Origin of the sequence: Streptomyces sp. NPDC091271, assembly GCF_044757505.1 — a bacterium.
In the GTDB taxonomy this organism is placed as follows: domain Bacteria; phylum Actinomycetota; class Actinomycetes; order Streptomycetales; family Streptomycetaceae; genus Streptomyces.
In genome coordinates this window covers 1-323,042 of record NZ_JBIVVD010000010.1, presented here as the reverse complement: position 1 = coordinate 323,042, position 323,042 = coordinate 1, and the positions used below count along the sequence as shown (strand labels likewise).

The window sequence follows — 323,042 nt, the reverse complement described above, 5'->3', positions numbered from 1 at the left end:
ACTGCAGGGGGGACCCTGTGGGAGAGTAGGACGCCGCCGAACAAATATTACGGACTAGCCCCGTGCCCTTGTGGCACGGGGCTTTTCTGCGTTCAGAGCGTCCAGGGCCTCACCAACCTGATCGCCGGCCACCGAGGGACGGGTAGACGTGCAGGCCAGGGCGCTCCGAGAGTGCCCAGCCGGCCGCCACGCGGCCTGGTGAAACGCGAGTGGAAACTTCGAACCGGTGGTTCTGAGCACCCCTGGGTTCGGGGTATGCTTTATCCCGTTGCCGCAAGGCAGCAGGCCCCAATAGCTCAGTCGGTAGAGCGTCTCCATGGTAAGGAGAAGGTCTGCGGTTCGATTCCGCATTGGGGCTCAGCACAGAGAAAGGCCCCCGCCGGTGGCGGGGGCCTTTCTCATGTCCGGAGGATCCCGGGGAGCTGAGGAGACGGGTCTCTTCTAGAGGCTCTGTGGCTCGGGGACGCGCATGGCCAGGATGGCCATGTCGTCGGACGCGGGCTCCGCGGCGAAGCGCTCGACGGCCCGCAGGATGCGCCCTGCCACCGCTCCGGCCGTCAGGCCCGTACACACGGCGAGGACATCGGCCAGGCCGTCGTCGCCCAGCATGCGGGTCCCCTCGCGGCGTTCGGTGACTCCGTCGGTCACACACAGGAGTACATCGCCCGGCTCCAGAGTGACCTCCTGCTCGTAGAGCTCGAGGTCCTCGATGACTCCCAGGAGGGGCTGCGGCTCGGCCGCTGCCTCCACGGTGCCGTCCTGGCGCAGTCGCAGGGGGAGAGGGTGGCCTGCGCAGACCACCTTCAGGAGGGCGCTGCCGTCCTCCTGGGGCCACAACTCCCCGTAGAGAAGCGTGAGGAAGCGGCTGCGCGCGCCCTCGTCCAGGATGGCGGCGTTGAGCCGCTCCAGCACCGCGGGGCCCCCGAACCCCTCGCGGGCCAGCAGGCGCAGGGCGTGACGGGCGAGGCCGGTGACGGCCGCCGCCTCCGGGCCCGTACCGCAGACGTCGCCGATGGCGAAGCCGTAGGCACCGTCGCGGATGGGGAACACGTCGTAGAAGTCGCCGCCGACCTCGTTGCCCTCGCCCGCGGCACGGTAGATGACCTCGATCTCGACGTTGGGCACGTCGGGCAGGCCGGGCGGGAGCAGGCTCCGCTGGAGGGACTGGCTGATGGCCATGCGCTCCGAGTACAGGCGGGCGTTGTCGAGGGCCAGAGCGGCCCGTCGGGACAGGTCCTCGGCGAGCTCCAGGATCTCCTGGCGGAAGTGCTCGTCGGACGGCTTGCCGAGCGTGAGCATGCCGATCACGCGGTTCCTCGCCACCAGGGGCAGCACCACGGTCTCGCCACCCACGGCGACCGCGGTGGCCAGCGTCGTACGGGCAGCCGCCCCCATACTCAGAGGCGCGTCCCTGCCCAGGGTGCGCTTGGAGGTGCGCAGGGCGGCCTGGCGGCCGGCTTCCGCGGGCACCGGCCAGATGCGGGCTCCGGGGGCCGGGACGGGGTCCGGAGGTTCGATGGAGGAGAGCAGGGCCTTGAGGCCGTCGATGCGCTCCTCGTCCTCGTGGAGGACATAGGAGAGGTACGGCTCCGAGGACTGGTCCGCGATGGTGTAGACGGCGCACCAGGTGGCCAGCGTGGGCACGGTCATCTGTGCCATCAACGCCAGGGTCTGATCCCTGTCCAGCGTTCCGGCCAGCAGGTCGGACGCCTCGACGAGGAAGGACAGCGAGCCGCGGCGCAGGCGTTCCAGCTCGCCCAGCCTCGCCGACTCGACGGCCAGCGCGATGCGGTCCGCGGCGAACTGCAGTCGCAGCGCCTCCTCGTTGGAGTACCTGCCCGCGGCTTCGGCCGCGACACCGAGGGAGCCGGTGAGACGGCCCTCGACCTTGAGCGGGACCGTGACGACCGAGCGCATCCCGGTGTCGCTGAGCAGCGGTACGGCGCCCGGGACGACGGTGAGGTCCTCGTGGACGGCGGGCATACGGGCGGAGCCGTAGCGGCCCGTGCCGGCCTCGACAGGTACCCGTGCGAAGCGCTGACGGGCCGAGGGAAGGCCGGTGGTCGCGCGGACCTCCAGCTCCGTCTCGTCATCGGTGGCCAGCAGCAGGAAGGCAGCGTCGGCGTCCAGCATGTCGCGCGCCCGCTCGACCGTGCGCTGCAGCAGTCCGTCGAGGTCGTCCGGGGCCGGTGAGCCGATGAAAATCTCGAACGGATCCGTGGTGCGGCTCTCGGCCGAGGTGTCGGACACGGGGGCTCGCACCGGCGTCTGGAGCACGGCGCGTTCGTAATCGCGCACGAGGAGGCAGACGGTGGAAGGCTCCCCGTCGGCATCGCGGACTCTGAGATGCGATGCGTACACCGGGATGACACGGCCGTCGGCGCCGCGGAGGCCGTAGCTGCCCTCCCACCGGGAGAGCTGCAGTGCGTCGGCGATGCCGGTGTTGGTGCCCGGGGTGTGCGGCCACCCCACGAAGTCGGTGAACTGCTTTCCGTCGACCTGCTCGGCGGCGTATCCGAAGAGGAAGGACGCGTCGTCGTTCCACGAGGCGATGGAGCCTGAGCCGTCGATCTGGACGACGGCCACCCGCACACGCTGTTCCGTCACCGGCAGAAGAGCGGTGGGCAGGACCGGACTGGCCGAGCGGATACCCACAGGGCGTTCGGGAAGGTCGAGCTGGAACCAGACATGTTTGTGCGTCGGTGTGTACTCGACGCCCCAACGGGAAGCGAGAGCAGCGCAGAGGAGCAGGCCGCGGCCGCCCTCCCGGTCCGGGCTTCCGAAGTCGAGGCCGGAACTCTGGAGCGGCACCTCCCGCTCCGGGTAGTGGTCGGCGACCTCGACGCGTACGCCGTCCTCGGTGCGCAGACAGAGCACATCGGCGGCCGTACCCGCATGCACGACCGCATTGGTCACGAGTTCACTGGTAAGAACGACGGCGTCGTCAACGACGTCCGTGTAACCCCACCCCTGAAGGGTGTCGCGGACAAACGCGCGGGCGGTCGCGACCGAGCGTCCGACCGGATCGAAGGTGGCAGCCGCGCGCGCGGTGATCACAGCACTCCCCATATGGTGTCTCGTCGCTTCCCCGAGTCCTGTGCCCGTATGTCGCCGCTTCGATTCGTCTGCCAGGCTAGACGTTCGCCCGGTGTCCCGGGTACACGAGGGCAGACTTGGGTACGCAGGGCACCCGGTGGTTGTGCGCCCGGCGCACAACTATGGGGCCCCCGGTGAGGGAAATGGGACGACCGTGAGACTGTCCTCGCCCTCCCGTTCCGGCCTGGTACGTTTCAACGATTTGACGACCGCATAGTCACCCGTCGACGGTGTGCTGTGGCGGTGAGCCAAAGTGGAAGTGGGCAAGCTTCCGATAACGGCCCGAGCGATACGGTCAACCCCTGCGGGAGGGACACGGTGGAGTCTGGCGTGGCGGCGCGGGGTTCAGGAACGCGCACAAAAGGCGGGCAGTCCGTGAAAAAGCAGCGCAATGGGACCATCGATGTGGACGCGGCAGCTCTGAACAGACTGCTCGCGGCCCTCGTGGCGATGCGTGACGGCAACTTCCGCAGGAGGCTCACCGTCTCCGGCGACGGCGTCCTCACGGAGATCGCCGCCGTCTTCAACGAGGTGGCCGACCGCAACCTGCATCTGACGGGCGAGCTCGCCCGAGTGCGGCGCGTGGTCGGGCGGGAGGGGAAACTTACCGAGCGCCTGGAGACCGGCGCCTGTGAAGGCTCCTGGGCGGCCGCGATCGACGCCTCCAACGAGCTCGTCGACGACCTGGCGCGACCCGTGTCCGAAGTCGGACGGGTACTCTCCGCGGTCGCCGACGGTGACCTCGAACAGCGGATGGAACTGCGCACCCACGCACCGGACGAGACCGTACGCCCGCTCCGCGGGGAGTTCCTGAAGGTCGCCCGCACGGTCAACAACCTGGTCGACCAGCTGTCCGCTTTCACCGAGCAGGTGACGCGGGTGGCGGTCGAGGTGGGCACCGAGGGCAAGCTGGGCGGTCAGGCCCAGGTGCGCGGCATGTCCGGGTCCTGGAAGGACCTCACGGACTCCGTCAACACCATGGCCTACCGCCTCACCGCCCAGGTGCGCGACATCGCCCTGGTGACGACGGCCGTGGCCAAGGGAGACCTGTCACGGAAGGTCACCGTCCATGTGGCCGGTGAGATGCTCCAGCTCAAGAACACCGTCAACACGATGGTGGACCAGCTGTCGTCCTTCTCCTCCGAGGTGACCCGGGTCGCCCGCGAGGTGGGCACCGAGGGTGAACTGGGCGGGCAGGCCACGGTGCCAGGGGTGGCCGGCGTCTGGAAGGACCTCACCGACTCCGTCAACACCATGGCCGGGAACCTCACCTCCCAGGTGCGCGGCATCGCAGAGGTGACGACGGCGGTCGCCAACGGCGATCTGTCCCAGAAGGTCACGGTGAGCGCCCGCGGCGAGGTCGCGCAGCTCGCCGAGACGATCAACCAGATGACCGAGACACTGCGTACCTTCGCCGACGAGGTGACGCGCGTGGCGAGCGAGGTCGGTGGCGAGGGGCTGCTCGGCGGCCAGGCGCAGGTGCCGGGCGCCGCGGGCACCTGGAAGGACCTCACCGACTCGGTGAACACGGTCTTCAGGAACCTGACGACGCAGGTGCGTGACATCGCGCAGGTGACCACCGCGGTGGCCAGTGGTGACATGACGCAGAAGGTCACCGTCGACGTGGCCGGCGAGATGCTGGAGTTGAAGAACACCGTCAACACGATGGTGGACCAGCTCCAGGCCTTCGGTTCGGAGGTGACCCGGGTCGCCCGGGAGGTCGGTGTCGAGGGCCGTCTCGGCGGCCAGGCGGAGGTGCCGGGCGCGGCAGGGACGTGGAAGGACCTCACCGACTCGGTGAACACCGCCTTCCGCAACCTCACGGGCCAGGTGCGTGACATCGCGCAGGTGACCACGGCCGTCGCCAACGGTGATCTGTCGCAGAAGGTCACTGTCGACGTGGCCGGCGAGATGCTGGAGTTGAAGAACACCGTCAACACGATGGTGGCGCAGCTGTCCAGCTTCGCCGACCAGGTGACGCGGATGGCGCGGGACGTGGGCACGGAGGGCCGCCTGGGCGGTCAAGCGCGTGTCGACGGTGTCTCCGGCACGTGGAAGGAGCTCACCGACTCCGTCAACTTCATGGCCGGGAATCTGACTTCCCAGGTGCGCCAGATCGCCCAGGTGACCACGGCGGTCGCGCGGGGTGACCTGTCGCAGAAGATCGATGTGGACGCCCGGGGCGAGATCCTGGAGCTGAAGAACACCATCAACACGATGGTCGACCAGCTCTCCGCCTTCGCCGACCAGGTGACGCGGGTGGCCCGCGAGGTGGGCACGGACGGCCGCCTCGGCGGCCAGGCACAGGTGCCCGGTGTGGCAGGTGTGTGGCGTGACCTGACCGACTCGGTGAACGGCATGGCGGGGAACCTCACCGCCCAGGTACGCAACATCGCGCAGGTCGCCACGGCGGTCGCGCGGGGTGACCTGTCGCAGAAGATCGATGTGGACGCCCGGGGCGAGATCCTGGAGCTGAAGAACACCCTCAACACGATGGTCGACCAGCTGTCGAACTTCGCGGAGCAGGTGACCCGGGTCGCCCGCGAGGTGGGCACGGAGGGCATCCTCGGCGGGCAGGCGGAGGTGCAGGGCGTCTCCGGTACGTGGAAGGACCTCACCCAGTCCGTCAACGGCATGGCGAACAACCTGACGCTCCAGGTGCGCAACATCGCAGAGGTGACCACAGCGGTCGCGAAGGGCGATCTCTCCAAGAAGATCACCGTCGACGCCAAGGGCGAGATCCTCGAACTGGTGACGACGGTCAACACGATGGTCGACCAGCTGCTCAACTTCGCCGACGAGGTGACGAGGGTCGCCCGAGAGGTGGGCACCGAGGGGATCCTCGGCGGCCAGGCCCGGGTGCGCGGTGCGACCGGCATCTGGAAGGACCTCAGCGACAACGTCAACCTGATGGCCAACAACCTGACCAGTCAGGTGCGCAACATCTCCAGGGTCTCCTCCGCGGTCGCCAACGGCGATCTGACGAAGAAGGTGACGGTCGAGGCACGCGGCGAGGTCGCCGAACTGGCCGACACCGTCAACACGATGGTGACGACCCTGTCCTCGTTCGCCGACGAGGTGACCCGGGTGGCCCGCGAGGTGGGCACCGAGGGAGAGCTGGGCGGCCAGGCGCGCGTGCCCGGCGTCTCGGGCACCTGGAAGGACCTCACCGAGTCGGTGAACTCGATGGCGTCCAACCTGACCGGTCAGGTGCGCCAGATCGCCACGGTGACCACCGCCATCGCCAAGGGTGATCTCACCAAGAAGATCGACATCGATGCGCGTGGTGAGATCCAGGAGCTGAAGAACACCATCAACACGATGGTCGACCAGCTCTCCTCCTTCGCCGAGCAGGTGACCCGGGTGGCCCGCGAGGTGGGCACCGAGGGGCAGCTGGGCGGGCAGGCCAGGGTCAGGGACGTCGACGGGACGTGGCGCGACCTCACCGAGTCGGTGAACGAGATGGCAGGGAACCTGACCCGCCAGGTGCGCGCCATCGCGGCCGTCGCCACCGCGGTGACCAGGGGCGATCTCAATCTCAAGATCGACGTCGACGCGGCCGGAGAGATCCAGGTGCTGCAGGACAACATCAATACGATGATCGCCAACCTGCGCGACACCACGCTGGCCAACAAGGAGCAGGACTGGCTCAAGGGCAACCTCGCCCGGATCTCCGGTCTGATGCAGGGCCGCCGGGATCTCGACGACGTCGCCTCGCTGATCATGAGCGAGCTGACGCCGGTCGTCTCTGCCCAGCACGGTGCGTTCTTCCTGGCCATGACCACCGGAGACGGTGACGAGGTCGGGTCGGACAGCGGCAGGGAAAGCTCGTACGAGCTGCGGATGCGTGGCAGTTACGGCTATTCCGCGGGCTCCATGCCGACCTCCTTCCGCCCCGGTGAGACGCTCATCGGCACGGCGGCCGAGGAGAAGCGGACGATCCAGGTGGACAACGTCCCGCCGGGGTATCTGAAGATCTCCTCCGGACTCGGGGAGGCGCCGCCCGCCCACGTGATCGTGCTGCCGGTGCTCTTCGAGGGCCAGGTGCTCGGGGTCATCGAGCTGGCGTCGTTCCAGCCGTTCACGCACATCCAGCGCGACTTCCTCAACCAGCTCGCGGAGATGATCGCCACGAGCGTCAACACCATCAGCGTCAACACGAAGACCGAGAAGCTCCTGGAACAGTCCCAGGAGCTCACCGAGCAGCTGCGTGACCGTTCGCAGGAGCTCGAGAACCGGCAGAAGGCGCTCCAGGCCTCCAACGCCGAGCTGGAGGAGAAGGCGGAACTGCTCGCGCAGCAGAACCGCGACATCGAGGTGAAGAACACCGAGATCGAGGAGGCGCGGCAGGTCCTGGAGGAGCGCGCCGAGCAGCTCGCCGTCTCGATGCGCTACAAGTCCGAGTTCCTGGCCAACATGTCGCACGAGCTGCGTACGCCGCTCAACTCGCTGCTCATCCTGGCCAAGCTGCTCGCGGACAACGCCGAAGGCAACCTCTCGCCCAAGCAGGTGGAGTTCGCCGAGACGATCCACGGGGCGGGTTCCGACCTGCTCCAGCTGATCAACGACATCCTCGACCTGTCCAAGGTCGAGGCGGGCAAGATGGACGTCAGCCCGACCCGGATCGCCCTGGTGCAGCTGGTCGACTACGTGGAGGCGACGTTCCGGCCGCTCACCGCGGAGAAGGGGCTCGACTTCTCCGTACGGGTGTCCCCGGAGCTCCCCGCCACGCTGCACACGGACGAGCAGCGGCTGCTGCAGGTCCTGCGCAACCTCCTGTCCAACGCGGTGAAGTTCACCGACAGCGGCGCCGTGGAGCTGGTCATCCGGCCGGCCGGTGCCGATGTCCCGAACGCCATCAGGGAACACCTGCTGGAGGCCGGCTCGCTGCGTGACGCCGACGGCGACCTGATCGCCTTCTCGGTCACCGACACCGGAATCGGTATCGCGTCGAGCAAGATGCTGGTGATCTTCGAGGCGTTCAAGCAGGCGGACGGTACGACCAGCCGCAAGTACGGGGGCACGGGTCTCGGCCTCTCCATCAGCCGGGAGATCGCCCGGCTGCTGGGCGGTGAGATCCACGCGGCGAGCGAACCGGGCCGTGGCTCGACCTTCACGCTGTATCTGCCCCTGCACCCGAGCGAGCTGCCTCCTCAGGGCTATCCGCAGATGGGGCCCGGCCCCATCGAGGTCCACGCGAGTTCCGCCGAGGGCGCCCTGCACCTGGAGGTGCCGCAGAGCATCGGGACCGAGCAGCCCCTCGGCGACCCCGCCAACTCCGCAGGCGTGTTCCGGCGCCGCCGCAAGGCGCTGGGAGGCTCGGCACAGCGCCCCGCACTGGCGAACGGCAGCTCCGGGGAGGAGAGCAGCGCGGCGCCGGAGGAATGGGTGCAGAGCGCGCAGGAGGAGCAGGCACCCCGCCGGACGTTCCGCTTCCACGGGGAGAAGGTGCTCATCGTCGACGACGACATCCGCAACGTCTTCGCCCTCACCAGCGTGCTGGAGCAGCACGGACTGTCGGTGCTGTACGCGGAGAACGGGCGCGAGGGCATCGAAGTCCTCGAGCAGCACGATGATGTGACGATCGTTCTGATGGACATCATGATGCCTGAGATGGACGGCTATGCGACGACGACAGCGATCCGCCGGATGCCTCAGTTCGCAGGGCTGCCGATCGTCGCGCTGACCGCCAAGGCCATGAAGGGGGACCGCGAGAAGGCGATCGACTGCGGGGCCTCCGACTACGTGACCAAGCCGGTCGATTCCGACCATCTGCTGTCGGTGATGGAGAAGTGGATGCGCGGAGAGTGACCGGGCGGGGAGCGGCTCGCCGAAATTCGTCGTCAGGCTGTGCGCTGCGGGGTGTGAGTGTGTGGATTCCGGGGAACCTTCTGGTCTTCGACCGCGTTTTCGCTATGTGCACAGTGACATCGCGGTGACAGGGTGTGGTGACGGGCGGGGTGCGGCTACCATGACCGGCACAAGGACGGACGGCGTAAGGGAGTCGTCCCCTGGGGCGGCACCCGGTGCGATTCCGGGGCGAGGAGGACGGGCCATGGTGCAGAAGGCCAAGATCCTCCTGGTCGATGACCGGCCGGAGAATCTGCTGGCGCTGGAGGCCATCCTCTCTGCGCTGGATCAGACACTGGTACGGGCATCGTCAGGGGAGGAAGCGCTCAAGGCGCTGCTCACGGACGATTTCGCGGTTATTCTGCTGGACGTACAGATGCCCGGCATGGACGGGTTCGAGACGGCCGCACACATCAAGCGGCGGGAGCGGACCCGGGACATCCCGATCATCTTCCTGACCGCGATCAACCATGGGCCGCACCACACCTTCCGTGGTTATGCGGCGGGCGCGGTGGACTACATCTCGAAGCCCTTCGACCCCTGGGTGCTGCGCGCCAAGGTCTCGGTCTTCGTCGAGCTGTACATGAAGAACTGCCAGCTGCGCGAACAGGCGTCACTGCTGCGGATCCAGCTCGAGGGCGGCACCCATCAGGGCGCCGAGGAGAAGGAGCCGGCGGGTCTGCTCGCCGAGCTCTCGGCCCGGCTCGCCGCGGTCGAGGAGCAGGCGGAGGCCCTCTCCAAGCAGTTGGACGACGAATCGGCGGACGCGGCCGCAGTGGCCACCGCCGCCCATCTCGAGCGCAAGCTCACGGGACTGCGCCGCGCGCTCGACGCGCTGGAACCCGGGGCGGGCGGTTCTGTGGCCCCCCTGCCCTCGCAGAGCTGACCTGCCCCGGCTGAGGGCGCGTCAGTTCAACGCCTGTACAAGGGCGACACGGACGGGTGAAGCCGTAGGCACACGTGTCCACCGGCGTCGGCACCGGTAACCTCAGTCACATGGCCTCACGTACGTCCGGCAAGGGTTCCCTGGGCACGGCGGGCACCGCGAAGCGTGCCGGCCGTACCCAGGGACCGGCGAAGAAAGCCGCGCCTGCCAAAAAGGCGGCGGCGAAGAAGACGGTGCCCGTCAAAAAGGCACCGGCCAAGAAGGCTGCCGCGAGGAAACCCGCGCCCAAGCCCGCGCCGTCCCCCACGGGGGGCGTGTACAGGCTCGTCCGCGCCCTGTGGCTGGGGACCGCGCACGGCGTCGGGGCTGTGTTCCGCTCCATAGGGCGCGGTGCGAAGGGACTTGACCCGGCACACCGCAAGGACGGGCTCGCCCTGCTGCTCCTGGGGCTCGCGCTGGTCGTGGCTGCGGGCACCTGGTCGCATCTGCAGGGCCCCGTGGGCGATCTCGTCGAGATGCTCGTGACCGGGGCGTTCGGCCGGCTCGATCTGCTGGTGCCGATACTGCTGGGCGCCGTCGCCGTACGGCTGATCCTCTATCCGGAGAAGCCCGAGGCCAACGGCCGAATCGTCATCGGGCTCTCCGCCCTCGTCATCGGCGTGCTCGGCCAGGTCCACATCGCCTGCGGATCGCCCAGCCGCGAGGACGGCACCGGCGCCATGCAGGACGCGGGCGGCCTCATCGGCTGGGCGGCTTCCCAGCCCCTCGTCTTCACCATGGGCGAGGTCCTCGCCGTCCCGCTGCTTCTGCTGCTGACGGTCTTCGGACTCCTGGTCGTCACCGCCACCCCGGTCAACGCCATCCCCCGACGGTTGCGGCAGCTCGGCGTCAGGCTGGGCATCGTCGACCCGGTGGACGTACCGGGCGGTGAGGACGGGAGCGACGACGAGCGGTACGACGAGCAGTGGCGCGAAGCGCTGCCCGAGCGCACCCGGCGCGCCTCGGCACGCCGCCCGGGGCCCGACGACGTGTACGACCCGGACCAGGCCGAGGGCGAGGCGCTGGCCAAGCGGCGCCGGCCCCGCAGGCCGTCCGCCCAGCCCGCGATGAACCGCACCATGGACGCTGTGGACGTCGCGGCAGCCGCGGCGGCCGCGCTCGACGGGGCGGTGCTCAACGGCATGCCGCCCTCGCCTGTCGTCGCCGATCTCACCCAGGGCGTCTCCACGGACCGGGACCACGAGCGGACCGGCACCCCGGTGCCCGGTGCGCGGTCGGCCGAGAAGACCTCCTCCGGTGACGGGCGCGCGGAGAAGAGCGCGTCGTCCTCCGACGACGGCGTCCCCGATCTGACGAAGCCGGCCCCCGAGCGGCCGGAAGGACTGCCCAACCGGGCCGAGCAGCTGCAGCTGTCCGGTGACATCACCTACTCGTTGCCCTCGCTGGACCTCCTGGAGCGCGGTGGCCCCGGCAAGACGCGCAGCGCCGCCAACGACGCGGTCGTCGCCTCGCTGACCACCGTCTTCACGGAGTTCAAGGTGGACGCGGCCGTCACCGGGTTCACCCGCGGCCCGACCGTCACCCGGTACGAGGTGGAACTCGGCCCGGCCGTCAAGGTCGAGCGGATCACCGCCCTCACCAAGAACATCGCCTATGCCGTCGCCAGCCCTGACGTCCGGATCATCTCCCCGATCCCCGGGAAGTCCGCCGTCGGCATCGAAATCCCCAACTCCGACCGGGAGATGGTCAACCTCGGCGACGTCCTGCGTCTCGCGGACGCGGCCGAGGACGACCACCCCATGCTGGTGGCGCTCGGCAAGAACGTCGAGGGCGGCTACGAGATGGCCAACCTGGCGAACATGCCGCACGTCCTGGTCGCCGGTGCGACCGGTTCCGGAAAGTCCTCCTGCATCAACTGCCTGATCACCTCGGTGATGGTGCGGGCGACACCCGAGGACGTGCGGATGGTGCTCGTCGACCCGAAGCGCGTCGAGCTCACCGCCTACGAGGGCATCCCGCACCTCATCACGCCCATCATCACCAACCCGAAGAAGGCCGCCGAAGCACTCCAGTGGGTCGTGCGGGAGATGGACCTCCGCTACGACGACCTCGCGGCCTACGGCTTCCGGCACATCGACGACTTCAACCACGCGGTCCGCACCGGCAAGGCCAAGGCGCCCGAGGGGAGCGAGCGTGAGCTCTCGCCCTACCCGTACCTGCTGGTGATCGTCGACGAGCTGGCGGACCTCATGATGGTGGCTCCGCGTGACGTCGAGGACTCCATCGTCCGGATCACCCAGCTGGCGCGTGCCGCCGGAATCCATCTGGTCCTCGCCACACAGCGCCCCTCTGTCGACGTCGTGACGGGGCTGATCAAGGCGAACGTGCCCTCCCGGCTCGCCTTCGCGACCTCGTCGCTCGCCGACAGCCGGGTCATCCTCGATCAGCCCGGCGCCGAGAAGCTCATCGGCAAGGGCGACGGCCTGTTCCTGCCGATGGGGGCGAACAAGCCGACCCGTATGCAGGGGGCCTTCGTCACGGAGGCCGAGGTCGCGGCGGTCGTCCAGCACTGCAAGGATCAGATGGCGCCGGTCTTCCGCGAGGACGTCGTGGTCGGGACCAAGCAGAAGAAGGAGATCGACGAGGACATCGGCGACGACCTCGATCTGCTCTGTCAGGCGGCCGAGCTGGTCGTGTCCACACAGTTCGGCTCGACATCGATGCTCCAGCGCAAGCTGCGCGTCGGCTTCGCCAAGGCCGGACGGCTGATGGACCTGATGGAGTCGCGCAACATCGTGGGTCCCAGCGAGGGTTCCAAGGCGCGCGATGTCATGGTGAAACCGGACGAACTCGACGGTGTGTTGGCCGTCATTCGTGGGGAAACCGCTTCGTAAGAGTTTTGCGGGCAACCGTTTCGCCCGGCCGTACGTCAAGTTGAAGAAGGGAGCAGCGGGATGATCCGTCCGGTGCTCCGTCCTCTGTCCTGCCCGAGGGGCTTCCCGGCGAACCCGATGGCGTACAAAGTCGTCGCTCCCGGTTGCCCCACCCTTTCGTACCACCCCTAGACTGAACATCCAGCAGGTGGCTCACGCTCGAAAGGCGCCCCCGTGTCCATCGGCAACTCCCCCGAAGACGACCGCCCTTCGATCGGTCGCGCGCTTCAGCAGGCTCGTATCGCCGCAGGTCTGACGGTCGAGGAAGTCAGCAGCTCCACCCGGGTGCGCATCCCCATCGTGCACGCGATCGAGGAGGACGACTTCTCCCGCTGCGGCGGCGACGTGTATGCCCGCGGCCACATCCGCATGCTCGCCCGTGCCGTCCGGATCGACCCCGATCCACTGATCGCGGAGTTCGACGCCGAGCACGGCGGCCGCCCCGCGCCCACGCCCGCGGCACCGCTGTTCGAGGCGGAGCGGATCCGCTCCGAACCCCGTCGGCCCAACTGGACCGCGGCCATGGTCGCCGCGATCGTCGCCGTGGTCGGCTTCGTCGGCTTCACGCTCTTCAGCGGCGAGGACGAGGGTTCGGGCTCGGCACAGGTGGCCGAAGGATCGACTCCCGACAAGACCACTCCCAAGCCCACCACGACCAAGCCCGCCGACCCCAAGCCCGCCCCCTCCGAAAGCGCCATCGCCGCAGCTCCGCGGGACAAGGTGACCGTCAGGCTGAGCGCCGCCGAGGGCAAGAGCTGGATCTCCGCCAAGGATCACAACGGGCGGCTGCTCTTCGACGGTCTGCTGGCCCAGGGCGACACCAAGACCTTCCAGGACAAGGAGCGGGTCGACCTCGTTCTCGGAGACGCCGGAGCGATCGACCTCTTCGTGAACGGCAAGAAGGTCGACGACCAGTTCGAATCGGGACAGGTCGAACGGCTTTCGTACACCAAGGGTGACCCCGAGGTCGGCTGACCTCTCCACCCTGTCTTCCCGACGGTGAGTGCCCGGCAGGTGCCGGCGCTCACCGTCGTGTTTTCCCTCCTCTTCACCGGCTGTTCGGTCACTCCCTGTAGCGGTGAACCCTGCAAGGCAGGGTGACTGCTGGGACAAAGTAGTCTTGAGCCCATGCCCGAACGCCGCACCGTCGCCCTTGTCACTCTTGGCTGCGCCCGTAACGAGGTGGACTCGGAGGAGCTCGCAGGCCGCTTGGCAGCGGACGGCTGGGAGCTCGTCGAGAACGCCACGGACGCGGATGTCGCCGTCGTCAACACCTGTGGGTTCGTGGAGGCCGCCAAGAAGGACTCCGTCGACGCCCTGCTCGAAGCCAACGATCTGAAGGATCACGGCAGAACCCAGGCCGTCGTGGCCGTCGGCTGCATGGCCGAGCGCTACGGCAAGGACCTGGCCGAGGCGCTCCCGGAAGCGGACGGCGTCCTCGGATTCGACGACTACGCCGACATCTCCGACCGACTGCAGACCATCCTCAACGGTGGCATCCACGCCTCCCACACCCCGCGTGACCGGCGCAAGCTGCTCCCGATCAGCCCGGCCGAGCGTCAGGACGCCGCCGTCGCGCTGCCGGGGCACGCCCAGGAGGTCGCCCCGGCCCCCGCGGACCTCCCGGAAGGTGTCGCGCCGGTCTCCGGGCCGCGGGCACCGCTGCGCCGGAGGCTGGGGACCAGCCCGGTCGCCTCGGTGAAGCTGGCCTCAGGATGTGACCGGCGCTGCTCGTTCTGCGCCATCCCGTCCTTCCGCGGCTCGTTCATCTCCCGGCGCCCCTCCGACGTCCTCGGAGAGACCCGCTGGCTCGCCGAGCAGGGCGTCAAGGAGGTCATGCTCGTCTCCGAGAACAACACCTCGTACGGCAAGGACCTCGGGGACATCAGGCTGCTGGAGACCCTGCTGCCCGAGCTCGCCGATGTCGACGGGATCGAGCGCATCCGTGTCAGCTATCTGCAGCCCGCCGAGATGCGCCCGGGGCTGATCGACGTACTCACCTCGACGCCCAAGGTCGCGCCCTACTTCGACCTCTCGTTCCAGCACTCCGCGCCCGGGGTCCTGCGCGCGATGCGGCGCTTCGGCGACACGGACCGTTTCCTCGAACTCCTGGACACCATTCGGTCGAAGGCGCCGCAGGCCGGTGCGCGGTCGAACTTCATCGTGGGATTCCCCGGTGAGACGGAGGCCGACCTCGCCGAGCTGGAACGCTTCCTCACCGGCGCGCGCCTGGACGCCATCGGGGTCTTCGGCTACTCCGACGAGGAGGGCACCGAGGCGGTCGGTTACGAGAACAAGCTGGACGCCGACGTCATCGCGGAGCGCCTCGCGCACATCTCCCAGCTCGCCGAGGAGCTGACCTCCCAGCGGGCCGAGGAGCGGGTCGGCGAGACCCTCCAGGTCCTCGTCGAGTCCGTGGAGTCCGACGAGGACGGGCCCGTGGCGGTGGGCCGAGCCGCCCACCAGGCGCCGGAAACGGACGGACAGGTCGTCTTCACCGCACGCGAAGGGCTCGTGCCGGGCCGTATGGTCGAAGCGAAGGCAGTGGGCACCGAGGGAGTGGACCTCGTGGCCGAACACCACGAGCTTGCGGAGGCGGCCAGATGACGGGAGCCCCGGCATCCGCGGCAGGCGGCTCCGGCGCGACGCCGGCGACCCGCGGCGGCAAGCTGGGCGGGGCGGCCGTCGATCAGGCGGGTCTGTGGAACATCGCGAACATCCTCACGATGGTGCGGCTGCTGCTCGTCCCGGGCTTCGTCATGCTGCTCCTGCACGACGGTGGCTACGACCCGGTCTGGCGGTCGTTCGCCTGGGCCGCCTTCGCGGTCGCCATGATCACCGATGTGTTCGACGGCCATCTGGCGCGCGCTTACAACCTGGTCACCGATTTCGGCAAGATCGCCGACCCGATCGCGGACAAGGCGATCATGGGCGCGGCACTGATCTGTCTGTCCTCGCTCGGGGATCTGCCGTGGTGGGTCACCGGCGTGATCCTCTTCCGTGAGCTCGGCATCACACTCATGCGTTTCTGGGTCATCCGGCACTCGGTGATCCCCGCCAGCCGCGGCGGAAAGGTGAAGACCCTTGCCCAGGGCATCGCGGTGGGGATGTACGTCCTGGCGCTGACCGGCCCCCTGGCGACCCTGCGGTTCTGGGTGATGGCGGTGGCCGTAGTCCTGACGGTCGTCACCGGCCTCGACTACGTGCGCCAGGCCGTCGTGCTGCGCCGCCAGGGGCTCGCCGTCGAGCGGGCCGCCGCCATGGAAGCGGTCGCGGCGGCAGCGGACATGGGGGCTCCCGCAGGAGCGCGGATCGCCACCGACGGCGTCGGCGGGACCGCGGACGCCGCGGGGGAGCCCGTCTTGGAGCCGACGGCGGAGTCCGTCAGGGAGCCGGCCGGGGAGCGCGTGGCAGGCAGCCGGGGCGCCGCGGAGGCGGAGCGGTGACCTCCGTGGCGGCCCAGGTGCTGCGGCAGCTTCAGGAGCGCGGTGAGACGCTCGGGGTCGCCGAGTCCCTCACCGGCGGTCTGGTGGCCGCCGAGCTCACCTCCGTCCCCGGAGCCTCGCAGAGCTTCCGCGGGTCCGTGACGGCGTACGCCACGCCCCTGAAGCGTGATCTGCTGGGCGTCGACGGCGAGCTCCTGGCCGAGCGCGGCGCTGTGGACCCCGAGGTCGCCCAGGCGATGGCCGCCGGCGTGCGCCGGGTCCTCGGGGCGGACTGGGGTGTCTCGACCACGGGCGTAGCCGGCCCCGAGCCGCAGGACGGCAAGCCTGTCGGAACGGTTTTCATAGCCGTTTCCGGGCCGGGTGGCGTACAGAAAGTCGCCGAGCTGAGGTTGAACGGCGGGAGGGCGGACATCCGTAAGGAGAGTGTGCGGAGCCTGCTCGAACTGCTCTCCGGCGAACTCGGCGAAAATGCGAGGGCACAGGATACGGAACAGAACGGGGGGAATTGATGTTTGCAGCCCTGAGTGAACACGACATCGCTCCCCGCACGGCCGCAGCGCGAGGCGGTACGGTGGGGCGTGAAGGATGCGGCTACGCGGTCCGAGGAGGGAGCCACCGATGATTCTGCTCCGTCGCCTGCTTGGTGACGTGCTGCGTCGGCAGCGCCAGCGCCAAGGCCGTACTCTGCGCGAAGTCTCCTCGTCCGCCCGAGTCTCGCTCGGCTATCTCTCCGAGGTGGAGCGGGGGCAGAAGGAGGCATCCTCCGAACTGCTCTCCGCCATTTGCGACGCGCTGGACGTACGGATGTCCGAGCTCATGCGTGAAGTGAGCGATGAACTGTCCCTGGCTGAGCTGGCCGAGTCGGCAGCAGCCAGTGATGCGGTGCCTGTGCCAGTACGCCCGATGCTCAATTCCGTCTCTGTTGCGTCGGTCGCCGGCGTACCTACGGGACGGGTGACCATCAAGGCGCCCGCGGAAGCGGTGGATGTCGTCGCCGCCTGACCGCACGGTTCGTGGTGAACGAAAGCCCCGGCCGACCCCTCGAGGGGTCGGCCGGGGCTTTCGCGTATCCGGTGTGTGCGGGGCCGTTCGCGGGGCAGGCGCGAAGTGAGGCCGAAGGGTGATGCTCCGGATCTGATCTCCGGACCCGTGGAGCAGCAACCCGGATGCCCGTTTCGACCTATATGTGACATCGTGGACAAACGGTAGGCCGAACAGCTATCTGAACGGAGAAGTGCATGTCTGTCGTGAAGAGCGCCCTGTCCGAAGGCGATCGCAAGGTCGTGGGGGACGCACTGCAAGGCGCGCTGGTCGACCTGGTCGACCTCTCCCTGGTGGCCAAGCAGGTCCACTGGAACGTTGTCGGCCCGCGCTTCCGCTCCGTGCACCTGCAGCTCGACGAGGTCGTCGACACCGCGCGGCAGCACTCGGACACGGTTGCCGAGCGAGCCTCCGCGGTCGGCGTCAACCCGGACGGCCGGTCCCGGACGCTCGCGAAGACCACTGCGATCGATTCCGTGCCCGACGGCTGGATCAAGGACGTGGACGCGGTGCGTGTGCTCGTCGACGCTCTCCGCGTGGTCATCGACCGCATGCGTGAGCGGATCGAGGCGACCGACGAACCGGACCCCATCAGCCAGGACATCCTGATCACGCTCACCGCGGATCTCGAGAAGCACGCTTGGATGTTCCAGGCGGAGAGTGCCTGAACCCGAACTCGAGGAAGGAATCGCCGTGACGGACAAGAAGGCCATGGACAAGCTCAAGGGCAAGGCCAAGGAAGCGACCGGCAAGGTCACCGGCGACCGTCGTAAGGAAGCCGAAGGCAAGTCCGACCAGACCAAGGCCAAGGCGGAGGGCGCCCTGGGCGCCACGGGCGACCGTGCCAAGGGCGTGAAGGATTCGCTCACCGACGACGACAGGTAGGAGCAGCGCCCACCGGTGTGCCCCCGCGGATTCCGATCCCGGGGGCACCGGCATGCCCGGGGTAACGGCGTGCCCGGGCCGCAGGATGCAGTCGGCGCCGACCCGGGGGAAACTGCGGGGGAGGGCCGGGACACACCTCTCCCGTCAGCGGCCCGAGGAGAGAGCGCGCACTGTCGTTCCGCTCGCCCCGTGCACGCCGGTAGTGCACCGATGCGCCCTCCCGCCAGGAGATCGTGCCGTACTAGCGTCGGCCGGAGGAGGCAGCCATGGTGCGGCGATGGGTGCCGGTGCTCGTCCTCGGTGGCATGTGGTGGTGGGCGGTGCTGCGGCTGCTTCTGGAGCCGCAGCACGCCGGAGTGGTCGAGGGCGCGGTGGCGGCCGGGGGGTGGGGGCTGAGTCTCCTGCCGGTTCATGTGGCGTCCTCGGTGCGGCCGGAGCAGGCTGCCGATGAGCCCGCCGTGGACCGCACGGACATACCCTCCTAGTCCTCAGTGGACAGCGCTCGTCCCGTCGCGCAGACACTGCCTGGGGGCGGCACCTGACCTTCAGGGGGTGCCGGGCCGCCGTCGGGGCACGGATCTCAGCCGGTGGGCCCGGACTGGCAGTGCGGACACCAGTAGGTGGGGCGGTTGTCGCGGTCCGCGACGCGGATGGGCGTACGGCAGCGGAGACAGGGCCGGCCGGCCCGCCCGTAGACGAAGAGACGCTCCCGTGTACGGCTGCGGGACATGGCCGCCGTCGCCCCGGTCGTGGTCCGCATGGGCCGGTCGCGATTGGCCTCCAGGAGCTGTCTGGCCGTGCTGACCAGACGGGTGGCGACGGGGAGGGGCAGCTCGCCCACCGGGAGCCACGGCGTCGCGCGGGCCATGAAGCAGAGCTCACACATGTAGACATTGCCGATACCGGCCAGGTTGCGCTGGTCCAGAAGCGCGTCCCCGATCCGGCGTCCGGGGTCGGCGAGCAGATTGCGCAGGGCCGTGTCCGGGTCCCAGTCCGGCCCCAGCAGATCGGGCCCCAGATGGCCCACCGCCTGCGCTTCGTCCTCGGTGCGGAGCAGTTCGAGGACGGGCAGGCGGTAACCGACGGCGGTGTGCTCCGCGGTGGCGAGCACGGCGCGGATCTGGTGGGCGGGGCCGCCTCGCCAGCGCTCGCCGGGGTCGTACACGCGCCAGGAACCCTCCATGCGCAGATGGCTGTGGAGGGTGAGACCGCCCTGGAACCGGGTGAGAAGGTGCTTGCCGCGCGCCGTGACGTCCAGGACGGTCCGGCCGGTCAGGTCTGCTGTGGCGAACCGGGGGACACGTAGGTCGGAGACCGTCAGGACCTGGCCGGCGAGTGCCGCGTCGAGACGCTGGGCGGTCTGCAGGACGGTGTCACCTTCTGGCATGTGTCCATGATGCGCGGACCGGGCCGCGCGTGGTTCCCCGGCCGCGCCGAAGCCGTCCTCAGGCGCGCAGCCGCAGACCTCGTGGCGTGGCGAGGAAGCCGGCGGACTCCAGGGTGCGGCCCAGCGGGGAGGTGAGAGAGGAGGCGCCGTTGGTGCGCTCCACCGTCACCGTGCCGAGCGTCCCCGCGCGGGCGGCCGACGCGAGCGCCTCCGCGGCGGCCCGGAGGGCCGGGTCGTCCGGATCGGTGGGCCACGCGAGGAGGGACTTGCCACCGCGCTCCATGTAGAGCGTCAGCTCGCCGTCCACGAGCACCACCAGCGACCCCGCCTTGCGGCCGGGCTTGTGTCCCGCTCCGTCCGGTGACTCGGGCCAGGGCAGGGCGGCACCGTACGCGTTGGCCGGATCGGCCGCTGCGAGGACCAGAGCGCGGGGAGCCGAGCCGGGGTCCGCACGGTCGCGTGCGGTGGAGGCTGCCCTGAGCCGGTCCACGGCCCCGTCCATGGCGAATTGAGCTGCCCCCAGCCCCTCGACGACGTAACCACGGCGGGCCTGCCCGCTGTCCTCGAACGCGGCAAGGATGCGGTAGATCGCCGAGAATCCGCCCTCGACGCCCTCGGCCTGCACCGCTCCGCGGGTCACCACGCCGTGGCGGTCGAGGAGCGTCCGGGCAAGGGCGTGCGCGCGATGGGTCGGCTCGGGCTCGGCCGGGGGCAGCAGCGACCAGCGACCCGACACTGTCGGCGGGCCGGTGCGGGACGCGGGGCGAGCTGCCGCGGTCAGCGATCCGTAACGGCCGCGCGGCACATTGCGCCGCGCGCGGTGCGCGGTGGAGCCCGCCGTGCGCCCTGAGCCGAGGAGTGAACGCAGGGGCGCGAAAGTGTCGTTGGTGAGACGGCCGGACCAGACCAGTTCCCAGAGCGCGTCGGCCAGCTGGGGATCGGTGCAGTCCGGGTGGGTGGTTGCCCGGACCTGATCGGCGATCTGCCGGAAGAAGAGCCCGAACCCGCCGGAGAGCACGGTGAGAACCGACTCGTGCAACGCGGTCTCCTCCAGCGGAAGGGGCGGCGGGAGGAGCAGCGGAGCGCTGTCGGCCAGGTAGACGGAGAGCCAGCCGTCCTTCCCCGGGAGAGCGCCCGCGCCTGCCCAGACGACCTCGCCCGTGGTCGTGAGCTCGTCGAGCATGGCGGGGGTGTACCCCGCCACGCGGCTCGGCAGGATCAGCTTCTCCAGGGCGGACGCGGGGACAGGGGCGCCCTGCAACTGCTCGATGGCACGGGCCAGTCCGTCGATGCCCCGCAGACTGTTGTCGCCGAGGTGCTGCCACTGGGGGAGGAAGCCGGCCAGCGCGGCGGGTGGCACAGGCTCCAGCTCCTGGCGGAGCGCGGCGAGCGAACGGCGCCGCAGCCGCCGCAGGACCGTGGCATCGCACCACTCCTGGCCGATGCCCGCGGGGTGGAACTCGCCCTGGACGACGCGGCTCGACGCGGCGAGCCGCTGCAGTGCCCCGTCCGTGACGGCGCTGCCGAGGCCGAAACGGCTCGCCGCCTGCGTGGTGGTGAACGGGCCGTGCGTACGGGCGAACCGGGCGAGGAGGTCGCCGAGCGGATCCTTGACCGGCTCGGTGAAAGCCTCGGGGACTCCCACCGGAAGTGCGGTGCCGAGAGCGTCGCGCAGTCGGCCCGCGTCCTCGACTGCCGCCCAGTGGGAGGTTCCACCGACACGGACCTGGATGGCGCGCCGGGATGTCGCCAGCTCCGGGGCCCATGCGGGCTCCGCGCCGCGCTCGGCCAGCTCGGCGTCGGTGAGGGGGCCGAGCACGCGCAGCAGATCGGCGACCCCCTCGACGTCCTTGATCTTCCTGTCGTCGGTCAGCCACTGGAGCTCCCGCTCCAGTTCGCCGAGGACATCGGCGTCGAGCAGCTCCCGCAGCTCCGCCTGGCCGAGCAGCTCGGCCAGGAGATGGGAGTCGAGCGAGAGTGCCGCCGCCCGCCGCTCGGCGAGGGGCGAGTCGCCTTCGTACAGGAACTGCGCGACATAGCCGAAGAGGAGGGAGCGGGCGAACGGTGACGGCTCGGGGGTGGTCACCTCGACCAGACGGATGCGGCGGGCCTCCAGGTCGCCCATCAGCTCGGTGAGACCGGGGACGTCGAAGACGTCCTGAAGGCATTCGCGGACGGCTTCGAGGACGATCGGGAACGAGCCGAACTCGGAGGCCACCTGGAGCAGCTGGGAAGCGCGCTGACGCTGCTGCCACAGGGGGGTGCGCTTGCCAGGGCTGCGCCGGGGCAACAGCAGCGCACGCGCGGCGCATTCGCGGAACCGGGAGGCGAACAGGGCGGATCCGCCGACCTGTTCGGTCACGACCTGGCTGATCTCACCCTTGTCGAACACCACGTCGGTGGCCCCGACGGGAGGCTGCTCGCTGTCGTATCCGGCCGCGGGGAAACCTGGGCCGGCAGCGTCGCGTCCCGCACCGCCCGCGGCCTCACCGCTCGCACCGGCCTGGACCGGATCGAAGTCGAGCAGGTCGAGACCCATCAGGTCGGCGTCGGGCAGCCGCAGCACGATGCCGTCGTCCGCGTGCATGACCTGTGCGTCCATGCCGTACCGCTCACCGAGCCGGGCGGACAGGGCCAGTGCCCACGGGGCGTGGACCTGGGCGCCGAACGGCGAGTGCACCACGACCCGCCAGTCGCCCAGCTCGTCCCGGAACCTCTCGACCAGCACCGTCCGGTCGTCGGGGACATGCCCGCAGGCCCGGCGCTGCTCGTCGAGGTACGAAAGGATGTTGTCCGCCGCCCAGGCGTCGAGCCCGGCGGCGACCAGCCGGAGCCTGGCGTCCTCGGCGGACAGCCCGCCGATCTCCCGGAGGAACGCACCCAGGGCACGGCCAAGCTCCAGCGGGCGGCCCAGCTGGTCGCCCTTCCAGAACGGCAGCCGGCCGGGGACTCCGGGAGCGGGCGAGACGAGGACCCTGTCCCTGGTGATGTCCTCGATCCGCCAGGACGTGGTGCCCAGGGTGAAGACGTCGCCGACCCGGGACTCGTAGACCATCTCCTCGTCCAGCTCGCCGACGCGTCCGCCGCCCTTCTTCGGGTCGGCGCCGGCGAGGAAGACGCCGAAGAGTCCGCGGTCGGGAATGGTGCCGCCCGAGGTGACGGCGAGCCGCTGAGCGCCGGGGCGGCCGGTGACCGTACCGGTGACGCGGTCCCACACCACACGGGGCCGCAGCTCCGCGAAGGCGTCGGACGGATAACGCCCGGCGAGCATGTCGAGCACGGCGGTGAACGCGGATTCGGGCAGGGAGGCGAAGGGGGCCGCCCGGCGGGCGAGGGCGAGCAGATCGTCGGCCTGCCAGCTGTCGAGCGCGACCGTGGCGACGATCTGCTGGGCGAGCACGTCCAGGGGGTTGGACGGGATCCGCAGAGCCTCGATGGCGCCCTGGCGCATCCGCTCGGTCACGACGGCCGCCTGCACCAGGTCGCCGCGGTACTTGGGGAAGACCACACCGGTGGACACCGCACCGACCTGGTGCCCGGCGCGGCCCACCCGCTGCAGCCCAGAGGCCACGGACGGCGGCGACTCGACCTGGATCACCAGGTCGACCGCGCCCATGTCGATCCCCAGCTCCAGGCTGGAGGTGGCGACCACGGCCGGCAGCCGGCCCGCCTTTAGGTCCTCCTCGACCTGGGAGCGCTGCTCCTTGGACACCGAGCCGTGGTGCGCTCTGGCGAGGACGGCCGGTGCCCCTTTCGCCGCCCCGGACTGGGCCATGATCTCGGCGGGGGAGTGGGCTTCGGGCAGGGGCCCGCCCGCCCCCGGCTCCTCCTCCGACGCGGCGGCGGTCGCCCGCTCGTGAGCGATCTCGTTCAGCCGGTTGCACAGGCGCTCCGCCAGCCGCCGGGAGTTGGCGAAGACGATCGTGGAGCGGTGCGACTGCACGAGGTCGGCGATGCGCTCCTCGACATGGGGCCAGATCGACGGCTTCTCCGCCTGGCCGCCCTCGTCACCCGTGGCGGGGGAGCCGCCCAGCTCGCCGAGATCCTCCACCGGAACCACGACGGAGAGGTCGAACTCCTTGGTGGACGGGGGCTGGACGATCTCCACCCTCCGTTGCGGGGAGAGGAACCGCGCGACCTCGTCGACCGGGCGGACCGTCGCCGACAGCCCGATACGCCGCGCGGGACGCGGCAGCAGCTCGTCCAGACGCTCCAGGGAGACGGCGAGATGGGCGCCGCGCTTGGTACCCGCGACGGCATGCACCTCGTCCAAGATCACCGTCTCGACCCCGGCGAGCGCATCCCGGGCCGAGGACGTGAGCATCAGGAACAGGGATTCGGGAGTGGTGATCAGGATGTCCGGGGGCCTCGTCGCCATCGAACGGCGCTCGGCCGGAGGGGTGTCGCCGGAACGGATACCCACCCGCACCTCGGGCTCGGGCAGGCCCAGGCGTACCGACTCCTGACGGATCCCGGTCAGGGGTGAGCGCAGATTCCGCTCCACGTCCACAGCGAGCGCCTTCATCGGTGACACGTACAGCACCCGGCAGCGCTTCTTCGCCTCGGCGGGCGGCGGAAGGGCGGCCAGCCGGTCCAAGGAGGCGAGAAAGGCTGCGAGCGTCTTACCCGATCCGGTCGGTGCGACGACCAGCACATCCGACCCTTCGCCGATGGCCCGCCACGCACCCTCCTGCGCGGCGGTGGGCGCGTCGAAGGCGGCGGCGAACCAGCTGCGGGTCGCGGGTGAGAACGAATCGAGTGCGGAACCGGCCATGCCCCCCATCGTGCACCCCGCCACCGACAACGGCCGGTGGACCTGCCGCCGCTCACCTTCCTGGGCTTCGGCCACCGGGCCGGACCTGCGACAATGCAGGCATGGCGGGGGTGGACACGACACAGGAATGGGCGAGGTACTGGCAGTACGCGGAGCTGCCCGACCTCGATCTGCTCCGTGCCCGCTACGTCCGCCACACCTTTCCGCGCCACAGCCACGAGGGCTACGTCTTCGGCACGATCACCAGCGGCGTCGAGGACGTCGGCCTCCCCGACGGCACCGTGCACGCCGGACCCGGCACCGTGGTCATGATCAATCCGGAGGTGCCGCACACCGCCCGCGCCGGAGTGCCCGAAGGATGGGTGTACGCCACGCTCTACCCCTCCGCCCAGGTGATCAACGACATCGCGGCCGACCTGACGAACCTGCGCGGCACCGTCGGCTTCGCTGAGACCGGTGTGCGGGACCCGCATGCCGCCCGTCTGATCACCGAGGTCCACCGGGCAGCCGAGGAGGGTAACGCCCTGGCCGCCGACAGCGTCCTGCGCGTCCTGGTCGCCCGGCTGCTCGACCGCCACGGCAGCGTGCTGCCGGCCAGGATTCCGCACTTCGCCGGCGCCCGGGACGCGGTCCGCGCGCGGACCGCACTCATGGAACGGATGGAGCGGCCGCCCACCCTGGAAGCGCTGGCGGCCGAACTGGGCACCAGCCCGTTCGCGCTGCTGCGGGCCTTCAAGAAGCAGTACGGAATGCCCCCGCACACCTTTCTCACCGACGCCCGGGTGCGCCGTGCGCGACACATGCTCGACGCGGGGACCGCACCCGCCGAGGCCGCCGCCGCCGTCGGCTTCACCGACCAGCCCCATCTCAACCGTCACTTCACCCGGATCGTCGGGGTGCCCCCGGGCGCCTACCAGCGCGAGCGTGCAAGAACGTACAAGACCGGCGGGGATTCCGCCCCGTAGCGTTCCGGGCGTGGCAGAACAGACAGCACCCCCTCAGAGCCCCGGCGCCCTCGGCGCACAGGGCGCGGATACGGAGAAGCCGGACGGCGCCGTCGTCCGGGACGCCCTCGGCGTGGGCATAGCCGTGGGTCTCTCCGGGTTCGCCTTCGGCGTGACATCGGCAGGCTCCGGACTGAGCCTTCTCCAGACCTGCGCGTTGAGTCTCCTCGTCTTCACGGGAGCCTCCCAGTTCGCCCTCGTGGGTGCCCTCGCGGCCGGCGGCAACCCCTACACCGCCGCGGCAGGAGCGTTCTTCCTGGGCATCCGCAACGCCTTCTACGGGCTACGGCTGTCACAGCTCCTCGCCCTGCCGCGCTTCCTGCGCCCCCTGGCCGCCCACTGGGTCATCGACGAGACGACCGCCGTCACGCTGCCCCAGCCCACCAGACGTGCCGCGCGTATCGGCTTCACCGTCACCGGGCTCACCCTCTACGTCCTGTGGAACCTGACCACGCTGGGGGGCGCGCTCGGGGCGAAGGCGCTCGGCGACACCGCCGCCTGGGGACTGGACGCGGCGGGCCCCGCCGTGTTCCTCGCGCTGCTCGCGCCGATGCTGAAGAGCACCACGGAGCGCGTCACAGGGGCGCTGGCGGTCCTGCTGGTGCTGGGCCTTCTGCCGGTGCTGCCGGCGGGCGCGCCCGTGCTGGTGTCCGCGCTGGCCGCTCCGGTCGTCCTGTTCCTGAGCGGCCGGGGCAAGAACGGCTCGGACGAGACCGCCACCGGTGGCGCGGCGCACGGGGAGGGCCGATGAACATCTGGATCGCCATCGGGCTCACCGCCGCCGGTTGCTATCTCGCGAAACTCCTGGGGCTCCTGGTACCTGCCGGAGTTTTGGAACGCCCCCTGGTGCAGCGGCTGGCGGCACTCATGCCGGTGGCGCTGCTCGCGGCCCTCACCGCTCAGCAGACCTTCGCCGACGGACAGCAGCTGGTGCTGGACGCCAGAGCGGCAGGGCTCGCCGCGGCGGCGCTCGCCCTCGTCCTGCGGGCGCCCTTCCTGGTCGTCGTCGGTACCGCCGTCGTGGTCACGGCTGCCGCGCGCGCCCTGTTCTGAGGCGGGCAGGTCAGCGCGGACCGCGGCCGTACGCCCGGAGGGTCTGCAGCGCCTTGAGCGTCACGATCGGACGGCCCTCCAGGGCCGTCCCCGGGGCCCACCGGCGCCAGTTGACCGGCCAGCCGCCGTCCTCCTCCTGCTCGGCCGCAAGATGATCCAGAGCGCTCTCCAGCTCGCTCTCGTTGAACCAGCGACGGGCGAGCGACCCGGGTGTGCGGGCGTAGTCGTACGGGAAGTGGTGTTCCCCCGGGGCGTAGCCAGGAGCCACCGGGTACTCCGCGCGGCGCCGGGGATCGAGCACCACCAGCCGCTGCTCACGCACCAGTTGCCCCAGCCGGTCGGCTGCCGATTCGGCGCGCGCACGGTCGGGAACGCCGTCCAGGAAGGCTACGGCGGCCTCGATCTCGTACGGATGGGACTGCTCCAGGGCGTCGACGGCGGCCCAGCAGAAGTCGGTGGCCCGGAAGAGCCAGGCGTGCCACACCTGATTACGGTGCAGAAGTCCGACCACCGGGCCCGTCGCCAGCAGCTCGGCGGGCGGGTCGTCGACGACGGGGATGAAGGGTGCCGCGGGGTAGCCACGCTGGGAGGGATGGAGCGCGGGCAGAGCGCCTTCCTTGGTCGACACGTCCGTCAGATAGCGGCAGATCCGTTCCACGCGCATCCCACCGCAGCGGCCGATGGAATCGAGGACGCTCAGCGCATGAGCGGTGTGGAGCGGCTGACTCACCGGTCCGCGAAGATCGGGTTCGAGCGCGTGACCGTAGCCACCGTCCTCGTTCCGATAGGCGTCGAGCGCGGTCTCGACGGGGTCCGCGCTTCCTCCCAGGAAGAGATGGGCGAACCGCCGCTGTTCGAGGACGCGTGCGGTGAGCCAGATGAACTGCTCGGCGCGGGCGAGGGGATTTGCTCCGGTTCCAGCCATGGAACCGACCGTAGAGGGGAAAACGTCGTCGGCAGGGCCCTCCGGCCCGGCTGCACTCTCAGGAGCGGGATACTGAGGGCATGCGGTTGACGATTTTCTGGGAACGGATGGCGGATCACTTCGGCGAGGCCTACGCCGACTCCTTCGCGCGCGATCACGTCATGGCGGAGCTCGGCGGCCGTACGGTACACGAGGCCCTGGCCGCGGGGTGGGAGGCCAAGGACGTCTGGCGGGGGGTCTGCTCGGCGGTCGGAGTGCCCCCGGACAAGCGCTGAGCGACGTGGTCATGCCCGCCGGCACGGCCGCGTCACCCGCGTCACCCGCGTCGGTCCCTGCCGGGCCGGGGGACCGGCTGTCACCGCGGTGAGCGAGACTTGTCGCGTGGCACCGACAGACGAGACAGCCCAGACCCAGCCGCCCGCCTCGCCGCCCGCACCACCGAGTCCGCCGCCCGGCACCGGCCCCGTCCGCATGCCCGGCTGGCTGCCGCGTGCGATGGTCATGGCACTGGCGCTCTACGGGTGTTTCCAACTGAGCAGCTGGGCCTTCTACCAGCTCATCGGGCTGCTGACCAACATCCTCATCGCCTTCTTCCTGGCCCTGGCGATCGAGCCCGCCGTCAGCCGCATGGCCGGGCACGGGATGCGCCGGGGACTCGCCACCTTCCTGGTCTTCCTCGCCGTGCTGATCGCCGGCGTCGGCTTCATCCTCCTGCTCGGCTCGATGCTCGCCGGCCAGATCGTCGACATGGTCGAGGAGTTCCCCAAGTACCTCGACTCGGTGATCAACTGGGTCAACCAGACCTTCCACACGGAGCTCTCCCGGGTCGAGGTGCGGGACAGCCTGTTGCACTCCGACTGGCTCCAGAAGTACGTGCAGAACAGCGCTACGGGCGTGCTCGACGTCTCGACCACCGTCCTCGGCGGTCTGTTCCGTCTGCTGATGATCTTCCTGTTCTCGTTCTACTTCGCGGCCGACGGCCCCCGGCTGCGGCGCGCGCTCTGCTCCGTACTGCCGCCCTCCCGGCAGACCGAGGTGCTGCGCGCCTGGGAGATCGCGGTCGACAAGACCGGCGGCTACATCTATTCGCGCGGACTGATGGCGCTGATCTCCGGCGCGGCGCACTACGTCCTGCTGGTGGTCCTCGGAGTGCCTTACGCGCCGGCGCTCGCGGTCTGGGTCGGCCTCGTCTCGCAGTTCATCCCCACGATCGGTACGTATCTGGCCGGCGCCCTGCCCATGCTGATCGCCTTCACGGTCAATCCCTGGTACGCGCTGTGGGTGCTCGGTTTCGTCGTGGTCTACCAGCAGTTCGAGAACTACGTGCTGCAGCCGAAGCTCACGTCCAAGACGGTCGACATCCATCCCGCGGTCGCCTTCGGCTCGGTGGTCGCGGGTACCGCGCTGATGGGAGCCGTCGGAGCGTTGATCGCCATTCCGGCTGTCGCCACTCTCCAGGCGTTCCTGGGCGCGTATGTGAAGCGCTACGACGTGATGGACGACCCGCGGGTGCAGGGCGGTCACCACTGGCGCCGTGGCGAGCCGGTGCTGTCGAGGTTCCGCCGCGCCGTGGGGGGCGGCCGGCGGGGCGGGGGTCCGGCCGACGGCAATGCGTGACACCGGCCGGCAGGTCCGGAGCCTGGGCCTCCACCAGGTGCCGTCCGAATTCGATGTGAGGCCCGCCGCAGTTCATTGACTTGCTCGATGTCGACTGCTATAAGCGGCTACCCTCGGCCGTATCGGCCCGGCGTGGTGCGCTTGACACTGAAATCGAACATCCATTCTCATGGGATTCCGGCCGGGTTTTGCCGGGCCCGACCGTGGAGTTGTCCACAGGCCGGGAGGACGTCGAGGCCCATTGTCAGTGGCAGGGGTTAGCGTCTGTGACGTGAAGCGATCGACTCAAGCAAATCGGGTGGAACCCATGGCAGGAACCGACCGCGAGAAGGCGCTGGACGCCGCACTCGCACAGATTGAACGGCAATTCGGCAAGGGCGCGGTGATGCGCCTCGGTGAGCGGCCGAACGAGCCGATCGAGGTGATCCCCACCGGGTCCACCGCGCTCGACGTCGCGCTCGGCGTCGGCGGGCTGCCGCGCGGCCGCGTGGTGGAGGTGTACGGCCCGGAGTCCTCCGGCAAGACGACGCTGACGCTGCACGCCGTGGCGAACGCGCAGAAGCTCGGCGGCTCGGTGGCGTTCATCGACGCGGAGCACGCTCTGGACCCGGAGTACGCGAAGAAGCTCGGCGTCGACATCGACAATCTCATCCTCTCGCAGCCGGACAACGGCGAGCAGGCGCTGGAGATCGTGGACATGCTCGTCCGCTCGGGCGCGCTCGACCTGATCGTGATCGACTCCGTCGCGGCCCTGGTGCCGCGAGCGGAGATCGAGGGCGAGATGGGCGACTCGCACGTCGGTCTGCAGGCCCGTCTGATGAGCCAGGCACTCCGGAAGATCACCAGCGCGCTCAACCAGTCCAAGACCACCGCGATCTTCATCAACCAGCTGCGCGAGAAGATCGGTGTGATGTTCGGCTCGCCGGAGACCACGACCGGTGGCCGGGCGCTGAAGTTCTACGCCTCGGTGCGTCTGGACATCCGGCGTATCGAGACGCTGAAGGACGGCACCGACGCCGTGGGCAACCGCACCCGCGTCAAGGTCGTCAAGAACAAGGTGGCGCCGCCGTTCAAGCAGGCCGAGTTCGACATCCTCTACGGACAGGGCATCAGCCGTGAGGGCGGTCTGATCGACATGGGCGTGGAGCACGGCTTCGTCCGCAAGGCCGGCGCCTGGTACACGTACGAGGGCGACCAGCTCGGCCAGGGCAAGGAGAACTCCCGCAACTTCCTCAAGGACAACCCCGACCTGGCCAACGAGATCGAGAAGAAGATCCTCGACAAGCTCGGCGTCGGTGTCCGTCCGGAGGATGCCGCGGCGGAGCCCGCAGCCGATGCCGCGGTCACCACGGGTGCCCCGGCCGACGGGGCGGCCAAGTCGGTACCGGCTCCCGCGACCAAGGCCAAGCCTGCCAAGGCCGCAGCGGCCAAGAGCTAGGCCGTGACGCGTCGCACGGAGTGGCCGGGCACCGACGAAGGTGCGGGCCCCGGCCCCGAGTACGCCGCAGAACCGTCCGGGGGCCCCCCGGAGCCCGGCCGGGGGGCCGGGTTCGGCGAGGGGGCGGGCCGTCGTTCCCGCTCCCGCTCCAGAAGCAGCGGTTCCCCTTCCTCGTCGAGGGCCGAGAAGGGGGAACCGCGAGACCCGGTCGAGCAGGCGCGCAACATCTGTCTCAGGCTGCTGACCGGAACCCCGCGCACCCGTAAGCAGCTGGCTGACGCGCTGCGTAAGCGGGAGATTCCCGACGAGGCCGCTGAGGAAGTGCTCTCGCGGTTCGAGGACGTGGGACTGATCGACGACGCCGCGTTCGCGGACGCGTGGGTCGAGTCCCGGCACCACGGGCGAGGGCTGGCCCGGCGTGCCCTCGTGCGGGAACTGCGCACCAAGGGGGTGGACCCGACAGTGATCGACGAGGCGGTCGGGCAGCTCGACCCCGAGCAGGAGGAAGAGACCGCCAGGGAACTCGTCGGGCGCAAGCTGCGCTCCACACGGGGGCTGGACCGCGACAAGCGTCTGCGTCGGCTCGCGGGCATGCTCGCGCGCAAGGGGTACGGCGAGGGGATGGCTCTGCGCGTGGTGCGTCAGGCGATCGAGGCGGAGGGGGAGGACATGGAAGGGCTGGACGAGCCCTTCTGACCGGTGGAACGGGAGGCGGGAGAAGCGGGGGAGCACGCAGCCGGGCCGGCGTGGGGATCGGGCCCCGGCCGGCGCGGGGCCTCGGGGGATGAGCACGTAGGTCACGGGGGCGGTCTGCTGCGGTGGCGGAGGGGGCCATCGCAGCAGACGGCACGCCCGGTGCCGGAGAGGGGCGGGTGGAGGCGGGGCTCAGTGTCCTGCCAGGGACGCGCGGTGGATCGTGGCGTCGATCAGGGCCAGTGCGTCGGCGGCGGTGCGGCCGGGGTGCCGGTTCCAGGGGCCGATCAGGCCGGACCAGCCCTGCGAGCGCAGCTCGGTGATCATCCACGCACCGGCACGGTCGACGGTGTCGAGCGACCCGAAGCCGAGCCGGTGGGCCGTCAGCATGGCCCCGCAGAGGCAACGCGCGCCACGGGCGTTGCGCAAGCGATAGGGGGCGTTCTGCCAGCCCCACTCGGTGAGGATATGCCGGGCGTAGCCCAGATGGGTGGACGGGCGCACATCGGGCTGTCCGAGACGGCGCCACGCGTGCAGACGCTCGGGCAGTACAGCGCCGAGGCGCCCGGGCAGCGGACGCTGGCGCGGCTGTCGCGGAGGCAGGGCCCGCAGGGAGTCCTCGACGAGCTGGTCGACAGGCACGGACAGCAGGTCCCGCCAGTCCGCCGAGGGCGCGGGCCGCGTCTCGTCGTCCGAGCTCGGGGGTGCGGTCGGGCGTGCGGGCTCCCGGGTGGTCTGCTCCCAGCCTGTGACGATGCGCTGCCACGCGTCGGTGTCATGGAGCCGGGAGGCCTGTGCGTCGAGCTGGTCCGGGGTGAGCTGAGCGGTTTCCATCGGCGCGACATCTCCGTACATTCCGGTCCTCAGTGATGAGGCGAATGTCCGTCGCGCGCGGTGATTGCTCCACCGGGGAGCAGCGTTCGGGTGGGTCGGAGCGTCGTTCGGCCCAGTGAGCGGCCGGATGCCAGGTGACTGCGCCACCGGTCATCCGGCCATCCGTCAATCGATCACCGGAAGGTCATCGGAAGCGAGCGGCCGTCGGCACGGAGTGGTGGCGGCCCCGTCGCACGAGGTCGGTCGCTCCAGGTGTTCTTCCGGTCACGGAGCGACCGGAAGCCCGGCCGCGCGCCACGCCTGGAAGCCGCCGGTCAGATCCGTGGCCCGGTGCAGTCCCAGCTGTCGCAGGGAGGCCACCGCGAGACTCGACGCGTAACCCTCGTTGCAGATCACCACGACCCGCAGATCATGGCCCACCGCCTGCGGGGCACGGTGGCTCCCCTGCGGATCGAGCCGCCACTCCAGCTCGTTGCGCTCGACGACCAGAGCTCCGGGGATCAGGCCGTCCTTCTCGCGCAGCGCCGCGTAACGGATGTCGACCAGCAGCGCGCCTTCGGCAGCCTCGGCTGCGGCCTCCTCGGGGCCGATCCGCTCATAGCCCGCCCGCACCCGGTCGAGCAGTTCATCGATGCCCACCGGGTTCTGGTGGCCCTGGTCCTCCGCGTCGCTCACTGCCAGTCCTCCGGGCGCTCGGTCTGCTCCAGGCGCAGCACCGCTCCCGTGCGGCTGTAGCGGCGGATCTGCGGCAGGGGCGGGTAGTACGCGTGCACCGAGACGGCGTGCTCGTCGCCGGACTCGTTGAGTACCTCGTGGACGTGGTGGCGGCCGAAGGCCCTGCCCTGTCCGGTCGCCAGGAGCCGGTCCCGGTCGATGCCCTCGCTCAGTTCGAGGGTCTTCCAGCCGTCGGTGGGCAGTCGCGCGGCCAGCGAGTGCTCCCGGAGGGCGCCCGCTGCGACGGTGAAGGCCCCCGTCGACTCGGCGTGGTCGTGCCAGCCCGTGCCCGTACCGGGCGGCCAGCCGATCAGCCACGCCTCGCTGCCACCAGGACCCTCGAGCCGGAGCCAGGTGCGGCCCTCCGGGTCGAGCGGGAGCGAGGCGACGAGCGCGGCGTCCTCCGCGGTCCGGCGGACGAAGTCGAGCAGTTCCGCGGCGGTCGGGGCCGTGGAGCCCGTACCGGCGACGGCGGGCACGCTCGTGGCGTCGGCAGCGGGGACCGACGGGCCCGCTCCGACGGTGGACTCGGACGCGGGTGTGGGCAGGGTGGGAAAGGATGCAGACACAGGGACCGTCCTGGGATGTTCGCGTGAAAGCACGACCGCGCGCGAAACAGCGCGGCGTGCGGGAAGAGGCGATTCAGCAGGACGGGCGACACACGCAGCCCGCATAGCGGACGAGGTCCATATGGACCCTCCGCCACAGGCGCACATCGGTGTCGGTCATGATCTGGAGTACACCATGTGCGCCTGCGACGGTCAATTGACGTCCGCGGTCCGGTCGGAGCTCGTGGTGGTGCGCGCCCGGTCGCCGTGCGCCGTGTCCGGGGCACCCCCGCGCGCCGCGTCCGCCGCCGTGAACAGTTCGGCGGGCCGCACCCCGCTGAAGGCCGCGACGAGATGCCCGTCCGGCCTGACCAGCAGCACCGTATGGGCCGTCGCCCCCGGGTAGCTCTCGGTCACCAGCAGCTCGGCGTTCACGGGAAGGGCGTCCACCGCGTCGACGAGCCGGGGCATGACACCCGCGGTCAGCCAGTGCCGCCTGTCCCACACCCCCGTGCCCGGTGCGACCAGGATCACGAGCAGATGCCCCAGGCCCAGCCGGTCGCGCAGCCGCACCGTCTTCCCGTCGGGCGCGGTCACCCGCACATCGGCGACCGGCGCGCCGGGGTCCGTCCCCACCGACGCGTGCCCCTCGGCGCGTTGAGGCGAAAGAGGGGAGTGCGTGTACGCGGGGGGCGCGCCCAGGGGCCCGCACCCCAGATGGCCATCGGCCAGCAACGTGTCGTGCCCGCGCGCGGTACCGGGTACGAGCGTCCGGAGGCCCGCACCGCCCCGCAGTATCGGCAGCGACTGGTCGGCGGCGCGCAGCCGGGAGGCGACGGCGGCCCGGCGCTCGGCCTGGTAACTGTCGAGCAGGAGCTCGGAGGCACTCTGGTGCCAGGCCTGCGCCAGCTTCCAGGCCAGGTTCTCGGCGTCCCGCAGCCCCTCGTCCAGCCCTTGGGTCCCGAGCGCGCCCAGCAGATGGGCGGCGTCCCCGGCGAGGAAGGCGCGCTTGGACCGCCAGCGCCTGGCCAGCCGGTGGTGGAGGGTGTACACGCCCGTGTCCAGCAGCTCGTAGGCCGGCGTCTCACCGCACCAGCCCTCGAGGGTGTCGCGAATCCTGGTGATCAGGGCCTCGGGGGTGACCAGTTCGCCGCGCGGCGGAAGGAGCCAGTCCAGCCGCCAGACACCGTCGGGCAGCGGTCGCGCGGTGACCTCGGCACCGCCGGTGCGCCAGGGAGGGGACCGGTGCAGCACCGCCTCGCCCGGCCAGGGCAGTTCGGCGCGGAGCGCCGCGACAGCGTGCCGCTCGACCGCTGTGCGACCGGGGAACCTGATGTCGAGGAGTTTGCGTACGGTGGAGCGCGCGCCGTCGCAGCCCACCAGGTAACTCCCGCGCCACCAGGTCGATCCGGGCTCCCGGGTGTGCACCGTGACCCCGTGCGCGTCCTGCTCCAGGGTGTCGATCCTGCTGAACGGCACCATGGTGACCAGGTCCTGCGCGGCGACCGCGGCCCGCAGACCGCCTGCGAGGGCGTGCTGGGGCAGATGGACGGGTGAGGGCAGCGGTACGGTGCCCTCCTCCTCGCCCAGCGGTACGGCGCGTACCAGTTGCTTACGCCGCACCGAACGCCAGCCGGCCCACCGCAGCCCTTCGTCGTGGAGCGCCGGGCAGCCGAGCCGTTCCACCAGGTCCGCGGTGTCCTCGCGCAGCACGACGGTGCGGGCAGGGCGCGGTTCGTCCTTCCCCGGACCCTCGTCGAGCAGCACGGAGGGCACGCCCTGAGCCGCGAGGGCGAGCGACAGCGCCAGCCCGACCGGGCCGGCGCCGACGACGATCACCGGGTCCACGGTGTGAACCCTCCGGCGCTGGTGGGAGTGGCCGTGGAGGTCCTGGGGGCCGAGGGGGAGGAAGGGGGTGCGGCGGCGGTGGTTCGGGGCGCGATCACAGAACGAATGCAACCCACTGCCGGTGCTTGCGTCAAGCGACGGCGGGACCGGGCGCCCGCGTTGCCGCCCCACGCAACCCATGCAGCTCCCGCGCCTCAGTGCTTCGGAAAGCGTGACAGCCCGCCGGTGGACCGGCGGGCTGTCAGGAAGGTGAGGAGGGCTAGCGGCGCGAAGGTGAGGAGGGCGGACGGCGCGTCCCGCCACGGGACGTCCGGCCGCCTGTTCCGTCAGTCGGTCTTTCGGATCTCCTCGGTCGAGTCGGGCCCGTCTGCCGGGCCGTCCTCGGCGCGGGGCGCCGCGAGGCTGCCGACCGGGAGGATGCCCGGCGTCTCGGCGGCCGCGGCCATCGCGATACCGGTCTTGGCCCGCCGTCCGCGCTTCTCGATCCAGGTGGCCAGCGCCGACAGGAGCAGACACATCGCCACATAGATCGTGCCGATGACCGCGATCGTCGAGACGTACGGGTACTGGCTGTTGACCTGGGTGTTGGAGGCGATCAGACGCGCCGTCTGCAGCAGCTCCGGGTACAGGATGATGAAGCCGAGCGAGGTGTCCTTGAGGGTCACCACAAGCTGGCTGATGATCGTCGGCAGCATCGCGCGCACCGCCTGCGGGATCAGCACGCTGACCATGACCTGGGTCTTGCTCATCCCGAGGGCGTACGCCGCCTCACTCTGGCCCTTGGGCACCGAGTTGATACCCGCGCGCAGCACCTCGGCCTGGACGCAGCCGTTGTAGACCGACAGTCCGAGCGCCAGGGCCCACATCGAGTAGTCGGTGAGGAAGCCGACCCAGATGGCGTAGATGGTGATCAGCAGCGGGATCGAACGGAAGAGTTCGATGAACGTGGTCGCGACCCAGCGGACCGGCTTGTGGTCGGAGAGCCGGCCGATGGCGAGCAGGACCCCGAGGATCAGTGAACCGACAGCCGCCAGACCGAAGGCCTTGAGCGTGGCGAGCACGGCGTCGGCGATGTTCTGCCGGATGCCCGCGTAGTTGAAGATGTCCCACATCTCGGGGGCGAGGTGCCCCTTGTCGGACAGCCGCACCAGGCTGACCGCGATCAGGCCCAGGATGGCGAGGCTTCCGACCACGGCATAGATCCGGTTACGGACGGCAGCCTTGGGACCCGGGGCGTCGTAGAGAACGCTGGCACTCATCGGGCGACCTCCATACGACGCTCCAGCAGCCGGAAGAGACCGCTCATGGCAAAGGTGACGACCAGGTAGCCGAGGGCCACCCAGACGAAGACGGGCATGATCTCGTAACCCCGGTCACTCATCAGCTTCTGCCACCCGAAGAGTTCGGTGACGCTGAAGGCCCCGGCGATCGCCGAGTTCTTCGTGAGGGCGATGAAGATGCTGCTCAGCGGCGGGATGACGGACCTGGTGGCCTGCGGGAGAACCACGATCCGCAGGGTCTGGGCGAACGTCATGCCGATGGAGCGGGCAGCCTCGGCCTGCCCCAGGGGGACGGTGTTGATACCCGAGCGGACCGCCTCGCACACGAAGGAGGAGGTGTAGAAGCCGAGTGCCAGCGAGCCCAGCAGGAAGGGGCTCATGCCCGGGAAGAGGATCTCCGGCACCACGAAGAAGAAGATCAGGAAGAGAAGCGTCAGCGGGGTGTTGCGCAGCAGGGTCACCCAGGCGGTGCCGAAGAAGCGCAGCGGCGGCACGGGCGACACACGGAAGCCGGCGATGGCGACGCCCAGGACCAGAGCGATGACCGAGCTGATGGCGGTGATCGACACGGTGCCTATGAAGCCGTCGCGGTATTCCGGGAAGTTGTCGAGCAATACGTTCATGGGGTCTCCGCGTCGGCGGTCAGCGGCATCTGGGCAGGGGAAGGGGCGCCCCGTACGCCGCCGTACTCAGTGACGGCGGCGTACGGGACGCCTCACTCACGCGCGTGGCGTCAGTGACAGGACGTCAGCGACGGAGCTGAGTCAGTAGCTCTCGATGGCCGGCGGCTCGGTGTACTCCGAACCGGACAGACCCAGGGTCGCCTCGTAGATCTTCTTGTACGTGCCGTCCTCGATGTGGGTCTCCAGCGACTTGTTGATCGCCTCGCGGAGCACCTTGTCGTCCTTGTTCAGGCCGACGCCGTAGGGCTCGTCGGTGAACGGCTTGCCCACGACCCTCAGCTTGCCGGAGTTGGCGGCGGCGTAACCCTTCAGGATCGAGTCGTCGGTGGTGACGGCGTCGACCTGCTTGGTCAGGAGCTGCTGCACGCAGTCCGAGTACTTGGCCAACTCGACGACCTTCGCGCCGTACTCGGGCTTCTTGATCTCCTGGAGCGGGGTCGAACCCACGATCGAGCAGACCTTCTTGTCCTTCACCGACTCCTTGCCGGTGATGGAGGTCTCGTCCTTGCGCACCAGGAGGTCCGCGCCGGCCTTGTAGTACGGGCCCGCGAATCCGACCTGCTTCTTGCGCTCGTCGTTGATCGTGTAGGTACCGACGAAGTAGTCGACCTGGCCCTTGGAGATGGCCGTCTCACGGATGCCGGAGTCGACGGTCTTCCACTCGATCTGCTTCTCCGAGAAACCGAGGTCGGCCGCGATCATCCGGGCGATCTCCACGTCGAAGCCGGAACGCTCCTTCGTCGACTGGTCCTCGAAGCCGAGGTACGGCTGGTCGGCCTTGGCGCCGATGACCAGCTTGCCGCGCTTCTTCGCGTCCTTGAAGGTCGGCGAGTCGAGGTCGACACCGGTGGCGACGGTGTACTTCGGCAGCTCGGGGGCCTCGGACGAACCGGGCTTGACGCCCGAAGGCTTGTCGCCGGCGGAGCCCTCCTTGCCGCCACAGGCGGTCGCGGTCAGGGCGAGCACAGCGATGGCCGCAACGGCGGCCGACTTGCGGAGCTTCATGTGAACAATCCTCGTGTCGTAGGTCGTCGGTATCAGTGGTGAAGAATCTTCGACAGGAAGTCCTTGGCCCGGTCGCTGCGCGGATTGCTGAAGAACTGGTCGGGAGTTGCCTCTTCGACGATCTTCCCGTCCGCCATGAAGACCACACGGTTGGCGGCCGAACGGGCAAAGCCCATCTCGTGGGTGACGACGACCATGGTCATCCCTTCCCGGGCCAGCTGCTGCATGACCTCGAGCACCTCGTTGATCATCTCCGGGTCGAGAGCCGACGTGGGCTCGTCGAAGAGCATGACCTTGGGGTCCATCGCCAGCGCGCGTGCGATCGCGACGCGCTGCTGCTGACCGCCCGAGAGCTGCGCCGGGTACTTCTCCGCCTGCACGCCGACGCCCACACGGTCGAGCAGGGTCCGGGCCTTCTCCTCGGCGGCCTTCTTGTCCGTCCCGCGGACCTTGACCTGGCCCAGCATCACGTTCTCGAGCACCGTCTTGTGCGCGAAGAGATTGAACGACTGGAAGACCATGCCGACATCGGCACGCAGCCTCGCCAGCTCCTTGCCCTCCTGGGGCAGGGGCTTGCCGTCGATCGCGATCGCGCCCGAGTCGATCGTCTCCAAGCGGTTGATCGTGCGGCACAGCGTGGACTTCCCGGACCCGGAGGGCCCGATGACTACGACGACCTCGCCACGGGCGATGGTCAGATCGATGTCCTGGAGCACATGCAGCGCGCCGAAGTGCTTGTTGACGTTGCTCAGTACGACAAGGTCGTCTCCCGCAGGTGCGGCATCCTCGGCGGCCTTGGTCACTGAAACTCCGCTCATCGGCTTCTTGCTCCGTCCTCCTCGGTTAGGCAAGGACCCTAGTGACGCAGTGCTACCAGCGTCATTACATCTGAGCGGAAATTGAGCATAACGATCCGGCCGCAACCGGACACACCGCGTGAACGGGACGCCACGGGGCGCTCGACGGCATACCGGGTGGGTAACGGAAACCTGGTGGTAACCGGCAGGGACTTGACTGACCTACCAGTCATCGGCGTGGATGCCCTGGTACGGGGATGACGTGAATCGACGCTGTACGGGAAGGTTCGCCGGGCGGAACACCGGTGGACCGTCACGCACGGTTCGCGGTCGTCGCGAAGGAGCACGAGAAGACATGAGGCGGAGAGGGGGGCCATGAGACTGCTGCTCGTCGAGGACGACGACCACGTCGCGGCTGCCCTGTCCGCCGTGCTGTCGCGCCATGGCTTCAAGGTCGTGCACGCCCGCAGCGGCGAGGAGGCCCTCCAAGCGCTGCTGCCGGCCGAGAAGGAGCCCTTCGGGGTCGTACTCCTGGACCTCGGGCTGCCCGACCAGGACGGCTACGAGGTGTGCGGGAAGATCCGCAAGCGCTCCGCGATCCCGGTGATCATGGTGACCGCGCGGTCCGACGTCCGCTCGAGGATCCACGGCCTCAACCTCGGCGCCGACGACTACGTCGTGAAGCCGTACGACACCGGAGAGCTGCTGGCCCGTATCCACGCCGTAGCCCGGCGCAGGACGGCCGGTGAGGACACCGGGCCGACCCCGCTCGCGGCCCTGCGGATCGGGCCGGTCCACATCGAGCTGCCGACCCGCAGGGTCAGCGTCGACGGCCAAGAGGTCCAGCTCACCCGCAAGGAGTTCGACCTGCTCGCACTGCTCGCCCAGCGTCCCGGCGTGGTCTTCCGCCGGGAGCAGATCATCAGCGAGGTGTGGCGGACGAGCTGGGAGGGAACGGGACGCACCCTGGAGGTGCACGTCGCCTCGCTGCGCTCCAAGCTGAGGCTTCCCGCACTGGTCGAGACCGTGCGAGGCGTCGGCTACCGTCTCGTCCCTCCGCCGGCCTGAGGACGTCCGCCTCCCGTGCGCACCCGCCTGCTCCCTCTGCTCATCGTCCTGATGGCCGCCGTGCTGCTCGCTCTCGGCTTCCCGCTGGCCGTACGCGTGGCCGCCGCCGAACAGCAGCGGGTCGTCATCGACCGGATCGACGACACGGCTCGCTTCGGCGCGCTGGCCCAGTTCGTCGACGAACCCGTCCGGGGCACCGAGGAGCGGCAGCGCACCCTGCAGACCGAACTCGAGGCGTACGACTCCGTCTACGGGATCCGGGCCGGAGTCTTCTACCGTGACGACAGGGCCCTCGCCAGGGCGCCGGCCTCCTGGACCCTCCCCACCGAGGGGGAAGGGCGTGAGGCCTTCGCGGAGGCCCTCCTCGGCCGTCGCTCCCACGACCCGCCCCAGGTCTGGCCCTGGCAGAACGGCCGGATCGTCGTCGCCTCCCCGGTCGTACGCGACGGGGACGTGGTCGCCGTCGTCGTGACCGACTCGCCCACCGGGGACATGCGGTCCCGCACACTGCGCGGCTGGCTGCTCATCGCCCTCGGCGAGGCCGTGGCCATGCTCGTGGCGGTCGGTGCCGCGTTCCGCCTCACCGGATGGGTGCTCCTGCCCGTACGGACCCTGGACGCGGCCGCGCACGACATCGCGAGCGGCCGGATGAGGTCCCGTGTCGTCGCGTCCGGCGGGCCTCCGGAGCTCCGGCGCCTGGCGCGCTCGTTCAACGAGATGGCCGACAACGTCGAGGACGTGCTGGAGCAGCAGCGCGCGTTCGTCGCCGACGCCTCGCACCAGCTGCGTAACCCGCTTGCGGCGCTGCTGCTCCGGATCGAGCTCCTCGCACTCGAACTCCCCGAGGGCAACGAGGAGATCGCCTCGGTCCGTACGGAGGGCAAACGTCTCGCCCAGGTCCTCGACGACCTGCTGGACCTGGCGCTGGCCGAGCACACCGCGGCGGATCTCCAGCTCACGGACATCGCCGCGCTCGCCGGTGAACGGGTCGCCTCATGGCGTCCGCTGGCCGAGGAGAAGGGAGTACGGCTGAACCTGGACGGGGCACCCGCGGTGACCGGCTGGGCGGACCCGATCGCCCTCTCCAGCGCGCTGGACGCCGTCATCGACAACGCGCTCAAATTCACCCCCGGAGGCCAGGAGGTCCGGGTCACGGCCGGGTTCGAGGGCGAGGGCGCCACGGTCGTCGTCGCCGACCGGGGGCCCGGCCTGACCGAACAGGAGCTGGAGCGCGTCGGCGACCGCTTCTGGCGCAGCGGGCGGCACCAGAACGTCAAGGGATCCGGCCTCGGGCTGTCCATCTCGCGCGCCCTGCTCGCGGCGGGCGGCGGATCGATCCGCTACGGGACGCACGAACCGCACGGCCTGCGGGTGACGGTCACCGTGCCGCGCAACCCTCCGCACGCGTGAGTCCCACCCCGGACCGTCAGGGCTTGGCCGAGCGGTAGTAGCGCTTGGCGCCCTCGTGCAGCGGCAGCGGATCGGTGTAGATGGCCGTCCGCAGGTCCACCAGCTGCGCCGAGTGCACCTCGCGGCCGATCCGGTCCCGGCTGTCGATCACGGTCCGGGTGAACGCCTCGGTCGTCAGCGGATCCGTGCGGTCCGTGGTGATCAGCAGATTGGAGACGGCGACCGTCCGCACGGCCTGACCCTGCTGTGCGTGCAGGTAGGCGTCGGCCGGCATCACGGCCGAGCGGTAGTAGCGCGTGGACCCGCCGGCCGCCTGGAGCTGGGTGACCAGCGCGTCCTCCAGGGGCACCAGCCGGATCGCGAACTTCTCCGAGAGATCCTGCACCGCGCCGGTCGGCAGCCCGCCGGACCAGAAGAAGGCGTCCAGCCGGCCGTCCGCCAGCCGTTCGGGCATCGTGTCGATCCCGGCCTGGACGGGAGTGATGTCCTCCGCCGGATCGACGCCGGCCGCCTTCATCAGCCGGTCGGCGACGAGGAGCACCCCCGACCCCTTCTGTCCCACACCCACCCGCTTGCCCCGCAGGTCGGCGACCTCACGGATCCCGGAGTCGCGGGGCACGATCAGCTGGATGTAGTCGTCGTACAGCCTGACGCAGCCGCGCAGCCGGCCCGCGCCCGGTTTCCCGCTCGCAAGATAGGTGGCGACGGCGTCGGCGGTGGCGATGGTGAAGTCGGCCTTCCCCGTCGCGACCCGTTCGATGTTCTGCTGCGAGCCCTCGCTCGTCTGCAGCCGTATCGACACCTTGGGCATGTCCTTGGCCAGCGCGCCCTCCAGCCGCTGTCCGTAGCGCTGGTAGACCCCGCTCCGTACGCCCGTGGAGAACGTGAGCGAACCGCTCGGCTCCTCCTCCCCGATCGGGAGCACCCACCAGAGGAGCAGTCCGAGCACGACCACGGCGGCGGCGCCCCCCTGAAGGGTGCGTCGCCGACCGAACCGGGACAGTGCGTGCAGCATGGCGCGATCCTGCCATTTCCCTGGCCATGACGGCCAGGGCGGGGGTGGATCGACTCTGTCGCGAGGATCAGGCCGTCCCCGAAGAGGGCAGGGCGCCCTCACCGGCCGTCACTCCGGAGGCGTCGGAGTGTCGGGTCCCTGGAACATGGTCTGGATGTCCAGCTCCAACTGAATCGTGGGCCCGACAATGGCGATGCCGCGGGCGAGCATGTTGCGCCAGTTCAGCGTGTAGTCCTCGCGGTGCAGTTCGGCCGTGGCACGTGCCGCACAGCGCAGCTCTTCGCCGTAACCGCCGTTGACGGCGCCCAGGTACTGCGTGTCCAGGGAGACGGAGCGGCTGACCCCGTGCATCGTCAGCCCTCCTTGGACGGTCCAGTTGTTGCCGCCCCGGTAGGTGAAGCGCCTGCTGACGAAATGGAGGTAGGGGTAGTTCTCCACGTCGAGGAAGTCGGCCGACCGCAGATGGTTGTCCCTGGTCTTGTTGCCCGTGGTGATGCTCGAGGCATCGATGCGTATCTCTACCTGGGAGTCCTCGACGGAGGGTGCGATCCGGATGCCGCCTTCGAAGGCGGTGAAGCGGCCGTGCACATTGGCCATGCCGACGTGCTTGGCGATGAAGCGGATCGCGGTGTGCGGAGGATCGAAGAGCCAGGTGCCGGGTGCCGGGGGCTCCAGCTGCCGGGCGACGTCCAGCTGCACGCGGCCCATCGACAGGGTCTCGCCCGCGGCGATGTCGAAGGCCCAGCTGGCCGGCTGCATGCCTTCGGCCGTCATGAGCAGGCGGTATTCATCCGGGGGCAGAGCCGCGACGAACATGCCGAACAGGTCGGTGGTTCCCTTCGCCGCCGTCCGGGCCGACTTCTGGGACGTGACCGTGATCTCGGCGCCGCCGAGCGGTTGTCCCATGGGGTCGACGACCTCGCAGGTGACGGTTCCGGCCCCGGCCGGCACGGGAAGAGCGAATCTCGCACCACCACCGGAGGCCGCCCTGGATCGCCTGCCGCGGAGGAGGGAGAGGACCATCACATCAACCTTTCGAACGCGAAAACCTCAGCATAGAAACCGACCGGAACGATTCGTTCAACGGCCCTGGGCCCCTCCTCGCCCCGGGCGGCATGCGCCCGCTCTCCGCTGTGGCTCCGGCGTCCGGCAAGGCCCCGGCGCGCCACCGCCTACCCTTGTCCCATGACCAGCGGCAACCGGAGCGAAGCAGTGGACGTCCAGAAGAGCTACGAGGTACGCACTTACGGGTGCCAGATGAACGTCCACGACTCCGAACGCTTGTCGGGGCTCCTGGAGGGCGCCGGGTATGTGCGCGCCCCCGAGGGCTCCGACGGCGACGCCGACGTCGTCGTCTTCAACACCTGCGCGGTGCGCGAGAACGCCGACAACAAGCTCTACGGCAACCTCGGCCGCCTCGCCCCGATGAAGACGAAGCGTCCCGGGATGCAGATCGCCGTCGGCGGGTGTCTGGCGCAGAAGGACCGCGACACCATCGTGCGGCGTGCCCCCTGGGTGGACGTCGTCTTCGGTACGCACAACATCGGCAAACTGCCGGTGCTCCTGGAGCGCGCCCGTGTCCAGGAGGAGGCGCAGGTCGAGATCGCCGAGTCGCTGGAGGCGTTCCCCTCGACGCTGCCCACCCGCCGTGAGTCGGCGTACGCCGCGTGGGTGTCGATCTCGGTCGGCTGCAACAACACCTGCACCTTCTGCATCGTCCCGGCGCTACGGGGCAAGGAGAAGGACCGCCGCACCGGTGACATCCTGGCCGAGATCGAGGCTCTGGTCGCCGAGGGGGTCAGCGAGATCACCCTGCTCGGCCAGAACGTCAACGCGTACGGTTCCGACATCGGTGACCGCGAGGCCTTCTCCAAGCTGCTGCGGGCCTGCGGCACCATCGAGGGCCTGGAGCGCGTCCGCTTCACCTCGCCCCACCCCCGGGACTTCACCGACGACGTGATCGCGGCGATGGCCGAGACACCGAACGTGATGCCCCAGCTGCACATGCCGATGCAGTCCGGCTCGGACACGATCCTCAAGGCCATGCGCCGTTCGTACCGTCAGGAGCGCTTCCTCGGGATCATCGAGAAGGTGCGCGCCGCCATGCCGGACGCGGCGATCTCCACCGACATCATCGTCGGCTTCCCCGGGGAGACCGAGGAGGACTTCGAGCAGACCATGCACGCCGTGCGCGAGGCCCGCTTCGCGAACGCCTTCACCTTCCAGTACTCCAAGCGCCCCGGGACGCCCGCCGCCGACATGGAGGGACAGATCCCCAAGGAGGTCGTACAGGAGCGCTACATGCGCCTCTCCGCCCTCCAGGAGACGATCTCCTGGGAGGAGAACAAGAAGCAGGTCGGCCGCACCCTGGATGTCATGGTCGCGGAGGGCGAAGGCCGCAAGGACGGCGCCACGCACCGGCTCTCCGGCCGCGCTCCCGACAACCGTCTGGTCCACTTCACCAAGCCGTCCCAGGACGTACGCCCCGGGGACGTGGTGACGGTCGAGATCAGCTACGCCGCCCCGCACCACCTGCTCGCCGAGGGAACACCCCTGGGTGTCCGGCGCACCCGGTCGGGCGACGCCTGGGAGAAGCGCAACGCGACTCCTGCCGAGCGGCCCGCCGGAGTCATGCTCGGCCTGCCCGGTATCGGCGCGCCCGCCCCGCAGCCCGTGGCCGCCACCCCGGGGTGCGGCTGCGACTGAGACCGGCCCGTCTGAGTACGCTGACCGGCATGCTTGCCGCCGCCGCCGTCTGCCCCTGCCCGCCGATCCTGGTCCCCGAGGTGGCGGCGGGAGCCGCGCCCGAGCTCGACGCCGCGAGGAACGCGTGCCTCGACGCACTGGGCGTGCTCGCCGCCGCGAAACCGGATCTGTTGATCGTGGCCGGGCCGGCCGGACCTGACGGCCGCGGGCCGTTCCCCCCGGGATCGGCAGGCTCTTTCGCCGGATTCGGCGTCGACCTGACCGTGCGGCTGGGTGAGGCGCAAGGCGGATCACCCGCCCCCGGACGCCCGCTCCCCGCGTCCCTCGCCGTCGGCGCCTGGCTGCTGGACCGGGCCGGCTGGGGCGGCGCCCCGGTCGAAGGGCTCGGCGTGGGGGAGCCCCTCGCCGCCGATCGCTGCCTGCGGGCGGGAGATGACCTGGCGGCCAGGGCTCGGCGGGTGGCCCTGCTGGTCATGGGCGACGGCAGCGCCTGCCGTACGGTCAAGGCGCCCGGCTATCTGGACGAGCGGGCGGCGGACTTCGACGCGGCGGCGGCGCGCGCTCTGGGGAGCGCCGACGTGGCCGCGCTGAGCGCTCTGGACGAGTCGCTCGCGTACGAACTGAAGGCGGCGGGCCGGGCGCCCTGGCAGGTGCTCGCGGGCGCGGCCCAGGGTGCGGGACTCGGCGGGCAGCTGCTGTACGAGGACGCCCCGTACGGCGTGGGATACGTCGTCGCCGCCTGGTCGTGAGGCGCCGCCCCTGACTCTGCCCCCGCACGGACGAGGGCCGCGGAGCCAGATCGCTCCACGGCCCTCGATCGCGACGGGGCCCGGGTCAGTGTGCGGGCGGTGGCGGCGGGGTACCGCCCTCGTTCTTCTGGCCCAGGCGGTCGACCGCGTCCTTGGCCTTCTGCGTGCCGGACACGATCTTGTCGCTGTACTTGCCCTTGGTCCTCTGGTCGACCGTGCGGGCGGCCTTGTCGATGCCCTGGTCGATCTTGCCCCCGTGCTGCTGCGCGAGGTCGCCGACCTTTTCCTTGGCCGGGGCCAGCTTGGCCTTCAGGTTGTCCAGGAAACCCATGGGTCACCTTCCGTGCTGGGGGACTGTGGTCACATTTTACTCGTCCGTGAGAAAACGCGCGTTACTCGCCGTGTCCGTCCGTGCCCTCTCTCCCGGTCGGAAGGCGTCCCGAAGTTTGGGAGACTGTTTCGGTGAGAAGACCAGCTCCCACCCCCCGCGTCATCACAATCGTCGGTCCCACCGCGGCCGGAAAGTCCGATCTGGGAGTGTTCCTCGCCCAGCAGCTCGGTGGTGAAGTGGTCAACGCCGACTCCATGCAGCTCTACCGGGGCATGGACATCGGCACGGCGAAGCTGACTCTTCCCGAGCGTGCCGGCGTTCCGCACCATCTCCTGGACATCTGGGACGTCACCGAGGCCGCGAGCGTCGCCGAGTACCAGCGGCTCGCGCGCATCGAGATCGACCGGCTGCTGGCCGAAGGGCGGACCCCCGTCCTGGTGGGCGGCTCGGGTCTCTACGTGAAGGGCGCGATCGACGCCCTCGAATTCCCCGGTACGGACCCCGGCGTACGCGCCCGGCTCGAACAGGAGCTCACGGAGCACGGCTCCGGCGCCCTGCACGCCCGGCTCGCGGCCGCGGACCCCGAGGCGGCCCGCGCCATCCTGCCCGGCAACGGCCGCCGTATCGTCCGAGCCCTGGAGGTCATCGAGATCACCGGCAAGCCCTTCACGGCCAATCTGCCGAGCGGCGAAGCGGTCTACGACGCCCTCCAGATCGGTGTGGACGTCGAACGCCCCGAACTCGACGAACGTATCCGTACCCGCGTGGACCGGATGTGGGAGGCCGGGCTGGTGGACGAGGTGCGTGACCTGGAGGCCCGGGGGCTGCGCGAGGGACGCACCGCCTCGCGCGCGCTGGGCTACCAGCAGGTGCTCGCCGCTCTCGCGGGGGAGTGCACCGAGGAGGAGGCACGCACGGAGACCGTACGGGCCACCAAACGCTTCGCGCGCCGGCAGGACTCCTGGTTCCGGCGCGACCCGCGCGTCCGGTGGCTGAGTGGTGCCGAGGAACAGCGCGGAGAACTCCCGCGCCGGGCGCTGGCGTTGGTCGAACGAGCGGTTACAGCCTGATCACGTGATGGCATCGGGAAGCTCCGCCCGTCATTCCGGCGGCCGGGGCCGTGCCATCATCGAGCATCGATCGACCAGTGGAGTCCGAGTTGGGAGGGCGCGTGGCGATGGAGGCCGGCCCTCGCGACACAGACAGAGACGTACCGGATACGCAGCACGACGCAGGACGCCTGAGCCCTGACGGGCCGGACGAGCACGAGGTGGCCCCTGAGGTCGAGGTCGAGCTCCGGCCCGCCCGTCGGCTGCGGATCTGGCAGCTCGCACCCATCGTGGGGCTGGCGGCGGTCGGCTCCCTGATGTTCGCCTTCCCCCTCGCCTTCGAGTTCGGCGGCGGCGGCGCCGTCGTGGCGATGCTGGGCCTGCTGATCAGCGGCTGTGCCGCGGGCTGGGGCATGATGGCCGCCCGCCGTGTCGGCCACACCTGGCCCGGCCTGCCGGCCAGGGGATCGAACGAACGGCCCGACTGGCGCGTGGTCACGCTGTACGTGGCCGTCTGCGCCGTGCTGGTGGCCCTCGCCGTCTGGCGCGTGGCCCGGCTCCGCTGACCGGCCCGGATTCCGGGAGCCCCTTCTGCGGGCAGGTGCCGGCCCGCGACGTGGCCCGGCCCTGCGGACTGTCGGCGGAGCCTCGTACAGTTGCTTCGTGAGCACTTCGCAGATCACCTTCCTCAAGGGACACGGCACCGAGAACGATTTCGTGATCGTTCCCGACCCGGACAACGCCCTCGACCTGCCGGTCTCCGTCGTCGCCCGGCTCTGCGACCGCCGGGCGGGCATCGGCGGCGACGGGCTGCTGCACGTCGTGCGGTCCGCTGCGCACCCCGAGGCGCGGGGCTTGGCCGAGCAGGCCGAGTGGTTCATGGACTACCGCAACGCGGACGGCTCGGTCGCCGAGATGTGCGGCAACGGGGTGCGGGTGTTCGCCCGCTACCTCCAGCGTGCCGGGTTCGTCGCCGAAGGTGATCTGTCCGTTGCCACGCGGGGCGGGGTCAAGCGGGTGCACATCGCGAAGGACGGCGACGTCACGGTCTCCATGGGGCGTGCCGTGCTGCCCGACGACGGCGTCACGGTCACCTTGGACGGCCGCAGCTGGGAAGCCCGCAACGTGAACATGGGCAATCCGCACGCCGTCGCGTTCGTCGAGGACCTGGACCACGCCGGAGAGCTCTCCTCCGTACCGCCGTTCAGCCCGCGGTCCGTCTACCCCGACGGGGTCAACATCGAGTTCGTCGTGGACCGCGGTCCACGGCACGTCGCGATGCGCGTCCACGAGCGCGGTTCCGGCGAGACCCGGTCCTGCGGCACCGGCGCCTGCGCGGTGGCCGTCGCCGCCGCACGCAGGGACGGCGTGGACCCGGCGGAGACCGGCGCCCCCGCGGCATACACCGTGGACCTGCCCGGTGGCACCCTGGTGATCACCGAATACCCGGACGGCGGGATCGACATGACGGGGCCCGCCGTGATCGTCGCGGAGGGCGTGATCGACCCCGCCTGGCTCGAAACGATGATCGGTTAGAGCTTCGCTCGAATGGGTGATCCGTTTCACGCTGAGCGAGAGCTGGACTGCGCCACGTGGTGGGGTCGATAGCATCAAGCACCGGCTCGGGGGTGTATCCGCATCCACCGCCGGTCGACGTTGCCGGAGGTGCCCCATGAGCGCAGAGGCCACCAATCCAGGTGCTCCCCTTCGCAAACGCGGTCGTCCACGGATCGACCTGCGCAGGCTGGGCCGTGTCGCCCTGCTCGGGCCGGTCTCCCGTGACCGGCTCCCCGACGCCATCGGGCATGTCGCGGAGGCTCATCGCGCGCACTATCCGGACGCCGACCTCGCCATCCTGCGCAAGGCGTACGTCCTCGCCGAGACCTCCCACCGCGGCCAGATGCGCAAGAGCGGTGAGCCGTACATCACGCATCCGCTGGCGGTGACCCTCATCCTCGCCGAACTCGGCGCGGAGACGACGACCCTGACGGCCTCGCTGCTCCACGACACGGTCGAGGACACCGATGTGACCCTCGATCAGGTGCGGGAGCAGTTCGGCGACGAGGTCTGCTATCTGGTCGACGGCGTCACCAAGCTGGAGAAGGTCGACTACGGGGCCGCCGCCGAGCCCGAGACCTTCCGCAAGATGCTCGTCGCCACCGGGAACGACGTCCGCGTCATGTCGATCAAACTGGCCGACCGGCTGCACAACATGCGGACACTCGGCGTCATGCGCCCCGAGAAGCAGGCGAGGATCGCCAAGGTCACCCGGGACGTGCTCATCCCGCTCGCCGAACGCCTCGGCGTGCAGGCGCTCAAGACGGAGCTCGAGGACCTCGTCTTCGCGATCCTGCACCCTGACGAGTACGAGCGCACCCAGACCCTGATCTCCGCCTGGAGCGCAGCGGAGGACCCTCTCACGGAGATCGCAGGCAGCGTCAGATCGACCCTGCGGGAAGCGGGCATCAGCGCAGAAGTGCTCATCAGGCCGCGTCACTTCGTGTCCGTGCACCGGGTGAGGATCAAACGCGGCGAGATGCGGGGCACCGACTTCGGACGGCTGCTGGTGCTGGTCGGGGAGGACGCCGACTGTTACGCGGTCCTGGGCGAACTGCACACGTGTTTCACCCCGGTCATCTCCGAGTTCAAGGACTTCATCGCGGCGCCCAAGTTCAACCTCTACCAGTCGCTGCACACGGCGGTCGTCGGACCGGAGGGCGCGGTCGCGGAAGTCCTGATCCGTACACACCGGATGCACAAGGTCGCCGAGGCGGGTGTCGTCGCGCTCGGCAACCCGTACACCCAGGACGGCACCACCGCCGCGCACCAGGCCGAACCCGCCGACGGCGAGCGCGCCGACCCGACCAGGCCCGGCTGGCTCTCCCGCCTCCTGGACTGGCAGGAATCGGCGACCGACTCCGACACGTTCTGGACCACGCTGCGCGCCGACCTCGCACAGGACCGGGAGATCACGGTCTTCCGCACCGACGGGGGCACCCTCGGACTGCCCGCCGGCGCCAGCTGCGTCGACGCCGCGTACGCGCAGTACGGCGAGGAGGCGCACGGCTGCATCGGAGCCCGCGTCAACGGCCGGCTGGCCACGCTGAGCACCGCCCTGAACGACGGTGACACCGTGCAGCTGCTGCTTGCCCAGGACGCCTCTTCCGGGCCCTCCCCGGAGTGGCTGGACCACGCCCGTACGCCCGCCGCCCGGATCGCGATCACGGCATGGCTCGACTCCCATCCGGACGGTGCGCAGGGCCCTCACAAGAGCAGGCCCGACGCCCCGAGGCCGCAGGCCCAGCCCGCCGACGACGCGTCGAACAGCCGGGCCAGGGCAGCCGACCGGGCTCCGATCGTGGCGGTCGGCACGCCGGGCGCACCGGTCCGGCTCGCAGGGTGCTGCACCCCCGTCCCGCCCGACGGCATCATCGGATTCACGGTGCGCGGCGGCGCCGTCACCGTGCACCGCGAGGAATGTCCGGCGGTGGCCCGGATGCGGGCGATCGGCCGGCCGGCCGTAGAGGCACGCTGGAACGACCCGGGCGACCGGAGCGGCACCCCCGACTACCGGGTCACCCTCGTCGCCGAGTCCTTCGGACGCCCCCGGCTCCTCGCCGACCTCACCGAGGCCATCGCGACGGCGGACGCCGCCATCGTCTCGGCGACCGTCGAGCCGCCCAGCGAACAGCGCGTCCGTCACACCTACACGCTGCAGCTGCCGGACGCGGCGGGACTGCCGGGCCTCATGCGGGCGATGCGCGACGTACCCGGCGTGTACGACGTGAGCCGCGCCCAGCAGCCGGCCGCCACCGGCTGACACCCTGTCCCTCCGGGGCCTCTCCTTGCCGCTCCCCGGCGACCCCGTTCGGGTGGTGCGGCGCGCGCCACCCCCGCGTGGACGGCGCGCGCTGGTAGCCGTAGTCCATGCCGCTCACCTCCCGCCGACTGCGTGCCGCTCTGCTGGCCACCGCGTCGGTCACCCTCGTCGCCGCCACCCTGCCCGCCCCCGAACCGCTCGGCATCGGCGACCGACTCTTCCCCCATCTCGGTAACCCGGGCTACGACGTCCTCTCGTACGACATCTCGCTCACCTACAAGGGCCGCAACACGGAGCCCCTCGACGCCGTCACCACGATCGACGCGCGGACCACCGCACCGCTGGAACGGATCAACCTCGACTTCGCGCGGGGCGCCGTCCGCTCCGTCGAGGTCGACGGGCTGAACTCGGAGTTCGCCACCGCCGGTGAGGACCTGATCGTCGACGCGCCCTCGCGGATCCCGGCCGGGGTGCCCGTGCGGATCACCGTCCGGCATACGAGCGACCCCTCGGGGGACCGGGCCAACGGAGGTTGGGTGCCGACCGCCGACGGCCTCGCGATGGCGAACCAGGCCGACGCCGCCCACCGGGTCTTCCCCGGCAACGACCACCCCGCCGACAAGGCGTTCTTCACCTTCCGGGTGACCGCGCCGAAGGACCTCACGGTCGTGGCGGGCGGCCTCCCCGCCGGGAAGCGGGGCCACGCGGGCGCGACCACCTGGACCTACCGCACGGAGCACCCGATGGCGACGGAACTCGCCCAGGTGTCCATCGGCCGCTCAGCCGTCCTCCGCCGCACCGGGCCCCGCGGACTGCCGGTACGCGACGTGGTGCCCACGGCCGACCGCGCGAAGCTGGAGCCCTGGCTCAAGAAGACCCCTGCGCAGCTGGCCTGGATGGAGAAGCAGGTCGGCCCGTACCCGTTCGAGACGTACGGACTCCTCGTCGCGGACACCGAGACGGGCTTCGAGCTGGAGACGCAGACCCTCTCGCTCTTCGAACGCTCCCTGTTCACCGGAGACGGATATCCCGAGTGGTACGTCGACTCGGTCATGGTGCACGAGCTCGCCCACCAGTGGTTCGGCAACAGCGTCTCCCCGCGGTCCTGGTCCGATCTGTGGCTCAACGAGGGCCACGCCACCTGGTACGAGGCCCGCTACGCCGAGGAACACGCGCAGAAGCCCATGGAACGCCGGATGCGCGAGGCCTACGCCCGCTCCGACACCTGGCGCGCGGCGGGCGGTCCGCCCGCGCGCCCCGACGTGCCCACCCCCGACCACAAGATCAGCCTCTTCAGGCCGGTCGTGTACGACGGGAGCGCGCTCATCCTGTACGCGCTGCGCGAGGAGATCGGCGAGGCCGCGTTCGACCGCCTCGAGCGGACCTGGGTACGCGTCCACAGAGACGAATCGGCGACCACCGAGCAGTTCACGGACCTGGCGTCGAGGATCGCGGGACGGGACCTGACGGCGTTCTTCGACGGGTGGCTGTACGGGAAGAAGACCCCGCCGATGCCGGGGCACCCGGACTGGCGCAGCGAGACGCCCCGGAACGCCGCGGGCGGGCAGAGCCCCGCGCGGGCGCCGAAACCCGAGTGACGGCCCGGGCGGGGACATGCCACTATCGACGCGTCGGCACGGCGGCCGGCCGGTGGATCCCCTTCATGGGAATCTTCCGGCGGGGTCACGCGTTGTGACTGACGTATCGGACTTCTATCGACGTAAGGATCCAATGACCTCCTCTTCTTCCCTTCCCCAGGACGCGCAGGACGCGCAGAGCGCCACGGAAGCCAACTCCGAGAGCCTCACCGAGAGCCTTCGGGCCGACGCCCTGATGGAAGAGGACGTCGCCTGGAGCCACGAGATCGACGGAGAGCGGGACGGCGAGCAGCTCGACCGTTCCGAGCGTGCGGCGCTCCGCCGTGTGGCAGGCCTCTCCACCGAGCTCGAGGACGTCACCGAGGTCGAGTACCGACAGCTGCGCCTGGAGCGCGTGGTTCTCGTCGGTGTCTGGACATCGGGGACCGTCCATGACGCGGAGATCTCCCTCGCGGAGCTCGCTGCCCTCGCCGAGACGGCGGGTGCCCAGGTGCTCGACGCCGTGTTCCAGCGGCGGGACAAGCCCGACCCGGCCACCTACATCGGCTCGGGCAAGGCGCTGGAGCTGCGCGACATCGTTCTCGAATCCGGGGCCGACACCGTCGTCTGCGACGGTGAGCTCAGCCCCGGCCAGCTGATCCACCTGGAAGACGTCGTCAAGGTCAAGGTGGTCGACAGGACCGCCCTGATCCTCGACATCTTCGCCCAGCACGCCAAGTCCCGCGAGGGCAAGGCGCAGGTGTCGCTGGCACAGATGCAGTACATGCTCCCGCGCCTGCGCGGCTGGGGTCAGTCGCTGTCCCGGCAGATGGGCGGCGGCGGTTCCAGCGGCGGTGGCGGCATGGCCACCCGTGGTCCTGGTGAGACCAAGATCGAGACGGACCGGCGACGGATCCGCGAGAAGATGGCGAAGATGCGCCGGGAGATCGCGGAGATGAAGACCGGCCGCGAGATCAAGCGCCAGGAGCGTAAGCGCAACAAGGTGCCCTCGGTGGCGATCGCCGGATACACCAACGCCGGAAAGTCGTCGCTGCTCAACCGGCTCACCGGCGCGGGTGTCCTCGTGGAGAACGCCCTGTTCGCGACCCTCGATCCGACCGTGCGCCGGGCCGAGACGCCGAGCGGCCGCGTCTACACCCTGGCCGACACCGTCGGGTTCGTGCGGCACCTGCCGCACCACCTGGTCGAGGCCTTCCGCTCGACCATGGAGGAGGTCGGCGAGTCCGACCTGATCCTGCATGTGGTGGACGGGTCCCACCCGGTGCCGGAGGAGCAGCTCGCCGCCGTGCGTCAGGTGATCAGGGAAGTCGGCGCGGTCGACGTACGCGAGGTCGTCGTGATCAACAAGGCGGACGCGGCCGACCCGCTCGTGCTGCAGCGCCTGATGCGCGCCGAGAAGCACGCGATCGCGGTGTCGGCGCGGACCGGCGCCGGTATCGACGAGCTGCTCGCGCTCATCGACGCCGAGCTGCCGCGGCCGTCCGTGGAGATCGAGGCGCTCGTGCCCTACATCCAGGGCGCGCTCGTCTCCCGGGTGCACGCCGAGGGCGAGGTGATCTCCGAGGAGCACACACCGGAGGGCACCCTGCTCAAGGCGCGGGTCCACGAGGAGCTCGCGGCGGAGCTCGCGGTCTTCGTGCCGGTGGCTCACTGACGCGTCGGACAAGCAGGAGGCCGGGCTCCCCTCGTGAAGGGGAGCCCGGCCTCCTTGTGCTCCGGCCGGCAGCCGCTGGACCGGGGCCCCGCGGTCCTACTGTCCCGCGTACTTCTTGCTGACGGCCTCGTAGATACCCTTGGCCTCCTCGCCCAGGCGGGGGCCGGCCAGCCAGCCCGCCGTCACCGGGCCGATGGAAGTGTTGGAGACCAGGGCCGGCTTACCGTCCTGGCCCTTCGCGACCCAGCCGCCACCGGAGGAACCACCGGTCATCGTGCACCCGATGCGGTACATCGTCGGCTGCTCCTCGAAGACGGCGAGGCGGCCCGGCTCATCGGTGCACCGGAGAGCCTTCTGGCCGTCGAACGGCGGGGCCGCCGGATAGCCGGTCGCCGTCATGCTGTCGATCTCCGGGACGGCCGGGGCGTTGAAATCGACCGGGAGTGCCGAACCGACGGTCTCCTCCAGGGACTTGCCCGTCGAACCCTTCTCCGGAGCGACCTGCAGCACCGCGAAGTCGTACGGAGCTCCCTGGCCGCCGGTCGCGGCGCCCTGGTTGATCCACTGGTCGGAGGTCTGCGCCCACTGGCCCCACCACACGCCGTACGGAGCGATCTGCTCCTTCGTCGCGTTCTGCAGCTCTGCCGTCGACATACCGCTGTCGTTGTACGAGGGAACGAAGGCGATGTTGCGGTACCAGCCGCCGTTCTTGCCCGCGTGCACGCAATGCCCGGCCGTCCAGACCATGTTGGACTTGCCCGGGTGGGCCGGGTCCTGCACCACGGTCGCGGAGCAGACCATGGAGCCCTCGGGCCCGTCGAACAGGAGCTTGCCGGACTCGGGCGCGCTCCCGTGGTACGGCGTCCGCAGGTCCGCGGCGTCGACCGGTGCGGGGGTCGGGTCCGTCACGCCCTCGTCGCCGGAGATGTCGTTGTCGACGGGGTTCTCCGGGGCCTTGTCGGCGTCCCGCATCCGCTCCGGGTCCCAGAGGTCCTCGATGATGGGGTTGACGTAGTCCTTGGCCTCACGCAGCCACGTGTCCCTGTCCCAGTTCTTCCACTCGCCGTCCCTCCACTTGTCGAGGTCGATCCCGTGCTCCTTGAGACGGTCCTTGAGATCGTCCGGGATCACGACCTTCCCGTCGGAGGACTGGCCGGTGGAACTGCTCGGCTCGCTGATCGCGCCGTCCTCCTCCGGCCCGCAGGCCGTGGCGGAGAGCGTCAGGAGAGCGGCAAGGGCGGCCGCGGCGAACACCCGAGGGGTGCGGCGGGCGCTCCCCCCGCGGTGTGCGGTATCGGTCGGGCGCATGGGTCGCATCTGGTGATCCCCCTGGGACTTCGTCACTGACTTCGGTACCGCACTGCGGACTCGGCGTGCGCGGCAGGGCCGTTCGGCCACATCGCGCACCCTCGGAGCGGCGGCTCCGTCCCGAGTGCGGCCCCTACTATGCCGGTGCCGTTGGGGACGGTGCGCGGCAGGGCCACGGTTCCGCCTGCACAAGGATCTTCCGATTTACCCGTGATCTTCCGCGTTCCGCGTCGTTGGTACGTACGGGGGACACCCGGACAGCGTTCATCGGCGCAGTCCGCCTCGGGGGACCGTACCGATGCGCAACGCAACTGTTACCGCAGGAGGACCGAACAGCCGTGGCCGTGACCGAACCAGCTCCGGTGGCGTTTTCCCCTGCGCACGAAGGGATTCTGCGGCGTCAGGCACTACGTGAATCGGCGGCCCGCACCTATGCGCGGTCCCTGCCGATCGTGCCGGTACGCGCGCGGGGCATGACGATCGAGGGCGCGGACGGCCGGCGCTATCTCGACTGTCTGTCAGGGGCGGGCACGTTGGCCCTCGGGCACAACCACCCCGTGGTGCTCGAGGCCATCAGGAAGGTCATCGACTCCGGCGCACCACTGCACGTGCTCGATCTCGCCACACCCGTCAAGGACGCCTTCACGACCGAGCTGTTCGCCACCCTGCCCCGTGAACTGGCCGACAACGCCCGGATCCAGTTCTGCGGTCCGGCCGGGACGGACGCCGTCGAGGCGGCCTTCAAGCTGGTCCGGGCAGCGAGCGGGCGCAGTGAACTCCTCGCCTTCACCGGCGCGTACCACGGAATGACCGCCGGTGCCCTGGCCGCTTCGGGCGGGGCCACGGACGTCCGGGTGACGCGGCTGCCCTTCCCGCAGAACTACCGCTGCCCCTTCGGAACCGGCGGGGAGCGGGGCGCGGACATCGCCGCGCGCTGGACGGAATACCTCCTGGACGACCCCAAGGGCGGGGTGCCCGCTCCGGCCGCCATGATCCTGGAGCCGGTCCAGGGCGAGGGCGGGGTGAACCCGGCCCCGGACGGCTGGATGCGCCGGATGCGGAAGATCACCCAGGAGCGTTCCATCGCCCTGATCGCGGACGAGGTGCAGACCGGAGTCGGCAGGACCGGCACCTTCTGGGCGGTCGAGCACAGCGGTATCGTCCCCGACGTGATGGTGCTCTCGAAAGCCATCGGCGGCTCACTGCCCCTCGCGGTGATCGTCTACCGCTCCGAGCTCGACCTCTGGCAACCGGGCGCCCACGCCGGCACCTTCCGGGGCAACCAGCTGGCCATGGCGGCGGGCGCCGCGACCCTCGCGTACGTACGGGAGAACCAGCTCGCCGAACGTGCGGGAACACTCGGCGCGCGCATGCTCTCCCGGCTCCAGGCGCTCGGCGCTGACCATCCGAGCATCGGCGACGTCCGTGGCCGCGGCCTGATGATCGGCATCGAACTCGTCGATCCCGAGGCCGATCCGCTCACCGTCACCGCCGAGAGCGGCTCCGCCCCGCCGCCGGATCCGGCCCTCGCCGCGGCGGTGCAGCAGGAATGCCTGCGCCGCGGACTCATCGTCGAACTCGGCGGACGCCACAGCGCCGTGGTCCGACTGCTCCCTCCCCTCACTCTCACCGACGAACAGGCGACGGCGGTCGTCGACCGCCTCGCCGACGCGCTGAGAGCGGCCGAGCGCTCTCCGTACCGCCGGGCCGCTGCCGGGCCGACCCGCTGACCCCGGACCCCTCACAAGGAAGACCGCCGTGAACCCCACCCCTGCGCCCGAGGCCGACGGCCCTCTCACCAGCCAGCAGCGAGGACATGACCTGCCGGAGGGCCCTCTCGCCGTCGAGTCGACGACCGTGCCGCGTCAGAAGGCCGGTCCCCACGGCACCCCGCGTGCAGGGTCGGACGCCCTCCCGGGCGCCGTCCCGGCGGACCGCTCCGGCGACACGGTGCGGGACCCGCTGGACCATCCGGACCCGCTCCGGGCTGCGGACTCGGCCGGTACGGAGAATCTGCTGCGCTGCTGGACCAGGGAGAACGACCTGCCCCGCCCCCGGGGAAACACCCTGCGTGTTCCGCTCCCCGCGAGCGGCACCGCCCTGCTCGTTCCCGTCGCCCACTGGTCAGCGACGGGCTGGCACCGCTTCGGGACGCCGTCCCTGGAGAACGCGCCGGACGGCGCCCCGGGTGTCGACGCCGTCACCGTGGCAGCGCTGCTCAGCCGGGAGAGCGAGCGGAACTCCGGCGTGGACCTGGTGGCGAGGGTGGCCGACTCCGTACGGCACACGGCGGCCTTCATCGCCGACCGGCGCCGCACACCCACCGCGCCGCCGGAAGCCGATCTCTTCCTCACCGCCGAGCAGTCCCTCGTCCTCGGCCACCCCCTGCACCCCACGCCCAAGAGCCGCGAAGGCCTCTCCGAGTCGGAGACGCTGCTCTACTCACCCGAGCTGCGCGGCTCCTTCCCGCTCCACTGGATGGCCGTGGACCGTTCCGTGCTGGCCACGGAGTCGGCGTGGACGAAGGCCGGCCGTCCGGTCTCGGCGGAGGCGCTCCTCGCACCGCACGCCGAAGGGCTGGACCTCCCCGAAGGGACCACGACCCTCCCGCTCCACCCCTGGCAGGCCGCGGAGGTCCTGCGCCGCCCAGAGGTCGTCGCCCTGTGCGAGAAGGGTCTCCTGCACGACCTCGGTCCGTACGGCGAACGCTGGCACCCCACCTCGTCCGTCCGCACCGTGCACCGCCCGGGCTCCGACCTCATGCTGAAGCTGTCCCTGGGCGTACGCATCACCAACTCCCGCCGGGAGAACCTCCGTAAGGAGCTCCACCGCGGAGCCGAGGTGCACCGGCTGCTGCGCACCGGCCTCGCCGACCGGTGGCGGGAGGCGCACCCGGGCTTCGACATCGTCCGGGACCCCGCCTGGCTCGCCGTCGACCAACCGGACGGCAGCCCCGTCCCCGGCCTCGACGTGATGCTCCGCCACAATCCCTTCGGACCCGCCGACGACGCCGTGTGCATCGCCGGACTCACCGCCCCGCGCCCCTGGCCCGGCCGTTCCGGCACGCACTCGCGACTGGCCGACACGGTCTCCTCGCTGGCCGCGCGCACGGGCCGGACGACCGGGGCGGTATGCGCCGAGTGGTTCCTGCGCTACCTCGACCGCGTCGTCCTCCCCGTCCTCTGGCTCGACGCCCACGCGGGTGTCGCCCTGGAGGCCCACCAGCAGAACACGCTCGTACTCCTCGACCCGGACGGCTGGCCCGTCGGCGGCAGGTACCGCGACAACCAGGGCTACTACTTCCGGGAGTCCCACCGGACCGCACTGGAGCGCCGGCTCCCGGGCATCGGTGCCGTCAGCGACACCTTCGTCACCGACGCCGTCACGGACGAGCGGCTCGCCTACTACCTGGGCATCAACAACGTGTTCGGGCTGATCGGCGCCTTCGGCGCCCAGCGACTCGCCGACGAGCAGCTGCTCCTCGCCGCGTTCCGCCGCTTCCTCGAAGGCGCCGTCCCACTGGGCTCCTCCCTGCCCGCCTACCTTCTGGAGACCGGCCAGCTCCGCTGCAAGGCCAACCTGCTGACCCGGATGCACGGCCTCGACGAACTCGTCGGCCCGGTCGACACCCAGTCCGTGTACGTCACCATCGCCAATCCGCTCACCAGCGGCAAGGCATGACGGTCTGAACCAGCGAGAGGAGAGCGTCACGGTGCATCAAGCCGATGCCCATACCAGGACCGGTGCTGTCCCGCCCGACGGAACCGGCACCGAGGACACCCTGGAGCTGCGGCTCACCGAGGAGCTCCTCGCCCTGCTCGGTGACGGATCGGCGGCCGCCGCCGCGAGGGCCGACGCCTCCGCTCTCGTGGGAGACCCCGGCGCGTGGAGCCCGGTCGCCACCCCCGCCGGGGCGTTCCAACTCGTCGCGGTGGAACCCGAACGCGATCTGGGGGTGATCAGCCGATGGATGAACGATCCCGCGGTCGCCGCCTTCTGGGAGCTCGCAGGACCGGAGCCGGTCACCGCGGCGCACCTCCGCCGGCAGCTCGGCGGGGACGGCCGCAGCGTCCCCTGCCTCGGCGTCCTCGCCGGTACGCCCATGAGCTACTGGGAGATCTACCGCGCGGATCTGGACCCGCTCGCCCGCCACTACCCGGCACGGCCCCACGACACGGGGATCCACCTCCTCATCGGCGGTGTTGGCGACCGAGGACGGGGCATCGGCTCCGTACTGCTCAGGGCCGTCGCCGATCTCGTACTCGACAACCGGCCGCTCTGCGGACGTGTCGTCGCGGAGCCGGATCTGCGCAACACCCCGTCCGTATCCGCCTTCCTGAGCGCCGGTTTCCGCTTCTGTGCGGAAGTGGACCTTCCCGAGAAGCGAGCCGCCCTGATGGTCCGCGACCGAGCGCACCGTGACCGCCTGTGAACAACTCGCCGCACCGCACAGCCTGCTCGAACCCCATCGGTCCCACCCGGAGGAGTCCCCGTGCCGACATATCCTGCGAGCCATCATCCGGCGAAGCCTCATACGCCGCTCGACACCCCGGAACTCAACCGGACCGTGTGGGACCGGGCGGCGGCGAGGCTCCTCGCCAAGATGCTCGGTGAGTTCGCCTACGAGGAAGTCATCGAGCCCGTACCCCGGACGGAGGGCGGAGCGGGGCGGACCGGCGACTACACCCTGACGCTCGACGACGGCGCGACCCTGAGCTTCCACGCACGGCGTGGTGTCTACGGCAGCTGGCGCGTCGACCCGGCGACCATCCGCGAACTCTCCGCCGGGGACACCGGGACCGGCACCGACGGCACATCCTTCCGGGACCCCCTGCGATTCCTCGCCCGAGGCCGCCGTCTTCTCGGTCTCGACGGTGCCACGCTCGGCCACCTCATCCGCGAGCTCACCGCCACCCTCACGGCCGATGCCCGCCTCGACCACACGGCTCTCACCGCGGCGCAGCTCGCCGAGCTCCCGTACGCCGAGCTCGAAGGACACCAGACAGGACACCCCTGGCTCGTGGCGAACAAGGGGCGTCTCGGATTCTCCGCCACCGACGCAGCCCGCTTCACACCGGAGGCCCGGTCCGTGACCGCGCTGCCCTGGATCGCGGTCAGCACCCGCATAGCGGGCTACCGGGGAGTGGGCCGTGTCGCCGCCCCCGGAGACCTCTACGACCAGGAGCTGGACCCGGGTGTCCGGGAATCCTTCGCCGCGATCCTGCGCGGACGGGGACTCGACCCCGCGGACTACCTGTTCCTCCCGGTGCATCCATGGCAGTGGGACGAATGGATCGTCCCCCTCTTCGCCCCCGCGATCGCGGACGCCGAGATCGTTCCCCTGCACACCGACGACGACCTCCGGCTGCCGCAGCAGTCCATCCGTACCTTCACCAACGTGGGGCGGCCCGACCGGCACACGGTCAAGCTGCCCCTGTCGATTCTCAACACTCTCGTGTGGCGGGGCCTGCCGACCGAACGCACGCTCGCCGCCCCGGCCGTCACGGCGTGGGTTCAGGGGCTGTGCGACGGTGATCCGTTCCTCCGGGACACCTGCGGCGTCATCCTGCTCGGCGAGGTCGCCTCGGTGGCCGTCGAACACCCGCTCTACGACCATCTCCCCGAGTCTCCGTACCAGTTCAAGGAGATCCTCGGAGCGATCTGGCGGGAGCCCCTCCAGCCGCGGCTGGCACCCGGCGAACGCGCCCGTACGCTGGCCTCGCTGCTGCACACGGACCCCGACGGCCGTTCCTTCACCGCCGAGCTCGTCGCCCGCTCGGGGTTGTCCCCGGCCGCCTGGCTGACCCGGCTCTTCACCGCGCTGCTGCCACCGCTGCTGCACTTCCTGTACCGCTACGGCACGGTCTTCTCCCCGCACGGCGAGAACGCCATCGTCGTCTTCGACGAGCACGACGTCCCCGTGCGGCTCGCGATCAAGGACTTCGTCGACGACGTGAACGTCAGTGCCCGGCCGCTGCCCGAGCACGACACGATGCCCGCGCACGTCCGGGACATCCTGCTCACGGAGGACCCCTCCTTTCTCACCCAGTTCATCCACTCCGGGCTCTTCGTAGGTGTCTTCCGCTATCTGTCGCCCCTGTGCGAGGAGCAACTGGACGTGCCGGAGGGTGAATTCTGGTCACTCGTCCGTGCCGAGATCCTGAGGCACCACGCCCGGTTCCCCGACCTCAAGGAGCGGTTCGAGACCTTCGACATGCTGACGCCGACGATCGAGCGCCTCTGCCTCAACCGCAACCGTCTGCATCTGGACGGCTACCGCGACCGCCCGCAGCGCCCGCACGCCGCCGTCCACGGGTTCGTCCCCAACCCGCTCCACCCCTCCGCGTGAGTCCGGCAGCGATCGATGGTGTCAGTGGGGCGCCGTAGGGTGGACGGGCTATGACGAAGCCATCTCTCCCCGAGCTCCTCCACGCCGCCGTCACCGCCGTCGGCGGTACGGAGCGCCCCGGTCAGGTCTCCATGGCCGAGGCCGTAGCCGAGGCTGTCGACGACAACGCCCATCTGCTCGTCCAGGCCGGCACCGGCACGGGCAAGTCCCTCGGCTACCTGGTGCCGGCGCTGGCCCACGGCGAGCGGGTCGTGGTGGCCACGGCCACCCTGGCCCTCCAGCGCCAGCTGGTGGAGCGGGACCTTCCGCGTACGGTCGACGCGCTGCACCCGCTGCTGCGCCGCCGGCCGCAGTTCGCGATGCTCAAGGGCCGGTCGAACTACCTCTGTCTGCACCGGCTCCACGAGGGGGCGCCGCAGGACGAGGAGGAAGGGCTCTTCGACCAGTTCGAAGCGGCGGCGCCGTCGAGCAAGCTGGGCCAGGACCTGCTGCGTCTGCGGGACTGGTCGGACGAGACGGAGACCGGCGACCGGGACGACCTGACGCCGGGTGTCTCGGACCGTGCCTGGTCTCAGATCTCCGTCTCCTCGCGCGAGTGCCTCGGCGCCACCAAGTGCGCGTACGGCGCCGAGTGCTTCGCGGAGGCGGCCCGGGAGAGGGCCAAGCTCGCCGATGTCGTCGTCACGAACCACGCCCTGCTGGCGATCGACGCGATCGAAGGCGCCCCGGTGCTCCCCAAGCACGAGGTGCTCATCGTCGACGAGGCCCATGAGCTGGTCTCCCGGGTCACCGGGGTGGCCACCGGTGAGCTCACCCCGGGCCAGGTGAACAGGGCGGTGCGCCGTGCGGCGAAGCTGGTCAACGAGAAGGCGGCCGACGCCCTGCTGACCGCGTCCGAGGGGTTCGAGCGGGTCATGGAGCTGGCGCTCCCGGGGCGCCTCGAAGAGGTGCCCGAAGACCTCGGCTACGCACTGATGGCCCTGCGGGACGCCGCGCGTACGGTGCTCTCCGCTCTCGGTGGGACCCGCGACAAGAACGTCCAGGACGAGGACGCGGTCCGCAAGCAGGCGATGGCCTCGGTCGAGTCCATCCACAGTGTCGCGGAGCGCATCACCCAGGGCTCCGAGTACGACGTCGTCTGGTACGAGCGCCATGACCGCTTCGGGGCGTCGGTCCGTGTCGCACCGCTGTCCGTGTCCGGGCTGCTGCGGGAGAAGCTGTTCGCCGAGCGCTCGGTGGTGCTGACCTCGGCCACCCTCAAGCTCGGCGGTGATTTCAACGGGGTGGGGGCCTCACTCGGTCTCGCGCCCGAGGGCACGGCGGGTGACGACATCCCTCAATGGAAGGGGCTCGACGTCGGCTCGCCCTTCGACTACCCGAAGCAGGGCATCCTGTACGTCGCCCGGCACCTGGCCACGCCCGGCCGGGAAGGTTCCCGCACCGACATGCTCGACGAGCTCGCGGAGCTGGTGGAGGCGGCGGGCGGCCGCACCCTGGGTCTGTTCTCGTCCATGCGGGCGGCCCAGGCGGCAGCCGAGGAGCTGCGTGGCAGGCAGGACAAGCCGATCCTGCTCCAGGGCGAGGAGACACTCGGCGAGCTGATCAAGAATTTCGCGGCGGACCCCGAGACGTGTCTGTTCGGGACGCTGTCCCTCTGGCAGGGCGTCGATGTCCCCGGCCCGAGCTGCCAGCTCGTGATCATGGACCGGATTCCGTTTCCCCGGCCGGACGACCCGCTGATGAGCGCCCGGCAGAAGGCGGTCGAGGACGCGGGCGGCAACGGGTTCATGGCGGTGGCAGCCACCCATGCGGCGCTGCTGATGGCGCAGGGCGCGGGTCGGCTCGTCCGGGCCATGGGCGACAAGGGTGTGGTCGCGGTGCTCGACCCGCGGCTGGCCAACGCGCGGTACGGGAGCTATCTCCGCGCCTCGCTGCCCGACTTCTGGTACACCACGGACCGCAACCAGGCGCGGCGCTCGCTCGCGGCCATCGACGCGGCGGCCAAGACTGCTCAGTGAGCCCCGCGGACGCGCCAGGGCCCCGGGATCGGCGCAGGGATCCCGGGGCCCAGTCCGAACCGGCGGAGCTCACACCCGCCGCAGCACCGCCACGACCTTGCCCAGGATCGTCGCCTCGTCACCGGGGATCGGCTGGTAGGCGGAGTTGTGCGGAAGCAGCCATACATGGCCGTCCTCGCGCTTGAACCGCTTGACCGTGGCCTCGCCGTCCAGCATGGCTGCCACGATGTCGCCGTTCTCCGCGACCGGCTGGCGCCGGACCGTGACCCAGTCCCCGTCCATGATCGCCGCCTCGATCATCGAGTCACCGACGACCTTCAGCACGAAGAGCTCGCCGTCACCGACGAGCTGGCGGGGGAGCGGGAAGACGTCCTCGACGGACTCCTCGGCGAGGATCGGCCCGCCGGCGGCGATCCGGCCGACCAGCGGCACGTACGAGGCCGCGGGCTTCCCGGTGGTGTCGGTCGGCTGGGTGCTGGGCTGGTCCGAGCCCCGGACCTCGTAGGCGCGCGGCCGGTGAGGGTCGCGGCGCAGGAAGCCCTTGCGCTCCAGAGCCATCAGCTGGTGGGCGACGGACGAGGTGCTCGACAGCCCCACCGCCTGGCCGATCTCCCGCATCGAGGGGGGATAGCCCCGCCGCTGCACGGAATCCCGGATCACCTCGATCACACGCCGCTGCCGGTCCGTGAGCCCGGAGCTGTCCGCCCGGATTCCAGGAGGTCGGCCGGGCAAGGAGCGCGCGGGGCGTGTGGGCTCCGGCCCCTCCGCGTTCATGACTGAGTCATTCATGGCATGCACCGGCTCAAGTCGGCTCTGGGAGCGGTGGTCCTGGGCAGTGATGGTGGCACTGTCTGCGGTGGTGGTCACGTCGGCCCCTCTCGAATGGTCTCCCTAGTTAGGCAACGGTAGTAGCTTTCGAAAGGTTGCGCCAAACACACGTTCGAGTGAAAAACAAATAAAGGGCTATCGCGCGCTTGCCGAGAGGTGTATGAGCTGAATGCGGTGGACCGGAATCGGGCGCGGTTCCCGGGGTCCACGCTAGCGTTCCGCCGGTCCGTTCCCGCGCGCGGGGGTGCGTCCCCGGCGTGCTGCGGCGTGCCCTCCGGGGCCCGTCCAGGGCTGCCTGCCGGGCGGCCCCCGCGGCCCGGGCGTGTGTGCGTTTCCCGTACCCTCGTGCCGGGCCCTAGGCTGCCACCCGGCCCCCGGGGGAGCGCGACACGCGCGGGGGCAGAGGTGGAGCAAAACCCTAGATGTAGTGGTCGCCTTGCTGTAGCCACCCATAAGTAGTGGTCCCCGGTCCGTCAGGGTCGAGTTCATCGCCTATGCTGGTGACTGTCCTCAGGGGCCCTGAACAGGGCACGGAGGGCTATTCAGTCGTGCTGTGAGGGAGGGTTCGGAGACATGCACTGCCCCTTCTGCAGGCACCCCGACAGTCGGGTCGTGGACAGTCGCACGACGGACGACGGGACGTCGATCCGACGGCGCCGCCAGTGCCCCGACTGCTCCCGCCGCTTCACGACGGTGGAGACCTGCTCGCTGATGGTGGTCAAGCGCAGCGGCGTGACCGAGCCCTTCAGCCGCACAAAGGTCATCTCGGGGGTCCGCAAGGCCTGCCAGGGCCGGCCCGTCACCGAGGACGCACTGGCGAAGCTCGGCCAACGGGTCGAGGAAGCCGTGCGGGCCACGGGGAGCGCCGAGCTGACGACGCACGACGTGGGTCTGGCCATACTCGGCCCCCTGCAGGAGCTCGACCTCGTCGCGTACCTGCGTTTCGCATCGGTGTACCGGGCGTTCAACTCCCTCGAAGACTTCGAGACCGCGATCGCGGAGCTCCGTGAAGAGCGGCCCCGCGCAGAGCAATGCGGGAGCGGCGAGACCCTTGAGGTCCCCGCGCCCGCCGCAGTCGCCGCTGATTGATCACCGAGCAGGCCGCCAGGGGCGGCGGAGCCGGCGGCAGCGGCACCAGACCTGTTCCGAGACGCACTGCGTGGCGTCCGGAGCATCAGACACACACTGTGCCCTGGGAAGAACTGGGCACTTCAGGGCGTTTTTGCCCACATATGGGAGGCGGCATGACAGAGACGGCGAGCGGCCCGGCACGAGGTTCCCGAACCAAGGGAGCCAAGTCGACTGCGACCAAGCAGGGCCTGCGCATCGAGCGCATCCACACGACTCCCGGCGTGCATCCGTACGACGAGGTCGCGTGGGAGCGCCGTGACGTCGTCATGACCAACTGGCGCGACGGCTCGATCAACTTCGAGCAGCGTGGCGTCGAGTTCCCCGACTTCTGGTCGGTGAACGCGGTCAACATCGTCACCAGCAAGTACTTCCGGGGGGCTGTCGGCACGCCGCAGCGCGAGACCGGTCTGCGACAGCTCATCGACCGGATCGTGAAGACGTACCGGAAGGCCGGCGAGGACTACAACTACTTCGCTTCCCCCGCCGACGCCGAGATCTTCGAGCACGAGCTGGCGTACGCCCTCCTGCACCAGATCTTCAGCTTCAACTCGCCGGTCTGGTTCAACGTGGGGACGCCCCAGCCGCAGCAGGTCTCGGCCTGCTTCATCCTGGCCGTCGACGACTCCATGGAGTCGATCCTCGACTGGTACAAGGAAGAGGGCATGATCTTCAAGGGCGGCTCCGGCGCCGGCCTGAACCTGTCCCGCATCCGCTCCTCCAAGGAGCTGCTCTCCTCCGGCGGCAACGCCTCCGGCCCGGTCTCCTTCATGCGGGGCGCCGACGCCTCCGCGGGAACGATCAAGTCGGGTGGCGCCACGCGCCGCGCGGCCAAGATGGTCATCCTCGATGTCGACCACCCCGACATCGAGAACTTCATCGAGACCAAGGTGAAGGAGGAGGAGAAGATCCGCGCCCTGCGCGACGCGGGCTTCGACATGGACCTGGGCGGCGACGACATCACGTCCGTCCAGTACCAGAACGCCAACAACTCGGTCCGCGTGAACGACGAGTTCATGAAGGCCGTGGAGGCAGGCGGGAAGTTCGGCCTGCGCGCCCGTATGACCGGTGACGTCATCGAAGAGGTCGAGGCCAAGTCCCTCTTCCGCAAGATGGCCGAGGCGGCCTGGGCCTGCGCCGACCCGGGCATCCAGTACGACGACACCATCAACCAGTGGCACACCTGCCCGGAGTCCGGCCGGATCAACGGCTCGAACCCCTGCAGCGAGTACATGCACCTGGACAACACCTCGTGCAACCTCGCCTCGCTGAACCTGATGAAGTTCCTCAAGGACGACGGTGAGGGCCACCAGTCCTTCCAGGCCGAGCGCTTCGCCAAGGTCGTCGAGCTGGTCATCACCGCGATGGACATCTCGATCTGCTTCGCGGACTTCCCGACCCAGAAGATCGGCGAGAACACCCGCGCCTACCGCCAGCTGGGCATCGGCTACGCCAACCTGGGCGCCCTGCTGATGGCCACCGGGCACGCGTACGACAGCGACGGCGGCCGTGCGCTCGCCGGCGCGATCACCTCGCTGATGACCGGTACGTCCTACCGGCGCTCCGCCGAGCTCGCCGCGGTCGTCGGCCCGTACGACGGCTACGCCCGCAACGCCGAGCCGCACCAGCGCGTCATGAAGCAGCACTCGGACGCCAACGCCGTGGCCGTCCACGCCGACGACCTGGACTCGCCGGTCTGGGCCGCCGCCACGGAGGCCTGGCAGGACGTGCTCCGCCTCGGCGCGAAGAACGGCTTCCGCAACGCCCAGGCGTCGGTCATCGCCCCGACCGGCACCATCGGTCTCGCGATGTCCTGCGACACCACCGGCCTCGAGCCCGACCTCGCCCTGGTCAAGTTCAAGAAGCTCGTCGGCGGCGGCTCGATGCAGATCGTCAACGGCACGGTCCCGCAGGCCCTGCGCCGTCTCGGCTACCAGCCGGAGCAGATCGAGGCGATCGTCGCCCACATCGCCGACAACGGCAACGTGATCGACGCCCCCGGCCTCAAGACCGAGCACTACGAGGTCTTCGACTGCGCCATGGGCGAGCGCTCCATCTCGGCCATGGGCCACGTCCGGATGATGGCGGCCATCCAGCCGTGGATCTCCGGCGCGCTGTCCAAGACGGTGAACCTGCCGGAGACGGCCACCGTCGAGGACGTCGAGGAGGTCTACTTCGAGGCGTGGAAGATGGGCGTCAAGGCGCTCGCGATCTACCGCGACAACTGCAAGGTCGGCCAGCCCCTCTCCACCAAGAAGTGGGAGGAGAAGAAGGACGAGGTGACCGCGAAGACCGAGGACACCATCCGTGCCGCGGTCGAGAAGGTCGTCGAGTACCGCCCGGTCCGCAAGCGTCTGCCCAAGGGCCGTCCCGGCATCACCACCTCCTTCACGGTGGGCGGCGCCGAGGGCTACATGACCGCCAACTCCTACCCGGACGACGGTCTCGGTGAGGTCTTCCTGAAGATGTCCAAGCAGGGTTCCACCCTCGCGGGCATGATGGACGCCTTCTCGATCGCGGTCTCGGTCGGTCTGCAGTACGGCGTGCCGCTGGAGACCTACGTCTCCAAGTTCACCAACATGCGTTTCGAGCCGGCCGGTATGACGGACGACCCGGACGTGCGGATGGCGCAGTCGATCGTCGACTACATCTTCCGCCGCCTGGCGCTCGACTTCCTGCCGTTCGAGACGCGCTCCGCGCTCGGCATCCACTCGGCCGAGGAGCGTCAGCGTCACCTCGACACAGGTTCGTACGAGCCCGCCTTCGGGGACGACGACCTCGACTCGGAGAGCCTGGCCCAGTCCGCTCCTGTGCACGTGGAGCCGCTGAAGGCCGTCGCGTCGCCGGAGGAGAGCATCGCGGAGAAGCCGGCCCCCAAGGCCGCGCACACCTCGGCCGAACTGGTCGAGATGCAGCTCGGCATCAGCGCGGACGCGCCGCTGTGCTTCTCGTGCGGTACGAAGATGCAGCGCGCCGGGTCCTGCTACATCTGCGAGGGCTGCGGCTCGACCAGCGGCTGCAGCTGAGGGTGAGCGGAGCCGTACCGGACGGGACGTCCGGTACGGCTCCGCCCCGGCAGCTGACCAGCAGCTCACGAAGGGGACCGGCCGGTGGCCGGTCCTCTTCGGGCTGCCGGCCGTGGCGAGCGGAGCCCGGTCATGCGCCCGGGCGGTTCCCCATCTCCGTGGCGAAGGAACCGGGATCGCCCTCGAACCCGCGGACGGAACCGTGGAAGCCCCAGGCCCCAGAGGTGTCCCGGACGAATTCCGCGACGACCGCGGCGGTGGCTGCCGACACCGCGGAGAAGTCGTCCTCCGCCAGGTTCGTGTAACCCTCGCGGATCTGTACGGCCGTGTGCTCTATCTGGCCGAAGGTCTTGTGACCGTCGCGCTGCTGGATGGCCACGCCGACCACGACCCTGGCGTACGCGTCCGACAGCCGGTCCAGTTCGAGGGTCATGACCTCGTCGAAGCCGAAGCCCTGGCCCGTCCGGCTGTCCCGGTTCAGCGTGATCGTCCCGTCCGGTGACCTGCTGTCGAAGTGCACGAGATAGACGGGACTGCCGTAGGGCGCTTCCGTCCCGTAGGCGGCCGCGATGATGTCCAGGTCGTTGGCGGGCTCACCGAAGTCGCTGGGGTCCCATTTGACCCTTACTTCGACCTTCTCGATGTCCTTGTTGGGAGTGCTCATCGGACGTGCCTCCTCGCTGCTGGACCGACGGACCGCTTGCCTCCCCAGATCATGTCCGTAACTGTCCGTGGATCCAACCGCGTTGGAAACGGGCGTCGTATTCGGGCCATCGTGTGGCCGGAGTTGTGCCTTGCCGGTGCCGGCGGGTCTTCGGCCGCCTGGAGCGTGACCCGCGCCACGCCGGGCGCCGTACGATGGCGCGGTGCTGGTCAAGTGGATTCGCTGCACCGTGGTGGACCGCCGCGGTTTCGAGCGGGGGCAGCGGAAGTGGGCGGCGCTGCTCGATGAGCCGGGATTCCGGAGTCAGAGCGGCGGGTGGAGCCGAAGGCAGCCCGAAGTCGCCCATGTGTTCGCGTTCTGGGAGAACCGGGTCTTCTACGACTCCTTCATGGCCCGCGGGCACGACCGGCTCGCCGCCGCACAGTCGGGCATGTACAAGGACATGCAGGTCAAGCTCTTCGAGTACCGCTTCGATGTGAAGACCGGATTCGTGCCGGACTTCACCGACGCGGATGTGGTCAGGGTCGCGCACAGTCAGGTGCACGAGGACCGCGTCGACCACTTCGCGCTCATGCAGCAGCGGGTGTGGAACCCGGCCATGGCGGGTTCTCCCGGGATGCTGCGCGGAGTCTTCGGCCAGGCCCCGGGGCAGGAGTTCCTGGTGCTGTCGATGTGGCAGTCGAGCGCCGAACGCGGCAAGTACCGGCCGGAGAGCGTCGCCCGGCTCTCGGCACGGGCGGAGACCGAGCGGGATGTCGAGTCGCTGACGGGTGACGTGGTGCAGCTCGAACCGTCGTGGACGGTCTGACCCGGCTCCGTACGGCCGTTTCCCTGGTCACATACGCCGCCGTTTCCTTGGTCACATACGCCCGATGGGGCCCGCACAATTGCTCGATCGGGCCGGTCGGCATCTAGGGTCGGTACATGGCACGACCGCAACGCATCGTTCTCGTCCGGCACGGTGAGTCGGAGGGCAATGCCGACGACACGGTCTACGAACGTGAGCCCGACCATGCGCTCAGGCTCACCGCGAAGGGACTACGTCAGGCAGAGGCGGCGGGCTCCCGGCTGCGTGACACGTTCGGCGACGAGCGTGTCAGCGTCTACATCTCGCCCTACCGGCGCACCCACGAGACGTTCCGGGCCTTCGGCCTCGAACTGGAGCACGTGCGTGTCAGGGAGGAGCCCCGGCTGCGCGAGCAGGACTGGGGCAACTGGCAGGACCGTGACGACGTCAGGTTGCAGAAGGCCTACCGGGACGCGTACGGGCACTTCTTCTACCGCTTCGCGCAGGGCGAGTCCGGCGCCGACGTGTACGACCGGGTCGACGCGTTCCTGGAGAGCCTCCACCGCAGCTTCGAGGACCCCGGCCACCCGCCGAACGTCCTGCTGGTCACCCATGGGCTGACCATGAGGCTCTTCTGCATGCGCTGGTTCCACTGGTCGGTGGCGGAATTCGAGTCGCTGTCCAATCCCGGGAACGGCGAATCCAGGACGCTGCTGCTGGGTGATGACGGCCGCTATACGCTCGACCGGCCCTTTCAGCGGTGGCGCACCCCTGAGCCGTACGGCATCACCGGATAGAGTGGCAGGGCGATGACCGCTGACTCCGCTTCCGAACGTTTCGAACGCGCTCTGGCCAGCCTGCGTGGACTGTCCGTGGGTGATGCTCTCGGCTCCCAGTTCTTCGTCCCGGCCAATTACCCCCTGCTCAAGAGCCGCGACCTGCCGCCCGGCGACTGGCAGTGGACCGACGACACCGAGATGGCCTGCTCCGTGCTCGCCGTGCTGGCCACGCATGAGCGCGTCGACCAGGACGCGCTCGCCCACTCCTTCGCTCAACACCACGACTTCGACCGGGGCTACGGGCCAGCGGTGAACCGGCTGCTCAGGCTGGTGCGGGAAGGAGGCGACTGGCGGGAGCTGGCCTCGGCGCTCTTCCAGGGCCAGGGCTCCTGGGGGAACGGTTCGGCGATGCGCATCGCACCGCTGGGCGCCTGGTACGCGGACGATCCGGAGCAGGCCACCCACCAGGCCGAGATCTCCTCGTACACCACCCATCAGCACCGCGAGGCCGTCGTGGGGTCGATGGCCGTCGCGGCGGCCGCCGCCCTCGTCGCCGCGCCGGGAGGGCCGCCGACGCCGGAGGACCTGATCGACGGCGTCGTCGCCCTCGTCCCGCGCAGCGCTGTCGGCGCCGGGCTGCGCAGGGCGCGCGACATGCTCGACTACAGGGACGCCGGAACGGTCGCGGCGGTGCTCGGCAACGGCCGCCGTACGAGTGCGCACGACACCGTGCCCTTCGCTCTCTGGTCGGCGGCTCGGAGCCTCGGTGACTTCGAACAGGCTTTCTGGGTGACGGCGCAGGCAGGCGGCGACGTGGACACCACCTGCGCCATCGTCGGCGGGATCGTCGCCGCGGAGCCTGGCGGTGCCCCTCCGGCCGGCTGGCCGGCCCGGACGGAGGAGCTGCCCGACTGGCTTCCCCTCGCTCCGGCGCGCCGCTGACCGTCCGCGAGTGTGTGCTCAGCGGGCCTTGCGGCTGTCGTGCCCCCTCACGGCCACACAGCGTGGCACTTTTACTGTCACGGTCCTGCCACAGCAGCGGCCCCGGCCGGTTGAAACGGTCCTGGCGCGACTTACTCTTTCGGCCACGCCGCCCTCATCGATCTTGATGGTGTGCGCCTAGAGACGCCGGGGCCGGCGCGCCGCGATGTGGCCGCGCGAGCGGACCCCGGTGGGGGGAGGGGGCCCATGTCCGATCAATCGTCCGATGCGTTCAGCCGGCCCGAGACGCCACCGGAGTCCGGCGACGCGGTGGAATCCGCTGCGGACACCGGGACCGGGACGGGGAGCGGGGCGCCCCGCGCAGCGCCCGGGAGTCCCGGCCCGGCGAAGGCGGCGGGAAAGCCGGCGAGGGCTTCCACCCAGGTGCCGCCGCAGCAGGCGGGCCCCGATGTGCCGAAGGTGCCCTCCTACCTCCAGCCACCGCCCCCGGAGGACGTCTGGCGGCGCCCTGGAAGGCATCAGCCGGTCGGCGTGCTGTCACGCCTGAGGCCTCCGTCCCCGCCGGCGATCGGGCCCGCCAGCCTCTGGGCGGTCCTCGCCACGGGTCTGCTCAGCGCTCTGCTGCTCGGTGACGGCCTCGGGTCCAATCTGCTGATCGTGGCCGTGCCCGCCGCCCTGGGGGCGTTCTTCGCCGCACGCTCGGCGGGGCGCCGGCTGCGCCCCTGGACCGCGGTGTGGGCGGTGGGCGGCCTGGCACTCCTGGCGATTCCGGCCCTCCGGGAAGCGGGGTGGCCGGTCTTCCTCGCCGTGGTGTCGGCGCTCGCGCTCGGTTCGCTCGCCCTGCACGGAAGCCGCAGCTGGCCGGGCGTGCTGCTCGGCTCGCTGGGGCTGTTCCCCTCGGTCGCGTCCGGTGTGCGCTGGGGGTGGCGCGGGGTACGTGACCGAGCGGACGACTCCCGGGGGCGGGTACGCACCGTGGTGCGCAGCACGGCGGTGGCAGTGGTCCTGCTCGTCGTGTTCGGCGCGCTCTTCGCCTCCGCGGACGCCGCCTTCGCCGACCTCCTGGGCAGCCTCACCCCCGACGTGTCCGTCGGGGACAGCCCTTGGCGGCTCTTCCTCTTCGCACTCGGCCTCGTCGGAGCACTCGCCGCCGCGTACAGCGCTGCGGCGCCGGTGCGCTGGGACGGGATCACCGTACGGCCGGGCAAAGCCAGGAACAGGGCGGAGTGGGCGCTTCCGCTGATCGTGCTCAACCTGCTCTTCGCCGCGTTCATCACCCTCCAGCTCGTCGTCCTGCTCCGTGGGTACGACGAGGTGCTCGACGAGACCGGCCTGCTGCCCGCCGAATATGCCCGGCAGGGCTTCTGGCAGCTCCTCTGGGCCACCGTGCTGACCCTGCTCGTCATCGCCCTCGCCCTGCGCTGGGCCCCGCGGGGCGGACCGCGCGACCGGGTCCTGGTCCGTAGCGTTCTCGGTGCACTGTGCGTACTGACGCTCGTCGTCGTGGCCTCGGCCCTGCGCCGCATGGACCTCTACGTGGACGCCTTCGGGCTGACCCGGCTGCGGATCTCCGTAGCCGCGGTGGAGCTCTGGCTCGGAGTGGTGCTGATCCTCATCCTCGCGGCCGGAGTCTTCGGTGCCAAGCTGCTGCCGCGTGCGGTCGCCGTGAGCGCGGCCGTCGGCGTGCTCGCCTTCGGGCTGCTCTCGCCCGACGGGCTGATCGCCGAACAGAACGTCGAGCGGTACGGCAGCCACAAGACGATCGACCTCGAGTACCTCAAGGGGCTCTCCGCGGACGCCGTGCCTGCCCTGGACGGGCTGCCGGAACCTCTGAGGTCCTGTGTGCTGGAGAAGTACCGGAGCGACCTCGCCGTCCTGGACACCTCGTGGTACTCCTCCAGCTGGGGAGAGGTCAGGGCCCGGGACATCCTGGAGGAACACCCCGTACAGGACCGTGGGATCGACTGCCGCGGCCTCGGAACGGAGACCGACGAGCGGGACGCACACGAGGAGGAGGACTCGTACGACCCGTACTGAGGCGGTGCGCCCCGAACACCCGCTTGCGGCAGGAGTGTTCGGGGAACGTGTCCGTGCCGGTGAGGTGGGTGACGCCTCGGCGCCCGACTCGCGGAGCCGGGTGCGGTGCGTTCGCGCTCAGGGCGGCTTCCCCCGTCGCCGCGGGCCCTCGCCCCGCACCGCCCGGGGGGTTCCGGACATGGCCGGACACGTGCCGGACCGCTGCAGGGTGCCCCGGGGTGTTCTTGCCGTGCCCATCGGCGTAACCTGGCAGGCGCCATGCCGTACGAACCACCCACGCACACCGTCGAGCGCTCACTGCGCGCTACGTCCGGTGCCAGGACCGTCGCCGGTGTCGACGAGGTCGGACGCGGAGCGTGGGCCGGCCCCGTCACCGTGTGCGCGGCCGTCACCGGTCTCCGTAGAGCCCCTGAGGGACTCACCGACTCCAAGCTGATCAGCCCCAAGCGCCGGGCGGAACTCGCCCCGTTGCTGGAGAAGTGGGTCACGGCCTACGGGCTGGGGCATGCGTCACCACTGGAGATCGACGACCTCGGCATGACCGCGGCGCTCCGTCTCGCGGCTGTCAGGGCGCTGGACGCTCTGCCCGTGCGACCGGACGCCGTGATCCTCGACGGCAAGCACGACTACCTCGGAACGCCCTGGAACGTCCGTACCGTGATCAAGGGCGACCAGTCCTGCATCGCCGTGGCCGCGGCCTCGGTGATCGCCAAGGTCCACCGGGACACGATGATGGCCGAACTGGGCGCGGACACCGGGGAGTACGCAGACTTCGCCTTCGGCGCGAACGCCGGTTATCCGTCACCGGTACACCGGGCCGCGCTGGAGGAGCGGGGGCCTACGCCTCACCATCGCCTCAGCTGGGCCTACCTCGACGCGCTGCCCAGGTGGCAGCACCTGAAGAAGGTCCGATTCTCCGCCGAGGCGGCGGCACTGGAAAGCGGGGGCCAGCTCGGCTTCGACTTCTGATCGCACAGGCGCACCCCACCGCCGACGTGTTCGCGTCGGCTGCGAAAGACAACCATTCATGCCTCTCATCCCCGAGGAGCCTCAGATTCCCGAGAGCGCCCAGGGTCCCCGCGTCACTCCGGCCGCCGGCCGCACCGCGCCGACCCCCCGTCCCGTACCCGGCCCGCGTTCCGCGGCCACACCGCGTCCCGGAAGCCCGGGCCGTGGCCCCGTGAGGCCCGCGCCCCCGGCGCAGCGCCCGCATTCCACCTCCGCCACTCCCGCCGCTCCGGCTCCTGCCGGGCAGAAGCTGTCCCAAGAACGCCCGGCAGCACAGTTCCAGCTGATCCCGGCGCCGGCCGACGGTGCGATCGACGCCGCCGACGAGGCCGTCGACCTGCTGCTCGACTCCGGGAGGGCACCTGGCGACATCCTGGTGCTCACCACCGGTGAACTGCACCCCTGGGCCGCGCATGAACTCTCCTTCGGGGAGGCCACGTACTGGGCCCAGCACGACGCGGGCGACGACGTCTTCTTCGCCCGCACGGCCGATGCCGGCCGTTACGCCACCCGTTCCGTCGTCGTTGTCGCGGTCAACGGTGACCTCGACGACGCGGCTGCCCTGGCGCTGTCCGGCGTGCGGGAGCGCGCCGGCGCGCTGCTGATCGTGTGCGGAGACCCGCAGCAGATCAACTCGGCACTCGGCGCGGGAGTCTGAACCGTGCGTCCGTGGGTCCCGGCCATCCGTGAGGACGGCCGGGACCCACGTCCCGTTTCAACGGGCGGCGCTTCGCCGCAGTGCCTCGGCCGCACCGCCCCCGGTGCGGAGCGGGCCGGGGTCCTGTTCGGCGGTGGCGTCCGCCAGGGCCGACGGCGTTGACAGCAGCGTCGGCCTGCGGCCGCCCCGGCCCTCACCGAGGACCTGCCAGCCTCCACGCGTCAGAGTGATGTAGGCCCCGCAACGGAGGCCGTGCAGCGTGCAGGCGTCCCTCAGCCCCCACATCCAGGCCCCGTCCTCCTCCGTCCAACGCTCGTCGCCTTCGCGGCAGTAGAGCAGTACGGCGGTGCGCACCGGGGTGCGGCGGCGCAGATCGTGGGGGATCACCCGGCGCAGATGCGCCAGCAGGGCGTTGCGGAACTCCCAGCCGTCCGTGGCCGCGGTGGACCGCCGGGCGAACGAGGCGCTGGCCGTGAGCCGTTCCTCATGATCGAGGACGGCGACGACCGCGGTGGCCGGAGTCGGCCGGTGCCGTGCGTGGAGGCCGCTGACGACCTCACGCGGGCTGCGCAGCAGAGGTATGCCCGCCGCGGCCCACTCGGCCGGTTCGAGCATCCTGGCGACGTGGTTGACGGAGCCCGCGGACGCCGACAGTGAAGTGGCTGCGGACGGAGCGAATCCGAAGGTCACGGTCCTCCCTTCGCTACGCGCCCACGGTGCGGGCAGGGTCGAGTGAGGGCGCGCCGCGGCACAGCCCTTCCGGGCCCGCGAAAAGACCGTGCGGGGAGCGATTCCAATTCTTCCTGTCGCACCGGCAGGCGGCAACGAGCAATTGGCGCGGCTGACGGGTATCTGACGGAATGACACAGATATCCCTGCCCGTTCGGCGACGAACGAAGCCGATCCTCAGGCCTGGACTGCGAGGACCAGCGGAAACACTCCCTCCGCTCCCGCGCGCCGGAGCAGCCGCGCCGCGACGGCGAGGGTCCAGCCGGTGTCGGAGAGGTCGTCCACGAGCAGGACCGGCCCTCCCGCGGACGCGAGCGACTCCGCCAGCGCGGGCTCCACGACGAGGGCCTCGTGCAGGGCCCTCACCCGCTGTGCGCTGTTGGTCTGGGAGATGCGCAGGTCCTCGCTGCCCGGAGCGTAGGTGACCGTGCCCAGCAGGGGCATCCGGCCGACCTCGGCGATACGGCTGCCGAGCGAGTGGACCAGCTGGGGCCTGCGGCGTGAGGCGACCGTGACGACTCCGACCGGCCGAGGTGCCGCGTCCGGGGCCCCGGAGGCCCAGCCGCCGGGACCCTTCGCCCAGTCGGTGATCACCGTGACGACCGCGCTCGACACGTCGTCGGGGACAGGGGCGTCCTGTGCCTGCGCCGCGAGCAGCGGACGGAGTCTGTTGCCCCAGCCGATGTCCGAGAGCCTGCCCAGCGCGCGGCCGGGAAGGGCCAGTTCGCCGGCCGGGATGCGCCCCTTGAGATCGATCCCCACCGCGGAGAGCCCCGTGGGCCACATCTTGCGCGGCTCCACCTCCACCCCCGGCCTGCCGAGCTCGCCGCGCGCCCCGTCGAGGGCGGCCGTGGAGACCTTGTCGTCGAACCGTGCGCCCGCGCAGTTGTCACAGCGCCCGCACGGCGCGGCCTCCTCGTCGTCCAGCTGGCGCCGGAGGAACTCCATGCGGCAACCGGTCCCCGACGCGTAGTCGCGCATCGCCTGCTGCTCGGCGGCCCGCTGCCGCGCGACCCAGGCGTAGCGCTCGGCGTCGTACACCCACGGCTCGCCCGTGGAGATCCAGCCGCCCTTCACCCGCTTCACCGCACCGTCGACGTCCAGCACCTTGAGCATCGTCTCGAGGCGGGTGCGCCGCAGGTCGACCAGAGGTTCCATGGCGGGCAGCGACAGGGGCCGGCCTGCCTGGGCGAGGACGTCGAGAGTCCGACGGACCTGCTCCTCCGGAGGGAAGGCGACCGAGGCGAAGTACTGCCAGATGGCCTCGTCCTCCTTGCCCGGGAGCAGCAGGACCTCGGCGTGCTCCACCCCGCGCCCCGCGCGCCCGACCTGCTGGTAGTAGGCGATGGGCGAGGAGGGCGACCCGACATGGACGACGAAGCCGAGGTCGGGCTTGTCGAACCCCATGCCGAGCGCGGACGTGGCCACCAGCGCCTTTACCCGGTTGGCCAGGAGATCGTCCTCGGCCTGCTGCCGGTCGGCGTTCTCCGTCCGGCCGGTGTACGACACGACCGGGTGTCCGCACTGGCGGAGGTAGGCCGTGATCTCCTCGGCGGCCGCGACCGTGAGCGTATAGATGATGCCCGAGCCCGGCAGCTCTCCGAGATGGTCACCCAGCCAGGCCAGACGGTGCGCGGCGTTGGGCAGTTGGAGCACTCCGAGGCTGAGACTCTCCCGGTCCAGGGGGCCCCGCAGCACCAGGGCGTCCGTGCCCGCCCCCGTGCCGAGCTGCTCCGCTACGTCCGCGGTCACGCGTGCGTTGGCGGTGGCCGTCGTGGCGAGCACGGGAACGCCCGACGGAAGATCGGCGAGCATGGTCCGCAGCCTTCGGTAATCCGGCCGGAAGTCATGGCCCCAGTCGGAGATGCAGTGTGCCTCGTCGACCACCAGCAGACCCGTGGCCGCGGCGAGGCGCGGCAGCACCTGGTCACGGAAATCGGGGTTGTTGAGCCGCTCGGGACTGACCAGCAGCACGTCCACCTCGCCCGCCGCCACCTCCGCCTGGACGGTGTCCCACTCCTCGGTGTTGGAGGAGTTGATCGTGCGGGCGGTGATACCGGCCCTGGCCGCCGCCGCCACCTGGTTGCGCATGAGGGCGAGCAGGGGCGAGACGATCACCGTCGGCCCGCTGCCCTGGGCGCGCAGCAGCGATGTCGCCACGAAATACACCGCGGACTTGCCCCACCCGGTCCGCTGGACGACCAGGGCTCTGCGCCGGTCGGCGACGAGGGCCTCGATGGCCCGCCACTGGTCCTCACGCAGACGGGCGGTGCCGGTGGTGTCCCCGACCAGACGGGCGAGTACGGAATCGGCCGAGGCCCTGAGCTCTGCGCGGTCTGCGTTGGTCATGCCCCCATGCAACCCGATGCCTACGACAAACCGCGAACGGTGGTCCTTGGCTGTGGACAAAGTTATCCACAGGGGTCGCGGAAATCGGCGGCCCGCGGGACGGTCATGCCATGAACAAGCGCGACGAAACCACCGGACCGTCCGAGGCTCAGCAGGTCACCCTGCGGGGCCCCGCCGAACTCGCCGATGCCCTTCCGTACCTGATGGGTTTCCACCCGAACGACAGCGTGGTCATGGTGGCCCTGCACGGCGGCCGGGGCCGCTTCGGCGGCCGGCTCAGGCTGGGCATCCCGCAGGAACCCGAGGAGTGGGCGCCGGTCGCCGACCAGCTGGCGCGATGCCTGATCGCGGGAAGCGAGAGGCGCGAATCCCGCCCTGACGCGATTGTCGTCTTCCTCTGCCAGGACCCGGCGGAGGGAGAGAGCGCGCCGCAGACCATGGAGCGGCTGAGGCCGCTCGCCCAGCGCCTGCGCACGGCCTGCGGAGCGCTCGACGTCCCCGTCCTCGAAGCGCTCTGCATCTCCGACGGCCGTTACTGGTCCTACTGCTGCCCCGATGACCGCTGCTGTCCGCCCGAGGGCAACCCGCTGGCGCTCCCCGGCACCACGGTGATGGCGGCCGCGGCCGCGTACGCCGGTGTTCAGGTGCGTGGGTCGCTGCGGGACCTGGAGGCGCGGCTCGTGCCGTGGGACTCCGCGGCGGCACAGGAGCAGGAGCGGGCCCTGGACTCGGCGGGTGCCGTCCTGGTGTCCCGCATCCTCGACGTCGACGGGCGCGGGGAGGTGGCGCGGGAGACTCTCGCGCTCGCACGGGACCTCATGGGACGCATGGGGAATGCACCGCCCTCCGGCTCGGCATGGACGGACGGCGGCGACGACGTCCTGATCGCACCCGACGAGGCGGCGGCGCTGATCCTGGGCCTCCAGGACCGCGAGACCAGGGACCGGGCCGCCGAGTGGATGGAGGGCCCCGACGCCGGGACGGCACTCCGGTTGTGGCGCGCTCTCGCACGCCGGTGCGTCGGGCCGTATGTGGAGCACGCCGCGGCGCCGCTCACGCTGGCCGGCTGGGTCTCGTGGTCCACCGGCGACGAGGCCGGCGCCAGGGTGGCACTGGGGCTCGCTCTGCGCGCGGACCCCGACTACACCTTCGCTCAGCTGCTGCACCAGGCGTGCAATCAAGGACTGGATCCGGAAACGCTGCGTCGCTGTCTGCGCGGGGAGCGCACGCTGCGCGAGGGCGGAGGCGCCGGCGCCGCGCAGGAACGCGGCAGCGGGCACCGTCGGGAGCGAAAAAGCGGCGCCCGGCCCCCGCGCACTCCGGCCGCCAGGCGTAAACGGAGCGTGACGGAGCGGCCGGCACCGGGCGCCGGCGCCTCCCGTCCGGGTTCGTCCGTGAGCCGGGGCCGGGCCCGTGACATCAACCGGCGGCTGGGCCGGCGTGGTGCCAGGAGCCGCGATTGACGGGCCGTGCCCCGGGGTGGACGGAAGTCCCCCGCCGGGCCGGCAACGCGGGGGAGACAACCGGAACCGGGCGCGGAACCGGTGTCGCGAAGGGAGTGTTTATCGTCAGGAAGACGACTATGATTTCCGCATGCCGCCCTACGACCCGTCGACCTTCCCGCCCTTCGCTGTCACCGTCGACCTGGTTGTCCTCACGGTGCGACGTCACGCCCTCTGTGCATTGGTGGTACGCCGTGGCGAATCGCCGTTCCAGGGGCGGTGGGCACTACCCGGCGGATTCGTCAGGGCCGATGAGGACCTCGGTGCTGCGGCAGCGCGTGAACTCGTCGAGGAGACCGGGCTCTGCGCTCACGATCCGGCCGCCCCCGCTGTCGGGAACGGTGCCCATCTCGAACAGCTCGCCACCTACGGCGACCCGGGGCGTGACCCCCGGATGAGGGTCGTCAGCGTGGCGCACCTCGCGCTCGCGCCCGACCTCCCGGCCCCGCGCGCGGGCGGGGACGCGAACAGCGCCCGCTGGGCACCTGTCGAGGACCTGCTCGGGCCAGGGGGTGGCTTCGCCCGCGACGGCGAGCAGTCCGCGCCGCTGGCCTTCGATCACGCGAGGATCCTCGACGACGGGGTGGAACGGGCCCGCTCGAAGATCGAATACTCCTCGCTGGCGACGGCGTTCTGCCCGCCGGAGTTCACGGTGGGGGAGCTGCGCAGGGTGTACGAGGCGGTGTGGGGTGTGGTCCTGGACCCCCGGAACTTCCACCGCAAGGTCACGGGCACGCCCGGCTTCCTGGTGCCGTCCGGCGGCACGACCACTCGGCAGGGGGGCCGGCCCGCACAACTGTTCCGGGCCGGGGCGGCGACCGTCCTCAACCCTCCGATGCTGAGGCCGGAAGTCTGAGCGGGGCCCGCGCCGCGGGCACCCGCCGCGCGCACCTGCGGAACTCCCATAGAATCACCGGTGCGCAAAAAGTCTGAAATGTCGCGTTATCTTGCTGGGGTAACCCACCCTGCCGCCGAGCGGTCTCACCCTCAGCGAGAGAAGCGATGCTCCAGGCCATCGGACTTACCAGCGCCCCCCACCGCGACCGTCCGCCCGTCGTGGACGACCTGACCTTCGAAGCCCCGCCCGGCAGTGTCACCGCCCTCCTCGGCGCTCCCGGCTCCGGCAAGACCACCGCCCTCCGGCTGATGCTCGAGCTCGAAGCGGGCAGGGGTGTCACCTACTTCAAGGGCCGCCCGCTGCACCGCATCGGTCATCCCGCCCGCGAGGTCGGGGTGCTGCTCGGCGACGTGCCGGGGCATCCTGCGCGCACCGCGCGCGGCCAGCTCCGCATGCTCTGTGCCGCAGCGGGAGTTCCCGCCTCCCGGGCGGACGAACTCCTCGAAGTCGTCGGCCTCGCGGGGCTGGGGGACCAGCGCATCGGAACCCTCTCGGCCGGTATGGACCGGCGGCTCGGCCTCGCTTCGGCGCTGCTCGGCGACCCCCATACGCTCGTACTGGACGAGCCCACCGACGGCCTTTCGCCGCGTGAGAGGAGCTGGCTCCACGGTCTGCTCCGCGCGCACGCGGCCGAGGGCGGCACGGTCCTGCACACGACCGGCGATCCCAAGGAGGCCGCTCGCGCGGCCGACCGCGTGGTCACCATCGACGAGGGGCGCCTCGTCGCCGATCAGGAGGTCGCCGACTTCTCCCGCACCCGTCTGCGGCCCCGGGTCGCCGTGCGGACGCCGCACGCGGCCCGGCTGGCCGCGGTGGTGAGCCGCGAAGCCCGCGCCGCCCAGCGCTCCGTCGAGGTGGTCGCCGAGGACGGCAGCCGGCTCTCGGTGTACGGCAGCAGCTGCGCGGAGGTGGGGGACACGGCGTACCGGCACGGTCTCCCCCTCCACCAACTAGCAGACGAGACCGGGGACGCGGGCCCGGTGGCCGCCCCGGCCCGAGGGCCGGGGGGCGGCCCGGTGAGAGTCGTCCCGCCCGGCCCAGCCTCGGCCGTGGCGATCTCGAAACTGCCGCCCCCGATCCCCGTACGCCCGGCCCGTGGTCCGCTCCGGCCGCTGCGGTACGAGCTGCGCCGCCTCTTCGGCGTCAGGGCAACCGCCCTGATCATGGCGGGCGTTCTGGTCGTGTCGGCGGCCCTCTCCGTGCTGCTGGCCCGCTCCGGGAGGACGCCCCTGCCGGATCTGCTGGTGGCCTGGCCGGACCTGCTGCCGCTACCGCCCGCCGCGTTCGCGGCCGGGCTGCTGGGCGCGCTCTCCTTCGGTGACGAGTTCCGCTACCCGGCGCTCGCCGCCGGTCGGGGGACGGTCCCGCGCCGTCTCGGACTTCTGGTGGCCAAGCTGGTGGTCTCGGCGGGAGTCGCGCTGCTGCTCGCCCTGCTCTCCGTACTGGCGGACGCCGAAGCCCTGCGCCTCGTCTACGGCAGTGACTTGGTGACCGTCCCGGCAAACGCACCGCAGCTCGCCGCCAGTTGGGCAGGCCTGTCGGTCGGATGCGCCTGGGCGGGCCTGCTCGGGGCCGGTGTGTTCCGGCTCACCGCTGCCGGAGTCGCTGCCGTACTGGCGGTCCCGGTCCTTGTCGTGCCGCTGATGCAGAAGCTTCTCGCGGGACCGTCCGCGCGTTCGATCACAGGACTGCCTGGCCGGCTGCGTGAACTGGGCTGGGCGCAGTGGCCGTACGAGACGGACCGCTGGGCCATGGCCGCGGTGCGCGTCGTGGCCCAGCCCGTGGGGCTGGCGCTTTCCCTGTCGTTGTCTGCCTTGATCTGCGCGTATGTGTTCACCAGCCTTCGGGGAAGAGCCCGTTGGTGATCGTTCGGCCCGGTCTCGTCAGTCACTTACCGGCAACTCTCCTGAAAAGATGTGATTTCTACCGATAACGCGTCAATTGAGAGGCGGGTGCCGATCACCCTTTCGTGTGCTTTTCAGCAAAGACCTCAAGGGGCGGGTGAGCCGCGCCGACAAAGGATGCGTGAGTACCCTTGCGCACACCATGATGACCGCCGCCCGCTCCGCCGACTCCGGCCTCGCCGGTCCGGGCGAACTCGACCGTTACCCGTACACGGAGTCGCCGGCCGGCGAGCGCGCCGCCCTCCGTTCCTGGGGTGGCGCCGAATCCGAACTGGGGCGGGCGAGCCGACGAGGTGCGGCCAGTCGCGGCCGTGGACTTCACGGCCAACTGGTCCAGCAGCTCGGCCAGATGATCGTTTCCGGTGACCTAGGTGCCGACCGGCCGCTCGTCCCGGAGGAGATCGGCCAGCGATTCGAGGTATCCCGCACCGTTGTGAGGGAGTCCCTGCGTGTTCTCGAGGCCAAGGGCCTAGTGAGTGCCCGGCCCAACGTGGGCACGCGGGTCCGCCCGGTGAGCGACTGGAACCTGTTGGATCCCGACATCATCGAATGGCGCGCCTTCGGCCCGCAGCGCGATGACCAGCGCCGCGAGCTGGAGGACCTCCGCTGGACCATCGAGCCGCTGGCCGCCCGGCTGGCCGCAGGTCACGGGCGCGAGGACATTCAGCAGCGCCTCGGCGACATGATCGAGATCATGGGGCACGCGATGGGGCAGGGGGACGCCATCACGTTCTCCAGGGCCGACGCGGAGTTCCACGCCCTGCTGATCCAGGCGGCGGGCAACCGCATGCTCGAACACCTTTCCGGGATCGTGTCTGCGGCCCTGCACGTTTCGGGCGGACCCGTCACAGGCTGTGAGCGGCCCGCCGAGGCGTCCCTCGGTCACCACGCACGGATCGTGGAAGCCCTCGCGTCGGGTGATTCCGCCGGCGCCGAAGCCGCCATGCGACAGCTGCTGGTCGGCCACACCGAAGGCGAGCGAGTGGTTCCCGCGCCTCGCGAGCACTGAACGTCGCCGGACCGGGGTATGCGAACCGTGTGCTGCCGAGCCCTGGCGGTTCGGCGGCAGGTTCATACGGAGATGTGACCTCTGGGTCCGTTTGTCGCGAATGAGGTGTGACTGGGGCCACGCGAATTGGGCGTAACACTCCTCGAAACAGTGCGATGACTTAAGAGGTGACCGCCGCGGAAGGAATACAGCAGCCACACAGTGCGCTGTGCAGTTCTGAGGCCAAACCCGCGCCGTCGGCAACATCCCCAGCCGACGGTCGTCGGTTCCAGCCCTCTCCAGGGCCGGGCCGGAAGCCGTTTCCATCGTTCCGAGAGGTTGTTCGTGTCGGCCAGCACATCCCGTACGCTCCCGCCGGAGATCGCCGAGTCCGAGTCTGTGATGGCGCTCATCGAGCGGGGAAAGGCTGATGGGCAGATCGCCGGCGATGACGTGCGTCGGGCCTTCGAGGCTGACCAGATTCCGCCAACCCAGTGGAAGAATGTTCTGCGCAGCCTCAACCAGATCCTCGAGGAAGAGGGTGTGACGCTGATGGTCAGTGCCGCGGAGTCGCCTAAGCGCGCCCGCAAGAGCGTCGCAGCGAAGAGCCCGGTCAAGCGCACCGCCACCAAGACTGTCGCGGCCAAGACGGCCGTGACGCGGACCGTCGCGGCATCTGCCGCCCCGGCGGCCGAGAGCGCGGACGTGGCGGCCGACGACGCTGCCGTTGCCGCTCCTGCGAAGAAGACAGCAGCCAAGAAGACGGTTGCCAAGAAGACCGCCGCGAAGAAGACCGCGGTCAAGAAGACCGCCGCCAAGAAGTCCGGCAAGCAGGACGACGAACTCCTCGACGGTGACGAGGCGGTCGAGGAAGTCAAGGCCGGCAAGGGCGAGGAAGAGGAGGGCGAGGGCGAGAACAAGGGCTTCGTCCTCTCCGACGACGACGAGGACGACGCGCCTGCGCAGCAGGTGGCCGTCGCCGGCGCCACGGCCGACCCGGTCAAGGACTACCTGAAGCAGATCGGCAAGGTCCCCCTCCTCAACGCCGAGCAGGAGGTCGAGCTCGCCAAGCGCATCGAGGCCGGCCTCTTCGCCGAGGACAAGCTCGCGAACTCCGACAAGCTCGCGCCGAAGCTCAAGCGCGAGCTGGAGATCATCGCCGAGGACGGCCGCCGCGCCAAGAACCACCTGCTGGAAGCCAACCTCCGCCTGGTGGTCTCGCTGGCCAAGCGCTACACCGGTCGCGGCATGCTCTTCCTGGACCTCATCCAGGAGGGCAACCTCGGTCTGATCCGCGCGGTCGAGAAGTTCGACTACACCAAGGGTTACAAGTTCTCCACGTACGCCACGTGGTGGATCCGCCAGGCGATCACCCGCGCCATGGCCGACCAGGCCCGCACCATCCGTATCCCGGTGCACATGGTCGAGGTCATCAACAAGCTCGCGCGGGTGCAGCGCCAGATGCTCCAGGACCTGGGCCGTGAGCCCACCCCGGAGGAGCTGGCCAAGGAGCTCGACATGACCCCCGAAAAGGTCATCGAGGTCCAGAAGTACGGTCGCGAGCCGATCTCCCTCCACACCCCGCTGGGTGAGGACGGGGACAGCGAGTTCGGAGACCTGATCGAGGACTCCGAGGCGGTCGTGCCGGCGGATGCGGTGAGCTTCACGCTGCTCCAGGAGCAGCTGCACTCCGTGCTCGACACGCTCTCCGAGCGTGAGGCGGGCGTCGTCTCGATGCGTTTCGGTCTCACCGACGGCCAGCCGAAGACGCTGGACGAGATCGGCAAGGTCTACGGCGTGACGCGTGAGCGCATCCGTCAGATCGAGTCCAAGACGATGTCGAAGCTGCGCCACCCGTCGCGTTCGCAGGTTCTGCGCGACTACCTCGACTAGACCGCGGACAGACATGGGCCGGGGCCCGGAACCTCTTCAGGTTCCGGGCCCCGGCCCATGTGCGCGTGCGGTCGGCACCGGGGCGGATGACGCTGAGTGGGCACTGTTCACCTCGGCGTCAGGAGTCTCCATGCCCCGCCTACTCGTCCGTGTCCTTCCCGCCGCGTCCGCCCTTGCGGTCGCGGCGGCGCTGATACCCCTCGGCCCCCCTGCGCCCGCCGCGGCGGACAGCATCATCGTGGGCGGGAGGCCGGTGGCCGTCGCGGACAGCCCGTGGGTCGTGGCCCTGTCGAGCCGTGACCGGTTCGGAGGAACCCGTGCGGGCCAGTTCTGCGGGGGAGTGGCGGTCGCACCCACCAAGGTGCTGACGGCGGCACACTGCCTCAGGGAGGACGTCCTGGGGGCCGCCGTCCCGGAGGTCCGGGATCTGCGTGTCATCTCCGGACGGGACGAGCTGAGCGGGCCGGGCGGTCAGGAGATCCCCGTGCGGTCCACGTGGGTCAATCCGGGGTACGACCCGCGCACCAACGCCGCGGACCTGGCGGTCCTCACCCTGGCCCGGACGTTGCCCAAGGGCAGCGTGATCCCGATGGCCGGGGCCGGGAACCCGGCGTACGAGCCGGGCGCCGAGGCGACCGTGTACGGCTGGGGGGACACCACCGGGTACGGCGCCTACGCGTCAGGGCTGCGAGCGGCCACGGTGCGGGTTCTGGCGGACAGCGACTGCGCCCGGGCCTACCCCGGGGGCACACAGGGCGCGTACGACGCCTCATCGATGCTCTGCGCCGGTGACACCGCCGGAGGGCGGGACGCCTGCCAAGGGGACAGCGGAGGCCCGCTGGTGGCCCGTGGGCGCCTCGTCGGGCTGGTCTCGTGGGGCAGCGGCTGCGGCAGCCCCGGCAGCCCCGGGGTCTACACCCGGGTCTCCGCGGCGCTCCGGTGGATGGCAGACCGGAGCTGAACCGCGCCGGACCGCACCACCACGATCACCGCCGCATCGCGTCGGAGCATATGAGAACGGGCGGCTTTCCCCAAGGGGAGGCCGCCCGTCGGCCGGTCCTGGACCGTGCCCATAGCTCGTCGTGGATGCGAGGTGTCAGTGTTGGTCCTCGTCGGCTGCACTGGCCTGCACGGCAGTGAGCCGATCTGTCTCATCCTGTATTTCCGCGGCGATCTTCTTGAGTTCCGGCTCGAACTTGCGCCCGTGGTGGGCACAGAAGAGCAGTTCACCGCCGCTGATCAGGACGACGCGCAGATATGCCTGGGCGCCGCAACGGTCACAGCGGTCTGCTGCGGTCAGCGGGCTCGCGGGGGTCAGAACAGTAGTCACGTCGCCTCTTCTCTAGCTCGACGAGCTGTCGTACCAGGGTCAACATCCAACCAGGCCGAAAACGTTCCCGCTCGTGGCATTTCTTCGAAACTTCTTCTCAGGATGGCTGTCTGTTGCCGGTTGGCGGCGAATGTGCCGTATTGCGTAGCGCTACGGTTTCGCGTTGCTTGTGTGGGCCGGTCCGCCGGCTGGCTTGCCGGTTGTTCATGAGGACGTGCCCGGAGCCTAAATGGTTCATGCCTCGAAGGGAACGTGATGTGCACGTCACCCTAACGAATGATCGAACGCGTATGCGAGGCTGGACTAGCATAAGGATTCCCCCTGGGTGGCGTTACAACCGCTCTACCAGGCCTCGGTAGGCTCTCAGCGGCTACCGAGGCCGAGCCCGATACCCACAGGGCCCCAAATGAAATTCAGCGAGGAGCGAACCGCGTGACCGCCGATTCCGTGCCGTCCACTGCGCTGCTGACCGGAGCAGGCGGCTCAGACAGGGACAGCTCCAACTACACCGCGCGGCACCTCCTCGTCCTCGAGGGGCTCGAAGCGGTCCGTAAACGCCCCGGGATGTACATCGGGTCCACGGACAGCCGCGGACTGATGCACTGCCTCTGGGAGATCATCGACAACTCGGTCGACGAGGCTCTCGGCGGCTACTGCGACAGCATCGAGGTCATCCTCCACGACGACGCCTCGGTCGAGGTCCGAGACAACGGCCGGGGCATCCCGGTCGACGTGGAGCCCAAGACCGGGCTCTCCGGCATCGAGGTCGTCATGACCAAGCTGCACGCCGGCGGAAAGTTCGGCGGCGGGTCCTACTCGGCGTCGGGCGGCCTGCACGGCGTCGGCGCCTCCGTCGTGAACGCGCTCTCCGCCCGGCTGGACATCGAGGTCGACCGCGGCGTCACCCACTCCATCAGCTTCCGGCGTGGTGTCCCGGGCATCTTCACCGAACAGGGGCCGGACAGCCCCTTCGACCCCGCCAACGGCCTCCGCAAGGGAAAGCGCGTCCCCAAGGCGCGTACGGGCACCCGTACGCGGTACTGGGCGGACCGGCAGATCTTCCTCAAGGACGCGAAGCTCGACCTGGAGACGCTGTACCAGCGGGCACGCCAGACCGCGTTCCTCGTGCCCGGCCTCACCATCGTCGTACGCGACGAGCGGGGCATAGACGGCGAGGGCAAGACGGAGGAGACGTTCCACTACGACGGTGGGATCAGCGAATTCTGCGAGTACCTGGCGCAGGACAAGGCCGTCTGCGACGTCCAGCGCCTCAGCGGAACGGGAACGTTCAAGGAGACCGTGCCGGTCCTGGACGACCGGGGGCACATGACGGCGACCGAGGTCACGCGTGAGCTGAGTGTCGACATCGCCCTGCGCTGGGGGACCGGCTACGACACCACTCTCAGGTCCTTCGTCAACATCATCGCCACCCCCAAGGGCGGCACCCATGTCAGCGGTTTCGAGCGCTCCCTCACGAAGACGGTGAACGAGGTCCTGCGCTCCTCCAAGCTGCTGCGGGTGGCCGAGGACGACATCGTCAAGGACGACGCCCTCGAGGGCCTGACCGCGGTCGTCACCGTACGGCTCGCGGAGCCGCAGTTCGAAGGGCAGACCAAGGAGGTGCTGGGCACCTCGGCGGCCAACCGGATCGTGGCCAACGTGGTCGCCAAGGAGCTCAAGGCATTCCTGACGTCCACGAAGCGCGATGCCAAGGCTCAGGCCAGGGCGGTGCTGGACAAGGCGGTGGCCGCCGCACGCACCCGTATCGCCGCCCGCCAGCACAAGGACGCGCAGCGCCGCAAGACCGCGCTCGAGTCCTCCTCGCTGCCCGCGAAGCTCGCGGACTGCCGGAGCGACGACGTGGAGCGCAGCGAGCTCTTCATCGTGGAGGGCGACTCGGCCCTCGGCACCGCGAAGCTGGCCCGCAACAGTGAGTTCCAGGCGCTGCTGCCGATCAGGGGGAAGATCCTCAACGTCCAGAAGTCGTCCGTCTCGGACATGCTCAAGAACGCCGAGTGCGGAGCCATCATCCAGGTCATAGGAGCAGGCTCCGGACGCACCTTCGACATCGACGCGGCGCGTTACGGCAAGGTCATCATGATGACGGACGCCGATGTCGACGGTTCGCACATCCGCACCCTGCTGCTCACGCTCTTCCAGCGCTACATGCGGCCGATGGTCGAGGCCGGGCGGGTATTCGCGGCTGTGCCCCCGCTTCACCGGATCGAGCTCGTCCAGCCGAAGAAGGGCCAGGACAAGTACATCTACACCTACTCCGACAACGAGCTCCGGCAGACCCTGCTGGAGCTGCAGCGGAAGAACGTGCGGTTCAAGGACTCGATCCAGCGGTACAAGGGCCTCGGCGAGATGGACGCGGACCAGCTCGCGGAAACCACGATGGACCCGCGCCACCGCACCCTGCGCCGGATCAACATCGGCGACCTGGAATCCTCCGAGCAGGTCTTCGATCTGCTGATGGGCAACGAGGTCGCCCCACGCAAGGAGTTCATCACCAGCTCCGCCGCCACCCTGGACCGCTCGCGCATCGACGTCTGAGACTTTCCAGCCGTGGGTGGAGACCTTTCTCCACCCACGGTCAGCCTCTGAGCCGATCCCCTGACCGACGCGCTTCCGTAGCGTCGAAGACATCGGGATCTTCACGCCCTCGGAGGCTGTCGTGGCAGAGCTCCTCGACGTTCTGGTGATCGTCGCGTCGGCATACACCAGGGGACGGCGGCCCTTCTCATATCGCTCGCGGCGATGCTGTTTCGCACGCGGCGGTGTTCTGGCCATGCGGGCCGGGGACATGAGTGAGCGGGATGGTGTCACCGAGGGTCTCCAGGCCGGCGACACGCCGTCGGCGGACGTGCAGGCGATGTCGAAGGCCGGGGCGTGAACTGCGGCACGTGGACGAGCCGGCCTTACGGCCGGGGACTCGCACACCCACCCGGCACTTCCTTCACCTGAAATGGTGAAGCATCGCGAATGAAGTGCCCGGGATCTTCCCGGTCTGCCCATTCTTGGCTACGCGGCCGTAGAGGCTCGTGGACAAGGGAGTTGTCGGTGGAGAAGGAAGCAGGGCCGGGCGCCGCAGCGATGCGGCTCGACGACCCGTGGTACGAGGCGTCGGGCACGGTGTGGGGTGAGCCGGACGGTGCGGGGGCTGTGGCGCCCGACGGGCGGTTTCGGTCACAGGAGCAGGGCCGGAGCGCGGCAGAGATCTACATGGAGGTGCAGAACAGCCCCGCATTCCGTGAAGTGCGCCGCCGTTACCGGCGGTTCGTGGTTCCCTCCGTTGTCGCCTTCCTGCTCTGGTACCTGGCCTATGTCATCGCGGCCACCACCGCCCACGACCTGATGGCGCGTCCCGTCGTGGGCGCGCTCAATGTGGCCATGGTTGCCGGACTCGGACAGTTCCTCACCACGTTCCTGCTCACCTGGGCGTACGCCCGTCACGCGCGTCTGCACCGGGACCGCGCCGCTCTGGAACTGCGTTGGGACACCCAGGAGATGACAAGAGGGATCAGCCGGTGAGGGGGGACCATCAGACGCTGGCGCTGCTGCTGTTCAGCGTGTTCATCGCCGTGACGCTCGGCATCACCACCTGGGTCAGCCGCAACAGGCAGGGGTCTGCCGAGGAGTTCTACGCCGGCGGACGGCTGTTCTCCCCCATGGAGAACGGATTCGCCATCGCCGGTGACTACATGTCCGCGGCGTCCTTCCTCGGCATCTCGGGGCTGATCGCCCTGTTCGGCTACGACGGCATGCTCTACTCCGTCGGATTCCTCGTCGCCTGGCTCGTGGTCCTGCTCCTCGTCGCCGAACTCGTACGCAACTGCGGCCGGTTCACGCTCGCCGACGTGGTCGCCGCCCGGATGGCGGAGCGCCCGGTGCGCACGGCGCTGGGCACCTCGTCGGTCACCGTCTCGGTGCTCTATCTGGTGGCCCAGATGGTGGGTGCGGGCAGCCTCGTCGCGCTGCTGCTGGGAGGCACGAGCGACACCGCCCGATCCTGGACGGTGGTCGGGGTCGGAGCGCTGATGGTGCTCTACGTGTCGCTCGGCGGCATGCGCGCCACGACCTGGATCCAGATCGTCAAGGCGGTCCTGCTGATGGCCGGCGCCGTCGCGCTCACGGTGCTCGTCCTTCTCCGTTTCCATGGCGACGTCAACGCCCTGCTGACCTCCGCCGCTGAACGCAGCGGCCACGGACGGGACTTCCTCTCGCCGGGCCTGAGGTACGGCGGGAGCTGGACTGCGCGCTTCGACTTCATCAGCCTCGGGCTGGCGCTCGTCCTCGGCACGGCCGGGCTGCCGCACATCCTGTCGCGCTTCTACACCGTCCCCACGGCCCGGGCGGCCCGGCGTTCCGTCGTCTGGTCCATCGGACTCATCGGAAGCTTCTACCTGATGACCATCGTGCTCGGATTCGGAGCTGCCGCGCTCGTCGGACCCGCGGACGTCCGGGCGTCCAACGCCTCCGGGAACACGGCTGTCCCGCTCCTGGCGCTCGTCCTCGGAGGCGGTGAGGGCTCCACGGGCGGCACGGTTCTCTTCGCCGTCGTGGCCGCCATCGCCTTCGCCACGATCCTCGCCGTGGTCGCGGGCATCACCCTCGCCTCCTCCGCCTCCGTCGCCCACGACCTGTACGCCTCGTTCCGGAAGCCGGGTGCCAAGCAGCGCAGCGAGGTCGGCGTGGCCCGGGTGGCCGCGGCGGGCATCGGGGTGGTGGCCATCGGGCTCGGCCTTCTCGCCCAGAATCTGAACGTCGCGTTCCTCGTCGGCCTGGCCTTCGCGGTGGCGGCCTCGGCCAACCTCCCGGCGTTGCTCTACTCGTTGTTCTGGCGGAATTTCACCACCCGGGGCGCGGTCTGGGCCGTCTACGGCGGACTGATCCCCGCCGTCCTGCTCGTCCTGCTCTCGCCGGTCGTCTCGGGGAGCGCCACCTCGCTCTTCCCCGGCGTCGACTTCGCCCTCTTCCCCCTGGAGAACCCGGGACTGGTGTCGATCCCGGCGGGCTTCCTGGCCGGCTGGATCGGCACGCTCACCTCACCCGAGCCGCCGGACCCGGCCAAGCACGCGGAGACGGAGGTCCGGTCGCTCACCGGAGCGGGGGCGGCATAGGCGGGGCCGCGCCATCAGGAACCGGTGGCCCAGAGGTACCGGTGTTCGGGGCGGCCGGTCTCGCCGTACCTGAGGGAGAGCCGCACGCGGCCCGTGCGTTCGAGCAGCTTCAGATAGCGCTGGGCCGTCTGCCGGCTCATCCCGGCGCTCTCCGCGACCTCCTGGGCGGAGAGCGGCCCGCCGGCAGCCCGCAGGGCCTGGCGGACCAGTTCCGCGGTCGTCGTCGAATGGCCCTTGGGGAGGTCGGACCCGCCCGTGGCCCACAAGGCCCCGAACAGCCGGTCCACCTCCGTCTGCTCGGCCTCGCCGCCACTCTCGAAGGTGCGGCGCAGCGCCGCGTAGGCCTCCAGTTTGGTGCGGAGCCCGGCGTACGCGAACGGCTTGACCAGGTACTGGAGGGCGCCGTGGCGCATCGCCGCCTGTACGGTCGCCACGTCGCGAGCGGCCGTCACCATGATCACATCGGTGTGATGACCGAGGGCGCGCAGCTCCCGCACCACGGCCAGGCCGTTGCGGTCCGGCAGATAGTGGTCGAGCAGGATCAGATCGACGGGCACCTCGCCGATCCTCGCGAGCGCCTCCGCCGCGGAGTGGGCCATGGCGGCCACCCGGAATCCGGGCACCTTGGCGACATAAGCCGCGTTGATCCGGGCGACCCGTACGTCGTCGTCCACGACCAGAACCTCGATCACTGGGCGTCTCCTGACGTCGCGGGCCGTGCGGGGGCCGAGGGGCCGCCCGCGGTGGGGGAGCCGAGCCGTTCCGGGCCACCGGGCGCAGGGATGCCCAGCTGTTCCGGGCCGCCCAGAGCCTCCGGAAGGACGACGGTGAACACCGCCCCGCCCTCGGGGGCACTCGACACGGACACGCTGCCGCCCTGTCGCTCGGCGAGCCGCCGCACCAGCGGCAGCCCCAGGCCCCGTTTGCCGTGGGCCGGGAGTTCCTTGGTCGACCAGCCCTCCGTGAAGATGGATTCGTGATCACCGGCCGGCACGCCGGGGCCGCTGTCGCACACGCGCAGTACCACCGTACGGCCCTCGGCCCGCAGCCCGACCTCGATCCGTGCGTCGGGCGACCCCGCGGCCGCGTCGAGCGCGTTGTCCACCAGATTGCCGAGGACCGTCACGAGTCCGCGTGGGTCCACGAGCCGGTCCGGCAGGAGGGTTCCCGCCGCCATGCGCAGAGCGACACCGCGCTCGGCGGCCACGGTCGCCTTGCCGACCAGGAGCGAGGCCAGAAGGGGGTCGTGGACCTTCTCGGTGACCTGCTCGGCCGTCGCCCGGTGGACGCCGACGACTTCCGTGACGAACTCCACCGCTTCTTCGTGCATCTCCAGTTCCAGCAGCCCCAGGAGGGTGTGCAGCCGGTTGGCGTGCTCGTGGTCCTGGGCGCGGAGGGCGTCGATCAGGCCGTGGGTGGAGTCGAGTTCACGGCCGAGGTACTCCAGTTCCGTACGGTCGCGCAGTGTGGCGACGGCCCCGCCGTCGTCGGTCGGCATCCGGTTGGCGAGGAGCACGCGGTTGCCGCGGACCGTCACCAGGTCCTCGCCCACCACCCGCCCGGCCAGCACGTCGGTGGTGCGCCCCTCGCCCAGCGCCTCGTCGAGCTGCTTGCCCGAGGCCTCGGGGCCGAGACCGAGCAGACGCTGGGCCTCGTCGTTCAGGAGCCTGATGCGCCCTGTGCGGTCCAGCGCGACGACGCCCTCACGGATGCTGTGCAGCATGGCCTCGCGCTCGGTCAGCAGCGCCGAGATGTCGGAGAACGCCAGGTCATGCGTCTGCCGCTGAAGACGGCGGGAGATCAGGTAGGCGGCCAGTGCTCCCACTGCCAGCGCTCCGCCCGCGTAGGCGAGCAGCCCGGGGATCGCGGCGAGCAGCCGGGCGCGGACGCTGTCGTACGCGATGCCCACCGAGACGGCACCGACGACCCGGTCCGATCGGTCGAGCAGCGGCACCTTGCCGCGCGCCGAACGTCCGAGCGTGCCGCTGTCGATCTCCATCACGGACCTGCCGGCGAGCGCCGCACTGGGGTCGGTGGAGACGACATCGCCGATGCGGGAGGAGTCCGTGTGTGACCAGCGCACCCCCTGCCTGTCCATGACCACGACGTATTCGGCACCGGTCGCCCGTCTGATCCGCTCCGTCGCGGCCTGGACGGCGCCGCCCGGGCGCGGGTCGGTGGTGAGCAGCGACGCGGAGATCTGCGGCTGCGCCGCCGTGGACTGCGCGATCGCCAGGGCGCGGCGCATCGCCTGGTCGTCGAGCTGGGCACTGAGCGGTGCCAGGAAGAGGCCCGTGACGAGGACCGTGACGCCGGTGATGATGGCCAGCTGCATCAGCAGGACCTGCGAGAAGACCCGCCGCGGCCAGCCGAACCGGCGCGGTCCCCGTGGGGTGGTCCGTGGGGCGCTCATCGTACGAACGGTAAGGGGCAATCCGCGCTCACCGAAATCCCGGACGCCTGCAGCCCGCCGATCACTCTCCGATCGCCGGTCAGGCCGGGCCCTTGCCCTCCCGCCCTCCATCTGTGAGCGTTCTACGGGTATCCGTCTCGACGCAATATTTTTGCGGTTCTTGCGCTAATCTTGCGCTTATGACGCGACGACTTGCTCAGGTTGCCCAGAAAGTAGGAGTCAGCGAGGCCACGGTCAGCCGCGTGCTGAACGGCAAGCCGGGTGTCTCCGACGCCACACGCCAAGCTGTTCTCTCCGCCCTGGACGTGCTCGGCTACGAGCGTCCGACGCAGCTCCGCGGTGAGCGTGCCAGGCTCGTCGGACTGGTCCTGCCCGAGCTGCAGAACCCGATCTTCCCGGCCTTCGCCGAAGTGGTCGGCGGCGCGCTCGCCCAGCAGGGCCTGACCCCGGTGCTCTGCACCCAGACCAAGGGAGGGGTCTCCGAGGCCGACTACGTGGAGCTCCTCCTGCAGCAGCAGGTGTCCGGAGTCGTGTTCGCCGGTGGTCTCTACGCCCAGGCCGACGCCCCCCACGACCACTACAAGGTGCTCGCCGACCGCAAGATCCCGGTCGTCCTGATCAACGCCGCCATCGCGCATCTCGGCTTCCCGGCGGTCTCCTGCGACGACTCGGTGGCCGTCGAGCAGGCCTGGCGTCATCTCGTCTCGCTCGGCCACGAGCGGATCGGATTCGTCCTCGGCCCGGCCGACCACATGCCCTCGCAGCGCAAGCTCGCCGCCGCCCGCGCGCTGGCCGCCCAGTCGGGGGTCACCGTGCCGGACGAGTGCGTCTCCCGGGCCATGTTCTCGCTCGAGGGCGGCCAGGCCGCCGCCACACGGCTGCTCGACCAGGGGATCACGGGCATCATCTGCGCCAGCGACCCGCTGGCCCTGGGCGCGGTACGCGCGGCGCGCCGCCGGGGACTGTCGGTGCCCGGGGAGGTCTCCGTCGTCGGCTACGACGACTCCGCGTTCATGAACTGCACCGAGCCGCCGCTGACCACGGTGCGCCAGCCGATCGAAGCCATGGGCAGGGCCGCGGTCGAGCTGCTCTCCGTGCAGATCGGGGGGCGCACGGTGCCCTCGGACGAGCTCCTCTTCGAGCCGGAACTGGTCGTCCGTGGTTCCACGGCCCGCCCGCCCCGGCCGTAGGGGGGTGAGATTTTCCGCCGGTTGTAGCTAATTTGCAGGACCCGCATCCTCCGGAGCGGCCGCCTTCGGGGCAGGCAGCGGCTGGGGCGGGCGCGGGCCGGTGTACTGCCCGCTGGGACGCATGCGCAGCGGCCGTTCCGTGTACTCCTCCATCGCGTGAGCGATCCAGCCCGCCGTGCGGGACACGGCGAACACGGTCTCACCCGTTTCGGCGGGCATGCCGTACGCGACCGAGAGGGCGGCCAGAGCCAGGTCGACGTTGGCGTGCAGAGGTGTGTGGCGGGCGGTGGTCGCGACGACGTCACGGGCGGCCGCCACCGCCGGGGCCGCCTGCGGAATCTGGTCCAGCAGCGAGAAGAGCTCGCCCGCCCGCGGATCCTCGCTCGTGTAAAGGCGGTGGCCGAGCCCCGGTACCCGTCGGCCGGCGCGCAGATGGTCCGCGACGACAGGAGCCGCGCCTCCCCGTTCCACGACCTCGGCCAGCATCCGGTGCGCCGGCCCGCTGGCGGCGCCGTGCAGCGGGCCCTCCAGCACGCCGAGTCCCGCGGAGACCACGGCATACGGGTTCGCGTGGGTCGAGGCGGCGACCCGTACCGCCAGGGTTGAGGCCGCGAGATCGTGGTCGGCCAGCAGCGCGAGCGCCGTGTCGAGCAGGGCCAGTGCGGCCGCGTCGGCGGGCCGGGCCGAGAGTTTCGGCCACAGTCGGGCGGCCAGAGAGCCCTCGTCCCCCACCGCGCCGTCGGCCCCGTTCCCTGCCGCCGGCAACGCCCCGACCAGGGTGGGGATCAGGTTGCGCGCGCTGTTGAGCACCCCCTGGGGGGAGAGGTCGAACCGCAGGGGATCGGCGGACGCGGCCGCGGTGACAGCGGCACGGAGCCGGTCCGTCGCGCTGCTGTGCCGCGGCATCGAGGCGGCCGTCCGCCGGGCCGCGGCGAGAGGTTCGCGCGCCGCGGTGAAGCGGATGCCAGGGCGGAGCTCGCCGGTCCAGATCCACTCGGCGACCTCCTCGTAGCCGTGGTGACGGGCGAGTTCGGTCGCGTCGACGCCGCGGAAGAAGTAGCGGTCCGGCTCGATGAGCGTGATGCCGGTGCGGAAGACCAGATCGCCCGTGGAGGACGGCGAAGGCTCCCTGCGCCCGGTGCGGCGGGCCAGGGTGTCGACCTCGGTGGCGTCGAACGTACTGCCGCGTCCGCCGGGGGCCCGCCTGCTGGTCAGCTGCCCCCGGCTCACGTAGGCGTACACGGTCTCGGGCTTCACCCCGAGGCGTTCGGCCGCCTCCCGGGTGGTGAGCCTGCGGGGCGCCGCCCCTTCGGCTCCCGCGTCCTGCGTGCCGGTTCCGTGCGCCGAGTCATGCGTCATGGTGCCCACCGTATCCATGTCCATGGATGCCGGATCACCTCTGGCGACGTTTCATATTGATGAAATCAATATTGACAACTCTGAAGTCAATCATGGACAGTCGAATCAATGTACAGCCCATCGGTGAAGGAGAGACCTGCCATGCCTGCCTCGCATACGGATACCGCCCCGCTCGACGTGCCCCGGGGTCTCGCCGGGGTGATCGTCACCGACACCGCGCTCGGTGACGTGCGCGGGCGCGAGGGGTTCTACCACTACCGGCAGTACTCGGCGGTCGAGCTCGCGCACAGCCGCAGCTTCGAGGACGTCTGGTTCCTGATGTTCCACGGCGAGCTGCCCGGCCGGACCGAGAGCGCCGGCTTCGCCGCCCGGACTGCCGGTCTGCGCCGGCTGCCGGCAGAGGTTCGGGAGGCGCTGCCCGCCATCGCCCGGGCCGGGGCTCTCTCCGGACCGCTCGCCGGACTTCGTACGGCGCTCTCGCTGCTCGGCGCCTCGGCCGGGTTCCGTCCGGTGTACGACATCGGGGCCGACCGCCGCCGTGAGGACGCCCTCGCCGTCTGCGCGGCCGTCCCCACGGTGCTGACCTCCCTGTACCGCCTGGGCCAGGGCCTGGAGCCGGTCGAACCGCGTGACGACCTACCGTTCGCGGCGAATTACCTGTACATGCTGACCGGCGAGGAGCCGGACGCCGTACGGACCGCGGCCGTGGAGCGGTACCTCGTCTCCACCGTCGACCACGGTTTCAACGCGTCCACGTTCACCGCCCGAGTGATCGCCTCCACCGGCGCCGATGTCGCCGCCTGCCTCGTCGGAGCCGTCGGCGCGCTCTCCGGCCCGCTGCACGGCGGCGCGCCCAGCCGGGCGCTGGACACCCTGGACGCCATCGGCACCCCGGACCGGATCGACGGCTGGATCCGTCAACGAGTTCTCGCGGGGGAACGGATCATGGGATTCGGGCACCCCGTCTACCGCACCGAGGATCCGCGCTCACGGATGCTCCGCTCGGTCGCGCAGAGCTTCGGGGGCCCACTCGTCGACTTCGCCGTCGAAGTCGAAAGCCAGGTGGAGGCGATCCTCGCCGAGCTCAAGCCGGGACGCGAGCTGCACACGAACGTGGAGTTCTACGCCGGTGTCGTCATGGAGCTCTGTGGTCTGCCGCGTGAGATGTTCACGCCCACCTTCTGTGCCGCGCGCATGGTCGGCTGGAGCGCCAATATCCTGGAGCAGGCGGAGGACTCGAAGATCATCCGCCCGGCGGCCCGCTATGCCGGACCCCCGCCTCCGCAGCCCGTACCGACACTCTGACCGACCCGAGGAAGGCCCCGTTGACCCCGCCCCACGCCCCGCAGATCCCGGTCGTCGTCCTGGCAGGGTTCCTCGGCTCCGGCAAGACGACACTGCTCAACCATCTGCTCCGCAACAGGGCGGGCAACAGGATCGGCGTCGTCGTCAACGACTTCGGGTCCATCGAGATCGACGCCATGACCGTCGCGGGGCAGGTCGGATCGACGGTCTCGCTGGGCAACGGCTGTCTGTGCTGCGCGGTCGACGCGAGCGAGCTCGACACCTATCTGGAGACGCTGACCGGGCCCGCCGCGCGCCTCGACGTGATCGTCATCGAGGCCAGCGGTCTCGCCGAGCCCCAGGAACTCGTACGGATGCTGCTGGCCAGCGACAATCCGCACATCCGGTACGGGGGACTGGTCGAGGTCGTGGACGCGGCCGAATTTCCCGCCACGCGGGAGCGCCACCCCGAGATCGACCGCCACCTGGCGGCCGCCGACCTGATCGTCCTGAACAAGACCGACCGGGTCACCGACGCGGACTTGGCGGCGGTGCGGGAGACGGTCGGGACGGCGGGCGCCAGGGCGGCTGTCATCCGCGCCGCGTACGGCAGGATCGACCCGGAGCTGCTCTTCGATCCCGTCCTCCGGCCGGAGGAGGACGACTCGTTCCGCCAGCTGACGTTCGAGGACCTGCTCCCCGAGGCCGACCGCACGCACGAGGAGCACCTGCACTCGGCGTACGAGAGTGTCTCCTTCACCGCGGACGTGCCGCTCAGCCCCCGCCGCTTCATGGCGTTCCTCGACTCCAGGCCGGCGGGGCTCTACCGGATCAAGGGATACGCCGACTTCGGTGCGGGCGACCCCGGCAACCGGTACGCCCTGCACGCCGTCGGGAGGTTCCTGCGCTTCGTGCCGGAGCGCTGGGCCCGCGACGAACCGCGACGGACCCAGCTGGTGCTGATCGGCTCCGGTATCGACACCGCGGCCCTGTACAAGGAGCTCGAGGCCTGCCAGGACGCGTGGCAGGACGCCACCGAGGAGCTGGAGCGCAGTATGTGGGGCGTCCTGCGGTATGTACGGCAGCCGGACGACGAGGACTGAGCCCCCGCCGCCCGGCCGGGTGTCCTACAGAGGTCCGGCGATCACCGCGACCTGACTCGTCAGCGGTGTGCCCGAACCGTCCCGGCGCGGATCCGGGTCCGGAAGCTCTGCCGGTGCGCCGTTCTTCTGGGCCGCCCGCGCCGGGGTCTCGCCCGCCCAGGCGAACACCAGGACGTCCTCCCCCTTGAGGAAGCGCTGGCAGCGCACCCCGCCGGTGGCCCTGCCCTTGCGTGGGTACTGGTCGAACGGGGTGAGCTTCCAGGTCCGCTCGGAGTCGTCCAGCGTGCCGTGCGACCCGGCGACCGTGAACACCGCCGCGTCCGCGGAGGGATCCACCGCCGCGAACGAGAGAACGGTGGCGCCCGCCGCGAGCTTGACACCCGCCATGCCGCCCGCGGCGCGTCCCTGCGGCCTCACCGACGCGGCCGGATAGCGCAGCAGTTGGGCGTCGGACGTGATGAAGACCAGGTCCTCCTCGCCCGTACGCAACTGCTTGGCGCCGACGATCCGGTCACCGTCCTTCAGCGAGATGACCTCCAACTCGTCCTTGTTGGCGGGGTAGTCGGGGACCACGCGCTTCACCACGCCCTGCAGGGTGCCGATGGCCAGGCCCTGCGCCTCCTCGTCGAGGGTGGTGAGACAGATCAGCTCCTCGTCCGGCTCCAGCGTCAGGAACTCCGAGATCTGGGCACCGCCCGACAGGTTCGGAGCGGCATGGGTGTCCGGCAGCTGCGGCAGGTCGATCACCGAGAGCCGGAGCAGCCGACCCGTGGACGTCACCGCGCCCACGTCCCCGCGCGCCGTCGAGGGGACGGCGGAGACGATCGCGTCGTGCTTCGCGCGCCTGGCGTCCTCGGCCTGGGGGACCGGCTCGGCGTTGGCCGTACGGGCCAGGAGGCCGGTCGAGGAGAGGAGCACCAGGCACGGGTCGTCGGCGACCTCCAGCGGCACCGATGCGACCTGCGAACCCGCCGACTCCAGCAGTACCGTGCGCCGCTCGGTGCCGAACTTCTTCGCCACCGCGGCCAGTTCGGTCGAGACCAGCTTACGCAGCTCGGCGTCCGACTCCAGGATCGCGGTCAGCTGTGCGATCTCCTCGCTGAGCTTGTCGCGCTCGCTCTCCAGCTCGATCCTGTCGAAGCGGGTGAGCCTGCGCAGCGGGGTGTCCAGGATGTACTGGGTCTGGATCTCGCTCAGCGAGAAGCGCTCCATCAGGCGCTCCTTCGCCTGCGCCGAGTTGTCGCTGTCCCGGATGAGCCGGATGACCTCGTCGATGTCGAGCAGCGCCACGAGGAGGCCCTCGACCAGGTGCAGCCGGTTACGCCGCTTGGTCCTGCGGAACTCGCTGCGCCGGCGCACCACGTCGAAGCGGTGGTCGAGATAGACCTCGAGGAGCTCCTTCAGCCCCAGGGTGAGCGGCTGTCCGTCGACCAGCGCGACGTTGTTGATGCCGAAGGACTCCTCCATCGGCGTCAGCTTGTAGAGCTGCTCCAGTACGGCCTCCGGCACGAAGCCGTTCTTGACCTCGATCACCAGACGCAGACCGTGCGCCCGGTCGGTGAGGTCCTTGACATCCGCGATGCCCTGGAGCTTCTTCGAGCCGACGAGGTCCTTGATCTTGGCGATCACCTTCTCCGGCCCGACGGTGAAGGGCAGTTCGGTGACGACGAGACCCTTGCGACGGGCCGTGACGCTCTCTATGGCTACCGTGGCACGGATCTTGAACGTGCCGCGCCCCGCGGCGTAGGCGTCCTTGATGCCGCCGAGGCCGACGATCCTGCCGCCGGTGGGCAGGTCGGGACCCGGGACGAAGCGCATCAGCGTCTCGAGGTCCGCGCCCGGGTGCCGGATGAGGTGGCGGGCGGCGGCGATGACCTCGCCGAGGTTGTGCGGGGGCATGTTGGTCGCCATGCCGACCGCGATCCCGGAAGCACCGTTGACCAAAAGGTTCGGGTACGCGGCCGGGAGGACGACCGGCTCCTGCTCCTGGCCGTCGTAGTTCGACTGGTAGTCGACGGTGTCCTCGTCGATCGACTCCGTCATCAGCGACGTGGCGTCGGCCATCCGGCACTCGGTGTACCGCATGGCCGCCGGCGGGTCGTCGTTGCCCAGCGAGCCGAAGTTGCCGTGCCCGTCGACGAGGGGCAGGCGCATCGAGAACGGCTGTGCCATGCGCACCAGTGCGTCGTAGATCGAGGCGTCACCGTGCGGGTGCAGTTTGCCCATCACTTCGCCGACGACGCGTGCGCACTTCACGTAGCCGCGGTCGGGGCGGAGCCCCATCTCGTTCATCTGGGACACGATGCGGCGGTGCACGGGCTTCATGCCGTCGCGGGCGTCGGGAAGAGCCCTGGAGTAGATCACCGAGTACGCGTACTCGAGGAAGGAGCCCTGCATTTCGTCGACGACGTCGATGTCGAGGATCTTCTCCTCGAAGTCGTCCGGCGGCGGGGTTTTCGTGCTGCGGCGGGCCATCGCGGCTGCGACTCCTTCACAGATTCTGTCGGGCAACCTCAGGTTCTGACGCCGACCATTGTGGCCCGCCGTACTGACAACACCGACCTCGACCCGTCCGAAGCGGTCCTCAGGGCCTCCGCGGAGCCCTCGTCCACGGCAGTATCTACGACAACATTCACCCGACGGGAACTTCGCCAGGTGCCCGTGCGCTTGCCTAGAGTGGCAGGTCCGGCAGGAAATCCTGTACCGATCGAAGGGACGTACATGCCCATGGGTCACACGGCCACAGCCCAGGCCGGTTCCGGCGGCTTGACGGCGACCGAGCACCGTCTGGCCAACGGCCTGCGCGTGGTGCTCTCCGAGGACCATCTGACCCCCGTCGCCGCGGTCTGCCTCTGGTACGACGTCGGCTCCCGCCACGAGGTCAAGGGGCGCACGGGTCTGGCTCACCTCTTCGAGCACCTGATGTTCCAGGGCTCGGGCCAGGTCAAGGGGAACGGGCACTTCGAGCTGGTGCAAGGGGCCGGCGGTTCCCTGAACGGCACGACCAGCTTCGAACGCACCAACTACTTCGAGACGATGCCCACGCACCAGCTGGAGCTGGCCCTGTGGCTCGAGGCCGACCGGATGGGCTCACTGCTCGCCGCGCTCGACGAGGAGTCCATGGAGAACCAGCGGGACGTCGTGAAGAACGAGCGCCGCCAGCGCTACGACAACGTCCCGTACGGCACGGCCTTCGAGAAGCTCACCGCTCTCGCCTACCCGGCCGGGCACCCGTACCACCACACGCCGATCGGCTCGATGGCCGACCTGGACGCGGCGACGCTGGAGGACGCGCAGGCGTTCTTCCGTACGTACTACGCGCCGAACAACGCGGTGCTCTCCGTGGTGGGGGACATCGACCCGGAGCAGACGCTCGCCTGGATCGAGAAGTACTTCGGCTCCATCCCCTCGCACGACGGCAAGCAGCCCCCGCGCGACGGCACGCTGCCCGGCATCATCGGCGAGCAGCTGCGCGAAGTGGTCCAGGAGGAGGTCCCCGCGCGTGCGCTGATGGCCGCCTACCGGCTGCCGCACGACGGCACCCGCGAGTGCGACGCCGCTGACCTGGCCCTGACCGTGCTCGGCGGCGGCGAGTCGTCACGCCTGCACAACCGGCTGGTGCGCCGCGACCGTACGGCGGTGGCCGCCGGTTTCGGGCTGCTCAGGCTGGCCGGCGCGCCGTCGCTCGGCTGGCTGGACGTCAAGACGTCCGGTGGCGTCGAGGTGCCGCAGATCGAGGCGGCCGTCGACGAGGAGCTGGCCCGCTTCGCCGAGGAGGGCCCCACCCCGGAGGAGATGGAGCGCGCCCAGGCGCAGTTGGAGCGCGAGTGGCTCGACCGTCTCGGCACGGTCGCCGGCCGCGCGGACGAACTGTGCCGGTACGCCGTCCTGTTCGGTGACCCGCAGCTCGCCCTGACCGCGGTGGGCCGTGTGCTCGAGGTGACGGCCGACGAGGTCAAGGCAGCCGCCCGGGCGCACCTGCGTCCCGACAATCGTGCGGTCCTGGTCTACGAGCCGGTCGAACCGGCCGACGAGACCGAGGGCACCGACGCGCCCGAGGGGGCCGACAAGTGACCGACGCCGCCGTGACTGGAGTAGCGATGGAGTACCACCCGCAGCCGACCGCCGGCGAGGCCAGGCCCTGGGCCTTCCCCGCGCCCGAGCGCGGCGCCCTGCCCAACGGGCTGACCGTGCTGCGCTGCCACCGGCCCGGCCAGCAGGTTGTCGCCGTGGAGATCTTCCTCGACGCCCCGCTGGACGCCGAGCCCGAGGGCCTGGACGGTGTGGCCACGATCATGGCGCGCGCGCTGTCCGAGGGCACGGACAAGCACTCCGCGGAGGAGTTCGCCGCCGAGCTGGAGCGGTGCGGCGCCACGCTGGACGCCCACGCGGACCACCCGGGTCTCCGTGTCTCCCTGGAGGTACCGGTCTCCCGCCTGACCAAGGCCCTCGGCCTGGTAGCGGAGGCTCTGCGGGCCCCGGCCTTCGCGGAGAGCGAGATCGAGCGTCTGGTGGGCAACCGCCTCGACGAGATCCCGCACGAGCAGGCCAACCCGGCCCGGCGCGCGGCCAAGCAGCTCTCCAAGGAGCTCTTCCCCGCCACCGCACGGATGTCGCGCCCGCGCCAGGGCACCGAGGAGACGGTCCGGCGGATCGACGCCGCCGCCGTACGCGCCTTCTACGACGCCCATGTCCGCCCCTCCACGGCGACGGCGGTCGTCGTCGGTGACCTCACCGACGTGGACCTGGACGCGCTGCTCTCCGACACGGTCGGTGACTGGTCGGGCAATGCCGGCCAGACCCGGCCCGTGCCCCCGATCACCGCGGACGACACCGGCCGTGTGGTCATCGTGGACCGCCCGGGAGCCGTGCAGACGCAGCTGCTGATCGGCAGGATCGGCGCGGACCGGCACGACAGCGTGTGGCCCGCCCAGGTCCTCGGCACGTACTGCCTGGGAGGCACTCTGACCTCCCGGCTGGACCGCGTGCTGCGTGAGGAGAAGGGCTACACCTACGGTGTCCGGGCCTTCGGGCAGGTGCTGCGCTCGACGGCGCCCGACTCCTCGTCCGGGGCGGCGGGTGCCGCGATGCTCGCCATCAGCGGCTCCGTCGACACCGAGTCCACCGGTCCCGCGCTGGACGACCTCTGGAAGGTCCTGCGCACCCTTGCGGCCGAGGGGCTCACCGACGCCGAGCGGGAGACGGCCGTGCAGAACCTCGTGGGCGTCGCCCCGCTCAAGTACGAGACTGCGGCCTCCGTCGCGGGCACCCTGGCCGACCAGGTGGAGCAGCACCTCCCGGACGACTACCAGGCGAAGCTGTACGCACGCCTGGCCGACACCGGCACGGTCGAGGCGACCGCCGCCGTGGTCAACGCGTTCCCGGTCGACCGGCTCGTCACCGTCCTGGTCGGGGACGCCGCTCAGATCAAGGAGCCCGTGGAGGCGCTCGGTATCGGTGAGGTGTCGGTCGTCAGCGGCTGACAGAACCGGACATACGGACCCCGGCGGGTCTACTCCCGCCGGGGTTCTGTCATTTGTCCGTATTGCAGAGAAGGTTGCAGTTCGTCCTGTGGGATGTGCGACAAAAGGCCCTTTCCGTTTGGCGGGGGAAAGTCTCCCGATCTAGCGTCGGCGCGGCTGTCCGCCGGACGATTGCCGCGCCCGCGGCGCCGGACAGCCATCGCCGAGTCCCCGTCAGGCGCGAGCCTGGGGAGCCGGGGACCCACGAAGTCCCTGGGGTGAATCGGATCCCTGTACCTCGTCGGAGGCTCAGGGGCCCGTAGGAGACCTTCCTGCTCCGAACCCGTCAGCTAACCCGGTAGGCGAGAAGGAAGGAAAGGACCAGCCCCTCCATGGCGTTCATCCGTGCCACCGGGAAGCACCGTGCCCCGAGCCGCCTGACGCGCAAGAGCGCCAAGGTCGCCGGCGTCGCCGCCCTGGCCACCACCGGCGTACTCGGTGCCACGGCCTCCCCGGCCCTCGCCGCGGACTCCGAGGTCACCGCGGGCAGCACCGGCCTGACCCAGACGGTCGCCCTCGACACCACCCTCGCCGCCCAGATCGAGGCTCAGGCGACGGCCCAGAAGCACCAGGCCGACGTCGCCGCGAAGGCGGCGGCCGAAGCGAAGGCGAAGGCCGAGGCCAAGCGCAAGGCGGAGGCCCGCGCCAAGGAGGCCCGCGAGGAGAAGGCGCGCGCCGCCCGCGCCGCCGAGCGCGCCCGGCTCAACGCGTTCCACCTCCCGGTCGCCGGTTCCCACGTCACCACCGGCTACCAGTCCGGTGGCGCGCTCTGGTCCTCCGGCACCCACTCCGGCGTGGACTTCCAGGCCGCGTCCGGCACCTCGGTCGTCGCGGTCGGCGCCGGTACGGTCGTCGAGGCCGGCTGGGGCGGCGCCTACGGCAACAACATCGTGCTCAGGATGAAGGACGGCACGTACACCCAGTACGGCCACCTCTCCTCGATCGGCGTCTCCGTCGGCCAGAGCGTCGGCTCCGGCGAGCAGATCGGTCTCTCGGGCTCGACCGGAAACTCCACCGGGCCGCACCTGCACTTCGAGGCCCGGAGCACCCCCGAGTACGGATCGGACATGGACCCCGTCGCCTACCTCCGCGCCCACGGCGTCCAGGTCTGACTCCACGCCGCACCGCGATCTCCGACGAAGGCCCCGGCACCCGCCGGGGCCTTCGCCGTGTCCGGGGCCTTCGCCGTGTCCGAGGGCGACGCGTGCCGAAGCCGCCGCGGAAGTGCTCCCTGGCCAAAAGATATCCATGGATTCCACCCCGCCATCGGAAATTCCGGCCGGTTGCAATAGAGTCACAGAACAGGCGTCGATCGGCCGCGTTTCGCGGGGATTAAGGCGGAGGTTCGGACATGCGCATTCCCGCGCATTCGGTATGCACGGCAATCCGTGACGACATCGTCTCCGGTGTCTTCGAACGTGGCAGCCGCCTCACCGAAGAGGTGCTCGCGCGTCGCTACGGCGTCTCCCGCGTCCCCGTGCGCGAGGCGTTGCGCACCCTGGAGTCCGAAGGGTTCGTCGTCACCCGCAGGCACGCGGGTGCCTGTGTCGCCGAGCCCACCGAGCAGGAGGCGGCCGACCTCCTGGAGATACGCATGCTCCTGGAGCCCCTCGGGGCCGCACGCGCGGCCCAGCGCCGCACCGACGCACATCTCAAGGTGCTGCGCGGCCTGGTCAGGCTGGGCCAGGAGCGGGTGCGCCGCGGCGAGGGGGAGGATCTGCGCTCGCTCGGGGGCTGGTTCCACGAGACGCTGGCGCAGGCCTCGGGGAGCCCCGCGCTGATCGCTCTGCTCACCCAGCTCCGGCACAAGATCGCCTGGATGTACGCGGTCGAGCAGCCGGTCCGCCCCGCGGACTCCTGGGCCGAGCACGGCGCTCTGGTCGACGCCGTGGCCCGCCGCGACGTGGAGCGGGCCAGGGCGCTCGCCACCCAGCACGCCGAGCGCGCGACAGCGGCCCACCGGCTGCGGCGCGTGCCGGGGCACACGCCCGGCCAGGCCCGGGTGAGGACTTCGCAACATTCCGTAAACATCGCGGGAGTCCGTCATTAACAATTGCGCCGTATACAAAGAGAGTAATTATCGGAGGGCTTTCTTTTTGCTGCCCTGATCCATCTTTTCCGGAGCTCTGCACCGGTTCGGGAAACAGAAAAGCCGCGGCTCCCGGTCGGGGGTGCCGCGGCTTTTCCGCAGAAAGGTTTCCGGTTCGAAGTGGCCGGAATCAGACGGTCTCCGGGAGCTCCTCGAGCCCTTCGGCGACCAGCTTGGCCAGACGGTCCAGGGCGGCCTCGGCGTTGTCCGCCTCGGATGCGAGCACGATCTCCTCGCCGCCCTGGGCGCCCAGGCCGAGCACCGCGAGCATGGAGGCGGCGTTCACCGGGTTGCCGTCGGCCTTGGAGATCGTCACGGGGACGCCGGAAGCCGTGGCGGCACGGACGAAGATGGAAGCGGGGCGGGCGTGCAGGCCCTCGGCCCAACCGACGTTGACGCGGCGCTCAGCCATGGTTCTGCCCTTCACGTAACAATGGGTTGTCTAGACCAGTCTCTCATGTGGCGCGTGCTGCCGTGCCCGGCATCGCCGCCGGCCTGCCCGCCGTCCGCCGGCACCCCCAGCGTGCCCTTGCCGAGATCCCGCCGCTACCGGTGCCACGAGCCGTAGGCTTTGCCCATGGAGCCCACTCCGGAGCAGAGTCCGCATCACGCGTACCCCGACCACTGGGAGGCGGACGTGGTGCTCCGCGACGGTGGCACCGCGCGGATCAGGCCCATCACCACGGACGACGCCGAGCGGCTGGTCAGCTTCTACGAGCAGGTGTCCGACGAGTCGAAGTACTACCGCTTCTTCGCCCCGTATCCCCGTCTCTCCGCCCGTGACGTGCACCGCTTCACCCATCACGACTACGTCGACCGGGTGGGACTGGCCGTGACGATCGGCGGTGAGTTCATCGCCACGGTCCGCTTCGACCGGATCAACGAGCAGGGCAGGCCCGCCTCGGCCCCCGCCGACGAGGCGGAGGTCGCCTTCCTCGTGCAGGACGCCCACCAGGGCCGCGGCGTGGCGTCCGCCCTCCTCGAACACATCGCGGCGGTGGCCAGGGAGCGGGGGATCCGCCGTTTCGCCGCAGAGGTGCTGCCCGCCAACAACAAGATGATCAAGGTGTTCCGGGACGCGGGCTTCACCCAGCAGCGCAGCTTCGAGGACGGCTCCGTCCATCTCACCCTCGATCTGGAACCCACGGCCGAGTCCCTCGCCGTCCAGCGCGCCCGTGAGCAGCGGGCCGAGGCGCGCTCGGTGCAGCGCCTGCTGGCCCCCGGTTCCGTCGCCGTCATCGGCGTCGGCCGCGCGCCCGGCGGTGTGGGCCGGACCGTGCTGCGCAACCTCCTGGGCTCGGGCTTCACCGGGCGCACGTACGCCGTGAACACCTCCTTCGACGCCGACACGGGAACGGTCGACGGGGTGCCCGCGCACCGCTCGGTGGGCGAGATCGGCGAGCGGGTCGATCTCGCGGTCGTCGCCGTTCCGGCCGACCGGGTGCCCGAGGTCGTGGCCGACTGCGGCGAGAACGGCGTCCAGGGCCTGGTCGTCCTCTCCGCCGGTTACGCCGAGCGAGGCGCCGAAGGCCGGGAACGGCAGCGGGAACTGGTCCGGCAGGCACGCTCCTACGGCATGCGGACCATCGGCCCGAACGCCTTCGGCCTCATCAACACCTCCGGCACGGTCCGCCTCAACGCCTCCCTCGCCCCCGAGTCGCCCAAGGCCGGGCGCATCGGGCTCTTCACCCAGTCGGGCGCCATCGGCATCGCCCTCCTGTCCGGTCTCCATCGCAGGGGCGCCGGGCTGTCGGCCTTCATCTCCGCGGGCAACCGTGCCGATGTCTCCGGCAACGACTTCCTTCAGTACTGGTACGAGGACCAGGACACCGATGTCGCCCTGCTGTACCTCGAATCACTGGGCAACCCGCGCAAGTTCACCAGGCTCGCCCGCCGGACGGGCGCCGTGAAGCCGGTGGTCGTGGTGAAGGGTGCCCGGCACAGCGGCTCCAATCCGCCGGGCCACGCCGTGCCCGTCAGCCGGATCCCCGACGCGACGGTCTCCGCGCTGATGCGTCAGGCGGGCGTGATCCGCGTCGACACCGTGACGGAGATGGTCGACGTCGGCCTCCTCCTCGCCGGCCAGCCCCTGCCGGACGGTCCCCGTGTGGCGATCCTGGGCAACTCGGAGTCGCTCGGCCTCCTCACCTACGACGCCTGCATGGCGGAAGGGCTCCGCCCGCGCCCGCCCCGCGACCTCACCACGATGGCGAGCCCGCAGGACTTCCGTCACGCGCTGGCCGAGGCGCTCGCCGACCGCACGTGCGACGCCGTGATCGTGACCGCGATCCCCTGGGTGGGGGAGAACGGCGAGGCGGAGACCGGTGACGGCGAGGTCCTGGCCGCCGCCCTGCGCGAGGCGGCGGCCGACGGCCCCGCCAAACCCGTGGCGGTGGTGCACGTGGAGATGGGCGGCCTGGCGCAGGCCCTCGCCGCCGCCACGAGCACGGCCGCCCCGCGCGAAACCCGGCGGCCGGCCGGCCCCGCGGCAGCCCCGGGTCCGCCCGCCCCCGCACCCCGGCCGGGCGAGGCAGGTGCCCCGCCGCCGACCGCGCCCGACAGGGGCACGGTCGGCCCCGGGCCCTCCGCCGGGCGCATCCCCGCCTACCCCGCCGCCGAGCGAGCCGTCCGCGCGCTCGCCGAGGCGGTGAAGTACGCCCAGTGGCGGCGCCAGGCGGCCTCCCCCGGCAGGGTGCCCGAATTCCTGGACGACACCATCGACGAGCACGGGACCGCCGCGCTGATCGAAACGTTCCTCGGCCCGAGCCCCGACCCGCGCGGCCGTCCGCTGACCCATGACGAGGGCCGTGAGCTGCTCGCCCGCTACGGCGTCACCGTACGGCCGGCGCTTCCCGCCCCCGACCCCGAAGCAGCCGTCGCCGCCGCCGCGAAGATCGGCTACCCGGTGGCCCTCAAGACCACCGCCCCCCACCTCCGGCATCGCGCCGACCTCGGTGGTGTCCGGCTCGATCTCGCCGGCGAGGACGCGCTGCGCCGGGCGTACGACGAACTGACCGATCTGCTGGGCACGCCCGCGGAACTCCGGCCCGTCGTCCAGGCCATGGCGCCCAGAGGCGTCGACACCGTCGTCAGGGCGTCCATCGACGCGGCCGCCGGTGCCGTCCTCTCCTTCGGCCTGGCCGGCGCACCGTCCGAGCTGCTGGGCGACACGGCCCACCGTCTCGTCCCCGCCACCGACCGCGACGCGGCCGAGCTGATCCGCTCCATCAAGGCGGCTCCGGTGCTGTTCGGCTGGCGCGGCTCCGCGCCGGCGGACACCGCGGCGCTCGAAGAGCTCCTGCTGCGGGTGTCCCGGCTGGTCGACGACCACCCCGAGGTGGTCTCGGTCGCCCTGGAACCCGTCGTCGTCGCCACGCACGGCCTGACGGTGCTCGGAGCGAGCGTCCGGCTCGCCCCGCCTCCCGCCCGCAGCGACCTCGGCCCCCGCCGGCTCCCCAGCTACTGAACGCCCACGGACCCCGGCACAGCGTCCCCGGCAGTCACCGGCCCCCCGTAGGATGGTTCCCATGGCAAAGACCGGTACGACGACCCAGGGGCTGCGCGCGGCGATCGAGCGCAGCGGCTACTACCCGGCCCTCGTGGCCGAGGCGGTGGAGGCCGCCGTCGGCGGGGAGCCGGTCGCTTCGTACCTGGTGCACCAGGAGACCACCTTCGACTCCAACGAGGTCCGGCGCCATGTCACGGTCCTCGTCCTGACGGACACGCGCTTCATCGTCAGCCACACCGACGAGCAGGCCGCCGACACCAGCTCCCCGACGCCGTACGCCACGACGTCCACCGAGTCGGTCAAGCTCGATCGGATCTCGTCCGTCGTGGTCAGCCGCGTCGTCGCCAATCCGGAGAAGTACGTGCCCGGCACGCTGCCCCGAGAGGTCGTCCTGACCATCGGCTGGGGCGCCGTCTCCCGCATCGACCTGGAGCCCGCGGCCTGCGGTGACCCCAACTGCGAGGCCGACCACGGCTACACGGGCAGCTCCACCGCCGACGACCTGAGCCTCCGTGTCAGCGAGGCCGGGGACGGCCCGGACACCGTGCGCCAGACCCTCGTCTTCGCCCAGTCCCTCTCCGAGGCCACGGCCGCCACCGCGGCGACCGCCCGCTGATGGTCCAGCCCGCCTGGCAGGACCCCGTCCTGCTCGCCCCGGAGACCGCGCCCGTACCGGAGTACGGCAGCGGATCGCTCGCCGACCTGCTGCCGACCCTCGTCGCGGGGCAGGGAGTACCAGGCTTCGAGGCGACGATTCCGGAGCTCACCCCGGCCGACCGTAACTGCGTCTTCCTGATCGACGGACTCGGCTGGGAGCAGATCAAGGCCCACCCGGACGAGGCCCCCTTCCTGCACTCGCTGCTCCCCACCTCCCGCGGCGGCACCGGCCGGCCGGTCACATCGGGCTTCCCGTCCACCACGGCGACCTCGCTCGCCTCCGTCGGTACGGGCCTGCCCCCGGGCGAGCACGGCCTGCCCGGCTACACGGTGCGCAACCCGGCGACGGGCGCGCTCATGAACCAGCTCCGCTGGAAGCCGTGGACCGACCTCAAGGCCTGGCAGCCGCACCCGACCGTCTTCAAGCTCGCAGACGCCGCCGGAGTGCGCACGGCCCAGGTCTCCGCCCCCGACTTCGAGCAGACGCCCCTGACCAAGGTGGCACTCAGCGGTGGTTCCTTCCTCGGCCGGCTCACCGGCGAGGACCGGATGGACCTCGCGGCGGAGCGGCTCGCCGCAGGCGACAGGTCCCTCGTCTACACGTACTACAGCGAGGTCGACGGCCAGGGACACCGCTTCGGCGTCGACTCCGACGCCTGGCGGGGCCAGCTGATGTACGTCGACGGGCTCGCCCGGCGCCTCGCCGAGCAGCTGCCGCCCCGCTCGGCGCTGTACATCACCGCCGACCACGGCATGATCGACATCCCGTTCGACGAGCACTCCCGGATCGACTTCGACGAGGACTGGGAGCTGAGCGCCGGGGTCGCCCTGCTGGGTGGCGAGGGCCGTGCCCGCCATGTGTACGCGGTGCCCGGGGCCGAGGCGGACGTGCTGACCGTCTGGCGCGAGGTGCTCGGCGAGCAGTTCTGGGTGGCGAGCCGCGACGAGGCCGTCGCGGCGGGCTGGTTCGGCCCGCGGATCGACGAGCGGGTCCACGGCAGGATCGGCGACGTGGTGGCCGCCGCCCACGACGACGTGGTGATCACCGCCTCGGCCAAGGAGCCCCACGAGTCCGCGATGGTGGGCATGCATGGTTCGCTGACCCCCGTGGAACAGCTGGTTCCGCTCCTCGAAGTACGCTCGTAGCCGACCTTTTCCGTTCCCTCGCACCCGCACACTCCTCCGAAAGGCGCGCCCCCTCTCATGCCCGAGCTCGTGTTCTTCTCCGGAACGATGGATTGCGGAAAGAGCACCCTGGCTCTCCAGATCGGCCACAACAGGTCGGCGCGCGGTCTGCGGGGAGTGATCTTCACCCGGGACGACCGTGCGGGGGAGGGCAAACTGTCGTCGCGGCTCGGACTGGTGACGGAGGCGGTCGAGGCTTCCCCGGGCATGGATCTGTACGGCTATCTCGTGAGCCGGATGTCGAAGGGTGACAAGGTCGACCATGTGATCGTGGACGAGGCCCAGTTCCTCGCCCCCGAGCAGATCGACCAACTGGCCCATGTCGTCGACGACCTCGGTCTCGACGTGTTCGCGTTCGGCATCACCACGGACTTCCGCACCAAGCTCTTCCCCGGCTCGCAGCGGCTGATCGAGCTGGCGGACCGGATAGAGACGCTCCAGGTCGAGGCCCTGTGCTGGTGCGGCGCCCGTGCCACGCACAACGCCCGGACTGTCGGCGGGGTGATGGTGGTCGAGGGGGAGCAGGTCGTGGTCGGGGACGTCGACCGGCCCGCCACGGACGTCGGCTACGAGGTCCTCTGCCGTCGTCACCACCGCCGTCACATGACGAGTGCCACCGCCCACGCGGGTGCGCTGTCGCCCGACGTCCTGCCGGTCGCATCCGCCTGACGGTCCCGCCCCTGGTATCCGCCGGGGACCGCCCGCCCCCGGCCGGCGGCCCGCCCGATCCCGCGCCGTTCCGTGAACTCCACGTTGAGGGAACCCGTTTCACCACCGGTCCCGGGTAAGTTCCACCACGTGCCGGAGAAGACGCCCCACGGACTGCGCCTGGTCCGTACCTTGCCCATGGACGCGGCCCGGTCGAGATGATCACACCGGCAGACGGATCGCCGCGCAGGCGAAGGCACCATCGACCAGATCTTCGACGGCATCGGGCAGCGGCGCCTGGCCGGCGCGGACACCGTGGCCGCGCACCGGGCCCACCGATACCCCGCAGAGACGGAGTGGAAGTGCACTCAACGACCACGACCTTCCCGGAAGCGACCCCGATCGCGCCGCCACTGTCACCGAAGCCGACCTGACATTTCTGCGCCGCTGCGTCGAACTGGCGGCTGAGGCGGTGGACGCCGGCGACGGGCCGTTCGGGTCCGTGCTGGTCGACTCGGACGGCAAGATCCTGGCGGAGGACCGCGACCGCCCCTGAGCCCGCTGTCCATCGGGGACGTCGTCCCCGGACTCGAGATCACCGGTCCTGCCCCTGAACTGACCGAACGGGTGCGCGCCTTGATGCATCGTTCCCTTACAGGAGAGGCCGACGCGAGCGGCTGACACCGCAACTGCGAAGGTTCGGGGGAGTGGTACGCGGCCGCTTCCCCCGAAGGGGGGCGTCGAGGTGGCCGTCAGCTGCCGGGAGGCCGCACGATCGTGAACACCGCGCCCTCCGGGTCCGCCACCGTGGCCAGCCTGCCGCTGGAGGCCTCACGCGGCGGCTGCAGCACGTGCCCGCCGAGCTCCACGACCCGTGCGGTCGCCTCGTCGGTGTCGGCGACCTGGAAGTACGTCATCCAGTGGGGCCCCCGGTCGCGGGGCAGGGCGTGCCCCACACCGTGCAGGGCGGCCACCGGGCGGCCCTGGATGTGCAGCGTCTGGTAGTCGAAGTCGGCCGAGACGACCGCCTCGGTCTCGAATCCGAAGACGGCCTGGTAGAACTTGGCGACCGACGCGGTCTCCCGGGTCACCAGCTCGTTCCACACGGGAGTGCCCGGTGTGCCCGCGAGGGCGGTGCCGAGGTGTTCGGCGGCCTGCCAGACACCGAAGACCGCGCCGCTCGGATCGGACGCGATCAGGAGGCGGCCCGCGTTCCCGGCGTCGAGGGGGCCGACGGCCACCGTCCCGCCGCAGGAGCGGATCGACTCCGCCGTGGCGTCCGCGTCCTCCGTGGCGAGATAGGTCGTCCAGGCGATCGGGAGGTGCCTGCCGGGCGGCAGCTGCCCGATGCCCGCGACCTCCTTGCCGCACAGCAGCGCTCGGACGTACGGCCCCAACTGCTCGGGACCGGGCTGGAACTCCCAGCCGAACAGCCGGCTGTAGAACTCCTGGGTCGCGGTCAGGCCGTGCACGATCAGACTCACCCAGCACGGTGCTCCAAGCGTGCGCCGGGCGGCAGCCTCGGTCATCTTCTTCTCTCTCCTCGTACCATCGGGGTGGCCGTACGGGGGGACGGAGCCTGTGCGGTATGCAACGGCACGGATACGGGTGCGTACGCTCCGTGCAGATGCTCGCACCACTGAGCCTTTGAGGCACCCCGGCCGCGCCGCGTTTTCCGGCTTCCGCTCAGGTCGAAGCTCGTTTTGGTGCGATACGTCCAATTCGGCGCTACGTCACCGAGGGCGGTCGCCCCTGCGCGAAGATGGCACCCATGAAGCCCATCATCACCGCATCCGAATACCTGAGCGAGTCGGCGGGTCCGCGTCCGCCGGTGCTCCTGGACATCCGCTGGCAGCTCGGCGGGCCGAACGGCCGCGCCGACTACGAGGCCGGGCACATCCGGGGCGCGGTGTTCGTCGACCTCGACTCCGAGCTCGCGGGCCCGGCGGGCAGCGGCGGCCGGCATCCCCTGCCGGAACCGGAGGCCTTCGGGGCCGTCATGCGGCGGGCGGGGATCGGGCAGGACAGCCCGGTCGTGGTCTACGACGGCGGCCAGGGCTGGGCGGCGGCCCGGGCGTGGTGGCTGCTGCGCTGGACCGGACACACCGACGTCCGGGTCCTGGACGGCGGACTCGCCGCATGGACGGGTGAGCTCACCACCGATATCCCGGAGCCCGCCGAGGGTGACTTCCGGCCCCGGCCGGGCGGGCTCGGCCTTCTCGACGCGGACGCGGCCGCGGAACTGGCCCGCTCCGGTCTGCTGCTCGACGCACGGGCCGCGGAGCGCTACCGCGGGGACGTGGAGCCGATCGACCGCGTCGGCGGCCACATCCCCGGCGCGGTGTCGGCACCGACCACGCGGAACGTCGGCGAGGACGGGCGCTTCCTGGCCGCCTCCACCCTCGCCTCCCGCTTCTCCGCTCTGGGGGCCGGCGGCGACACCCGGGTAGGCGTCTACTGCGGCTCCGGCGTCTCGGGTGCCCATGAGGTACTGGCACTGGAGCTCGCCGGGCACCGGGCCGCCCTGTACGCCGGGTCCTGGTCGGAGTGGTCCTCGGACGAGTCCCGCCCCGTCGCCACCGGGCCGGACCCCGCCTGAGGCGACCGGGATCCGGACGGAGCGAGGGCCCGCACGCGGCTGCGTGCGGGCCCTCCTCATGCCATGCTCACCCGGCCTTCAGTCCTGCTTCTTCCGGCGTGTGCCGAAGACGATCTCGTCCCAGCTCGGCACCGCCGCCCGGCGGCCCGGACGCACTCCGTCCGCCTCGGCCTGGCGGTCGGTCGTCCCGGTCAGCCTGTCGCGGTGGCCCGCCACCGCGCGAGGCATCAGTACATCGGCATAGGCGGAACCCGCACCTGCGGACGCCGCCGCTGCCGGGGGCTCGTCGGCCTCGGGCTCCTCCTGCTGCGCGGGCTCGAGGGCGGGCGGCTCGGGCTGCGAAGGCCGCTCCGGGACGACCATGTCGCCACGGAAGCTCGGCACCGCCTCCAGGAGGCTGGTCAGTGAGTCGCGTTCGCCGGCGGACACGCCGCTCACGCGCTCCTCCGGCTCCGGTGCGGGGGGAGCGGGACGCTCGATCTGCCGGTCCAGCGCACGGTCCAGCGGCCGGTCGCGCGGCAGCCGCGCGATCCGGGGTACGAACGGGAAGCTCGGCTCCGGAGCCGCGACGTCGTCGGTCTCGCCGATCAGCGAGCGCGCCTCCTCGTCCACGGCCTGCACGAGCCGCCTCGGCGGGTCGTACGTCCAGCTCGCGGAGTGCGGTTCGCCCGCGACGCGGTAGACCAGGAGGACCTCCCAGGTACCGTCGTCCCGGCGCCAGGAGTCCCACTGGACGGTCTCCCTGTCGGCTCCGCGCAGCAGCAGCCGCTCCTGCACCGCCTCGCCGAGCTGGGGCCCGGTGTTCTCGCCAGGACGGCGCACAGGAGTCTTCCGGGCGCGCTCGGCCATGAACGCGCGCTCCGCGAGCACAGGGCCCTCGAAGCGGCGTACCCGGTCCACCGGGATGCCGGCGAACTGGGCGACCTCCTCGGCGGAGGCGCCGGCGCGTATGCGCGCCTGGATGTCGCGGGGGCGGAGATGACTCTCCACCTCGATCTCGATCTGGCCGAGCCGGGCGCGGTCATTGCGCACGGCGGCACGCAGCCGCTCATCGATCGGAAGCGTGTACTCCGTGCTGTCCGCAGCCTTGAGCACCAGTCGTGTGCCGTCGTTTGAGACGGCCACGACACGCAGTTCGGGCATGGGAACCTCCCGGGTGGTGCCTGCCGACGTCACGTGCGTCGCTGCTTCCGCTAGTCGAGTGTGACCTGCCCGGGTTCAGCCTGCCACAACCTTGCCAAGTTACCCGGCGTGTCGGGCCTTGGCCCTGGAGCACCAGGATGGCACGGTTACCTGTTTACGACGCGGAGCGACCGGTTGGTCGCTCCATGTAGCAGGCGCCCGTGCGATGCCGCGGCGCCGCCGGTACGGGTGCCGTCCTTCGGCCCCCTCCCGTAGGTCCCGGATACCCGTGTGGGAGTCCGGCCCCAGGGCTCGCCACAGTACTCCATTCGGGCCACGCGGGTGGACCGGCGCGCCGCCGAAGTTCTCACCGGGTACGGGAGTTGGGTCACCCGGATGTCTGCGGTATGCCCTCAATGCGTGTGCTGCTTCACAAAATCTCCAGGATCGGAACTATTTGATTCGCTCAAATGTCCCTTCCTGGTGCAAGGTGGGGTAGTTGTCGAGCAGGGGCTGATCATGGTTCAGAAGCCGCAGAGTGGTGCGGAAGGCAAGGAAAGGCGCATAGATCTGAGCCTCCCGCAGGTTGCGGGCAGTGCCGTCGCGGCGGTCGCGGCGGCGGTGATGGCCTCACAGCTCGGCGTCTACGGAACCATCGCCGGTGCCGGTGTGATGAGCGTAGTGGCCACCTGCGGAGGCTCGGTCTTCCAGCATTTCTTCCGGCGCACCGGCGAACAGATCCGCGAAGTCACCGTTCAGGTGAAGCACCCTGCGGGCCGTCAGGTGACCGTGCACACGCGGGAGACGCTTTCCGGCCCGCAGGGGCCGGAGGACGATGCGACGCGGGTCCTGCGCACGGTGGGGCCCGACGCGGACCGCACCACGGTGCTGCGACAGGTGCGGCCGGGGGAGGCCGACCCCGGCGGTGCGTATCCCGGGGGCCCGGCCCTCGACGGTCCGTCCCCGGGCGGCCCGCGCCCCGGCGACGCGCTCACGGACGGCTCCTACTCCGACGCCCGTACGCACGGCACCCGCGTCCGCGGCTGGAAGCGTTCGGTCCTCGCGGCCACGGGGGTCTTCGTCCTGTCCATGGCCGGCATCACCGCGTACGAAATGGTCTCCGGCCATGATCTGGGAGGCGACGGGAGGACCACCATCGGCACCGTCGTGAGCGGCGAACGCCACGGCGGGACGACCTCGCCCTCCCCCTCCCCCTCACCCTCGGACAGCACGGGCCAGGGGGACGACGGGGAACAGGGGGACGACAGGAACGCGCCCGGCAGCGGGAGCTCGACATCGCCCGGCACCGGCCAGGGCGACGGCGGGAGCACGGAGCCGGATCCCTCGGGCGGCGACGGCCCGACCACCGACCCCGCGCCCACGCCCTCGCCGTCCGGCGGGGCCACGACCCCGGAAGCCACCACCCCTGCGGAACCGGGCGACGCCGGCACCACACCGGCCGCACCGGACCCGACCGGGGCCGACGAGGCCCCGGACCAGCAGGGCGGGGACACGGCCGGGAGCGACACGGACCGGTGAACCGGCCCCCGGGTGTGCGAACCGCCCCGCTCAGTCCCCGAGCACGCGGCGCAGATAGTCGTTGGCGAACAGCCGGTCCGGGTCGAGGCGGTCGCGTACGGCGGTGAACTCGCCGAACCGTGGATAGCTCCCGGCCAGGTAGCCGGCGTCACGGGTGTGGATCTTGCCCCAGTGCGGGCGGCCGTCGTACCCCGTCATGATCCGCTCGACGGCGGTGAAGTACGCCTGGTACGGCGTGCCCCGGTACAGATGCACCGCGATGTACGCGCTCTCCCGGCCCGAGGCCGTGGAGAGCGCGATGTCGTCCGCGGGCGCCGTGCGGACCTCCACCGGAAAGCTGATCCGCAGCGGCGAGCGCTCCACCATCGCCTTGAGTTCACGCAGTGCCTCGACCGCCGCCTCGCGCGGCAGGGCGTACTCCATCTCGACGAAGCGCACCCGCCTCGGACTGGTGAACACCTTGTACGGGATGTCGGTGTACGTACGGGCGGACAGGGCGCGGCTGGAGATCCTGGCGATGGAGGGGATGGCCCCGGGGACCGCCCGGCCGAGCGAACACGCGACCTGGAAGATGCCGTTGGAGAGGAGCTCGTCCTCGATCCAGCCGCTCACCCGCCCGGGCGGAGCGGTGGGGCCCGCGCTCCTGTTGTTGCGCTTGGTGTTGCAGTTGCCGGTGTGGGGGAACCAGTAGAACTCGAAGTGCTCGTTCTCCGCGACGAGCTCATCGAATTCGGCCGTGACCCGGTCGAAGGTCATCGGCTCCTCGCGGGCCGTCAACAGGAAGACCGGTTCCACCGCGAAGGTGACCGCGGTGATCACGCCGAGCGCCCCGAGCCCGATCCGGGCCGCCGCGAACACGTCCGGGTGCTCGTCGGCCGAGCAGCGCAGCACCGTGCCGTCTGCCGTGACCATCTCCAGCGCGCGGATCTGCGCGGACACAGATGCCGAGTCGCGGCCGGTGCCGTGGGTGCCGGTCGAGACGGCCCCGGCGACCGTCTGCTCCATGATGTCGCCCATGTTGGTGAGGGAGAGCCCCTCGCGGGCGAGTACGGCGTTGAGACGCTTCAGCGGGGCGCCCGCCTCGACGGTCACGGTCATCGCCCGGCGGTCGACGGAACGGATGCCGGTGAGCAGATCCGGCCGTATGAGGACGCCATCGGTGGCGGCGGTCGCGGTGAACGAATGACCGGTGCCGACCGGCTTGACCGTCAGGCCCTCCTCGGACGCCCTGCGGAGCACGTCGGCGAGCTCGTCGACGGAGGCGGGGGACTCCACGCGTGCCGGCCGGGCGGTGACGTTGCCCGCCCAGTTACGCCACGTGTTCGCCGTCCTTGCGTAGGTGTCGGTCATCTTCCCCGCGCCCTCCCCTAGGGACCGGCTCCGCGAGCCGGCGATGTCCCAGGAACGCCACCGCGGCCGCGAGCGCTCCCGCCACGGCGGGCACCGCGTACCCCGCCCCGGCCCCGGAGGCGTCCACCACCCAACCTGCGGCGGAGGAGCCGAGAGCCACTCCGACGGCGAGGCCGGTGCTGGTCCAGGTCATGCCCTCGGTGAGCTGGGTGCGCGGTACGTGCTGTTCGACGAGGGCCATCGTGGTGACCATCGTCGGTGCGATGGCGAGGCCCGCGACAAAGAGCGCCACGGCCAGGAACGGCAGGCTCCCGGCCAGTTGGAGGGGGATCATACTCACGGCCATCGCGCACACCCCCAGCAGCCACCGGGTGGACGGCTTCCCCCGCAGATGCACCAGCCCGAAGACGGCACCGGCGAGGCAGGACCCCAGGGCGTAGACGGCGAGCACGAGGCTGGCCGCCGCCTTGTGGCCGCGCTCCTCGGCGAAGGCCACGGTCACCACGTCGACCGCTCCGAAGATCGCCCCGGTGGCGACGAAGGCGGTCACCAGCACCTGGAGCCCGGGCGAGCCGAGGGCGGAGCCGCCCGTGTGGTGCTCCTTCGGGTGCGGCCTGGGTTCGGTGGCCCGCTGGGCCGTCAGCCAGAAGACGCCGGTCACGAGGAACACACCCGCGACCAGGGGGCCGGCTTCGGGGAACCACGCGGTGGACAGACCGATGGAGACGATGGGCCCGAAGATGAAGCACACCTCGTCGACGATCGACTCCCAGGAGTACGCCGTGTGCAGCCGGCGGCCGGAGCCCCGGTAGATCTCCGCCCACCGGGCCCGGACCATCGAGCCCATGCTGGGCACGCAGCCCGCGCCGGCCGCGAAGACGAACAGGGTCCAGTCCGGCAGCCGCTGCTGGGCGCAGACCAGGAGCCCCGCGACCGCCGCCGCCGCGACCAGGGTGACCGGGCGCAGCACACGCCGCTGTCCGTACCGGTCGACCAGCCGGGAGACCTGCGGGCCCATCACGGCCGCCGCCATGGCGAGCGTGGCGGAGAGGGCTCCGGCCAGCCCGTAGCGGCCGGTCATCTGGGACACCATCGTCACGACGCCGATGCCCATCATGGCCAGCGGCATCCGGCCGAAGAATCCCGCCGCCGAGAACCGCAGGGTCCCGGGGGCGGCGAAGATGGCGCGGTAGGGGCTGGGCAAGGGGCGCTCCGGGAAAGCCTGTCAGGTGTATGAGTGGCCGATACAGCTTACGGCGCGGCGGACCCGCCGACGGCGGGTGCCGCACTGTCGGAGGCGGGTGGCAGGATCGGGTGCATGTCCGATCTGCGCGGTCCCGCTCCCTACGACGCCCTGCTGCTGCTCTCCTTCGGTGGTCCCGAAGGTCCCGACGACGTGGTCCCGTTCCTGGCGAACGTGACGCGTGGCCGGGGCATCCCCGAGGAACGGCTCAAGGAGGTCGGCAAGCACTACTTCCTCTTCGCCGGCGTGAGCCCGATCAACGCCCAGAACAGGGCGCTGCTGGACGCACTGCGCAAGGACTTCGCGGAACACGGCCTCGAACTCCCGGTGTACTGGGGCAACCGCAACTGGGCTCCGTACCTGACCGACACCCTGCGGGAGATGGTCACGGACGGCCACCGCCGGATCGCCGTGCTCGCCACCAGCGCCTACGCCTCGTACTCCGGTTGCCGTCAGTACCGCGAGAATCTGGCCGAGTCGCTGTCCACGCTGGAGGCGGAAGGGCTCCCGGTGCCCCGGGTGGACAAGCTCCGGCACTACTTCAACCACCCCGGGTTCGTGCGGCCCATGGTGGACGGCGTGCTGGCATCGCTGGCCGACCTCCCCGAGGACGTCAGGGCGGGGGCGCACCTCGCGTTCAGCACCCACTCCATCCCCGTGGCGGCGGCCGACACCTCCGGGCCGGTGGAGACCCACGGCGACGGGGGCTCCTACGTGGCCGAGCACCTGGAGGTCGCCCGGCTGATCACCGAGACCGTGCGGGAGGAGACCGGCGTCGAACACCCGTGGCAGCTCGTCTACCAGTCGCGCAGCGGCGCCCCGCACATCCCGTGGCTGGAGCCCGACATCTGCGACCACCTGGAGACGCTCCACGGCGACGGGGTCCCGGCGGTCGTCATGGCCCCCATCGGCTTCGTGTCGGACCACATGGAAGTGCTGTACGACCTCGACACGGAGGCCACCGCGAAGGCCGCCGAGCTCGGACTGCCCGTGCGCCGTTCCGCGACGGTGGGCGCGGACCCCCGGTTCGCCGCCGCCGTGCGCGAGCTCCTCCTGGAGCGCGCCGCCGCCGAGCAGGACCGCCCGGTCACGCCGTGCGCCCTGGGGGCGCTCGGCCCCTCCCACGACCTGTGTCCGGTCGGCTGCTGCCCGGCCAGGGCCCCCAAGCCGGCTGCCGCGGGCGCCGACAGCCCGTTCTAGCCGCCGTCCGCATCCCCTGCCGGGCGGGCGCCGACAGGCCCGCCCGGCCCGCGAACCACCTATGGAGCGTTGTGACCGACCCCCTCCTGTCCGAACTGCTCGACCTCGCCCTGGAGGCGGCCCGCCGGGCGGGCGCGCTCCTGCGTGACGGCCGCCCCGCCGACCTCGGGGTGGCCGCGACGAAGTCCAGCCCTATCGACGTCGTCACGGAGATGGACATCCGGGCGGAGAAGCTGATCACCGGCTACCTCTCCGAGCACCGTCCCGCCGACGGCTTCCTCGGCGAGGAGGGCGCCAGCGCCGAGGGCACCAGCGGCATCCGGTGGGTCATCGACCCGCTCGACGGCACGGTGAACTACCTCTACGGACTTCCGACCTGGTCCGTCTCCATCGCGGCCGAGCGGGACGGCGAACGGGTCGTGGGCGTCGTCGAGGCCCCGATGCGGCGCGAGACGTTCCACGCGGTGCTCGGCGGCGGCGCGTACGGGAACGGCGACGCGCTGCGCTGCCGCCCCACGGCCCCCTTCGACCAGGCCCTGGTGTCGACCGGCTTCAACTACGTCACCGAGGTACGCACCCATCAGGCCGCCGTGGCCCAGCAGCTCATCCCGCGGCTGCGTGACATCCGCCGCGGGGGATCCGCGGCCGTCGACCTGTGCGACGTGGCGGCCGGCCGGCTCGACGGCTACTACGAGCGCGGACTGCACCCGTGGGACGTCGCGGCGGGCGATCTCATCGCCCGGGAGGCGGGAGCCCTCACCGGGGGACGGCCGGGCAGGCCGGCCGACGGAGACCTGACGGTCGCGGCGACCCCCGGCGTCTTCGAGCCGCTGCAGGCGCTCCTGGAGGAACTGGGCGCCTGGCACGACTGACGTAGGCCCTCCCTGAGCCCGTTGCGGCCCCCTGGGAGGATGCGGGCACGAGAGAGGGCCCCGGAGAGCCACTACGGCTCCCGGGGCCCTCTCGTGGCAGCTCAGACGCTTGTGGCGCCGATTTCCACGCCGTGCTCGGCGGCGAGGCGGTGCAGGTCGTCAAGCTCTCCCTGCTCGACATCCGCGAGGAAGTCGTCGCCCGTCTCGCGAGCCTTCGTGAGGTCGGACTCGGTGGTCTTGATTCGTTGCAGCAGACCTGCGGTGAAAGCGTCCATGAAGCGCCCCCTCGTCGTGGGTCGGTGGCACGGGGGTGTGCCCGGTGGTCCTCCGGTCCGTGGGCCGGAGTGCGGGTGATCACGCAGTCCCTCTGGAAGCAGGACGGGCTGTGGTACGCCACATGCAGGGCGTGATCGCGGGTGTGAGAGCGTCCTCCCCGCCGCCCGCCCGCGAGAAACCTCAACTGTCGTGGAAATCCGCGCAATTCCCTGGAGCGGCGAACGGGACCGCGCCGTCTTACCGCCGGTTTATGCGCGTTACGGGCAGGATGGACGCGCACAGTCGGTGCCGCTGACGTGCTGCGAGCGGCCGGAACAAGGGCCACTCGCCGTTTTTTCGAAGATCTAGGGAAGGACTGCGCCGTGCGCGTACTCGTCGTCGAGGACGAGCAGCTGCTCGCCGATGCGGTGGCCACCGGGCTGCGCCGGGAGGCCATGGCCGTCGACGTCGTCTACGACGGAGCGGCGGCCCTCGAGCGCGTCGGAGTGAACGACTACGACGTCGTCGTGCTGGACCGGGACCTTCCGGTGGTGCACGGGGACGACGTCTGCCGCAAGATCGTCGAGCTCGGCATGCCCACCCGGGTGCTCATGCTCACCGCCTCCGGTGACGTCAGCGACCGGGTCGAAGGCCTGGAGCTCGGTGCGGACGACTACCTGCCCAAGCCGTTCGCCTTCAGCGAGCTGACGGCGCGGGTGCGCGCCCTGGGGCGCCGCACCACGGTCGCCCTGCCGCCCGTGCTGGAGCGGGCCGGCATCAAGCTCGACCCCAACCGCCGCGAGGTCTTCCGGGACGAGCAGGAGATCCAGCTCGCCCCGAAGGAGTTCGCCGTCCTGGAGGTCCTGATGCGAAGCGAGGGCGCGGTCGTCTCGGCCGAGCAGCTGCTGGAGAAGGCATGGGACGAGAACACCGACCCGTTCACCAACGTGGTGCGGGTGACGGTCATGACCCTGCGCCGCAAGCTCGGCGAGCCGCCCGTCATCGTCACCGTCCCCGGCTCCGGATACCGGATCTGAGGGCGTGATGGCAGCTTCCCCCGGCCCCATGAAGGCACCCCCGAAGCCGACCTGGGAACCCAAGGCGCAGGAGTCCCCGTACCCCTGGCTGCGGCCGACCATCCGGATACGGCTCACGCTGCTGTACGGCGGCATGTTCCTGATCGCGGGCATCCTCCTGCTGTCGATCATCTACATGTTGGCGGCACAGGCCCTGCACGACGCGGGCGGCCTGGAATTCCAGGTCAAGGGCACCAACGTGCAGATCTCCAGCGACATGTGTCCGCAGCTGAGCTCGGCGCTGAACAACAGCCAGCTGAACGGGATGATCAAGGACTGCACGGCTGCGCAGCGCCAGCACGCCCTCGACTCCCTGCTGAACAGGGCGCTGCTGGCCCTCGTCGGCCTCAGCATCATCGCCTTCGCCTTCGGCTACGCCATGGCGGGCCGCGTCCTGTCCCCGCTGGGCCGGATCACCCGCACCGCCCGCCGGGTGGCGGGCACGGATCTTTCCCGCCGGATCGAGCTGGACGGCCCCGACGACGAGCTGAAGGAGCTCGCGGACACCTTCGACGAGATGCTGGACCGTCTGGAGCGGGCCTTCACCGCCCAGCAGCGGTTCGTGGGTAACGCCTCGCACGAGCTGCGTACGCCCCTCGCGATCAACCGCACGCTCCTGGAGGTCCATCTCTCCGATCCGGAGGCCTCACCGGAGCTCCATCAGCTGGGCAAGACGCTCCTGGCCACCAACGAGCGCAGCGAACAGCTGGTCGAAGGGCTGCTGCTGCTCGCCCGCAGTGACAACCAGATCGTCGAACGCAAGCCCGTGGACCTGGCCGAGGTCGCCGACCGCGCCATCGACCAGACCAGGGCCGAGGCGGCGGCGAAGGGTGTCGAGGTCCGCGGCGAGCGGGCCCAGGCGGTCGTCCAGGGCAACGGGGTACTCCTGGAGCGGATCGCGCTGAACCTCGTGCAGAACGCCGTGCGCTACAACGTGGCGGAGGGCGGCTGGGTGGAGGCCACCACCGAGCTCCGGCACGGACAGGCGCTCCTGACCGTCTCGAACACCGGGCCCGTGGTGCCCGCCTACGAGATCGACAACCTCTTCGAGCCGTTCAGGCGGCTGCGCACGGAGCGCACGGGCAGCGACAAGGGGGTGGGACTCGGCCTGTCGATCGCGCGCTCCGTCGCGCGGGCGCACGGAGGCCGTATCATCGCGGAGCCCCGCGAGGGCGGCGGTCTCGTGATGCGCGTCACCCTGCCTGTCTGAGAGGCTTCGGGTGTGAAGCCGCATTGGATCGCTCTGTTCGCTTTGGGCGGAATTTTCGAACCCAGTTTCCGTTCCGTCCTTGTGTGATCGATCACAGGGGCGCATTCCGGTCCCTCTACTCTCCGTGATCACAACTCTGTCCGAAAGCCTGGAAACGTCCGGGTTTCCGGGGGTCGGTATCACGGGAAGTACACGGGGTGGCGCCCGTGAACTGCAGCAATCGGACCGTGTACGGTCCCCATCGCCACCCAAGCTGATCGCTCACGAGGGATCCGGTTGGGTGTCGATTGAGTAACAGACCTTGATGTGAGGCAAAATCTCCGCCTCAGGTCGGGCACAAGTCCGGCCTCTCACGCGTTACGTGCGCTGAGACACCGCAGACACCCATGAGGGGGAGAGCGACATGGCAACGGATTACGACACCCCACGCAAGACCGACGACGACGTGGACCAGGACAGCCTCGAAGAGCTCAAGGCTCGTCGGAGCGACAAGACGGCATCCGCCGTCGACGTGGACGAGTTCGACGCGGCAGAAGGACTGGAGCTGCCCGGCGCAGACCTGTCCAACGAAGAGCTGGCCGTGCGGGTTCTGCCCAAGCAGGCCGATGAGTTCACCTGCATGAGCTGCTTCCTCGTGCACCACCGGAGCCAGCTGGCGCGGGAGAAGAACGGCCAGCCCATCTGCCGCGACTGCGACTGAGGCAGGCCGGCCGTGGCAGGCGACACACCGTTCCGGAAGCGGCGCTTGCGGCGCACGAAGTCGTCGGAGGCACATCAGGGCGGCACAGGCCCGGCAGAGGGCAAGAGCCCCACTGCCGAGCACCAGGCCGCCCTGCCTGCCTCTCCCGGCACACCACCTGACGACGAGCGGGGCCGTCCGGCCTCGCTCGAAGCGGTGAGGGCGACGGATCCGTCACCCGAGCCCGGGCAGGACGGACCGGCAGAGTCCCCGAAGGGCTCCGGCCGCCTGCACCAATTGAAACGAGGCGTACGCAAGAGCCGGGAGAGCGCCACGGCAGCCGTCGGCATGGTGGCCGACCGCATCATCGACATGGCACCCCGTGTCCCTGTGCGGGACCTCGCCACCCTGCGCAAACAGTTCCCGGGGCTCGGCCCGGAACAGCTCGCCGACAAGCTCGTCGCGGGCGCCTGCAACGCCACCGCGACCGTCGGCGCGGGCATCGGGGCAGCGGCGATGATGCCCGTACCCCCTGCCATGCTCGCCGAGCTGGCAGCCGAGATCACCGGAGTCGCCGCCGTCGAGATGAAGCTGGTCGCCGAGCTCCACGAGGTCTACGGCCGGCGCCCGCCGGGCAACCTCGGCCAGCGCAGCACCGCGTACCTGACGGCCTGGACGGAAGAGCGCGGCATCGACGTCTCACGTCCCACCACGCTCAACGCGGCGCTGGGCGGGCAGATGAAGCGCGAACTCCGCCAGCAGATCATGAAGCGCACCGTGCGCGACCTGCCGAACCTCATCCCGTTCATGGTCGGTGCCGCCGTCGGCGCGCTGATGAACCGACGGGACACCAGAAGGCTCGCCGACCGGGTCAGGAGTGACCTGCGACGCAACCAGGTCCCCTGGGCCCGCCTCCCGGAGCTTCCCCCGCTGGAACAGCCCGTGGAGCCCGCCAAGGAACTGCCCAAGGGCCTGGACGACCCCGGCCGCTGACCGCTCAGGCGGGTACGGGCGCGAGGGCCGCCACCAGAGCCTGCGGCTCCCGGGTCGACAGATAGAGATACGGCGTCGGGTCGGCCGGGTCCGTGACCTTCACCCTCACCGCCGTCGGGACGTAGCTGCGCAGCAGCATGAACGCCCGGGGATCCGCCTTGTACGAGCGCCAGGCGCGCGCCTCGTCCCCGTCCAGCACCTCTGCGTCCCCCAGTGCTTCCAGAGGGATCCGGGCATCGCCGGCGACGAGGGCGTCCGCCACGACCCGGATGCGCGCGGAGCCGTACGAGCTCACGCCCACGCATGCCGCGGCCGTACCGGCGACCAGGCCGCCGAGCATCGGCAGGGCACCGAGCGGCAGGAACATCAGCGCACAGGCGACGCCGATCCCGAAGGCGATGAGCCACCACGAGCGGGGTGCGGTGAGACGTTCGTCGAAGGGAGGTGCGGAAGGCTGCATGAAAGCAAGCTTGGCACGGCGCGACCCGCGGTCGGCCGCGCGGGTAAGGTCTGCGGCTGTGAGTGGAACATCTGCACGTCTGACACCCCCGGCCGGCGCGGTGAAGCCTGTCCGCCATCCCGATGCTCCCGCCCCCGGTGAGCTCCTCGGCTCCCACTACGAACACTGTTTCGGCTGTGGTGACGGGCAGCCGCACGGACTGCATCTCCAGGCGACGGCCGGAGAGGGCGTGAGCGTCACCGCCGAGTTCACCGTGAAGCCCGCCCACCAGGGCGCTCCGGGGCTGGCGCACGGCGGTGTCCTGGCCACGGCGATGGACGAGACGCTCGGCGCGCTGAGCTGGCTGCTGCGGGTCATCGCGGTGACCGGCCGGCTGGAGACCGACTACGTCCTGCCGGTGCCCGTCGACACGGTGCTCTTCCTGGAGGCCGAAGTCACCGCGGTGCACGGCCGGAAGATCTACTGCCGTGCGACGGGACGGACCGGCGGCCCCGAAGGGCCCGTCGCGGTCCGTGCGGAAGCCCTCTTCATCGAGGTCAAGGTGGACCACTTCATCGACAACGGACGGCCGGAGGAGATCCAGGCCGCGATGTCCGATCCGAACCAGGTCAGGCGCGCCCGCGCCTTCGAGGTGAACCCCTGATGCGCCACCCCGTCGACGTACTCATCCGCCGGGTCGACCCGGACGTGCCGATTCCCGGCTACGGACACCCGGGTGACGCCGGTGCCGATCTGGTCACCACCGAGGCGGCCGAGCTCGCCCCGGGCGAGCGGGCGATGCTCCCCACCGGGGTGTCGATCGCCCTGCCCGACGGCTACGCCGCCTTCGTCCACCCCCGTTCCGGCCTCGCTGCCCGCTGCGGAGTGGCTCTCGTGAACGCCCCAGGGACGGTCGATGCCGGGTACCGTGGGGAGATCAAGGTCATCGTGGTCAATCTCGACCCACGCGAGACCGTGAGGTTCGAACGGTTCGACCGGATTGCCCAACTGGTCGTCCAGCAGGTCGAGAAGGTGCGCTTCCACGAGGTGACGGAGCTCCCCGGCTCGGCGCGGGCCGAGGGGGGCTTCGGATCCACCGGCGGTCACGCCGCCGTGGACGGCGTCACGGGCGGTAACACCCAGGGTGGGAACAGCTACGCTTCGGTCGTATCCGACCGGGAAGGACGTTGACGTGTTCGGACGTCGCAAGAACAGTGGTTCCGCCAAGGACACGGCGGACGAAGCGCGCGAGGCCGAGCAGGTCGCCGACGAGCTCGACGACACCGCCGAGGGCGGCTCGCGCCGTACCAACCTTCCGCCGGCCCCCCGCCCCGACGGGCCGTGGGACATCTCCGAGGTCTCGCAGCCCGGCGAGGGCCGGGTGGACCTGGGCGGCATCTTCGTGCCCGGGGTCGAGGGCATGGAGCTCCGGGTGGAGGTCGCGGGTGACGCGATCGTCGCGGCGACCGTCGTGCTGCGCGACAGCGCGGTCCAGCTGCAGGCATTCGCCGCTCCCAAGAAGGAGGGCATCTGGGGCGAGGTGCGCGAGGAGATCGCCTCGGGCATCACCCAGCAGGGCGGGATCATCGACGAGGTCGAGGGCCCGCTGGGCTGGGAACTGCGCGCCCAGGTCCCCGTACAGCTTCCTGACGGTAAGAACGGCGTACAGCTGGTGCGCTTCATCGGCGTCGACGGACCGCGCTGGTTCCTGCGCGGCGTGATCTCCGGACAGGGCGCCGTCCAGCCGGAGGCCGCCGGGCTGCTGGAGACGATCTTCCAGGACACCGTCGTCGTGCGCGGTGACGGCCCGATGGCGCCGCGTGACCCGATCGTCCTCAAGCTTCCCAACGACGCCCAGATGGTGCCCGAGGGTGTGCAGCAGGAGGACCAGGAGAGCTCGAAGTTCTCCGGTGGCATGGGCCAGCTCCAGCGCGGGCCCGAGATCACCGAGGTGCGCTGAGCGCACCCCAGTTCGCTCCGGCCGGTGGGCCGCGCCCCGGGGAGGGGGCGCGGCCCACCGGCCTTTCCATTGCCTCACCGGCTACCCCGTGCACATACTGGCGGCTGCCTGAGGAGAGCGGCACGCACGGCGGCGTACGCACGGGGGAGAGCGATGACACGGAGCACCGACGGACAGACCGGCACGGCCCTGGCCGAGAGCCCGGCCGACGGCCCCATGGTGAGGGTCGAGGACCTGCACCGCTCGTACGGGACCGGCGCTGCCGCCGTGCACGCACTGCGGGGAGTCTCCTTCGAGATCCCGCGCGGAGAGCTCGTCGCGCTCAAGGGCCGCTCGGGATCGGGCAAGACCACCCTGCTCAACCTCGTCGGCGGGCTCGACACACCGGACAGCGGCCGCATCACCGTCGGCGGCACAGACCTCTCCGGGCTCGGGGAGGACGGGCTGCTGGAGCTTCGCCGGGACAGGATCGGCTTCATCTTCCAGTCGTTCGGCCTGATCCCCATCCTGACCGCGGCGGAGAACGTCGGCGTGCCCATGCGCCTGCGCAGGACCGATCCGCACGAGCGCGAGGAACGCGTGGCGCTGCTGCTCTCCCTGGTGGGCCTCGGCGACCACGCCCAGCAGCGCCCCGGAGAGCTCTCCGGCGGCCAGCAGCAGCGTGTGGCCATCGCCCGCGCGCTCGCCAACCGGCCCGCCCTCCTGATCGCCGACGAGCCCACCGGGCAGCTCGACGCGGAGACCGGACTCGCGGTCATGCAGCTGCTGCGGGCCGTCGTGCGCAGCGAGGGCGTCACCGTCCTGGTCGCAACCCACGACCCGCAGCTGCTCGGCTTCGCCGACCGGGTCCTGGAGCTCGGCGACGGGCACATCGTCGAGCACGTCTGACCTGCTGAGCCGCGTCAGAATCCCGTCAATACGGACCCCCGGCGCACCCCTCCGGCCCTTGTGCGAGGAATTCCCGGGGTAGCTTCGAATCCGGCTCCCCGTATCGGCGGTGGCCGGTTCAGGGAAGACAATGGGGCCATGGGACGCGGCAAGCTACGGATCTATCTGGGTGCGGCACCCGGCGTCGGCAAGACCTACGCGATGCTGTCCGAAGCCCATCGGCGGGTGGAGCGGGGCACGGACTGCGTCGTCGCGTTCATCGAGCACCACGACCGTCCGCGCACCGAGGTGCTGCTGCACGGCCTGGAGCAGATCCGGCGCCGTGACATCGAGTACCGCTCCGCCGTCTTCGCCGAGATGGACGTCGACGCCGTCCTGGAACGGGCCCCGGCGGTCGCCCTCGTGGACGAGCTCGCCCACACCAACGTGCCCGGCTCCCGCAACGCCAAGCGCTGGCAGGACGTCGAGGAACTCCTCAAGGCCGGCATCGACGTGGTGTCCACCGTCAACATCCAGCACCTGGAGTCCCTCGGCGACGTCGTGGAGTCGATAACCGGGGTGCGGCAGCAGGAGACCATCCCCGACGAGGTCGCCCGGCGCGCCGATCAGATCGAGCTTGTCGACATGTCGCCCCAGGCGCTGCGCCGGCGTATGGCCCACGGCAACATCTACCAGTCGGACAAGGTCGACGCCGCCCTGTCCAACTACTTCCGCCCCGGCAACCTCACCGCCCTGCGCGAGCTCGCCCTCCTCTGGGTCGCGGACCGGGTCGACGAGTACCTCCAGCAGTACCGCGGCGAACACGACATCAGCGCCCCCTGGCAGGCCCGCGAGCGCATCGTCGTCGGACTGACCGGCGGACCGGAGGGCCGTACGCTCATCCGCCGCGCCTCCCGGATGGCCGCGAAGGGCTCCGGGAGCGAGATCCTCGCGGTGTACATCGCCCGCAGCGACGGACTGACCTCCGCCTCGCCCAAGGAACTCGCAGTCCAGCGCACCCTCGTGGAGGACCTCGGGGGCACCTTCCACCACGTCATCGGCGACGACATACCCTCGGCGCTCCTCGCGTTCGCCCGGGGCGTCAACGCCACCCAGATCGTCCTCGGCTCCAGCCGCCGCAAGACCTGGCAGTACATCTACGGCCCCGGGGTCGGCGCCACCGTCGCCCGCGAGTCCGGCCCCGACCTCGACGTGCACATCGTCACGCACGAGGAGGTCGCCAAGGGGCGCGGGCTGCCGATCGCGCGCGGGGCCCGCCTCAGCCGCACCCGGATCGTCTCGGGCTGGCTCGCCGGCGTCGGCGGACCGGCCCTCCTGACCCTGCTCCTGCACGGAATGGAGAACGGGCCGGGGCTCGCCAACGATGTCCTGCTCTTCCTCTTCCTGACCGTCGCCGCCGCGCTGCTCGGGGGCCTGGCCCCCGCGCTCGCCTCCGCCGCGGCGGGCTCCCTGCTCCTGAACTACTGGTTCACACCGCCCACCCACACCCTGACCGTCCAGGACCCCGAGAACTTCGTCGCCATCGTGATCTTCTTCGCGGTGGCGGTAGCGGTCGCCTCCGTGGTCGACCTGGCGGCCCGGCGCACCCACCAGGCCGCACGGCTGCGCGCCGAGTCGGAGATCCTCTCCACGCTCGCCGGCAGCGTCCTGCGGGGCGAGACGGCCCTGGACGCGCTGCTCGACCGGGTCCGCGAGACCTTCGGCATGGAATCCGTCGCCCTCCTGGAGCGGCAGAGCGACGTCGAGCCCTGGACCTGCGCCGGATCCGTCGGGCCCGCGCCGGTGGCCCGGCCGGACGACGCGGACGTGGACATGCCCGTCGGCGACCACATGGCGCTGGCGCTCTCCGGCCGCGTGCTGCCCGCGGAGGACCGCCGGGTCCTCGGCGCATTCGCCGCGCAGGCCGCCGTGGTGCTCGACCGGCAGCGCCTGGTGGGAGAGGCGGAGGCCGCCAGACGGCTCGCCGAGGGCAACCGGATCAGGACCGCGCTGCTCGCCGCCGTCAGCCACGACCTGCGTACCCCGCTGGCCGCCATCAAGGCCGCGGTGAGCTCCCTGCGCTCCGATGACGTCTCCTGGTCCGACGCGGACGAGGCGGAGCTCCTCGCGGCCATCGAGGACGGCGCCGACCGCCTGGACCACCTGGTCGGCAACCTGCTCGACATGTCGCGCCTGCAGACCGGCACGGTTACCCCGCTGATCCGCGAGCTCGACCTCGACGAGGTCGTCCCGATGGCCCTCGGCGGCGTACCCGAGGGCAGCGTCGACCTGGACATCCCCGAGACGCTGCCCATGGTCGCCGTGGACCCCGGGCTGCTGGAGCGGGCGGTCGCCAACATCGTGGAGAACGCCGTCAAGTACAGCCCCGGCAGGGAACGCGTCACCGTCGCCGCCAGCGCCCTGGGCGAACGCGTCGAGCTGAGGGTGGCCGACCGCGGCCGCGGAGTCCCGGACGAGGCCAAGGAACGCATATTCGAGCCGTTCCAGCGGTACGGTGACGCCCCGCGCGGTGCCGGGGTCGGCCTCGGGCTCGCCGTCGCCCGCGGTTTTGTGGAGTCGATGGGCGGCACGCTGGACGCCGAGGACACCCCGGGCGGCGGTCTCACCATGGTCCTCACGCTCACGGCCGCGCCGGGGCAGGTGCGGGCAGGACCCGGCGCGCCCGTGCGCGTCGCCTCGTGAGATCCCCGGGGCACACCCCCGCCCCGTACACGTTTTCAGGAAAGGCAGGTCCGCGATGACCCGGGTGCTCGTGGTCGACGACGAGCCGCAGATCGTGCGCGCCCTCGTGATCAATCTGAAGGCGCGCAGGTACGAGGTGGACGCGGCGCCCGACGGGGCGACCGCCCTCCAGCTCGCGGCGGCACGGCACCCCGACGTCGTCGTCCTCGACCTCGGGCTGCCGGACATGGACGGCGTCGAGGTGATCAGGGGCCTCCGCGGCTGGACCCGGGTGCCGATCCTCGTGCTCTCCGCACGGCACACCTCCGACGAGAAGGTCGAGGCGCTGGACGCCGGTGCCGACGACTACGTCACCAAGCCGTTCGGCATGGACGAGCTGCTGGCCCGTCTGCGCGCGGCCGTACGCCGGGCGGAACCGGTCGGCCAGGACGTCGGCGACGACCTGGTGCTCGTCGAGACCGAGGGGTTCACCGTCGACCTGTCGGCGAAGAAGGTGCACCGCGAGGGCCGCGACGTGCGGCTTACGCCCACCGAGTGGCACCTGCTGGAGGTCCTCGTCCGCAACGCCGGGCGACTCGTCAGCCAGAAGCAGCTGCTCCAGGAGGTCTGGGGGCCCTCGTACGGGACCGAGACCAACTATCTGCGGGTCTACATGGCGCAGCTGCGCCGCAAGCTGGAGGCGGATCCCTCGCACCCCAGGCACTTCGTGACCGAGCCCGGCATGGGCTACCGCTTCGAGCGGGGACGGTCCGTTCCGGAGTGAGCGGCCTCACTCGTTCGGGTGGCATCTGTCCCCGCCCGCCCGGACCACAGGAGACCGGTACCCTTCGGGTATGAGCGCTGTTCCCCGATCCGAGAAGTCAGGCGGGACCCCGAGGCCGTCCGGCCGCTTCCGCCGCATGCTCGACCGGCTGTCCAGCTCCCAGGAGGACCTGGAGTCCGAGGAGCTGCGGGAGGACACGCACGCTTCGGGCTGCACGCGCATTTCCGAGTGCTCGGACCGTCAGATCGTCAAGGTCACTGGTACCTTGCGGACGGTCACCCTGCGTCCGCGTGCCGGAGTGCCCGCCCTGGAGGCGGAGCTCTTCGACGGCACGGCGCCGCTCGACGTGGTCTGGCTGGGCCGGCGTTCCATCGTCGGCATCGAGCCGGGCCGCAAGCTCATCGCTTCGGGCCGCGTAGCCATGAGCCACGGCCGCCGGGTGCTGTTCAATCCCAAATACGAACTCCGACCGCTCGGCAAGGAGTAGCCGGTGACGTCTCTCGACAAGCCGACGTCCGAAACGGACCAGCCCCACCGCACCGACCAGCAGGACGCCGACGCGAAGGCGGTCACGGAAGCCGCGCTCTTCGAGGCCTTCGGCGGCGTGCGCGGCATGGTGGAGACAGTCCTGCCGGGGCTGCTCTTCGTCACGATCTTCACCATCAACAAGGACCTGACGGCCTCGGCGGTCGCCGCGCTGGCCGTCTCGTTGCTCCTCGTCGTCGTACGGCTGCTCCGCAAGGACACCGTCAAGCACGCCTTCAGCGGCGTCTTCGGCGTGGCCTTCGGTGTGCTCTTCGCGAAGATGACGGGCAACGCCAAGGACTTCTACCTGCCGGGCATGATCTACACGCTCGGACTCGCCCTCGCGTACCTCGTCACGACGATCGCCGGGGTTCCGCTGATCGGGCTGATCCTCGGCCCGGTCTTCAAGGAGAACCTCTCCTGGCGCACCAGGAACCCCGGCCGTAAGAAGGCGTACGCCAAGGCGAGTTACGCCTGGGGGCTGATCCTGCTCGCCAAGTGCGCGATCCTCTTCCCGCTGTACTGGTGGGCCGACACCGCTCAGCTCGGATGGGTGCTGGTCGCGCTCAAGATCCCGCCGTTCCTGCTCGCCGTGTATCTGACCTGGGTCTTCCTCGCCAAGGCGCCGCCGCCCATCGACGTCTTCGCGGAGATGGAGGCGGAGGAGCGGGCGGAGAAGGACCGCAAGGCCCGCAAGGCGGTCGAGGACAGCCTGGCCCCCGGGTTCGCACAGGCCGAACAGGACCTGACCACGGGCTTCGCCGGCCCGGAGCGCGACGCCGGTCCCGCCAGGCACCGCCGTACGGACTGAGTCCGGGCGGGCCGGGGCTTCCTCCGCCGCCCACGGGAAGGGGCCCGGACCCGTACGTCATCGACGTACGGTCCGGGCCCCTTCAGCGTGCTCGGGCACGCCCCGCCTCAGCCCCGCCTCAGTCCTCGGTGGGCTCGCGGCGGACCGACAGCAGGTCCTCGAGCTGCTCCTCGCGGGCCTGGGCGGCCACGAACAGCAGCTCGTCACCGGCCTCCAGGGTCTCCTCGGGGCTCGGCGTCAGCACACGGGTGCCACGGATGATCGTGACGAGCGAGGTGTCCTCGGGCCAGGCCACAGCGCTCACCCGGATGCCGGCCAGCGCCGACTCCGGGGGCAGTGTCAGCTCGACCAGGTTGGCGTCGCCGTGGCTGAAGCGCAGCAGCCGGACGAGATCGCCGACGCTCACCGCCTCCTCGACCAGGGCGGACATCAGACGCGGAGTGGAGACCGCGACATCGACGCCCCAGGACTCGTTGAACAGCCACTCGTTCTTCGGGTTGTTCACGCGGGCCACGACCCGCGGGACGCCGTACTCGGTCTTCGCGAGCAGTGAGACGACAAGGTTGACCTTGTCGTCACCCGTCGAGGCGATCACGACGTTGCAGCGCTGCAGCGCCGCCTCGTCGAGCGACGTGATCTCGCAGGCGTCCGCGAGGAGCCACTCGGCCATCGGGACGCGCTCCACCGAGATGGCGGTCGGCGCCTTGTCGATCAGCAGCACCTCGTGCCCGTTCTCCAGGAGCTCGGCCGCGATGGAACGGCCCACCGCACCGGCCCCGGCAATCGCGACGCGCATCAGTGACCGCCCTCCTCGGGACCTTCGGCAAAGGCCTCCTCGACCTTCGCGATCTCGTCCGTACGCATCATCACGTGGACCAGGTCGCCCTCCTGCAGAACCGTCTGCGACGTCGGCAGTATGGCCTCACCCAACCGGGTGAGGAAGGCGACGCGGACGCCCGTCTCCTCCTGCAGTGTGCTGATCTTGTGCCCGATCCAGGACGGTGTGGTGTGCACCTCCGCGAGCTGCACACCGCCGCTCGGGTCGCGCCACAGCGGCTCGGCGCCCGACGGCAGCAGCCGCCGCAGCATCTGATCCGCCGTCCAGCGGACCGTTGCGACCGTGGGGATACCCAGACGCTGATAGACCTCGGCACGCCGCGGGTCGTAGATGCGCGCCGCGACGTTCTCGATGCCGAACATCTCGCGGGCCACCCGGGCGGCGATGATGTTGGAGTTGTCGCCGCTGCTGACGGCCGCGAACGCTCCGGCCTCCTCGATCCCGGCCTCGCGCAGGGTGTCCTGGTCGAAGCCGACCCCGCTGACCCGCCTGCCGCCGAAGCCGGAACCGAGCCGGCGGAACGCCGTGGGGTCCTGGTCGATCACGGCGACCGTGTGCCCCTGCTGCTCCAGGGTCTGCGCGAGAGCGGCTCCGACGCGCCCGCAGCCCATGATGACGATGTGCACCTTGCGCCTACCCCGCCGTCCTGGTCGTCCGGATGACCTGCGAAAACACCCTGCTCACACTTCTCTCTCAGCTTGCGGGGCAAACAATGGGGCAACCACCTTCGGCGTTGCCCTTGGATGAGCTTATGCGGCGGCGCCCGGACCGCCTCATCCGAGTGTGCGTATCCCGCGGGCCGATGAGCAAAGGGAGGCGAGCCGCTGGGCGGGAGGGGGAGCCACCGAGGGCCACGACCGGCCCGCACCGCAAGGATTTCGTTAAGGATTCCATGGACTTTTCCGGTGAGGGCGGGTAATTATGAAGGTTTTCCGGGTGCGGAGGGGGTGGTGCTTCGGCGGCGTGTCCCGGCAGCGCTTACGATCCTCACCGTGTCCAAACTGACCGACGTGCCCAAACGGATCCTGATCGGCCGGGCGCTGCGCAGCGACAAGCTGGGGGAGACGCTCCTCCCCAAGCGCATCGCGCTCCCCGTCTTCGCATCCGACCCGCTGTCCTCCGTTGCGTACGCACCTGGAGAAGTCCTCCTCGTGCTGTCCATCGCGGGCGTGTCGGCATACCACTTCAGCCCGTGGATCGCCGTCGCGGTCGTGGTCCTGATGTTCACGGTCGTCGCCTCGTACCGGCAGAACGTCCGCGCGTACCCGAGCGGGGGAGGCGACTACGAGGTCGCCAACACCAACCTCGGCCCCAAGGCCGGTCTGACCGTCGCCAGCGCCCTCCTCGTGGACTACGTCCTCACCGTCGCCGTGTCGATCTCCTCGGGCGTGGAGAACCTCGGCTCCGCCATCCCCTTCGTCATCGAGCACAAGACGTTCTGCGCCATCGGCGCCATCGTGCTGCTGACGCTGATGAACCTCCGGGGCGTCAAGGAGTCGGGCAAGCTCTTCGCCATCCCGACCTACCTGTTCGTGGCCGGGGTCTTCGTGATGATCCTCTGGGGCGCGATCCGGGGGCTGGCCCTCGGCGACACCATGCACGCGCCCACCTCCGACTACGAGATCAAGCCCGAGCACCAGGGCCTCGCCGGCTTCGCCCTCGTCTTCCTGCTCCTGCGCGCCTTCTCCTCCGGATGCGCGGCCCTCACCGGCGTCGAGGCGATCAGCAACGGCGTCCCCGCCTTCCGCAAGCCGAAGAGCAAGAACGCCGCGACCACCCTCGCGGCGATGGGCCTGCTGGCCGTCACCATGTTCTGCGGCATCATCGGCCTGGCCATGGCCACCGACGTGAAGATGGCGGAGAACCCGGCGAAGGACCTGATCCACAACGGCGTCGCTGTCGGCGCGGGCTTCACCCAGGACCCGGTCATCTCCCAGGTCGCCGCGGCGGTCTTCGGCGACGGGACGTTCTTCTTCGTCTTCCTCGCGGCGGCCACCGCCCTCGTGCTCTTCCTCGCCGCGAACACCGCGTACAACGGCTTCCCGCTCCTCGGCTCGATCCTCGCCCAGGACCGCTACCTGCCCCGCCAGCTGCACACCCGCGGTGACCGGCTCGCCTTCTCCAACGGCATCGTCCTGCTCGCCGGGGCCGCGATCCTGCTCGTCTGGATCTACGGGGCCGACTCGACCCGGCTGATCCAGCTCTACATCGTCGGTGTCTTCGTCTCCTTCACGCTCAGCCAGACCGGCATGGTTCGGCACTGGAACCGCCATCTGCGTACCGAGAAGGACCCGGCCGCGCGCCGGCACATGGTCCGCTCCCGGGCGATCAACACCTTCGGCGCGTTCTTCACCGGACTGGTCCTGGTCGTCGTCCTGGCCACCAAGTTCACCCACGGCGCCTGGGTCGCGCTGCTCGGCATGGTGATCTTCTTCGGCACGATGACCGCGATCCGCAAGCACTACGACCGGGTCGCCGAGGAGATCGCCGCGTCCGACACCCCGTCCGACGACACCGTGAGGCCTTCGCGGGTCCACTCGATCGTCCTGGTCTCCAAGCTCCACCGGCCCACGCTGCGCGCACTCGCGTACGCCAAGCTGGTGCGCTCGGACCAGCTGGAGGCGCTGTCCATCAGCGTCGACCCGGACGAGACGAAGGCGCTCAGGAACGACTGGGAGCGGCGTGGCATCGACATCCCGCTGAAGATCCTCGACTCGCCCTACCGAGAGGTGACCCGGCCGGTCATCGACTACGTCAAGAGCCTGCGCAAGGACCGCCCGCGTGACGTCATCAGCGTCTACATCCCCGAGTACGTGGTCGGCCACTGGTACGAGCACCTGCTGCACAACCAGAGCGCGCTGCGGCTCAAGGGCAGGCTCCTCTTCACGCCGGGCGTGATGGTGACCTCGGTGCCCTACCAGCTGGAGTCCTCCGAGGCCGCGAAGGTGCGTGCCAGGAGGCGTGCGGACTGGATCGCACCCGGATCGGTACGTCGCGGCCCCGTGGAGCGGCGTCACAAGGATCCGAGCCAGAAGGGCTGACTCCACGCTCCGCCTGTGGTAAGCGGCCGGCTTCCGCCCACGTAGACTGGTGGGCTGTTGTCCGGCCGTTTCGCCGTTTTCCTTTTTCCTGACCTCTGGAGCCACCCCCTCATGCAGAACGAATCGACGTCGTCGCAGGCCGGGGAGTCACAGGCCGGGGAGTCACAGGCAGGGGAGGATCTGATCGGTCGGGAGTACGAGGTCGAGGTCGGCCCCGTCGCCCACGGCGGCCACTGCATCGCCCGTACGTCCGAGGGCCAGGTGCTCTTCGTGCGCCACACCCTCCCCGGCGAGAAGGTCGTCGCCCGGGTCACCGAGGGCGGGAGCGACTCCCGTTTCCTGCGCGCCGACGCGGTCACGGTCATCGAGGCCTCCAAGGACCGGGTCGAGGCCCCCTGTCCGTACGCCGGGCCCGGCAAGTGCGGCGGCTGCGACTGGCAGCACGCCAAGCCCGGCGCCCAGCGCCGCCTCAAGGGCGAAGTGATCGCCGAGCAGCTCCAGCGCCTCGCGGGCCTCACGCCCGAGGAGGCCGGCTGGGACGGCACGGTCATGCCGGCCGAGGGCGACAAGCTCCCGCCGGGCGAGGTCCCCGCGTGGCGCACCCGCGTGCAGTACGCCGTCGACGCGGACGGCCTGGTCGGACTGCGCAAGCACCGCTCGCACGAGGTCCAGCCGATCGACCACTGCCTGATCGCCGCTCCTGGCGTCTCCGAGCTCGGCATCGAGAAGCAGGACTGGCCACAGATGGCCACGGTGGAGGCCATCTCCGCCACGGGCTCCCACGACCGCCAGGTCATCCTGACCCCCCGCGAGGGCGGCCGCCTCCCGCTCGTCGAGCTCGACAAGCCCGTCTCCGTGCTCCGCGTCGACGAGAAGGACGGCGGCGTCCACCGCGTCCACGGCCGCGCCTTCGTCCGCGAGCGCGCCGACGACCGTACGTACCGCGTCGGCTCGGGCGGCTTCTGGCAGGTGCACCCGCAGGCGGCCGACACGCTGGTCCGCGCGGTCATGCAGGGCCTGCTGCCGCGCAAGAACGACATGGCGCTGGACCTCTACTGCGGCGTCGGCCTGTTCGCCGGCGCCATCGGCCAGCGCATCGGCGAGAAGGGCGCGGTGCTGGGCATCGAGTCCGGCAAGCGCGCCGTCGAGGACGCCCGGCACAACCTGAAGGACCTGGACCGGGTCCGCATCGAACACGGCAAGGTCGACCAGGTGCTGCCGCGCACGGGCATCACGGAATGCGACCTGATCGTCCTGGACCCGCCGCGCGCGGGCGCGGGCAAGGCCACGGTCAAGCACCTGGCGTCGCTGGGCGCGCGCAAGATCGCGTACGTGGCGTGCGACCCGGCGGCGCTGGCGCGGGACATCGCGTACTTCCGGGACGGGGGGTACAAGGTGCGGACGCTGCGGGCGTTCGACCTGTTCCCGATGACGTCGCACGTTGAGTGCGTGGCGATTCTGGAGCCTGCGGACAAGGGCGTCTGACCTGCTGTTTTGTGGTTCGGGTAGGTCACTCGACCTGTTTTCCTCCGTGGAGCGGGTCGAGTGCCGGACTTGGCCCTCGACCCCTCCTGAACTGCGAATTCATCAAAGAGTCGCTTGCGTCGGCGACGCCTTCAAGGTCCCCAGTTCCCTGGCCGGCGCCGACCTCCTCGGAACCACCCTGCAGCGCAACCCGACAACATTCCCCGGGCCCCGCGCGAGTACGGCCAGAGGCTGCGGCCCTTCATCGCGACCCCGGCAACACCTCGGCCGCAAGGACGGACTGCCGTGTTCGTCCTCCAGACCCTCCGGGACATCACCGTTCGCAGCCTCATCCAGAAGCTGACCAGCAACCCGGCCGGCAGGCGCGTGATGAAGACCGCTCGCCGCGGACTGGGTGAAGATCCACACGATGGCGAGGCAGTGCACCTGCCGCAGCACGTCTCCCTGCTCCACGAACCCGTCGGGCGCGGCAGCACGAAGCAGACCACCGAAAACCTCGACGCGGTGACCCGCCCAGCGCACCTCTCGACGCACGGACCTCGATCCTGACGATCAGCGGAGACCTGGACGACCAGCAGATCTCCGGCGCCACGGACACCGCATCGGTCCAGCTCAGGGGTGTAGGCCGAGCGTCCTACCTACCGTCGCCGCCTCGGCGGACCCCGGATCAACTGCGGCGACCCGGGACCGTCAACGATGTCTTCCTGGAGGGAGGGAGAAACCGCACCGCAGGCCGTCATCGGTTCGCCCCTTCGTCTGTGGCAGGTCCCGTCAGGTCAGGGCCCAGCGCTGGTTGCTGCCGTTCGAGCAGGAGTAAAGCTGGATCTGGGTGCCGTTGGCGGTGCCAGTCCCGACGGCGTCGAGGCAGAGGCCGGACTGGACGCCGACGATGGATCCGTCTGAGTTGACGCGCCACTTCTGGTTGTCGCCGCCCCAGCAGCTGTAGATCTGGACCTTGCTGCCGTTGCTCGTGCCGGCGGCGTCCAGGCATTTGTCGCCGTAGACCCGGAGCTCACCCGAGTCGGTGGCCACCCACTGCTGGTTGGTGCTGCTGCCGCAGTCCCACAGCTGGAGCTGGGTGCCGTCGTTGGTGCCGGCGTTGGGCACATCCAGACAGCGGCTCGAACCGACGCCCTTGATCTGTCCGGAACCCGCCGGGGGCTCAGTTGTGTCGCCGGCATTGAGTGCGTTGAGGACGGCGGAGTAGGCGGCTTTCTTGCTGCCGTCGTTGTTGAACAGCAGCGGTGTGTGCTCCGCTCGCCAGGAGTCGCTGTCGCGCACACCCCATACGGTGACGCCGAGGCAGCGCTCGACGGCCAGGCAGTCGTTGGTCACATTGGCGTAGGTCGTGGGCGAGGCGCCCTGGATGTCCAGCTCGGTGACGGCCACGTCGACGCCGAGGGCGGCGAAGTTCTGCAGCGTGGTGCGGAAGTTGCTGTTGTAGGGGCTGCCGCTGTTGAAGTGCGACTGGAAGCCGACGCAGTCGATCGGTACGCCGCGCTGCTTGAAGTCCCGGACCATGGAGTACATGGCCTGGGTCTTGGCCCAGGTCCAGTCCTCGACGTTGTAGTCGTTGTAGCAGAGTTTGGCGGACGGGTCGGCGGCGCGCGCGGTGCGGAAGGCGAGCTCGATCCAGTCGTTGCCGCTGCGCTGCAGGTTGGAGTCGCGCCGGGCGCCCGAACTTCCGTCGGCGAAGGCCTCGTTCACGACGTCCCACTGGACGATCTTGCCCTTGTAGTGGGCCATCACGCCGTTGATGTGGCCGATCATCGCCTGGCGCAGATCGTTGCCACTGAGGCTCTGCATCCAGCTGGGCTGCTGGGAGTGCCAGGCCAGGGTGTGGCCACGCACCTCCTTGCCGTTTTGCACCGCCCAGTTGTAGACGCGGTCGGCGGAGCTGAAGTTGAACTGGCCCCGCTGCGGTTCGGTGGCGTCGATCTTCATCTCGTTCTCGGCCGTCACCATGTTGAACTCACGGTTGGCGATCGACGTGTACGCCGCGTCGCCCAACTTGCCCGAGGCGATGGCGGTGCCGAAGTACCGGCCGCTCTGCGCCGCCGCGGCGCCCAGCGTGCTCTCGGCGGCGTGCGCTCCTGGTGACGCGACCAGCGCGGCGGACGTACCGAGGACGCCGACGACCAGCGCCAACAGCAGGCTGCGAGTTTTCCGGCGGACAACGGGTCTGGGAAGGGCGTAGGAGCCCATGGCTGTGCCTCCAAGGTGGAAATCACGGAAGGACTGATGCGGTGCGCGGATCTGCCGTGCAGCGCAGAATGCCGAGGCCGACGTTCGGTATCTCGGACCGCGGCCAGTTCCTCAGACAGGGATGATTGAGGCATCGGTGAGGGGCCGTCAATACTCCCAGCAGAAGAAGTTTCGATTGGCTATCCGAAACTTTCCGACACCCTGGTTATTCGGAATGCAGCCCCGGCGCCGCCGTCGGCGGACGTCGTCGGGCCCCGGTCGGGGCGAGTGCGTGGACGCTTCTTGCTCGTCCTTCCTTCTCCGCGCATGCGCCTTGGGCTGGCGAATTCTATTCGCGCACTCGGGAGAGGGCTGGTCGGCGTGATCGCGTGTCAGGCCCCAAGGGGAGGTGCTGTTTGTGGGCAGATCAGTGGCAAGCCTTGACCGGAGAACCGCGCATCCCTAGCTTGTGGCGTCAAAGCATCCGGGAATCCTCGAAACTTTCGAAACCGCCCCGGACCCACGGCACTTCCGCTCCGCTGTTCATCAGGGTCACCTCAACCCAGCCCCTAGGAGGCGCAGCTCATGTGGTATCGCCACTCGTCCCCGGCCCGGCCCAGACGCCTGCTCGCGGTCCTTGCACCCTTGTTGCTCGTGGCCACCTTCCTCGGCGCCCAGCCCGCCGAGGCGGCGACCGTGGACCCCAACGCCTCGTACGTGCTGGTCAATCGCAACAGCGGCAAGGCCCTGGACGTCTACAACTTGGCGACCGCCGACGGTGCCCGCATCACTCAGTGGACCAGGAACGATCAGAGCCAGCAGCAGTGGCAGTTCGTCGATTCCGGGGGCGGCTACTACCGCATCAAGTCCCGCCACTCGGGCAAGGTGCTGGACGTCTACAACTGGTCCACCGCGAACGGCGGATCGATCGTCCAGTGGGGCGACCTGAACGCCGCCAACCAGCAATGGCGACTGGCCGACAGCTCGGATGGCTACGTTAGGTTCATGTCGCGCCACAGCGGCAAGGCCCTCGAGGTGCAAGGCGCCTCCACCGCAGACAACGCGAACACCGTCCAGTACGACGACTGGAACGGCACCAACCAGCAGTGGCAGCTCGTCAAGGTCGGCGGCGGCGACCCCGGCCCGTGCGATCTTCCGGGGACATACCGCTGGACATCATCGGGCCCGTTGGCGCAGCCCAAGCCGGGGTGGGTCTCGTTGAAGGACTTCACCGTCGTCCCCTACGAGGGCAAACAGCTCGTCTATGCGACGACCCACGACACGGGGACGAGTTGGGGTTCGATGAACTTCGGCCTGTTGTCCGATTGGTCGGAGATGGCCTCGGCCGGCCAGAACGCGATGTCAGCTTCCACTGTCGCGCCTACGCTCTTCTACTTCGCGCCGAAGGGTATCTGGGTGCTCGCCTACCAGTGGGGCGGGTCCGCCTTCTCCTACCGGACGTCGAGCGATCCCACCAACCCGAACGGCTGGTCATCCCCGCAGGTCCTCTTCTCCGGAAGCATCCCCGACTCCGGAACAGGACCCATCGACCAGACGCTCATCGGTGACGAAACGAGCATGTACCTGTTCTTCGCGGGCGACAACGGCAAGATCTACCGGGCCAGTATGCCGATCGGGAACTTTCCGGGCAGCTTCGGCGCGACCTCGACAGTGATCATGAGCGATACGACGAACAACCTGTTCGAAGCCCCGCAGGTCTACAAGATGCAGGGCCAGAACCGCTACCTCATGATCGTCGAGGCGATCGGCTCGCAGGGCCGCTACTTCCGCTCGTTCACGGCAACCAGTCTGAACGGCGCGTGGACACCCCAGGCCGCGACCGAGAACAACCCCTTCGCCGGCAAGGCCAACAGCGGCGCCGCCTGGACCAACGACATCAGCCACGGCGAACTGATCCGCTCAAGCCCCGACCAGACCATGACCGTCGATCCCTGCAATCTGCAGTTGCTCTACCAGGGGCGCAGCCCCGACTCCGGCGGCGACTACGGCCTCCTGCCCTACCGTCCTGGTCTGCTGACACTGCAGCGCTGACGACGTGACACATGTCCGGCTCCGATACGGGGCCGTCGCGGGGGGCTCGGTGGAAGGCCGAGCCCGCCCGGTCTACCAACGACGTCAGCGCGCGTACGGCGCCGGCGCGCGGAGATGGTTGACGCCTGCCCCTACCAGCCCGACCGATTCGCCGACGCCGTCCGATACTCCCTCACCGTCGCACAGGCCATGTCCCCGACCGGGAGCTGAAGGTGAACGGCGTACGCGTACGGGCGCAACCGGTTCGGCGTGCATCGACGAGAAGAGATCTGCCATGACATCTCAGGCAGACCGTCCGGGTGCCCGGCGTGGCCGGTTCAGCCCTGGAGGGTGGTGAGCCAGTCGGTCAGCATGCGGTTGACCTCGGCGGGGCGTTCCTGCTGGATCCAGTGGCCGCAGCCTTCCAGCAGGTGGGAGGCGAACAGAGCGGGGAGAGTGGTGGGGTAGGCGTCGATGGCGTCGGCCATCCAGGTGGTGGAGGCGTCGAGGGTGCCGCCGATGAACAGGGACGGCTGCTTGATCGGGGCTCCGCGGTGAGGGGCGAGGTCTTCCCAGTCGCGGTCCATGTTGCGGTAGCGGTTGAGGGCGCCGGTCAGGCCGGTGCGCTCGAACTCCGCGGCGTAGACGTCCAGGTCGTCCTCGCTCAGCCAGGCGGGAAGCCTGCCCGCGGGGAAGCGGTCGCGCAGCCGGCCGCCGTGGGTGACGAAGTGCGGGTCGGGGTCGCCCTGGGCGGGCATGGTGTCGGCGGACAGCGCCGCGTAGAAGCCGGCGAGCCAGCCACGGACGTCTGGCTCGATCTCCGCCTCGGCGCGGCCGGGCTCCTGGAAGTAGGAGACGTAGAACTCCTGTTCAGGGCCGCCGATCCGGCCGAAGATGTCGGTGGGGCGGGGACCACCCGGCGGCGCGTAGGGGACGCTCAGCAGGCCGACGGCGCGGAAGACTTCGGGGTGGAGCAGGGCGGAGGAGGCAGCGATGCCGGCTCCCCAGTCGTGGCCGATGACCACCGCGCTCTCCTCACCGAGGGCGCGCACCGCGGCCACGTTGTCCTGCACCAGGTCGAGCATCCGGTAGGCGTCGGTCGCGGCGGGCTTGGAGGAGCGGCCGTAGCCGCGCACATCGATCGCCACCGCCCGGTAGCCGGCGGCGGCAAGGGCCGGGAGCTGCCGGCGCCAGGAGTACCAGGACTCGGGGAAGCCGTGAACGAGCAGGACCAGCGGGCCGGTGCCCTGCTCCACCAGGTGCAGGCGCCCGGCCGGGGTCTCGACGATGCGGTGGCGGAGCTCGGTGGTCGGTTCGGGCTGCATGGCCTTCTCCTCGGTTCGCGGGTCGGACGCGGTTACCTTTCGATCATGCGGCGTGGCTGACCCCCGGCGCGATACGCATTGCCATTCTGGCAAGATCGCAGCCCAGGGCGGTTGAGCGGCAAGGCTGGGAGGAGCGGGAACGGTGGCAGGCGACGACGACCTGGACGGCACTCCGGCGGCGATGGGGCCCAGACTGCGAGCCGCGCGCGAGCAGCACGGCGCCACGCTCGCCGGTATCAGCCGGGCGACCGGCATCTCGTCGAGCACGCTGTCGCGGATCGAGACCGGTCGGCGCAAGCCCACCCTGGAGGTCGTGCTGCAGCTGGCGGAGGAGTACGGCGTCTCCCTCGACGAGCTGGCCGGTACAGCTCCCGCAGTCGCGCGCCGCAGCCCGGCGCCGCTCAACTTCGGGGACGACAAGGCGGTGCTGCCGCTCACCCGGTACGTCGGCGGCCTGCACGCCCACAAGCATGTGCTGCCCGCCGTCGAGGAATTGCCCGCGCGGCCCCGGCAGGTCTCCCACGAGGGCTACGAGTGGCTGTGCGTTCTGTACGGGCGACTGTGGCTCGCGCTCGGCGACCAGGATCTTGTCCTGGCCGCCGGGGACGTCGCCGAGTTCGACACCCGCACCCTGCACGGGGTGGCGAACGCAGGCCCCAACGAGCCGGTCGAGTATCTGATCCTGTTCGGGCCGCAGGGCGAACGGCTGCGGCCGCGGACCCCGCCGGCCACCGGCCGCGGGGCACGGTAGCGCGCGGCCTGAACTGCATTGAGTGGCGGCGTCCCTCTGAGTGGCCTCTGGCGCTGTGACCCGTAGGTCCGTCGGGCCGGGTTGGGTCGAGTCGCCGTGTTCGAGGACCGGATTCCGGCCGGAGCCCGGTGTCAGAGCCTCCCGATAGCGTGACGGCAACCAGATGCGACTCCGCTGCGGGAGAACCACCATGGACATTCTGCTCATCGGCGGCTTGTGGCTCGACGGATCCACCTGGGACAAGGTCGTGCCCGAACTCACCGCGCTCGGCCACCATCCCGTGCCGCTCACCCTCCCGGGTCAGGGCGACGGCACCGCCTCCGCGACGCTGGACGACCAGTCGCAAGCAGTGGTCGCCGCAGTGGACGCGGCGCCCGGAACGCCCTTGGTGGTAGGGCACTCCGCAGCATCGACCCCTGGCCTGACCGACGAGCGCCGCTTCGACGTACCCGCCGTGGTTGTCTGCCCCGAATTCACGCCCGCCCAGGCCGAGGAGTGGATCGCCGTTGGTGAGAGTCCTGAGCTCGCCCGCGTCACCCACCTCGAGTATGTGGACCTCGACTCCGGCCACTGGCCGATGGTCACCCGCCCCCGTGAACTCGCCCGCGTCCTCGCGAAGGCCGCCACTCCTAGCTTCCGCGGCCCCGGCGGGCGTCACGGTCTCGTGCGCCCGGGCCATGCGGTGCACGGTGCCGATCGTTCCCATCCGGAGTTCCGATGGCCCGGATCGGCAACACTGTTGGTACTCCCACGGCGTACGGGTCTAACGTCTTGGGAGTCGCCACGGTGCTGCTCGGCGACCGCCTCCGTCGCGGGAGGTGACCACGCGGCGCGAAACCCCTCCAGGAGAGCACATGGCGAAGATTCTTTTTGTGATGACCGGTGCTGACCAGCGGACGCTGGCCGACGGCGGCAAGAAGCGCACCGGTTTCTGGGCCGACGAGGCGGTCATCCCGTACGAGGCGTTCAAGGCCGCGGGCCACGAGATCACCGTGGCCACTCCGGGCGGCGTGGTGCCGCCGGTGGACCCGGCCAGTCTCAGCGCCGGGGCCAACGGCGGTGACGAGAACGCCGCCGCGGTCCGGGCCGTGGTGGAAGGCGCTGCGGAATTCGGTAGCCCGTCGGCGCTCTCCGAGGTGCGGGTGGGGGACTTCGGCGCGGTGTACGTTCCCGGCGGGCAGGGCCCGATGGAGGACCTGGCGGTAGACGCCGACTCCGGCCGCATCCTCACCCAGGCGGTGGAGACCGGACTCCCGGTCGGCGTGGTGTGCCACGGTCCGGCCGCGCTGCTGGCCGCGGTCAAGGAGGACGGGACGAACGCCTACGCCGGCTACCGGATCACCGCCTTCAGCAACACCGAGGAGCGGCTGGCCGGAAACGCCGACACAGCGAGGTGGCTGCTGCAGGACCGGCTCACCGAAGCGGGTCTGAAGGTCGAGGTGGGCGAGCCGTGGGCGCCGCACGTCCAGGTCGACCGCAACGTCGTCACCGGCCAGAACCCCGCCTCATCCGGTCCGCTCGCCGCCGAATTGCTCAAGAAACTCGCCGGTCCTGCGCCGGTGACGCCGTAAGGGCCGGGCAGCTTGTGACGCGCTGACCCTCCGGCGCGCGCGTGGCCGGCGGGCGGCTGTGCGCGTCTTCACGGGTGGGCCCGGCCGAAAGGCGGACACGCAGGGGCTGCGGAACAATGACCGGGGAGAGCCGGCAGGGGCTGCGTGCGCACGGCCCCGGGAGAGATGCCGATACGCAGGGGACACAGCCGGTGTGACCGCAGCCCGGGAGTGATCGACGAGTGAGCGGAAGCGAGCAGACTCCAGGCCCGGGCTCCGGGCGCCCGGAGGACGCCGCCTTGCTCGTGGTCGACCAGGACGGGACGATCCGGGGGTGCACCGCCGATGCCGCGGAACTGGCCGGGGTACGTGCCGACGAGCTGCGCGATGCCGGTGCCGACGGCCTCTTCGCCGAGCCGGGCGTCTGGGAAGAGCTGCGCGAGCGCGCGGCGGAGGCATCCTGCACCTCCGTGCGGGCCGGGCTCCGGCGCAGGTCCGGGGAGCCGCTGGCCGTACGTCTGGATTTGCTGCCGTTGGAAGCCTCACCACGGCCGGCGTTCCTCGTGCGGATCATGCCGGTGGCCGTCGCCGATCGTCGGGACGAGGACGAAGCACTGCTGCGGGCCATGTTCACCCAGAGTGGGATGGGCATCGCCATTCATGACGCCGACCTCCGTATGACCAGGGCGAACCCCGTTCCCGGCGAGCCCGGCCCGGTGCTTCCGCGGGCGGATGGGGGCCCTCTGGGGCAGAACCTGAGGAGTCTGCTCGTACCCGAGGACGGTGCCCGTATCGAAGGGCGCCTGCGCCGGGTCACCGAGACCGGCGAAGCACTCGTCGACTTCGTGAGCAGTGCCCGGCTCGCCGAGAGTCCCCACCGTGAGCGGAGCGTGTCCGTCTCAGCGCTGCCGCTGCGGGGCAGGGACGGGACATTGCACGGTGTCGCGGTCACGTTCACCGACGTGACGGAGCAGGAGCGCTCACGTCGGCGGTCGGCTCTGGTGGCCGCGGCGGCCTCCAGCCTCGGCCAGTCCCTGGGCGTTCGGCGCAACGCGGAGGTGCTGACCGACCTGCTCGTCCCCGAGTTCGCGGATCTCGCCGCGGTGGACGTGACGGAGACGGTCCTGGTGGGCAAGGAGCCGGGCGATCTGCTGGCCGGCGCCTCGCTGCTGCGGGTGGCGGCGGCCGCCCGGGACGGCCGCTGGCCCGCTGCGCTGTATCCCCTCGACTCGGTTGTCCGGGTCCAGGAGACGGAGAGCGAACTGCTCCGCGCCGGCTCCGCGCGTTTCGCCCGAGACGTCTCCGAGCTCAGGGCGCGGATCGGCGACGACGAGAGCCGCGAGCGGCTGCTGCTGGCTCCGGGCGCCACGTCGTTCATGGTCGTGCCCCTGCGCGCCAGGGGCCGGGTGCTCGGCGCGGTCGCGCTCTGGCGCACGGGGGAACGGGCGCCGTTCGACGACGAGGCCGCCGTGCTGGCCGAGGACATCGGTTCCCGGGCGGGCCTGGCGATCGACAACGCCCGCCGCTACACCCGGGAGCGCCGCATGGCCGAGGCGCTGCAGCGCAGCCTTCTCCCGCAGCCGGTGCTGGCGGTGACCGCGGCGGACACCGCGGGCTTCTACGTACCGGGTCGCACGGCGGCCGGTACCGGCGGGAGCTGGTTCGACGTCATCACCCTGTCCTCCACCCAGGTGGCGTTCGTGGTCGGCACAGTCGTCGGTCATGGGCTGAACGCCGCCGCTGCCATGGGGCGCCTCCAGACCGCCGTACGTACCCTCGCCGACCTCGACCCGGCCCCCGACGAATTGCTGACCCACCTCGACGATCTGGTCGTACGGCTCGCCGACCAGCAGCTGCCGGAGGCGAAGGACGGCTCCGTGCGCGGCGCCACCTGCCTGTACGCGGTGTACGACCCCGTCGGTGGCCGCTGCTCGATGGCGAGCGCCGGGCACCCGGCCCCGCTGCTGGCACCCGCGGACGGCGGCGCCGCCGGGACGGTGAAGCTCCCCGCGGGGGCTGCCCTGGGGCTCGGCGGTGCACCGTTCGAACCCGTCGAACTGGACATCGCACCCGGAGACGTCCTCGCGTTCCTGGCCGGCTCACTCGCCCAGGGCGGTACGCGTGATGCCGTGGCCCAGCGGCTCGGGACCGGGCCGGCGCCCGGTGGGCGGCACCCGCTGCGGGTGCAGGATCTGGGGCAGGCACTCCTCGCCCCCGTCCTCGGCGAGCCGCCGGACGACGACGCGGCACTGCTGGTGGCGCGCGTGCGGATATCGGCCGGAGGGGCGGTGGCCGCGTGGGAGTACCCCGCGGAGATGGAGCGGGTCGCGGATGCCCGGGCCGAGACGGCCGCCCAGTTGACCCGGTGGGGGCTCGACGAGCTCGTGTTCACCACGGAACTGATCGTCAGTGAACTCGTCACCAACGCCATGCGCTACGCCGGTGGCCCGGTGCTGCTCCGGCTCATCAAGGACCGACGGCTGATCTGCGAGGTGTCCGACACCAGCCAGACGCAGCCCCATCTGCGCCGGGCCCGCCTCACCGACGAGGGCGGCCGGGGGCTGTTCCTCGTCGCCCAGCTCACCCACCGCTGGGGCAGCCGGTACACCGCCTCAGGCAAGACCATCTGGACGGAGCAACTCATCGAGGGCCCGGACGAGTGACCGTCAGGGACGACCGGGCCCTCCGCGCCATCTCTCGGCAGCGGCCCGACGCTCAGGGAACCTTCACCCAGTCCAGAGTGCGTTCCACGGCCCTCTTCCAGCCCGCGTAACCGTCCGCGCGCTGTTCGTCGGACCACTGGGGTTCCCACCGCTCGGACTCGTGCCAGTGGGTGCGCAGCTCGTCGGTGTCCCGCCAGAAGCCCGTTGCCAGTCCGGCCGCGTAGGCGGCGCCCAGCGCGGTGGTCTCCGCGACGGCGGGACGGCTGACGGGGACGCCGAGGACGTCTGCCTGGATCTGCATGCAGAGGTTGTTGGCGGTCACACCGCCGTCGACCCTGAGCACATCGAGGTGGACGCCGGAGTCCTGTTCCATGGCCTCGACCACATCGCGGCTCTGGTAGCAGATGGCTTCAAGGGTGGCTCGTGCCAGGTGCGCGTTGTCGTTGTACCTGGCCAGGCCGACGATCGCTCCCCGGGCATCGGAGCGCCAGTAGGGGGCGAAGAGGCCCGAGAACGCGGGGACGAAGTACATGCCGCCGTTGTCCTCGACCGTACGGGCGAGATCCTCGCTCTCGGCCGCGGTCTTGATGATCTTCATCTGGTCGCGCAGCCACTGCACCGCGGAGCCGGTCACCGCGATGGATCCTTCCAGCGCGTAGACCACGGGGCTGTCACCGAACTGGTAGGCCACGGTGGTGAGGAGACCGTGCTGGGAGCGGACCAGCTCCGTGCCGGTGTTGAGCAACAGGAAGTTGCCCGTGCCGTAGGTGTTCTTGGCCTCGCCGGGTGAGAAGCAGACCTGTCCGACCGTCGCCGCCTGCTGGTCGCCGAGGACCCCGCCGATGGGCACGGCGGCGCGCAGCGGCCGGGAGGTGCGTGTGGCGCCGAAGGCTTCCGGGTGCGACGAGGGGTTGATCGTGGGCAGCATCGCCCGGGGGATGCCGAAGAAGCCCAGGAGTTCGTCGTCCCAGTCGAGGGTTTCCAGGTTCATCAGCATGGTGCGGCTCGCGTTGGTCACGTCGGTGGCGTGGATGCCGCCGTCGGGGCCGCCCGTCAGGTTCCACAGGACCCAGGCGTCCGTGTTGCCGAAGAGGGCGTGGCCCGCCTCCGCCGCTTCCCGTACACCGTCGACGTTCTCCAGGATCCACTGGATCTTGCCGGCGGAGAAGTAGGTGGCCGGCGGCAGCCCGGCCTTGCGGCGGATCACCTCGCCCTGGCCCGTGCGTTCGAGGTTCGCCGCGATGGCGTCGGTCCGGGTGTCCTGCCAGACGATCGCGTTGTAGTAGGGCCGCCCGTTGCGCGGGTCCCAGACCACCGTGGTCTCACGCTGGTTGGTGATTCCGATCGCCGCCAGGTCCTGGGGGGACAGGCCGCCGTAGCGCAGGGCGTTCTGCATCACCGAGTTGGTGCGCTCCCAGATCTCCACCGGGTCGTGCTCCACCCAGCCGGAGCGGGGCAGGATCTGTGCGTGCTCCAGCTGGTGCTTGGCGACTTCGTTGCCGCCGTGGTCGAAGATCATGAATCGGGTGCTGGTGGTTCCTTGATCCACCGCGCCGATGAAGTCCGCCATGATGTGCCACCTCTCCGGCCGGTGTTATCGGTTTTCGCTCGCCGGGACCCGTCCCGGTGGTTCGGGCTCGGCGGCCGGCAGGAACCGGCCGACGAGGCCCTTGTACAGACCCGCGCCGAGCAGCCCGCCGATCAGGGGGCCGACGATGGGTACCCAGAAGTAGAGATTTCCGTACTGATCCCGCCATGCTCCGCCGTAACCGGTGATGAAGCTTGCCAGCCGGGGGCCGAAGTCACGGGCCGGGTTGATCGCGTAGCCCGCGTTGGTCCCCCACGCCATGCCGATCGCGACGACGACGAGGCCGATGACGAACGGGGCCAGGTTCGCACCCGGCGGGGTGTTCAGCATGTCGGTGATGGCCATGATCAGCAGCAGGAGGATGGCGGTGCCGATGACCTGGTCGCGGAAGGCGCCCCATTCATGAACCGGCAGGGCGGGGTTGCCGTTGGCCGGGAGCGTGGAGAACACGGTCTGTGTCTTGACGGTGTGTCCGGGGTCGGCCTTCGCCAGCGCCTCGCTGTAGTTCCAGCGCACGAGGAGGGCGGCCACGAACGCTCCGGCCGTCTGGGCGAGCGCGTACGGAGCCACCTTGCTCCACGGGAACCCCTTGAACGCGGCGAGTGAGACGGTCACCGCGGGGTTGAGATGGGCCCCGCTCAGCCGCGCCGCGACGTAGACGCCCAAGGTGACACCCAGGCCCCAGGCCCAGGCGATGCTGTCGTGGTCCCCGAGGCCGCCGGGCGGATCGGTCAGTGCGCCGCCCGCCGCCACTTGGGCCACCACACCGCACCCGAAAAGGATGAGGATCATCGTGCCCGCGAACTCTGCTGACAACTCGCCCAGCAAACCGGACCCTGCACGGCGCTCAGCCATGGAAGCTCGCCCTCCGCCGGCCGAACCGGCTGTCGACTATTACCCGGCAACATGAGCAGGCTAAGACGCCTCGCATAAAGGTGCATATCGGGATGAATGTATCTCGATGCCTTCTGTGGAGACGGGGATGGGCTCCATCGTCGAGCGGGGAGTGCCGGGCACCACGGCGGAGTCATGACGAGGAACGGCCGCGGACCCGATGCACTGGATCGACTACGGCGGCGGCGGGTTTCCTGCCGGAGCGTCCGGCCCTCTCGCCGGCGCCGCTGCCCCCGAGTGCTCCTGCGTACGGCCTCGCACCGATGGGGTTCGGGGTCGGCGGGCAGAAGGCTGGGAGCGGCCGGTGGAGAGCGCCGCCCGGCTCGCTGCGGGGGCTCATGCGTCGGCGGTGTGGGTGTCCAAGTGGGCGAGTGTGGTGATGATGCGGTCCTCGATGTCTTCCGGCCAGGGGAAGGCGCGGGTCACGGCGCGCTGGTGGGCGAGTCCGTGCAGGCCCAGCCAGAGTGCGACCGCGTCGGCGGAGGGGTCCGTGCTGGTGGAGTAACCGCCGGCGACGCAGTCGCCGAGGGTGTCGACCAGGATCTGCATGGTCTCCATGCCGAGGGTGGCCAGATCCTGCTCGGTCAGCGAGCTGTCGCCCAGGTCCGGCACCCAGAGCCCGCCGAACATCGTGCGGTAGCGCTCGGGGTGGAGCCGGGCGAATTCGAGATAGGTGTTGCACACGGCGTACAGGCGCTGCCGTGGGTCGTCGTCGGTCTCGCCCAGTATGGAGCGCAGTTTGTTCTCCAGTCCGGTGAACTCCTGGCGCACGACGGCGAGCATGATGGCCGGCTGGTCGGAGAAGTGCGGGTAGATCGACGGGGCGGCGATGCCCACCTTGCGCGCGACCGACCGCAAGGTGATGGCGCGCTCGTCGCCGGCCTCGTCGAGCAGCTCCACCGCGGCGGCGATGATGTCGTCGCGCAGGCGACCGCCCTCGCCGCGCCGGTTGCGCGCGCGTGCCGGTCCAGGTGTGGATGAGGCGGCTGTTCCGGTGTGTTCCATCCTGTCACCTTACACAGTGAAGTTTATTGCGGCAGCCCCTTGCGCTACTCGACTGACGCTTGTAGCTTTACGGCTGTAAGCAAACAGGTCAAGCGTCAGGGAGTTCCATGATGACCAGCACAACCACCACCCGTGTCACCGAGATCGTCCTGCCCGGCCCCGTCGAACCGGACGGCCTCGAGCTCCGGACCCGTGATCTTCCGGCCCCCGCCGAAGGGCAGGTCCTCCTGGAGATGAACGCGACCGGCGTCGCGTTCGCCGAACAGCAGATGCGGCGCGGGAAGTACTACGACCAGCCGCCGTTCCCCTTCGTGCCCGGCTACGACCTCGTGGGCACGGTCACCGCCACCGGTCCAGGTGTGGACGCGGGGCTGACAGGGCGCCGCTTCGCCGCGGTGACCAAGACGGGAGCGTGGGCCAGCCACCTCCTCATCGACGTGACGGAGTTGCTTCCGATGCCGGACGGGGTGGACGCGGCCGCTGCCGCGACCCTGGTCGTCAACGGAATCACCGCCTGGCAGATGCTGCACCGGATCGCCAAGACCCCCACGGGCGGGACCATCGTCGTCCTGGGTGCTAATGGCGGGGTCGGCTCCACGCTCGTGCAGCTGGCCAGGCACGCCGGCATCACGGTGATCGGCACCGCCTCGAAGCGTCACCACGAGACCGTGCGCGAACTGGGCGCGACCCCCGTCGACTACCGCGGCCCCGACCTGTACGACCGGATCCGGCAGTACGCGCCGGACGGGGTCGACGCCGTCTTCGACCATGTAGGAGGTGACGGACTGGAGCAGTCCTGGCGGCTGCTGCGCCGCGGCGGAGCGCTGGTCTCGTACGGCACCGCCGCGACCAAGGACGAGGAGGGCAACTCGCAACTGCCGGTCCTCAAGCTGTTCGGCCGGATAGCCGCCTGGAACACCCTGCCCAACGGCAGGAGCGCACACTTCTACAACTTCTGGGCGGGCCGCCGGCTCCGCCGGGCCGCCTGGCACGGCCGCCTCAGCGAGGACCTCACCCATGTGCTGCGACTGCTGGCCGACGGCTCCATCGCCCCGCAGATCGCCGCCCGATTCCCACTGACCGACACCGCCTCGGCACTCACACTCGCCGAATCCCGCACCGTCATCGGCAAGGTCGTCATCCTCCCGGATGCCTGACGGCATGGGCGCCCCGGCCCCTTCGGCGCGATCCCGGCGGGCTGTCCGCCCGCGCAACCGCCGAGGCGAGGGTGTCCACCTGCGCGCCGACATCCTGGCTGCCGCGAGCGACCTGCTCGACCGCGGCGACGAACGGACAGTGAGCCTGCGCGCCGTGGCGCGGGCGGCGGGGATCGCGGCTCCCTCGATCTACCCGCATTTCTCCGACCCGCAGGCCATCATGATCGCCGTCGTCCGTGAAGCCTTCGCCGAACTGGCGGGCCGGCTCGAGGCTGCCGTGGATGGCGCCGACGACGCCGAACGGGGCTTGTACGCCGCCTGCCAGGCCTATCTCGGTTTCGCCGCCGCTCACCAGGGCCGCTACCGCGCCATGTTCGGCGGACTCCGGAACCCCGACGTCGCCGACGACGTGTCCCGTCTCGGCGCGGAATGCCCGCGAATCCTCGCCGGTGTCATCGCCGACTGCGTCACCGCCGGATGCTCGACCAGCGCCGCCCCCTACGCCGACGCGGTCGCCCTCTGGCTGGGTCTGCACGGACTGGCTCACCAGCGTGCTGTTTCCCACGCCTTCCCCTGGCCCGCCGACTTCGTGCGGCGCTGCGTGGCCCCGCTGTCCCACACCGCCCCGCCCCGGGGCTGAACCCGCCCGAACGATGCACTCACGCCCACTGGTTGCTCGTCGTGAGGCTCGCACGCCGTCTGATGCTCCATCCCCCAACCTCGGAGGAATCGCCATGTCGATCGCCACCCCTGTCCCGACGGTCAACCCCGTCACGCCGACCACGAGCGATCGCCCCACCTTCGCACCTCTCCCGGGCGACGTGGACAACCGGGCCACCTACATCAGCTTCGGCCTCGCCTATGTATTCGGGCACGGCTCAGCCGCGGTCTCCCAGGGGGCCACCCCCTTACTGGACCTGCCCGGCTGGCTGCCCATGACGCTCCTCGGGGCCGGGCTCGCGGCCGGCACCCTCCAGGCCACAGTTGCCGCCATGCGAGCGCAGCGCACCGCTACGAAGCCTGACGACATTCTCTCCGGCAAGCTGCTCGGCATCGCCTGGGTGACTGCCTTCGCCGCCCTCTTCCTCGCCATAACCGGCCTGACTTCCACTGTCGACGTGCCCGATCTGCAGTCCACGCTCTGGCCCACCGGCTCCGGGTTCGTCGTCGGCCTGCTCTATGTCGCGGAAGGAGCAGTCCGCCGCAATCTGCTGCACTACGGCCTCGGCACCTGGCTCGCGCTGGCCTCCACCGCGGCCCTCCTGCTCGCCAGCCCTGGCCTGTACTGGGTTCTGACCGTGGCCGGCGGTGGCGCCTACGCCCTCGCCGCGGCACTCGAACGCCGCCGTCTCCTGCGGTGACGGCCCGCCGCCCGGGGGGGGAGCCCGTGCATGCGATGGCAGGCGCTGTCGTCAACTGTTACGCTGATGTCAGTAACTGACATTGTTGTTTCTTCGTGCCGCCCAGCGGTACAAGGAGGTCGTTTCACATGCGTGTTTTCGTCACCGGCGCATCCGGCTGGATCGGCTCCGCTGTCGTCCCCGACCTGATCGGGGCAGGACATCAGGTCGTAGGACTCGCCCGTTCGGACGCCTCCGTCAAGGCCCTGACCGCAGCCGGGGTCACGGCGGTCCGCGGCACCCTTGATGATCTGGATGTCCTGAGCAGTGCGTCCGCGGCGGCGGACGGCGTGATCCATCTCGCGTTCGACCACGAAGTCGCCTTCTTGGGAGGGGACTTCAAGGGTGCGGCCGACAGGGACCGGCGCGCGGTCGAGGCGATGGGAGAGGCGCTGACCGGTTCGGACAAGCCGTTCGTTCTCGCCTCCGGCACGCCCGCGGTGCCCGGGCGGGTGGCGACCGAGTTCGACGGGCACGACGTTCTCCCGGGTGTCGCCGACGATCCGGTGCTCGCGGGCCCGATGGCCCGGATGGCCACCGCCGAGTGGGTGCTCTCACTCGCCTCCCGCGGCGTCCGCTCGTCCGTCGTGCGCCTGCCGCGGACAAATCATGGAGAAGGGGATCAGGGCTTCGTGGCGACCCTGATCCGCACGGCTCGCGAGAAGGGTGTGGCGGGCTACTACGGCGATGGGAGCAACCGCTGGCCCGCTGTCCACCGCCTGGATTCCGCGGACATGTTCCGCGTCGCGCTGGAGAAGGCCCCGGCGGCATCGACGCTGCACGCCGTCTCCGACGAGGGTGTCTCCCTCCGGAGCATCGCCGAGGTCATAGGCCGGCACCTGAATGTGCCGGTGGCCTCCGTGCCGCCGGAGGAGGCCGGGGAGCACTTCGGCTGGCTCGCCATGGTGCTCTCCACCGACCAGCCGGCCTCCAGTGCGGTGACACGCGAGCTGACGGGGTGGCTGCCGACGCAACCGGGGCTCATCGATGATCTGGACAAGGGCCACTACTTCCGCAACCCGTCCGTCTGAGTCGCGCCGGCACGAAGCCCCGCCCGCCTCATGTGAAATGTTGTCGGCCGGTGGGGGAGGGGCGGCTGCTCTCCGGGAGTCGGCATCCTTGGAGCCGCCGCTGCCGTCGCTCAGCTCGCGGCTCGCCTCCGATGTTCCCCTCTCCGTGGGTCGGTGCCCCGCCTGGTCGGCCACGCTGAGCTCGATCTCGGGCTGAACCGGACCGTGGCGCCCCCGGCTTGCCGTACGGGGGTCCCCCGGCCGGCGCGCGGACGACGCCGATGCCTTCGTGGTCGATCGCGTCCTCTGTCCGCTCTGCGTACGTCACGCCGGGTGCCTTCGCGGCCGCCATCCCGATCCTCTGCGGTCAGGGCGACAGCCGTGGCTACCGCGCTGGACCAGCCCGGTGCGGTAGCCCGTTCTGTAGTGCCTGAGGCTCCCGTCATCTGTGCACCCGTCGCCTGGCGTTGTCCACCGGAGGGCGGGGATGCCGAGAGGTCAGGGAAGCGTTGAGTCTCCTCGTGCCTCCACCCGTGAGCGACTCCGCCAAGCGGTCAGGAGTCAAAGCCCTCGGTCATGATCGTGAGCGAACGCCTCGCAGCCCCCGCGCGTAGGCGTGCTCCCGTCTGGTCATCGTGTCCCTCGCGCATGTCCCTGTTCGCGGTGGCGCATGGCGCTCCCCGTGCCCGCGCTCCCGGCAGTCTCACGCCCTCCGCGTCGAAGTCACCTGCCCGTAACCCTTGACGCTGCGCTTTGGTGAAAACTACGTTTTGGTTTGCGGAAATCAACTTCCACCTTGTGGAAACCTCTGAAACCTCTCTCGGTCGCCAGGGCCCGTGGTGTGCAGCCTTCTCCTGAAGTAGGCCATCAACAGGCCTCGTTGCGGCCCCTAGCGAATACTCGAGGGTCGATCGATGACTGCTGTGGAGGACCGGCCGCCCGGGACGGCCACCGGGGACACCGGAGATGCCGGGGGCACCGGAGGCACCAGCTCCGTCCTGTACACCTACGACCTGGCCCCGACGAAGAAGCAGGGGCGCCGTTGGGGCGCGTACAACGTCTTCACGCTCTGGGCCAACGACGTCCACAGTCTCGGCAACTACGCCTTCGCGATCGGTCTCTTCGCTCTGGGACTGAACGTGTGGGGCATCCTGGCGGCCTTCGCCCTCGCGTCGGTGCTGCTCTTCCTGCTGCTGACGCTGTCAGGGTTCATGGGGCACAAGACGGGTGTCCCCTTCCCTGTCATGAGCCGCATCGCGTTCGGCATCAGGGGCGCGAAGATACCGGCTGCCGTCCGTGGCGTCGTCGCCATCGCCTGGTTCGGCATCCAGACCTACCTCGCCTCCGCGGTCCTGAGCACGCTGCTGATCGCACTGTTCCCCGGGCTTCGCGGTCTGGACTCGAATTCCTTCCTCGGGCAGTCGACCCTCGGCTGGATCTCCTTCCTCTTCCTGTGGGCCCTGCAACTCCTCATCGTGAGTTACGGCATGCAGATGATCCGGAGGTACATGGCCTTCGCTGCACCCACGACCCTGATCACCATGCTCGCCCTCGCGATCTGGATGTTCCTACGGGCTGACGGCTCGATCTCCCTCTCAGTCGACGCACCACTCACCGGCGGAGCGATGTGGCTGCAGATCCTTCAGGCCGCCGCTCTGTGGGTGGTGATCTACGGGACCTTCGTACTGAACTTCTGCGACTTCACCCGCTCCGCCAGGAGCCGTGGCTCCATCGTCCGCGGCAACGTGGTCGGGATCCCGCTCAACATGCTCTTCTTCGCAGTCATCGTGGTGGTCCTCAGCGGGGCGCAGTTCAAGCTCGACGGGCACGTCATCACCAGCCCCACGGACATCGTCCGGACCATTCCGAACATGTTCCTCCTGGCGACGGCCTCGCTCGCCCTCATCGCGCTGACCGTCGCGGTGAACCTGCTGGCCAATTTCGTCGCGCCGATCTACGCCCTCATCGACCTCTTCCCGCGACGGCTGAACTTCCGTCGGGCAGGCGTGGTCAGCGCGGTCGCCGGGCTGGTGATCCTGCCGTGGAATCTCTACAACAGCCCGGTGATCGTGAACTACTTCCTCGGCGGGCTCGGCGCCCTCCTCGGACCGCTCTTCGGCGTGATCATGGCGGACTACTGGCTGCTGCGGAAGTCCAGGATCAACGTGCCCGATCTCTACAGCGAGGACCCCGGGGGCGAGTATCACTACAGCCGCGGCTTCAACCCCCGCGCCGTAGCGGCCTTCGTCCCCAGTGCCGCTGTCGCCGTTGTCGTAGCCCTCGTGCCCTTCTTCCATGCCGCGGCAGGATTCTCCTGGTTCGTGGGCGCCTTTCTCGCCGCCGTGCTGTACACGATCGTCGCGGACCGCGGCGCACAGATCCGGGACGTGGACGGCGAGGCCATCGCCGTCGCCGCCGAATGAACCGCCGAATGAACCACCGAACGACCCGCCGAACCGAAGGCCGTGGAATGCGCATCCTCGTCGTCAACGTCAACACCACGCAGTCGATCACCGACTCGATCGGCAGGCAGGCGGCCGGTGCGGCGGCACCCGGTACCGAGATCGTCCCGCTGACCCCCTCCTTCGGAGCGGAGTCCGTCGAGGGCAACTACGAGAGCTACCTCGCCGCGATCGCCGTGATGGAAGCGGTCCGCGCCCACCCGGAACCGTTCGATGCCGTGATCCAGGCCGGCTACGGCGAGCACGGCCGGGAAGGACTGCAGGAACTGCTCGACGTGCCCGTCGTCGACATCACCGAGGCGGCTGCGAGCACCGCACAGTTCCTCGGCCGCAGTTACTCCGTCGTCACGAGCCTCGACCGCACGGTCCCGCTGATCGAAGAACGTCTCCACACCGCGGGTCTCAGCGCGCGCTGCGCCTCCGTGCGGGCCAGCGGGCTCGCGGTGCTCGACCTGGAACGGGACGAGAAGGCGGCTGTCGACGCCATCGTGGAACAGGCCGCCCAGGCCGTGGAGGTCGACCGGGCGGAGGTGATCTGCCTGGGATGCGGCGGCATGTCCGGCCTCACCGAGCGCGTCGAACGCACCGGGGTCCCCGTCGTCGACGGGGTGAGCGCCGCGGTGACCATTGCCGAGTCCCTCGTCCGCCTCGGGCTGACCACCTCGAAGGTGCGCACCTACGCGCCGCCGCGTCCCAAGCGGTTCGTCAACTGGCCCCCCTCGGCACGCTGACCTGGATCGGACAGGAGCTGGGGCTGCCAGGGATGGGAGCCCTTCGACCGTGCGGCGCGAGGTCGAGCCGGTGATCCGGGAGACCACCTCCAAGGGGTGACAGCCGTTCCGCCAGGGCGTCGATCGCGGCGAAGCCGGCACCCGCACAGCACCTGGGCAGACTCGACCTGACGGAGCGTCCATGGGGCCAGGCGCCCTCGGCGGCCCTGCCGTTTCCGGCCGAGGACGCGGAGGCAGGTCGCGGCGCGGGAAGCGAGGTTCCCGCCGCGCTCTTGCTGGTCGGGCTACGTCCCTGCGGTACCGGCCACCCGCCGTGTCGGGAACCCCTGGCCGGTGGCCCTTCGCCGTCAGCCGATGGCCACCACCCGGGCCCACGCGGGTGGCCCGTCCGGGGTGTACTCGGGATCTGACTCGTTGTAGGACGAGCGGTGGTTGTCGCGGCCGAACAGGCCCACCACCGTCCGGCACGGCGGGCGCCGGGACGGCCACGGGGTCTGGCCGTCCGTCAGCATCACCACGACGTCCGGGCGCGGACGGGACTCCAGGGCGCGGGCGAAGCCCGTACGCAGGTCGGTTCCGCCACCGCCGAGCAGTTCGACGCCCTCCGCGCCGCCGCACAGGGGGCGGACCCGGCCGGCCGCCGCGTCGCACGGCAGTACGCCGACGAGGTCGCGGCGACCGCCCACGGCCCGGGAGATAGCCGCCACCTCCAGCAGCGCGCTGCCCAGCTCCCCGTCGCTGACCGAGCCCGAGGTGTCGATCACCACGACGACGCGCGTCGGCCTGCGCCGCAGGCTCGGCAGGATCGCGCCCGGGACCGCCGCCGAACGGCGCGCCGGCCGGCCGTACACATAGTCCTCGCCCGTGCCCGGCGCGGAGGCCGCCGACCGCACAGCCGCTCCGAGCAACTCCCGCCAGGGCTGCGGCGGGTGGAACGCCTCGTCCGCCCACCGCCGCCACCCCGCAGGCGCACTCCCCGGGCGGCCCACGATGCCCTGCGCCACCCGGAAGCGGACCGCGTCCCGTTCCTGCGTGCTGAGTCCGTGCGCCCCGTCCGGTCCCAGATCCCACGGGCGCGGCAGGCCGTCCGCACCGCTGCCGCACTCCAGCCACGCCAGGTGGGCGGTGTGCGGCCCGAGCCGGAACTGGCGGAGGTAGTCCTCCATCAGTTCGCCGTCCTTCAGCCCGAGTGACCCCGGGCGGACGGCTCCTGCGGGCCCCACCAGCCCCTCACCGAATATGTCGTCGTTGATCTCGCAGTCGGCCGCGATGTTCATCCGCAACCGCTCGGCCGGACCGCTCAGTCGGTGGCGGTGCGCATAGCGGTCGCTGCGCCCGTGGTGGTCGCGCAGCAGGTGCGACACCTCGTGCACCCAGACACCGGCCAGCTCCTCCACCGGTGTGCGGTCGACGAAGGCGGGTGACACGTAGCACCGCCAGTCCGGATCGACCGCCATCGTGGGGACGCCGCGGGACTCCACAGGATGCAGGGCGAACAAGGCCGTCGCGAGGTACGGCCGCACCCGGGCTGCCTGAAGGCGGGCCGCGAAGAGCTTCCCGGTGTCCAGCCCGCTCTCGGGGACGCGGTCGGCGGGCGCGGCGGGCCGGCCGGGGGCGGGCGCGTTCACCGGCCCACCCGTGTGACGTCGAGGGCGCGGACCTTCGCCAGGTCGGCCCGCTGCGATACGGACACCGCTCCGGCGAGCCCTTCGATCGACACCGGCACCTCCCAGTCGTCGCGGCGCAGGGTGGCGAGCGTCGTCGCCGGAACGACCAGCAGGTCCGGAGCGCCGGTCTCCGCCGCCCTGGCCAACAGCGCCCAGGCGGCATCCCACCGGCCCCGCTCGGGGCGCGTGCGGACCGCGGCGACGACCGCGTCCAGCGTCACCTGCCGCAGGTCCCCGCGCCCCGGCAGCTCCGCACTCCCCGGATCGGCCAGCAGGTCCTCCGGATCAGGCAGGTCCATCCTGTCCAGGTAGGCCAGGAACTCCAGCCCGGGGCCATCCCCCACCGTGCCCCTGACCAGCATCGACAGGACATCGCGCGAGGCGCCGGCGGCGGTCGCGAAGGCGGTCAGGCACAGCGCCATGTCCCAGCTGCGCGGTGACGGCCAGGCACCGCCGCGCTGGGCCTCGCCCGAGGGCAGCCGGTGCACCAAGGCGGGACGGGCGCCGAGCAGCCCGCACACCGCGCGGCGGGCGAACGCCACGGACTCGGGCAGCCGGCCGGCGTCGAGCACCGGCAGCGTGGCCCGGGGCCAGACTCCACCGAGCCCCCGTACCACCACGTCGGTGTCGTGGACCCACTGGAGGTGGACGAACCGGTTGGCGAGTGGCGGACTCAGCTCCCATCCGTCGGCGGCGGAGGACCGGGGATTGGCGGCGGCCACGATCCGTACGCCCGGCGGCAGGCGCAGAGCGCCGACCCGGCGTTCGAGTACGAGGCGCAGGAGCGCCGCCTGCACGGCTGGCGGGGCGGTGGACAGTTCGTCGAGGAACAGCAGGCCGCGGCCCGCCCGCACCAGCCGTACCGCCCAGTCCGGCGGCGCCATCGGGATTCCGTTCTCAGCCGGGTCGTCCCCGATGACGGGAAGACCGGAGAAGTCCGACGGTTCGTGGACGCTGGCGATCACCGTGGTCAGTGGCAGGTCCAGGGTGGTGGCGAGCTGGGTGAGCGCAGCCGTCTTGCCGATGCCGGGCTCGCCCCACAGCAACACCGGCAGATCCGCGGACACGGCCAGGGTGAGTGCCTCCAGCTGCGGGTCCGGACGGGGTGCGGTGGTCGTGTCACGCAGCAGAGCCAGTAGCTCGCCGGACAGGTCGGGGCGGGAGGCCGGGGCGGAGGGATCGAGGGCGGAGGGCTCGAGGGCGTCGGACGGGTCCGGCGTCCGCGGCGTCTCGGGCAGTGGGGTCTCGGGGAGCACGGTCTCGGAAAGCGTGGTCCCGGCGAGCGGGGCGTACGTGGACATGAGGCATCACCTGTGGGGTCGTCGAGGGCGGTCGCCCGGTGGTGCGGGCGCGCGAGGGCACGGCAGGGAGGGCGGCGGTCCTGCGGAACCACCGGCGGAGGTCAGAGAGAGGCCGCTTGCCGTGGTCGGGAGCGGTGGTTTGCGGGTCGTGAAGGTTTCTGGACGGGTGGTTCCCGCCCGGGACCGGTGAGACCGGCCCTGAACAAGCCATGGGTCACCCGCTGTCGGGCGGCCTCGTGAAGGGCGTCGCGGAGGTCCCCGTCCCTCAGATGCGCCCCGGCGCCGAGCATGCTCTCGATACGGGTCAGGGCACCTGCCGCGTCCCCATGGGCCAGTCGGTCACGGACATCGGTGAGACAGTCCGGCCGGCGATGCGCCGTGTCGATGACCTGGAGGCAGGGGAGGGGCGTGCCGGTGAGTGCGGCGAGCAGTTCCTCCCGCCGGATCTCGGCGGGATCGTGGTCCAGCGGGACCAGCACTCCGTCGACCAGGCCGATCCGGTGCCGGGCGCCCCGGCAGTCCACCAGCCTCGGCGCGGTCCGGCCTTCCCCGTCCGCGGAGGGGCAGGCAGTGGAGGGCCGTGGTGTTCCGGGTTCCAGGGCAGCCGCCACCAGTGGATGCAGCCGCTCGGCCGCGATCCAGCCACCGCGCAGCAGTTCGAGGTCGGGCAGGACCCAGGTGGCGGCGTCGGGCAGGACCGGAAGTCCCGCGCAGGCACCCGCCCGTGCGAACACGGCGGACCGCACCCCGGACGTCGTGTCGCCTCCCCCCGAGGCCGCCGCGGAGGCGCCCACGTCCAGGAGGAGGCGTCTCCGGGCGCCGAGACGGACCGCGACACGGCCCCCTCCCGGACGCCTCTCCGCCGTCAGCAACAGGGCCGCCTCAGCTGCCCACCGGTCGGACGCGAACCGCTCCGAGCCCGCCAGGGACGAGGCCCACCGTGGTGCCGGCCCACCGGCCGCAGAGCGCTCGCGCAGTTCGACGCTGCGGCTCGCGTCCCACAGATGGCGGTGCAGATCCAGACGGAACCGCCGGTCGGGGGGCCGGTATCCGCACGGTCCCGGCGACGCGGCTCCGTCCCACAGCGCCAGGCTGATCCGCTGTCCGGCATCCGCCCACGCGGGCGCGGTGCGTGCGACGAGGTGGACCGGGCGCGGGCGCCCGGGATCGTCGTACCGGACGAGCGTGAGGGCCGTACCGGGCCGCAGGAGACCTTCAGGTGCGGTCCTGGGCATGTGCCACCGCAGCAGATCGGGTGCGAGCCGGCGCAGGTCCGCCCGGAGCAGGGCGGCCAGTTCGCCGCCATGGACGCGTCTGACGGTACGCAGGTCGAGGTCGACGTCGAATCCGGCGGCGGCACACGCCGCCGCCCAGTCGCCGGCGGTACGCCGGGCCGTCGCGGTCTCGATCATGGAGGGCGGCACGGCGATCTCGCGCACGCGCAGCCAGAAGGAAAGGCGGGAATCCTCGAACGCGGTCTCGGTGAGCATCAGCACTCACCTTGCGCGGACGGGACCCCCAATCTGGGGACACATCGAGTAGTCATCGGCGGGAGCGTAACCCGGACCCGCGAGGAGAGCCACACCTTTTCCGGACGGTGCCGACCGGGGCCCTCGTACCCAAGAAACAGGCGGGGCCCCGGACTTGTGCCCGTCACTCGAAGAACTTGAGGCTCCAGCCGGTGCTGGTTCCGGCGCCCGGGACGTTCGCACGGCCGTAGGTGATGTCGCCCCACCAGCTGAACGTGCCGGTGTACCAGTGCCGGTTGGCCCACGAGTACGGCGTCCCCTTCGCGACCGCGTGGAACATCAGCGGGAACCGCGGGCCGGCCGGCGGGCTCGTACCGATGTCGCCGTCGAGCAGGACGAAGCTGTGGTGGCCGGGGCCGTCGACGTACAGAGTGGGATCCCAGCCGGACATCATCGTCGCGCGGTTGGAGCCGAACAGGCAGCCGTTCGACTTGTACCAGTCCCAGACGTACGTCGGGTCGCCGCCGGACCGGAGCCTCAGGTCCGCCAGGCAGTACTGGTCGCTCCAGCTGCCGTTGGCGGAGTACACGATGTGCAGCTGTCCGTTCGGGTCCTTGATCGCCTCGGGCGCCTCGTTGATGAACGGGTTGCCGACCACCCGCTCCCAGCTCTCCCGGGGCTGGGAGATGACGTACCGCGCGCCGGTCGGGGTGGTCGGGCTGCTCATCCTGGTGATGTAGAGGTTCTGCTCGACGTCGGTGTCGCCGGCCCAGCCGGACCAGACGAACCAGCGCTGCCCTTCGAAGGTGAACATGGTGCCGTCGATGGCCCACTTGTCGTCGGCGAGCGCGAGCTTCGTCTCGGCGGTGTACCCGCTGTCGGGTGAGGCCGAGCTGATGACATACATCCGGTGGGCCGCACCTCGCCCGGCCGCGAAGTAGATGTAGTAGCGACCGCCGTCCCTCACGATCTCCGGGGCCCAGACCTCGCCGAGGCCGCGGGAGTCCGACCAGACCTGGCGGGCGGGGGCAGAGGCAAGGGCATCCGTCGACGAAGCCTGACGCACGGCGATGCCGTCACCGGTCGACTGCACCGAGATGTACGTGGCGCCGACGCGGAGCACGCTGGGGTCTGCGGCCCGTAGACCGGTCTGACCGGCGTGCGCGGACTCGGCGGAGGACAGGGACATCGCTGCGGCGAGTACGACGGAGAGTGCGAAGGCGGCGACACCGGAAAGGCGACGAGAAAGCCTCATCATCCCGCTCCATCAGTTGGCCTCAGCGCCGACGTGGCGCCGGGGGAGGGGCTGCCGGCTGTCCCGCCGACATGTACATCGATGCAAAGAGCGCTCTCACAGCATCCTGAATAAACCTGTACATGTCAATCGTGCGGTGAGTGGCCCCTGGAGCTCCTAGAGTTCCTGAAGTCGCTGAAGTCGCTCTAGAGTTCCTGAAGTCGCTGAAGTGCTGAAGTCGCTATGGTCGTGCCAAAATCCTACGGGCGCGCTCCAGGACCGGCTTGTCGACCATGTGTCCGTCGACGGTCGTGACCGCCTCCCCGGCACCCAGGACCGCCTGTGCCCAGCGCAGTTCGTCCTCCGTCGGGGCGAAGCCGGCGGCCGCCGGGGCGATCTGCGCCGGATGGACGCAGAGCTTGCCCGAGAAGCCGAGACGGCGGGCGTGTGCCGTGTCCGCGGCCAGCGCGTCGGCGTCCCGCACCGCGGTCGTGACGCCGTCCACCGGTGGGCTGATACCCGCTGCCGCCGACGCCAGGACGAGGCGGGAGCGGGCGTGGGTCAGGGCGAGGGTGTCGTCGTGGGCGACGCCGAGCTGCGCGGCGAGGTCCACGTTGCCGAACGCGGCGCGGACGACGCCCGGTACGGAACACACCTCGTACGCCCGCTCGGCGCCGAGCGCCGTCTCGATGAGGGCGATCAGGGTGCAGCGGACGGCGATCTCCGCGAGGACCGCCGGGTCCTCGGCCTTCGGCACCATCACCGGGCAGCCGAGACCGGCCGCCATGCGCAGGTCCGCCTCGAACCACGGGGTGCCGGGCGCGTTGACCCGTACGACCGTACGGTCGCCGAGCCCCGGCCACTCGGCGGCGGCCCGCCGGGCCCGGCCCTTGTCCTCGGCGGCTACCGCGTCCTCCAGGTCCACGATGACGAGGTCGGCGCCGGAGCCCGCGGCCTTGTCGAAGCGGTCGGGCCGGTGGCCCGGTACGAAGAGCAGGGTGCGGGCGGCCGCGATCCGGGTGTGCGTGTTCATGCGAAGGTCACCTCGGCGGTGGCGTGGCGCGCGTCGCGGTGGGTGGCGGTGCGCAGTTGGGCACCCGTGCCCGAGAGGTCGCCCTCCGCGAGGAGGTGCTCGCCCGCGAACGCCGGCCGCAGCAGCTTGAAGGAGAGCGTGCCCACCTGACGGCCGGGGGCCTCTCGCCTGACCACCTCCAGCATGAGCAGGGCCAGCAGCGGGCCGTGGACGACGAGACCCGGATAGCCCTCCGTGTCACGGCAGTACGGGGCGTCGTAGTGGATGCGGTGGGCGTTGGCCGTGAGGGCGCTCAGGCGGAACAGCAGCGTCGGGTCCGGCTGGAGGCGGAGCTGCCAGGATTCCTCCGCGTCAGGGACCGTGCGGTCGTCGACGGAGGCCGGGTGCTGCCCGTTGCCGCGCCCGGACCGGTAGACGATGTCCTGTTCCTCGACCAGGCAGGTGCGGCCGAACTGGCGGAACTCCTGACGTTCCGTCACGAAGAGCAGCTCCCCGCTGCGGCCGTGTTTCGGCGTCACCGAGCCCAGGCTGCTGACGCGTTCGGCCGGCTCGCCCAGGCGCAGGGGCCGGACGGACCGGGAGCGCCCCCCGGCGAACATGCGCTGGCGGTCGGGGAGCGGCGGGAGGAACCGGGCGTCGCGCAGGTGCCCGTCCGGGCCCAGCTCGTGCTGGGCGGGCCAGTGCAGGAAGTGGAACCACTGCCAGAGGGGCGGCAGGGGGGCACCGGCCTCGGCGGCCGGTCCTGGCAAATCCAGCAGGGCGGACACGGCGGCGGTGGGCCCCGGGTCCATCGGGTCGTGGGCCGTGACGGGTCCGGGGTGCCAGGTCTCGACGTAGGAGCTGAGGGGGGCGGGCTGCATGGGATCGGACCTCGGGTTTCAGGCGAGTGGTGCGGTCTTCGACGGTCGCGGGGCGCCGGCGGACGCCTCCGTGACGTCGAGATGGGAGACGCGGGACGGCTCTCGTACGAGAAGGGTCGCCAGGAAGGTCAGGCCGACGCATCCGGTGACGTACCAGAAGAAGAGGTTCTCCTGGCCGCCGTCCTTGAGGGCGAGCGCGATGGGCTCGGTCAGCCCGCCGAAGGTGGCGGTGACCAGGGCGTGCGGCAGGCCGACGCCGAGGGCGCGGACCTTGGTGGGGAACATCTCCGCCTTGATGATGGCGGCCAGGGCGGAGTAGCCGGTGACGAAGGTCAGAGCCACGGTCATGAGGAGGAAGGCGATCCAGGGGTTGCTGGTGCGGCCGAGGAGCGTCATGAGCGGAACCGTCAGCAGCATGCAGCCGCCGGAGAAGGCGAACATGACGGGGCGGCGGCCGATGCGGTCGGACAGGGCACCCACGGCAGGCTGCATCAGCATGTAGACGAACAGTGCGGCGAAGCCGATCAGGGTGACGGTCGACTGGGGGATGCCGGTGGTGTTCACCAGATACTTCTGCAGATACGTCGTGTACGTGTAGAAGGCGACCGTGCCGCCGATGGCGAGTCCGAACACGGCGAGCAGCTGGCGCGGGTACTCGGCGAACAGGGCGACCAGGCCCTTGCGTTCAGGGGGGCCGGCTTCGGCGCGCTGCCTGGCGGTGCGCGCCTGCTCCTTCTCGAAGTGGTCGGACTCCTCCATGCTGCGGCGCAGGTACATCACGACCAGACCGGCCACGGCGCCGATCACGAAGGGGATGCGCCATCCCCAGCTGTGCAGCTGGTCCTCGGTGAGGAGGTTCTGCAGGGCGATCGCCACGAGCAGCGCGGCCAGCTGGCCCATCACGATGGAGACGTACTGGAAGCTGGAGTAGAAGCCCCGGCGTCCTTCGGGAGCGACCTCGGAGAGGTAGGAGGCGCTGGAGCCGAACTCGCCGCCCACGGAGAGGCCTTGCGCCAGCCGGGCGAGGATCAGCAGAGCAGGGGCCCAGAGGCCGATGGCGTCGTGTCCGGGGGCGAGGGCGATGGTCAGGGATCCGGCACTCATGAGCGTCACCGACAGGGTCAGCGCGCGGCGCCGGCCGAACCGGTCCGCGTACGCGCCGAGCAGCCAGCCGCCGAGGGGGCGCATGAAGAAACCGACGGCGAAGACGACGGCTGTGGAGAGAAGCTGGGCCGTCCGGTCGCCCTCGGGGAAGAACACCGACGCGAAGTAGATGCTGAACGTGGCGTAGGCGAACCAGTCGTACCACTCGACGAGGTTGCCGAGACACCCGCGTACGACGTTCGCGGTGACGCGGGAGCGGTCGGGGGTGGGTGGTGCGGGGGTGCGGCTCTGGGGCATGAGGAGCTCCGTTGCTTTCGTCGCCCAGGTGGTGTTGCGGCTCGGGCGGCCCTTCGGCGCGGGAAGGAAGGGGGTCGTCGGTGCGAGACGTGTCGTGCGCCGAGGACTCCCGCGGAGGGGGCGGTTGCCTGGATCCGGTCCGTCCGTGGCGACTCCACGTGCTCGGCGGCTCACGTGCCACACATCATGAGCGCTGATCGGCGCGGAAGAACAATAGAAATCCGTGATGCGTGCATGACTCGACCGCATGACGGGTGCCGTCACCGCCTGCCGGTCCCGGGGCCGGCAGGCCTCGGCCCGCTCAGCCGAGGAACCCGCGGACCAGGGCGCCGGCTGGCTCCCGGCACTCCTCGAAGTAGGCGTGCCGGGCGCCGGGGAGGAGACGGGCCGTGGCGTCCGGGATGCGGGCCGCGAGCAGCGGGACGTTCTCCGGCGGGGTGAGCCGGTCCTGGTCGCCGTGGAGGATCAGCGTGGGGGCGACCACGGAGGGGAGCGCGTCCCACGCGTCGTGCCGGTTGCTGGCGGTCAGGTGCCCGCGCCGGGCGTGCGGCGGCATATGGGGATCTCCGAGGGTCCCGTACGGGCCGGGGTGTCCGGCGATCCAGCCGGGGCTGTACATCAGCTCGGTCAGGGCCTGCCGTACGGCGTCCGGGTCGGGCACGGCCAGGGACCGGCGCACCGTGGCGTCGCGTTCGACGGCGGCCGGCCCGCCGGGCGAGGTGCATCCGAGGACGAGGCGCCGGACCCGGCCGGGGTGGCGGGCGGCGACCCACTGGGCGACGCGCCCGCCCATCGAGGTGCCGTACACATCGGCCCGCTCGATGCCCAGGGAGTCGAGGACGGCCACCACGTCCTCGGCGAAGCGCCGGGTGGAGTAGCCCTCCCGCGGCGCGTCGCTCGCGCCGGTGCCGCGGTAGTCCATGGTGATCGTGGAGTGGGTGCCGTGGAAGTCCTCGCGTACACCGTCCCACCAGTGGTGGTTGTTCGCCTGCCCCGCCAGGAGGACCAACGGGAGGCCGGTGCCGCGGCGCTGGTACGCCACCGACACCCCGTCGTCGGTCCGCACGAAGGCGTCAGCGGGTTCATCGGCGTCGGTCACAGGAGTCCTCTCAGGGGCGTGGGGCCGGCCGGCCCCGGTGGATGCGGTGCCGCCGTCAGGCGCCGGTGCCGGGGACTTCGGGCGCGGGCAACTCGGCCGAGGGCCACCGCCCCTGCGCCACTGCCGCACCGATGCGGCGGACCAGATGGCCGGCGACGACCTCCACGGCAGGCGGGACCCTTCGGTGCCGGGGGGTGCCCAGGACGATCTGCCGCCACACGTCGGGTTCGCACAGCGGCGCTGCGCTCAGCGTGCCGTGCGCGACGTCCTCCGCGATGCCGACGCCGGGCAGGACGGTCCAGCCGTGCCCGGCCAGCACGAGCTGCTTCTGCACGCGCATCGCGTTGGTCTGTACGGCGATCTCCATCGTGGTCCCGGACCGGGCCGCCGCCGCGTCGATCAGAGTCCGCAGGGCATGGCCCGCGGCGGGCATCACCAGGGGATGCGCCGCCACGTCCGCGAAGGCGACCGGGCGGTCGGCACGCAGCCCGGCCGCCGCGGGGGCCACCGCCCACAGACGCTCCCGCACCAGGGGGTGGGCGTTGAGGGAGGGGGAGCTGTCGAGGTTGTACAGCAGGGTCAGGTCCAGGTCGCCGTCGTCGAGCCACTGCTGGAGATGGCCGGAGTAACCCGTCATCAGCCGTAGTTCCACCCCTGGGTGGGCCGCGCCGACCGCCGACACCAGCGGCTCGGCGAGCAGGTCGCTCGTGCTCTCCAGCAGCCCGACCGTGACGATGCCCGTCACCTCTCCGGGGCGGGGCTGCACCTCGGCGCGCGCCCGCTCCAGCTCGTTCAGGGCCCGGCGCGCCCGGTCGACCATGATCCCGCCGGCCTCGGTGGGTCGCATGCCCTGTCTGGTGCGCTGGAAGAGCGCGACACCGAGCTCCTCCTCCAGGGTGCGGATCTGCCGGGTGACGGCCGGCTGGACGAGGTGGAGCAGCTCGGCGGCGCGCGTGACGCTGCCCACCTCGGCGACCGTGACGAGCGCCTTGAGCTGCCTGACGTCCATGGTGCGTCCCTCTTCCGGCATCCGCGGCCCGCATGGCAGCATCACGGATTGTTATTTCCCTTGGCTTCACATGAATGCACATGATGGTACTCCCGCTCGGGTCACCGACACCTCCGGAGGACAACGCATGGCCGAGAACGCAGCGCCCGCCGATGACCTGCCGCTGTCCGGCATCACGGTCGTGAGCATCGAGCAGGCGGTGGCCGCCCCCTTCGCCACCCGTCAGCTCGCCGACCTCGGAGCTCGGGTGATCAAGGTGGAGCGCCCGGGGGAGGGCGACTTCGCCCGCCGCTACGACACCACGGTGCACGGCCAGTCCAGCTACTTCGTGTGGCTGAACCGCTCCAAGGAATCGGTGACCCTGGACCTCAAGTCGGAACAGGGGCGGGAGGTCCTGGAGGAGCTCCTGGCGAAGGCGGACGTGTTCGTGCAGAACCTGGCGCCCGGCGCCGCCGTCCGCATGGACCTGGGCGCCGACGCCCTGGCGAAGCGGTACCCGTCGCTGATCCCGTGTTCGATCACCGGCTACGGATCGAGCGGACCGTGGGCGGACCGCAAGGCCTACGACCTGCTGGTGCAGTGCCAGACCGGTCTGGTCTCCCTGACCGGCAGCGCCCTGGAGGCCGCGCGCGTCGGGGTGTCCGTCGCCGACATCGCCGCCGGCATGTACGCCTACAGCGGCATCCTCACCGCGCTGTTCACGCGGGCGACCCGCGGTTCCGTACGCGCCGTGGAGGTCTCCCTCTTCGAGGCGCTGGCCGAGTGGATGAGCCAGCCCGCCTACTACACGGCGTACAGCGGGACGCAGCCTCCCCGGGTCGGTACCCGGCACGCCACCATCGCCCCGTACGGCACCTACACCGCGGCCGACGGCAAGGACGTACTGCTCTCCGTGCAGAACGAACGCGAATGGGCGGCCCTCTGCGAGAAGTTCCTCGGCGACCCCGGACTCACCGACGACCCGCGCTTCGCCGGCGGGTCCGCGCGGGTGAGCCACCGCGAGGAGGTCGACGCGCTCCTGGCCGGGCGGATCGCCGCCTCGGACAGCGGTGTGGTGATGGAGCTGCTCGACGCCATCGGCATCGCCAACGCCCCCGTCAACGACGTGAAGCAGTTCCTGGAACACCCCGTGCTGGCCGGCCGGGACCGCTGGCGGGATGTGTCCGTACCCGGTGGGGAGACGATGTCGGCCCTGCTGCCGCCCGTCGACCTGGCCGGCACCACCCCGCGCATGGGCGCGGTCCCCGCGGTCGGCGAGCACACCGAACCGATCCTGGCCGAGCTGGGCCACACGCCCGCGCGGATCGCCGCCCTGCGGGCCGACGGCGCCATCTGACCACCCGACACGCGAGCAGGACCGCGGCGAGGAGGCCGCCCCCCACATGAGCACCCTCGACATCCTTTCCGAGGACGAGCAGTTCATCGTCAGCACGGTGCACGACTTCGTCGACAAGGACATCAAGCCCGTGGCGAGGGAACTCGACCACACCGACACCTATCCCGAGGCCCTGATCGAGCAGATGAAGGAGCTCGGGATCTTCGGCCTCGCCGTCCCCGAGGAGTACGGCGGCACTCCGGTGTCGACCCCCTGTTACGTCCTCATCACCGAGGAACTGGCGCGCGGCTGGATGAGCCTGGCCGGCGCGATGGGCGGACACACCGTGGTCGCCAAGCTGCTGCTCCGCTTCGGCACCGAGGAGCAGAAGCGGCGTTACCTCCCGCGGATGGCCACCGGCGAGGTCCGGGCCACCATGGCTCTGACCGAGCCGGGCGGCGGCTCCGACCTCCAGGCCATGCGCACCGTCGCCCGTAAGGACGGCGAGGGGTATGTGGTGGACGGCGCGAAGACCTGGATCACCAACTCCCGCCGCTCGCAGCTGATCGCCCTGCTGTGCAAGACGGACCCGCAGGCGTCCCCGGCGCACAAGGGGATCTCCATCCTGCTCGTCGAACACGGACCCGGACTGACGGTCTCCCGCGACCTTCCCAAGCTGGGCTACAAGGGCGTGGAGAGCTGTGAGCTGTCCTTCGAGGGCTACCGGGCACCGGCCGACGCGGTGCTCGGCGGGACCGAGGGCAACGGATTCGGCCAGATGATGAAGGGCCTGGAGACCGGCCGTCTCCAGGTCGCCGCCCGCGCGCTCGGCGTCGGCAGGGCCGCGCTGGAGGACTCCCTCGCCTACGCCCAGGAGCGGGAGACCTTCGGGAAGCCGATCTGGAAGCACCAGTCCGTCGGCAACCACCTCGCCGACATGGCGACCTCACTCACCGCCGCCCGTCAGCTCACCCTGTACGCGGCCCGCGAGGCGGACGCCGGACGGCGCGTGGACATGGAGGCGGGCATGGCCAAGCTGTTCGCCTCCGAGACGGCCATGCAGATCGCCCTCAACGCCGTACGCATCCACGGAGGTTACGGCTACTCGACCGAATTCGACGTGGAGCGCTACTTCCGTGACGCCCCGCTGATGATCGTCGGCGAGGGCACCAACGAGATCCAGCGCAACGTCATCGCGAGCCAACTCGTCAAGCGGGGAGGGCTCGACGCCTGACGCGTGGGGGCGGCCTCGCCGTGGCCGCCCCCACGGCGTCTCGGTCGGGCCGTGTCCCCTGCCGGCCGGTCGGTGTCGAACTCCGGTGGCCGTAAGGACGTTGCCGTTCCGCGCCGCCGGGCGGAGCCGGATTCAGTAAGTGTCATGAACCTTGTCAGCTGACGGCAGGCGCTCTATTGTCGCGGGCAGAAAGCGCTTTCCCCTCCTGGTTCCGCCCGGTGGAAGCGTCCGCCGCGACGGCCGTCGCGACGGACACGCACGAGCCGCCACCGGTCCGGCGCAGGGCTCACGCACAACCCCCGACGAGGCTGCCCGGTGACCACCGGCAGTCCCGCCGGTCCGCCGTTGCGACCGCGGCGAAACCCAGCACGTGAAGACGAATGGGGACACGAACATGAGACGACCACTCGCACTGCGACTCAACGCCGCGCTGGCCACACTGGCCGTGGCGGCCGCGACCGGTGTGGTGATGTCGATGCCCGAGGCCTCAGCGGCGGTGGCCGGCGGCGCCACCGGCTACGCGACGCAGAACGGCGGGACCACCGGCGGAGCCGGCGGGCAGACGGTGCGTGCCACCACGGGGACCGCGATCCACGCGGCCCTGTGCGGCCGGGCCAGCAGCAGCACCCCGATCACCATCGAGGTCGAGGGGACGATCAACCACGGCAACACCACGAAGGTGTCGGGCGACAGCTGCAACACCGCCGCCGGTGTGATCGAGCTCAAGCAGATCAGCAACGTCACGATCGTCGGCGTCGGCAGCGGAGCCGTCTTCGACCAGCTGGGCATCCACATCCGTCAGTCCAGCAACATCATCATCCAGAACGTGACCGTCAAGAACGTCAAGAAGTCCGGCTCGCCCACGTCCAACGGCGGTGACGCCATCGGCATGGAGAGTGACGTCCGCAACGTCTGGGTCGACCACACCACGCTCGAGGCGTCCGGCGGTGAGTCGGAGGGGTACGACGGCCTCTTCGACATGAAGGACAACACCCAGTACGTCACGCTGTCCTACAGCACCCTGCGCAACTCCGGCCGTGGCGGACTCGTCGGCTCCAGCGAGACCGAGCTGTCGAACGGCTACATCACGTACCACCACAACCTGTACGAGAACATCGACTCGCGGGCGCCCCTGCTGCGTGGCGGTATCGCTCACATCTACAACAACTACTACGTGAAGCTCAACGAGTCCGGCATCAACTCCCGGGCCGGCGCACGGGCCAAGGTGGACAACAACTACTTCAAGGACTCCAAGGACGTCCTGGGCACGTTCTACACCGACGCGGCCGGATACTGGCAGGTCAGCGGCAACACCTTCGACAACGTGACCTGGTCCGCCCCCGGCAGCGAGAACAACCCCGCCGGACCCGACCCGAAGTCCAACACCACCGTCAGCATCCCCTACGCCTACACCCTGGACAACGCGAGCTGTGTCCCGGCGATCGTGGGCGCGACGGCCGGTGCGGGCAAGGGCCTGAAGGTGTCCGACGGCAGCTGCTCGCCGACGACGCCGACCCCCACGCCGACGCCGGATCCCACGGACCCGACGCCGGACCCGACGGACCCCACGCCCGACCCCACCCAGCCCAGTGGCACCAACCTCAGCCTCGGGGCCGGAGCCGACGGCTCCAGCAAGGCCAGTGGATCCAGCTACGGCAATGTGCGGGACGGTGACATGAGCACCTTCTGGTCGCCGGCCGGCTCGACGGGTTCCGTCTCGGTCAAGTGGGGAACCGCCACCTCGGTCGCCAAAATCAATGTCCGCGAGGCGTCGGGCTCCACCGGCAGCATCGGATCCTGGAAGGTCGTCAACGGCGACACCGGTGCCGTCCTGACCTCCGGCAGCGGCGCGGGCGTCATCACGGTCCCGCAGACCTCGCTGAAGAAGATCACCTTCGAGATCACCGGCTCGACCGGAACCCCGAAGGTCGCCGAATTCGAGACGTACGCCGGATAGCGGCGAGGTCCCGGTGCCCGTCCGCCGTCCCGTCGGATCCCCGGGATCCTGCGGGGCGGCGGAAACGCGCGAGGCTGTGACGCCTCGGACCGCGGCCGGCTGCTGATCGCCCGGACGGGGGGCCGTCGCATGCGGCGGCCCCCGTTCCGTGTGCCGAGGCGGGGGCCCGGCACCTCCCTGCCGGGCCCCGCCGTCCGGTCCTTCCCGCTGCCCCGGTACGCGCCCGTCCTGTCCCCGATGCCCGGCCGGTGTCCGCCACGGCCTCGATCCGGTCGCGGATCCGGCCACAAACCGGCCAGTTCCGGCTCTTCGCCCTTCAGAGCGGTCCGTAAGTCCTCCGGATCCGAATCATGGGCTGAGTCAGTGGCGCAGACGGGTTGCGGAGTTCTCCGGAGCACGCGTGGCGCGCCGGGCCTGGCAAGGGGGCGAGCCCCGCCGACGGGCGGCCGGGGCGGGCGGAGGGGGAGACACGCATGGGCATACGCGGCTCGACAGTGGACGACGACGTAAGGGACGAGCGCACGAGGGCCGAGGAAGGGGACAGCCGCCGGGCCACCCGCACGCGAGGGGCCGGCACCCCGAAGGCGGTCAAGGGCCCGGCCGTGAACGACGCGGCACCCGTTCACAGCACGGACCGCGACGGTGCCGCGCCGCCCACGCGGCCGGTCTTCGTCGACGCCACCGGGAAGCGCGGCCGGACCTGGCGCCGTACAGGGATCATCGCGGCGTTCTGCTGCGCCTGCTACGCCACGGCTGTGACCGCCGCGCTGGTCGGAGGCGATTCCCGGGCGCCCTACCTGCAGCTGCCCCGGGTGCTGGGTCTGGACCGCGGCGCGGAGGAGCAGTCGCCCCGGAGCCAGGGCGGGGACCGGGTGGCAGTGGCCGGGGAATCCATGCCCGGCACGCCCGGTCCGGTGGCATCCGGGCCGGTCGCATTCGGTCCGGCGGGCGCGTCGGCGCCCGCGCGGGCCGCTGTCCCGCACTCCCTGGAAGCGTCCGGCGATGCCGCCGGCGTCCCCGCCGTGGGGGAGAGATCCGCGGCGCCCACCCCCGGTCCCCGGCCTTCCCCGGCGTCCGGCGCATCCGCGGGGAGCACGCAGGGTGGTGAGGGATCCACGGACGAACCCTCCTCGCCCGCCCCCGACGACGGAAGTGGCTCCGGAGCCGGGGGCGCGACAGCCGGGGGTGACGACGCCCAGGGACAGGAGCCCGAGGAGACCGCCGCGCCGGACGGGCCGCTCGGTGATCTGCTGGGCGGGTTGCTCGGCGGGCTGCTGGGAGGGGCCTGACCTGCGGCCGACGGGGCGCCTCGGCGGTGCCGTCCCACGCAGGTCCGGGGGCTGCGGTCCTCGCGAAGACCCGCCCCGGCTGCCCCGTGGTCGGCGGGGAGTCAGGGGCCTCTCGTTCGGATCAGGCTGGGCTCGCGGGCCCCGGCACGGCACTTCGCGGCGTTGTCGTCGGTCGCCATGGCTCCTTCCCCGAGCTCGCGGCTTCGCTCGAGCAGGGGACACCCCGACCGACTCCCTCCTCCGCCTTGCGATGCACGGCACCGGACCCCGCTTCCTGATCCAGCCTGACCCGGACGACAGACCCTAGGTGAGGTGACGTTCCATGACCCGGGCGAGCGTGGTCAGTGCCTCCAGCATCTTGGCGCGGTCCTCGCCCAGGCCCGACAGGAGTTCGCTCTCGACGGCGAGTTGACGGGGGAACAGGTTGTCCACGGCCTCCGCGCCCGCGGGGGTCACGGTGACCAGCGCGGCACGCCGGTCCACCGGATTCGGGACGCGTTCGATGAAACCGCGCCCCTCCGGCTTGGCCAGGGACTTGCTGATCCCTGCAGGGGAGAGCTGCAGCTGGTCCGCGGGGCGGCGGGCGATGACCGGGCCGGTCGCGTGCCGCAGTTTCTGCACGGTGTCTCCTCGACGACGTACTCGCTCATCTTCGCCGGCAACGCCGTCGGCATGCTGCTCGCCGGAGCGGTCTTCGCCCGGCTGTCCCGGCGGCTGCCGCTCAACACGCTGCTCGTCGCCGGCGTCGGTGTCGCGGCGCTCGGCGCCCTGGCCCAGGTCCTCCTGGTGGCAGGGGCAGGAGAGACCCTCGCCGGGACCTGGATCTGCCTGTTCGTGACCATGAGCGGCATCGGGACGGTCTTCCCCGCCACGACGAGTCTCGGGCAGACGCTCGGCCGCGGCGCCCCCGGGGCGCCTTCCGCACTCATGGGCGGATGCCAGTTCACGTTCGGCGCGATCGCCTCGCCGCTCGTGGGACTGTTCGGCGAGGACAGCTCCCTGCCGATGGCGCTCATCATGCTGATCGCGCTCGCCGGTGCGGGGCTCTCCCTGGCTGGCCTGGCCTGGCCCGGCCGTGGCGCGGCGACGGAGAGGTGACGGCGCGCTCCGGGAGGTGAGCGCCGGGGGCCGGCCGGTTCGACCCGCCCCGGGGAGACCTCCGCGGAGGAGCCCTGTGGTGGAATCGACAGGCCGGGCCGGCCGAACTCCCCGACGGCCGACCCGATACCGACTCGTGTGGAGGAACCCCTCATGACCAGCACAGACTCCGCCCCCTCGGCGTCCGGCCCGATCTGGTCCTCGAAGATCTTCGACGGCTCCTGGCGCGCTGCGGGCGGCGGCACCATCGAGGTGACGGCCCCCGCCACCGGCGAGGTCGTCGCGACCGTGGGTGCGGCCACCGCCGAGGACGTCGACACATCGGTCGCTACCGCGAGGACGGCGCAGCGTGCCTGGGCGAAGCTCGGCTATGCCGAGCGGGCCCAGGTCTTCATCAAGGCCTCCGCCCTGCTGACCGCCGACCCCGACCGCATCGTGCGGTGGCTCGTCCCGGAATCGGGCTCCGGGCAGGGCAAGGCGCAATTCGAGGTCGGGCTGCTCGTCTCCGAGCTCAACGAGGCCGCGGCGCTGACCTCGGAGCCCTACGGCGAGCTGCTGCGGAGCTCGAAACCCCGCCTCTCCGCGGTGCGCCGGCTCCCGCTCGGTGTCGTGGGCGTCATCAGCCCGTTCAACTTCCCCGCCATCCTCGCCCTGCGCTCGGTGGCCCCCGCGCTGGCCGCGGGCAACGCGGTGGTCCTCAAGCCCGATCCCCGCACTCCGGTGTCCGGAGGCCTCGCGCTCGCCGAACTGCTGGCCGACGCCGGGCTGCCCGAAGGCCTGCTGCACGTCCTGCCGGGCGGCACCGAGGTCGGCGAGGCCCTGGTCGCGCACCCGGACGTGCCGTGCATCTCCTTCACCGGCTCCACCCCGGCCGGCCGCGCGATCGGCACGGCGGCGGCCCCTCTGCTCAAGAAGGTCCACCTGGAGCTGGGCGGCAACAACGCCCTCCTGGTCCTCCCGGACGCCGACCTGGACGCCGCGGCCTCGGCCGGTGCCTGGGGCTCCTTCCTGCACCAGGGGCAGATCTGCATGACCACCGGACGCCATCTGGTGCATGTCTCCCAAGCCGCCGAGTACGCCGCCGAGCTCGCCGAGAAGGCGAACCGAATCCCGGTCGGCGACCCGGTGGACCCGGCCAACGTGCTCGGCCCGGTCATCGACGAGCGGCAGCGCGACAGGATCCACTCGATCGTCACGCGCACCGTCGAGCAGGGCGCGGAGCTCGCGGCGGGCGGCACCTACGACGGCCTGTTCTACCGGCCCACCGTCCTGACCGGTGTTCCGGCGGACTCGCCGGCGTTCGCCGAGGAGGTGTTCGGCCCGGTCGCCCCCGTCGTCGCGTACGAGACCGTCGACGAGGCCGTCGACATCATCAACTCCTCCGAGTACGGGCTGTCCGTGTCGATCCTCACGGGCAACGCCTTCGCCGCGTGGGAACTCGCCGACCGGATCGAATCGGGCGCGGTGCACATCAACGACCAGACGGTGGACGACGAGGCGGTGGCTCCCTTCGGCGGCACCAAGGCGTCCGGGACGGGCGGCCGCTTCGGAGGCAGGGCGAGCCTGGACACCTTCTCCGACGTGCAGTGGATCACCGCTCAGGCACAGATCGAGCGCTACCCGTTCTGACCGTCCGGCGCGCGGCCGTGAGCCAGGAACGCGGGGCGGGCGCCTTGCGGGAACGGCTTGCCCAGGACGGGCCTTCGTGCCCGTCGTCCACCCGGCCGGAGCTGCGATCATGTGCCCCCGAGTCCCTGGTCCGGCCCGGAGTGCGTCCGAGCCGGGCCTGCCACCCGCCGCCCCGGGCGAAGGAACGCGTCGGCCGACCGTCACCGTCCCGCCGCCCGGCTTCCCCTCCCGGAGTACCCCTTGAGCAGCGACACCGGCCACACCCTCGACGTGCAGGCGATCCGTGCCTGCTTCCCGGCGCTGAAGGCGGGCACCGCCCGCTTCGACGCGCCGGGTGGCACCCAGACGCCCCAGCAGGTCATCGACGCGATCACCGAGGCCCTCACCCGCCCGCTGGCCAACCGCGGCGTGCTCACGGAGGGCGGACGCAACGCCGAGACGATCGTGACCGGCGCGCGGCAGGCCCTGGCCGACCTGCTCGGCTCGGAGGCCGGGTCCGTGGTGTTCGGGCGCAGCGCCACCCAGCTCGTCTACGACCTGGCGCGCACCCTGGCCAAGGACTGGGGCCCGGGGGACGAGGTGGTGGTGTCCAGGCTGGACCACGACTCGAACATACGGCCCTGGGTGCAGGCCGCCGAGGCCGTCGGGGCGACGGTCCGGTGGGCGGACTTCGATCCCGCGACGGGTGAGCTCGGCGCGGAGCACGTCGAGGCCGTGCTCTCCGGCCGCACCCGGCTCGTCGCCGTCACGGCCGCCTCCAACCTCATCGGCACCTGCCCCGACATCCCGGCCTTCGCCGCGCTGGTGCACGGGGCCGGCGCGCTCTTCCACGTCGACGCCGTGCACTACGCGTCGCACGCCACGGTCGACCTGGCCGCGCTCGGCGCGGACACCCTGGTCTGCTCGCCGTACAAATTCCTCGGACCGCACCTCGGCGTGCTCACCGGGCGGCGGGAACTGCTCCACAGCTTGCGGCCGGACAAGCTGCTGCCCTCCAGCGACGCCGTCCCCGAGCGTTTCGAACTGGGCACGCTGCCCTACGAACTGCTGGCGGGCGCGACGGCGGCCGTGGACTTCCTCGCCGCACTCGTCCCCGGAACCGGCAGTCGACGGGAGGACCTGATCCGCGCGTTCACCGCTCTCGCCTCGCACGAGGACCGCCTGCACAGCCGCATGGAGGAGGGCCTGGCGAGACTGGACGGCGTCACCGTGCACTCCCGCGCGGCACGGCGCACCCCGACCACGCTGTTCACGGTGGCGGGCAGGAAGCCGGAGGAGGTCTCCCGGCACCTGGCCGAGCGGGGTGTCGACGCACCGGCGGGCTCCTTCTACGCGTTGGAGGCGTCCCGCCGGCTCGGACTGGGCGAGGAGGGCGGCGTACGGGTCGGTCTCGCGCCCTACTCGTGCGACGAGGACGTCGACCGGCTCCTGAACGCGCTGGATGTGCCCCGTCGCTGACACGGCGGCAGGCGCCGGGTGAGGGGCGCCCTCGGACGACCGCCGGTCAACGCCAGTCGGGGGCGCCGGACGCGGGGGACAGGACACTCTCGATCTTCGTCCGGATCTCCCGCATGACCGCCACCACCCGGGTCTCGTGCTCCTCGCTGAGCCGCGTCACCGGCACCGAGCAGCTGATGGCGTCGATGGCCGGAGAGTCGTACCGGAGGGCGAAGCCGAAGCCGGCGATGCCCGCCACCGTCTCCTCGCGGTCGATGGAGTAGCCGCGCTCGCGCACACCGGCGAGGTCGGCGACCAGCGTGGAGCGCTCGGTGTGCGTGTTCTCCGTACGGGCCGTCAGGGGGCCGTCGGGGAGTGGTAGCCGGTGGTCGGGGCGCTCGGCGAGCAGGGCCTTGCCGAGCGCTCCGGCATGGGCCGGGATCCGGCGGCCGACCCGGCTGATGGTGCGCGGGTACTCGTGGGACTCGCGCGTCGCGAGATAGACGACGTTGGTGCCGTCGAGGCGGGCCAGATGGATCGTCTCGCCGAGCGCTTCCGCGGCCTCCTCCAGGCAGGGGCGGGCCGCGCGCACATGCGGGTCGCTGTCCAGGTAACTCGTCCCCGTGTGCAGGGCGCGGATGCCGATGCCGTAGAGGGAGCCGGTGGTGTCGGTGCGCACCCAGCCGCAGTCGATGAGGGTCCGCAGCAGTTGGTACATGCTGCTGCGCGGTACGCCGAGTTCCTCGGCGAGTTCGTCCAGGCGGGCCGGCCGGTCGCCCCGGGCGGCGAGGAGTTCGAGCAGTGCGACGGTGCGGGACGCCGACTTCACCCCGCGTACCCCGTTGTTCTCCGGCATGTCCACATCCTAAATCCGCGTGGTCGCGCCCATTGACCGCGTCGCGTTCACACGCCTAACCTCCGTTCTCATACATGTACGTCATCTGCATACAGGGATGAGTTGCGGTCACCGAAGGCGTGCCCCACGTCGGCGGCGCCGCCGGGGGAGCTTCCGCAGGCCGGAGGTTCCACAGCCCGACAGTCCGACAGTTCAAAGGGGAACTGACATGCCGCTCCTCGTGGTCGGGATCAGCGTTCTGGTGCTGCTGCTCCTGATGACCCGCATGAAACTCAACGGCTTCGCCGCACTCCTGCTCGTGGCGGTCGGCGTAGCGCTGGTCCAGGGAATCCCGGCGGTCGAGATCCCGGACGTCCTCTCGGCCGGCATCGGGGACCAGATCGGCGACACCATGCTCACGATCGGCCTGGGCGCCATGGTCGGCCGGGTCATGGGCGACTCCGGAGCCGCCCAGCGGATCGCGGGCAAGCTGCTCGACGCCTTCGGGCCGCGCGGGGTCCAGCTGGCCATGGTGGTCACGTCCATGCTCATCGGCGTGACGATGTTCTACGAGGTCGCCTTCATCATCATCGTGCCCATCGCGTTCACGCTCGTCAGGGTCACCGGCGTGAACCTGCTGTGGGTGGGCCTGCCGATGTCGATCTCGCTGTCCACCATGCACAGCTTCCTGCCGCCGCACCCCGGCCCCACCGCCGTGGCGGCGACCTTCCACGCCTCCGTGGGCCACACCCTCTTCTACGGCCTCTTCATCGCCGTACCGGCCGGTGCGCTCATCGCGCTGCTGTGGCCGCGGCTGCCGTTCGTCAGGGCGATGAACCCCTCCATACCCAAGGGCCTGGTCAGTGAGCGCGAGTTCACCGACGAGGAGATGCCCGGCATGGGCTGGTCGCTCTTCGTGGCCCTCTTCCCGGTGGTGCTGATCGCCGGGGCGGCCGTCACCGACATGCTCACATCCGGCGAGAGTGCCTTCCTGCACGGCGTCGCCTTCATCGGCTCGGCACCGGTCGCGCTGCTGCTGGCCCTCCTCCTCGCGGCCTGGGCGTTCGGACCGCGGATCGGCCGCAGCCTGGCCGACGTCAGCGCCTCCTGCGCCTCGGCGGCCCAGGCCATGGCGATGATCCTCCTGGTCATCGGCGCGGGCGGTGCCTTCAAGAACGTCCTCGTCGAAGGCGGGATATCCGACTACATCAAGGACGTCACCGAGCACTGGGCCGTCTCACCGATCATCCTGGCCTGGCTGATCGCAGCCATCCTCCGCATCGCGCTCGGCTCGGCGACGGTCGCCGTGGTCACCGCCTCCGGCGTGGTGCTGCCGCTCCTCGCGGGCAGCGGCGTCCACCCCGAGATGATGGTGCTCGCGGTCTCGTGCGGATCGATCGCCTTCTCCCATGTCAACGACCCCGGATTCTGGCTGTTCAAGGAGTACTTCAACCTCTCGGTCATCCAGGCCATCAAGGTCCGTACCGGCTACACGACGGTGCTCGCGGTCCTTGGCCTCGGCGGTGTCCTGGCAGCCGAGTGGGCCCTCGACGTCATCGGCCTCTGAACGCCCCGCCACGAACCCCCCTCCCGTACCCAAGGAAACGGACCAGCATGAACCAGCCGACCGTCACCCACTTCGCCGTCTATCCCGTCGCGGGCCGCGACTGCATGGAGCTGAACCTCTCCGGCGCCCACGGCCCCTTCTTCACCCGCAACATCGTCGTCCTCAAGGACTCCGAGGGCCGGACGGGACTGGGGGAGGTGCCCGGTGGAGAGAAGATCACCCGGACCCTGCGGGATTCCGAGTCGCTCGTCGTCGGCGCGAAGGTGGGTGACCACAAGCGCGTCCTGCGGGAGATCGGGAGCCGGTTCGCGGACCGCGACGCGGGCGGACGAGGCGCGCAGACCTTCGACCTGCGGACCACCGTGCACGCCGTCACGGCGGTCGAGTCGGCGCTGCTCGACCTGCTGGGCCAGCACCTCGACGTGCCCGTCGCGGCGCTGCTGGGCGACGGTCAGCAGCGTGACTCCGTACGGGTGCTGGGCTACCTCTTCTACGTCGGCGACCCGGACCGCACCGAGCTGGAGTACGTTCGCGAGCCCGGCTCCGAGGTCGACTGGTACCGCATCCGGCACGAGGAGGCCCTCACGCCCGAGGCGATCGTCCGCCAGGCCGAGGCCGCCTACGACCTGTACGGCTTCAGGGACTTCAAGCTCAAGGGCGGAGTCCTCGCCGGCGCGGAGGAGGTCCGGGCCGTACGCGCGCTCAAGGACCGCTTCCCCGAGGCGCGGATCACCCTGGACCCGAACGGTGCCTGGTCCCTCCGCGAGGCGGTCGAGCTGTGCACCCCGCTGGTGGGCACGCTCGCTTACGCCGAGGACCCCTGCGGGGCGGAGGACGGCTACTCGGGGCGTGAGGTCCTCGCCGAGTTCCGCCGCGCCACGGGTCTTCCGACCGCGACCAACATGATCGCCACCGACTGGCGGCAGCTGACCCATGCCCTGGCCCTCCAGTCGGTGTCCATCCCGCTGGCGGACCCGCACTTCTGGACCATGCAGGGCTCCGTGCGGGTGGCTCAGCTCTGCAACGCGATGGGCCTGACCTGGGGCTGCCACTCCAACAACCACTTCGACATCTCGCTCGCCATGATCACGCACTGCGGCGCCGCCGCCCCGGGTGAGTACAACGCCCTCGACACGCACTGGATCTGGCAGGAGGGGCTGGAGCGGCTCACCGTCGAACCGCCGCGTATCGCCGGTGGCGAGATCGCCGTCCCCGACGCCCCCGGCCTGGGGATCGAACTCGACATGGACCGCCTCCTCGCGGCCCACGAGCTCTACCGGAAGGAGGCGCTGGGAGCGCGGGACGACGCCGAGGCCATGCAGTACCTCGTACCCGGCTGGACCTTCGACGCCAAGCGGCCCTGCCTGGTGCGGTAGGGCGCCGCTCCCTCAGGACGCGCGTGCCGTCGACAGGAGTCCCGCCGTCCACCTGCGCACGGCCGCGGTGAGTTCAGGTGTGACGAACGCCAGGAGGGTCTCGTCCACGGTTCCGTCCGGCCCGACGACCAGGCCGGTCCGTCCTTCCAGGGCAGGATCGGTGGCGGCGGCCAGGGGGCCCTTCGCGGCCGACGTGACCGGAGCCGAGACGCCCTTCAGGATCTGCTCCCAATGGGGACGCAGCGCCGGCGGCAGGATGTCGATGGTCATGAGCGCGGCGTTGTCGGTCGCGGCGGCCCCGGGGTCGGCCGCGAGCACCGAGATGCCTCGGGGCCTCAGACGCCCGGCCAGCTCCATGGAGTGCGCGAGGTGGGCCAGCTTGGCCCGCCCCGTGGTGGCCAGACCGTAGTGGGGGCCGGCCGGTTCGGCGTCGTCGAACACGGTCTCGGCCGCGGCGATGGCGCTCGACGTGACGTTCACGATGCGGCTCGGGGCCGCGGCGGCGAGGGCGCCGAGAAGCGCCTCGGTGAGGACGTAGGGCGAGAGGTGGTTCAGTGCGATGCTCGCCTCGATGCCCTCGGGGCTCTCCCACCGCTCCGTCCACATGCCGCCCACGTTGTTCACCAGGAGGTCCAGGGCGCCTTCCCCGGCGAGGCGCTCCCCGAGCCGCCGGGTCTCGGCGAGCGACGACAGATCCGCGCGGACGAAACGCCCCGCGCCGCGCCCGGCGGCCTCGTCGACACGGGCCACCGCCGCCTCTCCCCGGGCCGGGTCGCGGGCGACGAGAGTGACGTCCCATCCTTGCCGTGCCAGCCCCACGGCGATCTCCAGACCTATGCCGCCGGTGCCGGCCGTCACCACTGCCTTCGGGGTGTGCTCAGTCATTCCGTGCTCCCATTCGCCGCGTCGTCCGTGGACGGGTGAGCCCCGTCCCTGCCTCCAGCAGACAGGCCACGCGCCGATCATGGAAGTTCCGGTCCGGCATGGCCCGATGCAGCGGCGGCATGGCCACAGGTGGGAGGATGTGCGCATGGGTGATGTGGAGATCCGGCAGGTCCACTACTTCATCGCTGTGGCGGAGGAGGGCAACTTCACCCGCGCCGCACAGAGGCTGTCGATGACACAGCCCGCACTGTCCCGGGCGATCCTGGCCCTGGAGAGGACCGTGGGCACCACCTTGCTGCTGCGTACACCGAAGGGCGTCACACCCACCGCCGCCGGTCACGCGATGCTCGAAGAGGGCAGGTCGCTGCTGGCCCAGGCGGGGAACGTCACCTCGCGGGTACGCCTGGCGGCCGAGCAGCGGACCTCGGTGACGGTGACCGGCCCCGGCTGTGACGCGGCTCTGCTGGACGGCATGATCCGGGCGTACAACGAGACCGGTCCGCGGCATCCGGCCCGGATGACCGTCGGCACGATCGACGACCAGCTCGACCGGTTGCGGTCGGGGCAGGCGGACATCGCGCTCCTGCGCGCCGCCCTGCCCGGGCACGGACTGGACAGCGCGGTGCTCCGCCACGAAAGCGTCAGCGTGCTGATGGGGGCCCGGCACCGGCTGGCGGACCGAAAGACCCTGACGATCGCCGACCTCGCAGGCGAACCACTGCTCGGCTGGCGGGGCCCGGGTGCCCAGCTCGACGACCCGGGCCTCTGGCCGGACGGACTGCCGGGCACGCAGGGGCCCCAGGTGAGCGACGGCCTGCAGATGCTGGCGGTGGTCCGGCTCGGGCAGGCCGTCGCGCTCGCGGCCCCGCCGGCGGACGGCGCAGGTGCGCCCGAGGGAACCGTCGGGATCCTCCTGGAGGACGGGCCGGCCGTGCCCCTGCGCCTGGTCTGGCCGCGGGAGCGTACGACGCCGGCCGTCCGACGCTTCGTCAGGCACGCCGTCGCAGCGGCCGGCTGAAACACCGACGCCGGGCACGAGGGTGAAGCGCTCCCGGGGGAGCGCTTCACCCGGTGGGCCGCCGGGCCTCAGCCGGCCCGGCGGCTCGTCCGCACGCTCCACCGGCCCTCGTAGCGGGTCAGGTGGACCGGGTGGTCGAAGCACTTGCTGATCTGATCGCTGGTCAGCACCTCGTCGGCGGGGCCCGACGCCAGGCACCGCCCGTCACGCAGCAGCATCACATGCGTCGTGCCGGGAGGAAGCTCCTCCAGGTGGTGCGTGACCAGGACCGACGCGAGCTCCGGCGAGCTCTGCTGAAGGGTGTCGATCCGTTCGATCAGCTGCTCACGGCCCGCGACGTCCAGCCCCGTCGCCGGTTCGTCCAGGAGCAGCAGCCGCGGCCGCGGCATGAGCGCCCGCGCGATCAGCGCGCGCCCCCGTTCGCCCTGGGACAGGGTCGGCCACCTCGCCTCGCGCCGTCCGGCGAGGCCGAGCAGGCCGGTGAGGCTGTCGGCCAGGGCCAGCTGTTCCGCCGTCGGGCGCCAACGGGGCACCGGCTCGACGCTGTTGGTCAGGCCCGTCAGGACGACGTCCCTGACCTTCAGCGGTGAGCGCAGCGCGTGGCGAGGGTCGACATGGCCGACGTACGTGCGCAACTGGCGCAGGTCGACGCGCCCCAGCTCGTGTCCCAGGACCTCGACCGTGCCCCGGGTGGGGTGCGCCAGCGCTCCGAGGAGGCTGAGGAGCGTGCTCTTGCCGGCGCCGTTCGCGCCGAGCAGGGCCCAGTGCTCACCCGCCCGTACGGTCAGCGACACCTCGCTCAGGATGGGGTTCCCGTCGCGTACGAGGTCCACGTCGTGGACACGGAGGACGGGGGTGGTGTCGGTCATCGGGTCTGTGCTCCGGTGCGGTTGACGGCGGCCATGACCGCGTGGACGGAGGCGGCCAGGACCGAGGTGTCCCAGCCGGATCCCCAGCAGGTGACCCCGCCCACGCGGCACTCGGCGTAGGCGACGGCAGGGCTGCCCGGTCCCGTGGAGGTGGAGTGCTCGGCGTAGCCCAGGACGTCGACCGTGACACCGGCCGAACGCAGGGCGTCCGTCAGGGCGGAGAGCGGGCCGTTTCCGGTGCCCCGGCAGGAGCGGATCCTCCCGTCGGCGCGCAGCTCGCAGGTGAACTCGTGCTCACCGGGCCCGGTCTCCGAGGTGGTCCAGGACTCCAGCGTGAGCGGGCCGTCCTGCGCGGGGGCGATGTAGGTGGTGCGGAAGAGGTCCCACAGCTCCTTGGGGGAGAGCTCGCGCCCGGAGCCGTCCGTGACGTCCTGCACCGTACGCGAGAAGTCCGGACGCATCGCCTGTGGCAGGTCCAGCCCGTGGTGGGTGCGGAGCAGATGCGCGATTCCTCCCTTCCCGGACTGGGAGTTGATGCGGATGACCTCCTCGTACGTACGGCCGATGTCACCCGGGTCGATGGGCAGGTACGGCACCTGCCAGGGAGCCTCCCCGGCGCTCACCCCGGACTCGGCTGCCTGCTTCGCGTGGTGGGCCATGCCCTTGGCGATGGCGTCCTGGTGGGTGCCGGAGAACGCCGTGTGCGCGAGTTCACCGCCGTAGGGGTGCCTGGGGTGGACCGGGAGCCGGTTGCAGTGCTCCACCACGTCGCGGACCGTGTCGATGTCGGAGAAGTCGATCATCGGGTCGACGCCCTGCGCGTAGAGATTGAGGGCCAGAGTCACCAGGTCGACGTTCCCGGTGCGCTCGCCGTTGCCGAACAGACAGCCCTCCACCCTCTGGGCGCCCGCCAGCACGGCGAGTTCGGCGCAGGCGACGCCGGTGCCCCGGTCGTTGTGCGGGTGCACGGAGAGGATCACGGAGTCGCGGCGCGCCAGATGACGGTGCATGTACTCGATCTGGTCGGCGTACACGTTCGGCGTGGCGATCTCCACCGTCGCCGGCAGGTTGTGGATCACCGGCCGGTCGGGGCTCGCCTCCCACAGCTCGGTGAGTCCGTCGCAGATCTCCAGGACGAAGTCCGGCTCGGTGAGGTTGAAGACCTCGGGGGAGAACTCGAACCGGACGTCGGCGCCCGGCCGTTCCTCCACGCGGCGCATCAGATGCGTGGCGGCGTCCCTGATCAGCGCGCGGACCTCGGCGCGGGACCGGCCCAGGACGACGTCCCGCCACACGGGCGCGGTGGCGGTGTAGAGGTGGATCAGGGTGCGGGGGAGCCCTTCGACGGAGTCGACGGTCCGGTCGATCAGGTCCTCGCGGGCCGGCGTGAACACGGAGATCGTCACGTCGTCGGGCACCGCACCGCTCGCGGCGAGGTGGCGTACGAAGTCGAAGTCGGTCCGGCTGGCGGACGGGTAGCCGACCTCGATCTCCTTGAAGCCCATGGTGACCAGGAGATCGAACAAGCGGCGCTTGCGCTCGGTGTCCATGGGCTCGGCCAGCGCCTGATTGCCGTCGCGCAGGTCGACGGGCACCCACAGGGGAGCGCGCTCGAGCCGGCGCGAGGGCCAGGCGCGGTCCGTCAGGGGCAGCGCCACCCGGTCGTGAGCCGGGCGGTAGCGGTGGTGGGGCATCGCGCTCGGGCGCTGGGGATTCCAGGCCGGTGCGTCCGCCGGGAGGTTACCGCGCGGAATGCGCAGGGTGGGGAACGCCGTGGTCCCGGAGGGAGACGGAGTGCCGGAAAAGGAAGTCATCGCGGGAGAACTGCTTTCGGACGGCCATGAGATGACCGGCACAGCCCGACACCCGCTGCGGGGGGCCGGTCGGTCGTGTCAGGCCCCGCAGCGGCGGACGAGGAGAAGGAGCTCGGTCAGCGGCATGCCGGGTACAGTAGCTGGAATGAACTCCTCAGACAACCTGAGGTGTCGATCGGGAAGTGACCTCACATGCCGCTGGGACCCCTGAGACCCTCGCCCTTGGTCGAGCAGGCCACCGAGCATCTGCGCGAGCAGATCAGCACGGGCGCCTGGCCGGTGGGGACGAAGCTCCCTGGTGAGACGAGCCTGGCAGCCTCCCTGGGTGTGGGGCGTTCCACGGTCCGTGAGGCGCTGCGCGCTCTCGCGGGGGCGGGGCTGGTGCAGGCGAGACAGGGGGCGGGTGTCTTCGTCATCGCGGCCGAGCCCGAGGAGGACTGGGCCGCACGACTGCGCCGCGCGGCCGTCACCGACGTCTACGAGGTCCGCATCGGCATCGAGGTCGAAGCCGCGCGACTGGCCGGACGACGCCGGACGGACGACGACGTCGCCGCCCTCATCGCCGCCCTGGCCGGCCGCCGCGCCGCCGCCGACGCGGGCGACACCGCGTTCGTCGACGCGGACATCGCCCTGCACGCGGCCGTGGTCGCGGCGGCACACAACCCCGTACTCTCGGCGCTGTTCACCGAATTCGTCCCCACGCTGCGCAAGGGGTTGATCGACATGCTCGAACTGCTCGAACTGCGCTCCGGGGACCCGAACCACGGTGACGAGGGCCACGCCTCGCTGGTGGACGCAGTCGCGCGGGGGGACGGCGACGCGGCAGGCCGCACCCTCCGCGAGGAGCTGGAGCAGACGCTGGCCCGGCTCACGTCGCTGTAGCGGGACGTGCGTCGGCCGAGAGGAATGGGGCAGGGGTGAGCAGGCCACGGATCCGTGTCGCCGCTTATGTGATCCGTCGTCGCGAGAGTGCGGAGCTCCTGGTGTTCGACCACGTCGGCATGGCTGACGCAGGAACCCAGGTCCCCGCGGGGGGAGTCGAGCCGGGCGAGGAGCTGTCCCGCGCCGTTCTGCGGGAGGTCGCCGAGGAGACCGGCCTGCTGACCGCCTGCGTGATCCGGCCGATAGCCGTCGACGAGAGGCCGCACCCGCAGACGCGGCAGCCGCGCCGGACCACGTTCTTCCTGCTGCGGGCGGCGGGGGACACGCCCGGCGCGTGGGTCCACCGGGTGCGGGGTGACGGCGTGGACGCCGGCCTCACCTTCGCCTGCCGGTTCGAGGCCCTTCCGTTGCGGCGGCCCCTGGCCGACGGGCAGGACGGGTGGCTGGGGGGCGTGGAGCTCTGAGGGGGACCGGGAAGCCGCCGCGGCAGCCGCCGTACGTCAGTGGCCGTGGCCCCCGTCCTCCTGCCCGTCCGAGGTGCTGTCGTCGTGCCCGTCCGAAGGCGTGGCCGGACGGGGGTTGTCCGCCGCCACTCCGGACGGGACGGTGAAGGCCGCCGTCCGTACGGTGCCGTCGTGCTTGAAGTCCAGGAACAGCCGGTAGGCGGCGGAACCGGTCGCCGTCGCGGTGAACGAGACGTCCGGCCCGGCTTCGGTGGATCCGTCTCCGGGCTCCCCGTCGGGGTGCACATGGAGATAGGCGAGGTCACCGGCGCGCAGGGCGACGAGATGCCCGTACGCGCCCAGATAGGGCTGCAGATCGGTGACGGGCCGGCCGTCCTTCCGTACCGTGAAGGTGAGGTGCTCCGGAACGTCGGGGCGCAGGGTGCCGTTCAGGGAGACCGTGTAACCGTCGACCTCGGCCGTCAGGGCGGGCTTCGGGAGCTCCGCCGCCTTGTACGGCCCGGACACGGCCAGATCCGCGCCCAGGGTCAGGTCCGCGGCGTTCCTGCCGGCGGTCGTGAAATCTGCGAAGACCCGGTAGTCGCCGGCGGCGGGCAGATCCACGGGGGTGCTCCACGTGCCGTCGGCCGCCCGCGTGGGGTGGAGGTGGCGGTAGGTCGCCAGGTCGCGGGAGGCGAGGATCAGATGCATCTCCTTATCGTGTTCACGCTGGAAGTCGGTGACCGGCCTGCCTGACCGGTCGAGAACGGCGAAGCGCAGCTCGCTCCGCTGTTCCGCCTCCACGCGCGGGGTCCTGAGGTCGAGCGTGTAACCGCCCTCGGAGATCTGGAGACCCCCGGCGGGAGGCCCGGCGCGGTTGCCCTCGGCGTGCGGCGCCGCACTCTCCGTGTGACCGGCCGGCTCGGTGTTGCCGGCCCCTGGGTCCGTGACGGTTCCGATGCCGTATGCGGCGCCGAATGACGCGGCGAGTGCGGCAGTGAACGCGGTGATCTTCGCGGCGGGGTTCATGACTGCTCCTGTTGCCTTCTGCGTGGAGGGCTCGCGACGGTCCGACGCCTTCCACCGTATACCCTTGGGGGGTATCTGCAAGCGACCCTGCGGAGGCTTGCCATGGATACGGGTGGGGGGTATACCTGGCCGAAGAGGAAGATACCCATGAGGGGTATACTGGGTCCCGTTCGGACGAGGAGCAGTAAATGACTTCAGCCACTACCGGCGCCGACCGGGTCGAGCTCGCCATCGGCGGCATGACCTGTGCCTCGTGCGCGGCGCGGATCGAGAAGAAGCTCAACCGTATGGAGGGGGTCGAGGCCACGGTCAACTACGCCACGGAGAAGGCCAGAGTCGCCTTCGCCGAGGACATCTCGGTCGACGACCTGATCGCCACGGTCGAGGCCACCGGCTACACCGCCCGGCGCCCGGCCCCGCCCCTCCCCGGGCCCGGCGACCTCGACGTGCCCGCCGGCCGGGGCGAGGGCGAGCGCGCCGACGGCGAGCTGCGATCCTTGCGCCAGCGGCTCGTCACCGCGGTACTGCTCGCCGCGCCGGTCGTCGCGATGGCCATGATCCCGGCTCTCCAGTTCGAGTACTGGCAGTGGTTGTCCCTCACGCTGGCCGCCCCGGTCGTCACCTACGCGGCCTGGCCCTTCCACCGCGCGGCCTGGACCAACGCCCGGCACGGTGCGGCCACCATGGACACCCTGATCTCGGTCGGTACGTCGGCGGCGTTCCTCTGGTCGCTGTGGGCGCTCTTCTTCGGAACCGCCGGGATGCCGGGCATGACGCATCCATTCGAATTCACGATCAGCCGTGGCGACGGAGCGGGGAACATCTACCTGGAGGCCGCCGCCGGTGTCACGGCCTTCATCCTGGCCGGCCGGTATTTCGAGGCCCGCTCGAAGCGCAAGGCGGGCGCCGCCCTCAAGGCGCTCATGGAGCTGGGTGCCAAGGAAGTCACCGTGCTGCGCGAGGGCCGGGAGTTCACCCTGCCCACGGCCGGTCTGCACGTGGGGGACCGCTTCCTGGTCCGCCCCGGCGAGAAGATCGCCACGGACGGGACCGTGGTCGAGGGCTCCTCCGCGGTCGACGTCTCGATGCTCACCGGCGAGTCGGTGCCCGTCGAGGTCTCCACCGGTGACTCCGTCACCGGGGCGACCCTCAACGCCGGCGGCCGCCTGGTCGTCGAGGCCACCAGGGTCGGTGCCGACACCCAGCTGGCCCGGATGGCCGAGCTCGTGGAAGAGGCCCAGAGCGGCAAGGCCTCCGCCCAGCGCCTGGCCGACAGGATCTCCGCGGTCTTCGTGCCGGTCGTCATCGGGCTGGCGCTCGCCACGCTCGGCTTCTGGCTCGGCTCGGGCGCCGGACTCACCGCGGCCTTCACGGCGGCCGTCTCCGTACTGATCATCGCCTGCCCCTGCGCACTGGGCCTGGCCACGCCCACCGCACTGCTCGTCGGCACAGGCCGCGGGGCCCAGCTCGGCATCCTGATCAAGGGGCCGGAGGTCCTGGAGAACACCCGCAGGGCCGACACGATCCTGCTCGACAAGACGGGCACCGTCACCACAGGCCGCATGACGCTGCTGAAGGTCCACGTGGCCGCCTCCACGGACGAGGCCGAAGTGCTGCGCCTCGGGGGCGCACTGGAGCACTCCTCCGAACACCCGATCGCCCGGGCCGTCACCGAGGGCGCCGCCGGGGCCGTGGGCACGCTGCCCAACCCCGAGGACTTCACCAACGTCCCCGGCCTCGGTGTGCAGGGCGTCGTCGAGGGCCACGCGGTTCTCGTCGGCCGCGAGAAGCTGCTGGCCGACTGGTCCATCCAGCTTCCCGAAGAGCTCAGGAAGGCCAAGGACTCGGCCGAGCAGGACGGGCGGACCGTGATCGCGGTGGCCTGGGACGGCGAGGCGCGTGCGGTCCTGGAGGTCGCCGACGCCGTCAAGGAGACCAGCGCCGAAGCGGTCCGGCGGCTGCGCGACCTCGGGCTGACCCCTGTCCTGCTGACCGGTGACAACAAGGCGGTCGCCGCATCCGTCGCGGCCGAAGTCGGGATCGACGAGGTCATCGCCGAGGTGATGCCTCAGGACAAGGTCGAAGTCGTCAAGAGGCTCCAGGCGGAAGGACGCAGCGTCGCCATGGTCGGCGACGGGGTCAACGACGCGGCCGCGCTCGCCCAGGCGGACCTGGGCCTGTCCATGGGGACGGGCACGGACGCCGCCATCGAGGCGGGCGACCTGACTCTCGTACGCGGGGACCTGCGGGTTGCCGCCGACGCGATCCGGCTCTCCCGCAGGACACTGGGCACGATCCGCTCGAACCTGTTCTGGGCCTTCGCCTACAACGTGGCGGCCCTCCCGCTCGCCGCCGCCGGCCTGCTCAACCCCATGATCGCCGGGGCCGCCATGGCGTTCTCGTCGGTCTTCGTCGTCGGCAACAGCCTCCGGCTGCGCGGCTTCCGCGCCGCCGGCTGAGAGGGCGTCCGCGCCGCCGGCCCCCGCGTCCCTCGGCAGGGCGCGGGTATCGGTGAGCGGGTAGGTTCGGGGGCGTGGCCACTCTGCTGATCGTGCATCACACCCCCTCGCCCAACTGCCAGGCGCTGTTCGAGGCGGTGGTCTCCGGTGCGACGACGGAGGACATCGAAGGCGTCCGGGTCGTGCGACGCGCGGCGCTCTCCGCCACGGCTTCCGATGTACTCGCGGCCGACGGCTACCTCCTCGGCACCCCGGCGAACCTCGGGTACATGTCCGGCGCCCTGAAACACTTCTTCGACCAGGTCTACTACCCGTGCCTGGACGGGACGAAGGGCCGGCCCTTCGGCTACTACGTGCACGGCGGCAACGACGTCACCGGCGCCGTACGGGGCATCGAGACGATCACCACGGGTCTCGGATGGCGTCGTACGGCGGACGCTGTGACCGTCACCGGTGAGCCGGGCAAGGCCGACACGGAGGCGTGCTGGGAACTGGGTGCGACCCTCGCCGCCGGACTGATGGGCTGACAGACTCCCGGCTACGGTCGCCTTCCCGCCGCCCGCCTCCTGGGGGACACCTCCGCTCCCGGACGGCAGATGCCGCGTCAGGTGCGGTCGATGTGCACGCTGGTCGACTTCACGCGGGCCGTGGCCTGCATGCCGACCTCGAGTCCCAGTTCCTCCACGGCTTCCCGGGTCAGCAGCGAGACGAGGCGGTGCGGGCCGGCCTGGATCTCGACCTGGGCCGCTACGTCACCCAGCTTCACCGCGGTGACGATGCCGGGGAAGGCGTTGCGCGCCGAGGTGTAGGAGACCTCCTCCTCGCCGGGGGAGGCCTGACCGACCTCGATCGAGAACGCGGCCAGATCGCGGCCGTCGATGAGGCGGCGCCCGCCCTCGTCGCGATGGGTCGCTACCCGGCCGGCGTCCGCCCAGCGGCGGGCGGTGTCGGGGCTCACGCCGAGAAGACGTGCCGCCTGCCCGATGGTGTAGGTCTGCATGCGCTGCACAATATGTTTTAAAAGCTCGCATTTGCAAGGTATCTACGTGATTAGCCCTGCATATGCGAGCCTCTCGCAGGCCGGTGACGCGACCTGCGCGCCTCCGCCGGGCACCCGGCCCGCCGACAGCGAACCCCTCCCTCCCACCCGCCTCCCTCGCCGCCCCGCTCAGTGCGGCCTCCAGGTGAGCTTGCCGCCGCCCACCCACCGGATGACGGCCGGGTCGTCGAGGTCGTGGACCGGAATGCCGGCCGCCGCGGCGGCGATCAGCACATCGGTCATCGCGGTCGCGCTTCCGATCACCTCTCCGTCGATCTCCACGATCCGGAAGGGGGGATTTCCGGGCTGGACGGGCAGGACGGTGATCCGGGGCGCCGAGGCGAGAGGGCTTTCAGTCATAGGCGGATCGGTTCCACGCGGGCGCCCTCGGTATGCGCCTGGGTCTCAGCTGTGAGTCTTATGCCCGATTTGAGGTAGTTTTTTAGAATTAATCCTGTAATCCATAAAAGGCCATTTCGTGTGACCTGGGGCCTTCGCGCGGGCGCAAATCGCCCGAATCGGACTCCGTGACCAGGGTCACTTCATGGGCCCCGGACGCAGGGGTGCGGCAGTCGGTTCCCTTCTGCGCCAAGAGAATCGAGCGACGCGCTGTGGGGTGGATTACATGAATTCGTGAGAATTGATCTTGCGAATGAATTGTGATCATCGCGCCAGGCTTGTTCCTTTCCCTATTTCTCGCCTACGGTCACCATCACTCCGGGCGGAACGCCGAATCCTGCCGCCGTCCGGTTACCCGACCACTTCTCGTACGGCAGGAGCGGGGGACCCAAGTAAGCGCCGATCCGGTTTCCGGAGCGGCTCGGGGTGAAGTCGCATTCGCGTGCGGCCGGGCATCTCCAGCTCGAACCCGACAGCTCACTTCGCAGGCGACGGAGAGGAATTCAGCATGCCCGAAAACGGTAAGCACCGTCGTTTCAGGACCAGTTCGCTCACCCGCGGCATCATCGCCGTGAGCACGGGCGGAGCCGCCCTGGCCCTCCCCGTGATCGGTGCGACCGGCGCCTTCGCGGCCCCGGCCCAGCCGGTCGCCGTGGAAAAGGCTGCGACGTCGACTTCCGTGTCCGGCAAGGGAATTGCCGCGCAGAAGTCCGAGTCCGCCACCTATTCAGTGATCTTGGGTGACACCCTTGCAAAGATCGCACGCGAGCATTCCGTGAACGGGGGCTGGAAGGCCCTGTACGAGGACAACGAGAAGGTTGTCGGCTCAAACCCCGACCTGATTCACCCGGGTCTGAAGCTGACCCTCGGCGGCAAGGCCGAGAACAAGTCGGCGGACAAGGGCGACAAGGCCGAATCCAAGGCCTCCGCCTCTTCCGACCGTGCCGCGGAGGGCGCCGACCGCGCCGACCGTTCGGAGCGCACGAGCACCCCCACCGCCGCGGAGGGCGCTCCCGCCGCCGAGGCCGCTCCGGCCGCCGAGCAGGTCTCGTACACGAACGACCTCGACGGCTGGATCAAGGAGTCGCTCGCCGTCATGGCCGAGCACGGCATCCCCGGCAGCTACGAGGGCATCCACCGGAACATCATCCGTGAGTCCGCGGGCAACCCCCAGGCCATCAACAACTGGGACATCAACGCGATCAACGGCGTCCCGTCCAAGGGTCTGCTCCAGGTCATCGACCCGACCTTCCAGGCCTACCACGTGCCCGGTACGTCGATGGACAGCTACGACCCGGTCGCCAACATCACGGCCGCGTGCAACTACGCCGCGGACAGGTACGGCTCGATCGACAACGTCTTCGGGGCCTACTGAGCCTCGCTGAGACGGGACCGCTGACGCACGGGCGTGTGACAGAGGGACAGAAGTGACGGGTGGTGCGGGTTCGGCGGAACCCGCACCACCCGTCGTCCGTTTCCGGCGCCGATCGGGCCCGGGGCCCGCGCTGTCGATCGGGCCCCGGGCCCGCGCTGTCGGCGTCACGGCGGCGGAGGAGTCGCCGACAGGCCGGGCGGGGCACGGGTGACTGGTCACGTACAGGTTCGTCGTCCATACTGCCCGCCGTGGAGCAGCGCATAGATTCGAACACCAAGCCCGAGTTCGCCGCGGGGACAGACCCGGCGTACATCCCCGGCCTGACGGCCCCTGCCCCCGCGCGGACGGAGGGGGAAGCGGAAGCGGAGAAGACGGCGTCCCAGAAGCCCGAGGAGGCCGAGGAGGCCAGGGAGGCCGGGACTGCGGACGTGCTCGCCGAGGGGGCCGTGGACGAACCCGTGGCCGCCCCCGGCGGCACCGCCGTGGACGACGCGACCTCCGACGGCACGGCCGGGGACGACGACGAGGCCCCGGCCGGCGGGACGGCTCCGGGGGCCGAGGCCGTAACCGGCAAGAGTGCCGCCGACGCGGACGGCCCCGTCTTCGAGGTCAGTGACCGGCGCGGATCCATCAGGGTGGACGCGGACGGCGTCCGCTTCCGCCTCGACGACCAGGAGGCGGAGTTCGACTGGACCGAGATCGGCGCGGTCGAGGTCAGGACCGGCCGCTTCGGGCGCCGGTTCACCGTGACGGTCCACCTGTCGAGCCGCCGGTGGTTCAACGCCGAGGTCGAGGCCGGATCCCGGGGCGACCTCAAGGGGTGGACGGCGGAGCTCGACGAGGCGCTGGACGCCTACTTCGAAGAGGCCTGACCTCTTCGGGGTACACCTGAGCACCGGTCCGGACGACCGGACCGGTGCTCAGGCATGCCGTGGAGCCGTCAGGCCCCCTGAGCCGTGCCGAGCACCACCGACCGGGTCAGGTGGCGCGGCAGGTCGGGGTCGAGGCCACGGGCCGCCGCCAGGGCGATCGCCAGCCGCTGGACCCGGACCAGGTCGGCCAGCGGGTCGAGTCCGCTCTCCACCCAGTGGGCCCCGGTCGCCAGAACCTGCTCCCGCAGTCCCTCCGGAGCGGCGCCGAACATCCAGGTCGCGGTCCCGGTCGTGGCGATGCTGATGGGGCCGTGGCGGTACTCCATCGCCGGGTACGACTCCGTCCAGGACAGGGACGCCTCCTTCATCTTGAGCGCCGCCTCGTTGGCGATCCCTACCGTCCACCCCTGCCCCAGGAAGCTGAACTGGGCGCATTCCAGGAGCCCTTCGGGCAGCGGCTCCGCCAGCGCGGTCTCCGCGTCCCGCACGACGGCCTCGGTGTGCAGTCCGAGGTGGGCGCGGAACAGTGTGAGCGCGGTCGTCGCGAACCTCGTCTGGACGACGGACCGTTCGTCGGCGAAGTCGAGGACGACCACATCGTCGGCCGCGGCCATCACCGGGGTCCGCGGGTCGGCGGTGACGGCGACGGTCCGCGTGGCGCCCCGCAGCCGCGTCAGCAGGCCGAGGACCTCCGTGGTCGTCCCCGACCGCGTCAGCGCGACGACCCGGTCGTACGTGCGGCCGAAGGGGAACTCCGAGGCGGCGTACGCGTCCGACTCGCCCTGCCCGGAATTCTCGCGGAGCGAGGCGTACGCCTGCGCCATGTAATACGACGTTCCGCACCCGACGACGGCGATGCGCTCACCGGCGGCGGGCAGGGCCGCCTTCCGGCCGGCCGCGACCTCCGCGGCACGGCGCCAGCACTCGGGCTGGCCGGCTGTCTCGGTCTCGACATGCGACATGTCCGCACTCCGCTTCCACTGCTGCTCGCACCTGGTGGGACGGGGCTGTGTGAAATCGACGCCCGCGTGTTCAATTCTGCATGTTACATGGGCCAATCGAGCAAGAACAAGCAAAGTGTTCACGCCTCCGTAACCCGAGCAGGGTCGGTTTTCGGCCATGCTCGGTGGGTGGCCGACCCGATCCGGTTCCGTCGAGGCTGTGTGGGTATCGGTCGCATGGCGCGACCTCCGCTGTCGGCATCCCGTACATCGGGCGGAAACGCCCCGTAGGGCTGCTTCTCGGCCACCCCGGACGGTCACCGGACGGAGGCGGGAGGCCCCGTCAAGGGGCGATTTCACGTCATCGGACCCGTGCGTTGGCCGAGTTCGAACGCGCGGCCGGAATGCGGTCGGCATAATCAGCCCATGTCGATCACGGGTGGGGAAGTCGTGGACCTCGGCAGGGGTCTGTACGCCTGGCTGCCGCCGAAGCGGGGCTGGGGTCTGGCCAACTGCGGCCTGCTCGTGTCGCCGCGCGGGGGGCTGTGGATCGACACCCCGTACGACACGATGATGGCCGGTCAGTTCCTGGTGGAGAGCCAGAAACGGCTCCCCGACGGGGTGGGGATCGACCGTGTGATCGTCACCCACGCCAACGGCGACCACTTCTGGGGCGCCGGAGTGCTTCCGGACGCGGAGATCATCGCGACCCGCGAGGCCCGGGAGCACATCCACTACGACCCCACCCCGCAGCAGCAGCACGCCCTGGTGACCGGAAGTGATCCGTCCACCCCCCTCGGCGCGTATCTCGGCCGTCACTTCGGTGTCTTCGACTGGTCGGTCACCGACGTGGTGTCTCCGACGACCTACTTCACCGGAGAGCTCGAACTGACCCTGGGGGAGTACACGGTCCAGGTGTCGTCCCTGCCGCCCGCGCACACGGGGGGTGACCTGATCGTATATCTGCCCGCGCAGCGCGCGGTGTTCAGCGGAGACGTCATCTTCTCCTCCACCCCTCGGCAGCCCGGGGACCACCCGGTGCACTGGGCGGGGCCCCTGGACAACGTGATCGACGCCTGCGAACGCGTCCTGGCCACCGGCGCCGAGGTGATCGTGCCGGGGCACGGGCCGGTGCTCGCCCCTGCCGGTGTGCGGGGGCACATGGACTACCTCGCGTACGTACGCGACCGCGCCCACGCCCTCCATGCGGCGGGAGTGCCCGCGGTCGAGGCTGCCCGCCGGGTGATCGCCGAGGGCCGGTACCCGGAGCTCGGCCTGTCCGAGCGGCTCGTGGTGACCATCGGGAGCGAGTACCGCCACCTGGACGGCTCCGAACTCCCCGGCGTCCTGGAGGTGATGGCCGACGTGGCAGCCGTCGCCCAGGAGACCGACGCGGCGTGGACCGGAGGGCCGGCGTGACGGCCCGCCGGTGCTGCAGCCGGACTCCCCGCCCCGGCGCGGGCTGCCGACCGTCCCCGACAACAGAGACGCGGTGACGCCGTGGTGGCATGGATCGTGGCCCTCATCGCCGTCGTGGTGGCGATCTGGTCGGCAGTACGCATGCACCAGGCCAGGCTGGACGCGTACGGCGCCTCGGCCCGCGCGGAGCTCACCGAGCGGCAGGCCAAGGCGGCCGACGCCCGGACCCTCGCCCTCACCGAGGAGATCCGCCAGCTGGCCCGGAACCGGATACCCGCCGCGGCCACCGCACTCTCCCACCGCTCCGCGCCTGTTCCCGGGCTGCGGGAGGCCGCCGGGATCGAGGGTGACGCCGCGCGTCTGCTGACCGAGGCCGTACAGGCCGCGCGCACAGCGGTCCTGGAGGAACGCCGACGCGTCGACGCGGCAGCGCGGTCGGCCATGCGCGGTACCTCCGCCAAGATCCAGTCGCTGCTCAACCAGTCGCAGCACCTGCTGCACGAGCTCCAGCACGAGTACGACGACCCGCGGATCCTCCAGCTCGACTTCCGTAACGAACTGGCGCTGCGCCGCACCCAGGCCACGGCCGTGCTCTGCGACGCGTGGCCCGGACTCGCCCGGCAGAACTCCTCGCTCGTCGAGGTCGTGCTCGGCGCCCAGTCCAGGGTCCCGGGGTACGAGCGGATCAAGGTCGCCAACCATCTGCGCCAGGAGCGGCTCGCGCTGGTCGCCCGGGCCGCCGAACCCCTCGCGATCGCGCTCGCCGAGCTGCTGGCCAACGCCACGGCGTACTCGCACCCGGACACCGAGGTGCCGGTGACGGTCCAGCAGACCGCGGGGCGCGGGGCGCTGATCCTGGTCGACGACGCCGGGATCGGCATGGACGACGACGCGCTGAAACGGGCCCGCGCACTGCTGTCGGGCCCCTCCGAGGTGCTGCTCACCGAGCTGGGGGACCCGCCGCAGACCGGCTTCGCCGTGGTGGGGCGGCTCGTCGCGCGCTACGGCTTCAGCTGCCATATCGAGTCGTCGCCGTACGGCGGGATGCGCGCGATGCTGCGTATTCCGGCGCATCTGCTGACCGTGATCGACGACGACCGCACCCTGTCCGTGCTCGCGCCGAAGCCGGTGCACGCGCGCGCCGAGGGCGCCGCGGAGAGCCCCTTGCCCAGCAGGCCCGCGGCACCCGTCGCTCCTGCCGGGCCCGCCGAGCCCGAACCCGCACCGGCCGTCCCCGCAGAGCCCGAACCCGCTCCTGCCGCCCCCGCCGAACCCGAACCCGCTCCTGCCGCCCCCGCCGAACCCGCTCCTGCCGCCCCCGCCGAGCCCGCCCCGTCCGTGCCCGCCGGGCCCGTTCCCGTCGCCGGGGAAGACGCCGCGCGTCCGGCAGGCCTGCCCACCCGGCGGCGCAGATCCCGCCGGACGGCCGCCCCGGAGGCGCCGCCGGCCCGGCAGCAGCCGGCCGAGGAGCCCGTGCTCCGTACGCCCGAGCAGGCCGGAGCGGCCTGGGCCGCCCTCCAGGAGGGCACCCTCAGCGGCAGGAAGGCGCCCGCGCCCCCGGCGCGGACACCCCCAGCATCCCCATCGGACGACCAAGGAGACGACGAGACGTGAGCACCACCCCCACCGCCGGTGATCTCGCCTGGGTGCTGACCCCGCTGCTGGAGCTGCCCGGTGTGCAGCATGCCGTGGTCGCCACCGGCGACGGGCTCGTCGAGGGCGCGTCGCCCGGCCTGGACCGTGCGTCCGCCGAGCGCGTCGCCGCGATGACGGCCACCCTGCACGCGGCCGCCCGTGCCTTCACCACCGCGTTCACCGAGGCCGAGTCGCCGCGACTGGCCCAGACGGTCGTGGAGTCCGATCTGGGCTTCGCCGTCGTCGTACCTGCCGGCAGGAACACCACTCTGGCCCTCTTCGCGGCCCCCGACGCACATCTGGGGAACATCGCCTACCAGATGCAGGTGCAGGTCACCGCGCTGACCAGGGCCATGCACGCCCCCACCCGTCAACCGGACGCCGCCACCCGGCCATGACCCCCGGCCCGGGCCGCCGCCTGATTCCCCCCTACCTGGTCACCGGTGGCCGCTCCACGCCCACCGGCCCCGCGCTCGACCGGCTCGCCGTGCTCATCCGTACGGACTCGGCCCTGCCGGTGAAGACCGGTTCGGAGCAGCGCAGGCTGTGCGAGCTCCTCGAGCCAGGAGCCCTCACCGTCGTCGAGTGCGCCGCCCATCTGGACCTGCCGGTCAGCGCCACCGTCTTTCTGGCCACGGACCTCGTGGCCGCGGGACATCTGCACGCTCGACCACCGATCCCCAGTGCCGGTGAGATCGACCGGTCGCTCGTCGAGAGGCTGCTCGTTGGACTCCGTTCCCTCCACTGACCGGGGCGGCATCGGCTATCTGCCGAGTGCCGCCGAGACCCTGATGAAGCTCGTCGTCACGGGTCCCTTCGGCGTGGGCAAGACGACCCTGATCCGTACCCTGTCGGAGATCCCGACCCTGCACACGGAAGAGGCGATGACGCAGTCCAGTACGGGACTCGACGACACCGCCGGGCTTCCGGAGAAGACCACGACCACGGTCGCCGTCGACTTCGGCCGGCTGACCGTCCAGGACGATCTGGTGCTGTACATGTTCGGCACGCCGGGCCAGGATCGCTTCCTCCCCCTGTGGGAGGACATCGCGCGCGGTGCGCTCGGCGCCCTGGTCATGGTCGACACCCGGCGGCTCGAGGACTCCTTCGCCGTCATGGACATGGTGGAGGAGCAGGGGCTCCCGTACGCCGTCGCCGTGAACCGCTTCCCCGATGCCCCCGCCCACGCGGACGAGGTCCTGCGCAAGCACCTCGACCTCGATCCCCGCACCCCGCTGGTGCAGTGCGACGCACGCGAACGCGGGGGCGGCATCGACGCCCTGATCGCCCTCGCCGAGCACGCGCTGACCTGCCTGCCCGCGCCCCAGGAGTCGTCATGACCCCTCCCTCGGCCGGCACTTCACCCGGCACCGCCCCCGCTCTCCGTGAGCCCCTCGCGCTGTACGGCGCCGGCTTCGCCGCCGATCCGCACGGCCACTACCGCATGCTGCGCGACCAGGGACCGCTGGCCAGGGTGCGTGTCGCCCCGGACATCGACGCGCTGCTGGTCACCGACTACCAGGCGGCCGTCGACCTGTTGCGGGACACCGAGACCTTCACCAAGGACCCGCGTGCCTGGCAGAAGGGCGTGCCGGCCGACTCGCCGGTCCTGCCCGTGCTCGGATACCGGCCCACCGCGCTCTTCACCGACGGCGCCGTCCACGCCCGTTACCGCGACGCCATCAACGACACCCTCGCCCTGATCGAACCCCACCTGCTGCGCGCGGAGGTCGCCCGGGTCGCCCAGCGGCTCATCGCCGGTTTCTCGGCCACCGGCACCGGTGACCTCATCGCCCAGTACGCCCGCAGGCTGCCCCTGCACGTCTTCACGGCCTCCTTCGGCGTGGCTCCCCAGAACACCGAGCGGGTGGTCCGCGGTACGGCGGGAATGATGGACTCCGCGGGGGACGCGACAGCGGCGTACGACGACCTCGTCGGCGTCGTCACCGCTCTCGTCTCCGCACGTCGGCACAGGCCGGGCCGGGATCTCACCTCGTACCTGCTGGCGCACCCGGCCGGTCTCGACGACAACGAGGCCGTGCGTCAGATCACGCTCATCATGAGCGCGGGTCACGACCCCACGACCAATCTGATCGGCAACGCGCTGCTGCGCATGCTCAGCGACACCGGTTACGGCGGCTCCCTGCACGGCGGCGCGATGACCGCGCACGAGGCGGTCGACGACGTACTCTGGCGCGATCCGCCGCTGGCCAGCATGGGAGCACACTTCCCGCGCCACGACACCGAGTTCCACGGGGTCCCGCTGCGCGCCGGCCAGTTGGTACTGGTCTCCTTCGCCGCGGCCAACACCCAGTCGCCGCCGTCCGGCTCGGACCCCGCGGTGCGCTCCGGCGACGGTGCTCACCTGGCGTGGTCGACGGGGCCGCACCGCTGCCCCGCCAAGCAGCCTGCCCTGCTGATGGCGATGACCGCGATCGAGCAGCTCACCAGCCAGCTCTGTGACCTGCAACTCGCCGTCGAGCCCGGCGCGCTGGTCTGGCGTCCGGGCCCCTTCCACCGCGCCCTGGCCCACCTCCCGGTCCGTTTCACACCCCTCGACACACTTCCCGAACCGGACGGCGGGAGCGCCCCGGACGCCGCCGATCACGCTCCCACCCGTGTCGGTGGTACGCCGAACGGGTGAGGGGCGAGAGAATTGCCCGATGAACAGCGAGCGCAGCCGGCGCACAGCCAACCGGCATACGGACGGGGTGGTTCTGTGAGCAGGTACGACAGGTACGACAGGTACGACGCCACCGATGAACAGTGGGAAGGGCTCGCCCAGGTCGTACCCCTGAGGGGCCGCAACGAATGGCCTTCCCGGGTCGACCACAGGACGGTCCCGGACCAGCAGGAGTCGGCCGAGCAGCGGCGCATGGTCGTTCTGCGGGTCCAGGTGTTCGCGGACGCGCGCGAGGTGGCCGAGTATCTGGTCGCCCAGATCCCGGTCCTGCTGGACCTGACCGGCGCCGAGACCGATGTGGCCAAGCGGATCCTGGACTTCAGCAGCGGTGTGGTCTTCGGGCTCGGCAGCGGGATGCACCGGGTGGACCGCAACGTCTTCCTGCTCGCGCCGGCCGGCATGGAGGTCGAGGGGGTCACCGCGGCGGGCGTACCTCAATCGTAGGAAGGTCGTGCGGGCGGAACGGTTCGCCGCTCACGGGCGTGCGTACGGTCCGCTCATGACTGTTGTGATCTCCACGGGGAGGGCGGCCTCCGCGCCGTCCGGCGCGGGCCGACCCGCCCGCCCCTTCGTCAGCGAACTCCGCCTCGACGCCTTCGCCTCGCACCGCCGCACCGTCATCCCGCTCGGACCGCTCACGCTGCTCACCGGACGCAGCGGAAGCGGCAAGTCGACCGCCCTGCGTGGTTACGAGGCGCTCGCGCGGCTGGCCGCCGGTGATCCGCTGGAGGACGTCTTCCCCGACCCGGTGGCCTGGGTGCCCGAACGGGTCGGGGCCGACGGGCAGGGGCGGCGCGGATTCAGACTCGGCTGCACGGTGGAGGGGCCGGCCGGCCCGGTGAGACTGGATCTCGCCGTGCAGGCCGAGCCCACGCTCCGCATCGTCGGCGAGCGGCTGACCGACAGCGGTGAGACGCTGCTGAGCACGGCGCTGCGGGATCCCCGGCGTTCCTCCGTCCAGGCGGCCTGGTACACGGCGGGAGCGGTGCCGGTGACGCGTGCTCCCTTCCCCGACGACCGGCTCGGCACGGCTTTGCTGCCGTTGCGGGTCGCGGGAACCACGGACGGGCAGCTCAGGGTGCTGGCCGCCGCCGAGCAGGTGGTGGTGGCCCTGCGGTCGGCCTTCGTCTGCGATCCCCAGCCGGGCCGGATGCGTGCGGCGGTGCCGGTCGCCGAAGGGCGGCTGACCTCGTCCTGCGACAACCTCGCCGAGGTCCTCCACCGCACCCGGAGCCAGTGCGCGCAGCGGCACGCCCGGTTGGTCGCCAGCGCGGACGCCGGGTGCGCGGGTCCGGTGACGGCACTGACCACCGAGCGACTCGAGAACGGCTCGGTGCAGGCCCTGACGGGGCGGGGACCGGGCCGGAGTACGCCCATCGGCCGCCTGGGCGACGGCGAACTCCGGTATCTCGCCTTCGCGCTCGTACTGCTGACCGGCCCCCATGTCCTGGTGGTGGACCCGGCGGCGGAAGTGCCGTCGGCCATGCAGGCGCTCACCGTGCTGGCCGACGGACTCGAACGGAGCCTGGACGCGCGGCAGACCGGGGAGCTGCTGGCGTTGGCCGCGTCGATCTGTGCGAGCGGACACATGCGTCTGCTGGGGACGGTCGGTGAGGCGGCGGCGGCAGCCGCCCGGGAGACGGCCGGTGCGACAGTGGTAGACCTGACACGGTGAGCGAACTGGATGTAGCACAACTGCAACGGCGGCTGGCCGACTTCGCGGCGGCCCGGGCCTGGGAGCCCTACCACACCCCCAAGAACCTCAGCGTCGCGCTGAGCGTGGAGGCCTCCGAACTCCTGGAGATCTTCCAGTGGCTGACGCCGGAGCAGTCGGCGAGGGTGATGGAGGACCCCGAGGCGGCGTTCCGGGTCAGGGACGAGGTCGCGGACGTCCTGGCGTATCTGCTGCAGTTCTGCGAGGTCCTGGGAATCGACGCGCTGGCGGCGCTGGCGGCCAAGATCGACCGGAACGAGGAACGCTTTCCGGTAGTGGCGGTGGGAGTTGAGCCGGTACCACCGGAAGACATCGAGCAGGGTCAGGACGACGTCGAGATGACTGAACGTCACTCTTCGGAGTGATCGACTTATTCACAATCGACTTCCTGTCCACAGATTTCCGATTTCCTCTGGCTTTCGTGTGCCACGGCCCTCACTGTGGGTAATGAAGAAGTGAGCGGGTTGTTGTACCGGCGGTGTCGGCGACGGGGGAGTGGCGTGGAAGCGGAGCGACTGATCGAAGCGGGCCGGAACGCGCTGGCGGGGAGCCGGGGAGTGCCGGCCGTCATGGCGGAGGCATGGCAGGCCCAGGCACTCGCCCGGGCGGTCGGCGGCCGGCTGGCGAGGTGCGGACCGGCGGAGTTACGGACGGAGGCGCGCGAGCTCAGCGAGACCTGCGCCCTGGGGAGCGCGGTTCTCGACCACCCGATGGTTCCGGCCGGAGGCGTGCGGGCGTCCCAGCTCACCGAAGTGGATCACGTGCCCAGGGTGTTGGCCGCTCTCGCGCTGCTCCTGGGGGAGGCGGGCATCGCGTTGGTGGGTGTCGCCTGCGGCACGGACGAGGAAGGGCTCTACTGGCAGTGCATCGAGGCGATAGACGCGGTCGACGAGTCCGTGGACCGGGTCCACGGGATGCTGAGACGGCTTGCCGAGCAGGAGCGCGAGCGTGAGCACGAACAGGAGTTGGACCGGGAGCGCGACGGCCCCTTCGGGGTGATCCACGGGCCGGCCGGCTTCGTCACCGGCCAGTCGTGAGCCGGCCGGCCGGGGCACGCCGGCCGCCCGGCACGGGGGAAGAGCCGAAGAGAGGGGCACAGCGGGTTCGAAGGTGCAGGATGGAGGCATGGATCTTCGAATCTTCACCGAGCCCCAGCAAGGGGCGAGCTACGACACCCTGCTCACCGTCGCCAAGGCCACCGAGGACCTCGGCTTCGACGCCTTCTACCGGTCGGACCACTATCTGCACATGGGCTCCGGGGACGGTCTGCCCGGCCCGACCGACGCGTGGATCACCTTGGCCGGACTGGCCCGCGAGACCAAGAGGATCCGCCTCGGCACGCTGATGACCGCGGGCACCTTCCGTCTGCCCGGCGTGCTGGCCATCCAGGTCGCCCAGGTCGACCAGATGTCCGGCGGCCGGGTCGAGCTGGGCCTGGGCGCCGGCTGGTTCGAGGAGGAGCACAAGGCATACGGCATCCCGTTCCCGAAGGAGAAGTTCGGCCGGCTCGAGGAGCAGCTGGCGATCATCACGGGGCTGTGGGAGACCGAGACCGGCAAGACGTTCAGCTACGACGGGACGTACTACCAGCTCACCGACTCGCCGGCTCTGCCGAAGCCCGCGCAGACGAAGGTGCCGGTCCTGATCGGGGGCCACGGCGCGGTCCGTACCCCGCGGCTGGCCGCGCGGTACGCGGACGAGTTCAACATCCCCTTCGCGTCGATCGAGGACAGCGTCAAGCAGTTCGGCCGGGTCAAGGACGCGGCCGTGGCGGCCGGGCGGGCCCCCGACGACCTGGTGTACTCCAACGCCCTGGTGGTGTGCGTCGGGAAGAACGACGCGGAGGTGGCGCGGCGCGCGTCCGTCATCGGAAGGGAGGTCGAGGAGATCAAGGCGAACGGGCTGGCGGGCTCGCCCGCCGAGGTGGTCGACAAGATCGGGCGGTACGCCGCCATCGGCTCGTCGCGGATCTACCTCCAGGTTCTGGACCTGCACGACCTGGAGCACCTGGAGCTGATCTCGTCACAGGTCCAGTCGCAGCTGGGCTGACAGGAGGGACCCGGCCCGCGGCAGGGCGGGCCGTGTGGCCGCGGGACCGACAGGAACCGCCCGACAGCGAGGAGCAGCTGTGCATTCCGCCCGGACGCCGGGGGCCCCGTCCGGCCGTACGCTCGGCGACGCGCTCGCCGAGGGAACCGTCCTGCTGGACGGGGGCCTCTCCAACCAGCTGGAGGCGCAGGGCTGCGATCTGTCCGACGCCCTCTGGTCGGCCCGGCTGCTGAGCGACGCGCCCCAGCAGATCGAGGCCGCCCACGCCGCCTACGCCCGGGCGGGCGCGCAGGTGCTGATCACGGCCAGCTACCAGGCGACCTTCGAAGGATTCGCGCGGCGCGGGATCGGGCGGACCCGCGCTGCGGAGCTGATGGCCGGCAGCGTGGAGTCGGCACGCCGGGCCGGCGCGGTGACGGGACGTGAACTCTGGGTCGCCGCCTCGGTCGGGCCGTACGGGGCGATGCTCGCGGACGGCAGCGAGTACCGGGGCCGGTACGGACTCACCGTCAGGGAGCTGGAGCGCTTCCACCGGCCCCGGGCGGAGACGCTGGCCGAGGCGGGACCCGATGTGATGGCCCTGGAGACGGTGCCGGACGTCGACGAGGCCGAGGCCCTGCTGCGGGCGGTCGAGGGGCTCGGGGTGCCGGTCTGGCTCTCGTACAGCGTGGCGGGGGACCGGACCAGGGCCGGGCAGCCTCTGGCGGAGGCGTTCGCGCTCGCCGCCGGCATCGACCAGGTCGTGGCCGTCGGGGTCAACTGCTGCGACCCCGCCGACGCGGACCGTGCGGTGGAGGTCGCGGCAGCGGCCACCGGAAAGCCGGTGGTCGTCTACCCGAACAGTGGGGAGGAATGGGACGCCGTCGGCCGGGCCTGGACCGGGAGGGGGACGTTCGAACCGGGCAGGGTGCGGGACTGGCAGCGGGCGGGCGCGCGGCTGGTCGGCGGCTGCTGCCGGGTCGGCCCGTCCGGGATCGCGGCGCTGGCGGAGCGACTGGACCCGTCGGGAGTGTGAAAATCCCTGGTGGGAGGCCGGTCGCGGGACCATACTCGGACGCGTGTTCCTGACTATCAGCACCACCGGCACCCCTGAGCGTCCCGCCACCGATCTCGGATACCTGCTGCACAAGCATCCCGACAAGGCGCAGACGTTCTCCACCTCGCACGGGACCGCGCACGTCTTCTACCCCGAGGCGTCCGCGGAGCGCTGTACGGCCGCCCTGCTGCTCGAGGTGGATCCGGTGGCACTGGTGAGGCGCGGCAAGGGCAAGGGCCGGGGCGGAGCCCCCGACGCGGCACTCGCGCAGTACGTCAACGACCGGCCTTACGCGGCGTCTTCGCTGCTCTCGGTCGCGATGACGACGGTGTTCAAGTCCGCGCTGAACGGGGCGTGCCGGGCGATGCCCGAACGGGCCGAGCACCCGCTGCCGTTGCGGATCGAGGTGCCCGCGCTGCCCGCACGCGGTGGTGCGGAGCTGGTGCACAAGCTCTTCGCGCCGCTCGGCTGGACACGGGTGGAGGCCACGGCCGTACCGCTGGACGAGCAGTTCCCGGAGTGGGGCGACTCGCGCTACGTACGGCTGGTGCTGGAGGGGGAGCTGAGGCTCGCGGACGCCTTGCGCCAGCTGTACGTGCTGCTGCCCGTGCTCGACGACGCCAAGCACTACTGGGTGGCGCCCGACGAGGTGGACAAGCTGCTCAGGGCGGGCGAGGGCTGGCTGGCCGGGCACCCCGAGCAGAAGCTGATCACCAGCCGCTATCTCTCCCGTCGCTGGGGGCTCACCCGGCAGGCGATGGAGCGGCTGGAGCTGGTGCGGCTGGCGGAGTCGGACGACCTCGAGGTGGAGAGCGTCGACAACGCGGTGGACGAGACGACCGACACGGAGGAGAGGCCGGTGCCGCTCGCCGAGCAGCGCCGTGCGGCGGTCCTGGAGGCGCTCCGTGCGGCGGGGGCGACCCGCGTGCTCGACCTCGGTTGCGGCCAGGGGCAGTTGGTGCAGGCGCTGCTCAAGGACGTGCGCTTCACGGAGATCGTCGGGGTCGACGTGTCGATGCGCGCCCTGACCGTCGCCACACGCCGGCTGAAGCTGGACCGCATGGGCGAGCGGCAGGCCGGGCGGGTCACCCTCCGCCAGGGCGCGCTCACCTACACCGACAAACAGCTGAAGGGGTACGACGCCGCCGTGCTGAGCGAGGTGATCGAGCATCTCGACCTGCCGCGGCTCCCCGCCCTGGAGTACACGGTGTTCGGCTCCGCGCGACCGCGGACCGTGCTCGTGACGACGCCCAACGTCGAGTACAACGTCCGCTGGGAGACGCTTCCCGCCGGACACACGCGCCACGGCGACCACCGCTTCGAGTGGACCAGGGAGGAATTCCGGGACTGGGCGGGCCAGGTGGCCGGGCGCCACGGCTACACGGTGGCGTTCGTGCCCGTGGGCCCGGAGGACCCCGAGGTGGGGCCTCCCACACAGATGGCCGTGTTCACGATGACCACGGCCCAGGAGACGACGAAGGAGGCGAAGGCCGCATGACCAGCACCTCTCGCACGCTGCCGGTGACCGACCTGTCCCTCGTCGTCCTCATCGGCGCCAGCGGATCGGGCAAGTCCACCTTCGCCCGCAAGCACTTCAAGCCGACCGAGATCGTCTCCTCCGACTTCTGCCGGGGCCTCGTCGCCGACGACGAGAACGACCAGAGCGCCAGCCGTGACGCCTTCGACGTGCTCCACTACATCGCGGGCAAGCGTCTCGCCGCCGGCCGGCTCACCGTCGTCGACGCGACCAACGTCCAGCCGGAGAGCCGCAAACAGCTCGTCCAGCTGGCCCGGCAGTACGACGTGCTGCCCATCGCCATCGTGCTCGACCTGCCGGAGGAGCTCTGCCAGACGCGCAACGCCGGCCGGCCCGACCGTGCCTCCATGCCCCGGCATGTCGTGCAGCGCCACCGCCGTGAGCTGCGCCGGTCGCTTCGCGGTCTGGAGCGCGAGGGCTTCCGCAAGGTGCACATCCTGCGCACCGAGGTGGAGGCCGATACCGCCGAAGTCGTCCTGGAGCGCCGCTACAACGACCTCCGGCACCTCACCGGCCCCTTCGACATCATCGGCGACATCCACGGCTGCAGCTCCGAGCTGGACACCCTCCTCGGCAAGCTGGGATACAAGGACGGCACGCACCCCGAGGGGCGTACCGCCGTGTTCGTCGGCGACCTCGTCGACCGGGGCCCCGACAGCCCGGGAGTGCTGCGCCGCGTCATGTCCATGGTGGCGTCGGGCGACGCACTGTGCGTGCCGGGCAACCACGAGAACAAGCTCGGGCGCTACCTCAAGGGGCGCAAGGTCCAGCACAGCCACGGTCTCGCCGAGACGGTCGAGCAGCTGGAGCGGGAGGACGCCGAGCACCCCGAGTTCCGCAAACAGGTCGCGGAGTTCATCGACGGACTCGTCAGCCACTACGTCCTGGACGGGGGCAGGCTGGTCGTCTGCCACGCGGGGCTGCCCGAGAAGTACCACGGGCGCACCTCCGGGCGGGTCCGTTCGCACGCGCTGTACGGCGACACGACCGGCGAGACCGACGAGTTCGGCCTGCCCGTGCGCTACCCGTGGGCCGAGGACTACCGGGGCAGTGCCGCGGTGGTCTACGGCCACACGCCCGTGCCCACCGCCTCCTGGGTGAACAACACCCTCTGCCTGGACACCGGGGCGGTCTTCGGCGGAAAGATGACCGCACTGCGCTGGCCGGAGCGCGAGATCGTCGACGTACCGGCCGAGCGCGTCTGGTACGAGCCGGTGAAGCCGCTGACCACCGAAGCCCCCGGGGGCCGGGAGGGCAGGCCGCTCGACCTCGCCGACGTGCAGGGCCGCCGCATCGTGGAGACCCGGCACATGGGCCGCGTCGCGGTGCGTGAGGAGAACGCTGCGGCGGCACTCGAAGTCATGAGCCGCTTCGCCGTCGACCCCAGGCTGCTGGCCTACCTTCCGCCCACCATGGCCCCGACAGCGACCTCGCACGAGGAGGGCTTCCTGGAGCATCCGGCCGAGGCCTTCGCGCAGTACCGCGTGGACGGCGTCACCAAGGTGGTCTGCGAGGAGAAGCACATGGGCTCGCGCGCCGTGGCGCTGGTCTGCCGCGACGCCGGGACCGCCCGGGAGCGCTTCGGGGCCGACGGCCCCACCGGCGCCCTGCACACCCGCACCGGGCGGCCGTTCCTGGACGACACGGCGCTCACCGAGGTCGTCCTCGGCCGGCTCCGCGCCGCCGTCACCGCCGCCGGACTCTGGGAGGAGTGGAACACCGACTGGGTGGTGCTCGACGCCGAGCTGATGCCCTGGTCCCTCAAGGCGGCGGGGCTGCTGCGCTCGCAGTACGCGGCGGTGGGCGCGGCCGCCGGCACCGTCCTGCCCGTGGCTGAGGAGGCCCTGGCCGCCGCCGCCGCCCGCGGTGTCGACGTCGGTGCCCTGGCCGGCCGCCAGCGGGAGCGCGCCGAGGACGCCGCCGCGTTCACGGAGGCGTACCGCCGCTACTGCTGGAGCACCGAAGGGCTCGACGGCGTCCGGCTCGCGCCGTTCCAGATCCTCGCGGTGCAGGGTCGCTCGCTCGCCTCCGTGCCGCACGACGAGCAGCTGGCGTGGCTGGACCGCCTCGTCGAGCACGACCCGACCGGGCTGCTCCAGGTCACCCGGCGTCTCGTGGTCGAGACGGGGGACGAGGCCTCCGTGCGCTCCGGCATCGACTGGTGGCTGGAGATGACCGGCCGCGGTGGCGAGGGCATGGTCGTCAAGCCGCTCGGCGCCCTCGTCCGGGACGAGAAGGGCAGGCTCGTCCAGCCCGGCATCAAGGTGCGCGGCCGGGAGTACCTGCGGATCATCTACGGCCCCGAGTACACGCGGCCGGAGAATCTGGAGCGGCTGCGCTCCCGGTTCCTCGGCCACAAGCGGTCGCTGGCCCTGCGGGAGTACGCCCTCGGTCTCGAGGCCCTCGACCGGCTGGCCGACGGTGAGCCTCTGTGGCGGATCCACGAGGCGGTCTTCGCGGTGCTGGCCCTGGAGTCGGAGCCGGTCGACCCCAGGCTGTAGGACGGCCCGAGCCGGACAGCCGCCCCCCGTCGGGAGCCCGGGCTCGCTTCACCGGGGCCCGGGGTGGTGCGTGCGCACGATCCACTCGCACCAGGCCAGGTCCTCGACCGGATCCCCGAGGTGGGCGAACTCCCGGTCGAGGTCACCGCAGTGGTCCGAGAGTGGCCGCGGTCGCCCCCACCGGCGGCACGGGCAACCGGCCCTGCAGCCGGGTCAGCAGCGCGTGCTCACGGCGGAGCGTCAGTCCGGCGTCGGGGCCCTCGTGGGTTTTCTCGACGACAGCACCGTCTCCGACGGTGTGGTTGGTGTAGCCGTGCTTCAGCGGGCGCATCCGCCGATCATGGGGCGGAGGCGGCTCTCCGGGCAGCCCTCGGCCGGAAATGCGCACGATCCCGCACGGAGGTACTTCCAGGACCCCGGCGAAACCGGGTGGCGGTTCGCAGGGTGAACCGTGTCCCGCGCGGTGAGGATGAGGGCATGGGATTCCATGTCGATTCCGAGGCCGGGCGGCTGCGCCGCGTCATCCTGCACCGCCCCGATCTGGAGCTGAAGCGGCTCACCCCCAGCAACAAGGACGCGCTCCTCTTCGACGACGTGCTGTGGGTGCGTCGCGCCAGGGAGGAGCACGACGGTTTCGCCGACGTGCTGCGCGACCGGGGTGTGGAGGTGCACCTCTTCGGCGAGCTGCTCCGGGAGTCCCTCGACATCCCGGTGGCGAGGAGGCTCGTCCTGGACCGGGTCTTCGCGGAGAAGGAGTACGGCCCGCTCGCGACCGAGCATCTGCGCGCCGCTTTCGAGGAGCTGCCCGCAGGGGAGCTGGCCGAGGCCCTGGTCGGCGGGATGACGAAGCGGGAGTTCCTGGAACGGCACAGCGAACCGACCTCGGTCCGCTTCCACGTCATGGATCTGGACGACTTCCTGCTCAGCCCCCTGCCCAACCACATCTTCACCCGCGACACCTCCGCCTGGATCTACGACGGTGTGTCCATCAACGCGATGCGCTGGCCGGCGAGACAGCGCGAGACCGTGCACTTCGAGGCGATCTACCGGCACCACCCCCTCTTCACCGGCCCCGACGCAGGCGTCTTCCACCACTGGTCACAGGGCCAGGACGACTATCCGTCCACCATCGAGGGCGGCGACGTCCTGGTCATCGGCCGGGGCGCCGTCCTGATCGGGATGAGTGAACGCACCACCCCCCAAGCCGTGGAGATGCTGGCCAGAGGGCTCTTCGACGCCGGGTCGGCCCGGACGATCGTGGCGCTCGACATGCCCAAGCGGCGGGCGTTCATGCACCTCGACACGGTGATGACGATGGTCGACGGGGACACGTTCACCAAGTACGCGGGACTCGGCATGCTGCGCTCCTACACGATCGAACCCGGCGCCGGTCCGCGCGAGCTGAAGGTCACCGACCACCCCCCGGAGCACATGCACCGTGCCATCGCCGCCGCGCTCGGCCTCGACAGGATCCGGGTGCTCACCGCCACCCAGGACGTGCACGCCGCCGAGCGGGAGCAGTGGGACGACGGCTGCAACGTGCTGGCCGTGGAGCCCGGGGTCGTCGTCGCGTACGAGCGCAACGCCACCACCAACACGTATCTGCGCAAGGAAGGCATCGAGGTCATCGAGATCCGGGGCAGCGAGCTGGGGCGGGGCAGGGGCGGTCCCCGCTGCATGAGCTGCCCCGTCGTGCGCGACCCCGTGTGAGGCGTGTGAGGCGGGGCCGGAGCCCGGAGGCGCGGAGCGCGGGGGGCGCGGCACCCACGCCCTGTATAGCAATACGGTCTCTCGTATAGACTTCCAGGACACGCGTCCGCATGCCCTCAGCCCGACCCAGGAGCAGTCACCATGGCCATAGACCTCACAGGCCGCCATTTCCTCAAGGAGCTGGACTTCACGGCCGAGGAGTTCCGCGGCCTGGTCGCCCTGTCCGCCGAGCTCAAGGCCGCCAAGAAGGCGGGCGGCGAGGTGCAGCGGCTGCGTGGCAGGAACATCGCGCTGATCTTCGAGAAGACCTCGACGCGCACCCGCTGCGCCTTCGAGGTGGCGGCCGCCGACCAGGGCGCGTCCACGACGTACCTCGACCCCTCCGGCTCCCAGATGGGACACAAGGAGTCGGTCAAGGACACCGCCCGGGTGCTGGGCCGGATGTTCGACGGCATCGAGTACCGGGGCGACAGCCAGCAGGCCGTCGAGGAGCTGGCGGCGTACGGCGGTGTACCCGTCTTCAACGGGCTCACCGACGACTGGCACCCCACCCAGATGCTCGCCGACGTCCTCACGATGACCGAGCACAGCGCGAAGCCCCTGGAGGAGATCACCTTCGCCTACCTGGGGGACGCCCGCTTCAACATGGGCAACTCCTACCTGATCACCGGAGCCCTGCTCGGCATGGACGTCCGGATCGTCGCACCCGCCGCCTACTGGCCGGTGCCGGAGATCGTGGACCGGGCCAACAAGCTCGCGGAGTCGAGCGGTGCGCGCATCACCCTCACCGAGGACGTCACGGAGGGCGTCCAGGGTGCCGACTTCGTGGTCACCGACGTCTGGGTCTCCATGGGTGAGCCCAAGGAGGTCTGGGACGAGCGCATCGCGGCCCTCTCCCCGTACGCGGTGACCATGGACGTCCTGCGCGCCACGGGCAACGACGACGTGAAGTTCATGCACTGCCTCCCGGCGTACCACGACCTCGGTACGAAGGTGGCCAGGGAGATCCACGAGCGGCACGGCCTGTCCGAGCTGGAGGTCACCGACGAGGTCTTCGAGTCCTCCCACTCGGTCGTCTTCGACGAGGCCGAGAACCGGATGCACACGATCAAGGCGGTCCTCGTCGCGACGCTGGCAGGCGGCGCGCACACCGCATGAACATGCACCCGATTGGGTGAACATGCGTACAAGTGGCTACGATGGTGCTACTTGGTGGGGTTCGGGCTCGCACGCCCGAACCCCTTTTCATGTGCCCCGTCAGGAGCGCGTGGCCAGGTGCGAGCCCCCCACCGGCTCATTCCCCCGCACCACCAGAGAAGAGACCCGTCCCCCCATGAGTCCCGCCTCCTCCACCCCGCAGAGCCCCCCGCGCAGACCAGGCGCACGCGTCAAGAGTCCCGAACTGCTGCTCGCCGAGTCCGGAGCCGACCTGGAAGGGCACGGCCTGCGGCGCACCATGGGGCTGTTCCAGCTCGTCTGCTTCGGTGTCGGGGCGATCGTCGGCACCGGAATCTTCGTCGGGCTGTCCGACAGCGTCGCCGAGGCGGGCCCCGCCGTGGTGGTCTCGTTCGTCCTCGCCGCCGTGACCTGCATCTTCACCGCCTTCTCCTTCGCCGAGCTCGGCGGCGCCATCCCGGTCTCCGGCAGCTCCTACTCCTTCGCGTACGCCACACTCGGGGAGCGGGTCGCGTTCCTCGTCGGCTGGTGCCTGCTGCTGGAGTACGGCGTCTCGGTCTCCGCCGTGGCGGTCGGGTGGAGCCAGTACGTCAACGAGCTGCTGGACAGCCTCATCGGCTGGAACCTGCCCGCGGCGCTCTCCTCCGGACCCGGCGACGGCGGCGTGATCAACCTGCCCGCGGTCGTCGTGGTCATGATGGCGGCCACCCTGCTGGTGCGCGGCATCAGGGAGAGTGCGGGCGCCACGGCGGCGATGGCGGTGCTGAAGATCGGCATCCTCATCGCGTTCTGCGTGATCGCCTTCACCGCGTTCGAGGACGGACACCTCTCGCCGTTCGCCTCCCACGGCATGGCCGGGGTCACCGCCGGTGCGTCGGTGGCGTTCTTCTCGTACATCGGCTTCGACGCCATCACCACCGCCGGTGAAGAGGTCAAGAACCCCCGCCGGAACATCCCGATCGCGATCATGATCTGCATCGGCGTGGTCACACTGCTCTACTGCGCGGTCGCCCTCGGTGCCATCGGCGCGCTGGGCGCGGACGCCGTCTCCGACAAGCCGGCCGCGCTCTCGCTGGTCGTGGACAAGGTCACCGAATCGAGCGTCGGCGGTGGGATCATCGCCTTCGGCGCGGTCGTCGCCATCGCGTCCGTCGTCCTCGCGGTGATGTACGGCCAGACCCGCATCCTGATGTCTATGTCCCGGGACGGGCTGATCCCCCGGGTCTTCGAGCGGGTGTCGCCCAAGACCCGCACGCCGGTCGCCAACACCTGGATCGTGGCCGTCGTCTTCGCGGTCCCCGCCGCGTTCTCGTCCCTGGACGTCGTCGTGAACCTGACGACCATCGGCACGCTCGCCACCATGGCGGTGGTCAACATCGCCGTGATCACCCTGCGCCGCCGCAACCCGGAGCTGAAGCGTTCCTTCAGGGTGCCGCTCTACCCCGTCAGCCCGGTCCTGGGCGTCGGCTTCTGTCTGTACCTGATGTACGGGACGGGCTGGACGACCTGGGTGCAGTTCGTGGTCTTCCTGGCCGTGGGCGCCCTGGTGTACGCGGGATACGGCCGTAGCCGCTCCCGGCTCGTCAGCCCCGGGGAGCCGCGGGACCGGGCGGAGTCGGACCCGGCGGCAGGGTGAACCACACCGCCTTGCCCTGTTCGGTGGGGCGGTGACCGCAGGCCGAACTGAGGGCGCGGATCAGGAGCAGACCCCGGCCGTGCTCCTGCCACGGGTCCGGTGCGGAGCCGGGCAGCAGGCGGGACAGGTCGCCGGGCGGTCCCGGGTCGTGGTCGTGGACCTCCACCTGGCAGCCGGACGCCATGAGCTCGACCACCAGCTCGATGGGCCCCGCCCCGTCGGTGTGCTCCACGGCGTTGGCGACCAGTTCCGCGGTCAGCAGCTCGGCGGTGTCGCTGTCCGCGGGCGCATCGAGGTCCGCCAGCGCCGTACGGATCAGGGCGCGGGCGATCGGCACCGCGGCGGTCGAGTGCGGCAGGGCGATTCGCCAGGATGCGGGCGGGGGCGCGGGGACGTCGGGCGGCAAGGCGGGATTTTCCGTTCGGGAGCGGGACATCCGGTGGGAAGAGTTCGTTCCGGGGCGGCTGCGGGGCGGCGTCCTCCGCCACCGGAGGTGCGGGGGTCTGTATCAGGACTTCCTGCGCTCAACCATACGAAGCGCGGCGCCGCAGACATAGAGGCAGTCGACCGTGACAAAGGGGACGTTCGCCACAGTCGCTCTATCGCGTTCTCATGACGGAAGTCACAGATGAGTGATAGCTTCGAAGCGCATCAGCATCGGCCCGACGGCTGGAGGGGAACCTTCCATGAGCCCGTTCACCGGCTCCGCCCCGCGCACGGAGCGCTGGAAGCATCTGCGCCTCACCACGGACGACGGCGTGGCGACCGTGACGCTCGCCCGTCCCGAGAAGCTCAACGCGCTGACCTTCGGTGCCTACGCCGACCTGCGCGACCTTCTCGCCGAGCTCTCCCGCGAACGCTCCGTGCGGGCCCTCGTGCTCGCCGGAGAGGGGCGCGGGTTCTGCTCGGGCGGTGACGTCGACGAGATCATCGGCGCCACGCTCGCCATGGACACCGCGCAGCTCCTGGACTTCAACCGGATGACCGGACAGGTCGTGCGCGCCCTCCGCGAGTGCCCCTTTCCCGTCATCGCCGCCGTCCACGGAGTGGCCGCCGGAGCCGGAGCGGTCCTCGCCCTGGCAGCCGACTTCCGGGTGGCCGCTCCGTCCGCACGCTTCGCCTTCCTCTTCACCGCCGTCGGACTGTCCGGCGGTGACATGGGCGCCGCCTACCTCCTGCCCCGTGTCGTCGGCCTCGGCCACGCCACCCGGATCCTCATGCTCGGCGAACCCGTCCGCGCCCCCGAGGCCGAACGCATCGGGCTGATCAGCGAGCTGACCGGTGAAGGGGAGGCCGACGTCCGCGCCGCCGCCCTGGCCAGGCGCCTCGCCGACGGGCCCGCCCTCGCCCTCGCCCAGACCAAGGCCCTGCTCACCGCCGAGCTCGACATGCCGCTCGCCGCCTCCGTGGAGATGGACGCCGCCACCCAGGCCCTCCTGATGAACGGCGAGGACTACGCCGAGTTCCACGCCGCCTTCACCGAGAAGCGTCCGCCGAAGTGGCGGGGCAGGTAAGCGCGATGCCCTCCTCCGACACGGGGCGCATCGCGGTCATCGGCGGCGGACCCGGCGGGCTCTACGCCGCCGCGCTCCTGAAGCGGCTGGGCCCCGGCCGCGAGATCACCGTATGGGAGCGCAACGCCCCCGACGACACCTTCGGCTTCGGTGTGGTCCTCTCCGACGAGACGCTCGGCGGCATCGAGCACGCCGACCCCGTCGTGTACCGGGCGCTCAGCGACGCGTTCGTCCGCTGGGACACCATCGACGTCGTGCACCGGGGCGCCACCCTGACCTCGGGCGGCCACGGCTTCGCCGCACTGGGGCGCCGTACGCTCCTGCGGATCCTGCACGAGCGCTGCGCCTCCCTCGGGGTACGGCTCCGCTTCCGGACCGAGGCGCCACCCGCCGCCGAGCTCGCCGCCCGCCACGACCTGGTCATCGCCGCCGACGGTGTGCACAGCGCCACCCGCGAGGCCCACGCACGTCACTTCCGCCCCACCGTCACCGATCACCGCAACCGCTACATCTGGCTCGCCGCCGACTTCGCGTTCGACGCCTTCCGATTCGAGATCGCCGAGACCGAGTACGGCGTGATGCAGTTGCACGCCTATCCCTTTTCCCGCCCGTCGCCCGGCCACCACCCCTCAACGAGGCCCTTCGGGCCGCCGCGTGAATCCGGCGCCTCCACCGTCATCGTCGAGATGCGCGAAGAGGTATGGCGGGCCGCGGGCCTCGACACCTGCGACACCGCCCGGTCCGCCGAGCACTGCGCCAAGGTCTTCGCCGAGGCTCTCGGCGGCCGGCCGCTGCGCTCCAACAAGTCCTCCTGGCTCACCTTCACCACCGTCACCAACGCGCACTGGTCGCACGGCAACACGGTCCTGCTCGGCGACGCCGCCCACACCGCGCACTTCTCCATCGGATCCGGCACCAAGCTCGCCGTCGAGGACGCCCTCGCCCTGGCCGCCTGCGTCGAGGAACAGCCCGACCTGCCCACCGCCCTGGCCGCGTACGAGGCCGAGCGCCGCCCCGTCGTCCTGTCCACCCAGCGCGCCGCCGCGGCCAGTCTGCGCTGGTTCGAGGAGCTCCCGCAGTACGTGGACCAGCCACCCCTGCGGTTCGCCTTCAACCTCCTCACCCGCAGCCGCCGCGTCACCCACGACAACCTGCGGCTGCGCGACCCCGCGTTCACGGAGGCGGTCGAGGAGGAGTTCGGCTGCCCGCCCGGCACGCCGCCGATGTTCACCCCGCTGCGGCTGCGCGGCCTCGAACTCCGCAACCGTGTCGTCGTCTCACCCATGGACATGTACTCCGCAGCCGACGGGCTGCCAGGGGACTTCCACCTCGTCCACCTCGGCGCCCGTGCGCTCGGCGGCGCCGGTCTCGTCATGACCGAGATGGTCTGCGTGAGCCCCGAGGGCCGCATCACCCCCGGCTGCACCGGCCTGTGGACCGATGAACAGGCCGGGGCCTGGACGAGGATCACGCGCTTCGTGCACGACTCCGCCCCCGGCGCCGCGATCGGCGTGCAGCTGGGCCACTCCGGCCGCAAGGGCTCCACCCGGCTGATGTGGGAGGGCATCGACCAGCCGCTGGACGAAGGCAACTGGCCGGTCAGCGCCGCCTCGCCCCTCCCGTACACGCGGGGCGTCAACCAGATCCCGCAGGAGCTCGGCCGGGCCGGGATGGACGCGGTCAGGGACCGGTTCACCGAGGCCGCCCGGCGCGCCGCCCGCTGCGGATTCGACCTCCTCGAACTGCACTGCGCCCACGGCTATCTGCTCTCCGGCTTCCTCTCCCCGCTCACCAACCTGCGCACGGACGCGTACGGCGGAACGCTGGAGAACCGGCTCCGCTTCCCCCTGGAGGTCTTCGACGCGGTCCGCGCCGTCTGGCCCGAGGACCGGCCCATGACCGTGCGCATCTCCGCCACGGACTGGGCGCGGGGCGGCACGAGCGACGAGGACGCCGTGGCGGCCGCCCGCGCCTTCGCCGCCCACGGCGCGGACGCCATCGACGTCTCCACCGGCCAGGTCGTCCCCGACGAACGCCCCGAGTACGGCCGCTCCTACCAGACCCCGTACGCCGACCGGATCCGCAACGCCCTGGACGTGCCCGTCATCGCCGTCGGCGCCATCTCCTCCTGGGACGACGTCAATTCGCTGCTGCTCGCCGGCCGGGCAGACCTCTGCGCCCTGGCCCGCCCCCATCTGTACGACCCGCACTGGACGCTGCACGCGGCGGCCGAGCAGGGCTACGCGGGGCAGGGTGCCTCCTGGCCGCTCCCGTACCGCGCGGGCAGCCGCACCCCGCCGACGGGCCGCACCGACGCTCCCAGGCCCCGGCTCACGCTTGACTGAGCGTCAGGCACTCATGGCAGCGGCACGGGCTGGGATGAGGCATGGCCCAGTGCGTGGTGCGGTACTCGACGGACAGCCGGCCGAGCAGGACCGCGACCTCCTCGGCGTCCTGACGGGCCGTCCACCGGCCGCCCACCCCGGCCCCCTCGCACAGTCGCAGCACGGCCGGACTGTGGACCTGCACGGCCCGGAAGGTGTGCAGATTGCGGGTCGACATGTCGATCGTGATGTATGTGCCGGTATGGCGGCCGCGCCCGATCGTGGTCAGCTGCTCGTGACCCGAGCCCGGGTAGGTCTCGATCACGTACACCTTGGAGCCGCCCCGGTAGGACTTGGTCCCGGGCCGCAGCTCCTGGCCGCCCTCGCCGTACCGCCTCCACCGCACGACGTTCGCGGCGATCAGCCATGCCTGCCCGGCCGGTGTCTCCCCGGCCCCGGCCGTCACTCCGGCTCCGCGGTGATCAGCAGACGGTCGCCGGCGGCCTCGTAACCGATGCGCCGGTAGACACCGTTGCTCGTCGGATTCGCGAGGTCGGTGAAGAGCAGCACCTCCCGGGCGCCCGCGTCCCGTGCCCTGCGGCTGACCTCCGCGGTCACCGCCGCCGCGTAGCCCCGGCCCCGGAGCGCAGGCGGCGTGTAGACGTTCGCCACCCGCACCGTCTCCGCGATCGTGCGTGAGACGCCCGCCAACGAGACCGGCTCCCCGTCGGCCTCCCAGAGCGTCAGCCCGCCGTGCGCGGTGCGTTCGTCCACGATCCGCTCCGCCCGGTCGCCCGACTGGCCGGTCTCCTCACCGAAGGCACGGATCCAGTCGACCAGCAGCGCCCGGTCGGCGGTGGTGGCGGTCCTGGGCCGGCCCGCGGGCGCGGGGGAGGGCGGCACCAACGTGCCCAGCCGGTACAGCCGGTGCTCCTCGTCGACGCGGTGGCGTGGCCAGTGGGCGGCCAGGGCCCGGGCGGTGGCGCGGTCCGCGTTGACGCCGGGGAGCGGCAGCGCGTCGGCCAGCGGGCCGAGCGCCTCCGGATCCACCGTGCCCAGGATCGGCACGAAGGGCGGTGTGCGCACCAGCGCCCCGGCCACCTCCCCGTCCGCCCCGCGCCACCAGCCCAGCACCGGCGGCTCGGCGCCGTAGGCGTGCGGCCCGCTCTCCCTCAGGGTGGCGGTGACGGTCAGCAACAGGGTGTTCTCGGCGGGGCGGGCGGCCAGGGACGCTCCGGCCGCGGCCAGGAAGGCGTCCACATCATCGGTGAAGGTCCAGGGCATTGCCTCATCCTGGCGGGTCCCGGGGCCGCGGGTCATCCCGATTTCGCGGGCGGACCAGGGCGCTCCCGGACGAACCGGTCACCCGCGTCCCGCAGCCGGGTGTGCAGCAGCCCGAACACCTCCGCCGAACGCCCGCCCGGCCAGTCCTTCGGCAACAGCTCCTGGGGCAGTCCCGGGTCCGCGTACGGCAGTTGCCGCCAGGAGTCCAGCGCGCGGAGGTAGTCCCGGTAGGCCTCCTCCGGATCCGGGGTTTCTCCGCCTCCCCGCGCCTCCCAGGACCGCAGCACCGGCTCCTGCCGCTCCAGGAAGTCCAGGTGGAGCCGGGCGATCGCGTCCAGGTCCCACCAGCGCGCCACCGCCTCCCTCGTGGCGGCGAATCCGAGGTGCTCCCCGCGGAACAGATCGACGTACGGGGCGAGTTCGAGGCGCTCCAGCGTGTGCCGGGTCTCCTCGTAAAGACCTGCGGGCGCGATCCACACCCCGGGTGCCGCCTGGCCGAAGCCGAGCCCGCCGAGGCGGGAGCGCAGCAGGTGGCGCTTGTGGCGTTCGGCCTCGGGTACGGAGAAGACGGCGAGCACCCAGCCGTCGCCGGGCAGGGGTGCCGGTCGCCGGTAGATCCGCCGGTCGCCGTCGTCCAGCAGCTGACGGGCGTCGGACGACAGGGCGTACCCGGCCGCCCCGTCCGCCGTACGGGCGGGGGCGAGCAGCCCCCGGCGCTTGAGGCGGGACACGGACGAGCGCACGGACGGGGCGTCGACCCCGACGGCGTGCAGCAGCCGGATCAGCTCGGACACCGCCAGCGGCGCGTTGCCGGGGTGACGGCCGTACGCGCCGTAGAGGCTGACGATCAGGGAACGGGGAGTGTGCTCGGCCACGTGATCACTCTAGAGCGGTGCCGCGCAGCAGGAAGCGCTGGAGCTTGCCCGTCGCGGTCCTCGGGAGCGCGGGCAGGAATTCGATGGCGCGGGGGCACTTGTGCGGAGCCAGCTCGGCCTTCATGTGCGCACGCAGATCATCGGCGGACAGCGGCGCGCCCTCGCGCGGCACGACGTACGCGGCCACGATCTGCCCGCGCAGGTCGTCGTCCCGGCCCACCACCGCGGCCTCGGACACGTCGGGGTGGCGCAGGAGAGCCTCCTCGACCTCGGGGCCGGCGATGTTGTACCCGGCGGAGATGATCATGTCGTCGGCGCGGGCGACGTAGCGGAAGTAACCGTCGGGCTCGCGGACGTAGGTGTCGCCGGTGATGTTCCAGCCGTGGCGTACGTACACCCGCTGGCGTTCGTCGGCGAGGTACCGGCAGCCGACCGGGCCGCGCACGGCCAGCAGGCCCGGTTCGCCGTCGGGCAGCTCCTCGCCGTCGTCGTCCACCACGCGTGCCTGCCAGCCGGGCACGGGGACACCGGTGGTGCCGGGCCGGATGTCACCGTCGGCGGCGGAGATGAAGATGTGCAGGAGCTCGGTGGCCCCGATGCCGTTGATGATGCGCAGCCCCGTCCGCTCGTACCAGGACCGCCAGGTCGCGGCGGGGAGGTTCTCCCCGGCCGACACACAGCGGCGCAGCGCGGACAGGTCGTGGCCGTCGAGGGTGTCGAGCATCACGCGGTACGCGGTCGGCGCGGTGAACAGGACGGAGACGCGGTGCGCGGCGAGCGCGGGCAGCAGCTGCTTGGGCCCGGCCTGTTCCAGCAGCAGCGCGGAGGCGCCGGCCCGCAGCGGGAAGATGACCAGGCCGCCGAGCCCGAAGGTGAAGCCGAGCGGCGGGCTGCCCGTGAACACGTCGTCCGGACCGGGCCGCAGGACATGGCGGGCGAAGGTGTCGGCGACGGCCAGCACATCGCGGTGGGCGTGCATGCACCCCTTGGGCCGCCCGGTGGTGCCCGAGGTGAAGGCGATGAGCGCGATGTCGTCGGCGGCGGTGTCCACCGCCGGGCAGGGCCCGGGCCGGGAGGCCGCGAGCGCCGTCAGGTCGTCGGGGGAGCCGCCCCCGTACGTCGTGATGCGCAGCCCGGGCACCTCGGCGGCGGCCAGGTCGTCGACGGACCTGATATCGCAGAGGGCGTGGCCGACCCGGGCGAGGGAGCAGATGGTGGCGAGCTCGGACGCCCGCTGCTGCGCCAGCACCGTCACCGCGACCGCCCCGGCCTTCATCACGGCGAGCCAGCAGGCCGCGAGCCAGGGCGTGGTGGGGCCGCGCAGCAGTACGCGGTTGCCGGGCACGACCCCCAGGTCGTGCGTCAGCACCAGGGCGATGCGGTCCACCCGGTCCCGCAGCTCCCCGTAGCTCCAGACGCCGCCGTCGGCGCTCCGGAAGGCCGGGCGGTCGGGGCCGAAGCAGTCGACGGTGCGGTCGAGCAGCTCGTGTCCGCAGTTCAGCCGGGCCGGGTAGGCCAGTTCGGGGAGGTCGAAGGCCAGCTCCGGCCAGTCCTCGGCGGGTGGGAGATGGTCGCGCGCGAAGGTGTCGGTGTGCGCGCTCGCGGTACCTGACGGCTTCATGAAGCATCGCTCCCTGACCCAGCCTGATCCAAACGAAAGACCCTAGTCGCCCTTGGAGCGTATCGTTTGAGTGACGGTAGTCAACGGTCCGCGATAAGTCGTGACAAGAGAGGCGCCGGTATGACGGCATTCTCCCTCGATCCCGGTCAAACCGCCTGGTGCGACGAGCTGTACACCCTCGCCCGCGACGAGCTGCGCCCCCTCGCCGAGAAGGGCGAGCCCGGCCATGTCAACCGCCCGCTCGTCGCCGCCCTCGGCGGTCTGGGACTTCTGGACCGGCTCCTCGGCTCGGGGGCGCTCGATCTCTGCCTGCTGCGCGAATCGCTCGCGCGTGGCTGCACCGAGGCGGAGACCGCACTCGCGCTCCAGGGACTCGGAGCCGGCCCGGTCCGCCTTGCGGGGACCGAGGCCCAGCGCGCGCGGTGGCTCCCCGAGGTGCGCGCGGGACGCGCCGTCGCCGCCTTCGCGCTCAGCGAGCCGGGCGCCGGATCCGACGCTGCGGCGCTCGCCCTCGCCGCACAGCGGGAGCCCGGCGGGGGCGGCTGGCTTCTCACCGGTGAGAAGTGCTGGATCTCCAACGCCCCCGAGGCCGACTTCTACACCGTCTTCGCCCGGACGGGGGAGGGTGCCGGAGCCCGTGGTGTCACCGCGTTCCTCGTCCCCGCCGACCGTCCCGGGCTCACCGGGACGCCCCTGGAGATGCTCTCGCCGCACCCCATCGGAGCGCTGGACTTCGACGGCGTACGCGTGACCCCCGACGACGTGCTCGGCGAGCCGGGCCGGGGGTTCCGGGTCGCCATGGACACCCTGAACCTCTTCCGGCCCAGCGTCGGCGCGTTCGCCGTCGGCATGGCACGCGCCGCGCTCGACGCCACCCTGGAGCACACGGCGCACCGCACCGCCTTCGGTGCACCGCTCAAAGACCTGCAGGCCGTCTCGCACCAGGTCGCCGAGATGGCCACCCGCACCGAGGCCGCCCGGCTCCTGGTGTACGCGGCGGCGGCCGCCCACGACGCGGGCGAGCCGGGTGTGCCCCGGCGCGCCGCCATGGCCAAGCTGTACGCCACCGAGACCGCGCAGTACGTCGTCGACGCGGCCGTCCAGATGCACGGCGCCCGTGCCCTGCGCCGGGGCCATCTGCTGGAACACCTCTACCGGGAGGTCCGCGCCCCCCGGATCTACGAGGGGGCCACCGAGGTGCAGCGCACCATCATCGCCAAGGAGCTGTACGCGACACAGGAGACGCCCGCATGAATCCGATCACCCGGATCAACCCCGCCGAACTGGCCCCGCCCACCGGTTTCTCGCACGCCGTCACGGCCACCGGCGGCCGGCTGGTCTTCCTGGCCGGCCAGACCGCGCTGGACGGTGACGGAAAGATCGTCGGCGCCACCCTGCCCGAGCAGTTCGAGACGGCCCTGGGCAATCTGCTCACCGCCCTGCGCGCGGCGGGCGGCGCCCCGACGGCCCTGGCGAGGGTCACCGTGTACGCCACCGATGTGGCCGACTACCGCGCCCACGCCCCGGAACTGGGCGAGATCTGGCGGAGGCTGGCGGGACGTGAGTACCCGGCCATGGCCGTCATCGGAACGGCCAGGCTCTGGGACGAGCAGGCCATGGTCGAGCTCGACGGCATCGCGGTGCTGGACTGAGGCAGCACCCCGGAGGGGGCGGTGCGACCTGCCGCCCCGCCCGTCGCCGGCCAGCAGCGGGACACGCGGATCCGGCTCCGGGGCGGCCCGGATCTCTTCCGTGGTGCGGGTGTTGTGTCCGTGGAAGCGGTCGATCGCCACCACGAAGGGTGTCCCGGCTCTCGAGGAAGGTGATCGACGTGCAACTCGTCCCGATGCGGCGGGTGTCGGAAGTGGCCTCCCATGTGCGACACGGCGCGCGCACACGATCGCCCGCCGAAGCGTCGGAAACGCCGGCCGTGCCCCGGTAGCGGCACGCACGCTCCGGAGCGAGGCTGAAGGTGCGCGTATCTCCGGCACACCAGGAGGCGACGGCGATGACCGGCGGACCGCCCCCGTGCACCGTGAACAGGTCCCCCGGCGGTGAGGGCCTCACGATCCGTGACGACCCGCCCCGCCGTCCGCCCACCGCCGGAGGCGTCCGGGGCATGCCCGACGAAGTGCCCGACGAACCGCGTCATCTGTCGCTGAACGCCGACCGGGTGCTCCGGAACGGGAGGGGCGCCGGGGCGGCCGTGCCGGAAAGGTCCCACGTCATACCGTGTGACCGCGGGCGAACAGGGCAGACGCCGTCGTGTGACCACAGCGGGACGAGTACCGACCACAGCCGCCGACCGTAACCAGCGGGCGGGCCGTCGCGCGGCGCGCCGGGCGGGTGAACCGGGCCGGGGGATATATCTGTATTCGGTGCCCTTTGTTCCGGACCGCCTGACGTGATCGCACTCATCCTCTGCCATTTCGCACTGGCGGCCTGCTCGGCGCCGCTCGTGCGGCGGCTCGGCAGATACGCCTTCGTCGTGCTCGCGCTGCCCCCTGCGGCCACCACGGTGTGGGCGGCCACCGAGTGGGGCGGCACGGAAGCGGGCCGGGCGGTCACCTGGTCATGGGAGTGGATCGGCACCTACGACGTGTCCATCGCCCTGCGCCTGGACGCGCTCGCCGAGCTGATGGTGCTGCTCGCGGCCGGGGTGGGCATGCTCGTCCTGCTGTACTGCGCGTACTACTTCACCGACGACTCACCCCAACTGGCCCCCTTCGCCGGGAACCTGCTGGCCTTCGCCGGTGCCATGCTCGCCCTCGTCCTCGCGGACGACCTGATCTCGCTCTACGTGTTCTGGGAACTGACCACGGTCTTCTCGTACCTGCTGATCGGGCACACCAGCCGGCGCAAACAGAACCGCCGCTCCGCCCTCCAGGCCCTGACGGTCACCACACTGGGCGGCCTGGCGATGCTGGTCGGCTTCCTGATCCTCGGCGAGGCCGCGGGAACCTACCGGATCTCCTCGATCGTCGCCGAGCCGCCGGAGCCGACCCTCGCCGTATCCGTGGCCGTCGTCCTCGTGCTGTGCGGGGCCCTGTCCAAGTCGGCGATCTGGCCGTTCAGCCTCTGGCTGCCGAACGCCATGGCCGCGCCCACCCCCGTCAGCGCCTACCTGCACGCCGCGGCCATGGTGAAGGCCGGCGTCTACCTGGTGGCACGGCTCGCCCCCGCCTTCGCCGACGTCCCCGTCTGGCGGCCGGTCGTGCTGGTGCTGGGGGGAGCGACGATGCTCCTCGGAGGCTGGCGCGCCCTGCGCCTGAACGACCTGAAGCTGGTCCTCGCCTACGGCACCGTCAGCCAGCTCGGCTTCCTCATGGTGCTCGCCGGGGCGGGGAACCGGAACGCCGCGCTCGCCGCCGTCGCGATGATCCTGGGGCACGCCCTGTTCAAGGCCGCGCTGTTCCTCGTCACCGGCATCGTGGACCACGCGACGGGCACCCGTGACCTGCGCAGACTCTCCGGCCTCGCCCGCACCATGCCGTACGCCTGCGCGGTCGCGGTCCTCGCCGCCGCCTCCATGGCCGCCGTGCCGCCCCTCCTCGGATTCGCCGCGAAGGAGGCCGCCTTCGACGCGCTGCTGCACGGCGACACCGCCGACCGCTGGGTGCTGGCCGTCACCGTCGTGGGATCGGTGCTGACCGTCGCGTACACCCTGCGCTTCGTCTGGGGAGCGTTCGCCCGCAAGCAAGGTGTCCCCGACACCCCCACCCACCGCGTCGGCGCCGGCCTCCTGGCTCCGCCCGCCGTGCTCGCCGTCGCCGGGCTGGTGCTCGGCCCCGGCGTCGGATGGACGGACCGTCTGTTCGCCGCGTACGCCGACGTCTTCCCCGCTCCCGCGCACCCCTACCACCTCGCGCTCTGGCACGGCTTCGGGACGGTCCTGCTGCTGTCCGCCCTGGCCTGGGCGGGCGGCGCCGTGCTCTTCGCGGGGCGCGTGACGGTCGCCAAGGTCTCGCGGCGCGTCGCCTGGCCGACCGCGGACAGTGTCTTCGGGCACCTCCTCCTGGGCCTGGAACGTGTCGCCCTCCAGGTCACCGGCTTCGTCCAGCGCGGCTCCCTCTCCGGCTACCTGGCCATCACGCTGATGGTGATGCTCGTCGGCCAGCTGGCGGTCCTGGTCGCGGACCGGCCCTGGGAAGGAGCGGTCGCCCCCCGGGTGTGGGACACCCCTCTCCAGGGGGCGGTGGCCGTGCTCACCTGCGCCGCGGCCCTCTCCTGCCTGACCGTCAGCCGCCGGATGAAGGCCGTCGTCCTGGCGGGGCTGACCGGCTACGGCGCGGCGTTGCTCTTCGTCGTACAGGGCGCGCCCGACCTGGCACTCACCCAGTTCTGCGTCGAGACCGTGTCGATGATCGTGTTCGTGCTGGTGCTGCGCCGGATGCCGGTGCGTTTCGAGGAGTCGATCGGCACATGGCGGCGGGCCATGCGGATCCCCGTGGCGCTGGCGGCGGCGGCGACGGTCGGCGTGGCCGTCTGGGTGGCGGGAGCCGCCCGGGTCGCCGAGCCCGCGGGCGCGGCGATGGTCGAGGAGGTCGCCCATCACGGTCTCAAGGACGTGGTGGCCACCATCCTGGTCGACCTGCGGGCCTGGGACACGATGGGGGAGTCCGCCGTCCTCGCGGCGGCGGCGATCGGGGTGACCAGCCTCATCTATCTCCACCGCCGCGGCGAAGCACCCGTGCAGAGGGAGGAGTTGCGGGGGGAGACCGCCTGGTCGCTGTCGGGCCGCCGGCTGACCGGACTGCCGCAGGGCGACGACACGGCGCCCGAACGCAGCTGGCTGGCCGCCGGATCGACCCTCGCGCCCGAGCACCGTTCCGTCGTCTTCGAGGTGGTGGCCCGGCTGCTCTTCCATCCCATTCTGGTGCTCTCCCTCTATCTGCTGTTCTGCGCGGAGAACATGCCGGGCGGCGGCTTCGTCGCCGGACTCGTGGCGGGCCTCGCCCTCATCACGCGCTATCTGGCGGGCGGCAGGTTCGAACTGGCGGAGGCCGCGCCGCTGCAGCCCGGACTCTTCACCGGACTCGGACTGTTCGTGTCCACCGGAGTCGCCCTGGGCGGGCTCGCGGAGGGGACGGTGCTGCACGCCTGGACCTACCACGGGCATCTGCCGGTCTTCGGCGACTACCACCTGAGCACCTCGGTCCTCTTCGACTTCGGTGTCTATCTGCTGGTGCTCGGTGTGGTCCTGGACATCGTGCGGGCACTGGGCGCCAAGGTCGACCGCCAGATCGAACGGGCGGCGGGCGCACTGACCACCGCGACGGAGACCGGAACGGGGGAGACCGGGCGATGACCATGAGCGCCTCGCTCCTCGCCACCGCCGTCGTCCTCTGTGCGGTCGGTGGCATCCTCATGCTCACCCGGCCGCTCACCCGCATCCTGCTCGGCGCGGTGATCACGGGCAACGGCATCAACCTGCTGGTCCTCTCGGCGACCGGCTCGGCAGGCGCGGCACCTCTGCTCTACGGCGTGCCGCTGCGGCGGATCACCGACCCGCTGCCCCAGGCCATCGCCCTCACCGCCATCGTCATCACGCTCGCCACCACGGCCTTCCTGCTCGCCATGGCCTACCGAAGCTACCAGCTGACCGGCACCGACGAGGTCCACGACGACCTGGAGGACCGGCGCATCTACCTGCGCGCCGAGGTGCTGGGGGAACGGGCCGAGCTCCGTGAGGAGTACCGGGCGGGGCCGCGCCCCACGCGGCAGGAGCGTGCGCGCTACCGCGAGGAGCACCGCCGGCTGCGGGCCCGGCTCCGCGCGGACCGCGCCCTTCAGGCCCGGGGCCGGGACGCGGGCGGAGACCTGTGGCACGACGTGCTGGGAGCCGATCCGGAGGACTACGTGAAAGACAGGGACGACGACCGAGGAGCCGCCGGATGAACGCCCTCGTCCCGCTGCCCGTCCTGCTGCCGCTCTGCGCCACCGGGGTGAGTCTCGCCTTCGGCACCAGGCTCGCGCGCTTCCAGCGCTTCATCAGCGTGGCCGTCCTCACCGCCGTCCTCGGTCTCTCGGTGGCACTGATGATCGCCGCCGACCGCCAGGGCGCCCTCTCCGTCCATCTCGGCGACTTCGCGCCGCCGCTCGGCATCACACTCGTCGCCGACCGGCTGTCCGGGCTGATGCTGACCGTCTCCTCGGCGGTCACCCTCTCCGTCCTCGTCTACTCGCTCGGCCAGGGCATGGCGGACCGGGACAAGGAGACGCCCGTCGCCGTCTTCCACCCCGCCTATCTCATCCTGGTCTCCGGGGTCTCCCTCACCTTCCTCGCGGGCGACCTCGTCAACCTCTACGTCGGCTTCGAGATCATGCTGGTCGCCAGCTTCGTCCTGCTCACGCTCGGCGGCACCGGCCCCCGGATCCGGGCCGGCTCCACCTACGTGATCATCTCCCTGTTCTCCTCGATGCTGTTCCTCACGGCGATCGCCATGACCTACGCCGCCGCCGGCACGGCCAACCTGGCCCAGCTGGCGGTCCGGCTGCCCGAACTCCCCCTCGGTGTACAGACCCTGATCCAGGCCATGCTGCTCACCGTCTTCGCCATCAAGGCCGCCGTCTTCCCCCTCGCCGCCTGGCTCCCCGACTCCTACCCGACGGCGCCCGCGCCCGTCACCGCGGTCTTCGCGGGCCTGCTGACGAAGGTCGGGATCTACTGCATGCTGCGGACCGAGACCCTGCTCTTCCCCGGTAACCGGCTCGGCGATCTGATCATGGCCGTCGCCCTCGTCTCGATGCTCGTGGGCATTCTCGGGGCGGTCGCGCAGACCGACCTGAAGCGGCTGTTCTCCTTCACCCTCATCAGCCACATCGGTTACATGGTCTTCGGTATCGGCCTCGCCACCCGTGCGGCGTACGGCGGCGCGATCTTCTACGTCGCCCACCACATCACCGTCCAGACCACCCTCTTCCTCGTGGCGGGACTCATCGAACGCCGGGGCGGGACCAACGAGCTCACCCGGCTCGGCGGACTGGCCAGATCGGCTCCCTTGCTCGCGGTCCTCTTCTTCGTCCCCGCGATGAACTTCGCCGGGATCCCGCCCTTCTCCGGTTTCATCGGCAAGCTCGGACTGATGCGGGCCGGGGTCGCGGACGGCAGCGTGTGGGCCTGGATCCTCGTCGCGGGCGCGACCCTGACGAGCCTGCTCACCCTGTACGTGATGGCCAAGATCTGGAACCTGGCCTTCTGGCGTACCGAGCCACCGGGCCAGGCCGCCTACGGCACCGTCCTGGAGACCGCCGACGACAGCGACGACGAGGACACCGACACCGGGCCCGACCGCATCCCCGGCACGGGCGACGAAGGGGTGGGGCCCCCACCGGCCGGTCAGACGCTGGCCGCGACCCTGCACGGAAGGGCCGTCACCACCACGATCCGCCCGCCCAGGGCCATGACGGCGGCCACCGCGGGAGCCGTCCTGCTCGGCCTCGCCTTCACCGTGCTGGCCGGCCCGCTGGCGGCGTTCACCGACCGTTCGGCAGCCGAACTCATCGCCCGCCGTCCCTATGTGGAGGAGGTGCTCGGCCGGTGAGGCGCCTGATCACCCTGTCGTACCACAACCCCGATCTCCCGCCGTACAGCGTCGAGTTCGCCGGCCGCCGGCGCCGCGTGCTCGACCTTCCGCTGATCGCCTGGCTCACCCTGATCTGGGTCATGCTGTGGTCCACCCTGACCTGGGCCAACGTCATCACCGGCGTGGTCGTCGCGGTGACCGTCTGCCTGGCGTTCCCGCTGCCGCAGGTCGATCTGGGGCTGCGGCTGCACCCCTGGGGCATCCTCCGGCTCGCCGGCTATCTGCTCTACGACATGTACACCTCGGGGGTGAAGGTCACCCGGCAGATCTTCGTCGGCCGCCCGCACCGGCCCGCCGTCATCGGCGTACCACTGCGGTGCCGCAGCGACCTGATGCTCGCCGCGACAGCCGTCTCCGTCTCCAACGTGCCGGGCGGCTCCGTGGTGGAGGTGCGCAGGGCCACCGCCACGCTCTTCATGCACGTGCTGGACGCGGACAGGCCGGAGGAGCTGGAAGCGGCCCGGCGCTCCGTCTGGAAGCTGGAAGAACTGACCGTCCGGGCGTTCGGCACCCCTGACGAGATCGCCCGGGTCTCCGGGCCACCACCACCGGTCGCCGGGTCCGACGGCGGAGAGGAGGGACCGTGAGCGGCCCCGAGACCGTCGACCGCGTGCTGATCACCGCCGCCGTCGTGTTCGTCGTCGTGGCGGGCGCGCTGCTGCTCTTCCGGATCAGCCGCGGGCCCTCCATGCTCGACCGGGCCATCGGGCTCGATGTCTTCGCCGCGGTGATCATCGCGGGGCTGGGCGCCAAGTCCGCTTTCGCACGGGACCCGTTCTACTTCCCGGTCATGCTCGTGCTGGCGTTCCTCGGTTTCACCGGCTCGGTGGGCATCGCTCGCTTCATCGCCGTACGCGACAAGCCGCTGTCGCGCCGTAAGGCCGACGGGAAGGAGGGGCAGCGGTGAATGTCTTTCTCCAGATCACCGACACGGCCGGCGCGGTACTCGTGTTCCTCGGCGCGGCGATCTGTCTCCTCGGTGTCGTCGGCATGCTCAAGCTGCCCGACGTCCTCTCGCGCAGCCACGCGGCGACCAAGCCGCAGACCCTCGGGCTGCTGCTGGTGCTGGCCGGGGTCGCGCTGAGGCTGCGCAGCGGGATGGACCTGGCGACGCTCGCCCTCATCGGCTTCTTCCAGCTGATGACGGGCCCGGTGGCCGCTCACCTGGTGGCCAGGTCGGCGTACCGGACGGGGCAGATCGAGCGCGGTGAGCTCCTCTTCGACGACCTGGACGCACAGCTCACCGAGCCGGGTACGGACCCCGGTGGCGAGCAGGAAGCCGGCGGCGGATCCGAGCGCGGCCAGGGGAGTTGAGCGCCCCGGACCACGGTACGTCTCCGTATCGCCACGCCCCGCACACGATTTCTGCGATGATGCGCCGGGAATCCACCGGGCGCTGGGGGGCGTATGGGAAGCACGGGTACGGTGCTGCGCGAATTGCGCGGCGCGCAGAAGTCGTCCAAGGGTGTCTCGCTCTACTCGCGGTACGTGAACCGGCCGGCCGGGCGTCTGCTCGCCGCCGGTGCCTTCCGCATCGGACTGACGCCCAATCAGGTCACCTCGATCAGCGCGTTGTTCACTTTCCTGGCGATCGCCGTCGTGGCCCTCGTGGAGCCGTCCTGGTGGCTCGGGGTGGCTGTCTACGCCGGTCTGGCCGTCGGCTTCGCCTTCGACTCCGCCGACGGGCAGCTCGCGCGGCTCACCGGGCGGGGCGGGCCGGACGGCGAGTGGCTCGACCACGTCGTGGACTGCGCGAAGATGATCCTCGTCCACAGCGCCGTACTGATCTCCTTCCACCGCTTCGGCTCCCTGCCCGGCGAGGGCTGGCTCCTGCTGCCGCTCGGCTTCCTGTTCGTCGCCGTGCTCACCTTCTGCGCGGGGCTCCTGCGGGAACAGCTCGGCAACGCGGCGGCCCGCGCCGCACCGGCACCCGCGGGTCCCGCGGCGCCGGTGTCCCCGGTCCGGGCGGTGGCACTGCTGCCGGCGGACTACGGGGTCTTCTGCCTGGTCTTCCTGCTGCTCGGCGCACCCGGGGCCTTCCGTGCCGGGTACGCCGTGCTCGCGGCCGTGCACGCCTTGTTCCTCGTGGCGTTCCTGGTCAAGTGGTTCAGGGAGCTGAAAGCGCTCCGGGCCGGCTGACGAGCACGTCCAGTGCCCGGCGCAGCTGGGTGCTGGACGTGTGCACCGTGTACGGGAAGTAGACGACCTCCACCCCGACCTCGGCGAAATCCCGCTCCAGACGCTCGCCCTTCTCCGTACCCCGCCAGTCGTCACCCTTGAAGATGACGTCGAAGCGGACCTGCTGCCAGGTCTCGACCTTGTCGGGAACGGTCTCCACGAACGCCGCGTCCACATAGCGCACGCTGCGCACGATCTCCAGCCGCTCGGTCAGCGGGATCACCGGTCTGTGGCCCTTGGCCAGCTCGGCCATCTCGTCGGAGACGACTCCGGCCACCAGGTAGTCGCACTGACTGCGGGCGTGCCGCAGGATATTGAGGTGGCCGACGTGGAACAGGTCGTACACCCCCGGCGCGTAGCCGACTCTGTGCTGCACCATCCGTTCTCTCCCCCCACGGTGGAACTGGTTCAACGACCTTACTGTGAAGAACACTTGTGCATCCCGTGAACGGATAAGCTCGGAGGAGTGCTGTTCCGGGGGGAAGGCGATCATCCGTTGTCCGCAGCTGAGCATCTGAGACCGTTCGAAAACCGCAGACTTCTCGTGGTCTCCACCAACTACGCCCCCGAGCTGACGGGCATCGGCCCGTACGCCACGCAGCTCGCCGAGCACTGGGCGGCGTCGGGGGCCAGGACGGAGGTCCTGGCCGGCATGCCGCACTACCCCGCCTGGCGCGTGGACGAGGGGTACCGGGGCGTGTGGCGCAGGGAGGAGAGCCGTGAGGGCGTGCGGATACACCGGCGACGCCACTACGTGCCGCCACGACAGACCGCCCTGCGCCGCGGCGCGTTCGAGGCGAGCGTGCTCGCCCACGGGATCCTCGCCCCACCGCCCGGCCGTTTCGACGCGGTGGTCTCCCAGATGCCGAGCCTCGCGGGCGGCGTGCTCGGGGCCCGCCTGGCGCGCCGCCACCGAGTCCCCCACATACCCGTCGTCCAGGACCTGATGGGCGCCGCCGCCGCACAGAGCGGCATCCGAGGGGGAGGCGGAGCGGCGGACGTCGCCGCGAAGGCCGAGCGCTACGCCCTGCGCGGCGCGGCCCTCGTCGGTGTCATCCACGGGAGCTTCGTGGAGGGGGTCACCGCCCTCGGTGTGGACCCCGGACGCATCCGGGTGGTCCCCAACTGGACGCATGTGCGGAGCCCTTCGGCCGACCGGTCCGCCACCCGGGCCCGCCTGGGCTGGGACGTCTCCACCCCCGTCCTGCTGCACTCCGGGAACATGGGCCTCAAGCAGGGGCTCGACGTCCTGGTCGGCCTGGCGCGGCTGGCCCCGGACATCCGGGTCGTCCTGATGGGTGACGGCAACCAGCGCGACGGACTGCGCGAGCTGGCGGCCGGGCTGCCCAACCTCGACTTCCTGCCGCCCGCCGACGCGGACGACTTCACCGACGTGCTCGCCGCCGCCGATGTGCTCGCGGTGACCCAGCGAGCCTCCGTGCTCGACATGAGCGTGCCGTCCAAGCTCACCTCGTACTTCGTCTCCGGACGGCCTGTCGTCGCCTCCGTGGCCGACGGGGGCGGTACGGCGGACGAGGTGCGCCGCTCGGGCGCGGGCGTCCTCGTGGCCCCCGAGGACCCGGCCGCGCTCCTCGGCGCCGTACGCCGGCTGGCCGCCGACCCGGTGACGGCGGACGCGCTGGGGGCGCACGGCCCGCGGTACGTCGCACAGCACCTGAGCAGGGAGGCGGGCCTCGCCCGCTTCGACGCCCTGCTCGCCGAAGCGCTCGGTGACGCGCGAACAGGGGACACACGAGGGGGAGCACGCCGATGACACACCAGATACGTCCCCTGGACGACCAGGACGAACCGGCGCTGCTGCGCGATCAGTTCCGCCAGCTCCTGCGTTATCGCCTGCTGCTCGCCGGGGGCGTCGTCGTGGGACTTCTCGGCGGGGGCTTCCTCGCCCTGAGCGGCGACGACACGTACACGGCCACCGGTGAGGTGCAGGTGCGCTCCGCTACCGCGGACCCCTTCGCCACCGGGGCCTCCGCGGACAAGGGCATCAACATCGGCTCCGAACGGCAGACAGCCGTAAGCGACACCGTGGGCGACCTGGCGGCCGGGACCCTGCTCAAGAAGGGCGACGACGTCACCGCCCGGAAGCTGCTGGCCGGCCTCCAGGTCACCAACCCGCCCAACACCCTCACCCTCCGCTTCTCCTACACCGGGGCCGCCCCCGAACAGGCCAGGGTCCGCGCCGAAGCGCTGGCCAACGCCTACCTCGCGCACCGCAAGGCGCGTACCCAGGAAAGCCTCGACAACATGGCGAACGGCTACCGCGCGCAGCTCGAACCACTGGAGGAGAAGCGCGATCTGCTGGAGGAGCGGACCGGGGTCGACGCCGCGGACGACGTCAGCAGTGCCCGCGCCAACATCATCGTCTCCATCTCCGAGCTGAGCCGGAAGATCTCCGAGCTCAAGGCGCTCGACACCACCCCCGGCTATCTCAACAAGAAGCCCGTCGCCCCCACCGAGCCCGCCGGAGCGGGTCTGCCGCTGCTCCTCGGGCTGGGCGCGGTCGTCGGCCTCGCCCTCGGCCTGCTGCTGTCCTGGGTGCGTCTCGTCTTCGACCCCGCCGTACGCTCCCCCCGCGAACTGGTCCGCTCCCTCGGGGCCCCGCTGCTCGGCACGCTGCCCAGGGAGCGCGCGGCCGGGGACTCCCTGCTCGCGATCGGGCGCAGCGGTTCGCGGCTCGCCGAGGAGTACCGCGCGGTCGCCTTCCGGCTCGCCTACGACCCGTCGTTCGCGGAGCGTCGCAGGCTCCTGGTCACAGCCCCGCGCGGGGACAACGCGGCCGCGGCGGCCGCGGCGGTCAACCTGGCCGCCGCCTTCGCCGAGATGGGCCGTGACGTCCTGCTCGTCGAAGCAGATCTGCGTACCCCCTCCCTCGCCCATGACCTGGGGCGGGCGGCCCACGAGGTGCGGCCGCCACGCTGGGCCGCCGACGAGAGCGACCGCGGCTGGCCGGCCGGCGGCCGCTCCAACGTGGATGTGCCCGGGTCCGGGGCGTTCGCCCTGGTGGCCGGGGTCACCGCGGACAACGTGCCGCGCGCTCTGACGTCCGCCTCCGTCGGACGGATCGTCGCCGAGGCCGACCGCCCGGGCGCGGTGGTCATCGTCCTCGCCCCGCCGGTGCTGTCGTACGCCGACGCGGTCGCCCTCGTCGACCGCGTGGAGGGCGTCATGATCGTCTGCGACCCCCGCGAGGTGCACCGCAGCGACCTGGAACGCATCCGCGAGATCATCGGTGCCTCGGGCGGCTCGGTGCTCGGCGCCCTCCTCCACCCCGGCCGGGCCCGGCTGCGCCGCTCGGAACGCCGGCACAAGGCCGCCCGGCGCCGCACCGGCGGCCCGGACGGCCCGTCCGCCGAAGCGGAAGCGCCGGAGATCACCGGAAGCCCCGACGAGACCATGGGGCTGCGTTCCTTCACCCTCCCGGGGGCGCGCCGGTGAGAGCCCGCACCGCGATCCTCTGTTCGGTCGCGGACCAGGGCGTGGCGGCGCTCACCAACATCCTGGTGCTCGTGGCCGCCGCCCGGCTCTCCACCGTGGCCGACTTCGCCCGCTTCTCGGCGGTCTACCTCGTCTTCACGGTGCTGCTCGGTGTCTCCGGCGCGTACACGGGGCAGCCCCTGGTCCTCCGGCGCGGCGGGGGCGAGGACACTCGGGGCGCCTGCCGCTCGGCCGTAGTGTTCACCGTCGGGGCGTCGGCGGCCCTCGGCGCCGCGACGGCCGCCGTCTGTCCGTTAGTCCCGGGGGACACCGCTCGCGCCCTGCTGGCGCTCGGCCTCGTCCTGCCGGTGGTGCTGGGGCAGGACGCCCTCCGTTACGCCTTCTCCACCCTCCAGAAGCCCCATCTCGCCCTGACCGGGGACCTGTTGAGACTGGCCTGCGTGCTGGGCGCCCTGGCCGCCCAGGAGTACGGGGCCGCCCCCGCCCGGCTGATCGCCGTCTGGGGGCTCTCCGCCCTGCCGGCCCTCCTGCTCTCCGCCGTGCTGCTGCACCGCTCGACCACCGGGGCCCCGATGTCGCTGCGCCCGCTGCTGAGGCGCGGCCACCTCGGGCAGCGCTTCACCGTCGAGTTCGGTGTCGGCAACGCGACCAGCCAGCTCTCCGTCCTCGGGCTCGGCGCCGTCGCCAACCCCCTCCTGGTCGGAGCCCTTCGCGGAGCGACCACCCTGTTCGGGCCCCTCAACGTGCTGTTCACCTCCGCCACCTCCTTCGGCCCGCCGCTCCTCGGCCGGATCGGCGACGAACGGCGCCGGGTGCGGGCCACCGCGGGCCTCGCCGCCGTGCTCGCCGCCACCGCCGCTCTCTGGGCCGCCGCACTCGCCCTGCTGCCCGACCGGGCGGGGCGAGAGCTCCTCGGCGACACCTGGCCGACGGCGGCCGCCCTGCTCCCGGCCACCGGCAGCCAGTACGCGGCGATGGCCGTGGGCACCTGCGGACTGCTCGCCCTGCGCATGCTCGACCCGCGTACGACGCTGAGCATCCAGGTGGTCTTCTCACTCACCGCCGTGGCCCTCATGGCCGGGGGTTACGCCCTCGGAGGCGTCCCCGGGGCCGCCTGGGGACTGTGCCTCGGATCGCTCTGCAAGGCCGCCGCCACCTGGACCCGGGTCGCCCGGCTGCGCCGCCGGAGCACGGCGGAGACCCTCAGCGCCGACGCGTTGCCCGCTGCTCCCTGAACGTGCTGATCAGCACCAGGCACAGCGCGGCTATCGCCAGCTTCCCCGCGGCCTGGAGCAGCGGTCCCCGCAACAGGATGAAGGTGTACCCGGCGATCAGCGGAGCCGCGATCGCCAGCACGCTGCCCGGCCCGGGGCCCGCCCGTGTGACGGCCAGCGCATACCTGCGGTCCGTACGGGCCGCCGCGTAGCCGATCAGCGCCAGGCCGCCGATCATGCCGGACGCGCCGAAGTCGACCCAGAACTCGGTCCACAGGGGAGCCGACAGGTTGGTCATGTTCATCCCCATCCACTCGCCGACCCGCACCCCGGTGTCCTCGGGCTTTCCGCTCCACACGGCCCTGGGCACGAAGAAGAGCGCGGAGCCCGCGAGTTGACGGCCGTAGGTGTGGCCCCGGGCCTCCACCCAGGAGATGGTGTTGGCGAACATCACCGTCTGGTCGTAGTCCTTGGTGGCCAGCGGCTCGAAGACGGAGGCCGACTGCACGGGCCGGTACCCCTCGTCGTCGTAACGGAAGCGGTCGGCATAGGGGAACAGCACGAGGGCGCCCACCACGCCCATGGCGAGCACCGAGCGGTACATCGCCGCACTGCTCGGGAACGCGGTGAACAGCAGGGACACCAGCACCGTCAGGAACCAGTAACGCGCGTTGGATATCGGGTTGTTCACGATCAGATTGACCGCCGCGAGCGTCACCCACACCAGCGCCGTCGAGGGGGAGCGCCGGGCCCGGCGGGAGGTCACCAGGCGCCGGGTGTAGAAGAGGAGAGCCAGCAGCGCCGGGACCGTGCCGAAGCCCTTCAGGAACGCGGAGCCGACGTTCGACTCCGCCGAGGCCACCCCGCTCTGCGCCACCGTGTCGCTGATCTCCTGACGGCTGGAGAAGAAGACGGCCGGCCCGCCGAGCTTCAGCACGTAGTACGCGCTGGCCAGCAGCGCGAGCAGCACCAGCAGCCGCAGCCTGACCGGGTGAGCCACCGCGGGGCCGCCCGTGGCGCGCGAGGAGTCGCGCCTCTTCAGCGGGCGCCGCGAGGCCAGCAGCGCACCCAGATCGAAGGCCGCGCACCCCACCAGGATCATCGCGATCGCCGTCACCAGATCGGAGCGCGGTCCCACCATCGGCGTAGGGGTCTGCCCGATCACCACCTGGGCGAACGGCGCCACACCCATGGCGATGTACACGAACATCCAGAAGACGCCCTGGAGCAGCCGTCTGCGGGTGGAAAGGATCATCGTGGCGAGCCGGGCCCCCGCGTAGCAGGTCAGGACGAGCTGCAGCCAGTAGGCGGTGTCCCGTACCCCCGAACCGGGCTGGGCGGCGATCACCGCGGGCAGGAAGCAGACCAGGCCCAGGATGAGCGGCACCGACAGCGCCCGCGAGAGCATCGCCCACGTCAGGGGCCTCGCCGGAGGCTCGGCCGGCGGGCGCGGAGCGCTCTCCCGGACGGCGACGGCCCCCACCGACTCGTGCACGGACGTCATGACCCCCCGATCACCGGCCCCGAGAGCCCCATGGCCCACGAACACCTTAACGAATGCGCCCACTTGAGGTGATGAGATGACTAGTCTGTGAACAGTCGGCCGAGGTTGAGGGGAACCCTGGTGAAGGTCCTGCACATCGTCACGCTGCACACTCCGGACCACGCGTTCGGCGGGCCCACCCGGGTCGCGCTCAACCTGTCCAAGGTCCAGCGCGCCGACGGCGACGACGCCCGCATCATGGCGCTCGGCGACGGCTTCGAGGGCGCGCTGCCGGACACGGTCGAAGGGGTGCCCGTGCACCTCTTCCAGGCGCGGCACCTGCTGCCGATGTTCGAGGTCAGCGGCATCACCTCCGGTGCCCTGCTGAACACCGCGCGCCGCATGATGCGCGGCGCCGACCTCGTCCACGTCCACCTGATGCGCGACCTCGTGACCCTGCCCGCCGCGCTCCTCGCCCTCGCCACCCGCACCCCCCTCGTGGTCCAGACGCACGGCATGGTCGACCCGACGGAGAAGCGAGTCGCCCAGCTCACCGACCTGCTGGGCGTCCGCACGGTGCTGCGCCGCGCCGACGCCGTGCTGCACCTCACCGAGGCCGAGCGCCTCGACGTGAACGCGGTCGCCGCGCCGGTCGCCCTCACCAACACCGTCAGGCTCGTCAACGGCGTACGGCCGCAGGAGCGCAAGCCCGCCCGGGACGAGGGCCGGCCGCCCACCGTCCTCTTCCTGGCCCGCGTCCAGGAGCGCAAGCGGCCCGAGGACTTCGTCGCGGCGATGCCCGCCGTCCTCGCCCGGCACCCCGACGCCCGCTTCGTCCTCGCGGGACCGGACACCGGCGCGCTCCCCGGCACGTTGGCGCTCGCCCGGAAACTCGGCGTCATGGACTCGCTGGACCATGTGGGCCCCCTCGGCCACGAAGAGGTGCTCGCGGCCGGGCGGCAGGCCGATGTGTACGTCCTGCCGTCGATCGAGGAGCCCCTGGGCGTGTCGGTCCTGGAGGCCATGTCCGTCGGCACGCCCGCCGTCATCACCCGGACCTGCGGACTCGGCCCCGACGTGGCGGCCGCCGGAGCGGGCCGGGTGATCGACAGCCGGGTCGGCCAGGACGCGGAGAACGCCCGCAAGGTCGCGGACGCGGTCCTGGAACTGCTGGAGCCCGAGGCCAACGACCGTGCGGGCAAGGCCGCGTGGAACCTGGTCAACGAGCAGTTCACCATCGAGGCCGTCACCCGGACCCTCCGGGGGACCTACGAGGACGTGGTCCGCCGGAGGGCGTGATCCTTCACCCCATCTGCCCTTCACGGGACTTGAGCGCTATCTGCCAGCGGTAGAAGCTCATGGCCAGCGCGAAGTCCAGACCGGCGCGCCCGTCGAGGAAGCCCCGGCGGTAGACGTACATGTAGGCGAAGGACACCAGCGGCTTGAACGGCGCCTTGTGGAAGAGCTGGCCCTGACGGGACTTCACCTTCCGCACCTGTTCCTTGACATCGGGGTGCTGCTCCAGCCAGGCCTCCCAGTCGGAGTAGCGGTTGTGCCGCTCGAACCAGGCGGTGACGGGGTCCAGGTCCTGGTGCTCGATGGGATTGCTCAGTGCCTCGGCCGTCGGCGCGACCGGCTGGTAGTGCCCCTCGACCTCCCCGATGCCGGGCGCCGCGAGGTCGCCCACCTCCGGGTAGTGGCACCGGGTCCGGTCAGTCAGGGACCGCTTGCGGATCGTGTAGCCGTGCCGCAGCCGCTTTCCCGAGAACCAGTAGCCCAGCGGGATGTCGTACGCGGCGGGCTTCGGGCTGTCCGCGTCGGCGAAGATCCTCCGCAGCTCCGCCAGCAGCCCGGGACTCAGCCGCTCGTCACCGTCGAGCAGCAGGATCCAGTCCAGGTCCGTGCGCACGTTCTCCAGGCACCACTGCTTCTTGCGCGGATGCCCTCCGTCCCAGGTGTACGTGACGACTTCGGCCCCGCACTCCTCGGCGATCTTCGCCGTGTCGTCGGTGCTGTGGGAGTCCACCACGACGACCGCCTCGAAGTGGCCCAGGACCGACTTCACCGCCTCGGCGATGTTCAGGCCCTCGTTCTTCGTGGGGATCGCGACGGCGATGGGCAGCTTGCTCATCAGTTGTCTCCTTGCGGCAGCCAGGCGTAGCAGCCTGTGGAGGTGAAGGCGCGGGCGGATCGGGCGACGGTGATCTCCACCTGCTCGCCCGTGCCGGAGGAGCCCGACTCCAGCTCCTTGCCGTCCGCCCCCGCCACCTGCCAGCTGCAGGCCTTGGTGGGGGAGGGGGCCCTGTACCGCCCCGGCCGGAGCCCGGCGCCCTTGTGGGTGCCGTCGGCGTAACCGAGCGCGGCCTCGTCGACGACGTCCTGGTGCTGGGGACAGAGATGGGTCACGGCCGGCTTCGCGTCCGCGACCTCACCGGAGACGACCGCCGCGACGGCGATGCCCCGGTCGGCCTTGACCAGGTAGCGGAGCCTGTCACAGGTCTCCTGCCCGGTCTGGAGCACCGCGGCCGGGTCCATCCCCTTGGGCACGCGATCGGTCAGATACTCCTTCTGCTTCCTGGTGAAGGAACCGGTAGCCGGGGTGATGTCCCCGGCGGGAGCCTTCGGCGTACTGCTGGGCTTCCGAGGTGCCGGGGCCGCCGTACGGGCCGGCGACGGCGTGGGGGACGCCGTCGCCGCGGCGGACGGCGTACCGCCCGCCGCCGCTGCGGACTCCTTGCCCCCGTCGCCGGACCCGCCGGACGAGCCGCAGGCGGCCAGCACCGCCGTCGCGAGCGCGACGGCGGTGCCGGCCAGGAACGGGTGTCTCATTCAGCGTTCCTCAGGCCGTAGTGCGCGCTTACCTGGGAAGCGCTCAGCGCGGTCGGGTACACGGCGGTCTCGTCGATCTGACCGGCGAAGAAGTTGCTGGTCGGACGGTTGGCCCAGTTGGTCAGGTTGTCCCCGCCGACCCGCCAGTAGCCCGGGTAGTTCTCGTTGCCCGTGTAGAGGAGATTCGACGCGCGCAGCTGCCCGTCGACGTACAGCCGAATGCCGTTGGTGCCCTGGGTGGCGACGACATGGTGCCAGTTGCCGTCGTTGTAGGCCCCGGCCGTGGTCACCGTACGGCGGCCGCCGCTGTAGACACCGAAGACGAGCCGCCCGTCGTTGGCCATGTACACATGCTTGTCGAAGCGGGTGCTGTTCTGCATGCTCAGATTGCCGAAGCCGATGATCTTGCCGCCCCGGGTGGTGGTGGTCTTGATCCAGGTCTCCACGGAGAAGCGGGTGGGCTGCGCGTGACGCTTGTTGCTGTACGCGTACTCACTGGAGCCGTCGAACCCGATGGCGGTCGAGTCGCCCGCGATCGCGGCCGGAGTCTGCCGGTAGGAGGGCGCGTTGCGCAGGAAGCCGCTGTTCAGGCCGCCCGTGGTGTCCGCCGCGAAGGTGGAGGCGCCCTCGTCGTAGCGCCAGTACAGCGAGGCGCCGTCCGACAGCACCCGCGCCGGGTAGGCCTGTGTCGACGCGGCCACGGTCGCCGACTGTGCCGGGGACTTGGCGCTGGTGTTGGTCCCGTCGCTCGCGGTGATGCGGTACGAGTGCGTCTCACCGGCCGCCACATCGGTGTCCGTCCACTTCAGCTGCGGACGGTCCCAGAAGAGCGAGTATCCCGTGACCGTGTGCACGGGCGTGCTCGCGCCGTCCTTGTAGATCCGGTAGGTCAGCTCCCCGTCGTCGGTGTCGAAGCTGGTCTGCCAGTCCACGTCGATCCGCCCCGGGGTGACCGTGGAGAGACTGACGTTGGGAACCCAGGGGGCCCCGGTGTCCGGGCCGTCGGCGAACCGGGTCAGGCCCTGCTGCCCGGCGCCGTTGACGGTGGTGAACTCCCCGCCGACCCACAGGTAGTGGTGGCCGCCCTTGTCGGTCTGCGTCATCACGCGGGGCCCGACGGGCTCACCGATACCGTCGTTGGTGTCCGGGAACCAGGGCAGCAGCGTCGGGTCGTCGACGGACTGGGCCAGCAGATGCTTGCGCGGCTGGTCGGCGAACCCGCCCATGCTGGCGCAGTCATGGGCGTGACTCCCGCTGTACAGCACGCCCGAGTGGACCAGGACGGCCTGGGTGGCGCCCAGGCAGGTGTCCCGCCAGCGCTGCTGGTAGTCGTCGAGGTCGATGGCGATCCGGCCGTCGAACACACCGCCTCCGGTGCCCTCGTTGGCGGTGTAGAGACCGGTCGAGTCGGTCGTGAGGTCCTGCACCGTCGAGGTTTCGGGGATGAAGCCCGGGTAGCTCTTGGTGAGCGCCCCCGTGGTGGCGTCGACGACGGCGAGCGCGTGCGAGGTGGTGCCGTTGACGGTGAAGAAGTCCCCGCCGAGCGCCACGTGCTGCCCGTCGGGGGTCACCTGGACCGCCCGGGCCACCTCGTCGGCGTTCGCCTTCCACGGCAGCAGGCCGGCGTCGGTGGTGACGGCGGCGAACTTGTTCCTCGTCTGCCCGCCCACGCTGTTGAAGTCACCGGCCAGATAGACGGTGTCGGCGGTGACGTCCAGAGCCCGTACGGTCGCCGAGACGGAGATCTTGAAGTCCTCGCGGGGCGTGCAGGTCGCCGTGTCGACGGCGGCGATGTTGCTGACGCCCTCGCCGTTGACCGACCCGAACTGGCCGCCGACGTAGAGGGTCTCACCGTCGGGTGACAGTGCGAGCGCCCGTACGGTGGCGGTCCCCGAGGACTGGGTGAACGACAGGCTGCACCCTGTGGGCGCGCCGGTCGCCGCGTCGAACGCGGCGAAGTTGACCGCGGGCTGCTCCGAGGTTCCCGGTGCCGCGTCCGGCGGCCGGACGGTCGAGAAGGTGCCGCCGGCGTAGACGGTCCCCTCCGTCGCGGCCATCGACCAGACGATCCCGTTGGTCTGCCAGGTGGAGAGGTCGTCCGCGGTGATGGCCACCGGCGGTGTCAGCGCCGCCGCCGGGGAGGCCCCGGCCGCTGTCGCGGTCAGGGCTCCCGCGAACAGGCAGAGCGCGGCGGACGCGGCCCGCACACGGCCGCTTCCCCGGGGTCTCCGCCCAGTGCTTCCGTTCATCATTCAACTCCGATGGTGAGGACGAGCTGCGGCCGGCAGGCCGCGGTTGCCTCGCTCGACCGGTTACGGAGACTGTCCGTCCCGCTGCTGGTCAGGGCGAGTGAGGAGACGGAGCCGAGGGCTCCGTCCGGTGCGGACGCGTCCAGTTCCGCCGAGTGGCCGGTGGAGACCGATGGCGCGCCGGTGATGGTGCCCGGTCCGGACGCGGATGGCGTCGGCCGGGTGTTGTGGGGGACCGCCGATTCGGTCCATGTGCCGGTGACCGGCACGATGCTGTGGCTCTCGGCCGATTCCGCCGTCGGGTCCGACGCGTGCGCACCGCCCCGGGTGCGTCTGAGGCGTCCGGCCCCTCTCATCTGTCCACCCGGACCGCGGAACCCGTGAGCTGGTCGCTCAGCAGCCGGATGTCGGCGTCCACCATGATCCGGGCCAGCTCCCGCGACTTCACCTCCGGCTTCCAGCCGAGGAGCTCCTCCGCCTTGGACGCGTCGCCGATCAGCGCGTCGACCTCGCTGGGGCGCTCGTACTTCGGGTCGTAGCGGACGTGCTCCGCCCAGTCGAGGCCCGCGTGCTCGAAGGCGTACTCGAGGAACTGCCGGACGCTGACCCCCTCACCGGTGGCCACCACGTAGTCGTCGGGGGTGTCGCACTGGAGCATCCGCCACATCGCCTCCACGTACTCGGGGGCGTACCCCCAGTCGCGTACGGCGTCGAGGTTGCCCAGATGCAGCCGGTCCTGCAGGCCCGCCTTGATCCTGGCCACCCCACGGGTGATCTTGCGGGTCACGAAGGTCTCGCCGCGGCGCGGGGACTCGTGGTTGAACAGGATGCCGTTGGTGGCGAACATGCCGTACGCCTCGCGGTAGTTGACCGTCGCCCAGTACGCGTACACCTTGGCCACGCTGTACGGGCTGCGCGGGTGGAACGGCGTCCCCTCGTTCTGCGGGGGCGGGCTGGCGCCGAACATCTCGGAGGAGGAAGCCTGGTAGACCCGGGTCTCGATGCGGCTGGCCCGTATCGCCTCCAGCAGCCGGACCGTTCCGAGCCCTGTGACGTCCCCCGTGTACAGCGGTGAGTCGAACGACACCCGGACATGGGACTGCGCGCCGAGGTTGTAGACCTCGTCGGGCTGTATGTCCCGCAGCAGGTTGACCAGCGCGACCCCGTCGGACAGATCGGCGTGATGGAGCACGAAAGAACGATCTGCTTCCTCGGGCCCCTGATAGATGTGGTCGATCCGCTCCGTGTTGAAGCTCGAGGAGCGGCGTATCAGGCCGTGGACCGTGTACCCCTTCTCGAGCAGCAGCTCCGCCAGGTACGAACCGTCCTGTCCGGTCACGCCGGTGATGAGTGCGGTTTTCGCCATGACTCCCCCCTTCTCTGGTCGCCCGTCGGGCGGTTCGGTGCATTGAAATATCGCGATCTGAGCGGAATGCGGCAAAGCGTCACCCGGCTGCCGTGCTCCTGGCAGAATCCGGGCCATGACGACTGACCTCCCAGGACCGTCCCAGGAATCCGCCCGCCCCCTGCTGCGCCCCGGCGCCCGCATATTCGTCGCGGGCCACCGCGGCCTCGTCGGCTCGGCGCTGGTGCGCCGACTCACCGCCGACGGCCACGACGTGGTCACCCGTGGCCGGGACGAACTCGATCTGCGCGAGGCCGCGCCGACCGAGGCGTTCCTGCGCGACACCCGCCCGGACGCGGTCGTGCTGGCCGCCGCCAAGGTGGGCGGGATCATGGCCAACAGCACGAGTCCGGTGCAGTTCCTGGAGGACAACCTCCGGATCCAGCTCTCGGTGATCGCGGGCGCGCACGCCGCCGGGATCCAGCGGCTGCTCTTCCTCGGCTCGTCGTGCATCTACCCCAAGCACGCCCCGCAGCCGATCCCCGAGGACGCGCTGCTCACCGGCCCCCTGGAGCCGACCAACGAGGCCTACGCGCTGGCCAAGATCGCCGGGATCGTGCAGGTCCAGTCGTACCGACGGCAGTACGGCGCCTCGTACATCAGCGCCATGCCCACCAATCTCTACGGTCCGGGGGACAACTTCGACCTGGAGACCTCCCATGTGCTGCCCGCCCTGATCCGCCGCTTCCACGAGGCGAAACGGGACGGTGCGGACGAGGTCACCCTGTGGGGGTCCGGCAGCCCCCGCCGTGAGTTCCTCCACGTCGACGATCTCGCCGCCGCCTGTGCGCGGCTGCTGGAGGTGTACGACGGTGCCGAGCCGGTCAACGTCGGGTGCGGCGAGGATCTCACCATCCGTGAACTCGCTGAGACCGTACGCGATGTGACGGAGTATCAGGGCCGCATCGTCTGGGACACGTCGAAGCCCGACGGAACCCCGCGCAAGCTCCTTGACGTGTCCCGGCTCTCCTCCCTCGGCTACAAGCCGCAGATCCCCCTGCGGGACGGTATCGCCCGCACCTACGCCTGGTGGCTCGGCCGGAACGCCCCTCGGGGCTGACGCTCCGGCCGGACGGCCGCGGTACGCACTGAACCCGTGCACGCCCGTCTCCTCGTGTCCCCCTACCACGTCTCAGTACGCCCCGCGGCCGTCGGTGACGGCGCGCACCGTTCTGGCGAGGAGCCCCATGTCCGTCGCCACGGACCAGTTGTCCACGTACCAGAGGTCCAGCGAGACCGTCTCCTGCCAGGACAGGTCCGACCGCCCGCTGACCTGCCACAGACCGGTCAGACCCGGCCGTACCGCCAGCCGCCGCAGCTCCCGGTCGTCGTAGCGCGAGACCTCCTCCGGCAGCGGGGGACGAGGACCCACCAGGGACATGTCACCCCGTAGCACGTTGAGAAGCTGAGGGAGCTCGTCCACGGAGGTGCGCCGCAGGGCGTGGCCGATGCGGGTCACCCGAGGATCGCGGCGCATCTTGAACATCGGGCCCTCGCTCTCGTTCGCTGCCGAGAGCTGCTCCCTGAGGGACTCCGCGTCCGCCACCATCGTGCGGAACTTCCACATGGTGAACGGCCTGTTGTGCAGCCCGTGACGCGTCTGGCGGTGGAAGACCGGGCCCGGTGACGAGAGCCGCACCGCCAGAGCCACCCCGAAGAACAGGGGCGCGAGCGCCAGCAGCCCGAGAGCGGCGCCCGCCCGGTCCACGACGGCCTTGAGCGCGGCCTGCGGACCGTGCCGCAACGGCGGTGCGACATGCAGCAGTGTCAGTCCGGCGGCGGAGGCCGGCCGCACCCGGGCGGCGGCGACGCCCGACAGCTCCGAGAGGACGCAGAGGGCCAGCCCGCCGTCGTGCAGACCCCATGCCAGCCGGCGCAGCCGGTCGTCGTCGAGCTGCGGGCCGGGCGCGACGAGCACCAGATCCGCGTCATGGGCGAAGGCGCCACCGAGCACCGTGGACACGTCGTCGTCGGCGTGCCTGGGCCCCAGCCGCCCCGGAGCCGGGGTCGCGCAGGCCGGTGCCGCCGGGCCCACCGGGACCACGGCCACCGCTGTGTACGGGTGATCCGCACGGGAGTTGAGGAGAGTCACCGCCCGGTCCAGGCCCGCCGCCTCGCCGACCACCAGGACCCGGCGCCCCCCTCGCCGGCCCGCCGTGCGCCGTAACCGGCCCGCGGCCCCCACCAGGACGGCCACGGCAAGGCCGGGCACCAGAGCCGCGACGGCGGTCGCCGGGTCGAGGCCCCCGCCCGTCACGGCCAGCAGCACCGCCAGCACTCCGACGAGCGCCAGCCAGTCACCCGACGAGGCGTATGCCGCTCCGGCCGCTTCCCCCGGCAGCCGGCGCGCGTACCGGCCGCGTGCCGCACGCACCCCGCTCCATACGAGCGCGGCCGACGCCGCGGCGGTCAGCGGCCCCGGGTGATCACCGGCCCGCAGCACGAGCCATGCCGGAACCCCCAGGCCCAGCAGATCGGTCAGGACGAGGAAGGGCACACGCGGATCGGGCGACTTCTTCGCCCGTGGTCTCTCCGCGTGATCGCGCTCGACAGTCGTCGGTGCTCTCCACAACTGCTGCGGAGCCACCGTGTGATTCCGGGACCCGGCGGTACGCGGTCGTGGTGCTCCCGCGAGCCCGACAGGCCCGGATATATCCGATTCAGGTATTTCGACATGCCCCATGAACCCCCCAGCCACAGTTGCATCCCCACAAACGGGGCGCATCCGCCGATCCTGTGGACTGACGGATGCGCCCTCGCTCGGTGCACGATATCCACACACGTGCCATTTCGCTGGAGTTCTCGTGAAGTTCAGACACCGTGGGCGATGTGATCCGTGTCGCCCTGTCCGGTGGGTCGCGGGGGCGCAGACCTAGAGTGGCGGTATGGAACCGCTTTCCGAGGAACAGACGCACCAACTCGTCGTGATCGTGACGGATCTGGCCAGGGAGGGGCGTACGGCGGAGCTCCTGGAGTTCTTCGACCACGGGCTGCCGGTCGACGTCCAGGACCAGGAGGGCAACACCGCCCTCATGCTCGCCGCGTACCACGGGCGGACGGAGACCGTGCGGGCGCTGGTCGGGCGAGGGGCCGACGTCGATCTGCGTAACGCCAGGGACCAGTCACCGGTGGCGGGAGCCTTGTTCAAGGGCGAGGACGCGATCGTCGCCGCACTGGTCGCCGCGGGTGCCGACCTGGACGCGGGGACGCCCAGCGCGCGGGCCACGGCGCAGATGTTCGGGCGGACGGCGCTGCTGGAGTAGTCGCCACCGCGGAGGGGCCCCGGGCGACGACGCGTCGCCCGGGGCCCCTCACGTACAGCTCGGATCAGGCCTGCTTGGAGGCCTTCAGGGCCTCGATGGCCTTGCGCACACCCTCGCCGTAGGCCGGGTCGGCCTGCGTGCAGTGGTGGATGTGACGCTCGATCGTGGCCTGCGAGGCCCCGTCGATCGCCCGCGCGGTGTTGCCGAAGAGGGCGTCCTGCTCCTCCGGCGTCATCTGCCGGAAGAGGTTGCCCGGCTGCTCGAAGTAGTTGTCGTCGTCCTCGCGGTAGTCGAACCGGTCGGCCGCGGCGCCGTCGAGCGCCAGACCCGGCTCGGCGAACTGCGGCTGCTCCGCCCAGCGGCCGTAGCTGTTCGGGGTGTAACCGGGCACGGCGCCCTGGTTGCCGTCCACGCGCAGCTGGCCGTCGCGGTGGTAGGTGTTGACGTTCTTCGCGCCGCGGGGCTGGTTCACCGGGATCTGGTGGTGGTTGACCCCGACGCGATAGCGGGCCGCGTCACCGTACGAGAACAGCCGGCCCTGGAGCATGCGGTCGGGCGAGGCACCCACACCGGGGACGAGGTTGGCCGGCGTGAAGGCGGCCTGCTCCACGTCCGCGAAGTAGTTCTCCGGGTTGCGGTTGAGCTCGAACTCGCCGACCTCGATGAGCGGGTAGTCCTTCTTCGACCAGACCTTGGTGAGGTCGAAGGGGTGGTAGCGGTAGGTCGCCGCGTCCGCCTCCGGCATGACCTGGATGTAGAAGGTCCACTTCGGGTGGTCGCCGCGATCGATGGCGTCGAACAGGTCCGCCTGGGAGGACTCGCGGTCGTCGGCGACGATCGCGGCGGCCTCCTGGTCGGTCAGGTTCTTGATGCCCTGCTGCGTACGGAAGTGGAACTTCACCCAGAAGCGCTCGTTGCTCTCGTTGATGAACGAGTAGGTGTGCGAGCCGAAGCCGTGCATGTGGCGGTAGCCGTCGGGGATGCCGCGGTCCGACATCACGATGGTGATCTGGTGCAGCGCCTCGGGGAGGCTGGTCCAGAAGTCCCAGTTGTTCTCCGGCGAGCGCAGGTTGGTGCGCGGGTCGCGCTTCACGGCGCGGTTGAGGTCCGGGAAGTGGTGGGGGTCCCGGTGGAAGAAGACCGGCGTGTTGTTGCCGACGACGTCCCAGTTGCCCTCCTCCGTGTAGAAGCGGAGGGCGAAACCGCGGATGTCGCGCTCCGCGTCGGCCGCGCCGCGCTCACCGGCGACGGTCGAGAACCGGGCGAAGAGCTCCGTCTCCTTGCCGACCTCGGAGAAGAGGGCGGCCCTGGAGTAGCGGGTGATGTCCTGCGTCACCTTGAAGGTGCCGAAGGCGCCGGATCCCTTGGCGTGCATACGACGCTCCGGGATGACCTCGCGGCTGAAGTGGGCCAGCTTCTCCAGGAACCAGACGTCCTGGAGCAGCATCGGGCCGCGCGGCCCGGCGGTGACGGCGTTCTCGTTGTTCGCGACCGGTGCGCCGGCGGCAGTGGTCAGCGGCTTCGTGTTCTCAGAAATTGTCCTGCTCCTCCGTGTGGAAACTTGCAAGCACCGACTCCGGGTCCCGTCGGCCACGGTCGGTCCGACATCCGGGACAGAGGCCCCAGTACGTCACCTCCACGTGGTCGATGGTGAACCCGTGTTCCTGGGGCGCCTCGAGGCGCGGAGGGCCCGGGGGGACATCGACGTCGGCGATCGTGCCGCACGAGCGGCAGACCACGTGCTGATGGTTGTCCTGGGACTGTCCCTCGTACCGTGCCGGAGAATTCGGCAGGCCGATCCGCCGCGCCAGTCCGGCGTCGACGAGTGTCTTGAGTACGTCGTAGACGGCTTGGGTCGAGACCGCTCCGATGCGTGTGCGTACCAGAGTGAGGAGGGTACTGACATCGGAGTGCGGGGCCTCGTGGACCACCGAGAGCACGGCGACCCTGGGACGGGTCACTCGCAATGACGCTCCGCGCAGGAGAGTCCTGGCCTCGGTTTCGATCACCTACGCAGTCAACCACTTTTCTGGAATGATTCCAATGAAAGACTGAGACCAGTTCTGGGGGCCGGGGCGTGCAGGGAGCGCGGTGTCCGATTCCCGCCAGCCCCAGGGGTGCGTATGACGCATCCTTGGAGCATGACCAGTGACGACAGCAGGTACGAGGCGGTGACCAGCCGCGACGCCCGGTTCGACGGCGAGTTCTTCTTCGCCGTGTCCACGACCGGGATCTACTGCCGCCCGAGCTGTCCCGCCACCACGCCCAGGCGCCGGAACGTCACGTTCTTCCCCACCGCGGCCGCCGCTCAGGGCGGCGGATTCCGCGCCTGCCGACGCTGCCGCCCGGACGCGGTGCCCGGCTCGGCGGACTGGAACGCGCGCGCCGACCTGGTCGGCCGGGCGATGAGGCTGATCGGCGACGGAGTCGTCGACCGGGAGGGCGTGGCCGGACTGGCCGCCCGCCTCGGCTACAGCGCCCGGCAGGTCCAGCGCCAGCTGAACGCCGAGGTCGGCGCCGGGCCCATCGCGCTCGCCCGCGCCCAGCGCGCCCACACCGCGCGGGTCCTTCTGCAGACGACCACCCTCCAGGCCGCCGAGATCGCGTTCGCCTCCGGCTTCGCCAGCGTGCGGCAGTTCAACGACACGGTCCGGGAGATCTACGCGCTCACCCCCGGTGAGCTGCGCACCGCCCGGCCCGGCAGCTCCGCACGCTTCGGCTCCGTCCCCACCGCCGACGGGGCCGGGGGAGTGCCGCTGCGGCTCGCCCACCGGGGGCCGTACGCGGCGGCCGAGATCTTCGACCACCTCGCGGCCCGCGCCCTCACCGGCATCGAGGAGATGGCCGGCGAACGGGGCGACCGTATCTACAGGCGCACCCTGCGCCTCCCGCACGGCACCGGTATCACCGAGGTCCGCGAGCGGACCGGCGACGGCTGGCTGGAGTGCCGGCTGCACCTGGGCGACCTGCGCGACCTGACCACCGCCACCCAGCGGGTGCGCCGCCTCTTCGACCTGGACGCCGACCCCCACGCGGTCACCGAACGCCTGGGCGCCGACCCCGTGCTGGCCCCGCTCGTCGCCCGTACGCCAGGGCTGCGGGCCCCCGGTGCCGCGGACGTCCACGAACTGGCCGTCCGGGCGGTCCTCGGCCGGCAGGTCACCCCGGCCGCCGGACGCCGGCTCGGCAGCGCCCTGGTGACGGCCTACGGCGCGCCCCTCCAGGTGCCCAGCGGCGCCCTCACCCATACGTTCCCCGACCCCGGCGACCTGGCCGAAGCCGGCCTGGAGGAGCTGGGGACCACCGGCTCCTCGCGCGCCACCCTGCGCGCCCTCGCCGCCGCCCTGGCCGACGGGCGGATCGGGCTCGACCCGGGCGCCGACCGCGACCAGGCGGAGAAGGAGCTCCTGAGCCTGCCGGGCGTCGGCCCCCGGGTGGCCGGCTACATCCGCATGCGGGCGCTCGGCGACCCCGACGTGCTGCTGACCGGCGACACGGCCGTCGACGCGGGCATGCGGCACGCGGGCGCCGACGCGGTGGACGCCGAGGCGTGGCGCCCCTGGCGCACGTACGCCATGCACCACTTCTGGAACGCTGCCGCGGACCGGACCCGTCTCCACGGCAGCGTGACGTCCGAATCCCGCCAGCCGTCTCGCCGCGGAGCCCGCACAGTTGACGTGTAAGACCGATGAATCCGGAAGGACCATGACGATGACGCTCTACACCACGATCGACAGCCCGCTCGGCGAGCTGCTGCTGGTGGGCGAGGAGTCGGCCACCGCCGACGGCGGCACGGCCCTCGCCTCGCTCTCCGTGCCGGGCCAGAAGGGCGGGGCGACGGTCCAGGAGGGCTGGACGGAGAGCCCGGAGGCCTTCACCGCGATCACCGCCGAGCTGCGCGCGTACTTCGGGGGGAGCCGGACCGGCTTCGGTATCGAGTGCACCGTCAGCCGTGGCACCGACTTCCAGCGGCGCGTGTGGGAGGCCCTGGAGGCCATCCCGTACGGCACCACGCTCAGCTACGGCGAGATCGCCGCGCGGATCGGCGCCTCGCGCGCGGCCGTCCGCTCGGTGGGCACCGCGATCGGCGCCAACCCACTGCTGGTCGTACGCCCCTGTCACCGCGTGATCGGCGCGAGCGGCGCCCTGACCGGCTACTCCGGCGGCCTCGACCGCAAGAGGCAGCTCCTGGACCTGGAGAACCACCACCAGGCGGCCTGAACGGCCGCGCGTCCCACGGCGTGCGAACGCCCTGGGGCCCCGCGAGGAAGGCGCACCGATGACCGACACCCTTCAGCCGGCCGCTCCCTCGGCCGCTCCCTTGAGTGAGCGCGTCGCGGGCCAGAGCTGGGACGCCCTGGCCGAGGACCTCGACGCGTACGGCAGCGCCCTGACCGGCCCCCTCCTCACCCCCGAGGAGTGCCACGCCCTCACCGCGCTGTACGACGAGCCCGAGCGGTTCCGTACGACCGTCGACATGGCCCGGCACCGCTTCGGCTCCGGCACCTACCGCTACTTCACGCACGACCTGCCCGAACCGGTCTCCGCGCTCCGGGCGGCGTTCTACCCGCGGCTCCTGCCCATCGCCCGGGACTGGGCCGCCAGGCTCGGCAGGCCCGCACCCTGGCCCGGCGGCCTGGCCGAGTGGGTGGCGATGTGCCACGACGCCGGGCAGCCCAAGTCCGCCCAGATCCTGTTGAGTTACGGACCCGGGGACTGGAACGCGCTGCACCGCGACGTGTTCGGGGAGATGCTGTTCCCGCTCCAGGTCGTCGTCGGCCTCGATGTACCCGGCACCGATTTCACCGGCGGCGAGTTCATCATGACGGAGCAGCGTCCCCGGGCGCAGTCACGGGGATCGTCCACCACCCTGCCGCAGGGGCACGGGCTGATCTTCACCACCCGCGACCGGCCCGTGGCGGGCAGGCGGGGCTGGTCGGCCGGGCCGATGCGGCACGGCGTGAGCACCGTCCGCTCCGGGCGGCGCCACACGCTCGGCCTCGTCTTCCACGACGCGGCATGACGGCGGCGGCCGGCCCACGAGGAGTGACGCCATGAACCACCTCACCGAACGCCCGTCCCCGCTGATCAGCTCCCACGACCTCGCCGGCCACGGCATGCCGCGGGACCCCGCCGAGCACACCGAGGAGGAACTCGCCGCGCTGGTCGCCCTGTTGCTGGAGCAGCAGAAGCCCCGGACCGAAACCGTGGGCCACAGCAGGGACGCCGCGTCCCGAGCGGCTGCCGCCGCCTTCGCCTCCCTCCAGGACTCCCGCCTCCCGGCGCTCGCCGGCCCTGAGACCGTCCACGCCATGCGTGGTGCCACGGCGGACGGCGGCACCTGGGACGTACATGGCGGGTGGCTCACCTCCTGGCCGGGGCAGGTGCCGTCATGAGCGCCCTGATCCCGCGCCCCGCCATGGAGGTCGCCCCGGGCGCCTGGCACGTGCCCGGCTGGCTCAGCCCCGCGCAGCAGCGCGACCTGGTGACGGAGTGCCGCGCCTGGGCCACCGGCCCCGTCCCCATCCGGCACACGCGGCTGCCGCGCGGCGGCGTCATGTCCGTAAGGACGGTGTGCGTCGGATGGCACTGGCAGCCGTACAGATACACCCGCACGGCGGACGACGTGAACGGCCGGCAGGTCGCCGCCTTCCCGGACTGGATGGTCCGGCTGGGCCGCCGGGCCCTCCTCGACGCGTACGGGGACGAGGCGGCCGCGCGGGACTACACCCCGGACACCGCGCTCATCAACTTCTACGACGGACAGGCCAGGATGGGCATGCACCAGGACAAGGACGAGCGGTCGTCCGCCCCGGTCGTCTCCCTGTCCATCGGCGACACCTGCGTCTTCCGCGTCGGCAACACCGAGACCCGCACCAAGCCCTACACCGACATCGAACTCTCCTCGGGCGACCTCTTCGTCCTCGGCGGGCCCTCGCGCTTCGCCTACCACGGCGTTCCGAAGGTCCACGAGGGCACGGGCGGCCCGGACACCGGGCTGAGCTCGGGGCGGCTGAACATCACGATGCGCGTCACCGGGCTGTCCTAGACCTTCTCCGGATCGCGTTGTCAGTGGGCGCCAGTAGGTTCAGTCGTGTTCCGCCGGTCCGGCGTGAACAACCCCTCAGCTGTGCATTGGAGATGGCGCGTTGTCCGATTGGGAGAGGTCGAGCACGGCACGGGTGATACCACCCGCGCGGCCGCGCAAGCTCGCCAAGGTTCCGTTCGTCGAGCTGGCCGACGGGCGCCTGCAGGGTGTGGTCTCCAGCGGCTCGGACATCGGCCGGGTCTACGTCTCGTCCGTCGCCACGGGGAGCTACGCATTCGCCTGCAGCACCAACAACAACCGGCCCTGCGGCGGTGCGCGCGGATCGTTCTGCAACCACATCGGCGCCCTGATCAACGAGGCGGTCCTGCAGTACGGCGCCGAGCGCGTCGTCCGGTATCTGAAGGCCGAGGTCCCGGAGGGGGAGGTGGACGGGGCCGCGCTGGCCTCGGCCATGAGGAGCACCCGTCCCCAGGCGGACGGGACGAAGGCCGCGGCATCCGTCTTCAGCCGCTTCCTGCGGCACCTGGCCTATCTCGAACACCCCCCGGTCACGGCTCCGCTGCCCGAGATGCACTTCTTCCCGCCGACCCGGGCGGTGGCATGATGCACGCCGCACTGCTCACCGCACCCGTCGACGGACTGGACGAAGCCCTGGAGGCGGTCGACGCCTTCGACCGGGCTCTCGTCGCCGGACTGCTCCGCCCCCAGCAGGCCGGGACCACCGGCCCGACGCGGCTCGCCGACGCCGTGGTGGGGACACCGCTGGCCGCCAGGGTCGCCGAGGCGGCCGGGAAGGCGGCGGCCGGAGCGGCCGGGGAGGACCACTTCCTGGCCCTGGCCGCCGCGCGGACCGCGCTGCTCGGCTCCGTCCACGACGCGCTGCTGACCCGTGCCGAGGAGGCGGCCGGCCGTTCGCCCGGCGCGTGGGCCGCACCGGCCCCCGATGGGCAGCCGACGGCGAATCTGCTGACTGCCGCTCGCGCCTGGCTCTCCGATCTGGCGCGCTGCGGGTGGCAGGGCCTCGACCACGAGGTGGTGTCCGGGGCGGCGGAGGTCGTGTCCGCGATGCTTCCCGACCCGTCCCTGCGCCGCCTCGCGACCCTCCTCGACGGCTTCGCCGCCGAACTCGCCGCGTCCTGTCCCGGTGCGTCGGCGGAGCGCTTTCCGCTACGCCGCTGGGCCGATCTCTGGTCGCGCGGGATGCTGCTGACGGTGCCCGGAGCGGCCGTCACCCCCACCGTCGGGACCGCCGACGGACGCCTGCTGCCTCTCGGCATCGACGTACAGGAGCACGCGACCGCCGCCCAGGCGCAGGTGCACGCGGTGTTCGAGCCCGCGGACGGATCCGCGCCCCGCCTCGTGCGCGCCGGCGTCTCCGTGCCGAAGCCCGACACCGTCCTCGGCGCCGGGATCTGGCAGCTGCTGCGCCCGCACATGTCGCTGCTCGCCGCCGCGGGCGAGGGCCGCTCGATGGAGCTCAGCGGTATGCCGGTCACCGCCGAGGGCGACCTCATCTGGAGCGACGAGCACGCCCGCCCCGGTGAGCCGGCCGAGGCGTTCGCCACCGCCCGCGTGGCGCTGCCCGCCGCGACCGCCCCGGTGACCGCGCCTCTGGACCGGCATCCGGCACGCATCGCCGTACCCGTCTTCCTGGAGGGCTACACCGCCCGTACGGATGACGACGGCCGGCTGACCTTCACCGTCGCCGGGACCGAACTGGTCGTGGACACCGACCGGATCCCGGTCGCCGGGCCGCTCACGCCCGAGGCCGTCGCCAAGTCGGGCGCGTGCATCGCGCTCATCCGCTGGGACGCCGGGAGGTTCGGTGTACAGCCGCTCGCCGTCGAGACCACCGTGCGGAAGAAGGTGACCTCGGTGCACGCGGGGGCGTGGGCCGGAGGGACGGCCGACAAGGCCGGGGTCAGGGCGGAGAAGGCCGCCACCGACGCCGCGAAGGTGCTGAGCGAGCGCGCGGGAAGGCTGCTGCGGAAATGACCGGACAGCAGAGTCCCGAGGTGACCGGAGAGCCCTCGCACGACAACCGTCGCCAGGTCATGTACTGGCGCCTCCTCGCCCGGCTCTTCGACCACGAGGAGCAGCCGGCCCTGGAGTCGGCGAGCCTGGCCGTGGTCGAGGACATCGGCCTGCCCGCCAAGCTGCTCGATCCGCAGGCGTCGGTCGACTCCGTGGTGCAGCGCCACCCCGATCTGGCCGCCGAGTTCGACGGTCTGATGGTGCCGGAGGCGGAGGCGGACGGAGATGCCGACGCCCGCGACCGGGCAGCCGAGGTGCGGCGCGCCGCACTCGTGTCGAAGGTGCTGCTGAACGTGTTCCACTCCCCTCCCGGCACCGTCACAGCCGGCCAGCTGTCCCGGTGGCAGTCCGACGCGGGCTGGCTGGAGCGGGCGCTCGGCTGCAAGCCCGGGGAACTGCGCGGCGGACGCTCCGGAGGGACGGGCACCGCCCCGACGGGTACGGGCGGCGGCGGCAGGACACCCGACCTCAGCCGTCTCATCCCGGAGATCGGCCCGGAGCTCGGCTCCATCGAGGCCGGGCTGGTCAGGCGGATGCGGCTGCGCGAGGTGCTCGCCGACCCCCAGCTGGCCGGACAGCTGACGCCGAGCATGTCGCTGATCGAGCAGCTGCTGCGCGACAAGGACAACCTCTCCGGAGTGGCCCTGGCCAACGCCAAGGCGCTGATCCGTCGCTTCGTCGACGAGGTCGCCGAGGTGCTGCGCTCACAGGTGGAGAAGTCCACCGTCGGCGCCCTGGACCGCTCGGTCCCGCCCAAGCGGGTCTTCCGCAACCTCGACCTGGACCGCACGATCTGGAAGAACCTCACCAACTGGAGCCCCGAGGAGGAACGGCTCTACGTCGACCGCCTCTTCTACCGCCACACCGCGCGTAAAACCACGCCCCAGCGGCTGATCGTGGTCGTCGACCAGTCGGGCTCGATGGTGGACTCGATGGTCAACTGCACCATCCTGGCCTCGATCTTCGCGGGTCTGCCCAAGGTGGACGTCCACCTCATCGCGTACGACACCCAGGCACTCGACCTCACCCCGTGGGTGCACGACCCGTTCGAGACCCTGCTGCGCACCAACCTCGGGGGCGGCACCGACGGCACGGTCGCCATGGCGCTGGCCCAGCCGAAGATCGCCGAGCCCCGCAACACGGTCGTGGTGTGGATCTCGGACTTCTACGAATGGCAGACCGAGCCGCTGTTCGAGAGCATGGCCGCCATCCACCGCTCCGGGGCCAAATTCATCCCGGTCGGCTCCGTGACCAGCTCCGGCCGCGCCAGCGTCAACCCGTGGTTCCGGGAGCGCTTCAAGGACCAGGGGACGCCGGTCCTCTCCGGCCACATACGCAAGCTCGTCCACGAGCTCAAGACCTTCCTCACCTGAGGCCTCTCGGCCCGGTGCAGTCGAACCCGAATTCTTAGAAAGGCACACGCATGTCCGACCTGTTGCGCGCCCCCGCCGAGATCAAGTACGCCGAGGAGCTGGACTGGCTGGAGTCGGTCGACGACGGCCCGAAGCCCTTCTCCTGGCGCCTGTCGCCGAAGATGGTCCGCCTCTTCATCCTGGGCTCCGAGCGCTCCGACGGCCTCGACCGGGAGATCTCCCAGAAGTGGTACGGCGACCGCAGCTTCGTCGAGCGTTCCATCGTCACGCTGGCCTCCGACCGCGGTCTGCTGCTCATCGGCGACCCGGGCACGGGCAAGAGCTGGCTGGCCGAGCTGCTCTCCGCGGCCATCTCCCGTAACTCCACCCTCGTGGTGCAGGGCACGGCAGGCACCACCGAGGACCACATCAAGTACTCCTGGAACGTGTCCATGGTGATCTCCAAGGGCCAGTCGCGGGAGTCGATGATCCCCTCTCCGATCATGACCGCGATGGAGACCGGGGCGATCGGCCGTTTCGAGGAGCTCACGCGCTCCACCAGCGACGTACAGGACGCGCTGATCTCGATCCTCTCCGAGAAGTACATCTCGGTCCCGGAGATGGACAGCGACAACATCGTCTTCGCCAGGCCGGGCTTCTCCGTCATCGCCACCGCCAACAGCCGTGACCGGGGCGTCAACGACCTGTCCTCGGCGCTCAAGCGCCGCTTCAACTTCGTCCGCATCCCGGTGGTGACGAACAAGAAGAGCGAGGCGGAGATCGTGCGCTTCCGCACCGAGGAGCTGCTGCGCCGCCATCAGATCGAGCTGGACGTCCCGCCGACCCTGCTCGACGTACTGCTGCAGAGCTTCGCCGACCTGCGGGCCTCCGCCGCCGCGGCCGGCAGCGACGACGAGAAGCTGGAGTCCGCCCTGTCGAGCGCCGAGCAGATCGGTGTCCTCGAGGACGCGATCCTGCACAGCAACTTCTTCGGCGAGCGTGCGCTGACCGCCCGCACCCTCGCCTCCTCGCTCGTCGGGTCGCTGGCGCGGCGCGAGCCCGAGGACCTGGCCATCCTCAACAAGTACCTGCACGGTGTCGTCGAGCCGCGCAGCAAGGAGGAGGGCGGCTCCTGGCCGGAGTTCCTGGAGGGCGGCCGCGAGGCGATCGCCACCCTGTCGTGAGCGCCCTGACCGAGGGGACCCCCTTCGAGGCGCTACGGGGGCAACTCCAGGACGCGGCGACGGAGTTCGCCGACGGACCCGACGCGCTGCAGGGCATCCTCCTGGGCATCGTCGACGACGTCGACCGAGCCGTGCGTGAGCCGCTGGAGATCTTCCCCGTCTGCCATCACTCGCCCGCGTCGGCGGTGGCGATGGCACGGCGGCTGCGGGAGAAACAGCCGAAGGTGGTGTATCTCGAGCTGTGCGAGGACATGGCGCCTCTCCTGTCGGAGCTGCGCAACTGCCGGCTCCCCGTCGCGGTCCAGGCGTTCGCGAGCGAGGTCAAGGGCTTCCCCGCGGAATGGGCGCCGCTGTCGGTCGTCGCCCCGATCACCGAGGCGTCGGCCGAATACCAGGCCATCGCCTACGCACTGGACACCCCGGGCGTCGAGCTGGTCCTCGTCGACCGCTCCTCGGACCACGTGTTCCAGTGGCAGGCCGGTGCGACGGAGCCCCCGGACCCCGACGCGCCGCCCGCCGAGGAGGAGGCGGCGCTGCACGGCGACGCCGTCGGGGTCGAGATCGGTGACCTCCGGCCCCGCTTCGCCGAGCTGGAGGAGCACCTCCTGCACCACGGCCGCGTGCGGCACTGGTCGGAGTGGTGGCACCAGTACGTCGAACTGCCGCTCGGCGACAGCGACCACGACACCTACCGCCAGGTGATGCTCCTGATCGGCAGCCTGTTCCGCAGGCTGGCCCCCGGGGACACGGACCGGGTCAGGGTGGACGAGGACCGCGAGCGCTACATGTGGACCCGTATGCGCGAACACCTCGCCGCGACCGGTACGGACCCCGGGGACTGCCTCTACGTCTGCGGCGCGTTCCACGCGTCCAGCCGGGTCGAGGAGTTCGGCGTCCACGGCAGTGACACCTTCGAGATCACCCCGCCCGGCGAGAGCACCTGGCAGCACGGCCTGATCCCGTCCAGCCACGCGGCGATCGAGGCGCAGTTCGGCCTCGCGGCCGGGTCCGTGTCGATCGCCGCCACCCAGTGGGCGAAGAACCTGAAGCGCACCCGGGTGGAGCCGTACCGGCTCGCGGGTCAGTCGGGCGCCAAGAAGGCGGCGAAGCCGAGGAGGACGATCGCGGCGGCCACCCCCGTGGCACCGGAAACACCCTCCGACAAGCTCTCCGGCTTCCTTCAGAGCCCGCCCGTCCTCGACCGGCTCGACGAGGCCGAACTCCTCGGCTGGTCGGTGGAGATCGTGCGCTCCGCCCGCCGTAACGGCTACCTCGCCTCGACCGCCGACGCCATCGCCGTGTTCGAGACGTCGATCCTGCTGGCCGGCATGCGGGACCGGGCCAGGCCCACGCCGTACGACTTCCAGGACGCGGCGGTCACCTGCATCGAGAAGGAGACCGTGCCGGGCAGGCGCGATGTCCGCCGCCTCGTGGAGATCCTGATGGGCGGCGACCGGATCGGCCAGGTCGGCTACGACGCGCTGCCGCCCCTCGCCCGCGACGTCCACGACCGCCTCGCCCCGCTGGATCTCAAGCTCCAGCAGCGCGGGGTGCAACGGGCCCTGCTGGACATGACGTCCCGGCCGGAGCTGCGCCGGTGCTCCGATGTGCTGTGGATGCTGCGCCACCTCATGCCTCACGGCGCCGCACGACCGATCATGGGTGAGCGGGAGCTCGGCAAGCAGTCGGTCCAGGAGTCCTGGGACCTGGCGCTGGGCACCCATCAGCGGGCGCTCATCGAGCTGGGTTACGAGGGCGTCAGCATCGAGCAGGTCCTGGAGCAGCGCCTGCGCCGCGCCGCGTACGCCCCGAACGCCACCACGGGGCAGGTCCTCGCGGCCGTCGAGGACGCGGTGCTGCATCTGCGCAGCGGCCGCCTCGCCGACGAGCTGGGCACCCGCGCCCTGGAGGTGCTGGCCGCCGAGCGCAGCGTCGACGGGGCGCCCGAGGTGCTGCGCAGGGTGCGCCGGCTCCTGGCGTACTACCGGATCAGCCGGCCGGTGCTGCCGTCGTGGATCGAGTCCTTCGCCGAGACGGGTTACGCGCACTACTGCACGCTCCTGCCGACGGCGTTCACCGACGAGGACGCGACCGTCCGCCAGGTCGCCGCGATGCTGGGATTCCTCTTCAGCATGGAGAGCCTGGCCCTGTCGCTCGGCTGCGACCGGACCCAGCTGGCCCTGGCCTTCGCACAGTCGCACCCGCAGGAGCCCTCGAGGGTGGCGCTGCTGTGGGCGGCCCAGGTGCAGCTCGGGCAGCTCTCCCGCGCCGAGCTGAGGGAGCGGTGCGACGAACTGCTGGCCAACCCGCTGGTGGTGCCGGCCTACCCGCGCTACCTCAGCGGGTTCCTCCACGCCCTGGAGCCGGTGCCGCAGCTGGCCGACTTCGTCGTGGAGGCCGTCTCGAACGCCTTCGCACGGCTGCCGGACCCGGTGCTGCTGCCCTGGCTGCCGTCCCTGATCACCACCCTGCGGGCCGAGGGCGCCGAACTGGCCCCGCTGCTGATCCGCGAAGCCGGACGCGTCTTCCCCGGCCGCCTCGCGGCGCTGGACGCCTGGGTCCCGCCGTGGCACGCAACCCAGGAGACGGTGACCGCGCCCGCGACGGCCGACGGCGGCGGGGCCCTCCGCGCCGGGCTGCTCGTCGCCTACCCGGAGACGTGCGACAGCGTGGCGGAACTCCTGGGCTGCGAGGGCGCATGGGCCGAGGCGCAGGCCCCCTCGGGGGCGGTACTCGTCGGCCGCCACCCGGAGACGGCGGCGGCACTGGAGGCGCTGCTGGCGGGAGTCTGACGGGGCGGGGAGTGGCCTGAGCCCGCGTGTGGCGCCCTGACGCCACACGCGGGCTCAGGCCGTCGGCCTCGCCCGTACGGGGCCCCTGGCTCACTCTTACGGCACGGTCACGCGGCGTTCTGCCGTGTGGACGGGGAAGGTGGGCCTGTCGGAAAGAAGCCCGACGTCGCGCGGTACGGCGGAGGGGCCGGGCCACAGCGGAGGGCGGCATTCTCATGCACCGACCGAGACGACAGCCACGTGTCCTCCGGCAACAGGGCGAGCGGTCGGCGACGGACCGGATGGTGCGGACGCTTCTGCGGCGGCGCAAGAAGTCCCTGGCCGCCGGGGACGTGATGGTCACCGATCCGCCGAAGGTGCGTCGCGCCGTCACGGCGGCGGCGCTCGGCAACACCATGGAGTGGTTCGACTTCGGTGTCTACGCCTACCTCGCGGGGACCCTGGGCAAGGTCTTCTTCCCGTCCAGCTCGCCGGGCGCGCAGGTCGTGTCGACCTTCGCGACCTTCGCCGCCGCCTTCCTCGTGCGTCCGCTCGGCGGGTTGGTGTTCGGGCCGCTCGGCGACCGCGTGGGGCGGCAGAAGGTGCTGGCCATCACCATGATCATGATGGCGGCGAGCACCTTCGCCGTCGGCTTCCTCCCCACCTACGCGGCGGTCGGTTTCGCCGCTCCGCTCCTGCTCCTGGTGTGCCGTCTGGTGCAGGGCTTCTCGACAGGTGGCGAGTACGCGGGCGCGACGACGTACATCGCGGAGTACGCGCCCGACAAACGCAGGGGGATTTTGGGCAGCTGGCTGGACTTCGGGACCTTTGTCGGATATTCGCTCGGCTCCGGTCTGGTGACCGTGCTGACCGCGGTGCTCGGTACGGACGGGCTGACGGACTGGGGATGGCGGATCCCGTTCTTCGTCGCGGGCCCGCTCGGTCTGATCGGTCTGTACATGAGGCTGAAGCTGGAGGAGACCCCCGCCTTCCAGCGCGAGGAGGAGGCACAGGCCGAGGCCCTGTCCGAGGGTGATCCCGTGGAACAGGCGCGGCAGTCCGGTAAGGGCCGGCTCAAGGAGATCTTCACGGAGCACTGGGAGGCGGTGCTCATCTGCATGGGCCTGGTGCTGCTCTACAACGTCACGAACTACATGGTGACCTCCTACCTGCCGACGTACATGTCCGAGACGCTCGGCGAGCCGGAGACGACCTCCCAGTTGCTGGTCCTCGGCACCATGCTCCTCGTGGTGCTCAGCATCACGGCGGTCGGCAGATCCTCGGACCGCTGGGGCCGGCGTCCGGTGTTCATGGCCGGGAGCGTGGCGCTCATCGTGTTCGCGATCCCGGCCTTCCTGCTCATCCGGCAGGGCGGGATCCTGCTTCCGGCGATCGGCTGCGGGGTGCTCGGGCTGCTGCTGGTCTGCTTCGCGGGGACATCCGCATCCACGCTTCCGGCGCTGTTCCCGACACGGCTGCGCTACGGCGCCCTGTCGATCGCCTTCAACATCTCCGTGTCGCTGTTCGGCGGGACCACGCCGCTGTTCGCCTCCGCCCTCGTGGAGATGACCGGAAACGACATGATCCCGGCCTACTACCTCATGGTCGCGGGTGCCGTCGGGCTCGTCGCGACCCTCTTCCTCCACGAGACGGCGGGCAAGCCGTTGCGCGGTTCCGGCCCCATGGTGGAGACCCCGGAACAGGCCCGCACCCTCGTCGCACGCAGCAGGACGCGGGCGGGCAGGCAGGCGCGCGACGTCTGGATCCGGATGCGGCATCCGGGGGGCGGGAGCAGGGAGAAGGACTGAGGGCCGCTCGCCCCCGCCCCGGTGGCTGTCGCTGTGCTCCTGGCCCCGGCTGCCGCAGGAGCTCGGCCCCGGAGCTCTCGCGGATCGGCCGTCTCACGGGTCGGACGGGGCGCGCACCCGGCGCACGGGGGCTTGCCGGGATCGGCGTGCGTAACAGGAGCACGCGGGCGCACGCCGGAGGCTATCCGAAAGTGTGTGGTGTATATCAAGCAGTACCGGCACCGAAGGGACATCGGATGGCTGAATATCTTCCCGCAGGTGCGGTTGGCATATTCGTCGGGCGGGCGCGCTTCTTGGCGGAAGATCAGGTACTTGTAAGTAATCAGGTGAATCCGCGTCTTTCGTTGGACCGGGTCCTCTAATGTGATTGGCATGAACGGGTGACGTCGGGTTAACCCTGGTTCGGACGCGTGTATGTTGACGGTATGCGGGGGCGTAACGTATCTCCGTTCCGCGTTACCGGTGCCGCACCGTGGGGGGTTGGGGGCTCGATGGCGCACCGCGGAAAACGACCGACGCGGTACGCCCGTTCACAACTGACGAACGTGTCGTGAAAAGAGTGAGAACAGGTGGGGGGACGGCCGTGACCAATCCTTTCGATGACGAGTCGGGACGGTTCGTGGCGCTGGTGAACGGCGAGGGTCAGTACTCGTTGTGGCCCGCACATATCGACGTTCCGGGCGGCTGGCGCGCCGCGGGGCCGGAAGGGTCGCGTCAGGAGTGTCTCGACGTGATCGAAGGTGCCTGGACCGACATGCGACCCGCCGGCCTGGTGCGGGCCATGGGGGTCGACGCCGGATAGGACGGCGGCCAGGCCGGGCGAGGGCGCTCCTGCTGTTCCCCGGGTCGAGCGGCTTGTCGGTGCTCCGGCCTGATCGATTTCGTTCTCATCCGAGCGAAATCGATCAGGTGTGATCAGTGAGCCGATCGCTTTGCTCATACATGCTCATTTCGCCTTCATGCGGCGTTCATAAATTATCGATGGGCTGCCTTGCGGGACGCCCTCGATGTGCGACCAAAAAGCTGTCCCTGCTGAGCTGTGATGCCCTGCAGGAGATCTCGGCCGCGCCTGATGCCGTGGGTGCGGCGATGGCCCTCTCCGCTTGCGCCGGCCTCTGCTTCGACGATCGGTGCACTGGCGTGGTCGGTTTTACCCGGCCTTTCTTCACCGTCCCCGAATACTCTCCCCAAAGGTGTGGACCGGCATGCAGGAAAACCGTTCTCTCCCGACCCCCGATGTTCCCGAAGAGTTCCTCGAACTGACCACGGCCCAGCAGGGCGTCTGGTACGGGCAGCTCGTCGACCCGGACAGCCCGAAATACAACATCGGCGAGTGCTTCGAGATCCATGGTGATCTCGACGAGGAATTGTTCGGCGCAGCGCTCGGCCGGGCCGTCACCCTGTGCGACAGTCTCCACCTCGAGTTCGTCACCCGGGGCGAGTCGGTGCGGCAGCACGTCCGTCACCGGCCCACGGCGGACAGCGGCCGGCTCCGCCGGGTCGATCTGTCCGGCGCGGACGATCCCCAAGCCGCGGCCGAGCGCTACATGGCCGACGACATGTCCGCCGTCGACCGGATCGCCGCCCCGCGCCACCACTTCGCGCTGCTGCGTCTCGGCGTCCGGCTGCACTACTGGTACGTCCGCTTCCACCACATCGCCGTCGACGGCCTCGGCGGCGCCGTCTTCGGCCGCATCGTGGCCGACCTCTACGGACGAGCCGCGCGCGGCGAGGACCTCGCCGCGGCCGAGCTGCCCGCCGCGCCCCTGCGCGACCTCATAGCCGACGAGGCGTCCTACCGCGACTCGGGCCGCTTCGAGGCCGACCGTGCTTACTGGACCGGGAAGTTCGCCGACCTGGCGGGCGCCGGTGCGGGCGCCGGCGCGGGGGGCACCGCCGGTACCGGGGACGACGCGCACGCCCGGGGTGGCGCGGCGCTCATCCGACGGCGCACCGACGCTCCTGCGGCGGCCGCGCCCGCCGGGGCGGACGTCCGGATGCACACCGGGGAGACCCTGCCCGTCACCGTCCTCGACGACCTGCGCAGACTCGCCTCCGGTCACCGCACCAGGTGGACCGCCGTCCTCGTGAGCGCGGTCGCCGCCTACGTCGCCCGGGTCACCGGGGCACAGGACATCACCGTGGGACTCGCCTCCAACGGGCGTCACGGCGGGCTGCGTCACATCGTCGGTATGACCGCCAACATCCTGCCGCTGCGCCTGACCGTCACCGCCGACATGACGGTCGGTGCCCTCGTACGCGCCGTCGCGGCAGAGATGGGCGGCGCCCTGCGCCACCGCCGCTTCTCCCGCGAACAGCTCGCCCGTGAACTGAACATGGCCGACGGCGCGGCGCACCTCACCGACGTCGTCGTCAACATCATGGGCTACGACTACGACCTCGACTTCGCCGGCAGCCCCGCGGCTTCCCGTGTGCTGTCCATCGGCCCGGTCGACGACGTCTCCCTCTTCGTCTCCGAACGGGCCGAGGGGAAAGGCCCGCTGATCGGCTTCGACGCCAACCCGGAGCTGTACCACCCCGATGACGTGCGGCTGCTCCAGCAGGCCCTCGTCTCCTTCCTGTCGGCGGTGGCCGACGCGGACGCCGGCACACCTCTCCGCGACCTGCCGTTCCTGGACGACACCGCCGCCGAGGCGCTGCTCGCGCAGGGGCGGGGTGCCGACCTGGCGGCCGGCACGACGGCCTCCGGCCTGCCGGAGGCGTTCGGCGCGCAGGCCCGCCTGACCCCCGACGCCCCGGCAGTGGTGGACGGCGCCGTCACACTCTCGTACCAGGAGCTGGCGCGGGTGGCGCAAGACCTCGCAGGCGCCCTGGCCGGATGGGGCATCGGCGCCGAGGACGGCGTCGGTGTCCTCATGAGCCGCTCGGCGGCCGTGGTGTCCGCCACGCTCGGCACCGTCGCAGCCGGCGCCGCGTACGTACCCATGGACGCGGCCTGGCCGGCCGAACGCCTCGGCCGCGTCACCGAAGTGGCCCGCGTCCGCGCCCTGGTGGTCGACGAGGCCACCGCCCGGCAGCCCTGGGTGGAGGAGAGGGCCGCCGAACTGCCGGTGATCGTCCTCGACGGTCTCGGCGGCGTCGTACGCGGAGATCCGCCAGGACCGAGACCGCTGCCCGGAGCAGCCCTCGCCGGCCGGCTCGCCTACGTGATGTTCACCTCCGGCTCCACCGGCCTGCCCAAGGGCGTCGGGGTCACCCACGCCGACGTACTCGCACTGGCCGCCGACACCACGTGGTCGGACGGTGCGTGCGACGCCGTACTGCTCCACTCGGCCTACGTGTTCGACGCCTCCACCTTCGAGATCTGGGTGCCGCTCCTGAACGGCGGCCGCGTGGTCGTCGCGCCCGGCGGCGTAGTGGAGGCGCCCGCCCTCAGGGACGTGGTGGACCGGTACGGAGTGACCGCGCTGTTCCTGACGACGGCCCTGTTCAACGTGGTGGCCGAGACCGACCCCGCGGCGTTCGCCGGACTGCGCCTGGTCGCCGCGGGCGGCGAGGCCGCCACGCCGGATGTGATGCAGCAGGTGGCCGCGGCCGCGCCCGGCACGCGCGTGCTGCACGTGTACGGACCCACGGAGACCACCACCTTCGCCACCCGCCACCGGGTGGACGCCGGCACCCCGGGGGTGCCGCCCATCGGCCGGGCCCTCGACGGGATGCGCCTCCTTGTGCTCGACGGCGCCCTCGGGCTGGTGCCGCCCGGCGTCGTGGGGGAGCTCTACGTGAGCGGCCACGGCGTCGCCCGCGGCTACCAGGGCCGCGCGGCGCTCACCGCCACCCGGTTCGTCGCCGACCCGTACGACGCGCGTGGCGGCCGCATGTACCGCACCGGTGACCTCGTGCGCTGGACAGCGCGCGGCGACATCGAATACGTCGGGCGTGCCGACGGGCAGGTCAAGCTCCGCGGATTCCGCATCGAGCCCGCCGAGATCGAGAACACCCTGCTCGCCGACCCGGACGTGCGTGCAGCCTGCGTCCTGGTCCGCGAGGACGTGCCGGGCGACCGGCGGCTCGTCGCCTATGTCGTGCGGACCCCCGGCACCCGGCCGGACGAGGCTGCCCTGGCCCGCCGCACAGGGTGCGCCCTGCCCGCGTACATGGTGCCTTCCGTGTTCGTCCTCCTCGACGCGCTGCCCCTGAACGCCAACGGCAAGGTCGACCGCCGCGCCCTGCCCGCCCCCCGCGTCGTGGCCACCGAGGGCCGCGCCCCGCGCACGGCGTACGAGGAGGTCCTGGCTGGCCTGTTCGCCGACGTCCTGGGCGTGGACGCGGTCGGTATCGACGACAACTTCTTCTCCCTGGGCGGCCACTCGCTGCTCGCCACCCGCCTCACCGGACGGGTGCGGGCCGCACTGGGTGCCGAACTCGGCATGCGCACGCTCTTCGACCACCCCACGGTCGCCGCTCTCGCCGCCGCCCTCGACACCACCGGGGCGGCCCGGCCGGCTCTCGTCCCGCAGCAACGGCCTGACGTGGTGCCGCTCTCCTTCGCGCAGCAGCGCCTCTGGTTCCTCAACCGCGTCGAGGGGCCCGGCGACACCTACACCGTCCCGCTGGTCGTCGAACTCGAAGGCCGTCTGGACACGGACGCCCTGCGCGGCGCCCTGGCCGACGTCGTCGTCCGGCACGAGAGCCTGCGCACCGTATTCGCCGAACAGGACGGTGTCGCCCGCCAGGAAGTCCTCGACCCGTCCGCCGCCGTGGCGCTCGTCCCCCTCGTCGTCGAACTGCCGCCGGTGGAGGAGGACGGCGAGGCCTGGGCCGAGGCGACGGTGCGCCGCTTGTCCGCGGTGCCCTTCGACCTCACCGGGGACGTCGGCGTCCGCGCCCATCTGCTGCGCCTGGGCCCCGCCCGCCACATCCTGGTGCTCGTCCTCCACCACGTCGTCGCCGACGGCTGGTCCCTCGCCCCGCTCAGCCGTGACCTCGGCGCCGCCTATCGCGCCAGGAGCACGGGCGCGGACACCCCCGACTGGCCCGCGCTGCCGGTGCAGTACGCCGACTACGCCCTCTGGCAGCGGCGACTGCTCGGCTCGGCCGACGACCCGGACAGCATGGCCGCACGTCAGCTCGCCTTCTGGCAGGAGGCGCTCCGGGGCGCCCCCGACCTGCTCGACCTGCCTCTCGACCGGCCCCGCCCGGCCGTGTCCAGCCACCGGGGCGACGCGGTCCCCTTCGAGCTGCCCGCCCCCGCCCACGCCGCGCTCACCCGGCTCGCGCGCGCCACCGGCTGCACCCCCTTCATGGTGCTCCAGGCGGCCCTCGCCGTGACGCTGCACGCCCACGGCGCCGGGACCGACATCGCGCTGGGCACCGCGGCGGCCGGGCGTACCGACGAGGCACTCGACGATCTGGTCGGGTTCTTCGTGAACACCGTCGTCCTGCGCGCCGACCTGTCCGGCGACCCGACCTTCCGCGAACTCCTGGAGAGGGTCAAGGAGTTCGACATCGCCGCCTTCAGCCACGGCGACATCCCCTTCGAACGGATCGTGGAGGCGCTCAACCCCGAGCGGTCCGGCGACCACCACCCGCTCTTCCAGACCATGCTGGTCCTCCAGAACCAGGAGCGGGCGGGGCTGGACCTCCCGGGCGTCACCAGCCACGACCGGTCCCGGCACACCGGGGTCAGCAAGTTCGACCTGACGTTCTCGCTGACCGAGGTCCCCCGGGCCGGACTCACCGAAGACTCGGAGCCGGCCGAGCGGACATCCGCGGACACCCCGGTCGGCACGAGCGGTACCGGCGGCATCGGGGGCTACCTGGAATACGCCACCGACCTCTTCGACGCCGCCACCGCCCGCGCCCTGTGCGCCCGCTTCGCCCGCGTTCTCACCCAGGCCGTGACCGATCCGGACCGTACGGTCGGCGACCTCGACCCCCTCGTGCCGGGCGAACGCGACCGTCTCCTCGGCCAGGGACGCGGTGCGCAGCTCCCGCAGCCCGTCCGCACCGCACCCGAAGCGGTCCGGGAGTGGGCCGCGCGCACACCCCGTACCGTCGCCGTGCGCGACGCGCACACGAGCCTCACCTACGCCGAGCTCGACGCCCGCGCCGACGCCCTCGCCCACGTCCTGCGCGAGCGGGGCGCAGGCCGTGAGGACCGGGTGGCCCTCGCCGCGCCGCCGTCGGTGGACACCGTCGTCGCCATGCTTGCCGTACTGCGCGCCGGTGCCGCCTACCTGCCCGTGGACCCGCAGTATCCACCCGCCCGCATCCGGCACATGCTCGACGACGCCCGGCCCGTCCTGCTGCTCACCACCGCGGACGTCCACGCGGGCCTGCCGGACTCCGACGTGCCGTGGCTCGCCCTGGACGACCCGGCCGTCCGGCCATCCGTCGTCACCTCGCCCGCGACGGGCAGCCCCCATCCCGGGGACCCCGCGTACGTCATCTACACCTCCGGCTCCACCGGCCGTCCCAAGGGCGTGGTCGTGACGCACGAAGCCCTGGCCAACCACACGGCCTGGATGGCGCGGCACCTGGCTGTCACCCAGGACGACCGGGTCCTCGCCCGCACCTCCACCAGCTTCGACGCCTCCGTGTGGGAGCTCTGGCTCCCTCTGATGAGCGGGGCCGAAGTCTGTGTGCTGCCGCACGAGGCCAACAGGGAGCCGGGCGCCCTCGTCTCCTGGATGAGCCGATTCGGCGTCACCGTCGCCCAGTTCGTGCCCTCGCACCTGACTCTCGTCCTCACCGAGGCGGCGCACGCCGCGCCGCTCCCCGCCCTGCGCGCCGTCCTGTGCGGCGGCGAACCGCTGCCGCGCGCCCTCGCCGACGAGGTCGCCGCGCTGTGGGGGGCCGAGGTGCACAACCTCTACGGGCCGACCGAGGCGACCATCGACGCGACCGCCCACCGCGCCGGCGGCGCGGAGACCGGCGGTCACGCGGACGCCCGCACACCGTCCGAGACCGTGCCGATCGGCCTTCCCGTCGACACCATGCGCGCCTACGTCCTCGACGGCCGGCTGCGGCCCGTGCCCCCCGGCGTCACGGGGGAGCTGTATCTCTCGGGTCCCAACCTCGCCCGTGGCTACCTCGGTCAACAAGGCCTGACCGCCACACGGTTCGTCGCCGACCCGTTCGACGCGACCGGCGCCCGCATGTACCGGACGGGCGACCTCGTACGGTGGAACCGGCACGGTCTGCTCGACTACGTGGCCCGCGCCGACGACCAGGTCAAACTCCGCGGGTTCCGCATCGAGCTGGGCGAGGTCGAGGCCGCGCTCCTGGCGCGGCCCGGGGTCACGGCCTCCTGCGCACTGATCCGCGAGGACATACCCGGCCGGCGCCGGCTCGTCGCCTACGCCGTCACCGGGGACCCGGCCCTGCGCCCCGCCGCCCTGCGCGACGCCCTCGCCGAGACCATTCCGCACTACATGGTGCCCGGGGCGGTCGTCGTCCTGGAGGAACTCCCGCTCCTGCCCAACGGCAAGGTCGACCGGCGCGCCCTGCCCGAGCCGGAGCCGGAGCCGGGCGACGGTGCTCCCGCCGGCGCGGGGCAGCGCACCTTCCAGGAGGATCTGCTCGCCGGGATCTTCGCCGACGTCCTGCACCGGCCGCTCGTGGGCCCGCACGACAGCTTCTTCGATCTCGGCGGGCACTCGCTCCTCGCCATGCGCGTCGTCAGCCGTGTCCGTACCGTCCTGGGCGCCGAGATCGCCGTACGCACCCTCTTCGAACACCCGACCGTCGCGGGTCTCGCCCGCGTCCTCGACACGCCGGGCCGGGCCCGCCCGCCGCTGGTGCCCGCGGCGCGGCGGCCCGATCCGCTGCCGCTGTCCTCCGCGCAGCAGCGCCTGTGGTTCCTCAACCGCCTCGAGGGCCCCAGCTCCGCCTACAACATCCCGCTCGTCCTCGAGCTGGACGGCACCCTGGACACCGACGCCATGCGGGCAGCCCTCCGCGATGTCGTGCAGCGGCACGAGGCGATGCGCACCCTCTTCCCTGAACGGGACGGCGTGCCTCACCAGTTGATCCTCCCCGTCGACACCGCCACGCCCCGCCTGCCTGTCGTGGCCGTGGCCCCCGGGGAGCTGGAGGAAGCCGTCCTGGCCGCCGTGCGCGAGCCGTTCGACGTCGTCGTGGATGCGCCGCTGCGCGCCCTGCTGCTCCGCTCGGCGCCGGGTCACCACGTCCTGGTGCTCGTCCTGCACCACATCGCGGGCGACGGCTGGTCCCTCGCCCCGCTCGCCCGCCACCTCGGGGACGCCTACCGGGCCCGTCTCGAGGGCCGGGAGCCCGGGCTCTCGGCCGGTACGCCGCTCCAGTACGCCGACTACACCCTCTGGCAACAGGCGGCTCTCGGCGACGGCGTCGCGCCGGAGAGCGCGCTGCGACAGCAGCTCGACCACTGGCACTCCGCCCTCGCCGGTCTGCCCGGGCTGATCGACCTGCCGCTGGACCGGCCACGCCCGGTCACCACCGACCCGAGGGGAGCCGTCCACACCTTCGACGTGCCGTCCCCGGTGTACACGCAACTCCTGCGTCTGGCGCGTGAGTCGGGCAGCAGCCTCTTCATGGTGCTCCAAGCGGCGGTGGCCACCCTGCTGCACCGGCACGGCGCGGGCGACGACATCCCGCTCGGTTCGCCCGTCGCCGGCCGCACGGACGAGGCTCTGGAGGATCTGGTCGGGTTCTTCGTCAACACGCTCGTCCTGCGCACGGACCTGTCCGGCAATCCCACCTTCCAGGAACTCCTCGTACGCGTAAGAGAGTTCGACCTCGCTGCCTATGCGCACCAGGACGTGCCCTTCGAGCGCCTCGTCGAGAGCGTCAACCCCGTCCGGGCGCGCAACCACCACCCGTTGTTCCAGACCATGCTGGTCCTGCAGAACCAGGAGACCGACCGCCCCGACCTGCCGAACCTCACGGTCGAGGACCGGCTCGTCCACAACGGCCTGAGCAAGTTCGACCTCACCTTCGCCTTCACCGAGGAGCAGGGCGCGGGCGGCGAGGAGCAGGGCGCGGGCGGCCTCACCGCCGGGATCGAGTACGCCACCGCCCTCTTCGACCGGGCCACCGTCGAAACCCTCGCGGCGCGCCTGGTCCGCCTCCTGGAGCAGGTGGCCGCCGACCCCGGTCTGCCCCTGGCGGGCTACGGCCTGATGACGCCGGACGAGCGCACCCGGGTCACGCACTGGGGCACCGGCCGCGGTCTGCCGGACCTCGCGGACGCCACCCTGCCCGCGCTCTTCGTGGCCCAGGCGCACCGCACACCGGACGCCGTGGCCGTGACAGACGACCACGACACCCTCACGTACGCCGGACTCGAGGGGATCTCCGCCGGCCTCGCCCGTACCCTGGCGGGCCTCGGGGTGGGCCCCGAGGCCGGGGTCGGCGTGCTGCTCGCCCGGTCACCGGCCGTGGTGTCGGTGTCCCTGGGCGTGGTCCGAGCGGCCGGCGCCTACGTCCCGCTGGACGCCCGCTGGCCCGAGGAACGGCTCGACCAGGTCGCCGGGGCGGCGGCCGTGCGGGTCCTCGTCGTCGACGAGGAAGCCCGCGCCACCCCCTGGGTCACCGCGACGGCCCGCCGCGTGCCGGTCGTGGTCGTGGACCGGGTCGGCCGGGTCCTCCGGGGCGCCCCCGAGCGGCCGGGCCGCCCGGCAGCGGTGCCGGGCCCCGACGCGCTCGCCTACGTGATGTTCACCTCCGGCTCGACCGGCCTGCCCAAGGGTGTCGGCGTCACGCACGGTGACGTGGCCGCGCTCACCGCCGACTCCGCCTGGCGTGGCGGCGCCGCCGAAGCGGTCCTGATGCACTCGGCGTACGTCTTCGACGCCTCCACGTTCGAGATCTGGGCCCCGCTCCTGCACGGCGGCCGGATCGTCGTCGCACCGGCCGGCGTCCTGGAGGCCCGTGCCCTCGGCGACGCCGTCCACGAGCACGGCGTGACCGCCGTCTTCCTGACGACGGCCCTGTTCAACGTGTTCGCCGAGACCGATCCCGGCTCCTTCGACGGCCTGCGGCTCGTGTGCGCCGGTGGGGAACTGGCCTCACCGGACGCGATGCAGCGGGTCGCCGGCACCGCGCCCGGCGCGCGCGTCCTCCATGTGTACGGGCCCACCGAGACCACCACCTTCGCCACCCGCTACGACGTGGCGGCCGACCTGCCACCGGGGCCGCCGCCCATCGGCCGCCCCCTGGACGGCATGCGCGGCTACGTCCTCGACGCCTCCCTGGGCCCGGTCCCGCCGGGTGTCGTGGGCGAGTTGTACCTGGCCGGACGAGGCGTGGCACGCGGGTACACCGGGCTCCCGGGCCTGACCGCCGCGCGCTTCGTGGCCGACCCGTTCGACCCGGCGGGCGGACGCATGTACCGCACCGGCGACCTCGTCCGGTGGACCCACGACGGCCGGATCGCGTACGTCAACCGCGCCGACGGGCAGGTGAAACTGCGGGGCTACCGCATCGAACTCGGTGAGATCGAGGGCGTGCTCGCCTGCTGCGAGGGTGTCGCCGACTCCTTCGCCGTCGTCCGCGAGGACACACCCGGCGACCGTCGGCTCGTCTCGTACGTGGTGCCCGCCGGCGGCGCACGCCCCGAACCCGGCGAGCTCGCCCGGGCCGTCGGCAGATCCCTGCCCGCCTACATGGTGCCCTCCGCCTTCGTCCTGCTCGACGCACTGCCGCTGACCCTCAACGGCAAGGTGGACCGGCGTGCGCTGCCCGCCCCCGAGCATCACGCTCCGGCCCGCGGGCGCACCGCGCGTACCGCCCGCGAGGAGATCCTGTGCGGACTCTTCGCCGACCTGCTGGGCCTCGACGGCGCGGGCGCCGACGACGACTTCTTCGCCCTGGGCGGCCACTCCCTGCTCGCCACCCGCCTCGTCGCGCGCATCCGCACCGTGCTCGGCGTGGAGGTCCAGGTCAAGGCCCTCTTCGAGCACCCCACGCCGACGGCGCTCGCCGCCGCGCTGGACGGCGCCGAAAAGGCCAGGACCCCCCTTGAGCGCGCACCGAGCCGCCCGGATCCGCTGCCGCTGTCCTACGCGCAGCAGCGCCTGTGGTTCCTCAACCGGTTCGAGGGGCCCAGCGCCACGTACAACGTGCCGCTCGTGCTCCGCCTGCACGGGCCGCTCGACGCCGACGCCCTGGAGAGCGCCCTGTCGGACGTCGTCGAACGCCACGAGAGCCTGCGCACCGTCTTCCCCGACACCGGCGGCGTGGCGCGTCAGCTCGTCCTCGACGCCGACGGCGCCGACCTCGACCTGACGCCCCGCGACACCGCGCCCGCCCGCCTCGACGAGGTCCTGGGCGCCGAGGTGGCGCACACCTTCGACGTCAGCACGGACATCCCCGTACGGGCCCGGCTGCTGCGGCTGGGAGCCGAGGACCACGTCCTCGTACTGGTCGTCCACCACATCGCGGGCGACGGCTGGTCCCTCGCCCCGCTCGCGCGAGACCTGGGCGAGGCGTACCGGGCACGCACCGAGGGGGTGGAGCCCTCCTGGACGGAACTAGGCCTCCAGTACGCCGACTACACCCTGTGGCAGCGCGCGCTGCTCGGCGACGAGAACGACCCGGCCGGACAGGCCACCCGCCAGCTGGAGTTCTGGCGGACCGCGCTCGCCGGCGCTCCCGATCTGCTCGACCTTCCCTGCGACCGGCCGCGCCCCGCCGTCACGGAGCACCGCGGCGACGCGTTCGCGTTCCCCGTCGACGCGGACACCCACCGGGCCCTGGCGGAACTCGCCCGTGCCCGCGGGTGCAGCCTCTTCATGGTGCTCCAGGCGGGCCTGTCGGTGCTCCTCTCCCGGCACGGCGCCGGCGAGGACATCCCCCTCGGCACCGCCGTCGCCGGACGCACCGACGAAGCCCTCGACGACCTGGTGGGCTTCTTCGTCAACACCCTCGTCCTGCGCACCGACCTGAGCGGGGACCCCACCTTCCGCGACGTACTCGACCGGGTACGGGACTTCGACCTGGCGGCCTACGCCCACCAGGACGTGCCGTTCGAGCGGCTGGTGGACGCCCTCGGCCCGGTCCGGGCCCAGAACCACCACCCGCTGTTCCAGACCATGCTCGTCCTCCAGAACCAGGGGGACGCGGTGGTCGACCTGCCGGGACTCACGGTGACGGAACAGCCCGTGCACACCGGCATCAGCAAATTCGACCTGACCTTCACCTTCACCGAGAAGCACGACAGCACAGGCCGCCCGGCGGGTCTCGACGGCGTCCTGGAGTTCTCCACCGAACTCTTCGCCCACGACACCGCGCACACCCTGGCCGGCCGGCTGACCCGTCTGCTCGCCTCACTCGCCGCCGACCCCGGCCGACGCGTCCACACCACCGACGTCCTGGACCTGGCCGAGCGGCGGGACCTCGACCGCGCCGCGCACGGCCCGGTGCGGCCGGTGGCGGCCCGCACGGCGCCCGAGGGATTCCGGGCCCAGTGCGCGCGGACCCCTGCGGCGATCGCCGTGCTTGACGGCGCGCACCGCCTCACCTTCGGCGAACTCGACGCGCTCTCCGACGATCTGGCGCACCACCTGAGCGCCAGGGGCATCGGCCGCGGCGACCTCGTCGCCCTCGCCCTGGAAGGCACCGCCGACCAGGTCGTGGCGATGCTGGCGGTGACCAAGGCCGGGGCCGCGTACCTGCCCGTCGACCTGGAGTATCCCGAGGCGCGCGTCGCCCACATGCTCGACGACGCCCGCCCGGCCCTGCTCGTCACCCACGGCACCGCACGTGCCGCGCGGTACGGAGCTTCCGTACCCTGCCTCGCCCTCGACGACCGGGCCGCCTGGTCCACCGGCCGGGCGGCGCCTCCGGCCGCCGCGCCCGACCCGGGCGACGCGGCGTACGTCATCTACACCTCGGGCTCCACCGGCCGCCCCAAGGGCGTCGTCGTCACCCACGCCTCCCTGACCAACCACATGGCGTGGATGGCGGACCACCTCGGCCTCACCGACGGGGACCGGGTGCTCGCCCGCACCTCACCGAGCTTCGACGCCTCGGTCTGGGAGACGTGGCTGCCGCTCCTGCACGGCGGCTCCACCTGCCTCGTGCCGCCCGCCCTCAACCACGACCCGGCGGCTCTGCTGGCCCGTATGCGCGAAGTGGGGACGACCCTCGTCCAGTTCGTGCCCTCACACCTCTCACTCGTCCTCACCGAGACCGCTCCGGACGAGGCGCCCACGACGCTGCGGGCCGTCCTGTGCGGCGGTGAACCCCTGTCCCGGAATCTGGCCGAGCGCGTCGGGCGGACGTGGCAGGCAGAGGTGCACAACCTCTACGGGCCCACCGAGGCGACCATCGACGCCACCGCCCACCACCACCGGCGCACGGACGCCCCCGCGGGGGAGGGGAACGTGCCGCTCGGCCGCCCCGTCGACAACACCCGTGCCTACGTCCTCGACGGCGGCCTCCGTCCGGTGCCCCCGGGCGTCACCGGTGAGCTCTACGTCGCGGGCGAAGGCCTCGCACGCGGCTACCTGGGGCGTGCGGGCCTGACCGCCGCGCGGTTCGTCGCCGATCCGTACGGACCCGCCGGCAGCCGCATGTACCGCACGGGCGACCTCGTCCGACGGGACACCGACGGCCTGCTCAGCTATGTCTCCCGCGCCGACGACCAGGTCAAGCTGCACGGCTTCCGCATCGAACTCGGCGAGATCGAGGCCGCTCTCACCGCGGTCGAGGGCGTCACCGCCGCCTGCGCCCTCGTCCGGGAGGACCGTCCGGGCGAGCGGCGGCTGGTCGCCTACACCGTCTCCGGCGCCGCGGCCCTCACGGACGGCGAACTGCGCGCCCGCCTGATGGCGGCCCTGCCGCCGTACATGGTGCCCGCCGTCTTCGTCCCCCTGGACGCGCTGCCGCTGCTGCCCAACGGCAAGACCGACCGGCGCGCCATGCCCGTCCCGGAGCGCCCCGCCGCCCTCCGGCCGGGCGGAGAGCCGCGCACCGCCCAGGAACGCGTCCTGTGCGAGGTGTTCGCCTCCGTCCTGCGTGCTCCCGCCGTCCGCGCCGACGACGACTTCTTCGCGCTCGGCGGGGACAGCATCCTCTCCATCCAGCTCGTCAGCCGGGTCCGCGACGCGGGCCTGGGCGTCACCCCGCGCGACGTCTTCGTCCACCGCACGCCCGAGGCCATCGCGGCCGTCGCCACCGCCCTCGGCCGGGAGACCGCCGTACCGGCCGGGCAGGGCACCGGCGAGATGCCCCCGACGCCCATCGTCGCCTGGTTCCTGGAGCGTCCCGGCACCACCGACGGATACAACCAGTCCGGGGTGCTGCGCACACCCGCGGGAGCAGACGAGGACTCCCTCGTAGCAGCCCTCCAACTCCTCATCGATCAGCACGACATGCTCCGACTGCGGGCCACCCGGTCGGCCGACGGCGCACCCGTCCTCGAAGCCCTGCCACCCGGCGCCGTCCCCGCCCGCGACCGCTTCACCCGGGTCGACGTCGCGGGTCTCGACACCGAAGCCCTCCGCGCCGCCGTCACCGAGGCGGGAGAGCAGGCCCGCAGACGGCTGCGGCCCGCACACGGGGAGGTGGTCGAGGCCGTCTGGTGCGACGCCGGGCCCCGCACCCGCGGGCGGCTGCTGCTCGTCGTGCACCACCTGGCCGTCGACGCGGTGTCCTGGCGCATCCTCGCCGCCGATGTGGCGCTCGCCTGGCAGGCCGTCACCGAGGCGGCGACCGCGGCACCACGCCCGGCCACCACGTCCTACCGGCAGTGGGCGCAGCTCCTGGCCTCCCAGGCGCACGATCCGGGACGCGAGGAGGAACTCACCCTGTGGCACACGGCGTTGAGCACCCCCGACCCGCAGTTGGGATACAGGCCGCTCGACCCCGATCTGGACACCGCCGACCGGACGCGGACCCTCGTCACCCACCTGCCCGCCACCTGGACGAAGTCCCTGCTCACCACCGCCCCCGCCGCCTTCCACGCCGGGGTGGACGACGTCCTGCTCACCGGCCTGGCCCTGGCCGTCTGCTCCTGGCGTGCGGAACGGGCCGCCGCCCTCGGGGCCCAGCGGGGCAGCACCGCCGTCCTGCTCGACCTGGAGGGACACGGCCGCGAGCAGATCGCCGACCACCTCGACCTCTCCCGTACGGTCGGCTGGTTCACCAGCCTCTACCCGGTCCGGCTCGACCCCGGGCCCGTCGACGCCCGCACCCCCGGACGTTTCGACGCCGCTCTGGTCGAGCGCGCCCTCAAACGCGTCAAGGAGCAGCTGCGCGCCGTCCCCGACCACGGTGTCGGCTACGGAATGCTGCGCCACCTCAACCCCACCACCCGCCAGGTGCTGGCCGCCTCGGCCGATCCCCAGATCGGCTTCAACTACCTCGGCAGGTACGCCGCTTCGCCCGTCGAGTCGGGCGGGGGCGACGGCGCCGACTGGGACGTCCTGCTCGACGGAGGCGGACCACGCAGCCAGGACCCCGACATGCCCGTCCACCACGTCCTCGACATCAACGCGCACACCGAGGACCTGCCGGACGGTCCACGCCTGGTGACCCGATGGACCTGGCCCAGCGACCTCCTCAAGGAGGAGGACGTGGAGTCCCTGTCCGACGCCTTCACCCGCGCCCTGCGCGCCGTGGCCGAACACGCAGAACGACCCGACGCGGGCGGCTACACGCCGTCCGACCTTCCCCTGGTCTCGCTCGGCCAGGCCCAGATCGACCGACTGCAGAACAAGTGGGGTGGACGCAAGTGACCGGGTTCCGACTGGAAGACGTACTGCCGCTGACGCCGTTGCAGGCAGGCATGCTCTTCCACGCGCTGTACGACTCCCGCGCCGTGGACGTCTACACCGCCCAGTTCGTCTTCGACCTCGAAGGCCCCGTGAGCTTCCCCGCCCTGCACGCCGCCGTGGGCGGTCTGCTGCGGCGGCACGCCAACCTGCGGGTCGGATTCCTCCACGAGGACCTGGACGAGCCCGTGCAGGCCGTCGCCGCCGAGGTTCCGGTGCCGCTGGAGGAAGTGGACCTGAGCACGGCGGACGGCACGGCCACGGCAGAGGAGCGCCTCACCGCGTTCCTCGCCGCCGACCGGACCCGCCGCTTCGACCTCACCGCCCCGCCGCTGATGCGGTTCACCCTCGTGCGCACCGCACCTGAGAGCCACCGGCTCGTCATGACGAGCCATCACATCCTGCTCGACGGATGGTCGATGCCGCTGCTCGTGCGGGAGCTGTTCGAGCTGTACGCACGCCGGGGCGACGACAGTGCCCTCCCGCGCGTCGTCCCCTACCGCACCTACCTCGCCTGGCTGGCCCAGCAGGACCGCACCGCCGCCCTGGATGCCTGGCACACCGCTCTCGCCGGTGTCGAGTCGCCGACCCTGCTCGCCGGGCGGGGCGGGGCGGACGTGCCGGGTGGCGGCGAGCTGCCCGAGACCCTCGTCCTCGACCTGGACTCCGCCACGACGCACCGGTTGCGCGAGACGGCCCGCGCGCACCGTCTCACCCTCAACACCCTGGTCCAGGGCGCCTGGGGGCTGCTGCTCGCCTACCGCACCGGACGCTCCGACGTCGTGTTCGGCACCACCGTCTCCGGCCGCCCGCCGGAGATCCCCGGCATCGAGTCGATGGTCGGCCTGTTCATCAACACGGTGCCGGTACGGCTCCGCCCGGCGCCCGGTGAGACGCTGGCCGCGCTCCTGACCCGGCTCCAGGAGGAGCAGAGCCGCCTCCTCGGCCACCAGTACGTGGGCCTGACCGAGATACGCGGTGTCACCGGTCTGGACGAACTCTTCGACACACTCGCCGTGTTCGAGAACTACCCGATGGACGCGGAGGCCCTGCGCACCGCGCAGCAGGGGCTGCCCGGCCTCGCCGTCACCGGCTTCAGCGGCACGGACGCGGCCCACTATCCGCTCACCCTCACCATCGCTCCGGGCGAGTCCCTGCGGATCACCTTCGGATACCGGGCCGCCGTCCTCGGCCAGGACGAGGTGGCCCGCACGGTCGCACGCATGCGACGCCTGCTGACGGCGATGGCGGCCGGGCTCGACAGCCGCGCCGACGCCGTCCCCGTGCTTCTGGACGGTGAGCGCGAGACGTTGCTCTCCCAGGGGATCGGCGCCGGACTCCTCCGCGGCCCCCTGGACGAGAGCATCCCGGCCGCCGTCACCCGGCGGGCCGCCCGCCACCCGGAGGAGGTGGCCGTGTCCGGGGCCGGCGAGCGGCTGACCTACCGGCAACTCGACGCGTTGTCGGCCGAGCTGGCCGGCGCGCTGACGGGGGCCGGGACCGGCGTCGAGGACGGCGTCGGCATCCTCATGGGCCGTTCGACGGCCCTGGTCACCGCCTCCCTGGCAGCCCTGCGCGCGGGCGCCGCCTACGTACCGCTCGATCCGCTCTGGCCCGCCGAACGGCTCACCCGTGTCTCCGAGGTGGCCACCCTCCGCGCCCTGATCGTCGACGGGACCACCCGCACACACCCGTGGGTGCGCGGACTCGGACCTGACGTGCACGTGGTGACCGTCGACGCGGCGGGCCGGGTCGTGGAAGGAAGCCCCGCCGCCCCGGGGCCCCTCCCCACCGTGACGGGTGGCGACCGGCTCGCGTACGTGATGTTCACCTCCGGTTCCACCGGTCTGCCCAAGGGGGTCGGCGTCACCCATGCCGACGTCACCGCCCTGGTGTCCGACCGGACGTGGGGCGACGGCGCCGCCGACGCCGTCCTGCTGCACTCGGCGTACGTCTTCGACGCCTCGACCTTCGAGATCTGGGCCCCCCTCCTCGGCGGAGGCCGCGTCGTCGTCGCACCCGAGGGCGCCCTCCAGCCCACCGTGCTGCGCGACCTCGTCGCCCGCGACGGCGTCACGGCGGCGTTCCTCACGACGGCCCTGTTCAACGTCATCGCCGAGACCGATCCCGGCGCCCTCGGACTGCTCCGCCTGGCCGCCTCAGGAGGCGAGGCCGCGGCGCCCGGCGTCCTCCAGAGCCTTGCCGCCGCGCACCCCGGCACCGCCTTCTTCAACGTCTACGGACCCACCGAGACCACCACGTTCGCCACGCTCCACCGTGTACGCCCGGGCGACGCTCCGGGCGGCGTGCCCCCGATCGGCCGCCCGCTCGACGGCATGCGCGCCTACGTCCTGGACGGTGCGATGCGGCCCGTGCCGCCCGGCGCCGAGGGCGAACTGTACGTCGCGGGCCCGGGTGTCGCGCGCGGTTACCTGGGTCGCCCCGGCCTCACCGCCACCCGCTTCGTCGCCGACCCGTTCGCCGGTACGGGGGCGCGGATGTACCGCACCGGCGACCTCGTGCGCCGGGACCCCGACGGCACCCTGCACCACGTGGCCCGGGCCGACCAGCAGATCAAGCTCCGGGGCCACCGCATCGAGCCCGCCGAGATCGAGGCGGTGCTCCGCACCGACCCGTCCGTGCGCGCCGCCTGCGTCCTGGTCCGCGAGGACCTGCCGGGCGACCGCACCCTGACCGCCTACGTCGTCCCGGCGCCCGGACGCACCCCGGACCCGGACCTGCTCGCCGCCCACGTCGGCAGTCAGCTGCCCGCCTACATGGTGCCGGCGGCCATCCAGCCGCTCGACGCGCTTCCGCTGACCACCAACGGCAAGCTCGACCGGGCGGCCCTGCCCGCACCCGCCACCCTGCCCGGCGCGGGCAGCCGCCCGCCGCGCACCGCCCACGAGGAGATCCTGGCCGGGCTGTTCGCCGATGTGCTGGGTGTGGACCGCGTCGGTATCGACGACAACTTCTTCGCCCTGGGCGGCCACTCCCTGCTCGCCACCCGCCTCGTGGGCCGCGTCCGCACCGCCCTGGACACCGAGACGGAGATCCGCACCCTCTTCGAGAACCCCACCGTCGCCACGCTCGCCACCGCCCTGCGGGACGCGGACCGTCCCGCCCGCCCCGCCCTCGTCCCGCAGGAACGCCCCGCCGCGCTCCCGCTGTCCTACGCCCAGCAGCGCCTGTGGTTCCTCCACCGCCTCGAAGGCCCGTCCGCCACCTACAACATTCCCTTCGCCCTGCGCATCGACGGACCGCTGGACCCAGAAGCACTGCGCCTGGCCCTCCGCGACGTCATCGACCGTCACGCCGCGCTGCGCACCGTCTTCCCCGAGTACGACAGCCGACCGCGCCAGCACATCACCGCCCCGGACGACATCCGCCTCCCGTTCGCCCTCGAAGCCGTCGACGAGCAGGGGCTGCCGGACCGGATCGGGGCAGCCGCGGCCGAAGCGATCGACATCGAGCACCGTCTCCCGCTCCGGGCGACCCTGCTGCGCCTGGCCGACGACGCCCACGTCCTGGTCCTCGTGATCCACCACATCGCCGCCGACGGCTCGTCCCTCGCACCCCTCGCCCGCGACCTCGGCATCGCCTACCGCGCCCGCACGCGCGCCGAGGCACCGGCGTGGACGGAACTCCCCGTCGACTACGCCGACTACACGCTCTGGCAGCGCCGCCTGCTCGGCGACGAGCACGACCCGGAGAGCGTCGTGGCCCGGCAGCTCGCCTACTGGAGACGAGCGTTGGACGGGCTGCCGGAGATGGTCGACCTGCCCTGGGACCGGCCGCGACCTGCCGCCCCCCGGCACACCGGCGCCACCCACGACTTCGCACTCGGCACCACCACCGCCCGGCGGGTCGCGAGCCTCGCCCGCAGCAGCGGATGCAGCGTCTTCATGGTGCTTCAGGCCGCCCTCTCGACCGTCCTCTCCCGGCACGGCGCCGGCCACGACATCCCGCTCGGCACGGCCGTCGCCGGGCGTACCGACGAGGCGTCGTCGGACCTCGTCGGCTTCTTCGTCAACACACTCGTGCTGCGTACGGACCTGACGGGCGACCCCACGTTCCTCGAACTCCTGGGCCGGGTGAAGGAGTTCGACCTCTCCGCCTACGCGCATCAGGACCTCCCGTTCGAGCGCCTGGTGGAACTGCTCAACCCCGCCCGCTCGCAGAACCACCACCCGCTGTTCCAGACCATGCTCATCCTCCAGAACCACACCCCGGCCGCTCCCGTCGACCTGCCGGGCCTCACCACCGGCGGTGTGCCGGCAGCCCCCGGCGTCAGCAAGTTCGACCTGTCGTTCACCTTCACCGAGACGTACGACGACGGCGGCGCACCCAGCGGCATGCGGGCCGCCGTCGACTACGCGACGGAACTCTTCGACGCGGCCACGGTCCGCGACCTCGCCACACGGCTCGTCCTGCTGCTCGATTCCGTGACCGCCGACCCCGACCGCCCGCTGAGCACGTACGACGTGCTCACCGCCGCGGAGCACACCCGCCTCGCCGCCTGGGGGACCGGGCCCGTCGAGAACCTGCCGGAGTCGACCGTCCCCGCACTCTTCGAGCAGTGGGCCCGGCGCACCCCGGACGCTCCGGCGGTCCGCGACGCCGGCACCACCCTCACCTACGGCGAGCTCGACGCCCGCGCCGACGCCGTCGCCCACCACCTCGCGGCGCGGGGCATCGGCCCCGAGGACCGCGTGGCGGTCGCCCTGCCCCGCACCCACGACCTCGTCGTGACCCTCCTCGGGGTCCTCAAGGCCGGGGCGGCATACGTGCCGCTCGACCCCGACTACCCGGCCGCGCGCCTGTCGTACATGCTCGACGACGCCAGGCCGCGCCTCCTCCTCACCACGCCCGACATCCGCCGCCACCTCCCGGACTCCCCGGTACCGTGCCTGTACACCGGCGACCTGGAGACCGGCACGCCGGCGTCCGCGCACACCGGTCCCGCCCCGGCCCTGCTCCCGGGGCACCCGGCGTACGTCATCTACACCTCCGGTTCCACCGGCCGCCCCAAGGGCGTCGTGGTCACCCACCGGGGCGCCGGCGCCATGGCCAGGACCCAGAGCGAGCGGCTGCGCGTCTCCCCGGGCAGCCGGGTGCTGCACCTGGCCTCCGTCAGCTTCGACGCCGCGTTCTGGGAACTCTGCATGGGCCTGCTCTCCGGTGCCTGCCTGGAGATCGACGAGCGCGAAGCCCTGCTGCCCGGTCCCGCCCTCGCCGCCCTGGTCCGCGAGCGGGGGGTCACCCACCTCACCCTGCCGCCCGCCGCACTCGCGGTCATGCCGCCGGGTTCGCTGCCCGCCGGGACGACGATGGTCCTCGCCGGAGAGGCATGCGCGCCGGCCCTGGTGCGCGCCTGGGCGCGGGACCGGTTCCTCGTCAACGCCTACGGCCCGACCGAGACCACCGTGTGCGCGACCATGAGCACCTTCCAGCACGCGGACGGGCCGCTCGCCCCCGACCGCACCGTGTCCATCGGCGTTCCCGTCAACGGCACCCGCGTCCACGTCCTGGACGACAGGCTGGCCCCCGTGCCGCCCGGCGTCGTCGGCGAACTGTACGTCTCCGGCGAGGGAGTGGCCCGTGGATACCACGGCCGGGCAGCCCTGACCGCGTCCCGCTTCGTGGCCGACCCCTCCGACCGCGCCGGGGGCCGCATGTACCGCACCGGTGACCTGGTGCGCTGGACGGCCGACGGGGAGCTGGTCTACGTCTCCCGCGTCGACGACCAGGTCAAATTGCGCGGCTTCCGCATCGAGCTGGGTGAGATCGAGGCCGCGCTCACCGCTCTGCCCGGCGTCGCCGCGGCCTGCGCCGTCGTCCGGGAGGACCGGCCCGGCGACCGGCGCCTGGTCGCCTACACCGTGCCCGCGGACGGTGCGGACGGCCCGGACCACGCCGGGATACGGGCGCACCTCGCCGCCACCCTGCCCGACCACATGGTCCCCGCGGCCCACGTACGGCTCGACGCCCTGCCCGTCACCCCCAACGGCAAGACCGACCGGCGCGCCCTGCCCGCACCCGACCATGCCGTGACGGCCGGCGGCCGTGCACCGGGCACCGCCCGCGAACGCGCCCTGTGCGAGGCCTTCGCGGAGACGCTCGGCGTACCCGAGGTCGGCGTCACGGACGACTTCTTCGCCCTCGGCGGCCACTCACTGCTCGCCGTGACCCTCGCCCAGCGGATCGGGGAGCGCTGCGGCCGGCGCCCCTCCCTGCGCGCCCTGTTCGCGGCGCCGACCGTCGAGGGAGTGGCCCGTCTCCTGGAGAGCGAGGCGGGGGAGGAGGGCCAGGCGGGCTCCGTCCCACCGGACCTCGTCGCCGAGGTCCGCCTGGCGGCGGACATCACCGGCACCGGGCGGGACCGCACAGTCACGGGCCGCAGGATCTCCCGCCCTTCCTCCCGGCCGCTGCTGACCGGCGCCTCCGGTTTCCTCGGCGCCTTCCTGCTGCGCGACCTCATCGAGACCACCGACGCTCCGGTCGACTGCCTCGTACGTGCCGAGGACGAGCGGCGCGCCGCACACCGGCTACGGGCCAACCTGGAACGCTACGGCCTCTGGCGCCCCCGGTACGCGCGTCTGATCCGCCCGGTCCCCGGAGACCTCGCCGCCCGCGGCCTCGGCCTGTCACCCGAGGGCCGGGCCGCCCTGGTCCGTCGCCTGGGACCCGTCGTCCACAACGGCGCACGCGTCAACTTCGCCGCCGGTTACGGAGATCTGCGCGCCCCCAACGTGGCAGGCACCGAGGAACTGCTGCGTCTGCTCGCCGACTCCGCGTCACCCGGGATGCATTACGTCTCGACCACGAGCGTCTACGCCCCGGTGGCGGGCCCGGATCCCGTCACCGTCACGGAGTCGACCCCGACAGGACCGGCGTCCGGCCTGCCCGACGGATACGCGCAGAGCAAGTGGGTCGCCGAGCAACTGGTGGGCCTGGCCCGCGAGCGCGGGCTGCCGGTGACCGTCTACCGGCCCGGCCGCATCAGCGGCGACACCACCACCGGCGCCTGCCAGGACCGCGACCTGCTGTGGCAGCTCATCAAGGGGTGCCTCCAGGCGGGCGCGGTGCCGGACCTGCCGTACGGGTCGACCGACTGGGTGCCCGTGGACCACGTCAGCGCGGCAGTGGTGGCGCTCGCGCTCTCCGCGTCCGGCCGGACGGGTGCCGAGACCTACCACCTCACCAACCCGGACGCACCGGGCCTGGACCGTGTCTTCGACGCGGCCGCCCGCCTGGGCCACGAGCTGCGCACCGTCCCCGCACCGGACTGGCAGGCCCGCGTCGCGGCGCAGCACGACAACGCGGCTCAACTGTTCCTGGGCGACGCGGGCCCGACCGGGCACGAGGCGATGGACCACCGCGACTTCGACTCCAGCCGGACGGCCAAGGCCGCGGCGGCACTGGGCGTCCACCTGCCGCTCCTGACGGACGAAACCCTGACGCGCTACCTGAGCTACTTCCAGGAGACGGGTTTCCTGCCCACTCCGCGGGGTGTACGGGCGACGACGTAGCCGGCCGCGCGCCGGAGGCCGACGTTCCGCCGCGGGACTGTCAGTGGCGGGTGCCAGACTCCGTCGGCATGAGTGAACAGGTGCGTCTGAGAGATGTCGATGAGTCCGATCTGGAGGTGTTCTTCGCGCAGGAGCACGACCCGGAGTCCGTGCGCCGGTCGAACTTCCCGCCCCGGGAACACGAGGCCTTCATGAGGCACTGGAGGACGAAGGTCCTGGGCGAGCCCTCCAACCTGGTGCAAGCCGTCACCGTGGACGGGGAGCTCGCGGGCAACCTGGTGGCGTGGTGGGAGGAGGACCGGCGCTTCATCGGGTACTGGCTCGGCCGGCAGTACTGGGGCCGGGGCATCGGCACCCAGGCGCTGGCTCTCTTCCTCGACAGGGAGACGGCACGGCCCCTGCACGCCGACCCCTTCGCGGGGAACACCGGCTCGGTGCGGCTGCTGGAGAAGCACGGTTTCCGTCGCACCGGGACGGTCATGTACGGCGAGCAGGAGCACATCATGCTGGTGCTTTCCTAGCCCGCCGACGCGAGGGTGACCGGCGGTCGAAGTCCGTTGTCAGTGGCTCCTCATACAGTGAACACATCACTCGGGGAGCTTCGGAGAAGGAGCGGAAACATGTCCGCCAACAAGATCCAGCACAAGGTGAACCACGTCGCGCTGGTAGTGGACAGTTCGGGTTCCATGTATCAGCACCAGGGCCAACTCATCCGCGTCGTCGACGAGTTCGTGGCCGGCCTGAAAGCCGAGTCGGACAACCTCGGACATGAGACCCGCATCAGCCTGTACTCCTTCGACCACAGGGTGGAGAACCTGGTCTGGGACATGGATGTGAAGCATCTTCCGTCCATGCGCGGTCTGTACAAGGTCAACAACGGCGCCACGGCCCTCATCGAGGCCTCCCTGAAGTCCCTGGACGACCTGGGGCACATCTGGGAGGAGTACGGCGAGCACAGTTTCCTCCAGATCGTGGTGACGGACGGCGAGGAGAACGCCTCCGGCGGGGACAGGCGGCACGACGGGGACATGTCCATACTTCGCCCCTGGCTCGACAGGATCACGGCGAAGATGGGCGGACTCCCGAGCCACTGGACCTCCGCGATCCTCGTCCCCAACTCCCTGGCGAAGCGGACCGCGCAGAACTACGGCTTCCCGGCGGGGAACATCGCCATCTGGGACGCCGATTCCCAGAAGGGCGTCGAGGACGCGATCGGCACCGTCCGCGCCGCCGCCACCAGCTTCCTGCGGGGCCGCGAGCAGGGCGTGCGCGGCACGAAGAACCTGTTCGCCGTCGGCCAGGACATATCGGTCGACGAGGTGCGGGCGAACCTCGAACCGGTCTCGGCCGACAGGTACCGGCTCCTGAAGGTCGACAAGGAGACCGAGATCCGTGCCTTCGTGGACTCGCATCCGGGAGTCACGTACCAACGCGGCTCCTGTTACTACCAACTGGGCACCCGGGTCCAGGTGCAGCCCGACAAGGAGGTCATCGTGGTCGAGAAGGACACCGACCGCGCGTACACGGGCGACGCGGCGCGCAGCCTCCTGTTCGGCACGGGCGTCCGCGGGACCGTCTCGGTCAAGGCGGGGAACAACCCCAAGCTGGAGGTGTACGTGCAGAGCCGCTCGGTGAACAGGAAGCTCAAGGCCGACACGCGCCTGCTGATCATGCTCTGACGTGCCGGTGAACGAGCCCCCTCCCGGACACGCCGTCAGGTCGTCCCCGCGCGGAGTGTGTTGACGGCGTGCGCTTGCCGCCCGTGTCGACATTCACGCTGTGAAGATTGCATGGATAACGGGATGGTTACTAAGGTCAGGTCTCGAACCTTCGCACGGTTGATTGCCCACCCGGGGTGACGGCGAAGGAACCGCCGAGTCCGTGACGTGCACGGAGCCGGGGATCACTTCCCCCACAGCCCGGTAGGCGGATCGAGGAAGAAGGAGCTCGCCTTCGTGGGGTCCCACCGTCGTCCCAAGCAGCCGAGCCGCGCCCGCGTGACCGTGCTCACCGCGACCGCCGCCGCAGCCGTGGCCCTGACCTCCCAGGCGGCGCACGCCGACCCCAAGCCGACCAAGAGCGAGGTCAAGGCCAAGGTCGACAAGCTCTACCACGAGGCCGAGGTCGCCACCGAGAAGGCCAACGGCGCCAAGGAGCAGCAGGACAAGCTCAAGAAGCAGGCCGACGCGCTCCAGGACAAGGTCGCCCGCGGCCAGGACGAGCTCAACACCCTGCGCGGTCAGCTCGGTTCGCTCGCCACCGCGCAGTACCGCTCCGGTGGTCTCGACCCGTCGGTCCAGCTGCTGCTCTCCTCGGACCCGGACAGCTTCCTCGACCAGGCCTCCGCGCTCGACCAGCTGTCGGCCAAGCAGGCCGAGTCGCTGCAGAAGATCCAGGCGAAGCAGCGCACCCTGGCGCAGCAGCGCAAGGAGGCGCAGGGCAAGCTCACGGCCCTCGCCGAGGTCCGCGAGACGCTGAACGAGAACAAGAAGAAGTCCCAGGGTAAGCTCGCCGACGCGCAGAAGCTGCTGAACACCCTCACGGCCGCCGAGCGCGCCAAGATCGCCGAGGACGAGCAGCGCGCCAGCCGCGCCGCAGGCGAGCGGGTCGACATCGGCAACAAGACCTCCACCTCGGGCAGCGGGCAGGTCGACCTCGGCAACGAGGTTCCCGCCTCCGCCCTCGGCGCCGCCGCCCTCCAGGCCGCCCACACCCAGGTGGGCAAGCCGTACGCCCGCATGGGCACGGGCCCCGGCTCCTACGACTGCTCGGGCCTGACCCAGTGGGCCTACGCCCAGGCCGGTGCACAGATCACCCGCACCACCTTCACGCAGATCAACCAGGGCACCCGCATCGCGCGCAGCCAGTTGAAGCCGGGCGACCTGGTCTTCTTCAACAACACCTCGCACGTGGGCCTCTACGCGGGCAACAACACGGTGCTGCACGCCCCGTACCCGGGCACGTACGTCCGCTACGAGTCGATGAGCACCATCGGCAGTTTCCAGGCCGCCGTGCGCATCTGACCACGCCCGGGGCCGCGCCTCCTGGAGAGCGGCGGCCCGTCCACGGACGGGCCGCCCCCTTCGCTACTTGCCGCGCGCGACGGCGATCGCGCCCTGGAGGCGCTCACCGGCTTCGTAGATCATGTACGGCACCCCGTTCTCCGTACCGAAACTCGGTGACGCCGTGCGGCCGTTGTCCGGGGCGCCGTTCATCGAGTCGTGGAAGACGCCCAGGTGGTCGCGGCGGGAGAAGTCGTTGCCGACCTCGGTGATCAGCAGGTCGCCGCCGCTCGCCTTGTCCTTGTTGTAGACGACGTACGCGCTGCCGCCCCGGGTGAGCAGATGCGGTCCGCCCACGTTGACCGCCCCGACCTCGGAATGCCGGATCAGCGGCTCCTGGTCGAAGGTCCAGTCACGCCCGTCGGCCGACCAGCCCCAGGCGATGTCCCGGTGGTTGCTGGTGTTGTTCAGCATGAAGAGCATCACGTACCGCGCGCCGCGTGCCGGCAGGTCGTGCCGGAACACCCGCGCGTAGGACGTCTCGGTGGACCCGGCAGGCAGCATCGAGGTGGAGAGCACGACCTTGTCGTACGTGAAGTGGATGCCGTCCTTGGACCGGGCGAGCCGGGTGGTGGTGTTCTCCCCGTGGAAGTACAGCCACATCTCCTTCTCGTCCTCGTTCCACAGCACGTGCGGGGAGGAGACGTGGCTGACCTTGTAGTGCGGCTGCCAGTCGTTGGTGACGAGCGGATTGTCCGGATGCTCGGTGAACGGGCCCTCCAGCGAGTCGCCGTAGGCCAGGCAGATGCCACCGGGCGCGTCGTGCGGCGCGTAGTAGAGGTAGTACCGGCCCAGGGCCGGGGAGATCCGGCCCACCGTGCCCCGGATGCACGGGAAGATGATCTCCCCGGTGGGGTTGTAGGCGAGGTCCTCGGGCCTCAGCAGGGTCCTGACGTAGGTGTAGTCGGGAAAGCCGCCGGGCGCCGCCGAGGCGGACGGCGTCGCACCCGCGCCGATGGCGAGGGCCGTGCCGGTGGCCGCAGCGCCGCGCAGGAAGACGCGGCGGGAGAGGAAGGGGGAGAGGGTGGGGTCCTGCTGCGGGATGGCGTGCGGCTCGTTCGTGTTCTGCGGCTCGTTCATGTTCTGACTCCGTCCCGGGAGTTGGGTGTTCAGAGGTAGGTGGCGGCCGTGACGCAGAAACCGCCGAGGGCCACGGCCCACACGTAGGGCAGGGTGCGCACCATCACCTGCTGCGGGCCGACGCCCGCGTACTGGGCGCTCCACACGGTCTGGGTGCTGGTGGGGTCGGCGACCCCGAAGACCTGGTTGTAGGAGGCGGCGATGCCGAGCACCGCGACCGCGGGGTAGATGCCGGCCGCGATGAGGACTCCGGCGATGCCCGCGCCGAGACCGTAGACGTTCAGCGGACCGCGATAGAGGCACAGCGGCACGAGCAGGGTGAAGACGAGGACGAACAGCACCGGGTTCTGCGGGCTGACGGCCTTCACCAGGGGTTCGAGCGCCTCGATCGCGCCGGGCAGCTTCACCGCGGCGAGGAGGATGCCGATGGCGATGAACAGCGCGATGGGCGGCGCGGCGACCTCGAACCCGCCGTAGAGGGTGCGCAGCAGCCGCTTGTTCATCTCACGCGGCCGGGTCGTGGTGACCAGGGCATAGAGCACGCCGCCCAGCAGCGAGGGGATGATGGCCACCTCGAATCCGAGGGCCAGGACCAGCGGCACGGCCGGGGTGAGCAGGGCGTACCAGGGCGCGTCGCCGAGCCGCTCACGGCGTGAACGCGGCTTGTCAGCGGCCGTCTTCAGCGACCAGGCGTGCTCGACGCCCCTGCGGCGGGACTCGATCAGCACGAAGGCGACGGCCGCGACCAGCGCGAGCGGGAACAGCTTCACCATGAAGCCGCGCACGGTCTCCACCGGCAGGTCCAGGGCGGTGGAGAAGAACTGCCAGATGGGCAGTTCGAACGGGACGCCCACGGCTATGCCCATCAGGATGGTGCCCGCGGCCGTGACCTTCGGGATGCCCACGGCGACCATCGCCGGGATCCCGATGATGCCGGCGAGCATCGCGGCGGGCGCCGAGCCCGTCACCGTGCCGATCAGCGCGGACACCGCGAGGACGCCGAGCGCCACGACCGTCGGCCGGTCGCCGCCGAACTCCACGATCTTGCGGACGATGGTGCCCGCGATCCCGGTCTCGTCGAGGAGCTTGCCGAGCCACGATCCGAGCAGCACCGCGATCATCGTGGAGGCGAGCATCGGGGCGCCCTCCTGGAGGACGGTGTCCAGGACGCTCTCCTTGCCGGTGAGCGGTGCCCCGGCGACGAACGCGATGACGACACCCAGCAGGACGAGGGCGAAGGCGGTGGGGAGTTTACGGGTGAGCATCGCGGCGACACCGGCCGCCATGACGATCAGGATGACTACGCCCATGGCGCTACTTCTCTCTCTGGGTCACGGCGTCGGCGAGCGCGGCCGTGAGGTGCAGGGGGCTGCGGCCGAGTCCGCAGACGGTACGGGCGTAGGCGTGGGCGGCGATCTCCTCCGCGCCCGCCACGTGCCCGAGGAGCCGGAAGCGGCCGGCGCGCAGGACCACATGGCCCAGGGCCTGCTTCAGCGCGCCCTTCGCCGGGCCGTGGTGGAGCTGTTCGTGCACCGCCTCATGGGCGAGCGCCGCCTCGCGCACCGAGCCGTGCGGGTACCAGTGCCGCCAGCCCCGCGCGTCGATCAGCGCCTCGGCCGCCGCGATCGTGTCGGTGTAGAGCTCCACGGCCGGAGCGGGCCGCGAGGTGTAGCGGGCCAGCAGGCCGCGCTCCAGGCCGTCGGCGCGCTCGGTGATCCTGGCCCGGCACGGCACGGGGGCCAGCGCCGAACCGAACGCCTCGGCCGTACGCGCCCAGTGGCGCAGCAGTTCCGGGTCGCGGCCCTCGTGGGTGGGGGTCGCGGCCAGTAGCCGCACCGCGAGACCGAGATCGTCGGTGTCCTCCCGGCCGGTGTTCTCCCACGAGGTCACCGCGGGCGCGTTCATATGCGTACCTCCAGCACGGCGACCACCGGTTCGTCGGCGCGGCGGGCGTCCAGCTCGCTGCGGGCGAGCGCGAGCAGCGGCTGCGGGTCCAGCACGCCCGACAGGTCCGCGATACGGGAGCCGAGCAGCAGCCGCACGGCCGGGGCGCGGACCCCGCCGTCGCCGTACGACGTGGTCTCGCGCACCAGCCGGGCCAGCACCTCGGGCGCCTCGGCGACACGCGTGGTCTCCACCCGCGCGTCGGAGACGTGCAGCCGGATCACCCCGTCGGCGTCGACGATCCGCACCGGGTGCCGGGTGGTGCGCAGAGGCCGGCGTATCTCGGCCCCGTACACCGTGTGGGCGGGGGTCCCGGCGAGGACCGTGACCCGTGACGGGTCGGTCCTGAGGCTGGCCGCCGCCGTGCGGAGCCGCTCGGCCTCGTCCGCGCGGTGCGCACGGTCCTGGGTGCGCAGTTCGGTGGCGCCGGTGGCCACGGCCCGTACGGTGCTCGTCTGCGGGTCGACGGTGACCTCGACCTCGACCCCGTCGGCCGCCGCGCCCTGGGCGATGACGGCGGCCTCCGCCTCGGCGCGTACGGCGAGTATCTGTTCCTGCCCCGCGCCGGGGATGATCCGCTCGACCTGCTCCCGCACCAGGGCGAGCGCCACCCCGATGGGGCTGATCACCTCGCTGTGCCGGGCGATGCGTCCCTCGAGACCGCTGACCGCGGCCAGGTGCGGGGTGACGGAGGCGGCACCGCCGCCGCCACCGACGAGGAGCGCGGTGTCCTTGTCCAGGCGGTAGTCCCGGATCATCGTGTCGACGACCGCCTCGACCTGTGCCGTCCCCGCGTCGAGGAGCCGTGCCGCGGCCGTGGCGGTGTCCACGCCGAGGGCCGCGGCGAGCGGGGCGAGCGCCGCGCGGGCGACCTCCTGGTCACTGCGGGCGAAGTCCCCCTCGGGGACCCGGCCCAGGGCGTTCGCCGCACAGGTCATGGTGATCGCGAAGCGACCGCCCGCCGCGTCGAGCACCGCGTAGTCCTCCGGGTCGCCCGCCATCGGACTGACGGTGGTGAGCCTCGCGTCCCGCAGGTCCTCCGCTGCGGCGAAACACGCGTAGGGCAGGCCCGCGATGTGAGCGCTGCGCGGTCCGACCCCGGTGACCTTGCCACCGCCGATCCGCACCATGGAGCCGCCGCCGACACCGACCGTGCGTACGTCCAGTGCGTTGAGGTAGGACTTCCTGCCGAGGATCGTGGCGTGCCGGACGGCCACCTTGCCGCGTCGCACGACGCTGATGTCGGTGGAGGTGCCGCCCGTCTCCAGGAACACGCCCTCGCTGATCCGTTCCTGCATCAGCGCACCGGCGACACCTGCCGCCGGGCCCGACAGGACCGTCAGCAGAGGCCTGCGCCGCATCTCGTCCAGGGACATCACCCCGCCGTCGCAGCGCATCACCATCAGCGGGGAGCCGACCCCGGCCTTGGTGATCGAGGCGTCGACGAGATCGGCGGTGGCGAGCATGCGCGGCAGGATCGCCGCGTTGACCACCGCGGTACGGGTGCGTTTGTGCAGCCCGTACAGGGAGGTGATCTCGTGTGCGGCGGTCAGCGGCAGCCCGAGGGAGCGGGCGGCCTCCATGACGGCCTGCTCGCCCTCCGGCCGGTCCACGCTGAACGGCTCCGTGGCGACCAGCACCTGGGCGCCGTCCTGGGCCAGCGCCTCGGCGGCACGCCGGACCGACGCCGCGTCGTCGGGGTCGGGGACATGGGCGTAGACGAGCGGAAGGGTCTTGCCCGGGGTGAGTTCGAGCTTGCCGAGCGCGGCGAGCCGGCGGGTGAGCGCGGCGGACGGGCCGCCACCGATCCCGATCAGCCCCACGGTGGCGACATCGCCCTCCAGCAGGGCGTTGGTAGCCTGGGTCGTGCCGTGCGCGAGGAAAGCGACGTCCTCCGGCGCGCGGCCGGTCTCTTCCAGCAGACGGTCGAGTGCTTCCACGATGCCGTGGGCCACGCCGTCCTCGTGATGATGGCTGGTGGGGACCTTCACCTGTCCCAGGAGTTCCAGGGTCGTGGCGTCGACAGCCACGGCGTCGGTGAAGGTTCCGCCCACGTCGATGCCGACGCGGATGCGGTGGGTGGTCATGGTTGGGCACCTCCTTGTGCGGGTGGGCAGTGCGCGGGCGGGCCGGGTGGGACAGGTGGAGCTGTCCCGCCCGGCATTTCCGTGTGGTGGAGCGCCGTTCAGGGGTGGTGACGGGCCTCCTCGCCCTTGGGCGGCCGTTCTCAGTAGCCGCGTACGTCGGGCCAGTGGCGCTGGACCCCGTTCGAGTCGAGCAGCCGGGCGAACTCCTCGAACCGCTTGTCGTCGGCCTGGACGGCGTGGGGTTCGACGCCCTCGGAGACACAGTGCGCGGCCAGCGCGCCCGCGACCTCGCCGATGTTCCACTCCACCGGGTGGAGCCGGTAGCAGCCGTTGGTGATGTGCGTGGTGCCGATGTTCTTGCCCGCGGGGAGGAGATTGCGGACGCGGCGCGGCACGAGCGCGCCGAGCGGGATCTCGAAGGGCACCGAGCCGATGTCGATGTAGTTGTCGCCGCCCGTCGAAGGGTGCAGGTCGATGCGGTAGTTGCCGACCCCCACCGAGTCCCGGTACGCCGTCCGCCCGTAGGGGCCGACGGCGTCGATCGCGACGTCCTGCTCGACGACGGTGGTGACGGCCTTGATCCGCCGCGACTCCCGGACGTAGGGCGCCTTGGCGAGCCCGTCGGCCGTACCCGTGACGTCGGGGCGCGGCCGCAGACCGGGAAAGCCGGTCCCGCCGTCCTCGCGTGGCGCCTCGGTCTGGAGCCAGTGGAGGACCGAGAGCGACAACTGCCGGGCCTCCGCGACCGCCTGGGCCGAGGTCTCCGGGCCGCCGCCGATCAGCGGCTTCAGCCAGTAGTCGTTGAGCGGCCAGTTGGCCAGGGTGACGTCGGAGTCGAAGGAACCGGGCCGGTGCATCTTGCGGGCCAGGATGCGGCGGAAGCCCCACAGCTCCTTGTCGCCCGCGTCGGCGCTCTGGTCGGCGTTGACGGCGAGCGGGTCGACCTCCGGGTTCGGCACGAACGTACGGGGCACGGCCTCCAGTGACCGCGGGTCCGGGGCGAGGAAGCCGAGGAGCGGGCCCGGCCAGAAGTCCGGCCGGTAGGAGCGCCAGAAGTCGTAGTCGGCGGGCCGGTCGATGACGTGGTTCTCGCCCTCGTGGTGGGAGACCGCGAAGCAGACGGTGATGCCCTGCTGGTTGAGGGGCTGCGCCTCCTCGGGGGCGTGCGGCTCCCCGAACTCGGCGCGCGACTCGGCGCCCACGGCGTGTTCGACACCGCCGAGTTCGAGGAGCTCACCGGTTTCCGTGGCGTCGATGACGTACCGCGCCCGGAGCGTGGTCCGGGACCCGTCGCGCAGACTCTCCAGGGTGACCGGGCCGATGACATCGTTGTCCGACTCGGCGGCGACCGCCCGGTGCTCGGTGAGCAGGGTCAGCCGCCCCGACGCCCGGTGGGGAGCGATCATGCCCTCCAGGACGGCGAGGGCGACCCGCGGCTCGTGGCAGAGCTTGCTGACCCGGCCGGCCCCCGGGTTGAGACCGGGCAGCGCGAGCGCCTCGGAGCGCATCGGGTACCACTGCCGGTAGTAGTCGCGGATGCCCTCGCGCAGCGCCCGGTAGGTGGCGGTGGTGCCGAACTGCTCCACCCAGGGGTGCTCGTCCGGCGGGACGGCCTGGCTGGTGAGCTGGCCACCGATCCAGTCGGTCTCCTCGGTGAGGACGACGGTCCGGCCGGCCCGACAGGCGGCGAGCGCGGCGGCGACGCCGCCCAGGCCGCCGCCGACGATGAGGATGTCCGGTTCGGGGATCACAGTTCTCCTTGTGCGGTACGGGGTCGTGCGTGTGATGGGGTGTACGGGTCAGCCGGGATCCGGTCGTGCGCCGGGCGGCGGACCCGCCGTGGCGCCGGCCCGGTAGCCGCAGGCGACCAGCGCCACCAGCCGCTCCGGGACGTCCTCTCCGGCGACCAGCGTGGCGAGCAGGCGCACGGCCTCCGCGCCCAACTGCGCCCGGGGGATGTCGAATCCGGTGGGCTCCGGATCACCGGCGAGGTCCGGCGGGGGACTGCCGAGCAACGCCAGGGAGAGATCGCGGGGACACTCCAGGCCGGTCTCGCGGACGGCCGTGCTCAGCGCCCGCCAGGCGGCGCCACTGTCCGTCTCCTCGGCCACGAACGCGGTGACGCCGTCGGCCAGCCACTGCCGAAGGCGCTCCGGCGTGAGGTCGAGCATGGGGTCCGCGCTACGGAACACCGACTCGGCGTCGGGGAGTTCCGCCGCCCGGAGGCCCTCCAGGAAACCCTGCTCACGGTCGGTGGAGGCCGGCGCCTCGTCGTCCTCGCGCACGAGGACGACGCGGCGGTGCCCGAGCGCCGCGAGCTGCTGGACGACCTCGCGGCTGGCGCTGACATAGTCGGCGCCGACCCAGGCGAGGCCCTGCGGCTCGTCCCTGCGGCCCAGGTGGACCACGGGGAACCCGTCGTCCACCAGCCTGCGCAGTTCGTCCACCGGCGCGTGACGTCCCAGCAGGAGACAACCGTCGGCGAGCCGCGCCCGGTTCAGGGCGTGCGGGCCGGCGGCTCCCGCGCCGCCGGAGCTGGACCCGGTGAAGAGCACCAGGTCGTACCCGCGCGCGGCCGCTTCCCGCTCCACGCCGACCAGGAACGGGTAGTACGAGTGCTGGACGTCGGTGGGGAAGGTGGCCGTGAAGCTGAAGACCCCGAGCAGGTCGTTGCGCGCGGCGGCGAGCCGACGGGCCGCGGGATCCGGTACGTAGCCGAGGCGGCTCGCGGCGTCGAGCACGTTCTGCCGGGTCTCCTGGGAGATGGCGGCGCCCTGCGGCTTCCCGCCCAGGACCAGGGAGACCGTCGCCTGCGAGACCCCCGCGAGCCGGGCGACCTCCGCCTGACGCGGCCGCCCGGTACGCCCGGACGGCGCGGCCGCCCGGCCTCGCCTGACCCGCTTGGTGGGTTCCTCCGGCACTGTTCCTCCAGACTGTTAATGCGTATTAGTGATGCGCATTAACGAGTACTGTGCGCGCGCCGGCCTCGCGGGTCAAGAGGTGGAACAGAACTTGGGGGCGAACCGCTGCCCGGTGCCGGGCAGCGGCCGGTGGACGGCTGCGGTCCCCGTGGCGCGGCAGCCCAGCCGGACCCGCCGCTCTTCGCCACCTCGACGCGGCTTCACCGGCCGTGCGGGCCGACGCCGCGGTCGGGCGGCCGGGCGGAGTGCCACTCAGTGGCGGACCGCACCGACCCCGGCCGCCCTCATCGGGGTTCTGCCGCCCGGCGCAAGGCCGCGAGGAGTTCCCGGTTGCTCATCCCTTTGAGCACGTACTCGGAAACGCCGGCGCTCGTCATCTGGTCGACCGAGCCCTTGTCGTCGTACGCGGAGAACGCCACGATCCGGCTGGCCGGTGAACACCGCGCGATGTCCCTGGCGACGGAGTGGCCGCCGCCGGGGAAGCGGACGTCCAGGATGACGAGGTCCGGTTGATGACACCCGGCGAGTCGAAGAGCCTGTTCGTCGTCGCACGCGGTGGCCACGACCTCCATGTCGGGCTGGGCCCGAATGACCTCGCTCAGAGTCTCCAGGAGCATCACGTTGTCATCACACAGGAGCACGCTGAACGGTGAGCTGAGAGAGCTGTCCGGTGTCGTCGCGGTCACGGTGCACCGTCCGTCGGTTCCGACGCCGGGAGCGGGAGAGGATTCGGCACCCAGAACTCGACCGTCGTCCCCGTCCCGGGACGGCTGTGCATGGACCACCAGCCTCCTGCCGTCTCGGCTCTCTCCCGCATTTCGATGACCCCGAAATGCTCGCGGACACCGTCCATGGACATCGGTTCGCCGGTTCCGTCGTCCATGACGTGCGTCAGGATGCCCCCGTCGGCCGATTTGACACGCACGTCGACTCGGCTCCCACGTGCGTGCTTGTGCACGTTCAGCAGCGCTTCCTGGACGATACGGAAGATGGTGATGGCCGTCTCCGGCGTGGGCTCGCGGTCCAGTTGGTGATCGAACGAGTACGCCATCCCCCAGGAGGAGCGGACGACGTCGTCCAGGTGACTTGCGAGCCCTTCGACCAGGCCATGCCTGTCGATCCCGGGCGGATGCAACCGGAAGGTCAGGCTTCGGAGACGGCCGATCGCTTCGCGCACCGTCGCGTCGAGCCGCTGCAGTTCTGCGGAGTGCGCCTCCGGCACCCGCTCGGCCAGCAGTTCCAGTCGCATCCCGACAGCGACCATGGCCTGGATGGAGTCGTCGTGGACGTCCCACGCGATACGGCGTCGTTCCGTCTCCTGCGCCTGGACGAGGTGATTGAACAGTCGTCGCCGCTCGCTGAGGGCCTGCTGCGCCGCCCGCCGTTCGGACATGTCGCGGGTGACTTTGCCGAATCCCTGCAGTACGCCTTTGTCATCCCACAGGGCGGTAATGACCACGTTCGCCCAGAACCGCGAACCGTCCTGGCGGACGCGCCAGCCCTCGTCCTCCAGTCTGCCTTCGGCCACAGCGGTTTCGAGCTCCCACTGCGGTTTTCCCGACGACTGGTCCTCAGGAGGGTAGAAAACCGAGAAGTGCTGGCCCAGGATGTCTGCTGCTCCGTATCCCTTGATCCGCTCCGCCCCCGCGTTCCAGCTGATGATGTAACCCTGCGGGTCGAGCATGAAGATGCCGTAGTCCAGCACTCCCTTGACCAGCAGTGTGAAGGCCGTTTCCGACAGCGGAGCCGCCTGCTTCCGCGCCCACTTCTGCGGTCGCGGTTCCCGCGTCACCGGAGGAGTCCTTCACGTCGCGCGATCGTCACGGCCTCCAGCTGCGAACGTGCTCCCAGTTTTTCCAGTACCCGCTGGACATGGTTGCGCACCGTGTTCAGAGCGACCCCCAGCTGATCGCTGATCTCCGCGGTGGTGTGCCCTTCCCCCAACAGGGCAAGGGCTTCCCGCTCCCGCGGAGTCAGGTTCGCACCGACCCCCTGCGTCCTGCCGCTCAGCCGTCCCAGTACGTCACCGAGCACGTCCTGGCTGAACACCATTTCGCCCGCTGCCACCCTGCGAACGGCGTCCTCCAGCTCGCTCAGACCGCGGGCCTTCAGGATCAGGCCGGCTCCGCCGGCCTCCGCGACCCGGACGGCCACCGACCCGCTGGCCTCGCCCGCCAGGATCAGTACGCGCCCGTCCGGCACGAGTGCCCGCAGGTCCGCAATGGCGGAGACCCCGTCACCGTCCGGCAGGCGACGGTCCATGAGTACGACATCCGGCTCGCAACGCGTCGCGTCGGTCAGCGCCGACGCCACCGAGGCCGCGCGCGCCACGACCTGCAGGTCGGGTGAGCGCTCCAGGGCGAGACAGATCGCCTCGGCCACCATGTCGTGGTCCTCGACCAGAAGGATCTTGACCGGTCGACTGTGCGGGGAGGGTGAGGGCATCGGTGCTTCCTTGCAGGGGGCGGACCGCATGATCATGCCAGGAGGTCCCGAAGTGGTGCCTCCGCGGTGATCGCGGGTTCCGCTTCACGGCGAGCCGCGACCGTCGCCGAAGCGTGATGAGCCGGCTTCGTGCTCGTGGCCGTGTTCCTCTCGGCGAGGATGTGGTCGGCCCCGATGAGGGAGAGCAGCCGCGCCAACTGGGGGCCGATTCCCTCCACGACGAGATCCACGCCTGCCCGAAGAACGAACGTCCGCGCCCTGAGCAAGGCGCCCAGTCCGGCGCAGTCGCAGAAGGAGACGCCGCTCAGATCGAGGCACATGGTCATCGGTTGCTTCGCCAGACAAGCCGACACCGTCTCCAGGACGTGGGGGGCGGTGTCCAAGTCGAGTTCGCCGACGAGGGTTACTCGCGCGACGCCCGAGCGAACCACGACGTTCGAGGTGAAGGGGTGAGTGGTCACGGCGTTTCGCACCTCTCCGGGCTCACGTGCAGCGCGGTCCCACGAGCCCTCTCTGTGGAGGGGGCAGTTGTCGTCAGCTGTCGCATCACTACCTCATAGTGCGAGGACACCAGTGAACCTATAGTGAATCTGCACTAGACGTGGAAGTCAACATGCGTCGACGGAGGGTGAGGGGAAGGCGGCAGGAGAGGGGCGCAGACGCATTCGAGCCGCCAAAGTTCTACCGCCGGGCCATGCCGTGCTCTGCCGATGTATGGCGGTCGGTGGCCCGGCGGACACTGCGGACGGACGCCCCACCACCCAAAGCATGGCGTCAGCCGACGGCACCCGTCCGGACTCTCCGGACGGGTGCTCGCTCAGCTGTGAGGATCAGTGCGCCCCGACGACGACTGCGCGGACGCTGTCGATGTGTCCGCAATCGGCCTTCAGGTGCTTCTCCCGGTCACGGAGGAAGACCCTGCCGAGTTCGGTACGACGCTTGTCCGGCACGTTCTCCCGGGCCCCGTTGAGGATCGTGCGCTCCTCCTCGTCGAGGTGGTGGGTGACGGCCGTTGCGAGCTCCTCGAGCTTCTCGTCCCACTCGTCGGAACCCACCTCCTCCACCTCCATCAGGGCCAGGAGCGCCTCGTTGCCCTCGTGGTGTTCCTCTTCTCCATGCTCGACTTCCTCGTTGTCCACGTTCCGGAACCGCTTCAGCGCGGGGTAGACCTCGGCCTCCTCCGCCTCCCCGTGAGCGATCAGGAGCGCGGCGAAGTCCCTCAGGGCCGCCCCTCGGTCCTCCTCGACGCTCCGCATTCGCCGCAGCAGCCCCTCCATGGTGCGATGGTCCTCGAGAATCACGGCCACCACATCGCGCGCTTCGGACACCACATGCTCCTCTCCACAAACGGTGTTCGGCTGGTACCCCGGGACGGAGCGGACAAGCCGCCACGGTCACGCGGGCGCCCGTCCTGCTCGGTCCGTCAACCACTTGCCATCCAGGGGGCTCCAGCAGTCGAACCGGTCGCCATCGGCCGTTCGGCTCATCAGGTCGAGCAACCGCGTGATGCCCTGTGCGGCGTGGCAGCCCGGACTACGGGGCTTCACGTGTTGCCGATGACTTCGCACGCTGAGCGCGTGGCGCTTCTGGGACCTGCAACAAAGGGCGTCTGACCGGCTCTTCGGAGCTTGGCGATGTCCAGGACCTGTCCGCGCAAGCAACAGGTCGAACGGGAGGCATGGCTGCGAGACTGGCTCGACCTGCTCGCGGCCAGGGGCGAGCGGTCCTGGCCGCAGTCGAGCTGCGGGTCACGACGCGGCTCTCCGCGTTCAACTGGTGGTCCGGCAGAGCGCTGAGGGCGTTCAGCGCTACGGCAGCGTGCGGGGCCAGCAGTTGCCAGGCCGACCACGGCAGTGGGTCCACGGTCTCCCCGGCGGCTTCTGCTGCGGCCTTCAGCAGGCGGGCGGCCAGTTCCGTAAATGCCGGCAGGTCCGGGCCGGGTGCCGGGCGGCAGCTGTCGCGTACGAGCGGCTGCAGCCGCGCGACCGGCAGCGCGTCCAGCACGACCGCGGAGTGCCGAGTCAGCTTGACGCTTCGACTCGTCGCCGGTCATCGCCGGCTGTGGCGGGGAGGGCGTTGTCGATGAGGACGGCGGCGATGGCGGCGGCGGTCGGGAAGGCGTCGGCGTCGAGGACCCGGGTGCGGGCCGCGGCGCCGTCGATGAGCAGCGCGAGCTGCTCGCCGAGCTGTTCAGGGTCGGCGGCGACGGCTTCGCGGGCGGTGTCGGCGAGCCGCGCGGCGACGGCTTTCTTGTAGTCGCGTGCGTACCGGGATGCGGGGTGCTGGGGGTCGTGGAGTTCGACGGCGGCGGTGATGTAGGGGCACAGGGGGGTGGTGGGGGGGATGTCGAACGCAGCGAGGAGCCGTTCGCGGGGCGTGAGGTCGGTGCGGTCGAACACGCCGGACAGGACGGAGGGGTCGAACCGGCGCAGGTGCTCGGCGACGAGTTCGTCCTTGCCGGTGAAGTGCTGGTAGGCCGTGCGCTTGGACACCTCGGCCGCCGCGCAGAGCTGGTCCATGCCGGTGCGGTTGATGCCCTGCTCGCGGAACAGTCGCTGGGCCGCGTTGAGGATGCGCTCGCGGGCGCCGCGACCGCGCCGGCGGCCCGTGGGGCCCTTCTCCAACTCCGTCATGCATCCACCGTACCGCAGCTAGGTAACGACCGGTGTACATAGTTGCGTCCTGGTCGCCTGCCCCGTACGTTAAGCACACAGGACGGTGTACATAACGCTGTCGCCCCAGGTACACACGGCATTACCGATGCAAGGGAACGACCATGGGAAAGCTCGACGGCAAGGTCGCGGTCATCACCGGCGGCACCACCGGCATGGCGCTGGCCGGCGCGAAGCTGTTCGTCGACGAGGGAGCGCACGTCTTCATCACCGGCCGCCGCCAGGACACCCTGGACGAGGCCGTGAAGCAGATCGGACGCAACGTCACAGGCGTCCAGGGCGACGCCGCCGACCTGGACGACCTGGACCGCTTGTACGACACCGTCAAGCGGGAGAAGGGAAGCCTCGACGTGTTGTGGGCCAGCGCCGGCGGCGGCGAGCCCGCCCCGCTCGGCGAGATCACCGAGGCCCAGTTCGACACCTGGTTCGGGCTCAACGCCCGCGGCACCCTGTTCACCGTCCAGAAGGCGCTTCCGCTCTTCAACGACGGCGGCTCCATCCTCATGACCGGCTCCAACGCCTCCCTCGGCGCCTTCCCCGGCTGGAGCGTCTACGCCGGCAGCAAGGCCGTCCAGCAGGCCTGGGCCCGCGTCTGGCTCAACGAACTCAAGGACCGCCGCATCCGCGTCAACGTCCTGACCCCCGGCCAGGTCGCCACCGCCAAGCAGGCAGAACTCTTCGACGAGGCCACCAAGCGCCAGTTCGAGTCCCTCATCCCCCGCGGCCAGATGGGCCGCCCCGACGAGATCGCCACCGCCGCCCTCTTCCTCGCCTCCGACGACTCCAGCTACGTCAACGGCATGGAACTCGTCGCCGATGGCGGCACCACCGCCATCTGAACCGAACAACACACAACCAGGACAGGACATCGCATGAGCAGCATCAGCGTCATCGGCACCGGGAACATGGCCCGCACCATCGGCGCGCGGGCGATCGCGGGTGGCAACACCGTCGAGATCATGGGCCGCGATCAGTCCAAGGCCGCCGACCTGGCCAAAGCTCTCGGCGGCGCCGCCACGACGGGAGAATGGGGCACCGCCCCGGCCGGGGACATCGTCATCGTCGCCCTGCTCCACGACGGCGTCGTACCGGCCGTCGCCCAGTACGGAGACGCTCTCGCGGGCAAGGTCATCGTCGACATCAGTAACCCCTTCAACTCCACGTTCGACGGGCTGGCCCACCGCGAGGAGACCTCTGTCGCGCAGGAAGTCGCCGAGACGGCCCCGGCCGGCGCCAGCGTGGTGAAGGCGTTCAATACCGTCTTCCGCCATGTCCTGGAGAAGGGGCGGCCCGACGTCTTCATCGCCGGCGACAATGCGCAGGCCAAGGCAAGTGTGGAGGCGTTCATCGAGACCCTGGGGCTGCGCCCCTTGGACGTCGGCGGCCTGAGAATGGCGCACTGGCTGGAAGGAGCGGGCGTGGTCACGGTGGGCCTCGCCAACCACGGGGTGGGGAACTTGGACTTCGCCCTCAGCGTCACCGCACTTCCTGTCTGAGCGAACGGTTGATGGCCCTTTTCGGGGCGGCCACCGATCGGGGGACGGAGCCGGCGTGAGCCGGGGCGCAACGGACAGGGCTCCCGAGCTGTCGAGGGGGTGTTCGAAGCCGCAACGCTTTCGCGCTGACCGGCGCGAAAGCCGACAAGCGCGAGATGCTGCCGGCGCTCTTCGAGGTCGAGCCCGGCCAGTTCACCGGCCGCAGGCGGATAGCGGGTCACCTCGTCGGCCGGACGTGGTCGGCGTGACAGGAACGACAACGCTGCGACGCCGCTTCGGCGGTAACCGTTCGTCAAGACTGACGGGTGCTCAGGTAATTTCCTGACCTACCGTCACTTATTCGAGTTCATTGTTCGTATGCATTGCACAAGGTGCGGAAAAGCGACAGAGATCAGTGGAAGGCCGTGAAGGTAGGTATCCGCAGGTCAGCTGGCAAATCGAGGTGTCGTGCCCCTCGTCTCCAAGGGGCACGACACCCTACCCCTCAGATGTCCCGGAAGATCTCGATCTGCGCCCCCACCGAGTTCAGCCGCTCCGCCAGCTCCTCGTAACCCCGGTTGATGACATACACGTTGCGGAGCACGGACGTGCCCTCGGCCGCCATCATCGCCAGCAGCACCACCACCGCCGGCCGCAGTGCGGGCGGGCACATCATCTCGGCGGCGCGCCAGCGGGTCGGGCCCTCGACCAGGACGCGGTGCGGGTCCAGGAGCTGGAGCCGGCCGCCGAGGCGGTTGAGGTCGGTGAGGTAGATCGCGCGGTTGTCGTAGACCCAGTCGTGGATCAGGGTCTTGCCGTGCGCGGACGCGGCGATCGCCGCGAAGAACGGCACGTTGTCGATGTTCAGCCCGGGGAAGGGCATCGGGTGGATCTTGTCGATGGGTGCCTCCAGCTTGGAGGGCCGGACCGTCAGGTCCACCAGCCGGGTACGGCCGTTGTCGGCCGCGTACTCCGCCGTGCGGTCGCAGTCGACGCCCATCTCCTCCAGAACCGCGAGCTCGATCTCCAGGAACTCGATCGGGACCCGGCGGATCGTCAGCTCGGACTCCGTCACCACGGCGGCGGCCAGCAGGCTCATCGCCTCGACCGGGTCCTCGGAGGGCGAGTAGTCGACGTCCACGTCGATCTCCGGCACCCCGTGCACCGTGAGGGTCGTCGTCCCGACGCCGTCGACGCGCACGCCGAGCGCCTCCAGGAAGAAGCACAGGTCCTGGACCATGTAGTTGGAGGAGGCGTTACGGATGACCGTCGTGCCGTCGTGCCGGGCGGCGGCCAACAGCGCGTTCTCAGTCACCGTGTCGCCGCGCTCGGTCAGGACGATGGGGCGGCCCGGCCGGACGTCGTGGTCGACCTGGGCGTGGTAGAGCCCGTCGGTCGCGGCGATCTCCAGGCCGAAGCGGCGCAGCGCGATCATGTGCGGCTCGATCGTGCGTGTGCCGAGGTCGCAGCCGCCGGCGTACGGCAGGGTGAAGCGGTCCTCGCGGTGCAGCAGCGGGCCGAGGAACATGATGATGGAGCGGGTCCGGCGCGCGGCGTCGGCGTCGATGGACTCCAGCTCGAGCCGGTCGGGCGGCAGGATCTCGAGGTCGACACCGTCGTTGATCCACCGAGTGCGTACGCCGATGGAGTTGAGGACCTCCAGCAGCCGGAAGACCTCCTCGATGCGGGCCACCCGGCGCAGCACGGTGCGGCCCTTGTTGAGCAGCGAGCCGCAGAGCAGCGCGACACACGCGTTCTTGCTCGTCTTGACGTCGATGGAGCCCGAGAGTCGACGGCCGCCCACGACACGCAGGTGCATGGGGCCGGCGTAGCCGAGCGACACGATCTCGCTGTCGAGGGCCTCGCCGATGCGGGCAATCATCTCAAGGCTGATGTTCTGGTTGCCACGTTCGATGCGGTTGACGGCGCTCTGGCTCGTGGCCAGCGCCTCGGCGAGCTGACTCTGTGTCCAGCCACGATGCTGACGGGCGTCACGGATGAGCTTGCCGATACGTGCGAGGTAGTCGTCTTCCATGGCTGCACGCTATCTCAGATATGAGATGAGGCTCGTGCGGGGGGTGTGGGATTCGGGTGACGGTCGGATGTCCGGCCGCGTGGAGGCGCCTGTTTGAAGGGTCCGACGCACCGGGCGGCCGGGCGTGCGGAGCTCGGCCGAACGGGTGAGGCCCGGCCGAGCCCGCGACGGTGGGACGAGGTCAGCCGCGGCGGCGCGTCGTCCTCCGCCAGCCGAACGGGCCCGGCAGGTCCATGGATGTGGTGCGCCGGCCGGTGCTGCTCGTGGTGCGCCTCGGTCCGTGGCGTCCGCCGGTCGTGACGGACCACGAGCGGCGGTTGATGTTCAGCCGGACGCCCGGAAGGATCTGGAAGCTCTTTCGGAAGGTGAGCGGCATCTGTGCCTCCTCTGTCAGGAGTACGGGTATCCCGAAGCCGCCGGGTCATGCACGCGGACCGTGAGCGAGGGCGCGGGTACGGTCAGCACTGCCCCGGGTCCGGCACGCGCAGGGCGTTGGCCAGGGGTGCCGATACGGCCCAGCCCGTGCTCTCGTACAGGGCCCGCCCCTCCGCCGACGAGGCCAGCAGGCCGACCCTCGCGCCCTGCCCGGCGGCAGCGTCGGTGAGTGTGCGCATGATCTGGCGGCCGAGCCCGCGGCGTCGGTGGGCGGGCTGGGTCTCGACCTTGTCGATGACAGCGGTTACGCCGGTGACGGCCGCCTGGCCTCGCGCGGCAAGCGTGCCGTCGGCCGCGCACACCCGGGCGTACGTGACGCCGTCCTGGGCCCAGGTCCGGAGCCGGTAGCCGTCGGGGAGGAGGGCCGGGACACGGGCGGGGTGGAGCGGGGTGGACATCAGGTAGCCGGGTTCGTCGGCGACGGACCAGCCGGGCGCGATCCAGGACGCGAGCGACTCCGTCCGCACGAAGGCCTTCAGCCGGACACCGGGCCTGGTCGTGCCTGCCGTTATCTTCCGCACCGTCGCCGCGTCGGCGGTGGTCAGGACGTGGCTCATGGCGTGGGCGGGAGGGCCCGTGCTCACGGTGAAACCCCAGGACGTGGGGTCCGGTTCGGCCGCTCCCCGCGAGAGGGCCCAGCCGTGGACCCATGCGCGTACGGCCTCGGAGGTGTTGGTGAAGTGCACGGCGCCTTCCCGGGCGAGGGTGGTCGGGGGGTGGTCGGCATCGAAATCTACCGGTCCTGCCGCGTGCGCCGCCGCGCACCTGGTCTTTTCGGTCGGTGCGGTCGGTGCGGCCGGTGCGGCCGGTGCGGCCGATGTGTGGGTGGACGGCCACCGGCTGGTGGAGGGTGGGCGGGTCCGCAGCGTCGACCCGGTGACGGTCCGAGACCGGGCCCAGAGCGCCGCCGAGGACCTCTTCCGCAGGAGGGCGGCGCTCCCCGCGATGGTTCCGGGGGCGTGACGGCCGTCCCCCGACCGGCGCGACCACCTCACGAGCGGGCAGGCGGCCCCGGGTAAGGCCGCCTGCCCGCGTCGGTGCGGCGCAGGACACGGGTGCCCGGGCATGACCGCGCGGCGGCGATGTACTAGAGTTATCTCGACATCGAGATATCTGCCGAGGCGCACCGCAGCCGCCGCACGGTAAGGGTTACCTAACTAACCCTTACCTTAGCGGATGGTGGGGGCCGCAGGCGGCGCCGGCCGCACATGAGGCGCGGCGCGGTTGAACGCGCACATTGAAGAAGGAGACTGTCGTGTCGGCGAACAGCTTCGACGCCCGCAGCACGCTGCGCGTGGGTGACGAGTCGTACGAGATCTTCAAGCTGGACAAGGTCGAGGGCTCCGCGCGCCTCCCTTACAGCCTGAAGGTGCTGCTGGAGAACCTGCTCCGCACGGAGGACGGCGCGAACATCACCGCCGACCACATCCGGGCGCTCGGCGGCTGGGACTCCCAGGCCCAGCCCAGCCAGGAGATCCAGTTCACGCCGGCCCGCGTGATCATGCAGGACTTCACGGGTGTCCCGTGTGTCGTGGACCTCGCCACCATGCGTGAGGCCGTCAAGGAGCTCGGCGGCGACGCCACGAAGATCAACCCGCTGGCCCCGGCCGAGCTGGTCATCGACCACTCCGTCATCGCCGACAAGTTCGGCACCAACGACGCGTTCGCCCAGAACGTCGAGCTGGAGTACGGCCGCAACAAGGAGCGCTACCAGTTCCTGCGCTGGGGCCAGACCGCCTTCGACGAGTTCAAGGTCGTCCCCCCGGGCACCGGCATCGTCCACCAGGTCAACATCGAGCACCTGGCCCGCACGGTCATGGTCCGTAACGGCCAGGCGTACCCCGACACCCTCGTCGGCACCGACTCGCACACCACGATGGTCAACGGCCTCGGCGTGCTGGGCTGGGGCGTCGGCGGCATCGAGGCCGAGGCCGCGATGCTCGGCCAGCCGGTCTCCATGCTCATCCCGCGCGTCGTCGGCTTCAAGCTGACCGGCGAGCTCCCGGCCGGCACCACCGCCACCGACCTCGTGCTGACCATCACCGAGATGCTCCGCAAGCACGGCGTCGTCGGCAAGTTCGTCGAGTTCTACGGTGAGGGCGTCGCCGCCACCTCCCTCGCGAACCGCGCCACCATCGGCAACATGTCGCCGGAGTTCGGCTCCACCGCCGCGATCTTCCCGATCGACGACGAGACGCTGAAGTACCTCCGCCTGACCGGCCGCGACGCGCAGCAGGTCGCGCTCGTCGAGGCGTACGCCAAGGAGCAGGGCCTCTGGCTCGACCCGGCCGCCGAGCCGGACTTCTCCGAGAAGCTGGAGCTCGACCTCTCCACGGTCGTCCCCTCCATCGCCGGCCCGAAGCGCCCGCAGGACCGCATCGTCCTCGCGAACGCCAAGGCGCAGTTCGCCCAGGACGTGCGCAACTACGTCTCCGACGACGAGGAGGCGGGCAAGGAGTCCTTCCCGGCCTCCGACTCCCCGGCCGCCGCCAACGGCGTCCCGTCGAACCCGGTCACCGTCACCGCCCCCGACGGCACGACGTACGAGCTCGACCACGGCGCCGTCACCGTCGCCGCGATCACCTCCTGCACCAACACCTCGAACCCGTACGTCATGGTCGCCGCGGCGCTCGTGGCGAAGAAGGCCGTCGAGAAGGGCCTGACCCGCAAGCCGTGGGTCAAGACCACTCTCGCCCCGGGCTCGAAGGTCGTCACCGACTACTTCGACAAGGCGGGCCTGACCCCCTACCTCGACAAGGTCGGCTTCAACCTCGTCGGCTACGGCTGCACCACCTGCATCGGCAACTCCGGCCCGCTGCCGGAAGAGGTCTCCAAGGCGGTCAACGACCACGACCTGGCCGTGACCTCGGTGCTCTCCGGCAACCGTAACTTCGAGGGCCGGATCAACCCCGACGTCAAGATGAACTACCTGGCGTCCCCGCCGCTGGTCGTCGCGTACGCCATCGCCGGTTCGATGAAGGTCGACATCACCAAGGACGCCCTCGGCGTCGACCAGGACGGCAAGCCCGTCTTCCTCCAGGACATCTGGCCCTCCGAGGCCGAGGTCAACGACGTCGTCGCCAACTCCATCGGCGAGGACATGTTCAACAAGTCCTACCAGGACGTCTTCGCGGGCGACGCCCAGTGGCAGGCGCTCTCGATCCCCACCGGCAACACCTTCGAGTGGGACTCCGAGTCCACCTACGTGCGCAAGCCCCCGTACTTCGAGGGCATGACGATGGAGACGACCCCGGTCGAGGACATCACCGGCGCCCGGGTGCTCGCCAAGCTCGGCGACTCGGTCACCACCGACCACATCTCCCCGGCCGGTGCGATCAAGGCCGACACCCCGGCCGGCAAGTACCTCACGGAGCACGGCATCGAGCGCCGTGACTTCAACTCCTACGGCTCGCGCCGTGGTAACCACGAGGTCATGATCCGCGGCACGTTCGCCAACATCCGCCTGCGCAACCAGATCGCGCCGGGCACCGAGGGCGGCTTCACCCGCGACTTCACCCAGGCTGACGGCCCGGTGTCGTTCATCTACGACGCCTCGCAGAACTACCAGGCCGCGGGCACCCCGCTCGTCATCCTGGCGGGCAAGGAGTACGGCTCCGGCTCGTCCCGTGACTGGGCGGCCAAGGGCACCGCGCTCCTGGGCGTCAAGGCCGTCATCGCCGAGTCCTACGAGCGCATCCACCGCTCGAACCTCATCGGCATGGGCGTCCTCCCGCTCCAGTTCCCGGAGGGCCACACCGCCGAGTCCCTCGGCCTGACCGGCGAGGAGTCCTTCTCCTTCACCGGCGTGACCGAGCTGAACGACGGCACCACGCCGCGCACGGTAAAGGTCACCACCGACACCGGCGTGGAGTTCGACGGCGTCGTCCGCATCGACACCCCCGGCGAGGCGGACTACTACCGCAACGGCGGCATCCTGCAGTACGTGCTCCGCAGCCTGATCCGCAAGTAAGGGCACCGCGAAGTGAGCGAGGGCCGCACCCCTGGGGTGCGGCCCTTCGCCGTTAGGCTCGAAGGTCTGATGAAGAACACCCTCACCTCGCCCGCGGCCAAGGCCGGACACGAGTCCGTGCGCCGTCACAACCTCAGCCTGGTCCTGCGGACCGTCCGTGACGAGGGCGAGGTCACCCGGGCCCGGGTGGCGAGCCTCGTGGGGCTGACCAGGGCCGCCGTCTCCTCGCTCGTCGAGGAGCTGCTCGCGCTGGACTGCCTCAGCGAGTCCGGCAAGACCTCCAGCGGATCGGCCGGCCGCCCCGGCACCGTGCTGAAGCTCTCCCGCACCGGACCGGCGGGGCTCGGCGTGGAGATCAACATCGACTACGTCTCCGTGTGCGCCGTCGACCTCACCGGCACCGACCGGGTCCGGGTCACCGAGCACACCGACCACCGGGACATCCCGCCCGCAGAGGTCCTGGCCCACGCCGCCCGGCTCACCAACCGGGTCATCGCCTCCACCCGGGAACAGGAACTGCGGGTGGTCGGCGTCGAGCTGGCGCTGCCCGGCCTCGTCTCCGGCGGCGTCGTCCGGCAGGCGCCCAACCTCGGCTGGAGCAGGGTCGCGGCCGAGGGCATCTTCGGACAGGCGCTCAGCACGCTGCGCCCGGCCGGGCGGGCGCTGGCCGTCGGCTCCGACAACGAGGCCAACCTGGCGGCCCTCGCCGAGCTGTGGTTCGGCGGACTCGGCGGCGTACGCACCTTCCTCTATCTCACCGGTGAGATCGGCGTGGGCGGCGCGCTCGTGGTGAACGGCGAGATGCTCCGGGGTGCCCACGGGTTCGCCGGCGAGATCGGGCACGTCGTCGTCGACCCGCAGGGCCCCCTCTGCCGGTGCGGCGCGCACGGCTGCCTCGAGCAGTACGCGGGCCGGGCGGCCCTGCTTCGAGCCGCCGGGATCGACCCGGACGCGGGTGTGCGCGGGATCGACGAGCTGGAGCAGCGGGCTGCGGCCGGTGAGGAGCGGGCGGTATCGGCGCTCCGGGAGGCGGGGGACCGGATGGGTGTGGTGCTGGCCGGCGCGGTGAACCTCTTCGACCCGGAGGCGGTCGTCCTCGGCGGGATCTACCGCAACCTGATGCCCTGGCTGGAGGAGTCCGCGGACGCCCAGCTCACCGCGCGGGTGGTGTCGGGCCGCTGGCACGCGAACGGCAGCCGGCTGCGGGCCTCATCCGTCTCCGGCGACGCGGCGCGGGGCGCGGCGGCCCGGGTGATGTACGAGGTGCTGGAGAACCCGGCGGCGTACGCCCTGCGGTGAGGGCGTACGCCGCCGGGTTCTCCAGCGGCCGTCAGGAGGCCGTTCAGCCGAGTTGGCGGCGGTCCTCCTCGCTCCACTTGGCGGTGTCGCGCGGTTCCACGTACGGCTCCTCGGCTTCGGGGTGACCGCCGTCGATGGCCCGCTGACGGGCCATCTCCGCATCGAATTCGAGGCCGAGCAGGATCGCCAGATTGGTGATCCACAGCCAGACCAGGAAGATGATCACGCCGGCGAGGGCGCCGTACGTCTTGTTGTACGAGGAGAAGTACGCCACGTACAGCGCGAAGCCGGCCGAGGCGATCATCCAGAGCAGCAGGGCGAGGAAGCTGCCGGGGGTCACCCACTTGAAGCCCCGTCCGCGGGCGTTGGGCGCGGCCCAGTACAGGAGCGCGATCATGATGATGACGAGGAGCACCAGGACCGGCCACTTGGCGATCGACCAGGCCGTCATGGCGGGGCCGCCGACACCCAGGGCGGAACCCGCCCGCTGGGCGAGAGGTCCGGTGAACACCACGATCAGGGCGCTGATGACCGCCAGCACCATCAGGGTCACCGTCAGCGCCAGGCGCAGGGGCAGCACCTTCCACACCGGTCGTCCTTCGGGCATGTCGTAGACGACGTTGGAGGAGCGGATGAACGCCGCGATGTAGCCGGAGGCCGACCACACCGCCAGCAGCAGACCGACGACGGCCATCAGCGATCCCGTGCCACCGTTGCCCTGCAGCTGCTGCACGGCTCCGGAAAGGATGTCCCGGACCGGTCCGGGGGCGAGTTTCTGCAGGTTGTCCATCACCTGCTGGGTGGCGGACTCGCCCGCGATGCCGAGCAGGGACACCAGTACGAGCAGTGCCGGGAAGAGCGAGAGGACGCTGTAGTAGGTCAGGGCGGCGGCCCGGTCGGCGAGTTCGTCGTCCGTGAACTCGTGCACCGTGCGCTTCAGTACCGCCCACCACGACCTCTTGGGCATGGAGGCCGGCCCGTCGGGCGCGTCGCGCTCCACCTCCGGATCCGGACCGATGTGATCCGACGTCCGAGTGGCGTCGTCCCCGCGGTCTCCGTAGCGGTCGGAGCCGTCGTGGCCGCCGTGGGTCTGGTGAGCCTGTGGTTCCGGTGTCCGTGCCATGGGAGTCCGGTAACCGCCCAGGCCGGTCGGAAACCGGTTGAGCCGGGATTCGCTCAGGCACCGGCCGGCGGCCACCGGTGCGCGGGAGGGACACGCACGGGCCCGGGACGGCTGTTCGACCGTCCCGGGCCCGCAAGCCGTATCCGTGCGGATCAGGCCTTGTGCGCCGCGATCAGCTGCTGATACCAGCGGTAGCTGTCCTTCGGGGTGCGCTCCAGGGTGTCGTAGTCGACCCGGATGATCCCGAACCGCTTCGCATAGCCCAGCGCCCACTCGAAGTTGTCCAGCAGCGACCACACGTAGTACCCGCGTACGTCGACACCGGTGTCCATGGCCGCCCGCAGCGCCGTCAGGTGCGTGCGCAGGTACTCCACCCGGTCCGCGTCGTGGACGGCTCCGTCGGCCTCGACGCTGTCGAACTCCGCCGAGCCGTTCTCCGTGATGTGCACCGGCGGCAGGGCGTCGCCATAGGTCTGCTTCAGCACGGTCAGCAGATCGGTGAACGACTCCGGGACGACCGGCCAGCCCATGGCGGTGCGCCGCACGTCCGGGTACTGGCCCTCCGTGTAGCGGTTGTCCGTGGCCACGCGCAGCGCCGGGTCCGCCTCGCGGTGCGGGGCGGCGGCGACCACGATCGGCCGGTAGTAGTTGATGCCCAGGAAGTCCATCGGCTGGGAGATCAGCTCCAGGTCGCCCTCGCGGCGGAAGTCCTGGCCGGTGATCAGCTCGCCCCAGGTCTCCTCCTCGGTGGCCGGGTAGCGGCCCGCGAGGAGCGGCTCGGTCCACACCAGGTTGTGCTGGGTGTCCGCGCGGACGACCGCGGCGAGGTCGGCGTCCGACTCGGTGGCCGGGACGTTGCGGTCCAGGTTGAGCGTGATCCCCGCCTCGCGGACGCCCGCCGCGCGCAGCGCGTTCATCGCGTGGCCGTGACCGACCAGCAGATGGTGCGCGGCGGCCAGCGCCCCGCGGCCCTCCTGGGCACCCGGCGCGTGCCGGCCGACGGAGTAGCCGAGGAACGCGCTGCACCAGGGCTCGTTGAGGGTGATCCAGCGCGGCACCCGGTCACCCAGGTGCTCGGCCATGATCGCCGTGTACTCGCCGAAGCGCTCCGCCGTCTCCCGTACGCGCCAGCCGCCCTTGTCCTCCAGGGCCTGCGGCAGGTCCCAGTGGTAGAGGGTGGCGGCCGGCTCGATGCCCGCCTCCAGGAGCGAGTCGACGAGCCGGGAGTAGAAGTCCAGCCCCTTCGGGTTGACCGCCCCGCTGCCCGTGGCCTGGATGCGGGACCAGGCGATGGAGAAGCGGTACGACTCCACGCCCAGGTCGCGCAGCAGCGCCACGTCCTCCGGGTAGCGGTGGTAGTGGTCGCAGGCCACGTCACCCGTGTCGCCGCCGTCCGTCTTGCCGGGCGTGTGGCTGTAGGTGTCCCAGATGGACGGGCCGCGGCCGTCTTCCTCCACGGCGCCCTCGATCTGGTACGAGGCCGTGGCCGCGCCGAAGACGAAGCCGGGCGGGAAGACCGGGAAGTCACTCATGGAGAACCCTTACTTGACCGAGCCGCCGGTGATCCCGGCGGCGATGTACTTCTGGGACAGGACGAGGAGGACCGCGGCGGGCACGGCCGAGAGCACGGACGCGGCCATGACCGAGCCCCAGTCACCGACGTGCGCTCCGATGTACTGGTAGATGCCCAGGGTGATCGGCTTGACGTCGTCCGTCGTGTTCAGCGTGAGCGCGAACATGAAGTCGCTCCACGCGTAGAGGAACGAGAACAGCCCGGCGGTGATGAGCGAGTTGCGGCTCATGGGCAGGACGACCTGGACGAACGTACGGATGCGGCCCGCGCCGTCCACCTCGGCGGCCTCGATGACCTCGCGCGGGATCGACACCATGAACGACCGCATCAGCACGATCGCGAAGGGGATGCCCAGCGAGGCGTCCGCCAGCATCAGGCCGAAGTACGAGTTGACCAGGCCGAGGTCCACGTACGCGCTGTACAGGGCGTTGGCGATGACGATGCCCGGCACCATCTGGGTGATGAGCGTGCCGAAGACGATCGTCCTGCCGCCGCGCAGCTTGAACTGCGCCAGGCCGTACGCCGCCGGCGCGGAGATCGCCAGACAGATGGCCACGGCGCCGAGCGCCACGGCCAGCGAGGTCAGCAGGTTACCGCCCTGCTCCGTGATGGCGGAGGTGAAGCCGGAGAAGTCGACACCGGTCGGGACCGGGCCCACGTCGACCAGGCTCGCGTCCGGCTGCAGCGCGGTGTTGATCATCCAGTACAGCGGGAAGAGCATGACCGCGAGGACGACGACGCCGAAGACGGTCGCACCCCAGCGGCGCTTGGGCCGGTGGACGGCGGGTGCCGGGGCGGCGGGGATCTGGGTGGTGGTCGCCATGCCGGTCACTTCCCCTCGTTGCGGTTGACCCGCAGGTAGAACACCGCGAAGACGGCGGAGATCAGGATCAGGATGTTGCCGACCACGGCACCGGCACCGAAGTCCATCTGGACGAAGGAGTTCTGGTACGTGAGCGTGCCGAGCGTCTGCGTGGAGTCGGCGGGCCCGCCGTCGGTGAGGGCGAGGACCAGGTCGAGGATCTTGACCGTCGACATGAAGCCGAGCACCAGCACCACGGTGATGACGGGCTTGAGCATGGGCAGGGTGACCGAACGGAACGTACGCCAGGCGGACGCGCCGTCGAGCGCGGCGGCCTCGCTCAGCTCCTTCGGGACCTCCTGGAGGCCGCCGTAGAGGATCACCATGTTGAACGGGATGCCGATCCAGATGTTCACCAGGATCACCGAGATCAGCGCCATGCTCGTGCTGGTCAGCCAGGGCGTGTCACCGGGGAGGCCGACGGTGCCCAGGAAGGAGTTGAGGACACCGGTGTCCTGGTCGAAGATGCGTCGCCAGACGATGCCGGAGACCACCATCGGGACAAGCCACGGAAGCAGGATCAGCGAGCGCAGGATCCCGTTCAGCGGGAAGCGGCGGGTGAAGAAGACGGCGAGGGCCAGACCGATGCAGAACTGGCCGACGAGCGATCCGACGGTGAAGAGGATCGTCTGCCAGAGGGCCTTGCCGAACAGCCCGTCGTTGAAGACGTTGCTCCAGTTGTCGAAGCCGTTGAACGGCGCCTCACCGGTGAAGAAGGTGGACGGCGAGTAGTCCTGGAAGCTCATCACGACGTTGCGGACGAGCGGGTAGCCGAAGAACAGCGCCATGAAGATCACGGCGGGGGCGATGAACCCCCACTGGGCCAGCGACTTGCGCCGCTTGGCGCTCCGCGGGTTCACGGGCTTCTTGACCGCGCCGGCCGCGGGGGCCTTCGGGTCGGCCGGCAGCGCGGCGGCTGAGGCTGAGGCTGTGGTGGATGACATGGTTCGTTACCTCAGTTCCCGCTCGTGACCTGCTGCTGGGCACGCTTCAGCGCGGCCTCGCTGGATTCGCCGGTGAGCGCGGACTGGAAGGCGCTCTGCAGGGCGAGCGACACCGACGACCACTGCGCGCCGACCTTCGCGGTACGGGACCGGGCCGTCGAGACCTGTCCGGCGAGCGCGGCCAGCTCGGGGACCTTCTTGCGCCACTCGGCGGCGGCCTTCGTGTTCGCCGGGACCATCCAGCTGTTCAGGGCGTAGGTGATCTCCTCCTGTTCGCCCGACATGCAGCCGATGATCTTGGCGGACATCTTCTCGCGCTCGGTGTCCCCGGTGTTGGGCACGGTGAGCACACCGCCGCCCAGCGGGCCGACCGAGTCGTCACCCGCCTTGGGCACCGGGATCTCGGCGATGCCCCAGTCGAGCCCCTTCTTGGCGTTCAGGGTCTCGACCTGCCACGGGCCGTTGATCATCATGGCCGCGTTGCCGGCCATGAACTGGTCGTTCACATCGGCCTGGGTCCAGTTGACCGTGGACTTGGAGAGCGAGCCGTCCTTCAGGAGCGCCTTCCAGTAGTCCAGCGCCCCGGCGACCTCGGGGGTGTCGAGCTTCGACTCGTCACCGCCGTTGGACCACATGAACGGGGTGAACTGGAAGACGCCGTCCTCCGCGCCGCCCGCGCTCAGCGCCAGGCCGTACCGCTTGCCCTGGGTCAGCTTCTTGGCCGTCGACTGCATCTCGGCCCAGGTGGTGGGCACCTTCAGGCCGGCCTTGTCGAGGGTGTCCTTGTTGTAGAACAGCGCCAGGGTGTTCACCGTGCGCGCGGCCCCGTAGTACTCCCCGTCGAACGAGCCGAAGTCGACGATCCCCTCGGGGATGTCCGTCGTGGTCAGCCCGAGGTCCTTCAGCGGGATCAGACCGCCGGCCTCGGCGAAGGTCGGCATCTCGGAGGCGTCCAGCTGGAGGACGTCCGGCAGCGACTTCGAGGAGGCCATGCGCAGCGCCTTCGTCATGAGCTGCGCGGCCGGGACGCTCTGCTGCTCGATGGTGATCCCGAGCTCCTTGCTGCAGCGCTCGAGGGTGTCACCGTCCCAGCGGTGGTACGACTCGTCGGTCGAGGAGTTCATGACGGTGTAGACGTTGTCGTCCCGCTGCTGGCCGCACCCCGACAGAACGCTGCCGGCGACGATCGCGGAGACGACGGTGAGAGGGACGACGATCCGCCTGCTGCGACGGGTGCGGCGTCCGGTCCGCCCGTCGGGGGAAGGTTCTGTCACGGTGGTGCCCTTGCGGTGAGAGGGGGGCCGGGACCCATGGGAACGCTCCCACGGGATACTCGTCAAGCCCCTGCGCGGATCCGGCGGTGTCACGGCGGGGGAGAGCTGCGGGGTGTCCGGCGGCGGACCGCCGGACACCAGGGGCCATCAGCGGACGCCGATGAGGTGTTCCATGGCGAGCTGGTCGAGGGCTTCGAAGGCCATGGAGTGTTCGGCGGCGGCGGTGGCGTCGAAGTCCTCGTAGGCGGATTTGTCGGCGAGGAGGGCCTTGAGGCCGTCGTCGGCGGTGGGGCGGGCGAGTTCGTCGAGGCGGGAGGCGGTCAGGGCCTCCTGGACGGCGGGGTCGGCGCGGAAGGCGGCGGCGCGTTCCTTGAGGATGAGGTAGTTGCGCATGCAGTTCTTCGCGGACTCCCAGACTCCGTCGATGCCGTCGGTGCGCACGGGCTTGAAGTCGAAGTGGAGGGAGCCGTCGTAGCCGGCGCTCTCCAGGAGGTCGACGAGCCAGAACGCCTG

At 71.0% G+C, this 323,042-nt stretch carries 257 protein-coding genes, 1 tRNA gene, 2 pseudogenes and 2 riboswitches; of the genes and pseudogenes, 164 read left to right on the top strand and 96 right to left on the bottom strand.

What is annotated here, in order from left to right; genetic code table 11:
* Nucleotides 1-285: 285 nt before the first annotated feature.
* Nucleotides 286-358, top strand: a tRNA-Thr gene (locus ACIQM3_RS35355).
* An 83-nt stretch (nucleotides 359-441) separates the two neighbouring features.
* Here the strand turns inward: ACIQM3_RS35355 and ACIQM3_RS35350 are convergent.
* Nucleotides 442-3,057 (bottom strand): SpoIIE family protein phosphatase, encoded by a 2,616-nt coding sequence (locus tag ACIQM3_RS35350; protein WP_401631883.1) that lies wholly within the window; start codon nucleotides 3,055-3,057, stop codon nucleotides 442-444.
* A 414-nt stretch (nucleotides 3,058-3,471) separates the two neighbouring features.
* Here ACIQM3_RS35350 and ACIQM3_RS35345 point away from each other — a divergent pair, with 414 nt between their 5' ends.
* The 11 genes from ACIQM3_RS35345 (at nucleotide 3,472) to ACIQM3_RS35295 (ending at nucleotide 18,622) form a co-directional block, all read left to right on the top strand.
* The gene (locus ACIQM3_RS35345; protein ID WP_401631880.1) at nucleotides 3,472-8,907 is read left to right on the top strand and encodes a HAMP domain-containing protein; all 5,436 of its coding nucleotides are present in this window, start codon (nucleotides 3,472-3,474) and stop codon (nucleotides 8,905-8,907) included.
* 244 nt (nucleotides 8,908-9,151) lie between these two features.
* Nucleotides 9,152-9,832, top strand: a complete 681-nt coding sequence (locus tag ACIQM3_RS35340) for a two-component system response regulator (protein ID WP_401631877.1) — start codon at nucleotides 9,152-9,154, stop codon at nucleotides 9,830-9,832.
* A gap of 110 nt (nucleotides 9,833-9,942) precedes the next feature.
* The gene (locus ACIQM3_RS35335) at nucleotides 9,943-12,726 is read left to right on the top strand and encodes a DNA translocase FtsK (RefSeq protein ID WP_401631875.1); all 2,784 of its coding nucleotides are present in this window, start codon (nucleotides 9,943-9,945) and stop codon (nucleotides 12,724-12,726) included.
* 213 nt (nucleotides 12,727-12,939) lie between these two features.
* A complete protein-coding gene (locus tag ACIQM3_RS35330; protein ID WP_401631873.1) occupies nucleotides 12,940-13,740 on the top strand; it encodes a helix-turn-helix domain-containing protein in 801 nt (266 codons plus the stop codon).
* 153 nt (nucleotides 13,741-13,893) lie between these two features.
* Nucleotides 13,894-15,372, top strand: coding sequence for a 30S ribosomal protein S12 methylthiotransferase RimO (gene rimO, locus ACIQM3_RS35325; protein ID WP_401631871.1), 1,479 nt, complete (start codon nucleotides 13,894-13,896; stop codon nucleotides 15,370-15,372).
* Nucleotides 15,369-16,211 (top strand): CDP-diacylglycerol--glycerol-3-phosphate 3-phosphatidyltransferase, encoded by an 843-nt coding sequence (gene pgsA, locus ACIQM3_RS35320; RefSeq protein WP_401631868.1) that lies wholly within the window; start codon nucleotides 15,369-15,371, stop codon nucleotides 16,209-16,211. The genes rimO and pgsA overlap by 4 nt, the downstream gene beginning before the upstream one ends.
* Nucleotides 16,208-16,720: a CinA family protein gene (locus ACIQM3_RS35315; RefSeq protein ID WP_401631866.1), complete on the top strand. Its 513-nt coding sequence runs from the start codon at nucleotides 16,208-16,210 to the stop codon at nucleotides 16,718-16,720. Before pgsA ends, ACIQM3_RS35315 begins: the two co-directional genes overlap by 4 nt.
* Before the next feature lie 109 nt (nucleotides 16,721-16,829).
* Nucleotides 16,830-17,213 carry a helix-turn-helix domain-containing protein gene (locus tag ACIQM3_RS35310; RefSeq protein WP_014153702.1) on the top strand — a complete coding sequence of 128 codons (384 nt, stop codon included), beginning with the start codon at nucleotides 16,830-16,832 and terminating at the stop codon, nucleotides 17,211-17,213.
* Between the two features lie 236 nt (nucleotides 17,214-17,449).
* Nucleotides 17,450-17,920, top strand: a complete 471-nt coding sequence (locus ACIQM3_RS35305; protein WP_393761917.1) for a Dps family protein — start codon at nucleotides 17,450-17,452, stop codon at nucleotides 17,918-17,920.
* 25 nt (nucleotides 17,921-17,945) lie between these two features.
* On the top strand, nucleotides 17,946-18,137 hold the full coding sequence (locus tag ACIQM3_RS35300; protein WP_401631863.1) for a CsbD family protein: 192 nt from the start codon (nucleotides 17,946-17,948) through the stop codon (nucleotides 18,135-18,137).
* 266 nt (nucleotides 18,138-18,403) lie between these two features.
* A complete protein-coding gene (locus ACIQM3_RS35295; protein WP_401631860.1) occupies nucleotides 18,404-18,622 on the top strand; it encodes a hypothetical protein in 219 nt (72 codons plus the stop codon).
* Nucleotides 18,623-18,717: 95 nt separating this feature from the next.
* On the opposite strand, the gene ACIQM3_RS35290 is transcribed toward ACIQM3_RS35295, so the two are convergent.
* Complete coding sequence (locus ACIQM3_RS35290) at nucleotides 18,718-19,524, bottom strand: Fpg/Nei family DNA glycosylase (RefSeq protein ID WP_401631858.1); 807 nt, start codon at nucleotides 19,522-19,524, stop codon at nucleotides 18,718-18,720.
* 58 nt (nucleotides 19,525-19,582) lie between these two features.
* Entirely contained in the window at nucleotides 19,583-24,298 is a 4,716-nt protein-coding gene (locus ACIQM3_RS35285; protein ID WP_401631856.1) for a DEAD/DEAH box helicase, read from the bottom strand.
* 101 nt (nucleotides 24,299-24,399) lie between these two features.
* On the opposite strand from ACIQM3_RS35285, the gene ACIQM3_RS35280 reads away from it, so the two are divergent.
* From ACIQM3_RS35280 to ACIQM3_RS35270, 3 genes are read left to right on the top strand one after another with little or no spacing between them, the layout of a single operon-like run.
* Complete coding sequence (locus tag ACIQM3_RS35280; RefSeq protein WP_401631854.1) at nucleotides 24,400-25,263, top strand: AraC family ligand binding domain-containing protein; 864 nt, start codon at nucleotides 24,400-24,402, stop codon at nucleotides 25,261-25,263.
* A 10-nt stretch (nucleotides 25,264-25,273) separates the two neighbouring features.
* On the top strand, nucleotides 25,274-26,053 hold the full coding sequence (locus ACIQM3_RS35275) for an AzlC family ABC transporter permease (RefSeq protein ID WP_401631852.1): 780 nt from the start codon (nucleotides 25,274-25,276) through the stop codon (nucleotides 26,051-26,053).
* Entirely contained in the window at nucleotides 26,050-26,355 is a 306-nt protein-coding gene (locus ACIQM3_RS35270) for an AzlD domain-containing protein (RefSeq protein WP_356710142.1), read from the top strand. The genes ACIQM3_RS35275 and ACIQM3_RS35270 overlap by 4 nt, the downstream gene beginning before the upstream one ends.
* A gap of 10 nt (nucleotides 26,356-26,365) precedes the next feature.
* Here the strand turns inward: ACIQM3_RS35270 and ACIQM3_RS35265 are convergent, their stop codons facing one another.
* A complete protein-coding gene (locus ACIQM3_RS35265; protein WP_401631849.1) occupies nucleotides 26,366-27,280 on the bottom strand; it encodes a hypothetical protein in 915 nt (304 codons plus the stop codon).
* Between the two features lie 80 nt (nucleotides 27,281-27,360).
* Here ACIQM3_RS35265 and ACIQM3_RS35260 point away from each other — a divergent pair, with 80 nt between their 5' ends.
* The 4 genes from ACIQM3_RS35260 (at nucleotide 27,361) to recX (ending at nucleotide 31,031) form a co-directional block, all read left to right on the top strand.
* Entirely contained in the window at nucleotides 27,361-27,555 is a 195-nt protein-coding gene (locus tag ACIQM3_RS35260) for a DUF3046 domain-containing protein (RefSeq protein ID WP_104789542.1), read from the top strand.
* 196 nt (nucleotides 27,556-27,751) lie between these two features.
* On the top strand, nucleotides 27,752-28,897 hold the full coding sequence (locus tag ACIQM3_RS35255; RefSeq protein WP_401631907.1) for an AI-2E family transporter: 1,146 nt from the start codon (nucleotides 27,752-27,754) through the stop codon (nucleotides 28,895-28,897).
* 307 nt (nucleotides 28,898-29,204) lie between these two features.
* Nucleotides 29,205-30,335, top strand: coding sequence for a recombinase RecA (gene recA, locus ACIQM3_RS35250; RefSeq protein ID WP_356710146.1), 1,131 nt, complete (start codon nucleotides 29,205-29,207; stop codon nucleotides 30,333-30,335).
* Between the two features lie 3 nt (nucleotides 30,336-30,338).
* Complete coding sequence (gene recX / locus ACIQM3_RS35245; protein WP_401631845.1) at nucleotides 30,339-31,031, top strand: recombination regulator RecX; 693 nt, start codon at nucleotides 30,339-30,341, stop codon at nucleotides 31,029-31,031.
* 189 nt (nucleotides 31,032-31,220) lie between these two features.
* On the opposite strand, the gene ACIQM3_RS35240 is transcribed toward recX, so the two are convergent.
* The 9 genes from ACIQM3_RS35240 to ACIQM3_RS35200 form a co-directional block, all read right to left on the bottom strand.
* Complete coding sequence (locus ACIQM3_RS35240; protein ID WP_401631843.1) at nucleotides 31,221-31,862, bottom strand: hypothetical protein; 642 nt, start codon at nucleotides 31,860-31,862, stop codon at nucleotides 31,221-31,223.
* Nucleotides 31,863-32,126: 264 nt separating this feature from the next.
* Nucleotides 32,127-32,543, bottom strand: a complete 417-nt coding sequence (locus ACIQM3_RS35235) for a rhodanese-like domain-containing protein (RefSeq protein WP_401631905.1) — start codon at nucleotides 32,541-32,543, stop codon at nucleotides 32,127-32,129.
* Nucleotides 32,534-33,145 (bottom strand): cysteine dioxygenase, encoded by a 612-nt coding sequence (locus ACIQM3_RS35230; protein ID WP_401631840.1) that lies wholly within the window; start codon nucleotides 33,143-33,145, stop codon nucleotides 32,534-32,536. The genes ACIQM3_RS35235 and ACIQM3_RS35230 overlap by 10 nt, the downstream gene beginning before the upstream one ends.
* A 73-nt stretch (nucleotides 33,146-33,218) precedes the next feature.
* Nucleotides 33,219-33,305: a putative leader peptide gene (locus ACIQM3_RS35225; protein ID WP_311605579.1), complete on the bottom strand. Its 87-nt coding sequence runs from the start codon at nucleotides 33,303-33,305 to the stop codon at nucleotides 33,219-33,221.
* 32 nt (nucleotides 33,306-33,337) lie between these two features.
* Nucleotides 33,338-34,972 carry an FAD-dependent monooxygenase gene (locus ACIQM3_RS35220; RefSeq protein WP_401631837.1) on the bottom strand — a complete coding sequence of 545 codons (1,635 nt, stop codon included), beginning with the start codon at nucleotides 34,970-34,972 and terminating at the stop codon, nucleotides 33,338-33,340.
* Between the two features lie 326 nt (nucleotides 34,973-35,298).
* Entirely contained in the window at nucleotides 35,299-36,231 is a 933-nt protein-coding gene (locus ACIQM3_RS35215; RefSeq protein ID WP_401631834.1) for an amino acid ABC transporter permease, read from the bottom strand.
* Nucleotides 36,228-36,875: an amino acid ABC transporter permease gene (locus ACIQM3_RS35210; RefSeq protein ID WP_401631831.1), complete on the bottom strand. Its 648-nt coding sequence runs from the start codon at nucleotides 36,873-36,875 to the stop codon at nucleotides 36,228-36,230. The genes ACIQM3_RS35215 and ACIQM3_RS35210 overlap by 4 nt, the downstream gene beginning before the upstream one ends.
* Before the next feature lie 141 nt (nucleotides 36,876-37,016).
* A complete protein-coding gene (locus ACIQM3_RS35205) occupies nucleotides 37,017-37,940 on the bottom strand; it encodes a glutamate ABC transporter substrate-binding protein (protein ID WP_401631828.1) in 924 nt (307 codons plus the stop codon).
* Nucleotides 37,941-37,972: 32 nt separating this feature from the next.
* The gene (locus tag ACIQM3_RS35200; RefSeq protein WP_356710160.1) at nucleotides 37,973-38,758 is read right to left on the bottom strand and encodes an amino acid ABC transporter ATP-binding protein; all 786 of its coding nucleotides are present in this window, start codon (nucleotides 38,756-38,758) and stop codon (nucleotides 37,973-37,975) included.
* Between the two features lie 354 nt (nucleotides 38,759-39,112).
* Between ACIQM3_RS35200 and ACIQM3_RS35195 the strand changes: the two genes are divergently transcribed.
* Nucleotides 39,113-39,805, top strand: coding sequence for a response regulator transcription factor (locus tag ACIQM3_RS35195; protein WP_393761949.1), 693 nt, complete (start codon nucleotides 39,113-39,115; stop codon nucleotides 39,803-39,805).
* Nucleotides 39,806-39,820: 15 nt separating this feature from the next.
* A complete protein-coding gene (locus ACIQM3_RS35190) occupies nucleotides 39,821-41,215 on the top strand; it encodes a sensor histidine kinase (RefSeq protein ID WP_401631824.1) in 1,395 nt (464 codons plus the stop codon).
* Between the two features lie 16 nt (nucleotides 41,216-41,231).
* On the opposite strand, the gene ACIQM3_RS35185 is transcribed toward ACIQM3_RS35190, so the two are convergent.
* Nucleotides 41,232-42,230 (bottom strand): TAXI family TRAP transporter solute-binding subunit, encoded by a 999-nt coding sequence (locus ACIQM3_RS35185; RefSeq protein WP_401631821.1) that lies wholly within the window; start codon nucleotides 42,228-42,230, stop codon nucleotides 41,232-41,234.
* A gap of 108 nt (nucleotides 42,231-42,338) precedes the next feature.
* Nucleotides 42,339-43,253 carry a YceI family protein gene (locus ACIQM3_RS35180; protein WP_401631819.1) on the bottom strand — a complete coding sequence of 305 codons (915 nt, stop codon included), beginning with the start codon at nucleotides 43,251-43,253 and terminating at the stop codon, nucleotides 42,339-42,341.
* Between the two features lie 162 nt (nucleotides 43,254-43,415).
* Here ACIQM3_RS35180 and miaB point away from each other — a divergent pair, with 162 nt between their 5' ends.
* The gene (gene miaB / locus ACIQM3_RS35175; protein ID WP_401631816.1) at nucleotides 43,416-44,936 is read left to right on the top strand and encodes a tRNA (N6-isopentenyl adenosine(37)-C2)-methylthiotransferase MiaB; all 1,521 of its coding nucleotides are present in this window, start codon (nucleotides 43,416-43,418) and stop codon (nucleotides 44,934-44,936) included.
* A 29-nt stretch (nucleotides 44,937-44,965) separates the two neighbouring features.
* Nucleotides 44,966-45,685 carry a class III extradiol dioxygenase subunit B-like domain-containing protein gene (locus tag ACIQM3_RS35170; RefSeq protein WP_401631813.1) on the top strand — a complete coding sequence of 240 codons (720 nt, stop codon included), beginning with the start codon at nucleotides 44,966-44,968 and terminating at the stop codon, nucleotides 45,683-45,685.
* Nucleotides 45,686-45,770: 85 nt separating this feature from the next.
* Here ACIQM3_RS35170 and ACIQM3_RS35165 read toward each other — a convergent pair whose 3' ends face one another.
* The gene (locus tag ACIQM3_RS35165; RefSeq protein WP_401631810.1) at nucleotides 45,771-46,016 is read right to left on the bottom strand and encodes an antitoxin; all 246 of its coding nucleotides are present in this window, start codon (nucleotides 46,014-46,016) and stop codon (nucleotides 45,771-45,773) included.
* Nucleotides 46,017-46,147: 131 nt separating this feature from the next.
* Here ACIQM3_RS35165 and miaA point away from each other — a divergent pair, with 131 nt between their 5' ends.
* The 6 genes from miaA to hflX all read left to right on the top strand — a co-directional run bounded on the left by miaA (nucleotide 46,148) and on the right by hflX (nucleotide 54,137).
* Entirely contained in the window at nucleotides 46,148-47,086 is a 939-nt protein-coding gene (gene miaA, locus ACIQM3_RS35160; protein WP_401631807.1) for a tRNA (adenosine(37)-N6)-dimethylallyltransferase MiaA, read from the top strand.
* A 107-nt stretch (nucleotides 47,087-47,193) separates the two neighbouring features.
* Nucleotides 47,194-47,631, top strand: coding sequence for a hypothetical protein (locus ACIQM3_RS35155; protein WP_401631902.1), 438 nt, complete (start codon nucleotides 47,194-47,196; stop codon nucleotides 47,629-47,631).
* Between the two features lie 97 nt (nucleotides 47,632-47,728).
* Nucleotides 47,729-48,601: a diaminopimelate epimerase gene (gene dapF, locus ACIQM3_RS35150; RefSeq protein ID WP_401631804.1), complete on the top strand. Its 873-nt coding sequence runs from the start codon at nucleotides 47,729-47,731 to the stop codon at nucleotides 48,599-48,601.
* A gap of 136 nt (nucleotides 48,602-48,737) precedes the next feature.
* Nucleotides 48,738-50,885: a RelA/SpoT family protein gene (locus ACIQM3_RS35145; RefSeq protein ID WP_401631803.1), complete on the top strand. Its 2,148-nt coding sequence runs from the start codon at nucleotides 48,738-48,740 to the stop codon at nucleotides 50,883-50,885.
* 107 nt (nucleotides 50,886-50,992) lie between these two features.
* Nucleotides 50,993-52,483, top strand: coding sequence for a M1 family metallopeptidase (locus tag ACIQM3_RS35140; RefSeq protein ID WP_401631800.1), 1,491 nt, complete (start codon nucleotides 50,993-50,995; stop codon nucleotides 52,481-52,483).
* A gap of 133 nt (nucleotides 52,484-52,616) precedes the next feature.
* Complete coding sequence (gene hflX, locus ACIQM3_RS35135) at nucleotides 52,617-54,137, top strand: GTPase HflX (protein WP_401631797.1); 1,521 nt, start codon at nucleotides 52,617-52,619, stop codon at nucleotides 54,135-54,137.
* A 96-nt stretch (nucleotides 54,138-54,233) separates the two neighbouring features.
* Here the strand turns inward: hflX and ACIQM3_RS35130 are convergent, their stop codons facing one another.
* Entirely contained in the window at nucleotides 54,234-55,445 is a 1,212-nt protein-coding gene (locus ACIQM3_RS35130; protein WP_401631795.1) for a trypsin-like serine peptidase, read from the bottom strand.
* A gap of 338 nt (nucleotides 55,446-55,783) precedes the next feature.
* On the opposite strand from ACIQM3_RS35130, the gene ACIQM3_RS35125 reads away from it, so the two are divergent.
* From ACIQM3_RS35125 to ACIQM3_RS35105, 5 genes are read left to right on the top strand one after another with little or no spacing between them, the layout of a single operon-like run.
* Nucleotides 55,784-57,175 (top strand): diaminobutyrate--2-oxoglutarate transaminase family protein, encoded by a 1,392-nt coding sequence (locus tag ACIQM3_RS35125; RefSeq protein ID WP_401631792.1) that lies wholly within the window; start codon nucleotides 55,784-55,786, stop codon nucleotides 57,173-57,175.
* A 28-nt stretch (nucleotides 57,176-57,203) separates the two neighbouring features.
* Nucleotides 57,204-59,126, top strand: a complete 1,923-nt coding sequence (locus tag ACIQM3_RS35120) for an IucA/IucC family protein (RefSeq protein ID WP_401631790.1) — start codon at nucleotides 57,204-57,206, stop codon at nucleotides 59,124-59,126.
* A gap of 31 nt (nucleotides 59,127-59,157) precedes the next feature.
* Nucleotides 59,158-59,877: a GNAT family N-acetyltransferase gene (locus ACIQM3_RS35115; RefSeq protein WP_401631787.1), complete on the top strand. Its 720-nt coding sequence runs from the start codon at nucleotides 59,158-59,160 to the stop codon at nucleotides 59,875-59,877.
* A 60-nt stretch (nucleotides 59,878-59,937) separates the two neighbouring features.
* Nucleotides 59,938-61,794: an IucA/IucC family protein gene (locus ACIQM3_RS35110; protein ID WP_401631785.1), complete on the top strand. Its 1,857-nt coding sequence runs from the start codon at nucleotides 59,938-59,940 to the stop codon at nucleotides 61,792-61,794.
* 50 nt (nucleotides 61,795-61,844) lie between these two features.
* Entirely contained in the window at nucleotides 61,845-63,812 is a 1,968-nt protein-coding gene (locus ACIQM3_RS35105; RefSeq protein WP_401631782.1) for an ATP-dependent DNA helicase, read from the top strand.
* Between the two features lie 69 nt (nucleotides 63,813-63,881).
* Here the strand turns inward: ACIQM3_RS35105 and lexA are convergent, their stop codons facing one another.
* The gene (gene lexA / locus ACIQM3_RS35100; protein ID WP_104789571.1) at nucleotides 63,882-64,679 is read right to left on the bottom strand and encodes a transcriptional repressor LexA; all 798 of its coding nucleotides are present in this window, start codon (nucleotides 64,677-64,679) and stop codon (nucleotides 63,882-63,884) included.
* A 534-nt stretch (nucleotides 64,680-65,213) separates the two neighbouring features.
* Between lexA and nrdR the strand changes: the two genes are divergently transcribed.
* Together nrdR and ACIQM3_RS35090 are read left to right on the top strand one after the other, a co-directional pair.
* Complete coding sequence (gene nrdR, locus ACIQM3_RS35095) at nucleotides 65,214-65,729, top strand: transcriptional regulator NrdR (protein ID WP_362930025.1); 516 nt, start codon at nucleotides 65,214-65,216, stop codon at nucleotides 65,727-65,729.
* Between the two features lie 155 nt (nucleotides 65,730-65,884).
* Complete coding sequence (locus tag ACIQM3_RS35090) at nucleotides 65,885-68,794, top strand: vitamin B12-dependent ribonucleotide reductase (RefSeq protein ID WP_401631778.1); 2,910 nt, start codon at nucleotides 65,885-65,887, stop codon at nucleotides 68,792-68,794.
* Nucleotides 68,795-68,924: 130 nt separating this feature from the next.
* On the opposite strand, the gene ACIQM3_RS35085 is transcribed toward ACIQM3_RS35090, so the two are convergent.
* Nucleotides 68,925-69,458, bottom strand: coding sequence for a TerD family protein (locus ACIQM3_RS35085; RefSeq protein ID WP_401631775.1), 534 nt, complete (start codon nucleotides 69,456-69,458; stop codon nucleotides 68,925-68,927).
* 202 nt (nucleotides 69,459-69,660) lie between these two features.
* On the opposite strand from ACIQM3_RS35085, the gene ACIQM3_RS35080 reads away from it, so the two are divergent.
* From ACIQM3_RS35080 to ACIQM3_RS35055, 6 genes are all read left to right on the top strand, one after another.
* Nucleotides 69,661-70,266, top strand: a complete 606-nt coding sequence (locus ACIQM3_RS35080) for a YdbC family protein (protein WP_401631773.1) — start codon at nucleotides 69,661-69,663, stop codon at nucleotides 70,264-70,266.
* Between the two features lie 116 nt (nucleotides 70,267-70,382).
* Nucleotides 70,383-71,042 carry a histidine phosphatase family protein gene (locus ACIQM3_RS35075; protein ID WP_401631770.1) on the top strand — a complete coding sequence of 220 codons (660 nt, stop codon included), beginning with the start codon at nucleotides 70,383-70,385 and terminating at the stop codon, nucleotides 71,040-71,042.
* 12 nt (nucleotides 71,043-71,054) lie between these two features.
* A complete protein-coding gene (locus ACIQM3_RS35070; protein WP_401631768.1) occupies nucleotides 71,055-71,966 on the top strand; it encodes an ADP-ribosylglycohydrolase family protein in 912 nt (303 codons plus the stop codon).
* Between the two features lie 246 nt (nucleotides 71,967-72,212).
* The gene (locus ACIQM3_RS35065; protein ID WP_401631766.1) at nucleotides 72,213-74,003 is read left to right on the top strand and encodes a DUF4153 domain-containing protein; all 1,791 of its coding nucleotides are present in this window, start codon (nucleotides 72,213-72,215) and stop codon (nucleotides 74,001-74,003) included.
* Between the two features lie 258 nt (nucleotides 74,004-74,261).
* Nucleotides 74,262-74,972: a ribonuclease HII gene (locus ACIQM3_RS35060; RefSeq protein WP_104789578.1), complete on the top strand. Its 711-nt coding sequence runs from the start codon at nucleotides 74,262-74,264 to the stop codon at nucleotides 74,970-74,972.
* A 58-nt stretch (nucleotides 74,973-75,030) separates the two neighbouring features.
* Nucleotides 75,031-75,669, top strand: a complete 639-nt coding sequence (locus ACIQM3_RS35055) for a hypothetical protein (protein WP_401631763.1) — start codon at nucleotides 75,031-75,033, stop codon at nucleotides 75,667-75,669.
* Between the two features lie 57 nt (nucleotides 75,670-75,726).
* Here ACIQM3_RS35055 and ACIQM3_RS35050 read toward each other — a convergent pair whose 3' ends face one another.
* On the bottom strand, nucleotides 75,727-76,359 hold the full coding sequence (locus ACIQM3_RS35050; RefSeq protein ID WP_401631760.1) for a hypothetical protein: 633 nt from the start codon (nucleotides 76,357-76,359) through the stop codon (nucleotides 75,727-75,729).
* A gap of 216 nt (nucleotides 76,360-76,575) precedes the next feature.
* Nucleotides 76,576-78,747, bottom strand: a complete 2,172-nt coding sequence (locus tag ACIQM3_RS35045; RefSeq protein WP_401631758.1) for a RecQ family ATP-dependent DNA helicase — start codon at nucleotides 78,745-78,747, stop codon at nucleotides 76,576-76,578.
* Between the two features lie 110 nt (nucleotides 78,748-78,857).
* Here ACIQM3_RS35045 and ACIQM3_RS35040 point away from each other — a divergent pair, with 110 nt between their 5' ends.
* The 6 genes from ACIQM3_RS35040 to ACIQM3_RS35015 all read left to right on the top strand — a co-directional run bounded on the left by ACIQM3_RS35040 (nucleotide 78,858) and on the right by ACIQM3_RS35015 (nucleotide 86,893).
* Nucleotides 78,858-80,210, top strand: coding sequence for a DUF4192 domain-containing protein (locus ACIQM3_RS35040; RefSeq protein ID WP_401631755.1), 1,353 nt, complete (start codon nucleotides 78,858-78,860; stop codon nucleotides 80,208-80,210).
* Nucleotides 80,211-80,340: 130 nt separating this feature from the next.
* The gene (locus ACIQM3_RS35035) at nucleotides 80,341-81,105 is read left to right on the top strand and encodes an NUDIX domain-containing protein (RefSeq protein WP_401631752.1); all 765 of its coding nucleotides are present in this window, start codon (nucleotides 80,341-80,343) and stop codon (nucleotides 81,103-81,105) included.
* Between the two features lie 146 nt (nucleotides 81,106-81,251).
* Complete coding sequence (locus ACIQM3_RS35030) at nucleotides 81,252-83,012, top strand: ATP-binding cassette domain-containing protein (RefSeq protein ID WP_401631749.1); 1,761 nt, start codon at nucleotides 81,252-81,254, stop codon at nucleotides 83,010-83,012.
* Between the two features lie 160 nt (nucleotides 83,013-83,172).
* Nucleotides 83,173-84,060: a FadR/GntR family transcriptional regulator gene (locus tag ACIQM3_RS35025; RefSeq protein ID WP_401631747.1), complete on the top strand. Its 888-nt coding sequence runs from the start codon at nucleotides 83,173-83,175 to the stop codon at nucleotides 84,058-84,060.
* Nucleotides 84,061-84,384: 324 nt separating this feature from the next.
* Complete coding sequence (locus ACIQM3_RS35020; RefSeq protein ID WP_099176733.1) at nucleotides 84,385-85,932, top strand: RNA polymerase sigma factor; 1,548 nt, start codon at nucleotides 84,385-84,387, stop codon at nucleotides 85,930-85,932.
* Between the two features lie 130 nt (nucleotides 85,933-86,062).
* A complete protein-coding gene (locus ACIQM3_RS35015; RefSeq protein WP_401631744.1) occupies nucleotides 86,063-86,893 on the top strand; it encodes a S1 family peptidase in 831 nt (276 codons plus the stop codon).
* 135 nt (nucleotides 86,894-87,028) lie between these two features.
* On the opposite strand, the gene ACIQM3_RS35010 is transcribed toward ACIQM3_RS35015, so the two are convergent.
* The gene (locus ACIQM3_RS35010; protein ID WP_104789587.1) at nucleotides 87,029-87,262 is read right to left on the bottom strand and encodes a hypothetical protein; all 234 of its coding nucleotides are present in this window, start codon (nucleotides 87,260-87,262) and stop codon (nucleotides 87,029-87,031) included.
* 432 nt (nucleotides 87,263-87,694) lie between these two features.
* On the opposite strand from ACIQM3_RS35010, the gene ACIQM3_RS35005 reads away from it, so the two are divergent.
* The 3 genes from ACIQM3_RS35005 to ACIQM3_RS34995 all read left to right on the top strand — a co-directional run bounded on the left by ACIQM3_RS35005 (nucleotide 87,695) and on the right by ACIQM3_RS34995 (nucleotide 92,385).
* Nucleotides 87,695-89,818: a type IIA DNA topoisomerase subunit B gene (locus ACIQM3_RS35005; RefSeq protein WP_401631742.1), complete on the top strand. Its 2,124-nt coding sequence runs from the start codon at nucleotides 87,695-87,697 to the stop codon at nucleotides 89,816-89,818.
* 507 nt (nucleotides 89,819-90,325) lie between these two features.
* Nucleotides 90,326-90,796 (top strand): DUF485 domain-containing protein, encoded by a 471-nt coding sequence (locus ACIQM3_RS35000; RefSeq protein ID WP_401631739.1) that lies wholly within the window; start codon nucleotides 90,326-90,328, stop codon nucleotides 90,794-90,796.
* Nucleotides 90,793-92,385, top strand: coding sequence for a cation acetate symporter (locus tag ACIQM3_RS34995; protein ID WP_401631736.1), 1,593 nt, complete (start codon nucleotides 90,793-90,795; stop codon nucleotides 92,383-92,385). Before ACIQM3_RS35000 ends, ACIQM3_RS34995 begins: the two co-directional genes overlap by 4 nt.
* 14 nt (nucleotides 92,386-92,399) lie before the next feature.
* On the opposite strand, the gene ACIQM3_RS34990 is transcribed toward ACIQM3_RS34995, so the two are convergent.
* Complete coding sequence (locus tag ACIQM3_RS34990; RefSeq protein WP_401631734.1) at nucleotides 92,400-93,077, bottom strand: response regulator; 678 nt, start codon at nucleotides 93,075-93,077, stop codon at nucleotides 92,400-92,402.
* The gene (locus tag ACIQM3_RS34985) at nucleotides 93,074-94,798 is read right to left on the bottom strand and encodes an ATP-binding protein (protein WP_401631731.1); all 1,725 of its coding nucleotides are present in this window, start codon (nucleotides 94,796-94,798) and stop codon (nucleotides 93,074-93,076) included. Before ACIQM3_RS34985 ends, ACIQM3_RS34990 begins: the two co-directional genes overlap by 4 nt.
* Nucleotides 94,799-94,977: 179 nt before the next feature.
* Between ACIQM3_RS34985 and ACIQM3_RS34980 the strand changes: the two genes are divergently transcribed.
* Nucleotides 94,978-95,988: a LacI family DNA-binding transcriptional regulator gene (locus ACIQM3_RS34980; RefSeq protein ID WP_401631729.1), complete on the top strand. Its 1,011-nt coding sequence runs from the start codon at nucleotides 94,978-94,980 to the stop codon at nucleotides 95,986-95,988.
* Between the two features lie 27 nt (nucleotides 95,989-96,015).
* Here the strand turns inward: ACIQM3_RS34980 and ACIQM3_RS34975 are convergent, their stop codons facing one another.
* Complete coding sequence (locus ACIQM3_RS34975; RefSeq protein ID WP_401631727.1) at nucleotides 96,016-97,347, bottom strand: citrate/2-methylcitrate synthase; 1,332 nt, start codon at nucleotides 97,345-97,347, stop codon at nucleotides 96,016-96,018.
* A gap of 141 nt (nucleotides 97,348-97,488) precedes the next feature.
* Between ACIQM3_RS34975 and ACIQM3_RS34970 the strand changes: the two genes are divergently transcribed.
* Complete coding sequence (locus ACIQM3_RS34970) at nucleotides 97,489-98,652, top strand: citrate synthase/methylcitrate synthase (protein ID WP_401631725.1); 1,164 nt, start codon at nucleotides 97,489-97,491, stop codon at nucleotides 98,650-98,652.
* A gap of 20 nt (nucleotides 98,653-98,672) precedes the next feature.
* Complete coding sequence (locus ACIQM3_RS34965; RefSeq protein WP_401631722.1) at nucleotides 98,673-99,734, top strand: CobW family GTP-binding protein; 1,062 nt, start codon at nucleotides 98,673-98,675, stop codon at nucleotides 99,732-99,734.
* 24 nt (nucleotides 99,735-99,758) lie between these two features.
* Here ACIQM3_RS34965 and ACIQM3_RS34960 read toward each other — a convergent pair whose 3' ends face one another.
* Complete coding sequence (locus ACIQM3_RS34960) at nucleotides 99,759-102,209, bottom strand: DNA topoisomerase (ATP-hydrolyzing) subunit A (protein ID WP_401631719.1); 2,451 nt, start codon at nucleotides 102,207-102,209, stop codon at nucleotides 99,759-99,761.
* A 246-nt stretch (nucleotides 102,210-102,455) separates the two neighbouring features.
* Between ACIQM3_RS34960 and ACIQM3_RS34955 the strand changes: the two genes are divergently transcribed.
* The 4 genes from ACIQM3_RS34955 (at nucleotide 102,456) to ACIQM3_RS34940 (ending at nucleotide 107,306) form a co-directional block, all read left to right on the top strand.
* Nucleotides 102,456-103,808, top strand: a complete 1,353-nt coding sequence (locus ACIQM3_RS34955; RefSeq protein ID WP_399232952.1) for a M16 family metallopeptidase — start codon at nucleotides 102,456-102,458, stop codon at nucleotides 103,806-103,808.
* A gap of 26 nt (nucleotides 103,809-103,834) precedes the next feature.
* Nucleotides 103,835-105,217, top strand: coding sequence for a M16 family metallopeptidase (locus tag ACIQM3_RS34950; RefSeq protein WP_401631900.1), 1,383 nt, complete (start codon nucleotides 103,835-103,837; stop codon nucleotides 105,215-105,217).
* A gap of 190 nt (nucleotides 105,218-105,407) precedes the next feature.
* Nucleotides 105,408-105,576: riboswitch (cyclic di-AMP (ydaO/yuaA leader) on the top strand.
* 12 nt (nucleotides 105,577-105,588) lie between these two features.
* On the top strand, nucleotides 105,589-106,368 hold the full coding sequence (locus ACIQM3_RS34945; RefSeq protein ID WP_401631715.1) for a M23 family metallopeptidase: 780 nt from the start codon (nucleotides 105,589-105,591) through the stop codon (nucleotides 106,366-106,368).
* Nucleotides 106,369-106,607: 239 nt separating this feature from the next.
* Nucleotides 106,608-107,306: a GntR family transcriptional regulator gene (locus ACIQM3_RS34940; RefSeq protein ID WP_401631712.1), complete on the top strand. Its 699-nt coding sequence runs from the start codon at nucleotides 106,608-106,610 to the stop codon at nucleotides 107,304-107,306.
* 169 nt (nucleotides 107,307-107,475) lie between these two features.
* Here ACIQM3_RS34940 and ACIQM3_RS34935 read toward each other — a convergent pair whose 3' ends face one another.
* Nucleotides 107,476-107,757, bottom strand: a complete 282-nt coding sequence (locus tag ACIQM3_RS34935; protein WP_356710256.1) for an HPr family phosphocarrier protein — start codon at nucleotides 107,755-107,757, stop codon at nucleotides 107,476-107,478.
* Between the two features lie 165 nt (nucleotides 107,758-107,922).
* On the opposite strand from ACIQM3_RS34935, the gene ACIQM3_RS34930 reads away from it, so the two are divergent.
* The 4 genes from ACIQM3_RS34930 (at nucleotide 107,923) to ACIQM3_RS34915 (ending at nucleotide 113,364) form a co-directional block, all read left to right on the top strand.
* Nucleotides 107,923-110,811 (top strand): GNAT family N-acetyltransferase, encoded by a 2,889-nt coding sequence (locus tag ACIQM3_RS34930; RefSeq protein ID WP_401631710.1) that lies wholly within the window; start codon nucleotides 107,923-107,925, stop codon nucleotides 110,809-110,811.
* 61 nt (nucleotides 110,812-110,872) lie between these two features.
* Nucleotides 110,873-111,469 carry a DUF5998 family protein gene (locus tag ACIQM3_RS34925; protein WP_033305249.1) on the top strand — a complete coding sequence of 199 codons (597 nt, stop codon included), beginning with the start codon at nucleotides 110,873-110,875 and terminating at the stop codon, nucleotides 111,467-111,469.
* The gene (locus ACIQM3_RS34920) at nucleotides 111,469-112,656 is read left to right on the top strand and encodes an alkaline phosphatase family protein (protein WP_401631706.1); all 1,188 of its coding nucleotides are present in this window, start codon (nucleotides 111,469-111,471) and stop codon (nucleotides 112,654-112,656) included. Before ACIQM3_RS34925 ends, ACIQM3_RS34920 begins: the two co-directional genes overlap by 1 nt.
* Nucleotides 112,657-112,713: 57 nt before the next feature.
* Nucleotides 112,714-113,364 carry a thymidine kinase gene (locus tag ACIQM3_RS34915; protein ID WP_401631703.1) on the top strand — a complete coding sequence of 217 codons (651 nt, stop codon included), beginning with the start codon at nucleotides 112,714-112,716 and terminating at the stop codon, nucleotides 113,362-113,364.
* A gap of 201 nt (nucleotides 113,365-113,565) precedes the next feature.
* Here the strand turns inward: ACIQM3_RS34915 and ACIQM3_RS34910 are convergent, their stop codons facing one another.
* Nucleotides 113,566-113,715 carry a hypothetical protein gene (locus ACIQM3_RS34910; protein ID WP_401631701.1) on the bottom strand — a complete coding sequence of 50 codons (150 nt, stop codon included), beginning with the start codon at nucleotides 113,713-113,715 and terminating at the stop codon, nucleotides 113,566-113,568.
* A 58-nt stretch (nucleotides 113,716-113,773) separates the two neighbouring features.
* Here ACIQM3_RS34910 and ACIQM3_RS34905 point away from each other — a divergent pair.
* Nucleotides 113,774-113,893 (top strand): annotated as a pseudogene (locus ACIQM3_RS34905) (nucleoside deaminase); the annotation flags it as partial.
* A gap of 202 nt (nucleotides 113,894-114,095) precedes the next feature.
* Here the strand turns inward: ACIQM3_RS34905 and ACIQM3_RS34900 are convergent.
* Entirely contained in the window at nucleotides 114,096-114,872 is a 777-nt protein-coding gene (locus tag ACIQM3_RS34900) for a VOC family protein (protein ID WP_401631698.1), read from the bottom strand.
* A gap of 242 nt (nucleotides 114,873-115,114) precedes the next feature.
* Between ACIQM3_RS34900 and ACIQM3_RS34895 the strand changes: the two genes are divergently transcribed.
* Entirely contained in the window at nucleotides 115,115-115,942 is an 828-nt protein-coding gene (locus ACIQM3_RS34895) for a sulfurtransferase (protein ID WP_401631695.1), read from the top strand.
* Nucleotides 115,943-116,020: 78 nt separating this feature from the next.
* Here the strand turns inward: ACIQM3_RS34895 and sepH are convergent, their stop codons facing one another.
* Complete coding sequence (gene sepH / locus ACIQM3_RS34890) at nucleotides 116,021-117,085, bottom strand: septation protein SepH (protein ID WP_104789620.1); 1,065 nt, start codon at nucleotides 117,083-117,085, stop codon at nucleotides 116,021-116,023.
* 498 nt (nucleotides 117,086-117,583) lie between these two features.
* Here sepH and ACIQM3_RS34885 point away from each other — a divergent pair, with 498 nt between their 5' ends.
* Complete coding sequence (locus ACIQM3_RS34885) at nucleotides 117,584-118,603, top strand: hypothetical protein (RefSeq protein ID WP_401631691.1); 1,020 nt, start codon at nucleotides 117,584-117,586, stop codon at nucleotides 118,601-118,603.
* Between the two features lie 30 nt (nucleotides 118,604-118,633).
* On the opposite strand, the gene ACIQM3_RS34880 is transcribed toward ACIQM3_RS34885, so the two are convergent.
* Nucleotides 118,634-119,953, bottom strand: a complete 1,320-nt coding sequence (locus ACIQM3_RS34880) for a D-arabinono-1,4-lactone oxidase (protein ID WP_401631689.1) — start codon at nucleotides 119,951-119,953, stop codon at nucleotides 118,634-118,636.
* Entirely contained in the window at nucleotides 119,913-121,157 is a 1,245-nt protein-coding gene (locus ACIQM3_RS34875) for an MFS transporter (protein WP_401631687.1), read from the bottom strand. Before ACIQM3_RS34875 ends, ACIQM3_RS34880 begins: the two co-directional genes overlap by 41 nt.
* Before the next feature lie 114 nt (nucleotides 121,158-121,271).
* Between ACIQM3_RS34875 and ACIQM3_RS34870 the strand changes: the two genes are divergently transcribed.
* Nucleotides 121,272-122,396, top strand: coding sequence for a ferrochelatase (locus ACIQM3_RS34870; RefSeq protein WP_401631685.1), 1,125 nt, complete (start codon nucleotides 121,272-121,274; stop codon nucleotides 122,394-122,396).
* Nucleotides 122,397-122,467: 71 nt separating this feature from the next.
* A complete protein-coding gene (locus tag ACIQM3_RS34865; protein ID WP_401631682.1) occupies nucleotides 122,468-123,268 on the top strand; it encodes an inositol monophosphatase family protein in 801 nt (266 codons plus the stop codon).
* A 101-nt stretch (nucleotides 123,269-123,369) separates the two neighbouring features.
* Here the strand turns inward: ACIQM3_RS34865 and ACIQM3_RS34860 are convergent, their stop codons facing one another.
* The gene (locus ACIQM3_RS34860; protein WP_176740391.1) at nucleotides 123,370-123,543 is read right to left on the bottom strand and encodes a hypothetical protein; all 174 of its coding nucleotides are present in this window, start codon (nucleotides 123,541-123,543) and stop codon (nucleotides 123,370-123,372) included.
* A 363-nt stretch (nucleotides 123,544-123,906) separates the two neighbouring features.
* Here ACIQM3_RS34860 and ACIQM3_RS34855 point away from each other — a divergent pair, with 363 nt between their 5' ends.
* The 4 genes from ACIQM3_RS34855 (at nucleotide 123,907) to ACIQM3_RS34840 (ending at nucleotide 127,481) form a co-directional block, all read left to right on the top strand.
* Nucleotides 123,907-124,560 (top strand): response regulator transcription factor, encoded by a 654-nt coding sequence (locus tag ACIQM3_RS34855; RefSeq protein WP_031089418.1) that lies wholly within the window; start codon nucleotides 123,907-123,909, stop codon nucleotides 124,558-124,560.
* 7 nt (nucleotides 124,561-124,567) lie between these two features.
* Nucleotides 124,568-125,809: a HAMP domain-containing sensor histidine kinase gene (locus ACIQM3_RS34850; protein ID WP_104789627.1), complete on the top strand. Its 1,242-nt coding sequence runs from the start codon at nucleotides 124,568-124,570 to the stop codon at nucleotides 125,807-125,809.
* Nucleotides 125,810-126,212: 403 nt separating this feature from the next.
* Nucleotides 126,213-126,509 carry a DUF4193 domain-containing protein gene (locus ACIQM3_RS34845; RefSeq protein ID WP_003965732.1) on the top strand — a complete coding sequence of 99 codons (297 nt, stop codon included), beginning with the start codon at nucleotides 126,213-126,215 and terminating at the stop codon, nucleotides 126,507-126,509.
* 12 nt (nucleotides 126,510-126,521) lie between these two features.
* Nucleotides 126,522-127,481: a hypothetical protein gene (locus tag ACIQM3_RS34840; protein WP_401631678.1), complete on the top strand. Its 960-nt coding sequence runs from the start codon at nucleotides 126,522-126,524 to the stop codon at nucleotides 127,479-127,481.
* Nucleotides 127,482-127,485: 4 nt separating this feature from the next.
* Here ACIQM3_RS34840 and ACIQM3_RS34835 read toward each other — a convergent pair whose 3' ends face one another.
* A complete protein-coding gene (locus tag ACIQM3_RS34835) occupies nucleotides 127,486-127,941 on the bottom strand; it encodes a DUF3093 domain-containing protein (RefSeq protein ID WP_401631675.1) in 456 nt (151 codons plus the stop codon).
* Nucleotides 127,942-127,999: 58 nt separating this feature from the next.
* On the opposite strand from ACIQM3_RS34835, the gene ACIQM3_RS34830 reads away from it, so the two are divergent.
* From ACIQM3_RS34830 to ACIQM3_RS34795, 8 genes are all read left to right on the top strand, one after another.
* Nucleotides 128,000-128,584 carry a PaaI family thioesterase gene (locus tag ACIQM3_RS34830; protein WP_401631673.1) on the top strand — a complete coding sequence of 195 codons (585 nt, stop codon included), beginning with the start codon at nucleotides 128,000-128,002 and terminating at the stop codon, nucleotides 128,582-128,584.
* Nucleotides 128,584-129,111: a dUTP diphosphatase gene (dut, locus tag ACIQM3_RS34825; protein WP_401631670.1), complete on the top strand. Its 528-nt coding sequence runs from the start codon at nucleotides 128,584-128,586 to the stop codon at nucleotides 129,109-129,111. Before ACIQM3_RS34830 ends, dut begins: the two co-directional genes overlap by 1 nt.
* 1 nt (nucleotide 129,112) lies before the next feature.
* Nucleotides 129,113-129,880 (top strand): DUF3710 domain-containing protein, encoded by a 768-nt coding sequence (locus ACIQM3_RS34820; RefSeq protein ID WP_401631667.1) that lies wholly within the window; start codon nucleotides 129,113-129,115, stop codon nucleotides 129,878-129,880.
* Between the two features lie 153 nt (nucleotides 129,881-130,033).
* On the top strand, nucleotides 130,034-130,768 hold the full coding sequence (locus ACIQM3_RS34815; RefSeq protein ID WP_401631664.1) for an ABC transporter ATP-binding protein: 735 nt from the start codon (nucleotides 130,034-130,036) through the stop codon (nucleotides 130,766-130,768).
* A 138-nt stretch (nucleotides 130,769-130,906) separates the two neighbouring features.
* Nucleotides 130,907-133,450: an ATP-binding protein gene (locus ACIQM3_RS34810; RefSeq protein ID WP_401631662.1), complete on the top strand. Its 2,544-nt coding sequence runs from the start codon at nucleotides 130,907-130,909 to the stop codon at nucleotides 133,448-133,450.
* A gap of 55 nt (nucleotides 133,451-133,505) precedes the next feature.
* Complete coding sequence (locus ACIQM3_RS34805) at nucleotides 133,506-134,213, top strand: response regulator (protein ID WP_401631659.1); 708 nt, start codon at nucleotides 133,506-133,508, stop codon at nucleotides 134,211-134,213.
* A gap of 70 nt (nucleotides 134,214-134,283) precedes the next feature.
* Entirely contained in the window at nucleotides 134,284-134,700 is a 417-nt protein-coding gene (locus ACIQM3_RS34800) for an OB-fold nucleic acid binding domain-containing protein (RefSeq protein ID WP_401631656.1), read from the top strand.
* 3 nt (nucleotides 134,701-134,703) lie between these two features.
* Nucleotides 134,704-135,549, top strand: a complete 846-nt coding sequence (locus tag ACIQM3_RS34795; RefSeq protein ID WP_401631654.1) for a DUF3159 domain-containing protein — start codon at nucleotides 134,704-134,706, stop codon at nucleotides 135,547-135,549.
* A gap of 118 nt (nucleotides 135,550-135,667) precedes the next feature.
* On the opposite strand, the gene ACIQM3_RS34790 is transcribed toward ACIQM3_RS34795, so the two are convergent.
* Both ACIQM3_RS34790 and ACIQM3_RS34785 read right to left on the bottom strand, forming a co-directional pair.
* On the bottom strand, nucleotides 135,668-136,345 hold the full coding sequence (locus tag ACIQM3_RS34790) for a potassium channel family protein (protein ID WP_401631651.1): 678 nt from the start codon (nucleotides 136,343-136,345) through the stop codon (nucleotides 135,668-135,670).
* On the bottom strand, nucleotides 136,345-137,013 hold the full coding sequence (locus tag ACIQM3_RS34785; RefSeq protein ID WP_014153600.1) for a TrkA family potassium uptake protein: 669 nt from the start codon (nucleotides 137,011-137,013) through the stop codon (nucleotides 136,345-136,347). The genes ACIQM3_RS34790 and ACIQM3_RS34785 overlap by 1 nt, the downstream gene beginning before the upstream one ends.
* 366 nt (nucleotides 137,014-137,379) lie before the next feature.
* Between ACIQM3_RS34785 and ACIQM3_RS34780 the strand changes: the two genes are divergently transcribed.
* The 3 genes from ACIQM3_RS34780 (at nucleotide 137,380) to ACIQM3_RS34770 (ending at nucleotide 141,462) form a co-directional block, all read left to right on the top strand.
* A complete protein-coding gene (locus ACIQM3_RS34780) occupies nucleotides 137,380-139,428 on the top strand; it encodes an APC family permease (protein WP_401631648.1) in 2,049 nt (682 codons plus the stop codon).
* Nucleotides 139,429-139,539: 111 nt separating this feature from the next.
* Nucleotides 139,540-140,913: a class I SAM-dependent RNA methyltransferase gene (locus ACIQM3_RS34775; RefSeq protein WP_401631645.1), complete on the top strand. Its 1,374-nt coding sequence runs from the start codon at nucleotides 139,540-139,542 to the stop codon at nucleotides 140,911-140,913.
* A gap of 285 nt (nucleotides 140,914-141,198) precedes the next feature.
* Nucleotides 141,199-141,462 (top strand): hypothetical protein, encoded by a 264-nt coding sequence (locus ACIQM3_RS34770; protein ID WP_401631643.1) that lies wholly within the window; start codon nucleotides 141,199-141,201, stop codon nucleotides 141,460-141,462.
* A 222-nt stretch (nucleotides 141,463-141,684) separates the two neighbouring features.
* Here ACIQM3_RS34770 and ACIQM3_RS34765 read toward each other — a convergent pair whose 3' ends face one another.
* The gene (locus ACIQM3_RS34765; RefSeq protein WP_401631640.1) at nucleotides 141,685-143,118 is read right to left on the bottom strand and encodes an endo-1,4-beta-xylanase; all 1,434 of its coding nucleotides are present in this window, start codon (nucleotides 143,116-143,118) and stop codon (nucleotides 141,685-141,687) included.
* 564 nt (nucleotides 143,119-143,682) lie between these two features.
* On the opposite strand from ACIQM3_RS34765, the gene ACIQM3_RS34760 reads away from it, so the two are divergent.
* Nucleotides 143,683-145,149 (top strand): non-reducing end alpha-L-arabinofuranosidase family hydrolase, encoded by a 1,467-nt coding sequence (locus tag ACIQM3_RS34760; protein WP_401631637.1) that lies wholly within the window; start codon nucleotides 143,683-143,685, stop codon nucleotides 145,147-145,149.
* A gap of 317 nt (nucleotides 145,150-145,466) precedes the next feature.
* Here the strand turns inward: ACIQM3_RS34760 and ACIQM3_RS34755 are convergent, their stop codons facing one another.
* Complete coding sequence (locus ACIQM3_RS34755; protein WP_401631635.1) at nucleotides 145,467-146,453, bottom strand: alpha/beta fold hydrolase; 987 nt, start codon at nucleotides 146,451-146,453, stop codon at nucleotides 145,467-145,469.
* Nucleotides 146,454-146,634: 181 nt separating this feature from the next.
* Here ACIQM3_RS34755 and ACIQM3_RS34750 point away from each other — a divergent pair, with 181 nt between their 5' ends.
* From ACIQM3_RS34750 to ACIQM3_RS34735, 4 genes are all read left to right on the top strand, one after another.
* Entirely contained in the window at nucleotides 146,635-147,204 is a 570-nt protein-coding gene (locus ACIQM3_RS34750; protein WP_401631897.1) for a helix-turn-helix domain-containing protein, read from the top strand.
* A 190-nt stretch (nucleotides 147,205-147,394) separates the two neighbouring features.
* Complete coding sequence (locus ACIQM3_RS34745; protein WP_401631632.1) at nucleotides 147,395-148,093, top strand: alpha/beta fold hydrolase; 699 nt, start codon at nucleotides 147,395-147,397, stop codon at nucleotides 148,091-148,093.
* Entirely contained in the window at nucleotides 148,059-148,775 is a 717-nt protein-coding gene (locus ACIQM3_RS34740; RefSeq protein WP_401631630.1) for a type 1 glutamine amidotransferase domain-containing protein, read from the top strand. Before ACIQM3_RS34745 ends, ACIQM3_RS34740 begins: the two co-directional genes overlap by 35 nt.
* A gap of 284 nt (nucleotides 148,776-149,059) precedes the next feature.
* Nucleotides 149,060-151,417: a SpoIIE family protein phosphatase gene (locus ACIQM3_RS34735; protein ID WP_401631895.1), complete on the top strand. Its 2,358-nt coding sequence runs from the start codon at nucleotides 149,060-149,062 to the stop codon at nucleotides 151,415-151,417.
* Nucleotides 151,418-151,469: 52 nt separating this feature from the next.
* Here the strand turns inward: ACIQM3_RS34735 and glpK are convergent, their stop codons facing one another.
* From glpK to ACIQM3_RS34720, 3 genes are all read right to left on the bottom strand, one after another.
* Complete coding sequence (gene glpK, locus ACIQM3_RS34730; RefSeq protein ID WP_401631627.1) at nucleotides 151,470-152,987, bottom strand: glycerol kinase GlpK; 1,518 nt, start codon at nucleotides 152,985-152,987, stop codon at nucleotides 151,470-151,472.
* A 24-nt stretch (nucleotides 152,988-153,011) separates the two neighbouring features.
* Nucleotides 153,012-153,860: an MIP/aquaporin family protein gene (locus ACIQM3_RS34725; RefSeq protein WP_401631625.1), complete on the bottom strand. Its 849-nt coding sequence runs from the start codon at nucleotides 153,858-153,860 to the stop codon at nucleotides 153,012-153,014.
* 375 nt (nucleotides 153,861-154,235) lie between these two features.
* Nucleotides 154,236-154,904 carry a TetR/AcrR family transcriptional regulator gene (locus tag ACIQM3_RS34720; protein ID WP_401631623.1) on the bottom strand — a complete coding sequence of 223 codons (669 nt, stop codon included), beginning with the start codon at nucleotides 154,902-154,904 and terminating at the stop codon, nucleotides 154,236-154,238.
* A 110-nt stretch (nucleotides 154,905-155,014) separates the two neighbouring features.
* Here ACIQM3_RS34720 and ACIQM3_RS34715 point away from each other — a divergent pair, with 110 nt between their 5' ends.
* The 6 genes from ACIQM3_RS34715 to ACIQM3_RS34690 all read left to right on the top strand — a co-directional run bounded on the left by ACIQM3_RS34715 (nucleotide 155,015) and on the right by ACIQM3_RS34690 (nucleotide 161,664).
* Complete coding sequence (locus tag ACIQM3_RS34715; protein ID WP_401631621.1) at nucleotides 155,015-156,061, top strand: medium chain dehydrogenase/reductase family protein; 1,047 nt, start codon at nucleotides 155,015-155,017, stop codon at nucleotides 156,059-156,061.
* Complete coding sequence (locus ACIQM3_RS34710; RefSeq protein ID WP_401631618.1) at nucleotides 156,054-156,701, top strand: TetR-like C-terminal domain-containing protein; 648 nt, start codon at nucleotides 156,054-156,056, stop codon at nucleotides 156,699-156,701. The genes ACIQM3_RS34715 and ACIQM3_RS34710 overlap by 8 nt, the downstream gene beginning before the upstream one ends.
* Before the next feature lie 94 nt (nucleotides 156,702-156,795).
* Nucleotides 156,796-157,422: an ABC transporter permease gene (locus ACIQM3_RS34705; RefSeq protein ID WP_401631616.1), complete on the top strand. Its 627-nt coding sequence runs from the start codon at nucleotides 156,796-156,798 to the stop codon at nucleotides 157,420-157,422.
* Nucleotides 157,423-157,550: 128 nt separating this feature from the next.
* Nucleotides 157,551-158,492 carry an SDR family oxidoreductase gene (locus ACIQM3_RS34700; protein ID WP_401631613.1) on the top strand — a complete coding sequence of 314 codons (942 nt, stop codon included), beginning with the start codon at nucleotides 157,551-157,553 and terminating at the stop codon, nucleotides 158,490-158,492.
* Nucleotides 158,493-159,385: 893 nt separating this feature from the next.
* Nucleotides 159,386-160,894 (top strand): NCS1 family nucleobase:cation symporter-1, encoded by a 1,509-nt coding sequence (locus tag ACIQM3_RS34695; protein WP_401631611.1) that lies wholly within the window; start codon nucleotides 159,386-159,388, stop codon nucleotides 160,892-160,894.
* A 47-nt stretch (nucleotides 160,895-160,941) separates the two neighbouring features.
* The gene (locus ACIQM3_RS34690; protein WP_401631892.1) at nucleotides 160,942-161,664 is read left to right on the top strand and encodes an aspartate/glutamate racemase family protein; all 723 of its coding nucleotides are present in this window, start codon (nucleotides 160,942-160,944) and stop codon (nucleotides 161,662-161,664) included.
* Between the two features lie 347 nt (nucleotides 161,665-162,011).
* Here the strand turns inward: ACIQM3_RS34690 and ACIQM3_RS34685 are convergent, their stop codons facing one another.
* The 9 genes from ACIQM3_RS34685 to ACIQM3_RS34645 form a co-directional block, all read right to left on the bottom strand.
* Entirely contained in the window at nucleotides 162,012-163,292 is a 1,281-nt protein-coding gene (locus tag ACIQM3_RS34685; RefSeq protein WP_401631608.1) for a VWA-like domain-containing protein, read from the bottom strand.
* The gene (locus tag ACIQM3_RS34680; RefSeq protein WP_401631606.1) at nucleotides 163,289-164,632 is read right to left on the bottom strand and encodes an AAA family ATPase; all 1,344 of its coding nucleotides are present in this window, start codon (nucleotides 164,630-164,632) and stop codon (nucleotides 163,289-163,291) included. Before ACIQM3_RS34680 ends, ACIQM3_RS34685 begins: the two co-directional genes overlap by 4 nt.
* 101 nt (nucleotides 164,633-164,733) lie before the next feature.
* Nucleotides 164,734-166,122 (bottom strand): hypothetical protein, encoded by a 1,389-nt coding sequence (locus ACIQM3_RS34675; RefSeq protein WP_401631604.1) that lies wholly within the window; start codon nucleotides 166,120-166,122, stop codon nucleotides 164,734-164,736.
* A 163-nt stretch (nucleotides 166,123-166,285) separates the two neighbouring features.
* On the bottom strand, nucleotides 166,286-167,356 hold the full coding sequence (locus ACIQM3_RS34670; RefSeq protein ID WP_401631601.1) for a glycoside hydrolase family 43 protein: 1,071 nt from the start codon (nucleotides 167,354-167,356) through the stop codon (nucleotides 166,286-166,288).
* 220 nt (nucleotides 167,357-167,576) lie between these two features.
* Nucleotides 167,577-168,368 carry an HpcH/HpaI aldolase/citrate lyase family protein gene (locus ACIQM3_RS34665; RefSeq protein ID WP_401631598.1) on the bottom strand — a complete coding sequence of 264 codons (792 nt, stop codon included), beginning with the start codon at nucleotides 168,366-168,368 and terminating at the stop codon, nucleotides 167,577-167,579.
* Nucleotides 168,365-169,228: a hypothetical protein gene (locus ACIQM3_RS34660; protein ID WP_401631595.1), complete on the bottom strand. Its 864-nt coding sequence runs from the start codon at nucleotides 169,226-169,228 to the stop codon at nucleotides 168,365-168,367. Before ACIQM3_RS34660 ends, ACIQM3_RS34665 begins: the two co-directional genes overlap by 4 nt.
* A gap of 18 nt (nucleotides 169,229-169,246) precedes the next feature.
* Nucleotides 169,247-170,629: an MFS transporter gene (locus ACIQM3_RS34655; RefSeq protein WP_401631592.1), complete on the bottom strand. Its 1,383-nt coding sequence runs from the start codon at nucleotides 170,627-170,629 to the stop codon at nucleotides 169,247-169,249.
* A gap of 301 nt (nucleotides 170,630-170,930) precedes the next feature.
* Nucleotides 170,931-171,728, bottom strand: coding sequence for an alpha/beta fold hydrolase (locus ACIQM3_RS34650; protein ID WP_401631589.1), 798 nt, complete (start codon nucleotides 171,726-171,728; stop codon nucleotides 170,931-170,933).
* A 55-nt stretch (nucleotides 171,729-171,783) separates the two neighbouring features.
* Complete coding sequence (locus ACIQM3_RS34645; protein ID WP_401631586.1) at nucleotides 171,784-172,737, bottom strand: LysR family transcriptional regulator; 954 nt, start codon at nucleotides 172,735-172,737, stop codon at nucleotides 171,784-171,786.
* A gap of 127 nt (nucleotides 172,738-172,864) precedes the next feature.
* On the opposite strand from ACIQM3_RS34645, the gene ACIQM3_RS34640 reads away from it, so the two are divergent.
* The 4 genes from ACIQM3_RS34640 (at nucleotide 172,865) to ACIQM3_RS34625 (ending at nucleotide 178,532) form a co-directional block, all read left to right on the top strand.
* Complete coding sequence (locus ACIQM3_RS34640) at nucleotides 172,865-174,073, top strand: CaiB/BaiF CoA transferase family protein (protein ID WP_401631584.1); 1,209 nt, start codon at nucleotides 172,865-172,867, stop codon at nucleotides 174,071-174,073.
* Nucleotides 174,074-174,119: 46 nt separating this feature from the next.
* A complete protein-coding gene (locus ACIQM3_RS34635; RefSeq protein WP_401631581.1) occupies nucleotides 174,120-175,286 on the top strand; it encodes an acyl-CoA dehydrogenase family protein in 1,167 nt (388 codons plus the stop codon).
* 394 nt (nucleotides 175,287-175,680) lie between these two features.
* Entirely contained in the window at nucleotides 175,681-177,243 is a 1,563-nt protein-coding gene (locus tag ACIQM3_RS34630) for a polysaccharide lyase family 1 protein (protein WP_401631578.1), read from the top strand.
* Between the two features lie 473 nt (nucleotides 177,244-177,716).
* A complete protein-coding gene (locus tag ACIQM3_RS34625; RefSeq protein WP_401631576.1) occupies nucleotides 177,717-178,532 on the top strand; it encodes a hypothetical protein in 816 nt (271 codons plus the stop codon).
* Nucleotides 178,533-178,835: 303 nt separating this feature from the next.
* Here the strand turns inward: ACIQM3_RS34625 and ACIQM3_RS34620 are convergent, their stop codons facing one another.
* A complete protein-coding gene (locus ACIQM3_RS34620) occupies nucleotides 178,836-179,153 on the bottom strand; it encodes a MarR family winged helix-turn-helix transcriptional regulator (protein ID WP_401631573.1) in 318 nt (105 codons plus the stop codon).
* Here ACIQM3_RS34620 and ACIQM3_RS34615 point away from each other — a divergent pair.
* The 3 genes from ACIQM3_RS34615 (at nucleotide 179,136) to ACIQM3_RS34605 (ending at nucleotide 182,717) form a co-directional block, all read left to right on the top strand.
* Nucleotides 179,136-179,630 (top strand): hypothetical protein, encoded by a 495-nt coding sequence (locus tag ACIQM3_RS34615; protein WP_401631570.1) that lies wholly within the window; start codon nucleotides 179,136-179,138, stop codon nucleotides 179,628-179,630. The genes ACIQM3_RS34620 and ACIQM3_RS34615 overlap by 18 nt on opposite strands.
* Before the next feature lie 153 nt (nucleotides 179,631-179,783).
* Nucleotides 179,784-181,259 (top strand): aldehyde dehydrogenase family protein, encoded by a 1,476-nt coding sequence (locus ACIQM3_RS34610; RefSeq protein ID WP_401631568.1) that lies wholly within the window; start codon nucleotides 179,784-179,786, stop codon nucleotides 181,257-181,259.
* A 240-nt stretch (nucleotides 181,260-181,499) separates the two neighbouring features.
* Nucleotides 181,500-182,717 (top strand): cysteine desulfurase-like protein, encoded by a 1,218-nt coding sequence (locus ACIQM3_RS34605; RefSeq protein ID WP_401631566.1) that lies wholly within the window; start codon nucleotides 181,500-181,502, stop codon nucleotides 182,715-182,717.
* 46 nt (nucleotides 182,718-182,763) lie between these two features.
* Here ACIQM3_RS34605 and ACIQM3_RS34600 read toward each other — a convergent pair whose 3' ends face one another.
* On the bottom strand, nucleotides 182,764-183,552 hold the full coding sequence (locus tag ACIQM3_RS34600; protein WP_401631563.1) for an IclR family transcriptional regulator: 789 nt from the start codon (nucleotides 183,550-183,552) through the stop codon (nucleotides 182,764-182,766).
* A 208-nt stretch (nucleotides 183,553-183,760) separates the two neighbouring features.
* On the opposite strand from ACIQM3_RS34600, the gene ACIQM3_RS34595 reads away from it, so the two are divergent.
* The gene (locus ACIQM3_RS34595) at nucleotides 183,761-185,098 is read left to right on the top strand and encodes a gluconate:H+ symporter (protein ID WP_401631561.1); all 1,338 of its coding nucleotides are present in this window, start codon (nucleotides 183,761-183,763) and stop codon (nucleotides 185,096-185,098) included.
* Nucleotides 185,099-185,145: 47 nt separating this feature from the next.
* A complete protein-coding gene (locus ACIQM3_RS34590; RefSeq protein WP_401631559.1) occupies nucleotides 185,146-186,474 on the top strand; it encodes an enolase C-terminal domain-like protein in 1,329 nt (442 codons plus the stop codon).
* Nucleotides 186,475-186,486: 12 nt separating this feature from the next.
* Here the strand turns inward: ACIQM3_RS34590 and ACIQM3_RS34585 are convergent, their stop codons facing one another.
* A complete protein-coding gene (locus ACIQM3_RS34585; protein WP_401631558.1) occupies nucleotides 186,487-187,359 on the bottom strand; it encodes an SDR family NAD(P)-dependent oxidoreductase in 873 nt (290 codons plus the stop codon).
* Between the two features lie 145 nt (nucleotides 187,360-187,504).
* Here ACIQM3_RS34585 and ACIQM3_RS34580 point away from each other — a divergent pair, with 145 nt between their 5' ends.
* Entirely contained in the window at nucleotides 187,505-188,377 is an 873-nt protein-coding gene (locus ACIQM3_RS34580) for a LysR family transcriptional regulator (RefSeq protein WP_401631555.1), read from the top strand.
* 68 nt (nucleotides 188,378-188,445) lie between these two features.
* Here the strand turns inward: ACIQM3_RS34580 and ACIQM3_RS34575 are convergent, their stop codons facing one another.
* Nucleotides 188,446-189,246 (bottom strand): ABC transporter ATP-binding protein, encoded by an 801-nt coding sequence (locus tag ACIQM3_RS34575; RefSeq protein ID WP_401631553.1) that lies wholly within the window; start codon nucleotides 189,244-189,246, stop codon nucleotides 188,446-188,448.
* Nucleotides 189,243-191,060 carry a 2-isopropylmalate synthase gene (leuA, locus tag ACIQM3_RS34570; protein WP_401631551.1) on the bottom strand — a complete coding sequence of 606 codons (1,818 nt, stop codon included), beginning with the start codon at nucleotides 191,058-191,060 and terminating at the stop codon, nucleotides 189,243-189,245. Before leuA ends, ACIQM3_RS34575 begins: the two co-directional genes overlap by 4 nt.
* A 192-nt stretch (nucleotides 191,061-191,252) precedes the next feature.
* Between leuA and ACIQM3_RS34565 the strand changes: the two genes are divergently transcribed.
* Together ACIQM3_RS34565 and ACIQM3_RS34560 are read left to right on the top strand one after the other, a co-directional pair.
* The gene (locus ACIQM3_RS34565; protein ID WP_401631548.1) at nucleotides 191,253-191,942 is read left to right on the top strand and encodes a FadR/GntR family transcriptional regulator; all 690 of its coding nucleotides are present in this window, start codon (nucleotides 191,253-191,255) and stop codon (nucleotides 191,940-191,942) included.
* A gap of 35 nt (nucleotides 191,943-191,977) precedes the next feature.
* Nucleotides 191,978-192,406, top strand: a complete 429-nt coding sequence (locus tag ACIQM3_RS34560; RefSeq protein ID WP_401631546.1) for an NUDIX domain-containing protein — start codon at nucleotides 191,978-191,980, stop codon at nucleotides 192,404-192,406.
* Nucleotides 192,407-192,442: 36 nt separating this feature from the next.
* Here ACIQM3_RS34560 and ACIQM3_RS34555 read toward each other — a convergent pair whose 3' ends face one another.
* On the bottom strand, nucleotides 192,443-193,414 hold the full coding sequence (locus ACIQM3_RS34555) for a hypothetical protein (protein ID WP_401631543.1): 972 nt from the start codon (nucleotides 193,412-193,414) through the stop codon (nucleotides 192,443-192,445).
* A 188-nt stretch (nucleotides 193,415-193,602) separates the two neighbouring features.
* Between ACIQM3_RS34555 and ACIQM3_RS34550 the strand changes: the two genes are divergently transcribed.
* Complete coding sequence (locus tag ACIQM3_RS34550; protein ID WP_401631541.1) at nucleotides 193,603-195,873, top strand: heavy metal translocating P-type ATPase; 2,271 nt, start codon at nucleotides 193,603-193,605, stop codon at nucleotides 195,871-195,873.
* A gap of 74 nt (nucleotides 195,874-195,947) precedes the next feature.
* Nucleotides 195,948-196,400: a flavodoxin family protein gene (locus ACIQM3_RS34545; protein WP_401631539.1), complete on the top strand. Its 453-nt coding sequence runs from the start codon at nucleotides 195,948-195,950 to the stop codon at nucleotides 196,398-196,400.
* A 77-nt stretch (nucleotides 196,401-196,477) separates the two neighbouring features.
* On the opposite strand, the gene ACIQM3_RS34540 is transcribed toward ACIQM3_RS34545, so the two are convergent.
* Together ACIQM3_RS34540 and ACIQM3_RS34535 are read right to left on the bottom strand one after the other, a co-directional pair.
* Entirely contained in the window at nucleotides 196,478-196,873 is a 396-nt protein-coding gene (locus tag ACIQM3_RS34540; protein ID WP_401631537.1) for a molybdopterin-binding protein, read from the bottom strand.
* Between the two features lie 168 nt (nucleotides 196,874-197,041).
* Nucleotides 197,042-197,272, bottom strand: coding sequence for a hypothetical protein (locus ACIQM3_RS34535; RefSeq protein ID WP_401631535.1), 231 nt, complete (start codon nucleotides 197,270-197,272; stop codon nucleotides 197,042-197,044).
* Between the two features lie 357 nt (nucleotides 197,273-197,629).
* Nucleotides 197,630-197,815: riboswitch (cyclic di-AMP (ydaO/yuaA leader) on the top strand.
* 4 nt (nucleotides 197,816-197,819) lie between these two features.
* Here ACIQM3_RS34535 and ACIQM3_RS34530 point away from each other — a divergent pair.
* Entirely contained in the window at nucleotides 197,820-198,686 is an 867-nt protein-coding gene (locus ACIQM3_RS34530; protein ID WP_401631532.1) for a transglycosylase SLT domain-containing protein, read from the top strand.
* A 248-nt stretch (nucleotides 198,687-198,934) separates the two neighbouring features.
* A complete protein-coding gene (locus ACIQM3_RS34525) occupies nucleotides 198,935-199,558 on the top strand; it encodes a hypothetical protein (RefSeq protein WP_401631529.1) in 624 nt (207 codons plus the stop codon).
* 68 nt (nucleotides 199,559-199,626) lie between these two features.
* Here ACIQM3_RS34525 and ACIQM3_RS34520 read toward each other — a convergent pair whose 3' ends face one another.
* A complete protein-coding gene (locus ACIQM3_RS34520; protein ID WP_401631526.1) occupies nucleotides 199,627-200,520 on the bottom strand; it encodes an SIS domain-containing protein in 894 nt (297 codons plus the stop codon).
* A gap of 405 nt (nucleotides 200,521-200,925) precedes the next feature.
* On the opposite strand from ACIQM3_RS34520, the gene ACIQM3_RS34515 reads away from it, so the two are divergent.
* The 14 genes from ACIQM3_RS34515 (at nucleotide 200,926) to ACIQM3_RS34450 (ending at nucleotide 215,073) form a co-directional block, all read left to right on the top strand.
* Nucleotides 200,926-201,918, top strand: a complete 993-nt coding sequence (locus ACIQM3_RS34515; RefSeq protein WP_401631523.1) for an MBL fold metallo-hydrolase — start codon at nucleotides 200,926-200,928, stop codon at nucleotides 201,916-201,918.
* An 81-nt stretch (nucleotides 201,919-201,999) separates the two neighbouring features.
* Nucleotides 202,000-203,532, top strand: coding sequence for an ATP-binding protein (locus ACIQM3_RS34510; protein WP_401631520.1), 1,533 nt, complete (start codon nucleotides 202,000-202,002; stop codon nucleotides 203,530-203,532).
* Complete coding sequence (locus tag ACIQM3_RS34505; protein WP_124275220.1) at nucleotides 203,529-203,951, top strand: roadblock/LC7 domain-containing protein; 423 nt, start codon at nucleotides 203,529-203,531, stop codon at nucleotides 203,949-203,951. The genes ACIQM3_RS34510 and ACIQM3_RS34505 overlap by 4 nt, the downstream gene beginning before the upstream one ends.
* A complete protein-coding gene (locus ACIQM3_RS34500; RefSeq protein ID WP_401631517.1) occupies nucleotides 203,948-204,301 on the top strand; it encodes a DUF742 domain-containing protein in 354 nt (117 codons plus the stop codon). The genes ACIQM3_RS34505 and ACIQM3_RS34500 overlap by 4 nt, the downstream gene beginning before the upstream one ends.
* The gene (locus tag ACIQM3_RS34495; RefSeq protein ID WP_401631514.1) at nucleotides 204,279-204,893 is read left to right on the top strand and encodes a GTP-binding protein; all 615 of its coding nucleotides are present in this window, start codon (nucleotides 204,279-204,281) and stop codon (nucleotides 204,891-204,893) included. The genes ACIQM3_RS34500 and ACIQM3_RS34495 overlap by 23 nt, the downstream gene beginning before the upstream one ends.
* Complete coding sequence (locus ACIQM3_RS34490; RefSeq protein ID WP_401631513.1) at nucleotides 204,890-206,197, top strand: cytochrome P450; 1,308 nt, start codon at nucleotides 204,890-204,892, stop codon at nucleotides 206,195-206,197. The genes ACIQM3_RS34495 and ACIQM3_RS34490 overlap by 4 nt, the downstream gene beginning before the upstream one ends.
* A 75-nt stretch (nucleotides 206,198-206,272) precedes the next feature.
* Nucleotides 206,273-206,680: a cell division protein SepF gene (locus ACIQM3_RS34485; RefSeq protein ID WP_401631511.1), complete on the top strand. Its 408-nt coding sequence runs from the start codon at nucleotides 206,273-206,275 to the stop codon at nucleotides 206,678-206,680.
* Nucleotides 206,681-206,735: 55 nt separating this feature from the next.
* A complete protein-coding gene (locus tag ACIQM3_RS34480) occupies nucleotides 206,736-207,911 on the top strand; it encodes an AAA family ATPase (protein WP_401631508.1) in 1,176 nt (391 codons plus the stop codon).
* Nucleotides 207,908-208,315, top strand: a complete 408-nt coding sequence (locus tag ACIQM3_RS34475; RefSeq protein ID WP_401631506.1) for a nucleotide pyrophosphohydrolase — start codon at nucleotides 207,908-207,910, stop codon at nucleotides 208,313-208,315. The genes ACIQM3_RS34480 and ACIQM3_RS34475 overlap by 4 nt, the downstream gene beginning before the upstream one ends.
* Nucleotides 208,316-208,450: 135 nt before the next feature.
* A complete protein-coding gene (locus tag ACIQM3_RS34470; RefSeq protein ID WP_401631504.1) occupies nucleotides 208,451-208,987 on the top strand; it encodes a DUF6099 family protein in 537 nt (178 codons plus the stop codon).
* Between the two features lie 88 nt (nucleotides 208,988-209,075).
* Entirely contained in the window at nucleotides 209,076-209,999 is a 924-nt protein-coding gene (locus tag ACIQM3_RS34465; protein WP_401631502.1) for an LLM class F420-dependent oxidoreductase, read from the top strand.
* 79 nt (nucleotides 210,000-210,078) lie between these two features.
* On the top strand, nucleotides 210,079-211,014 hold the full coding sequence (gene mmuM, locus ACIQM3_RS34460) for a homocysteine S-methyltransferase (protein WP_401631499.1): 936 nt from the start codon (nucleotides 210,079-210,081) through the stop codon (nucleotides 211,012-211,014).
* Nucleotides 211,015-211,057: 43 nt separating this feature from the next.
* A complete protein-coding gene (locus ACIQM3_RS34455) occupies nucleotides 211,058-212,533 on the top strand; it encodes a 3' terminal RNA ribose 2'-O-methyltransferase Hen1 (protein WP_401631496.1) in 1,476 nt (491 codons plus the stop codon).
* Nucleotides 212,530-215,073: a polynucleotide kinase-phosphatase gene (locus ACIQM3_RS34450; RefSeq protein WP_401631493.1), complete on the top strand. Its 2,544-nt coding sequence runs from the start codon at nucleotides 212,530-212,532 to the stop codon at nucleotides 215,071-215,073. The genes ACIQM3_RS34455 and ACIQM3_RS34450 overlap by 4 nt, the downstream gene beginning before the upstream one ends.
* 142 nt (nucleotides 215,074-215,215) lie before the next feature.
* Here the strand turns inward: ACIQM3_RS34450 and ACIQM3_RS34445 are convergent, their stop codons facing one another.
* Nucleotides 215,216-215,404, bottom strand: a complete 189-nt coding sequence (locus ACIQM3_RS34445) for a hypothetical protein (protein ID WP_401631490.1) — start codon at nucleotides 215,402-215,404, stop codon at nucleotides 215,216-215,218.
* Between the two features lie 146 nt (nucleotides 215,405-215,550).
* On the opposite strand from ACIQM3_RS34445, the gene ACIQM3_RS34440 reads away from it, so the two are divergent.
* The 3 genes from ACIQM3_RS34440 (at nucleotide 215,551) to ACIQM3_RS34430 (ending at nucleotide 219,595) form a co-directional block, all read left to right on the top strand.
* Entirely contained in the window at nucleotides 215,551-216,783 is a 1,233-nt protein-coding gene (locus tag ACIQM3_RS34440) for an arginine deiminase (RefSeq protein WP_401631487.1), read from the top strand.
* A 141-nt stretch (nucleotides 216,784-216,924) separates the two neighbouring features.
* Complete coding sequence (gene argF / locus ACIQM3_RS34435) at nucleotides 216,925-217,941, top strand: ornithine carbamoyltransferase (RefSeq protein WP_401631484.1); 1,017 nt, start codon at nucleotides 216,925-216,927, stop codon at nucleotides 217,939-217,941.
* Nucleotides 217,942-218,116: 175 nt separating this feature from the next.
* On the top strand, nucleotides 218,117-219,595 hold the full coding sequence (locus ACIQM3_RS34430; RefSeq protein ID WP_401631482.1) for an amino acid permease: 1,479 nt from the start codon (nucleotides 218,117-218,119) through the stop codon (nucleotides 219,593-219,595).
* Here the strand turns inward: ACIQM3_RS34430 and ACIQM3_RS34425 are convergent.
* On the bottom strand, nucleotides 219,543-220,001 hold the full coding sequence (locus tag ACIQM3_RS34425) for an ATP-binding protein (protein WP_401631479.1): 459 nt from the start codon (nucleotides 219,999-220,001) through the stop codon (nucleotides 219,543-219,545). The genes ACIQM3_RS34430 and ACIQM3_RS34425 overlap by 53 nt on opposite strands.
* Before the next feature lie 280 nt (nucleotides 220,002-220,281).
* Between ACIQM3_RS34425 and ACIQM3_RS34420 the strand changes: the two genes are divergently transcribed.
* Nucleotides 220,282-221,109 (top strand): enoyl-CoA hydratase family protein, encoded by an 828-nt coding sequence (locus ACIQM3_RS34420; RefSeq protein WP_401631476.1) that lies wholly within the window; start codon nucleotides 220,282-220,284, stop codon nucleotides 221,107-221,109.
* 5 nt (nucleotides 221,110-221,114) lie between these two features.
* Complete coding sequence (locus tag ACIQM3_RS34415; protein ID WP_401631473.1) at nucleotides 221,115-223,454, top strand: bifunctional salicylyl-CoA 5-hydroxylase/oxidoreductase; 2,340 nt, start codon at nucleotides 221,115-221,117, stop codon at nucleotides 223,452-223,454.
* Here ACIQM3_RS34415 and ACIQM3_RS34410 read toward each other — a convergent pair.
* The 4 genes from ACIQM3_RS34410 to ACIQM3_RS34395 are packed head-to-tail and all read right to left on the bottom strand — an operon-like array spanning nucleotide 223,441 to nucleotide 227,213.
* On the bottom strand, nucleotides 223,441-223,899 hold the full coding sequence (locus ACIQM3_RS34410; RefSeq protein ID WP_401631471.1) for a hypothetical protein: 459 nt from the start codon (nucleotides 223,897-223,899) through the stop codon (nucleotides 223,441-223,443). The two genes, ACIQM3_RS34415 and ACIQM3_RS34410, sit on opposite strands and share 14 nt — an antisense overlap.
* Nucleotides 223,896-224,717 carry a GNAT family N-acetyltransferase gene (locus tag ACIQM3_RS34405; protein ID WP_401631468.1) on the bottom strand — a complete coding sequence of 274 codons (822 nt, stop codon included), beginning with the start codon at nucleotides 224,715-224,717 and terminating at the stop codon, nucleotides 223,896-223,898. The genes ACIQM3_RS34410 and ACIQM3_RS34405 overlap by 4 nt, the downstream gene beginning before the upstream one ends.
* Nucleotides 224,718-224,749: 32 nt before the next feature.
* Nucleotides 224,750-225,592, bottom strand: coding sequence for a PaaX family transcriptional regulator C-terminal domain-containing protein (locus tag ACIQM3_RS34400; protein WP_401631465.1), 843 nt, complete (start codon nucleotides 225,590-225,592; stop codon nucleotides 224,750-224,752).
* A gap of 4 nt (nucleotides 225,593-225,596) precedes the next feature.
* Nucleotides 225,597-227,213, bottom strand: a complete 1,617-nt coding sequence (locus ACIQM3_RS34395) for an AMP-binding protein (protein WP_401631462.1) — start codon at nucleotides 227,211-227,213, stop codon at nucleotides 225,597-225,599.
* A gap of 120 nt (nucleotides 227,214-227,333) precedes the next feature.
* Here ACIQM3_RS34395 and ACIQM3_RS34390 point away from each other — a divergent pair, with 120 nt between their 5' ends.
* The 9 genes from ACIQM3_RS34390 (at nucleotide 227,334) to ACIQM3_RS34350 (ending at nucleotide 236,938) form a co-directional block, all read left to right on the top strand.
* Nucleotides 227,334-228,467, top strand: coding sequence for an acyl-CoA dehydrogenase family protein (locus tag ACIQM3_RS34390; protein ID WP_401631459.1), 1,134 nt, complete (start codon nucleotides 227,334-227,336; stop codon nucleotides 228,465-228,467).
* Entirely contained in the window at nucleotides 228,464-228,865 is a 402-nt protein-coding gene (locus tag ACIQM3_RS34385) for a RidA family protein (protein ID WP_401631457.1), read from the top strand. Before ACIQM3_RS34390 ends, ACIQM3_RS34385 begins: the two co-directional genes overlap by 4 nt.
* 752 nt (nucleotides 228,866-229,617) lie before the next feature.
* Nucleotides 229,618-232,521: a Na+/H+ antiporter subunit A gene (locus ACIQM3_RS34380; protein WP_401631455.1), complete on the top strand. Its 2,904-nt coding sequence runs from the start codon at nucleotides 229,618-229,620 to the stop codon at nucleotides 232,519-232,521.
* Entirely contained in the window at nucleotides 232,518-233,111 is a 594-nt protein-coding gene (locus tag ACIQM3_RS34375) for a Na(+)/H(+) antiporter subunit C (protein WP_401631452.1), read from the top strand. Before ACIQM3_RS34380 ends, ACIQM3_RS34375 begins: the two co-directional genes overlap by 4 nt.
* Complete coding sequence (locus ACIQM3_RS34370) at nucleotides 233,108-234,757, top strand: Na+/H+ antiporter subunit D (RefSeq protein WP_401631449.1); 1,650 nt, start codon at nucleotides 233,108-233,110, stop codon at nucleotides 234,755-234,757. Before ACIQM3_RS34375 ends, ACIQM3_RS34370 begins: the two co-directional genes overlap by 4 nt.
* Nucleotides 234,754-235,386 (top strand): Na+/H+ antiporter subunit E, encoded by a 633-nt coding sequence (locus ACIQM3_RS34365; protein WP_401631446.1) that lies wholly within the window; start codon nucleotides 234,754-234,756, stop codon nucleotides 235,384-235,386. Before ACIQM3_RS34370 ends, ACIQM3_RS34365 begins: the two co-directional genes overlap by 4 nt.
* Nucleotides 235,383-235,706: a monovalent cation/H+ antiporter complex subunit F gene (locus ACIQM3_RS34360; RefSeq protein ID WP_401520095.1), complete on the top strand. Its 324-nt coding sequence runs from the start codon at nucleotides 235,383-235,385 to the stop codon at nucleotides 235,704-235,706. The genes ACIQM3_RS34365 and ACIQM3_RS34360 overlap by 4 nt, the downstream gene beginning before the upstream one ends.
* A complete protein-coding gene (mnhG, locus tag ACIQM3_RS34355; RefSeq protein WP_401631442.1) occupies nucleotides 235,703-236,113 on the top strand; it encodes a monovalent cation/H(+) antiporter subunit G in 411 nt (136 codons plus the stop codon). The genes ACIQM3_RS34360 and mnhG overlap by 4 nt, the downstream gene beginning before the upstream one ends.
* Before the next feature lie 93 nt (nucleotides 236,114-236,206).
* A complete protein-coding gene (locus tag ACIQM3_RS34350) occupies nucleotides 236,207-236,938 on the top strand; it encodes a CDP-alcohol phosphatidyltransferase family protein (protein ID WP_401631439.1) in 732 nt (243 codons plus the stop codon).
* Here ACIQM3_RS34350 and ACIQM3_RS34345 read toward each other — a convergent pair.
* Nucleotides 236,907-237,356: an adenylyltransferase/cytidyltransferase family protein gene (locus tag ACIQM3_RS34345; RefSeq protein WP_401631438.1), complete on the bottom strand. Its 450-nt coding sequence runs from the start codon at nucleotides 237,354-237,356 to the stop codon at nucleotides 236,907-236,909. The genes ACIQM3_RS34350 and ACIQM3_RS34345 overlap by 32 nt on opposite strands.
* Before the next feature lie 117 nt (nucleotides 237,357-237,473).
* Here ACIQM3_RS34345 and ACIQM3_RS34340 point away from each other — a divergent pair, with 117 nt between their 5' ends.
* From ACIQM3_RS34340 to ACIQM3_RS34330, 3 genes are read left to right on the top strand one after another with little or no spacing between them, the layout of a single operon-like run.
* Nucleotides 237,474-238,751: a glycosyltransferase gene (locus tag ACIQM3_RS34340; RefSeq protein ID WP_401631435.1), complete on the top strand. Its 1,278-nt coding sequence runs from the start codon at nucleotides 237,474-237,476 to the stop codon at nucleotides 238,749-238,751.
* The gene (locus ACIQM3_RS34335; RefSeq protein ID WP_401631432.1) at nucleotides 238,748-240,433 is read left to right on the top strand and encodes a lipopolysaccharide biosynthesis protein; all 1,686 of its coding nucleotides are present in this window, start codon (nucleotides 238,748-238,750) and stop codon (nucleotides 240,431-240,433) included. The genes ACIQM3_RS34340 and ACIQM3_RS34335 overlap by 4 nt, the downstream gene beginning before the upstream one ends.
* Entirely contained in the window at nucleotides 240,430-241,668 is a 1,239-nt protein-coding gene (locus tag ACIQM3_RS34330; RefSeq protein WP_401631429.1) for a hypothetical protein, read from the top strand. The genes ACIQM3_RS34335 and ACIQM3_RS34330 overlap by 4 nt, the downstream gene beginning before the upstream one ends.
* Here the strand turns inward: ACIQM3_RS34330 and ACIQM3_RS34325 are convergent.
* Entirely contained in the window at nucleotides 241,637-243,151 is a 1,515-nt protein-coding gene (locus ACIQM3_RS34325; RefSeq protein WP_401631427.1) for a hypothetical protein, read from the bottom strand. The two genes, ACIQM3_RS34330 and ACIQM3_RS34325, sit on opposite strands and share 32 nt — an antisense overlap.
* A gap of 120 nt (nucleotides 243,152-243,271) precedes the next feature.
* Between ACIQM3_RS34325 and ACIQM3_RS34320 the strand changes: the two genes are divergently transcribed.
* A complete protein-coding gene (locus tag ACIQM3_RS34320; protein ID WP_401631424.1) occupies nucleotides 243,272-244,429 on the top strand; it encodes a glycosyltransferase in 1,158 nt (385 codons plus the stop codon).
* A gap of 4 nt (nucleotides 244,430-244,433) precedes the next feature.
* On the opposite strand, the gene ACIQM3_RS34315 is transcribed toward ACIQM3_RS34320, so the two are convergent.
* From ACIQM3_RS34315 to gmd, 5 genes are read right to left on the bottom strand one after another with little or no spacing between them, the layout of a single operon-like run.
* Nucleotides 244,434-245,261, bottom strand: coding sequence for a glycosyltransferase family 2 protein (locus ACIQM3_RS34315; RefSeq protein ID WP_401631420.1), 828 nt, complete (start codon nucleotides 245,259-245,261; stop codon nucleotides 244,434-244,436).
* Complete coding sequence (locus tag ACIQM3_RS34310) at nucleotides 245,261-245,959, bottom strand: hypothetical protein (protein ID WP_401631419.1); 699 nt, start codon at nucleotides 245,957-245,959, stop codon at nucleotides 245,261-245,263. Before ACIQM3_RS34310 ends, ACIQM3_RS34315 begins: the two co-directional genes overlap by 1 nt.
* Nucleotides 245,956-248,211, bottom strand: a complete 2,256-nt coding sequence (locus ACIQM3_RS34305; protein ID WP_401631416.1) for a LamG-like jellyroll fold domain-containing protein — start codon at nucleotides 248,209-248,211, stop codon at nucleotides 245,956-245,958. Before ACIQM3_RS34305 ends, ACIQM3_RS34310 begins: the two co-directional genes overlap by 4 nt.
* Entirely contained in the window at nucleotides 248,208-248,564 is a 357-nt protein-coding gene (locus ACIQM3_RS34300; RefSeq protein WP_401631414.1) for a hypothetical protein, read from the bottom strand. Before ACIQM3_RS34300 ends, ACIQM3_RS34305 begins: the two co-directional genes overlap by 4 nt.
* Entirely contained in the window at nucleotides 248,561-249,574 is a 1,014-nt protein-coding gene (gmd, locus tag ACIQM3_RS34295) for a GDP-mannose 4,6-dehydratase (RefSeq protein WP_401631411.1), read from the bottom strand. Before gmd ends, ACIQM3_RS34300 begins: the two co-directional genes overlap by 4 nt.
* Nucleotides 249,575-249,689: 115 nt before the next feature.
* On the opposite strand from gmd, the gene ACIQM3_RS34290 reads away from it, so the two are divergent.
* On the top strand, nucleotides 249,690-250,673 hold the full coding sequence (locus tag ACIQM3_RS34290) for a GDP-L-fucose synthase family protein (protein WP_401631409.1): 984 nt from the start codon (nucleotides 249,690-249,692) through the stop codon (nucleotides 250,671-250,673).
* 72 nt (nucleotides 250,674-250,745) lie between these two features.
* On the opposite strand, the gene ACIQM3_RS34285 is transcribed toward ACIQM3_RS34290, so the two are convergent.
* Entirely contained in the window at nucleotides 250,746-252,296 is a 1,551-nt protein-coding gene (locus ACIQM3_RS34285; protein WP_401631406.1) for an exopolysaccharide biosynthesis polyprenyl glycosylphosphotransferase, read from the bottom strand.
* Nucleotides 252,297-252,498: 202 nt separating this feature from the next.
* On the opposite strand from ACIQM3_RS34285, the gene ACIQM3_RS34280 reads away from it, so the two are divergent.
* Complete coding sequence (locus ACIQM3_RS34280; RefSeq protein WP_401631402.1) at nucleotides 252,499-252,876, top strand: ankyrin repeat domain-containing protein; 378 nt, start codon at nucleotides 252,499-252,501, stop codon at nucleotides 252,874-252,876.
* A 64-nt stretch (nucleotides 252,877-252,940) separates the two neighbouring features.
* Here the strand turns inward: ACIQM3_RS34280 and ACIQM3_RS34275 are convergent, their stop codons facing one another.
* Both ACIQM3_RS34275 and ACIQM3_RS34270 read right to left on the bottom strand, forming a co-directional pair.
* Nucleotides 252,941-254,413, bottom strand: coding sequence for a catalase (locus tag ACIQM3_RS34275; RefSeq protein WP_401631889.1), 1,473 nt, complete (start codon nucleotides 254,411-254,413; stop codon nucleotides 252,941-252,943).
* The gene (locus ACIQM3_RS34270) at nucleotides 254,406-254,885 is read right to left on the bottom strand and encodes a Fur family transcriptional regulator (RefSeq protein WP_401631399.1); all 480 of its coding nucleotides are present in this window, start codon (nucleotides 254,883-254,885) and stop codon (nucleotides 254,406-254,408) included. The genes ACIQM3_RS34275 and ACIQM3_RS34270 overlap by 8 nt, the downstream gene beginning before the upstream one ends.
* 132 nt (nucleotides 254,886-255,017) lie before the next feature.
* Between ACIQM3_RS34270 and ACIQM3_RS34265 the strand changes: the two genes are divergently transcribed.
* The 17 genes from ACIQM3_RS34265 to ACIQM3_RS34185 all read left to right on the top strand — a co-directional run bounded on the left by ACIQM3_RS34265 (nucleotide 255,018) and on the right by ACIQM3_RS34185 (nucleotide 294,351).
* Nucleotides 255,018-256,559, top strand: a complete 1,542-nt coding sequence (locus tag ACIQM3_RS34265) for an AlkA N-terminal domain-containing protein (RefSeq protein WP_401631397.1) — start codon at nucleotides 255,018-255,020, stop codon at nucleotides 256,557-256,559.
* A gap of 28 nt (nucleotides 256,560-256,587) precedes the next feature.
* A complete protein-coding gene (locus ACIQM3_RS34260; protein WP_401631396.1) occupies nucleotides 256,588-257,097 on the top strand; it encodes a methylated-DNA--[protein]-cysteine S-methyltransferase in 510 nt (169 codons plus the stop codon).
* 58 nt (nucleotides 257,098-257,155) lie between these two features.
* Nucleotides 257,156-257,899, top strand: a complete 744-nt coding sequence (locus ACIQM3_RS34255) for a 2OG-Fe(II) oxygenase (protein ID WP_401631393.1) — start codon at nucleotides 257,156-257,158, stop codon at nucleotides 257,897-257,899.
* Nucleotides 257,900-257,930: 31 nt separating this feature from the next.
* A complete protein-coding gene (locus tag ACIQM3_RS34250; RefSeq protein ID WP_401631390.1) occupies nucleotides 257,931-258,272 on the top strand; it encodes a hypothetical protein in 342 nt (113 codons plus the stop codon).
* Complete coding sequence (locus ACIQM3_RS34245) at nucleotides 258,269-258,925, top strand: alpha-ketoglutarate-dependent dioxygenase AlkB family protein (protein ID WP_401631388.1); 657 nt, start codon at nucleotides 258,269-258,271, stop codon at nucleotides 258,923-258,925. Before ACIQM3_RS34250 ends, ACIQM3_RS34245 begins: the two co-directional genes overlap by 4 nt.
* Before the next feature lie 100 nt (nucleotides 258,926-259,025).
* On the top strand, nucleotides 259,026-259,529 hold the full coding sequence (locus ACIQM3_RS34240) for a hypothetical protein (protein WP_393764564.1): 504 nt from the start codon (nucleotides 259,026-259,028) through the stop codon (nucleotides 259,527-259,529).
* Nucleotides 259,529-260,920 (top strand): hypothetical protein, encoded by a 1,392-nt coding sequence (locus tag ACIQM3_RS34235; RefSeq protein WP_401631886.1) that lies wholly within the window; start codon nucleotides 259,529-259,531, stop codon nucleotides 260,918-260,920. The genes ACIQM3_RS34240 and ACIQM3_RS34235 overlap by 1 nt, the downstream gene beginning before the upstream one ends.
* Nucleotides 260,917-262,332, top strand: coding sequence for a VWA domain-containing protein (locus ACIQM3_RS34230; protein WP_401631384.1), 1,416 nt, complete (start codon nucleotides 260,917-260,919; stop codon nucleotides 262,330-262,332). Before ACIQM3_RS34235 ends, ACIQM3_RS34230 begins: the two co-directional genes overlap by 4 nt.
* Nucleotides 262,333-262,382: 50 nt before the next feature.
* Nucleotides 262,383-263,495, top strand: a complete 1,113-nt coding sequence (locus ACIQM3_RS34225) for an AAA family ATPase (RefSeq protein WP_401631383.1) — start codon at nucleotides 262,383-262,385, stop codon at nucleotides 263,493-263,495.
* Entirely contained in the window at nucleotides 263,492-266,287 is a 2,796-nt protein-coding gene (locus tag ACIQM3_RS34220) for a hypothetical protein (protein ID WP_401631380.1), read from the top strand. The genes ACIQM3_RS34225 and ACIQM3_RS34220 overlap by 4 nt, the downstream gene beginning before the upstream one ends.
* A gap of 281 nt (nucleotides 266,288-266,568) precedes the next feature.
* Complete coding sequence (gene proP, locus ACIQM3_RS34215; RefSeq protein ID WP_401631377.1) at nucleotides 266,569-268,074, top strand: glycine betaine/L-proline transporter ProP; 1,506 nt, start codon at nucleotides 266,569-266,571, stop codon at nucleotides 268,072-268,074.
* 583 nt (nucleotides 268,075-268,657) lie between these two features.
* Entirely contained in the window at nucleotides 268,658-268,876 is a 219-nt protein-coding gene (locus ACIQM3_RS34210; RefSeq protein ID WP_401631374.1) for an MbtH family protein, read from the top strand.
* 403 nt (nucleotides 268,877-269,279) lie between these two features.
* On the top strand, nucleotides 269,280-283,760 hold the full coding sequence (locus ACIQM3_RS34205) for an amino acid adenylation domain-containing protein (RefSeq protein ID WP_401631371.1): 14,481 nt from the start codon (nucleotides 269,280-269,282) through the stop codon (nucleotides 283,758-283,760).
* Nucleotides 283,757-291,328 (top strand): amino acid adenylation domain-containing protein, encoded by a 7,572-nt coding sequence (locus ACIQM3_RS34200; RefSeq protein WP_401631368.1) that lies wholly within the window; start codon nucleotides 283,757-283,759, stop codon nucleotides 291,326-291,328. The genes ACIQM3_RS34205 and ACIQM3_RS34200 overlap by 4 nt, the downstream gene beginning before the upstream one ends.
* 68 nt (nucleotides 291,329-291,396) lie before the next feature.
* A complete protein-coding gene (locus ACIQM3_RS34195; protein WP_401631365.1) occupies nucleotides 291,397-291,849 on the top strand; it encodes a GNAT family N-acetyltransferase in 453 nt (150 codons plus the stop codon).
* Between the two features lie 99 nt (nucleotides 291,850-291,948).
* A complete protein-coding gene (locus ACIQM3_RS34190) occupies nucleotides 291,949-293,007 on the top strand; it encodes a VWA domain-containing protein (RefSeq protein WP_401631362.1) in 1,059 nt (352 codons plus the stop codon).
* A 276-nt stretch (nucleotides 293,008-293,283) separates the two neighbouring features.
* Nucleotides 293,284-294,351, top strand: coding sequence for an NlpC/P60 family protein (locus ACIQM3_RS34185; RefSeq protein ID WP_401631359.1), 1,068 nt, complete (start codon nucleotides 293,284-293,286; stop codon nucleotides 294,349-294,351).
* Nucleotides 294,352-294,414: 63 nt separating this feature from the next.
* Here the strand turns inward: ACIQM3_RS34185 and ACIQM3_RS34180 are convergent, their stop codons facing one another.
* The 12 genes from ACIQM3_RS34180 to ACIQM3_RS34125 form a co-directional block, all read right to left on the bottom strand.
* The gene (locus ACIQM3_RS34180) at nucleotides 294,415-295,470 is read right to left on the bottom strand and encodes a hypothetical protein (RefSeq protein WP_401631357.1); all 1,056 of its coding nucleotides are present in this window, start codon (nucleotides 295,468-295,470) and stop codon (nucleotides 294,415-294,417) included.
* Nucleotides 295,471-295,499: 29 nt separating this feature from the next.
* Nucleotides 295,500-296,780: a TRAP transporter large permease subunit gene (locus ACIQM3_RS34175; RefSeq protein ID WP_401631354.1), complete on the bottom strand. Its 1,281-nt coding sequence runs from the start codon at nucleotides 296,778-296,780 to the stop codon at nucleotides 295,500-295,502.
* Nucleotides 296,781-296,784: 4 nt separating this feature from the next.
* Entirely contained in the window at nucleotides 296,785-297,375 is a 591-nt protein-coding gene (locus ACIQM3_RS34170) for a hypothetical protein (protein WP_401631351.1), read from the bottom strand.
* A complete protein-coding gene (locus ACIQM3_RS34165) occupies nucleotides 297,372-299,501 on the bottom strand; it encodes a hydantoinase/oxoprolinase family protein (protein WP_401631349.1) in 2,130 nt (709 codons plus the stop codon). The genes ACIQM3_RS34170 and ACIQM3_RS34165 overlap by 4 nt, the downstream gene beginning before the upstream one ends.
* 140 nt (nucleotides 299,502-299,641) lie before the next feature.
* On the bottom strand, nucleotides 299,642-301,252 hold the full coding sequence (locus tag ACIQM3_RS34160) for an FAD-dependent oxidoreductase (RefSeq protein WP_401631346.1): 1,611 nt from the start codon (nucleotides 301,250-301,252) through the stop codon (nucleotides 299,642-299,644).
* A 48-nt stretch (nucleotides 301,253-301,300) separates the two neighbouring features.
* Entirely contained in the window at nucleotides 301,301-302,422 is a 1,122-nt protein-coding gene (locus ACIQM3_RS34155; protein ID WP_401631343.1) for a LacI family DNA-binding transcriptional regulator, read from the bottom strand.
* Nucleotides 302,423-302,706: 284 nt separating this feature from the next.
* Nucleotides 302,707-303,108, bottom strand: coding sequence for a response regulator transcription factor (locus tag ACIQM3_RS34150; RefSeq protein ID WP_401631340.1), 402 nt, complete (start codon nucleotides 303,106-303,108; stop codon nucleotides 302,707-302,709).
* Nucleotides 303,105-304,214 carry a PAS domain S-box protein gene (locus ACIQM3_RS34145; RefSeq protein WP_401631337.1) on the bottom strand — a complete coding sequence of 370 codons (1,110 nt, stop codon included), beginning with the start codon at nucleotides 304,212-304,214 and terminating at the stop codon, nucleotides 303,105-303,107. The genes ACIQM3_RS34150 and ACIQM3_RS34145 overlap by 4 nt, the downstream gene beginning before the upstream one ends.
* Entirely contained in the window at nucleotides 304,211-304,867 is a 657-nt protein-coding gene (locus tag ACIQM3_RS34140; RefSeq protein ID WP_401631334.1) for a response regulator, read from the bottom strand. The genes ACIQM3_RS34145 and ACIQM3_RS34140 overlap by 4 nt, the downstream gene beginning before the upstream one ends.
* A 32-nt stretch (nucleotides 304,868-304,899) precedes the next feature.
* On the bottom strand, nucleotides 304,900-305,328 hold the full coding sequence (locus ACIQM3_RS34135) for an STAS domain-containing protein (protein ID WP_401631332.1): 429 nt from the start codon (nucleotides 305,326-305,328) through the stop codon (nucleotides 304,900-304,902).
* 369 nt (nucleotides 305,329-305,697) lie between these two features.
* A complete protein-coding gene (locus ACIQM3_RS34130; protein WP_401631329.1) occupies nucleotides 305,698-306,195 on the bottom strand; it encodes a hemerythrin domain-containing protein in 498 nt (165 codons plus the stop codon).
* Nucleotides 306,196-306,888: 693 nt separating this feature from the next.
* On the bottom strand, nucleotides 306,889-307,500 hold the full coding sequence (locus ACIQM3_RS34125) for a TetR/AcrR family transcriptional regulator (RefSeq protein ID WP_401631326.1): 612 nt from the start codon (nucleotides 307,498-307,500) through the stop codon (nucleotides 306,889-306,891).
* Nucleotides 307,501-307,643: 143 nt separating this feature from the next.
* On the opposite strand from ACIQM3_RS34125, the gene ACIQM3_RS34120 reads away from it, so the two are divergent.
* Nucleotides 307,644-308,378, top strand: a complete 735-nt coding sequence (locus ACIQM3_RS34120) for an SDR family NAD(P)-dependent oxidoreductase (protein WP_401631324.1) — start codon at nucleotides 307,644-307,646, stop codon at nucleotides 308,376-308,378.
* Nucleotides 308,379-308,411: 33 nt separating this feature from the next.
* The gene (locus ACIQM3_RS34115) at nucleotides 308,412-309,035 is read left to right on the top strand and encodes an NADPH-dependent F420 reductase (protein WP_401631322.1); all 624 of its coding nucleotides are present in this window, start codon (nucleotides 308,412-308,414) and stop codon (nucleotides 309,033-309,035) included.
* A gap of 484 nt (nucleotides 309,036-309,519) precedes the next feature.
* Here the strand turns inward: ACIQM3_RS34115 and ACIQM3_RS34110 are convergent, their stop codons facing one another.
* The 3 genes from ACIQM3_RS34110 to ACIQM3_RS34100 all read right to left on the bottom strand — a co-directional run bounded on the left by ACIQM3_RS34110 (nucleotide 309,520) and on the right by ACIQM3_RS34100 (nucleotide 312,170).
* Nucleotides 309,520-311,049 (bottom strand): helix-turn-helix domain-containing protein, encoded by a 1,530-nt coding sequence (locus tag ACIQM3_RS34110; RefSeq protein WP_401631319.1) that lies wholly within the window; start codon nucleotides 311,047-311,049, stop codon nucleotides 309,520-309,522.
* A gap of 181 nt (nucleotides 311,050-311,230) precedes the next feature.
* Entirely contained in the window at nucleotides 311,231-311,425 is a 195-nt protein-coding gene (locus tag ACIQM3_RS34105; RefSeq protein ID WP_401520189.1) for a DUF4236 domain-containing protein, read from the bottom strand.
* Nucleotides 311,426-311,507: 82 nt separating this feature from the next.
* The gene (locus tag ACIQM3_RS34100) at nucleotides 311,508-312,170 is read right to left on the bottom strand and encodes a GNAT family N-acetyltransferase (RefSeq protein WP_401631316.1); all 663 of its coding nucleotides are present in this window, start codon (nucleotides 312,168-312,170) and stop codon (nucleotides 311,508-311,510) included.
* 569 nt (nucleotides 312,171-312,739) lie between these two features.
* On the opposite strand from ACIQM3_RS34100, the gene acnA reads away from it, so the two are divergent.
* Together acnA and ACIQM3_RS34090 are read left to right on the top strand one after the other, a co-directional pair.
* Nucleotides 312,740-315,454 (top strand): aconitate hydratase AcnA, encoded by a 2,715-nt coding sequence (gene acnA, locus ACIQM3_RS34095; protein WP_401631313.1) that lies wholly within the window; start codon nucleotides 312,740-312,742, stop codon nucleotides 315,452-315,454.
* Between the two features lie 69 nt (nucleotides 315,455-315,523).
* Entirely contained in the window at nucleotides 315,524-316,753 is a 1,230-nt protein-coding gene (locus ACIQM3_RS34090) for an ROK family protein (RefSeq protein ID WP_401631310.1), read from the top strand.
* Between the two features lie 43 nt (nucleotides 316,754-316,796).
* On the opposite strand, the gene ACIQM3_RS34085 is transcribed toward ACIQM3_RS34090, so the two are convergent.
* The 6 genes and pseudogenes from ACIQM3_RS34085 to ACIQM3_RS34060 all read right to left on the bottom strand — a co-directional run.
* On the bottom strand, nucleotides 316,797-317,876 hold the full coding sequence (locus ACIQM3_RS34085; RefSeq protein WP_401631308.1) for a YihY/virulence factor BrkB family protein: 1,080 nt from the start codon (nucleotides 317,874-317,876) through the stop codon (nucleotides 316,797-316,799).
* A gap of 152 nt (nucleotides 317,877-318,028) precedes the next feature.
* Nucleotides 318,029-319,408 carry a GH1 family beta-glucosidase gene (locus ACIQM3_RS34080; protein ID WP_401631306.1) on the bottom strand — a complete coding sequence of 460 codons (1,380 nt, stop codon included), beginning with the start codon at nucleotides 319,406-319,408 and terminating at the stop codon, nucleotides 318,029-318,031.
* A 9-nt stretch (nucleotides 319,409-319,417) separates the two neighbouring features.
* Nucleotides 319,418-320,272 (bottom strand): carbohydrate ABC transporter permease, encoded by an 855-nt coding sequence (locus ACIQM3_RS34075; protein WP_401631303.1) that lies wholly within the window; start codon nucleotides 320,270-320,272, stop codon nucleotides 319,418-319,420.
* Nucleotides 320,273-320,277: 5 nt separating this feature from the next.
* Nucleotides 320,278-321,255, bottom strand: coding sequence for a carbohydrate ABC transporter permease (locus tag ACIQM3_RS34070; protein WP_401631301.1), 978 nt, complete (start codon nucleotides 321,253-321,255; stop codon nucleotides 320,278-320,280).
* A gap of 11 nt (nucleotides 321,256-321,266) precedes the next feature.
* Nucleotides 321,267-322,529 (bottom strand): ABC transporter substrate-binding protein, encoded by a 1,263-nt coding sequence (locus tag ACIQM3_RS34065; protein ID WP_401631298.1) that lies wholly within the window; start codon nucleotides 322,527-322,529, stop codon nucleotides 321,267-321,269.
* 147 nt (nucleotides 322,530-322,676) lie between these two features.
* A pseudogene (locus tag ACIQM3_RS34060) lies at nucleotides 322,677-323,042 on the bottom strand (xylose isomerase); the annotation flags it as partial.

Coding starts and splice junctions, on each gene's coding strand:
- ACIQM3_RS34430 (WP_401631482.1), top strand. CDS start 218,117: ATGAGTCCCGCCTCCTCCACCCCGCAGAGCCCCCCGCGCAGACCAGGC.
- ACIQM3_RS34750 (WP_401631897.1), top strand. CDS start 146,635: ATGGGGCCCAGACTGCGAGCCGCGCGCGAGCAGCACGGCGCCACGCTC.
- ACIQM3_RS34585 (WP_401631558.1), bottom strand. CDS start 187,359: ATGACTGAGCACACCCCGAAGGCAGTGGTGACGGCCGGCACCGGCGGC.
- ACIQM3_RS34610 (WP_401631568.1), top strand. CDS start 179,784: ATGACCAGCACAGACTCCGCCCCCTCGGCGTCCGGCCCGATCTGGTCC.
- ACIQM3_RS34960 (WP_401631719.1), bottom strand. CDS start 102,209: ATGGCCCGCCGCAGCACGAAAACCCCGCCGCCGGACGACTTCGAGGAG.
- ACIQM3_RS34945 (WP_401631715.1), top strand. CDS start 105,589: ATGGCGTTCATCCGTGCCACCGGGAAGCACCGTGCCCCGAGCCGCCTG.
- ACIQM3_RS35040 (WP_401631755.1), top strand. CDS start 78,858: ATGAACAAGCGCGACGAAACCACCGGACCGTCCGAGGCTCAGCAGGTC.
- ACIQM3_RS34860 (WP_176740391.1), bottom strand. CDS start 123,543: ATGGACGCTTTCACCGCAGGTCTGCTGCAACGAATCAAGACCACCGAG.
- ACIQM3_RS34415 (WP_401631473.1), top strand. CDS start 221,115: ATGCCCTCCTCCGACACGGGGCGCATCGCGGTCATCGGCGGCGGACCC.
- ACIQM3_RS35085 (WP_401631775.1), bottom strand. CDS start 69,458: ATGAGCACTCCCAACAAGGACATCGAGAAGGTCGAAGTAAGGGTCAAA.
- ACIQM3_RS34640 (WP_401631584.1), top strand. CDS start 172,865: ATGGCCGAGAACGCAGCGCCCGCCGATGACCTGCCGCTGTCCGGCATC.
- argF (WP_401631484.1), top strand. CDS start 216,925: ATGGCCATAGACCTCACAGGCCGCCATTTCCTCAAGGAGCTGGACTTC.
- ACIQM3_RS34745 (WP_401631632.1), top strand. CDS start 147,395: ATGGACATTCTGCTCATCGGCGGCTTGTGGCTCGACGGATCCACCTGG.
- ACIQM3_RS34880 (WP_401631689.1), bottom strand. CDS start 119,953: ATGACCGACACCTACGCAAGGACGGCGAACACGTGGCGTAACTGGGCG.
- ACIQM3_RS35015 (WP_401631744.1), top strand. CDS start 86,063: ATGCCCCGCCTACTCGTCCGTGTCCTTCCCGCCGCGTCCGCCCTTGCG.
- ACIQM3_RS34575 (WP_401631553.1), bottom strand. CDS start 189,246: ATGACCGACACCACCCCCGTCCTCCGTGTCCACGACGTGGACCTCGTA.
- ACIQM3_RS34195 (WP_401631365.1), top strand. CDS start 291,397: ATGAGTGAACAGGTGCGTCTGAGAGATGTCGATGAGTCCGATCTGGAG.
- ACIQM3_RS34675 (WP_401631604.1), bottom strand. CDS start 166,122: ATGCTCACCGAGACCGCGTTCGAGGATTCCCGCCTTTCCTTCTGGCTG.
- ACIQM3_RS35075 (WP_401631770.1), top strand. CDS start 70,383: ATGGCACGACCGCAACGCATCGTTCTCGTCCGGCACGGTGAGTCGGAG.
- ACIQM3_RS34850 (WP_104789627.1), top strand. CDS start 124,568: ATGGCAGCTTCCCCCGGCCCCATGAAGGCACCCCCGAAGCCGACCTGG.
- ACIQM3_RS34370 (WP_401631449.1), top strand. CDS start 233,108: ATGAACGCCCTCGTCCCGCTGCCCGTCCTGCTGCCGCTCTGCGCCACC.
- ACIQM3_RS34900 (WP_401631698.1), bottom strand. CDS start 114,872: ATGACCGAGGCTGCCGCCCGGCGCACGCTTGGAGCACCGTGCTGGGTG.
- ACIQM3_RS34975 (WP_401631727.1), bottom strand. CDS start 97,347: ATGACGCATGACTCGGCGCACGGAACCGGCACGCAGGACGCGGGAGCC.
- ACIQM3_RS35310 (WP_014153702.1), top strand. CDS start 16,830: ATGATTCTGCTCCGTCGCCTGCTTGGTGACGTGCTGCGTCGGCAGCGC.
- ACIQM3_RS34705 (WP_401631616.1), top strand. CDS start 156,796: ATGTCGATCGCCACCCCTGTCCCGACGGTCAACCCCGTCACGCCGACC.
- gmd (WP_401631411.1), bottom strand. CDS start 249,574: ATGGCGAAAACCGCACTCATCACCGGCGTGACCGGACAGGACGGTTCG.
- ACIQM3_RS34590 (WP_401631559.1), top strand. CDS start 185,146: ATGAACCAGCCGACCGTCACCCACTTCGCCGTCTATCCCGTCGCGGGC.
- ACIQM3_RS34315 (WP_401631420.1), bottom strand. CDS start 245,261: ATGAGCAAGCTGCCCATCGCCGTCGCGATCCCCACGAAGAACGAGGGC.
- ACIQM3_RS34950 (WP_401631900.1), top strand. CDS start 103,835: ATGGAGTACCACCCGCAGCCGACCGCCGGCGAGGCCAGGCCCTGGGCC.
- ACIQM3_RS34980 (WP_401631729.1), top strand. CDS start 94,978: ATGACGCGACGACTTGCTCAGGTTGCCCAGAAAGTAGGAGTCAGCGAG.
- ACIQM3_RS34555 (WP_401631543.1), bottom strand. CDS start 193,414: ATGAACCCCGCCGCGAAGATCACCGCGTTCACTGCCGCACTCGCCGCG.
- ACIQM3_RS34715 (WP_401631621.1), top strand. CDS start 155,015: ATGACCAGCACAACCACCACCCGTGTCACCGAGATCGTCCTGCCCGGC.
- ACIQM3_RS35180 (WP_401631819.1), bottom strand. CDS start 43,253: ATGGTCCTCTCCCTCCTCCGCGGCAGGCGATCCAGGGCGGCCTCCGGT.
- ACIQM3_RS35295 (WP_401631860.1), top strand. CDS start 18,404: ATGGTGCGGCGATGGGTGCCGGTGCTCGTCCTCGGTGGCATGTGGTGG.
- ACIQM3_RS34915 (WP_401631703.1), top strand. CDS start 112,714: ATGCCCGAGCTCGTGTTCTTCTCCGGAACGATGGATTGCGGAAAGAGC.
- ACIQM3_RS34580 (WP_401631555.1), top strand. CDS start 187,505: ATGGGTGATGTGGAGATCCGGCAGGTCCACTACTTCATCGCTGTGGCG.
- ACIQM3_RS34235 (WP_401631886.1), top strand. CDS start 259,529: ATGCACGCCGCACTGCTCACCGCACCCGTCGACGGACTGGACGAAGCC.
- ACIQM3_RS34550 (WP_401631541.1), top strand. CDS start 193,603: ATGACTTCAGCCACTACCGGCGCCGACCGGGTCGAGCTCGCCATCGGC.
- ACIQM3_RS34760 (WP_401631637.1), top strand. CDS start 143,683: ATGTGGTATCGCCACTCGTCCCCGGCCCGGCCCAGACGCCTGCTCGCG.
- ACIQM3_RS34345 (WP_401631438.1), bottom strand. CDS start 237,356: ATGGTGCAGCACAGAGTCGGCTACGCGCCGGGGGTGTACGACCTGTTC.
- ACIQM3_RS34665 (WP_401631598.1), bottom strand. CDS start 168,368: ATGAACACGCACACCCGGATCGCGGCCGCCCGCACCCTGCTCTTCGTA.
- ACIQM3_RS34395 (WP_401631462.1), bottom strand. CDS start 227,213: ATGAAGCCGTCAGGTACCGCGAGCGCGCACACCGACACCTTCGCGCGC.
- ACIQM3_RS34775 (WP_401631645.1), top strand. CDS start 139,540: ATGCAGAACGAATCGACGTCGTCGCAGGCCGGGGAGTCACAGGCCGGG.
- ACIQM3_RS34800 (WP_401631656.1), top strand. CDS start 134,284: ATGAGCGCTGTTCCCCGATCCGAGAAGTCAGGCGGGACCCCGAGGCCG.
- ACIQM3_RS34260 (WP_401631396.1), top strand. CDS start 256,588: ATGACGCTCTACACCACGATCGACAGCCCGCTCGGCGAGCTGCTGCTG.
- ACIQM3_RS34230 (WP_401631384.1), top strand. CDS start 260,917: ATGACCGGACAGCAGAGTCCCGAGGTGACCGGAGAGCCCTCGCACGAC.
- ACIQM3_RS34325 (WP_401631427.1), bottom strand. CDS start 243,151: ATGACGTCCGTGCACGAGTCGGTGGGGGCCGTCGCCGTCCGGGAGAGC.
- ACIQM3_RS34500 (WP_401631517.1), top strand. CDS start 203,948: ATGACCCCCGGCCCGGGCCGCCGCCTGATTCCCCCCTACCTGGTCACC.
- ACIQM3_RS35130 (WP_401631795.1), bottom strand. CDS start 55,445: ATGCGCCCGACCGATACCGCACACCGCGGGGGGAGCGCCCGCCGCACC.
- ACIQM3_RS34390 (WP_401631459.1), top strand. CDS start 227,334: ATGACGGCATTCTCCCTCGATCCCGGTCAAACCGCCTGGTGCGACGAG.
- ACIQM3_RS34930 (WP_401631710.1), top strand. CDS start 107,923: ATGGAGCCCACTCCGGAGCAGAGTCCGCATCACGCGTACCCCGACCAC.
- ACIQM3_RS34255 (WP_401631393.1), top strand. CDS start 257,156: ATGACCGACACCCTTCAGCCGGCCGCTCCCTCGGCCGCTCCCTTGAGT.
- ACIQM3_RS34790 (WP_401631651.1), bottom strand. CDS start 136,345: ATGCGCGTCGCGATTGCCGGGGCCGGTGCGGTGGGCCGTTCCATCGCG.
- ACIQM3_RS34920 (WP_401631706.1), top strand. CDS start 111,469: ATGGTCCAGCCCGCCTGGCAGGACCCCGTCCTGCTCGCCCCGGAGACC.
- ACIQM3_RS34655 (WP_401631592.1), bottom strand. CDS start 170,629: ATGCCCCAGAGCCGCACCCCCGCACCACCCACCCCCGACCGCTCCCGC.
- ACIQM3_RS35065 (WP_401631766.1), top strand. CDS start 72,213: ATGTCCGATCAATCGTCCGATGCGTTCAGCCGGCCCGAGACGCCACCG.
- ACIQM3_RS34835 (WP_401631675.1), bottom strand. CDS start 127,941: ATGCAGCCTTCCGCACCTCCCTTCGACGAACGTCTCACCGCACCCCGC.
- ACIQM3_RS35170 (WP_401631813.1), top strand. CDS start 44,966: ATGCTTGCCGCCGCCGCCGTCTGCCCCTGCCCGCCGATCCTGGTCCCC.
- ACIQM3_RS34285 (WP_401631406.1), bottom strand. CDS start 252,296: ATGGGGCATGTCGAAATACCTGAATCGGATATATCCGGGCCTGTCGGG.
- ACIQM3_RS35035 (WP_401631752.1), top strand. CDS start 80,341: ATGCCGCCCTACGACCCGTCGACCTTCCCGCCCTTCGCTGTCACCGTC.
- ACIQM3_RS35270 (WP_356710142.1), top strand. CDS start 26,050: ATGAACATCTGGATCGCCATCGGGCTCACCGCCGCCGGTTGCTATCTC.
- ACIQM3_RS34125 (WP_401631326.1), bottom strand. CDS start 307,500: ATGACGGAGTTGGAGAAGGGCCCCACGGGCCGCCGGCGCGGTCGCGGC.
- ACIQM3_RS35070 (WP_401631768.1), top strand. CDS start 71,055: ATGACCGCTGACTCCGCTTCCGAACGTTTCGAACGCGCTCTGGCCAGC.
- ACIQM3_RS34645 (WP_401631586.1), bottom strand. CDS start 172,737: ATGGACGTCAGGCAGCTCAAGGCGCTCGTCACGGTCGCCGAGGTGGGC.
- ACIQM3_RS35215 (WP_401631834.1), bottom strand. CDS start 36,231: ATGAGTGCCAGCGTTCTCTACGACGCCCCGGGTCCCAAGGCTGCCGTC.
- ACIQM3_RS34540 (WP_401631537.1), bottom strand. CDS start 196,873: ATGCAGACCTACACCATCGGGCAGGCGGCACGTCTTCTCGGCGTGAGC.
- ACIQM3_RS35305 (WP_393761917.1), top strand. CDS start 17,450: ATGTCTGTCGTGAAGAGCGCCCTGTCCGAAGGCGATCGCAAGGTCGTG.
- ACIQM3_RS35200 (WP_356710160.1), bottom strand. CDS start 38,758: ATGAGCGGAGTTTCAGTGACCAAGGCCGCCGAGGATGCCGCACCTGCG.
- proP (WP_401631377.1), top strand. CDS start 266,569: ATGGTGCGGACGCTTCTGCGGCGGCGCAAGAAGTCCCTGGCCGCCGGG.
- ACIQM3_RS34165 (WP_401631349.1), bottom strand. CDS start 299,501: ATGACCACCCACCGCATCCGCGTCGGCATCGACGTGGGCGGAACCTTC.
- ACIQM3_RS34190 (WP_401631362.1), top strand. CDS start 291,949: ATGTCCGCCAACAAGATCCAGCACAAGGTGAACCACGTCGCGCTGGTA.
- ACIQM3_RS34480 (WP_401631508.1), top strand. CDS start 206,736: ATGACTGTTGTGATCTCCACGGGGAGGGCGGCCTCCGCGCCGTCCGGC.
- ACIQM3_RS34290 (WP_401631409.1), top strand. CDS start 249,690: ATGACGACTGACCTCCCAGGACCGTCCCAGGAATCCGCCCGCCCCCTG.
- ACIQM3_RS35265 (WP_401631849.1), bottom strand. CDS start 27,280: ATGGCTGGAACCGGAGCAAATCCCCTCGCCCGCGCCGAGCAGTTCATC.
- ACIQM3_RS34180 (WP_401631357.1), bottom strand. CDS start 295,470: ATGAACGAGCCGCAGAACACGAACGAGCCGCACGCCATCCCGCAGCAG.
- miaB (WP_401631816.1), top strand. CDS start 43,416: ATGACCAGCGGCAACCGGAGCGAAGCAGTGGACGTCCAGAAGAGCTAC.
- ACIQM3_RS34440 (WP_401631487.1), top strand. CDS start 215,551: ATGGGATTCCATGTCGATTCCGAGGCCGGGCGGCTGCGCCGCGTCATC.
- ACIQM3_RS34120 (WP_401631324.1), top strand. CDS start 307,644: ATGGGAAAGCTCGACGGCAAGGTCGCGGTCATCACCGGCGGCACCACC.
- ACIQM3_RS34985 (WP_401631731.1), bottom strand. CDS start 94,798: ATGAGCGCCCCACGGACCACCCCACGGGGACCGCGCCGGTTCGGCTGG.
- ACIQM3_RS34205 (WP_401631371.1), top strand. CDS start 269,280: ATGCAGGAAAACCGTTCTCTCCCGACCCCCGATGTTCCCGAAGAGTTC.
- ACIQM3_RS34115 (WP_401631322.1), top strand. CDS start 308,412: ATGAGCAGCATCAGCGTCATCGGCACCGGGAACATGGCCCGCACCATC.
- ACIQM3_RS35195 (WP_393761949.1), top strand. CDS start 39,113: ATGAGACTGCTGCTCGTCGAGGACGACGACCACGTCGCGGCTGCCCTG.
- ACIQM3_RS34450 (WP_401631493.1), top strand. CDS start 212,530: ATGACCAGCACCTCTCGCACGCTGCCGGTGACCGACCTGTCCCTCGTC.
- ACIQM3_RS34075 (WP_401631303.1), bottom strand. CDS start 320,272: ATGGCGACCACCACCCAGATCCCCGCCGCCCCGGCACCCGCCGTCCAC.
- ACIQM3_RS34175 (WP_401631354.1), bottom strand. CDS start 296,780: ATGGGCGTAGTCATCCTGATCGTCATGGCGGCCGGTGTCGCCGCGATG.
- ACIQM3_RS34845 (WP_003965732.1), top strand. CDS start 126,213: ATGGCAACGGATTACGACACCCCACGCAAGACCGACGACGACGTGGAC.
- ACIQM3_RS34245 (WP_401631388.1), top strand. CDS start 258,269: ATGAGCGCCCTGATCCCGCGCCCCGCCATGGAGGTCGCCCCGGGCGCC.
- ACIQM3_RS34385 (WP_401631457.1), top strand. CDS start 228,464: ATGAATCCGATCACCCGGATCAACCCCGCCGAACTGGCCCCGCCCACC.
- ACIQM3_RS35030 (WP_401631749.1), top strand. CDS start 81,252: ATGCTCCAGGCCATCGGACTTACCAGCGCCCCCCACCGCGACCGTCCG.
- ACIQM3_RS35285 (WP_401631856.1), bottom strand. CDS start 24,298: ATGGCCGGTTCCGCACTCGATTCGTTCTCACCCGCGACCCGCAGCTGG.
- ACIQM3_RS35340 (WP_401631877.1), top strand. CDS start 9,152: ATGGTGCAGAAGGCCAAGATCCTCCTGGTCGATGACCGGCCGGAGAAT.
- ACIQM3_RS35255 (WP_401631907.1), top strand. CDS start 27,752: ATGCCCGGCTGGCTGCCGCGTGCGATGGTCATGGCACTGGCGCTCTAC.
- ACIQM3_RS34720 (WP_401631623.1), bottom strand. CDS start 154,904: ATGGAACACACCGGAACAGCCGCCTCATCCACACCTGGACCGGCACGC.
- ACIQM3_RS34110 (WP_401631319.1), bottom strand. CDS start 311,049: ATGGAAGACGACTACCTCGCACGTATCGGCAAGCTCATCCGTGACGCC.
- ACIQM3_RS34170 (WP_401631351.1), bottom strand. CDS start 297,375: ATGAACGCGCCCGCGGTGACCTCGTGGGAGAACACCGGCCGGGAGGAC.
- ACIQM3_RS34955 (WP_399232952.1), top strand. CDS start 102,456: ATGCCCATGGGTCACACGGCCACAGCCCAGGCCGGTTCCGGCGGCTTG.
- ACIQM3_RS34310 (WP_401631419.1), bottom strand. CDS start 245,959: ATGAGACACCCGTTCCTGGCCGGCACCGCCGTCGCGCTCGCGACGGCG.
- ACIQM3_RS34530 (WP_401631532.1), top strand. CDS start 197,820: ATGCCCGAAAACGGTAAGCACCGTCGTTTCAGGACCAGTTCGCTCACC.
- ACIQM3_RS34765 (WP_401631640.1), bottom strand. CDS start 143,118: ATGGGCTCCTACGCCCTTCCCAGACCCGTTGTCCGCCGGAAAACTCGC.
- ACIQM3_RS34300 (WP_401631414.1), bottom strand. CDS start 248,564: ATGAGAGGGGCCGGACGCCTCAGACGCACCCGGGGCGGTGCGCACGCG.
- ACIQM3_RS34660 (WP_401631595.1), bottom strand. CDS start 169,228: ATGCAGCCCGCCCCCCTCAGCTCCTACGTCGAGACCTGGCACCCCGGA.
- ACIQM3_RS34335 (WP_401631432.1), top strand. CDS start 238,748: ATGACACACCAGATACGTCCCCTGGACGACCAGGACGAACCGGCGCTG.
- ACIQM3_RS34375 (WP_401631452.1), top strand. CDS start 232,518: ATGACCATGAGCGCCTCGCTCCTCGCCACCGCCGTCGTCCTCTGTGCG.
- dut (WP_401631670.1), top strand. CDS start 128,584: ATGCGCCACCCCGTCGACGTACTCATCCGCCGGGTCGACCCGGACGTG.
- ACIQM3_RS34085 (WP_401631308.1), bottom strand. CDS start 317,876: ATGGCACGGACACCGGAACCACAGGCTCACCAGACCCACGGCGGCCAC.
- ACIQM3_RS34080 (WP_401631306.1), bottom strand. CDS start 319,408: ATGAGTGACTTCCCGGTCTTCCCGCCCGGCTTCGTCTTCGGCGCGGCC.
- ACIQM3_RS34250 (WP_401631390.1), top strand. CDS start 257,931: ATGAACCACCTCACCGAACGCCCGTCCCCGCTGATCAGCTCCCACGAC.
- ACIQM3_RS34420 (WP_401631476.1), top strand. CDS start 220,282: ATGAGCCCGTTCACCGGCTCCGCCCCGCGCACGGAGCGCTGGAAGCAT.
- ACIQM3_RS34445 (WP_401631490.1), bottom strand. CDS start 215,404: ATGCGCCCGCTGAAGCACGGCTACACCAACCACACCGTCGGAGACGGT.
- recA (WP_356710146.1), top strand. CDS start 29,205: ATGGCAGGAACCGACCGCGAGAAGGCGCTGGACGCCGCACTCGCACAG.
- ACIQM3_RS35260 (WP_104789542.1), top strand. CDS start 27,361: ATGCGGTTGACGATTTTCTGGGAACGGATGGCGGATCACTTCGGCGAG.
- pgsA (WP_401631868.1), top strand. CDS start 15,369: ATGACGGGAGCCCCGGCATCCGCGGCAGGCGGCTCCGGCGCGACGCCG.
- ACIQM3_RS35205 (WP_401631828.1), bottom strand. CDS start 37,940: ATGAAGCTCCGCAAGTCGGCCGCCGTTGCGGCCATCGCTGTGCTCGCC.
- ACIQM3_RS34225 (WP_401631383.1), top strand. CDS start 262,383: ATGTCCGACCTGTTGCGCGCCCCCGCCGAGATCAAGTACGCCGAGGAG.
- ACIQM3_RS34520 (WP_401631526.1), bottom strand. CDS start 200,520: ATGTCGCATGTCGAGACCGAGACAGCCGGCCAGCCCGAGTGCTGGCGC.
- ACIQM3_RS34635 (WP_401631581.1), top strand. CDS start 174,120: ATGAGCACCCTCGACATCCTTTCCGAGGACGAGCAGTTCATCGTCAGC.
- nrdR (WP_362930025.1), top strand. CDS start 65,214: ATGCACTGCCCCTTCTGCAGGCACCCCGACAGTCGGGTCGTGGACAGT.
- ACIQM3_RS35140 (WP_401631800.1), top strand. CDS start 50,993: ATGCCGCTCACCTCCCGCCGACTGCGTGCCGCTCTGCTGGCCACCGCG.
- ACIQM3_RS34595 (WP_401631561.1), top strand. CDS start 183,761: ATGCCGCTCCTCGTGGTCGGGATCAGCGTTCTGGTGCTGCTGCTCCTG.
- ACIQM3_RS34140 (WP_401631334.1), bottom strand. CDS start 304,867: ATGCCCTCACCCTCCCCGCACAGTCGACCGGTCAAGATCCTTCTGGTC.
- ACIQM3_RS35290 (WP_401631858.1), bottom strand. CDS start 19,524: ATGCCAGAAGGTGACACCGTCCTGCAGACCGCCCAGCGTCTCGACGCG.
- ACIQM3_RS34305 (WP_401631416.1), bottom strand. CDS start 248,211: ATGATGAACGGAAGCACTGGGCGGAGACCCCGGGGAAGCGGCCGTGTG.
- ACIQM3_RS34805 (WP_401631659.1), top strand. CDS start 133,506: ATGACCCGGGTGCTCGTGGTCGACGACGAGCCGCAGATCGTGCGCGCC.
- ACIQM3_RS35145 (WP_401631803.1), top strand. CDS start 48,738: ATGAGCGCAGAGGCCACCAATCCAGGTGCTCCCCTTCGCAAACGCGGT.
- ACIQM3_RS34895 (WP_401631695.1), top strand. CDS start 115,115: ATGAAGCCCATCATCACCGCATCCGAATACCTGAGCGAGTCGGCGGGT.
- ACIQM3_RS34625 (WP_401631576.1), top strand. CDS start 177,717: ATGGGCATACGCGGCTCGACAGTGGACGACGACGTAAGGGACGAGCGC.
- ACIQM3_RS34070 (WP_401631301.1), bottom strand. CDS start 321,255: ATGTCATCCACCACAGCCTCAGCCTCAGCCGCCGCGCTGCCGGCCGAC.
- ACIQM3_RS34670 (WP_401631601.1), bottom strand. CDS start 167,356: ATGAGGCTTTCTCGTCGCCTTTCCGGTGTCGCCGCCTTCGCACTCTCC.
- ACIQM3_RS34105 (WP_401520189.1), bottom strand. CDS start 311,425: ATGCCGCTCACCTTCCGAAAGAGCTTCCAGATCCTTCCGGGCGTCCGG.
- ACIQM3_RS34695 (WP_401631611.1), top strand. CDS start 159,386: ATGACTGCTGTGGAGGACCGGCCGCCCGGGACGGCCACCGGGGACACC.
- ACIQM3_RS35045 (WP_401631758.1), bottom strand. CDS start 78,747: ATGACCAACGCAGACCGCGCAGAGCTCAGGGCCTCGGCCGATTCCGTA.
- ACIQM3_RS35210 (WP_401631831.1), bottom strand. CDS start 36,875: ATGAACGTATTGCTCGACAACTTCCCGGAATACCGCGACGGCTTCATA.
- ACIQM3_RS34725 (WP_401631625.1), bottom strand. CDS start 153,860: ATGGCTGAGCGCCGTGCAGGGTCCGGTTTGCTGGGCGAGTTGTCAGCA.
- ACIQM3_RS34940 (WP_401631712.1), top strand. CDS start 106,608: ATGCGCATTCCCGCGCATTCGGTATGCACGGCAATCCGTGACGACATC.
- ACIQM3_RS35335 (WP_401631875.1), top strand. CDS start 9,943: ATGGCCTCACGTACGTCCGGCAAGGGTTCCCTGGGCACGGCGGGCACC.
- ACIQM3_RS35225 (WP_311605579.1), bottom strand. CDS start 33,305: ATGACCGACACCGATGTGCGCCTGTGGCGGAGGGTCCATATGGACCTC.
- ACIQM3_RS34690 (WP_401631892.1), top strand. CDS start 160,942: ATGCGCATCCTCGTCGTCAACGTCAACACCACGCAGTCGATCACCGAC.
- ACIQM3_RS34465 (WP_401631502.1), top strand. CDS start 209,076: ATGGATCTTCGAATCTTCACCGAGCCCCAGCAAGGGGCGAGCTACGAC.
- ACIQM3_RS34405 (WP_401631468.1), bottom strand. CDS start 224,717: ATGCCCTGGACCTTCACCGATGATGTGGACGCCTTCCTGGCCGCGGCC.
- ACIQM3_RS34565 (WP_401631548.1), top strand. CDS start 191,253: ATGCCGCTGGGACCCCTGAGACCCTCGCCCTTGGTCGAGCAGGCCACC.
- ACIQM3_RS35060 (WP_104789578.1), top strand. CDS start 74,262: ATGCCGTACGAACCACCCACGCACACCGTCGAGCGCTCACTGCGCGCT.
- ACIQM3_RS34265 (WP_401631397.1), top strand. CDS start 255,018: ATGACCAGTGACGACAGCAGGTACGAGGCGGTGACCAGCCGCGACGCC.
- ACIQM3_RS34535 (WP_401631535.1), bottom strand. CDS start 197,272: ATGACTGAAAGCCCTCTCGCCTCGGCGCCCCGGATCACCGTCCTGCCC.
- ACIQM3_RS35155 (WP_401631902.1), top strand. CDS start 47,194: ATGGAGGCCGGCCCTCGCGACACAGACAGAGACGTACCGGATACGCAG.
- ACIQM3_RS34925 (WP_033305249.1), top strand. CDS start 110,873: ATGGCAAAGACCGGTACGACGACCCAGGGGCTGCGCGCGGCGATCGAG.
- ACIQM3_RS34600 (WP_401631563.1), bottom strand. CDS start 183,552: ATGCCGGAGAACAACGGGGTACGCGGGGTGAAGTCGGCGTCCCGCACC.
- ACIQM3_RS34970 (WP_401631725.1), top strand. CDS start 97,489: ATGCCTGCCTCGCATACGGATACCGCCCCGCTCGACGTGCCCCGGGGT.
- ACIQM3_RS34810 (WP_401631662.1), top strand. CDS start 130,907: ATGGGACGCGGCAAGCTACGGATCTATCTGGGTGCGGCACCCGGCGTC.
- ACIQM3_RS35185 (WP_401631821.1), bottom strand. CDS start 42,230: ATGCTGCACGCACTGTCCCGGTTCGGTCGGCGACGCACCCTTCAGGGG.
- ACIQM3_RS34710 (WP_401631618.1), top strand. CDS start 156,054: ATGCCTGACGGCATGGGCGCCCCGGCCCCTTCGGCGCGATCCCGGCGG.
- ACIQM3_RS34280 (WP_401631402.1), top strand. CDS start 252,499: ATGGAACCGCTTTCCGAGGAACAGACGCACCAACTCGTCGTGATCGTG.
- ACIQM3_RS34815 (WP_401631664.1), top strand. CDS start 130,034: ATGACACGGAGCACCGACGGACAGACCGGCACGGCCCTGGCCGAGAGC.
- ACIQM3_RS35105 (WP_401631782.1), top strand. CDS start 61,845: ATGACGAAGCCATCTCTCCCCGAGCTCCTCCACGCCGCCGTCACCGCC.
- hflX (WP_401631797.1), top strand. CDS start 52,617: ATGACCTCCTCTTCTTCCCTTCCCCAGGACGCGCAGGACGCGCAGAGC.
- ACIQM3_RS35055 (WP_401631763.1), top strand. CDS start 75,031: ATGCCTCTCATCCCCGAGGAGCCTCAGATTCCCGAGAGCGCCCAGGGT.
- ACIQM3_RS34870 (WP_401631685.1), top strand. CDS start 121,272: ATGTCCGATCTGCGCGGTCCCGCTCCCTACGACGCCCTGCTGCTGCTC.
- ACIQM3_RS34935 (WP_356710256.1), bottom strand. CDS start 107,757: ATGGCTGAGCGCCGCGTCAACGTCGGTTGGGCCGAGGGCCTGCACGCC.
- rimO (WP_401631871.1), top strand. CDS start 13,894: ATGCCCGAACGCCGCACCGTCGCCCTTGTCACTCTTGGCTGCGCCCGT.
- ACIQM3_RS34700 (WP_401631613.1), top strand. CDS start 157,551: ATGCGTGTTTTCGTCACCGGCGCATCCGGCTGGATCGGCTCCGCTGTC.
- leuA (WP_401631551.1), bottom strand. CDS start 191,060: ATGACTTCCTTTTCCGGCACTCCGTCTCCCTCCGGGACCACGGCGTTC.
- glpK (WP_401631627.1), bottom strand. CDS start 152,987: ATGGCGGACTTCATCGGCGCGGTGGATCAAGGAACCACCAGCACCCGA.
- ACIQM3_RS34350 (WP_401631439.1), top strand. CDS start 236,207: ATGGGAAGCACGGGTACGGTGCTGCGCGAATTGCGCGGCGCGCAGAAG.
- ACIQM3_RS34680 (WP_401631606.1), bottom strand. CDS start 164,632: ATGTCCACGTACGCCCCGCTCGCCGGGACCACGCTTTCCGAGACCGTG.
- sepH (WP_104789620.1), bottom strand. CDS start 117,085: ATGCCCGAACTGCGTGTCGTGGCCGTCTCAAACGACGGCACACGACTG.
- ACIQM3_RS35165 (WP_401631810.1), bottom strand. CDS start 46,016: ATGGGTTTCCTGGACAACCTGAAGGCCAAGCTGGCCCCGGCCAAGGAA.
- ACIQM3_RS34740 (WP_401631630.1), top strand. CDS start 148,059: ATGGCGAAGATTCTTTTTGTGATGACCGGTGCTGACCAGCGGACGCTG.
- ACIQM3_RS34630 (WP_401631578.1), top strand. CDS start 175,681: ATGAGACGACCACTCGCACTGCGACTCAACGCCGCGCTGGCCACACTG.
- ACIQM3_RS34755 (WP_401631635.1), bottom strand. CDS start 146,453: ATGCAGCCCGAACCGACCACCGAGCTCCGCCACCGCATCGTCGAGACC.
- ACIQM3_RS34490 (WP_401631513.1), top strand. CDS start 204,890: ATGACCCCTCCCTCGGCCGGCACTTCACCCGGCACCGCCCCCGCTCTC.
- ACIQM3_RS35240 (WP_401631843.1), bottom strand. CDS start 31,862: ATGGAAACCGCTCAGCTCACCCCGGACCAGCTCGACGCACAGGCCTCC.
- ACIQM3_RS34885 (WP_401631691.1), top strand. CDS start 117,584: ATGGTTCAGAAGCCGCAGAGTGGTGCGGAAGGCAAGGAAAGGCGCATA.
- ACIQM3_RS34090 (WP_401631310.1), top strand. CDS start 315,524: ATGAAGAACACCCTCACCTCGCCCGCGGCCAAGGCCGGACACGAGTCC.
- ACIQM3_RS34515 (WP_401631523.1), top strand. CDS start 200,926: ATGTCGATCACGGGTGGGGAAGTCGTGGACCTCGGCAGGGGTCTGTAC.
- ACIQM3_RS35280 (WP_401631854.1), top strand. CDS start 24,400: ATGGCGGGGGTGGACACGACACAGGAATGGGCGAGGTACTGGCAGTAC.
- ACIQM3_RS35090 (WP_401631778.1), top strand. CDS start 65,885: ATGACAGAGACGGCGAGCGGCCCGGCACGAGGTTCCCGAACCAAGGGA.